This is a genomic window from Spirosoma sp. 209 (assembly GCF_002006735.1).
GTDB lineage: Bacteria > Bacteroidota > Bacteroidia > Cytophagales > Spirosomataceae > Spirosoma > Spirosoma sordidisoli.
In genome coordinates this window covers 1-461373 of record NZ_MVEC01000004.1, presented here as the reverse complement: position 1 = coordinate 461373, position 461373 = coordinate 1, and the positions used below count along the sequence as shown (strand labels likewise).

The window sequence follows — 461373 nt, the reverse complement described above, 5'->3', positions numbered from 1 at the left end:
GAAAAACAGAAAGGTTTTTTTGACGAATTAGCGCTATAAACAGAGCGAGGTGGCACGACCCAACGGCATGCCACCTCGCTCTGCTCCCCTGCGGATACGGTCGGTCACCTAATACTCCTGCTCCAGGGGGTGAACCATGAACTCGTCGATCACGACGTGGGCGGGGCGGCTGATGATGAATAGCATCGACTCGGCCATGTCTTCGTTTTTGAGCCAGTTGGTCGAGGTTTCGTGGCCGTGGCCTTTGGCGTGGAAGTGCGAATCGACCAGGCCCGAATATACTCCCGACACTTTGATACCAAATGGACGAACTTCCTTCCGCAGCGCACCCATGAACGCTTCCTGCGCGTATTTGCTGGCCGTATACAGCGATCCACCCGCAAAGGTCCGCTTGGCCACATCGGAAGCTACGATGACGATATGGCCCGACCCCTGCGCCTTCAGCGTGGGCAGGGCCGCTTTGGTCAGTACAAACGTGCCTTTTACGTTGGTGGCCATCAGCGCATCCCACTCCTCAACCGTCAGCTCATCCACGTTTTTGAAGACGCCGTATCCGGCATTGTTGATCACCACATCGATCCGGCCGAACCGGTCGAGGGCGGTTTGTACAACGGCGGCCATGTCGGCCTCGCTGGCTACATCGCCGGCAACGGCAACAATATTGGCATGTTCGGCTTCCAGCGTTTTCAGGTCATCGGCATTGCGGGCGGTTACGACGACGTTAGCGCCGTTTTTAGCGAGCAGCAGCGCCGTGGCCCGGCCAATACCGCGCGAGGCCCCCGACAGAATGATGGTTTTGTTTTCGACAGTCATACGTTAGAATTTTAACTGCAAAGAACGCAAAGGTTGACGCAACCGTCGCAAAGAAGTTCGGGACTGACGACCTTTGTGGCCTAAACCAATCCTTGATCTGACCCTTATGCACGATTCCTTATCCGATAAACTCACGCAGCTGGAGCAAAAATTTGCGGCCATGGGGCAGGACATGAGCGCCTACCTCGAAGGCCTCCTCCAGGCCGATTACCTAACCTACTGGGATTACATCCACCTCGACACGCTGCTGTCGCTGCAAAACCCCAAAACGGCCTATCCGGATGAGCTGATCTTCGTGACATACCACCAGATTACCGAACTGTATTTTAAGCTGATTCTGCACGAGATCGCGCAGATTGCCGATGCCGCCCCGCTGACGGCTGACTTTTTTACGGCGCGTATCCAGCGCATCAACCGCTATTTCGGCCTGCTCGAAGAATCGTTTGGGGTTATGATTGCAGGCATGGAACGCGAGCAGTTTCTGAAATTCCGCATGGCCCTGCTGCCCTCGAGCGGGTTTCAGTCGGTCCAGTTCCGCGAGATCGAGATCGTATCGACCAACTTCCCAAACCTGCTCATCGACCCACCCGCCCGCGCTACCACCATCAGCGAGCAGTATGACGCCATTTATTGGAAACGGGGCGCTACCGAACTGGCTACGCACCAAAAGACCCTGACCCTGAAACAGTTCGATCAACAGTACAGCGGTCGACTCATCCGGCTGGCCGAGGCCTATCAGCCGAGAAACCTGAACCAGCGGCTGCTCGATCTGGAGCAGGCCGGCGGTGCCACTGACGAGCTGCGGTCGGCCCTGCGCGAGTACGACCAGCGCGTAAACGTCCGCTGGAAACTGGCTCACCTGCGGTCGGCGGTGCAGTACCTGCAGAAAGCCCCCGACGACATTCGGGCTACGGGCGGCACCAACTGGCAAACCTACCTGCCACCGGCTCAGCAGCAGCGTATGTTCTTCCCGACCTTGTGGCCGGCCGATGCGCTACAGACCTGGGGTAAGCACCTCCATTGATCAGTCGTTGCGTAGCTTCTTGAAATACCGGACCATCTCGCCGTAGCCCAGCCCCATCGACAGGCCCGTTACGGCCTGGGTGATGCGTTTGGTCTTGGTATCAATAGTTTTAGCATCCTCGATCCAGTTGCTGAAATACGTCTGGTGGCCTTTGGGTAAGGTGTTGAAGAACGCCAGGGCGGCCGGCTCATCGTCCAGGCAAGCCAGCAGGTCGGGCGAGAGCGGCATCGAGTCGGTATCCAGCGCCAGCTCTACCCGTACGGTAGCGCCTTCTTCCTTTCGGATACCGCGTCGCATGTCGGCGTTGACGGGCATGATAAAGGCGCTATCGGCACCGCCGGCCTGCCCCATTGGCAGCAGGGCCACGAACTTGATGGCCAGGGCGTCGAGTGTGCCCTTCACCCGAAACGAGGTTCGCTGGCCCGGGCTGAGGGCGTCCGATACGTGGCTGGGAATCTCGATATAGGTCCAGCCGGTTTTTTCGCCTTTCTGCTCGAAACGCTGGAGCAGGGCTGTAAAGGTACAGGTCATAGGAATGAGAATAGGGTGGCAGGCGGGCACCTGCCGCAAAAATAGGTCACCAGCCCTACCACCCTACTCGCCTTAGCGTCAAAATTACAATCGGATACCCAGCGTAATAACTCCGCTACGCCCATCCGACGGCCATATACCAGGACCGGGATAAAACGTGGGCCGCTTGGTGAAGTACGCCTGATCAAGCAGGTTGTTCAGGCTACCGCGCCACGTCAGCCACGGCCGAATCCGCCAGCTGGCATTCAGATCCAGCAGGCTATAGCCCGGCACTGGGCCTCTGGCTCCGTTGGCCGAAGGTTCGGGGCTGTTCAGCGCATCGGAAAACGTAGGCCCCACGTAACTATACTGCGCTGTCAGGCTGGCCTTGCCGTAGCGAATTGTCAGCCCGTTGCGCGATGTCCAGCGGGGAGCCGACTCGACCCGGTTTCCGGTAAGGTCCCGGTTGTCGGTACCCGCACTAATAACCGCGTTCACGTAGCGGGCATCGATAAACGCCGATGCGCTGAACATACTCAGGGTCAGCCGACGGCTCTGCCACAAAACCGCTTCTGCCAGCGCTTCGATACCCTGGCTGCGGCTATCGCCGATGTTTGTTCGCAGAATATACGACGCCCCATCGACACCGACCTGAACCAGACTTCCCAGCCGATTGCGGTACAACAGGTCGAACAGCGTCAGGTTTAGATGAACGTTGCTCCAGTAGCCTTCCAGCCCCAGTTCGGCCGTATGACCGAGCGCATCCTGTAGATTTTTATCGACCCGTTCGTAGACCGATGCCGGAATAATATCCTTAAAAATAACGGGTCGGTAAGCGCGCGTCCAACCACCGTAGAGCCGCAACTGCCGGGTAAGCTGGTACTGCGCACTGAAGCCCGGTAAGGCAAAGCGATGCGCAATATCGGTCGGTAGGTCGCCGGGGTCGTAATAGCTGATGGTACCGCGCATACGGGTCAGCCCCTGTTCCATACGGATACCGGGCGAGATCGTCAGCCGGGAACCCAGCCGAACCTGCGCTTCGGCAAAAAGAGCACCGTTGCGCGTACGATACCACAAGTCGCGGCCAAAGGGGGCCGTCAACGTCAAGTCATAGGCCGAGCCGGTCGTTCCTTTACCCAGCTGTTGCCGGTGCAGGTCGTTATGCATAAACTGCCCGCCCAGCACCACGGTGCTCGTTATACCCGCCACGCTCAGCTGCCGCAACAGCCGAACCTCCGACGTATAGCTGTTAAACTGATCTACATCTACCTGCCGGGGTTTGTACTGTCCGGTTGCGGGATCAACGGCATCAGGCACCGTGGCAAACGCATCGAGCTGAACGCTGTTCCGCTGACCAAGAACGGCCGAGGTTGTCCACTGAAGCCGCGTCCGATTATCCAGCTGCCAGTCTACCCGTACCGACGGCACCCAAATATCGGGGTTGAAGTAATTTCGGCTCCGGGTAGCCTGCCGGGGATCGGCCCTGAACATGGAGTCGGTCAGCGGACCGGGAATCTGATACACATAAGCCGAGCGGCCAGCTTCGGCGGTAATGGTCAGCCCGGGCGTCAGCTGGTAACTGAGCCGCATCAGCTGGGCCTGCGCATCTGACCGACTGTTGGCCCGGTATCCGTCCGAATGGCGCCAGTACGCATACCCATAGTAGGTCAGCTTACCGATTCGGCCACCTACCGCGTTGTAGCTACTTCGGAGGCCAAACGAGCCCAGCGACCCAATGGTCTCGAAACCGAATCGACGGGTAGTATCGGCTTGTTTGGTCACATAGTTTAGCATACCGCCAAACTGAGCGCCGTACTGCAGCGAGGCCGATCCGCTGACCCATTCAATCTGTTCCAGGCTCTCACCAGGGGGCGAATAATGACTGGCCGGATACGCATACATATCCGAATTAGTCAGCACACCATTCTGGCGGATATTATTCTCCCACGACCGGTGGGGGTCAAGGCCACGGGTTGCTACGTTGATCTGATTACCGGTACCGTCCATATCATAGACGAACAAGCCCGGCACCCGGCCCAGCATCTGCCGGGCGTTCTTCTCAACAACGTTCACGTCCAGATCGGCAACCGGAATCAGCGCACTCCGTTTACCAGCCATCAGAAATGTGCCCTGTACCGTTGGTAAGGACCGGATCATAACAGCCCTCGATGCCCGTATATCGATCGACTGAAGCGTTCGCACGGGGAGCGAATCCGCTTCGGCGCTGTGTGTGACAGACTGCGCCGTTCCGGTGGATGGCTGCCATACAGCCATAACCACCGGAATCAGCCCCGTCAGTCGACAAAGCCAGTACGACATGTCAAGAGTATTATAGTCCTGATCCATCGGCCTTACCGCGCGATACGGCATAGGCACCGATATTTTTACCGCAGACCAGCCCCGACTCGCAGTCGGACCGGAAATGGATCATCCCATAAATACGCGACACGGAGGCTTCCTGCGCTTTGGCCATGAACTCATTGGTCCGCTCGGGAAATACGTACGATAGCACCGCAGCCGCAGCCCCCGAAAAGGTCGAGTGGCCCGAGGTATAGCTGGGGAAGTTGGGCAAGCCCACCGATGTTTTCACGCCAAACTGCTGCGGCCTTGGGGTGTAATAATAGAACTTGGTTTCCCAGCAGCACACGCCGGCATCCTGAAGCGCCGTACTGACCAGCGCCAGCGTTCGGGCCATACGCACCTCGCTGAAGCGCGCTTCGTGGGCGGCATCGGCAGCGGTACGGGCCCAGTGGCCGGGTGGAGTATAACTACCGGCTCCGTCGGCCCAGAAGTTGGCAATGCGGGCCTGCTCACGCGTCTGGTTTTTCTGAATAGCCTGTAGTTCGGCCAGTTCTTTCTTAAACTGGTCGCTGCCCGGCAGCGGAGCCGGGCCGGGCCGTAGCTTCACCAGTGTGGCGCGGTCAAAGTTCCAGAGCGACACCGCCCCGTAGTTAGGCAGCATGGGCGGCCGGGCGGGCGACTCCTGACTGACCCAGATGTCGGCCAGACCACGGGCTTTGGCCGCTTCGATCATTGCGGTGGTTACGGTCTGGTTGTTCGACGCACTCATGCCATCGGTCCGGGCCCGGGCCATCACTTTAGCCCCTACCTGACTGCCGAGGTCTGCCCCGGCGATCAGGTCGCTCGGTACGTTCATCCCGGCCCAGAGCCGACTCTCGCGGTGTTCGGCCAGCTTCGCGTCCAGAAACGGCCCTTCGCCCGGAAACATAGCCTTCAGAATAGTATAGGACGCCGTCGCCACAACCGCATCTTCAGACGGGTAGGTAGGCAGGGCCGATACCGGCAGGGCTACCCGCACCGAAGCGTCTGTTTTGGAGGGAGCCGCCCGTTTGAAAGCGTATTTGTAGTGCCAGGTTGCTACCAGCGCATCGTATTGGGCCACGCTCAGATACGCCAGGGCGCGGGCGGTATAGGGCGGGTTGGCAAACGGAAACTTCGGATCGGCCAGCGGATTGGCTGCGTCAGGAACGGGGTACTTACCGTCGGCGTTCGACGCAGGTGGCACGTTGTAGCGGGCCGCTAGCTCGCGGGCTATCTCGTTCCAGCGGTACACCGCCCCGGCGCCCCAGTACACGACCGCTTCCTGCTGCTCGCGGGTCAGGCTGGCCGATTTGGTCTTCAGATCATTCAGCTCGGCCAGATAGGCCGCCGACGAGGTAGACGCCGGAGCTGCCACGGTAACGTCGGTCGGAGCGGTCAGGATGTATGTTTTCCAGCTACCCGCTTTGGCATCGACATCGGCCGGGCTATAGGCCACCCGCTGCGGTTCTTCAATGGTTTTATCGCAGGACGTCAGCACCGCCGACAGGCCCAGTACCGACAAAGCGGCTATCAGTATAGTACGCGTATTGAATTTCATGATGGCTACTGTTAATTACTTACCGTTCAGCTGAAAAAGGAGACCGAGCATGTAGCTGGTACTTTGGCCAGCGTTCAGCCCGTCGGTGACGTAGGCCACCCGCGCGTTCAGGCCGATGTTGCGCGGCTGAATTTTACCGTACCAGCCCACCTGCGTCATCTGCATGTTGTTGGTCGGGAAAGGCATGTCGTTCCGGCGAATATTGTCGCCATTGACACAGGCAAACCGCTCGGCAAACACCTCCGTCTGCCAGGCCCGGCGCACCACGCCCAGCCGAACAGCCGCATCGTACGCATTCGGCACGCTGACCTCGTCGGTATTGTATACCCGGTTGTCGGCCTGGTAGGCGTCGCGGTCGATCCGAATTGTGCTTCGCCAGATGTACGAGCCATGCGTGGTTACGTACAGGCCCGTATGCGGGTGGGTGTAGTTGAGCAGGAGCCGCCCCGTAACCGTACGCGCCTGCAGCCCGATCGACATCGGCAGAAAGTCGGGTACGTAGTTACCAACCGGTATTGACCCACCCACGATGGGGTTGACCGATAAGCCTTTGTAGTCGAACGCCTTCAGTTTCAGCCAGGCCGACAGATCCTGAAAACCCTTCTGGCCCATAAGGTTACCCGCGCTGGTACTGGTCCAGACGTAGGGCAGGTTCAGAATCAGGTTGACCCGGTTACTGATCCCGATAGCGGGCATGATGGCGGCCGTACGGGTGGTATGGCGACCAATATTCAGGTTTTCCCGTTTGAGCGTCCCTTCCCAGTAGTCGGTCCAGGTACTTTCTCCGTACATACCGGCAATACAAACGGTTTTCCGGGGCATGTAAATGGCATCGTGGGGCATTTGCGCCCGGAGGGGTGCGCTCAGCAGCGATAGCAAAGCGACTAGTATCAGACAAGCAATTCGTTTCATAGTACAGGCAAAGCCATAAGGCCCGTTTAGAACCAGCGGGATACGGTGAACGAAATCAGATAGTCGGCAAAGGCCGCATCGCCGTGTCGCAGGCCGGTTGGGTCGAGCCGGTCGGCGTAGCTTTTGATCCGGTTGCGGTAGAGAGCGACCGGCACCGTGAGGGCGGCTGACGTTTTGTGGCGCATATAGGCCAGCCCCGGCTCGACGGATACGATATAACCCGGCCGCCGGAAGCCGCTGCTCCCGCCAAAAGCGTCGATAGCGGGAACGCCTTCGACCCGGCCACCCAGCATTACGGCCAGGCCCGGTACGGCTGGAATCGACTGGCTCAGCCCAATACGGGCCGCAAACTGATCGGGGACCGAAAACTCGCCCGCCACGAGGTCGATGGTCGTAGCCAGCGGATTGCGCCGGACGCCGTTGGTTTCGCGGGGGTTGAACAGGTAAAATCCGTTCCCATAGGCTGTTAGTCCGCCAGTCAGCTGCCAGTATCCCTGCAGTTCGACACTGGCGCCCACGCCCCCGTCGCCGAGTTGAATCGATTGATCGACGGGCAGGGTAACGGTATAATCCTGCCCTTCTTTGTTGAGTTTATGAAAACTATCCGTAGCGCGGTAGTTACCGGTTGGCAGCTTCACGCCCAGCCCGACGGCCAGGTTGGCTTTGGGCAGACTCGCCGGATTGGCCAGCCAGTAGCTCCCCGACAGCCGCAGATCGCCGATGCCTTTCGAGCCGGTAGCGAAGCGTTTCTGCGCCGGGTTAGCGGTCAGGCTGTTGCCGTAGTGTTCATACAGCGAGGAGCGGTCATTGGTCTGCACCGGCAGGTTCACCGATACCGACCACCGCAGCGCAGGCATGTAGGTGATGCCCAGGTCGAGGGCGTGCGATACGTTGATAACCTCGGTGCCCTGCTCAACGCGTTGCTTCTGTTCCTCGTCGCCCACAAAGTGTTTGTACGACCGGAAGAAGCGGTACCCGGCCGAAACCTGCCAGTGGCCGGTACGTTGTTTGAAGAAATCGGCGGAGTTAGTACCCGCCGGAGCCGCGCAGCTCATATGACGAACCGCCACACAGCCCTGCGCCTGGGCGATGGCAGTAGAAAATAAGGTGCAGGCAGTTGCCAACACGATGGTATAAATCGGTTTCATGGAAACGAATAGCTGAGATGGAAGAATAAACAAATGGCCTGGTCGATAGCCGTAGATCAGCAGACGCGAGCCTGGTCTGTTTTTGACCATGTTGTGTCTGCGTACGCGTTAGGTCGAAAAGCTGCGCTTCACGAAACGGTACGAGTCAGACAGACTGTTTATACCAGCGCTTTCCGACTGAACAGTCAGCTCCGAAAGCCACCCGGTACGAAACAGGCAGATCAATAAAAACCAGTTCAGGCAATTGGCTGATGCACGCGGCACGAAAAGCGAGCCCGTACGGGACGCTTTACTATCGACAGGCAGTACTACAAAAGCATCTCAGCTTTCGGGCGGGGGAGAATGGATCGGCAGCGCGCGGGAGGCAAACACGAAGACCACATCGGGAATCCGGATCACATCGTGCCAGTGGGGAAGTAGAAAATTGAAACGAACCCGCGGAACGGGCGAGTATTCTTTCAGAAGAAGCTTCAGTAACTGACTGGCTTTCTGGCGGGAGTTACTGGTTCCGCTCACGTGATCGTTCAGGAACGAGAGCAGATCACTGCTCCAAAACGAACGGTTCTCGGTCTCGAGGGCGGCAATGTGAAGCCGGTCGCCCCGCACCTCCATGCTGACAACATCGTAATAATGACCTTTGTAGGTAAAGCCTTCGGAGGTGGTACGGGTCAGGGCAACCGCCTTCCGGGTGTCGCCCATCGGAACCTGGAATTCAACGATGCTGTCGACGGAGCGGTAGACGAGCAACTCTTTCGACAGATCATGCTCCGCCTGCCACCACGCCCCCACAGCCACCAGCACATAGGCCAGGGTGTGGTAGAGGAGCAAGCCGAAAAGACCGATCGATACAAGTTTCTTCACTATTCCCAGAAAAAGTAGACCTCAAAAGTAAGCATTAATGATAAACAAAAGCAAGAGTCGCGGCAGGAAACTCTCTGTCTTTTCGGTAGATTAGAGATTCCGATGATCAATATCGGCCAATTACTGGAAGCTGCAATCAAAATCGGTAGCTTTGTGTTAAGCTCGTACGTATGATTGTCGATAACCATAACCGCCCCATCACCTACCTCCGGCTGGCCGTAACGGACCGCTGCAATCTGCGGTGCTTCTATTGCATGCCCGAAGAAGGGATCAGGTACCTGCCCAAACAGCAATTGCTGACCTACGAAGAAATGGAACGGCTGGTGCGGGTACTGGCTCGGCTGGGTGTCAGCAAGGTTCGGATTACGGGCGGAGAGCCGTTTGTCCGGTCGGGGCTGATGACGTTCATGCACCAGTTGGCCGAGGTGCCGGGCCTGACCGATCTGTCGATGACGACGAACGGCGTGCTTACCGCCCCGCACGTGACGGCCCTGGCTGCGCTGGGGGTGAAATCGGTCAACCTCAGTATCGATACCCTCGACCGGGAGCGGTTCCACCAGATTACCCGGCGCGATGAACTGCCCGCCGTGCTGCATACGCTGGATGCACTCCTGGCGGCTGGTATACAAACCAAACTCAATGCGGTCGTGATGGACGGGCAAAATACGCAGGACATCATTCCCCTGGCCGAACTGACCCGTCAGCTGCCCGTCGATGTGCGGTTCATCGAAGAAATGCCGTTCAACGGCGAAGGCAGCCACTATCCGGTGCTCCACTGGACCCACCGGCGTATTGTCGATCACCTCCGGGATCATTTTCCGGACCTGCAACGCCTGCCCGATGCGCCCTTCTCAACGGCCAGCACCTACCAGATTCCCGGTCATCAGGGCACGATCGGGGTAATTGCGGCCTTTAGCCGGACGTTTTGCGGCACCTGCAACCGCATCCGCCTGACGGCTCAGGGTACGCTCAAAACCTGCCTGTACGACAATGGCGTTCTCGACGCCCGGGCTCTGCTCCGCAGCGGAGCTACCGACGCCGAACTAACGGCGGCCTTCTTACAGGCGTTCTCCCACCGCCCCGCCAACGGCTTCGAAGCCGAATCCCGGCGCGACACCGTAACGGAATCGATGTCTACCATTGGCGGGTGAGGTTACGTTCGCGACTCGTTGGTTATCAGCCAGTACGACCAGCATCCTCTAGAGCTTTACGGCTTCGGGAACGCCTTCCAGATACGCATTGGTAAACAAGGTAGCCGCATCCACGCGCTGAATCAGTTCGCCATCGGCATCGGTCAGCAGGTGGTTCCGGATGAGCCAGTTGGCAAACGAAGCCCAGACGTTGCGGTGCATATAGCCCCAGTGCCCATCGGCATCGAGATAATAGCCCGAAGCCGACAGCTGGCTCTGTTCCACGAAGTTGCGATTAGTCAGGGTCGGGTGTTTCGAGCTGTCGATCAGGAGCCGGGCCGCTTCGTCGGGGTTGTCGACCGCAAACCGGAATCCGGCGGCTGTAGCCGTCAGGAACCGATGCAGCAGGTCGGCGTTTTGCTCGGCCCAGTCGCGGTTAGCGGCCAGTACGGGGCTGTAGCCGTAGGGAATCTCATAATCGTCGAGCAGGAACTGGTTCAGCTCGATACCGCGAATATCGGCCTCTACACCCTCCCAAGGCAGAAAAATCCAGGTTGCGTCGGCCTCGCCCGTCAGCAGCGAGTTCCAGATGTCGAGCCGGGCTGGCTGGTGTGAGATGAACTGGCCATTGCCGCCGTCGTTCTGAATCATCTGCCGGATAATGTCGTCTTCGTAGCGGGCAGCATAGGATGCGTAGACCTTGCCGTCGAGCTGCCGGGGGCGGGTGATACCGCTCTGGCGCAGCGTAACAACGGCGCTGGCATCGCGGGCCAGCACGGCGGCTACGGCTACCAGCGGAACCCCATTGGCCTGATAACTGAAAATACTTTCGGATGGCGTGATGGCCAGATCGGCTTCCCCCTGTGCTACCCGTTTGGCGGGAGTTGTCTGGTACTTATCCTGATCGGGGGTGCTGATCTCGACCGTCAGACCAGCCCGTTCGTAATCGCCCCGGGCCAGGGCTACGTAAAATCCGGTATGGTTGGTATTTGGTGTCCAGTCCAGGGCTAAGCGAATGTGGCTGCTCATACAATTCGATGGAGATATGGCAAGCTTAACCCACCACCGGGCCGAAAGTTTTCGGCCCGCGCCAATCGCCCCGATATTTAGAATTGACTGCAATTTCTTGCCGGAATCGTCCTAATCGGATCAGGCGGGTACGCGTGCCGACGCGGGTTTACGGACGGGTTTGGCAGCCGCTTTTCGGGCCAGCTTCCGTTTGTTCCACCAGATCAGGAATCCCGACACGGGGAGCGACGCCGAGAACAGGCTCACCATGAACGCCAGAAATTTGCCCGGCAAGCCCAGCCAGCCCCCCGTATGAATATCATAAGCCGCCCCGCGCGCCCGGTCGCCCCGCGAAAAATCCTGGTACCGTTTTCCTTTCAGCACCGCGCCGGTATACTGATCGAAGTTGTAGATGGTATATTTCCGGTAAAATGACCCTTCGTCGTACCGGACCTGCACCCGCAACGCCCCTACCGAATCGGCCGGAAAAATGACGTATGACTCAAACGCGTTCGGCTCCAGCGCCACAACCTGCGCGTAGGCCCGATCGACCGAGGCCGGGCGAGCGTCGGGGCGGTAGACCGATGGTACTTTGGCACGGTCTCGGGCGGGCGAGCCGGTGAGGGCATACAACCCGTTTTCCCACCACTCGAACGACCAGATCAGCCCTGTCATAGGAATGAGAAGCAGCATCCAGGTTAGGTAAAATCCACCCACACTGTGCCAGTCGTAGTTGACTTTAGGCCAGCGGGCATCCCACTTTACGGTGAACTTCGACCGGATCATCCGCTTCGTCTGGGGCCACCACATAACCAGGCCCGATACCATCATGAACAGGTAGATCAGCGCGGCCGTACCGATAATGTAGCTGCCCGTTTTTCCCATCATCAGCGTCGTATGAATCTCGCGGTCGATGACGAAAAAATCGCGCTTCAGGTCGCGTATGCCCAGTACCGAGCCGGTATAGGGATGTACACTGACGAGCCGCTTGTCTTTCAGGAGTACCTGATAGGACCGGTCAGCCTCGTGGCGCCGGAAAATACGCTGCAGCTTCGCCTTCGGAACGTCGCGCCGGACCACATCGGCCACCTGCCCAACGGTCAGCATCGGACTGGTGCGCGGCTCCACAAACAGTTGATCCCGGTGAATCAGCGCCTGTACTTCTTCCTCAAAAACGAACAGACAACCTGTTACACTACTAACGAACGCGATCAGACCCGATATCAGCCCAAGCCACAGGTGAAGTTTGCCGAACGTTTTTCTCATAAACCATCATGCGGGTAAGCACCCGGCCTTGTCAGTAACAGGCGGGCACTTACCCGCATTACGGGCAAAGGTCTACGTACTTTAGAATTATTCCAAATTAAATCAATCAAAACTCCCGACCATATTCCGGTGCAGGGTGCGGGCGCTCCACTGTCCACCGGCAATGATCCGCCGAACGGTATAGAGCGGCATCTGATCGTCGCGTTTGTCGGCCAGGGTAAAGGCGGCTGCGTAGCCCCGCTTCTGCAGTTCGGGCAGGGCGGCTTTGTTCCAGAGCCCGAACGGGTAGGCAAAGTACCGAACGGGTTTACCCGTGATGCTTTGTAGTTTGGCATTGGGTTCGTCGATCTGGGTTTTCCAGTCGTCGCCCTGGTATTTCTTCACGTTATGGTGGTCCCAGGTATGGGCGCCGATCACGTGACCGCGATCCGACAGGTCTTTGATCTGGGTTTTGTCCATATAGGGCTGCTTACCCCGCCGGCCGATGGCTACCGTCATGATAAAGAACGTGCCTTTGAAGCCGTGTTTTTCCAGGATGGGCGTGGCCGTCTCGTACTGATCGAGGTCGCCATCGTCGAAGGTAAGCATGACTGGTTTGGGCGGCAGGGGGGCGCCCGTGGTCAGGTACGCGTAGAGCTGATCGGGCAAAATGGTATGGTAGCCACTATCGGCCAGCATCTGCATCTGCTCCCGAAAAGCCGCCGTTGGGATAATGTAATCCCGGGCCGTTTTGGAATCCTTGGGCCGCCAGTCGCGAATCTGGTGGTAGCAGAGGATAGGCACCTGAGGCCGCGCCAGAATGGTAGCCGCATCGGCAATTTTACTCGCCGGAATGGCGGTTGGGTCGGGTGCCGGACTGGCCGCAGGGGCAGCCGGTTTAGCCTCGGCTTCAGCCACCGGCCGGTCGGTTGTGGCGGCTTCGTTCGTGTCGGAGCCTTTGGACTGGCAGGCGGCCAAACCGGCAGCCACACATGCAGACAGGAAGAAATTAGTTACGAGGGGTAAGTATTGACGAGTAAGCATAGAGAATTAGTATGTTCTCAAACTTACGGAAAAGCGCCAGCCAATTACATACCTCGTCGGGTTTTTGATCAAAAATCAATCCAATGCACCGGCCTTCTCTAGCGCCGGCCTTCTTTTTCAACAATCTGATAATACAGAATCCGGGCGCGGTCGCGGGCGCGCTTGACTCGCATTTTTACCGCGCTGGCGGTGGTGTCGCGATCCAGGGCCATCTCTTTCAGTTTATTTCCCTGTTCGTACTTGATTAGCAGCAGATCGCGCTGACGCTGGTTCAGCTGGGCCAGCACCCGGTTGGCCAGCAGCACCCGCCGGTCTTCGGTATCGCCCGAAAAATCGTCCGGTTCGGCGCATTCGCGGGCGTAGTTGTGGATATGCTGGCGGATGCGCTGTTTCCGGCGGAGTTGGTCGATGCAGTAGTTGACCGTCATGGTATGGAGCCAGGTCGAGAGCAGCGCTTCACCTTTGTAGCCGTTGAGTTTACGGCTCAGGCGCATGAAAATCTCCTGGGCAAAGTCCTGCGCGTCGGCATGGCTTTCGGTATACATCAGGCAGCGGTGGTAAACGCGCTGGTAATGTCGGGTATAAATTTCGGCAAAATAAAGGTTATGACCTGTTTGCAGATACAGGTCGACCAATTCCTGATCGGATACGTTTTTCATGGGTAGCGACGAGTACAAAAAAGCAGGGAAAGCAACCGGCAGCCGTCCCTAGCGGGCGGGCGCGGCCGTAAAGCGGGCAAGGAGCACCGTATCGCTGCTGAGCAGCAGGTAGTTATCGGCCAGGGAGTACTTGGTAGCCTGCGCGAGGGCCTTCAGGAACTGGCTCTCGGTTTCCATATCGGGGCAGGCCATGCGGGTCGTAGCCAGCGGAGCAAACGTAATGCGGTTGCTGCCCGACAGTTCGTACGTTCCCGTAATTCGGTTGCAGCCGCCGGAGCCACTTACTTTGTTGACCTGACCCGGCGTAAACAGCAGGTGGGCCCGGCGTTCGGGTTCGGGGGGAGTAACCGCCCGGCCATTGAGTTCGGTCAGGTTCCACCGATGGGCGTACAATTCTTCACTGCCTTTCATAACGGGTTGAGCCGGCTTCTTTGTCGCACAGCCTGCGCTGACCAGTATCAGCACCACTACCAATCGGACTACGATCATGCTTGCGGATGTTGCGGTAAAACACAGTGCAAAACAATCGTATTGGTACGTACCGAATCTCAAATCAGGGACCGGGTTGGTTCCGAATTCAAAGTGTGAAACAAGAATCAGGCAACCGGGGCCGATGCGCCCCCCTGCAGCGGCTGTACGTGGCGCAGCGAATACTGGGCGGGCGTTAGTCCCATATGCTTCTGAAAAGCGCGATAGAACGTTGTTTTCGACGAAAAACCCGCCAGGGCGCTGATCCCTTCCAGCGTCAGATGGCTAAACTGATTACTCTGGATCAGCTGGCAGACGTACCGAACCCGGTACTCGTTGACATAGTCCCGAAATTCGACGTCGAGCACCCGGTTCAGCATGGACGAGAGCAGGTAGGGCGGCAGATTTACCGCCACCGACACATCGGTCAGCGACAGGCGCGGCTGCAGGTAGGGCTTGTTGGTAGTCATGTACTGCTCCAGCACCCGCAGTTTGTCCTGCACATCCTCTTCCCAGTCGTCGCGGCTGGCCGACTCTGCGGGCCGAACGCTCCTGATGGGTTCGGCCCCCGGCCGGGCTGGCGCCGGCAAAACCGGCTGACCGGCGGTCTGACTGGCAACCGGACTCAGTCGATCGGCCGGTGAGAACCAGTAAGCGCCGTAAAGCAGCGTTGGCCGCTGAATGATATACAGACAGACCGACAGCTGCGTAACGACAAACACCATATTGATAGCCTGGTTAGCCCAGGGCGTTTGCCAGACAAACAGCATAATCAGCAGCCAGACGACATTGGCCGCTACGTGAATCAGCACAAACGTGGTAATCCAGTTGGCATAGGTCGGGTTGCTGAATCGGGAAAACGTCTGGCTACGCCGGTAGCTCAGCAACAGCTGTCCGGCCAGCAGGGCGTAGATAATCCCCGACAGGGTATACCCAACCGTATTGACCATGGGCGGCAGCAGGCCTTCGGTAAATCGGGCCAGCGAGTTGCTCGTCAACGGCAGTGATTTCAGATGAGCAATCTTGTAGGCTGTACTCTGGCAATAGAAGGGAATCAGTTCAATGGCGTTGAACAGGGCGGGCGCAAACAGCCACAGAAACCGCTGGTCGAACCGCGATTCGGCCCGCAGCGATGCTCGAACGTACAGGTAAATCATGGGGCCTGTCATGTAATGCAGCGGGGCCGCCGTCCGGAACAGATGCGGAACCTGCAAAATACCGCCATTTACCAGCAGCGAGCCTATAAACCCGATGTACCCGTACATGAGCAGGAGCAATGACAGCAGCCGGTTCACGTAGGCGCTCGGCTGTTTCTTGCGCCAGAGCAAACACCCGACCAGCACCGATAGAATACTGCTGGTCAGTACGGCATACGACAGAATGATACGCCAGGGCATGAATGGATTATGGTTTAGTTGAGTAATTTTCTCTACCTAATCGAACATATAAAAACAATATACAGACAAAACCCAAAAAGAAAGCCCGGGGTTATCGTTTGTGTACAAACGGCACAACCAACTAATTATCAGGGCTTAATCAGTATAGTGCGCTCGGCTACCGACTGAATCTTTTCCCGCGAGAAGAATACCGGAAAATACCCATTCTCGGCCCAGAGCGGAAAGAGGTCGCCATAGTGCGGGCTTTCGGGATCTCCCGACTGACCGGGGCTATTGATACCCAGCGTTTTGTCCCAATCTTCGGTATCGACCAGAATCCGGAACGAGGCTCCGTGGGTCTGGTTCAGGTCGTTGGCGGTAGCGTTGACGGTTTCGCCGTAGCCACCCCGCGCCACCGGCCCCAGGTTAATCCGCTTCTGCATGGCTTTGTCAACCAGATCGCTCAATGGGTGGGTAATGGTGATGTGCTTGTTCTTGCGCTGGCCGTAGCTCCAGTCGTCCATGTCGTTACCCAGGCGGGTGGTCAGGTCGGCCACGGCCCGGTCGAGGCTGGTCAGCAACAGACTGTCGCGGGCGGGGGTCGGCACCAGCAGCGCGTCGATGACCCGTTTCGAGGGCAGACTGCGCAGGTAAGTCCGGGCGTTCTGGGGCACCTGCGCTTCATAAACGGCTTTCTTCAGCTCCCCTTCCCAGGCCACGTAAATAGCGGCTGCCACCGACTCGGGGTTGAGTCGAAAATCCCATTTGCGGAGGTAGCTCAAGGCCTGCTCGGTGCGGTTTTCGGACGAAGCCAGATGGGTCAGCAGCGGCACCAGCGTACGGGCCGGGATAGACAGGTAATCGGCCTGGAGCGCCATGAAATCGACCAGGTTCTGCCGCTTGCCGTCGCCCAGCACCTCCTCGATCCGATGGGCGCGGCTGGGAGCGGCCCAGGTCCAGCCGATGGCGTTCCGGTTTGGAAAGTTGACCGGGGTCAGGTTGTTGTTAGCCGTTACCACATAGCCTTCGGGCGGGTTGAGTTTGTTGGGCAGTTGCTGAATGGGCAGGTACCCACCCCACTCGAACCGGCCATCGCCCGGTACGGGCACCAGTCCGCTGAAGTTTTTCCGGATGGGCGAGAGTCCGACAGCCTGCCAGCCAATGGTTCCGTTGGGTTCGGCCGTTTTACCGGCCAGCGGACGACCCGCCCAGATCATGTTCTCGCCCGGAATCCGGCTGTAGGTACAGGCCTGCCGAAACTCGGCCCACGACCGGGCCTGATTCATCCGCAGACTGGCCAGGTAAGGCGCGCACCCCCGTTCGAGCCAGCCCGCCCGGATGGCGTAGGCCTTATGGGCGGCTTTGTCTTCGAACACTACCGGGCCGTGGCGTGTGTATTTCAGCTCGGCCCTAACAGGCGTACCGCCTTTGACCGGAATCGTTTCGGTCCGAACCGTCATGGGTACCCAGTTGCCTTTGTAGCGGTATTGATTGGGGTTCTTCGGATTGGTTTCGTACACCAGCAGGTCTTCGTTATCGGTTTCGAAGATGGTCAGTCCCCAGGCGCCGTAGTCGTTATGACCGATCGACACGCCCGGCAGGGTTGGCTCGCCTGCTCCGATCACGTTCCAGCCCGGCGCGTGCAGATGCACCCAGTATCGCAGCGAAGGTGTACTTTGAGCCCGGTGGGGGTCGTTGGCCAGCATGGGATACCCGCTGGACGATTTGTTGCCCGCCAGCACCCAGTTGTTCGAGCCAACGTATTGCTTCTCGGTATCGAAATAGGCATCTGTCTGCGCTTCGTCCTCGTCGGCTTTGGTAGCCCGCCCCTGAAACTTGAGCGGCAGCCGGAACGCTTCGTACAGACCCAGTATCGGCTGAAACAGCTCATCGCCGTTCACCTGCAGCGCCAGATCAGGCTCGGCGGGGCTGGCCGCCGGATGAAACCACTGGAGACTACGCAGCTTTTCGGGCCCGATCAGTTTGACCAGCCGGCCGTAGTTCAGCTCGTCGCGAACATTTCCCAGCAGGCCCTGGTGACGGCTGATGACCACCTCAGGCGTCCAGAAACCGGGCTTGGTATTGAGCACCCGAAACTCGAACGGCAGCTTTTCGGGTGTTTTCAGGATCTCGGTTATGTAGGCGTTGATGCCCTCAACAAACGCCCGCACAATCTGTGGGCCGCGCGGGTGGTAATGGCTCAGCTCCTGGTCGAGCGTACCGTTTGCTCCGCCCGTTCGATACCGAAACAGCCGCGTACCGATATCGCGCTTTATTTCCTGCGGACCAAGCAGTTCGGCCACCGTTCCCGTTGCCTGCCGACGCCACATTTCCAGCTGAAAAAGCCGATCCTGCGCGGCCAGATACCCCTGGGCAAAAAACAGATCGTGTTCGTTGCGGGCGTAGATATGGTTAACGCCCCAGCGGTCTTTGATTACCTCGACCGGTAGTTGAACCCGCTGCGCTGACAGCGAATGCAGAAAAGCCGTTGCGCAGAGAAACAGCAGTACAAATCGACGCATACGTATAGGTTTGTAAGGCAAGATACCAAATCAACTGATTACTTCAGTAACCAATATAGCAGGCCGTTACCACATCGCACCCTACACATTCCTACGATTTCTATATTCCTGAAATAATAGTCTATAAATCAGAACAGAATCGATACCCGACCGATTGGAGTGCCTTACAGATCCTCGACCGAGAAAACGTCCAGGGTTTGCTGGCGGAAGTTGCGGACGCGGGCAAATACGGCCGTCCCGTTGGGCGAACCGGTCTGGTTGGTGTTGCCCTCGACGGTCGAAAAGACGCCATCCCCCACGGCGGTGATGATACCGGTATGAAACCAGTCGGGCTTACCCTGAACGGTTCTACGGAGCAGAAACAAATCGCCGGGGTGCACGCGGGCGGGGTTTTGCCGAACCGCCGGGCTGCTCAGCAGTCGGCCGCTGTCCTGGCCGGCCCGCGCGACCACATCGCAGCTGAGCGAGCGGGGCATCAGACTCGTAAACACCCGGCCCACAGCCGACGCGGCCTGATCGAGTATGGCTTGTGCGAATCCCATGCACCAAAGTATATCGGGTCCTTCCAGCCCCTCGCAGTAGCTGCGTACCCAGGGCCCCAGATTAGTCGTGCGCGTACTGGTTTGCAGCTCGGCCGCGAACTGGCTCCGGTGCCGGGCCGCTACCGCTACGATCAGCTCCCGCACCGACTGCCCTGGCTGGGGCTCAGCCATCGTGAAAGCAGCGCTGAGTGGCCGGGTTAGCCGGTTGAATACCGCCGGGGTAACCACGCCCGTTGGCGATAGCTGTACCCGTTCCTGAAACCGCTTGACGGCCTGTTCGGTGGCGGGTCCGAAGTCATTGTCGATCTTAACGGCCAGGGCTACCGTCGGAAAAAAGGGTGCGTTCAGGCAAAGCCACTCCTGCACCCGCCGGACATCGGCCCCTGTATGGCCCCGTTTTACCGGAGCGGGCGGTATCAGCTCCGTCTGGAAATTTGTCTTCAACATGATCGGTTCGTTCTGGCTGGAAAGGAGATTACAGGAAGCGCTGGCGCGGATGATGTTACCCATACAGGAGGGGCCAGGCTGTTGGCAAGGTGCAAAAAAATAGCACACCCCTCTGCGCATCATGAGCATCCGGTAATGAGCTGTTTGTCTGACCCGGACAGGCGCTTCCCTCCGAACGATCTACTGGCAGACTACCCTGCCGGCAACCGGACTGTATACGGGGAGCAGGCGGAAAAACGTATCTTCCGGCCCGAAACCGATGCCTTTACCCATGCGATTTTTACCCGTTCTCCTGCTTGTACTGGTAGCTGTAGCTACCCACGCTCAACCGTTTCAGGCCCTCTGGCTCACTACCTCAACGGCCGACTCGACAGCCCCCAACAGCTGGCACTGCTACCGGCAAACGGCCAGCCTGCGCGCGGTACCCAACCAGGTCATAGCCCGAATTGCGGTCGACAGTAAATACTGGCTGTGGGTCAACGGCCGGCAGGTGGTTTACGAGGGCGGACTGAAACGCGGGCCCAATCCGCGCGATACGTACTACGACGAAATCGATCTGGCCCCTTATCTGAAACCCGGCTCCAACACGATTGCGGTGCTGGTCTGGTTCTGGGGCGGTAAAGGCTTCTCCCACCGCAACAGCGGTCGCACCGGGCTGCTCTTCGACTGCGAGACCAGCGCCGGTCCTTTCCTCAACCGCTTCGGCTGGAAAGCCCAGCTCCACCCGGCCTACGAGCCTTCGCAGCTATCGAAGCCCAACTTCCGGCTGTCGGAACCCAACATCCGCTTCAACGCCCGGAATGACATACCTGGCTGGTACACAGACAACTATGACGATAGTGCATGGCCGCGTGCGTTTATCGTAGGTCGGGCGGGTAACGCGCCCTGGGGGCAGCTCACCAAACGTCCGATTCCGTTGTTTAAAGATCATGGGTTGAAGAACTACGTACGCACCCAGCGACGCATCGGCAAGGCAAACAGGCCCGACACCCTGATCGGCACGTTGCCTTACGATTGCCACGTTTCGCCCGTACTGACCGTTAAAGCCCCCGCTGGCCAGCGTATCATGATCGGCTCCGACACCTACTTCATGGGCGCATCGGGCAGCGACTCGCTGTACACCAACGGGGCCGAATATATTACCCGGGCGGGCCAGCAGACCTACGAGTCGCTCGGCTGGCTGTCGGGTCACGAAATCCGGTACGCACTCCCTAAAAGCGTAACGGTCGTGGCGGTGCAGTACCGGGAAACGGGCTACAACAGCGCCTTTGCCGGGTCGTTCCGGTGCAGCGACCCCATGCTGAATACCCTCTGGACTAAAGCGCAGCGATCGCTTTACCTCAACATGCGCGACAACTTCATGGACTGCCCCGACCGCGAACGGGCGCAGTGGGCGGGCGACGCGGCCCTGCAGATGGGCCAGACGTTCTACGCCCTGGACTCGAACAGTACGGCGCTGGGGCGTAAGTTGTTGCTGAACCTGGCCGACTGGCAGCGCCCCGACAGTATCATCTACAATCCGGTTCCCGAAACCAACTGGAAGCAGGAACTCCCGGCCCAGTCGCTGATGTCGATGGCCGAAAGCTGGCGGTACTTCCGGCACACGCACGACACCGCTACAATTCGGCATATCTACCCCGCCCTGCGCCGGTACCTGGCACTCTGGAAACCCGATTCGACCGGTCAGCTCAACTACCGCAAGGGCGGCTGGGACTGGGGCGACTGGGGTACCAACCAGGATCAGGTACTTATTCAGCACGGCTGGTACGCCATTGCCCTGCAAACGGCCATCCGCATCGCCAACCTGACCCGACAACCCGACCACGCCCGGCAGTATCAGCAGCGACTCGACAGCCTGCGTACGTTTCTCAACAGCCCCGTTTGCTGGAACGGCAGCGCCTACCGGCATGCGCAGTATACCCAGGAGACCGACGACCGGGCCAACGCGCTGATGGTACTGGCCGGTATAGCCGACTCGACCAAATACAACGCGATCGTACAGGTATTTTCGACCCAGCAGCACGCCAGTCCGTATATGGAAAAGTTCGTGCTCGAAAGCCTGATCCGGATGAATCGGCTGCCCATGGCCCTCGCCCGCATAAAAACCCGCTATCGCCCCATGATCACCAGCCGACTCTCTACGCTGTGGGAGTTGTGGGCCTACGACGATCGTCCCGGGGTGGCGCACGGCAATAGTGGCTACAACCACGGCTGGTCGGGTGGGCCGCTGCTGCTGATGGCCGAATACGTAGCAGGTATGCAACCGGGCGACCGGATGGGCCAGTACCGGATTTTTCCGCAACTGGCTTCACTGACGAGTGTCGCAGCCTCCATGCCCACGGCGGGAGGCCCCCTGTCGGTGCAGATCGCCAAACTACCGGCGGCTCTCAACATGACCGTTACCATTCCGCCCAGGCAGTCGGCAACGGTTGGCCTGCCGCTGACCGGAACGCCGGCAAAACGGGTGCTGTGCAACGGTAAACCGGTTGCGCAGGTGAGCGGCCTTCGGTTTGTCGAAAAAAATAGCCGGTACTACGTCGTCGAAGTACCGGCCGGAACCTATCGGTTTTCGGTCAATTAATCGTCGTCGTCATCATCGCCGGCTTTGGCTACGTTCAGGAAAGCGCCCCGGCGCGGAGCGGGCATAACGGCATGTTCGCCCCTGACGGCCTTCCAGATGATTTCGTTGAACAGCCGATCGTCGATTTTATCGGCATAGCGCAAGTCGATTTTTTCCGACTGGCGGGCTGGTTCGGTCATGGCCGTGTTTTTGGCTTCGAGGTCTATGTTGGCCGGTTTGTGCTGGTAGGGCGTCAGGTTGGGGGTGTTCGTGAAGCAGGCGAACATCGGTGTTGCGGCTGCGTCGTACTGGCTCATGGGCGGCAGGCCCAGAATCAGTTCCATGGTGCGGAGCATGCCCGAGGTCGAGTACATGCTGTGCTCTACGTGGTTTCGCTTCGTATAGGGGCTGATCACGAGGGCGGGCGAGCGGTGGGCGTCTACATGGTCGGCTCCGTTCTGCGCGTCGTCTTCGAGCACAAACACAGCCGACTCTTTCCAGATCGGGCTTTTGGACAAGTGTTCGACCAAACGGCCCAGCGCCAGGTCGTTGTCGGCCACATGAGCCGCCGGGGTAGGCGCACCGATGCGGGCGCCACTGGTGTGGTCGTTACCGAGCCTGATGCTGCTGAAATGTGGTACCGCGTCGCGTGCGATCAGCGAATCGAGGTCGCGCTTCCAGATTTCGACCCGCTCAATGTCTTTGATCTTCAGGTCATAATCGGGATAGTTCGGCACAAACCGACCGTCCAGTGCCGACCCTTTCCGTTTGGAGTAGGCTTCAAACTCGCCGTAGCTGCGATACCGCAACCCAGCGCGCTGGCAGTAATCCCAGATAAATCCTTTTTTAGGGTACGCAATGGGGCGGCTTCCTTCGTAATCGTAGGTGCCGCCCCGCCCGCCGTAGCTGGTGGGCCAGGTCTTTTCCACGTAATCGTTGGCGTAGGCGGCCGTGCTCCAGTTATGCCCGTCGGCGCTCACCTCGGCATCGACGTAAAAGTTGTCCAGCAGCACAAACTCCCGGGCCAGCGCGTGGTGGTTAGGGGTAACTTTTTCCGGAAAGATACACAAAGACGTATCGCCATTGCCCTCGGGCATATCGCCAAATAGCTGATCGTAGGTACGGTTTTCCTTGATGATGTAAAACACGTATTTGATCTGGGCCGACTTCTCCCCTACCCGCTTCGGAATGGGTGAGTTGGCTTCGCCGGCTGCCAGCTTCTCTTTCTCTTTGGTGTAGGGCGTATTCTGGTAAACCTGTTTCGACAGCGTTGCCATCTCTTTGGCAGCGGGCAGGGTAAAGATCGACAGCGTTCCTTTGAACAGACCGGCTATGTATTCGGTACCCGACTCGCGCCGTTTATACGGGTTGGGGCCGTTGGGGTTGGCCTTCGAGGAGAACCCTTTGCCATTGGCTACCAGCACTTTCTTACCCACCACCTTCACGGCCGTTGGGTACCAGCCCGTTGGGATGAAGCCCAGCGACCGGCTCCGCCCCGGCTTCGACACGTCGAACACCGCCAGGCAGTTGTTATCGGCATTGGCTACCAGCAGCGTTTTACCGTCGGGGGTCAGCGCCAGTCCGTTCGGCGTACTGCCCGCCGGGGCATCGGGATAGAGCGCCGTCGTTACGGTTTCGAGTACCCGGCGCGTTTTCAGGTCAATGACCGATACGGCATTGTCGTTGGCGTTGGCCACAAACAGATACTTGCCGTCGCGGCTGAAGGTCAGGTCGTTCGGGCGGCTTCCTACGGCTATCTCGCCGGTCAGCTTCTGCTGGCTGGGGTCGTAGATCAGCACCTTGTCGGCGCCCCAGGCCGTAATATAAAGTTCGTCCGAGACGGGAGACCGCTGGCAGGTATAGGCTTCGGCCGGCAGTTTGATGCGGCTGGTGATCTGCTTCGTGGCCAGGTTGCAGACGTACAACATGCTGTCATCTTTGGTGACGGCGTAGAGCGTTTTGCCGCTCCGATCCGTCTCGACGCCCGCCACCGAAATCCGGACCGGCCAGGGTTTTCCCAGCACGACCGAGTCGGTTTTGACGAGCTTGTTGTCCGATACGTCGTAGATCAGCACTCGGTTGTCGTTCCCTCCCGAAGCCAGCAGCCGTTTGCCATCGGGGGTGAAACGCAGCCCAACCCACGATCTGGCGATCTCGACTTCGCTCATCAGTTTTTCGCCCGCGATATCGATCAGCTGAATCGTTTGGGTACTCTGTCCGTTGTTGGTCACCGCCAGCCTTCGGCCGTCGGCCGAAACCGCCAGATTCAGCGGCAGATCGCCCAGCGGCAGTGAGCGACCATAAGGTGTGAGGCTCCAGCCGTTGGGCAGCGTCAGGCGCTGGGCTGATTGGGCAGAAGCCGCGTACATACCGAAGAGTGTACAGCCGATAAGAAGCAGAAGTCGACGCATAAGAAAGACGTTTTCGTAAAAGTAGACGCAAAAAATCACGGTCATGTTACGCTTCTGTTAAAGTCTCACCAACCGCTTATTGCTTCAGAAACATGAGCACCGCCTGCGCGAAAGCCGGGGTACTCATGGCCGTATTATGGGTACCCGGCACCGTAACCAGCCGCGCCCCCGGCACGATATCGATCAGCGACTGCGGATCGCCGTTGTCGTGGTCCTGATCGCCGTTAACGACCAGCAGCGGCACCGTAATCCGCCCCAGTTCGGCCCGGCTGGCCGTCGGCTGAAACTCCTGCAGCCGGGCCAGCGCAAGGGTATCGGCTCCGCTTCGTTTGGCGTAGGCAACGGCCTCCTGCAACTCCGGATGCGAGCCGGGTTTGGTCAGGGCTTCGAAAAAGTTTTTGCGCCGGTACCAGTTAGGGTCGGTAAAGTCGGCACTCATGCCCCCCATAACCGCCCGCCGGACGGGGGCTTTCATCGTCAGCAGCTTAGCCGTCAGGATGGCCCCGCGCGAATAGCCGACCACATCGTAATTTGTCAGGCCGAGGTGTTTCATCAGCGCCATGACGTCTTTCAGTTCAGCGTCGTGCTGATAAGCCTCAGCCGTATGGGGCCGGTCGGAGCGGCCGTTACCCCGCAGGTCGAGCGTAACGACCCGAAACCCCGCGTCGGCCAGCGCCTGCCGGACGGGGGCGCGTTTCCAGCTTTCGCCATTGGTGATGAAGCCATGCAGCAGCACAACGGGCTGACCGACTCCGATCACATCGTAATGGATACGGGTCCCGTCGAACGAGGTAAACAGCGGCTCACGCTCGGCCTGGGCACACAGCCAGCCCGGCAGGAGTCCGGCAATGAGTAGAAGGAAAAATCTCATCACACGCAAGAGTCAGAAAATGAAACACATAGATCGATAAGTCTAACCTTTCCAGGTTCTACCGGGTTATTCAGCAAAGAACCATACTCAACGACCATGAATACATTAATCGATCATCTCACCCCCGGCGACGGCGATACCGAACTCATCGGCTCACGCATCGGTCGCATCGATCCCGAGAACTTCCGTAGTCAGAGTGGCGCAGCCATCGACGATGACGACGAGGGCGATACAGAAGAGGCAGCCCTGACCGACGATGAACCCGTTGACGAAGATGGCGACCCGACCGGCGAGCACGATCACCACCAGGACGACAACTACGCCCTCGGCGGCCACGTAACCCGGTCAGGTGGCGTATAGAGCCTGCACCCGGCTGGTGAATGAAGAATTTAAAAAGTTTATCCCTCCCCCACTGCCGGGGTCTGCGACCACCGACAGGAAGTAGCCGATCCAAGCCCTGTCGGTGGTCGCAGACCCCGGCAGGGCTGACGATGGTAAAGTAAACGCCTGAACAAACCCCGACCAAAGCCTGCCCCACTGTCGGGGTCTATGACCACCGACAGGAGGTAATCAACCAAACCAACCACGTTATGAACCCCAACGACAACCAATCTTATAACCCTGCCGACGACGATAACCAGGGCGTGGCTCAACTGCTGGCCCAGGCGCAGGAAGCCAACACCGGAGAACCCCAGGTCGGTGGCATCAACCCCGTGCGGGACCAGGGACCGGAACCCATCAAAGAAGAAGTCAACGAGTCCGACGCCGATGCCAACGGAGTTAACGACGACCTGCTGGTCGAAGAAGATGTCGAAGCCGGGCAGGTCGACGTCGAGTACGAAGAAGGCGATAACTAAACCCGCTCCAATCCCCGACCAGACAGGCCTATCCCCATGACCAATACGCAACTTGCTCAACTTGTTATCCGATTGGGACTGGGCATCAACATGCTCATGCACGGTCTGGTACGCATTCCTAAACTCAGCGCGTTCGTCGCTAAAACCGGCGCCGGCTTTGCCAATACCATCCTGCCTGCGATACTGACCAATGTCTTCCTCTACACGCTTCCTTTCGTGGAGTTTGCCAGTGGCGTGCTGATCCTGCTGGGCGGGCAGTTTAGTCGCTGGGGCTACTTCATCGGCGGGCTTACCATCAGCGCGCTGCTCTTCGGTACCACTCTGAAAGAGGACTGGCAAAGCGCTGGTACCCAGCTCATCTACGTCATCGCCTTTTACCTGGCCCTGCGCGGCCTCGACGATCGGGGTCGACGGTAACCATATGGCCATAGCTGCGCCATAGCGGCCCCAACAGAATACTATTCCAGCGGGCTGGGTTGATCCGGATACAGGCCCGGGATCGACCCGGCCCGCTGGTTTCTGGTCACGAACGCAGCGCCGGTCCGATCGTGGGCCGGGACCGCATCGGCAATGGGCTCAACCGATTACAGAAAAGAATCGGTAAGCCACGACCTTCTTTTTTTGGCCAGACAGCAACCCGACCGACCTGGGCCGCCGGCTTACGTATCCCGTAATCAGACCGGCGTATAACGGGCTGAGTAGGCATATTCAGGGAAACTTTCCGATATTTGTTCTGTTTGCCCGGAACGCACCTACCCAACTGATTGTTAAAATTATACCGTAAGGACGCAACAAACTACGCGACCAACCGACACTATGAGCAAGGACGCTGCGATTTTAGAAAGCATCACTACTTCTGAGTATAAATACGGATTCGAGACCATCATTGAAGCCGACGAGGCTCCCGTAGGTCTTGACGAAAGTACCATCCGGTTTATCTCGGCCAAAAAGAACGAACCCGACTGGCTGCTGGAAAAGCGGCTCCAGGCGTTTCGGCTCTGGCAGGAGATGACTGAACCCCACTGGCCCAATGTCAAATACCCCAAAATCGACTATCAGGCCATTAAATACTACTCGGCTCCCAAGCAGAAGAAAACCGTAGGCAGCCTCGACGAGATCGACCCCGAACTGCTCGACACGTTTAATAAACTGGGCATTTCGCTCAGCGAACAGAAGCGGCTGGCCGGCGTCATCGACGAACCCCAGGGCGAACGGCCTCAGGTAGCCGTCGACGCCGTGATGGACTCGGTTTCGGTAGCCACCACGTTCAAGAAAGACCTGGCTGAGCGGGGCATTATTTTCTGCTCTATCTCCGAAGCGGTTCACGAGCATCCCGAGCTGGTGAAAAAATACATGGGTTCGGTAGTACCCGCCAAAGACAACTACTTTGCAGCGCTGAACGCAGCGGTGTTTACCGACGGTTCGTTCTGCTATATTCCCAAAGGGGTTCGCTGCCCGATGGAGCTGTCGACCTATTTCCGGATCAATGCAGCCGGAACGGGCCAGTTTGAACGGACGCTCATCATTGCTGACGAAGGGTCGTATGTGAGCTATCTGGAAGGCTGCACGGCACCCATGCGCGATGAAAATCAGCTCCACGCAGCCGTTGTCGAGCTGATTGCGATGGGGAACGCCGAAATCAAGTATTCGACCGTACAGAACTGGTACCCCGGCGATAAAGACGGCAAAGGCGGTATCTACAACTTCGTTACCAAACGCGGTATCTGCGACGGTCCGAACGCCAAAATCTCCTGGACTCAGGTTGAAACCGGCTCGGCCATTACCTGGAAATATCCATCGGTTATCCTGAAAGGCGATAACTCGATCGGGGAGTTTTACTCGGTAGCCGTTACCAACAACATGCAGCAGGCCGATACAGGCACCAAAATGGTCCACATCGGTAAGAATACGAAGAGCCGGATTGTATCGAAAGGCATCTCGGCCGGCAAGAGCCAGAACTCATACCGCGGGCTGGTGCAGGTACTGAAACGGGCCGAAAACGCCCGTAACTATTCGCAGTGCGACTCGCTGCTGCTGGGCGATAAATGTGGCGCGCATACGTTCCCGTATCTGGAGGTAAACAACCCATCGGCCACGGTCGAGCACGAGGCTACTACCTCAAAAATCGGTGAAGACCAGCTGTTCTATTGCAACCAGCGCGGCATTCCGACCGAGCAGGCTGTGGCGCTCATCATCAACGGGTACGCCAAAGAGGTGCTCAATCAGCTCCCCATGGAGTTTGCTGTGGAAGCACAAAAGCTGCTCGCCATCAGCCTTGAAGGCAGCGTTGGGTAAACCAATTTGACGTTTTCTTGTATCTTGAAGCCCCTGCCGAAACGCGGGGGCTTTTTTTCAGCTACGCTTATGAAACGATTCGAATACCTGACCCTTGAAGTAGACACCAGTGGTTTCTGGAACAATAAGATTGACTCCCAGCAACTGAACGACAAGCTGAACGAACTGGGTCGCGAAGGCTGGGAAGTCACCTCCACCGTCGATCTGAACCGGCCGCAGGGAGCCACCAAAGGGCTGCTGGTTATCCTGAAACGGGAGATCGGCTAAGTAGTGAGCAGACCCAGCACCGCCAGGGCAATCACCAGCCCGCCCATCATCAGGGCCACCAGTTCGCGGGGGGTAAAAGGCGGATGGTACGTGTCCGGATTGGCCTGCTCATAGATATAGTTGAGCTGCTTCACGGTAGGAACTAGCCATACAAACGGCAGCAGGAGCAGATAAATCAGCACGACGTAGTCCGGCATGGTCCGATTCAGCACCCGCTGCAGGATCTCGAAAATCACGTAACCGGTTGCGTACCCGTTACTGCTGATGCCCGGATGCCCCTTCTCCATGGCCAGATAGTTAATGTGTTCCAGCAGCGTATGGACAAAAAATACGTTGAACACAGCGCGCCAGAACGGGTAAATATCCCACTCGTAGGCATCTCTGAAAAAGCACCAGTTTCGATACAGCCAGTACATCGTGTACAGGCCAAACGTAAAAAAGGAGAGCAGGCAAAACACCCAGACTGGCTGTTTCCGTACGTATTGAACCTGCGCTCCTGGTTGATATCTATTGTCCATACCGGGGTGTGGCCATTATAAAAAAGAGCAATATAAGCCCGGGTTCACACCGAGCTATAGCTATTCCTGCAAAAATAGGGCTAAGCTGATCCCGGCACTGAAAATGCCTTTGTATCGCTTGTGGTTATTACCGGAAACAACCTTGCTATCGCGGCCGTTTTTGCGTAAATTAGCCAGATTCTACAACGCTACGAATGAACTTCGAATTAACCTCTGAATTTCAGCCCACCGGCGATCAGCCGAAGGCGATTGAGCAACTGATCAAGGGTATACAGGAGAGCGAGCCCGCACAGGTGCTACTCGGTGTTACCGGATCAGGGAAAACGTTCACTATAGCTAACCTGATTGCCCGGACCAACCGGCCAACGCTGGTGCTGAGCCACAACAAAACGCTGGCAGCCCAGCTGTATGGTGAGTTCAAGCAGTTTTTTCCCAATAACGCCGTCGAGTATTTTATCTCCTACTACGACTATTACCAGCCCGAAGCCTACATCGCCACCACCGGCACCTATATCGAGAAAGACCTGGCCATCAACGAGGAGATCGACAAGCTCCGGCTGTCGGCCACGTCGGCCCTGATGAGCGGTCGGCGCGATGTGATCGTGGTGGCTTCGGTATCGTGCATCTACGGTATGGGCAACCCCGATGAGTTTAAGCGCAACGTCGTCAACATCGGGGTTGGCGAGCAGATGAGCCGCAACGCGTTTCTCCACAAGCTGGTCGAGATTCTGTACAGCCGCACCGAAGGTGAGTTTCAGCGCGGCAACTTCCGCGTCAAAGGCGATACGGTCGATCTCTACGTGGCCTATGCCGATTTTGCCTACCGGGTCATTTTCTTCGGTGATGAGATCGAATCCATTCAGCGAATCGACCCCTCGACCGGCAAGAAAATTTCGAACGAGAGCCTGGTGACTATCTTCCCGGCCAACCTGTTCGTGACGGGTCGCGATACGCTCAACAACGCCATCTATGAAATTCAGGACGATCTGGTTTCGCAGGTACGCTACTTCGAGTCGGAGTTTCGCGAGCAGGAAGCGACCCGCATCAAGGAACGAACCGAGTTCGACCTTGAAATGATGCGCGAGCTGGGCTACTGCTCCGGTATCGAGAACTATTCGCGCTACTTCGACCGGCGCAAACCCGGCCAGCGCCCGTTCTGTCTGCTCGACTATTTCCCGGATGATTACCTGCTGGTTGTCGACGAGAGCCACGTGACGATTCCGCAGATTCGGGCCATGTGGGGGGGTGACCGATCCCGCAAAACGGCCCTGGTCGACTATGGGTTCCGACTCCCCAGCGCCATGGACAACCGGCCCCTTACCTTCCAGGAGTTCGAAGACCTGTCGGGCCAGACGATCTATGTCTCGGCCACGCCATCGGACTACGAACTCCGCAAAGCCGAAGGGGTTGTCGTGGAGCAGCTGATCCGACCAACGGGTCTGCTCGACCCCGAAATTGACGTCCGGCCGAGCCTGAACCAGATCGACGACCTGCTCGAATCCATCGACGCCCGCGTCAAAGCCGGGGAGCGGGTACTGGTTACGACGCTGACCAAGCGCATGGCCGAAGAGCTGACCAAATACCTCGAACGGGTGGGCATCAAAACCCGCTACATCCACTCCGAAGTGAAAACCCTCGATCGGGTGGAGATCCTGCGCGACCTGCGGCTTGGCAACTTCGATGTGCTGGTGGGCGTGAACCTGCTTCGCGAAGGCCTCGACTTACCCGAGGTGTCGCTGGTAGCGATCATGGACGCCGACAAAGAAGGTTTTCTGCGCGACATCCGCTCGCTCATCCAGACCATCGGCCGGGCTGCCCGGAATGCCAATGGCAAGGTGATTATGTACGCCGATACCATTACGGGGTCCATGCAAAAGGCGATCGACGAGACGAACCGGCGCCGGGCCATCCAGATCGAGTACAACACCGACCATGGCATCACACCAACAACGGTGCTGAAATCGCGCGAGTCGATTATGGGGCAGACCAAAGTGGCCGACTCGAAAGTCCGTCAGTTTTATGTCGAGCCCGAAGAGATTCGGATTGCCGCCGATCCGGTGGTTCAGTACATGGGTAAAAACGATCTCGAAAAGGTCATCAACGAAACCCAGTCCAAAATGGAGCGGGCCGCCAAAGACCTCGACTTCCTCGAAGCCGCCCGGCTGCGCGACGAACTCTTCCAGCTCCGCGACCGGCTGAAGAAAGAAATGGTATAATAAACTGACCTACCAAGAATTAGCTTATAGCGCCAACTTCGCCCCGTTTAATACGCCAGAGTTGCCGTTGCTTTTCGTGTCACGCTGCCGCCGAACGTATTCCGGGCGTTCATGACCCGGATGCCTGCTGCGGCAGCGTGACAAAATCATGTACAGAAGCGTCAGATCAGCCTCTCTCGGAGGCCCCAGCGCCCGCCACCGGTTATATCGGCCTCAACAGCTAAACGGGGCATAGCCGGGATGATCGTGTCAAGTTAAAGATTACCACTAACTTGCGCGCATTCCGTTAAAAACCACCCTAACTATCATGAAACGCATTGGTATCATTCTGGCTATCATTGGGGCCGTGCTGATCGTAGCCTTCTTCGCCCTGCGCACCTTTACCAAATCGGCCAGCCCCGAAGCCGTCGCTCAGTTCGACCAGAACGGCTTCACGCTGAAAGTCGATTATTGCCGCCCCGCCCGCAAAGGCCGGCCAATCTTCGGCGGGCTGGTTCCCTACGGTGAGGTATGGCGCACCGGCGCAAACGAAGCAACCGTTATTCACCTGGGGCAGGACGTTATCCTGGCGGGGCAGTCACTCAAGGCCGGCGACTACTCGCTCTGGACCATTCCGTCGCCACAGGGCTGGACGGTGATCATCAATGGCGAAACCGGGCAGTGGGGTACCAACTACGACCAAAAGCAGGACGTGATGCGCGTACAGGTAAACACGCGTCCGCATACCCCGCCGATGGAGCAGTTTCTGATCAGTTTTGTACCGGCCAGCAACGGCGCCGACATGCTCCTGACCTGGGACCAGACCGAGGCTATCGTGCCCATCCGCCAGCCCTAAGGCCATAAAAAAAGGCCTCTCGTGAAGGCCTTTTCGGTGTGCAGCTCCAGATCGGCTAGTCCCGCTGAAAACTTCGCGCTATGAACGACAGGGCGTCTGGTAAACCGGTTCGCCAGTAGGTCCAGGTATGGGCTCCGTCGCGGACGCGGTATTCGTGCGGAATTTTGCGCTTGAGCAGTTCGATATGGAGTTGTGCGTTGGCCGCGCTCAGAAAGTCATCGTCGCCACAATCCATGTACCAGCGCACTTTTTTCAGATCGTTTTCGGGAGCCGACCGGGCCAGGGTAAGCGGGCTGTTGCGTTTAAAATGGGTCGTGATTCGCTCTTCGCCTTTGACCGGACCGCTAAACAGAGCCGCAAACACCTGGTCATACTGCTCGTCGGGCGTGGTGGCAATGCTTTCTTCGGTAAAGACAGCCGCGCTGAGAGCTGCACACGAGCCAAACAGATCGGGATGATGCATGGCCAGCAGCAGCGAGCCGTGCCCGCCCATTGACAGGCCCGAAACGGCCCGGTACTCGCGCTGGGTCCGGGTGCGGTACATGGAGTCGATGTGCGGAATGAACTCCTGAACAAACATATCTTCGTAGCGCACCTTGCCCAGATAGTCGTTCATGTACCAGGTTACGCCCGCGTCGGGCATGACAATAATCATGGGTGGCAGCTCGCCCGACCTGATCTTTTCGTCGACGATGCGGTTGGCTTCGCCAAATTGTACCCAGCCCGTTTCGTTATCGGTATAGCCGTGGAGCAGATAAACGACCGGGTAGCGTCGGTTGGAGACGTAATAGTCGGGTGGCAGGTAGATGGAGTATTTAACGGCCTGGTTCAGCAACGAACTGTTCAGCCGCAGACTCTCGAGCAGATGAGCTTCCGGAGCCGACACTACCGGTACCGGACCGTTGTTCTGCGGGCCCGTCAGTTGCGACCGCCGACGCGACTGCGCCTGGGCCGTCAGTACCCAGACCAGCAGCAGGGCACTCAGAAACAGACTACGTAGTTTCATAAGTAGTGGAACGAAGTAAAATGGTTAAGTGAATATAGGGTTGCGGCTATTGGGTATCAGCCACCAGTAGCCTGTTTATTACGGGTTGACTGGCGTACCCTTGTTCTGGTAACGAAAAAACACTCCTCCTATGCACAAACGTCTGCTATTCGCGCTTGTTTTATCGATGGCTACCGCCCGCGCGGGTTGGGCACAAACCCTGCCCGACTGGGAAGACCCAGCGGTCATCAGCCGAAATACCGAGAAGCCACATGCCAACCTGATCCCGTTTGCCACCGAGCAACAGGCCCTGGCCGCCCGCGACTGGCGCAACTCTCCGTATGTCAGCCTGCTGAACGGGAGCTGGAAGTTTCGCTGGGTAAAGCACCCCAGCCAGGTACCCGCCGACTTTTATCAGCCCGCTCTGAACGACAACAGCTGGGATAATCTGCCGGTGCCCTCCAACTGGCAGGTTGTGGGGGCCCGCGAAGGCCGCCCCTACGACCGGCCCATTTTCACCAACATCAAGCACCCGTTTCCGGCAACGCCCCCGCGCATCACCGCCGATACCAATGCGACCGGCCTCTACCGACTGCGCTTTACCGTACCGGCCAACTTTCAGGGTCGGCACGTATTCCTGCACTTTGCGGGCGTACAGTCGACCTGCCGCGTATTCCTGAACGGGCAGCCGGTGGGGTATCACGAAGACAGCATGACCCCGGCCGAGTTTATGATTACCGATAAGCTGAAACCGGGCGAGAATCTGCTGGCCGTTGAGGTCATCAACTGGTCGGACGGCAGCTACCTCGAAGATCAGGATTTCTGGCGCCTGTCGGGCATTTTTCGGGATGTGTTCCTCTACGCAACGCCCAAAACGTACCTGCGCGATCTGTATGTCGTAACCGACCTCGACGAGCAGTACCGCGATGCCACCCTGAAAGTAACCGCCAACGTTCGGAACCTGTCGGGTGAATCGGCTCCGTACCGGCTCCGGCTAACGCTGTATGATCCTAAACAAACGGCGATTTTCTCGGAAACGATTGACGCCAGCGATGCCGTCGAAACCGATCAGGAACGCATCTTCCGACTCACCAAAGCCATCAAAGCCCCGGCGCTCTGGAGTGCCGAAAGCCCGGCCCTGTATACCCTGACGGCCCAGCTGCTTGGCTCCGACGGTCGGCCCACCGAGGCCATCAGCCAGCGCATTGGCTTTCGGGAGATGAACCTGACCGGTGGGCTGCTGCTGGTTAACGGGAAGCCGGTTACCTACAAAGGCGTCAACCGCCACGAGTTCGACCCGGCAACAGGCCGGGTTATTGACCGGGCCACGATGGAGAAAGACATCCGGCTCATGAAGCAGTTCAACATCAACGCGGTTCGCACGTCGCACTATCCGAACGTTACCGACTGGTACGACCTCTGCGACGAATACGGCCTCTACGTCATCGACGAAGCGAACATCGAAAGCCACGAACTCTGGCAGAAAGGCCAGACCCCGGCCGCCCGGCCCGAGTGGCGCACTGCGTTCGTAGCCCGCGGCCGGGCCATGGTTGAGCGGGACAAAAACCACCCGAGTATCGTCATCTGGTCGCTGGGCAACGAGACCGACATGGGCCAGAACTTCCTCGATATGGCCAACATCATCCGGCTTGTCGACCCAACCCGCCCTATCCATTACGAAGGCCGTAACAATTACAACACCGATTTCGCATCGGCCACACAGCCGCTTACCCAGTTCGACATCATCTCGACCATGTATCCATCCGTGGCCGGCATGGTGGCGCTCATGGAAAAAGACCCTACGCGCCCGCTCATCGTCTGTGAATACGCCCATTCGATGGGTAACAGCGTCGGCAATCTGAAAGACTATTGGGCCGCCATCGACAAATACCCCCGCATGCAGGGTGGTTTTATCTGGGACTGGGTCGATCAGGGCCTGCAGCTCCGCAACAAGGCCGGGCAGCCGTTCATGGCTCATATCAACTATATCGACGGAGCCAACGCAGGCGACGGCCTCGTCAACGCCGACCGTACGCCCCAGCCCGAGCTGAACGAGGTTAAGCTGGTGTACCAGTACGTGAAGCTGACGGTACCCACCGCGCTATCGGTAGGCAGTCCGGCCCGGGTCAACGTGCGCAATGCCTACGACTTTCAGACACTCGAACCATTCCGGCTGGTCTGGTCACTGATCCGAAACGGCGCAGTCGTTCAGCAGGGTGCGGAGACGAACCTGGTAGCCAAACCCGGCCAGACGCAGGTGCTCACCCTGCCCGTTACGTATCCTGGCTTTAACCCGGCCGACGACGCCGAGTATTTCCTGAACGTAAGCGTCCGGCTCAAACAACCGGCCAGCTGGGCAGCCGCCGGTCATGAAGTGGCCTCGGCCCAGTTTCCGATAGCCATCAGCCCAGGCGGCTCGGCAGCAGCGGGGGTACCACCGGTTCCGTCCGTTAAAGTGGCTTCTACGCCCACGGAGGTAACGATTCGCAGCAAAGACGTGGCGGTCGTTTTCGACAAACGCATCGGCGGGTTGAGTCAGCTTTTTTACCGGGGCCGCAACCTGCTGACCCAACCCCTGCAACCCAGCCTGTGGCGGGTACCGACCGACAATGACGAAGGCGGAGGGGAGCAGTCCTACGCGGCCCGCTGGCGCCAGGCCGGTCTCGATACCGCCCGCGCCCGGCCCGTCAGCCTGACGGTCGACGCCCGCCCGCAGCGCGTACTGGTCAGCTGCATCAACGAGTTAACCCTGAACGGCGGCAGCATCCGGCAGCAGACCGATTACCTCGTATACGGCACCGGCGACATTCAGGTAACGACCACCTACACGCCCAGCGGCAGTCTGCCCCCCCTGGCCCGAATCGGGCTTCAGCTGCAGCTACCCGCCAGTCTCAGGCAGCTAAAATGGTACGGCCGTGGTCCTTTCGAGAACTATGCCGACCGGAAAGATGCCGCGCAGGTTGGGCTCTACGAAGCCAGCGTGGCCGACCAGTTCTTCCCCTACCTGATGGCTCAGGAAAACGGCAACAAAACCGACGTCCGCTGGGCCGAACTGACCGATGAATCAGGCGTTGGCCTCCTCATCATTGGCGATAAAACCGCGGCTGGCCTGCTCAACATCAATGCCCGTGATTACACCGATGCCGCTTTACTAAAGGCGAAGCATCCGTATGCGCAGCAGCCCGAACGCGGACAGACTACGGTTGTCAACATAGATCTGGCGCAGATGGGGCTGGGGGGCGACGACAGCTGGACACCCCGGGTTCATCCGGAGTATCAACTACCGGTTACCAGACCGTATACGTATTCGTTCCGGCTGCGACCGGTTGATGGGCGTACCGATCTCAGGCGCGTGCTGAGCCTCCGATTACCCCGTTGAAACAGCCTGTCTGTACGGCTGCTCCGACAGAGTCTGCTAAAAATTAGCGATACGTTCTTGCGGTTAGTGGTATAAAACCTCTATTTTCGCCCAGGACCAACCCTTTAGTAAAAACCCACCCTGATTGTATGGCCAAGTTGATTATCGTGGACGACGAAAAACCAATTCGGGCGGCTCTGCGCGATATCTTAGAGTACGAAGGTTATGACGTGGACGAAGCGAAAGATGGTGAAGAAGGGTTAGACATGATTATGCGAACGAGTTACGACGTAGCTCTGTGCGATATTCGAATGCCTAAGCTCAACGGGCTTGAGCTCCTTCAGAAAGCCAACGAAGCCAGTCGTAGCACTCAGTTTGTAATGATTTCGGCCTTTGGTAATGTTGAGAACGCAGTAGAAGCAACCAAACGTGGCGCGTTTGATTTTATCACCAAACCACCCGATCTGAACCGCCTGCTGATTACGGTCCGCAACGCCATCGAACGCTCCAAACTGGTTCAGGAAACCAAAACCCTGAAGAAGAGGATTTACAAACTCAACGAGATTGTAGGCGAGTCGGAGCCAATCCGTAAGGTGAAGGATACCATCAACCGCGTGGCTGCTACCGAAGCCCGGGTTCTTATTACCGGGGCCAACGGTTCCGGTAAGGAGATGGTGGCCAAACAGATTCACGAAAAAGGCAGCCGGGCTTCCATGCCACTCGTGGAAGTAAACTGCGCAGCCATTCCGAGTGAGCTGATCGAGAGCGAACTGTTCGGCCACGAAAAAGGTGCCTTCACGGGTGCTGCGGCCAAACGCGTCGGTAAGTTCGAACAGGCCGACGGCGGTACGCTCTTCCTCGACGAGATCGGCGACATGAGCCTGTCGGCCCAGGCCAAAGTGCTGCGGGCGTTACAGGAAAACAAAATTACCCGCGTTGGTGGCGACAAAGAGATTAAAGTCAACGTGCGGGTCATTGCGGCTACCAACAAAGACCTGCGCCAGGAAATTGTCAACGGCAACTTCCGCGAAGACTTGTTTCACCGGCTCAGCGTAATCGTGATTCACGTTCCGCCCCTGGCCGAACGACGTATGGACATCCCGCTCCTGACCGACAAGTTCCTGCACGACATCGCTACCGAGTACGGCTCTACGCCGAAGGAGTTTACGCCCGACGGCATGGCCTATCTGCAGTCGCTGCCCTGGACCGGTAACGTTCGGGAACTGCGCAACGTCATCGAACGCCTTATCATCATGTGTGGCGATGAGATCACGCTGGACGACGTGAAGCTGTACGCTTAAATCTGACGAAGACTATATCGAGCCAGGCGCCCCCGGGAGTTGCCTGGCTCTTTTTTATGGTCAGAGAACCATTAGATTACAGCCCCGCACGTCGGAATTGTCGAACCGGCCAATTACCCGAAAATGACCATCGGCACCGACGTACTGGCCCAGGTCCTGGGTCTCCAGAAACGAACAGGAATCGAGGTTGGCCAAATCGATGACGTTGATACCGCCCGACTGCCGCGCCCCAGGCCCGGCCGCATCTGCGGCCGGATAGATCGTGAAGGGATCGTTGATGTCGCGCAGCAGCACACGCAGCGTCGGACTCGGGCTAAACACCCCCTGCCCCAGCGAATAGGCCTGCGACAGTAGCTCGGTCATACCATATTCGGAGTGAACGATTGGTACCCCGGTTCGGCTCGTCAGTATGTCGTGGACTTCCTCGCGCAGCAGCTCTTTCCGGCGCCCTTTCATGCCCCCTGTCTCCATCACAATCAGATTGGGATAATCCGCCAGCGAAACATCCGTCCGCGACTCGGCCCAGTCGAGCAATCCGAACGTTACGCCGATCAGCAGGGTCTTGTGCGCAGGGCGTTGCAGCAGCTGATGCAACCGGGTAGTCAGGGCGTCGAAATCATTCAGAAAAAAACCACTCTGGTCCGCGTTGGTCTGCGCCATAAATCGCTGAACCATGTACACTAATGACGAGTTATTTCGTTCAAGGTACGAGGGTAACAGGGCCAGAATAGTGACGTTCCGGAGCGGTCCGTAGAGCTGCTCGAAAATTCGGGTGCTGACCGCATCGTACAGCGCCGGGTCGGGCACATAATGGCGGCTGGTAGCAGCACCGGTTGTGCCGCTGCTGGCAAACGTCAGCGTATCGGCCAGCAGGTCGGGACGGGGGTCGACCCCCGTCAGAATGGTATGGTTCCTGAAAAACCCGATCGGCATGAACGGAACCTCGCGCAGGCTTGAGGTCTGCTCGGGCCGAACGTGCAGATAATGCAGATATTGCCGGTAAATAGGGTTATGTTCGGCCTGGTATCGGAAAACGGCCAGTGCCAGCGACTCGAACGAGTCCGGAGTTACGGTCAGGATCTGCTGCCTGAGCCTCGCGCGCCGGGCAGCCACATCGGCCGAAAGTGTTGATAAAAGAGACAAAACAAGAGCGTTTATTGCACAACGAGTACAACAGTATGCAGCGGCAACAAATTCAACCATACCTCCTCGTATTGGGCCTGGCCCTCACTCTGTCGAGTTGTTTTACCGAACCCAACTACTCCAATGTTCCCGAAATATCGTTCGACCGCGTGGACCGGTACACCATAGAAGGCGGACAGGGAGTAGGTCGCTCCAGGCGCGATTCGGTCATCGTGGTCATTAATTTCAAGGATGGCGACGGCAATCTGGGCAACGATATTCCCATCTCGAAACCAGACTCGGCCCGCTATGCGTCCAACGGCGGCTGGGGCAACTACCGCATCCGTACGTTCCGGCTCATTAACCGCCAGTACGTTGAAGTACCGCTGACCGTTAACCGGACCCTGTACTTTCCGGATCTGGCCAAAGGGAAACCCAGCGGAGCCATTGAGGGGCCGCTTGAGTTCGATCAGATATTCCAGTACGGGACCAGTTTCCAGATCTACCCGACCAAATTCCAGATTCAGATTCGCGACCGCGACCTCAACGAGAGTAATGTCATCGAAACGGATACCGTCTGGCTGCCGTACCCGAGATGATCAGCTGTTGTTCAGCACAATACGGAAGGTCGTTCCTTTGCCGACCTCCGAGCTTTTTACGTACAGGCGTCCGTTGTGATACTCTTCAACGATGCGCTTGGCCAGTGTCAGGCCCAGGCCCCAGCCGCGCTTCTTGGTGCTGAACCCGGGGTTGAACACCTTCTGCATGTTTTTCTTGGAAATGCCTTTGCCCGTATCGGCAATGTCGATGGCTACGCTTCGATTGGGTAATGTCTGCATCGTGAGCCGCAGTTCGCCGGTGCCTTTCATGGCATCGACGGCGTTTTTGCAGATATTCTCGATTACCCACTCAAACAGCAGCCGGTTAATTTTAACGGTCTGCCCGGCCGGCAGCTGGCTGGCCACGCTCATTTTCACCTTCGTCGAGATGCGTTTCGAGAGATAGTCGGTAAACTGCCGAACTACCTCGTTCAGGTTTTCTTCTTTCAGCGTCGGTACCGAACCAATACTGGAAAAACGGGCCGTTATGGTTTCCAGCCGACGTACATCTTTCTCGATCTCGTCGGTTATTGATCCGTCGTACTGGTCCGGATCAGAACGCATATACTCGACCCAGGCCATCAGCGACGACATGGGCGTACCCAACTGGTGGGCAGTTTCCTTCGCCAGTCCGACCCACACCCGGTTCTGCTCGGCCCGGCGCGACGCACTGAACGACAGGTAGGCCAACACCCCCAGGGCCGTCAGTATAGCCAGCAGCGCGTACGGAAAGTAGGTCAGTTGTCGCAGCAGGCTCGAGTTGGTGTAATAGACCAGCCCCCGCTCATTATTACCCAGATCAACCACCAGGGGCGGGTGCCGATCCCGCATCTCGACAATCCGCTGACGAAGTAGTTTTTCGCGTTGCTCGGCATTGTACTCTTCCGGTATGTCAACGTTGAGCGCCCCGCCCAGCTGGCCGTTCGGATCGACGTAAATGGCCGGAATTGTTTTGTTTGCTTTCAGGATTTCGTCGGTCACGAATGTCAGGTCACCCGCGTTGGCCTGGCTGCTGCCAAACAGGTAACCGATGCTTTTGGCGTAGAGCTGAACGTACTGTTCTTCGCGGGCTTCGAGCCGGGTAATTAGCCGGTTCGTGTACAGCAGAGAGCCCGTTCCAACCAGTAGCAGGTTCAGCGCTACGATAATCTTCAGAATATTATTCTGATTATATATATCGAATGACTTGAGCATGGATAATGAATTCCCCTTCGACTAAACGAAAAATTGCAAATGATGGTACAAAAGAGAACGTCTGCCGGGCCGGTTCTGTTTCTAATTAAATAGGACTGAAGAAAGAAGGCGGTCTACTTATCTGGACACATTCTAAATAAATAAACCGATTACGAAAGCTGTTTCAAGGTCCGGCGATTGTGTCGTAATTTTGTGTTGACCCGTGGTCATATAGCGTGTTTTTTCGGCAATGTTAGATACTTTCAACTCAATTAGTTTATCGCACAAAACGGCACCGCTCCATGTGCGCGAATTAATTGCACTCAGCGAAGAAGAAGCCAAGCGGCTCATGCTGCGGTTGCGCGACTTCTTCGGTTTGTCAGACCTGCTTATCATCTCAACCTGCAACCGCACCGAGGTTTACTACGCATCGGAGCAGGGCGGAGCTAACCTGAACGCCGACATTGTCAGGCTGCTGCTGATTGAGAAAGGACTGACCGATACAGATCAGTATTTACCTTACTTCCAGTTTTTTGCCCGGCATGAGGAAGCCGTTCGGCATCTGTTCGAGGTGTGCGTAGGGCTCCACTCGCAGGTAGTGGGCGACATGCAGATTCCGAATCAGGTGAAGCAGGCGTACCAGTGGTCGGCCGATCTGGACATGGCCGGGCCTTTCCTGCACCGGCTGATGCATACCATTTTCTTCACCAACAAGCGCGTGGCGCAGGAAACGGCCTTTCGCGATGGAGCCGCTTCGGTGTCTTACGCTGCGGTTGAACTAATCGACGAACTGGTGGGCGACCGGCAGGACCCCAACGTACTCGTTATCGGTCTGGGCGAAATCGGTACCGACGTTTGCCGGAACCTGGCCGACCGGAACGTGAAGAACATCACCCTCTGCAACCGCACCCAGACTAAAACGGAAGTGCTGGCCGAACAGTACGGATTTCGCATTGCCGACTTCGCCAACCTGACCGACGAGATTCGCCAGGCCGACGTGATTATCTCATCGGTCATGCGCGACGAGCCGCTCATTACGCCCACACTGCTGCAGGGTGTAACGGTGCTCACCTACAAATACTTCCTGGATTTATCGGTTCCCCGCAGCGTCGATACCGCCGTTGAGCAGATTCCGGGTGTGCTGGTTTATAACATCGACCACATCCGCAACCGGGCCGACGAGGCTCTGAACCAGCGGCTGGCGGCCATCCCGAAAGTAGAAGCCATCATTGATCAGGCCGTCAGCGAATTCGGCGACTGGTCGAAAGAAATGATCGTTTCGCCAACGATCAACAAGCTGAAAAATGCCCTGGAGCAGATTCGCAAAGACGAAATTGCCCGCCACCTGAAGCACCTCACGCCCGACGAGTCGGAGAAGGTCGAGAAAATTACCCGGGGTATCATGCAGAAAATTATCAAGCTGCCGGTACTTCAGCTCAAAGCCGCCTGCAAACGCGGTGAGGCCGAAACCCTCATCGATGTGCTGAACGACTTGTTCGATTTGGAAAATCATACGGCCGACGAGCCGAGCCGGCTTCAGTAAGCCATATGCATCATCACACAAACTCCCAGATCGGCAACGGTTTGGGAGTTTGCTTTTTCGAGCCAGCCAGGTGCTCTTTCACTATTACAGCGTACCGGTCAGGTTACCCAAGCCGGTTCATGCGTACGCTCAACCCGCTTTACACCATGAAAACCATGCTTCGCCTGTTTGTTTTTATCCTGCTGGTAGCGGGTCTGATCGCCGTATGGGAGCAGATTCGCGGCAGTAGCGCGTTGAGTCGGTTTCGCCGGGGCGATCAGGCTACGCAAAGCATTGTCCTGAAAGAGGTAACGGCCCTCGGCAAGCTGGAGCTTGTTCGCTACACCTTCAAAGACATTATTGAATACGAGCAGCCTAATACATTTTTGCCCAACGCCAACGCGGTTTTGATCGTCGAGGGCGAAGCCGTCGGCTGCATCGACCTCAGCCGGGTGGGTCCGTCCGATATCCTGACCAGCGAAGACTCGGTAACCATCCGCTTGCCCAAACCCGAACTATGTGGCTGGAAAATCAACCACGACCGGTCGCGGGTCTACGATACCCGGTTTTCGTTTCTTGACCAGTCGCAGCTGGTGAGCGATGCGTACCGCAAAGCCGAACGGCAAATCCGGCAGTCGGCCCTCGACGGTGGCATACTGACCCAAACCCGCGAAAACGCCGACCGGATGCTGCGCCCTTTGCTCACCCAGCTGTCGGGCCGGAGCGTGGGCATTACGTTTCGCGACTAAGCCGGTCCGCTGCGGGTCGTCGGGTTGGCCCGGAGCCTGCCCTACGGTCGGTAAAAATGTTGATCGTTTTTACCCAATACGTTTATTTTTGAGTAACATAGGCCACTTTTCCGTCGTTTAGAGGATAAACCCCGTTAACGCACCAACTGCCTATGAACGCCAATATACCGTCTGTAGCCAACGGAAATCTCCTCATTGCCGAGCCTTTCATGGGCGATACAAACTTCGAGCGGAGTGTAGTACTGGTTTGCGAACACAGCCCGGCCGGTACGTTTGGTCTCGTTCTGAATCAGCCCACCGATATTCACCTCAGCGATGTAATCGAAGACATTTCGGTCGACCTGCCTTTGTTTGTCGGTGGCCCCGTTCAGCATAATACCCTGCATTTCATTCATCGTCGGCCCGACCTAATCGAGAATTCCATCCGGGTGCTGAGCGGCCTGTACTGGAGTGGCGATTTTGAGCAGGTGAAGCAGGCCGTTAATCTGGGTACCCTCACCGATCGAGACGCCCGTTTCTTTATTGGCTACTCGGGCTGGAGCGAAGGCCAGCTGGATGCTGAGCTGAACCAGAAAGCCTGGATCGTCAGCCGTACCGATGCCGATTTCCTCTTCGATACACCCGCCAGCGAGTTCTGGCGGGGGGTTCTGAAACGGATGGGGGGTGAGTATAAGTCGATTGCGCACTACCCCGTTGATCCCCGTCTGAATTAAGCGGCCTGATCTTAACTTTTTTTAACCAATTTTGTGGCCTGATCAACCGTTATAGGGTGGTTATACCCCATCCTCATTCCTGTATGCGCACGTACCGATTACTTTTTTTTGCTTTTACCCTGCTCCTCCCCGCTCTTTCTCAGGCCCAAAGTAACAACCCCGTTGGCGGTCATTTCGGGCTCAAGGTAGGGGCTTCGTTAACGCGTGTCAACGTATCAGGAATTAGCGCGAATATTCCGAAGCAGGCGTTACAACCTCATTTCGGCGTTATGTATCGGTATCGGTATCAGCGCTTTGTGCTCCAGCCCGAAGCGCTGCTGGCTATAAAAGGAGGTACTTTTCAGGTTGAGCGGGTGGGCGGCCGGTCTACCAGCCGCGCCCAGTACTACTACGCCAGCGTGCCGATCCTGCTAGGGTATATCCCGACCGAAGGCCTGACGCTTCAGGCCGGTCCTGAGTTCAGCTACGCCCTCAGCACCAATACCACAACCGGCCCCGGCCCCCGCAACGACCTGGGTATCGTGGTCGGTGCTCACTACGACTTTCTCGACATGCTCGATAAGTTCAGTCTGCACGTCCGATATGTCTACGGCCTGAGTAACGTATCGCCCGAGCCCCTGGCTACGTACCGGAACCGGAATTTCCAGGTGGCTATGGTGTATAATCTCTACAAGAAGAAGAAAAAATAAGGGTCGATCATTGGCTTCGTGCCAACGGAGTCAGCCTTTCCGGCCCGAAGCCTGAATACCGCTAACCACCCGTTACTTTCCCTGCCTTATGCTCTCTGACTTCGGTGTGCTGCTGCTGTTTATCCTGGGTGCGTTTGCGTTCATAGCCGTTGTGCTGTTTGCGGCCCGGCTCCTGCGCCCGAACCGCCCGAACGTGGAGAAAAACAGCACCTACGAATCGGGCGAAGAACCCATCGGCAATGCGAATGTGCAGTTCAACATCCGGTTCTACGTGGTGGCGCTGGTTTTCGTGCTGTTCGATGTAGAGCTGGTTTTCCTGTTTCCATGGGCAACGGTATTCGGGCAGGCGAGCCTGATCCGGGCTACCAATGGACTCTGGGGATGGTTTGCACTAACCGAAGCGTTTCTGTTCGTGGCGATTCTGGGGCTGGGCCTGGCTTATGTCTGGGCAAAAGGGTATCTCGACTGGGTCAAACCCCAGCCAAAATTACCTACGGCCCCCACGCATGTACCCCCGCATCTGTACGACCGGGTGAACGACAAATACCGGTCGGCCTCGGCTCCCTCGCAGGCCTGACCGGCTTACCAACCGATCTCTAACCGATATGAGCGATAAATCCGGCGAAGCGAGTGTCATTCTGATGCACTCCGAAGAACTCCTGAACTGGTCGCGCGAGAAATCGCTCTGGCCCATGAGCTTTGGGCTGGCCTGCTGCGCCATCGAGATGATGCAGGCGTTTGCGGCCAACTACGACCTCGACCGTTTTGGCATATTTCCGCGCCCGTCTCCCCGCCAGTCTGATATCATGATCGTGTCGGGAACGGTTACCTATAAAATGGCGGATCGGATCAGGCGTCTGTACGAACAGATGCCCGAACCCCGGTATGTGCTCTCGATGGGCTCCTGCTCGAACTGTGGTGGTCCCTACTGGCAACACGGCTATCACGTCGTTAAAGGCGTAGATCGGATCATACCGGTCGATGTGTATATACCGGGCTGCCCACCCCGGCCCGAAGCACTGATCGACGGGTTTTTGAAGCTGCAGGAGAAAATCAGGACCGAGCACCCGCTGTCGGAGCCGAAATAAATGTACTTTTAGTTCAGATTAATTGCCCCCTACCGGGTTGGCCGACGAACCAATTGCGACTGGCCCGTTTACGCTTAACCTGAACCATTCGTGAACGCTTTTTTTCTGTCGCTTCGCCACCTGCTCCGGTCGACCCGGCTCATCGGGTTACTGTACGGCATCACGCTCGTGCTGGGGCTGCTGGTCGCCCTCCCGTTTTACAGCACCCTCCAGGCCGAAGATCAGGACTCGCGTGCCTTTCTAAACCTGCTCGACGGTTTCGATTATACCGTTTATGCTGATTTCATGCAGCGCAGCGAGCGGGTCATCGATCCCCTATTGAGCGTTGGCCGCTGGCTCGGGGTTCTGTTTGTCTTTCTCAGCGTTTTTCTGGCGGGTGGCATCCTGAACACCTTTGCGCAGCCCTCGCGCCGGTTCGACGCTGGTCTGTTCTGGCAGGTGTGTACGGCTTATTTTGGCCGTTTTCTACAGCTGCTGGGGGTAACAACCCTGTTTCTGCTGGTGGGGGCGGGCCTCTGGCTGATTGCCGGGCTGCTGGTTGGCATCGTGCTCAGCGATACGCTGACCGAGCGGGGCTTATTCTGGGTAGGCCTGGGGTTCTTCAGCCTGTTTGCCCTCACCGCCACCCTCCTGTTCTGCATTGGCGACTATGCCAAAGTGATTATGTTCCGCGACGACGAGTCGAACGCGTTTCGGGCGTTTGGCCGGGCGGGGCGGCTGGTCATGCGTAACCTGCCCCGTACCTACGGTTTGTACTGGCTGTTTATCGGTATAGGGACCGCGCTGTTCGGGCTCTATTTTTTGATCGATGAGCTGATTCCGATGCGGAATACCCCTACCATTCTACTGATGTTTCTGGTACAGCAGGCGCTCGTGCTGGCCCGAACCGCGCTGAAGGCCTGGGCACTCGGTACCGCTTACCAGGTGTATCTGACCCTGCCAGCACCGATACGAGCTATGCCGCCGAATCAGCCTGACATGACTCTGATCCAGCCCGATCGGCCTGATACCTACTGATACCTCGCTTCGATGTAGTTCGCTGTCCTCTGCTTAACACACTCACGGAAACGTCTTCGTCCCGCTTCCGCGCTCTCATTATCATCTATTTGCCAATCCTGCCAGCAGGCGTTAATCTTCTTTGGCCATTTCGTATTATTGCAGAATCAATCTCTCTGCTTTCGCCGTATGGCCGTCCCAACCCTTCCTAAAGAAACGCAGGCTGCTCCGGCAGGCCTCTTCAGTCTCCCTGTCATCGTAGCTGCCCTCGGCTACTTCGTCGACATCTACGATTTGTTACTCTTCGGCATTGTTCGCGTGCCCAGCCTGAAAGACCTTGGCCTGACCCCCGATGAAATCTCGACGGTTGGCGCCAGTATTCTGAACTGGCAAATGGGTGGTTTATTACTGGGTGGTATCCTGTGGGGCGTTCTGGGCGACAAACGGGGCCGACTGTCGGTATTATTCGGCAGTATCATCACCTACTCCATTGCCAACGTAGCCTGCGGGTTTGTCGATGACGTCACCTTCATGGAGCCGACGCTCTATTACGCGCTCATGCGGTTCATTGCCGGCATCGGTCTGGCGGGCGAACTGGGCGCGGGCATTACCCTGGTCAGCGAGGTCCTTCCGAAAGAAAAACGCGCGATCGGGACATCACTGGTGGCCGGTATTGGCCTGTTTGGGGCCGTGGTAGCCTACTTTACGGTTAAACTGTTCGACTGGCAAACCGCCTTCTTCGTTGGGGGGGGCCTGGGGTTCGGGCTGCTGCTGCTGCGGGTGGGCGTTGTGGAGTCGGGCATGTTCACCAATGTTACGGAGCAGACGCACGTGAACCGGGGCGACTTTCTGTCGTTCTTCACGAACGCCGACCGGCTCAGCCGCTACCTGAAATGCATCGGTATTGGCCTGCCCACCTGGTTTGTGATCGGTATTCTGGCTACGTTCAGCAATGAGTTCGGGAAAGCATTCGGTATAGCGGAAGAAATACAGCCGGGGCTGGCCATCATGTGGTGCTATGTGGGTCTGGCGGCCGGCGACCTGGCCAGCGGCTTCATCAGTCAGGCGCTCGCATCCCGCAAAAAAGGGGTTGCGCTGCTGATGGGCGTAGCCCTGCTGTTTAGCCTGGTTTATCTCTACACCGGCATCGCGTCGGCAACGGCCCTGTATGGGCTCTGCCTGGCCATGGGTTTCGGCATTGGTTACTGGGCCATGTTCGTAACCATCGGCGCCGAACAGTTTGGTACGAACCTGCGGGCCACGGCGGCCACGACGGTTCCTAACATGGTGCGTGGTCTGGTTATTCCGATGACACTTACCTACCAGGCGCTGAAGCCTTCGCTGGAGACGATCAACGCGGGGGCCGTTGTCGGGCTGATCAGTTTCGTGATTGGTTTCTACTCCATCCTGACCATTCCGGAGACGCACGGCAAAGACCTCGACTACCTGGAGGAGTAACGGCCTGCCCGAACGACACCCACCTTATGCAAACGCTCACGCCCCTACCCGCAACGCGCCCGTCGCTGCGGCCCTTACTGGCATTGCCGGTCATTGTATCGGCCCTCGGCTTCTTCGTCGATGTCTATGACATGCTGATTTTCAGCATCGTGCGGGTGCCGAGTCTGCAATCGTTAGGGCTGACCGAGGCCGACGTATCAACGGCAGGAACGTTCATTCTCAACTGCCAGCAGGCCGGCCTGGTGCTGGGTGGTATTTTGTGGGGTGTTCTGGGCGACAAGCGGGGTCGTATGTCGGTCCTGTTTGGCAGCATTGTTACCTACTCCCTGACCAACATTGCGTGTGGATTCGTACAGGATGTCAACACCTACGCGGTGTTGCGCTTTCTGGCGGGTATCGGCCTGTCGGGCGAGATCGGGGCGGCTATGGTCCTGGTGGCCGAAATACTGCCGAAAGAAATTCGGGGCTATGGCTCGGCGGTTGTGGCCGGTATCGGCTACCTCGGCGCGGGCGTGGCGTACCTGACCGTCGAGTACTTCAACTGGCGAACGGCCTTCTTCGTAGGGGGCGGTATGGGCCTGGCGCTACTCCTGCTGCGGGTCAGTGTTTTCGAGTCGGGGCTGTTCAGTCGCTTCAAAGCTGAGCACAAAGGCGTTAGTCGGGGCAATTTCGGGCAGTTTTTCCGAACGTGGGCCTCTACCCGCAAATACCTCCAGTGTGTAGCGGTTGGCATGCCTACCTGGTTCGTTGTTGGTATTCTGGCCACGTTTGCCAACGAATTTGGTCAGGCGCTGGGACTGACAGAACTGGTCAAGCCCGGCCGCTGTGTCATGCTGCTCTACGTAGGGCTGGCCGGTGGCGACCTGCTGAGTGGTCCGCTGAGTCAGTGGCTTCGGTCGCGCATAAAGGCCATTACAAGCCTGCTCCTGCTCAGCATGACCCTCTGCAGCATTCTGCTGTTCGGCGGCATCGACACGGCCGAGGGGGTGTATACGGTTTTTCTGCTGGCTGGCTTCTGCACCGGCTACATTGCCATGTACCTGACCACGGTAGCCGAACGGTACGGTACCAACCTCCGCAACACAGCCACGACATCGGTGCCGAGCGTAGTACGCGGTACGCTGATTCCGATGACCCTCGCGTTTCAGGCCATCAAGCCCGCCGTTGGTACGCTGGTGGGGGCTGGCCTGCTCGGCCTCGTCGTATATGGACTGGCGTTCTGGTCGCTGAGCCGTCTGGACGAAACGTTCGGCAAAGACCTCGATTTTGTCGAGTAAGCTACGCTGCTGCCATTCATCCTTTTTCTAAGCCGCTGTTCCAGAACCGCAGCGGACCGGCCGGCTGCCTGCATCATTGGGTTGATTATTCACTTAATCCATTCGACTCAATGAAAACTCGCATCACCCTGATTGTCAGCTTTATGCTGCTGACACTGATCGCATCGGTATCGCTTGCGAAAACGATCCAGACCGGCAATCCAGAGAAGAAAACCTTCCAGACCGGCAATCCAGAGAAGAAAACCTTCCAGGCCGCTATGTATCCGGCCGCGGCTTCTTCCAAAGTGTGGCTCGCTCTGGAAAAATCATTACCCCAGTTTAAAGTAAACGTAGAGCTGATCGATCAGAAAGGCAATGTCCTGTTTCGGGAGACCCTGCCGGGCAAGGGCGGCAAAAGCAACCGGTTCAGGCAGATGTTCGACCTGAGCGATGTAGAAGATGGAAACTACACCTTTCGGGTCTATACAGCCGGGTTCCAGTCCGAGGAGTTCTCGTTCCGCCTGTCGACCCCAACCGTTACCCAGCGACTTCCTACCCGGCTCGTTTCCATGAAATAATAGTTAGTTTATCGGCTTTATAGGGGCACAAAGCATGACTTTGTGCCTTTTCTGTTATTTGTGCAATGATTTTATGTAAACGATAAAGCCTATTTCAAGAATAAATTGCTTTTTTACGCGCTAATCAGCTAACCCTTTTTACTGCGTGCCGTAATGAACCAGCTAAACCAGTTAGATTACATTATCTTCCTCCTGTACTTCATTGGTGTCTCCTCCTACGGATACTGGATTTACAAGCGAAAACAAAAGACCAATCTCGACACCAAAGACTTTTTCCTGGCCGAAGGATCCCTCACCTGGTGGGCCATTGGCGCATCGTTAATCGCATCCAACATCTCGGCCGAGCAGTTTATCGGGATGTCGGGGAATGGCTTCCAGTTTGGGGTTGCCATTGCCGTGTATGAGTGGCTGGCCGCCATCTCGCTGATTATTGTGGCAGTCTGGTTTATGCCCATCTACCTCAAAAATCATATCTACACCATGCCGCAGTTTCTGAAGACGCGGTATAACGAAACGGTCTCCCTGATCATGGCCGTGTTCTGGTTGTTCCTGTACATTTTCGTTAACCTGACCTCTATCCTGTTCCTGGGCGCGCTGGCCATCAGCACGCTGGTCGGTGCCGACTACTTCCATGCCATCATTATTGGCCTGTGTCTGTTCGCGCTGGTTATTACCCTGGGTGGTATGAAGGTGATTGGCTATACCGACGTTATCCAGGTAGTAGTCTTGATTATTGGCGGGCTGGTTACGACCTACCTGGCGCTGACGCTGGTAAGCCAGAAGTTTGGCCTGGGTAACGACGTGCTGGCGGGTTTCGGCGCCATGATGCGCGATGCGGATGACCACTTCCATTTGATCTTCGAGAAACCGGGCCCCAACGCGTCGCAGGTAGAGATCAACAAGTACCTGACCCTGCCGGGTATTGCTATGTATTTTGCCGGTCAGTGGATCGTGAACCTGAACTACTGGGGTTGTAACCAGTACATCACGCAGCGCGCACTCGGTGCTGACCTGCACACCGCCCGCACCGGTATCCTGTTTGCTGCGCTGCTGAAAATTTTCATGCCGCTGATCGTTATGCTGCCCGGTATTGCGGCCTATGTCCTCTACAAGAACGGCAGTCTGCAAAGCGAGATGGCGCCCGGTGGCCGGCTCCTGGCCGACAATGCGTACTCGGCTATTCTGTCTTTCCTGCCCAATGGGCTGAAAGGCCTTTCGATGGCCGCCCTGACCGCTGCTATCGTAGCTTCTCTGGCCGGTAAAGCCAACTCCATTTCGACTATTTTCACCCTGGATATCTACCAGAAGTACATTAAGAAAGACGCCAACGAAGGGCAGCTGGTCTGGGTAGGTCGCATCGCTATTTTCATGGCTATGGCGCTGGCTATTGCCCTGACCTGGCAGGATACGCTCGGTATCGGTCGTGAGGGCGGCTTTACGTTTATCCAGAAGTATACGGGCTATATCAGCCCGGGTATCTTCGCCGTATTCCTGCTGGGCTTTTTCTGGAAACGGACAACGGGGGTAGCAGCGGTGGTTGGTATCCTGCTGGGCTTCGCCCTAGCCGTATTCTTCAACCACTACGCGCCTACGGTGTTAGGCAACGAAACGCTGATCTATACGGCTTTCCCGAACGGAAACGGCGGCTACGAGATCCCATTCCTGATCTGTATGGGCTGGTCGTTCTTCTTTACGGTAGTGGTCATGGTTGCTATCAGTCTGGCAGGTCCGGCCGTTAGTCCGAAAGCGTTCGAGATCGACTCCAAAATGTTCCGTCTGGCTCCGTCGACTACAGCCCTGATCGTGGTTATTGTGCTGCTGATTTCGGCCATTTACGTCCGGTTCTGGTAATCCTTTTCAGCAGGTAGCGTGGTCCGTCGTGACGACACAGCGAGTAAAGAGGTAACTATTGTTTTCTCTGTGCTTTTTGTGTCATCAGGACGGACCACGCTTCGTTTTGATGGCAATAGATGCTGACCCACCCTCCCCTATGACGACTGCCCCACCTTCTTCTGTTTCGCTCCGCCCCCTGTTTACCCTGCCGGTCATTGTGGCTGCGCTGGGGTATTTTGTCGATGTGTATGACCTGCTGTTGTTCAACATTGTCCGGGTGCCCAGCCTGAAGGACCTGGGGCTGTCGGAAACCGCAATTTCGCTGACGGGTGGCCAGATTCTGAACGTGCAACAGGCGGGGCTGCTGCTGGGTGGCATTCTGTGGGGTATCCTCGGCGACAAACGCGGTCGGTTGTCGGTCCTGTTCGGCAGCATCATCACTTACTCATTGGCCAACATAGCCTGCGGATTCGTTGAAAGCCCCACCACCTACGCTCTTCTCCGGTTTGTGGCGGGGCTGGGCCTGGCGGGGGAACTGGGGGCGGGCATTACGCTCGTCAGCGAAATACTGCCCAAAGAACTGCGGGGTTATGGCTCGTCGCTGGTAGCCGGTGTGGGGCTGCTGGGTGCCGTAGTCGCTTATTTCACGGTAACGCTGTTCGACTGGCGTACGACCTACTTCATTGGCGGAGGGTTAGGACTGGGGCTACTGATTTTGCGGGTGAGTGTACTGGAGTCGGGTATGTTCCGGCGCGTGCAGCAAACGGGCGTGAGCCGTGGCAACTTCTGGGCGCTATTCAGCAACGGCGAACGGTTGTCGCGCTATATCCGCTGTATGGGGCTGGCCGTACCGACCTACCTGGTCATTGGCATCCTGGCTACGTTTGCCAACGAGTTCGGGAAGGCGATGGGTATTGCCGAACCTATCCAGCCCGGTCAGTGCGTTATGTTCACCTACGTCGGTATGGTTGTGGGGGATCTGTTCAGTGGACCGCTCAGCCAATGGCTGAAATCCCGTCGACAGGCTATCGGGCTGATGATGGGATTGAATTTTCTGTTCGTCGGCATCTATCTGTTTGGCGGGTTGAGTAGTGCTGATGCCTTTTATGCGGTTTGCGTCGGTATGGGGTTTAGCATCGGGTATATAGCCATGTTTCTGACCGTTACCGCCGAAACGTTCGGCACCAACCTCCGGGCTACGGCAACTACCTCCGTAGCCAACAACGTACGGGCCACCACGCTGCTGACCATTCCGGCTTTCCAGCTGCTGAAGCCCAGCCTGGGCGTAATTGGCTCGGCCGCCGTGGTAGCCGCCGTCTGTTTCGCCCTCGGCCTCTGGGCCGTTCTCACCATCGACGAAACATTCGGCAAAGACCTCGATTACGCCGAGTAGAGACGCAACCCATTGCGTCTCACATGCGCCAGCCATTGCGTCTCACATGCGCCAGCAGAAAACCCACACTACCCAGCCATCGCGTCTCTACAGGGGAGGCCGTTTCATGAACCAGGGCTGGGTTTGTTCCAGCTGCCCCGCCAGCCGGAACAGGGCAGCCTCGTCGCCGAGCCGGGCCGCCAGCATAACGCCGACTGGTAACCCATCGGCCGACCAGTGCAACGGCACCGACATAGACGGCTGACCGGTCATGTTCGTAATAACGGTGTACGAAATATAGCCTAGCGATCGTTCGGCGAGATCGTCGATGGTTCTGCTGCCTTTAAGGTATTTCAGCCCGCCCACCGCATCGACTAGTTTCAGCAGACGCTCCTCCGACGCCCTATTCTGAAACGTACCGATTTCGATAGGCAGCCGGGGCAGGGTTGGCGTCAGAAACAGGTCGTACGTTTCGTGCAGCTGTCCCATGGCCCGGTTCAGCGTATTCCAGCGTCGTTTCTGGTAAGCGACATCAGCGGCCGAGAACCCGTCGGCCAGGCGGGCCAGCGCCCAGGTGTTCAGCTCGACGTCACCCGACCGAACCGGCCGACCCAGGTAAACGCTCAGCTCGCGCAGGGTAGCTGCCGTCTCGCTCATCACCGACACAAAGAACGCTTCGGTCAGGATGGTTTTCTCGTACGGCAGCGGCACCTCCTCTACCGTATGGCCAAGTCGTTCGAGCAGGCGTACCGTTTCCTGAACCGCTTTGATACATTCCGGGTCAATCGTCATCGAGGGCATGAGCGAGGCTGCGGAGAACGCAATACGAAGCCGGCCCGGATCGCGGCCCACTTCGTCGGCAAACGGACGTTCGGGCGGGCTAATCAGGTACGGATCGCCCGCCATGGGGCCTGCTACCACATCCAGCAGCCCCGCACTGTCGCGCACGGAGCGGGTCAGCGCGTGCCCAACCACGGCCCCGTTCCAGAGTTCGCCGTAGCGCGGCCCGAGCGTCACGCGTCCGCGCGATGGCTTCAGTCCAAATAACCCACAGCAGGCGGCCGGAATCCGGATTGAGCCGCCCCCATCGGAGGCCGTGGCTGCCGGTACGATACCAGCCGCTACTGCTACCGCCGACCCACCGCTGCTGCCACCGGGCGAATGCGTCGGTTTCCAGGGATTACGGGCCGGGCCATACAGTTTCGATTCGGTATATGGCGTCAGGCCAAACTCCGGCGTGTTGGTTTTGCCAAAAAACACCAGCCCGGCCGCCTTCAGACGGCTAATTACTTCACTATCTATCGGGGATACGTAGCTGGCGTAGGCCCGGCAGCCCGACTTCATGGGTGTACCGGCCCACTCCAGCTCCAGATCCTTGATCAAAAACGGAACACCCCGAAACGGTCCGGCTTCGGGAAGCTGACTGGCCAGGGCGCGCCCTTGCTCATAGAGGGGCGTCACGATGGCGTTGAGCTGCGGATTGACCGCTTCGGCGCGGGCAATCGCCGTTTCCAGCAGCTCGACGGGCGACACCTCGGCGCGACGAACCAGCTCGGCCAGGCCAGTGGCATCGTATTGAGCGTAGTCGCTGAATGATAGGGGTTGGGTGGCGGGAGTGGGCATAACTTTGATTCGTTTCGTCAAATATAGCACGGTTCGGAAGCCAACCAATTCCGCTCATCCGCAAACACTTACCCCGCATGGCGGTTAGGTTTCCAGAGTACTCAACGCTATGCATCGTACCTTTCAGATTCAGCTGCCCGCCGATAAAACAACCGCCCTGATGGCCGACCTCCTCCAGTTCGATGAGGTTATCGGCGTGGCGCTCTACCCCGACAACTCCCACAAACCCGTTGGCGACGCCCTTTCCGTTCAGCTGCTCAACCGGGGGTCAGACCGGGTTTTAAAAGCCATTGCCAACCGCTGTGGCGACGCCCCCTACCTGGTCAGCACGTCGCTTACCGAGAGTATCATCGAACCTGATCAGGCCGATAAACTCGAAAACGATGCGGACGAAGCTATCTGGGAAGAAATTGAGACCGGCATGCGGCACCAGGGGCGGATAACCCCCAATTTTGTCCTGCTCATGGCGCTGGGGGGCGTTATGGCAACCATCGGCATCGTATCGGCACCAACGCGTCAGATCATGCCGTTTGTGGCAGCCGCCGTTATCGCCCCAGGTTTCGAGCCCCTGGCCGGTATTGCCCTGTCGGTCGTGCTGCGCCGATGGCAGGTGCTCTGGCGGGCCATCCAGTCATCGGTAGTTGGCTACACAACCCTGATCCTGACGTCAGCGCTCACCTACTGGTTCCTGCAAACTACCGGCGAGATCAGTTTGACCGATTTCACCCGCAGTGAAGAGGTATATCACCTGGCGAACCCCAGCACGAGCGACACCCTGCTGTCTGTCTGCGGCACCCTGGCCGGGGCTATCATTATGTCTTCGTTCCGGAAGAGTGTCATTGCCGGCGCCCTCATCGCGATGGTCATCATCAACGCAGCCGCCATGATCGGGATCGGGCTGGCTAGTGGCCGGTATGATCTGGCGGGCCAGGGACTTCAGCGATTCGGCTTCGATATTCTGTTGATTCTACTCTCGTGCCTGCTGGTTTTCGGCAGCAAACAGCGTTTTTTCCACCACCGCCGACCGGTAGCCTGACCCGTCGGCTACTGATCCGCTACCGCCACCCCGATCTTGGAATCGGCCGTGCCGTAATACAGGAACCACCGCCCCAGAAACGGCACCATTCCTTCCAGAAAAACCACCTGATTGACCTGCCCTTCGAGTTCGTAGGGTTGATCGGGCCGGATGAAGTATGTCTCCGACCGATCGATCAGCCGGGCCGGATCCCTGGCGTCGAACAGCAGCTGACCGCCGGCATAGGCATGATCGGGCAGGTTGGGATCGCCGGTTTTGGGTTCGTTCATGCCGTTGTAGATCAGCAGGATGCCGGCTGGGGTCAGCAGGGCGTACGGGCCGGGCTCGATCAGGCGGGCATCGTAGGTGCCCCGGCGCGACTCGGCGGCTGGTATCGGTTTCCCCTGCCTGTTCTCGAGCGGTGTCCAGTGAAGGAGATCCGTCGATACGGCCAGGCGCAGGTCCGGCTGGTCGCCCCAGTACATCCAGTAGGTTCCGTTGATCCGCTGGGCCACGATCCGGTCCCCTACCCGTTTGCAGACGATAGCGCCCGACTTCGACCAGGCATTGCGGTACTTTCCGTTGTCATACTGATCGAAGGCCAATCCGTGTTTTTTCCAGCTCAGCAGGTCTTTCGAGGTAGCCACGCACAGCCGCGCTTTGTCGCCGTCGTAGGCCGTATAGGTCATCACGTAAACGCCATTGGGGCTTTCAACGACCCGCGGGTCTTCGCAGCCCCCCGCCCATTCGTAGGTCTTCATCGCGTCCTGATCGGGATAAAAGACCGGCTTCGGCATCCGTTTAAAATGCAGCCCATCCCGGCTAACGGCCAGCCCCAGCCGCGAGGTTCCGCCCACCCGCCGAACGGTATCTTCGGCCCGGTAGAGCATATACACCTGCTTGTTGCGTACGACAGTGGCCGGATTGTACACGTCTTTTTCTTCCCAACGCACCGTTTTTTGGGAGACGGGGCAGAAAAAGGTGGTAGTAGCCTGAGCATTCAGTATCGGGTTGATGGCATTCTGCTTGATAAAAGGGCCCAGCATCCACGGTTTTTCGGGTACTGGCTGCGCCCGGACCAGCGCAGCTAACACCCACAGAACGAGCACAATGGCAACAAAACGACGATGATAAGTCAACACCATAGATGAGTAGATTTTGCCCGGCAGGACAGTTTGATCAGCAATGCATATCCGGTACAGAAAGCAGCGGGCGGTTGGTTTGTACTGACGCAGCCTGCTCACTCCATTATTCGCATGCGTATCCTGCCCCTTTCGCCTACCGCTGCCTGGTCTGACGCCATGCCCGCCCTGTTTGGTCGCATGGCAACGCTGAACGTAGGTGTCATCGGCGATTTTGCGCTCGACCTGTACTACCAGCTCAACACCGAAACGGGCGAATACTCGCTCGAAACCAACCGGCCGGTATACTGGGGCAGTCGGCCCAAAGCATCGCTCGGAGCCGCGGGTAATGTCATACAGAACCTGCTGGCACTGGGCGTTGGCCAGATCTGGGCCATCGGTGTCGTTGGGGCCGATTTGTTTGGTCATGCCATGCGACAGCTGATGCAGGAGCAGGGTGTCCATACCAACTGCCTGCTGACGGCCCCGCCCGGCTGGGATACCTGCGTGTATACGAAGCCGATGCAGCAACAGACCGAAGCGAACCGGATCGATTTTGGCAGCCAAAACAAACTACCCGACCATAACTTCGACCAGCTGCTCGACGGCCTGGCTCAGCTCCTGCCCCAGCTTGATGTGCTGATCATCAACCAGCAGTTTCCGTGTCCGCTCCTGACCGAAGCCCGGATTCCGGCTCTGAATGAGCGCATTCGTCAGCACCCGGCGGTATGTTGTCTGGCCGACCTGCGGCATACGGGGCTGCTGATTCGGGGGGCCACGCTCAAAGTGAATACGGCCGAGCTGGCCCGTTTCCGAAACGTACCCCTCCCCAACCATCCCGACCTCGACTGGTGTATTGAACACGCCAGGCTGCTAAACCGGGCGTTGCGCAGCCCGCTGGTCGTTACGCGGGGCGAGGCCGGTATGCTCTACGTTCGGGATGACGACATCTGGGCGATCGACGGGCTGGCGGTGCCGGGCCCGCTCGATCCGGTGGGGGCGGGCGATACGGTTGTAGCGGCTCTGGCGGCCAGCCTCAGCGCCGGTGCGCCACCCCCGCAGGCCCTGACCATCGCCAATCTGGCTGCGGCCGTTACCGTACAGAAACTCGGCCAGACCGGCACCGCTACACCCGACGAAGTGTTTCAACTGGCCACGACCTACACGCTCCATGAACCTACAACTCCTTCGGCAGCACCGTCAGGAACTGCATCATCACCTGACCCATCAGCTTCTTCCGTTCTGGGTTAGCCGTAGCGCCGACCGCGTCAACGGCGGTTTTATCACCCACTTCGATCAGCATGGGCACGACACCGGCACGGACGAGAAATCGCTGATTTCGCAAACCCGTTCGATCTATACCTACGCGTCGGCCCATCGGGCGGGCTACGGTGGACCCGAACTGGCCGAGCTGGCGCGACATGGTGTCGACTACCTCATCGATCGGATGTGGGACGAGCAGTACGGTGGTTTCTACTGGATGACCAACCGGCAGGGCAAGGTGCTCAACGACCAGAAAATCGCCTATGGGCAAAGTTTCGCCATCTACTGCCTGAGCGAATACACGCTCGCTACCGGCGATCCCCGGGGACTTAACTACGCACAACGGGTGTTCGACCTGCTGCAAATCCACGCGGTCGATACACATTATGGCGGCTACTTCGAGATGTTTTCCCGCGACTGGACGCTGAAAGGCCCCGGCCCCGGCGGTGGCGACCGCAAAACCCTCGACGTACACATGCACCTGATGGAGGCTTTTACTACGCTCTACGAAGCTAGTCAGCATCCGCTGCACCGCCGAAAACTGCTCGAAGTGATCGATCTGCTCAGTCAGCGCGTCATGCACCCCGTCTATGGAACGGGTCTGCCGCAGTTCTGGGCCGACTGGCGGGTAGCGCCCCAAATTAAGTTCGACGTGATCTGGGGCTGGGACCGGTTTGCCGAAGGCGGCATTAAACCAACGGCCGACGATAACACCAGCTATGGGCATAACGGCGAGTTTGGCTGGCTGCTGCTACACGCCCTCAACGTACTGCAGTTACCCTACGATACCTACCGCGCTGCTTTCGAAAAAGCCCTGAGCCACGCCCTGAACTACGGGGTAGACTGGGAATATGGCGGTGTTTTTGTGGAAGGCTCACACAGCGGAACCGTTTATGACCGGGAAAAAGAATTCTGGCAGCAGGCCGAACTACTGATTGGGTTTCTCGACGCCTACCGGATTACGGGGAATCACGACTACTGGCGGGCCTACGAGACCGTGCATCGCTTCGTGCTCGACAAAATGGTCAATACGGACGTGGGCGAATGGTGGCCGCTCATGACCCGCGAAGGCCAACCCATCTGGACGCACATGGGTCATTCCTGGAAAATCAACTACCATACCGTACGGGCGGTTATCCAGTCCATAGCCCGACTCGATCGGCTGCTAGCCCAATTTACCTAACACTGTCGGTTATTCTTTTACCTGGCAGCCACGTTCTTGCCGATCGTTTTCTCGTCGATTATGCCTTCGTGCCGCTCGTCGGTCAGCGGGCCGCCAAACCAGCGGGCCCGTTGGCTGGCCCCGGCAGCATCGTCCAGCTCCATCAGCCGGATGCCGCCCGGGTGGTCGGGCAGGTCGGGCTGCCCGTCGATCAGCTGCAAACCTACCCAGGCCAGGTATTCGTTCAGCCTCGCGTCGAGCGGTTCGTTACCGAAAATGCATAAGTCGTAGTACCAGTCCAGCGATTCGCCCGCCACGGCTTCGGTGATGGCCCGATAATCGGCCAGGGTATATCCCACAAACGGCCGGCCGAACCGCTCCCACAGCTGGCGCATCACGTCATCCAGCGAGCGGGCATGATCGGAAAGTCGGCGGATGTGCAAATCCAGAATCAGCGCAGCAATGGCCCCTTTGTGATAAACCGATACCTTCCGATCGGGAACTCCTTTCTCGTAACCGTCGAGCCACAAATCCCACGACGACTCGACCAGCGACTGAGCCGCCCGACCGTTGGCTTCGAAATGGCGCTTCAGTAGCACCTGCAACTCTTTCAGGTAGGCTTCGTCGTTGAACACGCCCGACCGGCGCAGCATCAGATCGCCGTAATAGGTGGTGACGCCTTCCGCAACGAAACAGGTGGTGAAGTAGTTTTCGCGGGTAAAATCGTAGGGCAGCAGCTCGGTGGGCCGGATGCGGATGATATTCCAGGCATGAAACAACTCGTGCGAAGCTACCCCCAGCAGGTCCTGGTACAGCCCCTCCCCCTCGTCGTTGGGGCCGAGCACCAGCATGGTCGAGTTACGATGCTCTACGCCGTGGTAATGCGCAACCGGTAAAACCAGGGTCAGAAAGTGATAATCGGGTTCGGGAAACTCGCCAAATAGCGTCAGCTGCACTTCCGAGAACCGGCTGAAGTCACGCACGAGCCGATCCGGATCGAACGTTGGGTTACCGTCGGTCCGGCGCCCGCCCTGTATCCAGACGTTGAACTGAACCCCACGCACCGCGTACTGAATATGCTGCATGACCGGCGCGGCCATGAGCGGTCCGTCTACCAGTTCGTAAAAATCGCGCGCGACCAGCGTTCGGGCATCGCCCCCCGCCGACGACAGGCCACAGGCTACCATCCACCGCTCCGGAATAGCCAGCTCGAGCGTACAGGGCTCATCGATCCGGCCTTCGGCATAGACGCACAGATTGACCGGATTTACGTACAGCAAGGTGTCGCTGATAAAGCTGCTGCCCGCGTTGAGCAGATTGGGCGTCGGCAGCAGGGCGTAGTAGTTGTAGAGCACCGTAAGCGCCGTAGTGCCGTTGGTCTGCACCCGCCACCGGTCTTTGGTCACTTTCTGAAACGGCAGCGGCTGCCCATCAGCATCAACCACCGTAAAGCGCTGAATATGTTTGGCAAAGGGCTGCAGTTCATACCGGCCGGGTCGCCAGGCGGGTAGCTGGAGTTCTACATAGCTGCTGGTAATATCGGCAAGATGGGCTTCAACGGCGATATAGTGCTGCGGATTGGGTGTTCCGGCGTTTTGATCGGCAGACAGGCGGTAATGCATAGTTCGGCAAGTAAGTACAGTCGGTCAGGCGAGCCGGGGTAACCCGGCTATTCTGTTAACTACCAACATAAATAATGACAATTCGTTTTTCTAAATCGGGCTTGGTAAACTGTGCTGGTTCCGCTATCTTTGCGGACTCATTTGGAACCAAGGGTTTTAAGGCAACATAGATCATGAAAAGAACATACCAACCATCGAACCGCAAGCGGAAAAACAAGCACGGCTTCCGCGAGCGGATGTCAACCGCCAACGGCCGCCAGGTGCTGGCCCGCCGTCGTGCCAAAGGTCGCTGGAAACTGACCGTTTCTGACGAGAAAAAAGGCGAGCGGTTCAAAGTTTAATGAGTTTGTGGTTTTCTGTCTGCTGCTTCTCGGGAGTAAACTGACAGAAACCTACAAACTATGAACCGAATGATGCAGCAAACCTTCACCAAATCCGAGCGGCTTTGCAGCAAAAAAATTCTGGGCGAATTGTTTAAGAAAGGTAGCGCGTCGGTCCAGACGTTCTACCTTTTTCCGTTTCGGGTGCTTTATCTGTCGGCGCCCGCCCCGCCCGATTCCCCCCCTCCTCTGCCGGCTATCGTCATCACCGTTCCCAAGCGCGGCTTCAAGCGTGCCGTTGACCGAAACCTCATTCGACGGCGCGTCCGGGAAGCCTACCGGCTCAACAAAGAACTGCTCAGCAGCCGGGGCGACTGGTTCAGCCCGGCCCCCGGCCAGGCGCGCCCTACGGCCATTGCCTTTCTTTATACCGCCAAACAGATTATTTCGTTTGAAGAGATAGAAAAAGGTATGAAATTAGTACTACCAAAAGTCGTGAGCCGATAGCCATCAGTTAGTCCTGCTGAGCGCTGTTTCCGAACGGCTTACGACTACTGACTGTCAACTGACTTATGCGCCTTCCCAAACGCTTTACGCTCCTAGCCTCCTCGGTCCTTGTGGCAGGCGGTATCGGGTTCTTCTCGTTCAAAACTGACGACCGGTTCTTCGAGATTGCCCGTAACCTCGACATCTACGCTACGCTCTTCAAAGAGCTGAACCTGTATTACGTAGACGAGGTGAACCCTAACCGCATGGTGAAGACCAGCATCGATGCCATGCTGAAAGCCCTCGACCCGTATACCAATTTCTTCGCCGAAGACGAAATTGAAGATTACATGACCATGACAACCGGCCGATACAACGGCATCGGGGCGCTCGTTGGCCAGCGACAGGGTAAAAGCATCGTGCTGATGATCTACGAAGGCACCCCGGCCGAAAAATCGGGCCTGCAGATCGGCGACGAAATCATGAAGATCGACGGGATCGACCTCAAAAGCCGCAAAGATGCTGACCCCGGCAAACTGCTGAAAGGGCAGAACAACACGGCCGTTAAACTGACGGTTCGCCGGTTTGGCCAGAAAGACCCCGTCGACGTGAGCGTTACCCGCGATGTGGTGAAGATGACCAACGTGCCGTATTACGGTATGATCAACGACGAGGTGGGCTACATCGACCTGAAAGACTTCACCGCTACAGCCTCGCGCGAGGTAAAAACCGCGTTTCAGGAGCTGAAAGGGAAAGGCATGAAAAAGCTGATTCTCGACGTCCGCGAAAACCCCGGCGGTCTCCTGAACATGGCTATCGACATCTCGAATATCTTTATCCCGAAAGATTCGGAGGTCGTAACGACCAAAGGCAAGGTAACCGAATGGAACAAAACCTACACGGCTCTCAACCCGCCCCTCGACCTCGATATGCCCATCATCGTGCTGACCAACAGCCGCAGCGCGTCGGCCGCCGAGATTGTATCGGGTGTTATTCAGGATTACGACCGGGGCGTACTGGTCGGTCAGCGAACGTTTGGTAAAGGACTGGTACAAACCACCCGCGAGCTGTCGTTCAATACCAAGCTTAAAATCACCACAGCCAAATATTACATTCCGAGCGGGCGCTGTATCCAGGCCATCGACTACAGCCACCGCAACCCCGACGGCAGCGTTGGTAAAGTGCCCGATTCGCTCAAAACGGCGTTCAAAACCAAGGCCGGCCGGGTGGTGTACGACGGCGGTGGCGTATTGCCCGATGTGGTCGTAGAAGCCCAGACACCCACCCCCATTGCGCTGAGCCTAACCAACAAAGGACTGATTTTCGACTATGCGGTGAAATACCGGAGCGAACATCCGACTATCAAACCGGCCCGCGAGTTTCGCCTGACCGATGCCGAGTATGCCGACTTTACCAAGTGGGTAGCCGACAAAGAATACGACTACACCACCCAGGTAGAAAAAGACCTCGGCACGCTCGAAGCCTCGGCCAAGAAAGAAAAATACTTCGATCAGATTCAGGATCAGCTCAAAGCTCTAAAAACCAAGGTATCTCACAGCAAAGACGCCGACCTGATGACGTTCAAGAACGAACTCAAAACGCTGCTCGAACAGGAAATTGCGGGGCACTACTACCTCCAGCATGGCATCAAGGAAGCCTCTTTTGCAACTGATCCCGAACTGAAAGCCGCCCTCGACGTCTTCAAAGACATGGGTCGCTACAGCGCCATCCTCAAAGGCACCAAATCAAAATAACGATGAGCGATGAGTGCTGAGCGATGAGCAACTGACAGCACTCATCGTTCAACACTCATCGCTCAGCACTTTTTACTGAATGCTTCTCCTTTCCATTGATACGTCCACGGCGTCCTGTTCGGTAGCTGTACACGGGGGCGACGGCCCGGATGCGGGTACCTTGCTGGGCTGTTACGAACTCTTTACCGAGCGCACCTCGGCGGCTATGCTTACTACCCTGATTGGTGATGTGGTGCGGCATACGGGGCATGAACTGGCCCAGCTCGATGCGATAGCGGTCAGTAAAGGGCCCGGCTCGTATACCGGCCTGCGCATCGGCGTCTCAACGGCCAAGGGGCTGTGTTTCGCCCTCGACAAACCGCTGCTGGCCATCAATACCTTACAGGCTATGACCGAACAGGTTCGCCCGTACGCCACCCTATTCGCGGACCAGCCCATACTGTTCTGCCCCATGATCGACGCCCGGCGGATGGAAGTGTACTGCACGTTTTACGACACAACCGGCCGGGAGGTCCGACCCACGGCGGCCGAAATCATCACGCCCGACTCCTTTGCCGACTTGCTGGCCAGTAGCCGGGTGCTCTTTTTCGGCGACGGAGCCGCCAAGTGTCAGCCAGCGCTGGGTCACCACGCCAATGCCGTATTTCTCGACCAGCTCATCATCCCCTCGGCCCGGACGGTTGGCCAACTCGCCACCCAGGCCTTTGCCAGCGGGCAGTTTGAAGACCCGGCTACTTTCGAACCCTTTTATCTCAAAGAGTTCATGACCACCCAGCCCAGGCGGGCAACAGCTTGACCGCAAGCTACTTACCGGCACCAGAAACATTACATTTCCTCTACACAAGTCGCTACTGCCAGCAGGCAGAACACGCTGCGCCCATTCTGGTATCATTTTGTTGATTAGGTAACCAAATCCGGGACTTAGCATGACTTACCATGCATTGCATCGTCAGAGGATAGTTACGTGCTGTTGACGTCTCTACCCCACCCCACCGTTCATGTCCCTGATTGCTTTATGTTCCCGGCGCTTGTTAACCCTACAGATATCGGCGGCTTCGGACGCGGCTGCGTTGATCTGGCGCACTCCGCAAACCAATGCGGTTGTGTTTCGGCAACGAGTCAGTACAGAACAGCCCCGCTTCGCCTTAATCACCCAGGATTACCTGCAGGACGCTCCGCTGTTTACTGACCTGCGGGCGGGTAGCCCCGAAACGCTGCTGATCGTTTGTCTCGAAATCAGTTCGGTGATGACAAAACCGCTCTGGAAACTACTGGACAATCTGGAGTTCGATGTTCTTTGTACGGTTCCCGAACTCACCGACTGTTTAGTAACGCTAAAAGCCGGGCGGTTTTTCCAATCGACCCTGCTCCAGACGGCAGCTACCTATAGCATCAACGAGCCGTTTCCGGGCTGGCACAGTCTCTCCCCTGCCGAACGCCGGGTACTGCGCGGTATAGCAGCGGGCCAAACGGGACCGCAAATTGCCGACACCGAGTGCCTCAGCCAGAAAACGGTGAATAACCACAAACTAAAGATAAGCCAGAAGCTGGGCATATCGGGTGGCCCCGGCAGCCTGACCCGCTGGGTAATGGCCCACCGCGAAACGCTGCTACACCTGCTGGCTGACTAGGTAAGTTTTGGGTAAGTAATAGGCAAAGTTGCCCATCTAAAAAAGGTAAGTTTACCCACAGAAAAGAGCAAGTTTGCTCATGCGCCAGGGTTATTCGTGTATCACTTTTGTATCGTCAAGCGCGCGACAAAGGCGGATACCGAAAAGCCTTAAATAGAGTAGGAATAAAAAAATTATATGATGAAAAAACTAGGAATGAACGCCATGCAAGAAGTTGTGGCGGGTGGTTGCATGGCTTCAGTGTTGGGGGGGGCTCTCACTCTTGGAGTATCAGTTGCTGCAGCGGCAACGGGGGTAGGAGCTGTACCTGCAGCTATGGGTGCTGTAATCGCTGCAGTCGCCATTGCTGAAGATTGTGGAGGTGGTAAGAACCGTGGACGTGGCCCTTATCCTCACTAAGTCGTTATTTATCACACATATTATCCGCACCTAACTACAGTAGTGTGGTGCGGATAATTACATCACTTGAAAATATGAAACCTATCTACAGATTTGGGTTTGGAATTTGTGCGTTAATCGTAATGATTATCAGTATTTATGATATTATTACATGTAGTGACGAAAAATGTTCGTCTACAGGTGAAGTACTTACTATTTCGTCAATGCTACTAATTGTTTATGTTGTTTATTTCAAAATGAAGAGTTCTTAATGAGTTTATTATATATCTATTACCGATGCGTAAACCAGCCTGTAAACTTGCTGAAATCATAAAAAAAAATCAATTACTGGCTTTTGTAAGCCATTATCCGTTGACCATCATCGGTTTTGTAGTGAGTTGCGCTTTGTTTGCTAAGAACTATCCGTTCAAAAGCGAATTGCATTTGTACATAATGATCTTGGCAATTATTTGTTTCTTCGTATTACTCGTAGCAGCATTGATTGCTCATTTCATTCATAAGAAACCTTTTGGTAAAAATTGGCGCAGTTAATGAAAATAACTGCAATTGTTCTCCTAATCATTATTGCTGCCGCTATTGGTAGTTATTATCGGAAGAAAAAAGAACCCTTTTCTGGCAGATGGTAATGTAAACCGACTTTTGTAGCAAAACTGTGCCCCCCAACCGGATTCACACCGCCAACGGATCGGTATACGCCCCACGAAACCAATACGCATCATTCTGGGGCTTTTGTTGGCTGCATTCTTCATTCTGGATTTCAATATCCACGATGGCGAATTGGCAACGCTTGGCTATCCGATGATAGTGATAGTCAGTTTGGCGGGCCTAATCTCGCGGAACAAAAAATCGCCCTGATTTATGAACGCACACCCAGCCACAATATCAACTTTCACAAATTCTCCGCCCAGCAAGCAGAGTGCATTGCTAGTACCGCTTATAATAGCTTTAACTCTACTTATCGCCTTTGCCGGTCAACATTTGCTCATCTCCGACGAACTTTACTTTAACGCTCTGGCCGAGCAAATGACGTATGAGCAGATTCAGAAAGTAGTTGCTCAGAACCATACATGGTCGTGGGTTAGCTATATAATCCTGCCCATTTTCAACCTGCTCAAATTTACCCTCGTTGCTTCCTGCCTGAGTCTAGGCTATTATTTCGCTGCCAACCGCTGGGCGTTTAAGCCGTTCTTTCAGGTGGCCGTACAGGCTGAACTGGTGCTGCTGTTACCCGCTCTGGTAAAGCTACTATGGTTTCTGTTTGTACAAACTGACTATAGCTTACAGGACTTGCAGTTATTTTACCCGCTCAGTCTGCTGAATCTGCTCGATGTTCATACCGTTGAACCGTATCTATTTTATCCGTTGCAGCTGCTTAATTTATTTGAGTTGACCTACTGGCTGGTGCTGGCCTACGGTGTGGCTGAGGTGGTGGGCTGGTCATGGCAGCGCGGGCTGGGTATGGTAGCGGCTTCGTACGGCTCAGGGCTACTCGTGTGGGTAATGTTCGTCATGTTCTTAATCGTTAGCCTGTCATGAACCGCTACGTAAAATGGGCCTTACCCCTGCTGGTGCTGGGTCTAATGACCTACTTCGGTTGGGGGTTCGCCAGCGCCCTAAGCCGCAAACGCGAAGCAGCCGAGCGCATTCATACACTACCCGCCTGTGCGGTTACGCCCCTATCGGGCCAATCGGTTCAGCTATTAGCTACGGGCCGACCACTAGTGCTGGTTTATTTCGACCCCGACTGCGACCATTGTCAGCGTGAAGCGAATGAACTACGGCAGAATGCCCACCAACTGGCCCATGCCGACATCTGGCTACTGTCGGCGGCTCCGTTACTGGCGCTGAACGCTTTTGCCCAAGCCCATCAACTTAACACAATCAGCAACCTGCACGTAGCACACATAACCCAACAAAAAGCTTACGATACGTTCGGGTTTACGTCTGTCCCTGACTTGCTGATCTATCACGCCGACGGGTCGCTGGCCAAACGCTTCCGGGGCGAAACCAGCGTAACGGCCATAGCAAACTATACAGCCCCTTTACCCGAATAAAAGCGGCCTGTAGTCATCACAATTCTTACTACCCACCACTATGGAACAGATTATATCGGTTCTCTGGCTACTGCTTTGCCTGCTATTTGAGCAATTGACCAAACCCTCGTTCTGACATGAAGCCGTTAAACTATCTGGAACGAACCCTGATACGCCAGCAGGGGCAGGCTGACTGCGGTGTGGCTTGCCTGGCTTCAATTATGGCGTACTACGGTGGGCATAGCCGGCTCGAACGACTACGCGAACTCAGCGGTACTGACACACAGGGAACCACTTTACTGGGACTCCATCAGGCCGCGCAGCAACTTGGTTTAGACAGCGAAGGACTACAGGCCGATTCTATCGAAAACCTGAAAACCGATGTCAGCGGGCCCGTTATTCTGAACGTATTGATAGATGACAGGCTCCAGCACTACGTGGTCTGCTACGGCTGGGATAATATAGCCGGATTTTTCAGTATCGGCGACCCGGCAAGGGGTATTGAGCACTACACCACCGAGGAGCTGACGGCTATCTGGCCCGCCAGAATATTACTGACCCTGACGCCCAACGCATCGTTCGTCAAACAAACCGACGAAAAGGTTGCCAAACGGCGGTGGCTTCTCGGATTAATTCGCGACGACATACCCTTACTGGCCATTGCCACGGGGCTGGGTATTGTCACAGCAGGACTTGGACTGTCAACCGCCATTTTCTCGCAGAAGTTGATCGATGAAATCCTGCCCCGGCATGACACAAAGCGGCTTTTACTGGGACTGGCGCTGTTGGCGTTTCTACTGGTGGCGCGGGCCATTATTGGGTATCTGCGTGGTTTCCTGCTGAACCGCCAAAGCCAGGACTTTAACAACCGCATGGTCAACCGGTTTTACGGAGCGTTGCTCTATCTGCCTAAGTCGTTTTTCGATAGCCGCAAAACCGGCGAGCTGGTAGCCCGCCTGAACGATACCAGCCGCATTCAGCGCAGCATCAATCATATCACGGGCGCGGTAGTTATCAACGCGCTGGTCCTGCTGGTGTCGGCAGGGTATCTGTTCACCTACTCGGCCTGGATTGGCCTGCTGAGTCTGGTGAGTATACCCCTGTATGGTGGGCTAGCCTGGTTCTTTCACAAACCGATTCTCGACGGTCAACGCGATGTGATGGCAGCTTCGGCCCGCACAGAAAGTAATTATGTCGATACCATTCAGGGGATCGATGTCATTAAAACCAGTAACCGGGAGCCGTTCTTTCAGGAGATAACCACTTCCGTTTACAGCTTCTTTCAGAAAAAAGCCTACTCATTGGGGCTGGTAGGTTTGCGTTTCTCGCTACTGGCAGAAGCTACCGGTGCGTTGCTGATTGTTGGCCTGATGGCTATCACGTCGCTACTGGTGGTGCAAAAAAGCCTGCAACTGGGTGAGATGATGGCCATCCTGACACTGACCGGCACCATTCTACCCGCCGTTGCCAGTCTGGCCCTGACGAATATCCAGCTGCAGGAAGCCAACGTAGCCTTCGAGCGGATGTACGAGTATGCGCAGCTTGACCCCGAGCACCCGGCAGCCATACCACAAGCCGATTTTACCTTTAGCTCATTAACGCTACATGACGTATCGTTCCGGTTTCCGGGCCGACCCACGCTTTTGGATCGCGTGTCATTGACCATTCACAGGGGTGAACAGGTGGCTTTATTAGGCGAAAGCGGTAGCGGAAAAAGCACGCTCCTGCAACTCATTCAGCGATTTTACAAGCCAGAAACAGGGCAGATAAGCGTAAACGACACCGATTGGGAAAGTATCGACACGCCAACATGGCGGCATGGACTGGGTGTAGTGCCTCAGCATATCAAGCTGTTTAGCGGCACCCTACTGGATAACATCTGCCTCGGAGACACCATCGGCGAAGCCGATGATATCATTGATTTTTGCCGAACCTATGGCTTTGCAGTCTACTTCGAGCAATTTCCACAGGGTTATTTTACCCTCCTTGGCGAAGATGGCGTAAACCTGTCGGGCGGGCAACGGCAGCTAGTCGCACTGGCCCGGGCCTTATACCGCAACCCACAACTCCTGCTGCTTGATGAGCCTACATCCGCAATGGACCAGCACACCGAGCAATTTGTGATGAATCTGCTGGACAATTTACGCCCGCAGCTCGCCATTTTACTCATTACCCACAAGCCACAACTAGCAACTACGGCAAGCCGGGCTTATCGGCTCATTAACCATACCTTACACGTCTACGAAAGCGAAGTGCTGCCCATATAATGCCTGACTAGCCAGGCCAATCCACCAAACGATATATTTTTGCGTTACTTTGCGTCGGGCCATCTCCCCTTGTTTCCGTGCAGATCATTGTTGATATCGGCAATACCGACGCCGTTTTCGGTCTTTATAACCAAACCTCCTGGCAGCACGTCTGGCGAACACCCGCCCGAATCGATGAACCGGCTCAATCCTACGAAGCCCGGCTGCGTCTCTGGCTCCTCGAAACCAACGTTACCCTCAGTGCTGTACAGACAACGGTCCTGAGCAGCGTGGTACCGAATCTGACGCCTACCATGCGGACCATGCTGACCGAACTGTTCGGCTTCGAGCCAATTGTGGTTGGTCCTGGCGTTTATCCGCTGCTGCCACTCGAGATTCTGCGTCCGCACGAGATCGGTGCCGATCTCGTTGCCAACGCGCTGGCCGCGTACACCCGCTATCGACAAAACTGCATCGTGGTCGATTTTGGTACCGCGCTTACCTTCACCACCGTGTCGGCCGAAGGGAAAATACTGGGCGTTGCCATTGCACCCGGTTTGAAAACCGCCATCCGGTCCCTCTTTGCCAATACGGCCCAGCTGCCCGAAGTGCCGATCGAGGTACCAGCCTCGGCCCTGGGCACGAGTACCACCCACGCTATTCAGGCGGGCATTGTGCTGGGATACGAGGGGCTGGTTCGGTCGCTGGTTGAGCGGATACGCGCTGAACTGCACAACGACTGTATAGCCGTAGCTACCGGCGGGTTGTCGGGTCGGATTCCGTCGCTGAAAGATGTGTTTACCGCCGTTATTCCCTCACTGACACTCGACGGCGTTCGGCTGATTGGCGAAACCGTAACGGCTTCACAGGCCTGACAGTCAGGCAGCTGTAGTCTTCATTTCTACAGAATTGAGGAGTCATTTACTCAAAAAATTTCGGTCCAAATGTTAGCCTACACCGAAACAAATGGAGCGGATTTGTACAGTCCGTTTTAAGTCAAAGAAATGCTTGTTAGTCCAGCGGAATAATACAATTATTGACCTACTAAGCCCGCTGCCCCGGCGGTAATCGACTGCTGATCAACCTGGCAGGGTTTTTTCTATACGCACGCTGTCTGGCCCCATACCGGGCCTTTCAATTGATAGACAGCGTTATGAAAAACTTGTTTCTTTCTGTAGTTACAGGGCTTATGCTGACCGGAGCGGGCGGCATAGCGGCCCCCGTCTGGAGTACGGGCGAGCTCCAACTGGCCAACGGCACTTTGCTCAAAGGTGAACTCAACTATAACTGGAAAGCGGAAATCGTTCGGTACCGGCAGGGCGATGTCGTTAAGGCTTACTCGGCTCTTCAGGTCAGCAATTTCCGGTATTTTGATACCAATCAGAACACGCTTCGGAAGTTTGTCTCCGTCCTGTATCCATTCAAATCGAAGCAGGTACGGCCCCAATTTGCCGAAGAGTGCACCGCCGGGCCACTAACCGTTTACCGGCAGCTTCGGCCTACGCGGGAGATGCTCAGAATTGGTAATTCCATCGCTACCGAGGCCGATCCCGAACTGGTTAAAAACATGGATAACTTCGAGTACTTCGTGGTAGACGGACAGGACGTAGTTCGTTTGCGGGATTTTAGCCGTACGCTCTGGCCCCGCATGTGCGACGAGTTTGGCCAGGCCCTGCAACAGTACGTCATCAAACGCGACCTGAACGTAAATACCACCCTGACCCGGCTGCTGCTGATCAACCACTATAACTACCTTAAGATACAGGCCGTAACGGAGCCAGACGAAGTGCCATCGCTGGGCCGATGACATACGGTGACTCGAATTTGCGCAGGAGGTAACCCACAAACGGGATACCTCTTTTTTTGTATTTTTTCAGGGCAACCCGGTTATCTCACGAATTCTTTGGACCACTTAATAAATTAACCATCTGGTTTTTAGTCTATTGTTTTTTCTACAAATACCATCAGCCCGTATATTTCTTCTATCCGTCCAATTTAGTCTGTACATTATTAAAACAAAGCGCATATAACTATTTAAAGCCCTGTTAACAAGGCACTTAGCCTGTCGTTAATTTCAATAGCTTCGTTTAGGTCAACGCAGCTCGGTAGCCACCTGCGCTGCCGCCATTCTGCAAATGGAATACAGCTATGAAACGACACTATGCATCAACTTTACTGGTACTTATTGTACTTTTCCTATCTCAGGTAACATTGGCGAAACCTCCCCTGCCTGTCTGGCGATCGGGTCAGCTTGCCTTCTGGAATGGGGCTTCAGCGCAGGGCGAGCTAGCCTACAACTGGTCGGCAGAAATGGTGCTGCTGCGGTTGCCCACCGGACAGATTCGTACGTACTCGGCTAGTCAGGTTCGGCAGTTTGGCTGGTTCGACCCTAACCAACACAAACAACGGATCTTTGTCTCGCTGGCCCGCAACCACGCCGATGAGCAAACGGCGCATGGTTTCTACGAGGTATGTCTCGACGGATCGCTAACGGTAGTTCGACAGCTTAAACGGCAACGGGGCTGGCTCAGCCGCTCGTTTCATCGGCCCGAACAGCTGATCGACACGCCCGAACTGGCCGATCTGCAGGAGCCCTTCAACTACTTCGTTTACGATGAGGGTCAGTTTCTGACGTTCGAACGGTTTTTCCCGGATATCTATCACCCGCATATGATTAGCCAGAGTCGCGAACTGGATGATTTCGTGCTCAGCCATAATCTGAACGCCCGTACCATTCTGGGCCAGTTGATCCTGGTAGACCGGTACAACAACCTGTCCAAAAACGGGCAGCAAACGGCCTCCGCCCGGACGCCCAGCCCAGGGTCGGAATAAGTCAGTCGGCACGATTGGCGGGCTCGGGCGGATCGTCAGTGCCGCCCGTTTTTTGTTTCCGGCGTTTTCGCAGCGCGTCGTTCAGCAGGTATTCGATCTGGCCGTTTACGCTCCGAAACTCCTCCTGCGCCCAGCGTTCCAGCTCCTTCAGCGTTTCTGGCTGTATACGCAGCACAAACGCTTTTTTTTCTGATGCCATAAGCAAGCAAGAAAAAGAAACGAACCGACAGAACGGGCAGGTATGTACTACCCGCTCTGCCGGTTATCGGTTCTCTTGTTAGTTATATAATGTACCAGCATTGACAACCGGGCTGACCGATTTCTCTCCGCAAAGTACCACCAGCAGGTTACTGACCATGGCCGCTTTCCGCTCCTCGTCCAGCTGCACCACATCTTTTTCGGCCAGCCGGGCCAGCGCCATCTCAACCATACCAACGGCTCCTTCTACGATCTGCTTCCGAGCCGATACCACCGCCGTAGCCTGCTGGCGCTGGAGCATGGCTCCCGCAATTTCGGGCGCGTAGGCCAGGTGACTGATGCGGGCTTCCATAACCCGAACGCCCGCCTGGCTGAGCCGCTCGTCGAGTTCCTGCTCCAGGAATTTGTTGATCTGCCCCGTATTGTCGCGCAGGGTGACCGTCTCGTGTTCGTCTTCCATATTGTCGTAGGCGTGTGAGCTGGTCAGGAAGCGCACAGCGGCTTCGGACTGAATCTGCACAAAAGTCTGGTAATTATCGACATCGAACAGCGCCTTGGCGGTATCGGAAACCTGCCAGACCACCACAGCTGCAATTTCGATGGGGTTCCCCATTTTGTCGTTTACCTTGATGGTTTGTCCGTTGAGGTTTCGGGCCCGCAGGCTGATCTTCTTCTTGCTGTAAAGCGGGTTGACCCAGCGCAGGCCGTTCTGCTTCATGGTTCCCACATAATCGCCGAAGAACGTACAGACAACGGCTTCATTCGGGTTGATGACGGTAATACCGATGAAAAGCACAATGGCCGTCAAAAACAGGAGCGCGGCTACGAATACGTTCAGATTAGCCCAGGCAACCGCCGTTGAACTGAACAGACAGACAATAGCAACCAGCAACAATACATAGCCAGACAGGGAGGTAAGTGGTTTTTCGTTCATGAGTCAGGAATTGATAGTAGTTTGATATCACAATAATACTACACAATTCCGCTGAACCCTCTGGATTGGGACAGGCGGTCGGGGCTGGCAATCAGCGGTCAGTTATACACGCATCCTGTAAAGGCCAATCCTTTTCGCTATTTTTGCACCCTGATTTCGTAGACTGATTCCTGGAAATCATCTAAATCTGATAATCATCGTTCAGACAATGTTGAGTGAACAAGAGATAAATCGCCGACAAAAACGCGAAGAACTGATGCGAATGGGGATTGACCCCTACCCCGCTGAACTCGTTGACGTTACCACCACCGTTGCCGACATCCGGGCAGCCCATCAGCCAGGCGGGCCTGGTACCCATATCGAACCCGAGATGGATTTCTCCGGCGACGAGCGCTGGGGCAACGTTCAACTGGCTGGCCGACTAATGATCGTCCGCATCAGCGGGAGCGCATCCTTTGCCGAATTACAGGATTCAACGGGCCGCATCCAGCTGTATTTCCGGCGCGATGACCTCTGCCCGGGCGATGACAAAACGCTGTACAACACGGTCTTCAAGAAACTGCTCGACATTGGCGATATCATCTCCGTTCGGGGCCATGTGTTCTCCACGAAAACCGGCGAGCTGTCGGTATACGTAAAAGAATTCAGGCTGCTCAACAAAGCCCTGCGGCCGCTGCCGGTCGTTAAGGAGGTTATCAACGAGCAGGGCGAACGCGAAACCTACGACGCTTTTACCGATCCGGAACAGCGCTATCGGCAGCGGTACGTAGATCTGATCGTGAACCCCCAGGTGCGCGACGTCTTTGTGAAGCGGACCAAGCTGGTCAATTCGATCCGGCAGTTCCTGAGCCAGAAAGGGTATCTGGAAGTGGAAACCCCTATCCTGCAGCCCATCCACGGCGGAGCGACCGCGCGGCCATTCCGTACGCACCATAACACGCTCGATATGGCGCTGTATCTGCGGATAGCCAACGAGTTGTACCTCAAACGCCTGATTGTGGGTGGGTACGATGGCGTATTCGAGTTCGCCAAGGACTTCCGCAACGAGGGGATGGACCGCACCCATAACCCCGAGTTCACCCAGGTCGAGTTCTACGTCGCCTACAAAGACTATATCTGGATGATGGATACCATCGAAGAAATGGTCGAGAAAGTGGCGCTCGACGTAGCCGGTACCACTAAAGTGACCGTTGGGCAGAACGTCATCGATTTCAAGCGCCCCTGGAAACGCCTGACGATGTTTGAAGCCATTCAGGAATATACCGGTGTCGATGTATCGGCCATGGACGAAGCCGAGCTTCGGGAGGTTGCCGAAAGCCGCGGTATCAAAACCGACGCCAGCATGGGCAAGTCGAAACTGATCGACGAGCTGTTTGGCGATGCCTGCGAACCGAACCTGATCCAGCCAACTTTCATTACCGACTATCCGGTCGAGATGTCGCCCCTGACCAAAAAGCACCGGAGCAAACCGGGCCTGGTCGAGCGGTTCGAGGCCATCTGTAACGGTAAAGAAATTGCCAACGCCTACTCGGAGCTGAACGATCCGCTCGACCAGCGCGAACGGTTCGAAGAGCAGCTCCGACTGGCCGAACGCGGTGACGAAGAAGCCATGGCGCTCGACGAAGATTTCCTGCGCGCCCTCGAGTACGGGATGCCCCCCACGGCGGGTGTTGGGCTGGGCATTGACCGGCTCACGATGATCATGACGAATCAGCCGTCTATTCAGGACGTTCTGTTCTTCCCGCAGATGCGGCCCGAGAAAAAGCAGGAGCAGTCGGACGAGAGCGATTTTGTGGCAGCAGGTGTACCGGCCGAATGGGTACCAGCCGTACAGAAACTGGGCTACATGACGGTCGATCAGCTGCGGGCCGCCAACCCGAACAAGCTCTTCAACGACCTGGGTGGTGTACGCAAGAAGCTGAAGCTGGATGTACCCATGCCGGATCTGGCTACCGTTCGGGGCTGGACCGAATAAACAGACTACCTTAAACAGCCGGGTCGCGGGTCTGATCCGGCTGTTTTATACACAAAAAACCCCGCTCGGCAACCGGGCAGGGTTTCTTTTTAGTCGGCCATAGAGGCTTAATAGTCCGACTCTAATTTCTTTACCTTAACCGCGTTAAGTCCCTTTTTCCCGTCAACCACTTCAAACTGTACCCGGTCTTTCTCGCGGATGGTGATTCCGTTTAAACCAGTAATGTGAACGAAAATGTCCCGGTTGGTATCGTCTTCTACGATGAAGCCGTACCCTTTACTTTCATTGAAAAATTTTACTACACCTGTTTGCATAAAACTTAAACAATTAAACAATTAAACATACAAAGGGTCAGTTAGTAACAAAGACGCGAAACAGGTTCCAGAGGGTGCCTACTGGCCGGGGTACTGGGTTGAGGATCAGCGGGCTTTGTTTACGCACGAGTACCAACACTACACGTAAGTGTCGGCCCCGTTACAACACAAAGAAAATAAAAATGTTCCGACTTCAAATAGCCAGTACCTATTTTTTTGGCCTTCTTACGGGCTTCTGACGCTATTTCTGTGTTATCGGTAAACAATCTATAGCACCTTTGCGTTATTTTTGCTACGTTCGGTAAACGTATACAGGTATTACGGACTTATTTAGTCGGCATGGAAAAGATAAGATATTTCGTTGAAAAACAGGCCTTCGGTGTCTGTTCGCGCCTTGGCGAGAAGATGAATATCTCGGCCAGCAGCATCCGGCTTTATTTCATTTATACGTCATTCCTGACGCTCGGGTCGCCGGTTGTGCTGTATCTGATTCTGGCGTTCTGGCTGGAGATGAACAAGCACCTGCGCCGACACGCTCACCCCACTATCTGGGAGCTGTAGTATAGCGCCGGCCGTTCAGGCTATCACGCCCTTATTTCCTGTTATCTACAATGTCGCGGTAGGTCTTTTTGCCCTGCCCAAAATAGCTCCATACGATGCTGCGTGGAAACAGGCTGACAGCATGGGTTTGTTGCTGCCTGAGTGCCCGGCGCTGTTGGTTCAACTGCGGCAGGTGAGCATAGAACGCAAAATGGGCGCGAATGATCGCCCATACGTCACGCCACTGCCCTACTTTCACGAACAGCAGCGACGACAGACCATCCAGGACCAGCCGCAGGAATATACGTAGCCACAGCCGGCCGTCGGCAGGCCAGTTCTTGTACAGCATAAACAGGCTGTTGCGGTAATTCAGGTAGGTCTTGTGCGGGTTTGACTTAGGCAGCGTGCCGCCCCCCACGTGGTACACCACCGACTGCCCGCAGGTCCAGACTTCGTAGCCCAGCCGCTGTACGCGCCAGCACCAGTCAATCTCTTCCATGTGGGCAAAGAAGCTGGCATCGAACCCGCCAGTCTGGTGAAAAACCTTGGCCCGCACGAACAGACAGGCGCCCGTTGCCCAGAATACGGGCCGGTTATCGTCATACTGCCCCTGGTCGGCTTCGAAGGTAGCAAACACGCGCCCCCGGCAAAAAACGTAGCCCAGCCAGTCGACGAACCCACCAGCGGCTCCTGCATGCTCGAACAGGTCGCGCTGCTGGTACGATCTGATTTTAGGCTGACAGGCCGCCACCGTCGGGCTGGATGCCATTACAGACAGGATCGGGCTGAGCCAGCCGGGCGTTACGTCAATATCGGAGTTAATCAGAGCGTAATAATCGAACGGGGCCTCGTTCGTACGGATGTAGTCGAGAGCCCGGTTATACCCCCCGGCATACCCTTCGTTACGCGCCAGTTCGATAACCCGCACGGTCGGAAAGTGAGCACGAAGTAAGGCAATGGAACCGTCGGTCGAGGCACTATCGGCTACGTAAACCGGATGGCCATCGGCATGGGCAAGTACGGCAGGCAGAAACTTGGCTAAGAATGACTGACCGTTATAATTAAGAATGACGAGTGCGAGGGAATCCAAAATGGGTGGGCAGTTTGCAGCGGTCCGGGCAGCAAACCGCCCATTCCGCTGCAAACTTATCAACTTTTAAGACATGAGTCCGTCTAAATTCAGACCGGGTATGTTGGGTAAAAGCCCATCTGTGGCCTGCCGCAGGTGATCGCGGGCTTTGGTCTCAACGTTCTGCATGGCTTTGTTGGTAGCCGCTACGATCAGATCCTGCAACATCTCGCGGTCGTCGGCCGACTTTAGCAGGTCGGGATCGATCTCCATGCTCAACACGTTTTTCAGCCCGTTTACGGTTACTTTCACCAGGCCAGCCCCCGACTCGCCGGTTTCGGTTACGTTCCGCAGGCCTTCCTGAGCTTCTTTCATTCGGGACTGAACTTCCTTCATCTTCCCGAACATATCCATCATATTCATAGTAGTTTCGATTCTTATGGTCAGTACTGCCTCCGCGTGAGCCCTACCACCTGGCCGGTTACCGGCCGGATGCGCCCGCTAGCGTATTAACAACAACGCACCGGGCCGAACAGTTTTCTGCCCGGTCAGGTCCTGAACCTCGATCTGGTACATATACTGCCCGGCTGCCGCCTGCTGACCGTTGACAGTACCGTCCCAGCCCTGGTTTTTATCGGTTGTACTGTAGATGACGCTACCCCAGCGGTCGTAGATCGTCATCCGGAACTGATCGACAAAAATGCCTTTGACCACAAACGTATCGTTGGTACCATCGCCATTGGGTGTAAACGCGTCGGGCACCAGAATCCGGGCCTCGCGCCGAAGGGTGAAAAAGTTCGAATAGCTCACCAGCCCCCCGCTCGACACGGCAATAATCCGATACCGCTGCGATTGCAGGTTTGGATCATTCTGGTCCGGCTCGTAACGCGTATTCCCACTGACCGGAATTTCGCGCTTGGTACCGTTGAGCGAATCGATGACCTCTACGGTATAGTTGGCTACCGGTCCCGTCAGGAAGGGCGAATTGGCGGTCCAGTCGATGCTGGCGCTGCTGTTCGAAGCCAGGTGTACTGTACAAACCGGCTTCGACGGGGGTGAAGTGAGGCCGCAGTTGTTTCGGTAGGTAACCTCGTAGCAGTACGAACCCGCCGATGCATTGGCCGACTCGTCGACGAACGTGTTTCGATTGACCACCGACCCTACGGTCTGCATACCGCCCGATTGCCCGTCGGTCCGGTTCACCACCAGCGTATAGCTGGCCGACGTGCCGCTGACGGGCAGCGAGACCACCAGACGGGGCTGGTTGTTCTCGACCGAAACGGTTACGTTCCGAAACTCACCGGGAACGTCTCCGTTAATACCCGTCACGCAGACCGGCGCCGATGTGATCATTGTTGGGCCAGCGCTGGCTTCGATCGTGTAACAGTAAGCGACTCCGCATTCGATGCGATTATTATCGACGTAAGATGACGCGGACCGGCTGGTCAGCAGGCCTCCAATCGGCGCTCCATTGCGGGTCAGACGATACGAACGGAAGGGTCTGAGGGTGGTTACTGTCCCTGCATAAGGCTGCCAGCTCAGGTTATTCTGCTTACTGGCGGCCTGCGCGTTAAGCACCAGACTACATACCTCGTCGGACCGGACACCGGCGCTGTTACAGGCATCCTGCGCCACCAGCTGAAAACATTGTACCTCCCTGGCATTGGTCTGCACCGTGAAGGGAGTTGACCCGTTTCCGCTCTGCCCGGTAGGCGCATACACGCCCGATGCATCTTTCTGGTACAGCTCTACCGTAGTACCCGAACTGACCTGATACTGAACAGAGATCGAATTGTCACTGACCGTAGTTAGTCGGGTGATCAGCGGCTGGGCTGTCGTAGCAAAGTTGATCGGAGCCGAGCGAGCGGGCACAGGCGTACAATCGGTCAAGGCGGCATACCGCCCGGTAATGATCACCGTATACGTTCCCGGATTCAGGTAGGTATGCGTCTGCTGCGTGGTTATGGAGCTCCGGGGCCGTTCCTGCCGGTTTCCATCGCCCCAATCTATGATATAACTATCATATTTATTCGAGTTTTCATCCAGCGTGACATCGACAACCGCCCGCCGGTCCGAACAGGTTCTGACAGAGAAGCTGACGGGGCCTGTGGGTAGTACGGTAACGGTTTTACAGGCAATGGTTCCGGTAGCCTGGCCCCCGCCACTACCCACCTGAAGAATTGTATAAGAGCCTGGTTTGGTATAAGTATACGTGGTAGCCGCGGTCCGGTTGGCGGGAATACCGTTGCCATCGTACTCGTAGGTGTAGGCCACGTTGGCAACCGTAGCCGGCACGCTGACGATCTGGATGGGCGTACCTACGCAGACACTAGCTTTATCGAGTGAAAAGCCGCCCTGAGCCGCACCGCCGGGGTTAACGCACACATTAGGTTCTTGACCGACCTGAGCCAGACTGGAACCAGACAGGCACATGAAGCCAGATAAAACCGCTAAAAACCAGTAAATTGTGTGAACAGTTGCCTCTACTCCGGTCAGCCACAATCGAATCATTCGCACAGAAAGTAAATTTTTATCGTTCCTATAGATGGCGCAGTGTCTAGCGTTAAAAACGTTCCGGCTTACATTTTCGCGTTGGTCGAAACGTATCTTTCCCGAAATCAGTTTTCAGAGTGACAACTGCCGATTCTGCCGTTGAGTAGATACAAAAGCAACTACCAAAGATACTTCCACTGACACGCATCAACCAAACAGATGAGCAATAATAGTACCAAGTCTGCCGAGTTCCAGAACGAACCAGCCCCTATCCGGCTCGACCGCATCGAAGAGGCTATTGCGGATATCAAAGCAGGCAAAATTGTGCTGGTGGTAGACGATGAAGACCGCGAAAACGAAGGCGATATGATCTGCGCAGCAGAAATGATTACGCCCGAGATGGTCAATTTCATGGTTCGAGAGGCTCGCGGCCTCATGTGTGCGCCCCTGACCCAGGAACGCTGCGACGAACTGGGGCTCGACATGATGGTCAGCAGCAACACGTCCGTTCATACAACCCCCTTTACCGTATCGGTCGATCTGCTGGGCCACGGCTGCACGACCGGTATTTCGGCTTCTGACCGATCTAAAACCATTCAGGCGCTGGTCGATCCGGCCACGACTCCCGACGATCTGGGTCGGCCCGGCCATATATTCCCGCTACGGGCTGTGGAGGGGGGCGTTATTCGGCGAGCCGGCCATACCGAAGCCGCCGTCGATCTGGCCCGGCTGGCGGGGCTCTCGCCGGTGGGTGTGCTGATCGAGGTGCTCAACGAAGACGGCACTATGGCCCGCCTGCCCGAACTCCGGGTACTGGCCGACCGGTTTGGCATGAAACTGATCAGTATTCAGGACCTGATTGAGTACCGGCTCCGGACCGAAAGCCTGATTCAGCGGCAGATCGGTGTGAATATGCCCACCGAATTTGGTCATTTTGACCTGATCGCGTTCAAGCAAAGCAATACCGACGATACTCACCTGGCGCTGGTGAAGGGAACCTGGGAACCGAACGAGCCCGTGCTGGTGCGCGTTCACTCGTCCTGCGTTACCGGCGACATTTTCGGCTCATGCCGTTGCGACTGCGGACCCCAACTGCACGCATCGCTGAAGATGGTGGAGGCCGAAGGGAAAGGCGTGGTGGTCTATATGTTCCAGGAAGGGCGCGGCATCGGGCTGCTCAACAAACTGAAAGCCTACAAACTCCAGGAAATGGGCCGCGATACGGTAGAAGCCAACCTGGAACTCGGTCTGCCGATGGATGCGCGCGATTACGGCGTCGGCGCCCAGATTCTGCGCGACCTGGGCGTTCGTAAACTGCGGCTCATCTCGAACAACCCCAAAAAACGGGCGGGCCTGATGGGCTACGGACTCGAAATCGTGGAGACGGTTCCGATCGAGATTCCTGCCAACCCGCATAACGAATACTACCTCCGGACCAAACGCGACAAGATGGGTCATACCATCATGAACGAGCCGGTAAACGAAGAACAATAAGTCGATTTGCCGGTTTCGGTATAAGCCTCGTTGCAGGCAATGACCGAAACCGGCAGACATCCAGACCGCAACACCACATGAAAAAGCCATCGTTTCATGACCTTATCCACGGCGAAACGCCGGTGCTGGTCGATTTCTACGCCGACTGGTGCGGCCCCTGCAAGCAGCAGGCCCCTATTCTGAAACAGCTTACCGAGCGCGTAGGCGACAAGGTTCGCGTGGTGAAAGTTAACGTTGATCATAGCCAGGCAGCCGCCAATCAGTATCAGATCCGGAGCATTCCGACCATGATTCTGTTCAAAAACGGCAAAATTGTCTGGCGGCAGTCGGGCGTTCAGCCGCTGCATACCCTCGAGGGGCTGGTCAAGCAACACAGCGTGTAGCGGAGGTCACTGCTGCCTGTGCGCTGTTGGCGCGTTTACATACGTACGCACCGGCTACGTATATCGTATAGCCAGTGCCGTGTATGATTCGCTACCTGAGTAACAGTTATCGGTTTTCCCGCTTTCGCTTGATCGACGTCCGGGCGGCTACTTCGGCCTGAAACTTAACTTTCAGTTGCCGATCGAGCTCTTTGTCACGAGGGATATAGATACTGGTCTTGCCGTCGGAGTACTTAAGCTGCCAGTAAATAGTATCGGTGGTAGGCGGAATGGACGTATACACGGGTTTACTCATGACTTAGCTGATAAGAATGAAAATGGGTGCCTTTCGGCACCGTGTCTGAATGGCCAACCCGTTATACGTCTGTTTCTGGTCAGTGAAACAGCGATACTGGTAGAGCGGTCCGGCCGGATTACGCTACGCAGTTTTTCTGACCTCAACCGCGTTGGGCCCTTTCGGTGTACGCGTCACTTCGAAGCTCACTTTATCCTGTTCATTAACCGCATCGAGCAACCCGTTCATGTGTACGAATATGCTCTCCTGGCTCTGCAGATCACGAATAAATCCGTAGCCTTTCGATGCGTTGAAGAACGTTACTATACCTTGTCTGACAGCCTCCTGAGGGGCTGCATCTTCCTGTTTGGACACACCGATCTGGATGTTCTCCACATCAATGACTCTCTTCTTACGGGGGTCGGGGGGCGTTGAGGTGATGTTGCCGTTTTCGTCAACATAAGCCATCATCTCGTCGAGACCCTGCCCTTTCTGCGCATTGGCCCGACGTTCGTCTCTTTTTTCTTCTTTGTCCTTGCGTTTCTTCTGTCTTGCTTTTTCTTTTTCTTTTTTACTAAATGTCTCCATTCTGGATGGTATTAGATGAGATTATCCGACGTGCTTCGCCGGGACTTGTTTCGGAGAGGTGAAGGTATCTGTGCGCCGATGGCCGCCAATCCGGGTGGGTTTATACCCCCCACTACTAATCAACCGTATTGTTTCGAAATAAGTTGTACTTTTTAAATATTATTCACGAACACCGCAAAACCGGTTGCACTAATTGGTACCGTGATCCGCCCTGGTTACCCGTATCAGCCTAATCCGCTGTCAGAGTGTACAGATAGAGATAATACATTTATCTGAACGGATGTACATATACGTTCAACCCTAGCCTGTTCCGGGCCTAAACAAAACGCCCGACCGTAGTGGGGTCAGGCGTCTTATTTTTAATAAACGAAGCTGGCTTACGAGCCGCACATTTCGCAACCTTCGGGGTCGTCGAGTGAGCAGGTCATGGCGGCATACTGCTGTTCGAGATCGGTGACCATCGGCACCGGCGTGGGCTGGGCGTTGGTCGCGTGATCTTTGGCGTACTGCACGTAGTCGAGTGGCTTCTCAACGGGGGCGCTTTCGGCCATAACCGGTTCCAGCTGCGGTTCGGCCTGGGGCTGAACAACGGTGAATTTGACGGCATCGGCAGCGGCCTTCGTACGGAGGTAGTACATACCCGTTTTCAGACCCGCTTTCCAGGCGTAGAAGTGCATCGACGTCAGCTTGCCGAAGTTCGAATCCTGAATGTGAATATTCAGCGACTGCGACTGGCAGATGTACGCGCCCCGGTCGGCGGCCATGTCGATGATGTGCTTCTGTTTGATCTCCCAAACTGTTTTGTAAAGATCCTTGATGTGCTGTGGAATGTTCGGAATCTGTTGTACCGATCCGTTGGCCAGAATCAGGTTATTCTTCATGGCATCGTTCCACAGGCCCAGCTTCACCAGGTCTTTGAGCAGGTGTTTGTTCACCACCACAAACTCGCCCGACAGTACGCGACGGGTGTAGATGTTGCTCGTATACGGCTCGAAGCACTCGTTGTTGCCCAGGATCTGCGAGGTCGACGCCGTTGGCATGGGAGCCAGCAGCAGCGAGTTCCGCACCCCATGTTCAACCACTTCGTTGCGCAGGCCTTCCCAATCCCAGCGGCCCGACTTGGGTTTTACGCCCCACATGTCGAACTGGAAGATTCCTTTCGAAATAGGCGAGCCTTTCCAGGTTTCGTACGGACCCGATTCTTTGGCCTGCTCCATAGACGAGGTCATGGCGCCAAAGTAGATCGTCTCGAAAATATCTTCGTTCAGCCGGCGGGCTTCGTCTGACTCGAACGGCATCCGCAGCATGATGAACGCATCGGCCAGCCCCTGTACGCCAAGCCCAATGGGGCGGTGACGCATGTTGCTCCGGCGAGCCTCTTCTACCGGGTAATAGTTGATGTCGATAATTTTGTTGAGGTTGCGCGTAGCCGTTTTGGTTACCTCATACAGCTTCTGGTGATCGAAACGCATCACACCATCGGGATCGCGCTTGATGAATTTCGGCAGCGCAATCGAGGCCAGGTTACAGACCGCAATCTCGTCGGGAGCGGTATACTCGATAATCTCGGTACAGAGGTTACTCGACTTGATGGTACCCAAGTTCTGCTGGTTCGACTTTTTGTTGGCCGAATCCTTGAACAGCATGTAGGGCGTACCGGTTTCGGTCTGCGACTCCAGAATTTTATACCACAGTTCCTGGGCTTTCACCGTCCGGCGGGCACGGCCTTCGCGCTCGTAGCGCTCGTAAAGGGCTTCGAATTCTTCGCCATGGCAATCGGCCAGGCCGGGGCACTCGTGCGGGCAGAACAGCGACCAGACGTCATTGTCTTCGACCCGTTTCATGAACAGATCGGGCGTCCAGAGCGCATAGAAGAGATCGCGGGCGCGGGCTTCTTCTTTCCCGGAGTTCTTCTTCATGTCCAGGAATTCGAAGATATCGGCATGCCAGGGCTCCAGGTAGATAGCGAACGAACCTTTCCGCTTACCACCCCCCTGATCAACGTAGCGAGCCGTATCGTTGAAAACGCGGAGCATCGGTACAATACCATTCGAGGTACCGTTGGTGCCTTTGATATAGGTACCCGTAGCCCGAACGTTATGAATGCTCAGACCGATACCGCCCGCCGACTGCGAGATCTTGGCGGTTTGCTTCAGGGTGTCGTAGATGCCATCGATGCTGTCATCTTTCATCGTCAGCAGGAAGCAGCTCGACATCTGCGGTTTGGGCGTACCAGCGTTGAAGAGCGTAGGCGTAGCGTGGGTGAACCACTTCTCCGACAGCAGGTTGTAGGTTTCGATGGCGGCCTCAACGTCTTCCATATGAATACCGACGGCTACGCGCATCAGCATGTGCTGCGGGCGCTCGGCAATGCGGCCGTTGATTTTCAGCAGATACGATTTTTCGAGCGTTTTGTAGCCGAAATAGTCATAGCCGTAATCGCGGTCGTAGATGATGGTTGAGTCGAGCAGGGCTGCGTTGTTACGTACTACGTCATATACCTCACGCGAGATCAGCGACGCGTTCTCACCTGTTTTCGGGTCCTCGTAGTGATAGAGCTGCTTGATCGTTCCCGAAAATGACTTGTTGGTCTCCTTATGCAGGTTCGAGATGGCAATCCGGGCCGCCAGAATAGCGTAGTCCGGATGTTTGGTCGTCATCGACGCGGCTGTTTCAGCGGCCAGGTTATCGAGTTCGGTAGTTTTAACGCCGTCGTAGAGGCCGTTCACGACTTTCATCGCAACTTCAACCGGCTGCACATAGGCTGGGTCGAGGCCATAGCACAGCTTTTCAATGCGGGCGGTAATCTTGTCGAACTTGACCGACTCCCGGCGGCCATCGCGTTTGATTACGTACATACGTTCTAGGATTAGTGGTTATCTATAAAGAAATGATAAATGCGCGCAGTAAGCTGGTTCAGTTATGTTCAAATAGACAGAAAATCACACCTGAAGGTTCGGGTGTTTTCTGGTTTCACAGAAAGATTCAAATCTACCGCCAGGGTTAAGAAATTGTTAAGCCGTCGTTTCTAGATACTTATCAACCCGTTACGGCAGCTGCTTCTTTCCAAAACAAAATTAAGCGATTTTTTCAGGCTGGACCAGCGCCGGGGCCTGGTCTCGAGAGGAGGTATTCGGTACCGAAAGGTAGAAGAAAAGCCCGACTCAGGCAACGGTTTGTTACGCCATTATTAGGCAACGGATCAACTTTATTCGATTGATTTCTAACCCGTAAAAGAAGCCGCAAAAACGTTTGTGGGTCTACCAAAAAGACCGTACCTTTGCAATCCTTTTCGGACGGAAACCGAGAAGATGACAAGAAACTGAGAATAAATCATGAAAAAGGGCATTCACCCGGACTACCGCGATGTGGTATTCCACGACCTGTCGAGCGATTATAAATTCGTGACGCGCTCAACGGTTCAGACCAGAGACACGATCGAGTTCGAGGGCCAGACCTATCCGCTCGTTAAGATCGAAGTTAGCTCGCAGTCGCACCCGTTCTATACGGGCAAGAACGTACTGCTCGATACGGCCGGCCGTGTGGACAAGTTCCGCAAGCGTTACGGTACCAAAGCATAACGTTTATCAGCCGTTCGGCCCGAGTCATCTGCTGACCAGCCAATGTTGCTGATATACCCAGACCCCCAATCCGCCAGTCGGGTTGGGGGTTTTTCTGTGTCCGGCTCCCTACGCAACAGCTTCCCCTCCCGGGGCTACATAAAAACGGGTGCTGGCCCAGCCTTCCGGCCAGACCAGCACCCGTTCAGCACTGGTTCTATTACTCGATACCGCCCATCCACTTTTTCAGTACCCGCGAGAAGAGAAACATAACGACCCCTCCCCCCAGCGTAAACAGAGCTACACTCTGAAACAGCTCCGGCATCTGGCTCACGTTTTCTTCGTCGAATCCGCCCGCAAAGAGTCCGGCAATCAGATTACCCAGCGATGACCCAACGAACCAGATTCCCATCAGCTGGCTGGTATACCGCTTCGGCGACAACTTGGAGAAGGCGCTCAGCCCTACCGGACTCAGGAACAGCTCGCCCAGCGTAAAGAACAGATACGTCGACGTCAGGTACAGGGGCGACGTACGCACACCGGTCAGGGCCAGCTTTGCCGCCACAATCATGACCACGTAAGCCAGCCCCAGCAGAATCAGGCTCGTGGCAAACTTGGCCGGTACCGAGAAGTCAATCTTCCGGTTAGCCAGAAACACCCACAGCCCGGCCAGCACCGGCGAAAAAATGAGGATAAATGCCGGATTCAGATTCTGGAACCAGCTCGATGGCATCTGCCAGCCAAACAGGTTCAGGTCCGTATAACGGCTGGCAAAAATCTGTAGCGACGAGCCCTGCTGCTCGTTACCGGCCCAGTACATGGCCGCGGCCAGAAAGAACGCAAACAGCACGACTACCCGCTTTTTCTCGGTGGCATCGAGCCCACCCGCTACCAGAATGTACGTGAAATACCCCAGTGCAATCAGCGAGATAATGGTTCCCATGGCCTTGGCCAGCCCCTGCGCCGTTGTCAGGTCCAGTACGCCCGTCAGCTGCAAACCGGCCAGCAGGGCTACCAGCACCGCCACGAAGATCAGCATCGACCGGTTGCCACTCGACGACTGCCCTGCTTCGGTCGGTTCCTTGGCTACGTACTGGCCCCGATCGCCCAGGTAGCGCTGCCCGAAGGTACGGTAGGTGATAACGCCGAGAAACATGGCTATTGCAGCCGCACCGAAGCCATAATGCCAGCCCACTTTCTCGCCCAGATACCCCACAATCGAGATGCCGAGCAGCGAGCCGGTATTGATGCCCATGTAAAAAATAGAAAAGGCGGCATCTTTACGGGCGCCACCTTCGGGGTATAACTCCCCCACAATACTGCTGATATTCGGCTTCAGCAGACCGGTGCCGATGGCCACCGTACACAAACCGGCATAAAACAGCCCCGGACCCGCCGGTACGGCCAGAATGATATGACCCAGCATAATAATGATACCACCGTACCAGATCGATTTCCGCTGACCCAGCAGGTTGTCGGCAATCCAGCCGCCGGGCAGCGACAGTAGATACACCGATGCGGTATAGATGCCGTAGATAGCAGCCCCTTCCGGCTCGCTCAGGCCCATGCCGCCCCGTACGTTATCGATCAGGAAGAGCAGCAGGATGGCCCGCATCCCGTAGTAGCTGAACCGCTCCCACATCTCGGTGAAAAACAAAACGAAAAGCCCCATCGGATGCCCGAAAAGGGTGGCCTGACCGGCCGTTTTATTACTTACTGCTTCCATGCAAGTGGGTCTAAAGTCGGTTGATAAACCAAATAATATAGGTATGTAAACGAAAAAAATAACTGTAAAGATACTCCCAATGCCCGAAAAGCCGTCACGATTCCACCCGCTTGCCCCATCTTTGCGCCCGGTGCGCTTTTTGGACACTTTCGCCGATACAGACCTATGCTCCTCCCCTTCGACTTCCAGACCGAGCCTTACCTGATTCTCGATCTGTCGGCCACGAACCCCGATCTGGTGCCTGACCAGCGGGCGGGCCGGCTCCCCCTCGACCTGACCGATACCGCCCGTTTCAGCGATTATGTGTTTGGCCAGCTACAGGCTGCGGGCGCGCGGGTGGGCGTGGGCGGCTACAACGAACATCGGGTCATTTACCGCCGTAGTCCTCACTTTCAACAACAAGCCGAACCCCGCGAGATTCACCTGGGTATCGATTTCTGGGCGGAGGCCGGTACGCCCGTTTTTGCCCCGCTCGACGGTATTGTGCATAGCTTTCGGGATAATGATAACTTCGGCGACTACGGCCCTACTATCATTCTCGAACATCGGGAGGTCGTTTTGCCAGCTTTCGGCAGGAAACCGCTTTACAGCCTGTACGGACACCTGACGCGGGCTTCGCTCAACGGCCTGTATGACGGGAAACCGATTCGGGCCGGCGAAAAAATCGCCGAAATAGGCACCTATCCCGAGAACGGCGACTGGCCTCCGCATCTGCATTTTCAGCTTATGACCGATATGCTCGGGCTGCGGGGCGACTTCCCCGGCGTATGTACAGAAGCCGACCGGGCAAAATTTCTGGCTCTGTGCCCAAACCCAAACCTGCTTCTGGGTATTAATGGATTGTAAGGTATCATTCGCCAACTACCATGATCGCATTTGTTTATACCAATCTCAACCAGGCCTACCGCAGCCAGCTACGCCAACAGTTGCCCGAGGCTGTTGAGCCGATTTTCCGGAACGAGCTATCGGCCGAACAATACCAGCCGGCTTTCCGGTCGGCCGACATCGTGCTGGGCAACCCGCCGGCCGACTGGTGGACCAACCCGCCGATCAAGTTGCAATACTGGCAGCTCGACTCTGCCGGTTTTGATGGGTATCAGGGGGTGCAGGTGAAAGCGCAGGTGGCTAATATGGGCGATTACTTTGCCTGGCCCTGCGCCGAAACGATTGTGGCGGGCATTCTGGCGCACTATCGGCATATCGATGAGCTGGCCGTTCTGCAGAGTCAGCGTCAGTGGTCGGGCTCAGCCGTACGCGCCAAACTCGGTCTGCTGCGCCGGAAGCAGGTTATTATTCTGGGGTCGGGAGCCATCGGTCAGGCCGTTCGGCAAATGCTGCTCGGCTTCGACTGTAGCGTCCGGCTGCTGGCCCGCACCGATCCGGCCGCCGAACTCCACTCGGTCGATGAGCTGAAGGCGGCTCTGCCCACTACCGATCTCGTTGTCAGTACGCTGCCGGGTTCGGCCAAAGGCTTTTTCTCGGCAGAGCTGATCGGCGCCATGAAACCCGGCAGCGTTTTCGCCAATGTGGGTCGGGGCAGTACCGTCGACGAACCCGCCCTGATCGCGGCTTTACAAACCGGCCAGCTGGGGGGTGCCGTTCTGGACGTAACCGCCACCGAACCCCTCCCCACCGACAGCCCGCTCTGGACCCTACCCAACGTGGTGCTGACCCAGCACACCGCCGGTGGCCAGCCCAACGAGGATGCCGGTAAGGTCGATTTGTTCCTGCGCAACCTGTCCCGCTTTCAGGATGGTCTGTCGCTGGAGAATGCCGTGGAGCTGGGCAAGGGCTACTGAATTTGGTGAAGAATAGCCGTGGCCACGACCCTTCGCCGGTCGTGGCCACGGAAAACACTTATTTCAAGCTACTCAGGTAAGTCTTGTTGCCGTTTTTATTGATGTAGTACTTACCGCCACGGGGACCGGTATAAACGGTTTCGCCGTTGGGGCCTTTGCTACTCCGATCAACCGGAGCTTTGTAATCGGCGGGCGAGGCTTTCTCTTCTCGCGGCTTAGCCCTGGGCGTTTTGGGTTCGTTTTTGGCCAGTTTGCTGTCGGCTTTGGCTTCTTTCGTGACGACGTTGTCGGCTTTGGCCGCTTTATCGGCTTTCTTGTCGGCTTTATCGGCTTTCTTGTCGGCCTTGTCTTTTTTCTTGTCAGATTTGTTTTCGCTGGCGCCCAGGTCGTCGCCTTTGGTTTTCTTCCGGTCGGCTTTCGCGTCCTGTTTCTCGTCTTTTTTACTGGTTTTCTCTTTTTTAGCTTTCTCTTTCTTGGGTTTGGAGTCCTGAGCTGAACCAGGGTAAGCAACCAGGAGGCAGAGCAGCAGGCTCCAGCAGGCAAGCATCTTTTTCATACGAATGTAGTGTTACGATGGTATTGATAAGTTACGGTGGTACTCAATGCCACCGGCGCGAAAACTACCTATTATTTTCAATAAAGTATATAAACCGTGATCGACTCTCCTGATTCGCTTGTACGACTTCCGCCCTTTTTTGTGTATTTTTGATAGCTCTACGCGCCTGTTTCCTATGACACTGACCGACCAATCGCCCGTCGATTTTCTCAAACGTTATTATGGGTACGACCGCTTCCGGCCCATGCAGGAAGACATTATCCGGTCTATTCTGAGCGGGCGGGATACGGTCGTTCTTATGCCGACCGGGGGCGGCAAGTCGGTCTGCTTCCAGATTCCGGCCCTGATGCTGCCCGGCGTTACAGTGGTGGTATCGCCCCTGATTGCTCTCATGAAGGATCAGGTTGGCGCCCTGCACCTGAACGGCATCCCGGCGGCCTACATCAACAGCACCCAAACCAGCCGGGAGCATCGCGACATTGAAGAAAACTGCCTCAGCGGTAAGCTGAAACTGCTGTACGTATCGCCCGAGAAACTCCTGACCGACGCCTTTTTCATCTTTCTGAAACGCATCCGGGTGTCGCTGTTTGCCATCGACGAAGCCCATTGTATCTCGTCGTGGGGGCATGACTTCCGACCCGAGTACACCCAGCTGAATGTACTGAAAGAACACTTCCCCGACGTACCGACCATTGCCCTTACCGCTACCGCCGACAAGCTGACCCGGCAGGATATTGCGCAACGGCTCGGCATGAACGACCCGGCCGTTTTTCTGGCTTCGTTTAACCGAACCAACCTGAGCCTGCAGGTGCTGCCCGGCCAGAACCGCCTTCAGCAGATTATACGGCTGCTCCGGCAAAAACCCGACACGTCCGGCATTATTTACTGCCTGAGCCGTAAATCGTGCGAGACCCTGGCGGGCAAATTGCAGGAGAAAGGCTTCGGAGCGGCTTTCTACCATGCCGGCATGTCGTCCGACGAACGCGCCAAAACGCAGGATGCCTTTCTGCGCGACGACGTACGCATCATCTGCGCCACCATTGCCTTCGGTATGGGCATCGACAAATCGAACGTGCGGTGGGTGATTCATTATAACATGCCCAAGAACATCGAGGGCTTTTACCAGGAAATAGGCCGGGCCGGACGAGACGGCGCTCCGGCGCAGACCGTACTGTTTTACAGCTTTGCCGACGTTGCTACCTACAAGGACATGCTATCGGAAAACAGCCCGGCCAACCTCAACCTTCAGCTGGCCAAACTGGAGCGGATGCAGCAATATGCCGACGCCCACACCTGCCGCCGGCAGATCCTGCTCTCCTACTTTTCGGAAGAACTCCCCGAACCCTGTGGCAACTGCGACGTGTGCCGCGACCCGCGCGTAACCATCGATGGCACGGTACTGGCCCAGAAAGCACTGTCGGCGATCGTCAGAACGGGCGAACGCGTACCGATGAACCTGCTGATCGATATTCTGCGGGGGTCGCGCAGTCAGGCTATTCTGCAGGGTGGCTATGATCAGATCAAAACCTACGGCGCGGGCCGCGACCTGCGCTTCGACGAGTGGCGGAGCTACCTGCATCAGCTCATCAACATCGGTGTGATCGAGATCGCCTACGATAATCACTACGCGCTGCGCCGGGGCATTCTGGCCGGCCAAGTGCTGTACGCGGGTCGCAAGATCAACCTCGTCCGGCCCGACGATGTGCCAAAGGCGGTGGTCGAAAAACCAAAGACCAAAACCGAAACCCAGCGCGACGATCTCTTCGAACAACTGCGCGCCATCCGGAAGCAACTCGCCGACCAGCAGAATGTACCGGCCTACGTCATCTTTACCGACACGACCCTCGAAGATATGGCCCGACAGCGCCCCACAACGCCCGACGCCCTGCGCAACGTGAGTGGAGTGGGTGAACGGAAGCTTCAGCTGTTTGGTCGTCAGTTTCTGGATGTCATCGTCAGCTACGTACGGGGCCGGACCGAGTCGGGCGAAAAACCCAAAGGATCGACCCAGCTATTAACGCTCGATTTGTACAACCGGGGCCTCAGTATTGATGAAATAGCCGCCGAACGCCAGCTGTCGCCGGGGTCGATTGCGAGCCATTTGATTCAGCTGTCCAGGGGGGGCTACGACATCGATCTGGACGGCCTGCTGGCCGATGCGGTAACCCCGCCGGAACAGCAGGAAATTGAGCAGGCAATTACGGCAGTTGGTATGCCCGAGGGTCGTTTAAAAGCCGTTTTCGACGCGCTTGGCGGTCGTTATACGTACACCCAACTGGCCCTGGTAGCCGGGGTTCTGAACAGATAAAATACAAATTCAGGCCGGACCGTTGGATAATTCTTAGATGACCCGTTTGGTAAGTAGCGTCCGACTAGGTATCTTCGTACATATTGAGCCGAAAAACCCGTTCTAATCACACGGGTTTTGTCGTCTCTATGTGTCACAACAAATACCGTTATTTTGATAAAAGAAGTTGGCTTTTCACTGCTCATGACCGCCCTTAAACCGGGCGTTGGTTTGCCCCCTTTCGGGTCAGATACGAGCCGAATACTTCCGTCGTCGAACGGCCTGGACAACCCCTCGCTGCTGGTTGTCGACTCCACCAAACGCGTTTTCCCCATCTATTTCTGCGGTGAAGAAGTACCGGTCGATGAACCTCGCGTATCGCGCCGGTGGCTACAAACTCTCCGGACATACGGCGCTCAACAGGAGTGCCTGTTCGACCTTCGCAAACGGGCATCGACTTTCTTCCCCATCATCGATCCCATTCTCCGGAAGTACAAAATCCCCCGCGATTTCCGGTTCATGCCGCTGGCCGAAAGCGCCCTTGTCAATGACTGCGTATCTCCCAAAGGAGCCTCGGGCTATTGGCAGCTCATGCCCGGCACCGCCCGCGAACTCGGTCTGAAAGTTGGCAATGGCGTTGATGAACGGAACGATCTGCAAAAAGCAACCGTAGCGGTATGTCGGTACCTGCACCAGCTCTACGGCGAACTGGGTTCCTGGACCCTGGTAGCCGCGGCCTATAACGGTGGTATTACCCACGTGCAGAACCGCATGGAGCAGCAGGGGCACTCCAATTTTTACCGGCTCCGGCTGCATCGCGAAACGAGCCACTACCTGTTCCGGATTCTGGCTTACAAAGAGCTGCTTAGTAACCCGCGTCAGTATACGCTCCTGCTTCGGAACTCAACCATCGCCGAGCTGACCCGTCCGCTGCCAAGCTGGAATAAACCACTCGCCACCCCGCGCAAGATCAAAGACGCCCCAACGGTGGAGCTGGTCGACGAAGACTATACGGATCCGACCTGGGGGCCACGACCCAATCGGGCGCTGACCCAGACTCCTTCTGACACCCAGCAACTCATTGCGATGGCGGCCGCGGCCAAAACCAATCCTGATGCGGGCCTCGAAGACACGAGCAACAAGTTGCCTATTAAGAAACTGATGATGGGGCTGACCGTTCTTCGCTTCCGCCGTCCCCGCTTTTTACAGTTGAAAAAAGGGGAAGGAATTCGTCCATTACACTTCTGGGACTGGCTCTAGATCCTGCTCTGATTTTATCCTGTTTGATGGTGCTGTTCCTGTATGGATGGCACCATTTTTGTTTTAATCAGTAACAAAAAAAAGTGTAACAGTATAGTGTAACCCTAGACTAAAATCTAAGTCACAACCTTAGAGCGTTACCACTTTTACCTGCCGTACGATGAACTTGTCTGCCTCTTTAGTACTGGCGACCGGACTGGTCGTGGCTAGTATATCGTCTCATCCTGGGTACGGGCCGCAGCTTTCTGGTCTGAATACGGGTGCAGACGCAAGAAATGAACTTGTACTACCTACGTTTGATCCGGGCCTGCGGTCAATGCTCCCGCCGGTGTATTTCTGCGGGGAGTCAGTGCCTTTACATGAAGAAGCCGTAGCGCGCCGACTTGTTTCGGCGCTGGTACGCAACACCGCCCAAAACCGGGCTATCTATCAGATGCGGCAGCGGGCTACCCGCTTTTTCCCAATCATCGAACCTATTCTGGCCAAGCATCGGGTACCGCTCGACTTCAAGTATCTGCCACTGGTCGAGAGTGCGCTTACGGGACTGGCCGTTTCGCCCAAAGGCGCCGTGGGGTACTGGCAGTTTATGCCGGCTACCGCCCGCGAACTGGGCCTGAAAATAGACGGCCGTGCTGACGAGCGACAGGACCTCGTCAAGTCAACCGACGCGGCCTGCCGGTACCTGCGCTTTCTGTATAACCGACTGGGTTCCTGGACGCTGGCGGCTGCGGCCTACAATAATGGCATCGGCGCCCTGCTGGGCAACATCCGCCGACAGCAGCAACGCGATTATTATTACCTCCGGCTGAACGCCGAAACGGGGAAGTACCTGTACCGGATTCTGGCGTTTAAAGAATTATTTTCCAATTACAAGGCTTACCAGGCCATCATTCCGGACCATATGATGGCCTACCTGAGCGAGGCCACTCCACCCGACACCGGCGAAGAAGAGGTGCTGATTCCGGAGGTTGTCGTTGACGAAGCCACGCGCACAGCCCTGAATACGCCCGTTCAGCCATCGACAGCCAGCTCCCGCGATATGGACATCCCGCTGCCCAACGCGGCCGACGTGTTCCGGGGTGGTATAAAGGCGCGTCTGGTCGAATCGACAGGTCTTATCAGGGGGCAAATCTGGGTGTTTCACCTGACCCGCGACGGTATGGCCGATGGCAAAGAAGTAGAAGAAGGAGACGTTTTGTACGCGGTTGTTGAGGATATAGACCCCAAAACGAACCGGCTGTACCTGCGGGCCGATAAACTGTATTCGGCCAGCGAGAAACACACCTACAACCTGGCCCTGAGCGCCGTTGATGCCTCCACCGGACGTATCGGCATTAAATTACCCGATGTCGACCAGATTAAGTCAGGCTGGATTCTGACCTGGAAAGCTTTATAGACCGGTCGAACTAAACCCCGGCTCCGCTTCGTTGTCAATGGGTTACACTATCACTCAACTGTTTTGACGCCAGCAACACAACGTATCTTTCCGGTCTTTTTCCTTATTGTGCTGTCGTTTTCGGCGGCCGTTGCCCAGAAGAAGGCGGTTACCAAAAAGGGAAGTACGACCCGAACGGCTCTTATGCAGCCTCGCCCGGCTCTGGGTCTGGTTCGGCCACACTTCTGCGGGGAAATGGTGCCTACCCAGCAGGCCGATGTGTCTGCCAAACTAGCCATTGCCCTGGCCGGTAGCTCGGGGTATGCCCGGCATCTAAGCGCCCTCAAAGCCCGCTCGGCCCCCTTCTTTGCGGTTATTGAGCCGATTTTGAAAAAGCATAGCATCCCGAACGATTTCAAGTACCTGCCGTTGATCGAGAGTGCCTGGCAGGCCAATGCAGTATCATCGGCCGGGGCGGTTGGGTACTGGCAGTTTATGGACCAGACGGCGCTGGATATGGGGCTGCGCATCGATCCGGGTAACGATGACCGTACCGACCTGCGCAAGTCGACCGAAGCGGCCTGTAAATACCTGAAATTCCTGTACCGGAAACTGGGTTCCTGGACGCTGGTCGCTGCCGCTTACAACGGGGGCGTCGGTATGGTTGAGCGCAAGATTACCCGCGTGGGGCATCGCGATTACTACTCGATGACCATGAATGCCGAAACGGGCTACTATCTGTACCGCATTCTGGCCATGAAAGAACTGTTTACCAACCCGGCCTACGGACTCGGTAACCAGGAGTTGCTGCTGGCTTCGGCCGGCAATCCCTACGACGCCGAACGCGAGCAGGCCCGGCGCATGGGCTGGCTTCGGGATAGTGACCCCGAACCGGTAGGCACTCCCATCGAAACATCGGACATAGCTCCGCCCAGTCGGAGTGAAGCCCTGGTGATGGATAGTGTGCTGGCCCAGTTACTGAAAGACAAACCCGCTACCACACCCGTATTTCTCGGCGACGTGTCGGCGAAGCTGGTTCGGGCCGGGCAGCGGAAAATAGGCCAGAGCTGGGCTTTTTCTCTACTGGATGATATCACGGTCGACGGAGACGAACTGAAAGCGGGCGGCCTGCTCTACGCAGTGGTTGATGATATTGATGCCAGGGGCAATTTATTCCTGCGCGTTACCAAAGCCATTTCACCCGCTACCAGGCAACCTATTCCGCTGGTGCTGACGGCTATCAACCCCAGCACCGGGCTCGCCGGCATTCCCTGCCCCAAGGTCGTTAAACCCGGCTGGGTTGTTCAATGGAAACTGTAACCCCACGGCCCGATTCGGGTCTGGTTCAGGGGCGTGCCAACTCCCGTTTGTACGTATCGATGGCGCGCTGCCGGGCAAACGCATGATCGATCATGGGAGCCGGGTAGCCAAAGCTGTTGAATTCCGGCACCCATTTACGAATGTATTCGCCTTTGGGATCGAACTTCTGCGCCTGTAACGTGGGGTTGAACACCCGGAAATAAGGAGCCGCATCAACGCCCGACCCCGCAGCCCACTGCCACCCGCCGTTGTTGGCCGCCAGATCGAAATCGCGGAGTTTCCGGGCAAAGTACGCTTCGCCCCATCGCCAGTCGATCAGCAGATGCTTGATACAAAAGCTGGCTACAATCATCCGGACGCGGTTGTGCATCCAGCCCGTCTCGTTAAGCTGCCGCATGCCCGCGTCGACAATGGGGTAACCCGTTTCGCCCGCACACCACCGCTCAAACTCCGCTTCGTTGTTACGGAACTGAATACGGTCGTACTCGCGCCGGAAAGCGTGTTTCTCTACGTGTGGAAAATGATCGAGCACCTGGAAATAAAAATCACGCCAGGCCAGCTCCTTTAGAAACGTCAGCGATGTTGCTTTAGCCTGCCGGGCCAGGTCACGGATGCTGATGGTGCCGAACCGCAAATGAATACCCAGCTCGCTGGTACCGGCCTGGGCCGGATAATCGCGCATTTTCTGGTAAGCCTGCAGCAACTCGGCCGAAACCGTTGGTTTAGGATACGACTCGCCCAGGGGCTTGAAATTCATCGCTTCCAGCGTCGGAATCTCGGGGGGGGCAATCCGATAAACGTGTTGGAAGTAGGACTCGGTTGGGTAAGACTGAAGCTGAAAATCGTCCAGTTTGTTCAGCCAGTTGTTACTGTAGGGCGTGAAGACGGTATACGGCGATCCACTGCCGGTCAGCACTTCGTCATGGTCCAGCAGCGCGTGGTCTTTACTGGTATAGAACTCGATACCCCGTTCGGCCAGCCGGTCACGAACCTGGGCGTCGCGCTCTTTGGCGTATACTTCGTAGTCGTAGTTGGCGTACACCTCCGCTACGGTATATTCCTGGGTCAGCTGCTGCAACACGTCGAGCGGTTCGCCGTAGCGGGCTACCAATCCCGACCCCATCGCCATGAGCTCTTTGTTGATCCGGTGAATTTCGGTGTGAATAAACTCGACCCGCCGGTCGCGCCGGTCTTCGAGCCGATCCAAAATCAGCCGGTCAAATACGAACACGACAAGAACAGGGTAGCCACTTTTCAGCGCGTAATAGAGCGCGGCATTATCGTGCAGACGCAGGTCGCGCCGGAGCCAGCAGAGGGCAATGGGTTGGGGCATTGTACAAGACGGATTATGGCATGCCAACCGCTCGTTTTACTGAAATGTTTGACAAAAAACGGGTAGAACCCCGAGCCGTAACGCGGCCAGTATGGCCTGCGGTGGGACTGGTTCTACCCGTTTCTACCAGCGCGTAACGCTGTTATTCTGGCTGGAAGCGCAGCCGGACGGTATGCAGCTCGGCGGCATCGCTACCGTACCCTGCCAGCTTCTTACCGGTCAGCTGCTTCACAAGACTATTATTTATCTGCTCATTCTGGCTGAATACCTCAAGCTGACACAGCTCGTTATCGGCATTGACCCGGAATTGAATCACAACAACACCCGGCCGCTGACTTGGTCTCAGCGCGTCGGGATAAGAAATGTACTTCGCTAACTGCTGCTCCATCGTGACTTTGGGAGCTTTGGTTTTGCGGGTTTTTGTCGGCGTAGCGTAGGCTTGCGTCGCCAGGAAGCCTACCAGCGTAAGAAGAAAAAGGGACTTTTTCATGACTTCGTTATTTTACAGATGAACAATGCCCACTCGCCCAAATCCCTCTGCCGAGTCGTAAGGACTAATGTTATGTCAATATTACTCAAATATTAACCCAATGTTATCAAAATGTGAATAAAAATTTTCAGCGGTCAGTAAGTTTCTTCCTGCATCAACAGCTAAGCTACGTTTGTTCCCGTGATTTTGGGCACATACATACCCTTTAGAGGTGTTTTACGCCCATCACCCGGCTTTTACTTCCTTGTCGATCAGTTCTCCAATGTTACCCAAATGTTAACAAATTAGTCGAGTGGACTTAACATTGGGATAAAATAGACCTACGCCCGCCTGCATCAGGCAGTCACCTGAGCCGTAGTGTAGCCGGTATGGGGTAACAGCTATTCTTTATCTTTAGCGGTACCAACCCCTCCTGCATGAAAACGCCTGCCCTTTTCCTGATTTGTTACATTACCTCCATTGCTCTGTTTGCCCAGATCGATCCCGCCCGCGTAACCATTGCCCGCGACGCGTATGGGGTACCGCACATTTTTGCCCAAACTGACCCTGAAGTAGCTTATGGGCTGGCCTGGGCCCATGCGGAAGATGATTTCAAGACCATCCAGCTGCTGGTACTCCCCGCCAAAGGCATGCTGGGGCGGCATCTGGGGAAACAGGGGGCCACGGCCGATTACGTAGTCGAGTTGCTCCACGCTCCCGAACTGGTAAAGGAACGGGGCGAAACAGCACTGGATCCCGACTTCAGAGCCGTACTTACCGGCTACCTGCAGGGCCTGAACGATTACGCCCGGGCGCATCCGGCCGAGGTGCTGGTTCGCGGATCGTTTCCGGTCACGCTGAGCGATTACCTGAAGGTATCGGTGTTATCGCTGTCGGTTATATCGGGCGTAGACCAGGCGCTGCAGCGCATCTACGGCAATCAGGTACCGCTGGTCGACTTCATGAAAAACACCGGCTCCAACGCCATTGCTGTTCACCGGAACAAAACCACCGAAGGCCAGACCATGCTGGCTATCAACTCCCACCAGCCGCTCGAAGGGCCCGTGGCCTGGTACGAAGCCCACTTGTGCAGCGAACAGGGCTGGAACGTATTGGGAGGCCTGTTTCCGGGCGGAGCAACGATTTTCCACGGGGTCAACGAGCACCTTGGCTGGGCCCATACCGTAAACTACCAGGACAAAATCGACATCTATCAGCTCCAGACCGACAAGGCCCATCCTAACCAGTATTTCTTCGACGGGCAATGGCTGCCGCTGGAGGAGAAGCGGGTTCGCCTGCGGGTCAAAGGCATTCCCGTAGCCATCGGCCGGAAAGCTTACTGGAGCCAGTACGGCGCTACCATCAAAACCAAACGGGGCTGGTTTGCCATCCGGACCGGTGCCAATCAGGAATTGCGGGGTCTGCAGCAGTGGTACCGCATGAACAAAGCCCGTTCGTTTTCCGAGTTCCGGCAGGCGCTTACCATGACGGCTATTCCGGGCTTCAACATCGTTTATGCCGATGCCGATACGATCTATTACGTCAGCAACGGCAAGATTCCCTATCGGAACCCGGACTACGACTGGAGTGGCACCTTGCCCGGCAATACCTCACGCACCCTCTGGACCCGCTTCCGGCCGCTGGCTGACTTTCCGCAGTACCTGAACCCACCCGGCGGCTATCTCTTCAACATGAACAACACCCCTTTCAACGCTACCGCGCCGGCCGATAACCTCGACCCCGATGCGTTTGACCGGACCATGGGCTACGAGCGCTGGAATACGAACCGCAGCGTCCGGTTCGGCGAGCTAATCAGCCAGTACGACAAGCTCAGCTACGCCGACTTCAAACGCATAAAGTACGATCTGCAACTTCCCAAACGGCTCTCGTACGCCCAGGGCCCCGACGCCAATGCCCTCTTCGAGCTAGACCCCGATGCGTATCCGGATATTCGGGACCTGATCTACACCATACGCACCTGGAACCGGCAGGCCACCGTCAACAGCCAGGGTGCGGCTGCCTTCCTGGTTTTTTATCGCTACTGGCAGGATAAGCTCAGCAAACAGACAACGGAAAAAACGGTACTCACGGCCGACGAATGCGCGGCCGGACTGCGCCATGTGCAGGCCTATCTCCGGAAACACTTCGGCCGGACCGACATCGCGCTGGGCGATTACCAGAAACATGTTCGGGGCAAAACCGAGCTGCCGATCTGGGGGATACCCGATGTACTGGCCTCCATATACGCCAGCCCCTACCGGCAGGGCCAGGTTCGGAGCAGCCAGGGCGAATCGTACATTTCGCTGGTGCGGTTTCCCCGGACGGGCCTGCCGCTGATCGAAACCATCAACTGTTTCGGCGCGTCGGGCCGTCCCGATAGCCCGCACTACACGGATCAGATGGCCTTGTTTGCGGCTCAAAAAACCAAGCCAATGACGCTGGACAAGCAGGAGGTACTGCGCACGGCCAAACGCATCTATCACCCCGGCCAGTAGCGAACCATCAGACGGTAGCTACGTTTCTGCGGCTGTATTTTTTCCGGTATTCAAGTGGCGTAAGTCCGGTAATTTGCTTGAATACTTTCCGGAATGTTTTTACATCATTGTAGCCCGCGTTGTACATCAGTGAGGTTACATCATCTGCGTTTTTTTCGAGCGCTTTTTTGGCTGATTCTATTTTGACGCGCTGCAAATATTCAAGCGGTGTATTCTGCGTCGCATTTTTAAACCGGCGAATAAAATTCCGCTTGCTCATATTGGTTTGTTCGGCAATCTGATCGACGGAAATAGGCCGGTGGTAATTTTTTTCGATGAAGGTCTGTGCCTTCAGAATGGCCTCGTCTTCGTGTTGCCGCTGGCCCTGAAAAACAACAAAATAAGCCTGACTGGACCGGTCGAGATCGATGTTGAACATACGGCTCACCCCGATACTCACTTCGTGCCCGCAGAACTTCTCGATCAGGTACAGAATCAGGTTCCACGATAGTAAAGCCCCGCCACTGGTATAGATGCCATCCCGATCCGTCACGACGGCATCGGCCAGAACCTGCACATCGGTATAGCGTCGCTGCATGTCATCGATGGCCATCCAGTGCGACGTACAGGCTTTTCCGGACAGAATACCGGCTTCGGCCAGCAGATAACTACCCAGACACAGACTGGCAATCTCGATACCGGCTGCGTGTTTGGTCCGGAGCCAGTCCAGCATACCGGCTTTCCCGGCCAGGGCCAGATCGGGGCTTCCGTAGAAGGCAGGCACCAGGATAAGATCCGTATCTGTTACCTCATCCAGCGTTTTGTAGCAGATCAGTTGAGCGGGTACGTTTAGTTGAATATGCTTCGATTTTTCGCTGACCAGTTCCAGACTGAATGCCGGCGATTTGCCTAATTGCTGCAAATACCCATTGGTAGCCAGCAGCAAGTCGATAGCGCCGGAAACCGACGACAAAACCGCATCTTCGTAAACAAGTAACGAAATTCGTTTCATAATTTTTTCAGGAATAGAGAAAGAAAAGGCGCTTTTCAGCTGCGCTGTACAGACACTCTAAAATACGAATTTATGCGCTACTTTCCATCCATTTTTCGGACCAGAATAACCGAAAAACGGGCCGTTGAATAGATCTTTTCCGAACGCAAAAAAGTCGTCTTCAGGCGGGCTGAAGACGACTTTTCGGAATGCGTTTCTGGTATGATGAAGCTCTGATGATCAGGCGGTTTCCAGCTCACGCTCGGTTTTGCGGGAACGGGAGCGGTCGTGCTGTAACCGGAGCAGGATACGCTCTTTGATCCGCATCCAGCGCTCGTACAGTTTCGACTCTTTCAGGAAGTTCCAGTTCTCGGTTTTCTGTTCCGGTTTCTTATGCTCTTCCGGATCGTAGAGCATACCGGTGCAGAGGCAGTGCTTGCGGTTGGTACGGGTCAGAATATCGAAATTGGCGCAGGTCTGGCAGCCTTTCCAGAAGGCCTCATCACCTGGCAATTCGCTGAGCGTAACCGGCTGATAACCAAGATCGGAGTTGATCTTCATTACGGCCAGGCTAGTGGTAATACCAATGATCTTGGCGTTGGGAAAGCGACTCCGCGACAGCTCGAACGCCTTGGCTTTGATGCGCGTAGCTATGCCGCTCTTCCGATGCTCGGGACGAACAATAAGGCCGGAGTTGGCTACGAACTTACCGTGTTCCCAGGTTTCGATATAGCAAAACCCAACCCATTCGCCCGCCAGCGTAGTGGCCACAATGGCCTTACCTTCGAGCATTTTTTCCATAACGTAAATGGGCGAACGCTTGGCAATACCGGTTCCCCGGGCCTTGGCGCTTTCTTCCATTTCGCGGCAGATTGTTTCGGCCAGTTGCAGGTGGTTTTCGCTGGCAACCTGCACCATGTATTGATCGTTGACTATTTCGGGCGTTATCATCGTCGTTTATCAGGCGGGTATGAGCCGCAACGCGGAGACGGTGTGATCCGTAGGGGTTACAAAAAAAGTTAGAAAAAAAGACGAGGGGAGTCCACCACGTAGGCAGACAGAGCTATATGGTCCTTTCGGACCTAAACCGAAATGGCGTAGTATGGAAGAAGGTCGGTATGAAAACGAGCTTGGCCATCGGTTGTGCGCAAATAACGCGGACAATGTTCGGGATATTATCCGGGTCGTGCAATAGATTAAACGGTTTTTTTACAGGATAGTTCGCAACTGGCAAAAACATAAGTCCACGACAGCGAGTACAGCTAGTTCGCGGCATCACGAATCATGCCGATCCGCTGTCAACGTTACGAATGGCTCCGTCTTTTACCCCGCCTGCTTATGCCCTGACACTCAGCCAGAGCCGACCGCTTCGCTACGGTGTTTTTTTCTATCTGTACGTCATGCAGGGCATTCCGTCGGGCTTCTACCTAACGGCGCTGGCCAACTATTTTACGGCCGAAGGGGTCAGCCCCGACCGGGTCGGTTCGTTCATTGCCATCATCGGATTGCCGTGGGCGTTTCAGTTTATCTGGGGTCCGCTCATCGACCGTTTTCAGCACTCGCCCCTGGGCCGTCGCAAGCCCTGGGTGGTGGGGTCGCAGCTGATGACCGTGCTGGCTTCCTGTAGCTTACTGGCCGTACGTAATCCGGTGGCCGACATTGGCCTGCTGGGCTGGTTGTTCTGCGCCCGGAGTGTATTTGCCGCCATTCAGGACGCCAGCGTCGATGCCATGGCCATTACCGTTATTCCTGATGACGAACGGGGCCGCGTCAATGCCTTCATGCGAGCCGGGTTTCTCATCGGTACCGGCATTGGGGCGGCCGTTTTTGCCGTACTCCTGCGCCGATACGGGTTTCATGGGGCGGCCCTGGCGCAGGTGGGCTGTTTGCTGACAGGCGTCCTGCTGATGCTGTTCATCCGCGAACGACCCGGCGATCAGCTGTTTCCATCCTGGACCCGGCGCAGCAGCCAACGCCCGCCGAAACCGGTTGTCCGCCAGGCTGAGCAGCCTGACTATACGTTCCGCTGGCTGATAACCGAGTTGTTCAGAGGACTTCTCTCCCGACAGAGTATCCTGCTGTTCGGCGCTATCCTGATGGCTTATACCAGCGTATCGCTCTTTGCCCGGGCTTATAATCACCACCTGATCGACAACTTGGGTTGGAAAGACGAAGACCTGTCGGTACTGACGGGGACGTACGGCATGGTGGTCGCTACCATCATTGCCCTGACCGGCGGGTATCTGGCCGACCGGGTCGGAGCGCGCCGACTGCTGGTGCTGATGGTATTCATGGTTGCCCTCTATCTGCTGGGGTTCAACCTGCTGTCGGCGCAGTGGATACAGCGGCCGCTGGCCCAGACGGGGCTGGTCGCCCTTTATTTCATGGACCCGGCCATCAGTGCGGCCGCCATGCCCGTTCTGATGGCCATTTGCCGGAAAGGCGTCGAAGGCTCCCAGTTTACTACCTACATGGCTTTCGTGAACCTCTGCGACATTGCGGGTACGTTTCTAGCGGGCAATGCCCTGCTGCATCTGGCGGCTCCGACCATTGGGTTGGGGGCCGGTTTACTGGCGGCAGGGGCGGCTACTATCCTGCTGCTCACAATAAGACGGGCTGGCTCCAGGTGAGTCTGGCACGTTATGAATTTGCTGCGTAGCTTGCGATGGACCAACCGTACGGCCATGCTTACCCTCCGCAAAAATCTTTACCGGATTCTGGAAACCTCGACGGGCAAACGCCGGGGTATCAGCCTGATTTTTAACAGCGTACTACTGTCGATCATTACGCTGAACGCTCTTGCCATCGTGTTGCATACGGTGCCCGATTATAACCGGCGCTACGAACGGCTTTTCTACGACTTTGAGCTGTTTTCGGTCGGGTTCTTTACAATCGAATACCTGGTTCGGCTGTGGGTATGCGTCGAGAACGAGCGGTACCATCACTGGTTCTGGGGACGGCTTCGGTACATTGTCTCGACCCGGGCTATTATCGACCTGCTGGCTATTTTCCCGTTCTACTTTACGCTGTTTGCTACCGACCTGGCCGTTGTGCGGATTCTGCGCCTGTTCCGCATTTTCCGGCTGTTTCGTATCTCGAAATACTCGCATGCCTTCCGGGTCATTGCGGCCGTCATCAACGATAAGAAAGAAGAGCTGATTCTGGTGCTCACCTTCGTGGTGTTCATGCTCATCATCGTATCGAGCGTCATGTATTATGTAGAGCACCCCATTCAGCCCGATAAATTCAGCAGCATTCCGGCTACGATGTGGTGGGGGGCCAGCGCCATGACCACCGTCGGTTACGGCGACGTTTACCCGGTGTCGCCCCTGGGTCAACTCATTGGTGGTCTGTCGGCTATGATGGGCATTATGCTGTTTGCACTACCAACCAGTATCCTGGTATCGGGTTTCTCGGAACACATGCGAACCCGCAAAGGCAGCCCCCGGCAACGCTGTCCACATTGTGGAGCGGAGATTTGAAATCCGCCCCCGACCTGCTAACTTGCAGTATGGAAAATTTCGTGGTCTCGGCCCGCAAGTACCGCCCCGCTACCTTCGATACCGTCGTGGGTCAGGAGCATATTACGACTACCCTCAAGAATGCCATCAGGACCAATCATTTAGCCTCGGCGTTTCTTTTCTGCGGGCCGCGCGGGGTTGGCAAGACCACCTGCGCCCGGATTCTGGCCAAGACCATCAATTGCCAAAACCTGACGCCCGAGGGCGAAGCCTGTGACCAGTGCGAGTCGTGCGTCAGCTTTTCTCAGAATGCTTCCTTCAATATTCACGAACTCGACGCGGCCTCGAACAACTCGGTCGAGGATATCCGGAACCTGATCGATCAGGTACGCTATCCACCCCAGTCGGGCAAATACAAAATTTATATCATTGACGAGGTGCACATGCTCTCGTCGGCGGCTTTCAACGCCTTCCTGAAAACACTGGAAGAGCCGCCGGCCTACGCCATTTTCATTCTGGCCACCACCGAGAAACACAAGATTCTGCCCACGATTCTGTCGCGCTGCCAGATCTTCGATTTCAACCGGATACAGCCGGAACACATTGCCGGGCATCTGGCCAAAATAGCCAGCCAGGAAGGCATCACCGCCGAATCCGAAGCGCTGGACCTGATTGCCCAGAAAGCCGACGGCGGCCTGCGGGATGCGCTGTCGATGTTCGACCTCAACGTAACCTTCGCAGCCGACCGAATCATTCGGTACAAGGACGTGCTGGACAACCTGCACATTCTCGACTACGACTACTACTTCAAGCTGACCGATCTGCTGCTGGCGGGTAACCTGCCGCAAAGCCTGCTAACGGTCGATGAAATCCTGCGCAAAGGATTTGACGGTCACCAGTTCATCGTTGGCCTCTGCCGCCACTTCCGCGACCTGCTCGTCTGTAAGGATGCGGCCACGGTTCAGCTGCTTCAGGTAACGGAAAACGTTCGGCGGCAGTACCTCGACCAGGCGGCCCGCGCCCCCATGTCGTTTCTGCTGTCGGCCCTCAGCCTGGGCGGTCAGTGCGACATGAACTACAAAGCGGCCAAAGACCAGCGGCTGCATACCGAACTGTGGCTGATGAAGCTGGCCAACCTGCGCAACGTACTGGACTGGGAAGCTATACCGACCCTGTCGACAAACGGATCGCACCCGGCCAGCCACCCTGCCAGCGGAGACCCCGTTGGCGAAAAAAAAAACGACGGACCGATACGCAGCCAGCTACAGCCCACGCCTGATAGCCCCGCACCCGACCCACCCGTCCTGATCGAGTCACACCCGTTTACGAGCGAACCCGTCAATGGATACCACCCGGCAACGCCCGCCAACGGCCAGCCGGCCAGCCCAACCTCGTATGCGCCCCCCGTCCCTGACCGGCGACCGGTCGAGCCGGTGCCCGTAGCCCCCGTTCCGGTTACCGCTACCGCCGACCGCCCGACCAAGCCCGCCCTGGTTCCGCCAGCGCGACCCGCTACCAGCAAGCTTCGGTCGACGGTGCCGCTGACCACCACCATGGCCCGGCCAGCGACCGAAGCCGAGACCGACACTCCGGCAGCCCCCACCCGCCCCGACAAACCGTTTGATTTCGATCAGCTACGGTCAGCCTGGGTGTCGTTTGCCCGGCTTCGCCAGCAACAGAATGACTCGGCCAGCGAACAGCTGATCCTGAACCGCGACATTGAACTCGACGGCTTGACCGTTCGGCTAACGCTCGACAACACCCTGCAGGTAGGCATCCTGAACGACTTCAAAGTAGAGCTGGTCACTTACCTGCGCAACCAGCTCCAGAATAGCCAGGTACAGGTTGAACACGAAGTCAGACTTCAGGAAGTGAAGAAAATGATTTACAGCCCGCAGGATAAGTACAACTACCTGGCCGAGAAAAACCCGGCCCTGCACGACCTGCGTCAGGCCCTCAACCTGGAGGTCGACTACTAACCGGAAGCTACCGAAATCAACGCAGCAACGGGGGACTTCCGTACGAAAAGGCATTTACTTGCCCCGGGCCTCCCGGATCAGCGATTTGTACTGCGCTACGGCCAGCGCCTTTTTGTAATACAGCTTTGCCGTTTGCTGGTTGTTGCTGCGGGCCGCAATGCGGGCCAGACCGGCATAGGCCATGGCCTGATACTCCTTCGTATAGGCCGCATTGACCGGTTGCCGGAGGGCGACCTGGTACGCGCTGGCCGCTTCTTTATCGTCGCGGTCGGCCTGCTCGGCCAGTATCCCATCGAACGTATACACGGCCAGGGGCAGCAACTGCTGGTTGCTCATCTGCTTCAGGCGCTGTACATAGGGCCGCGCTTCGGCATAGCGACCAGCCAGCAACAGGGCTTCGGCGTTGATCATCCCGAATAACGGGTTATTGGGGTATTTATCGGCCAGATATTTGGTAAACACAACCGCCCGGCCCGGCTGGGTTTCGTGTTTCAGGAGCACATGCGCCAGGTAATAGTTGGCACCGGCCCGCATGAACAGCGCCCGTTTGGCAGCAATCTCCATCTGCTTCAGGCCCAGGGCCATATCGCCGTCATCGAAAAATACCATAAACGGCCGCACAACCGGATGATCGATGGGGTAGCGCTCTACGTAATAGTTGTACAAACCCGTTGTAAAATAAAAGTCGGGGTTTTTGTCCGTGAGCCGGAAACCATCTTTCAGGTACCCGTACGATTTGCGCGACTCCCCGACGGCCTTAATCGTTTCATTCTGGTTGTTATACAGCGCGGCCAGGTAGCTGTGCGCCGTCAGCGCAAAGAAGATACCTTCCGGATCCTTATCGTTTCGGTCGAGCAGGCGCTTCGACAGGTCGAGACCCTGCCCAACCGCCTGTATGAACTGGGCTTTAGCCGCCGGGTTCTCGTGAATGGGCACGTATTGCAGTTCCAGCTTGGTAGCCAGCAGGATAGGCCCGATCGGATGCTGCGGATAGCGGGCGCGAATCTGCCGGATCTGTTCATCAGCCTGGGTAAACTCCATGCTATAGATATTGTCCAGCACGCGCTGAACGGTTTGCTGGGCGGCCGGGTCGGTCAGCACCTGGGCCGGAGCCAGTCCGGGCAAAACCAGCAGCAGGAGCCCGATGAAGAAGCGAAAATGTACAGAGAACGGTGTCAACGTATAGCGGTTGATTCTGTACGGCCGGAACCGTACTTTTGTTGAGTGCGTATTATCTAACGAGGGCTATACGCAAAAGTTTTCATTCATGATTCAGTACGAACAGTTTACGCTGGACAACGGCCTCCGGGTGTTTGTCCATGAAGACGCCACCACTCCCCTGGCCGCTGTCAATATACTTTACAACGTCGGTTCGCGCGACGAAGATCCCGGCCGGACCGGATTTGCGCACCTGTTCGAGCACCTGATGTTCGGCGGTTCGCAACACATCCCGAGCTACGACGAGCCGCTGCAACGCGTTGGGGGCGAGAACAATGCTTTTACCAGTCCCGATATCACCAACTATTACATCACGCTGCCAGCCGCCAACCTCGAAACCGCCTTCTGGCTCGAGTCGGACCGGATGCTGAGTCTGTCGTTTGACCCCCAGGTGCTGGAGGTGCAACGGAAAGTGGTCATCGAAGAGTTCAAGCAACGGTATCTGAATCAACCATATGGCGATGTCTGGCTGAAGTTGCGCCCACTGGCTTATCAGCAACATCCATACCAATGGGCAACCATTGGCAAAGACATTAGCCACATCGAAAACGCGACCCTCGACGACGTGCGGGCTTTTTTCTTCCGCTACTACCTGCCCAACAACGCGGTCCTGGTCGTAGCCGGCAACGTAACCGTCGAAGAGGTCAAACAGCTATGTGCCCGCTGGTTTGCGACTATTCCGGCCGGGGCTCCTTATGTGAGGCAGCTCCCGCAGGAAGCGGTGCAGCACGAAGCCCGCAAACTGGAAACCAGCGCTAAAGTACCGCTCAACGCACTCTACAAAGCCTGGCACATGCCGGGTCGCTTCGAGCCGAACTTCCAGACCACCGACCTCCTCAGCGACATGCTGGGCCGCAGTAAATCATCGCGTCTGTATCAGCAGCTCCTGCGCGACAATCCGCTCTTCAGCAACATAGGCGCGTACATCACCTCGTCGCTCGATCCCGGCCTGCTGGTCGTACAGGGTACGCTGAACGAAGGCATCTCGCTCGAAGAAGCCGACGCAGCTGTTGAGTCGGTTATTCAGGAGTTTATCGATCAGGCTGTTCCGGACGAAGAGCTGACCAAGGTGAAAAACCAGGCCGAAGCCACGCTGGCCTTCTCGGAGGTCGAGTTGCTGAACCGCGCCATGAACCTGGCCTACGCGGCCAACGCGGGCGATCCCGAACTGGTTAACCAGGAAGCCGCCCACATTCAGGCCGTCACACCCGACGATGTGCAGCAGATGGCCCGGCAGGTACTGCGTCCCGAGAATTGTTCGACTTTATATTACCGCGTTGCATGAAAATCCGGGTCGGACAGGGCTACGATGTCCATAAACTCGTAGCAGGTCACCCGTTTTGGCTCGGCGGCATTCAGATTCCGCATACCCACGGCGCCTTTGGCCATTCAGATGCCGACGTTGTCTGCCACGTTTTATGCGACGCCCTGCTGGGGGCCGCCAACATGCGCAACATCGGTTATCACTTTTCCGATAAAGACCCGCGCTGGAAAGGCGTCGACAGTAAAGTGCTGCTGGCCGAAGTGCTGCGGATGGTGCGGGAAGCGGGGTACGAAGTCTCGAACGTCGACGTAACGGTTGTACTGCAGGAGCCGAAGCTGAACCCGCACATCCCGGCGATGAAAACCTGCCTGGCCGGGGTCATGCAAATTCCGGAAGACGACATATCCATCAAAGCGACCACCTCCGAACACCTGGGCTTCGTAGGTCGGCAGGAAGGCATAGCCGCCCACTGCGTAGCGCTAATTTACAAATAACGCGTATTTGTGCATCTATACGTATTTGCTTCATCATTTTAGACTCTGGTTTTATGCTAGTTGAATTCAGCGTCGCCAATTTCCTGTCAATAAAGGAACGCCAGACCTTACGGATGGATGCATCAGGCATCAGCGAGTTTCCCGAACGTGTCTTTGAAGCCGGCCGACAAAAATTACTGAGAAGTGCGGCTATATACGGAGCTAATGCCAGCGGCAAGTCGAATTTGCTGAAGGCTATTGGCGATATGGTCTCTATCTTACGGACCTCAGCCCAACGCCAGTCGACTGATGAAATTGTGGTTCAACCATTTTTACTAAACACTGAGACGGCAAAGCAGCCTAGCTACTTTGAAGTTGTCTTTTTAATTGAACAAAGCCAGTTCCGCTATGGATTTGAGGTAGACGCAAATGCGGTGAAGGCAGAATGGCTTTTTGAAGCAAAGAAATTACAAGAGAGAGTACTTTTCATTCGCGATAATGACACAATAGAAGTATCAAAAGATTTTAGGGAGGGCCGGGGCCTTGAAGAAAGAACACGCACTAATGCTTTGTTCTTATCAGTCTGCGATCAATTTAACGGGCCATTAGCTAAGCAAATCGTGAGTTGGTTCAATCATGTTCTTTATACTTCTGGAATTGATCATGATAAATATCGTAAACACCTACTAAGACTTATTGAAGCCCCCACCGTTAAAGATGAGTTGACAGCTATTGTCAATAATATGAACTTTGGTTTTTTGAACTTTACTCCCCAAAAAGGGGAAATGGATAAAGATTATCTGTCAGGGTTCTCGTTAGAAAATCAACAACTTTTTTATGACCTCCTGAGTGGCAAGCAAACAGTAGCGATTAAGACAATACACAAACAATACAATGCTGATAATTTATATATAAATGATGTCGAACTTGATTTAGCTCAAAATGAGTCATCCGGTACAAATAAGTTTTTCGACCTGTTAGCCCCAATTTATTTAGCTATTGAGCGTCATGGAATACTAGTTATTGACGAACTCGACGCTAAACTCCATCCACTTCTTACACAGGCCATTATCCGACTGTTCAACAACCCGGAAACCAACCCAAAAAACGCGCAACTGATTTTCGCCACTCACGATACAAACCTGCTTACCGACGGGCAATTTCGGCGCGACCAGATCTGGTTTACCGAGAAGGACCAATACGGAGCCACCTGTCTGTATTCGTTGGTCGAGTACAAAGAAGAAGACGGTACTAAAGTCCGTAAAGATCGGTCATTCGAGACGGACTATATCCAGGGCCGCTACGGGGCTATTCCCTACATTGGTGACTTCTCCAAACTGTTTCAGCATGGCCCGGGTAGCGAAAATTGATAATGCCAGCAAAAAACGGTTTGAACGACAGGAAACCAAACGTCTTCAGAACGCGCGTCCGAAACGGCGCTTTTATCTCATTGTCTGCGAGGGCACTAAAACCGAGCCTTTGTACTTTGAAGGCTTAAAAAAGAACCTTCCGCCCCACGTGCTGGAATTAATTGACCTGTCGATTGAGGGAACAGGCCGAAATACGTTGGGTGTCATCAACGAAGCACTTAAAGCAAAAGCCCGTATTGAAAGTCAGCCGGGGCGCGTAATCGATGAGACTTGGACGGTGTTCGACCGCGATAGCTTCCCCAACCAAAATTTTGATAATGCTATTGCCAAAGCTCAGGAACTGGGGGTATATTGTGCATGGAGTAACGAAGCCTTCGAGCTTTGGTACCTCCTCCATTTTCAGCACTTTCAGCAGGCTATCCGCCGGGAACACTACCAGAAATTGCTGGAGAAGGAGCTTAGTCGATGCATGGGTAAATCGTATCAGTATGACAAAAACAGTCAGGATGTATACAATCTACTAAAGCAGTTCGGAAACGAAGAACAGGCAATTAAACGAGCCAGGCAGTTGGAACAGCAGTTTGCAGGACGAACAGACTATGCTAATCATAACCCCTGTACTCGGGTATATGCTCTAGTGGAACGATTGCGCTCACAGATCCCTCCGAAATTATCCTCATAAATTCACTATAACCGAATTATTCGCTAAAGCATGGTTAATCGCCTGGTTCAACTAATACCATTCTCCCTCGCCCTCATTATGCTGAACGCCCCGATTGTGCGGGCTCAGAAACCGGCCGATATGCCGCTGGGGTTCGAGGAGTACGATCCGGTATCGACGCTGAAGGTACCCGAGCATAAGCTGACCCGCGCCAAGTTTCCGTTTATCGATGTGCACAACCATCAGTTCCAGATGGACAAGGCCGACCTGCGGCCGCTGGTGGCCCAGATGGACAGCCTCAACATGCAGGTGATGGTAAACCTGAGCGGGCGCGGCTGGGGCAACGTAGCCGAAAATACCCGGTTCTTTACCGCAGCGGCCACCAATATCCAGAAAACGAATCCGAAACGGCTTATCCTGTTCTCCAACATCAACTTCGATGACATTGGCAAGGCGGGCTGGACCGATGAGGCCGTAAAAACGCTCGAGGCCGACGTGAAAGCCGGAGCCAAAGGGCTGAAGATTTACAAATCGCTGGGTTTTAGCGTGAAAGATGAAAAAGGCCAGCGCATTCGGGTCGATGATCCGCGACTGGACCCGATCTGGGCCAAATGCGGACAGCTGGGCATTCCGGTGCTAATCCATACCGCCGACCCGAAATCGTTCTGGGACCCGATGGATCGCTATAATGAGCGCTGGCTCGAACTCAAACTCCATGCCGGCCGCAAACGCTCGCCCAATGACCCCGTTCCCTGGGAGAAGCTCATTGCCGAACAGCACAACGTTTTTCGGAAGCACCCCAAAACGACCTTCATCAACGCACACATGGGCTGGTACCCCAATGACCTGGCCAAACTGGATAGCCTGATGCAGGTATTCCCGAACATGAACGTCGAGATTGGAGCTGTCATTGCCGAGCTGGGCCGTCAGCCACGGGCCTCACGCCAGTTCTTCGAGAAGTATCAGGACCGGATTCTGTTTGGTAAAGACAGCTGGGTGCCGAGCGAATACGCTACCTATTTCCGGGTGCTTGAAACCAACGACGAGTACTTTCCTTACCACAAAAAATACCACGCGTTCTGGCGTATGTACGGCATGGGACTGCCCGACGAGATTCTCAAGAAAATCTATTACAAGAATGCATTGCGGATTATTCCGGGGCTGGACAAAAGCCAGTTTCCGCAATAAGTACCATTGATGTGTTACTATAGGTCAAGTCATACCGTCGTATTTACCAAAGGAAACCCGATGACCCTGCTTCGCCACTGTTTTTTCTATCTGTTCGTCCTGATCGGCCCGTTATCCGCCCGGGCGCAGAACCTGTCGACCGACGACTTTGAGCACCAGCTGAAGAAAACGCCCGGCGCCCAGCTCCTCGACGTCAGAACCCCCGGTGAATTCGGCGGTGGCCACCTGCCGGGCGCTACGAACCTCGATTTCCGGAACCCCGCTTTCGGACAGAATCTGACAGCCCTTGACAAGACCAAACCCGTCTATGTCTACTGCCTCTCGGGCGGGCGCTCGGCCGAAGCGGCCAAACTGATGCGCGAACAGGGGTTTTCATCGGTCTATGAGTTGCAGGGCGGCTATCTGAAGTGGACCACCAAACTGAAACCGATCGAAGGGGCCAAAGCCAGCCCGACTGCCAAAGCCGTTACCCCTGCCGAGCTGAAAGCGTTATCGGCCAGCAATCGGCTCGTCCTGGTCGACTTCTATGCGCCCTGGTGTGCGCCCTGCCAGAAAATGATGCCGATCATGGAGCAGCTGCAAACCCAGTACGCAGGTAAAGTGCTGGTGGTTAAAGCCGATGCCGACGCCAGCAAAGCCCTGATGCAGGCCTATCAGGTCGACGAAATTCCGACCCTCCTCCTGCTCAAACAGGGCAAGCTGACCGAGCGGCTGATCGGCCTTCAATCGGCTGCTTACCTGACCGACCTGCTCGATAAAAACCTGTGACCCGCCGTCAATGATCATTACCCGAATCAACCTCTACGCCTACAACATCCCGCTTAAAGCCCCTATTGCTATTTCGCTGGGCACCATTGACAGCGCCCGGAATATACTGGTCGAAATTCAGACCAGCGACGGGCTGACGGGCTGGGGCGAAGGGTCGCCGTTCTGGATGATCGTTGGCGAAACGCAGGCATCGGGTATGGCGGCTGCACAGGATATGGCCCGGCTGCTGCTGAACCGCAACCCGCTCGATATTGAAGGATGCGTAACCACACTGACGCGCTATCTGCCCGGCCACGTCACCACCCGATCGGCCTTCGACATGGCCCTGTATGACCTGGCTGCTAAAGCCGCCAACATGCCGCTGTACCAGTTTCTGGGTGGCTCCCGGCGCTCGCTGGTCACGGACGAAACGATCTATATCAACACCCCCGAACGCATGGTCGACGACGCGCTGCGGATCCAGGCTAACGGAGCGGAAGCGATCAAAGTTAAGCTCGGTACCAACCGGGTCGACGATATCCGTCGGGTAGAAGCCATTCGAACCGCTATCGGCGACACCACTCCGATCCGGACCGATGCCAACCAGGGCTGGGACGTGGTCACTGCACAGGCCGTCCTGCGAACCATCGGCGGCTGGAACGTACAATATTGCGAACAGCCCATCCGGCGACACGACATTGCCGGTTTGCGACAGATTCGGCGCAGTTCGCCGGTACCGCTCATGGCCGACGAAAGCCTGTTCGATGCTACCGACGCCATCCGGCTCGTTCGGGATGAAGCGGTCGATTATTTCAACATCAAACTGGCCAAAAGCGGAGGAATCTTTGACGCGCTGGCCATTAATGCCATTGCCGAAGCCAGCGGCATTGCCTGCATGATTGGCTGTATGTCGGAGTCACGGCTGGCGCTTACGGCCAACGCGCACTTCGCAGCAGCCCGGCAAAACGTTCGTTTCTGTGACCTCGACGCCTGTTTTGAGCATGCTATCGACCCCGTACAGGGCGGTATCGTATACCGGGGCTACCAGATCGAGCTGTCTGACGCGCCCGGTATCGGTGCAGAGGTTGACCCCGCGTTTCTGAGCAGGCTGGAAACAATCGCCATCAGCAGCAGTACGGCCTTATGAATACCATCCCGCCTGACCGCCGGTTTGCGCTGCTTTTCGCCCTTGTCACCGGGCTGGAGCTGGTGGGCGATCTGGCGCCGATCCGGTGGCTGCACTACATCAGCAAGCCGCTCATTGTTGGGCTGCTACTGGCCTGGTCATGGCGGCACCGGCGGGTTGGCGGACTACCGATGACAATCTTGCGTGTTAGTCTGGTTTTTGCGCTGCTGGGCGATGTGTTCCTGATGATCCGGGAAGTCGATCTGTTTGGCCTCGGGCTGGCTTCGTTTCTGATCATGCAACTCGGCTACTGCGTTGTGTTCCGAATGCGGGGAGCAGGGCAGTCCGTTTCGCTACCGACGGCTGGTCTGCTGGCGCTGCCGTTCGTCGTCTACGCAGGCATTTTTCTGCTGATTCTGCAGCCGACGTTCCGAACCACCCCCGCCCTGAACGGCCTCTGGACCCCGGTTGTTGTTTATATTGTTTGTATCAGCACCATGGGCCTGCTGGCTGCGCTACGCCGGGGACAGCCGGGCTACGGCCCCGTACTGATCGGGGCGCTGCTGTTCATGGCGTCAGACTCGGCCATTGCGGTCAATGCCTTCCTAACGCCTTTTGCCGGAGCCACTGTATTCATTATGAGTACGTACGCAGCGGCCCAATACCTGATCGTTACCCATATTCACCCCACCCAATGATTACTATTACACTAGCTCAGACAGATGACGACCTGCGCGGCATACTGGCCCTGCAACAAAAAAACCTTGTTCGCCACCTACCGGCCGATGTGCAGGCCAACCAGGGCTTCGTCACCCTTCAGTATAGCCTCGACCAGATGCAGCAGATGCACGCCGTGGCCCCGAGCGTTGTAGCCAAAGATGGCGACCAGATTGTGGGTTACGCCATTACCTCGGCGCCCGAGACACGTGCGTTCATACCGGAGCTGGGCTCTCTCTTCGACCAGATCGACTCGCTGACCTACGAGGGGCAGCTGCTGAGTCAGTACCCCTATTACGTGATGGGGCAGGTTTGCGTGGCTGACACTCACCGCGGCCAGGGTATTTTCGACCGGCTTTACGAGCACCACCGGGCTATGTACAGCCACCGCTACCGGATGCTCATTACCGACATCTCGATTCGGAATACCCGCTCCTTCCGCGCGCATGAACGTGTGGGGTTCCGCCCTGTTCACCAGTTCTACGAACCCGGCGCGGGCGAAACCTGGATCGTTGTTGTGTGGGACTGGCAGTTGCCGGGCTGAGTGGGTAGAAACAAACCCGGCCCGCGTTCTTTCCTGATAAAATCCCTTTCACCGATTTATTGGCCTGTTCCATGCGTTTCGTTCTTCCGTTCCTGCTCGTAACGACTACCCTGCTCGCTCAGACCCGACCACAGGTTTTTACCCCCGCCCGCACACCCACCGAGGCTGGTTTCTCGGCTGAGCGGCTCAAGCGGCTCGACACCTTCCTGCAAGGGTTAGTTGACCAGGGTATTGCCCCCAATGCGGTTACGTTCGTGGCCCGTCGGGGTAAAGTGGTTCATTACAAAGCGTTCGGATACAGCAACCTGGAGAAGAAGACGCCCCTCAAACGCGACGACATCTACCGCATTGCTTCGCAGTCAAAAGCCATTACGACGGTAGCGCTGATGACACTGTTTGAAGAGGAACGGTTTCTGCTCGATGATCCCATCAGCAAGTACATACCGGCGTTTAAGAATCCTAAGGTACTGGTTCGGTACGACCGCAAAAACCCCACCGGTGGCAGCTACGAGACCCGGCCGGCCCGGAGTGAGATCACCATTCGTCAGCTGTTGAGCCATAACGCCGGTATTCCTTACGAACACCCCCTCGATCAGCGACCGGAGTTCAGGGTGCCGTTCTTCAACTCGACCGCGCCCGACAAACTCGAAGACGCCATAAACCGGCTCGCGGCCCGCCCCCTACTCAACGACCCCGGCACCGACTCGACCGGCAAAGGCTTCGTTTACGGCCTCAACACCGACATCATTGGGCGGCTGGTTGAGGTGCTGGCCAACAAACCCCTCGATGTCGTCCTGCGCGAACGGGTACTCGACCCGCTGGGTATGACCGACACCTATTTCTACCTCCCGCCCGGCAAGAGCAGTCGCCTGGTTGAACTGTACGACAAAGGCAGTGCCGATAAACCGCTGGTGCTGCACCCAAATGAAACCTACCGGCAGTATGCCGTTTCGGGAGCCAGGACCTATTTCTCGGGTGGTGCGGGCCTGGTCAGCACCGTAGAAGACTACGCCCGGTTCTGCCAAATGCTGCTCAACGGCGGCACGTTCAACAACCGGCGCATCCTGGGTCGGAAAACCGTTGAGATGATGGTTCGTAATCAGATCGGCGCGGCCGAGGTCTGGGATCGGCGCGATAAGTTCGGGCTGGGGTTTCAGCTCATTACCGAAGGCACCCACTATGGCGATCAGGCTACGCCGGGCGCCTATACCTGGGGTGGTATGTATTGTTCGGAGTTTACCATCGACCCCAAAGAAGAACTGATTCTGCTCGTTTTCACCAACGTTCAGCCCTACGCCCACTACAGCGACTTCGTCCGCAAGTTCCGCACCGCCGTTTATCAGGCCCTGGACTAGATTTCATATAGCCAGTTGACGGAACTTGACTGAAAAGCATTGGAGACAGGTATTTTTGCCCTTATCTTTTTCCAACCGATGCGTAAAAAAATTGCTCTTATCGTAGTGGGGGTACTGGCCGTTCTGCTGGTCTGGCAGTGGGAGTATGTCAGCTATGGCTACAGGCAGGCCAGGGGTCAGCTCCGAATCATGCTCAACACCCAACCGGTGGCGGAGGTGCTGGCCAACCCGGCCTACCCCGACTCGTTGAAACAGAAAATAGAACTTATCCGCGAAATCAAGCGTTTTGCCATTGATTCGTTGCGGCTCGATCCATCGGGCAGTTACGAATCGTTTTACGATCTGAAAGGCCAGCCGCTGATGTGGATGCTGATTGGATCTGAAAAATACAGGCTTGTACCGGTCGAATATCACATTCCGATATTGGGCACGTTTTCGTATAAAGGCTTTTTCGACCGCGACCGGCTCACAGAAGCGGATACGGCCTTACGAAAGCAAGGGTACGATACCCGAATCAGTGAAGTAGCGGCCTACTCGACATTAGGATTTTTTAAAGAACCTATCCTGTCGAATATGCTCTCCCGAACGGAAGGTAGCCTCGCTGAACTGATCATTCACGAGCTTACTCACGGCACGCTCTTTGTGAAAGATAACCTGGAGTACAACGAAAACCTGGCCGATTTTGTGGGCGAGTACGGTGCCCAGCGATTTCTGGCCCGGAAGTACGGCGTTAACTCTACTATTTATAAAGACTATCTGGCATCAAAAGTGTACTACGAGCGCTACGACGATCACGTCTTGCGCGGTACCCGGGCGCTCGACAGCCTGTATGGAACGTTTAAACCCCAGACGGCCGAGACAGTCAAAGATTCGTTGAAGTGGAAAATGATCCGGCAAATCGTCAGTTCGGCGGATACATTGACTGATGAGCGAAGTCTTTCAGGCGTTCGTTCAGTAAAAAAGAGACAATTGAGCAAACTAAACCTACCGAATAATGCGTATTTTATTGGCTACCTCACCTACCGGAAACAGCAGAATCGGTTCCGGCAGGAGTTTGAAAGCCAGTTCAACAGCGATTTCGGGCGGTATCTGACATACCTGAAACAAACCTATCCATCTTTGTAAGTGAGGTCCGGCCAACGGGCTGTTGTTGCTATGAAGAAGTATTTGATTGGTCTTGGTGTTATTTCGGTGCTGGCAACGGGCTTTACAGCACTGAATAGCTACCGGCGTGTGGTCAACACGAGCTTTGGGCCGGGCGAACATCTGGAGTACCGGGTTCACTACGGGTTTCTGAACGCTGCCGAAGCCATCGTAGACGTTAGTCCAACCCTGTACAAAGTAAACGACCGCGCCTGCTACCGCGTCAACGTTGACGGGCGGACCGTAGGGGCGTTTGACCTCGTTACACGGATCCGCGATACCTGGCGGTCGTATATCGATACGTCGGCCATCCTGCCCCAGAAATTCTATACCAGCCTTCAGGAAAACAGCTACCGCAAGGAAGAAAACATTACGTTCAACCACGCAGCCAATACGGTAAAAGCGGAAGAGCGGACCGAGCGCGATACCTTTAAGGTACCCGATAATGTACACGACTTCATCAGCGGCTACTATTTCCTGCGGACGATCGACTTCAACCACATGGCGAACGGGCAGGTGCTCGAAGTACCCGCTTTCTACGACGATACGGTCTATAACATGAAGGTGCGGTATCGGGGCAAAACGGTCGTTAAAACCAAACAGGGCAAAATCAACGTAATCCGGCTCAACCCGGTATTGCCCCAGAACAAGCTCTTTAAAGACGAAGAGTCGATCCGGATTTTTGTGTCCGACGATACCAACAAAGTACCTGTCAAAGTTGAGGTAGATCTGTGGGTGGGGTCTATGGTGATGGATCTGCGCCAGAACAGCGGTCTCAAACAGCCCTTACGCTTCTTCTAGGCCACTGGCAAAAGCCTGTTCCAGCTAATCTGAAAGACCGTCCAACCGTCGGAGTCGGTACGGAGCGAAAACGGAAATCCGTGGTTGAGCAGAATCTCCCGCGTGAGCGTCAGGCCAATACCCTGCCCGTCGGCTTTGGTGCTGAAAAACGGGTTGAACAGATCAGCCGCTACCGAAGCCGAAATGGGTTGCCCGTTGTTTCGAACCTGTACCTGCTGATCGGTTAGTCGCAGTTTAACGACCTGCCCCGGCTGGCAGGCTTCCAGCGCATTTTTAATCACGTTGACCAGCACCTGCTCCAGCTGTCCGACATCGATCGGCGCGTAGACCGGCCTGTCGGGTGCAACCGCCGACAGGCTAACCCCCCGTTTTTGGGCCTGTGGCTGCATCAGCCGCACCACATTCTGAACCAGTTCAGCCACGTCGGCCCGCACTGGGCTGGGAACCGGCAGCCGTACTACGTCGGCAAACCGGCGCATGAACAGGTTCAGCCGGTCGTTTCGCTCGATGGCGACGCGCACCGCCTGCCGGATGTCGGCATCCGAAATTTCGGGTTCGGCAATGGTCAGAATAGAGTTGACGGCGCCGATAGAGTTATTGACCTCGTGCGCCATCATGCGGATCACCTTCCCGTAGGCCTTCTTCTCGGTCTCGACGATCTCGGCCGTTAGTTCTTCAATGAACAGAAACTGCCGCTCGAACCCCCGGTCGATGAACTTCCCGCGCATGGCCCGGTAGGTTTCTACTCCGGCCAGTTTGATCGTATGCGGCTGATCGGGAGGAAGGGCGCTCAGCTGGGTCAGCAAAGGATGCCCCGTGGCCGATAGCGGTTTAGCCAGCAGGTCGTGATCCGATAGCTTCAGCAGCTGACGGGCCTTCGGGTTGAGGGCCGATACGCGTTCATCGAAGTCGAAAATAAGTAGGGCAATCGGCGACGCGTCGATCAGTTTGTTCAGGAAGAACTGCTGCTCGGCCTGCCGCGTCCGTTCGTGACGCAGTTGATCGATCATCAGGTTATACACCCGGATCAGTTCGTCGACCTCTTCATTGCCCGTCGGAACGAACTTGATGGTAAAGTCTTTTTCACGAATGGCCTCGATACCCGACGCGATAAAAGCCGATGGTTGCTGGAAGGTGCGATACAGGCGAATGGCCACGTAGAGCGACAGGATAATGAATACTTCGGACGCAATGAACAGGATTTTATGCTCTTTCAGCAACTGAAATACCAGCCCGACCAGCACCGCATGAACGGCCAGCATATAAAGCAGGTAACGCGTTTGAAAATTGAGGTGCATATCGTCTAAACGAGCCAGGGCGGGCAATATACCCGGTACCAGCCCGGATCGGTACGGGCCCGACTGCCGCTGGTTATGGCCTTTAATCGTCGGTATTGTAGGCAATGCCGTACTTTTCGAGTCGGCGGTAGAGAGCAAACCGGGTGATACCCAGCGCCCGGGCCACGTTGGCGACCCGGTTATTATGAAAAGCCATAGCCCGCTGAATCATCTGAAACTCCATCTCCTCGAGTGTCATCGTTCCTACGGCCGGCATGCCAGCATTCGCTGCCAGACCCGCCGGGCGCGAACCCAGCGGGGTAACGTGCTTCTCGAAATCAGCTACGGTCAGGGTGTCGGCGGGGGCCAGGAGCACTGCCCGTTCCACGATGTTTTTCAGCTGGCGGATGTTGCCGGGCAACGACAAGCCTTTCAGCCACTGCAGCGCGTCCTTACCGACCTGTAATGCGGGTCGGTTATAGAGCGTTTTCAGGTTGTTGATGAAGAACGCTACCAGTTTTGGAATATCGGCCGGGCGCTCACGCAGGGCCGGAAGCCGTACGGTAATCAGGTTGATCCGGTAGTACAGATCCTCACGAAACAGGCCCTGGCTGACCATTTCTTCGAGGTTGCGGTTGGTGGCGCAGATGACGCGCACGTCAACGGTTCGGGTCTTGCTGCTGCCAAGCGGTTCAAATGTCCGGTCCTGCAATACCCGCAGCAGCTTGACCTGGGCGGCCGGGTCGAGGTCGCCGATCTCATCCAGAAAAATGCTGCCTTTGTGGGCCAGCTCGAACCGACCCACCCGGTCGGACCGTGCATCGGTGAAGGCACCCCGCACATGACCGAATAGTTCGCTCTCGAACAGGGTGCTCGATATACCGCCCAGGTTGACTTTAATGAACGGCTGCCGCTTCCGCCGGCTATTCTGATGGATAGCTTCGGCGATCAGTTCCTTGCCCGTACCGCTCTCGCCCGTGATCAGGACCGGCGCATCCGTTGGGGCTACCCGCCCAATGGTCTCCAGCACCTCGAGCAGCCGGGGGTCTTCACCCACAATCGTATCGAACTGAAACCGCTCGTCCAGCTGACGCCGGCCCGCCGAGACCGGCTCGCCCCCAGAACGACCGGTACCGGCCAGCTGCAGCGCCGTCTGAACAGACTGAAGCAGGTGGTCATTTTGCCACGGCTTGGTAATAAAATCGCTGGCCCCGGCTTTCATACCGGCTACGGCCAGATCGATACTACCCCAGCCCGTAATCAGGATGACCGGCACGCCCGGTACGCGCTCCCGGATGTACCGCAGGAGCCGCAGCCCATCATCGCCCGACGTATCGACCGAAAAATTCATGTCGAGCAGAATTACTTCGGGAACCTCCTGCTCCAGCACCTCCCGCGTTTCAAACGGCCCGTCGGCCACGCGCACAGCGAAGCCTGCCTTGCGAAACAGCAAAGACAAAGACGTTTGAACAGCGCTATCGTCGTCGATAATGAGGAGCATATAAATCGTTGAGAACGAATTGATTTCAGCAAAACCGGAATGCCTTTATTCCAATGATTGCAGTGTCATAGTGGGGTGTTTAACGGTAAATGGCGCTCTTTGCGGGCTGGAGAGTACCCATAATTCACGTTGACCATTCTTCACTAATCAATCAATAGCTCTGCTACTCGGCATGCAGGGCTACGGCGGGTTGTACGGTAGCGGCCTGCCGGCTGGGAAATAAGGCGCAGAGCGTAACCAGCAGGTAGATAACCGCTACCGACACCCCGATAGCCGTCAGGTATACCGACGACTTGAGGTTGAACACGTTCAGCAGCGGAAACTGCCCGGCCAGTAGCAGCCCCAACACCAGCGCAAAAGTAGCCAGTACCCACATCTCCCCCACAAATTGCCGTGAAATACGACGCTCCGTAGCCCCCAGCGCCCGACGCAGCCCGATTTCGCCCCGGCGTTTGGCAATGCTCACGTTCAGCACGCCGAACAGACCCAGCGCTACGTTGATGAGCAGAAAACCACTTACGATCAGGAAGATAATAACGGGTACCAGCGCGATATTGTGCTGATTGGTCCGCTGGTTTTCGAGGTAGGAGACTTCTATGGGCCAGCCTTTGGTGAGCAGACCCAGATCGCGGGTCAGTTTTGCCTCGAAGCCGGCATCGGTGCCGGGCTTTACTTTCAGCAACATAGACCGGGTATAGTTCCGATCCGGGCCTTTGTTCATCTGAAAAAGACCCGGCAGGTTTTCCTGGTACTCGCCCCGGGGTTTGAAGTTGCCTACAATGCCCACAATCGTGAAGTAGTCAGCAGATTTGCGCTTATCATCAACCCCGCCGAAGGCAATCTTCTTCCCCAGAGCGGGCTCGTCGCCGAAGAGTGCTTTCTTCAGGGGCATGTTGATAACCAGCGTGCGGGCGTCGGGCAGCTCGTCTGACTTATCGAACCAGCGGCCTTCCAGCACCGACACGCCGAGGGTTCGGGGCATGTCCAGATCGGTCCGGAACTGCTGAGCCAGCGTAGTTGCCTTGTTGTTGGTCACATCGCCATTCGATGAGTTCATGGTAAAAGGGATATTGTTGCTGAACATCGTAGCAGCTTCTACCTGCGGATACGACAACACCCGGCTCTTGATCTGCTGCATGATGTCACCAACGGTTGAGTCGGCCTCTCCGCGGGAATCGAACCCCAGCGACCATCGGTTTTTGTACTCGAAACCAATCGGTTCCCGGTAGTTCTGAAGATTATACACAATCAGGCTGGTGACGCCGAACAGAACCAGAAACGAAGCCAGAATCTCTACGATAATCAGCAGATGGCTTCCTTTCTTATTCCACATAAGTCGGATGATATGACGTAACATAGGAATGAGCGATTGAGTGAATGAGTGACTGAGCGATTGAGTGAATGAGTGATTGAGCGGTTGAGTGAATGAGTGGTAGATTCACTAACTCACTCAACCACTCATTCACTCATTATACTTTTAACGCGTCGGCGATGGGGAGTCGGGACATGCGGAAGGCGGGGGCTACCCCCGACAGTAAACCGAAGATCAGACAGATCAGGATGCTTACGGCAAAAACGGTGAGGTTGAGCGTCAGATCGGCCCTGGCAATCCACCCACTCTGGTTGATGTAGGCAATAATCAGCGTCGACAGCATCAGTGCAATGGCTCCGCCGATGAACGTAATGAACAGGTTCTCGACAATGAACTGCCCGATCAGCGTTCTGACGGGCGCGCCGAACGCTTTTCGGATGCCGATCTCAGAGGCCCGCTCCATGATCCGGCTCACGTTCAGGTTGACCAGGTTGATAGCCGGCAAGGCCATGAACAGGAGCATGAACAACCCCACTACGGCGTAGAAAATACCGCTGACCGACCGGTCGAAGAAGTTACGCAGCCAGGTACCCAGATACGTTTCGGCGCCGGTTTCGATGATGCTGAACCGGAAACCGTTCGATTCGTTCGGCAGCGGAATCTGGCGGATCGCCTGATCGTATTCGGCCTGAATGGTCGACATATCGGCCGGGTCACGGGCCAGGATCAGGGCCGAATAGCCTCCTGAAAAGCCTTTGCTTAGATCGGGCCGGTGGGTGGCCGTAGCGGGCAGGTACAAGTCGGCCGACGTAACGGGTCGGGTAACGGGTACCCCCCGCACCACCCCGATAATTCTGAAATCGCGGCTGTCCAGGGTGAGGTATTTGCCTACCACCGGCTGGTCGGTTTCGCCGAAATACTGTTTCTTCAGGTTGTCGGTAATGACCATGACGTTGTCACCCCGTTTCAGGCTCTGTTCGTCATAGGGTTTACCTTCTACGAAATCGAAGTCAGTAACGGTCCAGAACTGGGCGTCGGTATGCTTGATGCGGAGTTCGATACGTTTGTTGTTCACGTACGTATTGGCGAACTCGAACAGGGTAGTAAGCCCCACAGCCTCTGGCGTTTTCAGCGTTTTGACGTATCGCTGCATAAACTCGTAGCTACCCGGACTTTTGTTGTGCGACTGCTGGAGTGAATCGCTGAGCGAGATCATCTGGATATACAACAGCCGGTTGCGCCGGTTTTCGGGGTAGTGGCTCCCGATGAGATGATCCAGAAACGAGGTGATCACCATCAGCACGGTCAGCGTCAGGCTGATACCAAAGAGCGTGATGAAGGTATAGAACGGGTGGCGCAGCAGGACCTTCCAGGCTATTTTTATGTAGTTCGTGAACATGGCTTTTTTTGAGAACTGGTACGTGATAACCGATGAGCAGTGCGGTGCGTGTTTATCGGCCCTCGTTCACCATCAGCAGACTATCGCCGACCATGGCCCCGTCGAAAAGCCGGACGAGCCGGTGGGTTCGTTTGGCCATGCTTTCATCGTGGGTAACCATGACGATGGTGCTGCCATCGGCGTTCAGTTGCTGCAGAATGGACATGATCTCATTGCCCATGGCGCTGTCGAGATTACCGGTCGGTTCGTCGGCCAGAATGATGGCCGGCTGACCAACAATAGCCCGCGCAATAGCGACCCGCTGTTTCTGTCCGCCCGACAGCTGGCTCGGAAAATGCTTCATCCGGTTGCTGAGCCCTACTTTTTCCAGGGCTTGCCGGGCCAGCTCCCGACGCGACGGGCCGGTTTCGTCGCCTTTCCGGTACAGCAGCGGAATCTCTACATTGTCGAGCACCGACAGATCGTTGATCAGGTGGAAGCTTTGAAAAATGAACCCGATCTTCTGATTCCGAAGGCGAGCCAGGTCCACATCGCGGTACTGGGTTACGGGCTGTCCGCCAATTTCGACCTGCCCCGTGCTGGGTGCATCGAGCAATCCCATCAGGTTCAGCAGCGTCGATTTTCCGCAGCCGCTGGGCCCCATGATCGACAAAAACTCACCCGCCCGAACGGTCAGGTTGATGTTGGTGAGGGCCAGCGTCTCGATCGTGCTGGTGCGGTACACTTTTTCGATGTTCTTGAGGGCAATCATGGGCTTTGGTGTTTATTGAATTTTGTGTCCAGCTTCAAAGTCGTACAGCGTAAGCAGCCGCAGCGTGTAATAGGCCTGCCAGTAGTCGCGCAGGGCCAGGATGGCATCGCGCCGGGCCCGGTCTTTATCCTGAATGGCAATGCCCAAGTCCGTAACCGTGAGGTCGCTCAGCTTGAACCGTTCCTGCGCAATCTGGTAGCGGCTTTGCGCAATCTGATCGGCTTCGGCGGTTAGTTTGACCTGTTGGCGGAGCATGTCCAGCAGGGTTACCTGGGTGTAAATCTGTTGTTCGAAGGTACGTTTGGCCTGCTCAACCGTTTGTAGGGTCAGCTCCTGATTGGCACGGGCGGTTTCAGTACGGGCGCGGGCCCGCCCCCACGTCATGACAGGCACCGTAAACTGAATCTCGACGAACTGGCGGTCCTGAGGCCGCACGTAGACATCGCCGGGCCGGTTACCCCGATTGGTCAGACCGAAATCGGCGTTCAGCGTGGCGTTCAGGCCGTTTTCTTTCCGGGCCTTCTCCATATCGCGCTCGGCTTCCAGCAGCTTACGCCTGAAAGCAATGGCATCGGAGCGGTTGCTGAACGCCTGCTTCAGCGCCAGTTGCAGGTCTACCGTAAAATCACGCACCTCAGTGGGTATCACCAGCTCGAACGGACGGGGCCGACCCGCCATAGCCGGGCCGTTTTCTTCTTCCCGTCTGTTCATCAGCGTCCGCAGTTTCAGCGACGCAACTTCGGCCGTTTGTCGGGCCGAAGCCAGATCTTTCCGGGCGTTCAGCACGCTCAGCTGCAGCTGCAGCAGGTCATTGCGCGATATTTTGCCAAGCTCGAGCTTGTGGCGGGCAATGGTATAAAGGGTATCGTTATTGGCCCGGTTGGTTTCGGCAATCTGCAGGTTTACCTGCGCTACCAGCAAATCGAAATACAGGCTGGTTGCATCGAGCGCTACCTGCTCCAGGGCTTCAATGTATTGCTGGTTGCTTTCGGCATAGCGCAGCGGCTCGGTCCGGCGGTCCCACTTCATGAGGTTGAAGCGAAAGAGCGGCTGGCTCAGACCGATGGCGAACGGAATGCCGTTGTAGAGGGTCCTTCGGTTCAAAAAGTCATCGAACCGCTGAAACTGCTGTTGCACATAAATCGATCCGCCTGTAAACGGAATGTTCTGACTCAGCGACAGATTAAGCAGCGAGTTATTGTTCGATACAGGCTGGAAAGCAATAGTACCATCGGGCTGTACGACCTGAACAAACGAACGGGTAAAACTCGGCAGCGACCCATCCAGGCTCAGCTGAGGCCGAAAATCGGCCAGAAACGACCGATATTTCCAGTAGTTGGTTTTTTGCTGCGTGATGGCCTGTTTGCTGGCTATCGACTGCTCCCGGGCTATCGTCACTACCTCGCCCAGCGTCAGCTTGAGCGGCTGCGCAGCGCCCCCCGCAACCGCTATCACCAGCACAAGCAGGGTAAGCTGCACAAGCCGGCATACCCGCAAAGCCTCTGCGTACAGGCCATACACACCGTGGTCTGTACCTATTCCTTCACCATGGTCCGTGTCCTCACGGACCACTCTCGCGACAGCAACTGACCAGCACCAGCCAAATTCATCCGGGCGAGTGGTCCGTGAGGACCTCACGGACCACAGTGACAATCGGGGCGCCGACCGTACAGACCTGCCTCCTCCCGCTGAAACAAAGGTAGTTTTCATGATTAGTTGGTAGCGGGGTTGATGGTTAGCTGCTCCACGTGTTCGTACTCGCTCAGGTCGGTGATGATAACCCGTTCGCCGGGGCGCAGGCCACTCTTGATCTCGACCCAGTCGAAGTTGGTCAGCCCGATTTCGACGTCGCGTCGGCGCGCCAGCTGGTTTTCGTCCAGCACGTAGACGTACTGCCGGCGTTTTCCTTTGAAAGCCGGCCCATTGGCCACACGCACAGCCCGGGCGCTTCGGTTAGTGACGATAAATACGTCTACCTTCTGATTGGGGCGAAGGGATGCGTGGCGGTTGTCATCGAGCGCGACCGCAAACCGAACCGCATCGTTCTGAACCGACGGCTTGATCTGAGTGATCACGCCCCGCAGACTCAGTTCATTAATGCGCACGATAACCGGCAACCCTACCTGAAGCTGATCGGCATAAGCGTCGGAGCAGGAACCCTCGACCCGAAAGCTACCCAGATCGGCCAGCTTGGCCAGCATATCCCCTTCGTTGACCGACGACCCTATCGTTTCATTGACCCAGGTCAGCACCCCGGCTCGGTCGGCTACGATGTCGGCCTGCCGCAACTTCTGCGACAGAACTTTCAGGTTGGTAGCCTCGATGCTGGCCTGTAGCTGCGACTCCCGCAGGCTGGCGCTCATCGACCGGCGGTTATAGGCCAGGTCGTTTTCCAGCTGTTTCTTTTCCAGCTGAGCAATGCGCAGTGCGTTTTCGGCGCGGGTTACGTCTTCCGGCGTGCGGCCACCTACTTTCAGTAACCGCCGGGCATCGTCTACCTCCGCACTGAGCCGGTTAATGTTGAGTGATTTGATCTGGTCGTTGATATCCGCATCGTACAGGTTTTTGTCCAGCTTCATCCGTAGCTGATCGATGCCATTCTGCTTCAGCGACAGCTGATCCTGCAGCTTTTCGTATTCGATCTGCGTCAGTGACTTGTCGAGTTCAATGATAGGCTGGCCGGGCCGCACCCGCGCGCCGGGCGTCAGCAGCACCCGCCGAATGCCGGCCCGGATGGGGCTGGTAATGATTTGTTCATAAGCCGGAATAATCTCGCCGGTAGCGTTCAGCGTATTTTCGACCGGGCCTGTCTGCACAACCGCCGTCCGAATCCGGGCCGCATCGACCGATGTTTTAAGCAGCGCGCGCATGCCGATTACCCCCCCCGTCAGACCAGCAGCAACCGCGAGGCCAAGCAACCAGTTTTTTCGGCGGGAACGGGCAACGACGTCAGAGGCTAAAGCGCGGTCCATAGAATAAGCGTACAAGAGTTCGCTCTTTGTACTACCAACGCCGTGCCATCAACTAATTTCCTAACAAACAGCTATTTATCTAAAATTCAACCAAACCAATCCGTGCGATTTCGCACAGGTTGTGCGGTCTGTCAAAGCCTGCTGGCTAGTGGCGCTGGTTTGCTGTCCAGTAGCTGTTGCTTCAGCCGCCACGCCAGTCGTTCGGGCCAGGTAAAGCGCTGCCAGCGAACAGCCTGAAAAGGTGTATCTACCGCACCAAAACTCCGGTAAAAATCCACTATAGCTGGTTTTTCGGGACTTTCGAAGTCGAACCAGCCCGGCGAAGCCTCTCCGGCATAGTACCGGATGACCCGATCGATCAGCAGGGTCCGGGCGTTGCCGCGCCGACCTACCGGGCTAGCTGCGTTGAACAGGTAGATAACCCGGTTGCCCTCCCGAACCAAGAGCGCTCCCGCTTCTATATGTCCATCGAGCTGCGCGTAGTACAGCTGGGCGAGCTGACGAGCCCGGAGTGAGTCGTAGAGTGCACCCAGAAGAGCATACGCCCAATCGCCGACCCCACCCGCTATAGTATCGGCATGGTAGGTTCGGAACAGCCGCAGCAACGGCTCCAGGTCTGTTGAGCGGGCGATTGTCCAGTTCATCTCTTCGGACCGACGCAGATTCCGCCGACGGTCTCGATTGTAGCGGCTGTAGATCGTTTCGTAACCGGCCGACAAATCGAGCAAATGTGTGGTCAGCAGGCGGATCGGCTCGGTAGGCCCGGGCCAGGTAGCCCCTACCCAAACATGCAGCCCTGAATTATACCGAAACTGCTCGTAAACCGCCCGGTAGAAGGGTGTCGGATCAACCGTCGGATCGGCGCTGAACAGGCCCAGCAGCTGGCAGAATAGCGGCTGGTGCAGTACCCAACGGCCGTATTTCCGACGCTGCGGCACCGGCAGTACCGCCCGGTAACCGCCTTCTTCGCCGGGCAGTACCCATCCGTCCCACCGCCAGTCGGGGCCGGGCAGTACCGCATCCAGATACCACGAGTACCCGTACACGATCCGCTGAGCCGACGCCATGACGCAGGCATCCCACGCCCGGGTATCGAGCTGATGGCGACGATAAAATTGAGGATACGGCGTAGTCAAGGCGGCACAGGCTAGCAACCGGGTCGCAGAAGCGACCGGCCTATATCAACCCCCAACTTACGAATGATTACTTAAACTGCGCCTTCAGCTTCTCTACCACATCGCGATGTTCGGCATGTTTGGCTACCAGATCGCTGATGGTCTGAACGGCGTGAATGACGGTGCTGTGGTCGCGACCGCCAAAGTGGTACCCGATGGACTTGAGCGAAAGATCCGTTTTCTCCTTGGCCAGGTACATGGCCACCTGCCGCGGATGCACCAGTTCGCGCTTGCGGCTTTTGGCTTTCAGATCGGCAATGGTGACGTTGAAATAATCGGCTACGGCCTCCTGAACGGTATCGATGGTAACCTCGCGCTCCGAGTCGACCACGATGTTGCGGAGGGTTTTCTTGGCCAGTTCAAGATCGATTTCCCGGCGGTTCAGCGACGCCTGCGCCATCAGGGATACGATGACTCCCTCCAGTTCCCGAACGTTGGTATTGACGCTATGGGCCAGGTACTCGATAACGGCATCGTCGATATAGATCCCTTCGGCCTGGAGTTTCTTCTGGATAATGGCGATGCGGGTTTCCAGGTCGGGCGTTTGCAGATCGGCGGAGAGGCCCCACTTGAACCGCGACAGCAGCCGGTCTTCCAGCCCATCGAGCGCACGCGGAGCCCGGTCTGAGGTCATGATGATCTGCTTGCCCGACTGATGGAGGTGGTTGAAGATATGGAAAAAGATTTCCTGGGTCTTCTCCTTCTTCTGCAGAAACTGCACGTCGTCAATGACCAGTACATCGACCTGCATGTAAAACGCCGTGAAGTCGCGAATACCGTCTGACCGGACAGCGTTCAGAAACTGGTTCGTAAACTTCTCCGACGTAACGTACAGTACAAACTTGCTCTGGTTGTTATTCTTGATGTAGTTACCGATAGCCTGCACCAGATGGGTCTTCCCCAATCCTACGCCCCCGTGAATCATCAGCGGATTGAACGACGTAATGCCCGGCCGTTCGGCTACGGCATACCCCGCCTGCCGGGCCAGCCGGTTACAGTCGCCCTCTACGTAATTGTCGAAGGTATAGGTCGGGTTGAGGTACGAATCCAGCGTGAGCGAATCGAGGTCTTTAAGCTGGAACGGACTTTTGAGAATATCGGGGTTAACGTTGTCGGGCTTGGCCGTCTGGGGCGACTTGGTCGTCGGCACGTTCACCGTCAGCGGCCGGTTCTTTTCGTCGCCTTTGTCAACGATGATCGAGTACTCGAGCTGCCCGTCGCGACCGATGGCCGTGTCGAGGGCTTTCCGGAGGGCATGTACGAAGTTCTCTTCGATAAACTCGTAGAAGAACTCGCTGGGTACCTGAATGGTCAGCACGTTGCCGTTAAGCCGGAACGGAACAATCGGTTCAAACCAGGTATTGAAACTGTGTTCGGGCACGATCTCCCGAATGACGCTTAGACAGCGGTTCCAAACCGTTGTTAATTCGCGTTGCATATTAGGCTGGGTCGTTCCGTTCACGGGGTACTGACTGATTACGGTGGTGTCGCTCAAAAAAGGGAGACAAATGTAGGGATTTATCCGGCCGGATACCCCGCCCCCCGCTACGTTTTTTTCGTCGGCACACTCTGCCCCGCCAGCTCCCGCTCCTGTTCGTTAAGCTAAAGTTACGCTTTACCGCCAGAACGTCAACGGCATACGCTAATCCCTTTGAATAATGCAAACCCACGAGGCCGCTGGCCCCTATCAAAGCGGTTTTGCCCCCGAAAAGAGAAAGTGCTACTTTTACATCGTATCGTTATCGATTTTGTATGGAGCCGCTCCCTAGCCATGTATTCCCAGCCACCAGCAAAGCCGACTGGCTGGCCCAGGTTCGGAAAGAACTGAAAGACGAGTTCGCCGATGAGAGCCTGCGCTGGACCATCGACCCGGTGGCCCCAGACAACGGCCTCACAGTCGACGCGTATTATACCGCCGACGACCTGACCGGATTGCCGCTGGCTACCATTCAGGAGGCCCAGCACCAAACCAACCGCGTCGGCTGGCTCAACGCCCCCGAGTATCACATTACCGACCCAGCGGGCCAGTCGGCTACGCTCCGCGATGCGTTGACGCGCGGAGCCGATGCGCTGCTCCTGTCGCTGCCCGAAGACGTCAGCCAGACCGACGGGAACCTGGCCCGGTTGCTGCATGGCATCAAACTCAGCGATACGCCGGTTTATTTCCGGCTGTCGGGCAGTCCGGTTCCTTTCCTCAACAGCCTGCGTCCTATGGCGCCTTACCAGCTCAAAGGCGGACTACTAGCTACAGCCTCCGTTGAGGAAATTGTTGAAGCCACCCGACTGACGGCCGACTCCCCCCAGTTCAGAACCATCAGCCTTGGCAGTCACGATTTTCATAATGCTGGGGCTTCCGCCGTTCAGGAGCTGGCTTTCACCCTGGCGCGGCTGGCCGATCAGTACCGGGCGCTCCTGGCAGCGGGGTTACCCCTTGACCAGCTGGCGGCCCGGACCCTGCTCTCAGTATCGGTGGGCACCAGCTACTTTGTCGAAATAGCCAAGCTGCGGGCTTTGCGGGTACTTTGGCTCCGGCAAATGGCCACCTACGCCGACACCGGGTTTCCGGGTCCTCTGCTCCTGGCCCAGACATCTACCTTTTACGATGCGGCCGTTACGCCCTATACCAACCTGCTCAGGGCCACTACCGAAGCGATGGCGGCCGTCATTGGCGGCTGCAACGTGCTAACTGTTCATCCGTACGACACGGTTTTGAAGGCCCCGGGCGAGTTCAGCGAGCGAATTGCCCGCAACGTGTCGATTCTGCTGAAAGAAGAAAGTTACCTCGACCGGGTGGCCGATCCCGCTGCGGGTAGCTACTACATCGAGACCCTGACCCACCAGCTTGCCGGGCAGGCCTGGTCTTTATTCGGCCAGGTACAGGCCATGGGGGGCTTTCAGACAGCGATGGAAACCGGTTTCGTTCAGGCCCAAATTGATCGGGCGTATCAGGCTAAGGTCGAAGCCGTTCGTGGCGGTAAGGTGCTGGTGGGTGTAACGAAGTTTCGGTTCGACGACGATACGACCGCCGAAGCCGCTGCTCCCCCGGCTGGCCTTCCCCGTTCGACCGGACTGCCCGACCGCCGACTGGCCGCCGAGTTCGAGCAGCCATATCAGTAACCTTAACTAACCATGGCAAAACGCTGGACAGAACGCCTGGACTCTTTTACCCGCGCGGTTGGACAACTCCGCTCCGCAGCAGCAAAAAACGACTATACTGAACTTGAGCGCGCCGGTCTGATTCAGGTGTTTGAATACACCTTTGCGCTAGGCTGGAAGCTGATGCAGGATTACTGTCGGGAGCAGGGTTTCGAGGTTAACTCCCCGCGCGAAGCCATACAGACGGCACTGGTCGCCAGGCTGATTACAGAACCTGATGGCTACGAGTGGTTAGATGTCCTGAAGCAACGTAACTTACTTACTGGCTCATACATATGATGAGCAGCGCAGTCTGGAAGCGGAAGCGCTCATCAAACAGCGGTATCTTGTCATCATCGAGCGTTTATACGAGACATGTCAGCAGCTATAACATTTGGGTTACGCGACTCGGATCTGGCCTATATGCGTGCGTTGTTTCAGCAACATACCGACATTGAGCAGGTATGGATCTATGGCTCCCGCGCCAAAGGGACCAACCGCCCAGGCTCCGATATCGATCTGGCCCTGACCGGACCGGCCTTACGACCCGAAACCGTCCGTCAGGTGCATTTTGAGCTGGAAGAAGACAGCCCCATGCCTTTCTTCTTCGATGTCGTACACTGGAATACAGTTGGCAACGAGAACCTAAAGAACGAAATTCAGCGAACGGCACAGCTTCTGTACCAACGTCCTTCCTAAGAATATGGAACCTACTCTCATCAACATACCGTCTTCAGCGTCACCGGCCAGCCCGCCAGCCTTCACTACGGCCGAAGGCATCCGGCTCAAGCCCCGCTTTACCGTTGCCGATATCGCCGGCCCCGATGGGCAACTGGCCGACCATTTGTCCTACGCAGCGGGTATACCGCCGTTTCTGCGGGGGCCCTATGCCAGCATGTACGTACGCCAGCCCTGGACCGTACGGCAATACGCCGGTTTCTCAACGGCCGAAGCCTCGAACGCCTTCTATCGCCGAAATCTGGCAGCTGGTCAGAAAGGGCTGTCGGTCGCGTTCGACCTCGCCACCCACCGGGGCTACGACTCGGATCATCCACGCGTAGTCGGCGACGTCGGGAAGGCGGGTGTAGCCATCGATACGGTCGAGGACATGAAAATCCTGTTCGACCAGATACCGCTCGATCAGATGTCGGTCAGTATGACCATGAACGGCGCCGTGCTGCCGGTTATGGCGTTTTACATCGTAGCCGCCGAAGAGCAGGGGGTTCCGCCCGAAAAACTGTCGGGGACTATTCAGAACGACATCCTGAAGGAATTCATGGTGCGCAACACCTACATCTACCCGCCCGAGCCTTCGATGCGGATTGTGGGGGACATTTTTGCGTATACCAGCCGCCATATGCCCCGGTTCAACTCCATCAGCATCAGCGGCTACCACATGCACGAAGCGGGTGCCCCGGCGCATCTGGAGCTGGCCTATACCCTGGCCGACGGGCTGGAGTACATCCGCACGGGCCTGCGGGCCGGTATGGGAATCGACGAGTTTGCGCCCCGGCTCTCGTTCTTCTGGGGCATCGGCATGAACCACTTTATGGAGATTGCCAAACTACGGGCCGGGCGGCTTCTGTGGTCAAAAATCGTGAAACAGTTTGCGCCGAAGAACCCGAAGTCGCTGGCGTTGCGGACCCACTGCCAGACGTCGGGCTACAGCCTGACCGAGCAGGACCCGTTCAACAACGTAGCCCGCACGACGATTGAAGCGCTGGCGGCTGCGCTGGGGGGTACCCAGAGTCTGCATACCAACTCGCTCGACGAAGCCATTGCGCTGCCAACCGATTTCTCGGCCCGGATTGCCCGGAACACCCAGCTCTACCTGCAGCACGAAACCGACATTACCCGCGCCGTTGACCCCTGGGGCGGGTCTTACTATGTAGAATACCTGACCAAAGAACTGGCCGAACGAGCCTGGGCGCTCATCGAAGAGATAGAACAGCTGGGCGGCATGACCAAAGCGATCGAAACCGGTTTACCCAAGCTCCGCATCGAAGAGGCAGCCGCCCGCAAACAGGCCCGCATCGACGCCGGGAAAGACGTCATCGTGGGCGTAAACCGCTATCGGCCGGCTTCCGAAACCGAGATCGAATTGCTCGAAGTCGACAACAAGGCCGTTCGCGATGCGCAGATCAACCGGCTGAACCAGGTCAGGAGCAGCCGCAATAACGAGCAGGTCAGTGCCGCGCTGCAGGCCATTACCCGGGCCTGTCAGCCAGACGCCAGCCAGCCTGCCCAGACCGACACTAACCTGCTGGCCCTGGCCGTTGAAGCCGCCCGGCACCGGGCCACCCTGGGCGAAATATCAGACGCTATGGAAGATGCATTTGGCCGACACAAAGCCACGATCCGGGCTATATCGGGGGTTTACTCCGCCGAAGTTTCGGACGACGAGAATTTCCGGATGGCCCGCCAGATGGCCGATCAGTTTGCCGAGCTCGACGGTCGGCGCCCCCGCATTCTGGTGGCGAAAATGGGGCAGGACGGCCACGACCGGGGCGCCAAGATCATTGCTACCAGCTTTGCCGATCTGGGCTTCGATGTCGACATGGGTCCGTTGTTTCAGACACCCGCCGAAGTAGCCCGGCAAGCGGCCGAAAACGATGTGCACCTGGTAGGGGTGTCGAGCCTGGCCGCTGGTCATAAAACCCTGGTCCCCCAGCTCATCGATGAACTCAGACAAATTGGCCGCGATGACATTATGGTCATTGCAGGCGGGGTCATTCCGGCGGCTGACTATCAGTACCTCTACGACGCGGGGGTCAAGGGTGTTTTCGGGCCGGGCACGGTTATCTCGGTAGCGGCCCAGAAAATCCTGACGGAGCTGATGGCTACGTAGCCGCTTCGTCGGCCGGCCAGTAAAGCGTGAAGGTAGCCCCGACGCCGGGCTGTCCGTCGGCGGTAATGATCCCACCGTGATGGTCCATGATACGCTGGCAAAGTGCGAGCCCCGTTCCGGTGCCGGCGGGGGTGTCGCCAGTACTGTTCAGCCGCTGAAACAGACCGAAAATCTTCTGGTTATAGACTGGATCGAAACCCATACCGTTATCGGCCACCGTAAGCCTGTGGCAGGTAGCCGACTTGATAGCGGCCTCTGTAGGCACCTCGCTGGACGAAACTTTGCCGTAGGTGATCTGAATCACCGGTTTTACGTCGGGTCGGGTATACGTAAGCGCGTTTCGGAGCAGGTTTTGCAGCAACTGCCCGAACATGAACTCCACGACCGATACAACAGGCAGCGGATCGGTTATAAGGGTTGCTTGCTGCTGCCCGATAGGCTCCTCCAGCTGGTTTTGAAGCTGAGTCAGTAACTGGTTCAAATCCACCAGCTGACGCGGGCGGACCACCAGATTGGTACGGGCGTAAGCAGCCAGGTTTTTGATCAGCGCCTGCATCCGTTCGGCGGACTGCATCGACCGGTTAAAATAGGTCTGCCCTTCTGTCGAGAGCCGATTTGCCTCGCGCTCCAGAATCAGGCTGTTGAACATCCGGATCTTACGCAGCGGCTCCTGCAGGTCGTGGCTGGCCGCAAAGGAAAAGGCACTCAGTTCGGCGTTGCGCTTCTCAAGCTCGCGGTTTTTTTCGGCCAGTTGGCGGTTCAGGTGCTCCAGATGCAGTTCCTGCTGCTTGCGGGCGGTAATGTTCATATCGATCCCGAACACGCCCAGCGGCTCACCCTTCTCGTTATGAATAATACGCCCGATGGTGTGAATAAAGATTTCCCGGCCCAGTTTGTCGTAGCGCCGGTACTCCATCTCCAGATCCTCCCCGTTCAGCGCCCGCCCGATGGCACTCTGAAGAATAGGCAGGTCATCGACGTGGGTGGTCTGGGCCACACTGTCCAGGTCTACCTCTATCTCGCCGGGTTCGTAGCCCCAGAACAGATACATCTCGGGACTCCACCGAATCCGGGTATCGCCAAAGTACCACTCCCAGCTGGCCATACCAGCCATGCGCTGCGCCTGACTCAGCTGGGCCTCACGCAACAGCAGTTTCTCACGAATAGCGCGCTGCGATTCATCCGAATCAGTATCGGCAGGCACAGAATTAACGGACATACTCTTCATACACAGCAACCGGCCATACACAGGCTCATCAAAAGTACTCCCTTTTCCGGCCGTGACTCCCAGTAATATCAAATAAAACTGGCTTAGCTAATTATCTACACAAAACTCACCAGTTGGTATGAAAAACAAGCCAGCCCGTAAACTGTTTACGCGTAGCCAGGCAGGGCGCAGGCAGCCATACGCTTACCGACGGCCCGTTTGCCTGGAGCCACAAAAAAAACTGGGTACCTGACCAGCGAACCGGTCTGATACCCAGCATATGTACAGCGACGAAACTTAGTACTTGTTCAGAATCGAGTCGGGCAGGGCTTTGACGTCAAGTCCGGTTGCTTTCATCAACGCGGCCCGGTTGTTCTGCCCGTCTACGTAAGCCGGGTTAACCACCATAGATCGGTTGTAGTAGTACGAAGCCAGCTCGAGTTTTTGCCGGTTGTTCTGCGCAAAACCTTCGCCCTGATAAATCACGCCCAGGTTATTATAGGCAGGAGCATAGGCATTAGCCGCCCGAATGGTCTGCTTGTAGTAATACTTGGCCGAGTCTACGTTAGGCGTAATTTTCTGGAAGACGTAAGCCATCGAGAAGTAAGCTTCGCCGAAGTTGGGGTAGATACGGGTCGACTCCTGCAGGTGGTCAAGCGCCCAGCGACCATGCTTGTTGGCCCGGGCAATGTTACTATCGATCAGGGCCTGTCCTTTTTTCACCTGCTCGAGCGTTGGCTTGGGCTTGATGCCGTTCACGGCATTGGCAATGGAGTCGGCCTTGGCCCGGTCTTTCAGTCCTTTCTCGATCCATTCGTTGGCCACGTGACGCTGTACCTGACAGCTGGTAGGCGCGTAAGGCAGGGCCGAGTTGAACAGCACGAAGTTATTCTCCCAGTCGCGGTTGCGCTCCACGGTTTTGAACGAATAAAGGCCGGCCACTACCGCCATGAGCCCCAGCAGGGACGCATAACGAACCGGTACGGGCTTGCCATCCGTTGGCTCAGCGCCAGCAGCCCCCCGCACCAGCAGTTTTTGCAGCGCCCATACCAGCACGAAGGCAAAGCCCATAACAGCCGCATAGGTAAACCGCTCGGCAAAAATGCCGCCCCGCATCCAGATAAAGCCGAGTCCGGGCGCCATGGTAACAAAGAACCAGAAGATACCGAACCCCCAGAGCGTGCGCTGAACGAAGCCGCGCCAGGCCAGCACCAGCAGACCGATCAGCGAGAAAAAGCCCGCCCAGGTCATTATATCGCCTTTGCTACCCGACGGAATTACGTTGAACGAATAGTCGTAGACCAGCGGATGCGGCAGCGCGAGCAGCCGGATGTAGTACAGCAGGAATTTGAACGTGGTTGATTTTTCGGTCTGCAGAATCTTGTAGGGGTAGTTGGCCCAGTCAACGGGGGGAGTACCGCTGAGCGTACCGATCATCTTCTGTTTCTGGTAGAAGAACAGAGCCGCCACGATCAGAAACGGCCACAAACTGATCAGCGACTGCCAAACGTTTCGGCGGGCAAACCAGTACTGCATGGCCGGAATCAGGGCCAGGCTTACGATAGACGACTCTTTGGAAAGGAACGCGAAATAGAGCGAGGCACAGGCCAGCCCCAGCCAGCTTCCGGACAGGGCGCCCATGATAATGACGCCCATGATACCGCCTGCCGTGCTGCCAAAGGTATTGACCATCAGACTACTGCCGATTACCCAGCCAGCAATCACCGAAAACAGGCCCAGCAAACCACCCAGCGGCCAGTCAGAAACAGGGCCTTTGAACCAGAGCGATTCGGTCGATTCGAGATGTTTCCAGTACGAGAGCAGCATCAGGCTGATGAACAGAAAGCTCAATATCTCGTCGCGACCTTTGATGTTGGCCACGATCTCCGTATGAATCGGATGCGCGATAAACACCAGCCCGATCAGGAACGCGATAATGGTTTTTCGGTCGAGCCATTTCTGTAGCAGCACGCCCAGCACCAGGCCGGTCAGCGCATAGAGCCCGGTATTGATCATATGGCTGATGTTCGGATCGTCTTTGAAATACTGCTGCTCAAGCGCGAACGTTATCAGCGACAGCGGGCGGTAGTAGCCAAGGGATATGTTGCTGAAGTGCCAGAACTCGGTCCGGAGCAGGTCCGGAATACCGGCAAAGCCTTTTTTCACGAACAGGTTCTGCCCGATAGCGGCAATATCATCGAGCGCGTACTGATGACCGAAGGTATTTACGTAAAGAACCCCACCGAGCAGGGCCAGCAGGACGGGCGGCCACCAGGCTACCCGACGTTTACTGATTGGCAGATCGGAAGTCGACGACTCGGCCAGACGCGTGGCAGCTGGCCGGACCGACGACTCGGCCGTCCGTACCGGTGCCGTCCGTATAGAACTGGTGGCGGGCGCTGGGGCTGGTTTGGGGGCCACCGGACGGGGGCCGATGGGTTGCTTTTTTTTGGCCATAACAGCAGGGTACTGTCTTTATTTTAGGTCAATTTTGCGGCTCCATAAATTTACTCGCTAGAGTAAGAAGAAACCGGTTACGTATATTCATTGTAAAGTTCCGCAAGAATGTCAGCAAAATCAATTCAGGTGATACATCAGCTCAGAACTATTGCGCTTCTGGTAAGCATAGCGGCCACCCTCAGCGCCTGTCGTGGCATTCGTACACCGGCTCCGCAGGCGGCTGATCTGCTTAAGGCCGACAACCTGGCCCTGGGCAACCCCAGCGCGGCCTCTACCGCCGACCCGGACAACTACCTGCTCGCCAAACGTCAGTACACTCTTTCGTATAGCCGCAGTCGGGGCATAGCGAACTGGGTAAGCTGGCACCTGAACCAGTCCTGGAAAGGAAATGTCCGCCGAACGGATGAGTTCAGACCCGACCCGACCCTGCCTGCTGGCTGGTACGCTGCCCGCCCGGCCGATTACACCAACACGGGCTTCGACCGGGGACACCTGTGCCCCTCCGACGATCGCGATGCTACATCGGAAGATAATGCTGCTACCTTTCTCCTATCCAACATCGTGCCACAAGCCCCGCGCCACAATCGCGAAGTCTGGCGATCGCTCGAAGAATATGAACGGCAACTCATAGCCGACGGTAGCGATGTATATGTTATTGCCGGTACCAGCGGCACCGGGGGCACCGGCAATAACGGGTATGCCAGCTCGCTGGCAGGTGGAAAGCTGACCGTTCCGGCCGCGCTCTGGAAAATTATCGTCGTGGTTCCGGCCGGGGCTGATAAAACGTTTCAGCTAACCACCGCCACGCGGCTGATTGCCGTCACGATCCCCAACACCCAAACGGCAGCCGACAAACCCTGGCGCGCTTACCTGACCTCTGTCGATGCGCTGGAACGGCTGACCGGGTATGATTTTCTGTCGGCCGTACCGACCGATGTTCAACAGGTTATCGAAGCCCGAATCGATAGCGGAAGCCTCTAACAAAAAAGCCCGGCTACTCAGCCGGGCTTTTTTGTTACGCCAGTGTTGGCACTGCCGGCACCTCCTGCCGAAGCGGTATGCGCTGGGTTCTGTATTTGAGAAGCGCGATCGCGTCCTGATCATCGGCAAACGTATTGTTCAGATTGACCATGTGCGCGGCCAGCACATCGTAGCGCCCCCGCATGAGCAGAAAGAAAATCTGCAGAAAATCGAGCCCGTCGAAAACGATGGCCCGGTGCTGAGCGTACTTATCGATTGTTTTCTGGAAAAAAGTCGGGTGTTCGGTCCAGTGCATGGCGGGCCGGACGTGGTGGCTGATGTGGTACCCATCGTTCCAGCATTTCTTGTTATACTTCACGTTGATGCAGGTAATGCTGTTTTTGTAGGCATTCCCCGGGTCCTGCCCATCGACGAAGGCGTGCTGGGTCCAATTGCCGAGCATGGCAATCAGCCGGTAGATCACCAGCGGCAGCAGGAAGACCAGCACCGTTGCCGGCCAGTTGATAAAGCACAGTCCAATGCAGACGATCGCAAAAATAGTTTCGCCGATCAGTGCCCGCCTGGCCAGCTTCGGCCGGTTTTTCCAGCGCAGATAGGCCAGCAGGTCGTATACACCCCGCACGAAAAACTGTCCAAAATAGGCCAGAAAGCTCCGGAAGCTATCCCGCTGGAACATCATCGTGCTGCTTTCGTCATCCTCCAGGTTATTTTCCGGATGGTGCATGCCTATGTGGTGGCTGTAATAGGTTTCGGGGGTGTGGCCGAAGAAAGGCGCCACGATCCAGGGCAGGTAGTTATTGAGCCAGCCGTATTCCGGTTTGAAGAAAGGGCGGTGACTGGTGCAGTGGAGCATCAGCCCGAACGGCCCTTTGAACATGAAGTTACTGATAAAAAAATGGACCGCAGCGGCCGCCCACCACATCCAGCTGAAGAGCGGGAGCAGAAAAAGCGACACCGCCAGCGGAATGAGGGTAAAGGTGATGCGGAGGGTCAGGTAAATGAACGGCAGATCGCGTTCGTCTTTGATATACTGGAGAAAAAAACGATCGACCTGGTTGTAGGAACGGCTCGTAAAAACAGGGTCATAGATAGCGTTAAGAGTTTTCATCGAAGCGGTATAACGTACAAGATTACTACTTGTAAAAAAGAGCCTGACAGTTTCAATTGCTGTTACGACAATCGAAACTGCCCAGGCCCTCTGACAATTATAACGAAAAAATACTAATTAGATTGGACCAGGTCTATTTTTTTGCAACTGCGTGACCGCCAAACTCATTACGCAGGGCCGCCACTACTTTACCCGTGAAGGTATCATCCTGAAGCGACCGATACCGAGTGATGAGCGAGAGGGCGATAACGGGCGTTGGTACGCCGAGATCGAGCGCCGTTTCGAGGGTCCATTTTCCTTCACCCGATGAGAACATACGGCCCTGAATTTCGTCGAGCCGGGCGTCTTTCCGGAAGGCGTTTTCGGTTAGCTCCATCAGCCAGCCGCGAATCACCGACCCGTTGCTCCACATGCGGGCCACGGCCTCGAAGTCGAAGGGAAACTGGCTCTTCTCCAGCACTTCAAAACCCTCGGCTATGGATTGCATCATGCCATACTCGATCCCATTGTGGACCATCTTGGTAAAGTGTCCACTACCCGCCGGGCCGGTATACAGATAGCCATTATCGACCGAAATGTCGTTGAAAACGGGGTGGAGCGGTTCAATTACGTCAGCATCGCCCCCGACCATAGTACAGGCTCCGTTGAGTGCGCCGTTGATTCCGCCACTGGTACCACAATCCAGATACCCGATGCCTTTTTCTTTCAGATAGGCATGCCGCCGGATCGAGTCCTTGTAGTGCGAATTGCCACCATCAATGACCGTATCACCGGCCTGCATGACAGCCAGTAGCTGCTCAATCACATTGTCGATCAGGGGACCGGCCGGAATCATCATCCATAAGACGCGCTTTTCAGGCAGGGCGTTATAAAGGTCCTGAAGGGAGGTAACCCCCTGCGCCCCAACCGTCGTGATCGCTTTTGCCAGGTCCTCGTTGATATCATAGCCGACAACCGTATGTCCGTGTTTCACTAAGTTACTGACGAGATTAAATCCCATCTTGCCTAAGCCAATGAATCCAATATGCATAACTACCAATGGTTTGAGCGGTCAAATTGGCGATTTTTTCCCAGAGTATGGCCCCAACTACCGACAGTTTTATGCAATCAACTCCTGAGCAGTCTTAGTTTAACCCATAGTCTAATCTATTCACTATATCTGCACTCCCATTTTTATATACTATAAATAAATAAAAGTATATTTATTCGATAAAATAACATAAAACTAATTTTTAATATAAATAATGCAACTAGTAGTAATTATTTACTATCTAGGTTACAAAAACAGCAATAATCATACCTATTCCAGAATGTTTCTAATTAGATTTGTTGGACAATTTCTCTGATTACTAGCCCATTTAAATGTTTATGAGGTATCTTTTCCTACTTTGTACTATTTGTTCCTTTACGCTATGTGCATCATCAACAAACGCCCAGCAAACGGCGGCAGATTTCTTCAACGAAGGTGTTACCAAGAGTAATGCTAAGGATTACACGGGTGCGTTACAGGCGTTCACGTCGGCCATTATTCTCAATCCTGAAAATGCTCCCAGTTATTACAACAGAGCATTGGCCAAAATCAGCCTGAACGACATCCAAGGCTCTAACCTTGACCTCGACATAGCGCTGGACCTCAATCCCAGCGATGCCAATGCGTATCTCTACCGCGGCCTTAATCGGACCCGTCAGGAGGATTTCCGGGGCGCTATGCAGGATTTTAACCGGGCTATTGAGCTGAGTCCCAACGATGCGCTGCTCTACTACCAGCGGGGTCTTTGCCGCCTGCAGATCAATTATATCAACAGCGCCCTGTCTGACTTTAACAAAGCGGCCGCCCTGGCGCCTACCGACGTCAATATCCTGACGGCGCGGGGTAACTGTAAGATGCAGCTCAACGACAATAAAGGCGCCCTGGCCGATTATAGTCTGGCCCTCGAGAAGTCACCCAACAAGACACAAGCACTGGCCGGACGCGGTTACGCCCGTTATAAAATCGATGACCTCAAAGGAGCCATGAACGATTTTAACCGGGCGCTGGAAATCAGTAAGGACGATGCTGAACTCTACTATCGGCGCGGTCTTGTCAAAGGTAGATTGGGTGATTTCGCTAATGCGGTTCTCGATTTTGACAAAACAATCTCGCTGGCTCCCAATCATTTTAAAGCACTGTTTAGCCGGGGTTTTTGCAAGAGTCGGCTCGACAGCCCCAAGCAGGCAGTAGCTGATATTGACAAGTCGATCGAGATGGGCAATCTGACAACCCAGACCAAAGCCTATTACAGCGAATTTATCACAGCCAGTACGCTGCCTCTGCTGAACTCAGTCGTGCAGGATCGCTACAAAGTCACCGAGCTGGCTGAAGACCGCTCCGATGCGTATCTGGTTAGAGGTATCTTACGTAACTCAACGGGTGAAGGGAAATCGGCACTGCAGGACCTTAACCGGGCGGTTGAACTCAGCCCAACCAACGCTGAAGCCTATTTTGTACGGGGAGTTGTCCGCTCTTCGCTCGGTGATCAGAGAGGTTCTTTGATCGACTGTAACAGCACGATCAAACTGAACCCGCGCCATCCTGAAGCGTACTACCTGCGGGGAGTTATTCGGTATGACTCGGGCGATGAGCAAAACGCCTGTGTCGACCTGAGCCGCGCCGGTGAACTGGGCTATGTTCAGGCTTACAAGATCATCACCGAAAAATGTAATACGCAACGCCCCACGGCTATGCGTTGACCCGGTCACCTGATTCAAGCTACTAAAGCCGTGACCCTGTCACGGCTTTAGTAGCTTTAGCACGAGCCAGGCCAGACCTACGCCAAGAACCGTTCCGACGGCGTCGGCCAGCGCGTCGTAGAGGTCATATGACCGATGAATGAAAGGCATCAGCCCCTGATACACTTCGATCAGGTACCCATAGGCAATGCCCGCCATGATGACCCAACCGGACGATCGGCCCGAGAGTCGCCACAACAGGCCGAAGCCGACAAAAACACCCGCGTGTATCCATTTATCCTTGTTGGTTAGATCAGGAATGCCATTCCCCGGTAATGAGCAGCCAATAAATATGGCCAGGCTCCAGCCGAGCGCCAGAAACTGCATGATCCGGTAGCGATTGAGTACAACATTCATCGGGACAGACGATTGACGGTCAATAAGAGGAATAAGCCAATCAGGCTAAGCAGGTATACTACGTTGCGCGAATCGATCAGCCCCCGGCCCAGAGCCCGGTACTGTTCGTCGAGTGCAAAATAAGACAGATAATAAGACAGGCCGCCCAACACCGACAGACCCGCCAGCGCCGACAGGCCGACGTACAGCAGGAAGCAGAAGAAAACCCCCAGCACAAACGCCACAACCTGGTTGTCGTTGAGCGACGAAGCCCACACCCCTACCGCCACAAACACACCACCCAGCAACAGCAGCCCGATATACGACCCGAACACGCCCGCCGAATCGATATTCCCCACCGGCGCCCCAAGCTGGTACAGGGTTACGTAATACAACAGGGTCGGGAGCAACGTCAGCGCAACCAGTAGCCAGCTCGCCAGGAATTTACCGCCAACCACACCCCAGCGGCTCACCGGTTTGGTTAGTAGCCACTCCAGGGTACCGCCCCGCACCTCGTCGGCAATCGAGCGCATGGTTATGGCCGGCACCATAAACAGCATCACGTAGGGCGTCAGGTTGAAAAACGTACCCAGGTCAGCATAGCCGCTTTCGAGCAGACTCGTGTCCGGAAAAACCCACAACAGCAGGCCAATAGCCGCCAGAAAAACGCCCATGATGATATAAGCGATCGGCGACGAGAAGAATTGATTTATTTCTTTGCGAAATATGGCCAGCATGGCGGGTTACTCAAACGGATTTGCCTTGTTCCGGCGGATGAAGGCAGCAATGATCAGTGACAGGATAAAACCCAGTACGACTGACCCGATAATCCCGAAAACAAACGTCAGACCGGGACTCTGAAACATTTGCATGAACTCCATCTGCTGATCGATCTGATCGTCAGACAGGCCGCTGTCTTCCAGTCGTTCGCGGGCCTGGTCCATCATCCGCTCCATAACGCCCGAATCGATTACTGTGGTATAAAAAACCGAAAACAGGCTCGATAGCAAGCCCGATACGGCCGCGGTCAGCGTGCCCACGCTTAGCCCTTCGCCGTAGCTCATGAAACCGCCGTTCAGCGTTCTAAAATCGCGCATGGCCAGCGTGATACCGACAATACTCAGCAGGTAGGTGATAGCACCCAGTCCGGTGTTTCCGATGTTATCGGTCAAGAACAGAAAGAGCGAATACAGAATCAGGGCAATACCGAGTAGGCCACCCCATTTAAGGGCCACGCGGGCGGGTGATGGTTGATCAGTCATGGTGTTATGGTTTAAGGATTCAGAACGCTATAGTCCTGTTTGCGGAAGATAAGCGAAATGATCAGCACGGGCAGCACCGCCAGCGCAGTTTTCTTGGTTAGCTCGTCGGGCAGCAGGACGCCGGGCTGCATGGACGTTACTTTAGCCCACTGTTCGTTGAACGTTTCGGGGCCAAACTGATCGACAATCTGCTTCTTGCCTTCGAGCAGCAGTTTTCTGGAATTGGCGACGTACTCGACCCATACCGCCGGATCAACGTAGCTCACGAACAGGTAAATCAGCCAGCCCGTCAGCAGGGCAGCGGCTGTATTCAGCACGTAGCCGATGGTCAGCCCTTCCCAGAGGTGCATATGGCCCTGACCGATATTTTTCCGGTAGTACCAGACCGTTCCGACCAGCATGATGATATGAATACCGTAATCCAACACCCGAACGTTGCCCAGCGCCGGTACTCCCAGTGCGTACAGAGCCAGAAAATACACAAAGCACAACACACCTGTTATCAGTCCGGCCAGAAGCGGGATTTTCAGGAGCGGATGGCTGAAATAAGCGAGAATGCTTTTCATAAGATGGAATGGATCAGGCCTTGGTAAACAGACCCTGATGAACGATACCAACCACCCGACTGGCGAAGGTATGTCCAAAGAACGGCGAATTTCTTGATTTTGAGTGCGTTTGGTCGTACGTCCAGGCACCGGATGGGTCAAAGAGCGTCAGGCTGGCGGGTTGCCCTTCGTCGATCCGCAGGGGCTGAAGCCGCAAAATCTGCCGGGGCCGGGTAGTCAGCTTGTCGATGATCTGTTCGATGGACAGGCCCCGCTTCTGCGAAAGGACCGATACTACGGCCGTTTCGAGCCCGATGATACCAAAGTCAGCCTGGTCGAACTCCAGGTTCTTGCTCTCCGCATCCTGCGGAGTATGATCCGATACAATGGCATCGATGGTACCGTCGGCCAGGCCAGCCCAGAGAGCGGCTACATCATCGGCCGGGCGGAAGGGTGGATTCACTTTCAGATTGGTATCGAAACCAGCCAGGGCCGAATCGTCGAACAGCAGCTGGTGGGCGGCTACGTCGCAGCTGATGCGTGCCCCCTGCGCCTTGGCCTGCCGGATCAGCTCCACCGACCGGGCCGTTGAGATGGTCGAGAAATGCAGTACAGGCGGCAGGGACCCGGCCTCATCGGTCGCAGGTTCGGTGGCCATTACGTAATCCAGCAGCCGCAAATCGCGCTCGATCATCAGTTCTTCGGCCAGGGCCGGTATGCCCTTCAGGCCCAGCAGGGTACTCTGAATGCCTTCGTGCATCTGCCCGAACCGGGTCAGCATCGTTTCTTCGGGCCGGTTCATGAGTAACCCGTCAATGGGCTGCAGGTACTGGAGGGTCTTGAGCAGCAGATCCGGGTTCTGCAAGGGATGATGCCCGTCAGAAAACGCAACCGCTCCCGCATGGTGCAGGTCGAGCATGTCGGTAAAGTCCTCGCCGGCTGCTTTTTTGGTAATCGCGGCAATCACATGAACGCTCACCGGCTGCCCCTCGGCCATGCGCCGAACGTAGCCCAGAGTTCCTTTGCTATCTATAGCGGGCTGGGTGTTGGGCAGTAGCGCAATGTCAGTGAAGCCACCGGCGGCTGCCGCCCGGCAAACGCTGGTCAAGTCTTCTTTATGCTCGAAACCGGGATCCTGAGCCAGTACGCGCAGGTCGACCCAGCCGGTCGATACGTGCAGGTTATCGGCTTCCAGTACACGTACACCGTCCTGGGCCTCCAGGTTTTCGCCGATTTGCCGAATCAGGCCGTTTTCGATCTGAATATCGCGCAGCTGGCCATGAAAAGGTGAGGCTGCATCAACAATACGGGCGGAACGAATGAGAAGTTGCATACAATGTCCCCTTGCCAGTTTTAACGGAAGGGGCCGGGGAGAGAGATAAAAAAGCTATAAAAAAGGCTCCACGGGCGCGTTGCCTGTTGGAGCCTTGTTCATGTTCCAGAAAAGGAATCAGGCACCAACCAGTTCCTGATAGGCGCCGACCGTCAGCAGACCGTCTTTCTGCCCGGCATCGACGGGTTTGAGCCGGATCAGCCAGCCTTCGCCGTACGGGTCGGTATTGACCAGCTCGGGCGACTTTTCGACGGCCGGGTTCAGCTCCAGCACTTCGCCATCGATCGGTAAAAACAGATCCGATACCGTTTTAACGGCTTCCACCGATCCGAATACGTCACCCTGCCTGAGCGACTGACCAAGTGCCGTAATGTCGACGAAAACAATGTCGCCCAGTTCGTGCTGCGCGAAATCTGTAATTCCGATAACGGCCGTACCGTCCTCGTCAATCCGAACCCATTCGTGATCTTGTGTGTAACTCAGTTCTGCGGGGAAATTCATGCGGAGGGTGATGATTTATATAGCCACAAAATACGGTAGCGGGTGCCGGATTTGCAAACACCCTATTTGGCCACGGCCGACTGGGTGGGGTTGAAAACGCCGAGCCGGTCGTTGCTTTGGCGCGCAATCATCCACTGCGGATAGGGCTTGGGACGCGCGCTGACGGCGTCGAGCTGTTCGAGCTGTTCGGTGGTCAGACTCACCTCGGTAGCGCTAATATTATCGTTGAGCTGCTCGGTGTTTTTGGCCCCGATGATGACACTCGTCACGCCCGGTTTGGCCAGCACCCAGGCCAGCGCAATTCGCGCTACCGATACGCCGTGGGCTGCACCAATCTCCTGCATCACCTCAATAATATCATACGCCCGTTCCTGATCTACCGGCGGGAAATCAAAACCCAGTCGGCGCGAATCGCCTTCGGGTTTGTTGTCACGCGTGTATTTCCCCGACAGGAAACCGCCCGCCAGCGGACTCCACGGCAGTATAGCCATCTGCTGATCCTGCACCATGGGTACGATTTCGTTTTCGAGGTCGCGCCCGGCAATGGAGTAGTAGTTCTGGGTCGATATAAACTTGGTCCAGCCGTATTTGTCGGCAATGCCGTTGGCTTTCATGACCTGCCAGGCTGCCAGGTTCGAGCAGCCGATGTAGCGCACTTTGCCGCTCCGGACTACGTCTTCGAGACCACGCATGGTTTCTTCGAGGGGCGTTATGGGATCAAATCCGTGAATCTGGTACAGATCGACATGATCGACCTGCAATCGCTTCAGGCTATCGTCGAGCTGCTGCATGATCTGTAGCCGCCCCAGCCCGACCTGGTTTTTGCCCTCGCCCATGCGCCCCCGCACTTTGGTAGCGATAATCAGTTCATGACGCGGTAGTCCCAGCATCCTGATCGACTGACCGAGCAGCGTTTCCGACTGGCCGAACGAGTAGACGTTGGCCGTATCGATGAAATTGATTCCCTGATCGAAGGATGTCCTGACGATGTCGTTAACGGCGTCCTGCTGGAGGGTACCCATAGCCTGCCAGTAGCCACTTCCGCCAAATGTCATCGTACCCAGACAAAGCTCGGACACCAGCACCCCCGTGTTTCCCAGTTGATTGTAGTTCATGTTGTTGTTGGTCTAAAGTTCAGTTTTGGGTCTGCCATAGCAAGTCATGGCCGTTAAAATGCTTCGCCGAGCGAAAAATACAGGCCCGTACCTTCGCGGGTAACCCCGAGGTCGGCGCGCAGGTAAACATCTTTCTTCTGAAAGAACAGGAACCGCACCCCGCCCCCGGCCGCCCACCGAAACCGGTCGACCTGCACCTGGCTGAGCGTCGGCGCTACGGTCCCAATGGCCGCAAAAAGGGTACCGCCCCAGCGACGGCTGAAGCCAAACGGCAGCCAGCGCAGCTCGGTCTGGGCAGCCAGCAGGTTTTTGTCCCGATACCGGCCAAGGTAATAGCCCCGCATGGTACTTTCGCCCCCCAGCAGCGCGAGGTTATTGAATGGCACCTCGCCACTCATAAACGTGCCGGTAGCCTGAAACGCCAGCACCCGGTTTCGCCGACCCAGCGGCCGGTACAGGCGCCCGTCGAAGAGCAGCCGCTGAAACCGGAAGTTGCTGCCAAAGGCCGGAACACTACGGAGCGCAGCAGCCTCGAAAAAAGCACCTTTCCGCACATTCAGTACGTTTCGCCGGTCATCGTATACCAGGGTCCCCCCCAGCTCCAGGGTGGTCGAGCCGGTGCCGCCCGCGGGCAGTTCGAACGAACCAGGGTCGACCCGCTCGAACGATACCCGCTGCAGGTTTTGAAAATCGACCTCGACTCCGGCGTACCAGTTTTCTATGATCCGGCGCATACCACGCTGTCTGATCTGTATATAGCTCGAGTTGACCAGGGCCGGGTCGTTGGGATCGGTATCGGGTCCGATGCCGTAATACAGCAGCGGAAACTGCTGGTACCGGGCCCGCCCCAGCAGGTAATAGGTGTTCTTGTCGGAATAAATGGCGTTTTCGAGCTGCGCCCCGAACTGCCCCCGCAAGGTGACGAATCCGTACAGGACGAGTTCGCTCAGGCGGTTTACGAGGGTATCGTTTTTGGCATAATACAGCGAGAAAACCCGCACCCCAAGCTCCAGGCTGGTCTCCGGCGAAAAGCCCGCCGTCGGGAAAGCCAGTATCTTCGACGAAGCCGCCGATGAGGTATCGTTGAGCGTATTGTAGATAAACCGGCCAACACCCCGCTGGGCTATTTTAGGAACGCGCTGCTGGGCTATCAGCGGTATTGCCGTGAGCAGCCCCAGCACCAGGCCCGCTAGTAGTTTTGAGTGAATCAATGGGTACTTGCTTTTAAATAAGAAACGGTTTTAAGCGATCTATGTTCCAGAAACGGGGGTGCAAAACAGAGTTGGTAACAGTCAGTTAGTCCGACACAAACGTAGACTCGCTTTGTCGACCGGTTAGCCAACCAAAACCCCTACGCAGCGGGTGAGTGGCCGGACCTTCTCTCCGCTTCGTTACCAACCGCCAGGCCAGAGCGTGGCATACCAGTCTCCCGACGGTTTGGTCTGATAACGGTTCTTTACGCGTCATTCGTTGCAACAAGCCTCCTCATTTTACTATTCTTTGCAAGAATTACTTCTGTTAGTATATGTATGCCCGGCATCGTAGAACTATTTCACCCGTTCTTATATATTCACTTTACAAAATGAGGCTATAGCTAAAACTGCTGTTTTCCTGGATCCACACTCCTGCCCCCAATCCACACCCTGTATGCTCCGGCTGTCTTTACGTCTCCTGATGGTTACCGCCCTCCTTTCTCTCCTGACGTCAATAGCGCAACCGATTAGTCAGCGGGAGACAGGCGCCGTTCAGCAACGCAGCCGTATCGATGAAAACACCCGCATTGTTGACCAAACGACCGGGAAACCGATCTCCTATACTGAGTATATGGCCCTGATAAAACGTTATGCGAACGCCTGTTACATGAAGCCAATGCCTGATGAATATGGTGAATTCCGCGCCTATAAAATCAGGCTAAAAACGGCCGAGGAGCGGGCCACTGGTCAACTCAACATGCGCGATCCTGTGCAGCAGCCTAAAATTGGGAAGCCTATAGAAGAGCCAGCAAGGCCGGCCGCATTGTATGGTGTATCATGTGCGGTGAGTTTGGCAGAAGGCCTTTGATTACCAAACTTTTCTGTCATTTCACAGCCACAACTACCTGATTACAATCACAGTACGTTCCTGTTCGGCTGTTTTTACCCTGCTGACGCAGGAAGCTGCTCTACTCAGCCAGATTGAATTTGACCTGCACCCCGCCCGAGGTAGTCGCCCGCCGGAACGAGTTCGATACAAGCGGGTCGTTGAAGGTCCGGTCGAAATAGAAGTTGACGTTCAGTCGGCGGCTAACGATGTAGCTAAGCTGTGGCCGCAGCTGGAAGTTGACGTTACCCGCCGTCAGAATCTGCTCCGCATCGATTTTGCGCTGGATAGCCCGGGTGTCGCGCAGGGTCAGGTTGGCCGAGAACGTCAGGTCGTTTTTCAGGCGCTTGTAAGCCCCGTTGATCCGGAACGGAATCCGGATGTTCTGCCGCGTGAACCCAATAGAGGCTGTCAGGTCCTTATTGCTCAGCTCGGCGACCTGAATGTTGGACAGGTTCAGCGCAATATCGCGGCTCTGGTTGTATTCGAGTCGGCCGCTGATCCGGCTTTTGGTCTGGAACTGCACCCCGATCATCGGCGCAAACTTCTCCGACATGGTGATGGTACTCATGGCAAAGACCGGTACGTACTGCCCCAGCTGGTTCACCGCAGCGCCCAGTGGGTACCCCTGCACAGCCAGGTTCACGAAGGCGGCTCCGTACTCCAGGTTGGAGATAAAGTTACCCACGCTGTAGTTGGAGGTGTAGCTGTGCGTGATGGTAAAGGCACTGAACCGCTTCCGGATGAAATCGAGCCCCGACAGTCCGTTGTAGTCGATGCGCCAGTTGGGCAGCGGGAAACTATAGAACGGCGACAGCTTTGCTTTTTCGATCGGCTGCCCACTGTAAGCCGCGAAGAAGGCCGGAATCAGCACATCCTGCGAGGTAGCCGTATAGATGCCCTGCCGGTCCGGATTCGCCTGGGTCAGCTTGTCGATGAAGTACTGCCGGTAGCTTTCGAACCGGTCGAAGATGGGCGAGGTGTTGTCGCCACGCAGTCCGATAAAAGCCGTCCGGAACGACCAGAACGACATCGAGAACTGCCCGTTACGCACCGGCGACTGGGTTTCGAAAGGACCACCCTGCGAGCCCGGCCGGAAAAACTCCTGGTACGCGTCGGTTCGGTCGAGTCGCCACTCTACCTGCATCCGGAAATCCTTGAAGGGCTCGAGCGTAGTACGGGCGTTGAATTTTTTGGTCAGGTTCTGCTGGAAGGCCGTATTCTGCACCGTACTCGGAGCCAGCCAGCCGCGTTCGGCCGCCCGGTACTGAATGGACCTGTCCTGACTGCCCAGTACAAACCCCAGTCCCGGCGCGTTGTTCTGGTCGACACCGAAATACCTCGGCGTCGGCAAAAAGCCCGGCAGGATGGTCGATTCCTGCACTGTGTACTGGAAATTGATCCCCCGCACGGTCAGCAGCGCCCGCGTGAAATTCTTGAGCACCCGGCTCTCGCTCCGCTGTATCTCTTCAATATCGCCGGGGTTACGGGCAAAGTTCTTCCGCACCGGCGCAGGTGTGTTGGCAAAACGCAGATAGCGGATTTTGTTGTAGAGCCGGATCAGATCGACCCGTCCCGTAATGCCCCGCTCGCGGTTGTTTCTGACGACGTTGCCAAACGGCACACCCAGCGTATCGGCAATCCCGAACGAGTTAGCCTGAAACTGATACCCTACCCCATATACGGCATCGGCGGCAATCCAGTCGAGCAGCGGAATTTTGTCGAGGGGCAGCCGGTAGGTGGCGCGGATGTCCTGCACGAAGTTCTTCAGTCGGCCCAGTCGTTTGAGGCTGTTGAGGATCGAGTCACGCTTGGCCTGGCTGTTGATGTCGCCCGCAGGTTCGTCGATGATCGAGTTGGCCTGCGACCGGTAGGTCAGCACCAGACTTCGGGTCAGGTTCCAGGTCAGGTCGTAATAGCGGTTGAACAGGAAATACTTCTCGAACTGCGCCGGAATTCCGTTCGTAGTCAGGTCGGACGAGCGCAGCTGGGTTTTCACGAAACTACGATCCAGGTCGGACCGGATACTGACCAGCGAAGGCAGCAGCGTCAGGTTAAAATCTTTAAGCCAGCGCAGGTAGGGCGCTTCAAAACTGGCTTTGTTCCGGAACGGCTCAAACGCTTTCGGCTGCCCGCTGAAGGTGTAGGCGATACCACCCCGCTGCTGCCGCTGCAGAAACTCGTCGGTCAGAATGTTGCTGCGCTTGGTATCGTTGAAGGCGTAGGTAAACGCAAAGTTCTCGACATCCCAGAAATGCGTTTTGGCGTTCGGGCTGGTCTTTACTTTTCTGACGTTCGAGAAGTTCAGCCCCCGGCGGGTGGTATTGTCCTGCACCATGCGTCGGTAGCTGTCGCGCACCAGTCCTTCGGGCAGGGTCGAGAGCGAGTTGTCGAGCGGCACGTCGGGGTCGAGCGGGTCGAAATGCGGATCTACGTTCCGGTAGTCGTAGTTGACGTACATCGGAATACGCAGCCCCCAGTTGGCGGGCAGGAACTTATCGACCGAAACGGCCGACGAAAGGCCAAACTCTTTGGTTGTTTCGCGGGCCCGTTCGCCGATGCGCGTCTGCACACCGCCAAAACCGAAGGTAGTAATCCGGCCCGAAGCCGTTACCGTGGCCAGATCGGCCAGCTTCATATTCACAGACCCTATTGCGGCCATACCCGCCTGCTGGTCGTAGCCGTTGGCGCGCAGTTCGTTGACCCAGATCGTAAAGGTTTTGGGTCCTTCGCCATCGCCGGGCTGGCGGGGGTTGCGCACCCCGATCATCACCGACTGTACGGAACTCAGGTCCGGGTTGCCGACTACCGTCAGTATGTACCGCCCCGTCGACGAAGGCAGAGTGAAGGGCAAAGAGGTTCGGCGGGTGAGCTGGCGGTTGCGCTCCGTTTTCAGATTGGTCAGCTCTTCCAGCGCGATATCGAGTTCGTTAGCCGATGGCCATACAACCTCGGGCGACTGGAGGCCTTCGGGCGTTGCCTGCAGGCGGGGAATCTCGATTTCGTAATAGTTATCGGTATAATCGGTACCAAGCCGGACGAAGGCCGATACCTGTTCATTTACGTTTTCATTCCCATCGCCGTGCATGTGAATGAACATCTTGAGCTGCTTACGGAACAGCAGGTCGAAATTTACGTTCCGGAACGCCCCGCGTGAGTCGCCGTCGCGGAGGTTGGTTACGCTCAGCCGCATCGACTGCTCGTTCAGCTCAACGGTGTTCACCTGCGTATAATCGCGGTCGCGCTGGTAGCCCGGCGGCACCGAGTACACGTATTTATTGCCCCCTGCCTGCGTAGCCAGGGCGCTGCTGTTTTCTTCTACGTTCACCGTCGAGACGGTAAAGTTGGCATCGTAGGGTTCGGGTACTTCCTGCAGGCCGCGCTGGTTCAGGTCGCCCAGGTATTTGCGGTACTGATTGGCTTCCATCTGCAACTGCGCAAACCGAAGCACGACCGGCTGATCAAAATCGGTCAGGTACATCCGCGCAAACCGGATTGATTTGAAGCCGTTGATGTTACCCACCTTCCGCAGATACTCGCGGATCGGAATCCGGTACTGATACCAGGTAACCGTACCGACGCCATCGGTCGGCACCGTCACTTTGTCGACAATATAGCCTCGCCCTACCTCGAGCTGGTCGGGCCGCAGATTCACTTCGTATTCGTAATAGGCTTCGTTATCGTTGATGGTATTATCGGCGTTGAGGTCTTCGATATCGGGCAGGGTCGTCGACGCGGGGGTCAGAAACTGGTTGGTGGAGGTATTCTCGGGCGAGTTGTTCTCCATACCCATGTAGTACTTATACCGGGCCACGATGTATTTCTGCCGGTCGGCCTCTTCGCCCAGGTAGAACCGGAAATCATCGCCCGAGGGGTCCTGTTCGATAGACGCGCGGGCCTCCGGGTCGGTAACCCGTGGCAACACCGCATCGAGGTAGCTTTTGAAAAACTGCTGTTCCGCTACCACACCCGGGGTCGAATTGGGGCGGCTGGTCAGGCCGTCGAGGCCGATATCCTGATTGTCGCGACCACCACTCTGGAACGCATTGGTCACAAACTGCTGCTTGGGCGCCCGGCCCCAGGGAGTCGACTCTACGGTACCGTTGCGGGTGCTGTCCAGGCTACCGTTGGCCGGGAAACCGTTCTCAAACGTATACCGGCTATCCTTAACGACATCTTCCGAAATATCGCCGAGGTTGAAGACCAACCTTCCACCCGTGCTGTTAGGCTGGTTTTTACTATCGTCAGCGCTGCCCCTTACTTTTCCGTTCTCTCCCTGCACGAACGGGTCCATGAGCCAGAACGTGAGGTTCTCTACGTTGGCATTGTCGAAGTCGTTGTCCGAGGCAATGGCCCGCGTTACGGCACCGAAGTTGCGCCGGGGATCGTTGTTCAGCGTACCGTCGGGTTTCAGGTTCGGGTTGTAGTTGTACATACCCCGCTCGCTGGGGAAGTAAGCCACGTCCAGAATACTCTCGGGCAGCTGTACCGGCCGGGGCGACCGACCCGGAAACAGATCAGTGGGCAGGAAGTACCGCTCGTATACGTAGTTCTTCACCTCGTCGGGATCGACATTCGAGACGGCGCCCTGCAAACCGGGGGTGTACAGACTCGGGTCTACGGAATAGACCGAAATACGGGCGCGGTTGTAGGCCGACTCCAGCGGGTTCTGGAACGACCCCTGCGGAAACTGCTGCGGGGTAGCCCCCAGGCGCCAGCGGGTGGGCTGGCGGGTCAGGTCGAAAATGGTTCGGGCGGCTTCGAAATCGTCGAGGTAGCTATCGCCCCGGGCGCGGGGGTTGGTTCCCGGAAACAACTGCGCCACTTCGGCACTGGCCTGAATGGTCGATATTTCTTTGGTCTGCACCAGCGGCAGGCCATCGAGCAGGCGCGTCAGGCCGGGCGAGTCTTTGCGGTAGTTGGCATGTAGCCCCAGAATGGAGTTATTGACCGGTTCGTTGCCAATGGCCACACGGGTCAGGAAACCGGCGGGGGTTTCGCGCATGTGCATGGCCGTCAGCCCGAAGTTGATATCGGGGGTGAGCAGGTAATCCAGCCGCGTACCGATCAGGGTTCGGATCTGGTTCTGGAACAGGTCGGGCTGCTCGAAGCTGATGCGGATTTCGCGGCCCGAGTTGGTCACGCTCTCGTTAATGATCCGCAGGCGCCCCGTCTGGCTTTCGAAGACATAATCGGCCCCCGGCATCATCGGCACGCCACCCGCCGTTACCTGTACCGACTGCTCGTTGACGCCATAGGGCAGTTGAACTTCGGCCCCATTGCCCGACTGAAACGAACCGCGCAGGAAGAACTTATTCCGGTCGGCCAGTTGCTGGGCATCGGCCAGGGTTGTCCGATACAGCTGATCGAAAACGTATTTGGAGCGCAGGTTATCTTCGTCGGCGTCGAACTGGCGGCTCAGGAACGACCCGAAGGGTTCCAGGACCGGGAATATGATCTTGCCATAGCGCGGATCGACGGTAATGTTCTCCACGTAATCGAAGTTACCGTCGGGCTGGGCGTCGAGCTGCTGGTTGAGCCGGTCCATATTGAACACCTGCACCAGCGGCCGGTTCTGCAGACGCCGGCCTTCCTGCAGGTTCGGGTTGTCGATACCGGTAACATCGTCTTTGTAAACAATACGCAGCTGAAAGCCCTGCCGGCTGATCTGGGCATTGTTGAGCGAATAGATGTTTTTCATCATCAGGTTCCACATCGGCAACTGGAGGTTGTTGCGCAGCGTGGCCGACTTCAGCAGCTTCAGCACCAGCACTTCGTCATTGCGCCGGGCCTGGTAGTCTTCCGTCAGTTCACCCACTTTATAGCGTCGGCCCTGGTAGGTATATTCGTAGGATACCGCCAGAATCTCGTCGTTGCGCAGGGGCGTCACGAGCGAGATATACCCCAGTTCGGGCTGTAGTTTGAACTCCCGGTCGGTCAGGCGTTTGGCACCCCGCAGCAGGTCGAAATCGGTGCCTTTGGTAAGCTGGTAATCCGTTACAAGCGCTTCGTTGGTCTGGTCAACCTGCCGCAGCCGGTTGTTGGCGTTACTCGTGAGCCGGTCAAACAGACCATTAGCGCGGTTATCGGACGGGGTGCGGGTGTTGCGGGAAAATGGTTGCAGGTTGGGGTTGTTCTGGCTGTAGGGGTTCCCTTCGCCCAGATCCTGGAAACCGACAATGTTTCGTAGCGTCTCGGTGGTGTTGGTCCGGTTGGTGACGTACACCTCCACCCGCGTTACGTTGACGCCCGACGTTACCTGCGGCAGCGTCTTGAGCGAAGCTTCGTAGTTGGACCGGAAAAACTGCGACAGGAAGAAGTGTCGGTTCTCGTCGTACTGATCGGCCCGCAGTTCGAATGGCCGGTTCGAGGTGCCGCCCCGCAACACGATTTCACTCTTCCGCGACCGCTGCTGCGAAGCGACCACCGTAGCGTTCAGCTTGCCAAACCGGAGCTGGCTTTTGATACCAAACAGGTTCTGCACCCCCGGAATGAGCTGGCTGTTGACGGCCCAGCTGATATTACCCACCTCAAGCCCCTGCAGGATACTTTCGTTCTGCGGCTGAAAAGCGGGCAGACCCGGTGCCTGGCCATTGACGCCCGGCACACTGGGTAAGGTAGGCGCATTGGGCAAACCGGGCAGACTGGGCATTCCCGGTAGCCCCTGCCCCGTTCCGATGCCCGGCAGGCTTCCGCCGGGCCGGTAGTTGACCTTCAGCGCGTTCTCGAAATTAAAGCTGGCTTTGGTGTCGAAGTTGGCCATCACGCCCAGCTTCTCCCCGATCTTGCCGTTGAAGTTGATGCTGATCTGCTCGTTGAACAGGAAATTTCCGTTCCGGCGCTGTCGAACCGGCAAGACGGGGTTATCGATAAACTGGTACAGATAGCCAAAGTCGAGCGTAACGAAGCCGTTCGGCTTGAAATCGATCTGGCTCCCGCCAAACAGGCGATCGATGATAGGCGGCAGTTCGAGTTTGGGCACCAGGCCACGCCCACTCAGCGCGCTTTGGCCATCGCGCCGGGCGCCGTATTCGCGCCAGATGCTTTGCTCGACCCGCTGGTTCTGCAGCTGGTTATACGTCGAAAACGGAATCGTTTCGGCCGGGCGGTAGGGTAAGCCATACTGCGAGGGGGGCAGCGCCAGCCCCGGCACGGCCCCCGATACGCCCACACCCGGCGTCGTAGTAGCCGATGAAGGCGTTGATATGCCCGGCGCGGGGACGCCATCCGTACGGCCCTGCACCGAATTGGGCGCAGGCGCCCCCGAAAGCGACACCCCCGTCTGTACACGTTCGGTAACGGCCACGCGCCCGTCGGGACTCAGCCGAAAATCGGTCGATACCCCTTTGGGATCACGAAGAATGAAAGGCGATTTGGAAGGCCGCTCCGAGAAGCGGGTGGCCCGCCGGTCGGGCCAGTTGATGGTAGGTCGGCGGTTGGCCGAACGGGCCGCCCGTATACTGTCAGTCCGGTTCTGTACGGCCTGCTTAATGGAGTCGGCGCGGGCAATGGCCCGTCGGCGCGCATCGGCCCGGGCCGAGTCGGCAGCGGCCTGTTGCTGCCGTCGCCCCGCGCCCCCCCGACGAGCGGGCGCTGCCGCTGGCTGGTCCTGCCCGAAGATTGTTCCCATACCCAGCACCAGACAAAACACCAGCAAAATCCATTCGCGCGAAACGAACAGAAGGTGGCTAGCGGTCAAGAAACGGGTGCTGACAGTAAAGTTGTGAACAAAGTAAGGGTTCACCATTGGGGTACTAAGCGGTTCAAAAAGGATATCGTACGGTACGTACTTCTTTCAAACGGCCAAAATCGGGCCAATCGTCTAATGAAGGAATAGATTTTTTGAAGAATAGCTAACTATATGGTTTTAGTCGCTTTTGAATAAAATGATTCGTAAAGATACACTTCCTTCAGGGCTGACCTACTACATAGACGTAAATTAACACATCGGTAACTATAGCCCGTACGCAATCTATGGCGCTGGCAGCTTCGTGCGGCTATCTTTGCCCCATGTCTGCCATTCAATCTGACACCTACGACCTGCGCGGTTACGAATGCGACGCGCTGGGCCGCATCAGCATTCCGACGCTTATGAACTGGATGCAGGAGTCGGCCAACCGCAACGCCATCGCCTACGGAATCGGTATCGACGAGCTGGCCCGCCGGGATCTGGACCGCTCTCCGCTGGGCTGGATGCTCATGCGCTTCCGGCTTCGAATGCACCACTATCCGCTTTATGGCCAGTCGGTGCGGGTGGTTACCTATCCAACGTTCGTAGAGAAGTACTTCATTCACCGCGATTTTCGAGTGCTGGCCGAAGACGGTTCGCTGCTGGCCGAGGCTGGCAGTACCTGGCTGGTCTTCGATATGGACAAACGGACTATGGTGCCGCTGCCAGGTTTTATCCGCACGCTCACCCCGCCTGCCGACATCGAGCCGCTGCCCACGCTGCCCCTCAAGCCGCCGTTTCAGAACCAGACCTGGGAACCCACCCGGCAGACCGACGTACCGGTTGGCTGGTTCAGCATCGACCAGAACCAACACGTCAACAACGTAGCCTACATCCAATGGCTGCTCGAATCGATGGACCAACAGACGCTGGAAACGGCAGCTTTGGCTGAACTTGATGTGGTGTACCGAACCGAAAGCCACTGGCAGGATCAGCTGCTTATTCAGTCGACGCCCGACACAACCGATGCCCACCTTCACCGCATCGTTCAGGCCAGTTCAGGCCGCGATGTCCTGCTGGCCCGCACTCAGTGGCGCCCCAACCCTTCATAATTTGTCGAAAGGTTTTCCTGGCTGGCGCCGACCGCACGGACCACTTGCCCGGATGGTTTGTTGCTGACGCATAAGTGGTCCGTGTCCGCACGGACCACGGAGCAGGTAGATACGGATTCAGTGTAGCGTTTATACCGCTGGGGCATTACAGCATTCGAACGATTAGCCGTATTTTTGGTTATTCAGGCCTATATTTGGCCAGGCCCGACTCGGGCCGAACCGATAGTAAACCCTATTGATTATGACCACTTCACCCAACATAACCAACACCCTCGACGGCGTTTTACAGGGGCTGATGCGCCGATACAGCGAACGCGTACCCGACGTGCAAACCATCATCGATGCCATGATCGAAGACGGCATCATCACGTTGGCCGGGGAAATCGAGAATGACCATATTGCCTTCCGGACCATGGGAGTTCCGCATCTGGGGCTGGCGTCATTCGAGAAGATCTTTACGCATTACGGTTACGAAAAACGGGATCGCTACGACTTTACCGAGAAAAAACTGACGGCCTACTGGTACAGTCCGCCCGCCGGTACCAACGCGAACCTGCCCCGTATCTTCGTCAGCGAACTGCGCGTGCATGACCTGTCGGCCGAGGCCCAGCGTATCATTCATCGGTATACCGACACCGTTACCAGCGACCCGGTCGATGCGCTCGATCTCGACGATGCTGCGGCTGTCGACGCTTTTCTCCACCGGCCGCTCTGGCAAACCCCTACCCTATCTGATTATCAGACGTTGCTGGCCGAGAGCGAATACGCAGCCTGGGTCATATACAACCGTTACTACCTCAATCACTTCACCATCAGCGTTCATAACCTCAAGGAAGGCTACAATACCATCGATCAGTTTGTTGCGTTTCTGCAGGCTAAAGGGCTCCGGCTCAACTCGGCGGGGGGTACTATTAAAGTCAGCCCGGACGGGGCGCTTCGGCAGGCCTCGACGGTAGCTCAGCTCATCGATGCGGAGTTTGCCGGGGGCGATGTGTTCCGGATTGCCGGTTCATACGTAGAGTTTGCCGAACGGCGCGTACTTCCCTCGTTCACCCACCTTTCGCCTGATCAGATCGGGCGGGAACACCGGCGCGAAGGCTTCGAGGCTGGTAATGCCGACAAGATTTTCGAAAGCACCTTTACGACGCAGACAAATCGGTAGAAAGTATAGTAGTTGCGGCTTATGCCATGCAGCTGGCCGGTCTGGTTCCTAAGCCGGACCGGCCAGCCCGTACGCCGTATCGTATAATCAGCCAACCATGAACCGAATCATCCTTGTCGCGCTGTTAGTGAGCAGCTTATCCACCCTGGCGCAGAAAGTCGCTCCCGTAGGTATTCAGCTGTACAGTTTCCGGGATCAGTTTGCCAAAGACGTGCCGGGTACTATGTCCAAAGTCAAACAAATGGGATTCCGACAGGCCGAAATTGCCGGCACCTACGGATTGAGCCTGACCGACTTCCGCCAGCTGCTCGACCGGAACGACATCAAAGCCATCAGCACCGGAGCCAGCTTTGAAGACCTCGACAACAACGTGCCGAAAGTGCTGGCTGAAGCCAAAGCCCTGGGAGCTAAATACGTAGTCTGCGCCTGGATACCGCATCCGGGCGATACGTTCATGATTCAGGATGCCGACCGGGCTATCGATGTTTTCAACACCGCCGGTCGGTTACTGGCCGACAACGGTATTCAGCTGTGCTACCATACCCATGGCTACGAATTCCAGACCTATCAGGACGGCACCTTTTTCGACTACCTGGCCGAGAATTTCGATCCGAAGGCCGTGAACTTCGAGATGGATGTGTACTGGGTTAAGTCGCCGGGCTACAACCCGGTAGCCCTCCTGCAGAAGTACCCCAAGCGGTTTCCGCTGATGCACCTCAAAGACCGCAATCCCGGCACCCCCGACAGCATGAGCGGCCACGCCGACGTAGAGTCGAACGTAACCCTCGGCACAGGCGACGTGGGCATTGCCGACATCATGAAGCAGGCTAAAAAATCGGGCGTCAAATACTTCTTCATCGAAGACGAATCATCGCGCTCCATGCAGCAGGTGCCCGAAAGCATCTCCTTTCTGCTGGGACTGAAATAACAAGCGTACTGATACGCCAGGCCTTCACTCAATACCACTCCCGAGGGTAAAGTCGTAGACCGCGCGGGCCAGGGCCTGGATGTCGTCGAAGGTGTGAAAAGCACTGATAATGACTCGTGTGTTGGGATGGTCGGCGGGCGTAGGGTACGCGAAGGAATAGATAAACATACCGCGCTCCAGCAGAAAAGGGTACAACTCGTTCTGCTCCGTAAAAAATACCGGAAGTCCCCTGGCGTGTTGGAAGAGGCCCGTTCGGTCGAGCAGGGCTTCGGCCAGGGTTATATTCTCCCGCAGGATAGCCCGCTGTTCGGCGTAGAGCGCATCGGCCCGGGTCAGCACATCCATGTAGGCGGGTGGCATGGGCGAACAGGCTCCAAAGAAAGCGGTTTTGCGCAGTTCAGCCAGTACGTCGGCATCGCCCAGCACCACGCCCCCCGGCACCCCCATAGCCTTTGCCAGCGAGGCCGTTACCAGCAGACGAACCGAGTCCAGGCGCGGAATCTGGGGCCAGATACCCCAGCCGGGACCCAGCAAACCATCGGCGCGGGGCAGGTCGTTGAGAATCCCGATCCCGTGCGAATCGTCGACCACCAGCGTGATGGCCCGATCGGTTGGCAACGCATCGACCCAGTCGAACGGGTAATAGCCGGAATGAGCCGCGTCGAGCGCGTTGAGCAGGATGGCGACGGGACCGGGTGGCAACGCCCGCACCTGGTCGGGTAGCTGAGCCACCCAATCGCTGAACGGCAGGCCGGGCAGCGCCACCGCCGGATCGTGCCAGAGCGCCGGATGCGCCTGCGGGCCATAGAGAAACGAAGCCTGCTGCGCCCGCAGGTACTGCACAACGACCTGGCCAGCCATCATACCCGATGATACCGTCAGGGCCGCTTCGGCTCCCGACCAGCTGGCCAGCCGGGCTTCGGCTTCGTCGTAGATGCCCAGTTGCAGATTACCATTGCGGGAGCTGCCGAAAGCCGTTCCGTAGCGGCCAATGGCGCTGGTCAGCAGCTGCTGAAAGCCGGGGTGCTGTGGCATACCCAGATACGCCGTGCCGCTAAAAAACAGATAGTCCTGGTCACCATGCCGGATGGTACGGCCCGGTAGCTGATCGATGGTAAACGGATGGATGGGTTGTTGACTCACTCGTTCGTTGGTTAAAGCATGAGCCGGGCGCCGGTGCCGTTTTCGCTGGCGTAGATAACCCGGCCGTTGTTGAAGGTAACCCCCGTAGCGGGATCGTTGGCAATGAGCAGCGACCCATCCAGGTCGGCGTAATCGAGCAGCGGCAGCAGCTGGGCAATGGCCGAAATGCCCACACTCGACTCGGTCATGCAGCCGACCATCACGCGTAATCCCAGCGAGCGGGCGGTAGCGATCATTCGCCGGGCGGGCGTCAGGCCCCCGCACTTGGTCAGCTTGATATTGACCCCGTGAAAATAACCGGCGCAACGGGCTACATCGCTCTCTACGATGCAGCTCTCGTCGGCAATGATCGGCAGGGGCGATTGATCAGCGAGTTGCCGGGCTCCGCTCCAGTCGGTGGCCGGGAGGGGCTGTTCAATGAACTCAACCCCCAGCTCGGCCAGCTCGGGCGCAAAAGCCAGTGTTTGTTCGGCAGTCCAGCCGCAGTTGGCGTCGACCCGAAAGCGGGCGCTGGTATGGGCCCGGAGCGCCCGCATCACGTCCAGATCGGTATCGGGTCGGCCAAGCTTAACTTTATACAACGGCCAGGGCCATTCCAGGAGCTTGCTCACCATCCGGTCGGGGGTGTCGAGCCCGATTGTATAATTCGTCAGCGGACTTCGGGAGGGGTCGAGGTTCCAGCACGCATAGAGCGGCTTTTGCTGCCGCTTGGCCCACAGATCCCAGGCAGCCTGATCGAGGGCGCAGAGCGCAAAGGGGTTACTGGCCAGGTAGGGCTGCATCTCGGCCCAGAACACGGCCGGGTCGGCTAGCTCGTGGGCTTCGATCCGATCGCGAAGCTGTTCGATGGCCTCCACCATCCCATCGATGGTAATGCCGTAGTAGCGCGTAGCGGTCGCTTCCCCGTACCCACTTAATTCGCCATCGCGCAGTTCGACGAGCAGCGACGGTTGTACATCGCGGCTATCGTGGGCAATGGTAAACGTATGTTTCAGACGGAGATCAACCCGGTGAAAAATCAATTGCATAAAGCAAATATAGCACCTTACAGCTCGACGAGCCCACAGCGGACGGCAACGATCACCATCCCAACCCGCGTACGAACGCCCATTTTCTGGAAAACAGTTTCGCGATAGCCGTCTACCGTACGGGGGCTGACGCACATCCGATCGGCTATATCGTTATAGGTCAACTCGCTACAGGCCAGTTTCAAAAAATCGGACTCCCGGTTGTTCAGCCCGAACATGGGCTTGCTGGCAATCAGGTCGGTTGTGCTGAGGCTACGAACAAGCCGGTGGGTCAGAAAATCGGAATAATAATACCCTTTCTCCATCACGTCATCGAGCGCCTGTCGTAGTTCCGTTGATCGACATCCTTTAAGCAAATAGCCGCGGGCCCCGTTGCGGAGCATGCGCACGATATGTTCTTCCCGGTCGGTCATGGAAAGCGCCATAACCCGCACCGATGGGTAAAGCTGCCGGAGCTGCACTGCCGTTTCGAAGCCATCCATCTCGGGCATATTCAGATCGACCAGCGCAATATCAGGTAGTGGTCCCCGCTGGAGCCGCGTTAGCAGATCACGGCCGTTTTCGGCAATGAACAGCACTTCGTAGCGATCAAATTTTTGAATTAGATCAGCCAGCGCTTCGGCCAGCAGGTGATGATCGTCGGCAATAGCGATTGAGGTTGACATGGGGCGTAAGAGAGGATAATTATCTTCCTGAAATATAGACAGTTATACAACAAGCCGCTAAACAAAGCCCGCAAACAGCAACCAAAACGAATATGAATGTATTATACGGTATTCCCGCCGACCGCTACCGGGTGTAATTGCGCGGTAGTAGTACGGTAACAGTTGTGCCGGCACCCAAACGGCTCTGAACGCTGAGCGTACCGCCGAGTAGTTCGGCCCGGCGGTGCAGGTTGCTCATGCCTGACCCGGACTCGTTGATTGGGCGGGCTGCCACATCGTCCTGGCTGAACCCCTGCCCATCATCGGCAACCGTAAGCGTAAGTCGATCAGGCTGATAATCGACCGACACCGTTACGGTACGGGCGCGGGCATGTTTCAATACGTTGTTGAGCAACTCCTGACTCATTCGCAACAGGACAATATCGACCTGCTGCCCCAGCGGGTACACCTCCCCCGATTCGATAAACCGGGTTTGTATGCGGCCCGTTCGCTGAATACGGTCCAACTCCAGCGACAGACTCGGCAGCAACCCGAACCGCTGAACCGTGTTCTGGTCCAGGGTCTTTGCCAACGCCCGCACGTCAGTAATGATGGTACTGACAACGTCGCGCGTTTGCCGAACCGACTGCTGCACCGCGGCATCTATACTGTCATCTTCGAGCTGGTTCAGCCGCATAGCCGCTACCGTCAGTAACTGCCCGATATGATCGTGTAATTCTTCGGCAATCTGCTGAAGAGTCTGGTTCTGAATTTCTAGTTGAGATTGTAATAATTCGCGCTGGTATTTTTCCTGCATTTCTTTTCGTTCACGAATTACTTCTCTGCGCCGACGCCGGTGAAAAATAATGAAGCTGGCGCTAAACAAAGCCATGATCACGAGTACAATACTTCCTACAACGAAGGCAACAAATACAGCATTGGCTGACTCGCTATTCATGATTCGGCAATGAAGAAGGAAGCAAACAGACCACCCCAATTGTCACATACAGTATGTAATTAAAAGGAAAGCTGGCATAGTATATAAAAGTAGCCAGTTTTTGATTGCTGATGATGAAATAATCGATCAGGCCAATGGTAAAAAAAGTACCCGCAAAGTAGATCAGAATAGCCACAAACAGCCAGAACAGGCCATCTCGTTCCGGTACATACAGATCCTGCCGATCAAGCAGTGTCCGAAAAAAAATAAAGCACCAGTATATCACTAACCCGCTCTCGATCATGTAGGTAATCGAGTTGTTATGCTCCGGCGACTGCCAGAAAATAGTGCTGATCACAACAATAACAATGTACCCAATTATGGAGCCGATGACTCGCTTTCGATGTTTTTCGGATGGTAAGGCAAGGTAAAAAATGGCGCCCAGGCAGGCATATTCTATGGGTGCATACAGATGATAGATGAATAGGTTATTTCCGTTGGTGGTTACTTTGATATAATCAGACCAAAGCTCGACCAGTAAATTACTGATGACCAGCAGTAACAGCGGACGTAGCGTACTGTCCATCCGCGTAAAATTTATGAGTATGATTATAACATTGATGGCCAGCAGACCCAGGTATATTTTATTGGGTGTAGAGACCAAAAGTAGCCATTCCATATCGTCCGTTGAAAGTATGAGCCACTCCGCCGGCGGAGTGGCTCATTGCTCTTATTCTTTATACCCATCGGGCAACAGCTTACTCCCTGCGTATGGGCGCAGACAGGGCGGATTTCTACACAAAAAATTTGTAACCAGTCCGCTTTTTAACGGCTCCTGGTCATCACTGATCAAATCCGTATACGTATTGGTTTCGTCTGGATGACTTACCGGCACCAGTAATGGCCAGATATCATTCTCGACCCCCGAATCAAAGACAGTATCCTTAGTCAGGTAAATCCGTATGCCACCGCAGTTCGGGTTGCTGGCAATGATCTTCAGTAAGGTATCGATACGTACTGTTGCGGCCAGAAACACATCATCTGGGTCGACACCCCGACTTTTTACCATGTAGTCGATGTAGTTTTTCACCTGATTCTGTAGGGTTTCTATGTCAACCGGTTTGGCCTCGCTGGAGGTCGGATCGAGTTCGCAACTGGCTTCTACAAATCTGAATCGATTGGCGGGTGTGTGTGAAATGAGGAGGGGCATAGGTTTTGGGGTTTGATTTGTACGTCAAATTATACAGCTCAGACGTAAAAAGTGATGCGGTTCAATCGCCCGCCTAAAAGGCTAAAAACAAATCACTGATTATCAGTAGACTACAAATAAATTATAGGCCTTTCACCCTGTAAATACGGGAAATTCCCCGTATTGAACACTGGCATTTCCAGCGCCTGTTTTGGGTTAATTTCTCCTTGCCTCGCGCTTGTCAGACAATCACCTTTGTACAGTATTTCTATCCACTCCATAATCGTATCGCTGACGAGCGTCAGTACCCAGCCGCCCCCGGGCAGCTGGGTATTTTTTTGAAACATCACGCGGGCATATATACGTACACAACTAAGTCATCTTTTCTGATTATCAATTTATTAGCAAGTAATTTTTATTCTGTTAAATCTAAACAATGTTGTTAAACCGTATGTCTTCCCGTTGATCGATCACACTTCACTATCAGTTTACTTAAGACACAATTTATCAGAATGAAAACCTTAAAATTCTTTTTCGCACTGACTGCGCTGGTAGCGGTAAGTCAGGTTTCGTTTGCTCAGGAAAAAACCGTGACGGTAGGTGGCGCGCCCATGTACCCATCGAAAAATATCATTGAGAATGCTGTTAACTCGAAAGACCATACAACCCTGGTAGCGGCTGTCAAAGCAGCTGGGCTGGTCGAAACGCTGTCGGGTCCGGGCCCCTTCACGGTCTTCGCGCCAACCAACAAGGCGTTTGACAAACTGCCGAAAGGTACCGTTGAGACGCTGGTGAAGCCGGAAAGCAAAGAAACGCTGACCAGCATCCTGACCTATCACGTAGTACCGGGCAAGGTAAGCGCGGCCGATCTGGTGAAACAGATCAAAGACGGTAGTGGTAAAGCTACCCTGACAACGGTTGCGGGCGGTACGCTAACGGCCATGATGAGAGGTAAAAACGTGGTACTGACCGATGCCAAAGGCGGCACCTCAACCGTCACCATTGCGGACGTAAACCAGTCGAACGGCGTTATCCACGTTATCGACACGGTACTGATGCCGTAAGCAAACCACATCGGTGGAACAGAAAACCCGGCCAGGCGGCCGGGTTTTCTGTTTTTAGCCCAGTCTGAGATCGGGCAACCACTGAAAAAGAAGCCTGAACATCAGCCACCCGAGTCGGTTATCAACAACAAATACATATAGTTTCATAAAACCTGATCAACGTATGAAGAGTGCAGTAATAATGGTAGCCCTGCTGACCACGCTGGCTTCGGCAGGCAGCTTTGCCCAGTCGGGTAGTTCGGGCAAGAACAGTACAAAGCCGGGGTCGAGCAGTGGGCTGCAACAATCGGTTAAGGGTGGTGCTACGTCGGGCGGCCCCTCGAATGGAGCGGGCAGTATCGGCGCTCAAAAGGGGAGTACTACCCGGCAGGGATCGATGACCGCGACCACGAAGTCGACCAGCCGCAAAAAAACGGGTAGCCGGTAAGCCGCTATCAACGTTTTGATTTCCTAACAACAGCGCGCACCTGACCAGCCTGGTTGGGTGCGCGCTGTTGTTGAATACCGAAGTGGCCGTTACGGGTAGCTGACGGTGTTTTGTTCTTATTCTTTAGGCGACTGTTGTTCGTGAAGGTAGTGTTAGCGACTAATACATACAAAAGCTGTAGCTTTTGTATGTATTAACCTTCTAAATCAGATAACCGATGAATCCGAACAAAGTACTGTGGGAGAAAGGCGACTTCACCCAAATTGCCCGAACCATGCGGGAAAGTGGTGAAAACCTGGTTGCCCAGCTTGGTATTACCCAGGGACTGGACGTTCTTGACCTGGGTTGTGGGGATGGAACTACCGCCCTGCCGGCAGCCAGACGCGGGGCTATCGTTTTAGGGGTCGACATTGCCCGTAATCTGGTTGAAGCAGGTAACAGTCGCGCCCGGGCTGAGGCACTCTCTACCTGTACGTTTCAGGAAGGGGACGCTACCGATCTGTCAGAGTTGGACGATCATCGGTTCGATCTGGTCGTAAGCATATTCGGCGCCATGTTTGCCCCGAAGCCGTTTGAAGTGGCGAGTGAAATGGTTCGCGTCACCCGACCGGGCGGGCGGATCATCATGGGCAACTGGATTCCGGGCGATCCTACGCTGGTGGCTCAGATTCTAAAAATCAGTTCGGCCTATACCCCGCCACCGCCCGACGGGTTCATAAGTCCTATGCTGTGGGGTATCGAGAGCCATGTCATCGAACGGTTCGGGAAAGCCGGGATAGCCCAATCGGCTATTTCATTCGTGAAAGATACGTTTACCTTCAACGCGCCCTATTCCCCCGCCGAATTTGTCAGCGTGTTCAAAACCTATTACGGGCCAACCATGAATGCATTCGAAGCCGCCGAAACGAACGGAAAGACGGCAGAGCTACAGACTGAGTTGGAAGCCTTATTCATCAGTCAGAACAAAAGCGCCGACCCGACCACCACCACGGTTGATGCCTCTTTCCTGCGGGTAACGGTTCAGTGCTGACTATATACTAGCCAGTTTGGGCTGGCTAGTATACCTTTTATTATCTTATTATCGCAATCGATTTGTCTCGTCAATAAGCCAGTTTACATCTGCTGTGTATGGGTTGGTCTTTAGGTAATTGACCCATAATTGTAGTATTGAAACAGACGGCGAGTTTGATTGTCTGAGCGCTCTGAATAGCTTCTGAAAGTTATCGGAGTGAGGATCCCGATCTTCACTTTTCGATGTTTTAGAAATTTTTCTGAGTTTGTCAAAATCATGGGGTAACCCATACGTGGTTAATGAAATTTGAGCCTCATCGGCACAAAATATAATCCATCGTTCGACTGCCGGACATAAGTAGATAAGGAAGTGTGGTCTTGTACTGTGTTTCAGCAGTCTGAGGCAACCTTCTATATGATAAATCGAGTCAAAATTCTGTGCATATTCCCGGTCCTGCACATCTTCATCGACAATACCCAGGGCAAACTCATCAGCCAAGCTCTCCTTCATTATTTTCAGGACATTGGTACCTTTTTGATGATTATACTGACGTTTGGGTGGTACAAGTGCTTTGACCAGTTTCGTATCAATATAGCATTCAGGGAGCACATTCAGGTCCATCAGGATAAATAGGCTTCGCTGTTAAAAAATAAATCAACGCCATATTTTCTGACTTCGTAAACCTCTTCTGTTGTCAGTCCTCTCACGACGGTTTGTCCATCCTTAAAGTCGACCATGAATATGCCTAACTCATCGATGGCATCGGTCAGAAACTCCTCAACGATCAACGGGCTATGCGTTACTATGAAGAATTGATTAGTTAACGAACGGATTACTTCCTGCGTGAATTCGCTTATATAAGGTGGATAAGCGTGTGCTTCCGGCTCTTCAAATAAGAGCACTGAATTTTCATTGGAAGCAACAGCTGTTTTATAAAAAATAATACGTTGCAGGGTGTCTGCCACCGACGAATAGGGTAACTGAAAAACTTCATCTTCCCCTTTCTCTTTTTGTACTTTCAATGATTGACTAGCGGTATCCAGTACCAGCCGCAAACCGTACTGCCGAAACCACTGAGCATATAGCTTGCGAAGCTCAGGCATGAGTTCAAGAACGTACAAAATATTTTCCCCAAAAGGGGGAAGCAGGTAAGATACCCTTCTCTCTAAGAACTTCACATCAGACCTATACGCATATCGTTTTGTCTCTGGCTCAAAAATTTGGCTGTAACCTTTAGGCTTATGTACGCTAAAATTATCATTTACTGTATAGGCGTACTTTTGATTAGTGTGAACGTCATTGGGATCAAAGGTGTTAATACTTCTCGCTGCAATAAGTGTTTCTGAGGCAGATTTAAGAAATATAAGCTTACATACCTCTTCGTATTGCAAGTTTTTATCCCGCCTGATTTTTATTGAAACTTCTTGGTTTATATCTCCATTGAAATGGAGCTCCCTAAGATTCTCTACCCGGACAATATCTGTTAATTTCTCCCATGATGTATTCAATAGCGACAGCGCTTCTATAATATTTGATTTTCCTACGTTTGGCCTACCGATGAAGAGGTTGATGCGCCTGAAACCGTCAACCGTCAACTCCCGGATGGATTTAAAATTGGTGATTTCCAGTCGATCAATAAAATGATTCATATCTGATTACCGATTGCGCGTCTAAGTTAACAACAAAAAGACGGCTGTATGAGTAGCCGTCTTTTTGTTAGAAATATGTCTATTCAGACGGTATCAGTAGCCCAGCACCGGGCTTAGCCACCGCTCTATCTCGTCGACCGGCATGTCTTTGCGCATCGCGTAGTCGAGTACCTGGTCTTTGCTGATCTTACCCACCGCGAAATATTTCGATTCGGGGTGGCTAAAGTAAAAGCCGCTCACCGACGAAGCCGGGTACATGGCGAAACTCTCGGTCAGCTCGATACCGATTTTATTGGCGTCCAGCAGCTCGAACAGGGTCGCTTTTTCCGTATGATCGGGGCAGGCTGGATAGCCTGGCGCCGGCCGGATACCCTGGTATTTTTCTTTGATCAGCTCGTCGTTGCTGAGCGTTTCGTTGGTCGCGTAGGGCCAGAACTCTTTCCGAACCCGCTCGTGCATCCGTTCCGCAAAGGCTTCGGCCAGTCGGTCGGCCAGCGCTTTCACCATGATGCTGTTATAGTCGTCGTGGTCGCGTTCGTATTTTTCCAGCAGTGCTTCAATACCAATACCCGCCGTTACCGCAAATCCGCCGATGTAATCTTCGCGGCCGCTGTCGAGCGGAGCCACAAAATCGGCCAGGCAGAAGTTGGGTAAGCCCGGTGCTTTCTGATTCTGCTGCCGCAGAAAATGCAGCACCGTACGGGTGTCGTAAACGAGGGTGCCGGCGTTGGAGACGCTTACCGCAGCCGCCGTTTCGGCCCGGCTGATTTTGTACTCGATGTGCCGGTGTGACCCATGCCGTTCGCAGGCAATATCGCGGATTTCCTCTTCGAACTCATGCAGCAACACGTCGTCGTCGGTCGAGTTGGCCGGGTAGAAGCCGACTACCGCCTTCGCTCCCAGCAGCTTGCCGTCAATGATCTCCTGCAACAGCCGGTTGGCGTCGTCAAAAAGCCGACGAGCCTCGCTGCCCACGACGGCATCGTCGAAGATAGCCGGGTATTTGCCGCTTAGCTGCCAGGTCTGGAAGAAAGGCGTCCAGTCGATGTACCGGGCCAGTTCGGCGATATCGTACTCGTCGAAATAGCGATTGCCGAGAAACGCAGGTTTGGTGGGCTGGAAGGCCTGCCAGTCGATGGGCGTCCGGTTAGCGCGGGCCTTTTCGATACCCAGCAGGTTTTTCTCTTTCTGCCGCTTGGCGTGGTCTTCGCGCAGCCGGGCGTACTCGGCTTTGATTTCGCGGAAAATTTCTTCTTTGGTACCTTCGGTATCGCTGACCAGCCGACCAGCTACCGGTACGCTGCGGCTTGCGTCGAGCACATGAATAACCGGCCCCGAGTAGTGCGGGTCTATTTTCACGGCCGTATGCATCCGGGAGGTCGTAGCGCCCCCGATCAGCAGCGGAATCGTAAAGCCCTGCCGCTCCATCTCCTTTGCCACCCCGACCATCTCGTCGAGCGAGGGGGTTATGAGCCCGCTCAGGCCAATGATGTCGACCTGGTGTTCGCGGGCCGCGTCCAGAATCTTCTGGGTCGGCACCATCACGCCCAGATCGATGATTTCGTAGTTATTACAACCCAGCACCACGCCGACGATATTTTTGCCGATATCGTGCACATCACCTTTTACGGTGGCCAGCAGTATTTTACCGGCATTGGTCGAGGTATCTCCGCCTACCAGTTTCTCGGCTTCGATAAAGGGCGTCAGGTAGGCCACGGCTTTTTTCATGACCCGCGCCGATTTGACCACCTGCGGCAGAAACATTTTTCCTTCGCCAAACAGATCGCCCACGACGTTCATACCGTCCATGAGCGGCCCCTCGATCACGTGCAGCGGCCGCTCGACCTGCTGCCGGGCTTCTTCTACGTCCTGATCGATGAAATCCGTAATGCCTTTGACAAGCGCGTGTTTGAGCCGCTCCCGAACGGGTTCACTCCGCCACGCATCGTCCTGTACAACGACTTTGCCTTTGGCTTTTACCGTTTCAGCAAACTCGACCAGGCGTTCGGTGGCATCGGGCCGGCGGTTCAGCAGTACGTCTTCGCAGCGCTCGAGCAGGTCTTTGGGAATACTGTCATACACCTCCAGCTGACCGGCATTTACGATACCCATGTCGAGACCCGCCCGGATGGCGTGGTAGAGGAAAGCCGAGTGCATGGCTTCGCGCACCACATCGTTGCCCCGGAACGAGAACGAAATATTCGACACGCCCCCGCTTACCTTCGCCAGCGGCAGGTTCTCCTTGATCCAGCGGGTGGCATTGATGAAATCAACGGCGTAGTTGTTGTGTTCTTCGATACCCGTTGCTACGGTCAGGATATTGGGGTCGAAGATGATATCCTGCGCGGGGAAGTTGACCTTATCGACCAGAATCCGGTAGGCGCGTTCGCAGATTTCGATGCGCCGTTCGTAGGAATCGGCCTGCCCGTTCTCGTCGAAAGCCATCACCACCGCAGCGGCTCCGTAACGCTTAACGAGCTGGGCGCGCTCGATGAATGCCTCCTCCCCTTCTTTCAGTGAGATGGAGTTCACGATGGCTTTTCCCTGCACACATTTGAGACCGGCTTCGATCACCTCCCACTTTGACGAGTCGACCATGATCGGGACGCGGGCAATATCGGGTTCCGACGCAATCAGGTTCAGGAACGTGGTCATGGCCTCGACCGAGTCGAGCATACCTTCGTCCATGTTAACGTCAATCACCTGCGCGCCCCCTTCCACCTGGCCACGCGCAATGCTCAGCGCTTCGTCGTAGTTGCCTTCTTTGATCAGCCGCGCAAATTTCTTCGAGCCGGTCACGTTGGTTCGTTCGCCAACGTTCAGGAAGTTGGTTTGCTCGGTAATTTTGAGGGGTTCCAGCCCGCTCAGCTTCTGGTAAGGCTCAGGCGCCGGCAGCTGGCGGGGCGGGTATTTGGCCGCCACGTCGGCAATGGCCCGGATGTGGGCCGGGGTAGAGCCGCAGCACCCCCCCACGATATTGACAAACCCGTCGCGCACGAACCCTTCGATCTGTACGGCCATCAGTTCGGGCGTCTCGTCATACTCCCCGAAGGCGTTGGGCAATCCCGCGTTCGGATAGGCCGATGTAAAAAACGGCGCTTCTTTGGCAAGCGTCTGAATATAGGGGCGCATCGGTTCAGCCCCGAGCGCACAGTTCAGCCCCACGCTCAGCAGCGGCAGGTGCGAAACGGAGTACAAAAAGGCTTCCGTCGTCTGTCCCGACAGGGTTCGCCCGGAGGCATCGGTAATCGTGCCTGACACCATGATCGGCAGCGGAGACCGGGCTTCGGCCAGCTGACCGGCCTGTACCGCTACGCGCTTTCCACCTTCCTTGAAGTACTTGTCGATGGCGAACAGGGCAGCTTTGGCGTTGAGCGTATCGAAAATGGTTTCGACCAGCAGCAAATCTGCCCCCCCGTCGACCAGCCCGGCTACCTGCTCATAGTAAGCAGCCACCAGATCATCGAACGTAACGGCGCGGTAAGCAGGGTTATTAACATCGGGCGACAGGCTGGCGGTACGGTTAGTAGGGCCCATAGCACCGGCCACAAACCGGGGCTTGTCGGGGTTTTGCCGCGTAAACTCATCGGCCACTTCTTTAGCGATCCGGGCCGACTCGCGGTTCAGTTCGTAGGCCAGCGACTCCATATGGTAGTCGGCCATGGCGATACTGGTGCCGCTGAAGGTGTTCGTTTCGATAATGTCGGCACCGGCTTCCAGATACTGCCGGTGTATTTCCTGAATGACCTCAGGTTTGGTCAGCGACAGCAGGTCGTTGTTGCCTTTGAGATCGTGGGGCCAGTCGGCGAACCGCTCACCCCGGTAGTCGGCCTCGGTGAGTTGGTACTGCTGAATCATGGACCCCATCGCGCCGTCGAGGACGAGGATACGTTCCCGGAGAAGTTCGGTAATAGGCTTCAAAGGATGCAAATCGTTTTGGCTATATTCAGAATCAACATATAGTCAGCCCGGAATAATTCAAGTGCCGTGAAATAATGACTGACTGGTAACGGGTGTGGTGAAGTGCTTAGGGCTGGTAAAATTACGCAAAACAGTTGGTCAACGAAACGCTTCCCGGTCTATTGGGTATAAGCCCGTTCTGAACAGGAACCGTTCGTAACCAGTTTATTTCGCACGGGCCGGGCCTGCCGGTTGCTCCCATAGGGGCAGACCGGCGAGTTCAGGCCCGTACGCCACTGGTAGCAAAGCTCCCGGAAGTTGGTATCTTTGGCCGTTTTGTTCATTAAAATTAGCTCTTTTTGTTTTGAAACTGGCAGCTATTGATATCGGGTCGAACGCGGCTCGGATGCAGATTTCGACGGTTCTCCACAACGATGACCTCGTCAGTTTTAAGCGGGTCGAATACGTGCGGTTCCCGCTCCGCCTGGGTCACGACGTCTTTAATTTCGGCGAACTAACCCCCGAGTCCGAAGCCCGCACGACCAAGCTCATGCAGGTGTATAAACTCCTCATGGAGCTGCACGAGGTAGAAGGCTATATGGCCTGCGCTACCTCAGCCATGCGCGAAGCCAGTAACGGCCCCGATATAGCCCGGCGTATCGAAGCGGCAACCGGGGTAAAAATTCACATCATCGACGGCCAGAAAGAAGCCGAACTGATCAACAATGTGGTTGTTCAGGCCCTCGACGACCGGCAGTTTCTGCACATCGATGTGGGGGGTGGCAGCACCGAGCTTAACCTCTACGTGAACCGGCAGAAAGTCAATTCCAGATCGTTCAAGATCGGCTCGGTACGGCTGCTGGAAGGCAAAGAAACCAAAGGCGCCTGGCGAAAAATAGAAGACTGGGTCGAAGATAATGTCGACGCGTCCCGCGAGATAATTGCCGTTGGTACGGGTGGCAACATCAGCAAACTCTTCAACCTGGCGGCCAAAACCACCGAAGAAGGCACGACCCTGACCGAGATCGAGCGCATCCGTAACCACATTGCTACGTTTAGCCTGGACGACCGGATCAACAAACTCCGGCTCAACGCCGACCGGGCCGATGTGATCGTACCGGCCGCCGATATTTATATCTCGGTCATGAAATGGGCCCGAGCCAGCCAGATCATCGTGCCCGACCTCGGCCTCAAAGACGGAATCATCCAGCTGGTTTACTCCCAGCACATAAAAAAGCACAAAACGCACTGACCCGCGCTTGAGGGTTCATTCGTAACGGCCGGCACGCTCTCCAGGGGTGCCGGCCGTTACGTTTATCCGGTTCCTGCGTAAGGAAGGTATGCCTTACCGTATCGAACTCGACGCCGACCTGCACGCACCCACCCGATGGCCGTATGCAGAAGATGGCTTCTTTTTCAATGCGCCCGAGCACGTTCGTCAGCAACATCCCGGCATGGGTTCTACGGTACTGGCCGTCAATACGCGCACCGGCCGGGCCGAAGCGCGCTGTACGTTTTTCGTCGATGGCAACCAGGCCCGTAGCCCCGCGGCCGCTCCGTTCGGCTCGGTCGAGTTTACCGATACGCTGCCCGACACAGCACTCGGCAACTTTCTGGACACGTTACTGGCGGTGGTCTCTGCCAGTGGGGTGAGCCGCTTCCGGCTGGTCAACTACCCCCACGATTACGCTCCCCGGCAGGCGCAGCAGCTCACGGAGCAACTCACCCGGCGCGGGTTCGGCATCGTGGCGACAACGGCGAGTTACCTACTACCCATTACCGACGACCCTTTCGACACCCGCATCGATGCGTCCGAACGGCGACGGCTTCAGAAATGCAGGAACGCCGGTTTCCGGTTCGAGCACTGGCCTAATCCCGACATCGACCGCGTTACCGCTTTTCTGGTCAGCACCCGGCAGCAGCAGGGCTACGCGCTCAGCCTGCCCCCCGAGCAGTTAGGCCAGTTGCTCCGAACCTTCCCGAATCAGTTTCTGGTCTTTGTGGTCAGTGACACAGGTGCGGTAGCTGCGCTGACCATAGCCGTACGCGTCCGGACCGACATTCTGTACAGTTTCCTGCCCGCATCCAGCCCCGACTATCATACGTTCAGTCCCATGGTACTACTCATTGACGGACTGGTCGGTTACTGCCGGCAGCAGCAGATTCGGCTGCTCGATCTGGGCGTATCGCTCGACGGCGACCACCAGCCCAAACCCAGTCTGAGCCGCTTCAAACGCCGACTCGGCGCTCAGGAATCGCCCAGGCTCACCTTCGAGAAACAGTTTTAGTTTGCCTCGTCTTTATAAATATCGAGCGAATGCTGCTTGGGGAAACAATCGACCAGGCCCTGCTGGTTGAGGTTGACGATCGGGTAGCCTTTGAACTTTTCGAGGTCTTTGAACAGGAAGTGGTGGGAGTACAGCAGCTCGCCTACGCTGCCCGCGTTGGTGTTGCGCACCTTCGACGGCGGATCGCCCGACTTGTCGTAGAAATGCCGGTCGATGTAATACATATCGTTATTCTCGTCTACGACCAGGTTGAGGAAATAATCGTTATCGAAGCCACAGATGTAGATTTCGCGGTAGCCCATGTAGCAGGCCGCAGCCAGGGCTTTGTAGGCCGTCATGGAAATATAGCTCCGGGGGCCGGTAAGGGTGATTCGGTTCAGAAATACGTTTCCCCGGTCGTAGTAGCCGTATTTTTTCTGGAAAGGCGATGCAGTAACGTGTTCCAGCGGTACGAAGCAGGTGATGTTGCGTTCGGTCAGCAGGGCCATGTCCCGTTTGAGCCGTTCGGTCAGGTGCGGGTATTTCTCGGGAAAGAAAAAAGCCGGATCACTTAACAGGTAGTAGTCGGGAACAACGACATCGGCCAGGGGCGAACTGATGTACGAGTTCACCGCAAACACGTCGAAGTGATGCGCCTGCTGCAGCCGGGTGATCTTGTCGGGGTCGAGCCGCCCGACCGACGGTCCGTTGGCCAGCACCAGGGCCTTCCGGCCCGCCATACTTCCTTTGAGCCTACGGGTTTTCCGCAAATGACCATAATTACGACTCACCACCTTCAGGCGGTAAAACCAGTTGCGGGCCACCGTATCGAACCAGAAACCAAGAATGCGGGGTATGCTCAGACCAAGATAATTCATCAACGAATGTCGGGCGGTAGTAACAGCCCGCAAAACTACTACGAATCCGGCAAATGGCCGGACCGGGCCGCTCAGCTTGGCCAGCCAGCATTTATTTGCTACTTTTGACCTATCTCGAACACGCCACCGTGGATGAAAAAAAAAGTATTAGTTACCGGCGCTGACGGTTTTATCGGCAGCCACCTGGTTGAAAAATTGCTGGACGAGGGGTACGCGGTGAAAGCCTTTGTGTATTACAACTCGTTCAACAGCTGGGGCTGGCTCGACACCCTCCCGAACGAAAAACTGCAGGACATCGAAATTTTTGCCGGCGACGTGCGCGACCCGAACGGCGTCCGGACCGCCATGAACGATGTCAGCATCGTCTTTCACCTGGCCGCGCTCATCGCTATCCCCTACAGCTACCACTCGCCCGATAGTTACGTCGATACCAACATAAAAGGTACGCTCAATATTCTCCAGGCCGCCCGCGACCTGGCCGTTGACAAGGTACTCGTCACCTCGACGTCGGAAGTGTACGGCACGGCCCTCTCGGTACCTATCGACGAAACCCACCCCCGGCAGGGACAGTCGCCCTACTCGGCCACTAAGATCGGCGCCGACTCGATGGCCGATGCGTATTTCCGCAGCTTCAACCTGCCCGTCGTTACGGTGCGGCCCTTCAACACCTACGGCCCCCGACAGTCGGCCCGGGCGGTTATTCCGACCATCATTACCCAGCTGCTCAGCGGCTACCGGGAGATAAAATTAGGCTCGCTCCACCCGACCCGTGATCTGGTATTCGTTAAAGATACGGTAAGCGGATTTGCGGAGATAGCCCGACACGATGCGCTGATCGGTCAGGAAGTGAATATTGCCACCAATACCGAGATCAGCATTGGCGACCTGGCCCACAAAATCATCGATCTGATGGGCGTTGAGGCCAGCATCCGCTCTGACGACCAGCGGCTACGCCCCGAAAAGAGCGAAGTAGAGCGGCTGCTCGGTTCCAACCAGAAGATTACGTCGACAACCGCCTGGCGCCCGCAGTATAGTTTCGACCAGGGCCTTCAGGAGACCATAGCGTGGTTCAGCAATCCGGAGAACCTTACACAGTATAAGGCGCATATCTATAATGTTTGACCTGTTTGTTCAGTTCGTCCGCGATACCTTCAACGACAGCGACGGTTTCATCCCCCTGCACGAGCCCCGCTTTACGGGGAATGAAAAGAAGTATGTCAACGACGCCATAGACTCCACCTTCGTGTCGTCGGTGGGGCAGTATGTGGATCGGTTCGAAGAGCAGATCCGCACTTATACCGGTTCGTCCTACGCCATCGCCACCGTGAACGGAACCGCAGCCCTGCACATGGCCCTGATTCTGGCGGGCGTTCAGCGCGACGATCTGGTCATTACCCAGCCGCTCTCGTTCGTGGCCACCAGCAACGCCATTGCCTATACCGGCGCAACGCCCTGCTTTGTCGATGTCGATCTCGACACGCTGAGCCTCAGCCCTGAGAAGTTAGCCGCCTTTCTGGACGCGCATACCGAGATCAGAGATGGCCATTGCTATCACCTGGCCAGCGGAAAACGCATAAGCGCCTGCGTACCGATGCATACGTTCGGCCATCCGGCCCGGATCGATGCCATCGTCAGGATTTGCGCTGCCCACCAAATCACCGTTGTCGAAGATGCCGCCGAGTCGCTGGGCAGCACCTACCAGGGGCAGCAAACCGGTACGTTCGGGCTGCTGGGCACCTACAGCTTCAACGGCAACAAAACCATTACCTGTGGCGGGGGCGGCATGATCGTTACCAACGATGAACAACTGGGCAGGCTGGGGAAACACCTGACCACCCAGGCCAAGGTACCGCACCCCTGGGAGTTTAACCACGACCAGACCGGCTATAACTACCGGCTGCCCAACCTGAACGCAGCCATGGCCTGTGCGCAGATGGAGCAGCTCGACGGCTTCATTGCCAACAAACAGCAGCTGGCCGGACTGTATGAGGCCTTTTTCCAGACAACTCCCTACCAGTTTGTGCAACAGCCGGCCAACAGCCAGTCTAATTTCTGGCTGAACGCCATTCTGCTGAGCAACCGGCAGGAGCGCGACGCATTTCTGGCCTACACCAACCGCAACGGCATTATGACCCGACCGGCCTGGACCCTGCTGCCCAGCCTGCCGATGCTGAGCCACTGCCCGCACGATGACCTGACCCACGCCCAGTACATCGAAGACCGGCTCGTCAATATTCCCAGCAGTGTACGACTGACATGAGCAAGCCACAACTGATACTGGTAGGGGGCGGTGGACACTGCAAATCGGTGATCGATGTCGTGGAAGCGTCCGGCCAGTTCAGCATTGCCGGCCTGGTCGATACCCATGATAAGCTGGGCACCACCCTCTCGGGTTACGCTGTTATCGCCACCGATGACGACATCGACGCGCTGGTTCGGGAGTACCGCTATTTTCTGGTGACGGTAGGCCAGATCAAGTCCAGTGCCCTGCGGTACCGGTTGTTTCAGCTTATCAAAAGCCAGGGCGGTCTGCTGCCAACGCTGGTTTCGCCCCGGGCTTATGTGTCGCCCCACGCCCAACTTGGCGAAGGCACGGTTGTTCATCATCAGGCGTTTGTGAACGCGGGTGCCCGAATCGGCGTAAATTGCATCATCAATACGGCTTCCCTGATCGAGCACGATGCCCAGATCGGCGATCACTGCCACGTATCGACGGCGGCCGTTGTCAATGGCGACGGTCGGGTGGGCGACCATTGTTTCATCGGCAGCCGGGCCGTGCTGTCGCATGGGGTTCACGTAGCGCCCAGCGGACTGATTGGCGCCGGGGCCGTGCTGTTGAGCCATACCGAAGCAGGAGGCTTGTACGCGGGCAATCCGGCGGTGCTGAAAAAACGAGTATCATGAGTAAGACACTGATCATCGCCGAAGCCGGCGTCAATCATAACGGCGATATAAACCTGGCGAAACAGCTGATCGACATCGCTGCCGACGCCGGGGCCGACATTGTAAAATTCCAGACCTTCAAGACCGAGAAACTGGTCAGCACATCGGCCCGCAAAGCCGATTATCAGGTCAATAACATGCCCGACGAGGCCGACAGCTCCCAGTTTGCCATGCTGAAAAAGCTGGAGCTGAGCCCGGCCGATCATCAGGAACTGATGGCCCACTGCCAGCTGCGCCATATTCAGTTTTTGTCCACGGCCTTCGATCTGGACAGTCTCGATTTTCTGGCGGGCCTGAACCTGACTATCTTCAAGATACCATCCGGCGAACTGACCAACCTGCCCTATCTGCGCCGGATCGGCAGCTACAACCGGCAGGTCATAGCCTCAACGGGCATGGCCACGATGGATGACATTTCGGCCATGCTGGATGTGCTCACCAGCGCCGGTACGGCCCGCGAGAACATTACGGTGCTGCACTGCAATACCGACTACCCGTCTCCTTTCCGGGATGTTAACCTGCGGGCTATGCAAACCATTGCCGACACGTTCGGGGTCGCGGTTGGCTATTCTGATCACACCCCCGGTATCGAGGTGCCCATTGCGGCCGTTGCCCTCGGCGCTACCGTCATCGAAAAGCATTTTACCCTCGACCGATCGCTGAAAGGGCCCGACCACCTGGCCTCCCTCGAACCGGACGAGCTGGCACAGATGATCCGGGCCATCCGCAATATCGAGGTAGCGCTGGGCGACGGTATCAAGCAACCGACCCCGTCGGAGCAGAAAAACCTGGTCGTTGCCCGAAAAAGCATTCATCTGGCCCGGCCACGGCTGGCGGGGCAGGTACTGACCGAAGACGACCTGATCATGAAACGGCCGGGCTCCGGAATCTCGCCCATGCAGCTGGATCAGGTGACGGGCCGTAGTCTGGGTGTCGATGTCGAAGCCGACCATCTCTTGCGCTGGGAGGATCTGGTATGAGAATCGGTGTGTTGACCAGCTCCCGGGCCGATTACAGCATCTACTACCCGCTGCTGATGGCCCTGGCCGAAGACCCGTTCTTCGACCTTGACATCCTTGCCTTCGGCACCCATCTGTCGGCCCGCCACGGCCATACGGTAGACCAGATCGTAGCGAATGGGTTTCCGGTAAAGCACCGGATCGACACCCTCCCGGCGGGTGACGCCCCGGCCGACATCAGCCACGCGATGGGCAGCGTTATGCAGGCGTTTTCGGCGCTGTGGCCGCAGGAAAACTACAATCTTGTCTTATGCCTGGGCGACCGGTTCGAGATGTTTGCCGCCGTGGCCAGCGCCGTACCGTTCAACCTGCCGGTGGCGCACATCCATGGGGGCGAAACCACCCTGGGCGCCATCGACAACGCATTTCGCCACGCCATTACGGTGATGTCGACCTATCACTTCGCCACCACCGATGCGTATAAAGCGCGGGTCATCGAACTGACCGGCTCGACCAAAAATGTGTATAATGTCGGCGCCCTGAGCATCGACAACCTCCGCCACCTGACCCTGCTGACCAAAGCCGAGTTTTTCGAGAAATTTGCCATTGACCTCGACCAGCCCTCGATCCTCATTACGTTTCATCCCGAAACGGTTTCGTTCGAGAAGAACAGGGAGCACGTAGCCGAGCTGATCGGGGCCCTCGGGCAGCTGTCGGCCTACCAGCTGATCATTACCATGCCCAATACCGACACCATGGGCAACTACGTTCGGGAGCACCTGCTGGCCTTCATCGACCGGCAGCCCAACGCGGTGGGTGTCGAATCATTCGGGACAATCGGCTACCTTTCGTGTATGAAATACTGCCGGTTTATGCTCGGCAACACCTCGAGTGGATTCGTGGAAGCCAGCTTTTTTCCGAAATACGTGATCAACCTGGGTAACCGGCAGGAAGGGCGGCTGATAACGCCCCATATTATCAACTGCGCCATCGAGGCCAGCCAGATCCTGGAAGCGGTACGGACCATCGAAAACGCCGGTCCGCCCGCGCCTGTCGACGCCTACGGCAACGGTACCACCGCGCAACAGATCGTTTCTATCTTAAAACAGATTCGTGGCAGACTACAGTAAACATATCGTTCAGCACGACGTACCCGTTACCCGGGCGCTGGAGCAGATCAGCAGCCTCGGCCAGTACCTCACGCTCTTCGTAACTGACCAAACCGGCAAACTGCTGGGTACCCTCACCGACGGCGACATCCGGCGCGGACTGATTGGCGGCAAGCCACTCAGCGAGCCCGTAAGCCGGTTTATGAATCCGAACTTCCGGTTCCTGCGCCACAATGAGTATGATACCGAAACCATCCGGCGCTTTCGGGCGCAGCTGCTGCAACTGATTCCGGAGCTGGACAGCGAAGGGCATATCGTCCGCATCGTCAACCTGGCTCAGACCAAAGCGCTTTTACCAGTCGACGCCGTCATCATGGCCGGCGGCAAGGGCGAGCGGCTGATGCCCCTGACGCGCGACACCCCCAAGCCCCTGCTGAAAGTCGGCGATAAACCCATCATCGAGCACAACATCGACCGGCTGACCCGCTACGGAATCAACCACATTCACATCACCACCCGCTACCTGGGCGACCAGCTGGAAGACTATTTCGGCGATGGCTCGGCCAAAGGCATACGCATTCAGTACACCCGCGAAGACGAACCCCTCGGCACCATCGGATCGATGCGCCTGACGGACAATTACCAGAACGACACCATTCTGCTGATGAACTCCGACCTGCTGACGAACATCGACTTCGAGGATTTCTACGAATCGTTTCGCCGGCAGAACGCCGACATGTCGGTAGCGACGGTGCCCTACCAGGTCAACATTCCCTATGCCGTTCTCGAAACGAATGAGGGAGCGATCCGGTCGCTCAAGGAAAAGCCGACCTACACTTACTACATCAACGCCGGTATCTACCTGATGAAACGCAGCCTGGTCGATCTGATTCCCGAGGGGGTCTATAACGCTACCGACCTGCTCGAGAAGCTCATAGCCGAGCAGCATACCGTTACCTACTTCCCGATGCTGGGCTACTGGCTCGACATTGGCCGCCACGAAGATTACCAGAAAGCCTGCGTCGACATCAACCACATTACGTTATGAAACCCCTGTTCCTGATTACGGCGCGGGGTGGGTCGAAAGGAATTCCCGGCAAAAACATCAGGCCATTTCTGGGGAAACCGCTCCTGTACTACGCCATCGATACGGCGCGGGCGCTGGCTCCGGATACCGATATCTGCCTCTCCACCGACGCCGACGAAATAATCCGGGCGGCAGAAGCCTACGGCTTGTCGGTCCCCTTCAAACGACCCGATCAGCTGGCTACCGACCAGTCGGGCAGTTATGAGGTGATGCGCCATGCGGTTGACTTTTACAAACAGCAGCACCGGCCGTACGATACGCTGGTGCTGCTACAGCCCACCTCCCCGTTCCGCACCGCCCAACACGTTCGGGACGCGATGGCGCTCTACGCCGAGGAGCTCGACATGGTGGTATCGGTAACGGAATCGGCCAGTAATCCGTATTACAACCTCTTCGAAGAACGCGCCGACGGGTTTCTCGAACGATCCAAAACGGGTAACTTCAGCCGTCGGCAGGACTGCCCGGCGGTTTATGCCTATAACGGCGCGGTGTACGTGATCAACCTGGCTTCGCTGGCCGAAAAACCCCTCAGCGAGTTCGATAAAGTCAGAAAATACGTCATGAGTCCCCACGATTCCGTCGATCTGGACACCCCGCTCGACTGGGCCTTTGCCGAATTTCTGGCTACGCATCGCTCCCTGACGGCCAACCCATGAACCAGCCCGTTACGGCTCCGTCGTGCTGGTTGGGCCACAGGTGGCAGTTCTCGACCGAAAGCCGTAAATTTGAGGTGCCAAGTCTGGCACGATGCGCGTGGCTGCGGGATGGTGTTACCAAAACCGATCGCCACACGTGCTTATCGGGCCCGGGCTGGCAAACCTGATTGACGCCTGCACAACCGGCCGGGCCCTGTTTCCCGATCTCCGGTTCTTCGTCATTCGTTTACTCGTTCAGTACGTGGGTATCATTAAACGGCAAACCATACAGAGTTCGATCTATTCCTACGCGGGGGTAGGCGTAGGTTTTTTAACGCAGGGCGTCTTTTTCCCAAACCTGTTCTCTACAGCCCAGATCGGCCTGATGGCGTTGCTCATTGCGATAGCTCAGGTGCTGGTTCAGGCCTCAAGTCTGGGGTTGAACAACGCCGGGGGCCGTTACTTTCCGTATTTCCGGAACATCGACCGGCAGCACAACGGCTACCTGATCATCAGCAGTCTGACCACGCTGGTCGGTTTTGGCCTCTGCACCCTCTTGCTGTGGCTGGGTAAACCCTGGGTCATTGCTCACTACGGTTCCCAGTCGCCCCTGTTCGTCGAATATTATTATCTGCTCATTCCGCTGACCTTTTTTACCGCCTATTTTGCCGTCTTCGACAACTACGCCAAACTGCTCTACGACCCCGTTACCGGTACGCTGCTCCAGCAGTTTGTACAGCGGGTGCTGGTGCTGGCAGCAGGCGGATTGTACTGGGCGGGCTGGCTTACCTTTAACCAGTTTATGGGCGTCTGGCTGATGGCCTTTTTTATCCCGACCCTGTTGATGATAGCGAGCGTGATGCGCGATGGCAACCTGTTCGCCAACCCCCGCTACGTAGCGGTCAGCCCGGACCTGCGCCGAAACCTCATCCGGTACGCCAGCCTGAGCCTGACCACGGCCCTGTCGACCCAGATCATCCAGACCATCGACAAAGGCATGATCAGCAATTCGCTGGGGCTCGACGCGACGGGGATCTACAGTACAGCCTCCTATTTTGCCGCCGTCATTGCCCTGCCCGCAACGGCGCTGTATAAAGTAGCCGCCACCCTCATCGCCGAATCCTGGAAAGCGAACGACCGCGCCAACATTCTGATGATCTACCGCAAAAGCTGCCTCAACCAGCTCATTGCCGGCTGTCTGGTCTTCGTGGGCGTAGCGGTCAACCTGCCCAGCCTGTTTACCATACTGCCGACAGGCTACAAAGCGGGTTATTTCGTTATTTTGTGGCTGGGACTCAGCAAACTCATCGACATGGCAACGGGCGTCAACGGCCTTATTTTGTCTACGTCGCGTTTCTATGCGCTCGACTCGGTGCTTTTTATCGGTTTGATTATCATCACTATCCTGGCCAACAACTACCTGATCCCCCGCTATGGCATCGACGGAGCCGCGATGGGTGCCGTGCTGGCCACGTTTCTGTACAATTTTGTCCGGACGCTGCTTGTCTGGATTGCGTTCCGGATGCAGCCTTTTTCGTGGCGCAACGGAGTCGTCATTCTCGTTGCCGGGCTGGTCTGGCTCATCAGCGAGCAGGTGCCGCATTATAGCGGATCAATCTGGCAGACCGGAACCGACGTACTGCTTCGGTCGGGTGCCGTTACCCTGCTTTTTGTGGGTCTTGTTGTTGTGTTGAAACTCTCGCCCGATGCCAGCGAACTCCTGACGGGTGCCTGGCAGCGGGTAAAAAAGCTACGGTCCTGACAGTCTGTAGCTCCCTGATCACGTTTGTGTTTACTAACCGCTCACCAGTAACGATGTGAGTTCATTGATGCGAAAACTTCTTATTAAGGTATTTGGCCTCGACACCCTGTATAAAGTACGAAAGTCGCCCGTTGTCAATTTTTTGCCCAGGCTGAAAATGGCCAGCGGGGTCTATAACTACCGCTACGGCCAGATTCTGCGCTGGAGCCTCCAGTCGCGGGAAGATACCAACTTCACTTATGAACTAAGCGAAGACAATCTGCTATATATGGCCCATACCGTTGCCGTAGTGGCCGACGTGTCGCCCAAACTGGTACAGCAGTACATCCGCGAAGCCCAGACCGACGAAGCCCTGCGTCAGCATATCCTCGAAAAAACCCGCACGTCCTCCTACCGGCGCGTGGCCGATCTGCGCGTCGAGTTCGGTCGGCGGCTGGGCTGGTATGCGCTGGTCCGGCTCCGTAAGCCGGAGGTCGTTATCGAAACGGGCGTTGACAAAGGGCTGGGGGCGGTGCTGCTCTGCGCGGCCCTGCTGCGGAACCGCGAAGAAGGTAAACCCGGCCGCTACTACGGCACCGACATCGCCACCAAAGCCGGCTACCTGCTCGACGGCCCCTACCGCGAGGTGGGCGAAGTACTCTACGGCGACTCCATCACGAGCCTGCGCGCGTTCAGTCAGCCCATCGACCTGTTTATCAACGACAGCGACCACTCGGCTACCTACGAAGAAGACGAGTATCGGGTCGTTCTGCCCAAGCTGAACCCGGGCGGCCTGCTGCTCAGCGACAACGCCCACGAAACAAGCGCCCTGGCCCGCCTGTCGCTGGAGGTAGGACGTAAGTTTGTCTTTTTCAAAGAGATTCCGAAAGACCACTGGTACCCCGGTGCGGGTATTGGCTTTTCGTATTAAAGAAGGCAATCAGAACGGGGTCGGGACCGATACAAACCTGCCCCCGCGCTGGCCCTTCCTGTCTTCCCCGCGCTTATGTGGCTCTTCAAATACCTGTTCACGAACCTGTACCGGGCCCTGCAATCGGCCAACGGACGTCGGCTATTGTGGCTCTTTTTCCGGTACGCCGGCCAGCCCCGTCACCGGTTGACTACCATCCCGTTTCTGCGTTACCGCTTTCAAGTGCCGGACCCGCTGTCATTTGTCTGGCAGTTCAAGGAAATCTTTGCCGATGAGTCGTACCGCTTCCTGACCGATGCGGCCAAACCCGTCATTTACGACTGCGGAGCCAACATCGGCACCAGCCTGGCTTATTTCCGCCAAACCTACCCGCAGGCCCGCATTGTGGCGTTTGAGGCCGATCCGGACATTGGGGCGGTGCTGGCGCGGAACCTCCAAACCAACGGCATAAACGAGGTTGAGGTCATCAACAAAGCCGTTTGGATACATGAGCAGGGGCTCGATTTTGGCAGTGGCGAAGCCGATGGCGCGTCCATGTTTTCGGAAACGGGTCGGCGGCTAGTTCCGTCGGTCCGGCTGCGGGACTACCTCCTGCGCGAAACCCGCATCGACATGCTCAAAATCGACATCGAAGGCGCTGAAACCGAGGTGCTGGTCGACTGTAGCGATGCGCTCGCGCACGTCAGAAACCTGTTCATCGAGTACCATGCCTACATCGGCCATCCGCAAACGCTGGGCCTCATCACGCGGCTGCTCGAGAACCAGGGCTTTCGGTATTACATCGACAGCAACCAGTCGCGGGTACGGCCGCTGGTCAACCATCGCTACCGGGGCAACGACCTGATGGACCTGCAGCTCAACATCTTTGCCTATCGTCCATGAATGTTGTCATCCTCAGCACCTATCAGCATTTTGGCGGGGCAGCCGTAGCCACCAGCCGGCTCCATCGGGCGCTGCTCAACCAGGGCGTTCAGGCTACCCTGCTCATCGGCACGTCGAACCGGCAGGAGAAACACCAGCCCGCCCCGGAGGTTGCCTTCCTGGCCAACAATTTCCTGGCCGAACAAACCGCCTTTGGCCGGTTCGTGGCCGAGCGGCTTTACTTTCTGCCGTTTGAACGCGACCCCTCCGTTCGTTTTCAGTTCTCGCCGGCCGTCTTTGGCGCGGATCTCGATTTCCACCCTGCTGTTCAGCAGGCCGATCTGCTGCACATTCACTGGAGCAGCTTCGGCTTTTTATCCCTAAGCGGGCTGCGGTCGCTGTTCAGCCTCGGCAAACCCGTTGTCTGGACGCTGCACGACCAGTGGGCCTTTACGGGAGGATGCCACTATACGGGGGGCTGCACCCACTTCATGACGCACTGCCACCATTGTCCGTATCTGAAAAAACCCGCCAGCAATGACCTGTCGGCCAGGCGGTTCGACCGGAAACAGTGGGCCTATACCAACGCTCCGCTGCATGTGGTACACCCGAGCCGGTGGCTGGCCGAACAGGCTGAAGGCAGTGCGTTGCTGGGCAGCTTCCCGCATCAGGTCATTCCTAATACGCTCGATCAGCAGGTCTTCGCGCCAGCGACTTCCCCACGGGACGGAGGTCAGCCCCAGCGGCTGTTGTTCGGCAGTGCCAACGTAACCGACACCCGCAAAGGATTCAGGTATTTTGCCGAAGCCCTGACCCTCCTGCACCAGCAACATCCCGAACTTACGCCCGAGATCCTGGTCTTCGGCAAAGGACGCTCGTACCTCTTCAACGAACTACCCTACCCGATCCGGCAACTGGGCCTCCTGACCAGCGAAGCCGACATCGTGGCTGCTTACAACGCAGCCGACGCCATGGTTGTCCCGTCGCTGGAAGATAATCTGCCCAATACAATCGTTGAAGCGATGTCCTGCGGAACCCCCGTGGTCGGCTTCCGCACGGGCGGCATCCCCGAGATGATCGACCACCGGCAAAATGGCTACCTGGCCGCTACCGGTTCAGCGCAGGAACTAGCCGACGGGCTGGCGTACGTACTTACCCATCCAGATCCGGCCGCTCTCCGGAATCAGGCCCGCCAGTCGGCCGAGGCCCGGTTTTCGGAAGATGTCGTTGCCGGCCAGCATATCGATCTGTATCAATCGTTACTGAGCGCACCAGCTAACCGATAGCGGAGAACGCCCCTTCTGATCATGCCGCCAACCGTCTCCATCATTACGATCACCTACAACGCCGGCCAGTTTCTGGAGCGTACGATCCGGAGCGTCATGGCGTACACCACCTCCGAGGTTGAGTACATCATCATTGACGGAGCCTCGACCGACCGCACGCTGGACATCATCCGACAGTACGAAGCTCACGTAACGAGCTGGATTTCGGAGCCCGACCGCGGGCTGTACGATGCCATGAACAAAGGCCTTCACCGGGCGCAGGGCAAATACGTCTGGTTCATGAACGCAGGCGATGAACTCCACGACCCCGATACCCTGCCCAGGCTGCTTAGCCTCATGCAGACAAACCCGGCGGATGTGTATTACAGCGACGCCCTGTTCGTTGAGGACACGGGCGGCCAGGGGGCCAGCGTTCCTATTGGTCTGCGCAGCGTGGTGACGCCCCATGCGCTGCCCGTTTCGCTGACCTGGCGCGATATGGCGCTGGGGATGAAAGTATGCCATCAGGCGTTTGTGGCCCGCCGGTCCATCGCGCCGGACTATATACTCGGCAACCTCAGCGCCGACCTCGACTGGGAAATTCGTTGTCTGAAGGCGGCCCGGCGTATTGAGTTCGTTCCTTTTGTCCTGTGTCGTTATCTGGTTGGCGGTTTGTCGGTACAGCAACACCGGCGGTCGCTGATCGACCGCTTCAGGGTCCTGGTCACTCATTTCGGCTGGGGATCGACGCTGTTCAATCACGGCCGAATTGTCTGGCGGGCCCTGAATCGACCCGGTAAAGGCCTGGGTAGTTAACCAAAAGGAAATCAATAGAGTAGTCATGCAGCCCCGTTGCTCTATATTATTTGGCCGGTATGAATTTTGCGTGAAGCCGACGGGATTAATGACTAAAAAATACCTTTACATCGAGAATTGCAGATAAATTTGCGGGATTTGCTTCGCTAAAGCCTGGCCTTCTTGTCCTTTTCCTGTAAAAAAATAGATTTAACCAATGAAACGAATCGCTGTATTTACTTCGGGGGGCGACGCACCGGGGATGAACGCTTGCATCCGGGCCGTTGTCCGGGGAGCAGTTTACCACGGACTCGACGTATTTGGCATCCGCCGGGGGTACAACGGAATGATAAACGGTGACATTTTTCAGATGTCTTCCCACTCGGTCAGCAACATCGTACAGCGCGGAGGAACCATTCTGAAATCGGCCCGAAGTAAAGAGTTTATGACGCCCGAAGGCCGTAAAAAAGCCTACGACCAATTACAGAAATTCGGGATTGAAGGCCTGATCGCCATCGGCGGAAACGGTACGTTCACCGGCGCAACGCTCTTCTATGACGAATACGGCATTCCGACCGTGGGCGCACCGGGTACCATCGACAATGATCTCTACGGTACCGACTATACCATAGGCTTCGATACGGCCGTCAACACAGCCCTGGAAGCAATCGATAAAATCCGCGATACGGCCGACTCGCACGACCGCATTTTCTTTATCGAAGTAATGGGCCGCGACTCGGGTTATATCGCCATTCAGTCGGGGATTGCGGGCGGGGCAGAACTGGTCATGGTGCCGGAGGTGCTCACCCCCATTTCTGAAGTTGTCGAAACGCTCAAGGCAGGCTGGAGCCGCCAGAAATCCTCGTCGATCATTGTTGTTGCGGAGGGTGAGGAAGAAGGGAACGCCAACGAAATTGCCGAGAAGATCCGGCAGCAGGTACAGTCGGATATCGACATGCGCGTAACCACCCTGGGCCACATCCAGCGGGGTGGCATCCCAACGGCCTACGACCGGATTCTGGCCAGCCGTCTGGGCCTCGGAGCGCTTGAAGGACTCATGAACGGCGAGAAAAACGTGATGGCCGGTGTGGTCAATAACGAGCTGGTCTATACGCCCTTCAAAGACACCATCCGGCTTCCCAAGCCCATCAATGAGGATTTGCTGCGGATGGTAAAGATCCTGTCGGTCTAGACAGTCAGACGCCGGAACAGCCCCCGCTTCCCAGCCGCGGGTCTGTTCCGGCTCAGATGTACCCGGCCAGGCGGTAGGCCATATACCCCACCCCTTCTTTAACGAGGTAATACGCATCCTGAAAGGCCTGCGCGTTAGGCAACAGCCATTCGCCCGGCACGAACGTGCGCTGATGGCTCATGAAGCTGCCCGGAAACGGCACCACCTCAACGCCCGCTTTTCGAAAACAACCCACCGCCCGACGCATGTGCCAGGCCGAGGTGACCAGCACACAACGGTTGGTACCAAACTGCTGCCGCAGTAGCCGAGCTGTGAACAGGGCATTTTCACGTGTATTCTTCGATTTGTTTTCGAGTATGATATCCTCCCGGCGAACCCCCGCCGTTTCCAGAAAACGCGCCGTCATCTGGCCTTCGTCGCTCACGATACCCGGCTGAAAGGGAAGGTCGCCGTTGCCGCCACTAATCAGAATGGTACGGACTGCTCCCTGTTTGTACAGATACAGTGCCTGCCCGGCCCGATCGGCCTCGCGGTCGAGCAGAAACCGCCGGTCTGGTATAGGCGTCATCCCATCCATCATGCCGCCGGTCAGGACAACAGCAATGCGGGTCGTGGTGTCGGCAGGAACGGCTACGGGGCCATACTCCCACCCGCGCGCAAACTCATTGACCAGGAAGGTATTACCGAATAGCCAGAAAACGGCCAGCGCCCCGCCCGCCAGCCAGCGCCTGCGTCGGTGGCTCCTGGTGAACAACGCCAGAACCAGCAAGGCCACCAGCCAGCCAGCCGGCGTAATAAAGTAGCTGAGAACTTTAGAAAAGAAATAAAACATAGACTACAGGCGGGATGGCAAGCGTTTTGTACCTGACGTATTTACAAATTGAAATCTGTATTTTTGACATCTCACAGTCGCGAAGATACGTACCACCCCCTATGAACAACCGTCTTATACTAACCTCTGTACTTGGTTTACTGCTGGTAACAGTCGGCTGGGCGCAGTCGCCGGCTTCTGCTCCGTCTGACGGCTTTGCCATCAAAGGTCGCATACAGGGCCTCAAAGACACAACCTGTGTGCTGGCCCATTATTTTGGCGCCACCCAGTACATTCCGAAAGACACGGCCCGGGTCGACGCAACCGGCTCGATGACGTTCTCCGGTACGAAGCGCCTGCCCGGCGGGTTGTACATCGTTGTGACGCCCAAAAATCGTTACATCGAATTCCTGATCGACGAAGCCAACCAGAATTTTTCGTTCGAGACCGATACGGCCAATACCGTACGGGAGATGAAAATTACCGGCTCAAAAGAAAATAGCCTGTTTTATACGTACCAGCAGCAACTTGGCAAGATTTACGAGGAAGCCCAGGCGCTCAACATTCAGAAAAAACTCCGCGACGACGCCGTATCGGCCGCAGTCACCAACAAACAACTGGCCGACCTGCAGAAGCAGGCCCAGACCTACCGCGAGCAGTTCCTCAAAGACAACGCCGGTACGTTTGCGGTAAAGCTCCTCAAAGCCACCGCCGAACCCGACGTACCAGCCGCCCCTAAACTCGCAAACGGCCGTTCTGACTCGACCTGGGTTTTCAACTATTACAAAAGCCACTTCTGGGACGGGTTCGACTTTGCCGACGAGCGGTTTGTACGCACCCCGATTTTCCAGCGCAAACTTGACCGTTACCTGAAAGAACTGACCGTTCAGACGCCCGACTCGCTCATTAAAGAGGCCGACTTCATTGTGAACAACGCCATAAAAGGGAAGTCGAAAGAAGTGAAGTCGTATGCCATCTGGTACATTACCAGCCAGTACGAACAACCCAAAATCATGGGCACCGATGGGCTGTATGTCCACATGTTCGAGAAGTACTACGCGACGGGCATAATGCCGGTTACCGACTCGACAACGATCCGGCAAATTGGCGAGCGGGTTAAGTCGCTGAAGCCAACGCTGGTTGGGAAGGTACTTTCGATACCCAACGTCAGCGATACCCTCCGCCGGCCCATTGCCTTCGCCAACATCAAGTCAGACTATACGGTCGTTTTCTTCTATGATCCACAGTGCGGCCACTGCCGCGAGAGCGCTCCGAAACTGCAGCAGTTTGTCGATGCGAACAAAAGCAAAGGCGTTGAGTTAGTAGCGGTCGCGGTCGAGCAAAGCCCCGACGAGTGGAAGAAATTCATTCGAGAGTTCAAGCTCCAGAAAGCCATCAACGCCTACGATTACAGCTTCCGCACCGACTATCGCCGTCAGTATGATGTCTGGACCACGCCCACGATTTACGTGCTCGATAAAGACAAAAAGATCATTGCGCGCAAGTTGCCCGTGGAGCAGCTGGAAGACTTTATCGGTTTCCACAGACGCCAGCAGGCAACCGCCAAAAAGCCAGCTACGGCACCAGCCAACGCCAAGGCCAGCGTTAAAAAATAAGCCAGTTTCCGGCACTCGATGCCCGATCCCGTATAAAACCAAAGGCCAGCGTGACTAGTCGCGCTGGCCTTTTTTATCATTCGTCTGGCCGGATTCGTCTCCGTTTTCCGACCAGTTGACAATCGTTGACTACCTCATTTTTGTTCGCTTCACCAGGTAGGCCGTCAGAATCTGCTCGAAACCCTGGGCTATGTCGGCTTCGATAAAGTCGATCTTGTACTGACCGCAACGGAGTTTCAGCTCCTGAAAGTAATTTTTGACGGCCTGCTGGTACGTGTCGCGCACCTGGCCGGGCTGTACCTTCACTTTCTCGCCCGTTTCCAGATCGATAAATTCGTAGGGCCGCTCATCGAAGGCAAAGTCTTCTTCGGTTTTTTTGTCCGTAACGTGGAACAGAAGAACCTCGTGGAGATTATGACGCAGGTGTTGCAGGGCCGAAAACAAGGCATCCGACTTCTCCGAGTTATCGAACATATCACTGAAAATCACCACCAGCGACCGCTTATTGATCTTTTCGGCTACTTCATGAATCACCTCCGCAGCTGATGTCCGGCGCAGGGGTTTGGGCTGAAGCATGAGCTGGTCCAGCTGGGTAAAGATCTTGTGTACGTGCGAGGGTGTCGACTTGGTAGGCGTCTGCAGGTCGATCTGATCGGCAAAGGCCGTCAGGCTCACCGCATCTTTCTGGCGCTGGAGCATATAGGCCAGGCAGGCCGCAGCCATTACGCTAAAGGTTATTTTGCCGTAGTTGCTCTCGGGGTAATACATGGACGAGGACGTATCGACGAGCAGGTGGCAGCGGAGGTTTGTTTCTTCTTCGTAACGTTTAACGAATAGTTTCTCCGTTTTGCCGTATACTTTCCAGTCGATATGCCGCGTGGTTTCGCCGGTGTTGTAGAGCCGGTGTTCGGCAAACTCGACCGAGAAGCCATGAAAAGGTGATTTATGCAGGCCTGTAATAAACCCTTCGACCAGCTGGCGGGCCAGGAATTCGACATTGCCGAACGAACGTACCTGCCCCAGGTTAAGTGGTTGTTTCATATAGGTAAGGTACACAAAAAACGAACCCGCCCGACACCCCCGTCAGGAATTGCACAGCGGGGTATCGGGCGGGAACAGGACCGGACCGATCAGTCCGGATGGTTATTAAAGAACCGGCTCCAGCAGGGGCTGGAAAGCAACGGGTGCACTGAACGCTGAGGGAGCGGGTGCGAAAGCAACGGACTGGCTTTTGCCAATAACCCGGAGCGAAACATTGGCAACGCCCTTCGAAATCATGCCTAAAGCACGGGCGGCTGCGTGGGTCAGGTCAATGACGCGGCCTTTGGCAAAAGGACCCCGATCATTGATTCGTACAATTACGGTACGCTGGTTGTCAAGGTTGGTAACTTCAACCAGGGTGTTCAGTGGGAACGAACGATGAGCGCCTTCGAGGGCATCGGCGCTGACGCGCTCACCGTAGGCCGTCTTTCGGCCGTTAAACTTTTTGGAATAAAAAGACGCTTTGCCTTTCTGTATGAGACTCGGTAGAGTCTCCGCCGGTTTTATGCTGCTAAAAAACAGCATAATGGACATGATTACACTCATACAGCTATTGGTTACGTGAATAATGCAATGGAGCGGCTGCATTAACTGACTGGGCCAAATCTCCATCCCCAAAAAGTGCAATTCCTGTTTTACAAAGATACATCATATATGCCTAAAAGACAAGGCTTTATCGAAAAATCTGTGGAATGGTCTCCACAACCTGGCCCGAATGTGAGGGATTTTCGCCCCAAAATATTGTTGTTCAATTCTTTTTGTTCTCATACGAATGAACGTACTTTAGCGTTTACGAACGCACTAAACCTAACGCATTGTGGACGAAAGAGAACGGGAAAAGATTTACTCCAAACGGGTTCGGGCGGGCAAACGAACGTATTTCTTCGATGTAAAAACCACCCGCGCGAACGACTATTACCTCACCATAACTGAAAGCCGCCGACAGCCGCAGGGCGAAGGTTTCACCTACGAAAAACACAAAATGTTTCTCTATAAAGAAGACTTCGATAAGTTTATCGAAGCCCTTCAGGAAACCGTAGATCATGTTAAAACAGAGCTTATGCCCGATGTCGACTTTTCGCAGTTTGCCCAGCGCGAACGCGACGAATCGGACGACTACGCCAGCAGCGAACTCAAGTGGGAATAACTGAACGCCAGCTGCATGATCTGACTCTACTCACTCGTTTTCAAAATCCTATTCAGCCCTTGGCCCATGCCGAAGGCTTTTTTTGTTGTAATTTTGTCTAAACTATTTAGCGATAGAGCGAATGGGAAGATGGGCCTGCCAAACCTATAGCCACGGCCCCCTCCCCCACTCATTCGCTCCATCACGCATTCTCTTATGGGCTTACAATGTGGAATTGTGGGGTTACCGAACGTCGGCAAATCAACCCTGTTTAATGCAATATCGAGCGGCAAGGCCGAAGCCGCCAATTACCCGTTCTGTACGATAGAACCCAACGTCGGTGTGGTCACCGTACCCGATGACCGACTCGATACGCTCGAAAGTCTGGTGAAGCCGCAGCGCGTCGTTCCAACCATCATCGAGTTTGTCGACATTGCCGGCCTGGTAAAAGGGGCCAGCCAGGGCGCCGGACTGGGCAACAAGTTTCTGGCCAACATCCGCGAGGTGGATGCCATCGTTCACGTGATCCGCTGCTTCGAAGACGACAACATCGTTCACGTAGAAGGCAAAGTGAACCCTATTGCCGACAAAGAGATTATCGACGCCGAACTACAGCTGAAGGACCTCGAATCAGTCGACAAGAAAATTCAGCGGATCGACAAGGCAGCCCGCGTGGGCGATGCCAAAGCCAAAGTCGAGCTTGAGGTGCTGAAACAGTTTAAAGCAGCCCTGGAAGCCGGCCGTAGCGCCCGCACCGTACAGGTGTCGCCCGAAGAGCGCGAAACGGCCATCGGCGACATATCGCTGCTGACTGTGAAGCCGGTCATTTACGTGGCCAATGTGGACGAAGGCAGCCTCCCTAACGGAAATCAGTACTCCGACGCCCTGCGCGAAGCCGTAAAAGACGAAGGTGCCGAAGTCATCATCATCAGCGCCGGTATCGAGTCGCAGATTGCGGAGATGGAAGACCCCGATGAGCGGGAGCTGTTTCTGGGTGAGTACGGCCTGACCGAGTCGGGGCTGAGCAAGCTGATCAAAGCGTCGTACCGGCTGTTGGGGCTGATCACCTACTTCACGGCCGGCGTTAAGGAAGTACGGGCCTGGACCATCCACCGGGGCTGGAAAGCACCGCAGGCCGCCGGGGTCATCCACTCCGACTTTGAGCGCAAGTTCATCCGGGCGCAGGTCATGAAACTCCCCGACTTTGAGCAGTTCAAGACCGAAGCGGGCGTTCGCGAAGCCGGTAAGCTGTCCGTCGAAGGAAAAGAATACGTCGTGCAGGATGGTGACATCATGGAGTTCCTCCACAGCGCCTAGCCATCATCCTACTGTTGGGGCTAAAAGATTCACTTTTAGCCCTTTTTTTGTTCTTTACTACCGCCGGTTGACGCTCATACGCCGGTAGCCTACAAGCTGGTCGGCGCGGGCAGCCGGCGGACGGTGGTAGACAAATACTTCGTACTCGTTCTCGGTAGCCGAGTAGTTTCCTTCGATATACCCTTCATCGACCCGCGGGGGCTGGCCACTCGTCCGAACGATGTAATCGTAGTTATACACGCCCTGCTTAAGCAGGATAGCCGCCTGATAGGTACCCGATGCCGCGTCGAAAGCCATACGGTTGCGGTCGTCCAGTCGCCAGAGGTTAAAAGCTCCGTTTACAAATACATCTACGCCCGGCAACTCGGGTATCCGCAGCGTAAATACGGTTTCGATGTAGTCAGCGCCGGTAGCGCCGTTGCCCGTTTCGCGGTGGTCGATCACGTATTGGCCGTTGAAGTCGTCGCTCTGGATATAAGCCCCCCGACTGCGCGCCTGGTCAGGCTGAACGTAGGCAATGTTGCGGTCGGCCGGGCGCTCGATGCGGTCGATGAAGTTAGCCCGCGAGAGTACCGTTCGTATGTCGAAAAAACGAAATTCGTTTCCGCCGGGCATGGTGTTGCTCAGATCGATCAGCCGGTATTCCAGCACCTGATCGAAGGCGCGGACGTTGGTAGGTCGCAGTCCGCCGATGGTCCGGTCGTCGCGGTAGTTCTGCCGGACAACGACCCTGAAATCGTCCTGGGGCGAAATCACCTGATACCCCCGATAATCGATGGCCAGATCGATTTGCTGATCGGTAAACTGCCTCGACGGATCCGACGAGAAGGCAACGGCCGCGTTGACCCGAATCCGATTCTGGTAGGTGCTGAACCGGCGCGTCAGGATAATATTGCTCCGGTTACGTTCGTCGTACACGATGAGCAGGTAATTGCCCGGCAGTTTGACCCGCGGCACCGGAAACTTGTAGTGATAGTACGGCACCTTGGTGTTGATCGATACGGCGTAGTCGGTGATGGGGTTATCGTTGTACTCGTAGGTAAACTCGATATCGTTCAGCACAGACTGCTTCCAGTCGGCATTACAGTGCATCAGTTTGGCCCGGAACGACCGGTAGTTGGCCGTCAGATCATCGAATTCAAGCTGAAGAAAGGCAGTCTCGTCGAGCGAGATAACCGGCGGGTTAAGCGTTTCGGACGGGTTGTCGGCTGCGTTGGCGGCCAGCTGCGGAAACAGCAGGACGGTCTGAATTTTGGGGTCGTAAATCTGATCGACCGCCGGAACGGACTGGGCACAGACAGGAACGACGACCGAAGTCATCCACAAACACATAATCAGCAGGCGGTACGAGATCATTAGCGATGTTATCAGCAGAAGCAGGTATCTACTAAACGGGTTTTGGCGGCAAACCGTCAGTGGTGATAGCGAAATTAGCCGGCTGTCTGCAGGGCTGGCCGGTTGAATCAGTTTACTTTACTCAACAAACGAGCCAATTCCCTGTCGGCCTTCCCAGATGTCAGGTTGCTAAATTTGGTACTGACAACAGGTACGGCCTCGACCTGGTAATTCAGTCAGGCGATCCGTTTTCATCTCCATGCCGCCCCTAACGGGGCCAGCCGAAAACCCGACCGCCGGGAGAATGTCATGTATGGAGCTATCGGCAAACCCGTTTACAGGCCACATTATATGAACAAACCCAGCCGGTTGGACTGGGTTTGTCGGGATCAGGCTAGTTTCTTTTCCCACTCTTCGGCTTCGAGCATGGCGTTTTCCCACTCGTCCTGAAGCTGACTGATTTCGGCCTTGACGCGGTGGTATTCGTCGTTTTTGGCTTGCATCAGCTTACTGTCGCCGTAGGTAGCGGGGTCGGCCAGTTCGGCTTCGAGTCGTTTTTTGCGTTCTTCCAGCTGGCTAATCTTGGTTTCTGATTCTTCGGCCTGCTGGGTCAGTTTCTTCAGGGTTCGCTGCCACTCCTTCCGTTCGTCGTCGCTGGCGCGCGGGGTGGTGGTGGCTGGCTGGGGGGCAGGCGCGGGTTTCTTGTCAACTGATTTGGAGTTGCCTTCCTGCTCCTTGCGCTCTTCCATCCACCATTCGTACTCGTCATACGTACCCGGATATTCTTTGATCTGCTCATCTTCGATGTACCAGATCTTGTTGGCAATCTGCGAAACGAAATAGCGGTCGTGCGATACGACTACGTACGTTCCTTCATATTGTTCGAGCGCCTGAATCAGGATATTCACCGACTGCATGTCGAGGTGGTTGGTTGGCTCGTCAAGCAGCAGGAAATTGGCCTGCGACAGCAGCACCTTGGCCAGGGCTACCCTCGATTTTTCGCCCCCCGACAGGACCTTAATTTTCTTGAATACCTCATCGTTGGAGAACAGGAAACAGCCCAGTACGCCCCGCAGCTCCCCTTCGCTCTTGGTTGGGTTGGCATGTTTCAGTTCGTCGAGCAGCGTATCCTCAACGCTCAGCGACTCCAGCTGGTGCTGCGCGTAGAAGCTGAACGACACGTTATGACCCAGCTGGCGTTTGCCCTCGTTAACCGGCTCCGAACCGGAAATAATCCGCAGCAGTGTCGATTTACCACGACCGTTGGCACCGATCAGCGCTACTTTGTCGCCCCGCTCCAGCCGGATATCGGCCCTGGTCAGAATCCGCTTGGGCCCGTAGGCCTTCGTGATGTCGTCCAGATGCAGAATATGTCGGCCGGGCTGGGTCGAAAACTGGAATTTGAAGTTTACCCGGGCCGTTTCGTCGATCACCGCATCGACCAGCTCCATGCGGGCCAGCTGTTTAACGCGGCTCTGGGCCTGTTTAGCCTTCGTGGCTTTGGCCTTGAAGCGTTCGATAAACCGCTCCGTCTGCCGAATTTTGGCCTGCTGGTTTTCGTAAGCTCCTTTCTGAATTTCGTTCCGCAGCGCCTTTTCTTCGAGGTAGAACGAATAATTGCCGGGGTAGTAATTCAGCTTGGCACCGGCTACTTCAACCGTCACGTCGATGACGTTATCGAGGAACTCGCGGTCGTGCGATACGACTATGACGGCACCTTCGTAGGTCTGAATATACTTCTCGACCCACTGAATCGAGGGTAAGTCAAGGTGGTTGGTCGGCTCATCGAGCATCAGCAGCGACGGCTTCTGCAGCAGCAGCTTGGCGAGCATCACGCGCATGCGCCATCCGCCGGAGAACGTCCGCAGGGGTCTTTGCAGATCGTCGGTCGAGAAGCCGAGACCTTCCAGGATTTCTTCGGCCCGGGCCTGTACGGTGTAGCCATCGAGCGCGTCGAACTCTTCCTGCACTTTGCCGAGTTTATCGACCAGTTCGTCGCGGTAGTTGGTTTCCATCTCATGCAGCAGCTCATCGATCTGCCGCTGTAGCTCGTTCTGCCGCGCGAAGGCCTGCATGGCTACGGACAGGATGGAGTCATCGGTCTGGTAGCTGAGCAGATCCTGGTTGAGGAAGCCCAGCGTAACGTCGCCGGCTTTGGAGATAGTACCGCCATCGGCCTGGTATTCGCCATTGATGATGCGGAGTAAGGTTGACTTGCCGGTACCGTTGAGGCCAATAAGACCGATTTTCTGGTTAGGCTTAATGTGCAGCGATGCGTTTTCGTAGAGCGCGCGGCTGCCGAGGTAATACGACAGGTTCGTGATGGAAATCATGGGGCAAATTTACCGAAAAATGCCCGGTCGGCTGCAAAAATTTGTATCATGAGTTGCGCATTATGGGGCTTTGGCCCTATATTTGCACCCGCTAACAGCAAAAAGCCTCCTTAGCTCAGCTGGTAGAGCGACGCATTCGTAATGCGTAGGTCGCAGGTTCGAATCCCGTAGGAGGCTCATATCCCCGCTCAACCGAGTGGGGATTTTTTGTGTCTCCGGCATGAATGCCGGCGCTATTCATATGTCGTAGCTGGCTGGCTCGTTCGTTTTTTTGGTCTATTTTTTTGAGTTGGATCTTGGCGGATATGGTCCTTTTTTTCCGGCATGAATGCCGGTACCAGGCATTTGTCGTAGCTGGCCGACTCATTTGTTTTTTTGTCTATTGTCTCGACTTGATTATTGCTGGTCGGTTCCGGCTCATCCGACAAATGAATAGCCTCGGCATTCATGGGCCCTGTTTTTCGGCATTGATGCCGGTGAGCTCTTGGCCATAGCCCCTCTCCGAAACATGAATAGCCCCGACTTTTATCATGGGGGACTCTGTTCTGGCATTTCAATGGCACCTGATCACTTACCCGGTATGTACTTTGTTCGCTACACAGGTGACAATCTGCTGATTAACAGGCCCCCGGATGAAACAAACCGATTCCATCATACGTTATATGGCTGTTTTTTAGTACTTTCTATAAAGTCTGTGCCGTAGCTCAACGACGTTATGAAAAGCCCATCTATGACCCCGTCCGAAAACCCGGTTCAACTTCGGGCCGCACTCAGCCTGTCAGGCAACGCCATCATGCTGTTCGAGTGCCTGCGTACGGCGCTGGGCGAGATTCAGGATTTTCGGCTCATACTGGCCAACCGAAAAGCAGAAGAAGTAGTGGGCATGAGCGAACAGGATATGCTTAATCGCAACTCTACCGATTTATTTCCTACCGCCAATACCGTTAACATATGGGAGCAGGCCCGACGCGTTGTAGAAACCGGGCAGCCGTACGAGGTTGACTTTCAGCCCCAGCTGAACGACCAGCTCTGCACGAGCTGGTTTTCGCTGACCCTCCAGCGGTACGGCGACGGACTGGCTGCATCCTTTGTCGATATCACCGCCCTCCGCCAGCAGAAAGACCTTACCGAACGTATTCTGAACGGCTCGATCAATGGGATGGTCACCTGCGAGGCTCTGCGCAACGAGACGGGCACGCTGTATGATCTACGGATCCGGCTGGTGAACGACGCAGCTGCCCGCCTGATCCGGAAGCCAGTTAGCCAGCTGATCGGCGATACCCTGTTCAACCAGCCTGCCACGCTGGCGCAGCCGGAGCTGCTGCCGCGCTGTATCCACACCGTCGAAACGGGCGAGTCTCAACGCTTTGAAAGCCGGATCAGCGTCAATGGTATCGAGAACTGGTACGACATATCGATTTCGAAGCTGAGCGACGGACTATTGATGACGTTCATCGATATTACGGCGGCCAAGCACCACGAGCAGGAACTTAACCTGCTGATCGAAAATCTGAAACGGTCGAATCAGAACCTGGAACGGTTCGCCTACGTAGCCTCCCACGACCTGCAGGAGCCGCTCCGCAAGATTCAGTCATTTGGCGACATTCTGCGAAGCCAGTCGAGTCCGGCCGTAGACGATCATAGTCGTGAGCTGATTGACCGGATGCAGTCGGCCGCGAGTCGGATGAACACGCTTATTCGTGATCTGCTGACGTTCTCGCGGCTATCGACCCAGTCGCAGCCTTTCCGGACCATCTCCCTGCCGGAAGTGGTGAGGGATGTGCTGACCGACCTCGAAGCCACCATTCATGAGAAACAGGCGCAGGTCGAGGTAACGTCGCTGCCCACTGTACTGGGCGATGCACTTCAGCTCCGGCAGGTGTTTCAAAACCTGCTCAGCAACGCGCTCAAGTTCGCCAAACCAGCTTCTGGTCAACAAAAGCCACATATACGTATCGACTGCGAACAGGTTCCCGGGAGTGCTGTGCGACCTCTGCCCGGTCAGCCAATAGCCGCGTCTGACACCAGTCGGTTGTTTTACGCCATCAGCGTGACCGACAACGGTATTGGCTTCGACGAGAAGTACCTGGACCGGATTTTTACCATCTTCCAGCGACTCCACACCCGCTCCGAATACGACGGCACCGGCATTGGCCTCACCATTGTGCAAAAAGTAGTAGAGAACCACAGAGGCTACATCAGTGCCCGCAGCCAGCCCGGTCAGGGCGCTACATTCACCATCTATCTGCCTGCTTTGCTATAAAAAAAGGTGATTTCTCTGGGGATGATCGGTGGCTGTACGCCCTTGCGCCGTCCCACCAATCACCCCCAGAGAAACCACCCGCCAGAGGTCGGTTCGGTTACTGGCTAGTACCGCTCGTTGCTGGCTTCCTCGTCTTCGGCGAGTTCGGTTATTTCCCGATCCAGCTCATCGTCGGAGAGGTCGTCGGCGAGCAGATCGTCGGGGGTGTCGTCCAGGTCGTCGGCGTTCGATACTTCATCGGTCGCATGGCGGGCTGTGGCGGTGTCGGTGTAGAGCAGCGTGTCGGTTGCTTCTTCATCGCCGGGGTTCATCACGTCAGGGTCGTTGTTAACGCCAAGACCCGCGTAGACCACAGCATCCATCTCGTCGTTGTTCTCGGGTACGTTGGTATTCTGGGGCGACATACCCTCCAGCGGGCCACCCGTATTCTGGTCGACGCGCTGCTGATCGGCGTTGTTTGTATTTTCCATACTGGTTTTTCGTAGTTGAGATGATCAGGTTATGGCTGGTCAGGGCTCGTTGCGGGCCGTGACTCAGTCGTATGTGTCTCTAACCGACGAAGCCCCAAACTGTTTTCTGCTACTTCCAGACAACGACTTTCTGCACCTGCGCGGGCCGGTTTTCGCCCGTGAGCCGGAGCAGGTAGGTTCCGTCGGCCAACTGACTGACATCCAGCAACGTCTCTTCACCAGCCCGGACCGGCTGGGCGGGCAATACGGCCTGACCGGCTAACGACAGCAGTTCGACCTGTCCGGTAAAGGCGGGACGCACCGTCAGAAAATGATCGGTCGGGTTTGGGAAGGCCCACGGACTAACGGGCTCTTCGGGTTTGGTACCCGTAACGACTACTTTCTGCGACGTGTTTTTGAGATACCGCAGCCCCCCTGCCCGGCTGCCCAGCATCAGGTCGGGCAGCTGATCACCATCGAGGTCAGCCACAGCCGCCACCAGCCCCGCACCCGGCAGACCCAGACCCGGCAGCGAGTCGAGCAGGGTGAGAGGCTGGTCGGGCCGGTCGGGAAAGCGGTAGATCCGGAGCTCGCCGTGGTCAGATGCCGAAATCAGCTCTGCTTTCTGGTCGCCGTTTAGGTCAGCCACTACCAGCGACCGCGCCCGATCCTGAAACACGTTGGCCGTTAACCCGCCGAAAGTCTGGTTCTGGAGCTGAAACGAAGGGCTGGTAGCCGAGCCAGCGTTGCGGTAGTAGCTGATAGTGCCGTCGTTTTTGCCGAGCAGCAGATCGAGCAACCCGTCGCGGTCCACATCGGTAAGCGTCGGTCGTTCGCCGATTTGCTGCGTACCGGGCAGCGCCCAGCTGGTAGCCCGGCTCAGATCGAACCGGACAGCCGCCCCTCTCGGAGCCGTATTCACCAGCGCCCGCATTTCTACATTGCGCGCGCCGGTACCGGTCAGCACCAGATCAACACTGCCGTTGGCATCGATATCGATCAGCTGAGGCAGCACCGATGTCAGGGCCAGCGACTGGCTGATACCCAGATAATCGGTCGTGACGAGTACGAAGGCCGGATTCTGGTTGGTGCCCTGGTTTTCGAACTGCCATAAGCCCGCCCGGTAGCTGGTTCCGGTCCGCAGACCGTCGAACCCCACCAGCAGGTCGGCATCCCCGTCGCCGTCGAGATCAGCCAGGGCTGGCGTAGCGTTCTCCCCCAGATCGAGCATGTCTTTTTGCAGGAAATCGGTCTGTACAAACTGAAAATTGGGGTTGCGGTTGTTGCCGCGGTTTTTGTAGTACCAGCCCGAAGCCCGGAAATCGAAGACCTGATTTTCGTTATACCCGACGTTGGGCGAAGCCAGCAAATCTTTTTGCCCGTCGCCGTCTACATCTTCCCAGGATACCGCCGGAAACGCCGGAAACACAATCGGCTTGCTGGCCGGAAACAAACTGTCGAAGCCGACAAAACGGGCTACGTTCGAGTTGGGTCCCGCGCCCCGCAGCCGAGCCAGGTTAGAACAGGTAACGAACCCGAACAGCAAATCTTTATTGCCGTCGCCATCGGTATCGACCACCGTCAGCGTATTGCCCGAGTGCAGCGGCCGGCCGTTGGGATTGGTACCGGCCAGGGGTGGCTTGATGGCTACCGCTCCCGCCGTAATCGGCTCAACGGAGGCCGGAGCATCGCCACACTCCAGCCCGAAGACAAAGTCGTTGCAGAAATTCTTCTTGAAGTAACCCCAGCAGGGACCCGACGTGCGTTTGAAGTCGAGGCCGTCGCGTTTGCCGGTGCGCTCCACGCTCACGTTCTGCTGATACGAGATCTGATCGCCCGAGGGGTCGAAGGTGAGCACGTCGATATCGCCGTCGTTGTCATAATCGAGAATGGCCGGCGTATCGACACCCGCCACGTAGAGCGACTGTCGCCCACCGTATCCTTCGGTCATCAGCTCGGCAGACACCAGCCGAAATACGGGGCGCCCGTTGACGGGTTCGTTCCGGAACAGCCGGATGCTGCTGGCGCCGTTGGTGAAGAGATCTTTTTGGCCATCGCCGTCATAATCGACCAGCAGCAGCCAGCTGTAAACGGTTGGAAAAACGGCTTCGTACTCGGGCGCGTACCGCCAGGCAATTCCGCTACCGGTCGGGTTATCGATGGCTACAAAGGTGCTGAGCTTATTAGTAGTCCGGTCAAACACAACCAGATCGTCGCGGGTGTCGTCGTTGAGCCGGAGGGTCGAGTACTGGGTAGCGTTCAGCCCGCCCACCCAGGGGTTCAGCACGGTCTGGCCGTTGACGCTGACGGTTGGGCGCTGGTCGTACTGAAACCCGAAGGCCCCGTTCGATTGCGCCATACTCCACCACGGACTTACCAGAAAACAAAGCGTAAACAGCTTTTTCATTCTAATTTTGACTGGATTATTCAACACAGAGGCACTGAGGTCATCCCGTTTGCCGGCAACGAGCCCAGACTTGTTCCTGACACGACGTTGTTTTCTGTGTCTATTTGAAACGATGAAACCCGCCCGAATGTGATGGTGAACACCGAGCAACTGTATCATAAATTTCTGGAATGCACCGGCGTATCGACCGATACCCGACGAATTACGACCGACTGCCTGTTTGTAGCCCTGAAAGGTGGCAATTTTGACGGAAACCAGTTTGCCCAGGAGGCTCTGACGGCCGGAGCCCGCTACGCCCTCGTCGACGATCCGGCCGTAGCGGCTCAGCAGCCCGACGGCTGTTTGCTGGTAGCCGACGCCCTCACGGCCCTGCAGGATCTGGCCCGCCATCACCGCCAAACGCTGACCATTCCGGTAGTGGGCCTGACGGGGTCGAATGGCAAAACCACCACCAAAGAACTCATTGCGGGGGTGCTTTCGAAACGATACATCACCTACGCCACCCAGGGCAACTTTAACAACCACATCGGGGTACCGCTCACGGTTCTGTCTATCACCGATCAGTACGAGATGGCGGTAGTCGAAATGGGTGCCAATCACCAGCGCGAGATTGCCCTGCTCTGCTCAATCTGTCAGCCTACCCACGGACTCATCACGAACATCGGCAAGGCCCACCTCGAAGGGTTTGGCGGTATCGAGGGGGTTCGGATCGGCAAAGGCGAACTGTACGATTATCTGGCCTCAACCGGCGGGACCGTGTTCGTCAACGCGAACGATCCCGTTCTGACGGCCATGCATCAGGAGCGCAGCGGCTTCGGGCAGACCGTTTTTTACCTGGAACATAACCAGCCCGAACTCGTGCAGGAGTCGCCGGTAGCCGTATACCGAACCGACACCGGCCAGACCATCACGACCCACCTGCCCGGCCGCTACAACTTCGAGAATATGGCGGCCGCCCTGGCTATCGGGCAGCATTTTGGGGTATCGCCTGCCGAAGCTCACCATGCCGTTGCCGACTACAACCCCACCAACAACCGCTCGCAGGTGGTTCAGAAAGGCAGCAATACGGTACTGCTGGATGCCTACAACGCCAACCCCAGCTCCATGGCAGCTGCCATCCGGCAGTTTGCTGCTACCCCTGCTAAACGCAAAGTCGTTATTGTAGGCGATATGTACGAACTGGGCGACGAGAGCCCGGCCGAACACGAAGCCCTGGGGCAGCTCATTGCCGATGCCAAGTTCGACCTGGTTATTCTGGCGGGGAAAGACATGAAGTACGCGCTCGGTGCCCTGCCCAAGGCCTATTATTTTCCCGACAAATTTTCACTGCACAACTGGCTGATGGACAATCCCATGACCGACACCCATGTACTGATCAAAGGATCGAGGGGCATGAGTTTGGAGAGCGTTGTGCCTTTTATTTAACGCCCGGCGGCTACTGATGGCCAGCTTTCTCTCCTGTCGACACGCATGTTTGTTTTCCGAATCCTGTTCTTCGTTGTTTTTACCCTGCCCGTCCTGGCGCAGGACCTCCCCCGGTTCGAGTCGGAGATCCGTGCTTTCGAAGCCGCCGACAAAACCACCCGCCCACCCCGGCGGCCTATTCTGTTCACCGGTAGCTCGTCGATCCGGCTCTGGGATAACCTGGCCTCGTATTTTCCGGGCAAGAAGCTGCTGAACCGGGGCTTTGGCGGGTCGGAGCTGAGCGATGTCATTCGCTATGCCGATCGCATCATCATTCCCTACAAACCCAAACAGATCGTTCTGTACGCTGGTGAAAACGATATTGCTACCGGCAAAGTGAGCGGCCAGCAGACCTATGAGCGGTTCGTTACCCTGTTTCGTTACGTTCGGAAACGGTTACCGGGTGTGCCTTTCGTGTTTATATCCATCAAACCCAGCCCGTCGCGCCGGCAATACCGGGCTCAGGTCGACGAAGCCAACCGGCTCATCAAACAATTCCTGGCCGGCCAGTCGAAAACGAATTTTGTCGATATCGGCCCGGTTATGCGCCAGCCAAACGGCCAGACCATCGGCGCCCTGTTCAAGTCCGACAGCCTGCATATGAACGAGAAAGGCTATGTTTTGTGGGCCAGAGAACTGCGCCCTGTGCTACGGTAATTACAACCGCATTTCCATGCAGATATCGGCCCGGGTGTAGGGCGACGGCCGGAGCGGGACTTCCACGAACCCAACCCGTTTGTAGAGTTCGATGGCGGCCACCGCTTTCCGATTCGATTCGAGCCAGATCAGACTGGCGCCCACCTCCCGGGCATACGCGATAGCCCCCAGCGCCAGCAGCTTACCTACGCCCCGGCCACGAAGCGCCGAAGCCACCGACATTTTAGCCAGTTCGTAAGTCCCCTCGCCCGTAGGAACCATAGCCGCCGTACCCACGATCTCATCGCCTTGTTTCGCCAGCAGAATCTGTCCACCGTTTGGCAGGATGTGGGTTTCGGGGTGGTCGAGCTGTTCGAGGTCGTGTTCTTCTACGGTAAAGGATTCGCTGATCCAGGCTATGTTGAGCCGTTTGAAGTCGGGCTGGTACTGAGGCTGGTAGTAGATAATGGAGATGTCGTTCATGATGATTACAGGTGGAGATTATTGGTAGGTAAAATAAAGAGACGTTAGGGCTGGCTCCTGGCATCCAGCTCGGCCCGTACCCGGTCAAAAAAGCTCTGCTCGGCCAGCTGGTCTTCCATTTCCTGGACCGATATAAGCAGATTGTGCGTTTGCTGCATGAGCATCTGACGGTTCACCGTTACGAAAGCATCCCAGAGCGGCTGTAGCCGGGGCAGCATCGCCAGTCCCGCTTCGCTCAGGGCCAGGAGCCGTTTGCGCCCATCCTGATCGGACTTGGCCGATGCAATGAGATGCCGCTTTTCCAGTTCGTTGATGACCTGAATAACTGCCGGATGGGTAATGCCGAGCCGGTCGGCTATTTCCGTCACCGCAACGGGTCCCTGCCGGGCAATCAGGATGAAGATAGTGGCCCACCGAACATCGAAATCCAGACCCGACTGCCGATAAATAGCCGTAACCGCCTGCCAGTACGTTTCGCTCAGCCGCCGAAGCCGGCTGGCCATAGCCAGCTCGGCCAGTTCTGCCATAAAATCCATATAAGTAAGTGATTACGTAAGCTCTTACATAGTTAATTAGTATATAGCCTGATGTCAAGCAGTAATGGATTATTTTTTTCGTTTATCGGTTATCAGCCCGTACAGTCCTTGTCTTCCGGTATCTATACATCATTTATGCGCCTGTTCGCCTACCGCTACATTTTCCTGGTCGGGTTGCTGCTTATGACGCCCACCCTGCTGGCCCAGTCCATTCAGCACATCAATCCACCCGGCCTGCTGGTGTCAAAAGGGTATACCCAGGTGGTCGTTGCGCAGGGCGGCCGAACCGTGTATATATCCGGGCAGGTCTCGGCCAACGCCAAAGGGGAAATTCTGCACAAAGGGGATTTTCAGGCGCAGGTCAGACAGGTATTCGACAACCTGAAAACGGCACTGGCGGCTGCGGGGGCCACATTCAGCGATGTCGTAAAACTGACAACCTATGTCGTGAACAGCACGGACGACAAATTAAACGCCGTGCGCAGTATCCGGACGCAGTACTATACGGGTCCTAATCCGCCCGGCAGCACCTATGTGGGCGTGCAGGCCTTGTACGATAAAGACGTGCTGATCGAGATTGAGGCCATTGCGGTCGTCCGATGACTGGTTAAAATACCAAATGGTTAGTCTTTCTGCCCGTTGGCAGCTAATTTTGCACTTTGCTAAGAAATCAATCCGGTCTGCTGCCGACCCACTGAGCCAATCGTGGGCGCTTCTGTAGACTGAAACATGTAAACTACTGTATGCAAACCTCCACGTACGTCCCTTACAAGGTTAAGGACATCGCGCTGGCCGACTGGGGCCGCAAGGAAATTCGGCTTGCCGAAGCTGAAATGCCGGGTCTGATGGCTCTGCGTGCTGAATATGGCCCGTCGCAGCCGCTGAAAGGCGCTCGTATTGCGGGTTGCCTGCACATGACCATCCAGACGGCAGTGCTGATCGAAACACTGGTAGCGCTGGGCGCCGATGTGACCTGGTCATCGTGTAATATCTTCTCTACGCAGGACCATGCCGCTGCTGCCATTGCCGCTGCAGGCATTCCGGTCTACGCCTGGAAAGGGATGACCGAAGAAGAATTTAACTGGTGCATCGAGCAAACGCTGTTCTTCGGCGAAGAACGCCAGCCTCTCAACATGATCCTGGACGACGGCGGAGACCTGACCAACATGGTGTTCGACGTGTATCCGGAGCTGATTCAGGGCATCAAAGGACTCTCGGAAGAAACCACGACGGGGGTTCACCGCCTGTACGAGCGGATGAAGAACGGCACCCTGCACCTGCCCGCCATCAACGTCAACGACTCGGTAACGAAGTCGAAGTTTGACAACAAATACGGTTGCCGCGAGTCGCTTGTCGACGCCATCCGCCGGGCCACGGACCTGATGCTAGCCGGTAAGGTAGCGGTTGTAGCGGGTTATGGCGACGTAGGTAAAGGCTCGGCCGAGTCGCTGCGGGGCGCTGGCTGTCGCGTACTGGTTACCGAAATAGACCCCATCTGCGCCCTGCAGGCCGCCATGGACGGATACGAAGTGGTGCCGATGGACGAAGCCGTTACCCGGGCCAACATTTTCGTGACCGCCACCGGCAACGTCCGGATCATCAAAGACCGGCACTTCCGGGCCATGCGCGACAAGTCGATTGTCTGCAACATCGGTCACTTCGACAACGAAATCGATATGGCGTGGCTCAACGATAACTATGGTCACAGCAAAAGCCAGATCAAACCGCAGGTCGACATGTACGAAATTGACGGCAAAGAGATCATCGTGCTGGCCGAAGGCCGTCTGGTGAACCTCGGCTGCGCCATGGGCCACCCCTCGTTTGTGATGTCCTGCTCGTTTGCGAACCAGACCCTGGCGCAGCTCGAACTGTGGGCTAACTCAGATAAGTACGAGAACAAGGTATACGTGCTGCCCAAAAAACTGGACGAAAAAGTAGCGGCTATGCACCTGGCCCACGTCGGCGCCAGGCTCGAACCCCTCGAGCAGGAGCAGGCTGACTACATCGGCGTTACGGTTGATGGTCCGTTCAAATCAGAGATGTACCGGTACTAACCGCGTACAGACCTGCCTCACTTTAGTTGGCGCAGCTTCGGAAACGGGGCTGCGCTTTTTTAGTATATTTGTTGATAGACAACCCCATCATCTTTTCGTCATGAACCGACTGTTCGCGGTGCTGCTGCTTCTGACGTCGTCTCTGCTCTGTTCAGCGCAGCAGACCACGATCGATACGCTGCATTGGAGCGCTACCCGTCGGCTACAGCTCAGCGACTTTCACAGCCCCGCCCAGCCCGGCCTGGGCGGGTCGGAGTTCTACTACCAGATCGGCTACGAAGTCCGACCGACGTCGATCGGAAGCCTGCCCGCTATCGATGCCTTCTGCCTGATGTTCCGCAACCTGTCGTGGGTATCCGAAACAGCCCGCTCGGAGCGGACACTGGCTTATAATCAGGTCCTGTTCGATCTGGTTGAAGTGCATACCCGCCAGATGAAAGCCAAGCTGATTGCGCTCGGTGCCGACCGGCGGTTTAAACAGCAGGCCAAACAGATCGAATACCTGACCAACGCCGAGCTGGGTGCCGAAGTAAACCGGTTCCGGGCCGAAACCGGCGGGGGCGACGACCTTGCAGCCCTGCAACGGTGGCAGCGGCAGGTGGTTCAGCGGCTGTACGATGTGCCCGACCTGGTAACGACCTACCGCTCATCGAAAATAGGGTACGGCATATTCTTCGGCGGAGGGGGCGCCCTTGCCACCGGCCCGCTGGCCCAGCACCTCAACCCATCGGGCGGTATCGTGTTCGGTCTGGACCTGGCCTTCCGGCGAACGGTGCTGTTTATCCACCCCACGCTCTACAACGGCAGCGTTAAGTCCGACTTTTCGCACCAGAACAAAAAATGGGAAGCCGGTATGCCCGTCAGCCCCACCCAGCTCGAAATCGGCCTGGGGGCCATCGCCTACGAGTCGTCCCGGCAGCGGCTGATTCCCTACGTGGGCTACCGGCTGCTGGAGCTGACGCCCCGCAACCGGAACGATGAACGGTACAAAGGCTTCGTCGTGTCGGATCATGCCCCCGTAGTAGGCCTGGCCCTGGATATCAAACTGGGCAATAATACACCCCGGCCCGATCGTTCAGAAAATAGCTTCTGGTTTGTTCGTACCAAAGTATCCTACAGCCCGGTGCTGATTGGCAAGCCCTTTTCCGGTGGCCTGTTCAACCTGCAGATCGGCATCGGCGGCTTCGGACGGCTTCGTAAAGTCAACTACCGCCCCGAGCGAACAACCATTGTGCTGCCGGGCAACCTGATTTAATTACCTGATCGGCATGGTGTTTTTTATCGCTTCTTCAGACTCCCGTTTATGAACGCCATTAGCAGGCTGGCTTTTGCCGTATTTCTTTCGATCCTGAGCCAGCTGTCGGTGCAGGCGCAGACACCGGCCAGCCGCTTCACCCATGCCGACTCGCTGCGGGGTGGTCTCCGCCCCGAACGTACCAGCTACGATGTGCTTTTTTACGACCTGAGCCTGCGCGTCGATCCGGCTACCCAAACCATCCAGGGCAGCAACACCATCCGTTATAAAGTGGTGAAGCCGTTTCGGCGGATGCAGGTCGACCTGTTCGCCAGCATGGCGGTCCGATCCATTACCCAGAAAGGCAGCAACGGGCAGCTCAAACCGCTTGCCTATACCCGCGACGGCAACGCCCTCTTCATCACCCTGCCCGATGCCCCGGCGGCTGGTCAGGTTCGCGATATCACCATCAGTTATGCCGGTAAGCCCCAGATTGCCAAAAATGCCCCCTGGGATGGCGGCTTCGTCTGGCGCAAAGACACCACAACGGCCCGACAGGCCGACTGGGTAACGGTAGCCTGTGAAGGTACGGGCGCCAGTTTATGGTGGCCCAACAAAGACCACCTCTCCGACGAGCCCGACTCGATGCGCATCCGCTGCCGGGTGCCGAAAGGGCTGACCTGCGTCTCGAACGGAAAGCTGGTTGGGCAGAAGCCGGCCGCCGGCGGTACACAAACCGAATGGACCTGGTTTGTTCATTACCCGATCAACAACTATAACGTAACCCTCAACATTACCGATTACGCCCACATTTCGGATACCTACACCGCCAAAGATGGCCAGAAACTGGCGCTGGACTATTACGTACTGCCCGGCAACCTGGCCAGGGCCAAAGCGCACTTCGCCCAGGTAAAGCCCATGCTGGCCTGCTACGAAACTCACTTCGGCAAATACCCTTTCTGGCGCGACGGCTACAAACTGGTTGAAACACCCTACTGGGGCATGGAACACCAGAGCGCGGTCGCCTACGGGAACAAGTACCGCAACAACGCCTACGGGTTCGACTTCATCATCATCCACGAGAGCGGCCACGAATACTTCGGCAACAGCCTGAGCTGCGCCGATCAGGCTGAAATGTGGATCCATGAGTCCTTTACGACCTATGCCGAAGCCCTGTACATGGCCTGTACGCAGGACGAAGCCCGCACCATCGGCTACCTCAACAACCAGCGGAAGCTGATTAAAAACAAGTTTCCGATGCTGGGTCCGCTGGGTGTCAATGCCGAACAGGAAGACACCGACATCTATTACAAAGGAGCCTGGATGCTCCATACCCTCCGCCACGCCGTTAACAATGACAAAACCTGGTTTGCGGCCATCCGGGCGCTGGCGACCGAAAAACAGCGATCCATAGTATACACTGATGAAATCATCGACTTTCTGGGCAAACAGACCGGGGTGAACCTGCGCCCGCTGTTCGATCAGTACCTGCGCCATGCCGACCTGCCCACGTTCGAGTATAAACTGGCTGGCAAAGGCACCGACGAGCTGGAGATGAGCTACCGCTGGGTAGCCGACACGGATGGGTTCAACCTGCCCGTGTGGGTCCGGACCAGCACCAGCGACTGGCAGCTGCTACGGCCTACCCGCTCCTGGCAGACTCTGACGCTCAAAGCCGGCGCCGGTCCAGTCAGCGTAGACCGGGATAAAGGCCTGTTCGACGTGCGCATCACTGCTGTCGAATAGCTGCAAACCCAGCCAGTAGGCGCAGCCCCTGACTGTGGTCAACAAACCCAGCCAGTAGGCGTAGCCTCTGGCTGTGGTGAAGCGGTACGTTAGCGCGTTCTTCTTTTAAGTTTCCACTTGCTGTGGGGCGGTCGATGTGGAGCTGGCTTGCCAACCACAGCCAGGGGCTACGCCCACTTGGCTGGGTTTGCCGGCCTACATTAGCGGCTGTGGCTACTGGACCCGTTTCGTTATCTTTACATCCATCATGAAGCAACTCCTAGTTTTGATTACCCTGGCCGGGTTGTCGGCCTGCCAGCCGGGGGGATACCACCTGACCAGTCGAACCGCCCGCCGAATCGGTATTGACTCGGCAAGTGCTCCGGCCGACAGCAGCGTAGCCCGCTTTCTGCTTCCGTACCGGCAGGGCCTCGATCGCAGCATGAACGAAGTGCTGACCCGGTCAACGGGCCGGATCGAGAAAGGCCCGCCCGGCGCCCCGCTCAACAATCTGCTTACCGACGCGCTGCTGCAACAGGCCAGCCTGCGCTATGGCAAACCCATCGACTGCTCGCACCTGAACTACGGCGGTATCCGGAACAATCTGCCCGAAGGCAATATCACTACCGGCTCGATCTTCGAGGTGATGCCGTTCGACAACCAGCTGGTTATCATGACAGTTACGGGCACCATGCTCCAGCAACTGCTCGATCATTTTGCGAAAGGCGACAAACTGGTGATGGGTGGCCTGCGGGCCAGAATTCGGGGGGGGCAGGTACACGACGTTACGTTTACCAACGGCCGAACCCTGCAACCGAACGAAACCTATACCGTGGCCATGAGCGACTACGTGGCCGACGGGGGCGACAACACCGGCTTCCTGAGAAATCCGGTCAGGCGCGAAACACTTACCTACCTCATCCGCGATACCCTGATCGATTATTTCCGGCAGCAGGGCAAGTCGGGTCAACCTATTACTCCTACATCTGATGGACGCTTTACAGTCGAATAGACGCCAGTTTCTGAAGCTGCTCGGCACCACCGCCGTCATTGGCGCGGTAGCCCCCGAGGCCCTGGCCCGGCGCGGCCCCACTACGCTGACCATTCTGCATACCAACGACGTACACAGCCGGCTCGACCCCTTCCCCATGGATGGCAGCCGGAATGCCGGCCGCGGTGGCGTGGCCCGGCGCGCAACGCTGGTCCGGGCCATTCGGCAGGAGCAGGTGGACGGCCACCCCCGCAATGTGCTGCTGTTCGATGCCGGGGATATTTTTCAGGGAACGCCCTACTTCAATCTGTACAAGGGCGAACCCGAAATACTGGCTATGAATCAGCTCGGCTACGACGCCGGTACCATCGGCAACCATGACTTCGACGGCGGCATCGACAATATGGTGACCCAGTTCGGCAAGGCTACGTTTCCGATGCTGATTGCCAACTATGACTTCAAAAACACCGTACTGGATGGCCGCACCATGCCCTACAAAATCTTCACGAAAGAGGGCGTCAGGATAGGTGTTTTCGGCCTCGGCATCCGGCCGGAGGGGCTCATCCCGAAAGACGCCTACCGCGAAACGAAATACCTCGACCCCATCGAGATCGGGAACGACATGGCCGCTACCCTGCGCAATGACAAAAAATGCGATTATGTCATCTGCCTGTCGCACCTGGGGTTCAAGTACGACGGCCCAACGGTTTCTGATAACGTGCTGGCGGCTCAGACGCGCCATATCGACGGTATCATCGGTGGCCATACCCATACCTTCCTGGAGGCTCCCGTGCAGGTCAACAACCGCGATGGGCAGCCCGTCTGGATCAATCAGGTCGGTTTTGCCGGCATTAACCTGGGCCGGATTGACCTCACGTTCGAGAAAGGAAAAGTAACGGCATCGGGTCAGGCCGTAGCGGTGAAAGGCTGAGTTACCAGACACGGGCTACTCCGTATAAGCATAGCCTTTTGGGCCGCCTGATTGCCTTAAACAGCATCTAAGTTCGTATCTTTGTATCATCAACGGGTAACCCGGCCACCGAGCAATCAGGGCCGCTGCCGGTCTGCTTCCGCGCCTGGTTACTCCTTCACTCTTTCGCTTTTTCGTCCATGAAATTTGGCGTTGTTGTATTTCCCGGCTCTAACTGCGATCAGGACGCGGTAGACGCTCTTGAACTGATGGACCAGCAGGTTGTCAAGCTCTGGCACAAAGACCACGACCTACAGGGCTGCGATTTTATTATACTTCCCGGCGGCTTCTCCTACGGCGACTACCTCCGTACGGGTGCCGTCGCGCGGTTTTCGCCGATCATGAACGAGGTGATTGCCCATGCCAACCGGGGCGGTTACCTGATTGGTTTCTGCAACGGCTTCCAGATTCTGGCCGAAGCCAACCTGGTGCCGGGGGTGCTGCTCCGGAATACGAACCAGCAGTACATCTGCAAAAACATTTACCTCAAGCCGGAGTCGACCGATGCGCTGCTCACGGCCGATCTGGAACGCCGGGCCTATAAAATTCCGATGGCTCACGGCGAGGGTCGCTACTTTGCCGATGCCGACACGCTCAAAGCGCTGACCGACAACGGGCAGATCCTGTTCCGCTACTGCGATGAACAGGGTAATATTACCGATGCGGCCAACCCCAACGGGAGCCTCGACAACATTGCCGGCGTAACCAACGACCGGAAAAACGTATTCGGCATGATGCCCCACCCCGAACGGGCGGCTGATCCCATCCTGGGTAATACCGACGGGCGGCTTATTCTGGAACAGATGCTCAAAGTCGTTCTGGCTTAAACAGGAGTCATCCTCAATTTTAGGGTCCTGGCATAAAAAGGCCTCCTTTCTTAGCTTTGGCATCACCAGGATTCCATAGCCAGAAAGGAGGCCTTTTCAGAACGTACTGAGGGGCTAACTGTGAAATCGCGATAACATGTGTTGACTATTAGCCAGGGAAAGCCAGCTTGTGGACGACCTAAACGCGTATTCGCAGCTTTCGCCAGGCGCCGGAAGAAATTAGTCCACCCGATACTTCGTTCCACGCTCCAGCCGGTCCGCCGGTGCAGCTTTGCTACCGGAACGAAGGTTTTTGCCGACGCTGGGCGGAAGGCATTCTCAACATCGGACTTCAGGCCGCAAACGAATCTGTAATAACTCGATTGTAGCCTTGATTACCAGCCATTTTCCAGTCGATCACCAGCACCTCACAAAATTGTTCCGATCAAGGCTACAGCCGCCGGTCCATCGCTCTCGTGACCATCGGCAGCCCGGAGCCGACCTCAGGTTACCTGAAAATGAGACCTTTAAGTGACCAAACCCCCTTCGCAGGAGCTATACCATGCATCCATAACCCAGCGGAGATCGACTTTACGCTTGCGCTGAAGCCGGGTGGGCTGGTGCCATCGAAAAAAGGTGAACCGGGCCGCCGGCGCGATTGCCGCCCACTGGTATCGGTCACAGATCAGCTTAAACCAGCTGGAGCTATCGACGAGATGGCGGCCTCCGGTAAGCCGCTTACTAGTTTATTGAGGACCAATGGCGTGTTTGATTCGGCAGACAAAGACCCCAATCGGGCGGTGGAATTTCCCGACTCCAACTGCGTCTAGGCCTTCTTCTAATGAAAAAAAGTACAGCAAGCCCCACTCAGCGTAAAAAGATTACGTTGTGCGGGGGGTAAACTTGCTTGGGCAATCCGGAAACGGGCCTAACCACCTCTGCACACAAACACGGATGACAGTCAACAAAGCCGTCCCTCTACTCTACCGATGTAGCCCGCAGCCTGGCGTATTACACCGACGTACTGGGTCTCAAGCACACTAGGAGTGGGAAACCCAGCCCAGTTTCGGGGGTGTCGTGAAAGACGAGGTCGAACTGTTCTTTTGTCTGAAAGGTCATGGGCACCTGGCTCTCGATCACGGTCGACGATGTGGATAGCTATTATGAGACGATCAGAGCCAAAGGGGCCGTTATCGTGATGTCTCTCACCAATAAACCCTGAATATGCGCGAAATGCGGGTAAAGGACCCCGCCGGATACCTGCTGCGCATGGGTCATGCTATGGAGTGCGAGCCGAAAAACGAACCAGCAGCTTAACCAGACACATTCGGCCCTGGCAACAGAGAACACCATCCATTTATCCTGAAAACCACCACATGACCCAGTCCAAAGCCACCATTTCCCAGGCCTGGCCCTACCAGCAGAGCCCGATGAACCTGCCCGTTGCCGACGTCGATAGGGCCCTGCCTTTCTACACAGACACCCTGGGCTTCCAGCTCGTATCACGTAGCGATACGCCCCATAAAGCAGCTACCCTTACCCGCGACACCATTCAGATCGGTCTGGCCGAAAACGGCGGTGACCCCACGCAGGATGGCTGCTTCTTCGCCGTAGACAACCTTGACAACGCCTTCGCCGAACTAAAAACAAACGGACTGCCGCAGGAACAGCCTACCTATGACTACCAGAAATACGGCGAAACGGTCTGGAAGGTCTTTTTCGTAGTGGCCCCCGACGGCCTCTGCTACTGTTACGGCGAACAACAATAAAACTAACGTCCCAGCGCGGCAATCGCTCCCGTAACCGGGCGTTGAGCATGCGCGCATACCCGTTTGCAAAACAGACCGGGGTAGGTTAGTATTACAGTTCATCGGGCGTCGCATCAATCCGTTGATGTACTATGGACAGGAAAGACATCAGTAACTTAACTCACCTCTTGAGCCGAATCGAAAGCCAGCTCAACTGGGGGTCGGCGGCAAGCTGGAGTAGTTTCGATTTTGACCGGTTGAGTCAGCAGATTTTCGAGGCAACCCATGTACAGCTTAGCACCACTACGCTGAAACGGGTTTGGGGACGTATAAAATCGAATCATACCCCCACCACCGTAACCCTGAACACCCTTGCCCAATTTGCCGGTTACGACAGTTGGCGAACGTTTTCACACCGCGAAACCGACATCGGAAACGAAGCCCCCGACATTCACCCACCCAAACCGGCCGTTTCTCGCTCGTACAGGCATTGGCTAACGGCTGCGCTGGCCGTGTCGACCTTGACCATTGTATCCCTGCTGTTCCTGCACAATACCCGAAAACCCTACGACCCGACGTTATTCCGGTTTGCCGCCAACAAGGTCTTAACCAGGGGCTTGCCCAACTCCGTTGTTTTTAGTTACGATGCCGTAGCGGCTGGTGATGATTCGGTATTTATCGCCCAGACGTGGGATGTCAGGCGTAAAACCCAGGTACCGGCCAACGGGAAGTACCATTCGGCCCTGTATCATTATCCGGGATATTTCCGGTCGAAACTGATCATTGGTAACCAGGTTGTCAAAACCCATGATATTCAGATTGCTACGGATGGCTGGCTGGGGCTGATCGAAAACGAAAACCAGCCTTTTTACTTTCAGAAACAAGAGCTGCTGACCGATAGCAGCGTGCGGATTTCTACCGATCTACTCCGTCAACATCATCTGTCGGATAGCCCCCAGCCGCCTAAAGTCCGGTTTTTCAACCAGAATAACTTCGGCCCGATCTATACCCACAACTTTCAATTCGAAACCAGCCTGAAATCGCTGGATCTGAACGGCTCAAACCTCTGCCAGTTTTGCCAGGTGTTGATTCAGTGTGTTGACGATATCATTATCATTCCCCTGTGTTCGCCCGCCTGCGTGGGTGGTATCGAGCTAATCGGATTGGGCAACTACACCCAAGCCGCCAAGGACGATCTTTCAGGCTTCGGCACGGATATGAACACCGTCACCAGGCTAAACGTGGTAGGCTCAGGCGAAAAAGTGAGCTTTTTCGTCAACGGGAAACTGGCTAAAACCATAACGGCAAAAAACCCATCGGCCCGAATCGTAGGGGTGCAATACCGGTTTCAGGGAGCTGCCGAAATAGGAAAAACCTGGTTTGTGGGCGAAAAAGGCCCCGTCATAATCCGGTAAGGTTTGACAGAGCAGTCAGTTAGCCGACTGGGCAATAATTCACTGATTATCTGACACTTGTTTGTTACGCAAGTTGCAGAAGCACGTGGCATGAAGTTGCACGAACTTGATACTGCTTTGGTTTGGGCAAAAACAGGCCTGATAACAGTTTTGAGCAAACCAAAATCAAGTCAGGCCATGAGAAACTCACTAACCCTGTTTTTGCTGATCTGTAGCCCGCTCGTCTGGGGGCAGCAAACCAAAAAAAAGACGCCCAAACCTACATCGGCCACGTCCAGTCCGATCATCGACCTAAGCCCGGACAACTGGGAGCATCAGGCCGGCAAGGTCGAATTTATCGACCACAAGGGCACAAAGGCCATCAAGCTGAACCCAAACTCAGGCGAGGTATTTTTGAAGGATTACGTTTTCAGCAATGGCACCATCGAGTTCGACGTCGAGGTAAATCAGGCGTCTCCGTTCCCGGCGGTTTATTTTCGGAGGAAAGGGAATAATGCCGAGCATGTGTACCTGCGAACGGGGGCATCGAACCGGCCACAGGCAGTTGATGCGGTGCAGTATGCAGCCGTTGTCAATGGGGTCAACCTCTGGGATATGGCCCACGAGTACCAAACCAGTTGCAACCTGAAAATCAACGACTGGAACCACCTGAAACTGGTGGTAAATGGGGCGCAGCTTCGGGTCTATGTAAACAACCTGGCCGAACCCGTTCTGGACGTACCAGCTTTGGAGGGCAACACCTCGGAAGGGCAGATTGGCCTATCCACGGGTTTTCCGGGTGAAACCGTATTCGCCAACCTTACCGTAACGACCGATACCGAAGGCCTCATGGCCTCCGCTGGTGCCGATCTGACCCGGCACGACACCCGTTACCTCAGGCACTGGCAGGTTACGAAACCAGCCAGTTTGCCGGTGGGCACCGAAATTACCTCGCAGAATTTACCCCAGCCAGGAGCTGAATTCGAGCATATATCGGCCGAGCGACGTGGACTGGTCAACCTCTCCCGAAAATTTGGGGGCGATCCCAACCGCCGGTATGTGTGGCTCAAGGCGACCCTCAAAGCCGAACAGGCGCAAAGCCAGATGCTGAAACTGGGCTTTAGCGACGAGGTGTGGGTGTATCTGAATCGCGTACCCGTCTATGTAGACAAAGACAACTACATTCAGGGTATGCGAAAAAGTCCCAACGGGCGTATTTCGCTGGATAATTCGCAGTTTCCGATTCACCTCAAGCAGGGCGAAAACGAACTGCTGATAGCCGTGGCGAATAATTTCTACGGCTGGGGTATTATGGCCAGGCTAGAGCACCTGGAAGGGGTAACCATTCTGAAGTAAAGGGTAATCGCACCATACGAGGGCCTTCTGGTTTGAAAAAGTAGCCAACTGATCCCTGTCGGTGATCGGTGGATAGCTGACAGCCCCAATAAAACATAGGCAACCCCGATAAACCCTTCGCCGAGTTGAAGACCACTGTTTGAGTTTCCAAACGGCAGAAACACGGCCCAGAGAACCCGTTATTTTATGGGTGTACGGGGTAGTTCGGGATGTTGCGGCCGAGGTAGATGTGGCGCTCGGCCTTGTACATGTTGCCTGCGTCTATCAGTTTCAGAATGCCGCTGCCACCCCGATTATCCAGTTTCTGCCGTTTGGCGGGCGTAAGCAGCGGGTCGTCGTCAAACACGAACTCATCGATGTAGTATTCGGTGAGGCCCGGCTCTTTGATCGTGACATGGATATGCGCCGGGTCGCTGTAGCCGGGGTACGGGGCCGGGCGTAGAGTCACGAATTTGTACTCGCCTTTCTCGTTGGTGCGCATCCAGCCACGTAGGGAGCCGTGCCGCCGTTCCCAGCCCGTTGCGCCTTTTTTGGCCACGTAATGGCCGGTTTCGTCGGTGTGGTACACGTAGAGAATAACGTTAGGCGCCGGTGTTTTTCCGTCGGCTTTGTACACAATCCCGTTGATGCCCAGCGGCTTTTTACCCGTCCAGGTGGCGTCGGGTAGTTTGGCCAGCATGTCCAGTTTGTCGAAGGGTACCGGACTTTCGTGAATCGCTTCGCAGCCCTCGCAGGGGCCACCTACTTGTTTCTCCTGTGCATGGGCCTTCAGTGCAACCAGCAGCAGAACGGCCAGCAACGTACCTACCTGATTTTTCATGGTTTGTTTTTTTGGTAGAGCAACGAATACCCACCGGCAGACAAAAAAATAGTAGACCAATGACCCGAAAAATCGACCTGCGAAAATACCCCTTCCCGTCCTCTACTTTTTGCGCTGTTGGTCGATAAAATTTTCAGCGTACCGGCCTTTTCAATTCATTTACAGCGGGTTTCGTCAAGCCCGGCCCCCGCACATGGATTTTCTGGACCGTCGCATCACCATTCCACTCACCACCCGCACCACCACCGTCAAATACGCGCTGGTGCATACGGCCTATTGGGTGCTGATTACTGGTTTTTTCCTGTACGAAAAGCGCTACCTGATCTACAAGGCGGGTCTACCCTATTTCGTTGCCTGTGTGGTGGTGCGGGTGGTGCTGCTCATCGCCATTGCCTACCTCAATATTCACTACCTGCTCCCTCGCTACCTGCTGGCGGGGCGTTATATCCGCTATTTTTCGCTGGTTCTGCTGGCTATCCTGGGGTATCTGCTCGTGCAGGCCTTTTACGACTATATTCTCTATGGGTACGTGATTGCCCGCAACCGCGACTGGCTCGAAACGCTATCGTATAATTTCTTCAGCACGCTCTGGTACCTGGGGCTGATGGTGCCGTTAAAGCTCAGCATCGACTGGTACCAGCAGCAGCGGGTGTTACAGCAGATTACGGTCGAGAAGTTACAGGCCGAAGTCAACTTTTTGCGGGCGCAGATCAACCCGCACTTTCTGTTCAACGTGATGAACAGCCTCTACGCCCTGACGCTTAAAAAGTCGGATCTGGCTCCCGAAATGGTCCTGAAACTTTCCGACATGATGGAATATATGCTCTACGACAGCGACGAGCTGACGGTGCCGCTCGAACGGGAACTCAAGTACATCCAGACCTATATCGACCTCGAAAAAATCCGGTGCGGTGGCGAGGCCGACGTAGCCCTGCGCATCGATGGGCACCCCAACGGGCAGGAGATTGCCCCGCTATTGCTGCTGCCGCTGGTTGAAAATGCGTTCAAGCACGGTGTGAGCCGGCAGGCTGGCAAAGCCTGGCTACACAGTACCGTGACGCTCAAACCCACCACCGTTGAAATCACCGTCGAAAACAACAAACCGGCCGTTTACACGGGCACCCAACCCGCCGAAACCAGAGGTGGCTTTGGGCTGGCGAACCTGCGCAAACGGCTGGAGCTGCTGTATCCGGGCCGCTACACGCTCCGTACTGAAGAAGGTTCCGACACCTACAAAGCGGCCCTCTTTATTTCGTTCACCAACCACTAACACCAATGACTACGCCCGTACGCTACCTGCTGATGATCATGCTGTTTGTTGCGGCTACGAACGTACCCAGGCCGGGCGCACCGTCCACCTTCGCCTGGACGAAGTTACTCGATGCAGGCCCCTGGAGGAAGAGTTATAACTTCCAGTTGTTTAGCCACCACGATACCCTCTGGGCGTTTCATCCCGATGGCACCTGGTTCTCGGCCGATGGGCAACACTGGGTCAAGTCGCCCCTGCGCAACGCCATCGACAACCAGGCGTTTCTGGATTATGTGCCCTTTAACAACACGATGCTGGGCCTCGGCCATTTCACGGGCAACATTGACCGGCACACCTTCCGACCCGATATTTACCAAAGCCCCGATATGAAGCACTGGAACCGACTCGCAGGCTCGAATCTGCCTCAGCGGTTTTTCTACCATCCGTTTGTGTTTCAGAATAAGATCTGGATCATTGGTGGCGAAGATAAACGAACCCAATTTGCCGACATCTGGAATTCGGCCGACGGCGTTCACTGGCAACGGGTGAAAGACAACCTGCCCTTTGGTAAACGCAGCAGCAGCCAGGTTGTGACGCTCAACAACCGGCTGTATCTGCTCAACAACGATGTGTGGTCGTCGGCCGATGGGCTGAACTGGCGGCTCGAAACCCCCGAAATTGTGAAGGGCGCGTCTATTTTTGGCTATGCGGCCGTGGTCCTGGACGGAAAAATCTGGCTATTGGGCTGTAACAGAAACGGGCAGTTCAGCAGTCAGGTGCTGGTCAGTGCCGACGGACGTGCCTGGCAGGGGCAAAATGCACCCTGGTCGCCACGCGGGGGTATTGCCGCCTGCGCACATCGCGGAAAAATATACATGACGGGCGGCAAATACGGCGGGCAGGATACCGCCCACCCCGACTTTGTCTATAGCAACGATGTCTGGGTACTACAAGCTAACTAACTATGAAACAGATTATCCTGCTAATTGGCCTGGCCATCAGCTTCGTTGGGGCCACACGACCCTCGCCCCAACCATCGGTATTCGTGGCCAGTACGCCCTGTGATCTCATCCCCCGCATCTGGCTCGGTATTCCTACCGATGCCTCCTGCGAGTTTGTCAAATGGACGCTGTCGCTCAGCCGCGACCCGCGCAATCAGGCCCCGGCAGCGTACCTGCTCCACTACACCTACGGTATAACGCAGCCCAACACCACGGGCTTTGCCAATGGCGGCACCACCAGGCAGAAAACAGGCCAATGGCAGCAGGTTCGCGACGCGCAGCAACGGACGGTTTATCAGTTAGGCACCAGCCCGGCAGACACGACCATCCGTCTGGTCAAACTGGACGACAACCTGTTACACCTGCTCGACCCACAGGGCAAACTGATGATTGGTCATGCAGGCTGGAGTTACACCCTCAACAAACGCTAACGCACAGATGAAAGCGACCCTCCTTACCCTACTACCGTACCTGATCGTCAGCCTAAACGCGATTTACGCGCAGGAAGCCCGGCCAACAAACGTACCCGGTAAAACAACGTCTCGAACGCCCATACCCGAGGGGCCGCCGGTGACGGGCGAATTTCACGGGCGGTTCCCCTGCGCCGAAATCGCCAAAGACTGGAAAGTAGCTATTGCTCCCGGCCAATGGAAAATGAAGTGGGCATTGACCTTGTATCAGGATCCCGCCACCGGCCAGCCTACCACCTACCGGCTGCGAGGTACCCTGAACCGGGCCGCCACCCGCGAGGGTACATGGGCCATTGTAACGGGTACCCCCACCGACCCCACTGCCATCGTGTATCAGTTGGATGCCGACAAGCCCAACGTATCGGTCTACCTGCTCAAAGGCGATGATGATGTGCTGTTTATACTCGATCAGCAACGCCATTTCCGTATCGGAACGGCCGACCTGAGCTATACCTTGAACCGGGTCGTAAACTAACCTGTATCCCGGAAACACCATGCTCCGCTGCGTGATTGTCGACGACGAAGTGCTGGCCCGCGAGATCCTGCACAACTACCTGAGCCGGTTGGAGGGCATTGGCGACGTGCATTCATTTGGCAACGCCTACGACGCCCTGACGTACCTGAACACCGAGATCGCCGATGTGTTGTTTCTGGATATTGAAATGCCGAACCTAACGGGCATCGAGTTCCTGAAGTCGCTGCTGAACCCACCCATCACCGTGTTTACGACTGCCTACCGGAATTATGCCTTCGAGGGTTTCGAGCTGGGGGTGATCGACTTTCTGCTCAAGCCCATTGCCTTCCCCCGCTTCGTGCAGGCCGTAGACAAAGTGCGTGAATTCATGGCCCTGAAAGCGCAGCAAATTCAGGTCGACGCGTCGCCCGTCAATGCATCGCCCGATACCATTTTCGTGAAGAGCGGGGTACAGCGCATCCGGCTGGCGCTCGACAGCGTGACCTACATCCAGGGGCTTAAAGATTACGCCATCATCCACACCGATACCGGCAAGATCGTACTTAAAGGATCGATCAAAACAATGGAAACTCTTTTCCCACCAAATCGATTTATACGCGTTCATAAATCGTTTATCGTGGCACTGTCGCGCATTAGCCGCCTTGAGCGTAATCGGTTGCTGCTGAATGCCAGCCACATTCCTATTGGTCGAAATTTCCGCAGTAACCTGGAAACGGCTTTGTCCAGTATCCGCTAATGCCCTGATAGCCTCGTAAACTTAACTTTTGGGATGATTAGGTAATGCACGATACTTGTACGTTGACTGGATCAAGACGTAAACAAATGTGAAAAATCAAATCCTCAATTGCTATGACTTTATAGAGTGCGTACAGAAAATACAGCGTTTTACTGAACGATAACAACATAAACCAGTTTTGTACTATTAGCTGATTTAGTCAACGTTCTTACCCTACCTATGCAGGATTTAGAGCACCAGCACAAGGAGCTCATCAAGGATCGAGAAGATTGAATAAAAGCGGCAGCACAGAGGGCACGCGAAGCAATTGATAGATCAGTAAACAGGAGTAATCCCAAATTTTGGGTGAGGTCGAATGCCAGCATCAGCGCACTCGAGATGGCTGCATAAACAGCAATTCTAAACCACGCCAGTTGTAAGAGCGAGCGTAGAAAATCATATACCAGACTTACGTTACCCGATAGTTTCTCAGTTCTCCCAGAACCGTAACCGGGGCGACTCCATGCCTCATTCAGCCGTGCCTGGCCACAAAAAGACCTCCTTTCCGGCTTTGGCGTTGTGGTCGGTGCTCAAAGCTAAGAAAGGAGGCTCTTTTGAGTCAACCCATCAAGATTGGGGATGACTCATGGTTGTTTATGTACAGCTTACTGCGCTACCGCTACCAGCGTCGGGTAATCGGTGTACCCCTTCTCGCCGGGCGTGTAGAATGTGTTGAAGTCAGGCTGGTTCATCTCAGCACCACTTTGCAGCCGCTCCGCAAAATCGGGATTAGCAATGACCGGACGGCCAAAAGCTACCAGATCGGCCTGACCGCTCTCCAGAACAGCTTCGGCCCGCTCTGCATCGTAGCCTCCGCTCAGGATCAGCGTGCCGGTGAAACGAGTCCGAATGTCGTCAACGATATGGGCCGGTACGGCGGGCGCACCCATAGCCGCGTGATCGACCAGATGCAGGTACACGATACCCAGCGCATTCAGTTTTTCGGCCAGGTACCGGTAGGTTTCGTCGGTTTCCGGATACGGATGGATGTCGTTGAACACACCGTAGGGCGATAACCGTACCCCCACTTTATCGAACCCGATAGCCTTCCCAGCCGCTTCGGCCGCTTCGAGCAGGAAACGACTGCGGTTCTCAACGCTACCGCCGTACTCGTCGGTGCGCTGGTTCGTGTTGGGGCTGATGAACTGCTCGATCAGGTAGCCGTTGGCGCCGTGCAGTTCGACCCCGTCGAAACCGGCCTCGATCGCGTTTTTCGACGCCGTTACGTACTCCTGAATGGTTTGCTTCACCTCATCGGTCGTAAGGGCCCGGGGGGTTGGGTGATCCTGCATTCCTTCGGTATCGGTATAGATCTGACCGGCAGCCGCAATGGCCGACGGGGCAATCAGTTCGGCATCACCCACCAGATGACTGGCGTGGCCGATCCGGCCAGTATGCATGAGCTGGATAAAGAGTTTACCCCCTTCGGCATGAACTGCGTCGGTCACTTTCCGCCAGCCAGCTACCTGAGCCGCACTATGAATACCCGGAATGCGCGCGTACCCTTCGCCGTTGGGCGAAGGCGATACCCCTTCCGTAATGATCAGGCCAATAGACGCACGCTGCGCATAATAGGTAGCCATGATGTCGGTCGGCAGGTGATCGGCCGTGGCCCGGTTACGGGTCATGGGGGCCATAACCAGGTGGTTCGTCAGCGTCAGATTGCCCAGACGAGCTTCTGAAAACAGTTTTTGTGCCATGTGTTTAATTCAGTTGTGAACGGTATAACTCCGTGAATACCTTCTGTCAACACAACCAAATATTTAAAAGTTTGAATGTTTACGGATAAAATTTTAGCCCAGCTTCTCCAGGAAGCCGGATAACTGCTGCAACGACTCCTTATTGAGCGACAGGTACAGATTTCGGCCTTCCTTGCGTGCGTTAACCAGGCCGCTCTCGGTAAGCTGCTTGACATGGTGCGACACGCAGGGTTGCGACAGCCCGGTCAGTTCCTGAATATCGGTGCAGGTCATGCTGCCTTTGTCTGACAGCTCCAGCAAGATGGACAGGCGGTATTTATCAGCAATAGCGCCCGTGGCTTTTTCAACAAACCGGTGTTCCATAGTTACGAGGGGCTTCGTCCCCAACTAATGACGAAGAAACAAATTATCTATAAACGAACAAAATCCAGCGACGTATAGTGCCTGCCTGAACGCCAGCGGTTTCCGTGGCTGATAATCAGCCGGTCGCTGTCTGCCGTAGACTCACAAAGCAGACAACGACCGGTTTGGGCTTTACGGTATACTGGCGAAGAACTGAAGCGTTTGCAGCAGGTAACCCGGAATAGCGCTCGCGTGCGACTGCCCCTGCAGCGGGAACAGCTGGACCGTAGTGGCGCCTTTTTGCTTCATGGCGTTGAAGGCATTCTCGCTATTGAGCGGATAGACCTGCTGGTCGGCGGTGCCGTAGATGAGCAGGGTCGGCGTTTTGGGCACGAAATTGTACGTATCGTTATCTTTCAGCGCGTTGATGAATTCGGTGTCGGTACCGTTCAGGATACCGTTCTTGAACCCATCCGTGGCGGCCTGGTTGAAGCTGACGTCGATAGTAGCCAGAACCCCCTGGGTCTGTACCCGGCTCGCATACGGCTCTTTCAGGAAGAACGACAGGGGCCGGTTCAGGTTATAAATCCGGTTGTAGGTCGTCATGACCCACAGGTACTGGCTGTTGGCCAGGGGCAAGCCGGAGGTAGGGCTTCCCAGCACGAATTTGGTGAAGTTGAGCTTATCGTAGGCTCCGGCTCCGGCGCTAACGGCTTTGAGCGTAAAGGGCTGCGAATTTTCGGTTTCCATCTTCTGCTGCAGCGCCATCGTCGCTCCGCCCCCCTGCGAGTAGCCCGACAGGTACAGGTTGTTGTTCCAGCTGATGTTGTTGGCGGTACAGAACTCGCGGGTGGCCTGAATCATGTCATAGGTCGATGAGGCCAGGGTTTTACGGTGTTCGTAGGGATGCGGCACCTGCTTGCTTTCGCCGTAGCCGATGTAGTCAGGGTAAATAACCAGGTAGCCCAGCGCGGCTCCCAGCACGCCCACCGTAGCCGACTCGCCCCCGGCCACAAAGTACGAAGGCGCTTCTTTTTCGTCAAAGATCGTACCGTGCTGAACGCTGATGGCCGAGAAAGCACCGGTTCTGGTAGGTACCAGCACCGCCCCCGAGGCCGTAATGTCGGTGCCGTCGACGTTTTTGGTTTTATAGGTGATACGGTGAACCGTGCAGCCGTACTGGATAAAACTGGCAATTGGAATACCACCGCCCAGCTGTGCGCTGAACGGGCTGAGCTGGGTTACAACCTGCTCTTTGGTCAGCTGGGCAATTTGAGAATTCCCAACCAGGTACTGGTTTTGCGGGGTCGGCGTATCGGTCGTGCTGTTGTCGCAGGCGGTCAGCACCACAGCCAGCCAGAGTACCCAGACGTACCGGAATGACTTTACGGTAGAGATCATATGATTAGAACGATTTGACAAGGTTGCAGAGGAAATAAGCGATCAGATTACCTACAAATATGCATTCGTTTTCGGTCTGTTTTCTGCCGATTATAGGTGAGCAGCGGAAATCTGTTGGTGAGCGGGTCTGACAGCGGGGCGAACTTGACGCGGCCGGCTGGACAGAATCAGCGGGGGCGTAGTACCTTTGTGCTTTCTTCTCGCTTATTTCATGAAAGTAGCCGGTTTCACCTTCATTCGGAACGCCATCCAGTACGACTATCCTATCGTGGAAGCCATCACCTCCGTACTGCCGCTCTGCGATGAGTTTGTAGTAGCCGTGGGCCAGTCCGACGATGAAACCCTCGCCCTGATCGAAGCCATTCCGTCTGATAAAATCCGGATCATCCATACCGTCTGGGACGATACGGCCCGTGCGGGCGGCCGGGTGCTGGCGCTGGAAACCGACAAAGCCCTGGCTGCGGTTTCATCCGATGCCGACTGGGCGTTTTATATTCAGGGCGACGAGGTGCTGCACGAACAGTATATTCCGGTCGTTCGCCAGGCGATGGAAACCTACCTGAACGATACCAGCGTAGACGGCCTTCTATTCAACTACCTGCATTTTTACGGCTCCTACAGCTATATCGGCGACTCGCGCCGGTGGTACCGGCGTGAGATACGCGTGGTTCGCAACACGGGCGATGTAGCTTCGTACCGGGACGCGCAGGGGTTCCGCACGCGCGAGAATAAAAAACTGCGGGTGCGCCTGATCGATGCCTGGATTTACCACTACGGCTGGGTGAAGCCGCCCGAAACGCAGCGGAAACGGCTCCGCAACGCCAACCAGTTCTGGCACAGCAGCACCACCATCGACAAAGCCAACGCCGGCGCCGATGTGTTTGACTACAGCCAGATCGACTCGCTGGCGCCGTTTACCGGTACCCACCCCGCCGTCATGCAGGCCCGGGTAGACCGGCTGAACTGGCCCTTTACCTTCGACACCCGTCAGAAACGGTATACGCCCCGCGTCCGCTTCCTGACCTTTATCGAGAAACTGACCGGCTGGCGCATTGGCGAGTACAAGAATTACAAACTATAAAAAGGGGGACGGGTCAGTAAAGCAGTCGATTGACTACGTTACTGACCCGCCCCCCTTTTTCAGTTCTTTAGTTAAACGTCACACAGCAGAACGGCTTCTTTCAGGCTGGTGAGCGGGTCGCGTTTGGGGATAAACTCCTGCGCCACAAACCCTTTGTAGCCCGTCTCCACGATGGCTTTCATCACGGCCGGGTAGTAAATCTCCTGCGATTCGTCGATTTCGTTCCGCCCGGGGTTGCCGCCGGTATGGTAATGGCCAATGTACTGGCTGTATTTACGGATGGTTCGGATAATATCGCCCTCCATAATCTGCATATGGTAGATGTCGTACAGCAGTTTAAAGTTCTCCGAGCCAACCTGTTTGCAAACCTCCACGCCCCAGGCCGTATGGTCGCACATGTAATCTTTGTGATCGACCTTGCTGTTGAGCAGTTCCATGATCATGGTGATGCCGTGCTTTTCGGCGCTGGGCATTAGGCGTTTCAGACCCGTAGCGCAGTTTTTAGCGCCTTCTTCGTCACTCATGCCGCGCCGGTTGCCCGAGAAACAGATAACCGTTTTGTAGCCGGCTGCCTTCAGTTTCGGGAAGATGGCTTCGTAGCTGGCCACCAGCTCATCGTGTAGCTTGGGGTCGTTGAAACCGCGTTCAATGCCGAGCCCGGCCCCCTGCGGCAGGGCGCAGGTCAGGCCATATTTTTTGAGGGTGGGCCACTCATCAGGTCCCAGCAGTTCAATGGATGTGAGGCCAATTTCTTTGGCAGACTTGCAAAACTCGTCGAGCGGAATTTTGCCGTAGCACCATTTGCATACCGAATGGTTAATGCGCCCTTTCAGCGCTGTAGCTCCGCTGGGAGACAGGTCGGTTTGTGACGTATTCATAGAAGCAGCAAGCGATTCAGTCAGGGCGGGTAGCGCAAGGGCGGTACCGGTTAAGGTTCGGAGGGCCGTTCGGCGAATCATGTTGGTAGGTTTTACGTAGCAACGCAACCGACTGATGTTGCCAATCGGTTGCGTCTCGCTAGGATGAGCTGGTATCAACACCGGCGCAACTGGTTTAGTACTAGAGTTCCCGGATTCGGATGTTGCGGTACCAGACCTTGTCGCCGTGATCCTGAAGGGCAATACGACCGGTCGGGAATTTGTTGAAGCCTTCCCAGCCCTTGAATTTGCTCTGCGCGACCATAGCGTCCCACTCGGGCCCGCTGGTTGGGTAGTCGGCTACTTTTTTACCGTTCAGGTAATGCTCGGCGCGACCGTTATTAACGACCAGCCGGGCTTTGTTCCACTCACCGGCCGGTTTGGCGGTGTTCATCGTGATCGGCTTCTGGATATCGTACAGCGCACCGGCCGTGCGGTTGCCATCGCGGCCCATCTTAGCATCGGGATGACGCTCGTTGTCCAGCACCTGCATTTCAGGGCCGGTATTGTAGGTAGCTTTGAACTTCGGATCTTCGTTTACGTGGTAGATGATGCCACTATTGCCCCCTTCGGCAATTTTCCACTCGATTTCCAGTTCGAAGTTACCGTACTCTTTATCGCTGACGAGGTCACCACCACCCCGGCCACCGGCAAAATGAATCGCGCCGTCGTCAACGACCCAGTTGCTCGACACAGGCTGGTTCGTTTTGAGATAATTATGCCAGCCGGTCAGGGTTTTCCCGTCGAACAGCGTTTCCCATTTTCCTTTTTTAGGGATTGCCGTAGCGGGTGTTGGGTTGGCAAACAGGGTTCCACCAAGGGTCAGTACCAGAGCCAATGCGGTAACTGAAGCACGCAGGTAGTTCATAGTTGAGATTTGTTTGGATTATTACGGAACAATACTACTGAAAAAACCAGTAGCTCGTATAAACACAAAAGAGGCAACCGGGCCGCTCATACCCGTATCAACGGAAATCTATCCCCTATACGTCTGTCTGTCAGTAAGCGGCAGGTACCGGTATCGAAATTTATGGGAACGACGCAATTTTCGTTCTGAAAAATCTGTTGGACTATAGCAACAATAGATTGCGCTGCCCGATCATCATCTCATGGAAGCGACTACCCTGATTCCCGCCGAAAAAGAGCGTTATCAAAAACACCTCAATCTGCCCGAACTTGGCCCTGCCGGTCAGCTACGGCTCAAGAACGCCCGTGTGCTCGTTGTAGGCGCTGGTGGGCTGGGGTGTCCGGTACTGCTGTATCTGACCGCTGCCGGTGTTGGTACAATTGGCCTGATCGATCCTGACGTCGTGGCCCTGAGTAATCTGCAGCGGCAGGTCCTCTACACCACCGACGAAGTGGGCAAGCCTAAGGTCAAGATGGCGGTCAGCCACCTGAACCGGCTCAACCCCGACCTTACCTTCGACACCTACAACATGGCGCTCGAGATCGGGAATTCCCGTTCCATCATCGAGAAGTACGACATCGTGGTCGACTGTACGGACAATTTCACGGTTCGGTATCTGGTCAACGATATGTGTGTGCTGCTCGGCAAACCGTTCGTTTACGGCGCCATCCATCGGTTTGAAGGACAGGTAGCCGTCCTGAACGCCAGCCTGCCCGACGGGAGCCGGGGCCCTACTTACCGCTGTATCTTTCCGGAAGAACCCAACTCCATCGAGATTCCGAACTGTAACGATACGGGGGTGCTGGGCGTACTGCCGGGGGTGATCGGCACCTATCAGGCCAGCGAGGTGATCAAGCTGATTACGGGGATCGGACAACCTCTGAACGAACACCTGCTGATGATCGATGTGTTGAGTATGGGGCAGCAGAAAGTTAAACTCAAACGCCGGGCCGACGCCGACGAACTGGCTCAGCAGGGACTCAGCAAAGCCGGAGCCCGACCAGCCTCCGTCGATTCGGGACCGCAGAAAATAACCCCGGCCGAGCTGGCCGATCGGCTGGCCCAGGGCGAATCGATCTTCCTCCTCGACGTTCGCGAACGCCCCGAGTACGACCTCTGCCACCTCGACGGAGCAGTGCTGATTCCGGTGGGTATGATCCCGAACAACCGAAAGCGCATTCCGACCGACCGACCCGTGGTTGTTTATTGCCATCACGGCATCCGGTCGGCCAACGTAGCGCAGTATCTCTACGCCCAGGACGGCCTGACCAACCTCTACAACCTCGATGGCGGCATCAACGCCTGGGCCCGCGAGATCGAACCCGAAATGGCCGTTTACTAATCCTTCGGCCCGTATGACCGGCCCGGCCTGGTACGACGGTTACTGGCCGTACCTGTTGCGACTGTTTTAGTCGTACCTTTGCCGCGCCATAACGGTAAACAAATCATGTTTGTCAACATTCTGAAATCGAAACTCCACCGCGTTCGCGTAACGCAGGCTGAGTTAAACTACGTCGGCAGCATCACCATCGACGAAGACCTGATGGATGCCGCCGGTCTGCTCGAGAATGAGCAGGTGCATGTCGTCAATAACAACAATGGCGAACGGCTTATTACCTATGTCATCAAAGGAGAACGCGGTAGCGGCATTATCTGCCTGAACGGGGCAGCCGCCCGACGCGCCCAGGTTGGCGATATTGTCATTATTATTTCATACGCCATGATGACCGCCGAAGAGGCACGCACCCATACGCCTACGGTCGTTTTTCCCGACGACAATAATAAACTCGTAACGGTTTAACCCAACACCCAGAGCGTAGCCCCTCAGAACGGTTACGCTCTTGTTTTACACACCCCGTTTGCTCCCTCCCGTATGAATCTGAAAAACATCCTGAAGTACCTCATCTCACTGGCTATTGCGGGCGGTCTGCTCTGGTTCACCTTCCGGCAGAGTAACCTGAACGCAGCCGATCTGTGGGCCAAAATCAGCGCGGCCGATTATCGCTGGGTCATGCTCTCGATGGTGCTTACGCTGGTGGCCCACTGGAGTCGGGCCGAGCGCTGGCGGCTGCTGCTGGAGCCGGTTGTTCCGCAGCGGCCTTCGTCGGTCGAGGCAACGGTGAGCGTACTGATCGGGTATCTGGCCAACATGGCCCTGCCCCGCGCGGGTGAAGTGGCCCGCTGCGGCACCCTGTACCGGCTAGCCGACGTACCCGTCAACGTCAGCTTCGGTACGGTAGTGGCCGAGCGGCTGTTCGACGTGCTGGTGCTGTTTATCCTGCTGGGCGTCACCTTCATCCTGGAGTTTGACCGGCTGAGTCAGTTCTTCATCGAGTTTCTGGGCGGCAAACTGCCGAACGGGGGCGCCGGGGGCGGATCGGGCGTACTCGTGCTGGCGGCTGCTACGCTGGTGGGGCTGGCGCTACTGGGCTGGTTTCTGTTCCGTCGGTACCGGGCTGTCCTGGAGCGGCAGCCGTTCTATCAGAAGATCAGCGGTTTTGTCGTCGGCCTGCTCGAAGGGCTGTTGAGCGTACGGAAACTACGCCGGCCGGGTGCCTTTGTGCTGCATACGATCCTGATCTGGACCATGTACTACCTGATGTCGTACACGCTCTTCTTTGCCATGCCCGCCACGGCCAATCTGGGTCCGCTGGCCGGGCTGACCATTCTGGTGGTCGGCACGCTCGGCATGGCCGCGCCAACGCCCGGTGGTATCGGCTCGTTTCACCTGCTGGTTGGGCAGGTAGCGCTGCTGTATAGCCTCACCGCGCAGGACGGGCAGATTCTGGCTACGTTTATCCATGGCGTTTCAACGCTGATGATTATCATTCTGGGCGTACTGGCCCTGCTGGTCGTGCTGCTGCGCCGGAACCGCGTGGTCAGTTCATCCGCTTCTTTACCCGATACCAACCCCATTAACCTGGAGCGGTAATCGTTTTCCCGTATGACTGAACGTAAAATTCTTTCCCGCGACGAGGCCATTCAGCAGGCCGATCAGTGGCGCGCCAACGGCGAGCAGATCGTATTTACAAACGGCTGCTTCGATATTGTTCACCTGGGCCATATCGACTACCTCGAAAAGGCCCGCCAGCTGGGCGACCGGCTGATTTTGGGCCTGAATACCGATGCGTCGGTGAGCTGCATCAAAGGCCCCCTGCGGCCGGTTGTGAATGAGTACGCCCGGGCCCGGCTCATGGCGGCCCTGACCTTCGTCGATGCGGTAACCCTCTTTGGGGAGCCTACCCCTCTCGAACTGATCGAGGCCGTACGACCCGATATCCTCGTGAAGGGTGACGACTATAGCGTGGCTACGATTGTGGGGGCTGATTTTGTTCTCGGGCGGGGCGGACGCGTCGAAACCATTGCCCTCGTTCCGGGCTACTCGACCACCAAACTGATTGAACGAATCAAGAGCAGTTATTAGACGAATTAGTAGTATTTCGGTAGATTCTAATAAAAATTTAATCTACTGATGTAGTGGAACTTGCATCCCAAGTTGTCTAACTTTAAAATCCTGATGGCTTTAATACAGTTATCAGAGTGTAGATTTCTACATAGACAACAACATACGGATGACCTTACAAAAAACTCGATTCACCCTGCTTGTTCTGGTCCTGCTGGTCGTTTGGCCGATGGCCGTTCAGTCGTCAGCCGGCCCCTCCGGCGATCAGATTCTGGGGCGCTGGCTCTTTCCGGCCAAGGGGTCGAGCGTTGAAATATACCGATCTGGCAATCAGTACTTTGGTCGCATGGCCGATGTCAGTTCAACCGGTAAACAGCAGTTTGGCGTTACGAAAAACCAGCTACTGATGAGCAATCTGTCGTTCGATGGGCAAGTCTGGTCGGGGGGCGAACTGATTCATCCCAGAACCGGTAACCGCTTTGGCGTTGAACTGAATCTGGAAGACCCCCGTACCCTGCGGGTCAAGGTTTATAAAGGCTTTAAGTGGATTCATAAGGAGTTTACGCTGACTCGCCCGTCGTAGGTCTGCGCTCCGTTTAGACGAGAATTTCCTCAACGCTCTGTCCTTAAAAAGGCAGGGCGTTTGTGTTACCAGCCTGCCAAACGGCGTCAGAACCGGATAAATGGCAAAACAAGCGGGATACTTTTTGGTATAAATCGTTGTTTTACTATCGATGGGTCATTAAGTTGCCCGGCAATTGAAACCACAAACCTGACTAACGAACGATGTCATCCATTTGGTTAATTATGATTTTGATCTTCGGCGCCAGTGCTTTTGTAAGCTGGCGGCTGCGGAGCAAGTTCAACGAATATTCACAAGTTGGCCTGAGTAACGGGCTGAGCGGAGCCGAAATAGCCCAGCAGATGCTGAATCAGAACGGCATTTACGATGTGCGCGTGCTGTCGGTAGAGGGTATGCTCACCGACCACTATAACCCGCAGGACAAAACGGTAAACCTCAGCGCCGATGTCTACTACGGGCGAAGCGTAGCGGCTGCGGCCGTAGCCGCCCACGAATGCGGACACGCGGTGCAACACAAGGTAGCTTACGGCCCTCTGCAGTTCCGGTCGGCCATGGTGCCCGTGCTGACTGTTTCGTCGCGCTACCTGCAGTGGGTACTGCTGGCCGGGGTACTGTTGCTACAAACCACGCCCCTGCCCCTGGCCATTGGCGTAGGGTTGTTCGCGCTGACCACGCTGTTTGCGTTTGTAACGCTGCCGGTCGAGTTCGACGCCAGCAAACGGGCCCTGGCCTGGATTCAGACCAACGGCGTCGTGAACCAGCGTGAATATGGTTTCGCGAAAGACGCCCTCTGGTGGGCCGCTATGACCTACGTAGTTGCCGCTCTGGGTTCACTGGCCACGTTATTGTATTACGCCAGCCTACTGCTGGGTGGTCGCCGGAGCGACTAATCCAGACTGGTCAACAAACAGAAAAGCCTCGCCCGATATGGGTGAGGCTTTTCTGTTTATCAGAGAACTGACTACGCCAGCTGGAGGGCAGCCACCGCCTGTCGGATCACCACGTACCCCGACTCAACCATTTCGGGCGTGGGGGCCTGCCGGTCGATCAGGGAACCTACCACCGCCACCACCAGGGCAATGACCAGCGCGGGCCAGAACCCCCGAATGGTGAAGCTATCCAGGAAGCTGTCAATGAGTTTGAGCAGGAGAGCCGTAACCACGATCCGTACCAGCCCTGTCAGCAGGAAAAAGGTGACGAGGTTCAGCGGGAAGCGGATGATCCAGCCCAGGAAGAAGTTAAGCAGTCCCAGCAGCACCGCGATAAGCAGCGCCGTACCGAAGTTTTTCACATCAATCTGGGGCATGAAATACGCCAGGCCAAAAATAACGCCGGCGTCAATGAGTAAGTGTAGTATCAGATTCATAGGGTAACCGTTCGTGTTGTTTTCAGCAAAACAACCTGATTGAGCGCGAGTTGTTCGACTGGCGCCGACGCCGGGTCAGTTACCGGTACAGATCCGGTTCTGCTTTTTTCCAAATCAATTGGGTTGGTTTAGCGGTTTTACTCGGCAAACCCCTCTGCTCATGTACCGTCTTCTGATTTTTCTGGTCACCTCCCTGATGGCCTGCGGGCAGGGATCGTCGCAACAGACCACGACCCGCCCTTCTACCGACTCGACCCGGTTTTACCAGTTTGGCGAAGCCAGTCGCGACGGCATTGGCAAACGGTATCAGGGACGCGAGATTGCGCAGGTTATGGGTCACCTCGGCGCGTCGTGGCTCGACCGGCCGGAGCGGGAACAGGAAGAACGAACCGACCTGCTGCTCGAAGCCCTCAGCCTGAAGCCAGCCGATGTGGTGGCCGATATCGGGGCCGGAACGGGCTATTTCACCTTCCTGATGGCGCCCAAAGTACCGCAGGGGCAAGTTCTGGCGGTCGATATCCAGCAAGAGATGATCGACTACCTGAACAAAGGCAAAACCAGCCGAAAGATCCGGAATGTAACCCCCGTACTCGGTACCGAATCCGATCCGAAGCTGACGGCCAATAGCGTCGATCTGGCTATTCTGATCGATGCATACCACGAGTTTTCGTACCCGCGCGAGATGATGCAGCACATTGCCACGGCCCTGAAACCGGGCGGGCGCGTTGTGCTGGTCGAGTACAGGGCCGAAGACCCCAGTGTTCCCATCAAGGAACTCCACAAGCTCAGCGTGGCGCAGGCTACCAAAGAGATGAAAGCCGTCGGACTCCGGCTCCTGAAGAACGACAAACGGCTGCCGCAGCAGCACATCATGTTTTTCGGCAAGTAACCCCGTCTCCCTAACCAGGGCTGACTAGAGGTGGTTGCCGCAGTATTTGCAGAAAACAGCGTCGGAGTCGTGCCCCTCTGACCCACAAACCGGACACGACTGGGTGGTTGCCTGGCGGGCTTTCAGGGCTGCCTGCGAGATCTCGACCGTAACGATGCCGGTTGGTACGGCAATGATGCCGTAGCCCATGACCATAACCACCGAGGCCAGCGCTTTGCCCCAGGGCGTCTGCGGAGACAGGTCGCCGTACCCAACGGTGGTGAGGGTTACAATAGCCCAGTATATGCTGGTCGGGATGCTGTCGAAGCCGTTTTCTTCGCCCTCTACCATGTACATGATTGAGCCGATCACCACCACCAGCGACAGAATGGTCAGGATGAATACGCTGATCTTCCGCTGACTGGCTTTGAGCGCGCTGGTCAGCACGAATGCTTCGGAGAGGTATTCGGAGAGTTTCAGGACGCGGAACACCCGCAGCAGCCGCAGAATTCGGATGGTGAACAGGTACTGGCTACCGGGCAGAATCAGGCTCAGGTACGTTGGCAGCAGCGCCAGGATATCGACGAAGCCGAAAAAGCTGAGCATGTACCGCAGCGGACGCCTGACGCTGATCAGCCGCAGTATATACTCGATCGTGAAGAGTAGGGTGAAGAACCACTCGATCCGGATCAGAACCTGACCATAACTAGCCCGGATACTGGCCACGCTCTCGAGCATGACTACCAGCACACTCAGCAAAATGCTCCCGATCAGAACAATATCGAAAGCACGTCCGGCGGGCGTGTCGGCCTCGAAGATGATTTCGTGTAAGCGAACCCGCCAGTGGGCATCCGGTTGCCGGGAGTCAGAACGGTTCATACAGTCGGGGATAACGAGGGCCGGGTAGCGGATTTCGGGCTGGCTCAGCCCCCGTCGGGCGGTTAGGCGGTAGCCAGCTTGCTCTTCCGGAATCCGTACGAAAAATAGATAACAAGTCCGATGGCCAGCCAGCCGACGAAGATCAGCCAGTTGCTGGCCCCCAGCTCGGTCATCAGGTACAGGTTGGTCAGTACACCAACAACCGGCAGCAATGAAAAGTTATACCGGAACCCCTGTACGGCCAGCACCGCCCAGGTACCCCAGAAAACGAACAGCAGCGGTTTGGCTTCCATATGCTCCAGCAGGTTAGCGCCGGTCAGGGCATAGCCGAAAGCCAGAATCAGCAGGGCGCCAATCGTATATTTTCCGTTGATGTAAGGCACCCGAAATTTCGACTGTCCCGACAGCCCCTTGGCATCCAGGTACAGAATACCTCCGCAAACCAGAATAAACGCGAAGAACGTACCAACGCTGGTCAGATCGACGAAGAACTTAAGGTCCATAAACATAGACGGCACCGCCACCAGAAATCCCGTAACGATCGTAGCAAACGAAGGCGTTTTGTAACGCGGGTGGATGGTGGCAAACCGTTTCCAGAGCAGGCCGTCGCGGCTCATGGTCATCCAGATACGGGGCTGACCCAGCTGATACACCAGCAGCGCACTCGTAATAGCCACTACGGCACTCACCGAAATAACCCCCGCCACAAAGTCCAGATTTACTTTCTGAAACACGTAGGCCAGCGGGTCGCTCACGCCCAGCTCTTTGTAATTAACCATACCGGTCAGTACGAGGGTAATCAGCACGTACAGCACGGTACAGATAGCCAGGCAGTAGAGCATGGCCCGGGGCAGATCGCGCTGGGGGTTCTTACACTCTTCGGCCGTTGTGGAAATCGAGTCGAAGCCGATAAAGGCAAAAAATACCGACGCTACTCCGCTCAGTACACCCGCTACTCCATTCGGCGCAAACGGTGACCAGTTGGCGGGTTTCACGTAAAAGGCACCGACACCGATGACCAGGCCGATAACGGCTAGCTTCAGCACCACCAGAATGTTGCTGGCGGTGCGTGACTCTTTGATACCAATGTAGACCAGCGCCGTGATGAGTACCGTAACCGCCCCGGCCGGCAGGTTGGCAATCAGGTGCAGATCGCCCAGCTGAGGAGCCTGCGCGTACGCATCCGCCAGCACGCGCGTATTCTCCGGAAGGGTATCGAGCGGGGTGCCCGCCTGCCGGGTTTGCTCGACCAGCGCAAACGCCCGCGAGGCCGAGCCGTAGTCCGTAGCCAGGTATTTGGGAAAGGTAATGCCGAAGCCGCTGAGCATGGATGTGAAATACTCGGACCATGAAATAGCCACAACCATGTTGGAGACGGCATACTCCAGAATAAGCGCCCAGCCAATGATCCAGGCGAAGATCTCCCCGAAGGCAACGTAGGCGTAGGTGTAGGCGCTGCCGCTGACGGGTACCGTACTGGCAAACTGGGCGTAGCTAAGGGCCGTAAAGACGCAGGCGATGGCTGTAAAGACAAACAGCAGCGACACCGCCGGGCCGCCGTTATAGCTCGCTAGCCCGATGGTACTGAAAATACCGGCTCCGATAATAGCCGCAATGCCGAACGAAGTCAGGTCGCGTACGCCCAGCGTCTTTACCAGCTTGCCGGAATCGCCTTCGGCGGCATCACTCAAAATTTGCGTTACGGTTTTTTTACGGAGAAGAGACATGTATCGATCAGAAAAACGGTGCCTATTTGCGTTAAACCGCTAAAAATAGAGATACTTTCCGGTTTTTTGTACGTTACATTCGTACCAGAGGCTGCAATAGTCAACCTGGTCAGGCCAATTTAGTCGTATCCATGTCGATCCGTGTTCAGAATTTGACCAAGGTATATGGTCAGCAAAAAGCAGTCAATCAGATTTCGCTGGTTGCCCAGCCGGGCGAGATCGTCGGTTTTCTCGGTCCCAATGGCGCGGGTAAGTCAACGACCATGAAAATTGCGACGGGTTACCTGCCCCCTACCGACGGCACGGTCGACGTGAACGGCTTCGACGTGCGCACCCAGCCGATGGACGTGCGCCGGAGCGTTGGCTACCTGCCCGAACACAACCCCTTGTACCTCGATATGTACGTGAAGGAGTACCTGCGCTTTGCGGGCTCGCTCCATGGCCTGGGCGGAGCTGACCTGAGCCGGCGCATTGCCGATATGATTGAGCGGGTAGGCCTGGGCCGCGAGCAGCACAAACGCATTGGGCAATTATCCAAAGGCTACCGACAACGGGTTGGTCTGGCGCAGGCACTTCTCCACAACCCGCCCGTACTGATCCTCGACGAACCCACTACCGGCCTCGACCCAAACCAGCTGGCCGAAATCCGGCAGGTCATCCGCGAGGCCGGCCGCGACAAAACGGTGCTGTTCTCGACCCATATCATGCAGGAGGTCGAAGCCGTCTGCGACCGGGTGGTCATCATCAACCGGGGGCAGATCGTTGCCGACGGACCGCTGAGCCAGCTTCGGGGGGCGTCGGCGGGGGCCGGGGTTGTGGTGATTGCCGAGTTCGAGAGCGAGCTGGCTACGGCCGATGTTCTGATGAACCTGCCGGGGGTTGAGCGGGTCGAGCCGCTGGGAAACGGCCAGTACCGTGTTACGGCCGGCCCCGATACCGATCTGCGGGCGGCTATTTTCCGCCTGGCGGCCGATCAGAAGCTGACGCTGGTTGGGTTACGTCAGCAGGAGAATTCGCTGGAAGGCATCTTCAAGGAGTTGACCAAATAGGTCATTGACATGTAGCCCCGCCGGGGCTACAGGGGCTGGCTGTGACTCTGCCAAATGATAGATAGCGAATACCGAATGGCTGGCGGTATATGGTCGGCGATGGGTTATAAACGACAAAAGCGGGTAGTGCCCGCTTTTATCGTTTACAGATATGTCTATGTGCCCGTTTCTCCCGGACGGCTCAGCCTAGCGGGCCGTTGCCATTAGCGGGTACTGGTCAAATATGGATCGGACAATCCCTTTGAAGTAGTTGTTCTTGAAGTTGGGGTTGCGCATCATCTTCGACGCGTAGCCTTTCCAGATTACCTGATACGACTCGGCATCGATCAGCGAGATCATCAGCGTTCCTTCGTCGAGGTTGTAGTCGATACGCTTATAGGTAGCGTCATCGTCTTCACGAACAACCCAGTCTTTGATGACCGGCTGCTGATAACCGCGGAAACGCAGGTCCGAGCGGAAGATGTTGTACGAGATCAGCAGGTTCGGGTTGCGGTTGCTTACGCGGTAGCCGCGGGCCTCCATCTGGTGCCGGATGGCATCCTGAATATCGGAGCAGAGCAGCGTTGAGTCAACAAACTCACACTCCAGAAAATTGAATGATTCGTAATTTTTGAAGTGACCTTCGTAGCTGTAGTCGTGCTCGACAAACAACCGACTCGGCGAACAGCCCGCCATCGCAATAACGGCCAACGCAAACAGGATACCGATATACTTCTTCATACTGCGTTTGTAAAAGTTGCTGATAGGAGATTCTGAATTTAGTAGAACGATGGTTTATGTCGTGACCAACTCAAATATAAGCGGTTATGTTTGGTTATTCAAGGTAATGTTACCAAAATTTAATTGCCAGATGAGTTATCGGCAAAATCTCCGTACCGCCACGAAACGCACTTTTTTTACCTGGATAAGCCGCTGTAAAAAGCCAGTCCCCGGCGCATGTCAGCCATGGTAACCGGCAGGTCGAACGCGCAGCTGCCCGGCCCGTCGAGCAGCGCCATCCGAACCTGGTTGCCCCGATTTTTCTTGTCCTGAAGCGTCAGTGCCAGAATAGGCTCGGTATCTGCATCGGTTAGTCGTACATTTCCATATACGGCAAATACGTATTCTTCGATTTGCGTGAGCAGCTCCTGATCGATCATCTTTTTCTGGAAGGCAATGAACGCTTCGGCTACCATACCGACCGCAATGGCTTCGCCGTGGAGCAGTCGCTTGCGGGGTTGCGTCAGGAAGTATGTTTCTACCGCATGGCCGAGCGTATGGCCGAAGTTCAGAATCTTCCGCAATCCTTTTTCCGTCGGGTCCTGTTCAACCACCCGCTGCTTTACGGCTACCGAATGCGCCACGAGCCTAGCCCAGTCCTGCTCGTCGAGGTCGCGCCGACGAATGTCGTTCCACATACCGGCGTCGGCGATGAGGCAATGCTTGATAATCTCGGCAAAGCCCGACCGAAGCTCCCGCTCGGGCAGGGTAGCCAGCAACGACGGGTCGATCAGCACGGCGTTCGGCTGCTGAAACACGCCGATGTGGTTTTTGAAGCCGTTGAAGTCGATCCCCAGTTTGCCGCCAACGCTGGCGTCGACCTGGGCCAGCAGGGTCGTCGGCAGTTGGGCAAAGGCAATACCGCGCTTGTACGTAGCGGCACAAAAGCCACCCATATCGCCAATAACACCACCGCCGAGGTTCAGCACCAGCGCATGCCGGTCAAAATTGGCTCGGGTCAGCGCATCCCAGATCAGCTCGCAGGTAGCCAGGTGTTTCTGTTCTTCGCCCGCCTTGATGCGTACCAGCGTATGTCTGGGCAGCAGGGCCTTTATCTCGGGATAACAGAACTTAAAGGTGTGATTGTCAGCAATGACGGCTATGGCCGAAAAATCGGAAGCGTCCAGAAAAGCGGGCAGGCTTTCGGTAAGGGAAGCAATGGTTACAGTTGACATACAGCAAATGTACGCAACAGCAACGGCTGGGCGTAACGATGGCCTTGATCTGTTAACAATCAGGAGCAGCCATACCCTTCTGTGCCCAAAGGCCATCTCTTTTTCGCTTGCGTAACCAGCTCTGAGCCCGGCTGTTTTGAGCCGCACCAGCCCCGGTTTATAGTTTGGCATTATAAATGTTTTCAGACCAGCCAACGGACCCGCCCCCAGGCCCCTACGCCCGACGTTTGGTCTGCTTCTCTCATATACACATCTATTGTGCTGATGTCTCGGAATCTATCCTCTCCACTGCTCCGGATAACGGGGCTGCTGTTACTTGTGGCGGCCTGCAAGGAATCAATCGATACGGCACCCATCAATACGGGCAAAGCCATCGAATCCTTTGTTTTTTCGAAGTTAACGCCCCCGGTGTCGGCCGTCATCGACTCCGTGGTCTACACCATTCGGGCCACCGTTCCGGCCGGTACGAACCTCAGCCAGTTAGTACCCGCCATCACGATTTCGGAGAAAGCGATTATCTCGCCCGCTTCGGGTACGGCTCAGGATTTCAGCAAACCGGTTTCGTATACCGTTACGGCCATGGACAAGTCGGTACAGCCGTATGTGGTTACGGTTAGCGTAGCCAGCCTGATTCCCAACGGGGGCGCTCTCGTTTATCTGGGAAACAGCATTGGCAATTTTTTCGCCCTCGACGGCGGCACCGGCACGGTGAAGTGGCGCATTTCGACGGGCGCATCCATTACGTCGAGCGCTTATGTTGCCGCCGGACAGGTCTTCACCGCCAGCGAAAATGGTAACCTCTACGCGCTCGACGCCCAGACGGGCACCCAGCGCTGGAAATTCAGCGCCGGCAAGAGCATTCTGTCGAGTCCGGTCGCGTCGGGGCGGCTGGTGCTGGTGGGCAGCGAAGACCAGAACCTGTACGCCCTCGACATCCTGACCGGCGCCCAACGCTGGAAGTTCAGCACCGCAGGCGGAGTTACCTCAAGTCCGGTTGTTGCGAACCGGCTGGCCTATGTGGGCAGCAAAGACCAGACCCTCTATGCCCTCGATGTTGACTCAGGTACGCAGCGCTGGAAGTTCAGCGCCGGTAACAGCATCACCTCCAGCCCGGCCGTTGCCGGCGACCTGGTCTACATCGGCACCAACGATTATAACCTCTACGCCCTCGACGCCAAAACCGGCACCCAACGCTGGAAATTCAGCACGGGTGGGGCCGTAAGCTCAAGCCCCACAGTCGTTAACGACATCGTATACGTAGGCAGCGACGACCGGAACCTGTACGCCCTCAACGCCAGCTTGGGCACTGTAAGCTGGAAGTTCAGCACCGGTGGCCGTATAACATCGAGTCCTATGGTGGCAAACGGGCTTGTTTACGTGGGCAGCGACGACCGAAATCTGTACGCCCTCGATGCCCAGACGGGTACGCTGCGCTGGAAATACAGCACCGGCGGCCTCGTTAGCGCCAGCCCGATCGTGTATAATGGCTTTGTTTACATCAGCGGACAGGATACCAGTCTGTATTGCCTGAACGCCACCAGCGGGGCTCTCCGGTGGCGGGTTCCGCTCGATGCCCGGCTGCTGGCTAGCCCCTGCCTGGCCACTACAGACCTCGTACCGGTGGCAGCGGGTATTAGTGGCGGTCGGCAGTAAAGGGGCGGTTAGGACAGAACAGGCAGAATTGCTTAGCTTGCCCGGCCAAACCCTATCCCCTGCGCGCCCAGCCGATGAAAGTCCGATACCGCGTTCTGACCGGTTTATTTCTCCTGTCGACCATCACCTACCTCGACCGCGTTTGCATGAACGTGGTCAGCAAGTACGTGAAGGCCGACCTCCAGCTCGATAACCAGCAGTTTGGCTGGATATTGGGGGCTTTCTCGCTCTCGTATGCCCTGTTCGAAATACCGACGGGTACGCTCGGCGACCGGATCGGGCCAAGACGGGTGCTGACCCGGGTGGTGCTCTGGTGGTCGGGTTTCACGGCCCTGACCGGCACCGCGTTCTCGTTTCTGTATCTGCTGGTGGTTCGGTTTCTGTTCGGCGCCGGTGAGGCCGGGGCTTACCCGAACTCGTCTATCGCCATTGCCCGCTGGTTTCCCGCTATCGAAGTAGGCCGGGCGCAGTCGGTCATCTGGGCAGCCGGTCGACTGGGTGGTGCGCTAACCCCGCTTATTGTGATTCCGCTCGTCCACTGGGCGGGCTGGCGCTGGGCATTTGCCATCCTCGGTTTCATGGGCGTTGTGTGGGCTATCGGCTGGTACGTGTGGTTCCGCGACGAGCCCGCTACCCAGCCGGGCATCAGCCCCGCCGAAGTCGACGAAATCGAAACCGGCCGGAATCTTCGGCAGACCGACCACCGTATTCCGTGGCAGACCATTATCCGTAATCCTGACCTCTGGGCCCTGATGCTGATGTGTCATCTGTTTTTTTACGGGTCCTATTTTTTCACAAACTGGTCGTCGGTGTATTTTCAGGAAGGCCGGGGCATGACCGAAGATCAAACCAAAAATTTCATTTCACTCTCGTACTTTCTGGGGGCCGTTGGCTGCCTGGCCGGGGGCGCGCTGAGCGATGTACTCACCAAACGCTATGGCCTCAAGATCGGGCGCCGGGCGGTGGGTATGGGCGGCTTGGGGCTATCGAGTCTGTTTTTTCTGCTGGCCGGGCTGACAACCGACAACCAGGCTGCGGGCTACCTGCTGGCCACCTGTGTGCTGCTGAAGGACCTGGCCCTGCCGGTCGCCTTTGCCGTATGCGTTGACATTGGTCAGCGCAACGCCGGCACCGTTACCGGGTCCATGAACTTTGCCGGGCAGCTGGGTGGCTTTTTCATCACCATCCTGTTCGGCATCATCGTTGAGCAAACCCATAACTTCAATTATCCCCTCTTCATGATTGCCGGCTGCCTGCTGGTCAGCGCCTTACTCTGGCTCAAGATCGACCCGACCCGGCCGGTGGCCATCCGGTAAATTGTGAGGCTCCGGTCTCCCTGGCTGTGTATTTTACCAGGATTCACACAGAAGACTCCCTTTTTTATAACTAATCTCTATAGGTTTAGTTGGTTTTATAGATACGCGTCATCTCTAACCAACAAACCCAGAGAGCCATGATACTAAAAATGGACCGGTTGCCGATCGAGCTGCCTCGCCCCAACAACCCATCGCCCAATAGCGCAGCCGCCGTACAGGAACTGCTGGGCGGTAAATTCGGGGAGATGTCGACCCTGATGAATTACACGTACCAGTCGTTCAACTTTCGGGGACGTAAGAAACTACGGCCTTTCTATGATCTGATCTGCTCCATTGCGGGCGAAGAATACGGTCATATCGAGGTAGTTTCGTACACGACGAATCTCCTGCTGACGGGCGTAAGCAAACGCGGCATGGACCCGACCACCACCCCGCTGGCCAACGGTGTTGACGCGCGCAATACGAGCCACTTTATAGCCAGTGGCCAATCAGCCTTACCAATGGACTCGATGGGTCGGTTCTGGTCGGGCGAGAACGTCTTCAGCAGCGGCAACCTCAAGCTCGATCTGCTCCACAATTTCTTCCTCGAATGCGGAGCACGGGCCAACAAGATGCGCGTCTACGAAATGGTCGACGACCCAACCGCGCGGACCATGGTGGGGTATCTGCTGGTACGGGGCGGTTTACACGTGGTAGCGTATGCCAAAGCCCTTGAAAAACTGACGGGAGTAGAAGTAACCAAACTGCTGCCTATTCCGGATCTGAGCAACGATGCGTTCCCCGAAGCCCGAAAGTTCATGGACGAGAAGCTTCACCTGCAGCTGTATACCTTTAGCCAGGAAGACTACAAACAGGCCGGTCTGATCTGGAACGGCCCCCACCCCGAAGACGGGCAGGAGTGCGTAGTCATTGAAGGGGCCATACCCGGCTACCCGGTTCCCGACCTCGACGAGGAGCCGCAGCTGAACGCCCCCGGCGCCGACGATTTCGACCCGCAGATGTTTGCCGATATGGCCAAGAAAATGGGGATTGATTATAAATATTAACCGGATCTTGTCATGACCCGGAAGTAATCACAAAGGAAAAAGGCGCTGACAGAAATCAGCGCCTTTTTCCTTTCTGGTAGTAGTCAATTACGATATCACTTTCAGTCCTTCGGCAAAGGCCTGCATCTGGGGCATGGTACCCAGGCTCACGCGGCACCAGTACTGACCGTCAAATTTCCACTGACGGATGCTTACGCCCTGGCTCATCATCTTGGCTACGAAGTCCTCGCCCTTCATGCGAATCGGGAACAGCACGAAGTTAGTGCCCGACGGCAGGTATGTGTAGCCGTTGGTTTTCAGGGTTTCGTACAGGTATTCGCGCGCTTCGAGGCCTTTGGCCAGCGAATACTTGATAAAATCCTGATCGGTATAGCAGGCCAGACCGGCCCGGATGGTGGTCATTGTCAGACCGCCGGGTCCCCCGCCCCACTTGCTGATGGCCGCCAGCGTATCGGGCTGGCCAACCAGATAGCCCAGCCGCAAACCAGCCATGCCGTAGATTTTTGAGAACGTACGCGCGACCAGCACGTTCTGGCCTTTTTTCACGTTGTCGATCACCGAGAATTTGGCCGGGTCGCTGGTGTAGTGAATATAAGCCTCGTCGGCAAACACGGGCTTTTTGGCCGACACCCGGTCGACAAACGCCCGCAGCGCCACCGGATCGATGGTTACGCCCGTTGGGTTGTTCGGGTTGTTGATGTACACCATGCTCGTATTGTCGCCGATGCGCTTTTCCATCTCGGCCAGGTTGTGGTCGTAGTTGCCGGCCGTCAGGGGTACTTTCTCCCATTTGGCGCCGTGCTGAACCGCGGCCCGCATCAGCTGCTCGTACGTAGGGTCGGCCGAGATGATCGTGCCGCCGGGCTTGGCGTAGCTGTAGTGCATCGCAGCCGCAACCAGCAGTGATCCCGAACCGGGTGCCAGCAGTACCTGCTCTTCAGCCACACCTTCCTGCTCAGCAATCATCTTACGCAGCTGGGTAGCGTACTGAAACGGATACAGGTAGCCTTCCTGCGCAGCATCGTTGATGGCTTTCAGCGCCTTGGGCGACGGGCCGTAGGGGTTCTCGTTGGCCGACAGACGGGCTTTCATGGCGCCTTTGGGCGGCAGCACCGGCGCCGTTGGAGCGGCATCGAGCCATGGTTCACAATATCCGGCCTGTGCCGTTGCAAGACCTAATCCAGAAACCAGACCAGCCCGCAGCCAGTCACGACGATTGATTGACATAATTGTGTATAAGTTGTTGGTAATGGGGTTTCCTGTAACGGATATTGGTTTACAGCCAGCCGCTGCCCCAGGGCAATAAGCCAGCCGTAAACCAACCTCTGCTTACGTATTAATTGACACCTTGTACTCGGGACAGCCGCGAGAAGGCCTGTCCTTTGTACTCACCTGACCAGGTCAGTTGAACACTACTACCCGCTCTTGGCGCCGTTACGCCCAGCTCAGCCCAGGTCTTTGTCAGGCTGGCTTTACCGGTTCCGTCAGTTTTGAGATCACCGAGTGCTTTCCCGTCACGCGTGGTCAGCCTTACGGTCAGCGACGTCACCGGAATCGAATCGATCCCGACTTTATTATCCAGAATACCACTTTTGTCGAGTTCGTAGATCCGCACGCCCATCACGACGGGGCCCGTCACTTTCTGCGATACCACGGGTTCGGCCGTCAGGCCACCCCCATCGCCGGTAGCGTTGTCGATCACGACCAGCACCGGAGCGGCTACGCGGTCGATAAACGGATCGTCTTTCTTCATGCAGCCAGCCAGCGAGCCCAGGGCCAGCAGCGCCATTATCGGGTAAATTCTATATCGTTTCATTGGTCGATAATCTTGTTTGTTGTACATGCGATCTTACTTCTCCGCCCACCACAGTTTCGACTTGGTGTCGTTTTTACCGCCAATCATCTCGACGCCTTTCTTGTAGTTGGCTTCGTTCAGCGATACTTCAGAACCCGGATAAGGCAGGCGGGTGGGCAGAACGCCGTCGTTCTCGAATACCGCGCGCGGATCTTTGGCAGGCAGCACCGGCAGGCCCGTACGGCGATACTCGGTCCAGGCTTCGAGGCCCTGGCCAAACAGCGCGATCCATTTCTGCTCCATGATTTTCTCTTTCGATACGGCCCCAACGGTTTTCAGGTAGGCGTCCGACACTTTCAGCCCGTACTGATCGAACGAAGCGGTTATGCCTTTCTCGAAATAGCTCTGGGCCGACCCGCTGATATCGCCATCCTGAGCCGCTTCGGCCAGGATCAGGTTCAGCTCGGCAAAGGTCATCAGCACTTCGGGTGCCGTCTGCTGAATGAAATACGAACCGATATTCGAGCTGACACCCAGGTAGGTAGTGGCGATGGCGTCGGGCAAACCGTTGGCGTGGCCGAGGTATTTACCATCCTTGTTGGGCTGGGCAAACACCGTCAGGCGGGCATCGCCCAGTTCCGTGAGCCGGTCAACGAACGTCTTGCTCATGTTCCAGTCCGTACGGCTGTCGTTGACCATAACCATGTACAGCTCGTTGCTGCTCGACAGGACCGTGGTGCATTTCAGGCTCGCGTTGTCGGCGTTGCTCGTGAAGATGGGGTACTTGGCCGGATCGCCCAGAATCTCGGCCATGATGGCTTTCGACTCGGCGGGTTTCTTGACCGCCTGCCGGTTAGCCAGCCGCAGCCGCAGCGAGTTGGCAAACTTCTTCCACTTGGTAATGTCGCCGTTATAGAGAATATCGCCCGACACGGCCGGCCCGCCAACGGTCAGCTTGTCGTTGGCCGTTTTCAGGTCGGCCAGCAGACCAGCGTAGATCTTATCCATCGAGTCGTAAGACGGGCTGTAAACGGGCGTATCGGTCGTGCCTTTGAGCGCTTCCGTATACGGGATAGGGCCGTACAGATCAGCCAGCAGCGAGAACGTCCAGGACCGCATCACCAGCGCAATGCCTTCAAAATTGGTGTTCTGATAGGCCGCACCGGGCTGCGACAGGGCAATGATCCGCTGGTAGTTGACCAGACCGTCGTTGAACAGGGCTTTCCAGTTGTTGTTGTAGAAAGCCGGGTTCAGCCCGTAGTTGTCGCCCTCGTTGGAGTAGATATTACGCGAGAGGTACTGCATCCAGAGCATAGCCCCGTCCAGGTTGAGCCGCTCGAAGCGGGTTCGGCCACCCCAGGAGCGGTCGATGGTGTATTCGAGCGCGTACGGCAGCAGAAACTGCGGCCCAAGACTGGTGGGGTTGTTGGGGTCCACGTTCATCTTGTCAAACTCCTTGGTGCAGGAAGAGACCGTCAGAAGTGCCGCTATAGCGAGTAAGAATGTGCGTTTCATAGTTAGTCGTTTTCCGTTTTCAGCGGCCGGCCGGCGGTACTGGATGGCCCCGTTGCGACCTGTCCGGTACCGCGGTCCGGCCTACCGATACCCATTAAAAACTTAGATTCAGGTTAACCCCTACACTGCGCGACGAGGGTAGCTCGCCATAGGCAAAGCCCTGCTGGTTACCACCAAACCGGTCAACTTCCGGATCGATGTGCGGGTGGTTGCTGAACAGCATCAGCAGGTTCCGGCCCACGACCGAAATCTTGGCCGAGCGGATAAACTTACCGGCCAGCAGCGAGGCAGGCAGGGCATAGCCGATGGTAGCTTCGCGCAGCTTCACGTACGACCCGTCGTAGATAACCGCTTCGTGGTACCGGCGTGGGTTGTTGTAGCTATAGAGCGTGCTGGCGGGCATGATAACCGTGTTAGGCACATACTGGGGGCTCTCGGCCGTACCGATGTTGACAACGCCCTTGCCGATGATGCCTTCTTCGCGACCAACAGCGGTCTCTTCGTACTGGCCTGTCCAGCGGGCGGTACCGGTTCCTTCATCGTAGAAGTCACCCCCCATTTTCACGTCGACCAGGGCCGACAGAACGATGCCTTTATAGCTCACCGTGTTCAACCACCCACCGGTCCACTTCGGCTGAATGTTACCCAGCACTTTGGGGTCCGTAGCAACGACCGGCAAGCCGTTCCGGTAAATGATCTGGCCATCCGGTGCCCGCTCGAAACCGATCCCGAACAGGGTGCCGTAGGGCTGGCCCACGCGAGCCTCGGAGTTGAGGCCCTGGCGGGTGTTGAGCACGTAGGTAGTCAGGCCGTCGGCGAGGGCGTCGACCCGGTTGCGGTTGCGGGCGAAGTTCAGCGTGGTTTCCCAGGTCAGGCCCATGGGCAGCCGCACGGGCGTACCGGTCAGTACGATCTCGACGCCCTGGTTGGTCAGCTGACCGGCGTTCAGTATCCGCTGGTTATAGCCGCTGGCTTTCGAGATGTCGACGGCCAGAATCTGGTTGCGCGATGTCTGCTTGTAGTACGTCACGTCCAGGCCGATGCGGCCTTTCAGGAAACGCAGGTCAACACCCAGCTCGGTGCCGGTGGTGATTTCGGGCTTGAGCGTTGCGTTGGCAATGGTCGTGTTTTCGTAGAACTCAGGAATCGATCCGTTCCAGGAACCACCTGCCCGGAAGGTCTGGGCCAGCTGGTAGGGGTCGGTGTCGTTACCCACCTGCGCCACGCTGGCCCGGATTTTACCGAACGACAGCACGTTGCTCTGAATACCCAGCAGCTCGGTCAGCACCGCCGAGGCCGAAACCGATGGGTAGAAGTACGAACGGGCTTCGGTGGGCAGCGTGCTCGACCAGTCGTTACGGGCCGTAGCGTTCAGGAACAGCGAGTTACGCCAGCCGAATTCGACCGACCCGAATACGCTGTTCATCTGCGACTCCCGAATGGTACTTTCGGCCGTGTTCTGGCTCGGGTTCGAGTTGGCCAGGTTGTAAACGCCATCTACGACCAGCTGACCCACCCGGGTGAAGTTGCGCTTGTAATAGTTGATGCGCTGTACGCCCCCCAGCTGCACGGTCGTGGTCAGCTCGGACGTGATGTTCTTGTTGAAGGTGAACAACAGGTCGTGGTTCGTTTCCTGCCGGCGCAGAATCTCTTCCGAGTACTGGCCCGGCGTCTGGTTCCCGTTCCGAACCCGCTCAAAGTTGATGATGTTGATCCGCGTATCGGACCAGTAGTCGGTACCGCTCCGCAGCATGACGCTCAGCGACGGCAGAATTTTGTAGTTCAGCGCCATGTTGCCTACCAGCCGGTCTTTGTCGTTGGTGAAGGGCAGCAACTCGGTCAGGTAATACGGGTTGGTAAAGAATGTGTGCTGCCAGTTCGGCGGATCGGTATCGGCCGGGCGACCGGGTAGCGCACGCTGGATGTGCGTAGCCGAATAATCGCGCCAGTTGCGGATCTTGGTCCAATCGGTCTGGCGGTGCGCCCAGATAAACTGCTGCCCTTCCTGATAGCCCCGGTTACCACCCGATTTTACGTATTCGGCCGAAATCGATACGTTCAGCTTGGGCGTGAAGTTGTAGTTGGTGTTCAGCTTGTAGTTGTTCCGGAAGAAATCATTGTAATACATGATACCATCCTGGGTAAGCCGCCCCACACTCAGCCGGAAATTTCCTTTGTCGTTACTGCCCGACAGCGCTACGTTGTTGGTAAACGTTTTACCCGTTTGCCAGTAGTCGGCGTAGTTGTTGGGAGTCGGGGTCAGGGGCGCCACGCCGGTACCGCTCCACCAGTGGCGAACCAGACGCCCGTCCATGGGAGCGCCCCAGCTTTCGTCGGTGCCTTCGGTGCCGCTCAGCGGAGCCAGCGGGCCATAAGCCGACCGGTATTGCGCTATCTCGGCCGGGTTGGTGATGGCCCCGCTCCAGCCGTCGGTATACCAGGTACGGTAGCCGTTACCACCGCCGTAGGTGTTCTGAAACTGTGGGGTAATCCAGGGGCGCTCGAACGTGGTGTTCGAGTTGATCTCGACCCCGATCCCTTTGGTACCCGCGCCCGATTTCGTCGTGACCAGGATAACCCCGTTGGCCGCCCGCGAGCCGTAAAGCGCAGCTGCGTTGGGCCCTTTCAGTACGCTGATATCCTGAATGTTATCCGGGTTGATTTCGGAGAGACCACCGCCAAACTGTTTTTCGCTGGTTTGCTGGATCGGTACCCCGTCTACAACGATCAGGGGCTGGTTGTTGCCCGAGACCGAAGCTGCGCCCCGAATCTGAATGGCGGAGCCGCTGCCGGGGCCGCCGTTGCTGCTGATACGCAGACCGGCTACTTTACCCGACAGGGAGTTGGCTACGTTGGTGGCCCGGGCTTCGGTGAGCGAACCGCCTTTGATTTCCTGCACCCCGTAGCCCAGTGATTTTACTTCTTTCTTGACCCCGAAGGCCGTTACGACCACTTCGGAGAGCGAGCGCACGTCGGACCGGAGGGTAAAATCCAGCACCGACCGGCTACCGACTTTCATTTCTTCGGTCATGAACCCAATGGAGCTGAAGGTCAGAACAGCCTCGTCGTTGGGCACACTCAGCGTATATTTTCCTTTTGAGTCGGTCGTGGTACCGACCGACGTCCCTTTCAGCACGACGTTCACGCCCGGTAGCGGTCCCTCCTCGGCCGAACTCACCGTGCCCGTCAGTAAACGGGACTGCGCCTGAGCGGTTAATCCTGCCAGGCACCAGAAAAGAGCGTAGAGTAATAGTTTTCGCATGTTAGTTAGGTTGTTTTAACGAGTTGCCTGCGCCCGGTCGTCCGGGCGATGCCGAATACTAGCCGCCCGATCCGAATCGCCCGAAACCAACCGGGCGCAATGCAACCGCTTCTGCAGACCGTAGGGTTGCAGATACATGAAGTACATTCAGCTAAAAGGGTACGTGTTGCTGCCTCGTCCTATCCACACGCGCATGGATCAGGGGATGGGCAACGCTCGTTCTGACAGCATTCCGTCCAGCAGACGGCTAGCTATACTCCTGACCGTTCGCCGGGCGAAACGGAAGTAGGATGTCATCGACTGCCCCACAAGTGCGGCCAGTGAACAGTCGATACGGGAAGTTGTTCTGTTGTACTAAAAATCGATGTACCAAATATAGGCCCTTAATCAAATATCCAAATAACATTTTGATAAATTTTATCGATACATCAATAATATTCTACATAATCATACTTTATCAAAATATACTACAAGTCTTAGAGAAAACTTTTTCTTGCTTTAGTCCTACTTTAATTTCTTTCTGTAATAATCCTATGGGAGTTGTATATCTATGGATTTAAGGGCAATTTTGACCCCGTTTTCCATATAATTATTATTTCTCCCCTACTTGCTTATGAGGTTATTTGTACGCAGTATACTTCTCATACTGCTTTGTTCATCAACATTCATGGCTGCGCTGGCTCAGGATCGGACGATCTCAGGTCGGGTCACATCGGCCGACGATAACCAGCCTATTCCCGGAGCCAGCGTGGTGGTACGTGGCAGCACACGGGGTACAACGACCGACGCGAACGGTAATTTTCGCATCCAGGCCACTCGTGGTCAGGCACTTCGGATCAGCTTTATCGGTACCACTACACAGGACGTTACTATCGGCAACGCTGATGTAATCAACGTGGCGCTGAAGCAGGAAGCCAACGCGCTGAACGAAGTGGTGGTTACCGCGCTCGGGATCGAGCGGGAGAAACGTCAGCTGGGCTATGCCGTTACCGAAGTAGCCGGTCAGGATCTGGCCAACTCCCAGCGCGATAACTTCCTCAACGCCATTCAGGGCCGGGTGGCCGGGGTTCAGGTCGGCACATCGAGCGGGATGCCGGGCTCGTCATCGTCGGTCATTATTCGGGGTATCAACTCGCTCAGCGGCAACAACCAGCCGTTGTACGTGGTAGACGGTATGCCGATCAGCAACAATACGATCTCGAGCAACAACTTTGCCTCGTCGCGGGCGGCCTCGGGTCAGTCGACCGAAAACCGGACCGTCGATTTCAGCAACCGGGCGCAGGATATCAACCCCAACGATATCGAAACCATTACCATTCTCAAAGGCCCCGAGGCCGCAGCCCTCTACGGGGTCGAAGCTGCCAACGGTGCCATTGTGATCACCACCAAGAAAGGTCGGTCGGGACAGGGTCGTATCAGCTATACCAACAGCTTCACCTGGCAGCAGACCGGCCCGCTGCCCAAAACCCAGCGCGTTTACGGGCAGGGTAACAACGGCGTCAGCAACAATACCAACTTCAACGCCTTTGGGCCGCGGATTCCGGAAAACGACACCTTGTATAATAATGCCGAAAATTTTCTGCGTACCGGCACCGGCCAGCGGCATAACCTCTCGTTCGACGGTGGTACCGATCGGTACACGTACCGGCTGTCGGCGGGGTATACCAGCTCGGAGGGCGTTATTCCAACCACTGACTATAAACGACTCAACATCACCCTGGGCGGTACGGCCAAACTGACGGATAAACTCTCGCTCGAGTCGACGATTCAGTACATTAATACCGACAACCGGAAGGTATCCAAAGGAGCCAACAGCTTCCTGATCGGGATGCTCTCCTGGCCCGTTACCGACGACATGAGCGACTACCTCAACCCCGACGGATCGCGTCGGCGGGCTACGGTGGGCAATACGGAAGTCGAAAACCCGTATTTCGATATCAACAAGAACCTGCTGCGCGACCGGGGCAACCGGGTCGTTACCAACGTGGGGGGCAATTATACCGTAGCCGACTGGCTGACGCTATCGGCCCGCGTCGGGCTGGATGCGTTCTCGACCCAGTACCTGATCAAATACCACCCCGAATCGAACCGGTCGGGCGGGGTCATTGGCGGGGCGCTCGACCAGGCAACCGACAACAACCGCACCCTTACGGCGCAGTATTTTGCGACGCTGAAACGCACTTTCGGCAAACTGGATGCCTCGCTGCTGGTTGGTCAGGCCATCTACGACTACCGATACGAAGTGCTGGCCACCCGGGGTGAAAAATTCCTCGACCCCAACTTTACCTCGATCAACAACACCGATCCGCTGACGCAGAAATCGCTGTCGACGCTTCGGCAACGGCGGCTCATCGGGGCCTTTGCCAACGCTACCCTCGATTATGACAATACTGTAACGCTGACCCTGACGGGCCGTAACGACTGGTCGTCGACGTTCCCGATTCAGAACCGCTCGTTCTTCTACCCGTCGGCCTCGCTGAGTTTTGTATTCACGGAGCTACTGCCCGATGGCGGCCTTCGCAAGGCGCTGAGCTACGGTAAGCTGCGTTTCTCGGCTGCTCAGGTGGGTAAAGAAGCCCCCGAGTATGCCACCACCCAGGCGTATGAGAACCAGACCACCACGGGCGGTGGCTTCTCATACGGCTTTACGGCGCCCAACCCGGTGCTGCGGCCCGAGAAAGTGACCTCGGTAGAAGTAGGTACCGAGCTGAAGTTTTTCAACGGCCGGTTTGGTATCGATGCGGCTTACTACCGCACAACGAGCGTGGCCCAGATCATCCGCGATCTGCGCATCAGCTACGGAACCGGCTTCGTGCTGAAAACCATCAACGGCGGTAAGCTCTGGAACAACGGAATCGAGCTGTCGCTGACGGCCGAACCGATCCGGCAACCCAATTTCGGCTGGAACACGACCATCAACTTCACCAAGACCGACAGCCGGCTCGAACAGCTGGCCCCGGGCCTGACCGAGTTCTACAATTCTGACTCGAACGTCTACAGCAACATCCGCAACGGATCGCGGCTGGGCGGCCCGCTGACCACCCTGACCGGCAACAGCTACCTGCGCAACGCGAAAGGCGACATTCTGATCAGCCCCCTCTCGGGTCTGCCCCTGACCGAAACCGTCTGGAACGTCGTGGCCGACCGGAATCCGGACTTTGTGATCGGTTTCCTGAACTCGTTCCGCTACCGCGACCTGTCGCTTAACTTCCTGTTCGACATCCGGAAAGGGGGCGATGTATATAACGCGACCGAGTCGTACCTGTACCGCACCGGCCTGAGTACCAAAACCCTCGACCGCGAAACGCCCCGCGTATTTACGGGTGTGCTGAAAGACGGGCTCGAAAACTCCGACACCCCTACCCGCAATTCGATTCAGGTTGTCCCTTACTACAACAACAATTTTTACACCTCGTTGGCCGACGAGACCTTCATCGAGCGCGACATCAACTGGGTTCGGCTGAAAGAAGTAACGGTGCGGTATAACCTGCCGACATCGGTGCTGGGCCGGTCGCGGATATTCAAATCGGCCAGTGTGTTCTTCACGGGTAACGATCTGTTCCTGCTGACGAACTACACCGGTGGCGATCCGGGCGTAAACGCGGTCAACACGGCTACGGGTGGCTCGGGCGGCTTCGGTATCGACTTCGGTAACCTACCCCTGCCCCGGGTATTCAACGCGGGTATCAACATTGGCTTATAACGTATCAACAACCATGCAGTACAAAAAACTAACCGGACTCCTGCTAACTGGCCTGGCCCTGATGCTGAGCAGTTGCAACGAGTATCTGGATATAAACAATAACCCCAACAACCCCGATAAAGTCGAGGCTGCTCTGTTGCTGGCTCCCATCGAGAACCAGTACGTTTTGGGTATTCAGTTCGACGCCCGCTACATCGGTTCGTACGTGCAGAACTGGCATAACGCAACTTCGGGCGTTGTCTGGGATGCGCAGGGCTATACTCCGTCGTCCGATGCGGGTGGCGAATTGTGGCGTAGTGTTTACTGGAAAGGGGGCCGTAACCTGCTCAACCTCATCGACGATGCCCGCGCGGGTCAGAAGTGGGACTATCTGGGAGTCGGCCTGCTGATGCAGGCCTGGGGCTGGCAGATGCTGACCGACGTTCACGGCGAGATCATTCTGTCCGAAGCCTACGACCTCGATCCGAACAAAAACACCTTTGATTACGATACCCAGGAGGCCGTATACGCCCGGGTGGTCGAGTTGAGCCGCGAAGCGATCCAGAACCTGAACCGGGCCGATGGAGCCGTATCGCAGGCCGCTCTGGCCCGGGGCGACGTCCTCTACAAAGGCGACCGCCTGAAATGGAAGAAGTTTGCCTACGGCCTGCTGGCGATCAACGCCCACCACCTGTCCAAAAAAGCCAGCCTGTACAAACCCGACCAGGTGATTGCCTATGTCGACAGCGCCTTCACCAGCAATGCCGACGATGCGCTGTTTACCTTCAACGGCCTCAGTACCGCCGATGCTTCATTCTTCGGCCCAGTGCGGCAAAACCTGCAGGTATACGGCCAGTCGACGTTCATTACCCGGCTGCTCGACGGGACCAACACGGCCTTCGGTGGCGTAAAAGACCCCCGGCTCCCGATCATGCTGGCCACCAGTGGCGACGGCCAGATCCGGGGCATAACCATGGGTCAGGGCCAATCGACCGCAGCCAGCGTTCCACTACCTACCCGAGTAGTGAGTCCCTGGGGTACGCAGCTGGGCATCAACCCGCCCGCCGGCACAACCGGCCGGTACATTTTCACCGACCGGGGCCCGTTTCCGCTCATGACCTACGCGCAGCTTCAGTTCATCAAGGCCGAAGCCGCCTTCATCAAAGGCGATAAGGCAACGGCGCTGGCGGCTTACCGCAAAGGCATCGAAGCCCACCTGACCGCTCCTTACGTAAACGTATCGGCCACCGACCGGGCTGCCTACCTGGCCAACCCAGCCGTAGTCCCCACCGCCGAGAATCTGGCGCTGAACCAGATCATGCTGCAGAAATACATTGCACAGTGGGGATGGGGCTTCCTGGAGCAGTGGGCCGATATGCGCCGGTATAACTACGATGCCAATGTATTTACGGGGCTGACCCTGCCGACTACGTTCTACATCAATAATAACGGCAAAACGGTACAGCGGCTGCGTCCGCGCTACAACTCAGAGTACGTTTGGAACGCCGATGCACTGGCCAAGATTGGCGGTCTCGAACTTGATTTTCACACAAAACCGCTGTGGTTCACCCAGCCGTAACCGCGATTTTCTCCTATCATGAAGCATTCATTCATTCAGTTTATTGCCATGGGCGCGGCCGTACTGCTCGGCTGGTCGTGCGAAAAGAATACCCTGACGCTCCCCGTCGAATCGGTAACGGGCGGAGCGCGGGTTAAGCTGATCCATGCGGCTCCTGAAGCGCCGGGCGTCGATCTGCTCATCGGCGGCAAAAAATTCAGTGGCTTTACTCCAGCCGGCGCGTCGACGACCAACCCCGGAACGCCCGTCCCGATCCGGTACGACAATACCTTTCCGGAGCGCGGGGCCAACTACACCATCGTACCGGCTGGCGCATCGGAGGTCACCATTACGGCCCCCGCCACGACGACCGCCGGCAGCGCCACCGTTATCAGCACCCAGAACCTGACGCTCGATGACAACAAGTATTACTCCCTCATCGTGGCTGGCAACGCGGCCCGGCAGGAAGTGGTCCTCGTCAACGATGATTTCAGCGGAGCGCTCGATCCCAGTAAGTTTTATGTTCGCTTCGTGAACCTGATTGCCGGCCAGAACTACGACCTAGCCCTGGCGAGCGCCAATGCGCCGGCACTGGTAGCCAATCTGCCCTACAAAGGCGTGTCGCCGTTTGTGCCGGTCGATGTGAGTAACAATGCATCGTTTGTCATTCGGGCATCCGGCTCTGTAACCCCCGTCGGCACTTCTCTTTCGTTTACCAATACAGCCAATGGTCGGGTACTGACGATCTACGCACGAGGTATTGCCGGCCGCACCGGCACCGTTGCCCCCGGCATCAATATCTACACGAACCGATAGTTTACCAATTGCTTCATTACGACGCGCTCTGGCTTTCGGGCCGGAGCGCGTTTGCGTTTTCAGTGTACCATCGGTTGAACGAAATCCGTTTCTGCGAGTTACTCGTATATAACCGGGCACCTGTTCATGGCCCTATGGGGTATCGCATTTATATATGTAGTTGGCTGATTTGTATTGGCGAGTTCGGTCTGGCCATAGCCCAGTCTCCTGATTCGACCCAGAAACCTGCGCCCCAAAAAGCGTTCAGTCTGTTCCCGATTCCGGTTGTTTACTACACCCCCGAAACCCGTTTTGCCTTCGGAGCGGCCCTGTCGGCCACGTTCCGGTTCCGGCGCGACCATCGGCAGGTGCTGGCCGATACCGGACAAACCACCCTGACCGATTCTGACCGGCCGCGCCCGGCCAATATTCAGTTCATCGGGGCCTATACCCAGAACCAGCAAATTCTGCTGTACACGCCGTTTCAGATCTTTTATGATCAGAATCGGTACTACATCTACGGCGAGGCTGGCTACTATCGCTATACCTACAATTTCTACGGCCTGGGCCTCCGCGAAACGCCGGCCGAAACCTACGGAGTCGATTTTCCGCGTATCCGGTTGAATGCGTTCCGGCGGGTTCGGCCAAACCTGTACGCCGGCCTGCGGTACGAGTACGAAAAATACACCGTCACCTCGGTCGAACCCGACGGGCTACTGGCCACGGGTACGGTCCCCGGCGGGCTGGGCAGTCTTATTTCCGGCGTAGGTCTCGGCCTCTTGTACGACACCCGCAACACCATTTTTTACCCCGACCGCGGTATCTTCGCCAACATCTCGTACCTCGCTCATGGACGCGCCGTGGGTAGTGAGTTCAGCTACAACCGTTACGTAGCCGATGTGTCGTTATACTACTCGCTTACCCGCCGGGCCATTCTGGCCGTCAACTCGGTCGTCAGCCTGACGGGCGGCACCGCTCCGTTCAACGCCTTATCGCTGCTGGGAAGTGGCAAACGGCTGCGCGGTTACTACGAAGGCCGTTTCCGCGACGAAAATATGGCCCTGCTGCAAACCGAATTACGGCTCAACGTCTGGAAACGACTGGGTGCGGTGGTATTCGGCGGGGTTGGTATTCTTGGTGATAGTAATAAATTGCTAAGGCCCGGCGCGCCCAAGGTGGCTGCCGGAGCCGGCCTGCGCGGACGCATCAACGCCGATGGCCTCAACGTTCGGGTTGACTACGGCGTCGGTAATCGATCGACAGGCCTCTATGTAACAATTGGTGAAGCGTTTTAACCGGGCCGGATCAGTACGCCACCCCGTTGGCCAACCTCCTGCCCAGCCAGTGCCTATGACTCTCAGTATCATAATCCCCACGCTGAACGAAGCCGCCAACATTGGCCGGCTGGTGCGTGACTTAAAAAAATACGGAAACGATCAACTCGCCGATCTGATCGTTGTTGACGGCGGCAGTACCGATGCTACCGTCGATGAAGCCCGGCAGGCCGGAGCCCGGGTGGTGAACTCGCCCCTGCCCGGCCGCGCCAACCAGATGAACGCTGGCGCCAGCCTGACATCGGGCGAGGTGCTCTATTTCGTTCATGCCGACGTAACGATAAACCCCGATTTTGTTCAGGACATCGGCGCGGCCATCGCCAGTGGGAACGAAGCGGGCTGCTACCGGTTTCGGTTTGCCTCGTCGCACCCGCTGCTGCGGCTCAACAGCTACGGCACCCGCTTTTCGGGCCTGATGAGCCGCGGGGGCGACCAGACCCTGTTTATCACCCGGTCGCTCTTCGACCGGCTGGGTGGCTTTCGCGAACGGTACGTCATCATGGAAGATTTCGACATGATTGCCCGCATCCGACAGGTAGCGCCGTTCTGCATTATTCCCAAAGACGTAATCGTGTCGGCCCGAAAATACGAGTCCAACAGCTGGTTACGGGTACAGGTCGCCAACCTGACCGCGTTCTCGATGTTTTTCATGAAGGTATCGCCGGTACGCATCGCCCAGACGTATCGGCGTATGCTGCATTGATAAAGTAAAAATCAGGATAAAGTATATAATATTAATATAGTATCACTTTATCATTTTTACTTTCTACGAGTTATATACTTGTTATTACTCAATGTATGAAAACAGTCTTACTAACGGGCGCCAACGGTTTTCTGGGCGGGCATCTGTGCCGCGAGCTGCTGACACGCGGCTATGCGGTACGGGCCTTTGTTCGGCCGGGCAGCGATCTGCGGGCGTTGGCAGGACTGCCGGTCGATATCTGGACGGGCGACATCCGGGATTCGGCCAGCGTGCGGGCTTCGGTATATGGCTGCGATCAGATTATTCATGCCGGTGCACTGGCGCAGGTAAACCCGGCCCGTTCGCCCATGGTGGTCGAGGTGAATGTGTACGGCACAGCGGCCGTGCTGGCGGCAGCGGTACAGGCGCGGGTAGAGCGGCTGGTCTTTGTCGGAACGGCCAACGTGTTCGGGTTCGGCAGCAAGAAACACCCCGGCGACGAGTTGTTTCCGTACATGGGGAGTCGCTACGGCCTCGACTATATGGACAGCAAGCGGGCTGCTACGGATCTGGTGTTACAGGCCGTTCGGCAGGATGGATTACCAGCCGTACTGGTGCATCCTACGTTCATGCTCGGTCCGCTCGATTACAAGATTACCTCCAACGCCCTCCTGCTTGCTCTCTACAACCGGCAGGTTGCGGGCATACCGATGGGTGGCAAAAATTACGTGCACGTAGCCGATGTGGCTACGGCTACCGTTAACGCCCTGACTATGGGACGCATCGGTCATTCGTATATTCTGGGCAACGAAAACCTGAGTTACCGCGAAGCCTTTACGTTATTTGCGGAATGGATGCAGGTCCAGCCGCCCCGATTACCTGTTTTGCCCCCCATGGCGTCGGCCATCGGGCGACTGAGCGACTGGAAACATCGGTTTACCGGTCAGCTCGCCCGGCTGAATTCAGCCATGACGGCCGTTGCCAACGACGGCCACTATTTCAACGTCTCGAAAGCTCGTAATGAACTCAACTTACCCACAACTGCCCTCCGCAACGCCGTTGAGCAAGCCCTCGACTGGTTCAGATGTCAGCAACTTCTCGATTGATTCGTCTCCTGTAGCGCCGGCCCGGCCCGACTACGTGGCCCCCGTTCCGGCCGACAGACCGCGGCAGCCATTAACGGGTAAAGTAGCCATTGTAACGGGTTCTGAGTCGGGCATCGGCCGCGAAACGGCCCGCCAGCTGTGTGAGCAGGGCGCCAGTGTGGTTCTGAACGGCCTAAACCCGACCCGACTGGAACAGACACTCCGGGCCTTTCGGCAGGCGGGCTACCCGGCCGTGGGCTGCCTCGCCGACGTAACCGACTACGAACAGTGCCAGGCCCTGATCGATACTGCGGTCGAGAATTTTGGTCGCATCGATATCCTGATCACCAACGCCAGTATTTCCATGCGGGCCTACTTTGCCGACCTGACGCCGGACGTGTTCAGGCGAGTGATGGACAGCAACATCTACGGATCGGTTTACCCGCTCAAAGCCGCCCTGCCTTACCTGACCGAATCGGCCGGCAGCGTTACGTTTATCTCCAGCATTTCGGCCCTGAACGGTATGCCCAGCGGATCGGCCTACTGCGCGGGGAAAGCCGCCCTGTCTAACCTGGCCCACACCCTCCGGCTCGAACTCCACAGCACCGGCATTCACATCGGCGTGGTGCATATCGGGTTTACCCAGAACGATCCCGACAAGCGCGTTCTTGACGCTGCCGGGCAACCCGTACCCATTGCGTACCGGAATCCGCGCTGGCAGATGAGCCAGACGCAGGTGGCGCTGGCCATTCTGCGGCATATCCGCACCCGCCGGCAACGCACCATTCTTTCGCCCACGGGCATGCTGATTCATGTCATGACTACGTATTTTCCCCGCCTGGCCGACCGCATCGTTCTCTGGACCATGAAGCAGTGGCCCCGGTCGTATGAATAACCGGCTCCGCTGTTACAGCCCGATCGCCAGCCGCACGCCCGGATACACGTTCTTGAAGAAGCCGTTCATGTATAGCTCCGGCTGTACCCTGAACAAGCCTTTCTGATACACCGTACCACCCAGCTGGATGGTATTTCGGTCGAAGTAAGGCCCGCTTCGGTAGACCGGCAAGCCAACGAAGAACGACCCCAGCTGTCGGCTGAACGGGTTGGCTTTGCCCCCGCTGGCCGGTTGGTAAAAAGCGACCCCCACGGTCAGAAAATCGTTCCGGAAGGTTTGAAACCGACCGTCGGCGGCTGTCTGCGCGAAGAAGAAGCTGGACGAGTAGCCAATGCCGTAGCTAACGTTCCGGTATCGGTTCGGAATCAACTGCAGATCGAGCTTCAGCGACGGTACCCACTGGTTTCGGACCAGCCCGACGCCAAAGCCCGGCTGAATGCTGATGAAAGGCGCCCGGGCCAGCCCCGGCCCGATAAACTTCGCTTTCTCGTCGGTGCCCTGTACCATGTCGAACCCCATTTTCGGGTTGGTCAGGTCGTGCGCCTTGTACTGCTGTACAGATGCCAGCGCCGTTTCTACTTTTCCGTTGATGCCACCCCGCGCCAGCATCGGCCCAATATCGGCCAGGCTGTTGATAAACAGGTACATCACGAAAGCCTCCGACGCCCCTCTCTTACGGACGTCGCTACTGGCGGGTACGTCGGTAGTCCAGCTGATCTGCAGCGTATCCTGCTGCGTTTTTACGCTGAGCGGGGCATTCCGGTTGCGAAACCGAAACGACGACACGACCTGCGGCCAGACCCGCACCTCCAGCGACCGGTCGGGCTGCCCCAGCCGGAACCTGGCATGGACCGCATGGGTAGGGTTTTGGATGGTGTCGGCAACCTGCTGGTAGTCGGCCACGAACAGGCGAAGGACCGAGTCGACGTTCTGCCGCTGGCGAACCTGTGCGTACCGGTCAAAGCCGATCAGGAGTGTGTTGCGCTGCCCCAGATCGATCTCGATATGGCTCAGTCCGTCGAAATTGTGTTTGTGGTTGGGTGTTTGCAGATGCGACCCGGTTTGCTGGGCCATAGCGGTTCCGGTCATGCTCAGCAGGAGCACAACGAGCTGGCTGATTAAACGCATACTAAGGGGTTGATTTAAGGATTCAACGGGAGAGTTAAGGTCGGCGTAGCGGCATCAACGGGTGCGGGTCCGGGCGCACCCGTACCCAGCCGCACAAATCGGTCGGTGCGGTGCGGAGTAGGTCTGATTTCGTCTTCGGTTTGTAATTCATTCAGATGTACGACCTGAAACCGGCGGGTTTTAGCCGCCGACGTCGACGCGGGCTTACCGGCACTGGCAACCACCGCGGGCGTTGTGGGTACTGACGCTTCGGGGGCGTTTATAGTGGCTACAGGTTCTGCCAGAGTTTCCGGTAACTGCGGGTCGGCAGTAGTCTGGACCGGGGCGACGGCCGGAGCGGGCGATTTTCTGACTCCTCCGGAAACGACCGCTACTTCGCGTGGTACCGAAACGCGCTCCGGCGCAGGTCTGTACGTCCGAACGGGCGCCGAAGCAGCCGCTGGCGGAGCAGGCTGGCGCTCTTCTGTTTGGCGCGCCAGCCCGGTTGCCGACTCCGGCCGGGGGTTTACGCTCAGCCAGACAACCAGCACCGCGATCAGGCAGGCAGCTACTGCGCCCCCAACCCGCCACCAGGGCCAGCGGACGGGCTTTTCCTGCATGGCTGGCCGCAGCTGTTTCCAGACGCGGTCGGGGTCGAAGGCCGACCCGGGCGGTGGCCCATCGGGAAGCCGGTCGAGCGACTGCCGCACCCACTGATCAAGCGTTTCGTCGGGTTGCTGTTTCATAGCCGTATTGGGTTAACCAGGTCTGTAACAAAGCCCGGGCTTTGCTCAACTGCGATTTTGATGTGTTCTCCGAAATACCGAGCTGATCGGCTATTTCACGGTGCGAGAAGCCCTCGATGGCGTACAGGTTGAACACCGTCCGATAACCCGGCGGCAGCTCCCGAATTAGGGCGTAGATCCGCTCGGCATCCAGACCCGCATCGGGCTGGGGGTCCGGGTCGGCATACGCTTCGGCGCTGTCGTCGGTCTGGAACACCGGCAGGCATCGGTTGGCCCGCAGGTATTGCAGCGCTTCGTTGACCACGATCCGGCGGAGCCAGGCTTCCAGTCCGGTATCGGTGCGGTAGCTGAAGTCGCCAATCGCCCGGAACGCTTTCAGAAACCCATTCATCAGCACCTCTTCGGCTTCCGGTTCATTCCGGACATAACGGAGGCTCACCCGAAACAGTCGACCGGCATACTGATCGAACAGCCGCTTCTGGGCAAAGGCGTTACCCCGTTGGCATTGTTCGACCAGTTGCTGTGACATGCGATGAGTACGATTCGTATGGGTTTCAATGACAGTAATGCCTGCCCCGGCAAAAGGGTTGCCTGACGTATAAAAAAAGGGTCACTGCCCCCGGCAATGACCCTGTCGCGTGACCCTGCAGCCCAACGCCCTTACTCCCGCTCTACCGAACTGGCCCCCGACAGTTGTGAGCTGACCCGGGGCGCTCCCTGGTAGCGGACCTTACTGCCACCGCTGGCTTTTACCGTCAGCGCATCGGCGACCCGTACCCGCGCTGTACTCGCTCCCGAGAGGTCGAGTGAGGCCGTTGTAACGGGGTAGCTGAGGGTTTCGAGGGTGCTGGCGCCCGAGAGGCTGGCGCGCAGGTCGGTGCCGCTGCCCAGACCCGTCAGTACCGACGCGCCCGACAGGTCAGCGGTCAGCCGGCTTACGTTACTGTTCACGGCGGCTTTCGATGCACCCGTCAGTTCAACACGCAGGTCGGTCAGGTTGGTGAAGCCGGTCAGGGTCGACTGAGATGCGCCCGAGAAGCTGACCGCCCGAATCGTTGGCATGGTGATCGTGAACGCCATCGCATACCGGCGTTTGCGGGTGTAGTTGCGATACTGCGCGTGGAGCGTGCCGCTGCGAACGCTGACATCCAGATCGTCAACGTCGCTCCGGTTGCCTTTTACCTCAACGGCAAAGACCGAACCCGACCGGACATCGACCCGGAAGGCACTCCCCATGTCGAGCCGGTCAAAGTTTTCGAATGCCAGCGAGCGGGTTGTTTCTTCGTACGGTCCGCTATCGGGCTGACAGCCAGGCAGCAGGCCGATCAGCGCCAGAGCAGCTAAGCGAAAAATGAGTAGGTGATTCATAGTAGTTGTTGGTTTACCCCGCAAAGTTCACCCGCAGCCATCGGCCCGAAAGTAGATACAGCACGAATCGGCACATGAACCAGCTGGAACGTCGCATTTGTGGGATGAGCGGATGTGGGCCGGCTTCACCTACCGTTTACTCAAGCCCGCCCGGTCTATTTGGAAGTAACCCCTGTCCTGCCTTTCTTTAAAGCTGTCAACGGTGCCTTCCGGCAGGAAACAGACGCCGAAGAAGCCATTGATCTACAACCTGTTGCCTACTGGATACATTCCATCCGGCTTCGTCCGGGTGTCGATACACAGGGAGCACTAGCCAGCTCATGAGCAACGACCAGTGCGCCCTGAATCACAACGTTCAACTGCTCATGCAGCCACCAGCGGTGTTAAGCCATTCGTAACAGCCGACCAACGACTTTACCCGTCAATCATAACCCGTTTAACCAATAAGTACCCATGAAAAAACAATACCTGGCTCTCGCTACCTTAACCCTGTTTCTGGCCACCGCTGCCCTGGTCTCCTTCACCAGCAAGCCTGCCCCGCCGAAGCGGGTCGTCAACAACCCGCCCTATACCAAAGCGCAGATCGAGAAAGGCAATTATCTGGTAAAGATTATGGGCTGCGCCGACTGCCACGCGCCCAAAACAATGACCCCGCAGGGTCCCGTTCCTGACCCGATGCTGGGTTTATCCGGCCACCCGGCTAAAATACCGGTGGGCAAAGTAGCCAAAGATGCGCTGACCGACTGGGTTTTGTTTCACCCCATGAATACCATTGCGGTAGGCCCCTGGGGCGTATCGTTTGCCGCCAACCTGACCCCCGACAATACCGGCATAGGCACCTGGACAGAGGAGCAGTTTATCATTGCGCTGACCGAGGGCAAAAGTAAAGGCATCCGCACGGCCCGGCCGCTGTTGCCACCCATGCCATGGCCCAACTACACTGACATGAAAAAGGAAGACCTGGTAGCCATCTTTGCGTACCTGAAAAGCTGCAAGCCCATCGAAAACGCGGTTCCACAACCCATCAGTCCCGACAAGTTATGAATTGAATCATAAACCAGTCCATACCAAAAAACGCGGTCAGACTCAGCCTGACCGCGTTTTTGTTGGTACCGTTTGTCTTACTCGACCGTTACGGACTTGGCCAGGTTGCGGGGCTGGTCAACGTTGCGGCCCCGCATCACGGCAATGTCGTAGGCCAGCAGTTGCAGCGGCACTACCGATACCAGCGGCATCAGCACGTCGTGTACGTTCGGAATCTCGATGGTGAAATCGACCATGCCCGGCAGCTCGGTATCGCCCTCGGTCGTGATGGCAATGACACGGCCTTTGCGAGCCTTCACTTCCTGAATGTTCGACACCACTTTCTCGTACGAGCTGTCTTTAGTAGCGATAACCACCACCGGCATATCTTCATCGATGAGCGCAATGGGGCCGTGTTTCATCTCGGCAGCCGGATAGCCTTCAGCGTGGATGTAGCTGATCTCTTTCAGTTTCAGCGCCCCTTCCAGCGCCACGGGGAAGTTCATGCCCCGGCCCAGGTAGATGAAGTTACGGGCATAGGTGAAGATATAGGCAATCTCCTTGATCTTGTCGGCCGACTGCAGCACCTTCTCGACTTTGGCCGGGATACTTTCCAGCTCGACCAGCAACTGCCGGAACAGCGAATCCGAGATAGTGCCTTTCCGCTGGGCAGCCGCCAGGGCCATCAGCGTCAGTACCGTAACCTGGGCGGTAAAGGCTTTCGTACTGGCCACCCCGATTTCAGGACCCGCGTGGGTATAGGCGCCCGCGTGGGTAGCCCGCGCAATCGACGAACCGACCACATTGCAGACGCCGAATATGGTAGCTCCTTTCGACTTGGCCAGTTCAATGGCCGCGAGGGTATCGGCCGTTTCGCCCGACTGCGAGATGGCAATAACAATATCGCCTTCTTTGATGATGGGGTTTCGGTACCGGAACTCCGATGCGTACTCGACCTCGACCGGTATGCGGGCCAGCTCTTCAAAAATATACTCGGCTACCAGCCCGGCATGCCACGACGTACCGCAGCCGATGATGACAATCCGCTTCGATTTGGCCAGTTTGTCCATATAGTCGCGCAGGCCACCGAGTTGCAGCATGGCCGCGTCGGCGTTGACCCGGCCGCGCATGGAGTCGGCAATGGAGCGGGGCTGCTCAAATATCTCTTTGAGCATGAAGTGGTCGTAGCCTCCTTTTTCGATGGCTTCCAGCTCCAGCTCGATGGTATGCACGTAGGGCGTTGTAGTCGTATTGTCGAGCGTGACGACCCGCAGTTCGCCATTCCGGATGACCGCAATTTCGTAGTCGTTGAGGTAAATCACCTCCTTGGTGTACTCTACGATGGGCGTCGCATCCGAGGCCAGGAAGAACTCGTTATCGCCCACACCAATGACGAGGGGTGAGCCTTTGCGGGCCGCAATGAGCTGGGTCGGTTCGCTTTCGCTCATGACCACGATGGCGTAGGCGCCCACGACTTCCTGCAACGCGAGCCGTACGGCTTCTTCAAGCGTACCGCCGTTATTTTCCCAGATATCCTCGATGAACTGACCCAGCACTTCGGTATCGGTCTCGCTCTGAAACGTATGTCCTTTCTTGAGCAACGCCTGTTTGATAGCCGCGTAGTTCTCGATGATCCCGTTGTGAATAATAGCCAGTTTGCGATGGAACGAGTAGTGCGGGTGCGCGTTTACGTCGTTCGGTTCGCCGTGGGTAGCCCAGCGGGTGTGGCCCATGCCCACGGTAGCGTGCAGCGCGCGCCCGGCCAGTTCCTGCTCCAGGGCGGCCACCTTTCCTTTTTTCTTATATACCTGAAGATCCGTACCGTTCAGTAGTGCTACACCGGCGCTGTCATAGCCCCGGTATTCGAGCCGTTTCAGCCCTTTCAGTACCAGCGGACACGCTTCCCGGTGCCCAACATATGCTACAATACCGCACATAAGTCGATTCTTGATAAAATGTTAACAGGGTTACAAACATAAACCAGATCGGCCAGAGTCCGGTCCTGGGTATAAAGCAAATACAAAAAGCCGGATTATCCGGCTTTTTGGAAAAAGTCAATCCGACGGTCCGGCGGTTCCTAGTTTGAGGTGGTATAGAAAACCACCAGCTTCACACTGGATTTGCCGTCAAGCGCGGCTCGCCAGACCCGGTCGGTCAGGAAAGCCTGGGTGGCATCGCTAACGCCCCCGTTTGCATTCTGCGGAAAGAGCGTGCCGCCCGGCGCTACCAGCGCCAGCCCCGTATTGGGCGTTATGCCGATTACGATCGACTGCAGGTAGCCCGTCATATCGAAGGTATAATCCCGGGTGCGTTCACGCAGTTCTACCTGTTGCGGCCGCGCAAAGCTGATGGCCGTCCGGTCGGTCGGGCCCGTTGCAGGGACGATGAACGGGAAGCCGCCAAACCGGCTCGTTCCCGAACCCGTTACATCTGTCCGGCGCAGCACGTTTTTCTCATCGAGCTCGGCCAGCGACATCAGGTAGGGCGCGTAGATATTGTCATTCGTCGATCGGGTTGGCGTAATGATCAGATCGGCCCGGTTGATGGCCACCCGCGCCTGCTGTACAAAACGGGTCAGCGTCGGGAACGTGAGCCGGGTGGTTACGCCCGTACCCGGCTGAACGAAGGTACGCTCGTTGGTGGCCGAGGCTGGCAGTACCTGCCCCCGCTGCAGGTTGGCCAGCGCCGTACCGGAACGATCGGCCGTGATCTGGTTGAATCGCTTCCCGGCCAGCGAGAAAATCTGGAACCGCACCCGTCTTTCGCCTTCAACGTGGTAATAGACAACCACCGCCGAACCGGTCGAGAAGCCGATCACAGCCGCCTGATTGGAGGAGGCCGTTGTCAGCATCAGCCCGCGCCGGACCTGCGCCCGGAACAAGGCCGGATTGGTTGTTTTACCCGCTTCCGTATTGGCCAGCGCCATCAGCTCCCGCCCAAATGCGTCGGGCACGGTCAGCTTGAACGATAACGAATCCGTTGTGTTCGGACGCGGCCGGATGGTTTGCCGAATCAGCGGCTGGGCTTCGGCCGGCACATTACTGCTGATATCGTAGTTGATCGTTGTGTTCAGACTGTCGGTAAGCCGGTAAATCTGGAGTTCCTGCGTCTGGGTAGTATCGCCGTAATACAGCTGATCGTAGTCCAGAAACAGGCGCGTCGAATCATAAACGATACGGCTGGCGGGCGTTACGTTGGTCGTGGCCGAGTCGGTCACCACAAAATTAGACCCCAGCGACAGCTGCACGAACGACCGGGTCTGCACCCGGCCAAAGATGGGATCGGTATACCGACCGACCAGCATGGTACTCTGGTCATTGCTCCGGACCGAGTCGAACCGAATGGTTTCGCGCGTAACGGTCAGCGTATCGGTATAGGAAACAGTAACGGGCGTGGTAGGGGTTAGCCCGATTTCTTTAGGTTCTTCACAGGCCAGAACGCCCGCTACAGCACCGGCCAGTAGAGTTAGTCTACCCAGCCAGCTGCGTGTACAGGTTGTAATAACGTTCGGCAACATCTTCATCGTCGGCAGCATCAAATTTATGTTCGGGTAAATCAGTTAAAATGGCGTTGAGACTTTCGCTCGACTCTTCTTCGGCGCGAACCACAGCGTCTGCATAGGTTGAGCCAATTCGAATGAAGCCGGGGAAGTCCGCCGTTTTCAATTCTGCCAGCATTTCGTCGTCGATGTCCATCATCCGGGCCTTTTCGATGATGTCGCCTTCAAAGCGATGCTCAAAGGCGTTGTTGTAAACCGTAAAAACCGACTTGGTGTCTTTAAACATGGGGTCGTTTTTATAGGTTGTCTTGAGGTACAGCGGAATCAGGGCGGTCATCCAGTCGTTGCAGTGTACGATATCGGGCGCCCAGCCTAACTTTTTGACGGTTTCGAGCACGCCTTTGCAGAAGAAGATAGCCCGCTCATCGTTGTCTTCGTAAAAGCGATTCTCTTTGTCATGAAAAACGTACTTCCGCTGGAAATAGTCTTCGTTATCAATAAAATAGACCTGTAGCTTGGCCGTCGGGATCGAAGCCACCTTGATAATCAATGGTTTCTCTTCGTCACCCACGGCAATATTGATACCCGACAACCGTACTACCTCGTGCAAGCGGTTTTTGCGTTCGTTGATCAGTCCAAAGCGCGGCACCAGGATTCGAATTTCCATGCCCCGCTCCTGCATAGCCTGCGGCAGTTTACGGACGAAATCGGCAACATCGGACGTTTTCAGAAAGGGATTAATCTCGCTGGCAACGTAAAGAATACGTAATTTGCTCATAAGAACGGGAAGCGGGTGTTGTCTGAGAGAACCAAAAAACTTGCAAAATTATACAATTTTTTCCCGTATTTCAATAAGATTTGTGCAAAAAAAGAAGGATCGCACAGCCCGATAATAAGCCCCACCGGCTTGTTTCTGCCCGGTTTCCTACGCCCGGCTCTGCGTCCAAGCTCGTCTACTTTATGCTCCTCATTCACTCAATTGCTTCGCTTCGTCAACAGCTTTCTTCCCGTCAACCTACTCATTCTGTTGGGCTTGTACCTACCATGGGCGCTCTTCACGATGGCCACCTAACCCTGATTCAGCAGGCCAAAGAGGAGAACGATCTGGTTGTCTGTAGTATATTCGTTAACCCGGTGCAGTTTAATAACCCCGACGATCTGGCCCGGTACCCGCGCACGCTCGAGGAGGACTGTCGGCTGCTCGAAACGGCGGGCTGCGACGTAGTTTTTGCGCCTTCGGTCGACGAGATGTATCCCGAGCCCCCCCTTCTCAAACTGAACTTCGGCGAGCTGGAAACGGTCATGGAAGGCGCCATGCGTCCGGGTCATTTCAACGGCGTAGGCATCGTAGTCGCTAAACTCTTCAACATCGTTCAGCCCACCCGGGCCTATTTCGGCCAGAAAGATCTGCAACAGGTGGCCGTCGTACGCCGACTCATCCGCGATCTGAGCTTCCCGGTCGAGCTGATCCGCTGCCCTACCGTCCGTGAAACCGACGGACTGGCCATGTCATCGCGTAACCGCAACCTGACACCGGCCGAACGGGAGCAGGCACCCGCCCTGCACGAAGCGCTGACGCTGGCTCACGATCTGCTGCGCGAGGGCCAGAGTACAACACAGGCGAAGGCGGCTGTAACCGGTTTTTTCACCAACCACCGCAGTTTCCGGCTGGAGTACGTCGAAGTAGCCAACGCCGATACGCTGCAACTGGCCAACGAAGTGCTGGCTCCCGGCCAGACGGCTATCTGCCTGGCCGCCCACCTCGGCAACGTCCGCCTGATCGATAATCTGGTATTTTAACCTATAAAAGCCATGCATCGACGGCGCGGGGCCGTAGCCTAGACAGGGAGCTGATTTGTTGTTTACCAGAAAACAGTTCAGTCGACAATCCGGAACATCATTTTGGCTTTTTCGCGGGACAGGGCGTTGAAATGCCACCACTCGAACTCGATGGAGCTGAAACCACCCGCCCGCATGGCCGTGCGGAGAATACGCCGGTTCTCTACCTGCTGTTTGGTCAGCTTACCGGCTTTGAGCAACCGCTCCTCTTCGGACGGGTACGCCAGTTCACCGAAGAAATCGTATTTAGTGCCCATATCGAGGGGTTTCCCCTCTTTCGTGGCCACGGTCAGGTCAACCGCGCAACCGTAGTTATGAATCGATCCTTTGCGCGGGTCAGCTACGTATTTCTGGCGTTCGCCTTCGGCTAGCTCAGGCAGGGCGTTCCAGAGATTCCATTGCGCCTTGCGCGGGCGGGCCGCATCGTAGACCAACAGGCGAAGGTCGGGGTGACGGGCCTGTAACGCCCGGCTGGCACTGGCTAGCTTTTGGGCTGCCATTGGCTGCATGTACGCCCGCGTCAGGTCGCCGTAGACATCTTTCCCGACAAAGTTATCGGTCGTCGAGTACTTCAGTTCGACCAGAATGGACGGGTCTACCGTCTGGATGTCGACAAGCCCTTGTTTTTTCATAGCCCCTTCGAGCGACTGGGCCGTAAGGGACGTTGTCAGTGACGCAAAAAGGGAAAACAGGAGCAGAAACGTGATAAAATGGGGATGCTTCGTGAGGTAGTCGTTCATGAAGATTGATTTGTGCCGGTCGATCGTGTAAACTTACAGGATTTATAACCAAAGCTGGCGCAGGGGCGTAGACGAAGTCGATCGTTCTTCTCTTCATTCGCTCGTTCACTCATCGAGACTGATGGCTCTAAATTACATCTGGGTTGCTTTTTTTCTGATTGCCTTTCTGGTGGCGCTGGCCAAGCTCATTTTTCTGGGCGACACCGAAATTTTCAAGATCATTGTTGAGGGCCTGTTCGACTCGTCGAAGGTAGCGGTCATGGACATTGCGTTGCCGCTGGCGGGCGTAATGACGTTTTTTCTGGGGCTGCTGAACGTAGGGGAGAAAGCCGGCGCCATCAATTTTCTGGCGCGGATCATCGGGCCGTTCTTCCATAAACTCTTTCCCGAAGTACCGAAAGATCACCCGGCCAACGGCCAGATGATCATGAACTTCTCGGCCAACATGCTCGGCCTCGACAATGCAGCCACGCCCTTCGGCCTGCGGGCCATGAGCAGTTTGCAGGAGCTGAACCCCAACAAAGACACAGCCTCGAACGCGCAGATCATGTTCCTGGTCCTGCACACCTCGGGGCTGACGATCATACCGCTCAGCATCATGGCGCAGCGGGCTATTCTGGGCGCCAAAGACCCGTCCGATATCTTTATTCCCTGCATCATCGGCACTTACGTCACCACCGTGGTAGCGCTGGTAGCCGTTGCGCTCAAACAGCGTATCAACCTGCTAAACACCACCGTACTCGGCTGGCTCGGGGGCATCACCGGCCTGATTGTGCTGGCCCTGTGGTGGCTGTCGGGCAAGCCGAAAGAAGAAATAGAAATCATCTCGAAAGTAACGGGCAACCTGATTCTGCTGACCATCGTCGTGTCGTTTCTGCTGGGGGCCATGCGCCGAAAAGTGCCGGTTTTTGAGACCTTCATCGAAGGCGCCAAAGGCGGGTTCGAAACCTCGGTGCGTATCATTCCGTATCTGGTTGGGATGCTGGTGGCCATCGGTGCGTTTCGAAATGCAGGCGCTATGGACTACCTCGTGGGCGGCATGAAATACCTGTTCGACCTAACGGGGCTGAATACCGACTTTACCGATGCGCTGCCCGTGGCGCTGATGAAACCGCTGAGCGGCTCGGGCGCACGGGCGCTGATGATCGATGCCATGAAGCAGTTTGGCCCCGACTCGTTCGTAGGGCGGCTGGTATGCATCTTTCAGGGGTCGGCCGACACGACGTTTTACATCGTAGCGCTCTACTTCGGCTCGGTAGGCATCCGAAACACGCGCTACGCCATTCCGTACGGTCTGTTTGCCGATCTGGTCGGGGTTATTGCCGGTATTGCGCTCGGCTATTTCTTTTTTCACTGACCCAAAACGGGCGCTGGTGTGTTATAAGAACAACCGGATATACGCAGCCGGGACAAAAATCACCTCTCTTTCCGTACGCGTCAGCTTAGTGGGCGCGTCACCAGATAAACGAATGAATATTACCCAAGTCCGCGAACACCTGCACCGGCTCATCGATGAAGTAGACGACATCTATGTTCTTAACGGCCTGTACCGCACCCTGGAGTCAGACAAACGGCATCGGGAAGAATACGAGCGCGAGCAGGCCGAGAAAGCCCGTAAGCAGCAAGCTAAAGCAGGGGGGCGAGGCCGCTGATGGTCAGCGCAATGATGGTAGTGTTGAACCCAAACGAGAGTACCCCATGGATGAGCGCTGTCCGGCGCATGGCCTTCGAGCCAATGGCCACGTCGGACACCTGGCTCGTCATCCCGATCACGAACGAGAAATACGCAAAGTCGAGGTAATCCGGTTCGGGTTCGTGCGGGAAATCAAGTCCCCCCGGCCGATGCGTTTGTCGGGGGTCGTTGCCGTAGTACAGGTGCGCGTATCGCATGATGAATACCGTATGCACCAGCGCCCAGGCACTGAAAACGGCCAGCACAGCCAGCGTACTATGCGTGGCCCGTTCGGCTGGCTTCATGCTGTCGAGCAGGGCCACAACGGCAAACAGGCTCGCCACAGCCGCCACGACCACAAACGCAAAAATGAATGTCCGGCTCGAATCCTGCAGGCGCGAGAGCCGGGGCAGATCGCGGGGGTGCGCCACCAGAATCGACGTCCACATCAGCCCTAGTACCGTACAGGCGTACCCGATCCAGATCAGGGTTAGCTTTACCGGCGTCTGATAGGTGGTCGGCATCACCACCAACGCCGTCAGCAACGCAACGCCCAGCGCCAGATAGAGCCGCTGGTGAGCATCGAAACGACTGACGCGCTTAGCAATAGACATCAGAAATGGGGTTAGTGTATCGCGTTCCGACGCGCCGGATGGTTTACTGTCCGGCGCGTCGGCAGGCTGCTTACTTACAGTCGGCCAGAATCCGCTCGTTATTTTTGATATACGCATCATCACCGGCTTTCTTAGCCAGTTCGAGCGATTGCTGGGCGTCAGCGCGGGCCTGTTTACAGTCGCCGGTTTTGGCCGCGATCTTAGCCCGCAGGTGGTAAGTCCAGTATTGTTTTTCTGACTCGACCACTTTATTGGCCCAGGTCAGGGCCTGCTTCATATCCCGATTGGTATCGTAATAGTAATTGGCAGCGGCCGATAACACCCCCGGTTTAACGTCGGCTTTGGCCGTCTGCTCCGCAATCTGGGCCATGATTTTAGTGTCGGGGTCGTTTTTGAGGGGCAAACGTGCCACCAGTTTCTCCCAGCGCAGCGTCAGGTTGGCTGATGTGGGGGTAAAGTCGGTAAACTCAAAGGTCAGTGCTTCGGCCGGGGCGTTTGTTTTCTCGGTTTTGACCGCGAACCGGGCTACGTCGTTCGCTTCTTTGTAGTCATACGCCCCCCAGCTATTCGCATCCTTGTTGACAATAAACGTAAAGTCAGCAGCGGTCGGGATGGCGTACAGCCCGTACCGACCGGCGGGAATAGCTTTGCCAGCCACCAGCATATCTTCTGACAGCACGATATTGGTGATCTTGTTGGCTCCGGTCCGCCACACTTTACCGTAGGGAACCTGGTCGCCGAACATGGTGCGGCCTTTGAGCGACGGGCGGGCATACTCGACGGTAACGGTACCCAGACCGACCTGCTGCGATACGGTGGCCGACGGGCTGGCGGCTGGTAATTGAATTTGTGCATAGGCCGTACCGGTCAGGCAGGCTACGGCAGCCATAGAGAGTAAACGAGCAAACATTGTCGTGAATACTAGTGGGTTATTTGTAGCGCAAGTTTACGGCTTAATGCCATGCCATCCAGCTGACTCTCCGAATTATCCGCCCCGAAGCCAATGGTACCTCCGGCTGCTACAGGCGTTGGTGGTTTGGTGATGTCCAATAGAGGTTGGTAGATTATCTGTTTGGCACCCCTGTCAGAGTCTTCGACCACTGACAGGGTGTAAGCGACCAGAACCCTGTCAGTGGTTGAAGACCCTGACAGTGGTTATAAAGGCACTTACTGACAGTGGTGCCAAACCAGTGACGACAACCCTATCTCCCCGAAGACCCTGACAGCGGTTTATAACGAATAATAAGTAAACCAACCCATACGAATACAGACGCTTGCAGGGGCCATTTACCACGAAAAACAATTCCTTTCTATGGCAACTTCTCCATTTCCCAAAATTTTCGATAATCTTGCCTTGTCGTTTCGACACCTGTACAACCTGAAGCCACGCTGGCCTGACTACCATGAAAGATTACATCCGCCCGATTAAACGCCTGCTCGTCGCCAACCGGGGCGAAATTGCCATCCGCATCATGCGGGCTGCTACCGAACTTGGCATCACCACCGTTGCTGTTTATACCTACGAAGACCGGTATTCACTCCACCGCTACAAAGCTGACGAAGCGTACCAGATTGGCCGCGACGAAGATCCGCTAAAGCCGTATCTCGACGTAGAAGGGATCATCCTGCTGGCCAAACGTCACCAGATTGACGCCATCCACCCCGGCTACGGATTTCTGTCCGAAAACGTGAAGCTGGCGCGCCGGTGTCGCGAAGAAGGCATCATCTTCATTGGCCCGTCGCCCGAAGCCATGGACGCCCTGGGCGATAAGGTACGGGCTAAAAACCTGGCCATGAGCGCCAATGTACCGCTCATCCCCGACTCGCGCGAAGAAAATATGTCGCCCGAGTTTGCCCTGCAGGAAGCCCAGCGCATCGGGTTTCCGGTCATGGTGAAAGCGGCTGCCGGCGGAGGGGGACGCGGGATGCGCGTTGTTCGGAACGTCGACGATTTCGAGAAAGCGTTTACCGAGGCTAAAAACGAAGCCCGCAACGCGTTCGGCGACGATACCATCTTCCTCGAAAAATTCATCGAAGATCCCAAGCACATTGAAGTACAGCTCCTGGGCGACCAGCACGGCAATATCGTTCACCTCTACGAACGCGACTGCTCGGTACAACGACGGTTTCAGAAGGTGGTCGAGGTAGCGCCGTCGTTCGGGCTGCGGCAGGAAACCAAGCAGAAACTGTACGACTACGCCCTGCAGCTGGGCCGGGCCGTGAACTACTCCAACGCCGGAACGGTCGAGTTCCTCGTCGACAAAAACGAGAATATTTATTTTATCGAGGTCAACCCCCGCATTCAGGTAGAACATACCATTACTGAAGAGGTGACCGGTATCGACATCGTTCGGACACAGATCCTGATTGCGATGGGGTATCAGCTCTCCGACAACGGCATCTACATCAACCACCAGGACGAGGTGCCCCTCAACGGATTCGCCATCCAGTGCCGCATCACGACCGAAGACCCCGCCAACGGGTTCAAACCCGACTTCGGCACCATCATCGCGTACCGGAACGCAGCCGGTTTCGGTATCCGGCTCGATGAAGGCAGCAGCTACGCGGGCATGAAAATCTCGCCGTATTTCGACTCGATGATCGTGAAGGTGTCGGCCCGGGGCCGTACGCTCAAGGGCGCTACCCAGCGTCTGACCCGCGCGCTGGTCGAGTTCCGGATTCGGGGGGTTAAAACCAACATCGGCTTCCTGCTGAACGTCATCAGTCACCCAATTTTTCAGCGGGGCGAAGCGCGGGTGTCGTTCATCGAAAATCACCCCGAACTGTTCCAGCTCCGCGAACCGCAGGATCGCTCTACGCGGGTACTCAACTACCTGGCCGACGTGATCGTAAACGGGAATCCGGAGGTGAAAAAGAAAGACGACAGCAAGGTATTCCGGACGCCGGTCGTGCCACCCTTCGATACCTTCGGGCCCTACCCATCGGGCAACCGCAACCGCCTGAAAGAGCTGGGCCGCGAGTCGTTCGTTCAGTGGGTCAACGACCAGAAACCGATCCTGTACACCGATACCACCTTCCGCGACGGTCACCAGTCGCTGCTGGCGACGCGGGTCCGGACGCAGGATCTGCAACGGGTGGCCGAAGGCTTTGCCAAAGCCCATCCGGAGTTGTTTTCGATGGAAGTTTGGGGCGGAGCTACCTTCGACGTGGCGATGCGTTTTCTGTACGAAAGCCCCTGGAAACGGCTGGCAGCCCTGCGCGAAGCCATGCCGAATATGCTGCTCCAGATGCTCTTCCGCGGTTCCAACGCCGTTGGCTACTCGGCCTACCCCGATAACCTGATCGAGAAATTTGTGGTACAGTCGTGGGAAACCGGCATCGACGTATTCCGGATTTTCGACTCGCTGAACTGGATCGACGCTATGAAGGTCAGCATCCGGGCCGTCCGCGAACGTACCGACGCGCTCTGCGAAGCCGCCATCTGCTACACGGGCGATATGCTCAGCCCCAGCCAGTCGAAATACACCCTGCAATATTACCTCGACCTGGCCCGTCAGCTCGAAGACGAGGGGGCTCACCTGCTGGCGATCAAAGACATGGCCGGGCTGCTGAAGCCGCTGGCAGCCGAGGTGCTGGTCCGCGAACTCAAACAGGCCGTCAGCATCCCGATCCACCTCCATACCCACGACACGCCGGGTATCCAGGCTGCTTCGTACCTGAAAGCCATCGACGCCGGTGTCGATATTGTCGACTGTGCGCTGGGCGCCCTGTCGGGCTTAACCTCGCAGCCTAACTTCAACTCGGTAGTAGCCATGATGCAGGGCCACGAACGCGAGTGTCCCATCGACCTGTCTTCGTTAAACGCATACTCCAACTATTGGGAAGACGTTCGGGAGTACTATTACCCCTTCGAAAGCGGCATGAAAGCCGGCAGTGCGGAGGTCTACGAAAACGAGATTCCGGGCGGGCAGTACTCCAACCTCAAACCGCAGGCGATGGCTACCGGCCTTGGCGACAAGTTCGAGACGCTGAAGAAAAACTACGTCGTGGCCAACCAGCTCTTCGGCGACATCGTGAAAGTAACTCCGTCCTCGAAGGTAGTCGGCGACATGGCCATTTTCATGACCGCCAACAACCTGACCGCCGACGACGTTCGGACCCGTGGCGAATCGCTGGCGTTTCCGGAGTCGGTAAAAGGATTCTTCAAGGGCGAGCTGGGCCAGCCGGTGGGTGGTTTCCCCGACGATGTGCAGCAGGCCGTCCTGAAAGGCGAAGAGCCGATAAAGGGCCGCCCGAACGAACACCTCAAGCCCATCGATTTCGACAAGGATTTCGCGGCTTTCCAGGAGAAATACCCGAACAACGACGGCTTTGTCGATTACCTCTCGTACCAGATGTACCCGAAGGTCTATGACGAATATTACAAAGCCAACGAGCAGTATGGCGACGTCAGCGTTATTCCGACGCCCGCCTTTTTCTACGGCCTGAAGCCCGGCGAAGAGATTCTGATTCAGATCGAAGAAGGCAAGAACATCCTGGTCCGGCTGCTGTTCCAGTCCGAACCGGACGCGTTCGGTATGCGCACGATCACGTTCGAGCTGAACGGCCAGACCCGCCAGGTGCAGGTCCGCGACCGGGCTTCGAAGGTAGAAAAGCAGATGAACGCCAAAGTAAGCAAAGACGGCGACGTAGGGGCTCCATTGCAGGGCCGGCTGACGCGTATTCTGGTGAAAGAAGGCGATGCGGTGAAGAAAAACCAGCCGCTGTTCGTTATCGAAGCCATGAAGATGGAAAGCATCGTGGCGGCTCCCAAAGAAGGGAAAGTAGCCAAGGTCGTGCTGACCGAAGGAATCGTGGTTGAACAGGACGACTGGGTTATTGCGCTGGACTAAGTAATCACCAAACCGTGTTTCTATGCAGAATCAACCACCCCCTCCCCCACTGGGCAGCTCTCCCGTTGGGCCACCGCCCATGAGCCAGTCCGACGAGCGCATGTGGGCCATGCTAACGCACCTGAGTTCGCTGACGGGGTTTTTCACGCTGGTCGGCAGCCTCGTTGGGCCGCTGATTGTCTGGCAGGTTCAGAAAGACAAGTCGGCGTTTATCGACTACCACGGCAAGGAAGCGGTTAACTTCAACATTACCATGGCCCTGGCCGCGGGCGTGGCGTTTCTGCTCTTCCTGATCCTGATTGGCTTCGTGCTCCTCTGGGTGGTTGGGGCCGTCTGGTTGATCTTTACGCTGATTGCGGCTATCAAAGCCAATAACGGCGAGTACTACCGGTATCCGCTCTCGATCCGGTTTATTAAATAAGGGCATCGTTCCGGTCTGGCCGCCCGGTCAGACCGGAATGATCAGAACCATGGCCGACGCACCTTGAACGACCGGCGCAGGCCACTGATGAGCAGGAAGGCCCCCAGCAGACCGAAGATTACGGCTAGGATCGTTACGTGGAAGATAGCAAACAGGATGGCCACCAGGATGACAATAACCGAAGCTTTCAGTTTCCAGCTGATGCGCTGCCACCAGTTCAGCTCTTCGCGCAGCGGCATGCCCAGCGCCTGCCGGATCTTGTTACCCAGCCGCATCTGCTTTTTCGGTTTGGGGCCCGGCCCCGGCTGCTGATCGGCGACCGGCGCGGGGTGGGTCAGCATCGATTCGACCCGACGCATGCGGTGGTCCAGGCGCGTCTGGGCCGAGTTGTCGATACGCGTTTGCCGACTGGCCAGGAGCGGGGCAGCCTGGATAGGTCCGGCCTGGATGGGTCCGGCCTGGATAGGTTCTGTTTGTGGCGGCTCAGTCATAGCGTCAGCTACCAGCGCCAGGGTATCTTCCGGCATGTCGGCAGCGGGTTCAGGAGTTGCCTGCGCCAGCCGGGCCGGGCTGTAAGGCGTACGCTGAAAATAAGCGACGGGACGGTGGCAGGACGTAGCGAACAGGCAAAGAGCAGCAGCACAAACAGAAAAAGCGTTTCTCATCAGGTATCTCGAACAATCAGCACGCGAAGGTAAAAACCGTTTAGACAACGAAACAGACAAGCCGGTTAATATGAATTGGCTAAAATCAGTATGAAAAAGGCGGTTCGCTGCTTTCCCGACAGAACCCTTTCCCTAGCCTGATGACCCGCCTTGTTCCTGGTTTAGCGCTGTTACTCACCCTCCTACAGCCCGCCCTGGGCCAGGCTCCCGAGCCGCCCGCCAATTATGACGAAGCCAAAGTAGGTACGTATACCCTGCCCGACCCGCTGGTTTCGAAGGCAGGCAAACGCATCAGCAGCCCGGCCGACTGGCAAAAACGCCGGACCGAACTGCTGCAACTCTTTGCCGACAACGTGTACGGGCAAACCCCGGCTCAGGCCGTAAAACTCCGGTTTCAGGTCAGCAATATCGACCAGGCGGCCCTGAACGGGCTGGCCACCCGGAAGCAGATCTCTATTTTCTTTGCCGACTACCCCCAACTGCCCCCCATCGACGTACTGCTGTACATACCCAAAAGCGCTCAAAAGCCCGCGCCCGTTTTCCTGGGCCTGAACTTCTGCGGCAACCACTGCGTCACGACCGAAGCCGATATTCCGCTCTCGACCCGCTGGGTCAGCAATGTGATTGGCAACGTATCGGTCAACAACCGCGCTACCGAAAAAGCCCGTGGCCTGCAAGCCACCCGCTGGCCCATAGAAACCGTGCTGAAACGGGGTTACGCCCTGGCTACGGCCTACTATGGCGACATCGAACCTGACTACCCGCAGGGCTGGCATACGGGCATCCGCTCCGTACTGGGCGATACTACCAAAGCCAGCAACTGGGGCGCTATCGGAGCCTGGGCCTGGGGATTGAGCCGCATCATGGATTACCTGCAAACCGACCCCGCCATCGATAGCAAACGGGTTATGGTGATGGGCCATTCGCGGATTGGCAAGGCCTCGTTATGGGCCGGAGCGCAGGATACCCGGTTTGCAGCCGTCATCTCCAACGAGTCGGGCGAGGGCGGGGCGGCCCTGGCCCGGCGCTGGTACGGCGAAACCCTGGAGCGCATCAGCACCCATTTCCCGCACTGGTTCTGCCCGCGCTACACCACCTATAGCAAGCGAGTAGCCGAACTGCCTGTCGATCAGCACGAACTGCTGGCGCTGATAGCCCCGCGCCCGCTCTATATTGCCAGTGCCGACGGCGATCAGTGGTCCGACCCGCGGGGCGAGTTTCTGGGCGGTGTCGAAGCCGAAAGCGTTTACCGGCTGTATGGCAAAACCGGGCTGGGTCCGGTTCGCTTTCCGGGCCTGAACGAGCCTGTAGGCCAGACGGTACGCTACCACAACCGAAGCGGCAAACATGACGTAACCGACTACGACTGGGCGCAGTATCTGCGCTTCGCCGACGAATTAGTCCGCTAGTCGTGCCTACCTTTGCGGCATGACAACGCCTGACAACGACCCGCAGCCCTGGCAGGTCGAATCCTCTGAATACATCCATCAGCTACCCTGGTTCACAGTTCGGAAAGACGCCGTCCGGATGGCCAGCGGGGGGTATATTCCTGACTATTTTCTGCTCGAGTACCCCGACTGGATCAACGTAGTGGCCGTTACGACCGAAGGCCAGCTGGTGCTGATCCGCCAGTACCGGCACGGATCGGCCGATGTTCGCTACGAGCTTTGCGCCGGCGTAGTCGATCCGGGCGAGTCGGCCCTGGCCACGGCCCAGCGCGAACTCCTCGAAGAAACCGGCTTTGGCGGTGGGCACTGGGAGCCGCTGCTCACCCTGTCGGCCAACCCCGGTACCCATACCAACCGCTGTTACTGTTTTCTGGCAACGGGCGTCGAACCCGTACAGGCGCAGGAACTGGAGATTACCGAAGAAATTACCGTACACCTGGTGTCGCGGGAGCGCGTCCTCGACATCATCGAAACCGGCCAGATGCTACAGGCGCTGCATGTGGCTCCCCTGCTAAAATACTGTCTGCAATCGTGATTCATCGGATTAGCTGTCCAACCCGACCCGCTTCGGCCTTATCTTTGCGGTTCGTTTTTTCATCGACCGGCCCAAACCACGATTAATCTGCCGACTCCGACGCATTCGTACCAATGATCATTCCCGTAGCTCACCGTGCCGACCAAACGCAGGAGTACTACTTTTCGGTTAAACTCGCCGAAGTACGTACGCTCCTGGCAGCTGGCCACGACGTCATCAATATTGGCATCGGCAACCCCGATCTGATGCCCTCTGACTCTACCATCGACGCGCTGATGGCTTCGGCCCGGCAACCGTCGGCACACGGCTATCAACCTTACAAAGGTACTCCCGGACTCCGGCAGGCTATTGCCCGCTTTTACCAGCATACCTACGGCGTTACGCTGAATGCCGACACGGAGCTGCTGCCCCTGATCGGGTCGAAAGAAGGCATTACCCACCTGTCGCTGACGTTTCTGAACGAGGGCGATGGGGTGCTGGTGCCTGAGCTGGGCTACCCCGCCTACCGCGCCGTGAGCCATATGCTCGGCGCCAACGTGCTGGAATACCCGCTCCGGGAGTACCACGGCTGGCAACCCGACTGGAGCGCTATGGCCGATCTGGTGGCGGCTACGCCCCACACCAAAATCATCTGGCTGAACTACCCGCACATGCCCACCGGTGCGCCCGCCACCCGCGAGCTATTCGAACAGGCCGTTCGGTTTGCCCACGACCACCGGGTACTGCTCTGCCACGACAATCCCTACAGCCTGATTCTGAACAAAAAACCGCCCATCAGCCTGTTGTCGGTCGACGGCGCCCGCGAGGTGGCGGTTGAACTGAACTCGCTCAGTAAGTCGCACAACATGGCGGGCTGGCGCATTGGCTGGCTGGCCGGGGCCAAACCGTATATCGATGCGGTACTGACCATAAAAAGTAACGTTGACTCGGGCCAGTTCAAACCCCTGATGGATGCAGCCACGGAAGCCCTCGGCAACTCCGACGACTGGCACCGCGAGCGGAACGCCGTTTACCAGGGTCGCCTGGACGCGGTTCATGCGCTGCTCGACGCCCTCGGCTGCACCTACAGCCCCGATCAGGAAGGGTTGTTTATCTGGGCCCGACTGCCCGACTCCGTAGCCTCGGCCGAAGACCTCGTGAACGAGCTGCTGTATCAGAAACACGTATTCATTGCGCCGGGCTTCATCTTCGGCCCCAAAGGCGAGCGGTATATTCGCATCTCGCTCTGCGTACCCAAAGAACGAATTCAGGAAGCAACCCAACGCATACAGGCATGACAATCAGCATCGTAGGCATCGGTCTTCTGGGCGGCTCATTCGCCCTGGCCCTGCGTGACAAATACCCCCGAATGCGGTTCGTCGGCGTCGATGCGTCGGCGGTGAACGGACAGCTGGCCCTCGCCAAAGGCATCGTTGACGAGCTGCTGCCGCTGCCCGAAGCCGTTGCGCAGAGTACCCTCGTTGTGCTGGCTACGCCCGTCAACGTCATTCTCGACCTGCTGCCCTCCGTACTCGATCAGCTGCCGGCGGGCGCTACCGTGGTTGACCTGGGCTCTACCAAAGGACTCATCTGCCACCTCGTCGATGCGCACCCCAACCGGGCGCAGTTCGTAGCGGCTCACCCTATGGCGGGTACCGAGAACTCCGGCCCCGGCGCGGCCTTCCGCGAGTTATTACCCGGCAAGAACCTCATCATCTGCGACCGCGACAAAAGCGATCCGGATAGCCTGGCCCTGGTCGAAAGTCTTTTCCGCGACATTGGCATGAAACTGTTTTTCATGACTCCACAGGAGCACGACCTGCACCTGGCCTACGTCTCGCACCTGAGCCACATCAGCGCCTTTGCGCTCGGCCTGACGGTGCTGGAAAAAGAGAAAGATGAGCAAACCATCTTCGATATGGCCAGCACGGGTTTCAGCAGTACGGTGCGGCTGGCCAAAAGCTCTCCGCAGATGTGGGCGCCGATCTTCGATCAGAACCGGGCCAATGTGTCTGACGCACTGGGGGCCTATATCGATTTCCTGCAGCAGTTCAAACAGATTGTCGATAATCAGGACGTGACAAACTCGCTGGAGTTCATGAAACGCGCCAACGTTATCCGGCGGGTGCTGGACGGCATAGAGAAACGGTAATTTTAAACAGTTTGGGTTTATAGGTTGTCGTATTACTAAACCTAAAACACAAACTGTTTTATGCAATCGACAACCGACAAACCCGCTACCCAGGCGGGTACGATTACCCTGGGGGGCGACCTGACCGTGAACCGGATGGGTTACGGTGCCATGCGCATCACCGGCGACGGTATCTGGGGACCACCCCGCGATCATGACGAGGCTATTCGGGTGCTGAAGCGCTGTCTGGACCTGGGCATCAACTTCATCGATACCGCCGATTCGTACGGGCCTTATGTCTCCGAAGAGCTGATTGCCGAAGCCCTCCACCCCTATGCCGACGGCCTGGTCATTGCCACCAAAGGGGGGCTGCTGCGCACCGGACCGAACCAGTGGCCGGTCGACGGGAGCCGCAAACACCTCGAAGAAGCGCTGAACGGAAGCCTCAAACGCCTGAAGGTCGAACAGATCGACCTCTACCAGCTCCACCGGTTCGATGACAAAGTACCCGCCGAAGAATATTTGGGTTTTCTGCAGGAAGCACAGCAGGCCGGCAAGATCAAACACATCGGCCTCTCGGAGGTAGACGTTGAGCAGATCGAGCAGGCGCAGGCTTACTTCGAGGTCGTATCGGTGCAGAACATGTACAATTTCGGCCAGCAGAAGTGGAACGACGTGCTCAAATACTGCGAAGCGCAGAACATTGCCTTTATTCCATGGTATCCGCTGAGCGCTGGTAACCTGGAAGCTGAGCAGGCCATTCACCGCGTGGCCGAACGGCATCAGGCAACCGAATATCAGGTGGCTCTGGCCTGGCTGCTGGCAGCCTCGCCCGTGATGCTGCCCATCGCCGGCACCTCGTCGGTCAAACACCTGGACGAAAACGTACAGGGCGCTACGATCAAGCTGACCGAAGAAGATTTTCAGGACATGCCGCTGCCGTAAGCGAGAAGTAAACAGGAAGAAGGGGTACAGAGAGCGCTGATGCGATTCCTGTACCCCTTCTCTTTATGGTCAACTTACCGTGAACAATGGATGGCAGGCCCCTGCCACTCATTATTTATCTCCGCGGAGTGCCTTCACTTTTTCGTAGGCATCTTCGAGCTGGCTCATCTGCTTCATCAGGTCTTCCTTGATGTAGGCGGGCAGGTGATCTTTCTCAATAGCGTCTTTGTAGGCCTCCAGGGCTGCGTTCTCACCAAACTCAACCGAGCTCAGCACCGTATCGCGGTCTTTGCCGGTCACGGCAGCTTTTATATCGATCCAGGCCCGGTGAATTTTGCTCGATACGTCGGTCGAGGTAGCGTCGGTAACGGCCGTGCCATCGATGCGCACGATATGGTCAGCCAGCTGGCTGCGGAAGTTCTGGCTCTGTACAACATAGTGCCGGAACAGATCGTCCAGCTGGGCATCCTTGTTGTCTTCAATGGCTTTCTCGTACCCCTGAATCCGGTCGTTATTGATTTTGACCAGGTCGTTCAGGTCTTCTACGATTTCTTCGTTCTTAATCATAATCGCTGACTTGTTTGATAGAATGTGAATCAGCTAGTAGAACCGTAAGGACCGCCGATTGTTTCAATAGATACTCCTACGTAACCCCAAGGCACCCTGCCGTATACCAATTTGTCGACTAGACGGAAAAAAGGGAGATTTGTTGACTAAACGGTGTTTTTTATCCCGCTCAGTCGGATACAACTTTTTTTTTTAAAAGTGCAAAACCGTAGGCTCACCTTCTCCGTATTTACTCCAGTTCTCTCGACGAACGGGAGATGATTTCACTAAACGTTTATACAACTCAATGGAAAAACTACCCAACGACCAGACTGACGTACGTCAGATGTTGACGGGCAGGGAGTCGGCCGCACTTGGGCGTCGTCTCTTCATGCGCTACATTGGAGCAACAGCGGCTGCTGGCGTAGCCCTGAGTGCCTGCCAAAATGAACTGGTTGATCCATCGGCCCGCGGTGCCGCCCGCGCTGGTGATGTCATTGACCTTGGTGACATCGGCTATGACGATATCGGTGTTCTCAACTATGCCTATGCGCTGGAGCAGCTGGAAGCCGCTTTCTACATGCAGGTAATCATGACGCCGTATGCCGGCATGAACGGCTACGAGCGTAGCGTACTGACCGAAATCCGCGATCACGAAATCATTCACCGCGAGCTGTTCAAAGCTGCGCTGGGTGGCAAAGCGATTCCGGGCCTTACCCCTAACTTCAGCAGCATCAACTTCGGTAGCCGGGCTGCGGTACTGGGCGTAGCACGTACGTTCGAAGCAGTGGGTGTATCGGCTTACAACGGCGCTGGCCGTCTGCTGAAAAGTGCTGATTACCTGACCCTGGCCGGCAAAATCGTTTCGGTTGAAGCCCGCCACACGTCGATCATCAGTGAACTGCTCAATCCTATGACGACTTCGTTCGCTGGCGACGATATCGTAAATCCAGGTCCTGCTTCGGGTCTTGGCGAAGCACGCAAACCGGAAGAAGTACTGGCTCTGGTCAGACCTTTCATTCAGGAAACCATCAACGGACGCACCCAGCCGCAATAATTAAGCTACGACCATGAACCTACAAAACATACTGAACGAAATTGAAAAGGTTGATGCCGAAGTGTACGAGCGGCTTGACCACGTATCGCGTCGTCACGTTTTCCAGAATCTGATGAAGAAAGCAGTGATGGGCGTTGCTCCGGTCGCTTTCGGTTCGATTCTGAACAAAGCCTATGCGCAGAACAGCGCCGTGGTTGAAGTGCTGAATTTCGCCCTGACACTCGAGTACCTCGAAGCTGAATTCTACAACATCGGTACGGGCCGGGCTGGCTTCCTCACGGGTGAGGCTATGACCACGTTCATGCAGATTGCCAAGCACGAAAACGCTCACGTAGCCCTGCTGAAGAGCGCGCTGGGTGGTGCGGCCGTTGCCAAACCAAACTTCGATTTTACCGCCAAAGGCGCTTTCCCAACTGTATTCACCAGCTATCAAACGTTCCTGGCCGTTGCTCAGGCGTTTGAAGACACCGGTGTTCGGGCTTACAAAGGACAGGCCGGTCGGCTGATCCCGGCTCCCGATATTCTGACGGTAGCGTTGCAAATTCACTCGGTAGAAGCCCTTCACGCAGCTAAAGTACGTTACCTGAACGGTAACAAAGGCTGGATCGTGAACTCGAACGGTTTCCCCGCTGCTGTATATGCTGGCGATGACGTAGTGGTACAGGGTGGCGTAAACCTGGTCGGCCTGACGGGCCTGAGCATGGAGCGCGTAACCGAAGCCTTCGACGAGCCGCTGACCAAAGAGCAGGTACTGGCTATTGTCACCCCGTTCCTGGCGTAAGGAAACGTTTAGTGCCGAAAAAGGGGACCCGCCATTGGCAGGTCCCCTTTTTCATGGCCCGTTGGTTAGCCGTTTGTTCGGGTAGCGCTCACGCTGCGAAGCCGAAACACCGATCCTTTCTCGAACTGAATCTGGTTGGCCGGGTACATAAACTGAATCTGGGTGATGACCCCGTCCCAACCGGGCAGGCCCTGCATGTTGACCTCATAGGTCCGGAACTGCCCATCGCCAATGATCGGAATATCGACCGAGCGCGTCGGAATGTCGTAGATGTCGACCTCGCCGGGTCGGCGCCAGGCCAGCCGGACCGAGGTGGCTTTTGTCTGGAAAGCCGCCTGAATGTACAGTTTCGGAATTTCGGCAGCCCGCCAGAACACCAGCGGACTCTTGATACCGAGGTTTTGCTTGGTCAGGTCTTCGCGCTGGAAAAGAATCGCCAGCTCGTTCTGGATGGGCCAGCCCCGGTCGCGGGCGTTGTAGTAGTACCAGCCCTGCCGGTCGGTGGTGAACTGGTAGTTGGGCCGGGTAGCCGGGCGCGGCTGACTCACGGCGTACTGCCGGATGTCGGTCAGCCCACCGACCACCAGCGTGTACTCGTATTCGTACTGGCCGTTATGATCGATCAGCAGGAAACTGTCGCTGTTGAGGTAGCCGCTGTGCTCGTCGAACTCCCCCCCTACTTTTGGCGTACCGAAACCAGCCGACCGATACCGGAACTCGTTGGCCCGGTACAGCCCCACGCCCCGGCCTTTGTCGTTCAGCAGGGCAATCCAGTTTTCGGTGGCGTAGCGGGTAATGATATCGCGGTCGGTATACTCGACGGTGGGCGCGTTGGTGAAGGGCTGCTCGCCTTCGTAGGTGACAATGCGGTACCAGGGGCCGTTCAGGTAGACGCAGGGCGTTTCCTGGGTCCGGGCCTGGTATTGGGTAGTATCGGCGCGGTTGACGGTAATGCGGCAGCGAACTCGAACGGTATTGTTCTGGATCTCGTACCAGTGTTCCATGGAGCAGTCGGCGGGTTCGTTGAGCAGGGGCCAGATCAGCGGCACCGACTTCACGTAAATCCGGTTCTGGTCCTGCTGGTAGCTGACAATGCGGGCGGGGTTGTTGAACACGTCGCCGGTTTGTACGGGGTTCCAGCCGAGGTATTTCCATTTCTCGACGGGCTGCTTGCCGTTGATCGAATACGGAAAAGGACCGCTGTAGATCGACGTCTGGATTTGCCGCCCCAGGTCCACGTTGTTAACCATATTTTCGCTGCTACCGGCTTCGGCCAGGTAGGTAATGGCCCCACCGGCGTTGAGGTCGATACCCACGCGCAGCTTGTCGTTACCCAGAAACAGCCGCTTCTGGGGCGAAGGCGTGGTCTGCGGAGGCAGGCCGGGAGTGGTGGTCGGGGGCGGTGGTGTATAGGGAACCGTAGCCGGATAGTCGCGGACACAGGTAAACGCCAGCGCACTGATCAGAACGGACGAAAGCAGAACGGGTAAACGAGCCATAAATAGGAAAACTATGCCATAACCTACTCAAAAGTAGCCCCGCAACCAACGTTTTCCAACTAAACTTAGCGACCAACCGCCGTGGCGGGGTTTACGCATCGCCAGTTTAAAAAACCCGCCCCCCGCTCCGCCTAACCCGATCCGAATTGACCCCAAGCAGCCAGTAGTTTTTACCGGTTGGCTTCGGAGAGCCAGTGGAACTGGCGTTCGGCGAGCTGGAAATGACGGTTGGTGCGCCGGAGGGCTACCGTCAGCGAGTCGCCCCGGAACAGGCCGCGCAGCAGCAGCCGGTTGGTATCGGGCCGGTCGATGTGCAGGGTGAACAGCGCCAGGCTGTCATCGGCAAATTTTCGGAAAGCAATGGTGTGTCGGGCCGAGTCGAGGTCGTAGCTGAAATAGCCCCGGCGGTAGCGCTGCCGGAAGAGCGTATCGGCCGTCTGGATACTACCCGTTGTTTGTTCTTCGAACACCACGTTTTGCCACCGCAGCGAATCGGGAAACGCGGGCGGCACCCGGAAGTCGGCCACCTCGTAGAAACCGGCTTTTAGTTTAGGTTTGGGCGGTTTTTTACCGGCAACCGGCTCGGGCTGGCTGTACTGGTAAGACCGGTAGAGTGGCAGCAGCCCGAAAAACAGCACAAAGCCGGCTTTGAGCACCAGCCAGCCGATGCGCGCCCGCCGGCTCGTAAACGCATACGTTCGTTTGGGTTGCGTGGGTCGGTTGAAGACGAAAAAATCGAGCAGTCGGCGGGCGTCGCCGAGCAGCAGCAGGTTGCTGAAAACGAAGAGATGGATGGAGAACAGCTTGACCGGGATGTCGTAGCAAAGGTTCATCATCATGACGTTCAGGAAAACGCTGGCAGCCACAAACGCGCCCAGCGTAGCCGTACGGCGCCATAGCAGCAGCACTCCGGCCAACACCTCTACCGCGCCCGAAAAAAACTGATACGGCCCCGAATAGCCGATAAACAGCCAGGAAAAACGCATCGGCAGCAGATCGCCGAGGGGCGTGACGAGCTGGCTCAGCGACGGAAAAATCATCTGCTGGCCAAAGAGTTTGATGGTTCCGTAGAGCAGCGCTACCAGCGCCACGTAGTAGCGAAGCACCACCAGAAACCAGTACGACAGCTGGTCGTAGGCCCGCCGACGGTCGAGGGCGCTCCAGACCACGGTACCGATCAGGGCCAGGAGGGTAAAAGACAGAGCTGGGCGTAGCCGTACGAGGTGTCGCCACTGCCATTGAATGGCACCAGTTCTTCCTTGACATGAAAAAGGTGGCGGTTGGCCAGGGTTACCAGCCAGCTCTCGCCCATCGAGTAGTAGTTGCCACCCAGGTTGAGCAGCGGCACATCGCCGGCCCATTTCAGGGGCGACATGTACAGACCGACATACATAACCGTGAACCGAAACAGCAGCCGGCGCCAGACCGGCCAGGAGCTCACAACCGAAGCGGCCTCCGGGTGGGGAGCCGGGTGTGGAAGAGGGGATGTCTGTATCATATGGTAGAAAAGAGGGGAAGCAACGGAGCAGGCATCGACCTGTCTGTCAGGCATCAAGATACTCATTTTTTCATAGTACCGGGCGCCGTTATCTACCCGGCCGATAACAGCGATCCGGGATCTGCCGCCTTTGTTCCAAGAGCTGTCGACATTTTCTAAAAAAAACGCCTGTCTTGTCGGCTATTACCCCTAATTTTGCGGGATTTTTGGCCATACGTCAGCCGTATTCGTAGGTCAATCCTGTACATTCCGGTACGCCGGCCGGTTCATTTTTCATTGTACATCATACATTACCCCCGCAATGCCCAAAAATTCTGCCATCCGCTCGGTTTTGATTATCGGCTCCGGCCCTATCGTCATCGGACAAGCCTGTGAATTTGATTATGCTGGTTCGCAGGCAGCCCGGTCCATCCGCGACGAAGGAATCGAAGTCAGTCTGATCAACTCCAACCCGGCCACGATCATGACCGATCCGATCAACGCGGATAACGTCTATCTGCTGCCGCTGGAGAAAAAGTCGATCGTCGACATCCTGAAAAAACACCAGGAGATGGGTCGCCCCATCGATGCCGTACTGCCCACTATGGGTGGCCAGACCGCTCTCAACCTCGCCATCGACTGCGATAAGGCGGGCATCTGGGAAAAGTATGGGGTGAAGATCATTGGCGTAGACATCAAGGCCATTGAGACCACCGAAGACCGGGAAAAATTCCGGCTGCTGATGCTGGAACTGGGCGCGGGCGTCTGCAAAGGCCGTACGGCCCGCTCGTTTCTGGAAGGAAAAGAAATTGCGCAGGAAATTGGCTTTCCACTCGTTATCCGGCCGTCGTTTACGCTGGGCGGTACGGGGGGCGGCTTCGTGAACCATCCCGACGACTTCGACAAGGCCCTCACCGCCGGGCTGCACGCGTCACCCGTTCATGAGGTGCTGGTCGAGCAGAGCGTTATGGGCTGGAAAGAATACGAGCTGGAGCTGCTGCGCGACAACAACGGTAACTTCATCATCATCTGCTCCATCGAGAACTTCGACCCGATGGGTATCCATACCGGCGACAGCATCACGGTGGCGCCGGCCATGACCCTGCCCGATACGCTGTACCAGAAAATGCGCGACCTGGCCATCCGGGTCATGAGTGGTATCGGTCAGTTTGCCGGGGGCTGTAACATCCAGTTTTCGGTCAATCCGCAAACCGACGATATCATTGTGATCGAGGTGAACCCACGGGTGAGCCGGTCGTCGGCGCTGGCCTCGAAAGCTACGGGATATCCCATCGCCAAGATTGCCGCTAAAATGGCCGTTGGCTACAACCTCGACGAGCTGATCAACCCGATTACGGGAACCACCTCGGCCTTTTTCGAGCCGGCCATCGACTACGTCATTGTTAAAGTACCGCGCTGGAACTTCGATAAGTTTCCGGGTGCCGACCGGTCGCTGGGCCTCCAGATGAAATCGGTGGGCGAAGCCATGGGCATTGGCCGGAATTTCCAGGAAGCGCTCCAAAAAGCCTGTCAGAGTCTCGAAATCCGGCGCAACGGCCTCGGCGCCGACGGCCGCGAGCTGACTGACCGCGAGGCTCTTACCCACAGCCTGGCCCACCCCAGCTGGAACCGGCTGTTCCATATCTACGACGCGTTCAAGGCCGGTATGTCGTTCCGGACCATTCAGCAGCTGACCAAAATAGATCCCTGGTTCCTGCACCAGATCGAAGAGCTGATTCTGCTGGAGCGCGAAATTCAACAGTACGACCTCGACGACCTACCCCCCGAACTGCTCCGCACGGCCAAACAGAAAGGCTATGCCGACCGGCAGCTGGCCCACATCCTGCAGGTTCGTGAAAGCAAAATCTACGACTACCGCCAGCGTCACAACATCCGGCGGGTGTTCAAGTGCGTAGACACCTGCGCGGCCGAGTTCGAAGCCAAAACGCCTTACTACTACTCGACCTTCAACAACCAGCTGCCCATTACCCTCGACCGGCCCGAGCCGGTATCGGATCTGCCGGGTAACGAGTCGGTCCGGTCGAGCCGGAAAAAGATTGTGGTGCTGGGTTCCGGTCCGAACCGCATCGGGCAGGGCATCGAGTTCGACTATTCCTGCGTTCACGGTGTGCTGGCGGCCAAAGAAGCGGGGTACGAGACGATCATGATCAACTGTAACCCCGAAACCGTTTCGACCGATCCCGACATTGCCGACAAGCTGTACTTCGAGCCGGTATTCTGGGAACACGTTCACGCCATCATCATGCACGAGCAGCCCGAGGGGGTTATTGTGCAGCTGGGTGGCCAGACGGCCCTCAAGATGGCGGAGAAGCTGACGCGCTACGGCATCAAGATCATCGGCACCAGCTGGGAAGCGCTCGACCTGGCCGAAGACCGGGGGCTGTTCTCGGGCATGCTCCGCGATCTGAACATTCCGTATCCGAAGTTCGGCACGGTTCGCGAGTCCGAAGCCGCGATCGAACTGTCGCGCGAGCTGGGTTTCCCGCTGCTGGTACGCCCGAGCTACGTACTGGGCGGTCAGAGCATGAAGATCGTGATCAACGAAAACGAGCTGGAGAGCCACGTGATGAAGATCATGCAGGATATTCCGGACAACAACATTCTGCTCGACCATTTCCTGGAGAACGCCATCGAAGCCGAGGCCGACGCCATCTGCGACGGAGAGAACGTGTATATCATCGGGATTATGGAGCACATCGAACCGGCGGGTATCCACTCCGGCGACTCGTACGCGCTGCTGCCCCCCTTCGACCTGAGCGAGCACGTCATCAACCAGATTGAAGAATACACCAAAAAGATTGCGGTCGCGCTCAAGACGGTTGGCCTGATCAACATCCAGTTCGCCATCAAAGACGAGCAGGTGTACGTGATCGAGGCTAACCCGCGCGCCAGCCGGACGGTGCCGTTCATCTGCAAGGCGTACCAGGAGCCGTATGTCAACTACGCCACCAAGGTGATGCTGGGCGACAAAAAGGTGACCGATTTCGATTTCAAGCCGGTCAAAAAAGGCTACGCCATCAAGATTCCGGTCTTCTCGTTCAGCAAGTTCCCGAACGTGAACAAGGAGCTTGGCCCCGAAATGAAATCGACCGGCGAAGGCATCTATTTCATCGATGACCTGACCGACGATTTCTTCCAGAAGGTCTACTCCGAACGGAATCTATACCTCAGCCGGTAAACCCGGCTCAGGCCCGGATTTTAATCCGGGATAACCAATGTATAAAAATGGCCCGGCATGAATGCCGGGCCTATTCATTTGCTGCCATCAATACGAATCCGGGCCCATTCCGACCATGAATAGGCCCGGATTTTAATCCGGGATAACCATTTCGGGATTAAAAAATGGCCCGGCATGAATGCCGGGCCTATTCATTGATTACCATCAATACAAATCCGGACCCATTCTGACCATGAATAGAATTGATGTTCCCGGATTTCAATCCGGGAACATCAATTCAAATCCGGGATAACCAATCCGGATTTTCGGAATAATCAATCCGAAATGGTCATCCCAGAATTTATTAGAATCCTAAACCGACGGCGAAACCACGAATCGTGGGGTTGCCGGGCAGCATAGCGCCAGCCGTAACCGACGGCGCGGTCAGGTTTACGGTGTACAGGCGGGTCATGCCGTTCGACCGGAGGATAGCGTAGGCAATATTGCTCGTACCACCGATGTCAAAGCCATTGGCTCCTTCAAACGGCAGACCCAGCAGACCATTACCGCCAACGGGTACCAGCGTACCGTTGTTCGGCGGGTTCTGGATGAACAGCTGCCCGTTGGAGTTGCTGAGGCTATACAGCGTCGTTGTAGTAGAGCCCGCAAAGTTGTTGGTATAAGCCGCGCCGGTTGCGCCACCCAGCGAGCCGGTCAGCATACCGTCAACAGCCGCTACAGCACCGTTGTCAGGGTTCAGACGCAGGTTCTGATTGCTATTGCTGACGAGCCGGATGCGGTCAACGGTTGGGTTGAAATCGAAGCCGTAGTCACCCACGGTCAGACCGGGGCTAAACGGAGCACCTACCGCCATAGCAGCGCCATTCGACGTGTTGATGGTATAAATCCGGCTCGTGCTGCCCAGCGCGTAGAGTTGACCGTTAACCGGCCGGAAGTCGATTCCATAAATATCTTCACCGGGCTGCAGACCGGTAATCTGCTTGGCAATGGGCGTCGGATTCATCGGGTTGAAAATCCACAGCATGTTCGACGATGTGACCGCGTAGGCAACCGGCTCCGTCGGGATGGCCAGGCCAACGATGCTCACGTTCGGCAGGTCGCCCAGGCGCTCGGCCGCACCGCTCGTCAGGTCGATCTGGTACAGGCCACGGGTGTTACCGCTGATCAGCGTCGCAATGGCGCTGCCATCCGGACCAATGTCGAAGCTACCCGTACCGGCAATATCGACGCCCAGTGAACCTACGAGTTCAAGCCGGCCATCGTTCGGTGGGTTCTGCCGGTACAGCCGGTCGGTAATCGGGTCGATGTCGTACAGGGTCGTGGTCGTAACGCCGGCCCGGTTGTTGGTATAGGCAACCGCCGTAACAGCCGCGCCCGCTGCGCCGTTGATAGCCCCGTCAACGTTAGCCACACCGCCGGTTTCGGGGTTGAGCCGCAGGTTCTGGCCCTGGTTGGTTACGAGCCGGATCCGGTCAACAGTTGGGTTGAAATCGAAGCCAATGGCGTCACCGTTGGTAGGTGGCATGAACGGACCGGCACCGATGGGCGTGGCTACGCCACTGTTCAGGTTGATAACGTACAGCCGGCTGTTGCTGCTAACGCTGTACAGCTGCCCCGTAGCCGGCCGGAAGTCGATGCTTACCAGCCGCTCCCCGCTTTGCAGGCCCGTAATGGTCATGGAGCTGCTGCTTACCGACGGATTCTGGGTGTTGAGCTTAAGTAGCTGATTGTTGTCCGACAGGACATAAAAGTCAAAGTTAGCCGACAGGCGGGCACCGGAAACGGTGGGCTCAACGGGTTGCAGCGCGTCGCGGCAGGAATCCAGAGTCAGGAGCGAGCCAATAGCCAGCAGGCTGGCGGCCATTCGGAGCTTTGTTCGGTACAGCATAGACATAGATGAAAAGTTTTTCTAGTACTAATTGATCATGAACAGGTTGCAACAACCTGCATGAGCCTATACGACCGAATCTGATGTCTGGATTTTATCGGGTTGAAAAAAGGTAAAAATTAATATTTCTCTAATCAAACCTACCTACAGGAAAGTACTCGTACGATCACCGAACCGGTATAGATAAACGGATAATAAGATAGAGACGCGACCCCACTGACCACGGTGACGAGTGACGACCGCCCGGTGGACCGGCTATCGCTTACCAGCTCTTTTTCAGACTGATCGAACCACCCGTTGACGTCGGAAACAAATCGCCCCGATCCAGGGCTAGTGCGGTTGTTAGCCATAGCGGAGCCTTTTTGTACAGTACCCACTGCGCTGATAGCAGGCCCGAAAACTGCCGGAATGCCGTTGGGTAAGGCTGCGTAAACGTACCCCGGTTCCGGCTGTACGAGAGTCGCGTAGTCAGCAGCGGGCCACGCCGGAAACGACCGCTACCTCCCCCGTACCAGACCCTGATCCGGTTGTTCGGAAAATACCCTCCGCCGGTGAACGCGTTGACAGCCTCCGAAAACGACGCACGGGGCGCAATGAATGGCGTGCCGAGCGTATGACCGCGGTACGACCAGCCTTCGCGGTACTGGCTGTTGTTAAAATAGTTGTCGCCCCCCTGGTAGCGGGCCATCTGGTCGAACGTAGCTCCGCTCTGGTTGGTGGTACTGAGCCACTCCAGCACCACCCGCTCAACCCGGAACCGGACCGAGTTCGTCTGTTTGTTCAGAAACCGTAACCCCGTCAGCCCGTCGGGCACGTTCTGCAGCGCCAGCCCCGACGCGTCTTCGTACATATGCTGGTGGTACAGGAGCCAGCTCTCTCGACGTCCGGTCCAGGCCAGCGCCAGGTCGTAACTGCCGACGTGATTGCCGATCCGGTTGGTGCCGTCGAAGGTGGTGAAGCGGTTGTTTTGCAGGGCATCCGGGTAGCGGCCCGTGATCAGCGACAGATAGTCCCGAAACGAAGTAGGCAGGCTACCGTCTACCGACAGATCCGTACCGATCAGGTAATCGGCGCGGCCACCCCACTGCACCTGGTGATTCAGCCCAACGTATACATTCAGCCGCGCCTGGGGTCTTCCTATGCGGCCGTACAGGTATTTCTGGTGCAGGTAACTGCCCTGAATATAGCTGTTGACCAGCCAGCCGTGGGCGTAACCAGCCCGTACAGCGATGCGGTTTCGGGTAAACGCCAGCGGCACGAAGTCCGGCATGTGCAGCTGAACCTTCGGAAAAGGCAGCGCATTCCCCGACCAGGCCACAAAACCCGATGTCAGGAGCGTATCGCCCAGTCCGTATACTTCGCGCCGGTTGCCGCCAAAGAGCTCCAGCCAGCGGTAGCGGACAGTCACGTAGGCATCGGGCACCAGCAAAGCCGGCTGGTCGGGCAACGGGCGCGGCCCAGCGTTGGCAACGGCATACAGCCCGCCCCCCCAGTCGATCCGTTTTTTCCGGGTGGTGTCGGGTCGGGGCGCATACGGGCGGGAGATACCCAGCCGGAGCGTCCCGAACGACTCGCGCAGCGGCACCGTACCGTACTGGTTGGTACGCAGCCAGAAGGGGTTCTGGGCAGAAGACGCACCAAACCCACCCAGCTCGGCCGAGTACTGAACAGACTGCGCCGACCCAACCCGCAGCAATCCCAGCGCTATACTCCCAATCAGGTAAAATTGTCGCATACCGGACCTTTTGTCCACTTTCTCTATCTACGGAAGACCATAGATACTGAATTCATCTGACATTGGGATATACTCATTTTCTGAACTATTGACCGGTCAACGCTCTTATGCACACAAGACCGTTTTACCCGTATGACTATACCATCCGTTACCCTTAATAATGGCGTCGACATGCCCCTGCTGGGGCTGGGCGTTTATGCGCCCCAACACAACAGTGAAGTGCAGCAGGCGGTAGAATGGGCCCTGGAAGCGGGCTGCCGCCTGATCGATACGGCCTCGGCCTACGGAAACGAACGCGAAGTGGCCGACGCGCTCCGGGCGGCCAGCCTCCCCCGCAGCGAGGTGTTCATCACGACCAAAGTCTGGGATGACGATCAGGGCTACGACGCCACCCTGCGCGCCTTTGACCGGAGCCTGGAGAAACTGCAGCTCGACGTGCTCGACCTCTACCTCATCCACTGGCCGTCGAGTCCGCACCGGCTCGACACCTGGCGTGCGCTGGAAAAACTCTATGCCGACGGGCGCGTACGGGCCATCGGTGTTTCGAACTACTACCAACCGCATCTGGACGAACTGATTGGGCAGGCCACCGTTGTGCCGGCCGTGAATCAGGTCGAGTTCAGCCCCTACTGTTACCTGCCCGACGTGCTGGCATACTGCCGTTCAAAAACGATTCAGCTCCAGGGATACGCTCCGCTGGTCCGGGGCGAGAAACGCAACGACCCGCCCCTGGTAGCGCTGGCCGAAAAATACAATAAGTCGACCTACCAGCTGCTGGTACGCTGGTCGGTTCAGCACGGCGTCGTTACGATTCCGAAGTCGGTCAAACGTGACCGCATCCGCGAGAATCTGGATGTGCTGGACTTTACGATCTCGGACGAGGACATGGCGCTGATGAACACCTTCTACGACAACACCCGCGTAGCCACCGACCCCCGCGAGATTCCGTAACCGGTTTGTCAGCGGCAGATGGTGGTCAGGTCCGGCCAGCGCTCGCGCAGGAGTTCAGCCAATGCCAGCAGACCCCACTCCTCGGTTCGGCGGTGGCCCACGGCAATGACGGCCATGCCGGTCTGGTTCACAGCGTCCTGCGCGGGTTTGCGGTACTGACCCGTCAGGTACAGCTCGGCCCCCGCTTCGGCAGCCTGCCGGATCAGCGTATCGGTCATAGCGCCAACCACCGCCAGCCGGGTTACATCGGTATGCCGCCCGGCTTCGGCCCGGTCGTACCCGGCAAACGCCCGGCTGATCGTGGCCAGCTGGGCGTCGAATTCGCGCATAGGCACGTCGATCAGCATCCCAATGGGTCGGGGGGGCAGCAGTTGCCCGCGCTCATCGGTAGCCTGTTTGGTACCCAGCGGCCGAACCGGGTCAGCCGCCCCCAGCAGCCGGGCCAGCCGATGGTTCAGGCCCATGGTCAGTGTTTCATCGAACGGCAGGTGATGATGCAGCAGGGCCAGACCCGCTGGTAGCTGCGACGCATCGAGCTGCCAGGGTCGATGCAGCCACAGGGCGTCGAGCTGCTGCTCACGAACCCAGTTCAGGATGCCCGGAAACGGCTCCAGCGCTAGCCCCAGCCGACGAACGGGCCGGTCAGACGGGCAGTCGATGCCGCCCTGTTCGCTAATCGGGTAGCGCCCGGTGGCTAATTCGTGCCCGAGATAGTCGGCAATGTGATTGACAAGTAAGGGTTCTGCGCTCATATTTGCTTAACCGCCTGCCCGGCCTATAGTTCGTTATGCGAAAACTGATTCTTTACATCGCTACCTCGCTCGATGGGTACATTGCCCGCCCCGATGGCCGGGTCGACTGGCTCGAAGCCATCCCCAACCCCGATCTGCTCGACTACGGCTACGACGATCTGCTGGCCGGTATCGACACCACGCTGATGGGCAACAGCACCTATCAGGTCGTTCTGGGTATGGAGGGCGAGTTTCCCTATGCCGACAAGATCAACTACGTATTCAGCCGGTCGGCCCGGCCCGATGCACCCTATGTTCAGTTCGTAGCCGAAGACCCGGTGGCGTTTGTCAGGTCGCTGAAACAAACCGACGGCCAGGGCATCTGGCTGATTGGGGGCGGGCAGATCAACACCATCCTGCTGAACGCCGGCCTGATCGACGAACTCATCGTTTCGGTGGCGCCCATCGTGCTCGGCGCCGGTATCCCCCTCTTCGGCGACGGCGCTACCGAGACCCCGCTCACGCTGGTCAGCAGCCAGGCATTCGATACCGGATTTATCCAGATGATCTACCAACCAGCCTGAGATAAACAAGCCTTTTCAGGCTGTACGGGCCTGTTCTGGACCGCTGGCTCAATTCTGATTGGATTTCGAAAAAATAAACGCGTAGGTTTGCATCGCAAAACGCGGCCGCGCCAGCGGTCCACTAACGCCCATGAAGTTCCTCGGATAAGACCCTACGCAGGTCTTCTTTCTCTCCTCCAGTACCTCGCTGACCCTTCCTACAGGGCGGCCATTTCCATGTTTCATCATCCATAGGTTGCCGTTAGCCGGTTGGGCTATGGGTCAATCCGTTGTCATCAATGACCAGATTTTTCAGGTTATTTCTGGCTGCCCTGCGCGGTTCGGAAACCAATTTTACGTCCGGCAGTATCAACCGGGCCATTTTTCTGCTATCGGTACCCATGATTCTGGAGATGGTCATGGAGTCGCTGTTTGCGGTGGTCGACGTGTTTTTCGTAGCCCGCATCGGTACCGAAGCCATCGCCACGGTGGGGCTGACCGAGTCGGTTCTGACCATCGTTTACTCCATCGCCATCGGTCTGAGTACGGCCGCCAGCGCGCTCGTTTCCCGGCGCATCGGCGAAGGCAACCCACGCGAAGCCGGTACTACGGTGGGGCAGGTCATCCTGGTATCGCTCACGATGGCGGTGCTGCTCGGCATACCGGGCGTGTTGCTGGCCGAAGATATCCTGCGGCTCATGGGTGGCAATGCCCAGCTGGTTGCCAACGGATCGGGCTTCACGCGCATGATCTTTGCTTCGGCCCCGGCCATCATCCTGCTCCACACGCTCAGTGGCAGTCTGCGCGGAGCCGGCGAAGCATCGCTGGCCATGCGTTCCCTCTGGATCGCCAACGGGGTCAATATCGTCCTTTGTCCGGTGTTTATCTTCGGGTTTGGTCCCGTGCCGGCTATGGGCGTGATGGGGTCGGCGGTAGCCACCACCACCGGCCGTTCGCTGGGCGTACTGTACCAGCTCTACGCCCTGACGCGGACGGGTAGCTCGGTGCAGGTGCGGAAAGACGACCTGACGCCCGACACGGGTATTATCCGAAACCTGCTGAGCGTGGCAGCCGGCGGCACCGGACAGTTCCTGATCGGGTCGGCCAGCTGGGTCTTCCTGACGAGGCTGGTATCGACCTTCGGCAGCGAAGTTGTAGCGGGCTATACCATTGCCATCCGGATTCTGGTCTTCACCATCCTGCCGTCTTGGGGTCTGGCCAACGCAGCGGCTACGCTGGTCGGTCAGAACCTCGGCGCCGGCCAGCCCGACCGGGCCGAAACCTCAGTATGGCGGGCTGCCTTCTGCAACATGGTGTTTCTGCTGCTGGTAGGCATCGGCTTCTATCTCGGTGCCCATGAGGTAGTTGGCCTGTTCGACCATGACCCGCGGGTGGTTGCCGTGGCCGTAGAATGTTTGCGAGTGTTCTGCGTGGGGTATGTCGCCTTTGCCTACGGTATGGTTGTCAGCCAGGCCCTCAACGGAGCAGGCGACACCCGTACGCCAACGCTGATCAACATCGTATGCTTCTGGCTGATCGAGATTCCGCTGGCCTACGTGCTGGCCGAGCGGATGCAGTGGGGGCCGTCGGGCGTATTCTGGGCGGTGGCGTTCAGCGAAACGCTGCTGGCCGTACTGGCTATTCTGGTGTTCCGGCGCGGCCGCTGGAAACTGATTCAGGTATAGCCAGATGCAGGTGTAGAGGGCCTTTGAGGGGCGAAACTTTTACCCGGAATGGCCCGTTTATTCATAGTAGGCCAGTGACGTTTCATCACTGGTTTACACATACCACAGACATCAATTCATGAACGAAACCCATACACACCCGACAACCAAACCGGCCGAAACCGCCGTACTGGTTGCCCTCGTCACCCAGAAACAGACCGCCGACCAGACCAAAGAATATCTGGACGAGCTGGCTTTTCTGGCCGAGACCTCGGGGATCATCACGAAGAAAAGCTTCACCCAGAAACTCGACCGCCCCGATACCCGCACCTTTGTGGGCAAAGGCAAGCTGGAAGAGATTCAGACGTATATACTCGACAACCCCGTCGATACCATCATCTTTGACGACGATCTGACCCCGGCGCAGGTGCGTAACCTCGAAGGGCAGTTTACCGACGTCAAAGTGCTGGACCGTAGCCTGCTGATTCTGAACATCTTCTCGATGCGCGCGCAGACCGCCCAGGCCCGCGTGCAGGTTGAGCTGGCACAGTATCAGTACCTGTATCCCCGACTAACGCGGATGTGGACCCACCTGAGCCGTCAGAAAGGGGGCGCCGGGATGCGCGGACCGGGTGAAAAAGAGCTCGAAACCGACCGCCGGATCGTGAAAGACCGGATCGCGTTTCTGAAAGAGAAGCTGGCCAAGATCGACAAGCAGAGCGTAACCCGCCGGAAAGAACGCGACCGGCTGGTCCGGGTGGCGCTGGTCGGCTATACCAACGTTGGGAAGTCGACGCTGATGCGGACCATGGCCAAAGCCGACGTGTTTGCCGAAAATAAGCTCTTCGCTACCGTCGACTCGACCGTACGGAAGGTGACGCTGGGCAATATCCCGTTCCTGCTTACCGACACGGTTGGGTTTATCCGGAAACTGCCGACTACGCTCATCGAGTCGTTTAAGTCGACCCTCGACGAGGTTCGCGAAGCGGATATTCTGGTTCACGTAGTCGACGTATCGCACCCCAATTTCGAGGAGCAGATCGAAGTCGTGAACACCACCCTGGCCGACATCAAAGCCGCCGACAAACCGATGGTGCTGGTCTTCAACAAAATGGACCAGTTTACGCCGAAGGAAGAGTGGCTGGAGCAAAGCCTGCCGGACCCGGCCGATGATCCGTTTGGCGACGACGCACCGGATGAGGTAGCCGTACCGGTAGCGGTACGTCGGCAGACCGCGCTCGACTTCCTGAAGAAAACGTACCTGACCCACAAGGCCGATCACGTCGCGTTCATTTCGGCACAGACTGGCGAAAACGTGGGCGAACTGCGCGAGCTGCTGTATACGTTAGTCAGGGAGAAGCACTACCAGATCTATCCGAACTGGGTCAACGTGCCCCTGGCCGAATCGGCCGAGTACGGCGACGGTTTGGCAGGTTAACGGATTTTCGACAAATTTGCATAGTTCAAACCTAAAAGGTTTCCCCAAACCTTTTAGGTTTTTATTTGGTACCCCGGGCAACGGTTCGCCCGCATCCGGGTTTCTGCAGCTCGGGCTGGGCCGATCCTTTCTCCTGCCCGGCTCAGCTACCGACAACAGGTCCCGTAGTTCAACGGATAGAATAGACGTTTCCTAAACGTTTGATATGGGTTCGATTCCCGTCGGGACCACGAAACAGGGTAAAAAGGCCGTTTCCAGCGCGTAGACGGCCTTTTTCGTTTACCGGATTTTTCCCGGGTCATTTTTACTCCTCTATTTTCCTAATCCTCTCCGAATGAAAAAGCCCCACCTGTAGCAAAGGAAAAAGAGAAGATACGGGTGTTCGATAAGGTGCTGGCCAGCCGCAAAAGACTTCTAGACCAAAACCCTATTCATGATAATGAGTAAGCAAATTAGTTATCGCTATACCGATAGCGGTTTTGAAAGCCAAATTGGTACGAGACACCCAGATTTACATTATACCTGTATATTCCACCAGTAGAATTGAATCGTTGAGTGCTGGCAGGGTTGTACACTTCTCGAACGTTGTCAAACGTGGCAATAGCGTTAGAGCTAATTAGCCGTTTAGCTTCTACGGTGGCATTGAAACGTCTAGACAACTGATAGTATGCAGATAGATTAATTTCACCAGACCAGAACTTAGTCTTTCGAATATAATTCGAAGATATTCGACCTGCTAATGTGGGACTGCCATCAACAGTATAGCTGTATTCATCTTGAAAAGATGAAGCAGATAACGGGAGTCGATTTGCATCAAAATTGTAGGCTATACCAATTCCAGCTCGAAGCGAAAACCGTTGAGCAGGTTGCCAGAAACGGTAGCGAATAGTTAACGGAACTTGGGTATAGTCTGTACTACGTACTCGACTATTTAAACCATACCCATATTCAGGTGTAAATTGGTAACCAGTTCCTACACGAATTGATGATAACCCAGTCTCTACCTCAAGACGTTCCGAGCGGTACCCAACCCGAATGCCTAAACTCACTTTTCGCATTAGGCTAGTTCGTGGCTCGGTAAATTTCGCGTCCCCTTGCACCTCGGTATTGCCTTGCTGAAACTCTAATAAAGGCCTGATGTAGTAGGACCGCACACTACTTTGCAAGTTCTCTCGGGCAATCAAACTGTCAATCGAATTAGTACGAGCAGATTGTGCCTGCACATTGATACTTGATAGCAGACAAAGAGCTATCAGGCTTACAGTTTGATGCAGTAGACGAATTGATAAAATCATTGGCGTGTTTACACGACTGGAGCTTAACACTATTGTCCAAACAAGCTTACTAGTTTAGTCTCTTCGTTGGTTACAAACTAAACATTCATGTAAAACTACAAGCAAAAGCACAATACCAATTACATTTCATATGTAACTTTCTTATGATATCTACTGCTGATGTATCCTAGTCTCTCTGATAGTATCTTCTTAATGTAAGATTCACCATTCAACAGTCCTACCGCGGGGACTGCTACTCATCTGTAAGTACCAAAACCACGACATGATTTGCACTGCTGTGCAAACCATTTTTTATTGTTCCCCCTGGATGCGTGCTCAATCTTACGGACGCTGCCCGGTACGGCTTCTGGCCTTACAGGATCGACTAACCCCGTGTGTTCTGCTCCGCGTAAGCGGAACGGTCGTGCCGGATCGTTGTCGACGGCCAGTGTTGATCCATTTCTTCAACTTGCTTTTTATAGGTGCTCACCCGTTCGCTGGTCAGGGCGTATGTAGGGCTGGGTTATTTTATACCGGCCTCCCTAAACAACCCTGTCAGGGGTAAACCCACTGACAGGGTTGATAATACGATCGCTCGCCAGACCTTGTCGGTGGGTTTACCCCTGACAGGGTCGAGTCGACAACTGCCTTATTTGGCCGAACTCGTTTTTCGGCGGTTGGTGCGGAGGCCGAGGACCGTGTAGAGAGGGCATACGCCGGTCATACTGGTCAGGGCGAAAACAACGGCCACAATGCCCAACACAATGGCCCATAGGCCCGTGACGAGTTGTGTGACAATGAGCAGAACGACGATGGCGGCTATCGACAGCCGGATGCGTTTGTCTAGAAAACCCATGTTCGCTTCCATGTGATTAATAAGCCTGGTTGAGCCAGCAAGGTACGCAGCCGTCGAGGTCCTCGTCTGTGACTTTTATCACACGAAGTCCTGATTGTTAACCCCTTACCGATGCCGATCTACACCCACCTGCTCACAGTAGTTGAGTACCGGGCAGGTAGAACAATGGGGCAGGGTGCCAGTGCAGATGTGTTTACCGAAGGGCATCAACAGCCGGTTTATGTTCACCCACTGCTCGCGGGGCACCTGCTTCTCCAGCACCTTCAGGGTCTGCTCGGGTTGTTTGGTCTGGACGTACCCCCAGCGGTTGACCACCCGGTGTACGTGCACATCCACGCTGATAGCCGCCTGACCCGTGGCTACCCCTAGTGCCAGATTCGCACACTTTGGCCCCACCCCTTTCAGCGAGGTCAGCGTTTCGTAGTCGGCCGGTAACTGCCCGCCAAATTCGTTGACGATCCGTTCGGCAATGCCGTGCATCGTATAGGCCTTCTGGTCGGGGTAGGTAGAGCCGTACAGGCAGGCCGTCAGGGTCGGGATATCCAGGGCCAGCAGCTGCTCCGGCGTGCGGGCCTGCTCGAACAGGCGCAACGATACGGGTATGGTTGTTTCGTCGAGCGTCCGGATCGACACGATGCAGGAGATCAGCTGCTCGAACAGGCTGTCGTAGCCACGTTCGGCCAGCTCGAACATGGCCGCTTTGGGGTATGGCCTGATGGCCTCGTCGATACGCGACAGAACAACGTTGAGGTCAAACGACATAGGTAGAGTCTCGGTTTACACCGTTACAACTACCATCTCGACCCGCCGGTTTTCGGGCCGCTCTTTCAGGCTGCGGTTGGTGTTGATAGGCCGCGACGGACCGTAGCCGACCGTTTCGATCCGCCCGGCGGCAATCCCTTTGCTGACCAGATACCGCTTCACCGCGTTGACCCGGTTGCGCGACAGCTCCACGTTGGCATCGAAATCACCCACGGTATCGGTATGTCCTTCGAGCCGGATCTGCATGGTCGGGTTATCCTGCATAACGGTTACGAGCCGATTAAGCTCCGGAAACGACTCGGGTTTGAGATCGTATTTCGACACGTTGAAATAGATATTACGGAGCGTGACCGTGGCGCCGGCCTCGATGGGTACCAGGTCGAAGTCGCGGGTAAGGTTGATCCGGTTCGTTGCCAGGGTATCGCTCTGGCTGAAGTAGCCCGGCGCCGAGGCCGTAACGGCATAAACGCCCCGCCGGTCGACAGGTATCTGGTACTTGCCGGTCAGACTGCCGCTCAGCACCGAGTCGGCGGGGTCGTCGCCTGCAGCTTCGGCGCCCGAGATCAGCTGGTAGCTAACCGTGGCCGTTATGGGTTTACGGCTTTTGGCGTTGCGCGTGATACCGGTTATCGATATACTGGCCGGAACGGGAGCCGGCGTTACGGGAGCCGGGGTTTTGGTTTCGGGGGCAGACTGAGGCAGGCTACGCGGCCGGGGCGCCGGCGTTGCGGGCCCCGGCGGACGCGGACTCCGTTTGGCGTAGGTATCCTTGGGCGGGCGGGGCGGGTTGATGATATGCACCCCCCAGAAGTTGAAACAAACGTATCCGTAGCTGTCCTTACATTCGAACAGGTCGAATACCGTGTAGCCCGGATCGATGCGCTCGAAATACGCTACAAAATCGACCGACTCGCCAGGGGTAACGCGCCGACGGGTTTCGAGCGGGATGTTCTCGGCCCGTACAAACTTGTACGACCGTTCGCCCTGATTGACATACAATCGTGACGATGGCTGAAACCCAATGGTACTGCTAATGGTCCGGTCTGGAATCTGCCGGCGGCTACCCGCGGCCTGAAATTTCATGTACAGGATCGTGTACTGATCCGTCAGCTCGACCCGTTGAATCGACACATCGGTGTCGTTTACGTCGTCGACGCGGGGCTTCGGTGTGGTATACTGAACCTGAGCCAGCAGGTCCGGTGCCCACGCCAGCCCTACCAGCAGGGCAAGTAAATAGCGGTTCATGGTCGTTGTTTACGGAAGTGTTCTTCTCTAAAACGTTGGACCAGGCCGGGTAGTTTATGGTTTAATCAATTGCCCGTTTTCGGCATACCAGTACGTTACACCTGTCGGATCGGCAGGCTGGAACGTGCGCAGATCGAAACCGGCCGTACCCGTCTCGGCACCCGCTACCCGCACCACCCGTACGGCTCTGGCGCCGGCTTTCCAGGTGAGGGGCTTACCGGGCGTACACGTTTCGGGCAATGTGGCCGCAGCCTGCAGGAAATAGGCGTTGCCCTGCCCGAATACCAGCGTTTTGCCGTCGGGCAGCACACAAACGGCCGTTTTTTCGTCGACGCCGATACCCCGGGGTTGTTGGGTCTGAGCCGCAGCGCGGGCCAAAAACGTCAGGTGTCGGCCGTGCCGGTTGCGGTTGGTGTAATGCTGGTCGGTGATCAGGTTGGCCAGCAGCGGGTGTTTCAGAAAATCAGCATACCCCAGCGTAACCCGCTGATCGAACGGGTTGGCCAGCGCTTCGTCGGAAACGACCGAATCGTGCAGCGCCGAAAAATAGATCTGCCCCAGAATAGCACAGCCAGCGCTGGTGCCGCCCAGCACCGCTCCCGCCCGGATGCGTTCGTTCAGGGCATCGGCCAGCGGGGTTGCCCGGTAAAAGTTGACGTAGTTGGCCTGATCGCCCCCGGCGAAGAAGATCGCTTCGGCCTGGCGCACTTTCCGGACAATATCGGCATGGTGGGCCAGCTCACGCGTGTTTACCAGTATCGTCTCGACGGAGTTGACGCGCTCACCCAGCCGGCTGAACAGGTAGTCGTTATAGCCATTACTACCCGACGCCCTGATAATGAGCACATCGCCCTGGTTGCTGCGCTGCAACAGCCAGCGCATGGCCGCGTCGACATCGGTACTTCCGCCGGCCAGTACAAGCCCGCCCAGCGGTTGTGTCTGTACATCGGCCGTATCGCCCGTTACCCAGGCCGTATAGGCCGCTGGCCGGAGGGCGGGCGTGGACACAAGATTTCCACAGCCTATCCATAAGCAGGCGGGTAACCACAGGAAAAAGCAAACCAGTCGAATCATAAACGCCCTAATCGTACGGAAACACAAAGTTAGTATACTTCAGCATTTACTTAATCTATTTTACAACTATACTATTGTATAATATTTGGTATAATTCTATTTAAGCGCATAATAATTCTGATATATGCATGTATTACCGACCATGATATCCTTTATAAATCAATAGACAAACGTTACTTTTGCGGTTATTGTTGAATTAACCACTTCATATTATGAGTAAAATTCTACGAATTGTACTGCCATTGCTCGTTCTGGCCGTACAGATGGGTCACGCACAAACCCGCTCTGTTTCGGGGCGGGTTACGTCGTCAGATGATAATGCAGCCTTACCAGGGGTATCGGTCAGTGTAAAAGGCCGAACCACGGGTACGCTGACCGATGCCAATGGCAACTATGCTCTTAACGTTGACGATAACGCTACACTTATCTTCAGCTTCATCGGCTTCGCCAGTATCGAAGAGCAGGTAGGTTCCCGTTCGGTTATCAACGTGAAACTGCAGGCCGACGTCCGCAACCTGAACGAAGTCGTCGTCACGGGTTATGGGCAGCAAATCAAGCGCGACCTGACCGGTAACATTGCCAAGATTCGCCCGGCCGATATCCAGGATCAGCCCGTAACCACCTTCGACCAGGCCATCCAGGGCAAAGCCGCCGGAGTGCAGGTCAACTCGGGTAGCGGTAAACTGGGCCAGGGGATTCAGGTACGGGTGCGGGGCCAGTCGTCGGTATCGGCCTCCAACCAGCCGCTGTACGTGGTTGACGGCACGCCGGTAACGACCGATAACCTCTCGTTCAATGCCGCAGCCACCAACCCCCTGAGCGACATCAACCCACAGGATATCGAGTCGATCGAAATCCTGAAAGATGCGTCGGCGGGTGCTATTTATGGCTCGCGGGCGGCCAACGGCGTGGTGCTGATTACGACCAAAAAAGGCCGCGCCGGTCGCACCAACGTGACGTTCAGCGCGCAGGCCGGTTCGAGCGAACCCACCCGAAAAGTACAGTTCCTCAACACCCAGCAGTACGTAGATTTCTACCGCCAGGCCGCAGCCAACTCGGACCGCATCGACGGCTACGCAGCCAACGACCCCGATTCGTATACGACATACATGGAAGATTTCTTCCTGACGCAGGGACTGGGCACCTTCGGCACCGCCAATCAGGCCAGCACCAACTGGGGCGATCTGGCTTACCAGGATGCGCCCTTCCAGCAGTATGATATGAACATCAACGGCGGTAACGACAAAACGACGTTCTACCTGTCGGGCCAGATTCTGGATCAGAAAGGGATACTGATCGGCAACGCCCTGACGCGTTACTCGGGCCGGGTCAACATCGACCATAAGATTTCGGATCGGTTCCGGGTTGGTTTCAACACCGGTCTGTCGCGCACGTTCAACCAGCGGCTCTCGGGCGACCGTCAGTTCGACAACCCGGTTCAGATGGTGGCCCTGCCGCCGATGACGCCTTCGACGGACCCGGCCACCGGGCTGCCCGCAGGTACTCCCCCCGGCGACATCTCGATTCCTTATTACTACAACCCGATCGTGAATCTGGGTAACTCGAACTTCAACACCACCGTATACCGCAACATCAGCAATGTATACGGCCAGTTGGGTATCGTTAAGGGCCTCACCTTCCGGACCGAATTTGGTCTCGACGTGCTGAACCAGCAGGAAGAGCTGTATTACAGCAGCAAAACCCAGCGGAACAGCGGCTCGCCCCTGGGCGAAGCCTCGAACCGGTACGTACGCGTCGAAAACTACACGACCAACAACTTCTTTAACTACGGCACCAGCTTCGGCCGCAGCGTGGTCGACGGCGTACTGGGTATGTCCTATCAGCAGTCGCAGCGGAAAACCAGCCTGGCCGAAGGACAGGATTTCCCCTCAGACGCCTACAAGCAGCTGGCCAGCGCAGCGCGCAAAACCAACGCCAGCTCAACCCAGACGGACTACCGCTTCCTGTCTTACTTCGTTCGGGCCAACTACAAGTTTGCCGACCGGTATCTGCTGGGCGTCAGCGCCCGGATTGACGGTTCGTCGCGTTTCGGGCAGGACAGCCGCTACGGTTTCTTCCCGGCGGTATCGGCGGGCTGGGTACTGACCGAAGAAAACTTCCTGAAGAACATCTCCGGCATCAGCTTCCTGAAACTCCGCGCCAGCTACGGCCGCACCGGTAACGCCGAAATTGAAAACTTCCCGCAACTGGGTCTGTTCACCGGCGATGGCGGCTATGCGGGCCTGCCCGGTCAGCGGCCCTCGCAGCTGGCTAACCCCAACCTGAAGTGGGAAACCACCGACCAGGCCGACATAGGTCTTGATTTCGGGTTCCTCAACAACCGGATCAACGGCGAAATCGACTACTACAACAAGCAAACAACGGGACTGCTGCTGAACGTAAACGTGCCGGGCACAACCGGCTTCTCTACCCAGTTCCGGAACGTAGGTAGTCTGGAAAACAAAGGCTTCGAGTTTGTGCTGAACACCGAAAATACCACGGGTGCTTTCCGCTGGACAACGAGCCTGAACGCGTCGACGAACCGCAACAAAATCACGAACTTACAGGGTCAGATTATCGAAGGTGGCCTGAACGCCATGAGCCGGGCCGTTGAAGGTCAGCCCCTGGGCGTGTTCTTTACGCCCGAATACGCGGGGGTCGATCCGGCCAACGGAAACGCCCTCTGGTACAAGAATACCACCGGTACCGACGGTTCTATCGACCGCACCACCACGAGCACCTACAACCAGGCGCAACGCGTAGTGGCAGGCAGCCCGCTGCCAAAGTGGACGGCTGGCGTCACCAACACCTTCAGCTACAAAGGGTTTAGCCTGAGCGTCTTCTTCAACGGGGTATTCGGCAACAAGATCAACTTCTACGGCGTAGGTCGTTTCTCGTCGGCCAACGGTCGCTTCGAGGATAACCAGACCGTTGATCAGCTGGCCGCCTGGACTCCGCAGAACACCAACACGACGGTACCGGAAGCCCGTCTGTTCTTCAACAACGGAGCCCAGCCATCAACCCGCTTCATTCTCGATGGTTCGTTCGTTCGGCTGCGGAATGCGACGCTGGCTTACAACCTGCCCAAGAATCTGATCAGCCGGGCCAAGCTCAACAACGTACGGATATTCGTAACCGGCCTGAACCTGCTGACCTTCACCAACTATGCCGGCTGGGACCCCGAGGTTAACGCCGATGACATCGTTACCAACATTGCGCAGGGCTACGATTTCTACACGGCTCCCCAGGCCCGCACCATCACGGGTGGTATCAACATCGGATTTTAAGCAATCGACAAACGGACATTTCAGATTATGAATACATACATAAAAAACGGATTGCTGGTTGGTTTGAGCACCCTGTTGCTGACCGCCTGTAACGACCGCCTGACCGTACAGCCAACCCAGAGTATCGACGCCAGCCAGGCGCTGAACACCGAACGGGATGTGCAGATTACCCTTACCGGCGCCTATGACGGCATCAGCGATGTGAACCTCTACGGGGGCGGCATCCAGTATACCGGCGAGCTGCTGGGCGACAACCGCGATGTGGTCTTCGGCGGAACGTTCACCACCCTGGATGAACTCTGGCGCAAAACCGTCACGACCACTAATGTGGACGTGCGCGACCTCTGGCTCGACAGCTACAACGCCATCAACCGGGCCAATAACGTACTGGCCAACCTGGATAAGGTCAGCGCAGCCAACCGGAACAACTACGAAGGGCAGGCTCGCTTCCTGCGCGGCTCGCTGTACTTCGAACTGGTGAAGTTTTACGGCAAAAGTTTCAACGACGGTACGCCCGCCAGCAACCTGGGGGTACCGCTCGTGCTGACGCCCACCGGAACGATTGGCGACGCCGACAGCCGCCCGCGGAACAGCGTGGCCGAAGTATACGCGCAGGTGCTTGACGATCTGACGAAAGCCGAACAGCTGCTGCCGGCCAGTCAGCCCGCTTCCTTTGCCGGTACGGCCGACCCGAAAGGCTTTGCCAACAAGGTGGCCGCCCAGGCTATGCTGGCTCGCGTGTATCTGCAACAGCAAAACTTTGCCGGTGCCCGCGATGCCGCCAACCGCGCCATCACCGCCGGTACGTTCTCGCTGGCCAGCACCTTTGCCGGTGCCTTCACCGATACCTCGCCTGAAACGATTTTCAAGGTGCTGGTTACCGATCAGGACGGCAGCAACGCACTCAACACCTACTACGGATCGACCCGCGTGTCGGGCCGGGGCGATATCCGGGTGCAGACCAAATTCCGCCAGCTGTACGAGGCTGCCGATGTGCGGGGCCAGTTCTTTACGACCGTCAACAATAACGTGTTCACGAACAAGTTCAACGACCGTTTTGGCGATGTGCCGGTTATCCGGCTGGCCGAGATGTACCTGGTCCGGGCCGAAACGAACCTGCGCCTGAACACCACCGTCGGTGCCACTCCGCTGGCCGATGTGAACCTCATCCGCGCCCGGGCCGCTGCGCCCGCACTCACCAGCGTGAACCTGGCGGCCGTGCTGCTCGAACGGCGGCTGGAGCTGGCCTTCGAAGGGCAGCAGATTGCCGACATCAAGCGTACGGCCGGCACCGTTGGTACCACGCCCTACAACGCCAATAACCTCGTACTGCCCATTCCGCAGCGCGAGATCGACACCAACAAACAGCTGACCCAGAACCCCGGTTACTAACCGTCAGTTGTTCCACAAAAAAAGCGAACCACAGCTACGTGGTTCGCTTTTTTTGTGAGCTGGGCGCTGGTCTAGTCGGCCCGCAGCCCCGTCTCGATGGCTTCCTGCTTCAGCTGCGCTTTGTCGATCGGCACGACGCCCACCGACTCGCAGACCAGCCCACCGCCCAGGTTCGACAGGCCCGCAATAATGGCCGGCGACTGCTTCAGGGCCACGCAGCAGGCCGCAATGCTGATGACGGTATCGCCCGCGCCCGACACGTCGGCAATCTGACGGACGTGGGCGGGTAGTTTCAGCGTTTCGCCGTTATAGTCGATGAACGCACCACGCTCCGACAGGGTAATCAGGGCCCCTTTCAGATTCAGCGTCTCTTTGAGCTGGCTGACCACCGCCCGGAATTCGGTTGCGTTGTCGACATCAAACTCTACTTTCAGCCCTTCGCGCAGCTCTTTCAGATTGGGTTTGAACAGGGTGGTATTCTGGTACGACAGGAAATTGCGCTTCTTCGGGTCAACCACCGTCGGTACGTTCTGCAGGTTGGCGAAGTCGGTGATTTCGGCAATGGCTTCTTTGCTGAGTACCCCTTTGTCGTAATCTTCAAAAATCACCACATGACAGGATGGAATCAGCTCTTTGGCTTTCTGCACCAGCTGGGCGCGCTCGTCGGCGGTGATGTATTTGTCAGTTTCGGTATCGACCCGTACGACCTGCTGCGCGCTGGCAATGATCCGCTCTTTGATGGTGGTGATGCGGGACGATGACCGGATCAGCCCGTCGCAGTTGAGGCCCCGGTCGCAGAGCTCCTGCTCGAGCTGATCACCGGCGGTATCCGTACCGATTACCGAGCAGATGATCGCTTCGGCCCCCAGCGCCTGTACGTTGAGGAGTACGTTACCCGCCCCACCCAGCCGGCGTTCGCGCCGGTCTACCGTCACAACCGGAACGGGTGCTTCGGGCGAAATGCGTTCAACCCGCCCCCATACGTAGGAATCGAGCATAACATCGCCAACAATCAGAACTCGGAGCCGATCGAACTGATCAAACAACTCATCGAGAGACATATCCAGAACCGGATTCATAAGCGAACTAGTGAAGTAGGAAACCAGCGCATCCAGACAATACGAACCAACCCCTGGTCGATATGGGTTGGCGAAGCGGTCGGTTTAGCGCGGGCATAACAGGCGCAAAGAAACGAAAACCGGGCGCGTTTTCCGAAGCAAGCCGGGCAGAATGAGCCAGCGGGCATTACTTACCAGCTCGCAATCAGGCCCGCCAGCCAGTCGGGTTTAAGAAAAAAAGCCAGAATAGGCACCACCAGGCCCACCGCCAGCCATAGCGCCCCCCGGGGTAGTACGCCCGCCGATGCTTCTCCGCCTACGGTGGACGGCATGGGTCTGAAAAACAGCAGGAACGGGATACGGAGGTAGTAAACGAGCGAAATCAGGGCGTTCAGCAGACCCAGCGCAAACAGAGCCAGCAGCCACGGCTTTCCGCTCAGCTGCCACGCATCGTAAAGAGCCGAAAAGGACAGTAGCTTCGCCGTAAACCCCACCGTTGGCGGTAAGCCCGTCAGCGCCAGCATCACCACCGTTAGCGCCACCGACAAGACGGGCTGTCGGGAGCCCAGCCCCGCAAAGTCGCGGATGGCCAGCGTATGCCCCTGACTGCTGGCCAGCAGATCGATCAGAAAGAATGCAGCCAGCGATATGAACAGGTAGGTACCGGCGTAGAACAGTACGGCCTCAAAGCCCGCTTCGTTCAGGGCCACCACCCCCACCAGCAGAAACCCGGCATGAGCAATGGACGAGTACGCCAGGAGCCGTTTGGCATCGGTCTGCCGCAGCGCCGAAAGATTACCGATCAGGATACCCGCCAGCGCCAGTACGGCCAGGGGCGTTTGCAGGGTACCCACCGTAGCCGCCCCGCTCTCCGACTCGACAGGCAGCGCCGTGATGACCCGCATCAGCACCAGCACCGCAGCGGCTTTGGGAGCTACGGAGAAAAAGGCCGCTACGGGCACCGGCGCAGCTTCGTAGGCATCGGGCGTCCAGACGTGAAAGGGTACGCCCGCCAGCTTGAACAACAACCCCGACAGGGTGAGCAGCACCGCTACCGTGGCCACGGCCGCATCCTGCCGGGCCAGCTCGGCCCCGAAGGCGTCGGCAGTCAGGTCGAGCGTACCGGTCATGCCGTAGAGCAGCGACATCCCGTACAGCATAATGGCCGAGCTGACCGCACCAAAGAGCAGGTACTTGATGCCGCCCTCCGAGGCTTTCCGGGTGGTGGTCAGCGCCGTCAGCAGGTATGAACAGATGGAAACCAGTTCGACACTCAGGTATAGGCTGAGCAGATTGACCGACTGCGTCATCAGAAACAGCCCCAGTGTCATGGCCACCAGCAGCGCATACCACTCGAGCGGCAGTTTACCCGCTGAATCGGCGCGACTATCGGCCCCCATGAGTCGCTCGTATCCCACAACCAGCACCCCGCTCAGCGCCACGACAACCTGGAAGAAAAGCGCCTGATTATCGACATACAGCAGGCGCATGAACAGAAACCCGCGCCAGGGCAGCAGGACAGCCCACAGGCCGGCTACGACCAGCGTCAGCAGGGTAAGCAGGCCAATGACCCGACGCGCCTGGCTGGGGGTTGCGCGCAGCAACAGCAGCTCAGCCAGCAGCAGCCCACAAAAGGCCACCGATAGCCAGCCGATTGGCCCGAAGCCACCCAGGCTACTAATAATGTCAGAAAGTTGATCGGAGAGAGACAAATTACGCAGCGGTTCGGAACCGTACCGGGGTCCGGGCAGCCTACACTGTTTTGCTGCCCAGACCCCGGTACGTTACTTGTTTTAGGATCAGACCATGCCGTCGCGCAGGGGTTGCCCTTCGTAGCCGCGTAGCTGAACCGGCTTCTGCGTCTTGCGCAGCCGGATGTTCAGGAACTCGACCAGCAGCGAGAACGCAATCGCAAAATAGAGATACCCTTTGGGCACCGTACCAATCGGCTGGTTAAAAATAACAACCTCCGACAGGTGAGCCCCTTCGACCACGAGCATGAACCCGATCATGATCAGAAAGGCCAGCCCCAGCATCTGAATGGTCGGGTGTTCGTTGACGAAACGCCCTACCGGCCCGGCAAAGAACATCATGACCAGCACCGACAGCACTACCGCAATCATCATGATGGTTACGTTCTGGGTCAGCCCGATGGCGGTCAGGATGGAGTCGATTGAGAAAACGATGTTCGTAATGGCAATCTGCGCCACGACGCTGCTGATCGTTGTCTTACCCGTTGTTTGGCCCGTCACCTCGTCTTCGCCCGGCCCTTCCAGCTTGTGGTGAATTTCGGAGGTCGCCTTGTAGAGCAAAAATAAACCACCCGCAAACAGAATTAGGCTCTGCCCGGTCAGCTCGGCCCGGAACCAGCCCGAGTCAATATGGGTAAACGGCTTGCTCAGCGAAATAACGAACGAGATTCCCATCAGCAGCAGCAGCCGGAACCCCATAGCCAGGATCAACCCGATGTTACGCGCCCTGGCCTGGTCTTCACGGGCCAGTTTGTTGGCCGCGATGGAAATGAAAATAATATTATCGATCCCCAGAACGATTTCCAGGAACGTCAGGGTCAACAGACTGATGATCGATTCAGCCGTAAACAATTCGGTCATAGCATTGAAAAAGTAGGTTGCACAAAACTACCGGCTCCCGACCGGGTGTGCAACCCCTAGTTCAAGAAAGAACCGCCCGCCGGACAAAAGGTTGGCCTATGGCCTGAGCGGTTAGCGACCTGCGCTGTCGGTGGGCTTCTCAACCGCATCGGCACCGGCGCGGAACGAGGTTCGTTTGCTGGCCAGCCCGTCGCCATCTTTGATGATGCGGGACGTACCGACCGGAATCAGCTCATCGCTGGGGTCGTTTTTACTTTTCATGTACAGGGTAGTGTACAGGTTCTTGATGCCGTCGCTGGTCATCTCACCCGAAAATATCCGGATCTGTTTGGCCGTGGCAGCGCCAGATTTCAGGTCGATTTCGGCAAAGAACGTGAACTGGGTCCCGTTGCCGGCAATAAAGCCCCCCTGCCCCGCGCCGGTCGAGTTACCCGTTTTCAGCTCTACTTTGGCCCGCTGGTCAGTACTGGTCTGCTCCGAAAAACGGAGGATCAGATCGGTGAACTCATCGCCCGGCCTGAAGGTATCGTCAGGGCCGTAGGGACTGACCAGCTCGTGCGGAGCCGACATGTAGATGCCTTCAATATTGGGCGGCACAGTGCCTTCGTAAATGGGCATGCCGCGCTGACGCAGGGTTTCGATGTCATCCTGCGCAATAAGGGACTGGATACTGGTAGAAAATCCTTTGGTTGGGTCGACCTCGTCTTTCTTACAACTGCCCAGGATAAGCAGACACAAGGCTGGAACGGCCAGCGAAACCCGAAATGGCATGAACATAGCAGTGTTCGTTTAGATTGTTCACTACTTGGTCGGCCTGGTAGCCATTTGGGCAAACAGATGGCCTGAACATACCGCTCCGGTTGAGCCAACGGTAAGCGAATTTAGGTCAGGCAGGGGTGTCTGTTGCCGAAGAAGCCTATCCTGTGGCTTGCTGGAGTTAGTAACATATTAGCGGTTGTGCGCGTTAACAGAAAAAGTTATGTTGCGTCAACACACCGTCAGGCTGTTTTTGGCCAATCGGAAATCTAACGCATGTCTGCCACTAAAGTACTTGTCCGTGTTCTGCTTGGTCTGCTCGCCCTCGTGCTCCTGCTCGTGGGCTTTGTGGCGTTGGTAGCCACGACGCCCTGGGGCCAGCAGCTCGTTACCAAGCAGGTCAACAGCTATCTGGCCGGAAAGATCAAGTCGCCGTTCCGCATCGGCCGCGTCCGCTACAGCATTCCCGACTACATCGAGCTGGAAGATGTCTTCTTCAAAACACCCCAGGGCGATACCCTGCTCAACGGCGGCCGGATGCGCGTCGACCTCGATATGTGGGGGCTGCTGTTCGACAACAAGGCGTCTATCAACCAGATCGAGCTGGAACGGACACGCCTGACCATCAGCCGGACGTTGCCCGATACGACCTTTAATTTCCAGTACCTCATCAACGCTTTCGACACCGGTACCGCGCCCGAACCCGCCGACACCACCGCTACCCCCATGGCGATCAACCTGACGGGTATTTCGCTGAAAGATGTCCGAATCAAATACCGCGATGATGTGGTCGGCGCCGACGTGAATGCCTATGTCGACAGCCTGCGGGCCAACTTCGTCAAGACCGACGTGTATACCTCACAGTATCACCTGGAGAACGTAGCCATTGACGGACTGAATGCTTACACGCGGCTTTACAACGGGCTGCCGACGCCCGATAGCCCGGCCTCCGACCCGGCCGACTCGCTCGACATCGGGCTGGGCAAATGGACCGTCAACCGCGCTCAGTGGGATGTCCGCGTTGAAACCGCCGACTTCAGCACCAAGGGGAAAGTGGGGCGGCTGGCCATGGAGACGGATTATTTTTATCTGAACGGCCAGAAGATCGGCATCCGCTCACTCGCTCTGGAGAATGGCGACATTGCCGCCCGCCTGACCAAACCGACCAAAAAAGCCACCACTACCCCACCCTCGTCCGCGACAAGCGCCGGTGCGCCCGGCTGGTTTGCCCGACTCGGTACCGTTCGGCTGGCCAACAACCGAATCCGTTACGACGACGAGACGGCGCCCCGGCAGCCAAAAGGACTCGACTACGGCCACCTCGACCTCCAGAACCTGGGCATCGATGGGCAGGCGCTGGTGTACGAAGACCAGGGCGCCCGTGGGCAGCGGATCAGCGGGCAGCTTCGGAACGGCCGGTTCCGGGCCTCGAGCGGGTTTACCCTGCAGCAGCTGAGCGGCAACCTGCTCTACACCGACCGAACTACCCAGGTTACCAACCTGCTTATCAAGACGCCCACCTCGCTGCTGCGCGATCAGTTCATACTGCGCTACGACTCGCTCGGCCAGTTGAGTATACCGCGCTTTGCCAACCGGGTTCAGGTGCGGGTCAACCTGCGCCAGAGTCGCCTGTCGGTAGCCGATGTGCTGCAACTGGCGCCTTTTCTAGCCGACACTCCTCCCTTTGCCGGTAACCCGAAGGGCGTATTCGTGGCCAACGCGCAGGCCACGGGAACACTGGCGGCCCTCAACCTGCCCCGCTTCGATCTCGACATGCTGTCGGGAACGCACCTGCGCATGGGCGGCCGGCTGACCAACGTAACCGACCCCGAACGGCTGGGTGTTGACCTGACCATCCGGGAGGCTACGACCCGCCTGGCCGACATCAACCAGCTGGCACCCAAAGGGTCGATTCCGTCCAGCATCGACCTGCCGCCGGATTTCGACCTGACGGGGCGGCTCCAGGGCCAACTGAACGATCTGATTATCGACGCCAATCTGCGGACCGACTGGGGGTCGGCCGCGTTCGACGGGCGACTGGCCGGATTCGTGACCGGAAAAAACCAGACCTACAAAGGCACCCTCGACCTCCAGGATTTCGACGCGGGCAAGTGGACCAAACAAACCGGTACCGTAGGCAAACTGACCGGACGCGCTACGGTAGATGGCCGGGGGCTCGACGTCAACACGCTGACGACCCGTTTCGATGTCAACGTACAGTCGGCCGAGCTGACCGGCTACCGCTATCAGAACCTCGTCGCCGAAGGTCGGCTGGCCAACGGCCTGCTCGATATCGTCGGCACGCTCCGCGACCCGAACGCCAGCCTGAACCTGGACATGAAAGTCGGACTGAAGAACCTGACCGCGCCGGAGGCTGGCTTTCCGAGCGTAACCGGCCAGGCTGTCATTAACGAGCTGAACCTGCAACCGCTTAAGTTGTACAACGACCCGCTGTCGGTCAAAGGCCGGATTATTCTCGATATGGCTTCGACCGATCCGGCCCGGCCCGTCGGTACGGTCGAAGCCGCCGACGCAGTGATTACGCTGAACGGAAAAAGCTACCCTGTCGACTCGCTCTACGCCCGGCTGGCCGCTAACGGGAATACGAAGCGGGTGCTGGCTCAGGTGCCGGGCGCCCGGCTAACCCTGAACGGTCAGTTTGAGTACGCCCAACTGTACGATATCGTAGCCAGCGAAATCAGCCGCTACATCGCCATACCGGATCTGACGTACAAGACCATTCCGCCCCCCTACGCGTTCCAGGTCGGCCTCAAAGCGTACCAGAACCCGCTTTTTCAGGCGTTTGTACCAGCCCTGACACGGCTCGACACGGTTCAGCTGACGGCCTACCTCGACAACGCCAACCCGGCCGGTAGCCTGACCGGTTCAACCCGCGACACCACCCTGTCGGCCACCATCCGGACGGGTACCATCGTCTACGATACGACCACCATCCAGGGCGTCACACTGGCTATGCAGGCCGTTAACAACGAGCTGAGCCTGAACGGGACGATCAACGGGATTCTGTACGACGGTCTGACGCTGCGCGAAACCGACATTACCGGAACGGCCGCCAACAACCGGCTCCGGTTTGCCATAGTCAACAAAGACTCGGTCGATAAAGACCGGTTCGGGCTGGCCGGCACGCTCAGTATCGTCGACAAAAACTACCGCTTTCAGTTTGCGCCCAACGGCCTGCTCACCAACTACGAACGCTGGGATACCGACACCAGCGGCTTCGCCCAGTACGGAAACGACGGCGTGCTGATCAACCGCCTGCGGCTCGACTCGGGTCCGCAGTCGCTGGAGGTCAGCAGCACCGAGCCTTACGGCAACGCCCCCATCCGCATCACCACCCGGGCCGTGGAGCTGGGGTATCTGGCACGGCTGGCGCAGCAGGACACTACCCTGGCCTCGGGCGAGCTGAACGGCACGGTCGTAGTGCGCGACTACCTGGGCGAAGATAACCAGCTGTCGTTCATCGGCTCGATCTACGTCGACAGCCTGGAGGTGATGCAGAAACCGATCGGTAACCTCACGGCCCGCTTCAGCAACAATTCAGACGGCCGGATTAACGTCAACACGGTGCTGGCCGGGCCTTATAACGACGCTACCGTCAGCGGATTTTATAACCCGGAAGACCCCAAAGCGGCTCTCGACCTGGCCGTTACCCTGAAACGACTGGACGCCCGCACCATCGAAGCGTTTAGTTTCGGTGAGCTTCGGCAGGCCCGGGGCAAGCTGACGGGCGAGTTCACCGTGGCCGGATCGCTGACCGATCCGCAAACCAACGGACGGGTGGCCTTCGACTCGGTAGCCTTCAATATCAAGCAGCTGAACGCGACCTACCGCATCGATCAGGAACAGCTGTCGTTCAGAGGCCAGACCATCACCCTCAACGACTTCAATGTGCGCGATACGCTGGGCCGCACCCTGACCACCGACGGTACGGTGGTCCTGAAGAATCTGCCCAATGCCGCCTATAACCTGCGGGTTCGGGCCAACCAGTTTCAGGTACTCAACGCAGCCCGGAAAGACAACGACTACGCCTACGGGCAGGCCGCCGTTACGGCCGACCTGCGAATCAAGGGAGCGGGGTCCAACGCATCGATCAACGGAAAAGTCCGGCTCGACGATGGCAGCAAGATCTCCCTGGTTCTGCCCGACGAATCGGTCGATGTCAACGAAGCCAATGGCATTGTTACGTTTATCAACCACAACGACTCGCTGGGGCTGAAAAGGTACATCTATCGACCCAAAACCGACTCGACAACTACCAAACGGCTGGCTTTCGATGAGCTGAGCAACTCAACGATTTCGCTCGATCTGGAGGCCGACGAAAAATCGGAGCTGACCATTGTGGTCGATGAGCTCAACGGCGACTACCTGCGCGCCCGCGGCAATGCCCGGCTCAACGTGGGCGTCAACGCTGCCGGTCAAATCACGGTGCTGGGCCGCTACGACGTTACCGAAGGCGAATATTCGCTGACCTATCAGGTGCTGAAACGGCAGTTCAAAATCCAGAAAGGCGGCTATATCAACTTCTCCGGCGATCCGCTCCGGGCCGATATCAACATGACCGCGCTCTACGACGTGGCGGTGTCGCCCGCGGATTTGATCGGGAACGAATCGACAACGGTCGATGCCAATGCGATCAAGCGGAAACTACCCTTCCAGGTGGCCCTATCGATCAGCGACAACCTGGCCCGGCCCAAGCTGGACTTCGACATCCGGCTGCCCGAAATTGAGGACGGCAGCACCAGCGCGGCCAACAGCCCCTTTGCCACCACGATCGAGAACAAGCTGAAGACGCTGCGGCAGGATCAGTCGCAGATTAACAAGCAGGTATTCGCGCTGCTGATTCTGAACCGGTTCCTGCCCGAAAACACCTCCGACTTTTTCTCGGGTGGCTCGTCGGGCGGGCTCGACACCCAGGCCGAGGGCGTAGCGCGAAATAGCGTCAGCAAGCTCCTGTCCGAGCAGCTGGGCCGGCTGGCGTCGGGCGTGCTGAAAGGCTTCGACGTTGACCTCGACCTGCTCTCGCAAACGGGCAGCGCCAACACCGGTGGTCTGACCAACGGCGCCCGCACTGACCTGAACGTGGGGCTGTCGCGGAGTTTTCTGGAGGGTCGGGTTACGGTGTCGGTCGGCCGGAACTTCGTACTCGAAAACGCGGCCAAGAGCACCACCCGCAATCCGAGCGAAGTGTTTGACAACCTGTCGGTGAACTACACCATTACGCGCGATGGCCGCTATGTACTGCGTGGCTACCGCCGTAACGACTACCAGGCGGTACTGGATGGGTACGTGATCGAAACGGGCATTGGCTTTATCATCACGGTCGATTACAACACCTTCTCCGACATTTTTCGCCGGTCGCCCGGTGCCGCCCTGAATTGACGTATATGAAAATGAGTTTCCCCACCATAGATCGAGCCGGTATCTGGCCCTACAGGGGTCCGGCTCTGTTTGTGCTGTTGCTGATTACCCTGAACGCCTGTAACGTGGCCAAGCGGCTGCCGCCCAACGAACGGCTCTACATGGGCACCGATATTGTAATGCAGGCCGACTCCACCGTGTCCGAGTCGGAACAGGATGCGATGGAAGAGCAACTGACGGCCCTGGCCCGGCCCCGGCCCAACAAACAGCTCCTGGGGTACCCCTGGAAAGTAGCGGCTTATTACCTCTTCGGCGAACCCCGCAGCAAGAACGGGTTCAGAGCCTGGTTCCGCCGGAAATTCGGACAGGAGCCCGTCTTCGCGAGTGCCAAGGCTATTTCGTCGAGTATTCCGGTCTGGGAGGCTCGGATGCAGAACGAAGGATATTTCGACTCGCAGGTAACGGGCGAGCTGAAAGAAGAAGGTTACAAAGCCCGAGGGGTTTATACGGTGCAGCTGAAACCCCGTTTTTACATTGATTCGGTGGCCTTCGTATTCGACTCGCTGGCGCTGAGCGACACCAGCGCACGCCGGAATTTCATGACATCGGCCCGTCGGACGTTACTCAAAAAAGGCATTCCGTACCAGCTCGACGCCATCAAACTGGAACGGGAACGCATCGGTCAGTACATGAAACAGCGCGGGTTTTATTACTTCCTGCCCGATTACGTAGCGGCCCTAGCCGACAACGACTCAGCTGCTCACCGGACTGATTTGTACATGTACATCAAGCCGGAGATGCCCGCTGCAGCCGGCGTGCCGTACTCGATCCGGAACGTCTTCATCTACCCGAACTACAACCTGTCAACGGCTCAGCGCGACACCAACCGGCAGCAGGCCTACCAGACCCCCGAAAATCGGTTCAACGTTGTCGATTCGACCAACCACTTCAACCCCAAGCTGTTCCGCGATATCGTAACCGTACTGCCGGGCAAACGCTACAACAGCCGGGCGCAGGATCTGACGCTGTCGCGGTTCGTGAACGTCGGCGCGTTCAAGTTTGTCCGGAACCGCTTCGACCCCGACCAGCAGGGCGACTCGGCCGTTCTCGACGTGCATTATTACCTGACGCCCTACCCGACCAAATCGGTCCGGCTCGAAATCGACGGCACCTCGCGCTCCAACAACTTTACCGGTTCGCAGCTTACCCTGAGCTGGCGCAACCGTAACGCACTCAAACGGGCCGAACTACTGACCATCAACGCCAACGCCGGTATCGAATTTCAGGTCAACGCGGGCAATCAGGGCATAACGAATTACCGCTATGGCCTCGAAGCACTGCTGAGTTTTCCGCGGCTGGTCAGCCCCATCCGGTTCCGTCAGGATGAGCGCCAGCGGGCCCTGCCCAAAACAAACGTCACCCTTGGGTATCAGACCATTATCCGCGGCAACCTCTACAGTCTCAATTCGTTTCAGACCACCTTTGGTTACTCATGGCGGCAGAATCAGCAGATCGAGCATTCGTTTCAGCCGTTCAATGCCACCTATGTGCTGCCTTCGAACATCAGCCAGGCCTTTATCGACTCGGCCGTCGAGAACCCGTTCATCTTTCGGCAGCTGGTTAACATACAACGGTCCAAACAGCTGATCCTCAGTTCGCTCTACACGTTTAACTACAACTCGTCACCCCGTACGGTCTCGCCCACCACCTTCCGGCTGACCTCCAACATCGAAGTGGCGGGTAACCTCGCCAATCTGCTGTTCAACAAGCGCGACGAAAACGGCGACAAGGTTATTTTCAACGTTCCCTTTGCCCAGTACGTCCGTTTCGATGCCGACGCCCGGGTTTACCGGCGGCTGGGTTCGAACCTTACCTGGGCCAACCGGCTTTTTGTGGGCGTCGGCCTGCCCTACGGCAACTCGCGGGATATGTCGCTGCCGTTGATCCGTCAGTATTTTGTGGGCGGCAGCAACAGTATTCGCGCCTTCCGGCCCCGCGCCATCGGCCCCGGCCTGTTCACCCGCGATACCCTGCAGAACGTGCTCATCACCCAGGACGGCGGGGGCGATATCCGGCTGGAAGCCAATACGGAACTGCGGCTGAAATTCAACAAGTACGTAGAGGGCGCCGTGTTTGTCGACGCCGGTAATATCTGGTCTTATTACGCCATCAACGTATTTGGTCCGGAGGCCCAGTTCACCAAACAGTTTTATGAGCAGGTGGCTATCGGTACCGGAGCCGGTATCCGGATCGATCTGTCGTACTTCCTGATTCGGCTGGACCTGGCCACCCCGCTGCGCAAACCGTACAAGGTCGACGGCAGCGAATGGGTCATTAACCAGATCAACCTGCGCGACAGCAACTGGCGCAAACAGAATCTGGTCTTCAACATAGGTGTGGGGTATCCCTTCTAAAAACAGGCCGGGGCCGTCAGCTGACGGCCCCGGCCTGTTTTATTGAGCTTCTTTTCGCAATACCGGTTCCAGAATACCCCAGACCGTATTGGCCACGATCTTATGACCGGCGGGGGTGGGATGGATGCCGTCGGGCTGGTTCAGCTTTGGTACACCCCCTACGCCTTCGAGCAAAAACGGAATCAGCACCGCTTTATTTTTGTCGGCCAGTTCTTTGAACAAATCCCTAAATTCGCGGGTGTAGTCGGCACCCATATTCGGCGGTATCTGCATACCGGCCAGCACGATCGTTGCGTCGGGGCTTTTGCGCCGGACGGTATCCATGATGGCCTGCAGGTTCTGACGGGTCGAGCTGAGCGGCAACCCGCGCAGACCGTCGTTGCCCCCCAGTTCGAGCACGAATACCGAAACGGGCTGACGCATGACCCAGCCGATCCGGCTCTTGCCCCCGGCGGTGGTTTCGCCACTGAGTCCGGCATTGACAACCTGGTAGTTCAACCCGAGCGAGTCGATCTTCTGACCAATCAGGGCCGGAAACGCCTGCGACGGCTCTACCCCGTACCCGGCCGTGAGGCTGTTGCCGTAGAACAGAATGACGCGCTTAGCCGAAGGAGCCGCAGCCGTCGTCGCTGCGGGCGCGTTCGCCGTGGTCGGGGCGGTAGTGGCATCGTCTTTTTTATCCGACGACCCACAGCCCCAAACCGCTACGCCTAGTATCAGACCGCTCGTCACAGAAGCCAGGGTTTGCCTCGTTCTCAAGAACTTCATAGGAATGTATTCGGTTTTGATTACACACAGAGGCACCGAGAACGCAGCGAAACCCAGCAGAAGCGTTACGTTCCCGGTGCCTCTGTGTGTAATCAATAAACACTAGCTCTTTGTTCCATGAGCATTCTGCACGTCGAAAATCTCACCAAGACTTACCGGAGCGGGGGCCGCGACCTGACCGTTTTACACGGGGTCAACTTCACCCTCGAGCCGGGCGATACGTTTTCTATTGTAGGGCCATCGGGCAGCGGCAAAACGACCCTGCTCGGTTTGTGTGCCGGTCTGGACCGGGCCTCGTCGGGTAGCGTGTATCTGAACGACATCCGGCTCGATACCCTCAGCGAAGACCAGCGGGCCGCCGTCCGGAATGAGCATGTGGGCTTTATCTTCCAGAATTTCCAGCTGCTGCCGACCCTCACCGCCCTCGAAAACGTGATGGTGCCGCTCGAACTGCGGGGCGAACGCGGAGCGCAGAAAGCCGCTCAGGCCCTGCTCGACCGGGTTGGGCTGGGGCAGCGCGGTCACCACTACCCGACCCAGCTTTCGGGCGGTGAACAGCAGCGGGTGTCGCTGGCGCGCGCCTTTGCCAACCGGCCCAAACTGCTCTTCGCCGACGAACCCACCGGTAACCTCGACGCCGACACCAGCGACACGGTGGTCGACCTGCTCTTCGAACTCAACCGCGAAGCCGGCACGACGCTCGTTCTCGTTACCCACGACCTCGAACTGGCCGCCCGCACCCAGCGCGTTATCCGCATCCGGGGTGGAGCCGTTGTCTCCGACTCGGGCCAGCCGGTTAGCACCCCGGCGCCCACCGTGTTACCCGACTAATTCACTCTTTCGCTCCTGATACATGCTTTGGCTTTTTAACATGGCCTGGCGCGACAGCCGCCGGAGCCGACAGCGTTTGCTGCTTTTCATGTCGGCCATTGTGCTCGGTATTGCCGCTCTGGTAGCCATCAACTCGTTTGGCGACAACCTGGCACGCAGCATCGACGGGCAGGCCCGTGAACTGCTGGGCGCCGACCTGACCCTGTCGTGGACGCGCCCGCCTTCGCGCCGAACGGTGCAGCTGGCCCAGACCATGGGGCGCAGCCGCTCGTACGAAGTGTCGTTTCCGTCGCTGGTCTCTATCCCGAAAACGGGCGGGGTACGGCTGGCGCAGGTCAAAGGGCTTGAAGGCGGGTTTCCGTATTATGGGACCTGGGAGGTAGAGCCGCTGGCGGCCGTCCAGGCGTTTCGGCAGGCCAGCAGCCGCGTAGCCCTGGTCGACGATGCGCTGCTGGTTCAACTGGGTGCGCAGCCCGGCGACTCGGTTCGGGTCGGAACCCTTTCTTTCCTGATCGCTGGCCGCGTGCTGAAAACCCCCGGTCAGGCCGCCATCACCACGACCGTAGCCCCTACCGTTTTTATTCCCAACAAGTACCTGAACCAGACGGGCCTGCTGCAGCGCGGCAGCCGGATCGCCTATAAATACTACTACCAGTTTCCGGCCGGCACCGACGTAGGCGCGTACGTCAAAACCATTTCGGGCCGTCTGGACAAGGAAGGCGTCAACTACGATACCGTAACGGCGCGCAAGCAGCAGACCGGCCGCTCCTTTGCCGACCTGACCAAATACCTCAGCCTGGTAGCCTTTGTGGCCCTGCTGCTGGGCTGCGTTGGGGTAGCGAGTGCGGTGCAGCTGTACGTCAAAGAAAAGATAGCTTCCGTAGCCATCCTACGGACCCTCGGAGCCAGCGGCCGGCAGGCCCTGCTGATCTACCTCATCCAGACCGCTCTGATGGGGCTGCTGGGGGCCGCGATCGGCGCGGTGCTGGGCTCGGTCGTTCAACTCGTACTACCGCGGGTGTTCAGCGATTTTCTGCCGGTAGCGGTCGAGACGGGCCTGTCGGGGGCCGCCATCGTGAGTGGTATCGGCACAGGCCTGCTCATCTCGGTCCTGTTTTCGCTGCTGCCGCTGCTGGCCATCCGAAACGTATCGCCCCTGCGCACGCTGCGTACCAGCTATGAAGATGACCTGTCGGGCCGCGACCCGCTGCGGTGGCTGGTGTACCTGCTGGTGCTGGGCTTTATCGTTGGCTTCTCCTACTGGCAAACCCGTAGTCTTACCCTGGCGCTCGGCTTCACGGGCGGCATGGCTGTAGCCTTTGGCGCGCTGACGGGGCTGGGCCTGGGCCTGATCTGGCTCGTTCGGCGGTTCTTCCCGGCTTCGTGGAGTTATACCTGGCGGCAAAGTCTGGCCAACCTGTACCGCCCCAACAACCAGACCCTGATACTAGTCACGGCCGTGGGACTGGGGGCTTTCCTGATCTCTACGCTCTACCTGACCCAGGGACTCCTGCTGAACCGGGTCGAACTGTCGGCCAGTGGCAAGCAGCCAAATATGGTGCTGTTCGACATACAGAATGAACAGCTGGCCGGCGTTCGCTCGCTGGTGGTCCAGCAGAAGCTGCCCGTGCTGGAGCAGGTGCCGGTGGTAACTATGCGGCTCGCCACCATCAACGGCCTTACCCCCGAAGCCATCCGGAAAGACACCAGCCTGAAAATACCGGACTGGGCCATGATGCGCGAATACCGGGTTACGTACCGCGACTCGCTCATCTCGTCGGAGAAGCTGACCGCCGGGAAGGTACCCTATCAGGCCAATGGCCTCCCGTATATATCGTTCGAAAAAGCCTACCTCGACCGCATGCACCTGAAAATTGGCGATACGCTGACGTTTAACGTACAGGGAGCACCTGTCCAGACCATCGTAGGCGGCACCCGCGAGGTGGAATGGAACCGGGTGCAGCCTAATTTTCTGGTTGTCTTTCCGTCGGGCGTACTCGAACAGGCTCCGCAGTTCCACGTCCTGATGACCCGGGTTCCGAGTAACGAAGTGTCGGCCATGTTGCAGCGGGAGCTGGTCAGCCGGTTTCCCAACGTCTCGGCCATCGATCTGGGCCTCGTGCTGAAGACGATCGACGAGATTCTCGATCAAATCTCGTTCGTTATCCGGTTCATGGCGCTGTTCAGCATCCTGACGGGCCTGCTGGTGCTGGCCAGCTCGGTCATCATCAGCAAATACCAGCGCCTGCGCGAAAGCGTCCTATTGCGGACCCTCGGGGCCAGCCGCAACCAGATTCTGCGGATAACGGCGCTCGAATACGGGTTGCTGGGTATGCTGGCGGCTCTGGCCGGTATCCTGCTCTCGTTGCTGGGCACCTGGGCGCTGGCGCAGTTTGTGTTCGAGGTAGCTTTCCGACCCGATCTTACCCCACTGGCTATCGTAGCCGCCGTAGTCACCACGCTGACGATCCTGATCGGGGTTTTCAACAGCCGCGAAGTGCTGGTCCGGCCGCCCCTGGAGGTATTGCGAAACGATGCTTAAGCAATAGGGCTGGCCCGGCAGGTAATATGCCGGGTCAGCCCCATGTTTATTTCCAGTTTATTACTGCGCCAGGTAACCGCCATCGACCGGGTAGTACGAACCCGTTACGAAGGAGGCTTTATCGGACGAGAGCCAGATAACCAGCTCAGCGACCTCGTCCGACTTACCCAGTCGACCGATGGGATGCATACTGATGAGTTGCTGCCGGGCGTCGGCGGGCAGTACCGACAGCAAGGGGGTATCGATGTAGGCAGGGCCAACGGCGTTGACCCGAATGCCGGATGCTGCGTATTCTAGAGCCGCGGTTTTGGTCAGTCCAACGACGCCGTGTTTGGCCGCTACATACCCCGGCGAGTTGGGGGTACCCACCTGCCCCAGGATAGAGGCCATGTTTACCACTACCCCACTACCCTGTTTGGCCATCTGCGCCAGCTGGTATTTGAGGCAATAGAAAACGCTGTTCAGGTTGATGTTGATAATGGTCTGCCACCCTTCCAGGCTATAGTCGGCGGTCTTGTTCAGCTCACCCCCGATACCGGCGTTGTTGCAGGCAATATCCAGTTTGCCATAGCGATTGACGGCTTCGTTCACCAGCCGCTGGCACTCGGCGGGGTCGCCTACGTCGGCCAGCACGAAATGCGCCTGCACGTCCATTCCCTTGATCTGTTCGACGACAACCTGCCCTTTTTCGGCATCGATATCCGACACCAGCACGTTCGCACCATGTTGTCCATAAAGCAGAGCAATGGCTTTCCCGATCCCCGAAGCGGCTCCCGTAACGAGCGCTGTTTTTCCAGCCAGTGAATGTTCCATAATCCCGTGTGTTTGCTTTACAAACAAGCCCATCCCTAAATAGTTAGGCAAGTAGTCGCTTATCTATGAAGTAACAACATAGGAAAATAGGCAGTCGGCGCAGCGGAGACAGTCACCCGAACTCACTTCCAGCGCATTACGTCCATAACGTTCGGACAAAAGTCGTATTCGTCGGGAATGTTGGAGCCTATAATCAGCAACTGGGTGGGGCCAAGCTGGCGTACCTGTTCGTGGTACCAGGCCGCCCCCTGCCGGTCGAGGTTAGCCGTGGGTTCATCGAGGATAACGACCGGCGAGTCGGAGAAGAACGCCAGGCCGAGTTTCACCCGCTGTTTCATCCCCGATGAGAAATACTTGACTTCTTTATGGCGGGCGTGGCTCAGCAGCAGCCGATCGGCTACCAGGTCGGTTGTCAGCCCCGCCTTGAACGGCTTGAATGTCTGGTGGAACTGCAGCAGCTCATCCAGCGTCAGCTCCTCGATCAGCTCCAGATAGGGGGCAGCCAGGCTGATATGCCGGAACCAGTTATCGGGATCCAGGTCTTTTCCGTTGAGGCTATAGGTAAGCTTCCCTTCGGTCATGGGTAAACTACCGGCCAGCAGCTGCAGCAGCGTCGATTTACCGCTCCCGTTCGGTCCGACGAAGGTATAGCTCGTTCCGGCCGTAAACGTCAGATCGACCCGCCGAAAGATCCACTCTTTCCGGTATTTTTTCCCAACCTGATCCGCTCTGATGACCATAATTCGACTGTTATGTCGTTTTCCTCTTCTCACCGTGGTCCGTGTCCTCACGGACCACTTATGCGACAGCAATACCATCCGGATAGGAGACGCAAAGGGTTGCGTCTCTACGACACCACACCACCGTGGTTCTCGTCCTCACGGGCCATGGTAAATGACATGAACTACGGTGGTGGTGAAATAAAGAATGGACAGTGATCGCCGGGTGGCGTCTCTATCCATTCGTGGTGGTTTTGGTATGCTTTATTCGCGTTCGGTACCCGATGAGGTCGGTCCTTTCATGATGCCCCGCTCGGACGAACGGATGAAATTAACGATCTCGTCGCGCTCATCCGATGGCGGCAATTCGAGTTCGATCTGCGTCAGCGCATCGGCGTTGTTCAGGCCACGCAGGTAGATATAGCGGTATATTTCCTGAATTTCGTTGATGCGGTCATTGTCGAACCCACGCCGACGGAGACCGATCGAGTTGATGCCCGTATAGGACAGCGGCTCACGAGCGGCTTTCGTGTAGGGCGGCACGTCTTTCCGGACCAGCGACCCGCCCGAAATCATGGCGTGCGCACCGATTTTTGTGAACTGAAGTACCGAACTCGACCCGCCGATAATGGCCCAGTCGCCCATGTACACGTGGCCGGCCATCTGGACGTTGTTGGTCAGAATGCAGTGATTACCGATGCGGCAGTCGTGGGCTACGTGCGCGTAGGCCATGATGAGGCAGTTGGCGCCGATCTCCGTTTTCCAGTGTTCTTCGGTACCGCGGCTGATGGTGGCGTATTCACGAATAGTCGTGTTGTCGCCAATGAACGTCCGCGTGTACTCGTTTCTGAACTTGAGATCCTGCGGAATGGACGAGATGACCGCGCCCGGATAAATTCGGCAGTTACGGCCAATACGGGCACCTTCGTTGATAACCGCGTGCGAACCAATCCACGTCCCCTCTCCAATTTCAACATCCTTGTGAATAATAGCAAACGGCTCAATCACCACATTGTGCGCAATCTTGGCTTCGGGGTGTATGTACGCTAATGGTTGAATCATGTTCTTCTAATGATGAATGATAAACGATGAATGATAGGGGAACCCGTCGGAACCTCAGCGAATGATTTGCCCAGCCGGGCAGCATGATGAAAACCAGCGATATGGCTCCTCATCAGGTATCATTCATCGTTCATCATTTCTTTTTAACCAGACTGGCAATCATGTCGGCTTCGCAAACCAGCTGGTTGTTGACGTACCCCCGGCCCTGCATTTTCACGATACCCCGTTTCATGGGTGTGGTGAACTCACACCGAAAGATTACGGTATCGCCCGGCAGAACGTTGCGCCGAAACCGGCAATTTTCGATACCGACCAGAAAGGGCCAGTAATTTTCAGGATCAGGTACCGTACTCAGTACCAGAATACCACCCGTCTGAGCCATCGCTTCCAGCTGCATTACCCCCGGCATAACTGGGTTTCCCGGAAAATGGCCCGGGAAGAACGGCTCATTCATGGTCACATTTTTGATACCAACCACGCTATTCTCGTCCAGCGCGATGATTTTATCGATCATCTGAAACGGGTAGCGGTGGGGCAGCAACTGCGAAATTCGGTTGATGTCCAGAACCGGCGGTTGGGTAGCATCGTACTTAGGCACCTGATTAGCCGCGTTTTTGAGCATCAGTTTTTTTATTTTTTTGGCGAAGGCAACGTTGGCTGCATGGCCGGGCCGGGCCGCCAGGATCTGCGCTTTGATGGGCCGGCCAATCAGCGCCAGATCGCCCACCATGTCGAGCAGTTTATGGCGGGCCATTTCGTTGGGGTAGTGCAGCTCCAGGTTGTTCAGAATGCCTTCCCGCTTGTTGACGCCTACCTTCGACTTGTGCAGCAGGTCGGCCAGGTAGTCCAGTTCGCCATCGTTAACCTCGCGGTCTACGATCACGATCGCGTTGGTGAGGTCACCCCCTTTGATCAGGTTCTGCTTGTAGAGCGCTTCGAGCTCGTGCAGGAACACGAACGTCCGGCAGTTGGCGATCTGCTCGGGAAACTGGCTGATGTCGTTCAGATAGGCGTGCTGGCTGCTGATCACGCGCGAGTTATAGTCGACCATAACCGTCAGCCGGTAATCGTCCAGCGGCAGGGCGGCCAGTTCGATGTCTTTTTCGGCATTGCGGTAGTGAACGTACTCGCTCACTTCGAAGTAGTTACGCTGGGCGTTCTGCTCTTCGATACCGGCGCTGCGGAGAGCCTCGATGAACTGAATCGACGAGCCATCCATGATGGGCGGCTCGGGACCATCCAGCTGAATCAGCACGTTATCGATCTGTAAACCAACCAGAGCCGCCAGGGTGTGTTCTACGGTATGAATCCGGGCACCACTTTGCTCGAGGGTCGTTCCCCGCGACAGGTCTACCACGTTATCTACATCGGCGTCCACGATGGGCTGGCCGGGCAGGTCGACACGCTGAAATTTATAGCCATGGTTGGTGGGCGCGGGCAGAAACGTCATCGTAGCCGAGACGCCCGTATGCAGGCCCACACCCGATACCGATATGGATTTCTGAATGGTCTGTTGTTTGGTATTCATGCGTTTCCGTTTTCAGTGGATGCGTTTGTCGACTTCAGCCCCGAACAGGACCGATGCCCGAAACCTGAAAACTATTTATTGTTCTTTTTCTCGAGTTCACTGACCCGCCGGTCAAGATCGGGTAATCGGCGGAATATAGCCTGCGAGCGCATGTTGTCGCGCAGCAGGAAGGCGTGCGACCCGTTCAGCGAGGTTCCCTCTTCGGTAATGTTCTTACCAACGCCCGACTGAGCGCCTACTTTGGTGTTGTTGGCAATGGTCAGGTGACCGGCAAAGCCGACCTGTCCGGCTATAACGCAATTTTCTCCGATTTTGGTCGATCCGGCAATGCCCGTTTGGGCAGCAATGACGGTATTCCGGCCAATCTCGACGTTATGGGCAATCTGGATCAGGTTATCCAGCTTAACTCCCTGGCGAATAATTGTCGACCCCAGCGTGGCGCAGTCGATGGTCGTGCCGGCACCGATGTTGACAAAGTCTTCGATGATGACGTTACCCAGCTGCGGTATGGTCTTGTACGAGCCGTCGGCCTGGGGCGCAAAGCCGAAGCCTTCGCTGCCGATAACGACGTTGGGGTGCAGCACGCAGAAATTCCCGATCACGCAGTTGTCCATAATCCGGACGCCAGCCTGCAGAATAGTGTTATCACCGATCCGCACGTTGTTACCCACATAGGTGTGTGGATAAATCTTGACGTTTTTACCGATCTGGCAGTTCCGGCCGATGTAGGAGAAAGCCCCCCGGTAGATCTGGTCGCCGATCTGGCTTCCTTCGCCCAGGTACGATGGCTCTTCGACCCCCATCCGGGCAAAACTAATCTGCTTATGATACTCTTCGAGAAGGCGGGTAAAGGCAGAGTAGGAATTTTCTACAAAAATAAGAGCCGACGATACCGGGCGTTTAGGCTGAAACGAACGGTCAACAATAACCGCCGAAGCCCGGGTCGTATAGAGATGTGGCTCGTATTTGAGATTAGACAGAAACGAAATGTCGCCTGGCTGTCCTTCCTCTATTTTGGCTAACTTACTGATTGCCAAACTTTCGTTGCCGGCAACCTCGCCATCCAGCAGCATAGCGATCTGCTTAACTGTAAACTCCATATACGTATAAAGCCCGTTCCGGAACGCTCTGTTTCAACGGGTATTTGGGCCGCTAAGGTAATTAACAAATTGCACTTTCCCGCACTGAGCCTCAGCCGGGCGCTTACTTCTCAACCTCGTTGAGCGCCAGATTCCGTGCCCAGCAAACGTAATACCGCCGAACAATATTGGTCAGCACCTGAATATTCGACAAATCGGATGCATCGGCTATGTCGATTACCTGGCCCGATTTCAGTTTTATACTAATCCGTTCCTCAGACGGCATGTAGGCGGCATTGGTGGCCTGACCCTCTACCAGGAAGTACGACAGCGCATCGTCAGACAGGCCCAGCTCGCGCAGCTGGCCTTCGATCTCGGTCAGCAGCGCCCCCGCAAACGGCTCCGTCGACAGCAGGATTTTGAACAGACGGCGGTCGAGCAGCATCTGGCAGAGGGTTGCCAGCACCCAGTCGTCGTGGGTAGCCCACTGCTTGACGCACGACCAGACATCATAATCGTCGAGCCGGGTAAAGGCATTCAGGTAAGTGCGGTCGGTCCGGAATTCGGCGAGCGAGATGCTGTTGGCCAGAAACAGCCGGAACGTGTCGGGGGCGTAGATAGCCGCGCCCTGCCGGGCCAGGAACCGCGCCCGGCGCAGGATCTGGACCAGCATCGACTCGCAGCAGATCGACGTTTTGTGCAGATACACCTGCCAGTACATCAGCCGCCGGGCGTTGAGGAAGTTTTCGACGCTCAGAATTCCTTTGGCCTCTACAACCAGCGTATCGTCGGCCAGGTCGAGCATCTTGATGATGCGCTCGGCGCCGATGGCCCCTTCGGCCACGCCCGTATAGTAGCCATCGCGGTTAAGGTAATCCATCCGGTCCATATCGAGCTGGCTCGACATGAGCTGGTGAAAGAAAGGCCGTTCGTAGGTGCCTTCAAACATCCGGATCGCCAGCGACAGCCGCCCGCCCATCTGCTCGTTCAGATCATGCATGAGCAGCAGCGAGATTTCTTCGTGCGGCACGTTATCGAGCAAACAGCATTCGAGCACGTGGGAAAACGGCCCGTGCCCGATGTCGTGGAGCAGAATACCGATCTGGGCGGCTTCGCACTCGGCATCGCTGATGCGGTGTCCTTTGCTTTGCAGGGTCTGCATGGCCTGCCCCATCAGGTGCATGGCCCCCAGCGCGTGATGGAAGCGCGTATGCAGCGCCCCCGGATATACATACTCCGACAGGCCTAACTGCTTGATACGCCGAAGCCGCTGAAAATACGGATGCTCGACCAGGTCGAACAGCAGTTCAGTCGGTATGGTGATGAATCCGTAAACGGGGTCGTTCAGGATTTTTTTCTTGTTGGGCGCTGCCATGCGGCAAAAGTAGTAGACAGATGCACAGGATTTAGCCGATTTTTTAGCAACGGATCACCGAAAATCCGGCCCATCGCTGCTATTCTGCCTAAAAATGCTTAAATTTGCATCGCTGACGTCAAGCAATTGACCAGCAACGGGCTTGTAACTCAGTTGGTTAGAGTGCCTGACTCATAATCAGTAAGTCCCAGGTTCGAGTCCTGGCTGGCCCACAAAAAACCGCAGTATCGACAGATGCTGCGGTTTTTTTAATGGAGCGGAGCTGCCAGCCTTACCTGACCTTTGCCTGGCCCAGGACGCGCAGCAGGTTACCCCCCCAGATTTTGGCGATGTCTGTCTCGGAGTAGTTCCGGCGTACCAGCTCGGCGGTCAGGTTTTCGATCTGGCTGACGTCTTCCAGTCCGTTAACGCCCCCGCCCCCGTCGAAGTCGGAGCCGATCCCCACGTGATCGATGCCAACCAGTTTGACAATGTGATCGATATGATCGACAATATCGGCCAGGCTCGCCCGCTCCGACGCGTAGGCTTTCGCTACCGAATCGCTCAGGGCCGTCATTCGGGCTTCCATCTCGGGCGTAACGACCTTGCCTACGCGCGCCATCCGGATTTTGGTCTTGGCCGCCCGGTGCGCTTCCGACGGTTTTTTCAGGTAATCGCTCACGAAGTTGACCTGCACCACCCCGCCTTTGGCCGCAATGGCCTTAATCATCTCGTCAGTCATGTTGCGCGGAAAATCGCAGAGAGCCCGGCTGTTGGAGTGCGACGCAATGACGGGCGCTTTCGATAGTTCGAGCACATCATAAAACGTACTGTCGGCCACGTGCGAGACATCGATCAGGATGCCGAGCCGGTTCATTTCGGGCACCACCTTCTTGCCAAACTCGCTCAGCCCGCCGTACATCGGCCCGTCCGGATCGGTAGACGAGTCGCCGATGAGGTTGTTGGCAAAGTGGGTCAGCGTCATGTAGCGGCACCCCAGGTCGTAATAGGTTTTCAGCAGCGACAGGTCCTGCCCGACCGGGTAGCCGTTTTCCATACCGATGAACACGGCGCGTTTGCCCGCTTTCTCGATGCGGTAGGCGTCTTCGGGCGTGGTAGCCAGCTCGGCCAGGTCCGGGTATTTTTTCAGCGCCTGATGGATCAGGTCAAACTGGTTGAGGGCGTTTCGTTTGGCTTCGGCATGGCCTTCGGGCGTGCGGGGTCCCTGCGAGGTATAGACCGCAAAAAACATGGCATCCATATTGCCTTCTTTCATGCGGGGAAAGTCGATCTGGGAGCCGCTGCCTTTGGTGTTGTGGCGCTGGCCCACGTCGAAGCCTGCTTTCTGCATCATAATGGGCGCATCGGCATGGGTGTCGAGCGTCAGCACCCGCTGGTGAATCCGGTGCACATTTTTGTCGGGTGGGGCGAGGTAAACCAGGAAAGAGACAAGGGGAAGCAGAAAGAGATTCATGTGTTCTGGTTGTATAGTCAATGGGAAAGCTACGCAGAACCGCGCGGAAACGCAATCCCGAACCGATGGCACGAAACTTTCCGCTCAAACGCCCGGTTTGTCAGAAAGCGAAAAAGCCGGACGCGATTCGCCCTTTCGTTCATACACACTTTCGCTCACTGACGCCAATGGCCGTTGTACCCTACAAAGACAAAGACACCTCCAAGCGCGACCAGGTGGCTGAGATGTTTGACAGCATCTCGCCCAAATACGATCTGCTCAACCACGTGCTGAGTGGTGGTATCGACATCCTGTGGCGCAAACGAGCCATCCGCGAACTCCGGAAAGCCTCTTCCCAGCCGCCCAAACGCATCCTCGACATCGCAACCGGCACGGGCGATTTTGCCCTCGAAGCGCTGGCGCTGAAGCCCGAGACAATCGTGGGCATGGATATTTCGGAGGGTATGCTGTCGGTAGGGCGCGACAAAATGCGGAAGCGGGGTGTCGATCATATTATCGAGATGCGGTCGGGCGATTCAGAAGGTTTGCCGCTGCCAGACAATGATTTCGATGCTGTCATCGTTGCATTTGGTGTGCGTAACTTCGAGAATCTGCTGAAAGGCCTGACCGACATGTACCGCGTTACCCGTTCGGGTGGGGTGTGCGTTGTGCTGGAGTTCTCGAACCCGCGCCAGTTTCCGTTCAAGCAACTCTACGGTTTTTACTCCCGAACCATCCTGCCGCTCATCGGGCGCGCGGTGAGCAAAGACGCGTCGGCCTATACGTACCTGCCCGAATCGGTGCAGGCGTTTCCCGACGGTCCTGACTTTCTGCGTATCTACGAAGCCGCCGGTTTTACCAACACGAAATGGATACCGCTTACGTTCGGCGTCGCATCAATTTACATTGGCCACAAGCGCTGATTGTTTGTCTGCTGCTTAGTTCCTGCTGCCTGTCGGCCCACGCCCAGGGCTACAAATACGTACGCAAGCACCTCGAGCGCTACGACGATAAAACCATCCACTACGGTTTTTTCTTCGCAGCGCCCGTTACCCGGTTCAGCGTAGGATACAGCCCGGCCTTCGTTACGTCGGACTCGGCTTATCGGATCTATTCGCCCAACACCGGCAGTTTCCGGGTCGGGTTTGTGGTCAACACCTTTCTCGACGACCGGTGGGATCTGCGCCTGACGCCTTCCGTATCGCTGTTCAGCCGCGAAGTCAAGTACGATTATCCCGGCGGCACCTCCCGCACCGAAACCCGCGAGTCGACCTGGCTCGATTTTCCGCTGCTGCTCAAATACAAATCGGAACGGCGCAACAACAGCCGCATGTACCTGCTGGCCGGGGGCGCGTTCAGCGTTGAAACGAACGTACGTCGGCGGGAAAATCAGGGCGCGAGCCGGCTAAGCACCAACACCATGGACCTGGCGGTGGAGTACGGGGTTGGGTTCGAGCAGTTTTTCGAGTTTTTCAAGCTGGCCCCCGAGCTGCGGTTCTCCCACGGTCTGCTGAACCTCTACCGGCCCGGCACCAACGCGGCCAGCCTGGGCATCAACCGGCTTACCACCCACAGCGTTACCCTCTACCTGAACTTTGAGTAGAAGGCCCCTAGCGACCGGTAGGCAGCACCACCGCATGCCACCAGTAACGCCGGAACGCCTGGAAATAGTCGAGCCATTGCTGGTAGTCGATTGGTTTCACCATATAGGAGGTACCGCGATGTACGTACAACGGCCTTAGCTAACGTTAAGGACGGAGTCATTGACTCGCCGTTCAGCATACCTACCCATGCCACAGCTACCCTACACCAGTAGCCCCGGCCTACGAGAAGGCTCATCCTACGGAACAACCTTTCCGGGTCCGCGGTCGGCTGGGCAGACTACTTTTTCACCGGCCTGCCCGGCTTATTTTCAGCCTTTTAGCGGCTCCTGCGCCCGGGAGGGCCTATTTTTTTCAACTTTTTTTGAGTCATCGCTTGCAAAACCAATTAGCAGCCTGCTATATTTGCACTCCCAAACGACAACAACGGGCGGGAAAGAAAAGGGAGTTTAGCTCAGCTGGTTCAGAGCATCTGCCTTACAAGCAGAGGGTCGGCGGTTCGAACCCGTCAACTCCCACAAAGAAAAGGGTTACGTCAGCAATGATGGTAACCCTTTTTTGTTGGCCTTTGCTAGATACGCCAGGTTGGTTTGCCGCTCGATTCATAACGAACCATGCTTGCTGGCACTTGCTCTCTGGGGCACTGGCAGATAATCATTTTCCCTTCAGCCCGACGGCAAAGCTGGAATAGGATGCGCTCCGCGCATTATTAGAAACCCATTCGGTACCGGCGTTATCCGATACATCCAACGCTGTTTGTCCGAGCGTATGTATAGCCGTTGCCCGATCCCGTCGCGTCAGATTCTCTAATCAAATCCGCAGTTCGGGTGGTTTATACGGGTACCGGCACGGTCTAATCATTTCTTACCAATGCTGTTGTTCCGCGCTCCGACAGGACGGGAGTCAACAGCCTCGGTACCGGGCCAGCAGCCGGTTCCGGTTAGGCTTGGTCCGGATTTGACTTTACTTACTCAACGAAACGTAAATTATGCTGCTGAATCGCCGGATTCCTTTGTTATTCTTTGTGCGTGAAATACGCCGGGAGGCCCTGCTCGTTTTTCTGTTTGCCAATGTAGTGGTACTGGTCAAATTCTCCCTTGGTCTGTGGACGCTGACGATACCGATTGCCATACCAACCCTGCTGGGTACCTGCATTTCGCTGTTGCTGGCGTTCCGAACCAACCAGTCGTACGATCGGTGGTGGGAAGCCCGCATTGCCTGGGGCGCCATTGTCAACGATAGCCGAAGCTTTATCCGGCAGCTGATCATGTACCTGCCCGACGGTCCCGACCGACACGATCTGGTCCGTAGCTTCGTCAACCGCCATTGTGCGTGGTGTTATGTGCTGGGCGATGCGCTGCGGGGCCACATCATTCCCGATCATCTGACCAACTTCCTCAGCCCGGCCGCTACCAAACGCATCATGGAGTCCGATAACAAGCCGAACGCCCTGTTACTGGCCCATGGCGAGTCGATCCGGCGCCTTTACGCCGAGGGCCAGCTGACGGATTACCAGATGGTGCAGCTCAGCGATACGCTTACCAAATTTACCGACTCGATGGGCCGCTGCGAACGGATCAAGAATACGGTTTTCCCGCGTACCTATACCTTCCACATGCAGGTATTTATCTACCTCTTCGCGGCCGTATTGCCCTTTTGTTTCGACGCCGATATGTATTACCTCGATGTGCCGCTGGTTACGCTGATCGGCTCGGCGTTTATCCTGATCGAAAAGAGCGCCATCCAGCTTCAGGATCCGTTTGAAGGCCGCCCGACCGATACGCCCGTAACGACCATTGCCAACACCATCGAGATCAACCTCAAGACGATGGCCAGCTACGAAGCCATTCCCAAAAAAGCCGACGCCCTCACGTATTATTCGCTTTAACCGGTACCGAGCAGGTGACGGTTGGTTGCTACCGGGTGCTACCGACATCTACCGACGCTGGCTACCGACGCTGCGCTGTATAGGCCCTGACGGGCCTATATGCAGGCCGGGAAGGTATTGGGTTGTATAGATTAAACGGGGAATGGCTGACTGCTACCGACGCTGCGCTGTGAAGGCCCTCACGGGCCTATATGCAGGCTGGGGAGGTGTTGGGTGGTATAGATTGGTGGAACCCGCCGACTGCTACCGATGCTGCGCTGTGAAGGCCCTCACGGGCCTATATGCAGGCTGGGGAGGTATTGGGTCGGTGGTTAGGGAATAGGATGGGGAACGGCATGGGATGACCCGTCAGGGCCTTCGAAGCGTGGGTAGATGTCGGTAGGAACCGGTAACCAATGGATCAGGCGGAAGCTAACGTGCATTACGATCAACAAGGCCCGTCAGGGCCTACACAGCGCAGCGTCGGTAGATGTCAACGGATAGCATAATGACGATCAACAAGGCCCGTCAGGGCCTATACAGCGCAGCGTCGGTAGATGTCAGCGGAGAGCATGATGATGATCAACAAGGCCCGTCAGGGCCTTCACAGCGTAGCGTCGGTAGCCAGCGTCGGTAGCAGGTAGAAAAAACCGCCTGAGCGAACACCATGGGCCGTCCGATACATACCAGCTATGCATCGGACGGCCCGTCGATTTTACCGATACCCAATGCGGCTACCCGCTCTGACAACCCGGGCCGGGTTTTATTGCTTGCCGGTCAGCGCCCGGATTGTGCTGATTTCGTTGGGGCTGAAGGGGGTGCCATCGGGACGGTAGATATCGTGGAACCATAACTCCGGCTCTTTGCCGCTGGGTACGGGCGTTCCCCAGGCAAAGATGGTATTGGTCTTACCCGCCACGAAGCCCCAGTTGATAGCGCCTACGTTTTCCTGCTTCAGCATCGGCATGATCGTCTGAAACAGGCTGCCGTTCTTCCGGGCCATGTATTCGGTACAGATCAGCGGTCGGTTGTATTGGCGCAGGTCGCGGATCAACTCCTGATGCCGGTCGATGTAGCCGTAATGGTGGTAGGTGATCACGTCCGAGTTTTCCAGCTGGAATTTGTTCAGCTCGGTAAACTTATCGCCCCAGCTCCAGACCCCGGCGCTGACGGGCTGCGACGGGTTAACGGCTTTGGCCCAGCCAAACACGGCTTTCAGCAGGGGCAGGCTCCGGTCGAAATACTGACTGTTGCCCGGTTCGTTGTAAAGGTCCCAGAGCAATACGCGCTCGTCGTTTTTGAAGGTCGTCATCACGTCTTTGACGTACCGCTCCAGCATGGCCAGACTGTCGGGATGCTGATGAATCATGGTGCCGGGGTCGCGTACCCAGCCGCTGTTGTGAATACCGGGTTTTGGATCGGGCTGTTTGCCGGGCCGGTATTCGTCGTTCCAGCAGTCGTCGAAAAAGACCAGAATGGTTTTAATACCATGTCGGCTGGCAATCTGGAGGTACTGGTCCAGGCGTTTTTTGAACCCCGCCTGATCACTGGTCCAGGCTACGTGGTGCAGGTATACGCGCATAGCGTTCAGGCCAAGCCCTTCGGCCCAGCCCAACTCCCGATCGATGGTTTTAGGGTCGAAGGTAGCGGCCTGAAACATGTCGAGCTGGTTGATGGCCGTACTCGGCTGAAAGTTGGCACCCCGCACCCAGCCCTGCTTCTGGTACCAGGCGTTTGCCTTCTCGGCACGCCAGACAGGGGTTTGCGCCAACAGTCCCGAGCCGGTCAGGAACAGGCTCAGCAGAAGAATCGATACGTATTTCATACATCAAGTAGGGATTGGAATCGACTATATCAGGCGATAACGAGCCGTATCTACTCATCGACCGGCCGCCGATGGCCCCTGCCCTGCCGTCTGGTCCGGGTTAAAGTGCCTTGCGCAGGGCCATGATTTCGGGGAACGACAGCTTGTACAGAAGCGTCAGGCCGCCGTATACCGCCCCGCCGATGGCAATCTGCATAGCCGCATTCACCGGCCCCGTATTGCCTATAAAGGTTTTGTAAAGCAGAATCAGGCAGACCATCGCCAGGCAAAAGGTGACGGGCAGCCGGATATTGGCGAAGAACGGTTTGTAGAACGAGCCGATGAGCCGGTGGGCAATCAGGAAGCTGAATACGTAATTGATGAACGTAGCCAGCAAAAACGCCAGCGCAATACCCGTTACGCCCCAGTACGAGCCCAGCCCATACAACAGCGGCACTTTGATCAGCAGGGTAACCAGGTTCAGATAGAACAGGATCTTGGGTTTTCCTTTGATAAAAACCAGGATGAACAGCGGATGGCTCATGCTCGAAAAAAAGCTCAGGAACACGAAAATACGCACCAGGTCGACGGAGCTTTCCCAGCCGGGGCCGTACAGGATCGGAATAACGATATCGGCGGTGATGAACAGCCCCGCCAGCAGCGGCATGTTGCAGTAGCTGATGATGTCGAGAATTTTCAGGTACGACCGCTTCAGCTCCTCGTTGTTCTCTTTCATACGCGCCAGCAGCGGGTGCGCGATCTGCAGAATAATCGGGTTGAGCTTGGTAACCGGATAAATAGCCAGCTGGTAGGCAATGGTGTAATACCCCAGGATTTTAACCCCGAGCAAACCACCGATCACGATATTGTCGGAGTTGAACTGAATGAAGCCCAGCAGACCATCCCCAATGTTGTACATACCGTATACCAGATGCTCGCGGGCCGACTTCAGGTTCATGTACAGCAGCGGCCTGAAAAACCGGAAGCCCTGCTGAACCTGAATGGCCGATTTGGTGAGCTGCATCGATAGCTGGCCGTAAATCAACGACAGCTCCTCATACTCCTGATAGGCCAGAAAGACGGTGACGGACGTGCCTACTACGGTACCAATGATATCGGTGAGGGCCACCGACTTAAACTTCAGCTCCTTCTGGAGAATGAACGAATAAATCTGGCCGACATAAACGATCAGAAAATAGCAGGACGACAGCTGAATCACCTTCTCCAGGCGGGGCTCTTTGTAATAGGCGATAATCAGGGGCGAGCTGAAGTAAATCACCACGAACATGAGCGCGCCCAGCGACACATTCAGCAGGTAAAGCGTCGAGAGCACCTTCCGGTCACTCTCCTGCCGCGAAATGATGGAGTTGGAAAAGCCTACGTTGGTGAATATGGTAAAGAAATTGACGATCATGGTGCTGATGCTCACAATCCCGAACGCAGACGGGTCGAGCAGCCGCGCCAGAACGGCAATCTGCGCAAACTGACATACCGTAGCGATAACCGTGGCGCTGGTTATCCACTTCCCTCCGTTGATGGCTTTATTGACCGTACTCATAGAAACAAATGATAAAACTGGTGTGGCAACAGATCAGAGCTTTACCCAGCTCTCGGGCACCAGATCTTTGGTGTTCCAGTCGGGCTTATTCCGGTACCATACCCGGGGCGCAATGACCGTTTTTTCGGTGTTGTTGTTGAGCCAGGCCCCCCACCAGCTGTAGGAGCTATTGGCGATGATGTTATGCCGGCATAAGCTCATCAGCTCCAGATCATATATGTCGCTGTCGGCGCCTTTGTTGGCGACGAAGTACGGGTCGGGAATGAACTGCATGTTTTCTTTCACCCAGTCGGTATCGTCGCTGAAGACAAAAAACGTGCAGTCGCCATGGGCCGCTTTCATCTGCTCGATCGCGTTTCTGTAGTAGTCGATCCCGATAAACCCGAACGACTGGCTGAACTCGGGATGGTGTACGTAATCGCCCCGCCTGATGTGTACCGATACCGGCAGGTTGCTGGCCAGCACGGCCTGTTTCTGACGCAGAAAATCGGGGCATGTCGCTTCTTTGAAGACCAGGTCCTGGCGCAGCGTGGCGGCTACATCCCGAAAGTATTTCTCCGACTGCCAGTAGCCCTGCAAAATGGTACAGCCCGCCCGTTTACGCAGCACCGACTCATCGAAATGATGCTGCTTTTCCCGGATCCAGCTCACCACCGGCGGCAGGCTCCGGTTGGGTAGTAGTTTGGTGCTTTTGGCCAGGTAGATGCTCGTTTTCCGGGCAATGGTTTTGTAGTGAATATGAAAATGGTCGAGCTTGAACTGACGCGCCGTATTGTTCGGGTTTTTCATATCGTAAAACCCAAGATCGAAGTAAAGCGGGGTGTTATTTTTCAGGGACAGATGCCGGGCCAGCGCGTACTGGAAAAGCTGATTGCCCAGGCCGCTCGTTATTTTTGAAATAATCATAGTCGGTACAAGTTTTCGATCGGATCAGGTTTTGGTACAAGACATTGTCAGGCTGGCTGCGGGCTACGTGACAGCGGGTTGAGCCGGCGCAGCGGCTGCGGTCGCTTCTTTATCGAGCACCGGGGCTACCAGCAGCAGTACCATGGTCAGGTACACGACCAGGTTGGTAGGAAACTGCCCCAGCAGCTGGTTCCCGTACGAAGCGCCGACTATGCCCACGTAGCCGCACAGTAGCGCTTCCATCGTTGATCGCAGGCGCGGGTCTTTCAGCCGACGGATGTTGATCAGCGCCAGTACGATCATGAGCAGCACCGGAATCAGGTAGATAACGAGGCCCACCACGCCGGTTTCGAGCCAGATACGAACATACCAGCTATCGATGCCCAGCTCGGTCAGCGCGCCCGTAACGCCGTATTTAGCGCCGGTAGCGGTCATGCCCAGCCCTACACCGAAGGGTTTGTTCTGCATGATTATCTTGAAGGTCTTCTGGTTGTTGAGCCGCACCTGAAGCGACGGGTCGTTGGGGTCGAGCGAGCTGCGCATCCGCTGAATCTGGTAATTGCTCTGCCCCACCCGGGTGAACTTCAGCAGTCCGTAGGCGCCTACCAGCAGCAACCCACCGGCTACCAGCAGCGGCACGTTGCCTTTCAGCAGCAGATACACCGAAAACCCCATGCCCAGCACGAGTACAGGGCCACGGCTTCCGGATACTGCAAACCCCCAGAAATACACCATGGCAAGTATGAACAGCCCGATTTTGCGCGACCATTTCGGCTCGTTCAGGCCTCGGATCAGGGTAAACACCGTGATATGGGCCATGACCGCCCCGAACTGTCCCGCATCGGACACAAAGGAGAAGCTGCGGAGCTGGCCCTGCAGCAGGTGGGTCGTATAGCCGAACGTTTCGAGCCACACCTTATCGGCCCCTACCAGCCCGATGTACTGCTGCTCGAACGACCAGATGGCCAGCACGAACGAGCAGCCCGACCAGATGCGGATAATCCGGTTCAGATCGGCCATCCGCGATATGGTGACCACCCCCACGATCAGCACCTGCAGCCAGTAAAACGAAAAGCCGCGCACACTGTAGAACCAGGCTTCGGCACTGCGCGACTCGGGGTTGACCAGCTGCAGAATCGTATAGATCAGCCACATCAGCACCGCATACGTCATTGGGTTGTGCAGCCGGGCCGTATCGGCTTTACGCCCCGTAAACAGAATCCCCAGCAGCGAGATGGTCAGCAGCCCGTCGACCGTTAGCCCGAACGGAACCGCCACCGGCGACCACCGGCTGACCCCGCCCAGAAAGAAGCCGAAGTAAAAACTGGAGATCAGCCCCAGTTTTGGCTGCCGGAAACAACAGATGACGTAATAGAGGGCCGGCGGACCGGCTACCATGGCCAGCGCCAGCGGCACCCCGCCTTTGGCCACCACCTTGCCCAGCCCCGCCCCCAGCAGCAGCAACGCCAGCAGCGAACTCAGGCTACGCAGCGCAGGCCGGGTATCGAGGTAGCGGGCTCGGGAGTTTGTGTTCTGGAGGGGTAGCATGACGGGTAAAGCGCTGAATCGGGGCGGGTCAGCTCCGTTTGACGACGGCCTGTTCGGCCGCTTTATCGCGAACCTTTTTTTCTTTCTTCCGGGCCAGTTCGCGTTTGCGTTTGGCCAGCGGCCCCATCAGCGTTTCGAGCCGGTCGGGTTCAACGTCGTTCAGCACCGCTACCACGGGGCTGTAGGCCGCCCGCCGGTACAGCGTAGCCAGCTCCTGATCGGCCTGGCTCCAGGACGTGCGGGCGCTCACCACCAGCACCGACATGTCGCACTGCCCGATCAGCTGTACGGGCATCGGCGTGTTGAGCAGGGCGGGCAGCTCCAGAAAAATATAGTCGTAATCGGACAGGGTCTGCTCGGGGGTCGACTCCATGAACTCGGCCAGCCGGTCAACATCGGCCAGGTTGGTCAGCTGCGGATACGCGATCAGTTTGGCCTGCGACGTAGCCGGATTAAGCAGCTCGTCGACCCGCAGGTAGGCCACCCGCTTCCCCGATTCGGCAAAGAGGTCGCTGATGCGGCTGCCCACCCACGTTTTCCCCTGCTGGGGGCGGGTGCTGAAGATCAGAATCAGGTGATACGAATGCCGGGCCAGTCCGGCCTCCTGAATATCGACCAGAATACGGCTGCGCAACTGTTCCAGCATGCTATGTTCGGCAAAGTCGAGGTCGTATTTCTCCAGCCGGGGCAAACGCAGAGGCAACGCAGCCGCCAGCGGGATGCTGGTCAGCGGCTCTACCCGCTCGGGCGACGCAATCGACTTGTTGAGCATCACCTGCCCCAGGGCTATCGACAGAATCAGGACAAACCCACCCAGCCCGGCGGCAATGATCAGCATACGCCGACTCGATGGCAAGGGCTTCATGGGCAGCGAGGGCGCATCCAGCACCGTCATGGCCCCGCTCATCTCCAGATCTTTCTGCCGCAGCCGGGCCTGGTTCAGGCTGTGCAGCGCATCGAAATACTCGCGTTCGGCCAGGCTGATTTCGCGCTGAAACCGCCCGATGGCCGAGCCTTGCGGAGCCATAACATCGTAGACCTGATCAAACTCCTTGATTCGGTCCTGCATGGTTTTGAGCCGAACGGTAGCACCCCGATTTTCGAGGGTGTTGTCGAGGTATTTGCCCATCAGTTCCTGTTGCGGCACCGACTCGAGCGTATGGGTACTGTCGTAATACCGGGCTACCATACCTTTCAGCTCGTCGGACACCCGGTTGGTGGTGGCCCGCAGCTTGTCGATGGCTTCTTTCGAGTAGCCGTACACCATGGCGTTGGAGAGCTGGGTCTGGGCCTTGTCCAGCTCGGCCCGTTTGTCGTTCAGGGCTTTGTTGGTGACCAGTACCGAGCCCAGGTTGGTAATGCGCTGGTTGAGGGTGCCGAGGGCGGCATTGGCCGTTTCGAGGTTGCGCTTTTCCTGGTAATACTCCGTAGTGATGCCTTCCTTGGCCGCTGCCGTGTACTTCGACTGCTCGCCGTAGTTGATGATTTTGTTGTCGATGCTGTACTTGGTAAGCCGGTCTTCGGCCGCTTTCAGGTTGCGGAGGGCAGTCTGGGTCTGGTCTTCAAAGTAGCCCACTACGCTGCCGGTCTCGGAGGTTTTGAACGAGGTATAGCGTCGCTTGAAACTCCCGATCAGGTACAGCAGCGTTTGCTGGCAAATGGCCGGATCGGTGCCTTTACAGGACAGGTCGAGCATGTCGCTGTTGCCTTTGCGGCTGCTGGTAATCCGGCCCATTATCGACTCAACCGCGTAGGGCGTTCCGGACTGGTAGAGCAACGACTTGACCGTATTTCCTTCGGGTTGCTTCAGCATGGCCTGCAGCCGCTCGTAGGTCGCTTCCTCGTTGCCCGGCACGATGGCCTTTTTCAGACTGGGCGTCATCAGGGCTTTCAGCGCCTTGAACGAGTTGGCCCCGAGCTGATCGGGCCGGGGCTGCCGCAAAACCAGGTGATGAGCCAGCAGGTGCAGCCCCACGTCCGACAACGTCTCGCGCGACTTGATGGTCGTCATGAGGTTGTCGAAGGCGTTGTTGACGGCCGTATTGTCGATCCGGTCGCTTTCGGAGCTGGTGATCGAATAGCCCGACGCGATACCCGTATAGACCGTAGCCGTAGAGGTGAACTCCAGCGGCATATCGCGCGTGAAGTAGGCCACGGAAGCCGTCAGCACCGCCGGAAACAGCAATAACCAGAGGAGCCATCGCTTAACGACCTGCACAATGGTGGCCATCGTCAGTGCCATAGCTTATCGTGCTTTTAGTTGACCCATATCGACGCCAACCAGGGCGCTCAATTCATACAGGTTGTTCATCAGATTACCCCGCGCAATTTCCGTCTTGATGTGCGTTTCGGTATAGCGGGTGCTGGCGCCGGCGTAATCGTCTACGTTCAGCCGCCCTTTGCGCCACTCGATCTCGGCCGTCTGGTACGCAATCAGCGATTTCTGCTCCAGTTCGATGTAAGCATTCACAATCTTCTGGTTGGTCAGCATAGTCTGGTACAGCTGACTGATTTCCCGGCGCAGGCCCAGCTTGATGCCATCCTGCTTGGCCACCGCCGATCGGTAGGCGGCCTGTTCCTGCCGGCTCCGGGCCCGGTAGCCAAGCAGGGCCCCTAACGAGATACCGGCCTGCACGCCCGCCCGGTATCCGTTCGACACCTGAATATTTTCGGCGGTGGCCGCGTTGCCGCCGGTAGCCAGCAGCGACTGGTTGCCGGTCGAGTAGCCCCCCGATACGCTGACTCCGCTCAGTAACGACGACCTGACCAGCCGGTTGGCCTCTACCTGTACGTCGAGCAGGGCTTTCTGCTCGCGGATGACCGGCGAGTTTTGCAGGGCCAGCTGATACAACTGTTCGAGCGGCAGCAGCTGATCGACCAGATCTTTGTCCAGATCAAACTGCAGGCTATCCGTAGTAGTAGCCGCAGCATAGACCCTCGGGCACGGTACCAGGCCCAGAGTCATCGTCAGCAAACAGACAACGAGAAGCAATTTCATTAGTAACGGTTCGTACAATTACTTTGCCAAAAGTAGGCCATTTAGTAGTTATATAGATTCCAAAGTTAACTAACAGTTTAAATATATAGCACATACGCTATCTTTTACGAACTACATACCTAACTACTATTCAATAAGTATATATACTTAGTTTAGTTGCCTACCTCATAGCGGGCTGACCCGACACGGCATCAGCCTGCGTTTCGGCTGCCGATGACCGGGTAAGTACCTCGTCGATGATGGCCGAAAACTGCTGCCCCCGGTGCTGCCAGGAGTTGGACCGGGCCATCTCGATCCGCTTCAAACGAACGTCGGGCTTTTCATCCAACAGGCTTTCCTGAAGCGCGTCGATAAAGGCATCGGCCGTTGGGGCTACCTGTATCAGCCCATCAAACTGGCTCAGATCGGTAAAATCCGTAGCCACAACCGGGATGCCGGTGGCGAGGTATTCATTCAGTTTCATGGGGTAAATGGCCCGGGTCTGCTCATTCCTGACAAACGGAATCAGGCCCACGTCCATCTGCCGGACCCAGGTCGGTAAATCGGCAGGCGGCTGGGGCCCCGGTGCCTGTACGTTTTCGAACTGACGCAGCCAGGCCGCCAGCGCCGGGTCGGGCATACGACCAACCAGCAGGAACTGAACATGGGGAAAATGGGTGAAGCAGCGCTCCAGCAGCGACCAGTCGATCCGGTTGTCGAGCGCACCGATGTAGCCAATGGTTTTTACGGTTCTACTGGTTGGGCGCAGCACGTCGGGCTGGTAAAACTGATCGAAATCGACCCCGTTTTCGACCAGAAACGTACGGGGCTGGTACGCCCGTTTGGCAACCGCCAGCGCAGCCGAGGTAGTAACGACCGCATCGACCCGGCGCAGAAACTGCTTCTCAAGCCGTTCGCCATGCTGCCGGCTCCAGGCTTCGGCCCGGATGTCGTCGTAGCAGTAGTAGATCAGCGCCCGTTCGTTCAGCAAACCAGCCATAGCCACACCCAGCGACGGATGAAAGGCATTGATAACCAGCGGCCTGCCGAAGCCCAGCCGATCGAGCGCCCGCCGGATACAGCGGGCCTGACGCCGGGCATTCCAGTTCAGGAGGGCGGTATAAAGAGCACCGGGCGGCAGCCGGTTGATGGGTAACGTCCAGGGGAGCGTCAGTACGTGCAGCGTTCCGCCGGTAGCCGGTGTCCGGGTTGTCAGGCGGTCGGTCAGGCCCAGTACGGCCCGCAACGGTATCCTGGCCCGGCCCAGCAGGTGCTTGACCACATCATTGATGGTAAACGCGTAATTGACAAACAGCAGCCGGTGGTCTTTGGCCAGTTCGTTCATCAGCTGCACCGTCGACTTGTTATAATCGCCCGGCCAGCTGACCAGACCTACGCACACGATGTCTGTTTTCATAGGCCGGGGTTAGCTGACCAGGGCGGTCGCCGAAGCAGGCTGCCCAGCCCCGGCGAAGTGTGACTGCACATACTGCTTCACCTCCTCGTCGGTTTTGGCGTGCAGGATGGTAGCGCCCGACAGTTGCGGATACAGCGTCTGGTAGCAGTTGAAGTGATGCTCGGGTCCTTGCTTGGACAGGATCAGGTTGATGCCGCCAAAGTAGCTGGCCAGCACCGACGTGCCGCCATGGGTGGAGATGAACCGCTCGGCGTTGGCGTAAAGCTGGAGCTGAAAATGGTTGTAGTTACGGGCGTTGCCGCGGTTGGCCTGAAACAGGTCTTCCATCAGCAGCACCTCCGGATGTTCGCGCCGGAGCCAGTCGAACTCCCCCAGATCGTGAAAATCGCTGTTGTCCATCACGATCTGCGCCAGTTTCGGCCGGTTGTAGATAATGGTATACCGATCTTTCAGCGACCTGATAATGAAGTCAATGACCTCTACGCTGAGAAAACTGACCGGCGGCCCGTCCCACTCCTGGTTATAGCGGTTGGCAATGATCAGAATCGGTTTCTCGTAGACGTATACGTCGTTCCGGTAGATTTCTTTCAGCGGTACGGGCGTCCACTTGCTCATGTCATAATCGTGGCTGTACAGGGTGCGGGGCAGGTCGTAGTTGTAGTTTCCCTCGGTCGTACGCCGGTCAAACGTGGCCGTATGCTCGGGCGAGAAGTAGTAAAACTCACCCATGAATTTAGTGGACTGCGTGGCTTTCAATGTGCCGTTTTTATAGTGCCAGTACGCATGGGGCAGCGCAAACTGCAGGTCCGGCCCAAACTCCCCATCGAACCCAATCACCTTGTAGGGCTTGCGCCGGATAAAGTCGGCAACGACGTACTTGAACTGTACCAGTTTGCAGAGATAGGTATTCCGGTAATAGTAACGATAGCCCGGCGGCACGCCCGCATGGCGAATACGTACGTACAGACTCACCAGTTTACTGGCTATCCTGAAAAGCAGTGAAGGGGGAGTCATAAGGGTTCGTTCAGTAACGCTGACGCTCAGGCACGACCGGCCTGACGATAACAGCGGCTTTTTCTAGTTAGAAATTACTATAAACGGGCTAACAACTATCTGTAAACCTCGACGGGCAGGTAAATTTAAAAAAATCTGTTTATTCTAAATACTAAGTTAATAATATTTCGTTTTAGCAACTTAAGGAAGTAGCCCGGTAGCCGCATAGTCCGGGGCCTGCCGCTGACTACGGAGTTCGGCCTAAACGAGCAGTAAATGAGTAGTTTATAATTTAACGACCCGGCCCCGAATCAGGCGGTCGCCGGCCTGAACCTGGTAGGTGTACGTACCGGCGGGCCAGGTAGCGGTCGACAGGGTAACCGTATCCTGCTGACCGGGCATTGCGGTCTGGTTCATAAGCTGACCCTGAACCGAATAAACCGCTACCCGGCTGATCAGATCCCCCGTTCGCAGCTGAATGGTTAGTTTATCCACGCAGGGCAACGGATACGCCAGCACCCCCTCCGGCGCTGAATCGGGCAACAGCGGCCGGTCGTAGTCGGCACCTGCCCGGGCTCCGTTGCCCCCCGCCAGTATGAATTCATAGGCGCCTATGTCGTAGGCATGGCCAGCCGGCCGGGGCTGGTCGTTCCGATCCGCTACGACGCCCCATTGGGCTGCGTGGGTACCGGCGTTGATCAGCGGAGAACCGGCTATCAACAGAAAATTGTCGCTGGCCGCGTCGGCATAGCCCGCCGTTCCGTACGATACCGCCGTAAAATTGGTCATTACCGAGGCCGTAGCACCCTGCGCAAAGGTGATCGCCCGCCCCTGGCTACCCCAGTTCGTGATGGCGTTGTTGGCAATGGTGTTGATGTTGTCCTGGTTGTAGAGCCGGATGCCGTCGCGTACGCAGCCGCTGATGGTATTGTTAACAATCTGCACGATCGTACCTGGCAGCGACCCGGGCCGCTCGTCGCAAAAGATGCCATCGCCCCCTACCTGGCTGATCACGTTGTTGAAAACGCGGTTGTTACCCAGATGCCCCACCACAATGATGCCCATGCCCGCTACCCGCCGAATGGTATTGCTGTAGCAGTCGCCCCCGGCTCCTCCGCCAATCTGGATGCCGTTGTTTTGTCCGTAGGCAAACGGCGAAATACCGGTATCGGTCAGCTCGTTATGGTGAATCTTCGCGTCGGGCGCGCAGCTGTACTGCAGCCCTTCGGCGCCGGTGCGTTCAATCCGGTTGTGATGAATATCGAGTCCGTAGATCAGGTGCGGGTAAACCTGCTTCTGCACCCCGCTACAGGAAATGGTCATGCCGGTGCCGAAAAACGAGTTACCGGCGTAGATCCCTTCGCCTTTGGTGTCGTGGATGTAGTTATCGTGTACGTTGACATTGTACATCGTAAAGTTAGCCTGCCACGTCAGGGAGTCGCAGCTGGGGTCGGTTTTGATCGACATACCGGCAAACCCCGACTGGGCCACTTCGAGGTGGTCTACCTCACAGTCGGAGCTCATGCCCCCAATGCCCAGAGCCGCTGCCGCCGTAGCGCTGGCCAGGCTGATGCCATACGCATGGGCCGGATCACCACTGCCGCTCAGCACAAAATACCGACTGCCCGAGAACTGGAGACAGCTCGCGTTGGAGGTCGAACTGAACGACACCGGCCCACCGCAGTTCACGAAACGAATTGGCTGGGCGGAGGTACCTACAAAATTGGTGAAGGTGGTGTTCATGTAGGCGCCTGCCGCCAGGCAAACCGTTTTCCCCGGCGCTACCCGCAGCAGGTGGTTGTTGTACGACCCGGCTCTGGTAACGGTATAGTCGCAGCCGCAGGCCGATGAGCCTCCTGCCTGCCAGCCCGCCGGCACAGCGCCCAGATTGGTGTATAGAATACTGTTGTTATAGATAGAAGCTCCCGGCGCGTTGTTGACCGTCATGGCGGCCCCGCCAGTGTATTCGATTCGGTTGTTGTAAACCTCCAGGCCTTCGATCTGAACCGGGTACACCCGTTTCTGCACGCCGTTGCAGGTAATCAGCACCCCGTTGGTAGCCGACTGCCCACTACCCAGAAACATGGCCGTACCGGGGGTATCATGGATGTAGTTGTCGTGAATCTTTACCGTTCTGACGGTATAGTTGGGCTGGTAAGTCATGGAGTCGCAGCCGGGGTCGAGCTTCATAAAAAAGCCGGCATACCCCGAGCCAGCCACTTCTACCCGCTCCACTTCGTAATTGGTGCTGGTACCGCTCACTCCCACTGCCGATGCGCCACTTCTGACCTTGTTGGCCAGGAACCCGTACTGAACCGCCGGATCGCCGGAGCCGCTCACGATGAAGTAGCTGCTGTTGCTGAACCCCAGCGCTTCTCCCCCCGTCTCTATTCCCGTTCTGACCTGCCCGCCACAGTTTACGAAACGAATGGGCTGGGCGGCTGTTCCTTTAAAATTGCGGAAGCTCAGGCCGGTGTACTGCCCCGCCTGCACGCAGACGGTCTGGCCCGGCTGCACGTTCAGTACATTGTTATCGTAAGCACCCGACTGCGTAATGGTAACGGCACACTGACACCCTCCGCCCGACTGTGTAAATCCCCACTGCGGTACCAGAACACCTAAACAAATCAGCAGATAGCGGTACAGCATCATCTTAAGTTGAGTATAGTTAAGCGGGAAAGATAGCCTTTCTACAGCATCTGCTCAGAAAGGCCAGCTCCCGGCATCAGCTCAATCGGCAGGCTCATTTGGTAGCATCTACGACGGACCACAAATGGCAGATTGGGTGACTGATGGACAGATTCAGATCACGATATTATGAATTTTAATTGTTTTTTAAGAAGGGATTATTTACTTATTATATTTTTTTGTTTATGGATGGGCTATTTGCATGAACGAGTGACTATCGAAATTGTTGGGCAATTTTTATTTACGACTTTTAATCACCAATGACTTATATCAGGCCATACGCATTACATATTCACAATTTCAGTAACATATTTTAATTTACTTTTCGGTACGTGAAAACAGCGGTTTGCGAGGAGCTGCGCCTGAAAAGACCCCGGTCAATTACCGGTACCTCACCCCCCATAAAGCAACCAGCCGCCATCAACGATCGTTAATGGCGGCTGGTCTTGACAGGCAAACCGGATAATATGACAGAAGCAGGCGGCCCGGCCAGGCGGGATGAATGCTACCCACGGACAGTACGCTTAAACCTACTCAACAAACGGGCGCTGGCTGGTAGCTTTCTCCGTTGGGAAATCGGGCGGGATCGGAATGTCTACTTTACCCGTGGCGGCCCACTGCGCCCCGCGCTGCAGACAGGTAATAAAGCCAACACATTCGATCGAATAGTCGACGTGGCCCAGGGGCGTGTGAAAAATGCGGCCTTTTCCGTATTCAATGGTCATCAGCATGGGTTCGTGCCGGTCGGTACCGCGGTTATCTTTGGGCGAGAAAGCCGTAGCGAGTACCGTCATTTTTTCGGCGGGGCCACGCAGCCGGTCATACATCTCATCTTTCGTGTGCATCCAGTTCAGCGGCATTCCTTTGGTGATCGGATGCCGGGTATCCCGAACCGTTATCATAAATTCCTTCTGCGCACCGTGCGAACCGGCGCGGCCCGCCTGACTGTCTTTGACCAGTTTTCCGTTCTGGTCGTAATAAACGTAGGGACCATCTTTCTCGGTCCGGTCGCCCCAGCCGCCCAGGCCGATCATTTTGTTGTAAGCGGGCCAGAGCGGAAACGAGTTATCGGCCGCATGGATGACGACCAGCCCGCCCCCGTTATTCATGAATTTCTCGAAATCGGCCTGCGTCTCGTCTGACCAGGGGGCCGCGTTCCAGCCAAAGTTGCAGACAACCAGGTCGTACTTTGAAAAGTCGGGATGGAAGCTGGAATCGGCTTTGGGCTTCGCCAGGGCCTGGGTGCTTCTGACCCCGTCTACCTTGTATTTGTCGATCAGATCGGCACCGTTCCAGGTAAAATACGTGCGCTTCACATCGACCGAAAACTTACCCGTTTCTTCCAGGTAGCGTTTCATCATGAACGTAATCTTGGGCCACTGCTCGTGGTTGTTCTGCCCGTCTACGATCAGGGTTCTGATGACCTTTTGGTTGCCCGTTTTTTTCGATTGCGCCAGGGCGTCAGCCGGGAAGAAGGCAATGAGCAGCAGCAGGAGCGTGCAAAGTGATTTCATGAAAGGTTGTCTGTGTGTTGGCTCTCGACCAGAAAGCCGCGCCGGACCTGAATCCTACTTTCCTGCCACGGTATATCGACGCTCTGCCTACCTTCTGCCCCGAAATAGTCCTGCTTCAGCCTAGATACGCTGAATCAGCTCCGCCACCTTATGTACTTCGCGGCCCATAATGTGGTCGATGATCGCCTGAGCATGTTCGCGCCCATTCTCGATAAAGACTTTTTCGGTATAAATGCCCGCCAGTACCGTACCGCAGACGTACAGGCCCGGTACGTTGGTTTCGAAGGTTTCCTGGTTGAAGACAGGCACCTGCGTAACCGGGTCGAGGTCGATGCTGCACCGGCGGAGCAGATCGGCATCGGGAATGTAGCCCGTCAGCACAAACACAAAATCGGCCGGGATCTGCGTTTCATCGCCGGTTTTCAGGTTGTTCACCGTCACGCTCTTCTCATCGATCTGGGTAACAACGGAGTCGAAAACGGTTTTGATTTTTCCTTCCCGAACGCGGTTTTTAACATCGGGAACCAGCCAGTACTTCACCGTACTCCTGAAATCCTCGCCCCGGTGTACGACCGTTACGTTCACGTCATGTCGATACAGTTCGAGCGCAGCCTCAACGGCGGAGTTCGACGCGCCAATAATGACTACGTTCGTAAACGAATACTTGAAGGGCTCGTCGTAATAGTGCGACACCTGGGGCAGGGTTTCGCCGGGGATGTTTAGCCAGCGGGGGCGGGTGAAATAGCCCGTGGCCATGATCACCTTACGCGCCTGGTACTGATCGCCGGTGGTGGTAGACACGGTAAACAGGTCGTCCTGTTTCTGTACGTCCCAAACCTCCTGAAACAGTTTGGTATTCAGCTTGTAATACGCAGCCGCTTTCCGGTAGTACTGCAGGGCTTCGTCGCGGCCTGCTTTGACACCCGAGATCGGAAAGGGCAGACCGCCAATTTCGATATTTTCGGCTGTTGAGAAGAAGCGCATCCGGCGCGGATACTGGCGGATCGACTCGGTGAGGCTACCCATTTCCAGAATCAGATGGCTCAGTCCCGATTTAGCGGCTTCGATACCGGCAGCCAGGCCGCAGGGCCCTCCGCCCACAATAATGACGTCGTAGTGTTGCATATTCAGACAATTGGCAGGTAATCGTCAGCAAATGGTCTGCCCTGCCCTCTGGGTATGCAACATAGAAAAACCCCTCAAAGGTTGCGTTCCTGAGGGGTTTTCCATACGATTTACGGGTCTGTTTATCGAATCCGGGTAGCCCGGATCGGAACGCAGATGGGTTCGGGACAGCCCAGCTCAACCACCTCGACACTGGCCGAGATAGAACAGCCGCTGGCCGCAGTAGCCTTCACCGTATACACACCGGGTTGGGTTACCTCGTTAACAAAAGCAGTTGACGTATAAGAATCCGGTCCTGTCCACGAAACCGAAGCGCCGGGTGCGCTGGCCGAGATGGTTGCCAGACAGGTGGGACAGGTGGGAGCCGTAACCGTGGCCGTAAGCGAAGGAACGGACGTATCGGCCGTAACGGTAGCGGTGGCCGTACTGACCGAAGCCGGGCAGCTACCGTCGCCAACCGTAAGCGTATACATACCAGGCTGGTCCGTAGTCGGATTGGGCGCGGTACTGCTGAAACCACCCGGTCCGGCCCAGACAAAGGTAGCACTGGTAGCGGGCGTATCATCGCCGTACAATGCCTCGCCCATCAGCGTTACGGCCGTGGTCGAACAGCTGAGGGTAGCGCCCGTAGCGCGGGCTTTCAGCGCCGGCAATACATTGACGATTGTTTCTCCCGACTGTCGGCAGGCCGGGTCTTCGGGCGTAGGAAATATAATGGCGTAGATGTACTGCGTCTGGGGCGTGGCGGTGTTGTTGGTTATGTTAATGAGGGGCGTATACAGCACCGCCCGCTTGATGGAGTCGGCCGTGGCCGAGGCCGACAGGGCGGTCGTCGAGATACCCGGCCCGGCCGTAGCCGACACCGTTCCCAGTACTGTTCCTCCGCTATACATGGCCGTACCCGACTGCGGGCTCGTAAACAGCACGAACCGCACCTGGTCTACCTGGCTCAGGTGTAATCCATAGGCCGCTACCGAATCGACCGGTGTTCCTGAACAGACGGTAATCGCTTCTTTCTCCGGCGCCAGCATCGGGCAGGAAAACATCGACAGGTCGAAGGTAAAATTATTCTGCCCCGCGTCGCCGGTCGTTACGGCAATCACGGCCGACGATCCGGTTGTGAGCGCGTCGGAATCGCGCTGATCGGTATCCGGGTTGCCGTCGGTCCGGTTCAGGGGCGAGATCGCGTACGACCGCTGCACTGCGGCACTTTGCCGCCCACCCCGGGCTGCCAGCCGCCCGCCAGCCACGCTGATCGGCCGGGCGCCTTTGAGGGTAATGTCCAGCAGGGGCAGTTGCGAGAGGTCCATACGAACTTCGTAGCGGTGATTAAACTGGATACCGGCAGGCACCGTCCGGTTATTGAAGTAATACTGACCGCCGTCGCGCGTGGTCTGGGAGGCAATTTCCAGCCCCCCGTTTTCCATATCATGCAGCGTCAGCACGATCCCATCGACCCCGGGTTCGTAGGCATCCTGAATTCCATCGCGGTTATCGTCGAACCAGACCCGGTTACCGATCTCGACCGGTGCCGGATCGCACAGGGGTTTGCTATCGCCCAAGCCCGACGCTTTACCAAACAGGCCCGGTACCTGGGCGTACAATACGTAGTTGCGGTTAACCTGCCCGGTCGTGTTGTTGAATACTTTCAGCCCCCCCGCCTTGAAAACGCCTTCGATTGGGTCAAAGGCCGAAGTAACCACTTCGTTATATCCCGGAATCAGGCTCAGGGCGCCATTGGTCACTTCGGCATGAGCTACGTTGCCGAAGAAAATCCAGTTGTCGAGTCCGTAAAACTCCCCACCCGTATTGCTGGCATCGACGGGGCCTTCGTTATTGGCTACTCCGCTGCCTGTTCGGTTGCCGGCTTTCCCATTTTTTTCCAGCTCGTAGGTTCCGTTATTGTTGTAGGCCCGAAGAATATCGCCACCCGTAAAGCCATCGTAAAAGCCGTTGCCGTTGGGATCGTGGTTCTGAACGCCCCCCAGCATACCAAACCGATCCAGAAAACCCAGGATCATTGACCCATCGTCATCAAACTCGATGTCGGTTATCATGGGTTGCGGGTGCATGACGAAATACGGATTGGTACCAGCTCCGCAGGGCGTTGGCCAGGCACTTGTCCAGGGCAGCCACCGATCATACCGTGCACAGGAGTTCTGCGGGTTGAGCGGATCGGTGGTGAGGTCGGCCGGTCCGCGCCGGAAGTCGAGCGGAAAGGCCAGTACCGATTCAAACGTAGGGTTGGCCACCGAAGGGTCCATGCGGTATATCGTCACGTTCAGATCGTTTTGCTGCTGCGACGTTTCGGCCGAACACACAACGCCGATATACAGCTTGCCCCGGTACATCTTTACGGCCCAGGGTCGGTAGTCGCCATTTGAACAGCCCGGGTCGGGAATGGTCCATGATTTTACATCGGCGGCCGTAGGCACCCGGGCTGGCACGCCCAGGGAGAGCCCATACAGCTTCCGATCGTTGAGGTTGACGAAATACAGTGTCTTGTCATCTTCTGACATATCCATGCCGCCAAAACTGCGTTTGCCAACATCGGTCATCGGTCCGGGATCGGCGTTAGGCAGTAGCTTGTTTCCCGACAGACCGCTATGCGAATCGCTTCCTACGTCGATACCGATCGTACTGACATCCAGAAAGCTACCCGTGGTGGAGGATGTAATATCGGTCACGTAAATACCACCCGGCCCCAGCGGACCGTATGAGGTGTGTCGCTTTAGAACGGCTGCCGAGAACAGTTTTTTACTGCGTCGCTGATAGGCCAGTCCCCAGGTGGCGCCAATCTCGCCGGCCGATGCCAGATGAGTGGGGTAAAAATTAGTGGGCGAAGCGACACCACTGGCCGTGTAGGCAACCGATACCAGCGCATCGACCCGGGCCGTTTGTTCATCCGGCGGTATACCGTCTGTGAGGTTCGAGTTGCCGTTTACGTAGCAGGGGGTTGCCAGCTTCACATCGGTACCCTGGCAAAAATCGGACGGGTAGTTCAGGCCAATGTTGATGGCGGTTGCCGATGCGCCCGCTGTTATGAACTGCACCCGGGTTCCACTGCCACTACCGTAGGGACCTTCATAATCGCCGGTCGGTAAGTTGCCGAACTCGATCCGCACCGGCGTACCGGCGGGTAGCTGCGCCGAACTGAAACTAAATCGACCGTCGGCGTTAGTGGTTGTCGTGAGAGCTGTTCGGCTCAGGCCGGCAAACGCCTGTACCGATACATCACGAACGCCCACTTCGATAGGTAAGGTGTCGGAACGGACTCCGTTCAGGTCAAAGTCGCGGTATACAACCCCGCTGACCTGGGCCTGCGCGCTGAGCGTACAAAGCATAAGCAGCAGGAATAAACCGAGCCATCTACTAAGGATACAGTACGAGTAATTTTGTTTCATGCGAAGAGGCTGTTAAGTGGATGCAATTGGCAAAAAAGATGGTTGACCGGAGTTAACTTATCGGATCGCGGTATAGCAACGGTACCGGCACCCGACAGGCTACTTACTCTCTTGTCAGTCAACGGCAGGATAAGCACCCGCTTAGTAGACAAAATCCTTGCCATCCGCAGCCGCTTTTCTCCGTATCTTTACAGAACGTACTCTTCAAAAAAGGTGGAAAATCAAGCCAATACGTTATTTACTTCTTTTGATGCGGACGAGGTAACCTTTTTTGCCGACCTGATTTTACCCATTCCGGTCCCAAAATTGTTTACCTATCGGATACCGCGTGGAATGGCCGATCTGGTCAAAATTGGTGCCAGAGTAATTGTTCCGTTTGGCAAGAAAAACAGCCGCGTTTTGACGGCTATCGTGGCCCGTTTACACAACTCTCCGCCCGCAAACTATCAGGCCCGATATGTTACCGAACTCCTTGATGAGTACCCTTTAGTTAACAGCTACCAGCTGGAGCTTTTTCGCTGGATGGCCGAGTATTACATGTGCTGCGTGGGCGAAGTGATGAACGTTGCGCTGCCATCCGGACTGAAAATCTCGAGTCAGTCGAAGGTCCAGTTCAACCCCGATTTCGACTACCCGGAACTGCTGACCGAGCACGAGGAGATTCTGCTGACCGAGCTCAAAAAGCAACCTGCCCTCACCTACGACGAACTGAGTCGGCTGGCGGGCGAAGGCGTCAACATAGCCGCGCTGATCAAATCGCTGGTCGGCAAGAAAGCGGTCATTGTTTTCGAAGAGATCCGGGAGAAGTACGTACCGAAGATGATCCGGAAGATTCGCCTGCACCCCAATTACGAAGAACGGGAACAGCTGCTGGTACTACTGCAGCGGCTCGAAAAGCTTCCCAAACAGCAGGAAGTGGTCATGCGTTACCTGCGCCACGTACCGGTGCAGCATAACCCGGCCCTCAACCAGAAAGGACTCGATAAAACGATTCTCAATCAGGATGACGAGCTGTCGCAGTCGTCACTCCAGACCCTGGTCAAGAACGCCGTTTTCGAAACCTTCGAGGTTATTCAGCCCCGGTTTGCCGACACCAGTGCCCCGCAGGGCGAAATACGGCTGACCGAACACCAGCAGCGGGCGGCCGAGCAGATCATGACCCGGTTCGATCAGCAGAACATCGTGCTGTTTCATGGCATCACGGGCAGCGGTAAAACCGAAGTCTATATCCATCTGATTCAGCAGGCACTGGCGGGTGGGTCTCAGGTGCTGTACCTGCTGCCCGAAATTGCACTGACGACCCAGATTGTGGTCCGGCTGCAGCGGGTCTTCGGCGACAAGATGGGCATTTATCACTCCAAATTCTCGGACAACGAACGGGTCGAGGTTTGGAAAGGGGTGGTTTCGGGTCAGTATCAGTTCGTGGTGGGCGTACGGTCGGCGGTGTTTCTGCCGTTCGACAACCTGGGTCTGGTCATCGTGGATGAAGAGCACGAAACCAGCTATAAACAACATGACCCCGCGCCCCGCTACCACGCCCGCGATGTAGCGCTGATGATGGCCCATTGGCAGCAGGCCAAGGTCCTGCTCGGCTCAGCCACGCCCTCGCTCGAAACGTATTACCAGGCCAAACAGGGACGCTACGGGCTGGTTGAGCTGCATCATCGGTTCGGCGACGCCACCCTGCCCACTATTCTGCTGATCGATACCAAACAGGAAAAGCGGCAGAAGACTATGAAGAACGAGTTTTCGTCGGCCCTGCTCGATGCGCTGGAGATGAACCTGGAGCGGAAAGAGCAGAGTATCCTGTTTCAGAACCGGCGTGGCTACTCGCCCTACATGCAGTGCGAAGACTGCGACTGGACGGCCGAGTGCCCCAACTGCGCCGTTAGCCTGACCTACCACCAGCGCGATGCCGAGCTGCGCTGCCATTACTGCGGTCATAAGGAAGCGGTGCCGCGCCTGTGCCCGACCTGCGGTTCTACCAAAGTCAAAACCATCGGCTTCGGTACCGAAAAGCTCGAAGACCAGTTGCAGGTTTATTTCCCGAGTTCGCGGGTACTGCGGATGGACCTCGACACAACCCGCGCCAAAGACGCCTACGGCCAGATCATCCGCGAGTTTGAAAGTGGCAGCGTCGATATGCTGGTCGGCACCCAGATGATTACCAAAGGACTGGACTTCGACAACGTCAGTCTGGTCGGTATCTTCGACGCTGACCGGCTCATCCACTTCCCCGACTTTCGCGCTACGGAACGGTCGTTTCAGATGCTTACCCAGGTAAGCGGCCGCGCCGGCCGACGCGCTGGCCGGCAGGGTACGGTCCTGATTCAGACGGCTAACCCGCACCAGAGCATCCTGCAAAAGATCATCCAGAATGATTACAAAGGCTTGTATGAGGAAGAGATTCAGGAGCGGCAGGATTTCAACTACCCGCCCTTCTCGCGGCTTATCAAGCTAACCGTACGCCATCCCGACAAAGCCATTAGCCAGCAGGCCGCCGAACGCCTGTGCGCCGAACTGACCGATGCGCTCGGCAGCACGCGGGTACTGGGTCCGGAGCAACCCCTGGTCGAGCGCATCCGCAATCAGTTTCTCTTCGACATTCTGATCAAGATCGAACGGGAGAAAGTCAACATCAAAGCCGTAAAGGCCTATATCCAGGACCGAATCAACGACATCCTGACCGACAAAGGTCTCCGCCAGGTCAGCATCGTCATCGACGTCGACTGCCTGTAATTCCGGATTGGTGCGGTCGCTCCGATTTTTTTCTGGCTTTCAGGCCGGGGCAAATGAATGCCTATACCCGTTTCCCCGGCCTGAAGGCCAGGGCCATTCATGAACCTAACACATGGGGCCATTTCCGCAACCGGACGATCCATGACTAGCCCCGGTTTTTAAACCGGGGATTTGGTTAATCATTCCCGTTTCCCCGGCCTGAAGGCCCGGGCTAGCCATGTACTCAACACACGGGAAAACTTCCCCAACCGGACGATTCATGAATAGCCCCGGTTTTTAAACCGGGGATTATTCAAACCCTCATTCCCGTTTCCCCGGCCTGAAGGCCCGGGCTATTCATGAATCTAACACATGGGGTCATTTCCGCAATCGGACGATCCATGAATTGCCCCGGTTTTTAAACCGGGGATTATTCAAACCGCCTATTCCCCGGCCTGAAGGCCAGGGCTAGCCATGGACCCAACACCCAGGGACACCTCCTCAACCGGACGATCCATGAATTGCCCCGGTTTTTAAACCGGGGATTATTCAAACCCCATCACCCCCCGATCCGGCCCTTCTCAGCCTCCAGACCGGTTTCGCGCTGGCGGGCGGCTTTGAGCTGTTTGCTGCCGAAATTGTACGTAAAATTGAGCCGGATCTGACGACTCTCCCACCCGCCACTAGCGTCCATGTAGAGACCGCCAAACTGACTGATACCGCGCCAGCGCTGGCTGTTGAACGGGTCCGATAGGGTCAGCACCACCGATCCCCGGTCGGCCAGCACCTTACGCTGTAAGCCAACGGTGCTTCCCCAGAAATGCCGGTTTTGAAAGGTGCCGCCCCAAATAGAAGGCGAGGTATAATAGCCGGACACCTCCAGCCGCAACTGGCCGGGTAGCGTCAGCGTGTGCTGCGCATACAGACTCAGCACGTGAGCCGTCAGCCCAATGCGCTTCCCGTCGCCGAAATTAGCTTCGTTGGCCGACCGATAAGCGCTTACGTTCATAAACACACTCCACCACCGGGCCACGTTGAACGGATAGCTCACATCGACCGACAGCACGCGCTGGCTGGCCAGGTTGCGCGTGGTGATGTAGTTGCGGGGCCGACCGTCGGCGCTGCGAGCGCTGGTATCGGTAATCTCGGTGAAGAAATCCTGCGTGTCGCTGTAACTGAGGGAGGTTGTCAGTTTGTATTTGTAGGTACGCGACAACCGAAGGGTATTGGTATACTGTGGCCGCAAAAAAGCGTTGCCCTTCTGGTACGTCAGTTCATCGAGCTTCGACTCAAAGGGGTTCAGACTCTGGTAGCTCGGCCGGTCGATCCGGCGGCTGAAGGTGACCGAGAAGGTGCTGTTCGGTGTAGCCTTGTAGGTAATACCCGAACTCGGAAACGCATTCAGGTATCGGCGGGTCACCATAGCATCGGCCTGACTGACGGCGCTGGTCAACCGACCATCCGACTCCGTCTGTTCGACCCGAAGGCCAAACTGCCCCTGCCATTTACCACGGCTTTTCTCGAACGACGCGTAGGCCGCGTAGATGGATTCGGTGTAAACGAAGCGATTTGTTCGATCAGGATTCAGAACATCCTGACCGTTCTGAACGTCGAAAAAGTCGAAGTCGTTGCCGGTTCGTACCGACGAGAGTTTGAAACCCGCGCTCAGCCGACCACCCCAGAACCGCTGCCCATAATCTGCTTTCAGCGTTCGCAGGCTTATATCGGTCAGGGTATTCATGCGGTAATTGCGTTCAAACAGCAGCTCGTTCGTTACCGGGTCGATGTAGCGGTTGGGCTGGTAGGCGTCGCCGGTCGAGCGGAACCGGCCCAGATCGGCATCAACGCTCAGCTCATGCCCCGAGGTGTCGGCGTAGCGGTAGTTCAGGTTGGCGTTACCATTGGCACGGTTGCTCAGGTTCCGGTTATCGGCAATGAGCAGCTGGTCCGGAACCCCTACCGCTGCGGTCACGAACCCGATGGGTGTGCGACCCAGTGTACTGGAGCTACCATCGCGCAGCATGCCGTCCAGCAACAGACCCAGCGTACTGTACCGGCTCACGAACCAATCGGCCCCCAGCCGCGCATTATGCCCCGCCGACGTTGACCGGGTTTCGCTTTTCTGGTCGAAAAACTGCCCGCTCTGTTCGCGATAGAGGTTGATAAACGACCAGTCACGGGCCTGCCGCAAGCTGTAGCTGGCAAACAGATTGGTCTTTTTGACGCGGCTGTTCACCGACACGGAACCGTTGTATTTCGGGTAATAAGCGCCCTGCGCGAAGCCAAGCGTAGCACTCCCATTCGTACCCGCATCCGGACTGCCCGCCCGGTTTCTTTTGAGCCGGATGTTGATAATGCCGGCATTGCCCTGCGCATCGAACCGGGCCGACGGCTGGGTGATAATCTCGATGGCGTCGATGTCGGTAGCCTGTAACGTCCGGAGGTAAGCCGCCAGGTCGGCCGGTCCGAGGGGCGAAGGTTTGCCGTCGATGAAGATGCGAACACCATTCTTGCCTTGCAGCACGATATTATCGTTTGGATCGATCTGTACTCCCGGCGCTTTCTGCAGCAGCTCAATCGCCGAACTCCCCGCCGAGGTGATGCTGCTCCCAACGTTCAGCACCAGCTTGTCGGGCTGCACGTCCAGCAAAGGCTTCGTGGCGGTTACCTTCACCTCGTTCAGCGATCGGGCGGCTTCGGCCAGTACGACGGCTCCCATCGAGCCAGCCTGTCCGTCAACGACCACCACCGGCCCCGAGGTCCAGGACGCGTAGCCAACTCCCGTCAGCCCCACGCGGTAGGTACCGGCCCGTATTCCGGGAAAAACATACACACCGTTTTCGTCGGCCACGGCGGCTTTTACCAGCACCGAGTCGGTGGCCTGCCGAAGGGTAGCCGTAGCGAACGGGATTCCCCGCTGCGAAGCGGTAACAGCCGTGCCGCTCAGCGACGCCGTCTGGGCAAATGAGGGAGCTGACAGGATCAGCAAACATAGAATGAACAGGTTTTTCATAGCTTTGGCGAATTGGATAGGTCAAAGCTAGACACCCGTTCCAGGGCCTGCCAGCCCCAATCGGTGAGCCGACAAATACGTCGCCGAACGGTAGCCCATTCCATTCAGCGACGTATTTGTCAACTCGTCGGAAAAAGACGCCGGTCATCTATGAATCCGTATAGCTTTGTAAACGATGGGTATCCGTACTCACCACGGACTACTCACGCGGCAGCCACACCATCCGGTCAGGTGGTCCGTGCGGACACGGACCACGGTGAGATAACGCCACGCGGAAACGAAAATAATTGTACAAACCAGGCTAACTATGAACTGGAACCGGATTGCGTTTTGGGGCATTACGTACCGCCAGCTGACGCTGATCGTGGGGTTGTACATCGTATCGGCGCTGCTCTACGACGGTGCGTTATCGATCAGCCAGCGGGCCTGGTCGAAAAGCCCCCTGTTCATTGACTTTCTCAATGAGGTTCCGAGGGCCCTGCTCGACTACAGCACGAAGCTGCTCGTTACGGCACCGGTCTGGTATCTGCTGTTCATCCGCCTGCGCCACCTCACCCTAACCCGCCGGATTATGCTGCACGTCATCCTGCTGCCCTTGTACCTGCTGGTCTGGCAGTTTGTGTACTACGCCATATCAGATGCACTGAAAATCGGGCGGCTGCGGGGTACCGGGCAAGTCTGGGATACGTATATCGGGGCGCTGTTCTACCTGGTGCAGTTCGGCATTTTTCACGCCTACGACTACTACCGGGATCTGCAACAGCAACGGCTCCGCGAAGTGCAGCTGCGCGAACTGGCGCTAAAAAGTGAACTGGCGGCTCTGAAAGCCCAGCTCAACCCCCATTTCCTGTACAACGTGTTCAACACCATCAGCGCATCGGTCCCCCCCGCTCAGGAACGCACCCGCGAGCTGCTGGCCGAACTGGCCGATCTGTTTCGCTATCAGCTACAGGCCTCCAAAGCCGATGTGGTCACCGTGCGCGAAGAAATCGCCTTCGTCAAGAAATACCTCGACCTGGAAAAGGCCCGCTTCGGCGACCGGCTCCGCGTCTCGTTCGATGTGGCCGATAACGTACTCGACAACACCATGCCGCCCATGCTCCTGCAACCGCTGGTCGAAAATTCGGTGAAGCACGGTATTGCGTCGCTCATCGAAGGGGGCGATATTCACGTGGGTATTCACCGGCAGAACGGACACCTGCACGTAGCCATCTCCGACACGGGCGTCGGCATGAACGGCTCCAGCACCACCGGTCACGGCCTGGGGCTGGCCAACACCCGGCTTCGACTCGATAAAATGTACGGCAGCCAGCTGACCGTGGGCAACAGCCAGCCCCGGGGCGTCACCGTCAAATTCACCATACCAGCTTAACGCAACCTGACCGGTTCTGCCGGCCCGCCTATGCAGAAAGTTATCATCATCGACGACGAAGCCGCCGGGCGTACCCTGATCCGGCAGTACCTCGACGCTTACCCCGCCCTGATCGTGGTCGGCGAAGCCAACAACGGCGTCGATGCCGTACGGCTCATCAACGAGTATAAACCCGACCTGATTTTTCTGGATGTGCAGATGCCGGGCCTGACGGGCTTCGACGTTCTCAAACACATCGACGAGATTCCGCAGATTATTTTCTCGACCGCCTACGACCAGTACGCCCTCCAGGCCTTCGAGGTTCATGCCGTCGATTACCTACTCAAGCCCTACACCCGCGACCGGTTCTCCCAGGCCATCCAGCGCGTGACCGACTCGCGGATGGGTAACCTCCAGAAAATTCAGCCCCTGGCCGAGAGTCTCCTCAGTACCGCCACAACCTATCCCGAGAAAATTCTGGTCCAGACCGGCAACCGGCTCGTTACGGTCGCCGTGGCCGATATTCTGCGGATCGAAGCCGAAGGCGATTACGCCACGCTGGTTACCGCTACGGGCCGCCACCTCAGCAACTACGGCATCAGCGCGCTCGAAAGTAAACTCAACCCCAGCCATTTTCTGCGGGTCCACCGGTCAGATATCATCAATCTGCACGTTGTCCGCGAAATCCAGAAATACCCATCCAGCTACGATGTCACCCTGCAGAACGGCGATGTGGTGCGCGTGAGCCGGTCGTATATGGACAAAATCCGGGAGCTGACCTTTTAGGCGCGTACCCCATTCCGGCCCGATTCCGGTTTGCGCGATCGAGCCCGGATACACCGGCACCCTGACGACCGGGAGCCAGTTGAGCCGCTGTTCGGCTGCGTCAGCGGGGGCAAACCGGGTCGGGAGCCCGTCGGCTTCTTTGTAAATTTTCCGCGAACACAACTGTATATCTTTGTGTCCGGTTATTTTTGCACCGGCTTCTGGCCGTACTGCCCAACTTTTTCTTTCCCCATGTCCAAGAAAACCAAGATTGTGGCCACCATTGGCCCGGCTTCCGAGACCAAAGAACAACTGCTGGCACTGGCTCGGGCTGGCGTTAACGTCTTCCGGCTCAACTTCTCCCACGGCACCCACCAGGATCACCTCATGCGGCTTACCCGCATCCGCGAAATCAACGCCGAATACAACCTGAACCTTTGCATTCTGCAGGATTTACAGGGGCCTAAAATCCGCATCGGCAACGTGGAGCATAAAGACGGCGTCATGATTTTGCCCGGCAATACGCTGACGTTCACGAACGACGACATCGTGGGTACGGCCGAGCGCGTCAGTACGCCTTACAAAGACATGTACAAAGATGTACACCCCGGCGAACGGATTCTGATGGACGACGGTAAACTGGAAGTGCGCGTACTGCGGACCGAAGGTACCGACGTCGTTACGGAAGTGGTCTACGGCGGCTCCATGAAGTCGAAGAAAGGCGTAAACCTGCCCAACACGAAGGTATCGATGCCCGCCGTAACCGAGAAAGACTGGGCCGATCTGGAGTTTGGTCTCGAAAACGACGCCGAATGGATCGCCCTGTCGTTTGTACGGGAAGCGTCGGAGATTCTCGAAATCAAAGAATACATCCGGTCGAAAGGCAAGAAAAGCCGCGTCATCGCCAAGATTGAAAAGCCCGAAGCTATTCAGAACATCGACGAAATCATTGCCGCTACCGACGGTCTGATGGTAGCGCGGGGTGACCTCGGCGTCGAACTGCCCGCCGAAGAAGTACCGATGATTCAGAAAATGCTGGTCGAGAAATGCAACCGGGCGGCTAAACCGGTTATCGTGGCTACCCAGATGCTCGAAAGTATGATCGATGCGCCCCGCCCCACCCGCGCCGAAATCAACGACATCGCCAATTCGGTACTCGACGGCGCCGACGCCGTTATGCTCAGCGCCGAAACGGCGTCGGGTAAATACCCGATCCTGGCCGTAGAGTCGATGGCCAACACCATCCTCCAGGTAGAGGCAGCCTCCGACGCCATCTATTACCGCTACCACGCCCACGTCAATGAGCAGCCCGGCGAGAACGTCATCAACGACAACGTGGTGATGAGCGCCTGCCGCCTGGCCCGCGACACCCGGGCAAAAGCCATCATCGGGATCACCAACTCGGGCTATACCGCCGTGCGGCTTTCGCACCACCGCCCCAAAGCCGACCTGTACGTCTTCTCGAACGATCCGCAGCTGCGCAACACGCTCGGCCTGTACTGGGGCGTTCAGGTGATGCCGTACGAACAGAACCCGGAACTGAACATCGATCAGACCGTAGAGGGTATCAAGCAGACGCTCATCAGCCAGAAAAAGCTGTCGTCGGGCGATATCTTCATCAATACGCTCAGCATGCCGCTAACGCAGTCGCGCCGGACCAACACGGTCAAGCTCAGCACTGTCGACTAATACGCGTCTCCTTCCGGAAAGCAGTCTGCTTTCCGGAAGAACCGGACATAAAAAAAAGCCGCGAAGCCAAGGGCCTGTCGCGGCTTTTCTGTTCTCACTGAAAATGAAGTTTTTAGGCCTTCGGCTCGTCGGTCGTCTCGGCTGAAGGGGTTTCGTCGGTGGTTTCGGCCACTTCGGGCTGGGCGTCGAATACCTCAGGCGCATGCTGGCGCAGAATGGTATACCAGACAATGAGCTTCTTGATATCGGCAGGCCGTACCCGATCCCGATCGTAATTGGGCACAACGGTGGCCATAAACTCAGCCAATTCGTCGTTCGAGCCTTTGGGGTCAACGGTCAGGGTATCGCCATAGGTCGTGTATACGCTCATCAGCACGTCGGCCAGCGGAGTCGACTGATCGTTTCCGTCGCCATCCACGTAGATGGATATATCATTCAGGACCGAGACACGAGCCGTTGGGCCCATCATGGTCTTTGCTTTCTTATCATCGAGCGACTCAACAATAACGCCTGCCCGGCCTGGCTTCAGAATTCGGTACAGGCCGCTATAACCGGCCACATTGGCAATCTGCTTTAATGCTTCCATAAGTAATCTACTAAATTGGTAACGCTACCTTGGTTGGTGTATTGTTAATTGAACTGAGTGATTGGCTGAATTTATCATCGATCACTCCGGCGCGGGTTTATTTGCCGGGCTTGAACCGCTTGACGCCCGCACTTTTCTCATACTCCTCGTTCAGCGGGCGGATGAACGAAAGAATGTCTTCGCGGCCCGCAGCGGTGACGGCCGATGTGATAAAGATCTGCGGCACCTCTTCCCAGGTTTCGAGCAGCCTGGCGCGGTAGTTGTTTAGGGTTGCCTGGAGCTTTACCGCACCCAGTTTTTCGGTTTTCGTGAAAACGATCACGAATGGCAACCCCCGATCGCCGAGGTTTTCCATGAAATCTAGGTCTATTTTCTGCGGCTCGATCCGCGAATCGACCAGCACAAAAATACAAAGCAGGTTGGGCCGGCTGGTCAGGTACCCATCAATCAGCGCGGCAAACTTCTCGCGCTCGGTCTTGCTAACCTGCGCGTAGCCGTAGCCCGGCAAATCGACCAGGTACCACTGGTTATCGATGATAAAATGGTTGATGAGCTGTGTTTTACCCGGTTTACCGGATATCTTAGCCAGCGAAGCCCGACTCGTGAGCATGTTGATCAGCGACGACTTACCCACGTTGGACCGGCCAATAAACGCATATTCGGGTCGATCGGGCCGGGGGCATTTGGCAGGATCGGAGTTACTGACGAAAAATTCGGCTTGTTTAACGGGCATCGTGGTAGTAGCTGAAATGGCCGCAAAGTTCGGAAAGAATGTGGACAATGGCATATGGTTTGCACCTTGTCATTTACAATGCCGTTATTAACTTGCTTTCAGAAATCGCGTCGCTGGAAACGAAAGGCACAAGGCTATGCGTTATTAATCGGAAAAGACTCACAGACTACCGGCGCGCCGGATCAACTCATGAAAAAAGTAGTTTGGCTATTAACCATTCTGTTTACCGGGCTTGGTGCTGTTTCTACGGACGCGGCCCGGTCGGTCCCCCCCACCAACCGCATCGGCGACGATAAACCGGAAGCGGGTATTCAGTTCACGGAGGCATCCTGGCGCGAGATTCTGAAGAAAGCCAAAGCCGAGAAAAAAGTCATTTTCCTCGATGCCTACGCCAGCTGGTGTGGCCCCTGCAAACTGCTGCAAAAGCGGGTGTTCACCCAAAAAACCGTAGGCGACTACTACAACAGCCGGTTCATCAACGTGAAGATGGACATGGAAAAAGGCGAAGGTCCGGCCCTGATGCAGGTGTACCCCCTCGAAGCCTATCCAACGCTGCTGTTCATCGATGGCAACGGCCGGGTGCTGAAAAAAGTACTGGGCTACCAGTCGCCCGAAGACTTGATTGCCATCGGCCGCAGCGTGAAATAAATCACCGACATTCAGTACAAAAAAAGCCTGCAGTCATACGACCGCAGGCTTTTTTTTGGCCAGATCCGACCCGGATTATACCGTTGTGGTCGAGGCAGCGCGGCTGACGGGTTTACGGTCTGTGGCTGCCTCCAGCAGACAGCGGGCCAGCTCGACCATAATCTGCTGCCGGCTGAATTGCCGAATGAAGTCAGGCCGGTACTGTGTCTGGTAGGGCGTCTGCTGCAGCTGGGTTACCAGCTCGGCCACGTTGCCGGGCGAAAACAGCCGGTAGTTACTGAGGTGTAGTCGAACAAATCGGGCTGCGTAGCCCCCCACCCCCGCCAGAATCGGTTTGTCAGTCGCTCCGTACTCGAACAGCTTGGAGGGCAGCACTCGTTTCAGAGCCCGCAGATTACTTAAGTGAACAAACAGATAATCGGCCCGCTGGTACTCGGCCAGCAGCGTTTTTCGGTCTACGGGCGGGCGCAGCTCCACGTTTTTCAACCCCCAGTCACGAACGGCCGCTTCGAGAGCCGACAGCTGGCTGCCATCGCCGATGACAACGAAATGAAACCGGTTGCCCAGCAGCCAGGCTGCCTGCGGAACGATGATCTCCAGCCGCTGCCCGGCCCCGATATTCCCCGCATATAGAATAGTTACGGGTCGGGTAGCGTCAGGCGCAGGGGTAACCGGATTGTTAGTAGGCATAAACTCTCTATCGATGCCGTTGGTGTAAAAGCTGTACGACGCCTGCCGGTACCGGCCGAAATAGCTGGTAAAACCTTCGGATACCAGGTTGATATGCCGGGCGTAGCCGAACGTGTACCGCTCCACCGCCCAGAGTACGGGGTTGAGTGGCCAGCTGAGCGGATGACCCAGCAGTTCCACTATGGTTTCCCGAAACAGATCGCGGATGTCGAGCAGCAACGGAATCCGGCGGCTTCGCGCCAGCCGGGCGCCCAGAAAGGCCGTGAACAAACGCGACGACGATGCAATGACTACATCATAGTCGTGTACTTTAGTTAGCTGACGAGCAGCCCGGTAATACGCCCCGAACGACCGAATCTGATCCCGGAACCCGTTCGCGTGGGCCGGTACACTAATCCGGTCGATTACCAGATTTCCCCGTTCTTCGTGAGCCGGAGCCAGCCGGTAGAACGACTGGTATCGGTTGGGCTGCGTGGTGACCACGTGCAGCCGGTCATCGGCTGTCAGCTGCCGCGACAATTCGGCCACCAGCGCCGAGTTGCGGAACGACCCTGCACACAAGTCCGGCTCGAAATAATAGGTTAAAAACAAAATAGTCATTCAGCTAGCTGGATTATGGTGTTCAGGGTGGTAGCAAAGTCAACCGTCAGGCAGATACTGGGCCGCAACCGGTTAAAATCCACAGCCATCTCGTACGGAGTCAGCCGCCACGCTACTGGCCCATCTGACCGTAGCATCAGCCGCAGCGGACCAATCATGGCCCCGTTGTCAGTCAGGCTAACCGGCACATCTGGATGGGCATAAAACCGGGCTGTTCTCTGGCGATTGCCGGTGGTATGCCGCCCCGTAATCCGGTCGGCAATCCAGATACGGTCCGGGGCCAGGGTCCAGCGTCGCCAGTGGGTCAGGCCCAGATGCCGGTAGCCCGTATGCCGGGCCAGCAGGGTTGTTTCCGTATCGGTCAGTATCGTAACCCGTGCCCGGCGCCCCACCCGAAAAGCGGCCCAGACCTCCGATGAGTTCTGACCGGCTATCTCTACGGTATTGTGGGCTGCGGTACTGCGTTCCCACCGACGGCGTTCGTTTCGTTCATAAGTCGACGTACCTACATCGACCAGTACCGGACGATTATCGACGTACAGCACAAACCCGAGGGTGTCGGCATGGGCGTGACCGGGCTGATGATCCGGCCCCACCGGCCCCACGTCGGCCAGCAGCTCATACCTGGGCCGACGGAACATACGATAGCCGGGCTGCCCGAACCGGGTGTCAGCCACGGCCAAACCAGCTGTCGATGTCACAGAGATACTATCGTTCATCATTGGTAAATCACCGTTCCGAAACGTAATGGCCGCCAGCCAGCCCTGCATCTGGCTCACCTTCCGGGATACGACAGTTATCAACTCCGGGTCGTTGGGCCAGCGGTCCGCCAGCAGCATGGTCAGCAAGGTAATGAGCCGGTTCAGCAGCAGCCGGTGGTAGGTTGGACTTTGTTCGTAATGCCCTCCATCCGGCCCGATCTGACGGTTCAGCTCCGTACAGACGAGCCGAGTTGCTTTTCGTAACCAACGCTCATCACGCCAATGTACTGAAGCCATCAGCAGCGCGATGCCATTTTCTAGTAAATGGTTGCCGCTCAGGTGATATTCGAGACGTTGCCATACCAGCCGGGCCTGCGCCTTCAGGTGCCGGTCCAGCACGACATCCTGAATCTGGTGCCACCGCAGAAACTGAATCCAGTTGACCAGCCGCAGGGAGGTCGGGTACGGCTCCAGCCCATCGCGCAACGAAGAGGTCTGCCGCACGAAGTCGTATAACAGCGCCAGCCCCCGATCAGCCGGCATGGGTTTCGGCTCGTTCAGGTAGCTGAACCCGTTCAGGTGATAGGTCCAGAGTTTGCCGTATATGGCGTAATTCCAGTCGACGGTTTCGTGGAACGTAGCGGTTCGATTCAGGAACGTGAACGCAACCGGCGCTATGTCCGGCACACCCAACCGTATCACCCCGGCCGTAGACCAGCCATCGAACCCCCGCAGGCGCGGGGCGAAACGCAGCCGGTTCCAGACCTGGTAAACGAGCTGGCGGGGCGTCAGGTGCCGCAGCGTACGCCAGTACAGGCCGGGAGTTACCATGCTGAAGAGGCTGGTGGCGGATCAATAGCTGGCCGGAGGGTTACCCAGCCGGTCTGGCGCAGGCTCTCCAGGGCGGCCAGCATAGCCTGGGTCGTGTTTACGCTCTCCGCGAACGGAATGGGCGGTTCGCTGCCCTGACGCCGGTGCTGCGCCAGCGCCATCATCAGCGCCCGATGGCCCTTATCCTGCCGCCCCGCCAGCCGCGAGAAGTGGCGAAAGCCGTAGCCCGTCAGGCTCCGGTAGTTGTCGAGCACCAGCGTCCGGCCCTGGCTATGCACCTCAACCCGCTCCTTGGCGTAAGCACGGCTGCCAACAGCGAGGAAGTTCAGCACCCCCGTAGCGCCGTTGGCGTACTGGATGAGCAGCGAGGCCGAATCGGTTGTCTCGCTGGGTTGGGTTCCCATCGCCAGCAGACATACCCGCACCACCCGGCTACCGGTTAGAAAGGTAATCAGATCGACGCCATGGCAGCCTTCGCCCAGCAGCCGCCCTCCCCCAGCAGCCCGGTCATGTAGCCACGACTGGACTGGCACCTCACCCACATTCATAGTCATGGCCACATGCATCGGCACCGCATTGGATACGGCTCCGCCCAGCAGCGTCTTCATCCTCTGCACATAGGTCGAGTAACGTCGGTTAAACCCCACCGTTACGGTCCGACCCGACTGCCGCTGTGCCTCCACGACATCGGCCAGCTCTGCCTCCGACAGCGCCAGCGGTTTCTCGACAAAGACATGCTTACCCGCCCGCAGTGCGTCGACGGTGAGCCGGGCGTGGCTGTCGTGACGGGTAGCGATCAGGCATAGGTCGATTGTCGGGTCGTCGAGCAGGTGGCGGTAGCTGGAGGTAGCCTTTCCAATCCCGTAGACAGTTGCCAGCCGGGCCGCGCTTAGTCCACGTTCGCTGGCAATAATGGCGGGAATCAGGCCGACCTGCTTCAGCGCGGGCAGCAGGGTTGTTTTGGCGTAGTTACCCGCGCCGATCAGGCCTACCCCACCAGCCGAATCCGAAAACCGGCCGGGACTTATACAAACGACCGGACTGAGCGATACCGGGTCAGGATAGGAAAAGAGGGCAGCCACCGGCCCCGTCGATGTATATACTGAGCGGAAGTTGGTCAGCGGCACGGGCTCCGTCCGCAGGGCCGACACCGCCAGCTGACCGCTGGCCAGCAGCTGCAGAATAGTCTGAAAATTTCGATTCTCGGTCCAGCGAACAAACGGCAGCGGGTAATCGTGTCCCTGCTGCTCGTAGGTATCGTCGTAGCGACCGGGCCCGTATGAACACGACACCTGAAACGTCAGCTCTTTGGCGTAGAAGTCGGCCCGGTTCAGGTGCAGCCCTACCTGCCCTACCAGCACGATACGCCCCCGAACCCGACTCATTCGGGCGGCCTGGGTCAGGAGCGTATCACCCGATGCGGTAGCTGCGATGATCACCCCATCGGCCCCGGCCTGACTCGTTAGCGATGCCACGGCCCGTAGTACGTCGGTCTGGTCCGGATTCAGCGCCAGCAGGCCCCGGCGCCGGGCCAGGTCGCAGCGCGACTCGTCGGGGTCCGTAGCCACCACCCGACAACCGTTGATCCGAAGCAGATCGGCGGTCAGCTGCCCGATGAGCCCCAACCCGATAACCACGACCGTTTCGCCCAGGGTCGGGTTGAGCAGGCGGATACTCTGCAGCGCAATGGCTCCCACAACGGTAAAGGCGGCATCGTCGTCGCTGACATCATCGGAAACGGGGGCTACCAGCTTACGGGGTACGCAGACCACCTCTGCATGCGGTCCGTTGCTGACAACGCGCTGCCCCAGGTGCAGATCGGTTACCCCCTCGCCCAGGGCCATCACCTCGCCAACGTTGCAGTACCCCAGCGGCACCGGCTGGTCGAGCCGCCGGCGCACCGCGGCTATGGTTGGCCAGAGGCCGTCGGTTTTCAGCTTGTCCAGCATCTGCCTGACCCGTTCGGGCTGCTGGCGGGCTTTGGCGAGCAGACTGGCCCGTCCGAACGCAACCAGCATCCGCTCCGTTCCCGCCGACACCAGCGACCGGCGCGTTCTGATCAGCACCTGCCCGGGCCTGACCCGTGGCGCGGGTACGTCATCAAGGCGTATCTGCCCGGTTTTCAACTCCAGAATCAGCTGTTTCATGACAGGGTAGCCGCTATACTGTCAGCAATGCGACGGGCCGTCTGGCCATCCCAGAGCGGGGGCACGGCCGCGGGTCGACGGGTTCCGGCCAGCAGGTCGGTTACGCGCATCCGTACCGTATTCGGGTTGAGGTCACTCAGGAGCTGGTTGGTGCCCAGGGTGGTGGTAACGGGCCGCTCGGTGGAGTCACGGAACGTCAGGCAGGGCACGCCGAGGTAGGTGGTCTCTTCCTGAACACCGCCCGAATCGGTAATGACCAGGGCCGCCTGGTCGAGCAGGTTCAGAAACTCGAGGTAGCCCTGCGGCTCCAGCAGCCGGACATTCGGGAGCTGCTCCAGTTCATTCAGCAATCCAAACCGGGTCAGGCTGGCCCGCGTACGCGGGTGCATCGGGAACAGGACCGTACGCTGCTGCGCCGTATCGCTGATCAGCTGCAGCAGAGTCCTGAGCCCGTCGGCCGAATCGACATTGGCGGGCCGATGCATGGTCATCAGGATATATTGGTGGCGCTCGAGGCCCAGCGAGCGCACCGTATCCAGGGCTCTGGCCCGGGGCAGGCATTGCTGCAGCGCATCGATCAGCACATTACCCACAAAATGAATCGTATGCGGTCGTACGCCCTCATGCCGGAGGTTTTCCAGCCCGGCCGCTTCCGTAACGAACAGCAGGTCAGCCAGCTGGTCGGTCAGCAGCCGGTTGGTTTCTTCGGGCATGCGCCGATCACCGGACCGCAGACCGGCTTCGACATGGGCTACCCGGATGCCGAGTTGTACGGCCACCAGCGCACAGGCCAGCGTACTGGTCACATCCCCTACGACCACCACCCAGTCGGGACGTTCGGTGAGCAGTACGGCTTCAAACCGGGCCATGATGTCGGCCGTCTGCTGCGGAATAGACCCCGGCGCTATTCCCAGCACATAGTCCGGTGCGGGCAGGTTCAGTTGCTGGAAGAAAAGATCGCTCAGCCGGGCATCATAGTGCTGCCCCGTATGCACAATCAGGTTCGTCAGGGCCGGATGCGCGTTAAACGCCCGGTGCAGCGGAGCCACTTTCACAATATTCGGGCGGGTGCCGACAACGGTAATGAGTTTCACGGGGTCTGCGGGGTCGATTAGGGGTTCACACTACGGCCAGACAAGTCGTCTGTACAGCATCGTCAAAGCAGGCCAGTTCATCGGCCAGCACAAAGCGCGACTGCCGGGTGCGGGTCAGCACACAGTCGCGGATATGGAGGCTCAGGAGGGTTGTCAGTTCGATCTCGCGCCAGGGCCGAACGTCGGCATGGAAGGGTTGCAGCACGGCCCGTTCGTGGCCCACGTCTTTGGGTGAGAAGCGCCAGGTTTGTTTGGCGGCCCCCTGCCAGATAGTCATCGACCGAAAATCATCGATATGGACCATGAGATCGCCACATTGCAGGTCTATTCGTTCGTTGATGCCTTCATAGGGCTCCGATCGGGCGGTCAGCAACAAGCTAACCAGATCATGCCGATCGGTGGTGAGCGTCACCGACAGGTTATCATCGGATTCGGCCGGATCGGCCCAGGCCAGCTGGATGGCAAACCAGTCGGGTAAGCCACGTTGGGTCATCAGGTGAATAGCCAGGTCGATCCAGTGGCTCAGATTCCCCAGGATGCGGGTACCTTCGGGCGGGTGACGGTACCAGTGGTCGGGCGGAATGCGGTGGCCATTGATGTGACAGCTGAGGCTGAGGGGAGCCGCTCCCGGCAGGGTACGTAGCCAGCTCGTCAGCTCGGTCGTAGCCGCGGCAAAAGGCCGGTTGTAGCCAGCCAGCAGCCGACCCGCTACCGCCCGCTGCGCCGACGACAGCGTCACCAGCTGCTGCCGGGTAACCGCTACCGGTTTTTCTACGTACACATCAAGCCCCCGCTGCAACCCCGCCAGGGCGTAGGGCGTATGTGACGCGTGCGGGGAGGCTATGTACAGCACTCGCAGGGCCGGGTTGGCGAGCAGTTCGCCGGGCGTGTCGACATACCGCCGAAAACCGTACATCCAGGCCAGCGACCGGGCCTGTTCGGCGTCGGTGTCATAGGCATCGAGGAAGCGGTTTCCGCGGTGTTTACGCAGAAAAAAACAAAGGGTGCTGAACGCAAACTGCCCGCAGCCAATAACCGACGTATCGGCCCGGCCGGGCCACCCCCGCCCCAGCATCAGCCATACCGGGCATCGGGTGCGCAGTCGGCCGGCGGCTTTGGTTAACGCCCGACGCCAGCCGTAGATACCGGCAAACCGAACCAGTCGGGTTAGCTGCTGGGTCGTCATAGCGGGGCTGAAACCGGGCTGAACAGCTGCTGGTACTGAGCCAGGGCTGCGGATCGGTCGAAGATGCGATCCAGGACAGTCCGGGCGCCAATGGCCCGCTCAATGTAGGCTATGGGCCCCATATCCAGACAATTGGTCAGGACATCCACCCAGCGATCGGTGTGCAGCGGCAGGTTCCACCCGGCCCGCTGCTCGTACAAATGCTGCCAGGGGGTCTGATCGCTGATAAGCACCGGTAATCCAACCGATAAAGCCTCGGCAATACCATGACCGAAATTTTCGCCGGACGTGGGCATCACCAGAAAGTCGTACGGCACGAGCGTATCCCGCACAGCCGTCGGCATCACATCCCCCCGGTATACGATCCGGTGCCGGCTGGCGCAGATACGCTGCAGGCACGCCTGCCAGTAACGCTCGTCGACCACGGGGCCGTAGATGGTCAGAGTCACCCCCTCTGGTACCTGCTCCAGACAGTCGAGCAGGAAAAGCAGTCCTTTGTTTCTGGCGATACGGGCCAGCCAGATCAGCCGAAGTTGCTTAGCCTGTTTATAGTGCGGGGGGCGCGGGCTGAGCCGGATGGGCAGATCAGGTGCCACCACAATCTGTTTACCACCTATACCCAACCAGTACTGGATTTCCTGTTTTTCATGAATCGATGTGGCATGCCAGCGCAGCAGGTCGGTCATTAGCCAGCGCAGCAGCTGCACATAAGGCTCTTTTTTCCAGGCCTTTAACCGGATAGCACCCGGCAACAGCTCGCCCCGCGGAGCTACGGTAAGGAGCCGTTTCATCAGGAAACTGTTCAGCAACAGCAGCCGCGTAAATACCGAGAACAAACTATTGGTATAAACCATAGCCTCAGGCCGCTCACTCAAAAGCTGCCCCACCCGACAGAAAGTAATCTGATCGGGTGGCAGATACAGCACATGATAGCCGTCTCTGTTGAGCCATTCTCCGGCGGTCAGGTCAGGATACGGTGCGGTATCGCCTGCGTCGCGGTCGCGCGTTACGATGAACAGATCGTACTGATCCCGCAACAGACCAATCAGGTTTTCGATAGCGGGAATAGGGCCGCCAAACCGATAGCCAGGCCGAAAATGGTCGATGAATATAAGCAGCGAGGGTGTCAAGGAAAAGGCGTTTACCGGCAGTTGCCAGAACCGATAGACGTATATACAGTCCGGTAGTCACGAGCCATCTGTGCGGCAGAGTACCGGTTGGCATTCTGCAAACCAGCTTCGATTCGCTCGTTTCGATAGGCTTCATCCGTCATGAGCCGGACAATACCGGCCCGAATAGCAGCCACATCGACCGGGTCTACTACCAGGGCCGCGTCGGCCGCCACCGACCGCATGGGCTGCCAATCAGCGGTGATGACCACCCGCCCTACCGCATTGGCTTCCAGAATGGGCATACCAAATCCTTCGTACACAGACACGAACGTGACGATGTCGCAGCTCGTGTATAGCTGAAAAACAGCCTGCTGGCTCAGGTCGGTGTACGATACATAATCGATCTGACAGCGGTTGAGCTGCTCCCTGAGCCCGGGCGATAAAGGCCCTACCAGCACCAGCCGACACCGCAGCCCGGTCAGCGCATCGATCAGCCGGGGCAGGTTCTTATGCGGGGCTGTTCCCAGCTGGAGCAGGACCGGGTACTTGGACCGAAAGGGGCGCGGGCTGTACTGGAAAATCGGGTCGGGCGCGTTCGGCACGACCACCACCGCATCGGCCCGACGCCCTACATACCGACGGAGTTCCTGCCGGGTTTTGTCCGAGACGGCCGTTACGACAGCCGCCCGACGTATGGGCCAGTAGAACCACAACAGCCAGAAAATCAGCCACCGAACCGGCCGATGCCGATTCTGATGCAGGGTAATGGCATCGTGAATGGTCAGCACCGTTCGCGACGGCGGCAGCACCAGCGCCAGGTAATGCACGTCGCCTGTGATGTGGTACACGTCGGCGGGTGAAGTGCGGGTCAGGCGAGCCACAAACCGGAGGTTCTGCCAGACGCTCCGGATACCCCGGCTCACGTACGGCATCGGTACCACGCGGACCGTACAATCCGGCTCACGGGCCAGTTCCTGCCCGATACCGGCTACCAGCGACTCGATGCTGTAGCCCGTACCGGGGCTTCGTAGTAGCAGGGTTATGTTCATGACGGCGTCTCTCCTGATGCGTTTTGGCCGTTGGTAATCGACGGCGGGGCGGAGGCTCGTTTCGGGCTCAGTAGCCAGGCCAGTCCGTAGCAGACCAGTACCGACCGCAGCCCGATTAGGAAGGTGATCATGTCGGTTTCAAGCATCGACAGCGCCAGCGATACCAGCACGCAGGCCGTCAGCAGCGCAAAGACCGGCCTCCGGTCCGACGACGCCAGCCGATACACCAGCCCGACCAGCACCGTCAGGAAGCCGGCATATACTACAAACCCAAACCCGCCAAAATCGACAAACGACTCCAGATACAGCGTTTCGCTGATGTCGGTCAGGCCGATTCCGAAGGCATGCTCATAGAGTTTTTCTTTTACCTCGATCGTTTGCTTGTCGACCAGAAAATCGCTGGGTGTCGCCACGAGCAGACTCCCCGCCAGTTGCTGTCCCAGCAGGGGCGACTGCGAACTGGTTCGGAACAGGTTCACAAACTGGCCCAGCGCCAGCGAACCATAGCCCGCCCGCAGCGCCAGGTTTCGGTTTCGGAGCGCGCTGTATTCATCCGTATCGGCCTGCCAAAGCCCCGTCAGCATCTCCCAGCCGCTCATACGCTGGGCCGCTTCGAACCGGTAAACGACCCGCAGGCGGTGGTAGGCATCGGCCAGCGCAAAGGCCATCATCGCCGTCAGCAGCAACGCCAGACTAGTTTTTAACCGGAATGGCCGATGCAGTGGCCGGTCGAACAGAATCCCTAGCCCGGCCAGCCCGAAAAAGAAAAAGACACTGCGCCGACCAAACAGAAAAAACCAGCCCAGCTCGACCGTCAGCAGCAGGCCGTAGAGCCAAACGTGTCGGTAGCGACCCTGGGTGTACTGACACCGGGCGTAATACCCCAGCACCACCGGCACCACCGGAGCCAGCGGCCCGACCAAGGCCAGCAGCGGATGCGTAGGCGCTCCGTCCTGCGCCAGATCACGACCGCCGTAGACCACCGCCCCTACCGCCAGCAGATACCCCTGCGTCAGCAACAGCAGCCCGACCAGCCCCTGCAAACGACGCCGGTGGTCGGTCAAAGCCGCCAGCGCGGCCCGGTGCAGCCGGGTTATGTGGCCGGCCTGCTGAACCCGGTTGCCCACCAGCCATAACGTCAGCGCAAAAACGTCGGCATACGCCTGCGCCAGGGCCAGATCGGTACTGGTCGTATGCGCCTGCTCAATGACATCGGTCCACAAACCGGCCTGCTGAACCGATAGCGCCAGCAGGCTGAACAAACCGCCCAGCGAACTGGCCAGCCCGATCGTAACGGCGGCTACCCGGAAGAAGTTGAGCCGACTCGCCGGCTGGCGCAGCAGCCCAACCCCACCCAGCCCGCTACCCGCCAGCGAAAGCAGGGCCGTACTGACAAAGACCGCATCGGTCGGCCAGACCAGCCCCAGCCCCGCCACGGCCATCGCCAGCAGCAGGTACCGCACCACCCGTCGATCAGCGTCGTGTTCCATCGGTCAGAGGTCCAGTATGGCGAGCAGCTGCGCTACCCGCCGGTCAAACGTATGATGCTCCTGAAAATGTCGGTACTGCCGGTCGGCCAGCTCGTGGCGCTCGTCGGGGCGGGTCAGGTACTGCCTGATGCTGGCGATGGCTTCGTCGAGGGTATCGAACGTCACCTTGTCAGACGGCACCCCCGTACAGGCGGCAACCATGGGTTTGTTGTCGCACAGCTGAAACCCGCCGATGCCGTTGATTTCAAAATATTTCTGATTGGCCGACGACACCTCGGCGTAGTGAAAGCCGTTGAATACCACTTTAGCGCCGTAGACGAGCCTATTTTTCTCCTCGCCTGTCAGGTAGCGCGTTCGCCATTGGACCGGGCCCTCCAGGTGCCGGTACCGACCGGGCTGTCCGTAAACGACCAGGCGCAGCCCCGCCCGCGCCAGCTGCCCGATCAGCCGGGCCCGGTAGGCGTACAGACTTCCGTAGACCAGCACATCGACCTGCTGCCTGCGTTCGGCATCGGCTTTGGGGAGGCTGGGTCGGCGGTGTACGCGGGGGTTGAATGCTTCGGGCAGGTAGTGGGCGTTCAGCCCGGCTTTATCGCGCAGGAACGCCACCAGATACGGCTCTTTCGAGAAATAACAATCGTAGTCGGCTCCGATGATCTGCTGCTGCTCCAGGTTGGTGAGCGCGTCGGGATTGATCTGGGCAACGGGCACTCCCGGCAGATCGCGTTTCAGCAGGTCGACCAGCAGGGGGTGCAGGTGGCGGTATACGACCAGCACCAGATCGGGCCGACATTGCCGAACCCGACGGGCCAGCTGCCGGGCCAGCTGCCGGTCATAAGGCTCCGCAAAACGAGCTATCCAGTAGCTGAGCCGCATCGGAACAGGCAGTCCGTCGGTTATGTCGACCAGTTGGGGATGGTGGCCCAGCGCCCGGAACGAATCTCCGAGGTGATACTCCAGCGAATCGAACGCCCGACGTCCCACCAAGACAACCTTCATCGGTCTAGCTGCGCAAATGCCTATAATCGCCAGTAATCGAACCCATCGTCAGGGCTAATGGCATACAATCCTTTTACGTCGAGCAGAATGGGCGTGCCGTTCATCAGCCCCCGCAGATACGCCACCTCATACTGCCGGAAGGGGTCATGCCCTACCGCCACGATAACGGCATCGTAGGGCCCCGCGGGCTGATCGAACAGGGCCAGCCCGTAGGCCTGGGCCACCTCCCGGGGCGATGCGTAGGGGTCAACTACGTGTACGCTGATAGCCAGTCCCATCAGCTCCCGAACCAGATCGACCACTTTCGAGTTGCGGATATCCGCCACGTTTTCCTTAAAACTCAGCCCCATCACCAGCACCCGCGATTGCGCAGGCACCTTGCCATTGCGTACCAGCATCTGGTTCAGCTTAGCCGCAATAAAGGCTGGCATGGCTTCATTGATACGTCGGCCGGAGTTGATCACCTCGGGGTCGTAGCCGAGCTGACGGGCTTTATAAAGCAGGTAGTGCGGGTCGATGCCGATGCAGTGACCACCCACCAGCCCCGGCGTGAACGGCAGAAAATTCCATTTCGTGGCAGCCGCTTTCAGCACGTCCTGGGTGTCGATCTGCATGCGGTCGAAGATGATAGCCAGCTCGTTCATGAGCGAGATATTCAGGTCACGCTGTACGTTCTCGATCACCTTGGCCGCTTCGGCCACGCGGATGCTGGGCGCCACATGAATACCGGCTTCGATAATCCGGCCGTAGACCCCGGCGATGGTCTGAACGGCTTCGTCGTCGCTGCCCGACACGACCTTAACGATGGTAGTCAGCGTACGAACCCGATCGCCGGGGTTGATGCGCTCGGGCGAGTAGCCCAGCCTGAAATCAGTGCCGAGCCGCAGCCCCGACCTTTGTTCGAGTACCGGCAGGCAGTCCTCTTCCGTACAGCCCGGGTAAACCGTCGATTCGTAGACCACATAATCGCCCGGTTTCAGCGCCTGGCCAACGGTTTCGGATGCCCGGCGCAGCGGCTCCAGATCGGGCTGATTGTTGGCGTCGACGGGGGTAGGTACCGTTACGATGAAAAAATGAGCCTGCCGCAACCCGGCCGGATCAGCCGTAAAGTGAATGTCGGTACCGGCAAAATCGGCGGTCGTCATCTGCTGCGAAGGGTCCAGCCCCTGCTGCATCTGCGCCACGCGGTCGGCATCGATGTCGAAGCCGATCACCCGGAACTGCCGCGCCAGTGCCAGCGCCAGGGGTAGCCCCACGTACCCCAGCCCCACCACCGCTATCCGTTTCTGTTTTATTACCAGTTCATCGATCATTCGTTGCAGCGCTAGTCCGCGCGGTTCGTTCAGGTGTATCGGTATCGCTTTTGTGTACCGGTCTGTCCAGCCAGCTGCGCCAGTCCATAGCCCGTATCAGCACGTAGCCAGCGCCCAAAGCTAAGCCCCCCAGCCCAAACAGCAGCACCAGCAGGGTCCGTTTGGGCGAAACCCGTTCGAGCGGTACCGTTGGGGGTTCAAGGACTTTAAAGACCGGCGTCCGCTCCTGCACCTTCAGCCGGGCCTGTTCGTAGCGCCGGGCCAGCTCGGTATAGAGCCCCTGCGCCAGCGTCAGCTCGTCGGTCAGGCGCTGCCGCTCCAGCGTGGCCGTTTGCAGAAACAGGCGCTGGTGCTGGTCGTTATGCCGAAACAGCCGGAGCTGCGCCGTCTGGTAGCGCTGGCGGGCGTCGGCAAGCTGCCGGCGATAGAACAACAGATCCTGCCGGGCCTTTTCGGTGCGGTAGCCCACTACGTACTGCTGCAGGTAATCCACGGCCAGCTGCGCCACCGTTGCCGACGCGCTGGCATCGGGCATCCGGGCCGTTATCGTAATAATGCCGGAGCGTGTGTCGAACCGCGCACTCACCCGCTCGCCGATGGCCTCAACGAGAGCATTCTGCCGCATCGACAGCCGAATGGGCTGCCCGGGCCTGACCCGCGCGGGCGGTGCCAGCTCGCGGCTACCCGCTCCGAACCACCGCCCGATCTGCGCGACCAGGCTACGCTCCGGGCGAATCAACTGGCCAACGGTGGTCGTATCGCCCTGGGTCAGCCGCACGCGCTGATCGATCAGCGCCAGCAGAAAAGGGGTGCTCTGCAGAATATTGGGGTACAGATCGGGCCGAATGGTTTCGGTATCGGTGCCGTCGGAGAGATCGAAGCCCGAAAACCCCGCCACCGACGCCAGCTGCCGGATTCGGTCGCCCGACCCATCGGTCAGTTCGGGCATCACCCGCGCCCCGGCCGCGTACTCGGGCCGGAGCAGCAGCGCCACCGCCACGCCCAGCAGCGCGCCCGCCAGCCCGGTCAGCCAGACCAGCCGCCGGTTGGCCCAAAGCACGCGCCCGCTGGTTTCGGGCGACAGCTCGGCCCAGGCCAGGCGCTTTGGATGGATAGTCACGGTGTCCAGATCGGGGTGGTTCTGCCCTCTCCGACGTACAGACACGCCCAATGTCTCTGCTGACCGGTAAAGTTAGCGGCCGGGCGGGCGTTACATCCGCTGCATCAGCCGAACGACCATCTCGTTTTTCCAGGACAGGAAGTCGCCCGCTTCGATATGGGCCCGCGCCTGCCGCACCAGCCAGAGGTAGAACGTCAGGTTATGCAGGCTGGCAATCTGCCCGCTCAGCAGCTCGTCGGCCTTGAACAGATGCCGGAGGTACGCTTTGGAGTAGAACGTACTGGCGTAGCCGCCCAGCCCCGCATCGATCGGACTGAAGTCGCGGCTCCATTTTTCGTTCTTGATATTCATGATGCCTTCCGTGGTGAACAGCAGGCCATGGCGGGCATTGCGGGTTGGCATCACACAGTCGAACATATCGACGCCCCTGGCAATGGCTTCGAGGATGTTGGCGGGTGTACCTACGCCCATGAGGTAGCGGGGTTTGTCGGCAGGCAGGATTTCGTTGACCAGCTCAATGGTTTCGTACATGGCTTCGGCGGGTTCGCCCACGGCCAGACCACCAATGGCGTTGCCTTCGCGCTCCTTGCTGGCAATGAACGTTGCCGACTGTTTCCGCAGGTCGGGATAGGTGCTGCCCTGTACGATAGGGAACAGGGTTTGTTTATAGCCGTAGTGTCCCTCGGTGCTGTCGAACCGGTCGATGCAGCGGTCGAGCCATCGGTGGGTCATCTCCATCGATGCGCGGGCATAGCCGTACTCGCAGGGGTAGGGCGTACACTCGTCGAACGCCATGATGATATCGGCGCCGATGGTCCGCTGAATGTCCATGACGCCTTCGGGCGAGAAGTGGTGCTTCGACCCGTCGATATGTGACATAAACGTGACCCCTTCTTCCTTGATCTTGCGCGTTCCCGACAGCGAATAGACCTGGTACCCACCCGAATCGGTCAGGATAGGGCGTCGCCAGCCGTTGAACGCATGCAGTCCACCCGCCTGCCCCAGCACATCGAGGCCCGGACGCAGGTACAGGTGGTAGGTATTGCCCAGAATAATTTCGGCGTTGATGTCGGTTTCGAGTTCACGCTGGTGAACGGCCTTCACGGTCCCGGCCGTGCCGACTGGCATAAATATTGGTGTCTGTATAGGCCCATGATCCGTCGTAAGCAGCCCCGTCCGGGCCTTCGACTGTGGATCATGCGCCGTAATCGAAAAATTCATCCACAAAGATAGGGAAGGAGTGATGAGTTATGAATGATGAACGATGAGCGATGAGTTATGAGTGATGAATGATGAGTTATGAGTGATTGGCGATGAGCAATGACAGCTATGAGCCACCTGTGGCCGTGTCCTCACGGCCACCTTCGCGTCAGCAAAGCCATCCGGACGCATAGTCGTGGGAACATACTCGCCGGTCCTGTTACTTGATTACGCGACAGCAACACCATCCGGACAGGTACCCGTGGGGACACGGCCACGGGTGGCTCTTCATTCATCGTTTATCATTTATTGTTCATCATTTATCGTTAATCATTTATCATTCAGAACTCATCATTCAGTCCCGCTCATCACTCATCACTCATCACTCATCACTCATCATTCATCATTCAGTCCCGCTCATCGCTAATCACTCATAACTCATCACTCTTCTTTACCTTTGCCGCTTCATTCAGATAATCAATTCACTACTGAACAACCGTTTACTTTTTCCGTGATCACTGCCCTCCTGATCGCCTGGCTGCTTGTGGTCGGCATTCAGCTCGTTTATATCCTGTTTATCTACACCCGAACGGCCTTTTACCGGCAACCCCAGCGGATGGCGGTAGCGGTGGCCGAAGCGGTTTCGGCGCCAGTCCGATCGCGACAGGCCGCTGGTGAGACACTGACCGACGACGAAGCCGCGGGCGTGACGGTCGTGGTTTGTGCCCATAATGAGCTGCACAACCTGACCGAGCTACTGCCCCTGCTCAACGAGCAGCACTACCCCACCTTCGAAGTCCTCGTCATGGACGACCGCTCGACCGACGGCACCGTAGCGTACCTCGAAAACGACATCACCAGCCTCGACCGGGTTCGGTTCATCCGCATCGCCAACGAACACGAGCACATTACCCCGAAGAAGTACGCCCTGACCATAGCCCTCAAAAAAGCCACCTACCCCACCGTCCTGCTCACCGACGCCGACTGCCGCCCCGCTTCGGCCGACTGGCTGGCCGGTATGGTTACTCCCCTCTCCGACCCCAGCCGCGACATCGTCCTTGGTTTTTCACCCTACGAAGCCCGGCCGGGTCTGCTGAACCTGCTCATCCGCGCCGAAACGCTGTTTACGGCCGTACAGTACTTTTCGCTCGCGCTGGTGGGTCGGCCGTATATGGGCGTGGGGCGCAACCTGGCCTACCGGACCAAAACCTTCTTCGCCAACCGGGGTTTTTATACCCACAAGAACGTGCTCGGTGGCGACGACGATCTGTTCATCAACGAAGTAGCTACGGCCCGCAACACCGCCATCTGCCTCGACGAAGACACCTTTGTGTGGTCGAAACCGAAGGAAAGCTGGGCCGACTGGCGCATCCAGAAACGGCGGCACCTGAACGTAGGCAAGCACTACAAGCCAGGTCATAAATTCCGGCTGGGTCTGCTCACCGGCTCGCACGTACTCAGCTGGCTGCTGGCCCTGGCGGCTGGTAGTGTGCTGCTGATAAAAGAAGTGCGCCAGGTGCCGTTCACGACCGACGAATGGCTACTTTTGCTCGTTGCCTCGGGCGTGTTTACGTTCCGGTGGCTGGCGTTCTGGGGCGTTGTGGGTCGAATCAGCTACCGGCTGGCGCATACCGTTCACTGGGCGCTGGTGCCGTTGACCGACCTGATGCTCGGCATCTATTACGGTCTGGCGGGTCTGAAAACCCTCTTCCGCCGACGTCGGCAGCGCTACTACTGGCGGTAGATGGCTAGAGAGCACCGATGAACGGTCGGCATCTGACCGGGCCAATTGATTGAACTGTGATGACTATTGATCTTCTGCTTACTTATTTCCCGAATCTGACGGAGCAACAGCGAGAGCAGTTTGCCGCGCTGGACGGACTCTACCGCGACTGGAACGCCAAAATCAACGTTATTTCGCGCCAAGACATCGACGCTCTGTACGAGAAGCACGTGCTTCACTCGCTGGGTATCGCCAAAATTGTGTCGTTCAAACCCGGCACCGAAATCCTGGACGTAGGCACGGGGGGCGGCTTTCCCGGCATTCCGCTGGCCATTCTGTTTCCCATGGCCGACTTTCATCTGGTCGACAGCATCGGCAAAAAGATCAAGGTGGTGCAGGAAGTGGCCGACGCGCTGGGCCTCACCAATGTCAGGGCCGAGCAGGCCCGCGTGGAGCAGCTCAACACCACCTACGATTTTGTGGTTAGTCGGGCCGTAACGCGGCTGAAGCCGTTTCTGGGCTGGGTTCGCTACAAGATTCACAAAAATGGCAACAACGACCGCCCCAACGGGGTTTTGTACCTGAAAGGCGGTGACCTGACTGAAGAACTCGCCGAAGTCCCTGACCGGTACCGGGTCTACGACCTCTCCGATTACTTCAAAGAGCCGTTTTTCGAAACCAAAAAAGTAATTTACGTCCCGAAGAAATAGGTACCACGATGAAGAAACACCGGTTCGCCAGCTACAGCCTTCTACCGTCGGTAACGCGATAAAGCCACGTCAGCGCATGCGTGGCCGAGTGGCCGCTACCTTAGTCCGTGCGGTTGTCACCGTGGTCCGTGTCTCCACGGACCACATGACCGGATGGTTTTCGCTGACGCGAGAGTGATCCAACTACGCGTCCCGGTGCGGATCGAAGCGCCGACCGCACGAACGAGGACAAACCAACCGACCCTGGAGGCCCTATACCGACAACCGGATTTCAACATTGGCATACCCTGATCAACTATGAACGAAAAATTCCATTCCAGCAGTTTCAAAGACCCCATCAACCGCGACGAGGTTGAGTTCAACGACAAAGGGGTTACGTTTCGGGTGCGCAAGCTCATCGGCGGCACCGACAACTTCGTGTTCTACTCCGACATTTCGGGCGTCGAGATCGACAACGGCGTTTTTTTCTCGACGGTACGGGTTATTCCGCGGGCGCGGCCGGAGATCGTGATCCGCAACTTTACCAAGGGCGACGCCCGGCGCATCAAGGAGCTGATCCTGCAGAACGTGCCGAGCAACCGCCCCGATATGTTTGGTGGCCCTACGGGCGGCTATCCAGCGCGCTGATCATCAACGGGGTAGCTGGCCTATCCCGCCTGCTGACGTCCTGACGGCATATTTTTTCTAAGAATATACTTGCGCGGTGTTGTGTTACGCACTACTTTTGCACCCACAATAACCGACACACTCCCGAATAGCTCAGTCGGTTAGAGCATCTGACTGTTAATCAGAGGGTCGCTGGTTCGAGCCCAGCTTCGGGAGCCTGACAATCAAGCACTTACGAGATAAAACTTGTAGGTGCTTTTTTGTTTGCACAAGATTTGCACAAAGCTTTTGAGACGGCTCAGAACAGACAGCCTATCCTAGAGTCACTATTGGGATTCACCAACACCAGCGTACCCCAATTTTTCACGAATACTTTTAGCGCACCCGCTTTTTCACCTTTTGCCGATTGCGCTCGCGGATCGCCCTCTGCTCCTGCATCAGTTGTTCAAGCTCGTCTTCGTCATCAGCTACCTCCGCTGTCGTCAGTTCTTCATTCTCAAAAAATTGCCGGGCGGTTGTCTGCTGTCGCAGCGCGGTTTCATCTGAGATTGGGGCATCCTGATTAACCAAGTCGTCTTCAGCCTGCAAAAACCCTTTCAGGATATCCTGGTATCGTTTACGATTCAGTTCTACAAGCGGTTGACTTGCCTCTTCTTTGTTAACCGCCCATTGTTCCGCTATCCCTTGCTGGCTCTGTTGGCTCTCGTCGCTTTGCGGCTTCGCACTAATCTCCTCTCTTGTCACCGGGTGATCTTCTACGTGCGGTGCTGTACTTTCTTCGGCGGTGCTTTCCTCGGCTTGGCCCGTCAATTCATCTGCATTCAAAAAATAGTCCCTGACCCGTTTCTTTTTCTTTTCAAGGCTATCGGGTTGGTGGTTGACTTCCGTCAATTCCTGACCTGATTGGATAAAGCTTTCCGCCAAACCATTCATTCGCTTGCGGCTCTCGGTCTCTATTTCCTGCGTCGCATCCTGCTTATTATCCCGGAAGGCGTTAGTCGTTCGTTTCGCAGTGTCCAGATCGAACTGCGGTTCAGCTTTATTCGCATCACTGACCCCCTCCTGCTTTTGCCGCATCAGTTCGATCGCTTCTTTTTCCGGCATCAGCGTCTCATTGCGTAAACGCTGGCGAACCTCTTTGATGCGTATCCCCTTTAGCTGGCGCACCAGATCGAATGACCGCCCATGCTCATCCACCACCATAAACGGATGGCGCGGGACCCCTTCGGCTAACAGATAGCCGCTTTCATGAACGGCCTTAACAAACTCTTTTCCCGTTTCAGTCTGGTTCCATAGATTGGTCAGTGCTTCTTTGAGTTCAGGTCGGTGCTGATTTCGATGCGGGGTTGGTTGCTGTTCAAACACCCGCTCCATTTCTTTACGGGCGCGATCTTGAGCTAGTCGGCTAAACTTGTTGTCAATCACTTTGCCGGTTTTATGGTCGTAGCGTTCCCAGACCACATGCGCGTGTGTCCGCCCCTTTTTGGTGTGCAGGACAATCACGCGCCGTTGCTCGGGCAACCCTAACTCGTTCCCTAAAATATCAGCCGCCTTCAGCCAGTCCTTTTCGCTCATCTTCCGGTCTTCGCTGTAGGCTGGATTGATTTGGGTGTGGTACAGTCCTTTCTGACTTTTGGTCAGCTCACTGGTCATCGACATGCTTTGCAAGGTCTGATGCACATAAGCGTCGGTAGCGTTTAAGCGTCCGGCAACGTCCATAACCTGGACACGTTCGTTGGCTTCTCCAGAAAGGAGATACTGCGCTAACTGCCTGCCATTGCCCCGTATCGCTCCCCGGATGACCATTAGCTGAGGTGTTTAAGAACCTGGGCCGTGAGCGCATCCAAGCCTTGCATGGCCTGATTGATCTCATCCGTATCGATACCGGCTAACTGCCCTGTTTCATCACGGCTATTAAGGGCACGGGCAATCTGGTTGACGTTGCTGCCGATCTTACCCAGTTCGGCCATCACATTGAGGAGCAATTCACGATCAGGCGTGGGCTTATGCCGCAACGGCTGTGTAGCCGCCATCGTGCGCAGCCGCATAAAGTCGCTGGGCGTATAGCCGCTGTCAGCCGCCATCTGCCAGATACGGAGTTTCTCGGATGCCGTTACGCGAACGCGAATGGTGAAGTCGCGTTTGTCCGTATCCTCCTTTGGGGGTCGTGCCATAGGCGGTAGCGTTTAGAGGGCGGGTTAAGGGAGGGAGCATCCCCACCCTTACAAGAACGGTTTGACGGCTACAATAACGGAGTTTTTGTAGCTACAAACCACGTCTTGCAACACCTACCCACGAAGATAAGCAGGTAGAGGAATTGTTGGTAAACCTTGGGGCTTATTTTTTATCCTTTACCGTACTGACGCTGAGTTGGTTGTTTGGAATTTTCGACGCTGCTTTTTATTTTTCAGGCATCCACGCACCATGACCCTTCTCGTTTATGAATCCTGCCTCCGACAATGCGCCTGCCCAATCCGGCTGGCTCCGCAACTGGTTCGGTGTCACGTCCGCCGAAGTTGACTATCTGTTTCGCTTCAATCCGGATTCAGCGGCCTTCAATAAGGCCCTCCTCTTTGTCGTCGGGCTGGTCCTGACGCCCATCACGCTGGCCGGGGCGTTACTGGGCTATACCCGCGCTTACAAACGCTTCGTCAAGCCGCTGGCCGAAGCTCCCCTACTCTACCCGCTCCGGCCCATTGTGCGCTTTGCCATGTTGGCTGGGGCCCTTCTGATCTGGGTCGCCCTGTTTATCGGTTTTATCTCGCTTGGCCAAATGGCGGTTTTGGTTGGCATGACGGGGCGCGTTTTCCTGATTTATCTTACCGTCAACCTGTTTTTTTCCCTGATCGTCTTTTTTAGCTTTCGACGCTGGCAGATCGGCATCAATAATATGCTGATCGAGGGTAACCGCTTTGGCTCGGCCCGGTTTGCCCGGCCCAACGAGCTTGACCCCTACCGGCAGGGACCCGGCCTCTACATCGGGGGCGGGTATGTCTTCAAGGATAAGGGTCATATTCTGACGGTGGCAGGGACGCGGGGCGGCAAAGGCACTAACCTGATCATTCCCAATCTGCTGGGGCTGGGCGATTACCAGGGGTCATGGGTCGTGATCGACCCTAAAGGCGAGAATGCCGCGATCACGGCGCGGTATCAACGCGAGACAGGCCGTCAGGTCGTCGTGCTTAACCCCTGGGGCCTACTGGCCGACCAGATAGGTGATGCAACGTCTTACAACCCGTTGGACATCCTGGCTGATACCACCAGCATTCATCTGGTCGATGATGCGCAGATGGTGGCCGAGATGCTGGTGCCCATCGAGAAAAACGACAAGAACCGGTTCTTTACGGATACGGCCCGATCGATAGTGACGGGGCTAATCATGCAAATCGTCACCACCCAGGAGGGCGACGACCGGACGCTGACGACGCTCTGGAAATGGGCCAGGTTGGCAGGGGACGATTGGGATGAATTGGTGGCCCGGATGCGGCTCAACAGTGATCCCGTCAATGGTGAGATCATCCGCAATGCGGGCAACGAGATTGTCAAGCTGATGGAGACCGGTGAAGAGACGTTTGGCAGCATCATCTCGTCTGTTTTACAGGCCACCGACTTCCTGAAAAGCCCGGCGTTGCAGCAATCGCTGCGTTCCGGCTATGACCCCACGACGCTTTCGGATGGCGACACAGCCCTCTATATCATCATTCCGGCCGACAAATTGCAAAGCCATGCACGGTGGTTACGGTTGATTGCCACGACTACCCTACGGGCCGTAGTGCGCAACCCGAATAAACGCGTCACTTTTTTGCTCGATGAATTTGCAGCTTTGGGATATCTTCCTGAAATTGAGACCGCATTGAGTACCTATGCTGGGTTTGAGGTCACCGTTTGGCCGATCCTGCAATCGCTGATTCAACTGCAAGGACTATATGGGGAAAACTGGGAAACGTTCACGGCAAATACAGTTGTCCGCCAGTTCTTTACGATCAATGATAATTTCACGGCAAATTATGTTAGCGCTGCCATAGGGCAAACGAGCCATGTCATTACAACACACGGGTTGTTTGGAGGACTAAGTGATGCGAACGCCAATCAGCGGCCTTTAGTAACGCCGGATGAAGTAAGACGTGGATCAGCGAAAAACATCTTCGCTTTTCTAGGTGGCAATCCGCCTACTACATTCACTAAGCGATCTTACTATCAAATGCAAGAATTATTAGATCGCGATGATATAAATCCTTATTTGTAGATAACATTATCCTAATTGGCTATCTAGGATAATATATAAAATATATTATTCATATTATTATGTAATAATAGATAAGTTCAGAGCATGTATGCATTTTTAGTGAACTCACATTTGAACTCGTATGGAACTGGAAAATATTAATAGAGATAGTGTAGATAGAATGAACAGAATTTTCGCTGATTACGCTGATTTAAGGGCAAAAAACAAACAAAACTATGTCGGCCAATTTTTGGACTCTGATGGCGTGAAAGATCCACAATTTGGAATATATGGTATGTCAATCTTTCTTTTTCTCAATAAGACTTCTTATGACTACAGGATAGGAAGTCTGAGGAATCAGTGTATCGATAAATTCAAATTGTGGATTAATAAGTCATTAGAGTATGATTTGAAAAACATCAAAGCCGATGCTAATGATAAATCTGATAGTGATAAATCAAATATCTATGAACTAAGAAATGTAGTTTCTAAAATATGTTTTGCTTATGAAGCTTGCAGGCAATATACTGAATTAAATGAAGAGACAAAGATATTAGGCAAATATCTAACAGATGCTCAACTAAATGATGGGTCATATGGCGTATTATGCGAGGGAAAAAGTAACAATTTACAGGGAAATATAATTACTACAGCTCTAGTTCTTAGGGCTTACTTATTGTATTCTCCAACTTCACAAAATACCATTCAAGCCATGAATTATTTAAAATTACACGCTTCTAAGCTAACCAACATTTTTGAGCAGTTATATGTGTACAATTCTATACAGATTATTCTCAATGGTAATTCCAATTTAGCGACCAATGATTTTAATAAATTTTATAAAAATATATCAAAATGCTTGAAAACAATTTTTAGTACAGTAGCACTCAACCCAACTTCATTTACAAATCCTATTAATATTGACTTTAACGATAACGGCAGAACTAGGTATTATAGATTATATAGCGACCTAATTTTAATTGAAGCTTTAGCATTAAGCCACCCTACAGATTTGTATTATTTAAAGGGTAAATTAGGCAAAAGGGTACTTAGCAAAGTTTGGGAGTGTACCAACTACAATACCCAAAAAGACTCTACATCACATAGAATATCTTTTGGATTTTACCATGAATTATCTCAACTATTTTCAATAATTAGGTCTAGATACAATGAAAATGAAGGCTTATTATCTCGCATGCAAGGTAGGCTACTAAGGCTTAGATTATTTGGAATTGATCTGAATAAAGAATTATACATTGTGTTGTGTTCTTCACCTTTTATCGGTTTACTTTTACTTTTTAACTATACACTATCAAATAACTTCCAGTTGGCTGTACCTGCGTATGTAAATACTGTTCTTGCATTCTTGCTTGCCCGTGTCGCAAATATTTTTGGTTTAATCTATGACAATAAACAGAAGGATGTGATATGAAAAACAAAATTTCAGATGAGCATTTTTTATTTAGCATTATAAAAAATGTTCTCGATTATGATCAGAATTCGGATGTGCCAGTGGCAGTTGAAAGCATGGATGACTGCGCTTTGATAAAAATCTCTGATACTCATTCATTAGCGATATCAAGTGATTTTGTGAGAGGATCAGGATTTTATCTTTTTGAATTGGGCCTACTTAATTATTTTGATGTAGGATACTACCTAATCACTGCTAACCTAAGCGATCTAGCTTCTATGGGAGCTGAACCTATCGGCTTAACTACTGTAATTAGATATGCAGATATGGACGATAAAGATTTTAGAAATGTATTCGAGGGAATGAAGTTAGCTGCTGACGAATATAATACCCAAATTATTGGAGGTGATATTGGTGGACACAAAGCAGATGTCTTTGTGGCAACTGCTTTTGGGAGAGTTAAAACCTCAGAAGCATTGCTGAGAAAAAATGTTCAAGATGGTGATTTATTATGTGTAACAGGTACTGTGGGACTCCCTATAACTGCACTGACGTATTTTAAGGAAGTAAAAAAAACAGGATTTAGCTTACAAGAGGAAGAAGAAGAAAGAATATTGTCGTCTTGGAAAAGACCAACCCCAAGAATATATGAAGGAATATTGCTTAGTAGTTTGCAGCTTGCAAATGCATGTCAAGATGTTTCAGATGGGCTTAAAGCAACAATTGAGCAGATGTCAGAACTAAGCGGAAAAACATTTTCTGTATATTCAGACAAAATACCAATTGAAAATTCTACAATTAAACTCGCTGATTTTCTACAAATTGATCCTATTCAAATAGCGATAAGTGCTTCTGTAGATTTTGAACTTCTTTTTACAATATCACAGGAAAATAGAGACAGGTGCTTAGAGGAATTCAACAAACGTGGCTTTAAAATGACGATAATTGGTGAGGTCAATAATTTAGGTCGTAATGTCCTCTTAGACTCCAACAATGTAGAAAGATCTCTCCCTGGTACGGTTTGGAAGCAGCAACAATCTGATGATTATTTAAAACAAATTATCTACAAATAAGGTGTGCTTATTCTGTGATATATTAGCAAATCCTCATTTGCATAGAAATTCTGAAGACACAATTGTCGATATATCAGATAATTTCTATGCGAAGCCTGCACTTGGCCAATTTATTGAGGGCTATACTCTTATCAATTCTAAAGCTCATGTTCCAAATATGTCGTATATAAGCGAATTGAAAAAATACGACGAGCTTCAAAGTTTTATAGAGACAGTAAAAAAGAAAATTTCAAAGTATATTACACCTAATACGAACTTTGTAGTTTTTGAACATGGCTCAATTAACAAATTGTGCTCTGAAATAAATTGCATCACGGCTTGTATTAATCATGCACATATACATATTGTTCCAATGAATGTAAATATTGGCGAAATATTAAAGCGAAATTTTCGTTATGAAGAAATTTTCAAGATCCATGACCTCAGAAAATTCAAGAACCAATCATATATTTATTACGAGTTCGATAATGCATATTATGTTTTCACCATAAATAAGAGTATCCAAAGTCAGTTAATTAGAAAAATTATATGCGAAGAATTGGAAATAAATGACTTTTGGAACTGGTCCAAATATCCGTTTAGAGAAAATATTATTGATTTTCTGAACAAGTATCCTATTTCACAACGACCAAAATAGTAAGTATAATAGATGATTAAAGTCTTAAACCTCGATATAGTGCAGTATTAATTTCTAGTTTTACCAAGTTTTAAATTAACATTTGCCCCAAAAATGGGAATTTAGATTTGAGAATTATGGACCAATTTTGAGGTACGATTGATTTGATCGATCATAGTTTAGGGAAGATGTCTGATGGGTTTTCATTAACGGGTAGCCATTTCCATATTTTTACGGTAACAGGAACTCAGTAATCACGGCGGCATGATCAGATGCCTGGGTCCGACCATTGATTACTGTCGGATAAGGCATCCATTTGGTTTTTGTGTACATCCCGCGCCGTTCCAAACGGACAGCTTGCAGGTGGTTCTTCAAGGCATCCGATATCAATACATAATCCAGTTGTTTCTTCCCGGTGCCGTATGTTCCTCGTTGCGTAGCCGGTAGCTCCAGAAGCGTATTATACAGATGCGGCTTATTCACTAATGGTTCCATGGAGGGGCTAGTTGGGTCGGAGTTCAGATCACCTGCCACAATCACATACTCGTTTCTAAGGTCATGGCGGCCCAGCAGGTCCGCTACACGCTGAGCCTGGCCCAACCGGCGTCTGACGCTTTGGGGGTCGTTGGCCGGGCTGTAGCCCATCGATTTGAAGTGATTAATCTTCAGGTGGAGCGGTTTGCCGTCAGGGGCCTCTAATTCAACTTCCAGGCAGTCCCGCGAGAAGGTCTTCACGTTATCGCCGTTGTAGAGCGTTGTTTCGTGGATATGGCTGCAAAAAGACGTGACGGGTATGCGGGACAGAAAAGCGACGTCGATGCCCCGTGGATCGTTCCCATCGATGAGGTAAACATACTTGTACCCCTGTTTGCCTGCTGGCTCCAGAAAGTCTTTGTACAGCAACCCATCATGGAATTTTTGCAGCAGGTTACGATCTTCAACCTCAATCAGGCACATAACATCCGCATCTACATCGGCAATCACCCGCGCCGTATTCTCGACGGCCGTATCGGAAAAACCGGTTCGCGTCAACTCAACCCCGCCCAGCCATTCCTTTGCGCCAATGACCGTATTGGAATCATGCTTACCCCGCAAATCGTTAACGGTGGCAAAGCCTTTGAGTTTCTTCTCAAGCTCGTTGATGCGCGGTTTGTCGAACACATCGTTTTTTAGAGCCTCCTGCAATTCGGCAACGTACCCTAGCAACTCCTTCGATTTAGCCGCTGGTTGCTCAAAAATCTTCGGCCGGCTGAACAAGTTCTCGCAGTTAAACGTGGCGATACGAAGGCGGTGTGGCATGGCCTTATCGTAAATGGGTGGAAGGGGTAATTCATTCGCTGACAGGCGCTAAACTACAAGTTTCTCTGCTGACTGAATCGACCGAATACTAATTTCAGTTGATTACCTCTTCAAACCCATTCGTCATGGATAGGAGGCTAAGCACCCCTCTTTATCATGGAGCTATGAGCGTTAACGGGCCGGATCAACAACCCAGGATTCGGCACTTATAGGGCATACTGCTTGGCATGATACGCATGGTGCAAAGCAGGTCGGCAACGCAGGCTAAAGAGTACTTCAACGAGTCATTGCAGCGATCCGATTACTATGTAAACGGGCAGGAACACCCTGGCCGATTTCAGGGCAAAATAGCGGCCCGTCTCGGCGTGGCAGGACCCGCCACCAAAGCCATCTTTCAAACTCTAGCTGAAAACGTTCATCCCCTCACCGGTCACAGTTTGACGTTGCGAACCGTTGCGAACCGTACCGTCGGCTATGACATCAATTTTCATTGCCCGAAATCCGTTTCCATTCTCCAGGCGCTGACTGACGATACGCACATTCAGGATGCGTTTCAGCAAAGCGTCGATCAAACGATGCAAGATATCGAGGCTGACGCCCAGACGCGGGTCAGAAAGCTGAACCAGGATGAAGACCGAACAACCGGCGCGTTGATCTGGGCCGATTTTCTGCACCAAACCGCCCGGCCCGTTGACGGCACAGTGCCGGACCCGCATCTGCACAGTCATTGCTTCGTCTTCAACGTGACCTGGGACGCCGTGGAACAGCAATTCAAGGCGGGGCAGTTTCGCGACATCAAGCGGGACATGCCCTATTACCAGGCCCGGTTTCACAAGATTTTGTCGGACAGGCTCATCGCACTTGGTTATCGCATCCGGCGCACGCCAACCGCCTTCGAGGTAGTCGGTGTGCCGAAACATGTCATCGATTTATTTTCCAAGCGGACGGATGAAATCGGACGGATAGCCAAAGAACTTGGCCTCACCTCCGCGTCTGAACTGGACGGGCTGGGGGCCAGAACCCGCGCCAAGAAACAAAAAGGCTTGCGCATGGACCAGCTCAAAGCCGAATGGCGCCAGCAGATTTTGGCGCTGGGGATGCGGGACAAAGACGAAGGTGACCAGCCCATCCGATTTGCACCCATTACGCCACCCCCTGCCCCCTCTCCCGCCCAATGCGTCGAGTATGCGCTGTCCATGCGATTCGAGCGGGCCTCCGTCATGCACGACCGGCGCATCCTGGAAACCGCCTACCGGCAAGCCATCGGGCATCCAGCCACGACGGTTACGCACATTACGGACAGCTTCACCGGGGATAAACGGATCATACGCGTTACCGACAGCGGCAAAACCCTGTGCACCACCAAAGCGGTCCTGGCCGAAGAAAAACACATGGTCACTCTTGCCCAAACCGGCCAAGGGCAGTTGCAGCCGCTCTACACCGCTGCCCCTCCAATCGACCTGGAAGGTGACCAGTTCGAAGCTGTGCGGCATATACTCACCACGGCCAACCGCGTCTCCATCATCAGAGGCCGGGCGGGAACGGGCAAGACCACGCTCATGAAGGAGGCCGTGCGCTTGATTAAAGCAACGGGCTCCCATGTGACGATGGTCGCTCCCACCGCCCAGGCCGCGCGGGGCGTTTTGAAGGAAGAAGGGTTTGCCGACGCCGAGACAGTCGCCAAACTCCTCACCGCTTCACCCCTACAGGATGCGCTGACGAACGGCGTTCTGTGGGTCGATGAAGCGGGCTTGTTGAACACCCGGGACATGACCGCCCTTCTCAAGCTGGCAACCGACCAAAACGCCCGGCTGGTCCTGAGCGGGGACACGCGGCAGCACACCAGCGTCCTGCGGGGCGACGCGTTGCGCATCTTGAACACGGTGGCCGGCATCCCGTCGGCGGAGGTTAGCCGGATCTTTCGGCAGCGCGATCCGGTTTATCGTCAGGCAGTGCAGGCGCTAGCGGACGGCAAAGCCAGCGAAGCGTTCACCCTGCTCGACCAGATGGGGGCCATCAAGCCGATCCACCCGCTTGATCCCTGTGCCGAACTGGCCGCTGATTACGTAGCAGCCTTTACGAAAGGCAAACGGGCGCTGGTCATCTCGCCCACGCATAAAGAAGGCAACCGCACCACCCAGGCCATTCGAAAACGTTTGCGCGAACTCGGACGGATCGGCGAAATTGATACGCCGGTTGCCCAACTGGTCAACACCAATCTGACCGCTGCTGAAAAAAGCGATGGCCGCAATGTCAAGATCGGGCAGATGATCCAGCTGAACCAACACGCGCCGGGCCTCCCGCGCGGATCGCGCTGGCAGGTATCCTCAGTGACAGAGACGCAAGTCGAGGTTATGGACACCAGCGGGACGGTCAGGCAGTTGCCGTTGAGCGATAACCCGCCATTCGACGTGTTTAACCCGACAACGCTGGACCTGGCAATCGGTGATGCAATCCGCATAACCCGCAACGGGTTTGATGCCAAGGGCAGACGGGTCAATAACGGGCAGATGCTGGAGGTGCTGGCGATCCAGCCGGACGGGACGGTGGACTTACTCAATCGCATCAGCAAGGCCCGCTACCGGCTGCCAAGCGACTTTGGGCATTTAGCCCACGCGCATTGCATCACGTCTCATGCCGCGCAGGGCAAGACGGTGGATGCGGTGTTTATTGCGCAACCAGCCAGCACGTTTGGAGCGACCAATCTGAATCAGTTCTACGTGTCGGTTTCGCGGGCGAAAGAGAGCGTCCACCTCTATACGGATGACAAAGACGCGTTATTGGCGCAAGCCTCTATCTCCGGCGAGCGGGTATCGGCGCTCGAATTGGTCAAACGGAGAAAAGCCGCTCGCAAGGTGGCGGAACAGGTGATGCGCCATCACCAGCCGGTCGCAAACCGGCCAACGCCACAGCCGGAGTTAGCGGCTCGACCGATCACACCCACCACCCTACGAAAGAAGCCCAAGCATGCGCCCCGTCCATGAGTTCAAGACGAATTTTAACCGGACGGAGGAGCGAAAAGGTCAAGTTTCCGGTAATCAATCGGACACCCTTGCCCTGCACGATGCAGATAGCACCGTGCGCAATCTGTGTTTTGAGTGGCCGGATGGTCGGCGAGCTTTTTTCAATTACGCATATCTCATTAAAGGAGAATTTGTTCCAGGTTGCCCCGAGAACGTCATTCACCTTGATATATCGTCCTATAAGGTGACGTTACAGGGCTATAGATTGTATGCGCTTTTTACGGATATGTTGGATCACAAACCACGTCTAATCAGGGCCATTGATGCTCGCTACCTGCTCGATGCTGCTAAAGAAAGTAAGCCTGTAATTACGGGTATAAGCCTTGAGACGAAAGACGAGTAAGCCATCGCTATACGAGTTCTTATTCTCGTGCAGAGAATAAATGTCCCTAATCTCCGCATACTGTGCGGAGATTAGGGACAACAGTAAAGCACAAGGCGAGTCTAACTGGTAAGGCTAACAGGTAACTATAAATATCCTTTTTCATCTCATCAAAAAATGATAATATGATTACTGCATAAAGCCTATCAAAAAGCTAAAATTCACTTTTTTCCTACCTGATTGGCTGGCATAGACTGAATAGAAAATTACTGGTTAAAACAATGATGCTCCATAATTATTATTTTTTATAAAATTCATAAAAGTTTCTTTATAAGTTTCGCCTATAGGAACTTTATCGAAGTCTTTCAACATTACAGGTGGTTTGATAAATATTTCGTTGCCAATTACTTCAAATATATAGCGTTTTGAAACAATATAACTCTTATGAACTCGTATAAATATATCATGAGGAAGCTCTTCTTCGTAAAACTTAGTTAGTGACATATCCCCAGCTGGTACAATTTTGCTTTTATCAGCAAAATATATTTCAATTGCTTGTGATTGGCTCCGTATAAATGTAATATTCAAAAAATTGATTTGCCGTAACGAGTAAACTCCTCCGCGACTTGCCACTTTGAGAAAAGTAGAATTTTTATTAGCTAAAGAAACCTCAGATAGACGTTCAGGCTGAAATAATGGCTCTGGTAGTCCACAAGCTTTATTAACAGCCCGAATAAAGCGCTTAGGGTTAATTGGCTTGTGTAATAATGTAACAATATCATATTCATATCCTTTAAGGGCATATTTCTCATACGCTGTCATGACAATAATTTTAAATCGCCCATTAAACATCTCAATAAGATCATAACCATCAAAGGGAGAAGCTGGCATTTCAATATCTAGAAAAATTAAATCAATATTTTCCAAGTTCCCTTCTTGTAGAGCAAGAAGTGGATCTTTAAAAGTTCTCTTCAATTGTAAATAGGGTAATCCTTCAATTAATCTTACCACACTATCTATCGCATGTTGCTCATTATCAATAACAGCTACATTGAGAACCATATGTTTATAAGTCAATTGTTAGTAGAACAGTATAAGAAGTCGATTCATCTTGTATAAATAACTGATGACGATCAGCGTAAATCATATCAAGACGATTTCGAGCATTCTGCAAGCCGGTTAGAGTTGACGGCCGAGATCTAACGACCCTAGCTAGCTTTTTATTATAAACTCGAAAAAGCATACGGTTATGATTTGTTGTCAATTGGATATCTAAAGGACTACTTTCATCCGTAACATCTCCATACTTTAGAGCATTCTCCACAAAAATATCCAATAAATTAGAGATAATTTTAAGATTATCAAATGATCCATATTTTTTAAAAACTACATGATTGTTCGGATGAATCAATTCATCAAAACGAATGTAGTTCTGTAAGTGCTCAATCTCTTCCGTTAGTGCCACGTAAGAATAATTATCTGTTTTAGACAATTTATATCTCATCATTTCGCTTAGCAATAAAATAGCTTCGGCCAAATCAGCAGAGTATTCTTGACTTTTTGAATATATAAACGCAAGACTGTTAAATAAAAAGTGAGGATCAATTTGATATGTAAGAGCCTGGATTTCGGCTTGCTGTTTCCTGATTATTTCATTTACTTTATCTCTATTTATCTGATTTGTTCGCTCAGCAAACGCGCCAAAAAAAGCCCCAATAATTAATAGCGCATATATAGACAAATATGTATTATGCAATTTATCTGATAGTTGTGTATTGTCAGTATTCCTTATAAAAACAGCTATAAAAATGAATAAAAGTATATTTACATAGAATATCATATATGCTGCTGTAGTAAGGGTACGCTTAGTTAATATATCCAACAACGCAATCATATTAACATAAAACAAAATCAAAGAAGCTAAAATAATGATAATGACAATTTGAATGGAATAAATTGTTGTAAAGGTATCCCATATAGACGCGATTGCAAGGAGCCATATAAAACCGTGAACCAGTTTATCTTTATGATAGGTTGCCCACTTAAAGAATTGCTGCTTCCAAAGTAAAAATTTTTCTATCCATCTTTGAAACCACGATGGTCTTTCACCAATTTTCCTATGAATACCAAAGATAAAACTACTACCTGCTAATATAATAACAGTGATTAAATTATTTACAAAGAATAATGAAATAATATAACGATTCTGCGGCTTACTCTTATCAAAAATCATCTCTTTTGTATTATTAGCTATTTCATCAGGAAGCAGATTAATTAATTTTCCAATAAAGAGATCGTCTTTAACGCGTTGCAGAGTATGGTTATTTATACTATCATCACTCACAATTATCGTCCATATGGTGTATGATACAAAGAACCACAGAAAGGAGTAATAGGAAACTTTTTTCACGAACTCCTTATACTTTTTGGCTCTATATAATGGAACTAAATCAAAAGCAAAAAAACATATGTAGATCAAGCTTGCTAGTAAAAAAATACCAGATAGTGGTATAATGTATAATATTGCAAGACTCTCATTAGCGGCGAAATCATAAAATGTGAAAATAGTTAAAAATATCAGAATTAACATACCCATGAATAGGTATTTATCGATACCAAAATTTTGCGCCTCTTCTTTTATCTTCTTCATAAAGAACTCAATAAATTTATTATATTCAATAAATCTCATTTCAGTTAAAAGCTAAAATTATTTACGAGAGGGTTACATGAAGAGCTAGTCACTTAAACACTTAGTATTTTAACTCAAACCCCTCTTTATCAAACACGAATTCTGCCTACCCATGCAAACACCTCGATTTCAAATCCAATCAAGTCATATCCCTTAAAAAGATGTTTAGGTCAGTAATACGTAGGTTGGAATAGTTCATTTTTTGAAGACAGTTGAACACGCTCCATTTGGACTACCGGAGCTAATCCACCGATATCCAATCGTATGCTGTCTAATCAGATTTCTCAGCCAGACACTGAAGGGCGCTTTTACTGCGAGCAGATTCAACATAACTACGCGCTAAATCAGTTTATCCATCACTATGCTAATGCATCTGGAAACGCACTGCCTAACTCCTATCTTATTAATGCTATCGTTTATCTATTCTATAAAGGCAATGAACCTGTTGCCGGATTCATTTTTAACACGATTGAACAGAATCCGTTGCGCTACTTTTCGTACCTCGAAGATCCTGTCTACAAGCAACTTTTAGTTGAGGAAGATCTAAAAGAGTCTGACATTCTAGAAATTACAGGAAACTGGAAGTCTCCAAGTTTGAGTATACCTGAAACGATATACTACTACGCTAAGATGATTGAGCAAGCAGCCAATCATGCAAAACAGCTCAATAAAAAACTACTTTTGGGCGGATCAGTCGTTAAGCCTGTTAAAAAAACTCAACAGTTGTTGCTATCACGGATTATCTACCACGGCCCTATCAGCACCCAACACCAGGCATTAGTGAAAAAGCAAATGCCATTGTTGAAGCTCTATGTATCGCCTGTGAGATATATCCGTTTGCGGGTTGTTGCTGTACTGATAAAGCTATTCCTAATAAAGTTTGTAAAAAACTTAAAATACAAGTTTCTGAACCGTCAACACATTAAATAATGCGCAGGCTCCCTGACTTTGTCAGGGAGCCTTACACAAACCAATTAACCCAACAAACCACATTTTTTTAAATACATAGCTACATCACGAGCCGTCTTTGCTGGTAGTGTTTCGCCAAACATCTCTTTCGCTTTCATTAAAATGCTTTTGTTATAGGTATGCAAAGTACTAATGGTTATATCAGCTCGTTCTGCCAAATCGTTCGCATTCAGATTGGCTTCATTCGATTCAGCGTATAGTCTGATCAGAATAATTTCTTTGGGTGAGAACAAATTATCCTGCTTTGGAAGGGTAGCAAAAGTCCGGGCCGCCATTCGGTTCAAGGTTACTTCGATGGCCGGATCAAGATGGACAAAACGGGGGTTTATCGGTTCATCCTCATATGGCTTAAGAATGATAAACTCTGATAGATAGGCAATAATTAAGCCTGACTCACTGATTTGCCAAGGTGAAATAGTTCGTTTGGTTAACATCACCCGTCCATCAGCACATGTAATTGGGACGTTTGCAACAAATTGCGGTTTTAAAAAGCTGACTACGGTTTGATTCGATAAAATAAAGGTTTGTTTACCTAGTAGAGTAATTAACTGACGCATGCTCCCCCCGGGAATAGTCGCCAGATATTGTCGGAAACTAAATCTCTCAGAGTTATAGCCGACCTCTTCTAAGCCAACGGCCTCAACTATAGTTAGGCTGGTGAAGTCAACTATAAAAAAAAACTGCTCTGGCCTTCGTCCTATTTTCAACTTGTTTAACTCCTGTTGCTGCTGCCCCTGTGATACTTTTAAAACTAGGCTTTTTGCATCTGGAAATAAGTTGCTAACAAAGACCTTGAGCTGCTGAAAATCCTGTTCAATGGCTGATTTACTACCCGTATAATTCATGGTCAAAGGGCTAGATGTATAAAGTCAAATTTAATGATTTAAGAAGCACACTATGCATAGTTGGAAATAAATTCTTCCCTAGGCTAGGTAGGTTTAAGCATATTAAAAAGGTGATTTTTGATCAGGTTTTACTTCACCCATCCGCTCACTGTCCACATCTTTTTACAACACTTGCTATTACACCAATGCATCACGCTGTTTTGTCATCATAATATGATCAGCAAAATAATACATTCCACATAGTAAATATGACAATTTAGGTCATGCTTTAAAGATGAACATTCAACTTAAAAAAACAGATGGTTAATCAGCAGGTTGATAACTGTATCATGCATCAAGACCGATTTGGAAAAGCAGATGGTTCGCCGGGCTAACCGCTTCGTTCGAGTGCGTAAGTCTAAATGCTTCCGCTCAATGCGTTGCGTCTGATCTTTACCAGCTTGGTGAATAGCGGTCGGCAAGAGGTCATGGCAAGCCCACCAGTAATCGGTGAACCAGCGGCTTACCGTCACGTCTGACTCGGCCAACAGCTTCAGCAACCGCTTGAAACTCGCATTGGTCCGTCGGCCAAACAAGAACGCCACCTCCTGGCCTGTATCGTGATCCTCGATTCACCAAAGCCAACGTGAATTACACTTTTTCTGAACGTAAGGCCACTGCTCGTCAGCTTCTAAGCGAATACGTAAACTCGCTTCAGTATGTAGATAGGCCGGGTTTACGGAGCCGACGGTTTGGGCTTTTTTTTAAGTGTGCTCATCACTGTGTTCATGTTGATACGCAACAGTGGGGCTGTATCCCAGATGCCGCTCCCGTTAAGAGCCATATCAATAACTTGTTCTTTGATGCCTGGCTGGCAGGCCCGCCTGGTGTAATCGAGTTGGAAAGTGCGCTTACAGTTTTCACAGCGATAGCGTTGATGACCATGAGTGCTAAGACCTTTGCGCCGGACAGCTTCGGGTTTGCGGCAGTAGCGGCGAAAGACGATGACAGTTACCATACTTCAATGACGGCAAGTCCATTATCGAGTCACAACAACAATTTAGATAAAGGTGCTGATTCTTTGTGGCTGTCTTAACATGCAATAAAATTCATGAATTTCCGATCATTCGTCTTGTATTAACAAATAACCTCAAACTGCTATGAGTCTTTTTAAAAAGGTGGGAGCTGTCATAGGCACGGCTGTAGGTTCAGTCGCAGGTGCAACAGAGTACAGATATAGAACATTGATTAACAAAGAGGATAACCAGACTGCAAAAGAAAATGCCACCAAAACCAAAATGTCAGTTAGTACTAAGGTTGGTGAAACTGCGGGTGATTTACTAGAAATAGTAGGCCCAGTGGTTACAACAGCTGTTACTTCTCATCTTACGGGTAGAGTGCTGGGAAAAAGTAAAACCTTAAAAAGGCTCAAGTAGCGTATGATATCAACTCAAAGAAAAAACAAATTCTCGTCAATTTTTTATTTAAATCCTTTTTTTATGGAAGCGCTAAAGCTTGAAAAATCCGTGCCAATGCTTGCCACTCAGTTAAGCGAATTGACCGACATTCATGATGTCGAGCCTTTGAACGACAGCGATTACGACTGTCTGACCGAAATCCGTGACGTGCTCAAAAAGCACGGTCGGCAGGAGCGGTTCGGTGTCATGCTTTTACACAAGCATTTTGATATAGCCAGCGACGAAGTGCTAGTTGAGTATACCGACATCGCAGGGCGCATGCAGACCATTAAGCCTGAAAAGAAAGGCTCCACTCTGCTGAACACAATCGAGACAAGTTGGATATTGGGTGACGGCGATAGAATTGCAATGACCATCTGCAATACTCGATGCTGGAAAGATGTTCACGGAAATCATAATAGTCAACATGTTTAATTTCAATTCTATGAACCAAATAATGCTGGAAGCGACTGCTATGCAGTTAAGCGAATTGACCGACATTCATGATGTCGAGCCTTTGAACGACAGCGATTACGACTGTCTGACCGAAATCCGTGACGTGCTCAAAAAGCACGGTCGGCAGGAGCGGTTCGGTGTCATGCTTTTACACAAGCATTTTGATATAGCCAGCGACGAAGTGCTAGTTGAGTATACCGACATCGCAGGGCGCATGCAGACCATTAAGCCTGAAAAGAAAGGCTCCACTCTGCTGAACACAATCGAGACAAGTTGGATATTGGGTGACGGAGGACCAGAGTCCTTACTATCTTGCGTCACCTACTGCGCAAAAAATATACATGGTAATCACGACTGGTTCCATAAATGATTTTGTTTTTAGTTACAAAGGCTACTTCAAATAAAGAGGTGGCCTTTGTAATTCATTTTGCTATCTATCCGTTGAGCATCTCAATAAAATCATAGAAATGAAGTACAACAGTAATATTGCGCTAATATTAGCTAATTTTTTAACCTTTATATTTCTTTCGTGTCAACAAGAATCGGAGAAACCATCATCGCCATCCAATACATCTCCTGTTGTTTCTAATTCTAATGTTAGCGGTACGAACTCTATTAGCGTAGTAGTCAGCGCTGACTATTTATTTACATCGGGTAATGATGGGAAGGGGAAAAATACCCTTTTTTGCCTTGATCCTAAGAAGGGAACACTGGTATGGAAAAGAGACGATTTTTTTGTCCCCACAGATAGGACTAGCTTCTTATTATACAAAGGAATTCTTTTTGTCGCTGGTGCAGAAAGCATTTATGCACTTAATGCAAATACAGGATTAACTATATGGAAAACATCCGTTTTCTCTTCTCCGAATAGTCCATGTATTGTAGATGACCTGCTATATATCTATGCTCAGACAGGTAATTTATATGCAATTGACGCAAACAACGGAAAAATCATTTGGACCACATCGATTGGTAGTAAAGTCAGTGACCAGATTTCTCCATCGACATCAAGCCCTACTGTAGTAAACAATATACTGTATGTAGGAGGTGGAGACGGTAGAGTTTATGCTGTTGATGCTAAAACAGGTAGTAAGAAATGGGATTATTCAACGGGAGGGAGCATAATAAATTCAAGTCCAGCAGTTGTTAATGGTACTGTTTATATCGGCAGTTCCGATAAGAAAATTTACGCTTTAGACGCAAATACAGGTTTGAAAAAATGGGACTTTCAAACTAAAGGCTCCGTTACATCAAGTCCTACAGTAGCTGGCGACAAAGTGTTTATTGGTTCATTTTCCGAGATTATATATGCATTAAACGCAAATAATGGAGAAAAAATATGGCAATATCAGATACCAGATGCAGAAGGATATGGTTATTTTGTGTCGAGTCCGATTGTTGTCAATAACTGTCTATATATCGGTTCAACAACAGGACGCTTATTTTGCTTCGATAGCTCCAAGGGAACAATAAAATGGCTTTATAAATCAGATCCAAGTAACCGACCTATTGCTAGTATTTATGAAATAAAATCAAGCCCAATTGTTGCAAATGGTTTGGTCTACGTTAATGCGGGTTTCTGTTACACTAATAAAACTGGAGCAATTATAGCGCTTAACGCTGAAGTAGGTGGTTTAATATGGTCATTCAGCGACGCCTGTGGAGAAATGAGTCCTGTTTTAATCACTAAAGATGGTAAGACATATCACTCTGGGGTCAGTGGTATGCAACAATAGAATTTCCAATAATAATTTATGCACTTTAAACTGCGGAATCCAATCAAGATGATTAGGGTTTTTTCTTTTCATTCCCTACAAACATGCATAAAACCCCTTTAGATTCCCTGACAAGGGATGCAACCGAAAGCCGGGCGTCCGATGTCATTCAATGATTGGGCGAAGTCTAAGCGAGTTAGCATATTCCGTATCATAGTCAACATGGGCGGCTGGCAGCTTTGAGGGGTCCTCATGCTCATAAAACAGCCGTAAACCCTTATGCTGAATGCTCTTGATCATCACTCAAATGTAACATATAACGTTACAAGTGTCAATGACAAAATATGGATGAGTCTTTATGAAAGAAAGCCGGGCAGACGAATCTGCCCGGCTGCGCAGTTAGCAGGTTTTGCAATCAGGACGGTTGCAAGATGTGCAGATACTCGACGGCTTTCTGCGCGTGGGATGCCGCCTGGAAGATAAAGCGCTTATCGTCCTGCAGGGCTTTCAGCCAGGATTGGATATAGGCGGCATGCCTGGCTTCCGGCATTGGCTCGAAACCAAGGTCAGCGGCTAGAAAACACGCCCCCAATTCGGCAACCAGCTCTTCCTTGGCATACCCTTCGTCGCCGTACACTTTACGGCCCAGGTCGCGGTTCAAGCGACTGGGATGGCGGGTCCAGTGCGTGATCTCATGCGCCAGGACCGCGTAGTAACTCTCCGGACTTTCGAAGCTCTCGAACGGAGGCATCTGCACCCGGTCCATTGTAATGAAATAGGACGCGTCCCAACCGGTACGAATATCGGCCTTGGTCTGGGCAAAAAACGCTTCAAGCTGGGCATTGCGCGAGGGCGCAGCGGCTTTGACCGGCTCCGGCTTCTTGTAAAACTCGTCAGACAAACCGTCGATTTGATCCGCGTTGAAGACGGCGTAGGGTTTGAGAAAAGGAATCTGGCTCAGAACGGTTTCGCCGTTGTCGTTTTTGTCTTCGACCGTGAATTTATCGGCATAGACGATCTGGGTCGCTTTCTCGCCCTTGCGGACGTTGGCTTTGAGTTCGATCGCCTGTCTGTAGGTCATCCAGTAGGGCGATGTATAGCCCTGCTCGGCCGCCGTGCCCCACAGCAGGAGCGTATTGACACCCTGATAGGGAATGTCGTTCCAACGCAGCGGACGCATCACGTGTCCGGCCATATGCTCGGCCTGCCAGGGCTTGCGCCACGTCAAATGGCCGTTTTCCAGATCGGCCATGATCTTGCCCGTCACGCGGGCGTACAGATCGTTTTGGGCGGGCGGGGCCTCGTGGCTGTTCGGGCTGCGGTTTTGTCGTTTGGAAGGTTGGGTGGTCATGAAGAAGTCTCCATCGGTTGGTGGGTTAGGGTAAGAGAAAAAACCGGCTTTCTAGCGAGTGAACCGGCGAATGTCGCGTAGCAAGAATTTTGGCTCGCGAGGAAAGCGCGAAGCGCTGGGGAAAATTATTGTTGGTGGAAGGAGCGGGCCGGGTATCGTCCCTGAACAACCCACCCACAAATGGCAGACGGTCATAACCACCATCCAGACAACCTGACGCCAGCGTTAGCCCTAGGGCATGAGCCCGTCATCCGCAAAGGACAGGTAGCTGTGCGGGGTGACGATCAGGTGATCGAGCACGGCAATATCGAGGAGCTTGCCGCCGTCCTTGAGCTTGCGGGTGAGGACCTGGTCCGCTTCGGACGGCGTAAGATTGCCACTCGGGTGATTGTGGGCCAGGATCAGACCGGTAGCGCGGGCTTTCAAAGCCGTGGCAAAGATGACCCTGGGATCAGCCAGGCAGGCGGACATGCCGCCGCTTGCAATATCAGAGACGGCCAGGCAGTTGTTTTTCTGATCGAGAAGTAAAATCTTGAACTCTTCGACCAGCTCCATGCGATTGATGTCCCACATGGCGCGCAGGATTTCATAGGCGGTAGCGGATTGTCGGATTTGAATGCGGTCCTGATAGGGCACCGGATTGCGGTAGATGATCTCGATCTCGTTGACCCTGAAGAGGGATTGCAGGCTGAGCTGGTTCAAGGGCGTCCCTCCTACAGGCTTAGGCCAAGCGTGTGCATATGCCAGGCGTTGACATCCTTGTGCGGGGCATACACCTTGTTCATGGGTGTATGGCGCAACTCACGCTGCGTCTGGCAGAACTCGGCTAGAACGGCGGTCGCTTTGGCTCCGGCGTCATCATGGTCCATCCAGCTGTACGCCACGCGATAGCCATAGTTTTGCAGGTAAGGAATAGCCTGTTTCAGACAGGCTAAGGAATTGAGAATGATGGCATCATCGGCAAGACTGCATCCCCGTAACTGGCAAGTGGCAGACAGGTAATCCATGAATCCTTCAAACAGGTGAATGCCTGCTGGTTTGGATACCGTGCCCCGTACGAAACTGATGGCTTTGGGGCGCAAGCAGCCTTTGAAAAAAGGATTACGTAGTTCATAACCACCTTCCTCATTGGGAAAACCAAGGGCTGTAAAATACTTGTTCGTCCGGGTATTCTGAAGGCGGAGTTCTTGCAGATGGCGACGGGCCACTGGCAGTGAGATACCGCGCTTATCCAGATAATGAATCAGTCCTACGTGCTGAATAGCTCTTTTTGATTTTAAGACTAACCATCCATCCGAATGAGCTGGCGGCTCATCGGGCCGGTCAATAGGTGTCATTGCATACGTCGCACCACCCATATTAGTCATCCAGCGCAATGCATCCGACACAGTATGAGCCTCACGCGTGAATTGCAGATAGGCCGATACCAGATCAACAACGTCCCCTCCTCGGCCATCACCGAAATCGTGCCAGCGGTTGGTTTGGGTATCGACCCAAAAGCTGGGTGTTTTTTCGGTACGAACGGGTGACAGGTACAGGGCTTTACCGGTCGTTATTCGTTTGGGATGAATGCCTAATCGGGCTAAAATATCGACAATAGCTACCGCTTTCGCCTGATCGATGTTCACGGGCGATCTCCTCAGAAGATGTTGGGCATAAATGAGCTTATTTACCGCTGAAGCTGGCGCTCAATGAACTTATCTAGCTCCGACCGGCGGTAGCGGACGGACCGGCCCACCTTGAGCGGCTTTAGGTCATAACGTTTCGTGCAGTCCCAGACGGCCAGGGTATTGGGTGAAATGCGGAGGTACCTGGCAGCCTCTTTTCGATCCAACAGCGTTTCAGTTGTCGTCTGCATGTCATCCCCCTATCGAACTATAGTCACTCTGCGCAATGCAGGAATATAATCATGATAGAAGGAATAAATACCTACCGTCAATCGAAAAGGGGTTTGGTCCATAACAAAGAAGAACGGATAAACGGGATCAAAAGCGGTAAAACCACCAGGTCAATGACAATGCAGTAGCGACTTATGGCGTAGCAAGCTATGAATCGCTTTCAACGCTCAGATAGACTGACTGTAGGACCAGCTTTGCCTGACGGCTTTCGGGAATACAGCCTCAAACAGTTTTTCCCCTTTTTGATTGACAAGTGTACACGTTTTGTGTACACAATGCATACGATACGCTCTCTGCCACAAGTTCGCCTTCCATGCCCTCTCTGTTTAAGTTGTTTTCCCAAAGTTGCGGACTGTCCCTAAGAGAAAGCCACCTATTCTTGGGCACCAACGTGGACACGACCAAATCATGGTGGTCAGGCCGCCGAAATCCGCCGGAAGCGCTGCTGGAAAAACTAGTTGATCTGTCTATCAGACAGGATATTGCCGCTCAGGACCTGGTGCTGCAACTGCAAACGCTAGCTCAGAAAGCCAAAAGGCAGCACATCACCCTAACGGCACCTGCATTGGATTCCCAAGCACAGGCTCTAGGCTGGCCATCGGTAAATGCTTACGGGGCCGTTATTCGAAAAGCCGTCGAGAAAATACCGATAGAACTGGCTTTACGCCTGGTGGTAGAGACTGACTACAACAAAACATCGTAGCCATATACGTAAGGGCTTGCCTTCAACACGACCCCATGGTTTTGACCACCTTGTCAAATGTAATCGGCATGTGATTACCATGCGCCAGGGTATGCACGCAATCGATGTCTTGTCTGGCCACAGACAAGCGTTTCTTAACTAGGCGTATTTGATCTAAGCAGAGTTTGACCCAGACGGCGAGAAGAATATAATTCGGCTTCACTTTTCGGCTTATACAGTCACCATCCCATGTTTTGACCTAGAAGCATTATTTGCAGCCTTACTGCACCATTTGATTAATACGATAACAGCAGTTAAACCGCGTTATATGAGGATTATTGACCCGTGAGTAAGTCTGTAAAGTTTATATCTGATCGATGCGTCTTCTGAGAGAGTTGGACAACTTCTGCGAGCAAACGTCTTTACGGACTAATTCACGTATCAATAAAAAAGATGAAACGACGCGAGTAATAACGGCAATATATCAGACAAATCAGAGCATCAGCCAAACGGCTATTTGCGACTACACTGACAGAAAGTTTTAGCAATCTTATCAACTTGGGGATTCAATAGACTTTTGTATTAGGTTGGTTAAATTTTTATACGAACAAAGCTCTATAATTCTTCCAAGAAGTTAACAAAATTAATGTGTAGTTAACACAGATAGAATTGCTTAGTATGTCAGCCATTTTAACCCCTTCTTAATTATCTAAAAGTGGTTATTTGTATATAGATTAAGTAGAAATACTTCCTGGATGGAAAGCACCGATAAAAAATACTTTATATGATAATTGTAAGAATCAATAGTAATCGCTTGACTTTATGCGAGTTAAATCAAGATTTTTGACAGAAGAAAGCCCTACGACAGTTTGACGACCAGACGTAGGGCTTCTTAAAGAAGTCTAATGTTTAACCATTAAACAATCAAAGGTAATGAAAAAAAGTGTATCAGTACTCACAGTGTTGGCCGTTCTGGCAATCGCTAGTTGTCAGAGGACAGTAAGCCTAGACCCAGCGCCCATGGTTGGAAACGATCTAGTTGCTGATGTTCAAGTGATCGATGGCCGACTCAAGTTTTCGTCGAAAGAAAAATTCGATAAGACGGTTCAATTGCTCGCTCAACAGCAGGACAGACTTGCCGAGTTTGAGAAAAAGTTTAACGGATTTGTTTCGGTTCGTACGGCTTTTAACCAGATGACCGATCACGACAATGAATCAGTCGCTATGCGAGGAATCGGAGAATCCTACAAGAGCTATGTGGCCATCATTGTCAAGGGTGAGGATAAAGAGATTGCCCGTACTATAACTGATCCGATTTTGGCTACCCTGGTCAGTAAGGACGGTTGGATATACATCGGTAATGATGCTTACTATGTTACTCGGGACCAATTTGAGTTGGTAAAAAACCGTTCTGCCAGTAAAATTGCGGATGTAATGGCCGGTAGGTTAAACCGCTCCGATGTCATACACGGAACGGTGTCTCACCAGCCCCAAAATTCAGCAGGAGCTAGACGTGCCGACTCGCAAACGTGCATTCAAGAGTATTTCGATGGCAGTAATAAGCGCCGGATGGCGGGTGACATTGATTATGAGTTTTACAATGCAGCCGGAGGAACTTTCTACAAGAGCCTAACGATCTACACCAAGCACCAAAGACGAAATTTTGGTACCTACTGGACCCAACTCAACGCTCCGAGGCTGAATATCAGTGGTAGTGTCACCAGGAGGCCAATCACGGGAGGCAACACTATTGATACTTTCAACTTCGGGATTGACAATATCGATCAGATATCTAGATCATACCCCGAGACGAGTTGCCAAGATGTGCCGGGTCAGGGCCTGGTTTGTGATCTGATCTACAGCAATGTAAGTTCAGGCCATTCGGCCACCGCTACTACAGGTGCTTTCCTGAGTTGTAATATCACACTTTTGTTTTAAGCCCTACTAGGGAACTGCGTTGCAACGCAGTTCCCTAGTCATATTAATGACACATGAGTAATGTGCTGCTATCTTTTATAATCTTGCTGGCTTCTTTCCAGGTAGGGTATGCCCAGAAGCGTACGTTCATGGGATACGTTAAGGATAGAGCCACAGGCGAAATATTGATCGGGGCTGTTATTCAGGCAGGCCGCTACGGCGCCAGCACAATCACCAATAAATCCGGCTATTTTAGTCTGCAATCGGCATCCGAAATGGTACTGACTGTTTCCTACGTGGGCTATCAGAAACAACAAATTTTAGTTGACACGCTGAAAAACACACTGATAACGGTCAAGCTTATAGAGCAGGACAATACCCTTGAGGAAGTAGCCGTTGTGGCCAGTCAAGTGCCGGTGAATAACCCGCAGCCGGGAATTCTGACTATTCCAGTGGCTCAGCTTAAACAGGTTCCCATGCCATTGGGTGAAACCGATGTCGTAAAAGCATTAGCGTTGACGCCGGGTGTGACGGTCGGCAATGAAGCAACCGCAGGTCTGCTGGTGCGGGGCGGTTCGCCGGATCAGAATTTGATCCGGCTCGACGAAGCAACGCTTTACAACCAAACTCACCTGTTTGGTTTTGCTTCTTCATTTAATTCGGATGCCGTCAAAAACGTAACATTGTACAAGGGAGCCTTCCCTGCCCGTTTTGGGGGACGACTATCGTCGGTACTTGATGTAACGACGCGGGATGGTAATCAGTATCGGTCGAAGCGGGAGATCAACATCGGACTGCTCAGTTCGCGTTTTTTGATAGAAGGGCCCCTTAATCGGACGTGGCAACGACCCGTCACATACATGCTTTCAGCCCGTAGTTCCTACATTACCTTGTTTTTGCTGCCATCCATCATTCGCTATAACCAAGGTAAAGCCGAAGCATATCTCAACTATTGGCTTTATGACCTGAACGGAAAATTGACCGTTACCTTGGACAGTTCAAGAAAACTTTCTGTCAGTCTCTTTCGAGGGCAGGATAACTATTATGGCTGGAATGGTAATCAACAGGAGCGTTCAAAGTTCGGCTTGAATTGGGGAAATACGACCGGAACCATGCGCTACGACCAAACAATCCGGCAAAACTTGTTTTGGTCGAGTGCTTTATCGTACTCCCATTACCGCTACCAGACGGGTTACCAAAACTTCACAGTCGAAGACGGAGTGCAACAATTCACCAGTGAAAATGGTATCAGTTCGTCCGTACGTGACTGGACACTGCGGTCCGGATTTGAATGGTTTGCCTCACCACGATTTGAATTAAGGACCGGCGTTGAATCCATTATTCACCGGTATCAACCCTCATCTGTACGAAGAAATGTGGTCACCGACCAATCTCCAGCTTCTAACCCACCTATTCAGGCACTGGAACAGGCCGTCTACCTTGAAAACGAGTGGAAACCAGTTAGACCACTGGCGCTAAATGCGGGCGTCCGCACCGTACTGTTCGTCGTTGACGGCAAAACCTATTTATCCCTAGAGCCGCGCTTTTCGGGTACACTCCAATTACCGGGTAGCATCGTTCTAAATACATCCTATAGTCAGATGCGTCAGTTTATTCACCTGATCGCCAGTAACGTGATTGGGTTTCCTAATGACGTTTGGGTGCCAGCTACGTCGGCGGTGCCACCCCAGAGTGCTCGGCAGGTTTCGCTTGGGTTAAGCCGCAGCCTAGCTAATGGGCAATGGCGGCTGAGTATCGAAGGTTACCAGAAGTGGCTACGAAACTTAATTGATGTGCCGACGGGTACGGATCTATTGGCGGAGTTTAATCAATTATGGCAGGAGAACATCGAACGAAATGGAATAGGCTACGTGCGCGGACTAGAGTTTTTCCTACACAAACCAACTGGAAGACTTAATGGCTGGCTATCCTATACTCTCTCCGAAAATAAACGACGCTTCGCAACCATTAATGAAGGCGCTTGGTTTCGGGCTAACTTCGACCGGCGGCACGTACTGGCGGCTGCGGTCAATTACGTAGCCAACCAGCGCCTATCCTTATCAGCCGTTTGGCAATACCAATCGGGACAACCGGCAACGGTGCCTGTGTCTCTATTCTACGATCCAGAATCAGCGTATTACCCGAACTATGTTTACCGGAATCGCAACAATTACCAGGCACCCGCTTTTCACCGGCTGGATGTAAGCGCCAGTTTTAAAAAGATAAAAGCAGATCAGCATAGCCGAGTCTGGACCATTGGCTTAATGAATGTGTATAATCGGCAGAATCCTTTGTTTATCAATCTTGAGCGTCGGGGAATATATGTTCCCGAAGGACCAAGAGTTAGTCGGCTGATCGGCTACCAGACTCGCTTGTCACAACAGTCCTTTTTGCCCGTATTGCCCTATGTCTCGTTTGCCAGAAGCTTCTAACGTAAAGGGGAGGTGGTTACTACTATACCTCTTAATGACACTAATTTCATGTCGTCCAGAGGTGAGCTTGGATCTGCCTTTTGAAGGCCCTCAGTTTGTGGTGAAAGCGTTGTTTTCACCCGATCGTCCTTTCTCAGCGCGTGTTGACCACACTTACCCACCGACCGGAGAAACTTTGTTTGACACGACGTTTTCGTCCGCTACAGTCGTGGTCTATGAAAACAATCGGCCAATAGATACGCTGCGTTACACCCGCAACAACACCTATGAGTCGGCATTGGGACGCAAACCCCGCACGGGGGCTGCCTATCGGCTATACCTGACTGCTCCTGGCTTTCCAGATGCCGTCAGTCGGGATGAGGTGGTACCGCCTGCGCCCAGTGTTGTTCGTACCGTAATCGATAAACCGCAAAACTATGTCCTGAGCCTTCATCTGCAAAACCTGACTGGTCAACCCGGTCTGTATAACATTCAAGTCACAGGTCTTTTTGAAGGCAGGCGCGTTCAACTACTGGTCGAGGACCTGCTACGACCGGACGGACTGGTAGACAACTGCGGGTTTCGTCGGGATAATGAAACCTTTTTTTATCGGGATATCTGTTCTGTAAATCAACAGTTGATAGCTCGCTTTAGCTCGTCGCTTAGTGGTGTTGTCCCGGACTTCTACAATCAATCTGATTTTATTGACCCAACACGGCAAAGCGACCAAGTTCGCCTTCAAATTCGTAGCGTAACTGACAGTTACTGGAACTATTACCGTACACTGCCAAATAGTGAAGGTATCGAGCAGGCTTTTTTACAGCCCGTAACCCGGTCTGGTAATGTCGAGGGGGGATACGGAATTGTAGCCGCTTACCATGAACAGGTTATATTGCTTAATGTTGCTCCTTAACAACTTGCTCATAAACTTTATTCCAACGCTTTTATAAACCAAAACTACGATGAAGGCTAAATTATTGATTATGTTATTGATGAGCACCTCAGTATTAGCGCAGCTACCTCAGAAAGGAGATTGGCTTGTAGGAACTGACGTCGCCAGCCTAAACATCCCGGTGCTGAATCAAGGAATCAGACGGGTCAGCTCAGCCGATGTAGCTTTAATTGGTGGAAAATTCATGACCAAACAGCTTGTCATCGGCACCGCTTTACCTATCGAATGGCAATCTATTCCGGTATCCCAACCCTATCAACGAGCTACTACCCTAGCTTACGGGCTTGTTCCATTCGCTCGTTTCTACTTAACTAATTCTCGAGTCCGTCCATACTTGTCAGTCGGAGCTGGTTATTTATTCACTAGGTATACTGGTGAGCGAAAAACATCGCATAACGGCGTTACTTATAGTGGAAACGTGGGTTTAGCATATTTTTTTAACCGACATGTGAGCTTAGATGCAGTAGCGGATTTCACTAGTCAACCCTATCAGGCACAAAATACGTTCGCTGAAGAAAATGACAACCAGCTAAATTTTCACCTGCGGTTCCAAGTCATTTTAGGAAAATAAACGCATTGACTCCGTTCCGCTGTCGGTAGTGATCAACTCTTATCTAGTTAGAATTATGGATTTTACTTTTTAGATACGAGTCCCGGATTGTGCTATATCGTTTAATAACTGGTTTTTAAGCAGAGGACCGCCCTTGTATCCGTGAATAAGTCCATAAAGTAGGTAGTTGCTTTCTTCACGAATCAATAAAATTGAGAACATCATTCTACAGGATCTGATCAATATAATTAGCGTAGTCCTGCATCATTTTAGTACGTTGAGGTAAGAACTGGGCACGGTCATAGGCTCGATCCACACTGCTTTTAGGCACGTGCGCCAGTTGCCTATCCGCAATATCATGCGAGTACCCCAACTTTTCCTTGAGGATTCCCAAAGCCAACGATCGAACGCCGTGGCCGGTCATCTTGCCGTTATACCCCATCCGCTTAATGGCCACCAGCATCGTGTTTTTGCTCATCGGCTTTTTCGGATTATAATAACCCGGAAAAATAAAACCCCGGTGCGCAGTCAATGCATGAAGCTCTCGAAGAATCGCCAGCGACTGCTGTGCTAAGGGAACGAGATGCGGCAGGTTCATCTTCATTCGCTCCGCCGGAATAACCCACACCGCCTTGTCGAAATTAATCTCATCCCACCGGGCTTCCACCAGTTCGCCGGTACGCACGAACGTCAGTAGCAGTAGTTTGAGCGCCAGAAACGTTTGTCGATGAATATAGGGCTGATAGTTCATTAGGCACCGAAGAAAGTCCGGAAAATCATCGACTGAAATGGCTGCGTAATGGCCCCGCTTGAATTTCTTCAGGGCAGCTTCTAAGCCATACGTAGGATCTCTATCGGCCCGGCCCGTCGCCATAGCATATTTAAAAACATGGCTACAGGCGGCCTTCATGCGACGAGACAGATCAGGGGCTGTTTTTTCAATCTGTTGCAGGCAGCTCAGCATCATCACGGGCTTTATATCCGCGAGTGGAAAGTTGCCTAAGGTCGGAAAGACGTATTTCTCAAAGCGGTGCTTGATGATTTGGGCGTGTTTCGGCTTCCATAAGGGCATCTGCCTCCCGTGCCATTCCATCGCCATCGATCTGAAATTGACCTGTTGGGCCAAAGCCTGCAGCTGAGCGGCTTGTTGTCGTTTCAAGACGGGATCAAGGCCAATTTTTATGTCTTGTTTCATTTCGTCTTTGACCTTCCGGGCATCCGCTATCGAAACGGCGGGATAGGCACCCAGTGAAACGCGCTTTTCTTTCCCGTGAAGTCGATACTTGAGCCGCCAGAACTTGGTTCCCTTTGGAGAGATTTCAAGATACAGCCCTTCACCGTCGGCCAACTTATAAGGCTTGGTTTTAGGTTTAGCGGTCTGACAGGTCATGTTTGACAAGCCCATTAGTATCCCCCTGGATTCATGCGGCCCAGATAGTCAGTGCCCAGGGGCATTTTGATGCCCCCATTTATGCCCCCACTTTGGGTTACTGTGGGTCTATCTGGGGAATAGATCGATAAAGGGAGGATAGCCTTAAGCCATTGCCAGAATTGAAAAATTCTCGCTCTGATAAGAATAAATAATGTCGGTAAAAAAAAGAGTGGTGCCCGTAGCCGCATGGCCATTTTCTTTCCAAGTGGTTGAATTCATTAGTAATAAAACGGATCATTCGGCTGGCTGCCCCCAATCATGCCCCCAGTCATGATGAATGTCCATATAGTCTGTAATACCATATCGCTATTAGTTGGGCAACCACAATAAGTCAGAAGCTATATTGCTTGTGACCTCTCCTCAGTATTTGGCAGAATTTCAAGACCGCCCAATTCTCCATGGTTGATTGATCCAACAGGCGGATGGACCTCAGTAGTTGAGAGGAGGTCGAGCCGCTTAGGTTTAACTGGGAATTTCGGAGATATTGACTACCTGGTTTCGCCACAAACTCACCAGAACTTCGCCTCAAAGCGACTGGACAGTTATGGAACAAAAGGGCCAGTCCACGTTGACCCCAAACATTGTATGATCAATTCTGCTTGACTAATTACCTTTGTTTGATTTATACAAACATACGTCATGAAACCACTGCCTCTCAAAGAGATCTATGCCAAAGTTGCAACGGTGGCTGATGGTGAGTTAGCAACCACTGCCCTACTTTCCGGGCGGGAAATTGGTCATTTCAATGTATTCAGCGTGGAAGACCTCATGCGTGGCTATGCACACAAGCCCCCTATGAGTTTTGACCGGCGGGCGTACTACAAAATCAGCCTGATGCGCGGCCAAAGCCGGCTAGAGTACGCCGATCAGACGATTTCGATTAACCAACAGGCGCTGTGGTTCACCAACCTTCAGGTGCCCTATCGGTGGCTCCCGCAGCATCAGGAGCAACGCGGCTACTTTTGCATCTTCACCGAGGACTTTCTGCTGCCTGTCAAAGGGGAATTTGGTATCACTCAGCTACCTATTTTTCAAGCGGGTGCCAACCCGATACTCGCCATCAATGACCAGCAATACAGGGATATTGAAGCCCTTTTCGAGAAGATGACGGGCGAAATGGCTTCGTTGTATCCCTACAAATACGATCTGCTGCGGGCGTACCTGTGGGAGTTGGTCCATCTGGGCCAAAAGCTACAACCAACAGCTGTCAGCCCACCAGCCCATCAGTCATTGGCCCGATTGGCCGCCCGGTTTACTGAACTCCTGGAACGGCAGTTTCCACTTGCCACGCCCCAGCAACAACTGCGTCTGCGCACGGCTAAAGACTACGCCGAGCACCTGGCTGTTCATGTCAATCACCTCAACCGGGTGCTGAAAGAAACCACCGGTCATACCACCACCGCGCTCATCAGCCGCCGCATCACCCAGGAAGCCAAAATTCTCCTGAAGCAAACCAACTGGACCGTCTCAGAAATCGCCGACTGCTTGGGCTTTACCGACGTGGCCCACTTTTGCCATTTCGTCAAACGGCAGACGGGGCTGGTGCCTAGTGCGTTCCGTAACAAACAAATGGTTTGATTTATACAATAGATGGTTTGGCTCGCGCAGTCCCGCTCGCTCCCGTCTGCCGACCTTTGTGACGGAGTACTAACTAACACAAAACAGACAAACGTATGCGTGTTTTCCTCACTGGGGCTACGGGTTATATCGGCTCAGCCATCGTTCAGGAGTTATTGGGTGCAGGCCATCAAGTGCTTGGCTTGGCCCGCTCTGAGCAAACCGCTCAAACACTACGCACTACCGGAGCCGACGCCCATATAGGCTCGCTTGACGACCTCGACAGCCTACGGCGTGGCGCGATGGCTGCAGATGGCGTTATTCATACCGCTTTCGTCCACGACTTCGCGGCCTACGCTATGGCTGGCGAAATAGACCGGCAAGCCGTGGCAGCCCTCGGCTCGGCCCTGGCAGGGTCGGGACGTCCCTTAGTCATCACCTCCGGGATTACCGTCCTAACTCCGGGGCGCGTGGCGACCGAAATCGACGCGCCTGATTCCAACGCTCCGTCGGCCCCACGTATCCCTTCCGAACTACTGATTCAGTCGCTTGCCGGGCAGGGAGTACGTTCGTCGGTAGTGCGGCTCCCCCCCTCGGTGCACGGTGAAGGCGATTACGCTTTTGTGCCGACGTTGATTCGGATTGCCCGCGACAAAGGGGTATCAGCCTATGTCGGGGATGGCAGCAGCCGATGGTCGGCGGTGCATCGGCTCGATGCCGCCCGGCTGTTTCGACTGGCGTTGGAAAAAGGTACCGCCGGGGGCGTGTATCATGGCGTCAGTGATGAAGGCGTACCCGTTCGGGAGCTGGCCGAGGTAATTGGCCATCACCTGAACATACCCACTACGACCATTACGTCCGAAGAGGCCACCGAGCATTTCGGCTGGATTAGTGCCTTTTTCAGCGTCGATTGCCCGGCATCAAGCACCCTCACCCAACAGCAATTGGACTGGCAACCCACCCATGCCACCGTACTAGCTGATCTGAAGCAGGGACATTATTTCGCTGCTTGATCCCATGTCCGGGGTATAGCTATAGCAAGCCGGAATCCAGCTACCACGGGGCGTGCGTAAACGATGAGCTAACCGCCACCCGTGGTTCAAGATGCTGACCCTGTCTTTTTTGCTTAGTATCAGCCTATCGGTAGTGGCCGAAAGACTGCATGTCGAGATTCTAGAAGGGTATATTTATTGTACGATGGCCTTTTTCGCTCCGGTTGACCTGGTTCAGCTGAAGGCGGTAGCCCAGGTCGGTAACCCGTGAGTTGACGGCAAAAACGGCCAGACCATTATGTTTGACGGTATGATGTAGGGAGCGCACGGTTTATCTGTACAAACGGGTTAACAACAAGCTAATCCACCTAACTCCATGACACCTTCCCTTGGTACTCGTTCGCCAGTACGGTCCTTCCTGCTGGTCATTGCTTTGCTGGGTCTGATTCTGACTAGCATCTTCCTGAGTCGTCGCAGTGTGCATGACATTCAGCAGGCATCTGTGTCCGTTTACAAAGATCGCCTGCTGCCAACCGGCATGCTGGTCAACCTGACCGCAACGATCTACCGGAAACGCCTGTTGCTGGAGACCTACGTACTCGCAACCAATAAACCGAATGCGGATCTGATGAACGCAACGCTCGACCGGTTCAACCGGCGGATAGACTCCTTACTGACCGAATTCGAACGAACCGAACTAACGGTGAAGGAAGCCGACCAACTCCGGTTGCTCAGGCAGCGGCTGACCGTTTACAACCAGTTGGAAGGCGAGCTAACCACCAATCCAGTTGATTTGCCAGCGGCCCGGCAAGCTCTATTTGCGGGCAGTGGCAGCACGGCCTTTGGCCACATAGCCCAAACACTCGACGAGTTGGCCTCCCTGCAACTTAGCGTGGGCGAGGAACTGCTGGACGAGTCGAGGGGCGAAACCAACTATATTTACGTCCTGACAGCGGTGCAAATTGGCCTGGTACTGCTGATTGGGCTGAGTTTATTCTGGCACCGTTTCTGATTACGACGAAGAAAGCCCCAAGTTGAACCATGCGTCCCTGTTCGGCTCTTTACTGCTCACAAGCTAAAGAGGGTTTATAAGCGGGTTTCGTTGACGGTATATGGAGCGGTTTGTTGAGAACAGTTAGACATGAAGGCAAAGATAGCCATTGAATTGCCTGAACCCATTGCCCGCTTCCTGGGTAAGGCACGCCTGATCCCTACTACAGTGGGCGAGTCGCCTTGTCCCGTCTATCGCTTCAAGCGGGGTAACGACTCCTTCTTTCTAAAGATGTGCTCCCGGGTTTATTCCCCGACCACCTTTAGCGTACGACGCGAGGCCGACGTGCTGGGCTGGCTGAGTGGGCAATTGAATGTACCCGAAGTGGTAGGGGTAGCCGAAAGTAGCGAGGGTGAGTTTATGATCACCCGTAGCGTGCCCGGCCAACCACTGTACCAGCGCATCGACGCTCAACAGCCTGTGCTCCATCTGTTCCAAGAGGCCCTCGCTCAGCTGCAAGCCTTGCCGATCACCACTTGTCCCTTCGATGGAGGAGTGGCCTTTCGATTGAAGGAGCTTGAGTACCTTCTGGCCAATGGCCTGTTGGCCGAGGAGTACGATCTGCATCAATGGCCGGATGTAGAGGCCAACAATCCGCAGGAGTTTGTGGCGCACTTATTCGCCACCCAACCCACTGAGGAGCTTGTGTTTGCCCATGGCGACCTCACGGACAGCAATGTCTTTGTTGATGCCCAGGATAGACTCTACTTTATTGATTGGGGGCGGGGCGGGGTGGCCGATCGGTGGATGGACCGAGCCCTTGTCTACCACAACCTACTAGAGGAGGTTTCCCCAACCCAAGCGGATGCTTTCTTAGCCGAGCTTGGGGAGGCAGATAATCCCCGTAAACGCGTATTCTATGAGCAACTAGATGAGCTATTTTAAGGTCCATGGCTGCTAAGGCGAGCTGTTGGGCATCTTTTTCCAATCACTGGGTCAAGCCCGATGGATAAGTAACTAGCCAGCCCTTACCTTACCATTCATTCCGTTGGCACTGGCTTACTGTAACTCCCTCCCCGATTATAAAGTAACTCAAGACGCCTATTTCTTCTCCTGTAGGAGCGTTTTAGGACATACTATATAAACCAGTACGACCGCGCCAGAAGCCTCCGTGGCCCGGCCCCCTCGAGAATTCGCGTCTATCCAAATAAACGGCTGACAAAGAGCTAATTTGTTCGCATTATCTTCGTGCTTAGGGGTTATCTTTGGCTAGGCGCACGGAAATTCATTTATCTACTTAATAGGCTTATTATCTTGAATTACTACTCACTCCACAAAACAGCGTTCGATGAAATCAATTCTCCCCAATATCTTTATAACCGACATCCAGCAGACGATTGCCTTTTATCAATAGGTAGGCTTTACCCTAACGATGACCGTAGCCCCCCAAGGCGATGAGTGGTTGTGGGCCATGATGAACAGTGGCCGTGTCAACTTTATGTTCCAAATGTTTGCCAGTCTGGGCGATGAGCTACCGACCGTATCCCGACAACCAGGTGGTTCCTTGATGCTCTATATCCAGACGAGTCCACTAAGCGACTAGTTCAACCAGTAAGGATAAATCAAACGTTGTCAAAGAGTTAGAGAAGACCTTCTACGGAGCCACTGACTTTTTAATTCAAGATAATACTGGGTATCTGTTAACCTTTACCGAAGATGAGCCCTAAAAACAACCTACGCCTACCGCTTACCGAAGCAGAACGGACCAACCTGCGAAAGCACAAGGTAAACATCAGTGACTTTCTCCGCCACGCCCTTGACGAATTAGCGGTCTACCTGGGGGCCACACCCGATCGGACCCGGGAACTGTACGCCTTAGCCCAATTCCAAACGATTCCATCCGTTGGGCCAAAGTTTGCCAGTGATCTGATCTTCCTGGGCTACTATTCACTGGCTGAATTGGTTGACAAAGACGGCGCTACGTTGATGGATCAGTATGAACAAGAAAAAGGCTATTGGATTGATCCCTGCGTGGAAGATCAGTTCCGATTAGCCATTCATTATGCCCAAACGAGCGATGCTACGAAGACATGGTGGGATTTCACTCCTGAACGCAAGGCGTACCGCTCGGCCAATGGGTATCCCCCTGATCGGCCAACCTTAGCCTGGCACGAAACGCCCGCGTATCAACGAACCCCTGATGAGCTACTTACCAGGTAGTTTGCGCCTGACGGTCCTACAAGGAATGTTGGGTTGGTTCACTCGGAAAAACAGACGAGTACAGGACAACCCAGGGTCGAGTGGCCGAGTCATACCCGAATTAGGTAAGCGAACGGTCAGCAACTGATTAACTGCGGGTTTTTTACCCCGTCAGCGCTCAGCCGAGCAGGCCGTAGAAAAGCCTGTGGGTGCAAGTATGATGTGAGAAAAAGCGGTTCTATGAACGCCCATTTCCTGTAGCAAATAAAAAAACGCCCCTGCGTCTCAAGCGGGAGCGTTTTTGCGAGACTGTTAGACCTAACTCAAGAAACAGGTGGCTGCCCTCTATCGACAAATTTCCGACCACTTTGGCGGCCCGGCCGGGGATATGGGATCGTAGAGGTGAACTTCGCCTGGGTAGCATCACGATGAGCACCGTTTATCCATCCACCGATTACGTACACGTTTAGTTGATCTACTGGTACCGATTACCTGACTACGTTAAACTAAAATAAGACCAGGGGGTTGGTTAGTTACCAGTTTGTGATCATATACATCTCACTACGTTCTATTTTGTGAAAGGGATCGTCTTTACCCAATTTCTTAACCACGTTGAAGATCAGTTCGGCTATCCACTAGTGGATACCTTACTCCTCACCACGGACCTACCCTCCGGTGGGGTCTATACCTCGACGGGCACGTACCCTCCCGAAGAGCTAAACCGCCTGGTGGCCGGCTTCAGCCGAGCGTCTGGTCAATCCCAGCCCGAAACGCTCCGGCACTTTGGCCAATACCTGTTTGGCTCTTTTTTAACGGCCCACGAACATTTTATTCAAACGGCTCCAGACGCCTTTTCTTTCCTAGCATCGGTACCTGCCTACATTCATGTGGAGGTACAAAAATTATATCCGGAAGCGGAATTACCTCACTTTACCATTGCCCAGCCCGATGCGAACACGCTACACATGCGCTACCAATCCAACCGGCGGATGGCAGACTTGGCGTACGGGTTAATCCAGGGCACGTTGGCCCATTTCAACGAACAGGCCCAGATCACCTGCATTCCCCAATCGGCGGATGGTAGTCTGGTCGATTTTATCATTGTCCGGCAGACGGATGACCACGATAGCGCGTGAGTCTGCGTATTCATCCGTCTGAGAGGCTATAATGAATACGACGCCAACTTAACCAGGCTCCGGTCGGATCAATCAGGATAAGCGCAAAGCCTGTCTGGCCGGTCCTGACCCGACCCACCTATGCTTACCGACGCCCTTGTCGATGGGGGCGACAATACCCCCAGATAGGCGCAGTACACATCTAATCGTTCTTAGTCTTGTGGCGAGCCTCAGCAAGGAAAAGTTCTCCAGCCGCTCAGCCAACCCCGCCGGTTGGTTGAGCGGCTGGAAGCACAGGATGGCCACGCACTAGCTTGCTGGACTGACAGGGATAGCCGCCACGGGCTGGCCTTCCGGGAGCGCTTCCTGCGTAGCCAGCTCCCCCCACTCCTTCGTGGACTGACTGGACCGGCGCTCCCGGATGGCCTGGACCATCACGCCCGTCGTAAGCAAGGCACACGCACCCGCTACGACGGCCACGCGGGTCGCCTTCTCGTACTGTTTAACGGCAATTCCACTAAACGCACTAATCAGCGGAAGTAGATAATAGGGATCATTCAATCGGCGAGCGACAAACAGGCCCAGCCCAGCCGTCAAGGGAATAACCGCGGCTGCCCAACGGACGGCCTTGGCGGGGGAAACCCGGTAACCAGCCTCTAGAGCCAGATTGGCCGTCGTGACTACCGTAGCCGCCGTCAACCAGCCTGCATACAGGCTCACGGACCGGCGCAACAGGCGCTCAGGTTGGGGTACGTCTTCCCGGCCGATGCGTAGACTACGATGAAGGCCCAGGGCCGTCGGTAACATTGCTATGGTGGTCAAATTATACCCAACCCGACTGACGGTATCGGGGCGAGAAAAGAAAACACCAAATAGCAGATTCAACCCGTAGCTGGCCAGCCACCACGGGCGGGCCTGCTGATAACGGGGATTCGTGTGCTGCGCGGGGAGCGCCTGGTGGATAAGTAGGCCAGCCGTACCCGTGTAAATGACGGGCCATACCAGCGTAAACGTGCGGTTGGCCGGGGTAACCACATTTTGATCAAGAACCCGCTGTTGTTCGTCAAACAACTGGGTTCGCTTGCTCCGACGAGCCCCGGAGAAAAAGAAGGTGGTGATCATACTGCCGATCACGAAGGCGGCTGTGCCGAGTGGACTTACGGAGTTGGTTTTCATGCGTATGGGGGATTAACTGGGTTAGAATTCAACGATAAAGCCAAGGGTCGGTGTAACGAAGGGGTCACTGTTGGGTAAAATGGCCGGGATGCCGTTGCTGCCGTCGGCTTGCAGGGGACGCCCATCGGTGGTGAGATAGCCGGTTCCGTTGTCGGCCCGTCTGAGCACAAATTGCGGGTAGTTCGGCGTGGGTAGGACGAATGCATTCTGGACATCCAGGAACAGATCGACGGTAAACTGACGGGTGTTCCATTTCTTATCGAAACGAAAATCAAACTGGTTCAATGGTTTCAGGCGCTGCGTATTCAGCTGGCTGACATCCAGTACCCCCTCGCCCCGGACCAGAAAATTCTGCTGCGAGGCGATCAGGTCAAAGGGGGTGTAGGGTGCCCCCCCGGCGTAGCGATATTTGAGTCCTAGTTCGATCCCCCGCTTAAATTTGCGGCCCAGCAGCCCCGAGACGAGGTGCCGGTTATCCCAGGCCGATGGCCGTAACCGCCCGTCAAGTCCCGAAAATTCCGACCGAACAAACGTATAGGAGGCGACCACAAACAGATTTTTCACCAGTTTCTGCTGAAAAAACGCTTCGGCTCCGTAGGCTCGTCCCCGGCCGGTACTATTGATGGCTTCGTTACCAACCGCGTTGAATGTATTGCCTGCATTGGCCAGCGAAATACCATCCCGTACCGATACGGGGTAGTGGCTGTATCGCTTGTAAAATCCTTCGACCGTCACGCGGGTAGTTGGTTTGGGTAAATACTCGACGCCCGCCACGTAGTGCGTGGAGGCGATGTAAGCCGCCTGTCGATTGACCAGCGTACCGGCTTCATCCCGGAAACCGAGTAAGGTGTAGGGCGGGATTTTAAAATAGCGGCCCACCGAGGCATTGACGGTCCATTGAGTAGACAGGGCGTAACTCACCGACAACCGGGGCGACAGCGTTTTCAGGGGGTTTAGGCCCGTATCGGTAAAGGTGTTCACATCCGAACGCAGGCCCGCCGATACGCCCAGCCGATCGTCCAGCCAATTCCGGCTTACCTGGCCAAACAAGCCGAATCGACCCAAATCGATTGCCGTAGCTGACCGCACCGATACGGCCGGAGTCGCTAGCGCACCCGCGGCAGTACGGCTTTCCTGGCTAAGCTGGGCCGAGTAGTCATTAACAAATTGGCCATATTGGGCCATCACCCCCAGCGCGTACCGCCAGCCGTTCACATTTTGATTCAGATCGAGGCGAAATTTGTGCTCCGTTTCGCGGGAGCGTACGCGAAGGACGCGGGCGTTCTCATCATCGGTACGCCCGTCGGCAAAACGGTCCAATGCATTGTCAAACGCATTTCGACTGAGAGCCACCTGAAGAAACCCGTTCTGAATAAGGCGCTTGAGCGTCAATCCACCCGTATAATTCCATTGATTGACCAGTGGGCTCTGGCGAATGGTAAACTCTTTCTCGGGGGTAGTGCTCCGGGGAACGGCAAACCGAAAAGCATCAATAGCGCCCAGGCCGATCGCGGTCAGCGTGGTTTTCTTATTGATTCGGTGGGTGAGTTTAGCCTGAAAATCCCAGTAACTCGGCCGAATGGGCAAATCGATGAGTTGAAAAAAATACTGGAGATACGACCGCCGCGCAGAGGCCAGAAATGTCGTACGCGTGTTGATAGGCCCTTCGGTGGTTAAAGCCGCTTCGGTACCGCTGAGCCGAAAATTACCCTGAACCCGATCCGGGTTCCCTTCGCGTTGTTTAAATTGAAACACGGACGCCAGCGCATTATCGTAACGCGCATCAAACCCCGACGAGGTAAGGGTAACATCCTCAATGAAAGAGACATTGAGAATGCCCTGCGGGCCACCGGTCCCCCCCTGCGTTTGAAAATGGTTGATGACCGGGATTTCGATGCCGTCCAGGTAAAATACGTTTTCATTGGGTGCTCCGCCGCGAATAATGATGTCATTGCGAAGCCCACCCGCCGATCCGCCTACACCGGGTAGCGTCTGAATGACTTTGGAAATATCGAAGTTCCCCCCCGGGTTGGTTTTAATCTCCTCCGTTGTCAGGCGCTGCACCGAGTTGGGCGTAGTGATACTCGAGACGGCGGCAGTAGCCCGGTTGGCCTTAATGGTTACCTCGGCGAGTTTTTGCCGTTCCTCGTCCAGCTCGAAGCTGGTTTCGTTGGCGTTCCCCGCCGAGACGATGAGATTAAATTTGGCCTGGGGCTGAAAACCGACATAGGTGGCCCGCAGGTTGTAGGTTCCTACCGGTAGCAACAATCGATACCGCCCATCGGCATCCGTGATCGTTCCGCCCTCTCTTCCCCCTAGCGTGCTGGGCTGATCGACTTGTACAGTGACCCCAACGAGTAACTCCTGGGTAGTACGATCCCGTACAGTACCAGTGATCAGGCCGGTCGGGGCTACGGGTTGTGCCAGACCAACCCAGGGTAGTCCCAGCAGGCCTAGAGCCAGTAAACAATAGATTCGCATAGTTTTAGTACGTTTTTGTACTAATAACCGTGCAAAAAAGAAAAAGTTGTATGTTTTTGAACTATTTTTTTGCTGGGGCGAGCTGCTCCACTAAAGCGGCCACGGATCGATCGCGTTCGGTCAGAAAGATATGGTTATGAAATACGTGCAGTTTTCGCAGCAGAACAACCAAGGCCTCTTTTTCGGCTTGGCTTAGATTGCCCCCTACCACCTTAGCGACCTGACTCATGGCTGGCCTCACCTTCATCATCAGGTTTCTACCGGCCGCGGTGAGCGTAAGCCGCTTAGATCGCCTATCCCGGGGATCATCAAACTGCTCAATAAGACCGGCTTTAATCAGCCGACGCAGAATTTCGGTACCGGTCGTTTTCTCATGGATGTTGCGCTCGATGAGTTCCGTTTTAGTAGGCGGTGGCCCTTCCAGCAACATAACCATGTAGGAAAACTCATCGATAGTAGCCAAGGGGGTGGCAGCCAACGCTTTTTTACCATACAGCCGGGTGTAGCGATACAGATAGGAAGCCATCACGGCAATATCCGTCTCCACGGCGGGGTGGTCTGCCGTGGAGACGGATATTGCCGTAGGCGGGGCTGGAAAACGCTGTCCCATCCAGGCTGCGAAATCAGCCAGGGTAGGCTCTCCGGTCGTCGCCTCATCCCGCGTGAAGGCTTCTGCCTGTTCAATGAGTTGCTTTAAAAATTCGTAGTTCATCCCCCTACTCGTACAAAACTGTACCATTTTTAGTCTGCTTTCCTAACGCCGCGCCGTCCCTAAAAGTTACACGGTTTGCCTGGTGACCGAAAAAGGTCGGCAAACCGCGGCCGTTAAGAACTGACCCCGGACCAAAGCCTATCAACGGAGCCTGTATACCCCGATGATGGCACTTCACGCGCTTCCGACACGAACGAGTCGTTTTGCTGTATAGCGACTAAGACGCCTTTCGGTTGTCAGCCTATTTCGACTGATAACACGCGTCTCCTTCCTAGTGAGCCATTCGCGCGATTAAGGGGTGCTTCTTCTAGGTGAAATCACTAGTCCCTAACCCGCACCCACCCGCGAGTGGCTTACTAAGTCTTGGGCACACTCACGGTCTAGCCTCGTAACGGCCGCGTACCCGTTGGGGTAAGTTATGAGCCAAACCCCAATCATACACCTGAACCAGCAGGGGAATGAGCGATTGCCCTAACTCAGTCAGATGATACTCGGTGCGGGGCGGCATTTCGGCGAAGATCGTTTTCCCGATGAAGCCATCCTGCTCCAGTTCCTTGAGTTGCTGAGCCAGCATTTTCTGAGAAAGACCCGGCAGCTGGTTCAGCAACAAGCTAAAGCGGTTTACCTGCTGAGCCATGTTCCAGATCAGGGCGATCTTCCACCGCCCGCCCAGCAGATGAAAGGTACTCAAAATAGGGCAGTCTGCGGTTAACTGCCTGGCGTTATGCGTGTTTGTTGATGTCGCTTTTCGCATCTCACTTTTTTGTTACAGCCTCACTAATTCGTCACTACTTGTGGGCCCCTTGCCAAGAGCTGACTTTTGCATCACTTGTCAACAACGAAACTATGGTACTCAGCAACAAGAACATCGTCATTATTGGTGGAAGTTCAGGCATTGGTTTGGCAACGGCTCAACTGGCCTACCAGCAGGGAGCTACGGTCACCATCACCGGCACCTCTACCGCCACGGCCCAGCAGGCCGCCCAACGCATCGGTCCGATAGCCGCTTACCCGCTCGACATAACCGATGAGCAGGCGGTTCATCAGTTCTTCGATCCACTCACCGACCTGGATCATGTATTTATTGCGGCAGGTGGGACCAAACTGGGCAACATCTTCGAGGGCACCGTGGCCGACCACGCCATACCCATTCAACTGCGATTGCTCGGTATCATCCACGTTGTGCGGGCAGCCGCTCGTAAACTACGCCCCGGCGGCTCCTTTACGTTCACGGGAGGCTTGTCGACTGACCGACCGGTATCCGGCGCCTGGGTATCGGGCATGGCCACCGCCGTAGCCGAGCAGATGGCCCGCGTGCTAGCGCTGGATTTAGCGCCCATCCGTTTTAACGCCGTCTCCCCCGGCTATACCGATACGCCCATGTGGGATAGGGTGCTCGGCGATCAACGGGAGCAGGTACTGGCCAGGGTGGCTCAGACGCTCCCCGTCAAGCGCATTGCGCAGCCCGGCGAAGTGGCCCGGGCCGTGCTGTTTCTGATGCAGAACGAGTCGGTCACGGGCGAGGTCATCCACGTCGATGGGGGGGCCCGGTTAGTGTAACTATTAATCCATTTTTCACGTTAAATCAAGCTTTTATTTCATGGCAACGGCAACGATTGAGCAGGCCCTCTTAGGGCTTATCGACCTGGTACATCAAGGCAAACCGATGGAGGCCTTCGATCAGTACTACCATCCCAATCTTGAAAAAACCGACCTCGACGGGGTGACCGTGACGGGTCTGGCCGAGAATTACCGCATCGGCGAGGAACTGCTGAGCAAGATTACCACGGTCCGCACGTTCGCCCACCGGGGCACTCTGGTAGTTGGGGACCGGAGTTTTGTGGTTTGGGAACTGGATTTCGATCATGCCGACAACGGGCGGGTCGCCGTCACGGAGGTTGCCATTCAGGACTGGCAGGACGGCAAAATTATCCGTGAGCGGTTCATCGCCTAACGAGCCACCAGCCATCGAAGCGTCCTTCTGTTTTACGGGCTGAAGGGCGCTTCGATAGTAATGGGATAGAAGCGGATCGAAATTGATTCAGGCGTTCTTTTACAAAAAGAAGTGAGTTTCTTTACAGACTAACTCACAGATAAATAAGTAAAAGGAGCGATTAAGTTTAAAAAGAAAGTACGTTTAGTAAATAAAGGGTGTAACATTTCAACCAAACAAATCTTATTTAATTCACTCCATCTATATTCAACTTTTACTGTCAAGAAAACACATGTTTAAACATGTAAATACAATGAATAAAATACAATTATTAGTGCTTCTAATAGTATCAATCTGTTGTTTTGTAAGGTGCAAATCAGCGAGCGACAAAGAGAAAATAAGTGATCAGCCGCCAGTCTTCAAAGAAGATAAGGAGCCAGATGAAGAGGTTATGTCTGTGTTAAAAGGCACTATGTGGGCTTTAACTCAGATTAAACCTCTTGATGAAAAAAGAACCGTTAGACAGGATAGCAACGTTTTTTACATGCAAGAACAGATTGGCCTACCTGCTATACATTTTTCTAAAGATGGAGACTTCAGACTAGGGAGTATTTCGGGGCCGTATACGGTCGCTGAAGATGACAATACAGGGGACAATTATATATTGGTTTACGACAAAGGTTTCTTTTCGGGGACTACAAAAGTTCAAGAATTTAAAATTATCGATATATCCGACGATAAACTTTCAGTTTTGACGACGATTGGTAGAGCCATACCTGACACAGTGTACCCTGGAGCCATGACTCAGAACTTTACAATTGGAATTAAAAACTTACGAATAGACCTAATGAAAGTAACAAACACGCCTTTTTGATTATAGATGGATAGGTACGATTCAACGAATAAACTCCTCCAGGTACTATGTCCCCTGAAGAAAGTCTCGCACGAACAGATCTGATTATGTTTAGTGTTTGGGTTGCATCTGGACTCGTTTTTGTTGCAGGCTACGAGATCTGGCACTATTACCATACGAAGGAGAAACCAGCCTACTTGAGTAGCATGAAAGATACCGCTTACCTGTTTATCGGCGCATGCCTATGGGGGGCTGTGCTGTTAATTACCCATCTGCTGCATGCTGTATGGACGGTCAGGCAGCGACGGAAATAAGTTCAAGTTTGGATGGGCAGCATACGCATTCTCATCCGCATCAGTCATTGAGGGGTATGGCCAGGGTGCCTTATGCCAAGCAAGAGAAAGTCATGAAAGGAATACATTTAACGTGCCGCTACATCGAACTACTTCAACGAAAAAGCTAAGTGCCAACTAAAGCTTTAGCCGCTGAACTGGCTTATACGCCACTCGTTTGTAGACGAAAAGGACCCCTGCTCTTTGGTCTCCATTTATGAGAATAATCCCTTTGTCAAACGGCACGATTTTATAACGATTTAACTTGGCATCATCTCCCTGCGCTTCATTTCCATTTGGTAAGCAGTACAGTGAATCACCTTCCACATTCCACGAACCTGCGTAAGCCCCAATCAATTTATTTCCACCAACGACTTCCTCTTTATCAACCAATTCATCCCGGTTTACATATAGGCCATCCTGATAAAAGCTAATGGTTGACTTCGTAAATTGACCTACCGCAGCTTGTAACCCCTTGATAATATCATTACTTAGATCACTCCCTACTATTTTATCGGTTAGTTCGGCAGCACGCTCTTCACCCGTAAAGTCTTGTTTAATCACCGATATGTATGTGTTGTTGATCAGCACCGATGCGATCGCACTTTCATTCGGTTTGGGGGGAGCTTTACTCATTGGAGCGCTTTTATATTTCAGTTTATACAGCGTAGCTAAATTTTCTAAAATGAGGCTATCACCTTTCACGTTTTTTTTAAAACCTACGGTGTTACGCCTGTGTTCGCCATCTGCCACAATTTCTTCAATGTAGAGGCTGTCGTTTATATTCTCCCATAGAATATCTTTGACTTGGTAGCCACCGTCCACAAGTCCAAATAATATTTTCTTCGTTGATTTTTCTATCAAGGCACCATGCCCGTTGAAATCGAACATAATTGATATTTCCGTTGTATCAGGCAAAAGTAACCGCTCTCCTTCGCTGGTTATACCATATTCCTTTTTAAATCCAGTATAATTCTGGGGTTTATCACTGGGCAAAGTGACACTATCCGGTACTTCATTTTTCGAGAATAAGCCACAGCCAATTAATAGAGTAAGTGGAGCGATAGAAAGCCAATTAGTCCATTTATAATAGCCTAAGACTTGTTTTCTGGTGAATTGCCAACAAAATGAATGCATCGTTATAAATTGGTTATACGTTACTCTTACCGTTCATAAGCTTCATTGTATTCGTCTCAACTGGCTAGTTTGATCCGTCTTCACGCTGTTTATCCAAATCCATTAACGCTTGGTACGAAATGGAGAATCGAATCTATCTGCAATTATTTTATTGAACGCGTCCCGAAATGTCCCGCCTAACGGAACGGCAACAGATCCGGTCAGGTAGATGGTATTCTCGTGCAGAGAATCAAAATGGTCGATAGAAATGATATGACTTTTATGAACGCGGACGAATTGATGGGTAGGCAGCATATTCTGCATATCGTTAAGGCTAATCAAGGCCGTGATTCTTTCCTCAGGCAGGAAAATATCTACATAATTCTTATCCGACTCTATCCGAATTATATCTTTGAATCGGACCCGTTTCTTGAGCCGAATCGTTGTCCCCCGGTCTATCTTTGTAACATCCAGTACCAAAGAATCGTCTATTAAGCTGACAGTACCCTGTTGCTCTGACCGCTGGGGTGGTATCATACCCACATGCAATGGCATCGTCGCTGTTGGATCAAATACTTTCTGAACAGCACGCAGGAACCGGTCGTAGGCAATGGGTTTCAATAGGTAATCAGCTATGTCGTAATTATAGCTTTCCAGCGCGTATTCAGTGCGGCCCGTGGTAAGTATGACTTTGTACCGACCTCTGAGCTGCCGGACAAAGTCCATACCATTCAGCTCATTCATCTCGATATCAAGCAAAATCAAGTCAACGGGATGACCAATTGATTGGGTCAGGATAGCTTCCAGAGCCTTTCGGGGGTTGCGAAAACTGCCAACTACCTGCATAGCTGGGGCGAGTGTTTTGTCGATGTACTGTCCCAAAATATCCAACGACAACTGTTCGTCGTCAACTAATACCACGTTAATCATAGGCCAGGAAGTTTCGAGTGCACATCAGCTGTTCCGTCAGGTGTGACGGGAGCCATCCAAAAATCAATCTTTAGTTCAACGGTATAGAAGGCTGGCTCGTCCATTACCTGTAGGGAATGCTGATTGGGATAGGCCATCTGCAGCCGTTCCCGGGTATTTTTCAGTCCAATACCAGTCGACTCAGCTACTTGCCCGACTCGTTTCTTATTACGCACCCAAAAAACTAAGCTACTATCGCTCAGATTTAATCGGATGTGAACCGGATGAGCCGGGTCATGCAGGTCACCATGTTTGAAGGCGTTCTCCACAAACGTGATCAGCACGAGGGGGCTTATTCGGTGTCGGTAGCGATCTTCGTCCGCCTCAAACCGAACCTGTAACTCGCCCGAAAACCGGTATTGATTCAATTCAATGTAATTAGTCAGGTGGCGAATTTCGTCTTCCAGGAGTGATTTGCTTCCTTCAGCGGCTTCTCTGAGGCTGTAGCGCATGGCTTCTGAGAGTTTCATAAAGGCATCGGCCAGGGGGGGGGACACCAGTAGCGCTCTGGCATAAAGAACATTGAGCGTATTAAATAGAAAATGGGGGTTAATTTGGTACTGCAGCATTTTTCGCCGGTTTTCCGAAAGCTCCAAAGCTTGTTTCAGTAACGCGTTCTCTAGCTCTTTCTGCCGGACCACTTCCTGTTGCTTTTCCTCCGCCAGCCGTACCGAATCCCGCCGGTACTTTTCAGCCCGTCGGGAAAACCCCAACACAAAACTGAGCATCATTAGAAAAAAATCTTCCCGCAGAAAAATTCGGTTAAGGCGCTGAAAGTCGACCGATACAAAAATGGTCACGGGTTTGCCGATAGCGCCTTCAGGGAGGGAAGCGGCTGTCTCAAAGATGCCGCGGCACAGCAGTCCTGACATGCCGAACCGTTCGTGAGCCAGACGGAATAAAAGTACTTTAACCGAAACCAGCATGATCAGTAAAACAAACGTCCAGAAAATGGCTAGTAAGTACTTCTTTCTGTCCAGTAAGCGAAAGCTTGTGTGGATATTGAAATAAAAAACGGTAGCCGTTGGAATGATCAGGATGAACAGGTAGTATAAAAAGTTTTCCCAGGAAGGCAGGCGTGTATAGACGGTTTGAATGAAATGCAGATACGCCCAGCCAATCCAGCCGAGAGCGGCCCAGAAAACTGGCTTTGTAAATGGATTCCAACGGCGTGAAAGCCGGACAGGCCACCCTTGAATCCCTTTCCAAACGCCATAGCCAACGCTCGCCGAAAGCAGTACCAAGACCTCAACCAGCCCAATCAGGATTATAAAGGCCCCTCCTACGGCGACTGAGAATATAAAAATGTTGTTTTCAGATTTCAATATAACTTTCAGCATATCCCGCTGAGCTTCAGTGGAGTCGTTGCTGGTTTGGGACAGTTCAGCGAAGAAAGCGACGAAAGTGGTATGCGGAATAAAAATGGCCCAAAGACCCATTCGAATAAAGAGTAGAAACGCCGTCAGATAGGCAGCGCGGGAGAACGCTTCCAGGTAGTTTTTTTGCCGTACGGCCGGCACGTTTGCGAAAGTATGGTACCAGAAAAATAGAACACCGCTTATCAAATAAGTCACCAAAAATACCCTGGCAGACGGATGTTTAGTTTCTTCCGTCCAACTAGAGTAAACATAAAATGTGTACGCAAACAAGATCAACCAGGCAAGTATATCAGGTACATAAGGGGCTTGACGACTGAAAACGTGCAAGCGGCTAAACCTGGAGGCAAAAGACAAAGTTATCTTTGAAAGCCGGCGGGAAAGCCAGGCTATGATTCGGACGGGACGAGCCTCTAGAACATTGCTTGACGGCGAGCCCAACCGAGTGGTTAAGCGCCGAATCCAGCTTGGCCAGCCTTTCACATGTACCCAGTTGCCGTAAGCCAGACTGGTCGGAAACATAATCAGTGCTCCCACGCAGGTGAAAAAGCCAATATAAAGAATGGCCATATAACCGGATACCATCCAAGTCCACCAGCTCTGGCCTTCGTAACCGAGAAGCCACTCTTCATCCGGGCTACCCTTGCTCATGCGGAGCACTTTCTGGAATACCTGATAGTGATCCGTCAAGACAAACCAGCCAGTAAGCCTGAGAGCCAGTAAGAGCAGCAGCAAAAATAAAAACTGATCGGCGGCATCCACATACCGTTTCTGGCGAATCAGGGGAATCACAGTGAAAGTATGTATCCAGAAGAAAAGGATGCCCAGTGTCGCAAAACTGAGAATAAACGGTGCCTGTAAATCCAACGTTTTCTTAAACGTCATCTCCGATAGCCAGCTCAGGTAGATAGCAAAGAGCATCCACATCAGGATGTCAGCCAATAAGCGTTTTCCCAGGCTGCGCCATCCAGTTTTAGGCAAAAGAGACACCAGTATGGTGAAGGCTTGTTTCATGTTTGAAGAAATTCATTCCAAGAAACGATTGTACCCCTACTCCTGTGGTCCGGAATCAACCAATAGGGCTGCAGCCGGGACGAACGGCCCGGCCAATCTGACGAACCCGTGATTTCTCTTTAAAACCTCTGTTTTCCGAGAAATCACGGGTAAAAGGATATTCATCCCTGTCTAGGGCCGGTACATCCATTGTCGAAAAAGCCTACCAAATCCCTCCTCTATCTTTCGGAACAAATACAGTCGACTACTACAGAGGGAGTTGACCCCCATTTGCCTCTGTTCATTAAAGTACAAAAGTTCCATCTTTTTAACAACATTGACCAGAACGATCATGAAAAAAACACGTTGCCGTCCCTTCATGCTGTTGCAGGCCGCCGTTTTGTCCATCCTGTGCTTGACGATGTCTTGCACGGACTCGTCGAAGGAAACTGACTATTCATCCCATAGCACGGACCCCTGTACAGCCTTGCAACAAGAATGTTTGAGTTTATTCAGCCAGCACTCTTCCGAAATTGCCCGTATCATTAAGGCCCAGGGTCAGCACACTGACCCCTACGTCGGCGATGTGCTGTCATCTCTGTATATGGTCTCTTCGATTCAGGTAAAGGAAGATCAGATCCGGCAGACTTGTCCCGAAGCCTTTCAAACCTACGAGCGTGAACGGGACAACCTGATTGCCCTGCTCATTGCAAAAGAGGTAGCCAAGGAACTGCTGAAGTAACGGCTACCAAACCTGGTAAGACGGTTTCCCACCCGGTCGGTCTTTGTGCCGACCGGGTTTTTATTAAACACAATAAATCCCTAGATGAAGAATTGCAGGTGATCTTGCCAGTTGACTGACCGGTGCGTGATATGGTTACACCCTAACCGGGCTAAATGACTGCGCGAAAGAGCAAACGCTGTGCGATATTAGGATGGCCGTTTTGCAGGGGGCCATTGAGGAAGGGGTCAATGCAAATCAATAACGATTGCAGGCGCTGAACCGAACCGCCTGATTCGTGTACCACACCATTTTTCCCGCTGACGCCCCGCAAACGGGCTCGCGGGGTTTCAGTGAACTGCATTGGTACCCCTTACCGTCCGAAACGCTTTTTTTCTGGTAAAGGCGACTGGCCTGTTACACAGGAGCGAGATGATGCAACGCCCCCGTATAACACAGGCCACCGCTTTACAGTCCACCCCTGTTTATAACAGTCTCTACCCACTCAGCGAGTCGATCGTGCTGAGTCGAATACACTTGTTTTGCTATAAAATGTACTCGCACGAACATCATACAATAGTTAGCAACTATCGTTTCTAGTACATCATGCAGCTACATCAAGGGGTCATAAATTCGACAATTGAATAAGCTGCTTGGTGTGGCTTACGTATCACCCCACCCACTTTTGGTTTACTTCGATCGTCATCATGTATAATGAACAACCGATTTTTAGCCACCAGCGCTAGATCCTCGGCTTTGTTGGTAAATGTCAAAGGTAGTTTGGTGAGCCTATCATTTACTATATTCATTTTGTTCGCTTTAAGATCCGCTTCGGTAGCCCACCAGAGATAGGCGGAATTAGCTTGATTTTCCCCTTCCGAAGAAGTCAGTAGCCAAAATACCTTTCTAGCCCTATCATATTCAATAGATGATAAGGCTAAATTGGGTGGTAACCCTGGATGCATAGTAGCGATATTAATATCCGAAATCACTTGAAAATCTTCCGAAAGTATCAGACTATCAAGAGCGAAGCGATAGGGAACACTCACTAGCTTGACTTTGTAAGCAAAGTCATCAAATTTTTTTCCTTCTTCACGAATCCCAAAATACAATTTGGTATCCGTGGCAGCTAAGCCCTCTACTTTAAAGTAGGGCATTCCTTCCGGAAACTGACTAGATCGTAAAGCTTTGGATAACGCTTTACGCAGCGTCAACGAAAAATTCTCATTCTGCGCCAGCTTGGTGTTTTTTGGCGAAAAACTATTCGGCAATTTGTCAGAAGACCAATATAACAACGAATTATAGCCATCCCATTCATGACTATCACTCTTTATCCGGTCAAATCCAGTGGTTAAAAAAACGTGTTTACGATCGGGCGTAAGGGCAAAATCTTCGTACTTATGGCTACTTTTTAAAGCGGGCTGGGAGAAATAGACCGGTTTATCTGGGTAGATTTTTTTACCGTCGTACGGAATGTAGAATACGGAAGCATCTACCCCTGGCATGTCTTTATCATTGGCAAAATATAGATGAGCGCCGTCATAAAACACAGCTGATGCTTCACACCACACTTCTCGCCCATCCGCCTGAAGACCGTCCGCAAAGCAGTCAATAAAATGCTCTTCGGTAATCACGGCTCCCTTTGTCAAAACAGCAGTTGGACGCTGACAGTGTTGAAACAATAGGTTTACCAACAGGGATAATGCTAAAAGACTGGTTACTCTCATTTTATATCAATTAATAGACCGTAAATAGCCAATCGAGAAATTGGCGTCCCAATCAAAGACAAATTGTCGGCATTGCGTCGCCTGAGCAATTGCTGAGTATATCACTAGCCCGGCCTTCTGTCGATCACCCTCGGGCACGTAAGCATTTGGCGACATAAGGCAGTTGTAGCGTTCCTTGTCTTTTCGAATTTGTTTGGCTAGTTCGAAGGGGACACCTCCCATTATAAAACATATACTACGGACATTTTTGGGCACTTTAGAAAATTTAGTGAGTATGTCGTTTCTTACTTCGGTATCCGTATGGTCTAACTGAAAATATTTCGAACCAAACGTATCGAACCCCACCTCCTTGCCATTTTCTATGTACGATATTTTTGTATTTGAGGAGCCCATATCTACCACAAAGGCGTTCCCTTCATACTTTTCGGGCAGAATACAACGCAGCGCAAACTTTGCTTCCTGCTCAGGCGTGACGGTATTTACTCTGTAACCAAGCTTGTCGCGCATGATATCCATAATCTTCATAACATTCTCTTCTTTGCTCGCTCCTGAGCTGGCAATGAAGTGGATATTTTTAGGCTTCACGCCGTATTTAAGAATATCAGCTATATACTCCCTTAAACCTTTGACGATGTCGTCTTCCGTGGCCATGTGCTCATACACCAGACTGGACCCATACGCGGCTTTTTCGAGTTTCCAATTCCGTTGATCGTCTTCACGAATAATAAATGAGTTAAATCCGGTTGCCCCTAACTCAACAATTCCTTTCAATAGGCTCTTTTGGGCGTCGGGAACTGGTGGCAGATAAGCAAAATCCGTCAAGAAAGCGTTAGCTTTCGAAGTCGTATCATAAGGTGGAATAATTGGCTCGCTTCCTCCGTCAACAAGATCACTAGAATCCCGGTCAGGTTTGACAGGTGGTGAACCTTCTGTAAAAGAGTTCCAACCATACCAAGCCAGACCAGCAAGAAGCCCAGCTACCAGCAAATATGCCACCATTGGAACCCGCTTTTGTTCCTTGGCCACAGCGACTAACGGCTTTTCGCATTCCGGACACGTAAAATCCAACCCATCCTGAACCGTTATTACTTTTTTGTTATTGGCATTATCACAATTGCCAATATTGACGCATATACCTTGTTTAGCCATTTGATTTACTCAGATTTTAAAGTGTCTATTAGTCTTCCCGCTGCTTCTTCGTGCAAGATGTACACTCGATCTTCATTGCCACGCTCCGCAGCGATGTGTTTAACTAATGCAATAAGTGACTGCTTTAGCTCATCCTTCTTGACCTTATGCTTATAGTCCGAGGCGAGACGGGGCTGAACGGCATTTTCTATCAATTGCACCGCTTGACGAGTAAGGGTCAGGTAGCACTGGGATAATTTTTTGTCCATAAACACCATGGGCACCATCCGTCCAAAATCATTCGGTTGAACAAAAGCCCATTTTTGATAGCCATTTTCGTCTTCCTTCTCTTCGAGAAAACCCATAGTATGCGCTAGGAGAAGGTGCGGGATAGCCTCATGCTGAATTCGTTCTAACTCTTTTTGTTTATCTAGTTCAGAAGCTAAGAAAAGTCGCGGCAAATCGGATCCGTCGCCCTCCGTATGCAAAAACAGTTTTGCCCGTTTGCCGTCTTCTTTGGCTATGCGTTCATTGTACTTTTCCCCCAGAGCACCCACCAGTTCTACGTAGCGAAGTGGTAAGCCGTTTATAAGAGAGAGCAATACGATTTCGTGTTTCTTTCGACTGGAGAAGGCAAACTGAACCGTGACACCTTGTACTGCCTCTTGAAAAGCGGCCTGAAGTTTCTCCACGAAATCTCTATGTTCAGGAACGTCTGGCAGAATGACTGTAAACGTGCGTCTAACATTGTTAGAAACAGCACCATCCCCTACTCGGTTAACTTCATTTTGATTCAGAATTAAGAAATAGCCCGAATAATCCACGAGTTTTTTCACGTACTTCCGCAAATCTTCTTCCCGGCTTCCATATAAAGCCTTGAGTTTTGCAATGATACCAACATCGAATAACCGATCCTTATTTTCCAGGGAGGCTTCTGCTGTGCGGGCGTTATGATCACAGGTCTTTTCTAACGTCGCAATAAAATGCGATTGTGACGTTAACGTGTTGAAAAGCCTAAAAGACGGATCATTCCCCAAGGGATCAATTAAAGCTTTACGAACATTAGACGTCTGGGTATCTTGCTGCTTTTTATCCCTCTCCAATCGCTTAGTAACTTCTCTGACTTTTTCTGGCTCGTAAAAACGTATGACCTGCTTTTTGTAGTTGCCTTCTCTCCGCAAATCTTCTTCTTTGTCATTGCAGCGTTCTTCAATATTTTTTTCGAAAACCTTCAACGCTTCGTCCAGCGTTTTATTAGCCGTTTCTACTTGCGCCCTTAATTCGGTAAACTGCTCCAAGATTTCGTTGACAAAACCAATAGCAAATTGAAGGCCTTCCGCTTGCGTTTTATAAATGTATAGCTCTTCAAAAACCGCGCCCTGGGCATTCAGTAATTCTTTAGGCTTTCCTAATGTCCGAGAAAATAGGCCCATGTCCGCCCACGATTTTTTATTAGCCAGAGCCCTGGCATTCGTCTCTTCTACGGCACTATTGTTACGAACGATTTTCCCCTGTAAATCAGCCCGTCTTGTAACCAAATTATCGGCTAAAGCTTCCAGTAACTGCTTTATATCATACAAGGACTTTACACCATTTCGCCACTCGGTAAACACTTCCTTTTCCACCCGGTTAACAACTTCTCTGGCCAATGCTTTAAGGTCGTGCGCCTTAGCCTCGTAGAAGTTTCTAACACCCATATTCCGGTAGCTCTCATTGTAATACTTATCACACAGCACCTGCAGTTCATCCAACCAATTCGTGTCGGTACTTGACTTGGCTAACTCTTTGAAATTAGGCATGACCATTCGCCAAGTATCGCCTATGGGCATCCATTTTTTAGTTACAGCATCTTCCGTAATAGGAAGTGACAACTGCAAATGCTCAAGCGTAAGCCGCCATTTTTCTTGCGTCTTTTTGTCAGCTACTTCCTCGCCAAAGTTCCAGTTACGAGCTAAATTCCTAAAACCTATCTCGTCATTCCAGAAATTATATCGTAGCTGGTAGGTCGCCTGGCGGGCAAAGCTGTACGTAATAAATTCGCGGATTTCCTCTTCAGGCGTAGCTATCCTTTTGACACCAAATCCTAAGAAACGCAGTGAACGTTCAGGGGTTTTACTTTCTGCAGATTGCTCAGTCAGCTGAACGCCATTTTCATTGTTCTCCTGAGAAGAAATTTTTGTTTCAATTTCTGTACCGCGCAGAGAAACAAGTTTTTGATAAATAAAATCGGTAACAATTGTCGGCAGTTCTTCATCCACATCAACCGTATTGCCGTTTTGATTGATATTAGAAAATAAATACGCGCCTAAGAACGGATCTTTTAATGTGCTATTCGTGAACCGTGTTTTACCATTGGTATTCGTAGTTGACACATCGATCGGCAAATAACTACCCACCCCAAGCGCGTTCAGTTCTCGTAAGGCTGCGTAACCATTGGCATGATAAAATCCAGCTTGAATTTTTTCTTGCGGAGCATTCAACTCAGGCAAAAAAAGATATAGAGTGATCGCGTATTTAAAGCTAGTATTCGGCACGTACAGCTTTCTTATCTGAGCGATCACGTCAATCAACGATCCCGACCCGGTGCCCCCTGCCAAACCACAGCAGATGTGAAAATGAACCTCTTGCTGGCCATTCTCTTGTAATTTCGCGACCTGTAGTTTAATCCGGTTAGATAATTCATCGGCGTTAGCTGCCAGCAAGAATCGGCCTAACCTTCTTTTCTGGCCGCCGGCCATGGCTAGTCCGGCCATACCACTTAAGAACTCGGCCCACTCTTTAGCATCACCGATCCAATCTTTTATACCCGGGTGAGAATTTAACTCACTAAGAATACTGTTGAGATCCGAATTTTTGAGTAGTAATTTACTGTTTTCGCCTAATGCGACACTTGTCCCAAGTACCCGCCAAGACTCGCTTTCCTGCAAGTCGCGCTCATTTGTATCTATGTACAAATAGTTGATGTTAACCCCGCTATCTGGTGTATTAGTTCGAAATTCCTGAAAGATTGTTTTCCGAAAAGCACGAATGATTTTTCCGCCTGTACCCCCAAGGCCAATTATCAAATTATTCACGTCGAAAGCTGTTAAGATTTAAACTTTTACTTCAAGGCTATTATACGCAGCTATTCCAATTAAGCCAAACGGAAAAGCTTGCACGAGTATAAACAAGGCAACAAGCAATAGCCTAGTCCATACGACTACCTTCGGCGACTGCTTTTCAAGTTGTTTTTTTGCCTCATTGGCCACTAGAGTAATGGCTCTTTCTGGCGGGTATGTTTTACCAATATTGGCGAAGAAATATTGTACGTCTTTTTGAATTTCTGCTTCTGAGATTCGCGGGTTAGACCAGACTAATGTTAAAAAGCTGTGATGGTCTCTAAAATGCGCTATCCCTTCTTCTATATACGTCTTCGCGAACGTCTCTTGCGCTTTGGTGCTCGTTAGTGGAATGTTTCTTCCATCAGTATAGTCAGCAAACGGTTCAATAGCTTCACAACAATCTTTTACAGCCTGGTACGCTTTGGCGAATGTCGTTGACTGCCATTCGCTATCTAAGCTTATTCCCGCTTTCCATCCCGAGAGAATTGACTTGGAAACTTCTTCAAAAAAAGTAATAGATGCGAAAACTAAAACAAACAGAAACGTAAAGATGGCCGCGCAAAGACTTAAAATCTTATGAACTATTGTTTTTTTGAATGATTTATTCCACAGTTTAGAATAATAATCACAGAGCACGAAACAGCCCACAGCAAGGCTACCTGCCAGAAGTAAAGTAGCCAACAAATTCACTACGGTTAATTTCTGAAGCCCATTGTATACGATGGTTATCAAATCATGTATGAGAGCCATAAGATCGTATCGGTAGTGGATAGTAGAAACCGTTAAATCAACTTTATCGAGATCACTAGCCACAATTCAGGCTATGTCGAAGCACCTTATTATATAAAGGGTCTTCTTTTTGACAGACGATCCGCTTAAGTTTTAAGGCAAAATACAGCCGTTGCTCTAAATCTTTTTGTTAGTTTATTATACGGCATTTTTCAGGTTATGCCTTATAAAAGCCACACTAGCGTTCCAACCACTTATATTAACTTATCATCATTTTAATATTAACTTTTTTATTTATAATTATATATTCATATGTAAAAATATTCCCATTTTTTGAATATGTCGTTAAGACTAGACTATACCGCGTAGCTGTAAAGCTTATGATGTCTATTCAGCTTAGCCATCAAGCCTATTCGTATCGTTTGACAAACCAGATGGGCGATGAAGTGACAGACCCATCTCCCATTTATGGGTAACTAAAAACATCCCCGCATTAATTTATACTAGTCTAAATTTATGTATCGTATGCTACTAGATTGCGTATTTGTTTTACAAAAAAAAGTACCCATACAGGTATTCAAATTATTTTGAGCGGTTTTAGGCATCTCATAGTGTCTACTCTCCCAACGTCAAGCCGCTCAATGAATCGATATTGGTTGATGTGGCCTCTTACCCTGGAATACAAGGTATAGGCCTTGTAGCTTGGGCCATACTTAAATGACGTTGTATTTTGCCAGGTCTTAAGATCGAACTGGGCTCACGCAGAACGGCTAATTAATACTAAGACACCTTTTGCACGCCATGGATGGCTGATTGCTTCAGCAAAAACCTGGCTATAAAAGAGCGGAAAATGGTACACCAGAACTCTTGTTCATTCCGATGGGTGTACGCTGTCCGACTTGGGATCAAGACGTGATGTAGCTGGCCATAGTACAGCAACACCACGTTTATAGTCGTTCATCAATGACTATTGTCAAGTAGATACCTTCCAAACCATTCAAAATCGCGCTCAATTGTCATTGGATTATCATAGATGTCGCGAAACACCACTTGTAACGTGATCCCAGCCAATTGCCTTCGAGCATAGTCTCGCTCTGCGACGCCCTCATGCTCGTCAAAATTTGTTTCAAAAACAACCAAGTGCGCATTAGGTAGTACAATACGCTTCATAGTCTTGTTGACTGAGATGTGCATATACGATCGGGGATCAAGATTGAGGCAGTCATTGATGACCTTGTACTGCTTGCCTTCTTTTGTAAAAACTAGCTGATCAATGATAAGCGGTCCGAGGCCATGATTACGGATATACACCGCTAGTTGCTTGCCATGATCTGGCAGATCAATCTGGGCTAAGGGCTTTAGGGATTTCTCGTTATGTACCCGCTGCAGGTACAATTGATAGAACGTAGCCAGCAACGCCAGTATCGAAATAATGATGGCCAAGATGCCCTCCCCTCATCTGAGTAGTGATACCGCACCAGTATATCGGCTGTAGAGCCGGATTAGAATTAGTTTTTTACGTTGCACCCTCATTCGTTTTTCGTGTCAAGAACCACTTAAGGTTTGATCATCCAGACTACCAAAGCCAACCTTGCTTTAATGCGCTGCAAGGTTTGAACGACGGCTTTATCAACCGGCAACTCGCCAAACACCAGATTTTTGAATGAGCCGTGGTAAGTATTCCGTAACTCCGGCCACACATGATCCAGATTAGCGAATACTAACGCCTGGGAAGGATGCTGGTATAACCAGTCTTTATTGTTGCGAAAACTGACTTCGTCATCTTTGGCTACGTTGTGAAGCATGTCTACAAACGCATCGGAATCAAAAAACGCTGAAAGATCAGCTTGCTGTAGCAATTGGTGAAGGTCGTATATGTGCCGGATTTTATTCCGCAAATCCAGGATAGGGTTGGTAGTATATGAAAACCGCACCAGGCTCATGATTTTCTCACAAAGCGTTCGGGTTGGGGCTAACAAGGGCACGTCAAACGGCAATAGATCATATTGACTGGCTAAGTCACGTTGGCCCCTGCTTTGCATCATCTGATAGACAAATGAACTGACCCGTCCCGTCATCACCGGCTCCGATGAACCCAGCCAACTCGATTCCAGAATGATCAGGTCACGTACCTGGCCAAACTCTCCCATAAACAGTCGCGAATACGAATGAGCCGTTTTGCGGATCATCCCCTTCTTATTAGTAATTCCCGTCATGTCCTGCTCAGGTAGAACTTCCGATACGGCATTACTGATGCGCTTGAGTCGTTCTTTGAGTTGGTTAGCCGACAGAGAAGCGTCTTTTAATAGAACCAAGTCGATATCTTCTGAAAACCGATTGATAAAGGAGAAACACTTGGATAAAGCCGTGCCGCCTTTAAAGACGATGAATTCGGCCAGGGGACTCGTAAAAATGCGTTGCAACGCCAGCGTCACCCAATAATCTTTCTCGATATAAATTTCGGGCAGCTTCATTTGCTGCGCGGTGATGGTGACCGCATCGGCAAAGAGGTCGCGGTTTTCGTGCAGGTTCATCGAATCTTCCAGTCAGATGCGCTGGCTAGCAGGCTATCGTCGATACCCAAATCAAACGTCGTGAGCGGGTTGAGGCTGTCCCGCAGCTTATTAATGCCTTGCTCCATAGACAAATCCATAAGGATAGCTCCTAACAAGGCCCTCACCCGTGGCGGGTAAGCTAGCGCGTAATCAATCATCATTTGCCGCTGCGCCGGTGTCAGCTCGCTGATCTGGCTTTTAAAAATAGCCAGGGCATTACCTAGATCGACATCAGGGATTTGTTTGAGGTCTTTCATGGCATCCAGAAAGCCTAACATCTGATAATTATCATCGGTGACATCGACATAGCTTTTGACGGCTGTCGCTTTGACCGCCCCGTTGTTAACAAAAACACGCCGATTGCGACTGGCTATTTGCATCACCACTGGCACTTGAGTGGTCAGTCCCAATTGATTATAGAGGTAGTCGCCAGTGATGTAAGCCGTTCGTTGGCCGTTTTGATAGAGATAGGGCTTGAGAAGTTGCTGTTCATCTGGCTTTTTCTCGCCAAAAATGGTTTTTTTGGGCTTATAGAAGATGCCCTTGGCCAGCTTTGTAATGACGCCCTTCTTCTGCAGGCGTTCCAAAACTTTGGCGGTTGCCACATAATCCCGTTTACCTATAGCCAATTGACCATACCCAAAGCTCGTCGCTTCGGGTAGTTGGTCAATTTGTCGTGCAACGGTTTGAGCCAGCGTAGCCATGCCTCTAAACTAACACACCTCTTGTCATTTGTCAAGTTTCTTGATCAAAAAACTTGACAAATGACAAGAGGTGTATCCGTAGAAAACACAGTGACGAGTAAGCCGCATCAGGCATCCATACACGACATTATGAAGCTTACTCGGTCAGGTACCGGGAAAACCAGTTGAAATTGCGCGTCAAAACGATGTGGTTATCATACATATCGCGCCCCTCTACTGTCAAGGTGATGGACGCTAACTGCTTTCGGACACAGTTGATGTCGGCTTCACGCTCATGCTCGTCAAATCGGGTTTCAAAGACCACTAGATACGCATGGGGCAGAATCACTCGTTTTACCGTATCATCGATAGTCACGCGCATATACGACCGTGGCTCGAGAGCCAGGCAATCGTCAATCGCCGTATACGACTGACCATGCTGTACAAAGGTTAGTCGATCAATCAGGAGTGGTCCAAGACCGTTGTTTCGAATATGAACGGCAAGTTGCTTGTTGTGATCAGGCAACTCAATCTGGCCTAATGGTTTGAGTGACTTTTCATTGTGAACCCGCTGCAGGTGTAGTTGATAAAACGTGGCCAGCAGTGCTAATACCGAAATTAAAATCGCCAAGTTGGCCTCCTAGGATGCAGACGCTTGTAACGTAGAGAGCACCTTCATACCAAAAGGTGCTTTCCGATTAGGCTATCATTCTATAATCCTGCAATAATTTCAATCGTTCCCGTGCCTGTAATTCATAGATCAGGGGAATAAAGCGGTGGTAGAGGCTACACTGCGGGTCTTTACCATTCACCCGATACACCGGACAACCGCTGGTGCAAACCGACCGGTAACGACAAGACTGACAATCTGGAGACTTCATGTCTTCGTAATGACTACCCTGCTGGATCATATCGACCAGATCCATATCGGCATCAAAGAGGCTATACGATAGCTGGGTGTGATCGCCAAAATGCACATGGCAATAATTAACCGTGCCATCCACATAGATCGCTCCGCCCGAAAAACCCGACGCGCAGGTCTGAAAGCCTAACTCGCCCGGTTTGAGATCGCAGAATTGATGACGATGGGAAAACCGCCAGCCCTGCCCGATAGCGTCTTTCATCAACGCATAGGATTCTGACAAGTATTGGTCCAGCATGTCCGCATCAATGGCTTCGCCTTTGACAATCGAATAACGAAACGGAACATCCAGGTCGATCAGGTAACGGGTTAGACGGGGTAATCCCGCCAGATTCGTATTGGTAACAACCGTATTGGTCGATACGGGAATGTGATGAGCCAGCAAGGTTCGCAAATTCCGGTCAATGAGGGCGAAGCTCCCCGCGCCTGATCTAAAGGTACGGGTGCTATCATGATCCTTATCTAGTCCGTCCAGGGAAATCCCGTAGCTGATACTGTGCTCTTTTGAAAAAGCCACTATCTCATCGGTTAAAATAGTCAGGTTAGTGATGAATGAGCACTCCAGCTGACAGCCGATGTCCCATAAAGTTCTTTTGGCCTGGGGAATAAAGGTTTTCCACGCTTTGAACTGGCTGAGGGGTTCCCCACCAGCCAGGCGCAATTTGATGGAGGTAAGCCCCCGTTTGTGAACCGTTTCTACCATCTTCTCTAGCAACTGGTGACGGGTTGTCTCCGACATGCCCGACGTGGTATTGAGCGTTGAGATATAGCAGTAGCCACAGCTCAGGTTGCACCGATTCGTGGTATGAACCCAAAAATTGAGCGATTGGGGGCTACTCGGTTTTCGGGGCGAACTAAACTGCTGGTCAAACCGGATGATCTCGGTTCGAGCCAGCAGGAATAAAAACTCCTCAACGACATCAGCGGCAATACCGAATTTCTCGCTTAAGGCTGATACCGAGGTTTGATTGTCAATGGCGGCTAGCATGTCAGCCTGTGCCCGACTAAGAATCCGTAGTGAATTCGGGAAAGCACAGTTGACGACAAAGAAATGTTGGTCGTCAATGGGTCTAATAAGCAACTGTGGCGACTTGGTGGGTATGCGCGTCTTCATCGTCAGAAGTTGAATAGCCTATACAATCGCAGTTGGCATTAGCGGAGGATACCTTCGAGATCGTTTCGCCAAATGCCGCTTCGAGTAACGCGCGATCATCGAAGAGTAGGTTATGTTCATTCGATGTAGTTGATAGGGGTTGTGTTGTCATGCTTATGGGTTGTTTTTGTTTCAATCGCTTTTGTAAGGTGCAAACGGTACTGGCATGCCACTGGCTATCGCCCCGAAATGTGGGAATGCCCTGTTTATTGAGTTCCAAGGCAATTGCTCGCACAGTCGTAATACCTCGTCTTTTTAATGCTTTAAGTATTGGTAAAAGCTGGTTGGCAAACTCGTCGGCCGCTTTCTTATTGCGCCGGGCCTGTATCTTCCCATGTTTTCCCAGAACTACCCCTCGCTTTCGAGCCGCATCCAAAGCCGCTCTGGTTGTTTCGCTAATGCGCTGCCGTTGCTCTTCGGCTACGGCGGCCAGAATATGAATGGTGAACCGGTTGGCATGCGGGTTATCGGTCACCACAATTTCGACATCGGACTTGACCAGTCGCGCAATTTTTTCAACATCACGGCCTAAGCGATCCAGTCGAGCGACTATCAAGGTGGCCTTTTGGCGTTTACAGGCATCCAGCGCTTGTAAAAGCCGGTTCTGTTGTCGGCGCGTCGATTTGATCTCGATGATCTCGTCAATCAAAGCATACCCATTCTGTCGACAATAATTGGCGACCACGGCTTGTTGCGCTTCTAACCCTAATCCACTTCGCCCCTGTCGATGCGTGGAAACACGATAGTAGGCAATCGCCTGTTTCATAGCGGGTTAACCGTACTCTTGTTCAGATGTAAACGATCGATTACCTTTGAACAGATTTGGATAAAAAATCGATTACTTTTACATGGATAGGCCTTGATAAACAAGGAATTACCGATCAAGAAACATTGAAAAAGAGGTGTCGGTGTACGGGGGTTAATGATGGTTTACTTCCGAACAAGTTTTTGAAAAGAAAATGGTAGAGTTTCTTAATTCCGTCGCATAACTGGTAAGCCTATGGACTTCAAATTTGATAAGGCCTATCCCGATGAATACGCTTATTTAGAAGATTTTATCGCTCGGGCGAATGGTCAGCTCAAGAAGATGGATAAGGTCATTTTCCACGTATCGGATACGATGAAGGAAGTCCCTTTTTCCTCGTCACGGACGGCGGAAGATCTTGAACGAAATGATAGACGAACTCGTGTTATTTCGTATTTGGAAAATAAACGAGCGGCTTATTGGCGGGAAGTCTTAGAGACGGTCTCTCAAGAGACGGCCGGTACTGATCCAAAGGTAGCACGCTGGATTCGGCAAAGCTGTTCATTCGGACTAGACGGATTTGATGAACAAACCAGACGCCATCATAGCCAAGACATTGGCCTCCCTGCTGAGAAGCTGTACAAGCTGTTTTCTGAACTTCCGTCAATTCGTCAAGAGGAACCAATAGAGCAAAAGTTGGTGCCGTCTGGAGACGAGATCACCGAAAGCGTAGCGAAGGCGGACCAACTTGCCAGACTGATGGAGAAGACTAAAAAACGCCGACAAACTAGCCAACATCGGCGTGGTGGTCATCAACGGTAGTGTCCCCAATGCCTGTGACGTCATATCACTGCAGTAGATTAGATAACTGATTTTTCCTTACACATCTATGGCATACAGCGATCTTTTAGCCCGCCAGGACAAGGAGCTTGAACGGCTCAACCAGGAGTATTATGCAGACCAGGCTACCATCCGACAGTTGCAAAAAGATCATTACGATAAGAGCCGATTCGATGGTCAATTACAGAGGCTTCAAACTTTGCACGAAAAGAAGGTCAAAGATGTACAAGCCCGTTTTGCTCAAGAACAACGGGAGTATTTAGGAGAGCCCACACCGCCCGAGCCAGCACCTGACATTTCTCAAAGTCAGGATAAAGCGGTTAGTATGATTACGTCTTACCGACAACAACAAACGGAACCCAACAAGTCTAGTCAGCAAGACGCAGAAGGGAAATACAGCAAACCGTACCAAGCTGTAAAAGATCAACCCAACAACGAAGACGAAATTAAAAGACTAGCGCAACAGATGCGTGCAAAAAGGGGGCAAAAGCAGCAACACCGACGCGGTTTCAGGCGATAAACAACTAGTTTAACAGTGATTATTAAGCATAGTATAATTCTAATTGTCAAGGAGTTATAGTCAATTACTACGCTATACCAATTCTATACGTTCTAACGTGTAGTATAGTGCAATTAAAATGTAAGGCTCATTGAGGAACTGTCATTAAATACTGGCTTTCAATACAAGGGGGTTCGATTGAGACAACGATTGTGGTGGAAGCTCTGAGCACCTGAACGCATTTCAATACCCGAAGGGCCGATTGATACGCGGTCAGTACGCTATCGAATGAGACAATCCCGGCAACCTTTCAATACCCGAAGGTCCGATTGATACTCGTAGGCCAGGCCCCGCAGACTGGCGGGATGAACAACTTTCAATACCCGAAGGTCCGATTGATACCCGATGCCACCACGGCCACCCTGCTGCATGAATACGGCTTTCAATACCCGAAGGTCCGATTGATACAACTTCCTATCTATTTTCTCGACGTATCACGACAACCTTTCAATACCCGAAGGTCCGATTGATACTACAGTTGTCGTTCACAGCCGACGTTTCATCCGTGAACTTTCAATACCCGAAGGTCCGATTGATACGTCAAACTGGATTGCTTGGTTGAGCAAGACCGTTGCCCTTTCAATACCCGAAGGTCTGATTGATACTACCGGCATCGTTGGGGCGTATGCCGTCCGTGGTATCTTTCAATACCCGAAGGTCCGATTGATACGGCGCCGATCAGCCAGACGCGGCTATTGAATATGACCTTTCAATACCCGAAGGTCCGATTGATACGCACCAGTGCTGTAATGATTTTGTTTTCACCAACGGCCCTTTCAATACCCGAAGGTCCGATTGATACTTCATCTCGGCGAGTGGGGCGTCGCCTACGAACCCGCCTTTCAATACCCGAAGGTCCGATTGATACTCGTATTGGCGTACCAACTTTTAAGCTGTTTATACTCTTTCAATACCCGAAGGTCCGATTGATACTAGCTGGCTCGTCGCGGCGGAGTTATGCTTTCACTACTCTTTCAATACCCGAAGGTCCGATTGATACACTTTGTAGCTGGCCACAGGCAGTGCTGCCGACACCTCTTTCAATACCCGAAGGTCCGATTGATACTCGTATTGGCGTACCAACTTTTAAGCTGTTTATACTCTTTCAATACCCGAAGGTCCGATTGATACGGGTAGTGGTTTTTCCGCTACCGCGGCCACCCTG

391 protein-coding genes, 5 tRNA genes and 1 CRISPR repeat array are annotated in these 461373 nt (G+C 55.4%); of the genes, 205 read left to right on the top strand and 191 right to left on the bottom strand.

The features are described 5' to 3' along the window. Positions 1-108 precede the first annotated feature (108 nt). Complete coding sequence (locus B1C80_RS09760) at positions 109-813, bottom strand: SDR family oxidoreductase (RefSeq protein ID WP_077920871.1); 705 nt, start codon at positions 811-813, stop codon at positions 109-111. Positions 814-919: 106 nt separating this feature from the next. On the opposite strand from B1C80_RS09760, the gene B1C80_RS09755 reads away from it, so the two are divergent. Beyond that, on the top strand, positions 920-1837 hold the full coding sequence (locus B1C80_RS09755; RefSeq protein ID WP_077920870.1) for a tryptophan 2,3-dioxygenase family protein: 918 nt from the start codon (positions 920-922) through the stop codon (positions 1835-1837). Here B1C80_RS09755 and B1C80_RS09750 read toward each other — a convergent pair whose 3' ends face one another. From B1C80_RS09750 to B1C80_RS09725, 6 genes are all read right to left on the bottom strand, one after another. After that, positions 1838-2368: a YdeI/OmpD-associated family protein gene (locus B1C80_RS09750; protein WP_077920869.1), complete on the bottom strand. Its 531-nt coding sequence runs from the start codon at positions 2366-2368 to the stop codon at positions 1838-1840. It abuts the gene before it with no gap. An 84-nt stretch (positions 2369-2452) separates the two neighbouring features. After that, the gene (locus B1C80_RS09745) at positions 2453-4666 is read right to left on the bottom strand and encodes a TonB-dependent receptor domain-containing protein (RefSeq protein ID WP_077920929.1); all 2214 of its coding nucleotides are present in this window, start codon (positions 4664-4666) and stop codon (positions 2453-2455) included. 10 nt (positions 4667-4676) lie between these two features. Further along, positions 4677-6227, bottom strand: a complete 1551-nt coding sequence (locus B1C80_RS09740; protein ID WP_077920868.1) for a phosphatase PAP2 family protein — start codon at positions 6225-6227, stop codon at positions 4677-4679. A gap of 15 nt (positions 6228-6242) precedes the next feature. Then, on the bottom strand, positions 6243-7139 hold the full coding sequence (locus B1C80_RS09735; RefSeq protein ID WP_077920867.1) for a hypothetical protein: 897 nt from the start codon (positions 7137-7139) through the stop codon (positions 6243-6245). A gap of 26 nt (positions 7140-7165) precedes the next feature. Further along, positions 7166-8287, bottom strand: a complete 1122-nt coding sequence (locus B1C80_RS09730) for a hypothetical protein (RefSeq protein ID WP_077920928.1) — start codon at positions 8285-8287, stop codon at positions 7166-7168. A gap of 321 nt (positions 8288-8608) precedes the next feature. Beyond that, positions 8609-9148, bottom strand: a complete 540-nt coding sequence (locus tag B1C80_RS09725) for a hypothetical protein (RefSeq protein WP_077920866.1) — start codon at positions 9146-9148, stop codon at positions 8609-8611. A 170-nt stretch (positions 9149-9318) separates the two neighbouring features. On the opposite strand from B1C80_RS09725, the gene moaA reads away from it, so the two are divergent. Then, entirely contained in the window at positions 9319-10299 is a 981-nt protein-coding gene (gene moaA, locus B1C80_RS09720) for a GTP 3',8-cyclase MoaA (protein WP_077920865.1), read from the top strand. Positions 10300-10347: 48 nt separating this feature from the next. Here the strand turns inward: moaA and B1C80_RS09715 are convergent, their stop codons facing one another. The 8 genes from B1C80_RS09715 to B1C80_RS09680 form a co-directional block, all read right to left on the bottom strand. Further along, positions 10348-11307 carry an ABC transporter substrate-binding protein gene (locus tag B1C80_RS09715; RefSeq protein ID WP_077920864.1) on the bottom strand — a complete coding sequence of 320 codons (960 nt, stop codon included), beginning with the start codon at positions 11305-11307 and terminating at the stop codon, positions 10348-10350. 120 nt (positions 11308-11427) lie between these two features. Then, entirely contained in the window at positions 11428-12552 is a 1125-nt protein-coding gene (locus tag B1C80_RS09710; protein ID WP_077920863.1) for a PepSY domain-containing protein, read from the bottom strand. A 102-nt stretch (positions 12553-12654) separates the two neighbouring features. Further along, positions 12655-13575 carry a polysaccharide deacetylase family protein gene (locus B1C80_RS09705; RefSeq protein WP_077920862.1) on the bottom strand — a complete coding sequence of 307 codons (921 nt, stop codon included), beginning with the start codon at positions 13573-13575 and terminating at the stop codon, positions 12655-12657. Between the two features lie 98 nt (positions 13576-13673). After that, positions 13674-14234 carry an RNA polymerase sigma factor gene (locus B1C80_RS09700; protein ID WP_077920861.1) on the bottom strand — a complete coding sequence of 187 codons (561 nt, stop codon included), beginning with the start codon at positions 14232-14234 and terminating at the stop codon, positions 13674-13676. Between the two features lie 48 nt (positions 14235-14282). Then, positions 14283-14723 (bottom strand): META domain-containing protein, encoded by a 441-nt coding sequence (locus B1C80_RS09695; RefSeq protein WP_077920860.1) that lies wholly within the window; start codon positions 14721-14723, stop codon positions 14283-14285. Between the two features lie 107 nt (positions 14724-14830). Next, positions 14831-16099, bottom strand: a complete 1269-nt coding sequence (locus B1C80_RS09690) for an AraC family transcriptional regulator (RefSeq protein WP_077920859.1) — start codon at positions 16097-16099, stop codon at positions 14831-14833. Between the two features lie 128 nt (positions 16100-16227). Further along, on the bottom strand, positions 16228-18600 hold the full coding sequence (locus B1C80_RS09685) for a penicillin acylase family protein (RefSeq protein WP_077920858.1): 2373 nt from the start codon (positions 18598-18600) through the stop codon (positions 16228-16230). Between the two features lie 164 nt (positions 18601-18764). Continuing rightward, entirely contained in the window at positions 18765-19589 is an 825-nt protein-coding gene (locus B1C80_RS09680; RefSeq protein ID WP_077920927.1) for a peptidoglycan-binding protein, read from the bottom strand. A gap of 271 nt (positions 19590-19860) precedes the next feature. Here B1C80_RS09680 and B1C80_RS09675 point away from each other — a divergent pair, with 271 nt between their 5' ends. Continuing rightward, positions 19861-22170, top strand: coding sequence for a glycoside hydrolase (locus tag B1C80_RS09675; protein ID WP_161492747.1), 2310 nt, complete (start codon positions 19861-19863; stop codon positions 22168-22170). Here the strand turns inward: B1C80_RS09675 and B1C80_RS09670 are convergent. Beyond that, positions 22167-24560 (bottom strand): beta-propeller fold lactonase family protein, encoded by a 2394-nt coding sequence (locus tag B1C80_RS09670; protein WP_077920926.1) that lies wholly within the window; start codon positions 24558-24560, stop codon positions 22167-22169. The two genes, B1C80_RS09675 and B1C80_RS09670, sit on opposite strands and share 4 nt — an antisense overlap. A gap of 76 nt (positions 24561-24636) precedes the next feature. Next, the gene (locus tag B1C80_RS09665) at positions 24637-25431 is read right to left on the bottom strand and encodes an alpha/beta fold hydrolase (RefSeq protein ID WP_077920856.1); all 795 of its coding nucleotides are present in this window, start codon (positions 25429-25431) and stop codon (positions 24637-24639) included. Between the two features lie 96 nt (positions 25432-25527). On the opposite strand from B1C80_RS09665, the gene B1C80_RS09660 reads away from it, so the two are divergent. From B1C80_RS09660 to B1C80_RS09640, 5 genes are all read left to right on the top strand, one after another. Then, on the top strand, positions 25528-25791 hold the full coding sequence (locus B1C80_RS09660; RefSeq protein ID WP_077920855.1) for a hypothetical protein: 264 nt from the start codon (positions 25528-25530) through the stop codon (positions 25789-25791). A 230-nt stretch (positions 25792-26021) separates the two neighbouring features. Then, positions 26022-26288, top strand: a complete 267-nt coding sequence (locus B1C80_RS09655) for a hypothetical protein (protein WP_077920854.1) — start codon at positions 26022-26024, stop codon at positions 26286-26288. Positions 26289-26324: 36 nt separating this feature from the next. Then, positions 26325-26705 (top strand): DoxX family protein, encoded by a 381-nt coding sequence (locus B1C80_RS09650; protein ID WP_077920853.1) that lies wholly within the window; start codon positions 26325-26327, stop codon positions 26703-26705. A gap of 399 nt (positions 26706-27104) precedes the next feature. Then, positions 27105-28583, top strand: coding sequence for a Fe-S cluster assembly protein SufB (sufB, locus tag B1C80_RS09645; protein ID WP_077920852.1), 1479 nt, complete (start codon positions 27105-27107; stop codon positions 28581-28583). 69 nt (positions 28584-28652) lie between these two features. Continuing rightward, positions 28653-28850, top strand: coding sequence for a DUF4177 domain-containing protein (locus B1C80_RS09640; RefSeq protein WP_077920925.1), 198 nt, complete (start codon positions 28653-28655; stop codon positions 28848-28850). Here the strand turns inward: B1C80_RS09640 and B1C80_RS09635 are convergent. Next, positions 28847-29368, bottom strand: coding sequence for a hypothetical protein (locus B1C80_RS09635; protein ID WP_139361622.1), 522 nt, complete (start codon positions 29366-29368; stop codon positions 28847-28849). The genes B1C80_RS09640 and B1C80_RS09635 overlap by 4 nt on opposite strands. 194 nt (positions 29369-29562) lie before the next feature. Between B1C80_RS09635 and uvrB the strand changes: the two genes are divergently transcribed. Both uvrB and B1C80_RS09625 read left to right on the top strand, forming a co-directional pair. Beyond that, positions 29563-31584 carry an excinuclease ABC subunit UvrB gene (gene uvrB / locus B1C80_RS09630; RefSeq protein WP_077920850.1) on the top strand — a complete coding sequence of 674 codons (2022 nt, stop codon included), beginning with the start codon at positions 29563-29565 and terminating at the stop codon, positions 31582-31584. A 307-nt stretch (positions 31585-31891) separates the two neighbouring features. Further along, positions 31892-32419 (top strand): DUF2911 domain-containing protein, encoded by a 528-nt coding sequence (locus B1C80_RS09625; RefSeq protein WP_077920849.1) that lies wholly within the window; start codon positions 31892-31894, stop codon positions 32417-32419. Between the two features lie 55 nt (positions 32420-32474). On the opposite strand, the gene B1C80_RS09620 is transcribed toward B1C80_RS09625, so the two are convergent. Further along, positions 32475-33425: an esterase family protein gene (locus tag B1C80_RS09620; protein WP_077920848.1), complete on the bottom strand. Its 951-nt coding sequence runs from the start codon at positions 33423-33425 to the stop codon at positions 32475-32477. A gap of 130 nt (positions 33426-33555) precedes the next feature. Between B1C80_RS09620 and B1C80_RS09615 the strand changes: the two genes are divergently transcribed. Both B1C80_RS09615 and B1C80_RS09610 read left to right on the top strand, forming a co-directional pair. Next, a complete protein-coding gene (locus B1C80_RS09615; protein ID WP_077920847.1) occupies positions 33556-36783 on the top strand; it encodes a glycoside hydrolase family 2 TIM barrel-domain containing protein in 3228 nt (1075 codons plus the stop codon). A 128-nt stretch (positions 36784-36911) separates the two neighbouring features. Continuing rightward, a complete protein-coding gene (locus tag B1C80_RS09610; protein WP_077920846.1) occupies positions 36912-38063 on the top strand; it encodes a sigma-54 dependent transcriptional regulator in 1152 nt (383 codons plus the stop codon). A 60-nt stretch (positions 38064-38123) separates the two neighbouring features. Here the strand turns inward: B1C80_RS09610 and B1C80_RS09605 are convergent, their stop codons facing one another. Beyond that, complete coding sequence (locus B1C80_RS09605; RefSeq protein ID WP_077920845.1) at positions 38124-39206, bottom strand: acyl transferase; 1083 nt, start codon at positions 39204-39206, stop codon at positions 38124-38126. A 35-nt stretch (positions 39207-39241) separates the two neighbouring features. On the opposite strand from B1C80_RS09605, the gene B1C80_RS09600 reads away from it, so the two are divergent. Beyond that, positions 39242-39784 (top strand): hypothetical protein, encoded by a 543-nt coding sequence (locus B1C80_RS09600; protein ID WP_077920924.1) that lies wholly within the window; start codon positions 39242-39244, stop codon positions 39782-39784. On the opposite strand, the gene B1C80_RS09595 is transcribed toward B1C80_RS09600, so the two are convergent. Then, positions 39785-40978: a PAS domain-containing sensor histidine kinase gene (locus B1C80_RS09595; protein ID WP_077920844.1), complete on the bottom strand. Its 1194-nt coding sequence runs from the start codon at positions 40976-40978 to the stop codon at positions 39785-39787. It lies immediately after the preceding gene. Between the two features lie 229 nt (positions 40979-41207). Here B1C80_RS09595 and hemA point away from each other — a divergent pair, with 229 nt between their 5' ends. The 12 genes from hemA (at position 41208) to B1C80_RS09535 (ending at position 53232) form a co-directional block, all read left to right on the top strand. After that, positions 41208-42500: a glutamyl-tRNA reductase gene (gene hemA / locus B1C80_RS09590; RefSeq protein ID WP_077920843.1), complete on the top strand. Its 1293-nt coding sequence runs from the start codon at positions 41208-41210 to the stop codon at positions 42498-42500. Between the two features lie 146 nt (positions 42501-42646). After that, positions 42647-43228 carry a DUF4230 domain-containing protein gene (locus B1C80_RS09585; RefSeq protein ID WP_077920923.1) on the top strand — a complete coding sequence of 194 codons (582 nt, stop codon included), beginning with the start codon at positions 42647-42649 and terminating at the stop codon, positions 43226-43228. Positions 43229-43380: 152 nt separating this feature from the next. After that, complete coding sequence (locus tag B1C80_RS09580) at positions 43381-43941, top strand: YqgE/AlgH family protein (protein ID WP_170315644.1); 561 nt, start codon at positions 43381-43383, stop codon at positions 43939-43941. Positions 43942-44024: 83 nt separating this feature from the next. Continuing rightward, a complete protein-coding gene (locus B1C80_RS09575; RefSeq protein WP_077920842.1) occupies positions 44025-44630 on the top strand; it encodes an outer membrane beta-barrel protein in 606 nt (201 codons plus the stop codon). Positions 44631-44718: 88 nt separating this feature from the next. Continuing rightward, positions 44719-45207 carry an NADH-quinone oxidoreductase subunit A gene (locus tag B1C80_RS09570; RefSeq protein ID WP_077920841.1) on the top strand — a complete coding sequence of 163 codons (489 nt, stop codon included), beginning with the start codon at positions 44719-44721 and terminating at the stop codon, positions 45205-45207. 28 nt (positions 45208-45235) lie between these two features. Continuing rightward, entirely contained in the window at positions 45236-45718 is a 483-nt protein-coding gene (locus B1C80_RS09565) for an NADH-quinone oxidoreductase subunit B (RefSeq protein ID WP_077920840.1), read from the top strand. Positions 45719-45808: 90 nt separating this feature from the next. After that, complete coding sequence (locus B1C80_RS09560) at positions 45809-46735, top strand: hypothetical protein (protein ID WP_129600844.1); 927 nt, start codon at positions 45809-45811, stop codon at positions 46733-46735. A 168-nt stretch (positions 46736-46903) separates the two neighbouring features. Beyond that, positions 46904-48172, top strand: a complete 1269-nt coding sequence (locus tag B1C80_RS09555; RefSeq protein ID WP_077920839.1) for an MFS transporter — start codon at positions 46904-46906, stop codon at positions 48170-48172. 26 nt (positions 48173-48198) lie between these two features. Continuing rightward, positions 48199-49449 (top strand): MFS transporter, encoded by a 1251-nt coding sequence (locus B1C80_RS09550; protein ID WP_077920838.1) that lies wholly within the window; start codon positions 48199-48201, stop codon positions 49447-49449. 110 nt (positions 49450-49559) lie between these two features. Next, positions 49560-50006 carry a hypothetical protein gene (locus tag B1C80_RS09545; protein ID WP_077920837.1) on the top strand — a complete coding sequence of 149 codons (447 nt, stop codon included), beginning with the start codon at positions 49560-49562 and terminating at the stop codon, positions 50004-50006. A 153-nt stretch (positions 50007-50159) separates the two neighbouring features. Next, complete coding sequence (locus B1C80_RS09540) at positions 50160-51857, top strand: sodium/solute symporter (protein ID WP_077920836.1); 1698 nt, start codon at positions 50160-50162, stop codon at positions 51855-51857. Between the two features lie 139 nt (positions 51858-51996). Next, entirely contained in the window at positions 51997-53232 is a 1236-nt protein-coding gene (locus tag B1C80_RS09535) for an MFS transporter (RefSeq protein ID WP_077920835.1), read from the top strand. Between the two features lie 87 nt (positions 53233-53319). Here the strand turns inward: B1C80_RS09535 and B1C80_RS09530 are convergent, their stop codons facing one another. Beyond that, positions 53320-54834 carry an amidase gene (locus B1C80_RS09530; protein WP_077920834.1) on the bottom strand — a complete coding sequence of 505 codons (1515 nt, stop codon included), beginning with the start codon at positions 54832-54834 and terminating at the stop codon, positions 53320-53322. 109 nt (positions 54835-54943) lie between these two features. On the opposite strand from B1C80_RS09530, the gene B1C80_RS09525 reads away from it, so the two are divergent. Further along, positions 54944-55870, top strand: coding sequence for a DUF389 domain-containing protein (locus tag B1C80_RS09525; protein ID WP_077920833.1), 927 nt, complete (start codon positions 54944-54946; stop codon positions 55868-55870). An 8-nt stretch (positions 55871-55878) separates the two neighbouring features. Here B1C80_RS09525 and B1C80_RS09520 read toward each other — a convergent pair whose 3' ends face one another. Beyond that, positions 55879-56994 carry a glycoside hydrolase family 130 protein gene (locus B1C80_RS09520; RefSeq protein WP_077920832.1) on the bottom strand — a complete coding sequence of 372 codons (1116 nt, stop codon included), beginning with the start codon at positions 56992-56994 and terminating at the stop codon, positions 55879-55881. A 111-nt stretch (positions 56995-57105) separates the two neighbouring features. Here B1C80_RS09520 and B1C80_RS09515 point away from each other — a divergent pair, with 111 nt between their 5' ends. Both B1C80_RS09515 and B1C80_RS09510 read left to right on the top strand, forming a co-directional pair. Further along, the gene (locus B1C80_RS09515; protein WP_077920920.1) at positions 57106-58221 is read left to right on the top strand and encodes a bifunctional heptose 7-phosphate kinase/heptose 1-phosphate adenyltransferase; all 1116 of its coding nucleotides are present in this window, start codon (positions 57106-57108) and stop codon (positions 58219-58221) included. Continuing rightward, positions 58142-59416: an AGE family epimerase/isomerase gene (locus tag B1C80_RS09510; RefSeq protein WP_077920831.1), complete on the top strand. Its 1275-nt coding sequence runs from the start codon at positions 58142-58144 to the stop codon at positions 59414-59416. The genes B1C80_RS09515 and B1C80_RS09510 overlap by 80 nt, the downstream gene beginning before the upstream one ends. A 17-nt stretch (positions 59417-59433) precedes the next feature. Here B1C80_RS09510 and B1C80_RS09505 read toward each other — a convergent pair whose 3' ends face one another. Then, the gene (locus B1C80_RS09505; RefSeq protein ID WP_077920830.1) at positions 59434-61017 is read right to left on the bottom strand and encodes a M61 family metallopeptidase; all 1584 of its coding nucleotides are present in this window, start codon (positions 61015-61017) and stop codon (positions 59434-59436) included. Between the two features lie 173 nt (positions 61018-61190). On the opposite strand from B1C80_RS09505, the gene rpmH reads away from it, so the two are divergent. The 12 genes from rpmH (at position 61191) to B1C80_RS09445 (ending at position 72718) form a co-directional block, all read left to right on the top strand. Continuing rightward, positions 61191-61358, top strand: a complete 168-nt coding sequence (rpmH, locus tag B1C80_RS09500; protein WP_077920829.1) for a 50S ribosomal protein L34 — start codon at positions 61191-61193, stop codon at positions 61356-61358. Between the two features lie 72 nt (positions 61359-61430). Continuing rightward, the gene (locus B1C80_RS09495) at positions 61431-61844 is read left to right on the top strand and encodes a ribonuclease P protein component (protein WP_077920919.1); all 414 of its coding nucleotides are present in this window, start codon (positions 61431-61433) and stop codon (positions 61842-61844) included. A 65-nt stretch (positions 61845-61909) separates the two neighbouring features. Next, the gene (locus B1C80_RS09490) at positions 61910-63577 is read left to right on the top strand and encodes a S41 family peptidase (protein ID WP_077920828.1); all 1668 of its coding nucleotides are present in this window, start codon (positions 61910-61912) and stop codon (positions 63575-63577) included. A 79-nt stretch (positions 63578-63656) separates the two neighbouring features. After that, the gene (gene tsaB, locus B1C80_RS09485; RefSeq protein ID WP_077920827.1) at positions 63657-64373 is read left to right on the top strand and encodes a tRNA (adenosine(37)-N6)-threonylcarbamoyltransferase complex dimerization subunit type 1 TsaB; all 717 of its coding nucleotides are present in this window, start codon (positions 63657-63659) and stop codon (positions 64371-64373) included. Positions 64374-64575: 202 nt separating this feature from the next. Continuing rightward, positions 64576-65208 (top strand): LuxR family transcriptional regulator, encoded by a 633-nt coding sequence (locus B1C80_RS09480; protein WP_077920826.1) that lies wholly within the window; start codon positions 64576-64578, stop codon positions 65206-65208. A gap of 675 nt (positions 65209-65883) precedes the next feature. Next, complete coding sequence (locus tag B1C80_RS09475; protein ID WP_077920825.1) at positions 65884-66138, top strand: hypothetical protein; 255 nt, start codon at positions 65884-65886, stop codon at positions 66136-66138. Positions 66139-66585: 447 nt separating this feature from the next. After that, complete coding sequence (locus tag B1C80_RS09470) at positions 66586-67143, top strand: hypothetical protein (RefSeq protein ID WP_236648700.1); 558 nt, start codon at positions 66586-66588, stop codon at positions 67141-67143. Continuing rightward, positions 67140-67661 (top strand): redoxin domain-containing protein, encoded by a 522-nt coding sequence (locus B1C80_RS09465; protein WP_077920823.1) that lies wholly within the window; start codon positions 67140-67142, stop codon positions 67659-67661. The genes B1C80_RS09470 and B1C80_RS09465 overlap by 4 nt, the downstream gene beginning before the upstream one ends. Before the next feature lie 116 nt (positions 67662-67777). Next, entirely contained in the window at positions 67778-69907 is a 2130-nt protein-coding gene (locus B1C80_RS09460) for a peptidase domain-containing ABC transporter (protein WP_077920822.1), read from the top strand. A gap of 77 nt (positions 69908-69984) precedes the next feature. After that, the gene (locus B1C80_RS09455) at positions 69985-70761 is read left to right on the top strand and encodes a type III pantothenate kinase (RefSeq protein ID WP_077920821.1); all 777 of its coding nucleotides are present in this window, start codon (positions 69985-69987) and stop codon (positions 70759-70761) included. A gap of 278 nt (positions 70762-71039) precedes the next feature. After that, positions 71040-71693 (top strand): hypothetical protein, encoded by a 654-nt coding sequence (locus B1C80_RS09450; RefSeq protein WP_129600867.1) that lies wholly within the window; start codon positions 71040-71042, stop codon positions 71691-71693. A gap of 404 nt (positions 71694-72097) precedes the next feature. After that, positions 72098-72718 (top strand): hypothetical protein, encoded by a 621-nt coding sequence (locus B1C80_RS09445; protein ID WP_077920819.1) that lies wholly within the window; start codon positions 72098-72100, stop codon positions 72716-72718. 1 nt (position 72719) lies between these two features. On the opposite strand, the gene B1C80_RS09440 is transcribed toward B1C80_RS09445, so the two are convergent. After that, a complete protein-coding gene (locus B1C80_RS09440) occupies positions 72720-72917 on the bottom strand; it encodes a hypothetical protein (RefSeq protein WP_077920818.1) in 198 nt (65 codons plus the stop codon). A 78-nt stretch (positions 72918-72995) separates the two neighbouring features. Next, the gene (locus B1C80_RS09435; RefSeq protein ID WP_077920817.1) at positions 72996-73850 is read right to left on the bottom strand and encodes an SPFH domain-containing protein; all 855 of its coding nucleotides are present in this window, start codon (positions 73848-73850) and stop codon (positions 72996-72998) included. A 208-nt stretch (positions 73851-74058) separates the two neighbouring features. On the opposite strand from B1C80_RS09435, the gene lysS reads away from it, so the two are divergent. Then, positions 74059-75825, top strand: a complete 1767-nt coding sequence (lysS, locus tag B1C80_RS09430) for a lysine--tRNA ligase (RefSeq protein WP_077920816.1) — start codon at positions 74059-74061, stop codon at positions 75823-75825. A 107-nt stretch (positions 75826-75932) separates the two neighbouring features. On the opposite strand, the gene B1C80_RS09425 is transcribed toward lysS, so the two are convergent. Beyond that, complete coding sequence (locus tag B1C80_RS09425) at positions 75933-76139, bottom strand: cold-shock protein (RefSeq protein WP_077920815.1); 207 nt, start codon at positions 76137-76139, stop codon at positions 75933-75935. Positions 76140-76478: 339 nt separating this feature from the next. Between B1C80_RS09425 and B1C80_RS09420 the strand changes: the two genes are divergently transcribed. Beyond that, on the top strand, positions 76479-76700 hold the full coding sequence (locus tag B1C80_RS09420) for a PspC domain-containing protein (protein ID WP_077920814.1): 222 nt from the start codon (positions 76479-76481) through the stop codon (positions 76698-76700). Positions 76701-76731: 31 nt separating this feature from the next. On the opposite strand, the gene B1C80_RS09415 is transcribed toward B1C80_RS09420, so the two are convergent. The 3 genes from B1C80_RS09415 to B1C80_RS09405 form a co-directional block, all read right to left on the bottom strand. Continuing rightward, positions 76732-77769 (bottom strand): glycosyltransferase family 2 protein, encoded by a 1038-nt coding sequence (locus B1C80_RS09415; RefSeq protein WP_077920813.1) that lies wholly within the window; start codon positions 77767-77769, stop codon positions 76732-76734. A gap of 66 nt (positions 77770-77835) precedes the next feature. After that, the gene (locus B1C80_RS09410; RefSeq protein WP_077920812.1) at positions 77836-78171 is read right to left on the bottom strand and encodes a YbaB/EbfC family nucleoid-associated protein; all 336 of its coding nucleotides are present in this window, start codon (positions 78169-78171) and stop codon (positions 77836-77838) included. A 78-nt stretch (positions 78172-78249) separates the two neighbouring features. After that, complete coding sequence (locus B1C80_RS09405; protein WP_161492746.1) at positions 78250-80133, bottom strand: gliding motility-associated C-terminal domain-containing protein; 1884 nt, start codon at positions 80131-80133, stop codon at positions 78250-78252. 327 nt (positions 80134-80460) lie between these two features. Here B1C80_RS09405 and B1C80_RS09400 point away from each other — a divergent pair, with 327 nt between their 5' ends. Both B1C80_RS09400 and trxA read left to right on the top strand, forming a co-directional pair. Next, complete coding sequence (locus B1C80_RS09400; RefSeq protein WP_077920810.1) at positions 80461-81735, top strand: bifunctional 3,4-dihydroxy-2-butanone-4-phosphate synthase/GTP cyclohydrolase II; 1275 nt, start codon at positions 80461-80463, stop codon at positions 81733-81735. Positions 81736-81812: 77 nt separating this feature from the next. Continuing rightward, a complete protein-coding gene (gene trxA / locus B1C80_RS09395; protein WP_077920809.1) occupies positions 81813-82118 on the top strand; it encodes a thioredoxin in 306 nt (101 codons plus the stop codon). Positions 82119-82224: 106 nt separating this feature from the next. On the opposite strand, the gene B1C80_RS09390 is transcribed toward trxA, so the two are convergent. The 3 genes from B1C80_RS09390 to B1C80_RS09380 all read right to left on the bottom strand — a co-directional run bounded on the left by B1C80_RS09390 (position 82225) and on the right by B1C80_RS09380 (position 85838). Continuing rightward, entirely contained in the window at positions 82225-82413 is a 189-nt protein-coding gene (locus tag B1C80_RS09390; protein WP_077920808.1) for a hypothetical protein, read from the bottom strand. 123 nt (positions 82414-82536) lie between these two features. Beyond that, complete coding sequence (locus B1C80_RS09385) at positions 82537-82980, bottom strand: cold-shock protein (RefSeq protein ID WP_077920807.1); 444 nt, start codon at positions 82978-82980, stop codon at positions 82537-82539. A 377-nt stretch (positions 82981-83357) separates the two neighbouring features. Then, entirely contained in the window at positions 83358-85838 is a 2481-nt protein-coding gene (locus B1C80_RS09380) for a ribonucleoside-diphosphate reductase subunit alpha (RefSeq protein ID WP_077920806.1), read from the bottom strand. A gap of 477 nt (positions 85839-86315) precedes the next feature. On the opposite strand from B1C80_RS09380, the gene B1C80_RS09375 reads away from it, so the two are divergent. Beyond that, entirely contained in the window at positions 86316-86561 is a 246-nt protein-coding gene (locus tag B1C80_RS09375; RefSeq protein ID WP_077920805.1) for a type B 50S ribosomal protein L31, read from the top strand. Positions 86562-86760: 199 nt separating this feature from the next. Here B1C80_RS09375 and B1C80_RS09370 read toward each other — a convergent pair whose 3' ends face one another. Next, entirely contained in the window at positions 86761-88266 is a 1506-nt protein-coding gene (locus B1C80_RS09370; protein WP_077920804.1) for a peptide MFS transporter, read from the bottom strand. Between the two features lie 165 nt (positions 88267-88431). Between B1C80_RS09370 and B1C80_RS09365 the strand changes: the two genes are divergently transcribed. Next, complete coding sequence (locus B1C80_RS09365) at positions 88432-89112, top strand: peptidoglycan DD-metalloendopeptidase family protein (protein ID WP_077920803.1); 681 nt, start codon at positions 88432-88434, stop codon at positions 89110-89112. A gap of 20 nt (positions 89113-89132) precedes the next feature. After that, positions 89133-90065: a D-2-hydroxyacid dehydrogenase gene (locus tag B1C80_RS09360; RefSeq protein ID WP_077920802.1), complete on the top strand. Its 933-nt coding sequence runs from the start codon at positions 89133-89135 to the stop codon at positions 90063-90065. 58 nt (positions 90066-90123) lie between these two features. Here B1C80_RS09360 and B1C80_RS09355 read toward each other — a convergent pair whose 3' ends face one another. Then, complete coding sequence (locus B1C80_RS09355; protein WP_077920801.1) at positions 90124-90621, bottom strand: hypothetical protein; 498 nt, start codon at positions 90619-90621, stop codon at positions 90124-90126. A 175-nt stretch (positions 90622-90796) separates the two neighbouring features. On the opposite strand from B1C80_RS09355, the gene recQ reads away from it, so the two are divergent. The 4 genes from recQ (at position 90797) to B1C80_RS09335 (ending at position 96863) form a co-directional block, all read left to right on the top strand. Further along, positions 90797-92929 (top strand): DNA helicase RecQ, encoded by a 2133-nt coding sequence (gene recQ / locus B1C80_RS09350; RefSeq protein WP_077920918.1) that lies wholly within the window; start codon positions 90797-90799, stop codon positions 92927-92929. A gap of 183 nt (positions 92930-93112) precedes the next feature. After that, positions 93113-94168, top strand: coding sequence for a lytic transglycosylase domain-containing protein (locus B1C80_RS09345; RefSeq protein ID WP_077920917.1), 1056 nt, complete (start codon positions 93113-93115; stop codon positions 94166-94168). A 349-nt stretch (positions 94169-94517) separates the two neighbouring features. Further along, positions 94518-95564, top strand: a complete 1047-nt coding sequence (locus B1C80_RS09340) for a lytic transglycosylase domain-containing protein (protein WP_317126237.1) — start codon at positions 94518-94520, stop codon at positions 95562-95564. Between the two features lie 63 nt (positions 95565-95627). Further along, positions 95628-96863: a lytic transglycosylase domain-containing protein gene (locus B1C80_RS09335; protein ID WP_077920799.1), complete on the top strand. Its 1236-nt coding sequence runs from the start codon at positions 95628-95630 to the stop codon at positions 96861-96863. A gap of 25 nt (positions 96864-96888) precedes the next feature. On the opposite strand, the gene B1C80_RS09330 is transcribed toward B1C80_RS09335, so the two are convergent. Further along, positions 96889-98196 (bottom strand): deoxyribodipyrimidine photo-lyase, encoded by a 1308-nt coding sequence (locus B1C80_RS09330; protein WP_077920798.1) that lies wholly within the window; start codon positions 98194-98196, stop codon positions 96889-96891. A 142-nt stretch (positions 98197-98338) separates the two neighbouring features. Beyond that, positions 98339-98686: a hypothetical protein gene (locus B1C80_RS09325; RefSeq protein WP_077920797.1), complete on the bottom strand. Its 348-nt coding sequence runs from the start codon at positions 98684-98686 to the stop codon at positions 98339-98341. A gap of 416 nt (positions 98687-99102) precedes the next feature. On the opposite strand from B1C80_RS09325, the gene B1C80_RS09320 reads away from it, so the two are divergent. Further along, the gene (locus B1C80_RS09320) at positions 99103-101160 is read left to right on the top strand and encodes a penicillin acylase family protein (protein ID WP_077920796.1); all 2058 of its coding nucleotides are present in this window, start codon (positions 99103-99105) and stop codon (positions 101158-101160) included. A gap of 7 nt (positions 101161-101167) precedes the next feature. Here B1C80_RS09320 and B1C80_RS09315 read toward each other — a convergent pair whose 3' ends face one another. Continuing rightward, positions 101168-102151: a GlxA family transcriptional regulator gene (locus B1C80_RS09315; RefSeq protein WP_077920795.1), complete on the bottom strand. Its 984-nt coding sequence runs from the start codon at positions 102149-102151 to the stop codon at positions 101168-101170. 219 nt (positions 102152-102370) lie between these two features. Beyond that, entirely contained in the window at positions 102371-103081 is a 711-nt protein-coding gene (locus B1C80_RS09310; RefSeq protein WP_077920794.1) for a GNAT family N-acetyltransferase, read from the bottom strand. Between the two features lie 359 nt (positions 103082-103440). Between B1C80_RS09310 and B1C80_RS09305 the strand changes: the two genes are divergently transcribed. The 3 genes from B1C80_RS09305 to B1C80_RS09295 are packed head-to-tail and all read left to right on the top strand — an operon-like array spanning position 103441 to position 107570. Then, entirely contained in the window at positions 103441-104760 is a 1320-nt protein-coding gene (locus B1C80_RS09305; RefSeq protein ID WP_077920793.1) for an MFS transporter, read from the top strand. Between the two features lie 54 nt (positions 104761-104814). Continuing rightward, positions 104815-105612, top strand: coding sequence for an ion transporter (locus B1C80_RS09300; RefSeq protein WP_077920916.1), 798 nt, complete (start codon positions 104815-104817; stop codon positions 105610-105612). Between the two features lie 29 nt (positions 105613-105641). After that, positions 105642-107570, top strand: coding sequence for a DNA polymerase III subunit gamma/tau (locus tag B1C80_RS09295; RefSeq protein WP_077920792.1), 1929 nt, complete (start codon positions 105642-105644; stop codon positions 107568-107570). A 54-nt stretch (positions 107571-107624) separates the two neighbouring features. On the opposite strand, the gene B1C80_RS09290 is transcribed toward B1C80_RS09295, so the two are convergent. Next, positions 107625-108749 carry a hypothetical protein gene (locus B1C80_RS09290; RefSeq protein ID WP_236648699.1) on the bottom strand — a complete coding sequence of 375 codons (1125 nt, stop codon included), beginning with the start codon at positions 108747-108749 and terminating at the stop codon, positions 107625-107627. Positions 108750-108837: 88 nt separating this feature from the next. On the opposite strand from B1C80_RS09290, the gene B1C80_RS09285 reads away from it, so the two are divergent. The 12 genes from B1C80_RS09285 to B1C80_RS09230 all read left to right on the top strand — a co-directional run bounded on the left by B1C80_RS09285 (position 108838) and on the right by B1C80_RS09230 (position 120177). Beyond that, positions 108838-110073 carry a pitrilysin family protein gene (locus tag B1C80_RS09285; protein ID WP_077920914.1) on the top strand — a complete coding sequence of 412 codons (1236 nt, stop codon included), beginning with the start codon at positions 108838-108840 and terminating at the stop codon, positions 110071-110073. Next, positions 110070-110546 (top strand): 2-C-methyl-D-erythritol 2,4-cyclodiphosphate synthase, encoded by a 477-nt coding sequence (ispF, locus tag B1C80_RS09280; protein ID WP_077920791.1) that lies wholly within the window; start codon positions 110070-110072, stop codon positions 110544-110546. The genes B1C80_RS09285 and ispF overlap by 4 nt, the downstream gene beginning before the upstream one ends. 53 nt (positions 110547-110599) lie before the next feature. After that, entirely contained in the window at positions 110600-111895 is a 1296-nt protein-coding gene (locus tag B1C80_RS09275; protein WP_077920790.1) for an ATP/GTP-binding protein, read from the top strand. Then, complete coding sequence (locus B1C80_RS09270; RefSeq protein WP_077920789.1) at positions 111873-112577, top strand: RloB family protein; 705 nt, start codon at positions 111873-111875, stop codon at positions 112575-112577. The genes B1C80_RS09275 and B1C80_RS09270 overlap by 23 nt, the downstream gene beginning before the upstream one ends. A 78-nt stretch (positions 112578-112655) precedes the next feature. Then, complete coding sequence (locus tag B1C80_RS09265) at positions 112656-113744, top strand: amidohydrolase family protein (protein ID WP_201723561.1); 1089 nt, start codon at positions 112656-112658, stop codon at positions 113742-113744. 60 nt (positions 113745-113804) lie between these two features. After that, complete coding sequence (locus B1C80_RS09260; RefSeq protein ID WP_077920787.1) at positions 113805-114512, top strand: thioredoxin domain-containing protein; 708 nt, start codon at positions 113805-113807, stop codon at positions 114510-114512. A gap of 10 nt (positions 114513-114522) precedes the next feature. Next, positions 114523-115638, top strand: coding sequence for a mandelate racemase/muconate lactonizing enzyme family protein (locus B1C80_RS09255; RefSeq protein ID WP_077920786.1), 1116 nt, complete (start codon positions 114523-114525; stop codon positions 115636-115638). Continuing rightward, positions 115635-116315, top strand: coding sequence for a lysoplasmalogenase (locus tag B1C80_RS09250; RefSeq protein ID WP_077920785.1), 681 nt, complete (start codon positions 115635-115637; stop codon positions 116313-116315). Before B1C80_RS09255 ends, B1C80_RS09250 begins: the two co-directional genes overlap by 4 nt. Continuing rightward, positions 116312-116878: a GNAT family N-acetyltransferase gene (locus tag B1C80_RS09245; RefSeq protein ID WP_077920784.1), complete on the top strand. Its 567-nt coding sequence runs from the start codon at positions 116312-116314 to the stop codon at positions 116876-116878. Before B1C80_RS09250 ends, B1C80_RS09245 begins: the two co-directional genes overlap by 4 nt. Before the next feature lie 71 nt (positions 116879-116949). After that, on the top strand, positions 116950-118233 hold the full coding sequence (locus tag B1C80_RS09240) for a serine hydrolase (RefSeq protein WP_077920783.1): 1284 nt from the start codon (positions 116950-116952) through the stop codon (positions 118231-118233). Between the two features lie 78 nt (positions 118234-118311). After that, a complete protein-coding gene (locus B1C80_RS09235; RefSeq protein ID WP_077920782.1) occupies positions 118312-119358 on the top strand; it encodes an aminopeptidase in 1047 nt (348 codons plus the stop codon). 30 nt (positions 119359-119388) lie between these two features. Beyond that, positions 119389-120177, top strand: a complete 789-nt coding sequence (locus B1C80_RS09230) for a DUF3108 domain-containing protein (RefSeq protein ID WP_077920781.1) — start codon at positions 119389-119391, stop codon at positions 120175-120177. On the opposite strand, the gene B1C80_RS09225 is transcribed toward B1C80_RS09230, so the two are convergent. The 9 genes from B1C80_RS09225 to dnaA form a co-directional block, all read right to left on the bottom strand. Beyond that, positions 120174-121580, bottom strand: a complete 1407-nt coding sequence (locus B1C80_RS09225; protein WP_369822686.1) for a PAS domain-containing sensor histidine kinase — start codon at positions 121578-121580, stop codon at positions 120174-120176. The genes B1C80_RS09230 and B1C80_RS09225 overlap by 4 nt on opposite strands. Then, positions 121558-122955 (bottom strand): sigma-54 dependent transcriptional regulator, encoded by a 1398-nt coding sequence (locus B1C80_RS09220; RefSeq protein WP_077920779.1) that lies wholly within the window; start codon positions 122953-122955, stop codon positions 121558-121560. Before B1C80_RS09220 ends, B1C80_RS09225 begins: the two co-directional genes overlap by 23 nt. A 163-nt stretch (positions 122956-123118) precedes the next feature. Then, complete coding sequence (locus tag B1C80_RS09215) at positions 123119-124312, bottom strand: ABC transporter permease (protein ID WP_077920778.1); 1194 nt, start codon at positions 124310-124312, stop codon at positions 123119-123121. A 112-nt stretch (positions 124313-124424) separates the two neighbouring features. Beyond that, complete coding sequence (locus B1C80_RS09210) at positions 124425-125666, bottom strand: ABC transporter permease (RefSeq protein WP_077920777.1); 1242 nt, start codon at positions 125664-125666, stop codon at positions 124425-124427. 52 nt (positions 125667-125718) lie between these two features. Next, positions 125719-126417 (bottom strand): ABC transporter ATP-binding protein, encoded by a 699-nt coding sequence (locus tag B1C80_RS09205; RefSeq protein WP_077920776.1) that lies wholly within the window; start codon positions 126415-126417, stop codon positions 125719-125721. A gap of 12 nt (positions 126418-126429) precedes the next feature. Then, positions 126430-127896 (bottom strand): TolC family protein, encoded by a 1467-nt coding sequence (locus B1C80_RS09200; RefSeq protein ID WP_139361627.1) that lies wholly within the window; start codon positions 127894-127896, stop codon positions 126430-126432. 233 nt (positions 127897-128129) lie between these two features. Beyond that, positions 128130-129389, bottom strand: a complete 1260-nt coding sequence (locus B1C80_RS09195; RefSeq protein ID WP_077920774.1) for an efflux RND transporter periplasmic adaptor subunit — start codon at positions 129387-129389, stop codon at positions 128130-128132. A 131-nt stretch (positions 129390-129520) separates the two neighbouring features. Then, on the bottom strand, positions 129521-130525 hold the full coding sequence (locus tag B1C80_RS09190; protein WP_236648698.1) for a GNAT family N-acetyltransferase: 1005 nt from the start codon (positions 130523-130525) through the stop codon (positions 129521-129523). A 67-nt stretch (positions 130526-130592) separates the two neighbouring features. Next, a complete protein-coding gene (gene dnaA / locus B1C80_RS09185; RefSeq protein ID WP_077920913.1) occupies positions 130593-132002 on the bottom strand; it encodes a chromosomal replication initiator protein DnaA in 1410 nt (469 codons plus the stop codon). Positions 132003-132316: 314 nt separating this feature from the next. On the opposite strand from dnaA, the gene B1C80_RS09180 reads away from it, so the two are divergent. From B1C80_RS09180 to scpA, 4 genes are all read left to right on the top strand, one after another. Continuing rightward, entirely contained in the window at positions 132317-133681 is a 1365-nt protein-coding gene (locus B1C80_RS09180; RefSeq protein ID WP_077920772.1) for a methylmalonyl-CoA mutase family protein, read from the top strand. Positions 133682-133693: 12 nt separating this feature from the next. After that, entirely contained in the window at positions 133694-133999 is a 306-nt protein-coding gene (locus B1C80_RS09175) for an HI0074 family nucleotidyltransferase substrate-binding subunit (RefSeq protein WP_077920771.1), read from the top strand. Between the two features lie 75 nt (positions 134000-134074). Continuing rightward, entirely contained in the window at positions 134075-134398 is a 324-nt protein-coding gene (locus tag B1C80_RS09170) for a nucleotidyltransferase domain-containing protein (protein ID WP_077920770.1), read from the top strand. Positions 134399-134402: 4 nt separating this feature from the next. Then, positions 134403-136547: a methylmalonyl-CoA mutase gene (gene scpA / locus B1C80_RS09165; RefSeq protein ID WP_077920769.1), complete on the top strand. Its 2145-nt coding sequence runs from the start codon at positions 134403-134405 to the stop codon at positions 136545-136547. Here scpA and B1C80_RS09160 read toward each other — a convergent pair. Then, the gene (locus tag B1C80_RS09160; protein ID WP_161492744.1) at positions 136540-137766 is read right to left on the bottom strand and encodes an ATP-binding protein; all 1227 of its coding nucleotides are present in this window, start codon (positions 137764-137766) and stop codon (positions 136540-136542) included. The two genes, scpA and B1C80_RS09160, sit on opposite strands and share 8 nt — an antisense overlap. 285 nt (positions 137767-138051) lie before the next feature. After that, positions 138052-140211: a tetratricopeptide repeat protein gene (locus B1C80_RS09155; RefSeq protein WP_077920767.1), complete on the bottom strand. Its 2160-nt coding sequence runs from the start codon at positions 140209-140211 to the stop codon at positions 138052-138054. Positions 140212-140319: 108 nt separating this feature from the next. Here B1C80_RS09155 and B1C80_RS09150 point away from each other — a divergent pair, with 108 nt between their 5' ends. Next, positions 140320-141195 carry a DNA/RNA non-specific endonuclease gene (locus B1C80_RS09150; protein ID WP_077920766.1) on the top strand — a complete coding sequence of 292 codons (876 nt, stop codon included), beginning with the start codon at positions 140320-140322 and terminating at the stop codon, positions 141193-141195. A 34-nt stretch (positions 141196-141229) separates the two neighbouring features. On the opposite strand, the gene B1C80_RS09145 is transcribed toward B1C80_RS09150, so the two are convergent. Beyond that, a complete protein-coding gene (locus B1C80_RS09145) occupies positions 141230-142303 on the bottom strand; it encodes a fatty acid desaturase (RefSeq protein WP_077920765.1) in 1074 nt (357 codons plus the stop codon). A gap of 133 nt (positions 142304-142436) precedes the next feature. Beyond that, positions 142437-143333 (bottom strand): phosphogluconate dehydrogenase (NAD(+)-dependent, decarboxylating), encoded by an 897-nt coding sequence (gnd, locus tag B1C80_RS09140; protein WP_077920764.1) that lies wholly within the window; start codon positions 143331-143333, stop codon positions 142437-142439. 338 nt (positions 143334-143671) lie between these two features. Between gnd and B1C80_RS09135 the strand changes: the two genes are divergently transcribed. Continuing rightward, positions 143672-145033 carry a tetratricopeptide repeat protein gene (locus B1C80_RS09135; protein WP_129600934.1) on the top strand — a complete coding sequence of 454 codons (1362 nt, stop codon included), beginning with the start codon at positions 143672-143674 and terminating at the stop codon, positions 145031-145033. 39 nt (positions 145034-145072) lie between these two features. Here the strand turns inward: B1C80_RS09135 and B1C80_RS09130 are convergent, their stop codons facing one another. From B1C80_RS09130 to B1C80_RS09095, 8 genes are all read right to left on the bottom strand, one after another. Further along, on the bottom strand, positions 145073-145429 hold the full coding sequence (locus B1C80_RS09130; RefSeq protein WP_077920762.1) for a VanZ family protein: 357 nt from the start codon (positions 145427-145429) through the stop codon (positions 145073-145075). Continuing rightward, positions 145426-146145, bottom strand: a complete 720-nt coding sequence (gene gldF / locus B1C80_RS09125; RefSeq protein WP_077920761.1) for a gliding motility-associated ABC transporter permease subunit GldF — start codon at positions 146143-146145, stop codon at positions 145426-145428. Before gldF ends, B1C80_RS09130 begins: the two co-directional genes overlap by 4 nt. Positions 146146-146151: 6 nt before the next feature. Beyond that, positions 146152-146670: a DUF4199 domain-containing protein gene (locus B1C80_RS09120; RefSeq protein WP_077920760.1), complete on the bottom strand. Its 519-nt coding sequence runs from the start codon at positions 146668-146670 to the stop codon at positions 146152-146154. 11 nt (positions 146671-146681) lie between these two features. Beyond that, positions 146682-147236 (bottom strand): DUF4199 domain-containing protein, encoded by a 555-nt coding sequence (locus B1C80_RS09115; protein WP_077920759.1) that lies wholly within the window; start codon positions 147234-147236, stop codon positions 146682-146684. Positions 147237-147249: 13 nt separating this feature from the next. Then, positions 147250-148548, bottom strand: coding sequence for a dihydroorotase family protein (locus B1C80_RS09110; protein WP_077920758.1), 1299 nt, complete (start codon positions 148546-148548; stop codon positions 147250-147252). A gap of 117 nt (positions 148549-148665) precedes the next feature. Further along, entirely contained in the window at positions 148666-149049 is a 384-nt protein-coding gene (gene gcvH, locus B1C80_RS09105; RefSeq protein ID WP_077920757.1) for a glycine cleavage system protein GcvH, read from the bottom strand. Positions 149050-149111: 62 nt separating this feature from the next. Then, positions 149112-150164 (bottom strand): aldo/keto reductase, encoded by a 1053-nt coding sequence (locus B1C80_RS09100; protein WP_077920756.1) that lies wholly within the window; start codon positions 150162-150164, stop codon positions 149112-149114. Between the two features lie 53 nt (positions 150165-150217). Beyond that, the gene (locus B1C80_RS09095; protein WP_236648697.1) at positions 150218-151375 is read right to left on the bottom strand and encodes a BamA/TamA family outer membrane protein; all 1158 of its coding nucleotides are present in this window, start codon (positions 151373-151375) and stop codon (positions 150218-150220) included. A gap of 436 nt (positions 151376-151811) precedes the next feature. On the opposite strand from B1C80_RS09095, the gene B1C80_RS09090 reads away from it, so the two are divergent. Beyond that, complete coding sequence (locus tag B1C80_RS09090; protein WP_077920755.1) at positions 151812-152225, top strand: hypothetical protein; 414 nt, start codon at positions 151812-151814, stop codon at positions 152223-152225. A 100-nt stretch (positions 152226-152325) separates the two neighbouring features. Here B1C80_RS09090 and sprA read toward each other — a convergent pair whose 3' ends face one another. After that, entirely contained in the window at positions 152326-159990 is a 7665-nt protein-coding gene (gene sprA / locus B1C80_RS09085) for a cell surface protein SprA (protein ID WP_077920754.1), read from the bottom strand. Between the two features lie 263 nt (positions 159991-160253). Here sprA and B1C80_RS09080 point away from each other — a divergent pair, with 263 nt between their 5' ends. The 3 genes from B1C80_RS09080 to B1C80_RS09070 all read left to right on the top strand — a co-directional run bounded on the left by B1C80_RS09080 (position 160254) and on the right by B1C80_RS09070 (position 163114). Continuing rightward, positions 160254-161024 carry an acyl-[acyl-carrier-protein] thioesterase gene (locus B1C80_RS09080; RefSeq protein WP_077920911.1) on the top strand — a complete coding sequence of 257 codons (771 nt, stop codon included), beginning with the start codon at positions 160254-160256 and terminating at the stop codon, positions 161022-161024. 241 nt (positions 161025-161265) lie between these two features. Beyond that, positions 161266-162186, top strand: coding sequence for a DUF1338 domain-containing protein (locus B1C80_RS09075; protein WP_077920753.1), 921 nt, complete (start codon positions 161266-161268; stop codon positions 162184-162186). Positions 162187-162283: 97 nt separating this feature from the next. Next, positions 162284-163114 (top strand): sugar phosphate isomerase/epimerase, encoded by an 831-nt coding sequence (locus tag B1C80_RS09070; RefSeq protein WP_077920752.1) that lies wholly within the window; start codon positions 162284-162286, stop codon positions 163112-163114. A 24-nt stretch (positions 163115-163138) separates the two neighbouring features. Here the strand turns inward: B1C80_RS09070 and B1C80_RS09065 are convergent, their stop codons facing one another. From B1C80_RS09065 to B1C80_RS09040, 6 genes are all read right to left on the bottom strand, one after another. Beyond that, entirely contained in the window at positions 163139-164257 is a 1119-nt protein-coding gene (locus B1C80_RS09065; protein ID WP_236648696.1) for an aminotransferase class I/II-fold pyridoxal phosphate-dependent enzyme, read from the bottom strand. Between the two features lie 11 nt (positions 164258-164268). After that, positions 164269-165285 carry a dipeptide epimerase gene (locus tag B1C80_RS09060; RefSeq protein ID WP_077920751.1) on the bottom strand — a complete coding sequence of 339 codons (1017 nt, stop codon included), beginning with the start codon at positions 165283-165285 and terminating at the stop codon, positions 164269-164271. Positions 165286-165302: 17 nt separating this feature from the next. Then, positions 165303-165950, bottom strand: a complete 648-nt coding sequence (locus B1C80_RS09055) for a response regulator transcription factor (RefSeq protein ID WP_077920750.1) — start codon at positions 165948-165950, stop codon at positions 165303-165305. Between the two features lie 124 nt (positions 165951-166074). After that, positions 166075-166887 (bottom strand): sensor histidine kinase, encoded by an 813-nt coding sequence (locus tag B1C80_RS09050; protein ID WP_077920749.1) that lies wholly within the window; start codon positions 166885-166887, stop codon positions 166075-166077. Next, positions 166880-167452: a hypothetical protein gene (locus tag B1C80_RS09045; RefSeq protein ID WP_139361621.1), complete on the bottom strand. Its 573-nt coding sequence runs from the start codon at positions 167450-167452 to the stop codon at positions 166880-166882. The genes B1C80_RS09050 and B1C80_RS09045 overlap by 8 nt, the downstream gene beginning before the upstream one ends. A gap of 144 nt (positions 167453-167596) precedes the next feature. Beyond that, complete coding sequence (locus B1C80_RS09040; RefSeq protein WP_077920747.1) at positions 167597-168076, bottom strand: hypothetical protein; 480 nt, start codon at positions 168074-168076, stop codon at positions 167597-167599. A 491-nt stretch (positions 168077-168567) separates the two neighbouring features. On the opposite strand from B1C80_RS09040, the gene B1C80_RS09030 reads away from it, so the two are divergent. From B1C80_RS09030 to B1C80_RS09020, 3 genes are all read left to right on the top strand, one after another. Continuing rightward, positions 168568-169119, top strand: a complete 552-nt coding sequence (locus B1C80_RS09030; protein WP_077920745.1) for a fasciclin domain-containing protein — start codon at positions 168568-168570, stop codon at positions 169117-169119. A 163-nt stretch (positions 169120-169282) separates the two neighbouring features. Further along, positions 169283-169546 carry a hypothetical protein gene (locus tag B1C80_RS09025; RefSeq protein WP_129600953.1) on the top strand — a complete coding sequence of 88 codons (264 nt, stop codon included), beginning with the start codon at positions 169283-169285 and terminating at the stop codon, positions 169544-169546. Between the two features lie 217 nt (positions 169547-169763). After that, on the top strand, positions 169764-170576 hold the full coding sequence (locus B1C80_RS09020; protein WP_077920743.1) for a class I SAM-dependent methyltransferase: 813 nt from the start codon (positions 169764-169766) through the stop codon (positions 170574-170576). 48 nt (positions 170577-170624) lie between these two features. On the opposite strand, the gene B1C80_RS28090 is transcribed toward B1C80_RS09020, so the two are convergent. The 4 genes from B1C80_RS28090 to B1C80_RS28400 form a co-directional block, all read right to left on the bottom strand. After that, positions 170625-171179: a hypothetical protein gene (locus B1C80_RS28090; RefSeq protein ID WP_129600955.1), complete on the bottom strand. Its 555-nt coding sequence runs from the start codon at positions 171177-171179 to the stop codon at positions 170625-170627. Next, positions 171179-172207 carry an AAA family ATPase gene (locus B1C80_RS09010; RefSeq protein WP_077920741.1) on the bottom strand — a complete coding sequence of 343 codons (1029 nt, stop codon included), beginning with the start codon at positions 172205-172207 and terminating at the stop codon, positions 171179-171181. The genes B1C80_RS28090 and B1C80_RS09010 overlap by 1 nt, the downstream gene beginning before the upstream one ends. Positions 172208-172300: 93 nt before the next feature. Next, positions 172301-176128 carry a methionine synthase gene (gene metH, locus B1C80_RS09005; protein ID WP_077920740.1) on the bottom strand — a complete coding sequence of 1276 codons (3828 nt, stop codon included), beginning with the start codon at positions 176126-176128 and terminating at the stop codon, positions 172301-172303. A 158-nt stretch (positions 176129-176286) separates the two neighbouring features. Further along, the gene (locus tag B1C80_RS28400; protein WP_161492743.1) at positions 176287-176451 is read right to left on the bottom strand and encodes a hypothetical protein; all 165 of its coding nucleotides are present in this window, start codon (positions 176449-176451) and stop codon (positions 176287-176289) included. A 20-nt stretch (positions 176452-176471) separates the two neighbouring features. Between B1C80_RS28400 and B1C80_RS09000 the strand changes: the two genes are divergently transcribed. Both B1C80_RS09000 and B1C80_RS08995 read left to right on the top strand, forming a co-directional pair. Next, the gene (locus B1C80_RS09000) at positions 176472-177359 is read left to right on the top strand and encodes a Ppx/GppA phosphatase family protein (RefSeq protein WP_077920739.1); all 888 of its coding nucleotides are present in this window, start codon (positions 176472-176474) and stop codon (positions 177357-177359) included. 88 nt (positions 177360-177447) lie between these two features. Beyond that, positions 177448-178395, top strand: a complete 948-nt coding sequence (locus B1C80_RS08995) for a GNAT family N-acetyltransferase (protein ID WP_077920909.1) — start codon at positions 177448-177450, stop codon at positions 178393-178395. Here the strand turns inward: B1C80_RS08995 and B1C80_RS08990 are convergent. Continuing rightward, the gene (locus tag B1C80_RS08990; RefSeq protein WP_077920738.1) at positions 178392-179252 is read right to left on the bottom strand and encodes a hypothetical protein; all 861 of its coding nucleotides are present in this window, start codon (positions 179250-179252) and stop codon (positions 178392-178394) included. The genes B1C80_RS08995 and B1C80_RS08990 overlap by 4 nt on opposite strands. Before the next feature lie 132 nt (positions 179253-179384). Here B1C80_RS08990 and B1C80_RS08985 point away from each other — a divergent pair, with 132 nt between their 5' ends. From B1C80_RS08985 to pfkA, 13 genes are all read left to right on the top strand, one after another. After that, positions 179385-180374, top strand: coding sequence for an NAD-dependent 4,6-dehydratase LegB (locus B1C80_RS08985; RefSeq protein WP_077920737.1), 990 nt, complete (start codon positions 179385-179387; stop codon positions 180372-180374). Beyond that, the gene (locus tag B1C80_RS08980; RefSeq protein ID WP_077920736.1) at positions 180367-181512 is read left to right on the top strand and encodes a LegC family aminotransferase; all 1146 of its coding nucleotides are present in this window, start codon (positions 180367-180369) and stop codon (positions 181510-181512) included. Before B1C80_RS08985 ends, B1C80_RS08980 begins: the two co-directional genes overlap by 8 nt. Further along, the gene (locus B1C80_RS08975; protein ID WP_077920735.1) at positions 181509-182156 is read left to right on the top strand and encodes an acetyltransferase; all 648 of its coding nucleotides are present in this window, start codon (positions 181509-181511) and stop codon (positions 182154-182156) included. The genes B1C80_RS08980 and B1C80_RS08975 overlap by 4 nt, the downstream gene beginning before the upstream one ends. After that, the gene (gene neuB, locus B1C80_RS08970) at positions 182153-183175 is read left to right on the top strand and encodes an N-acetylneuraminate synthase (protein WP_077920734.1); all 1023 of its coding nucleotides are present in this window, start codon (positions 182153-182155) and stop codon (positions 183173-183175) included. Before B1C80_RS08975 ends, neuB begins: the two co-directional genes overlap by 4 nt. A gap of 8 nt (positions 183176-183183) precedes the next feature. Beyond that, positions 183184-184284, top strand: coding sequence for a UDP-N-acetylglucosamine 2-epimerase (gene neuC, locus B1C80_RS08965; protein ID WP_236648695.1), 1101 nt, complete (start codon positions 183184-183186; stop codon positions 184282-184284). After that, the gene (locus B1C80_RS08960) at positions 184268-185311 is read left to right on the top strand and encodes a nucleotidyltransferase family protein (RefSeq protein WP_077920732.1); all 1044 of its coding nucleotides are present in this window, start codon (positions 184268-184270) and stop codon (positions 185309-185311) included. The genes neuC and B1C80_RS08960 overlap by 17 nt, the downstream gene beginning before the upstream one ends. After that, positions 185308-186006, top strand: a complete 699-nt coding sequence (locus B1C80_RS08955) for a cytidylyltransferase domain-containing protein (protein ID WP_077920731.1) — start codon at positions 185308-185310, stop codon at positions 186004-186006. The genes B1C80_RS08960 and B1C80_RS08955 overlap by 4 nt, the downstream gene beginning before the upstream one ends. Positions 186007-186142: 136 nt before the next feature. Continuing rightward, the gene (locus B1C80_RS08950) at positions 186143-187747 is read left to right on the top strand and encodes a lipopolysaccharide biosynthesis protein (protein WP_369822685.1); all 1605 of its coding nucleotides are present in this window, start codon (positions 186143-186145) and stop codon (positions 187745-187747) included. Positions 187748-187814: 67 nt separating this feature from the next. Then, complete coding sequence (locus B1C80_RS08945) at positions 187815-188657, top strand: class I SAM-dependent methyltransferase (RefSeq protein WP_077920730.1); 843 nt, start codon at positions 187815-187817, stop codon at positions 188655-188657. A 75-nt stretch (positions 188658-188732) separates the two neighbouring features. Continuing rightward, complete coding sequence (locus B1C80_RS08940) at positions 188733-189539, top strand: FkbM family methyltransferase (RefSeq protein WP_077920729.1); 807 nt, start codon at positions 188733-188735, stop codon at positions 189537-189539. Further along, on the top strand, positions 189536-190804 hold the full coding sequence (locus B1C80_RS08935) for a glycosyltransferase family 4 protein (protein WP_077920728.1): 1269 nt from the start codon (positions 189536-189538) through the stop codon (positions 190802-190804). The genes B1C80_RS08940 and B1C80_RS08935 overlap by 4 nt, the downstream gene beginning before the upstream one ends. 21 nt (positions 190805-190825) lie before the next feature. Next, positions 190826-191599 carry a glycosyltransferase family 2 protein gene (locus B1C80_RS08930; RefSeq protein ID WP_077920727.1) on the top strand — a complete coding sequence of 258 codons (774 nt, stop codon included), beginning with the start codon at positions 190826-190828 and terminating at the stop codon, positions 191597-191599. 196 nt (positions 191600-191795) lie between these two features. Then, on the top strand, positions 191796-192770 hold the full coding sequence (gene pfkA / locus B1C80_RS08925; RefSeq protein ID WP_077920726.1) for a 6-phosphofructokinase: 975 nt from the start codon (positions 191796-191798) through the stop codon (positions 192768-192770). Positions 192771-192822: 52 nt separating this feature from the next. On the opposite strand, the gene B1C80_RS08920 is transcribed toward pfkA, so the two are convergent. Beyond that, entirely contained in the window at positions 192823-193602 is a 780-nt protein-coding gene (locus tag B1C80_RS08920) for a YdcF family protein (protein WP_077920725.1), read from the bottom strand. A 101-nt stretch (positions 193603-193703) separates the two neighbouring features. Between B1C80_RS08920 and B1C80_RS08915 the strand changes: the two genes are divergently transcribed. Then, positions 193704-195197, top strand: a complete 1494-nt coding sequence (locus B1C80_RS08915; RefSeq protein ID WP_077920724.1) for a thioredoxin-like domain-containing protein — start codon at positions 193704-193706, stop codon at positions 195195-195197. 129 nt (positions 195198-195326) lie between these two features. Here B1C80_RS08915 and B1C80_RS08910 read toward each other — a convergent pair whose 3' ends face one another. Together B1C80_RS08910 and B1C80_RS08905 are read right to left on the bottom strand one after the other, a co-directional pair. Further along, positions 195327-196238: a DUF58 domain-containing protein gene (locus B1C80_RS08910; RefSeq protein ID WP_077920723.1), complete on the bottom strand. Its 912-nt coding sequence runs from the start codon at positions 196236-196238 to the stop codon at positions 195327-195329. A 105-nt stretch (positions 196239-196343) separates the two neighbouring features. Continuing rightward, positions 196344-196784 carry a septal ring lytic transglycosylase RlpA family protein gene (locus B1C80_RS08905; protein WP_077920907.1) on the bottom strand — a complete coding sequence of 147 codons (441 nt, stop codon included), beginning with the start codon at positions 196782-196784 and terminating at the stop codon, positions 196344-196346. Between the two features lie 271 nt (positions 196785-197055). On the opposite strand from B1C80_RS08905, the gene B1C80_RS08900 reads away from it, so the two are divergent. Further along, positions 197056-197385, top strand: a complete 330-nt coding sequence (locus B1C80_RS08900) for a DUF3276 family protein (RefSeq protein WP_077920722.1) — start codon at positions 197056-197058, stop codon at positions 197383-197385. 195 nt (positions 197386-197580) lie between these two features. Further along, positions 197581-198681, top strand: coding sequence for a redox-regulated ATPase YchF (gene ychF / locus B1C80_RS08895; protein ID WP_077920721.1), 1101 nt, complete (start codon positions 197581-197583; stop codon positions 198679-198681). A 57-nt stretch (positions 198682-198738) separates the two neighbouring features. Here ychF and B1C80_RS08890 read toward each other — a convergent pair whose 3' ends face one another. Together B1C80_RS08890 and B1C80_RS08885 are read right to left on the bottom strand one after the other, a co-directional pair. Next, positions 198739-200037, bottom strand: coding sequence for a DUF5103 domain-containing protein (locus B1C80_RS08890; protein WP_077920720.1), 1299 nt, complete (start codon positions 200035-200037; stop codon positions 198739-198741). Positions 200038-200405: 368 nt separating this feature from the next. Further along, a complete protein-coding gene (locus B1C80_RS08885; protein ID WP_077920719.1) occupies positions 200406-202349 on the bottom strand; it encodes an ABC-F family ATP-binding cassette domain-containing protein in 1944 nt (647 codons plus the stop codon). A 104-nt stretch (positions 202350-202453) separates the two neighbouring features. Between B1C80_RS08885 and B1C80_RS08880 the strand changes: the two genes are divergently transcribed. Next, positions 202454-202526 (top strand) — tRNA-Thr (locus B1C80_RS08880). Between the two features lie 56 nt (positions 202527-202582). On the opposite strand, the gene B1C80_RS08875 is transcribed toward B1C80_RS08880, so the two are convergent. Further along, positions 202583-202798: a hypothetical protein gene (locus B1C80_RS08875; protein WP_077920718.1), complete on the bottom strand. Its 216-nt coding sequence runs from the start codon at positions 202796-202798 to the stop codon at positions 202583-202585. A gap of 266 nt (positions 202799-203064) precedes the next feature. On the opposite strand from B1C80_RS08875, the gene B1C80_RS08870 reads away from it, so the two are divergent. Next, entirely contained in the window at positions 203065-204612 is a 1548-nt protein-coding gene (locus tag B1C80_RS08870; protein WP_077920717.1) for an ATP-binding protein, read from the top strand. A gap of 104 nt (positions 204613-204716) precedes the next feature. On the opposite strand, the gene B1C80_RS08865 is transcribed toward B1C80_RS08870, so the two are convergent. Together B1C80_RS08865 and B1C80_RS08860 are read right to left on the bottom strand one after the other, a co-directional pair. Next, positions 204717-205082, bottom strand: a complete 366-nt coding sequence (locus B1C80_RS08865; RefSeq protein ID WP_077920716.1) for a hypothetical protein — start codon at positions 205080-205082, stop codon at positions 204717-204719. A gap of 109 nt (positions 205083-205191) precedes the next feature. After that, positions 205192-207468 carry an FG-GAP-like repeat-containing protein gene (locus B1C80_RS08860; protein ID WP_077920715.1) on the bottom strand — a complete coding sequence of 759 codons (2277 nt, stop codon included), beginning with the start codon at positions 207466-207468 and terminating at the stop codon, positions 205192-205194. Positions 207469-207600: 132 nt separating this feature from the next. Here B1C80_RS08860 and murF point away from each other — a divergent pair, with 132 nt between their 5' ends. Next, the gene (gene murF / locus B1C80_RS08855; RefSeq protein WP_077920714.1) at positions 207601-208893 is read left to right on the top strand and encodes a UDP-N-acetylmuramoyl-tripeptide--D-alanyl-D-alanine ligase; all 1293 of its coding nucleotides are present in this window, start codon (positions 207601-207603) and stop codon (positions 208891-208893) included. A 45-nt stretch (positions 208894-208938) separates the two neighbouring features. Beyond that, positions 208939-209589 carry a GDSL-type esterase/lipase family protein gene (locus B1C80_RS08850; RefSeq protein ID WP_077920713.1) on the top strand — a complete coding sequence of 217 codons (651 nt, stop codon included), beginning with the start codon at positions 208939-208941 and terminating at the stop codon, positions 209587-209589. Here the strand turns inward: B1C80_RS08850 and B1C80_RS08845 are convergent, their stop codons facing one another. Both B1C80_RS08845 and B1C80_RS08840 read right to left on the bottom strand, forming a co-directional pair. Beyond that, on the bottom strand, positions 209590-210051 hold the full coding sequence (locus B1C80_RS08845; protein WP_077920712.1) for a GNAT family N-acetyltransferase: 462 nt from the start codon (positions 210049-210051) through the stop codon (positions 209590-209592). A gap of 44 nt (positions 210052-210095) precedes the next feature. Then, the gene (locus B1C80_RS08840) at positions 210096-210587 is read right to left on the bottom strand and encodes a MarR family winged helix-turn-helix transcriptional regulator (protein WP_077920711.1); all 492 of its coding nucleotides are present in this window, start codon (positions 210585-210587) and stop codon (positions 210096-210098) included. Between the two features lie 135 nt (positions 210588-210722). Between B1C80_RS08840 and B1C80_RS08835 the strand changes: the two genes are divergently transcribed. From B1C80_RS08835 to B1C80_RS08790, 10 genes are all read left to right on the top strand, one after another. Further along, a complete protein-coding gene (locus B1C80_RS08835; RefSeq protein ID WP_201723560.1) occupies positions 210723-211190 on the top strand; it encodes a RidA family protein in 468 nt (155 codons plus the stop codon). 140 nt (positions 211191-211330) lie between these two features. Continuing rightward, on the top strand, positions 211331-212641 hold the full coding sequence (gene ahcY, locus B1C80_RS08830) for an adenosylhomocysteinase (RefSeq protein WP_077920710.1): 1311 nt from the start codon (positions 211331-211333) through the stop codon (positions 212639-212641). 100 nt (positions 212642-212741) lie between these two features. Next, positions 212742-213896 (top strand): hypothetical protein, encoded by a 1155-nt coding sequence (locus B1C80_RS08825; RefSeq protein ID WP_077920709.1) that lies wholly within the window; start codon positions 212742-212744, stop codon positions 213894-213896. Between the two features lie 48 nt (positions 213897-213944). Next, the gene (locus B1C80_RS08820) at positions 213945-215621 is read left to right on the top strand and encodes a M1 family metallopeptidase (RefSeq protein WP_077920708.1); all 1677 of its coding nucleotides are present in this window, start codon (positions 213945-213947) and stop codon (positions 215619-215621) included. A gap of 247 nt (positions 215622-215868) precedes the next feature. After that, entirely contained in the window at positions 215869-216612 is a 744-nt protein-coding gene (locus tag B1C80_RS08815; RefSeq protein ID WP_077920905.1) for a 5'-nucleotidase C-terminal domain-containing protein, read from the top strand. Further along, positions 216590-217522, top strand: a complete 933-nt coding sequence (locus B1C80_RS08810; protein WP_077920707.1) for a bifunctional UDP-sugar hydrolase/5'-nucleotidase — start codon at positions 216590-216592, stop codon at positions 217520-217522. The genes B1C80_RS08815 and B1C80_RS08810 overlap by 23 nt, the downstream gene beginning before the upstream one ends. 179 nt (positions 217523-217701) lie before the next feature. Continuing rightward, entirely contained in the window at positions 217702-218388 is a 687-nt protein-coding gene (purQ, locus tag B1C80_RS08805) for a phosphoribosylformylglycinamidine synthase subunit PurQ (RefSeq protein ID WP_077920706.1), read from the top strand. A gap of 1355 nt (positions 218389-219743) precedes the next feature. Continuing rightward, positions 219744-220136, top strand: coding sequence for a VOC family protein (locus B1C80_RS08800; protein ID WP_077920705.1), 393 nt, complete (start codon positions 219744-219746; stop codon positions 220134-220136). Positions 220137-220303: 167 nt separating this feature from the next. Next, entirely contained in the window at positions 220304-221530 is a 1227-nt protein-coding gene (locus B1C80_RS08795) for a hypothetical protein (RefSeq protein ID WP_139361620.1), read from the top strand. Between the two features lie 177 nt (positions 221531-221707). Then, complete coding sequence (locus B1C80_RS08790) at positions 221708-222865, top strand: hypothetical protein (RefSeq protein ID WP_077920703.1); 1158 nt, start codon at positions 221708-221710, stop codon at positions 222863-222865. Between the two features lie 184 nt (positions 222866-223049). Here the strand turns inward: B1C80_RS08790 and B1C80_RS08785 are convergent, their stop codons facing one another. After that, complete coding sequence (locus B1C80_RS08785; RefSeq protein ID WP_077920702.1) at positions 223050-223685, bottom strand: intradiol ring-cleavage dioxygenase; 636 nt, start codon at positions 223683-223685, stop codon at positions 223050-223052. A gap of 193 nt (positions 223686-223878) precedes the next feature. Between B1C80_RS08785 and B1C80_RS08780 the strand changes: the two genes are divergently transcribed. From B1C80_RS08780 to B1C80_RS08760, 5 genes are read left to right on the top strand one after another with little or no spacing between them, the layout of a single operon-like run. Then, on the top strand, positions 223879-224955 hold the full coding sequence (locus B1C80_RS08780; protein WP_077920701.1) for a sensor histidine kinase: 1077 nt from the start codon (positions 223879-223881) through the stop codon (positions 224953-224955). Positions 224956-224960: 5 nt separating this feature from the next. Further along, positions 224961-225896, top strand: coding sequence for a hypothetical protein (locus B1C80_RS08775; protein ID WP_077920700.1), 936 nt, complete (start codon positions 224961-224963; stop codon positions 225894-225896). A 2-nt stretch (positions 225897-225898) separates the two neighbouring features. Continuing rightward, on the top strand, positions 225899-226366 hold the full coding sequence (locus B1C80_RS08770; RefSeq protein WP_077920699.1) for a hypothetical protein: 468 nt from the start codon (positions 225899-225901) through the stop codon (positions 226364-226366). Between the two features lie 7 nt (positions 226367-226373). Continuing rightward, complete coding sequence (locus B1C80_RS08765) at positions 226374-226880, top strand: hypothetical protein (protein WP_077920698.1); 507 nt, start codon at positions 226374-226376, stop codon at positions 226878-226880. A 19-nt stretch (positions 226881-226899) separates the two neighbouring features. Beyond that, positions 226900-227616 (top strand): LytTR family DNA-binding domain-containing protein, encoded by a 717-nt coding sequence (locus B1C80_RS08760; protein WP_077920697.1) that lies wholly within the window; start codon positions 226900-226902, stop codon positions 227614-227616. Between the two features lie 644 nt (positions 227617-228260). Here B1C80_RS08760 and B1C80_RS08755 read toward each other — a convergent pair. The 3 genes from B1C80_RS08755 to B1C80_RS08745 all read right to left on the bottom strand — a co-directional run bounded on the left by B1C80_RS08755 (position 228261) and on the right by B1C80_RS08745 (position 231098). Beyond that, positions 228261-229355 carry an alkene reductase gene (locus tag B1C80_RS08755; RefSeq protein WP_077920696.1) on the bottom strand — a complete coding sequence of 365 codons (1095 nt, stop codon included), beginning with the start codon at positions 229353-229355 and terminating at the stop codon, positions 228261-228263. Between the two features lie 93 nt (positions 229356-229448). Then, positions 229449-229718 carry a helix-turn-helix transcriptional regulator gene (locus B1C80_RS08750; protein WP_077920695.1) on the bottom strand — a complete coding sequence of 90 codons (270 nt, stop codon included), beginning with the start codon at positions 229716-229718 and terminating at the stop codon, positions 229449-229451. A 171-nt stretch (positions 229719-229889) separates the two neighbouring features. Beyond that, positions 229890-231098: a S9 family peptidase gene (locus B1C80_RS08745; protein WP_236648694.1), complete on the bottom strand. Its 1209-nt coding sequence runs from the start codon at positions 231096-231098 to the stop codon at positions 229890-229892. 211 nt (positions 231099-231309) lie between these two features. Between B1C80_RS08745 and B1C80_RS08740 the strand changes: the two genes are divergently transcribed. Then, positions 231310-232179: a glycosyl transferase gene (locus B1C80_RS08740; protein ID WP_077920903.1), complete on the top strand. Its 870-nt coding sequence runs from the start codon at positions 231310-231312 to the stop codon at positions 232177-232179. A 71-nt stretch (positions 232180-232250) separates the two neighbouring features. Here the strand turns inward: B1C80_RS08740 and B1C80_RS08735 are convergent, their stop codons facing one another. Next, positions 232251-233138, bottom strand: coding sequence for a hydroxypyruvate isomerase family protein (locus B1C80_RS08735; protein WP_077920694.1), 888 nt, complete (start codon positions 233136-233138; stop codon positions 232251-232253). Positions 233139-233238: 100 nt separating this feature from the next. Beyond that, complete coding sequence (locus B1C80_RS08730; protein ID WP_077920693.1) at positions 233239-233964, bottom strand: DUF1080 domain-containing protein; 726 nt, start codon at positions 233962-233964, stop codon at positions 233239-233241. Between the two features lie 241 nt (positions 233965-234205). On the opposite strand from B1C80_RS08730, the gene moeB reads away from it, so the two are divergent. From moeB to B1C80_RS08700, 6 genes are all read left to right on the top strand, one after another. After that, positions 234206-235345 carry a molybdopterin-synthase adenylyltransferase MoeB gene (moeB, locus tag B1C80_RS08725; protein WP_077920692.1) on the top strand — a complete coding sequence of 380 codons (1140 nt, stop codon included), beginning with the start codon at positions 234206-234208 and terminating at the stop codon, positions 235343-235345. Between the two features lie 105 nt (positions 235346-235450). Then, complete coding sequence (gene panD / locus B1C80_RS08720) at positions 235451-235804, top strand: aspartate 1-decarboxylase (RefSeq protein WP_077920691.1); 354 nt, start codon at positions 235451-235453, stop codon at positions 235802-235804. A gap of 72 nt (positions 235805-235876) precedes the next feature. Next, on the top strand, positions 235877-236935 hold the full coding sequence (locus B1C80_RS08715; RefSeq protein WP_077920690.1) for a lysylphosphatidylglycerol synthase transmembrane domain-containing protein: 1059 nt from the start codon (positions 235877-235879) through the stop codon (positions 236933-236935). Between the two features lie 12 nt (positions 236936-236947). Further along, a complete protein-coding gene (rfaE2, locus tag B1C80_RS08710; RefSeq protein ID WP_077920689.1) occupies positions 236948-237427 on the top strand; it encodes a D-glycero-beta-D-manno-heptose 1-phosphate adenylyltransferase in 480 nt (159 codons plus the stop codon). A 148-nt stretch (positions 237428-237575) separates the two neighbouring features. Further along, positions 237576-237989, top strand: a complete 414-nt coding sequence (locus B1C80_RS08705) for a DUF2147 domain-containing protein (protein ID WP_236648693.1) — start codon at positions 237576-237578, stop codon at positions 237987-237989. 224 nt (positions 237990-238213) lie between these two features. Next, entirely contained in the window at positions 238214-238879 is a 666-nt protein-coding gene (locus tag B1C80_RS08700) for a zinc metallopeptidase (RefSeq protein WP_077920687.1), read from the top strand. 71 nt (positions 238880-238950) lie between these two features. On the opposite strand, the gene B1C80_RS08695 is transcribed toward B1C80_RS08700, so the two are convergent. Then, entirely contained in the window at positions 238951-239355 is a 405-nt protein-coding gene (locus tag B1C80_RS08695) for a phage holin family protein (protein ID WP_077920686.1), read from the bottom strand. 160 nt (positions 239356-239515) lie between these two features. Here B1C80_RS08695 and B1C80_RS08690 point away from each other — a divergent pair, with 160 nt between their 5' ends. Then, entirely contained in the window at positions 239516-240244 is a 729-nt protein-coding gene (locus B1C80_RS08690; RefSeq protein ID WP_077920685.1) for a class I SAM-dependent methyltransferase, read from the top strand. Positions 240245-240268: 24 nt separating this feature from the next. On the opposite strand, the gene B1C80_RS08685 is transcribed toward B1C80_RS08690, so the two are convergent. Both B1C80_RS08685 and B1C80_RS08680 read right to left on the bottom strand, forming a co-directional pair. Further along, the gene (locus B1C80_RS08685; RefSeq protein ID WP_077920684.1) at positions 240269-241102 is read right to left on the bottom strand and encodes an ion transporter; all 834 of its coding nucleotides are present in this window, start codon (positions 241100-241102) and stop codon (positions 240269-240271) included. Between the two features lie 62 nt (positions 241103-241164). After that, a complete protein-coding gene (locus B1C80_RS08680; protein ID WP_077920683.1) occupies positions 241165-242829 on the bottom strand; it encodes an amino acid permease in 1665 nt (554 codons plus the stop codon). Between the two features lie 131 nt (positions 242830-242960). On the opposite strand from B1C80_RS08680, the gene gldA reads away from it, so the two are divergent. Next, on the top strand, positions 242961-243878 hold the full coding sequence (gene gldA, locus B1C80_RS08675) for a gliding motility-associated ABC transporter ATP-binding subunit GldA (RefSeq protein WP_077920682.1): 918 nt from the start codon (positions 242961-242963) through the stop codon (positions 243876-243878). A gap of 186 nt (positions 243879-244064) precedes the next feature. Here gldA and B1C80_RS08670 read toward each other — a convergent pair whose 3' ends face one another. Then, complete coding sequence (locus B1C80_RS08670; RefSeq protein ID WP_077920681.1) at positions 244065-244598, bottom strand: DUF4136 domain-containing protein; 534 nt, start codon at positions 244596-244598, stop codon at positions 244065-244067. Between the two features lie 176 nt (positions 244599-244774). Then, on the bottom strand, positions 244775-245812 hold the full coding sequence (gene aroB / locus B1C80_RS08665) for a 3-dehydroquinate synthase (protein ID WP_077920680.1): 1038 nt from the start codon (positions 245810-245812) through the stop codon (positions 244775-244777). A 264-nt stretch (positions 245813-246076) separates the two neighbouring features. Between aroB and B1C80_RS08660 the strand changes: the two genes are divergently transcribed. From B1C80_RS08660 to B1C80_RS08650, 3 genes are all read left to right on the top strand, one after another. Then, a complete protein-coding gene (locus B1C80_RS08660) occupies positions 246077-247465 on the top strand; it encodes a PQQ-binding-like beta-propeller repeat protein (protein ID WP_077920679.1) in 1389 nt (462 codons plus the stop codon). 74 nt (positions 247466-247539) lie between these two features. Next, positions 247540-248781: an MFS transporter gene (locus B1C80_RS08655; RefSeq protein WP_077920678.1), complete on the top strand. Its 1242-nt coding sequence runs from the start codon at positions 247540-247542 to the stop codon at positions 248779-248781. 137 nt (positions 248782-248918) lie between these two features. Next, positions 248919-249827 carry a manganese catalase family protein gene (locus tag B1C80_RS08650; protein WP_077920677.1) on the top strand — a complete coding sequence of 303 codons (909 nt, stop codon included), beginning with the start codon at positions 248919-248921 and terminating at the stop codon, positions 249825-249827. Between the two features lie 87 nt (positions 249828-249914). Here B1C80_RS08650 and B1C80_RS08645 read toward each other — a convergent pair whose 3' ends face one another. The 5 genes from B1C80_RS08645 to B1C80_RS28875 all read right to left on the bottom strand — a co-directional run bounded on the left by B1C80_RS08645 (position 249915) and on the right by B1C80_RS28875 (position 256537). After that, positions 249915-251054 carry a histidinol-phosphate transaminase gene (locus B1C80_RS08645; protein ID WP_077920676.1) on the bottom strand — a complete coding sequence of 380 codons (1140 nt, stop codon included), beginning with the start codon at positions 251052-251054 and terminating at the stop codon, positions 249915-249917. Between the two features lie 109 nt (positions 251055-251163). Continuing rightward, entirely contained in the window at positions 251164-251643 is a 480-nt protein-coding gene (locus B1C80_RS08640) for a hypothetical protein (protein WP_077920675.1), read from the bottom strand. 33 nt (positions 251644-251676) lie between these two features. Beyond that, entirely contained in the window at positions 251677-253137 is a 1461-nt protein-coding gene (locus B1C80_RS08635; protein ID WP_077920674.1) for a SusD/RagB family nutrient-binding outer membrane lipoprotein, read from the bottom strand. Between the two features lie 94 nt (positions 253138-253231). Continuing rightward, on the bottom strand, positions 253232-256399 hold the full coding sequence (locus tag B1C80_RS08630; protein ID WP_077920673.1) for a SusC/RagA family TonB-linked outer membrane protein: 3168 nt from the start codon (positions 256397-256399) through the stop codon (positions 253232-253234). 15 nt (positions 256400-256414) lie between these two features. Next, on the bottom strand, positions 256415-256537 hold the full coding sequence (locus B1C80_RS28875) for a hypothetical protein (RefSeq protein ID WP_255376567.1): 123 nt from the start codon (positions 256535-256537) through the stop codon (positions 256415-256417). Here B1C80_RS28875 and B1C80_RS28395 point away from each other — a divergent pair. From B1C80_RS28395 to B1C80_RS08595, 8 genes are all read left to right on the top strand, one after another. Beyond that, positions 256536-256688, top strand: a complete 153-nt coding sequence (locus B1C80_RS28395; protein WP_161492742.1) for a hypothetical protein — start codon at positions 256536-256538, stop codon at positions 256686-256688. The two genes, B1C80_RS28875 and B1C80_RS28395, sit on opposite strands and share 2 nt — an antisense overlap. Before the next feature lie 378 nt (positions 256689-257066). Beyond that, positions 257067-260102 carry a SusC/RagA family TonB-linked outer membrane protein gene (locus B1C80_RS08625; RefSeq protein ID WP_236648692.1) on the top strand — a complete coding sequence of 1012 codons (3036 nt, stop codon included), beginning with the start codon at positions 257067-257069 and terminating at the stop codon, positions 260100-260102. 13 nt (positions 260103-260115) lie between these two features. Then, positions 260116-261660: a SusD/RagB family nutrient-binding outer membrane lipoprotein gene (locus tag B1C80_RS08620; RefSeq protein ID WP_077920671.1), complete on the top strand. Its 1545-nt coding sequence runs from the start codon at positions 260116-260118 to the stop codon at positions 261658-261660. An 18-nt stretch (positions 261661-261678) separates the two neighbouring features. Further along, entirely contained in the window at positions 261679-262455 is a 777-nt protein-coding gene (locus B1C80_RS08615; protein ID WP_077920670.1) for a DUF4397 domain-containing protein, read from the top strand. Positions 262456-262589: 134 nt separating this feature from the next. Next, entirely contained in the window at positions 262590-263729 is a 1140-nt protein-coding gene (locus B1C80_RS08610) for a BamA/TamA family outer membrane protein (RefSeq protein ID WP_129601014.1), read from the top strand. A 55-nt stretch (positions 263730-263784) separates the two neighbouring features. Next, the gene (locus B1C80_RS08605; protein ID WP_077920669.1) at positions 263785-264471 is read left to right on the top strand and encodes a TIGR04283 family arsenosugar biosynthesis glycosyltransferase; all 687 of its coding nucleotides are present in this window, start codon (positions 263785-263787) and stop codon (positions 264469-264471) included. 95 nt (positions 264472-264566) lie between these two features. Continuing rightward, the gene (locus B1C80_RS08600) at positions 264567-265556 is read left to right on the top strand and encodes an NAD-dependent epimerase/dehydratase family protein (RefSeq protein ID WP_077920668.1); all 990 of its coding nucleotides are present in this window, start codon (positions 264567-264569) and stop codon (positions 265554-265556) included. Continuing rightward, the gene (locus B1C80_RS08595; RefSeq protein ID WP_236648691.1) at positions 265510-266430 is read left to right on the top strand and encodes an SDR family oxidoreductase; all 921 of its coding nucleotides are present in this window, start codon (positions 265510-265512) and stop codon (positions 266428-266430) included. Before B1C80_RS08600 ends, B1C80_RS08595 begins: the two co-directional genes overlap by 47 nt. 12 nt (positions 266431-266442) lie before the next feature. Here B1C80_RS08595 and B1C80_RS08590 read toward each other — a convergent pair whose 3' ends face one another. The 4 genes from B1C80_RS08590 to B1C80_RS08575 form a co-directional block, all read right to left on the bottom strand. After that, positions 266443-267558, bottom strand: a complete 1116-nt coding sequence (locus B1C80_RS08590) for a hypothetical protein (protein ID WP_077920666.1) — start codon at positions 267556-267558, stop codon at positions 266443-266445. Positions 267559-267572: 14 nt separating this feature from the next. Continuing rightward, positions 267573-268283, bottom strand: a complete 711-nt coding sequence (locus B1C80_RS08585) for a hypothetical protein (RefSeq protein ID WP_077920665.1) — start codon at positions 268281-268283, stop codon at positions 267573-267575. Further along, the gene (locus B1C80_RS08580) at positions 268255-268812 is read right to left on the bottom strand and encodes an RNA polymerase sigma factor (RefSeq protein ID WP_077920664.1); all 558 of its coding nucleotides are present in this window, start codon (positions 268810-268812) and stop codon (positions 268255-268257) included. Before B1C80_RS08580 ends, B1C80_RS08585 begins: the two co-directional genes overlap by 29 nt. 131 nt (positions 268813-268943) lie before the next feature. Beyond that, positions 268944-269651 (bottom strand): GIN domain-containing protein, encoded by a 708-nt coding sequence (locus B1C80_RS08575; RefSeq protein ID WP_077920663.1) that lies wholly within the window; start codon positions 269649-269651, stop codon positions 268944-268946. Between the two features lie 159 nt (positions 269652-269810). Here B1C80_RS08575 and B1C80_RS28390 point away from each other — a divergent pair, with 159 nt between their 5' ends. After that, positions 269811-269975 (top strand): hypothetical protein, encoded by a 165-nt coding sequence (locus tag B1C80_RS28390; protein WP_161492741.1) that lies wholly within the window; start codon positions 269811-269813, stop codon positions 269973-269975. A gap of 129 nt (positions 269976-270104) precedes the next feature. Further along, positions 270105-270695: a diheme cytochrome c-553 gene (locus B1C80_RS08570; RefSeq protein ID WP_077920662.1), complete on the top strand. Its 591-nt coding sequence runs from the start codon at positions 270105-270107 to the stop codon at positions 270693-270695. A 77-nt stretch (positions 270696-270772) separates the two neighbouring features. Here B1C80_RS08570 and glmS read toward each other — a convergent pair whose 3' ends face one another. The 3 genes from glmS to B1C80_RS08555 form a co-directional block, all read right to left on the bottom strand. Continuing rightward, entirely contained in the window at positions 270773-272611 is a 1839-nt protein-coding gene (glmS, locus tag B1C80_RS08565; protein ID WP_077920661.1) for a glutamine--fructose-6-phosphate transaminase (isomerizing), read from the bottom strand. A 140-nt stretch (positions 272612-272751) separates the two neighbouring features. Further along, complete coding sequence (locus B1C80_RS08560) at positions 272752-274191, bottom strand: DUF4270 family protein (protein WP_161492740.1); 1440 nt, start codon at positions 274189-274191, stop codon at positions 272752-272754. Continuing rightward, positions 274145-274951, bottom strand: coding sequence for a glycogen/starch synthase (locus B1C80_RS08555; RefSeq protein ID WP_077920659.1), 807 nt, complete (start codon positions 274949-274951; stop codon positions 274145-274147). The genes B1C80_RS08560 and B1C80_RS08555 overlap by 47 nt, the downstream gene beginning before the upstream one ends. Positions 274952-275133: 182 nt before the next feature. Here B1C80_RS08555 and panC point away from each other — a divergent pair, with 182 nt between their 5' ends. Then, positions 275134-275973, top strand: coding sequence for a pantoate--beta-alanine ligase (gene panC / locus B1C80_RS08550; RefSeq protein WP_077920658.1), 840 nt, complete (start codon positions 275134-275136; stop codon positions 275971-275973). Positions 275974-276050: 77 nt separating this feature from the next. On the opposite strand, the gene B1C80_RS08545 is transcribed toward panC, so the two are convergent. Then, complete coding sequence (locus B1C80_RS08545) at positions 276051-276752, bottom strand: M15 family metallopeptidase (protein ID WP_369822684.1); 702 nt, start codon at positions 276750-276752, stop codon at positions 276051-276053. Positions 276753-276873: 121 nt separating this feature from the next. Between B1C80_RS08545 and B1C80_RS08540 the strand changes: the two genes are divergently transcribed. Continuing rightward, a complete protein-coding gene (locus B1C80_RS08540) occupies positions 276874-278109 on the top strand; it encodes a nucleoside recognition domain-containing protein (protein ID WP_077920657.1) in 1236 nt (411 codons plus the stop codon). Positions 278110-278221: 112 nt separating this feature from the next. Beyond that, positions 278222-278404 (top strand): hypothetical protein, encoded by a 183-nt coding sequence (locus B1C80_RS08535; RefSeq protein WP_077920656.1) that lies wholly within the window; start codon positions 278222-278224, stop codon positions 278402-278404. Here B1C80_RS08535 and B1C80_RS08530 read toward each other — a convergent pair. Next, positions 278379-279038 (bottom strand): DUF1345 domain-containing protein, encoded by a 660-nt coding sequence (locus tag B1C80_RS08530; RefSeq protein ID WP_077920655.1) that lies wholly within the window; start codon positions 279036-279038, stop codon positions 278379-278381. The genes B1C80_RS08535 and B1C80_RS08530 overlap by 26 nt on opposite strands. Before the next feature lie 70 nt (positions 279039-279108). Further along, complete coding sequence (locus B1C80_RS08525) at positions 279109-279948, bottom strand: DUF2911 domain-containing protein (RefSeq protein ID WP_077920654.1); 840 nt, start codon at positions 279946-279948, stop codon at positions 279109-279111. 493 nt (positions 279949-280441) lie between these two features. On the opposite strand from B1C80_RS08525, the gene B1C80_RS08520 reads away from it, so the two are divergent. Both B1C80_RS08520 and B1C80_RS08515 read left to right on the top strand, forming a co-directional pair. Further along, complete coding sequence (locus B1C80_RS08520) at positions 280442-283891, top strand: pyruvate carboxylase (RefSeq protein ID WP_077920653.1); 3450 nt, start codon at positions 280442-280444, stop codon at positions 283889-283891. A 22-nt stretch (positions 283892-283913) separates the two neighbouring features. Beyond that, a complete protein-coding gene (locus tag B1C80_RS08515; RefSeq protein WP_236648690.1) occupies positions 283914-284312 on the top strand; it encodes a DUF4870 domain-containing protein in 399 nt (132 codons plus the stop codon). A gap of 41 nt (positions 284313-284353) precedes the next feature. Here the strand turns inward: B1C80_RS08515 and B1C80_RS08510 are convergent, their stop codons facing one another. After that, the gene (locus tag B1C80_RS08510; protein WP_077920651.1) at positions 284354-284977 is read right to left on the bottom strand and encodes a CPBP family intramembrane metalloprotease; all 624 of its coding nucleotides are present in this window, start codon (positions 284975-284977) and stop codon (positions 284354-284356) included. Positions 284978-285117: 140 nt separating this feature from the next. Here B1C80_RS08510 and B1C80_RS08505 point away from each other — a divergent pair, with 140 nt between their 5' ends. The 5 genes from B1C80_RS08505 to B1C80_RS08485 all read left to right on the top strand — a co-directional run bounded on the left by B1C80_RS08505 (position 285118) and on the right by B1C80_RS08485 (position 290015). Continuing rightward, entirely contained in the window at positions 285118-286386 is a 1269-nt protein-coding gene (locus B1C80_RS08505; RefSeq protein ID WP_077920650.1) for an acetylxylan esterase, read from the top strand. Between the two features lie 19 nt (positions 286387-286405). Beyond that, positions 286406-286960 carry an NUDIX hydrolase gene (locus tag B1C80_RS08500; RefSeq protein ID WP_077920649.1) on the top strand — a complete coding sequence of 185 codons (555 nt, stop codon included), beginning with the start codon at positions 286406-286408 and terminating at the stop codon, positions 286958-286960. Positions 286961-287073: 113 nt separating this feature from the next. Next, complete coding sequence (locus B1C80_RS08495; RefSeq protein ID WP_077920648.1) at positions 287074-288237, top strand: pyridoxal phosphate-dependent aminotransferase; 1164 nt, start codon at positions 287074-287076, stop codon at positions 288235-288237. Further along, complete coding sequence (locus tag B1C80_RS08490; protein WP_077920647.1) at positions 288234-289091, top strand: prephenate dehydrogenase; 858 nt, start codon at positions 288234-288236, stop codon at positions 289089-289091. Before B1C80_RS08495 ends, B1C80_RS08490 begins: the two co-directional genes overlap by 4 nt. A 60-nt stretch (positions 289092-289151) precedes the next feature. Next, complete coding sequence (locus B1C80_RS08485) at positions 289152-290015, top strand: aldo/keto reductase (protein ID WP_077920646.1); 864 nt, start codon at positions 289152-289154, stop codon at positions 290013-290015. A gap of 111 nt (positions 290016-290126) precedes the next feature. Here B1C80_RS08485 and B1C80_RS08480 read toward each other — a convergent pair whose 3' ends face one another. Continuing rightward, positions 290127-290582 carry a PA2169 family four-helix-bundle protein gene (locus B1C80_RS08480; protein WP_077920645.1) on the bottom strand — a complete coding sequence of 152 codons (456 nt, stop codon included), beginning with the start codon at positions 290580-290582 and terminating at the stop codon, positions 290127-290129. Between the two features lie 286 nt (positions 290583-290868). On the opposite strand from B1C80_RS08480, the gene B1C80_RS08475 reads away from it, so the two are divergent. Together B1C80_RS08475 and B1C80_RS08470 are read left to right on the top strand one after the other, a co-directional pair. After that, on the top strand, positions 290869-291618 hold the full coding sequence (locus tag B1C80_RS08475) for a ferritin-like domain-containing protein (RefSeq protein WP_077920644.1): 750 nt from the start codon (positions 290869-290871) through the stop codon (positions 291616-291618). Between the two features lie 13 nt (positions 291619-291631). Then, positions 291632-292399: a ferritin-like domain-containing protein gene (locus tag B1C80_RS08470; RefSeq protein ID WP_077920643.1), complete on the top strand. Its 768-nt coding sequence runs from the start codon at positions 291632-291634 to the stop codon at positions 292397-292399. A 65-nt stretch (positions 292400-292464) separates the two neighbouring features. Here the strand turns inward: B1C80_RS08470 and B1C80_RS08465 are convergent, their stop codons facing one another. The 3 genes from B1C80_RS08465 to B1C80_RS28690 all read right to left on the bottom strand — a co-directional run bounded on the left by B1C80_RS08465 (position 292465) and on the right by B1C80_RS28690 (position 295396). Next, the gene (locus tag B1C80_RS08465; RefSeq protein ID WP_077920642.1) at positions 292465-293898 is read right to left on the bottom strand and encodes a hypothetical protein; all 1434 of its coding nucleotides are present in this window, start codon (positions 293896-293898) and stop codon (positions 292465-292467) included. Positions 293899-294068: 170 nt separating this feature from the next. Further along, a complete protein-coding gene (locus B1C80_RS08460; protein ID WP_236648689.1) occupies positions 294069-295067 on the bottom strand; it encodes a hypothetical protein in 999 nt (332 codons plus the stop codon). An 8-nt stretch (positions 295068-295075) separates the two neighbouring features. Continuing rightward, on the bottom strand, positions 295076-295396 hold the full coding sequence (locus B1C80_RS28690) for a hypothetical protein (protein ID WP_236648687.1): 321 nt from the start codon (positions 295394-295396) through the stop codon (positions 295076-295078). 301 nt (positions 295397-295697) lie between these two features. Between B1C80_RS28690 and carB the strand changes: the two genes are divergently transcribed. After that, positions 295698-298574, top strand: a complete 2877-nt coding sequence (carB, locus tag B1C80_RS08455) for a carbamoyl-phosphate synthase large subunit (RefSeq protein WP_077920641.1) — start codon at positions 295698-295700, stop codon at positions 298572-298574. A gap of 343 nt (positions 298575-298917) precedes the next feature. Here carB and B1C80_RS08450 read toward each other — a convergent pair whose 3' ends face one another. Continuing rightward, positions 298918-300462 (bottom strand): DUF4394 domain-containing protein, encoded by a 1545-nt coding sequence (locus tag B1C80_RS08450; RefSeq protein ID WP_077920640.1) that lies wholly within the window; start codon positions 300460-300462, stop codon positions 298918-298920. Between the two features lie 262 nt (positions 300463-300724). After that, positions 300725-302197, bottom strand: a complete 1473-nt coding sequence (locus B1C80_RS08445) for a capsule assembly Wzi family protein (protein ID WP_077920639.1) — start codon at positions 302195-302197, stop codon at positions 300725-300727. A 132-nt stretch (positions 302198-302329) separates the two neighbouring features. Between B1C80_RS08445 and B1C80_RS08440 the strand changes: the two genes are divergently transcribed. After that, positions 302330-303148, top strand: coding sequence for an aldo/keto reductase (locus B1C80_RS08440; RefSeq protein WP_077920638.1), 819 nt, complete (start codon positions 302330-302332; stop codon positions 303146-303148). A gap of 8 nt (positions 303149-303156) precedes the next feature. On the opposite strand, the gene B1C80_RS08435 is transcribed toward B1C80_RS08440, so the two are convergent. Continuing rightward, positions 303157-303900: a Nif3-like dinuclear metal center hexameric protein gene (locus B1C80_RS08435; protein WP_077920637.1), complete on the bottom strand. Its 744-nt coding sequence runs from the start codon at positions 303898-303900 to the stop codon at positions 303157-303159. Positions 303901-303935: 35 nt separating this feature from the next. Here B1C80_RS08435 and B1C80_RS08430 point away from each other — a divergent pair, with 35 nt between their 5' ends. The 4 genes from B1C80_RS08430 (at position 303936) to B1C80_RS08415 (ending at position 307774) form a co-directional block, all read left to right on the top strand. Continuing rightward, a complete protein-coding gene (locus tag B1C80_RS08430) occupies positions 303936-304463 on the top strand; it encodes a dihydrofolate reductase family protein (RefSeq protein ID WP_077920636.1) in 528 nt (175 codons plus the stop codon). 278 nt (positions 304464-304741) lie between these two features. Then, the gene (locus B1C80_RS08425; protein ID WP_077920635.1) at positions 304742-306127 is read left to right on the top strand and encodes an MATE family efflux transporter; all 1386 of its coding nucleotides are present in this window, start codon (positions 304742-304744) and stop codon (positions 306125-306127) included. Positions 306128-306245: 118 nt separating this feature from the next. Further along, the gene (gene hflX, locus B1C80_RS08420) at positions 306246-307544 is read left to right on the top strand and encodes a GTPase HflX (RefSeq protein ID WP_077920634.1); all 1299 of its coding nucleotides are present in this window, start codon (positions 306246-306248) and stop codon (positions 307542-307544) included. A 158-nt stretch (positions 307545-307702) separates the two neighbouring features. Further along, positions 307703-307774 (top strand) — tRNA-Arg (locus B1C80_RS08415). 222 nt (positions 307775-307996) lie between these two features. Here the strand turns inward: B1C80_RS08415 and B1C80_RS28685 are convergent. The 5 genes from B1C80_RS28685 to B1C80_RS08395 all read right to left on the bottom strand — a co-directional run bounded on the left by B1C80_RS28685 (position 307997) and on the right by B1C80_RS08395 (position 312689). Beyond that, a complete protein-coding gene (locus B1C80_RS28685) occupies positions 307997-308839 on the bottom strand; it encodes a PorT family protein (protein WP_139361618.1) in 843 nt (280 codons plus the stop codon). A gap of 628 nt (positions 308840-309467) precedes the next feature. Then, complete coding sequence (locus B1C80_RS08410) at positions 309468-309686, bottom strand: DUF2892 domain-containing protein (RefSeq protein ID WP_077920633.1); 219 nt, start codon at positions 309684-309686, stop codon at positions 309468-309470. Between the two features lie 93 nt (positions 309687-309779). Then, a complete protein-coding gene (nth, locus tag B1C80_RS08405) occupies positions 309780-310436 on the bottom strand; it encodes an endonuclease III (protein WP_077920632.1) in 657 nt (218 codons plus the stop codon). Positions 310437-310451: 15 nt separating this feature from the next. Next, on the bottom strand, positions 310452-311681 hold the full coding sequence (locus B1C80_RS08400; RefSeq protein WP_077920631.1) for an OmpA family protein: 1230 nt from the start codon (positions 311679-311681) through the stop codon (positions 310452-310454). A gap of 54 nt (positions 311682-311735) precedes the next feature. Beyond that, on the bottom strand, positions 311736-312689 hold the full coding sequence (locus tag B1C80_RS08395; RefSeq protein ID WP_161492739.1) for a cyanophycinase: 954 nt from the start codon (positions 312687-312689) through the stop codon (positions 311736-311738). 278 nt (positions 312690-312967) lie between these two features. Between B1C80_RS08395 and B1C80_RS08390 the strand changes: the two genes are divergently transcribed. Continuing rightward, entirely contained in the window at positions 312968-316042 is a 3075-nt protein-coding gene (locus B1C80_RS08390) for a TonB-dependent receptor (RefSeq protein WP_077920629.1), read from the top strand. A 27-nt stretch (positions 316043-316069) separates the two neighbouring features. Further along, complete coding sequence (locus tag B1C80_RS08385; protein WP_077920628.1) at positions 316070-317434, top strand: RagB/SusD family nutrient uptake outer membrane protein; 1365 nt, start codon at positions 316070-316072, stop codon at positions 317432-317434. 71 nt (positions 317435-317505) lie between these two features. On the opposite strand, the gene B1C80_RS08380 is transcribed toward B1C80_RS08385, so the two are convergent. The 4 genes from B1C80_RS08380 to B1C80_RS08365 all read right to left on the bottom strand — a co-directional run bounded on the left by B1C80_RS08380 (position 317506) and on the right by B1C80_RS08365 (position 321881). Beyond that, positions 317506-318513 carry a bifunctional heptose 7-phosphate kinase/heptose 1-phosphate adenyltransferase gene (locus tag B1C80_RS08380; protein WP_077920627.1) on the bottom strand — a complete coding sequence of 336 codons (1008 nt, stop codon included), beginning with the start codon at positions 318511-318513 and terminating at the stop codon, positions 317506-317508. Positions 318514-318683: 170 nt separating this feature from the next. Then, positions 318684-320204, bottom strand: a complete 1521-nt coding sequence (locus B1C80_RS08375) for an NADH-quinone oxidoreductase subunit N (RefSeq protein ID WP_077920626.1) — start codon at positions 320202-320204, stop codon at positions 318684-318686. An 87-nt stretch (positions 320205-320291) separates the two neighbouring features. Further along, positions 320292-321104 (bottom strand): TerC family protein, encoded by an 813-nt coding sequence (locus tag B1C80_RS08370; protein WP_077920625.1) that lies wholly within the window; start codon positions 321102-321104, stop codon positions 320292-320294. 111 nt (positions 321105-321215) lie between these two features. Then, entirely contained in the window at positions 321216-321881 is a 666-nt protein-coding gene (locus tag B1C80_RS08365; RefSeq protein ID WP_077920624.1) for a hypothetical protein, read from the bottom strand. A 255-nt stretch (positions 321882-322136) separates the two neighbouring features. On the opposite strand from B1C80_RS08365, the gene B1C80_RS08360 reads away from it, so the two are divergent. Together B1C80_RS08360 and B1C80_RS08355 are read left to right on the top strand one after the other, a co-directional pair. Beyond that, a complete protein-coding gene (locus B1C80_RS08360; RefSeq protein WP_077920623.1) occupies positions 322137-327260 on the top strand; it encodes a translocation/assembly module TamB domain-containing protein in 5124 nt (1707 codons plus the stop codon). Positions 327261-327265: 5 nt separating this feature from the next. Next, on the top strand, positions 327266-329653 hold the full coding sequence (locus tag B1C80_RS08355) for a BamA/TamA family outer membrane protein (protein ID WP_369822683.1): 2388 nt from the start codon (positions 327266-327268) through the stop codon (positions 329651-329653). A gap of 39 nt (positions 329654-329692) precedes the next feature. On the opposite strand, the gene B1C80_RS08350 is transcribed toward B1C80_RS08355, so the two are convergent. Continuing rightward, positions 329693-330421, bottom strand: a complete 729-nt coding sequence (locus B1C80_RS08350; RefSeq protein WP_077920622.1) for an arylesterase — start codon at positions 330419-330421, stop codon at positions 329693-329695. Between the two features lie 117 nt (positions 330422-330538). Here B1C80_RS08350 and B1C80_RS08345 point away from each other — a divergent pair, with 117 nt between their 5' ends. Further along, positions 330539-331252 (top strand): ABC transporter ATP-binding protein, encoded by a 714-nt coding sequence (locus tag B1C80_RS08345; RefSeq protein ID WP_077920621.1) that lies wholly within the window; start codon positions 330539-330541, stop codon positions 331250-331252. Positions 331253-331274: 22 nt separating this feature from the next. Continuing rightward, entirely contained in the window at positions 331275-333794 is a 2520-nt protein-coding gene (locus B1C80_RS08340) for an ABC transporter permease (RefSeq protein WP_236648685.1), read from the top strand. A gap of 60 nt (positions 333795-333854) precedes the next feature. On the opposite strand, the gene B1C80_RS08335 is transcribed toward B1C80_RS08340, so the two are convergent. The 6 genes from B1C80_RS08335 to B1C80_RS08310 all read right to left on the bottom strand — a co-directional run bounded on the left by B1C80_RS08335 (position 333855) and on the right by B1C80_RS08310 (position 340370). Continuing rightward, positions 333855-334607, bottom strand: a complete 753-nt coding sequence (locus B1C80_RS08335) for an SDR family NAD(P)-dependent oxidoreductase (protein ID WP_077920620.1) — start codon at positions 334605-334607, stop codon at positions 333855-333857. 122 nt (positions 334608-334729) lie between these two features. Further along, positions 334730-335347, bottom strand: a complete 618-nt coding sequence (locus B1C80_RS08330; protein WP_201723559.1) for an ABC transporter ATP-binding protein — start codon at positions 335345-335347, stop codon at positions 334730-334732. A 243-nt stretch (positions 335348-335590) separates the two neighbouring features. Further along, a complete protein-coding gene (gene lpxA, locus B1C80_RS08325; RefSeq protein ID WP_077920619.1) occupies positions 335591-336388 on the bottom strand; it encodes an acyl-ACP--UDP-N-acetylglucosamine O-acyltransferase in 798 nt (265 codons plus the stop codon). 133 nt (positions 336389-336521) lie between these two features. Next, positions 336522-337916 (bottom strand): bifunctional UDP-3-O-[3-hydroxymyristoyl] N-acetylglucosamine deacetylase/3-hydroxyacyl-ACP dehydratase, encoded by a 1395-nt coding sequence (locus B1C80_RS08320; RefSeq protein WP_077920618.1) that lies wholly within the window; start codon positions 337914-337916, stop codon positions 336522-336524. A gap of 71 nt (positions 337917-337987) precedes the next feature. Further along, positions 337988-339016, bottom strand: coding sequence for a UDP-3-O-(3-hydroxymyristoyl)glucosamine N-acyltransferase (gene lpxD / locus B1C80_RS08315; protein WP_077920617.1), 1029 nt, complete (start codon positions 339014-339016; stop codon positions 337988-337990). 103 nt (positions 339017-339119) lie between these two features. Continuing rightward, on the bottom strand, positions 339120-340370 hold the full coding sequence (locus B1C80_RS08310; RefSeq protein ID WP_077920616.1) for an HD domain-containing protein: 1251 nt from the start codon (positions 340368-340370) through the stop codon (positions 339120-339122). Between the two features lie 138 nt (positions 340371-340508). On the opposite strand from B1C80_RS08310, the gene B1C80_RS08305 reads away from it, so the two are divergent. Further along, positions 340509-340582, top strand: a tRNA-Ile gene (locus B1C80_RS08305). A gap of 59 nt (positions 340583-340641) precedes the next feature. Here the strand turns inward: B1C80_RS08305 and B1C80_RS08300 are convergent. Beyond that, positions 340642-341823: a dipeptidase gene (locus tag B1C80_RS08300; protein ID WP_077920615.1), complete on the bottom strand. Its 1182-nt coding sequence runs from the start codon at positions 341821-341823 to the stop codon at positions 340642-340644. Positions 341824-341990: 167 nt separating this feature from the next. Here B1C80_RS08300 and ubiE point away from each other — a divergent pair, with 167 nt between their 5' ends. The 4 genes from ubiE (at position 341991) to B1C80_RS08280 (ending at position 345291) form a co-directional block, all read left to right on the top strand. Further along, positions 341991-342725, top strand: coding sequence for a bifunctional demethylmenaquinone methyltransferase/2-methoxy-6-polyprenyl-1,4-benzoquinol methylase UbiE (gene ubiE, locus B1C80_RS08295; RefSeq protein WP_077920897.1), 735 nt, complete (start codon positions 341991-341993; stop codon positions 342723-342725). Further along, positions 342671-343405, top strand: coding sequence for a porin family protein (locus tag B1C80_RS08290; RefSeq protein ID WP_077920614.1), 735 nt, complete (start codon positions 342671-342673; stop codon positions 343403-343405). Before ubiE ends, B1C80_RS08290 begins: the two co-directional genes overlap by 55 nt. 441 nt (positions 343406-343846) lie before the next feature. Next, a tRNA-Val gene (locus B1C80_RS08285) sits at positions 343847-343921 on the top strand. 470 nt (positions 343922-344391) lie between these two features. Next, positions 344392-345291 carry a bestrophin family protein gene (locus B1C80_RS08280; protein ID WP_077920613.1) on the top strand — a complete coding sequence of 300 codons (900 nt, stop codon included), beginning with the start codon at positions 344392-344394 and terminating at the stop codon, positions 345289-345291. A 742-nt stretch (positions 345292-346033) separates the two neighbouring features. Here the strand turns inward: B1C80_RS08280 and B1C80_RS08275 are convergent. From B1C80_RS08275 to B1C80_RS08220, 12 genes are all read right to left on the bottom strand, one after another. After that, positions 346034-347095 (bottom strand): glycoside hydrolase family 2 TIM barrel-domain containing protein, encoded by a 1062-nt coding sequence (locus B1C80_RS08275; RefSeq protein ID WP_077920612.1) that lies wholly within the window; start codon positions 347093-347095, stop codon positions 346034-346036. 100 nt (positions 347096-347195) lie between these two features. Continuing rightward, positions 347196-348632: an MOP flippase family protein gene (locus B1C80_RS08270; protein ID WP_077920611.1), complete on the bottom strand. Its 1437-nt coding sequence runs from the start codon at positions 348630-348632 to the stop codon at positions 347196-347198. Between the two features lie 33 nt (positions 348633-348665). Further along, the gene (locus B1C80_RS08265) at positions 348666-349538 is read right to left on the bottom strand and encodes an alpha-1,2-fucosyltransferase (RefSeq protein ID WP_077920610.1); all 873 of its coding nucleotides are present in this window, start codon (positions 349536-349538) and stop codon (positions 348666-348668) included. A 63-nt stretch (positions 349539-349601) separates the two neighbouring features. Continuing rightward, the gene (locus B1C80_RS08260; RefSeq protein ID WP_077920609.1) at positions 349602-351086 is read right to left on the bottom strand and encodes an O-antigen ligase; all 1485 of its coding nucleotides are present in this window, start codon (positions 351084-351086) and stop codon (positions 349602-349604) included. A 28-nt stretch (positions 351087-351114) separates the two neighbouring features. Then, entirely contained in the window at positions 351115-353328 is a 2214-nt protein-coding gene (locus tag B1C80_RS08255) for a hypothetical protein (protein ID WP_077920608.1), read from the bottom strand. A 3-nt stretch (positions 353329-353331) separates the two neighbouring features. Then, the gene (locus B1C80_RS08250; RefSeq protein ID WP_077920607.1) at positions 353332-354084 is read right to left on the bottom strand and encodes a TolC family protein; all 753 of its coding nucleotides are present in this window, start codon (positions 354082-354084) and stop codon (positions 353332-353334) included. A 160-nt stretch (positions 354085-354244) separates the two neighbouring features. Further along, entirely contained in the window at positions 354245-355480 is a 1236-nt protein-coding gene (locus B1C80_RS08245; RefSeq protein WP_077920606.1) for a glycosyltransferase, read from the bottom strand. 9 nt (positions 355481-355489) lie between these two features. After that, the gene (locus B1C80_RS08240) at positions 355490-356494 is read right to left on the bottom strand and encodes a hypothetical protein (RefSeq protein WP_236648684.1); all 1005 of its coding nucleotides are present in this window, start codon (positions 356492-356494) and stop codon (positions 355490-355492) included. A gap of 264 nt (positions 356495-356758) precedes the next feature. Then, complete coding sequence (locus tag B1C80_RS08235) at positions 356759-359125, bottom strand: right-handed parallel beta-helix repeat-containing protein (protein WP_077920605.1); 2367 nt, start codon at positions 359123-359125, stop codon at positions 356759-356761. Between the two features lie 566 nt (positions 359126-359691). Next, on the bottom strand, positions 359692-360675 hold the full coding sequence (locus B1C80_RS08230; RefSeq protein WP_077920604.1) for a ThuA domain-containing protein: 984 nt from the start codon (positions 360673-360675) through the stop codon (positions 359692-359694). A 120-nt stretch (positions 360676-360795) separates the two neighbouring features. Further along, positions 360796-361800: a YpdA family putative bacillithiol disulfide reductase gene (locus tag B1C80_RS08225; RefSeq protein ID WP_077920603.1), complete on the bottom strand. Its 1005-nt coding sequence runs from the start codon at positions 361798-361800 to the stop codon at positions 360796-360798. A 122-nt stretch (positions 361801-361922) separates the two neighbouring features. Next, a complete protein-coding gene (locus tag B1C80_RS08220) occupies positions 361923-365144 on the bottom strand; it encodes an SdrD B-like domain-containing protein (protein WP_236648683.1) in 3222 nt (1073 codons plus the stop codon). 273 nt (positions 365145-365417) lie between these two features. Here B1C80_RS08220 and priA point away from each other — a divergent pair, with 273 nt between their 5' ends. Continuing rightward, the gene (gene priA / locus B1C80_RS08215) at positions 365418-367943 is read left to right on the top strand and encodes a primosomal protein N' (protein WP_077920601.1); all 2526 of its coding nucleotides are present in this window, start codon (positions 365418-365420) and stop codon (positions 367941-367943) included. Between the two features lie 538 nt (positions 367944-368481). Here priA and B1C80_RS08210 read toward each other — a convergent pair. Further along, complete coding sequence (locus B1C80_RS08210) at positions 368482-370935, bottom strand: outer membrane beta-barrel protein (RefSeq protein WP_077920600.1); 2454 nt, start codon at positions 370933-370935, stop codon at positions 368482-368484. Positions 370936-371242: 307 nt separating this feature from the next. Here B1C80_RS08210 and B1C80_RS08205 point away from each other — a divergent pair, with 307 nt between their 5' ends. From B1C80_RS08205 to pyk, 3 genes are all read left to right on the top strand, one after another. Next, positions 371243-372307, top strand: coding sequence for a sensor histidine kinase (locus tag B1C80_RS08205; RefSeq protein ID WP_077920599.1), 1065 nt, complete (start codon positions 371243-371245; stop codon positions 372305-372307). A gap of 30 nt (positions 372308-372337) precedes the next feature. Next, entirely contained in the window at positions 372338-373072 is a 735-nt protein-coding gene (locus B1C80_RS08200) for a LytTR family DNA-binding domain-containing protein (protein WP_077920598.1), read from the top strand. Between the two features lie 231 nt (positions 373073-373303). Continuing rightward, entirely contained in the window at positions 373304-374740 is a 1437-nt protein-coding gene (gene pyk, locus B1C80_RS08195) for a pyruvate kinase (RefSeq protein ID WP_077920895.1), read from the top strand. Positions 374741-374852: 112 nt separating this feature from the next. Here the strand turns inward: pyk and B1C80_RS08190 are convergent, their stop codons facing one another. Both B1C80_RS08190 and yihA read right to left on the bottom strand, forming a co-directional pair. Beyond that, positions 374853-375326: a DUF5606 domain-containing protein gene (locus B1C80_RS08190; RefSeq protein ID WP_077920597.1), complete on the bottom strand. Its 474-nt coding sequence runs from the start codon at positions 375324-375326 to the stop codon at positions 374853-374855. Between the two features lie 97 nt (positions 375327-375423). Then, positions 375424-376059: a ribosome biogenesis GTP-binding protein YihA/YsxC gene (gene yihA, locus B1C80_RS08185; RefSeq protein ID WP_077920894.1), complete on the bottom strand. Its 636-nt coding sequence runs from the start codon at positions 376057-376059 to the stop codon at positions 375424-375426. 189 nt (positions 376060-376248) lie between these two features. Between yihA and B1C80_RS08180 the strand changes: the two genes are divergently transcribed. Continuing rightward, on the top strand, positions 376249-376707 hold the full coding sequence (locus B1C80_RS08180; RefSeq protein ID WP_077920596.1) for a thioredoxin family protein: 459 nt from the start codon (positions 376249-376251) through the stop codon (positions 376705-376707). Positions 376708-376782: 75 nt separating this feature from the next. On the opposite strand, the gene B1C80_RS08175 is transcribed toward B1C80_RS08180, so the two are convergent. The 12 genes from B1C80_RS08175 to tgt form a co-directional block, all read right to left on the bottom strand. Then, positions 376783-377997 (bottom strand): glycosyltransferase family 4 protein, encoded by a 1215-nt coding sequence (locus B1C80_RS08175; RefSeq protein WP_077920595.1) that lies wholly within the window; start codon positions 377995-377997, stop codon positions 376783-376785. After that, positions 377994-379529 carry an alginate lyase family protein gene (locus B1C80_RS08170; protein ID WP_077920594.1) on the bottom strand — a complete coding sequence of 512 codons (1536 nt, stop codon included), beginning with the start codon at positions 379527-379529 and terminating at the stop codon, positions 377994-377996. Before B1C80_RS08170 ends, B1C80_RS08175 begins: the two co-directional genes overlap by 4 nt. Next, positions 379523-381676 carry a Gfo/Idh/MocA family oxidoreductase gene (locus tag B1C80_RS08165; protein ID WP_077920593.1) on the bottom strand — a complete coding sequence of 718 codons (2154 nt, stop codon included), beginning with the start codon at positions 381674-381676 and terminating at the stop codon, positions 379523-379525. The genes B1C80_RS08170 and B1C80_RS08165 overlap by 7 nt, the downstream gene beginning before the upstream one ends. Further along, the gene (gene wecB / locus B1C80_RS08160; RefSeq protein ID WP_077920592.1) at positions 381673-382770 is read right to left on the bottom strand and encodes a non-hydrolyzing UDP-N-acetylglucosamine 2-epimerase; all 1098 of its coding nucleotides are present in this window, start codon (positions 382768-382770) and stop codon (positions 381673-381675) included. The genes B1C80_RS08165 and wecB overlap by 4 nt, the downstream gene beginning before the upstream one ends. 25 nt (positions 382771-382795) lie before the next feature. Then, the gene (locus B1C80_RS08155; RefSeq protein ID WP_077920591.1) at positions 382796-383956 is read right to left on the bottom strand and encodes a Gfo/Idh/MocA family protein; all 1161 of its coding nucleotides are present in this window, start codon (positions 383954-383956) and stop codon (positions 382796-382798) included. Then, positions 383953-385086, bottom strand: a complete 1134-nt coding sequence (locus B1C80_RS08150; RefSeq protein ID WP_077920590.1) for a glycosyltransferase — start codon at positions 385084-385086, stop codon at positions 383953-383955. The genes B1C80_RS08155 and B1C80_RS08150 overlap by 4 nt, the downstream gene beginning before the upstream one ends. Before the next feature lie 11 nt (positions 385087-385097). After that, entirely contained in the window at positions 385098-386117 is a 1020-nt protein-coding gene (locus B1C80_RS08145; protein ID WP_077920589.1) for a glycosyltransferase family 1 protein, read from the bottom strand. Continuing rightward, on the bottom strand, positions 386114-387607 hold the full coding sequence (locus B1C80_RS08140) for an O-antigen polymerase (protein ID WP_077920588.1): 1494 nt from the start codon (positions 387605-387607) through the stop codon (positions 386114-386116). Before B1C80_RS08140 ends, B1C80_RS08145 begins: the two co-directional genes overlap by 4 nt. Before the next feature lie 3 nt (positions 387608-387610). After that, the gene (locus B1C80_RS08135; RefSeq protein WP_077920587.1) at positions 387611-388606 is read right to left on the bottom strand and encodes a glycosyltransferase; all 996 of its coding nucleotides are present in this window, start codon (positions 388604-388606) and stop codon (positions 387611-387613) included. A gap of 20 nt (positions 388607-388626) precedes the next feature. Beyond that, entirely contained in the window at positions 388627-389919 is a 1293-nt protein-coding gene (locus B1C80_RS08130) for a nucleotide sugar dehydrogenase (RefSeq protein ID WP_077920586.1), read from the bottom strand. Beyond that, complete coding sequence (locus tag B1C80_RS08125; protein WP_077920585.1) at positions 389909-391039, bottom strand: GNVR domain-containing protein; 1131 nt, start codon at positions 391037-391039, stop codon at positions 389909-389911. Before B1C80_RS08125 ends, B1C80_RS08130 begins: the two co-directional genes overlap by 11 nt. A gap of 90 nt (positions 391040-391129) precedes the next feature. Further along, complete coding sequence (gene tgt, locus B1C80_RS08120) at positions 391130-392260, bottom strand: tRNA guanosine(34) transglycosylase Tgt (protein WP_077920584.1); 1131 nt, start codon at positions 392258-392260, stop codon at positions 391130-391132. Positions 392261-392750: 490 nt separating this feature from the next. On the opposite strand from tgt, the gene B1C80_RS08115 reads away from it, so the two are divergent. The 4 genes from B1C80_RS08115 (at position 392751) to B1C80_RS08100 (ending at position 395494) form a co-directional block, all read left to right on the top strand. Next, positions 392751-393983: a glycosyltransferase gene (locus B1C80_RS08115; protein WP_077920583.1), complete on the top strand. Its 1233-nt coding sequence runs from the start codon at positions 392751-392753 to the stop codon at positions 393981-393983. A gap of 59 nt (positions 393984-394042) precedes the next feature. After that, complete coding sequence (gene rsmG / locus B1C80_RS08110; RefSeq protein WP_170315646.1) at positions 394043-394672, top strand: 16S rRNA (guanine(527)-N(7))-methyltransferase RsmG; 630 nt, start codon at positions 394043-394045, stop codon at positions 394670-394672. Positions 394673-394969: 297 nt separating this feature from the next. Further along, complete coding sequence (locus B1C80_RS08105) at positions 394970-395299, top strand: hypothetical protein (RefSeq protein WP_077920582.1); 330 nt, start codon at positions 394970-394972, stop codon at positions 395297-395299. A gap of 121 nt (positions 395300-395420) precedes the next feature. Continuing rightward, a tRNA-Asn gene (locus tag B1C80_RS08100) sits at positions 395421-395494 on the top strand. A 159-nt stretch (positions 395495-395653) separates the two neighbouring features. Here B1C80_RS08100 and B1C80_RS28080 read toward each other — a convergent pair. After that, positions 395654-397084 (bottom strand): relaxase/mobilization nuclease domain-containing protein, encoded by a 1431-nt coding sequence (locus B1C80_RS28080; RefSeq protein WP_139361616.1) that lies wholly within the window; start codon positions 397082-397084, stop codon positions 395654-395656. Next, positions 397084-397452, bottom strand: a complete 369-nt coding sequence (mobC, locus tag B1C80_RS08090; protein ID WP_077920581.1) for a plasmid mobilization relaxosome protein MobC — start codon at positions 397450-397452, stop codon at positions 397084-397086. Before mobC ends, B1C80_RS28080 begins: the two co-directional genes overlap by 1 nt. Before the next feature lie 266 nt (positions 397453-397718). On the opposite strand from mobC, the gene B1C80_RS08085 reads away from it, so the two are divergent. The 4 genes from B1C80_RS08085 (at position 397719) to B1C80_RS28975 (ending at position 402624) form a co-directional block, all read left to right on the top strand. Next, on the top strand, positions 397719-399524 hold the full coding sequence (locus B1C80_RS08085) for a type IV secretory system conjugative DNA transfer family protein (protein WP_077920580.1): 1806 nt from the start codon (positions 397719-397721) through the stop codon (positions 399522-399524). A 121-nt stretch (positions 399525-399645) separates the two neighbouring features. Then, a complete protein-coding gene (locus B1C80_RS08080) occupies positions 399646-400935 on the top strand; it encodes a hypothetical protein (protein ID WP_139361615.1) in 1290 nt (429 codons plus the stop codon). Further along, a complete protein-coding gene (thiL, locus tag B1C80_RS08075) occupies positions 400932-401987 on the top strand; it encodes a thiamine-phosphate kinase (RefSeq protein WP_077920578.1) in 1056 nt (351 codons plus the stop codon). The genes B1C80_RS08080 and thiL overlap by 4 nt, the downstream gene beginning before the upstream one ends. Position 401988: 1 nt before the next feature. Next, entirely contained in the window at positions 401989-402624 is a 636-nt protein-coding gene (locus tag B1C80_RS28975; RefSeq protein ID WP_077920577.1) for a hypothetical protein, read from the top strand. A 210-nt stretch (positions 402625-402834) separates the two neighbouring features. Here the strand turns inward: B1C80_RS28975 and B1C80_RS08065 are convergent, their stop codons facing one another. After that, the gene (locus B1C80_RS08065) at positions 402835-403902 is read right to left on the bottom strand and encodes an endonuclease/exonuclease/phosphatase family protein (RefSeq protein WP_077920576.1); all 1068 of its coding nucleotides are present in this window, start codon (positions 403900-403902) and stop codon (positions 402835-402837) included. Positions 403903-404129: 227 nt separating this feature from the next. Here B1C80_RS08065 and mobF point away from each other — a divergent pair, with 227 nt between their 5' ends. Both mobF and B1C80_RS08055 read left to right on the top strand, forming a co-directional pair. Next, positions 404130-406886, top strand: a complete 2757-nt coding sequence (mobF, locus tag B1C80_RS08060) for a MobF family relaxase (RefSeq protein WP_236648682.1) — start codon at positions 404130-404132, stop codon at positions 406884-406886. Next, a complete protein-coding gene (locus tag B1C80_RS08055) occupies positions 406870-407268 on the top strand; it encodes a hypothetical protein (protein WP_077920574.1) in 399 nt (132 codons plus the stop codon). The genes mobF and B1C80_RS08055 overlap by 17 nt, the downstream gene beginning before the upstream one ends. 252 nt (positions 407269-407520) lie before the next feature. On the opposite strand, the gene B1C80_RS08050 is transcribed toward B1C80_RS08055, so the two are convergent. Together B1C80_RS08050 and B1C80_RS08045 are read right to left on the bottom strand one after the other, a co-directional pair. Next, a complete protein-coding gene (locus B1C80_RS08050; protein ID WP_077920573.1) occupies positions 407521-408309 on the bottom strand; it encodes a LytTR family DNA-binding domain-containing protein in 789 nt (262 codons plus the stop codon). 4 nt (positions 408310-408313) lie between these two features. Continuing rightward, positions 408314-409897: a sensor histidine kinase gene (locus B1C80_RS08045; RefSeq protein ID WP_161492737.1), complete on the bottom strand. Its 1584-nt coding sequence runs from the start codon at positions 409895-409897 to the stop codon at positions 408314-408316. 303 nt (positions 409898-410200) lie between these two features. Between B1C80_RS08045 and B1C80_RS08040 the strand changes: the two genes are divergently transcribed. Beyond that, positions 410201-410866: a hypothetical protein gene (locus B1C80_RS08040; protein ID WP_077920571.1), complete on the top strand. Its 666-nt coding sequence runs from the start codon at positions 410201-410203 to the stop codon at positions 410864-410866. 44 nt (positions 410867-410910) lie between these two features. Here B1C80_RS08040 and B1C80_RS08035 read toward each other — a convergent pair whose 3' ends face one another. The 3 genes from B1C80_RS08035 to B1C80_RS08025 all read right to left on the bottom strand — a co-directional run bounded on the left by B1C80_RS08035 (position 410911) and on the right by B1C80_RS08025 (position 412747). Further along, positions 410911-411750 carry a hypothetical protein gene (locus tag B1C80_RS08035; protein ID WP_077920570.1) on the bottom strand — a complete coding sequence of 280 codons (840 nt, stop codon included), beginning with the start codon at positions 411748-411750 and terminating at the stop codon, positions 410911-410913. A 287-nt stretch (positions 411751-412037) separates the two neighbouring features. Continuing rightward, a complete protein-coding gene (locus B1C80_RS28970) occupies positions 412038-412361 on the bottom strand; it encodes an IS1 family transposase (protein WP_077920569.1) in 324 nt (107 codons plus the stop codon). 104 nt (positions 412362-412465) lie between these two features. Next, a complete protein-coding gene (locus tag B1C80_RS08025) occupies positions 412466-412747 on the bottom strand; it encodes an IS1-like element transposase (protein WP_077920568.1) in 282 nt (93 codons plus the stop codon). 142 nt (positions 412748-412889) lie between these two features. Between B1C80_RS08025 and B1C80_RS08020 the strand changes: the two genes are divergently transcribed. The 4 genes from B1C80_RS08020 (at position 412890) to B1C80_RS08005 (ending at position 415378) form a co-directional block, all read left to right on the top strand. Beyond that, positions 412890-413165 carry a hypothetical protein gene (locus B1C80_RS08020; protein ID WP_077920567.1) on the top strand — a complete coding sequence of 92 codons (276 nt, stop codon included), beginning with the start codon at positions 412890-412892 and terminating at the stop codon, positions 413163-413165. A gap of 63 nt (positions 413166-413228) precedes the next feature. Further along, positions 413229-413621, top strand: a complete 393-nt coding sequence (locus B1C80_RS08015; protein ID WP_077920566.1) for a hypothetical protein — start codon at positions 413229-413231, stop codon at positions 413619-413621. Positions 413622-413631: 10 nt separating this feature from the next. Further along, positions 413632-414012, top strand: a complete 381-nt coding sequence (locus tag B1C80_RS08010) for a hypothetical protein (protein WP_139361614.1) — start codon at positions 413632-413634, stop codon at positions 414010-414012. 97 nt (positions 414013-414109) lie between these two features. Then, the gene (locus tag B1C80_RS08005; protein WP_077920564.1) at positions 414110-415378 is read left to right on the top strand and encodes a PQQ-binding-like beta-propeller repeat protein; all 1269 of its coding nucleotides are present in this window, start codon (positions 414110-414112) and stop codon (positions 415376-415378) included. A 394-nt stretch (positions 415379-415772) separates the two neighbouring features. Here the strand turns inward: B1C80_RS08005 and B1C80_RS08000 are convergent, their stop codons facing one another. The 4 genes from B1C80_RS08000 to B1C80_RS07985 form a co-directional block, all read right to left on the bottom strand. Further along, positions 415773-416708 (bottom strand): ArdC family protein, encoded by a 936-nt coding sequence (locus B1C80_RS08000; protein ID WP_077920563.1) that lies wholly within the window; start codon positions 416706-416708, stop codon positions 415773-415775. A 231-nt stretch (positions 416709-416939) separates the two neighbouring features. Next, positions 416940-417410, bottom strand: a complete 471-nt coding sequence (locus tag B1C80_RS07995) for a JAB domain-containing protein (protein WP_077920562.1) — start codon at positions 417408-417410, stop codon at positions 416940-416942. Between the two features lie 11 nt (positions 417411-417421). Further along, positions 417422-418336: a toprim domain-containing protein gene (locus B1C80_RS07990; RefSeq protein WP_077920561.1), complete on the bottom strand. Its 915-nt coding sequence runs from the start codon at positions 418334-418336 to the stop codon at positions 417422-417424. Positions 418337-418377: 41 nt separating this feature from the next. Further along, complete coding sequence (locus B1C80_RS07985) at positions 418378-418566, bottom strand: helix-turn-helix domain-containing protein (RefSeq protein WP_077920560.1); 189 nt, start codon at positions 418564-418566, stop codon at positions 418378-418380. A gap of 353 nt (positions 418567-418919) precedes the next feature. Here B1C80_RS07985 and B1C80_RS07980 point away from each other — a divergent pair, with 353 nt between their 5' ends. From B1C80_RS07980 to B1C80_RS07960, 5 genes are all read left to right on the top strand, one after another. Further along, positions 418920-419309, top strand: coding sequence for a hypothetical protein (locus tag B1C80_RS07980; protein ID WP_139361613.1), 390 nt, complete (start codon positions 418920-418922; stop codon positions 419307-419309). A gap of 912 nt (positions 419310-420221) precedes the next feature. Then, positions 420222-421226 (top strand): hypothetical protein, encoded by a 1005-nt coding sequence (locus B1C80_RS07975; RefSeq protein WP_077920558.1) that lies wholly within the window; start codon positions 420222-420224, stop codon positions 421224-421226. Between the two features lie 83 nt (positions 421227-421309). Next, a complete protein-coding gene (locus tag B1C80_RS07970; RefSeq protein ID WP_236648681.1) occupies positions 421310-423637 on the top strand; it encodes a TonB-dependent siderophore receptor in 2328 nt (775 codons plus the stop codon). A gap of 34 nt (positions 423638-423671) precedes the next feature. Then, positions 423672-424529 carry a DUF4249 domain-containing protein gene (locus B1C80_RS07965; protein WP_161492735.1) on the top strand — a complete coding sequence of 286 codons (858 nt, stop codon included), beginning with the start codon at positions 423672-423674 and terminating at the stop codon, positions 424527-424529. Between the two features lie 49 nt (positions 424530-424578). Next, a complete protein-coding gene (locus B1C80_RS07960; protein ID WP_077920555.1) occupies positions 424579-425139 on the top strand; it encodes an outer membrane beta-barrel protein in 561 nt (186 codons plus the stop codon). 205 nt (positions 425140-425344) lie between these two features. Here B1C80_RS07960 and B1C80_RS07955 read toward each other — a convergent pair whose 3' ends face one another. Then, positions 425345-426508 (bottom strand): integrase arm-type DNA-binding domain-containing protein, encoded by a 1164-nt coding sequence (locus B1C80_RS07955; protein WP_236648680.1) that lies wholly within the window; start codon positions 426506-426508, stop codon positions 425345-425347. A 681-nt stretch (positions 426509-427189) separates the two neighbouring features. Between B1C80_RS07955 and B1C80_RS07945 the strand changes: the two genes are divergently transcribed. The 6 genes from B1C80_RS07945 (at position 427190) to B1C80_RS07915 (ending at position 433425) form a co-directional block, all read left to right on the top strand. Then, positions 427190-428128, top strand: a complete 939-nt coding sequence (locus B1C80_RS07945) for an AraC family transcriptional regulator (protein ID WP_077920552.1) — start codon at positions 427190-427192, stop codon at positions 428126-428128. A gap of 95 nt (positions 428129-428223) precedes the next feature. Next, positions 428224-429120, top strand: a complete 897-nt coding sequence (locus B1C80_RS07940) for an SDR family oxidoreductase (protein WP_077920551.1) — start codon at positions 428224-428226, stop codon at positions 429118-429120. 355 nt (positions 429121-429475) lie between these two features. Beyond that, positions 429476-430111: an MCP four helix bundle domain-containing protein gene (locus tag B1C80_RS07935; protein ID WP_077920550.1), complete on the top strand. Its 636-nt coding sequence runs from the start codon at positions 429476-429478 to the stop codon at positions 430109-430111. 129 nt (positions 430112-430240) lie between these two features. Then, positions 430241-431035, top strand: a complete 795-nt coding sequence (locus tag B1C80_RS07930; RefSeq protein WP_077920549.1) for an APH(3') family aminoglycoside O-phosphotransferase — start codon at positions 430241-430243, stop codon at positions 431033-431035. A 771-nt stretch (positions 431036-431806) separates the two neighbouring features. Beyond that, entirely contained in the window at positions 431807-432310 is a 504-nt protein-coding gene (locus B1C80_RS07920; RefSeq protein WP_077920548.1) for a helix-hairpin-helix domain-containing protein, read from the top strand. A 554-nt stretch (positions 432311-432864) separates the two neighbouring features. Next, the gene (locus tag B1C80_RS07915; protein ID WP_077920547.1) at positions 432865-433425 is read left to right on the top strand and encodes a heme NO-binding domain-containing protein; all 561 of its coding nucleotides are present in this window, start codon (positions 432865-432867) and stop codon (positions 433423-433425) included. 288 nt (positions 433426-433713) lie between these two features. Here B1C80_RS07915 and B1C80_RS07910 read toward each other — a convergent pair whose 3' ends face one another. The 4 genes from B1C80_RS07910 to B1C80_RS07895 all read right to left on the bottom strand — a co-directional run bounded on the left by B1C80_RS07910 (position 433714) and on the right by B1C80_RS07895 (position 438464). Then, the gene (locus B1C80_RS07910) at positions 433714-434580 is read right to left on the bottom strand and encodes a tryptophan-rich sensory protein (protein ID WP_077920546.1); all 867 of its coding nucleotides are present in this window, start codon (positions 434578-434580) and stop codon (positions 433714-433716) included. Between the two features lie 21 nt (positions 434581-434601). Further along, positions 434602-437061 (bottom strand): TonB-dependent receptor, encoded by a 2460-nt coding sequence (locus B1C80_RS07905; RefSeq protein ID WP_077920545.1) that lies wholly within the window; start codon positions 437059-437061, stop codon positions 434602-434604. A gap of 61 nt (positions 437062-437122) precedes the next feature. Beyond that, entirely contained in the window at positions 437123-437773 is a 651-nt protein-coding gene (locus tag B1C80_RS07900) for a MarR family winged helix-turn-helix transcriptional regulator (protein WP_161492734.1), read from the bottom strand. Between the two features lie 373 nt (positions 437774-438146). Then, positions 438147-438464, bottom strand: coding sequence for a helix-turn-helix domain-containing protein (locus B1C80_RS07895; protein ID WP_161492733.1), 318 nt, complete (start codon positions 438462-438464; stop codon positions 438147-438149). A gap of 47 nt (positions 438465-438511) precedes the next feature. Between B1C80_RS07895 and B1C80_RS07890 the strand changes: the two genes are divergently transcribed. The 3 genes from B1C80_RS07890 (at position 438512) to B1C80_RS07880 (ending at position 440580) form a co-directional block, all read left to right on the top strand. Continuing rightward, positions 438512-439333 carry an SDR family oxidoreductase gene (locus B1C80_RS07890; RefSeq protein ID WP_077920542.1) on the top strand — a complete coding sequence of 274 codons (822 nt, stop codon included), beginning with the start codon at positions 438512-438514 and terminating at the stop codon, positions 439331-439333. A gap of 40 nt (positions 439334-439373) precedes the next feature. After that, positions 439374-439727 carry a SnoaL-like domain-containing protein gene (locus B1C80_RS07885; RefSeq protein ID WP_077920541.1) on the top strand — a complete coding sequence of 118 codons (354 nt, stop codon included), beginning with the start codon at positions 439374-439376 and terminating at the stop codon, positions 439725-439727. Positions 439728-440019: 292 nt separating this feature from the next. After that, a complete protein-coding gene (locus B1C80_RS07880; RefSeq protein WP_077920540.1) occupies positions 440020-440580 on the top strand; it encodes a hypothetical protein in 561 nt (186 codons plus the stop codon). Positions 440581-441029: 449 nt separating this feature from the next. Here the strand turns inward: B1C80_RS07880 and B1C80_RS07870 are convergent, their stop codons facing one another. The 3 genes from B1C80_RS07870 to B1C80_RS07860 form a co-directional block, all read right to left on the bottom strand. After that, a complete protein-coding gene (locus B1C80_RS07870; RefSeq protein ID WP_139361612.1) occupies positions 441030-442028 on the bottom strand; it encodes a hypothetical protein in 999 nt (332 codons plus the stop codon). A gap of 102 nt (positions 442029-442130) precedes the next feature. Further along, positions 442131-442937, bottom strand: coding sequence for a LytTR family DNA-binding domain-containing protein (locus B1C80_RS07865; RefSeq protein ID WP_077920537.1), 807 nt, complete (start codon positions 442935-442937; stop codon positions 442131-442133). After that, positions 442934-445366: a sensor histidine kinase gene (locus B1C80_RS07860; RefSeq protein WP_077920536.1), complete on the bottom strand. Its 2433-nt coding sequence runs from the start codon at positions 445364-445366 to the stop codon at positions 442934-442936. The genes B1C80_RS07865 and B1C80_RS07860 overlap by 4 nt, the downstream gene beginning before the upstream one ends. Before the next feature lie 331 nt (positions 445367-445697). Here B1C80_RS07860 and B1C80_RS28075 point away from each other — a divergent pair, with 331 nt between their 5' ends. Further along, positions 445698-446087: a hypothetical protein gene (locus tag B1C80_RS28075; RefSeq protein ID WP_139361611.1), complete on the top strand. Its 390-nt coding sequence runs from the start codon at positions 445698-445700 to the stop codon at positions 446085-446087. A gap of 596 nt (positions 446088-446683) precedes the next feature. On the opposite strand, the gene B1C80_RS07845 is transcribed toward B1C80_RS28075, so the two are convergent. The 10 genes from B1C80_RS07845 to B1C80_RS07800 form a co-directional block, all read right to left on the bottom strand. Beyond that, entirely contained in the window at positions 446684-447715 is a 1032-nt protein-coding gene (locus B1C80_RS07845) for a hypothetical protein (RefSeq protein ID WP_077920533.1), read from the bottom strand. A gap of 84 nt (positions 447716-447799) precedes the next feature. Continuing rightward, complete coding sequence (locus B1C80_RS07840) at positions 447800-448942, bottom strand: hypothetical protein (RefSeq protein ID WP_236648679.1); 1143 nt, start codon at positions 448940-448942, stop codon at positions 447800-447802. A gap of 5 nt (positions 448943-448947) precedes the next feature. Next, on the bottom strand, positions 448948-451995 hold the full coding sequence (locus tag B1C80_RS07835; protein ID WP_161492731.1) for a tubulin-like doman-containing protein: 3048 nt from the start codon (positions 451993-451995) through the stop codon (positions 448948-448950). An 18-nt stretch (positions 451996-452013) separates the two neighbouring features. Beyond that, on the bottom strand, positions 452014-452772 hold the full coding sequence (locus tag B1C80_RS07830) for a hypothetical protein (RefSeq protein ID WP_077920531.1): 759 nt from the start codon (positions 452770-452772) through the stop codon (positions 452014-452016). A gap of 939 nt (positions 452773-453711) precedes the next feature. Continuing rightward, positions 453712-454194, bottom strand: a complete 483-nt coding sequence (locus B1C80_RS07825; protein ID WP_077920530.1) for a hypothetical protein — start codon at positions 454192-454194, stop codon at positions 453712-453714. 113 nt (positions 454195-454307) lie between these two features. After that, complete coding sequence (locus B1C80_RS07820; protein WP_077920529.1) at positions 454308-455285, bottom strand: nucleotidyl transferase AbiEii/AbiGii toxin family protein; 978 nt, start codon at positions 455283-455285, stop codon at positions 454308-454310. Further along, the gene (locus tag B1C80_RS07815; RefSeq protein ID WP_077920528.1) at positions 455282-456010 is read right to left on the bottom strand and encodes a DUF6088 family protein; all 729 of its coding nucleotides are present in this window, start codon (positions 456008-456010) and stop codon (positions 455282-455284) included. The genes B1C80_RS07820 and B1C80_RS07815 overlap by 4 nt, the downstream gene beginning before the upstream one ends. A gap of 136 nt (positions 456011-456146) precedes the next feature. Further along, the gene (locus B1C80_RS07810) at positions 456147-456620 is read right to left on the bottom strand and encodes a hypothetical protein (RefSeq protein WP_077920527.1); all 474 of its coding nucleotides are present in this window, start codon (positions 456618-456620) and stop codon (positions 456147-456149) included. Between the two features lie 67 nt (positions 456621-456687). Beyond that, positions 456688-458025, bottom strand: coding sequence for a radical SAM protein (locus tag B1C80_RS07805; RefSeq protein WP_077920526.1), 1338 nt, complete (start codon positions 458023-458025; stop codon positions 456688-456690). Continuing rightward, a complete protein-coding gene (locus B1C80_RS07800) occupies positions 457982-458830 on the bottom strand; it encodes a recombinase family protein (protein WP_077920525.1) in 849 nt (282 codons plus the stop codon). Before B1C80_RS07800 ends, B1C80_RS07805 begins: the two co-directional genes overlap by 44 nt. Positions 458831-459064: 234 nt before the next feature. Here B1C80_RS07800 and B1C80_RS07795 point away from each other — a divergent pair, with 234 nt between their 5' ends. Beyond that, positions 459065-459631 (top strand): hypothetical protein, encoded by a 567-nt coding sequence (locus tag B1C80_RS07795; RefSeq protein ID WP_077920524.1) that lies wholly within the window; start codon positions 459065-459067, stop codon positions 459629-459631. 67 nt (positions 459632-459698) lie between these two features. After that, the gene (locus B1C80_RS07790) at positions 459699-460169 is read left to right on the top strand and encodes a hypothetical protein (RefSeq protein ID WP_077920523.1); all 471 of its coding nucleotides are present in this window, start codon (positions 459699-459701) and stop codon (positions 460167-460169) included. A gap of 155 nt (positions 460170-460324) precedes the next feature. Then, positions 460325-461339: direct repeats of the CRISPR family, unit length 29 nt; unit sequence CTTTCAATACCCGAAGGTCCGATTGATAC. Positions 461340-461373 lie beyond the last annotated feature (34 nt).

Bases quoted from the DNA above. Each gene is read 5' to 3' on its own strand.
- B1C80_RS09130 (WP_077920762.1), bottom strand. From the start codon at position 145,429: ATGAATGTTGTACTCAATCGCTACCGGATCATGCAGTTTCTGGCGCTC.
- B1C80_RS08510 (WP_077920651.1), bottom strand. From the start codon at position 284,977: ATGAGAAACGCTTTTTCTGTTTGTGCTGCTGCTCTTTGCCTGTTCGCT.
- B1C80_RS07975 (WP_077920558.1), top strand. From the start codon at position 420,222: ATGAAAAAAAGTGTATCAGTACTCACAGTGTTGGCCGTTCTGGCAATC.
- B1C80_RS09265 (WP_201723561.1), top strand. From the start codon at position 112,656: ATGCTGAACGCCCCGATTGTGCGGGCTCAGAAACCGGCCGATATGCCG.
- B1C80_RS07820 (WP_077920529.1), bottom strand. From the start codon at position 455,285: ATGAACCTGCACGAAAACCGCGACCTCTTTGCCGATGCGGTCACCATC.
- B1C80_RS09050 (WP_077920749.1), bottom strand. From the start codon at position 166,887: ATGAATAGCGAGTCAGCCAATGCTGTATTTGTTGCCTTCGTTGTAGGA.
- B1C80_RS08755 (WP_077920696.1), bottom strand. From the start codon at position 229,355: ATGGCACAAAAACTGTTTTCAGAAGCTCGTCTGGGCAATCTGACGCTG.
- B1C80_RS08825 (WP_077920709.1), top strand. From the start codon at position 212,742: ATGAACCGACTGTTCGCGGTGCTGCTGCTTCTGACGTCGTCTCTGCTC.
- B1C80_RS07865 (WP_077920537.1), bottom strand. From the start codon at position 442,937: ATGATTAACGTGGTATTAGTTGACGACGAACAGTTGTCGTTGGATATT.
- B1C80_RS08515 (WP_236648690.1), top strand. From the start codon at position 283,914: ATGCAGAATCAACCACCCCCTCCCCCACTGGGCAGCTCTCCCGTTGGG.
- B1C80_RS08635 (WP_077920674.1), bottom strand. From the start codon at position 253,137: ATGAAACGCACATTCTTACTCGCTATAGCGGCACTTCTGACGGTCTCT.
- B1C80_RS08840 (WP_077920711.1), bottom strand. From the start codon at position 210,587: ATGGATTTTATGGCAGAACTGGCCGAGCTGGCTATGGCCAGCCGGCTT.
- B1C80_RS08035 (WP_077920570.1), bottom strand. From the start codon at position 411,750: ATGAATTATACGGGTAGTAAATCAGCCATTGAACAGGATTTTCAGCAG.
- B1C80_RS08140 (WP_077920588.1), bottom strand. From the start codon at position 387,607: ATGGAACACGACGCTGATCGACGGGTGGTGCGGTACCTGCTGCTGGCG.
- B1C80_RS08985 (WP_077920737.1), top strand. From the start codon at position 179,385: ATGAAAAAAAAAGTATTAGTTACCGGCGCTGACGGTTTTATCGGCAGC.
- B1C80_RS09235 (WP_077920782.1), top strand. From the start codon at position 118,312: ATGCGTAAAAAAATTGCTCTTATCGTAGTGGGGGTACTGGCCGTTCTG.
- B1C80_RS09755 (WP_077920870.1), top strand. From the start codon at position 920: ATGCACGATTCCTTATCCGATAAACTCACGCAGCTGGAGCAAAAATTT.
- B1C80_RS09080 (WP_077920911.1), top strand. From the start codon at position 160,254: ATGTCTGCCATTCAATCTGACACCTACGACCTGCGCGGTTACGAATGC.
- B1C80_RS07935 (WP_077920550.1), top strand. From the start codon at position 429,476: ATGACACCTTCCCTTGGTACTCGTTCGCCAGTACGGTCCTTCCTGCTG.
- B1C80_RS08870 (WP_077920717.1), top strand. From the start codon at position 203,065: ATGAAAAGCCCATCTATGACCCCGTCCGAAAACCCGGTTCAACTTCGG.
- B1C80_RS07815 (WP_077920528.1), bottom strand. From the start codon at position 456,010: ATGGCTACGCTGGCTCAAACCGTTGCACGACAAATTGACCAACTACCC.
- B1C80_RS09400 (WP_077920810.1), top strand. From the start codon at position 80,461: ATGAGCAATAATAGTACCAAGTCTGCCGAGTTCCAGAACGAACCAGCC.
- B1C80_RS09640 (WP_077920925.1), top strand. From the start codon at position 28,653: ATGAAACGATTCGAATACCTGACCCTTGAAGTAGACACCAGTGGTTTC.
- B1C80_RS09460 (WP_077920822.1), top strand. From the start codon at position 67,778: ATGAAGCCGTTAAACTATCTGGAACGAACCCTGATACGCCAGCAGGGG.
- B1C80_RS08225 (WP_077920603.1), bottom strand. From the start codon at position 361,800: ATGCAACACTACGACGTCATTATTGTGGGCGGAGGGCCCTGCGGCCTG.
- B1C80_RS09465 (WP_077920823.1), top strand. From the start codon at position 67,140: ATGAACCGCTACGTAAAATGGGCCTTACCCCTGCTGGTGCTGGGTCTA.
- B1C80_RS07945 (WP_077920552.1), top strand. From the start codon at position 427,190: ATGAAACCACTGCCTCTCAAAGAGATCTATGCCAAAGTTGCAACGGTG.
- lpxD (WP_077920617.1), bottom strand. From the start codon at position 339,016: ATGGAGTTTACAGTTAAGCAGATCGCTATGCTGCTGGATGGCGAGGTT.
- B1C80_RS09260 (WP_077920787.1), top strand. From the start codon at position 113,805: ATGACCCTGCTTCGCCACTGTTTTTTCTATCTGTTCGTCCTGATCGGC.
- pfkA (WP_077920726.1), top strand. From the start codon at position 191,796: ATGAAACGAATCGCTGTATTTACTTCGGGGGGCGACGCACCGGGGATG.
- B1C80_RS08910 (WP_077920723.1), bottom strand. From the start codon at position 196,238: ATGAAACAACCACTTAACCTGGGGCAGGTACGTTCGTTCGGCAATGTC.
- B1C80_RS09700 (WP_077920861.1), bottom strand. From the start codon at position 14,234: ATGAAAAACGTATCCGATCAGGAATTGGTCGACCTGTATCTGCAAACA.
- B1C80_RS09425 (WP_077920815.1), bottom strand. From the start codon at position 76,139: ATGCAAACAGGTGTAGTAAAATTTTTCAATGAAAGTAAAGGGTACGGC.
- B1C80_RS09375 (WP_077920805.1), top strand. From the start codon at position 86,316: ATGAAAAAGGGCATTCACCCGGACTACCGCGATGTGGTATTCCACGAC.
- B1C80_RS28090 (WP_129600955.1), bottom strand. From the start codon at position 171,179: ATGGACCTGAATGTGCTCCCTGAATGCTATATTGATACGAAACTGGTC.
- B1C80_RS08245 (WP_077920606.1), bottom strand. From the start codon at position 355,480: ATGAAAACAGACATCGTGTGCGTAGGTCTGGTCAGCTGGCCGGGCGAT.
- B1C80_RS08360 (WP_077920623.1), top strand. From the start codon at position 322,137: ATGTCTGCCACTAAAGTACTTGTCCGTGTTCTGCTTGGTCTGCTCGCC.
- glmS (WP_077920661.1), bottom strand. From the start codon at position 272,611: ATGTGCGGTATTGTAGCATATGTTGGGCACCGGGAAGCGTGTCCGCTG.
- B1C80_RS08290 (WP_077920614.1), top strand. From the start codon at position 342,671: ATGGATACCGCTTACGTTCGGCGTCGCATCAATTTACATTGGCCACAA.
- B1C80_RS08505 (WP_077920650.1), top strand. From the start codon at position 285,118: ATGACCCGCCTTGTTCCTGGTTTAGCGCTGTTACTCACCCTCCTACAG.
- B1C80_RS08570 (WP_077920662.1), top strand. From the start codon at position 270,105: ATGAAAAAACAATACCTGGCTCTCGCTACCTTAACCCTGTTTCTGGCC.
- B1C80_RS09525 (WP_077920833.1), top strand. From the start codon at position 54,944: ATGCATCGTACCTTTCAGATTCAGCTGCCCGCCGATAAAACAACCGCC.
- B1C80_RS08165 (WP_077920593.1), bottom strand. From the start codon at position 381,676: ATGAAACAGCTGATTCTGGAGTTGAAAACCGGGCAGATACGCCTTGAT.
- B1C80_RS09145 (WP_077920765.1), bottom strand. From the start codon at position 142,303: ATGAAAACTCTTAACGCTATCTATGACCCTGTTTTTACGAGCCGTTCC.
- B1C80_RS09070 (WP_077920752.1), top strand. From the start codon at position 162,284: ATGAACCGAATCATCCTTGTCGCGCTGTTAGTGAGCAGCTTATCCACC.
- recQ (WP_077920918.1), top strand. From the start codon at position 90,797: ATGACACTGACCGACCAATCGCCCGTCGATTTTCTCAAACGTTATTAT.
- B1C80_RS09435 (WP_077920817.1), bottom strand. From the start codon at position 73,850: ATGAACGAAAAACCACTTACCTCCCTGTCTGGCTATGTATTGTTGCTG.
- B1C80_RS09580 (WP_170315644.1), top strand. From the start codon at position 43,381: ATGAACGCCAATATACCGTCTGTAGCCAACGGAAATCTCCTCATTGCC.
- B1C80_RS07840 (WP_236648679.1), bottom strand. From the start codon at position 448,942: ATGGCTAAACAAGGTATATGCGTCAATATTGGCAATTGTGATAATGCC.
- B1C80_RS07940 (WP_077920551.1), top strand. From the start codon at position 428,224: ATGCGTGTTTTCCTCACTGGGGCTACGGGTTATATCGGCTCAGCCATC.
- B1C80_RS08345 (WP_077920621.1), top strand. From the start codon at position 330,539: ATGAGCATTCTGCACGTCGAAAATCTCACCAAGACTTACCGGAGCGGG.
- lysS (WP_077920816.1), top strand. From the start codon at position 74,059: ATGTTGAGTGAACAAGAGATAAATCGCCGACAAAAACGCGAAGAACTG.
- B1C80_RS08085 (WP_077920580.1), top strand. From the start codon at position 397,719: ATGAATCCTGCCTCCGACAATGCGCCTGCCCAATCCGGCTGGCTCCGC.
- B1C80_RS08235 (WP_077920605.1), bottom strand. From the start codon at position 359,125: ATGATGCTGTACCGCTATCTGCTGATTTGTTTAGGTGTTCTGGTACCG.
- B1C80_RS08850 (WP_077920713.1), top strand. From the start codon at position 208,939: ATGTTTGTTTTCCGAATCCTGTTCTTCGTTGTTTTTACCCTGCCCGTC.
- B1C80_RS09305 (WP_077920793.1), top strand. From the start codon at position 103,441: ATGGCTCCGTCTTTTACCCCGCCTGCTTATGCCCTGACACTCAGCCAG.
- B1C80_RS09170 (WP_077920770.1), top strand. From the start codon at position 134,075: ATGTCAGCAGCTATAACATTTGGGTTACGCGACTCGGATCTGGCCTAT.
- B1C80_RS09390 (WP_077920808.1), bottom strand. From the start codon at position 82,413: ATGAGTAAACCCGTGTATACGTCCATTCCGCCTACCACCGATACTATT.
- B1C80_RS09710 (WP_077920863.1), bottom strand. From the start codon at position 12,552: ATGAGAAAAACGTTCGGCAAACTTCACCTGTGGCTTGGGCTGATATCG.
- B1C80_RS09180 (WP_077920772.1), top strand. From the start codon at position 132,317: ATGGAGCCGCTCCCTAGCCATGTATTCCCAGCCACCAGCAAAGCCGAC.
- B1C80_RS09505 (WP_077920830.1), bottom strand. From the start codon at position 61,017: ATGCATTACCGCCTGTCTGCCGATCAAAACGCCGGAACACCCAATCCG.
- B1C80_RS09620 (WP_077920848.1), bottom strand. From the start codon at position 33,425: ATGAAACTACGTAGTCTGTTTCTGAGTGCCCTGCTGCTGGTCTGGGTA.
- B1C80_RS28075 (WP_139361611.1), top strand. From the start codon at position 445,698: ATGAAAAAAACACGTTGCCGTCCCTTCATGCTGTTGCAGGCCGCCGTT.
- B1C80_RS09655 (WP_077920854.1), top strand. From the start codon at position 26,022: ATGAACCCCAACGACAACCAATCTTATAACCCTGCCGACGACGATAAC.
- B1C80_RS08780 (WP_077920701.1), top strand. From the start codon at position 223,879: ATGGATTTTCTGGACCGTCGCATCACCATTCCACTCACCACCCGCACC.
- B1C80_RS08480 (WP_077920645.1), bottom strand. From the start codon at position 290,582: ATGATTAAGAACGAAGAAATCGTAGAAGACCTGAACGACCTGGTCAAA.
- B1C80_RS08535 (WP_077920656.1), top strand. From the start codon at position 278,222: ATGAATATTACCCAAGTCCGCGAACACCTGCACCGGCTCATCGATGAA.
- B1C80_RS09175 (WP_077920771.1), top strand. From the start codon at position 133,694: ATGGCAAAACGCTGGACAGAACGCCTGGACTCTTTTACCCGCGCGGTT.
- B1C80_RS08025 (WP_077920568.1), bottom strand. From the start codon at position 412,747: ATGGTAACTGTCATCGTCTTTCGCCGCTACTGCCGCAAACCCGAAGCT.
- B1C80_RS08560 (WP_161492740.1), bottom strand. From the start codon at position 274,191: ATGTTGCCGAACGTTATTACAACCTGTACACGCAGCTGGCTGGGTAGA.
- B1C80_RS08365 (WP_077920624.1), bottom strand. From the start codon at position 321,881: ATGTTCATGCCATTTCGGGTTTCGCTGGCCGTTCCAGCCTTGTGTCTG.
- B1C80_RS08770 (WP_077920699.1), top strand. From the start codon at position 225,899: ATGAAACAGATTATCCTGCTAATTGGCCTGGCCATCAGCTTCGTTGGG.
- B1C80_RS09480 (WP_077920826.1), top strand. From the start codon at position 64,576: ATGTCCCTGATTGCTTTATGTTCCCGGCGCTTGTTAACCCTACAGATA.
- B1C80_RS09695 (WP_077920860.1), bottom strand. From the start codon at position 14,723: ATGATCGTAGTCCGATTGGTAGTGGTGCTGATACTGGTCAGCGCAGGC.
- B1C80_RS09670 (WP_077920926.1), bottom strand. From the start codon at position 24,560: ATGCGTCGACTTCTGCTTCTTATCGGCTGTACACTCTTCGGTATGTAC.
- B1C80_RS07795 (WP_077920524.1), top strand. From the start codon at position 459,065: ATGGACTTCAAATTTGATAAGGCCTATCCCGATGAATACGCTTATTTA.
- B1C80_RS08300 (WP_077920615.1), bottom strand. From the start codon at position 341,823: ATGAATCTCTTTCTGCTTCCCCTTGTCTCTTTCCTGGTTTACCTCGCC.
- hflX (WP_077920634.1), top strand. From the start codon at position 306,246: ATGAACGAAACCCATACACACCCGACAACCAAACCGGCCGAAACCGCC.
- B1C80_RS09360 (WP_077920802.1), top strand. From the start codon at position 89,133: ATGATCGCATTTGTTTATACCAATCTCAACCAGGCCTACCGCAGCCAG.
- B1C80_RS09240 (WP_077920783.1), top strand. From the start codon at position 116,950: ATGCGTTTCGTTCTTCCGTTCCTGCTCGTAACGACTACCCTGCTCGCT.
- B1C80_RS08135 (WP_077920587.1), bottom strand. From the start codon at position 388,606: ATGAAGGTTGTCTTGGTGGGACGTCGGGCGTTCGATTCGCTGGAGTAT.
- B1C80_RS08800 (WP_077920705.1), top strand. From the start codon at position 219,744: ATGACCCAGTCCAAAGCCACCATTTCCCAGGCCTGGCCCTACCAGCAG.
- lpxA (WP_077920619.1), bottom strand. From the start codon at position 336,388: ATGATTCAACCATTAGCGTACATACACCCCGAAGCCAAGATTGCGCAC.
- B1C80_RS08995 (WP_077920909.1), top strand. From the start codon at position 177,448: ATGCCTTACCGTATCGAACTCGACGCCGACCTGCACGCACCCACCCGA.
- B1C80_RS07800 (WP_077920525.1), bottom strand. From the start codon at position 458,830: ATGAAACAGGCGATTGCCTACTATCGTGTTTCCACGCATCGACAGGGG.
- neuB (WP_077920734.1), top strand. From the start codon at position 182,153: ATGAGTAAGACACTGATCATCGCCGAAGCCGGCGTCAATCATAACGGC.
- B1C80_RS08930 (WP_077920727.1), top strand. From the start codon at position 190,826: ATGCCGCCAACCGTCTCCATCATTACGATCACCTACAACGCCGGCCAG.
- B1C80_RS08280 (WP_077920613.1), top strand. From the start codon at position 344,392: ATGCTGCTGAATCGCCGGATTCCTTTGTTATTCTTTGTGCGTGAAATA.
- B1C80_RS08355 (WP_369822683.1), top strand. From the start codon at position 327,266: ATGAAAATGAGTTTCCCCACCATAGATCGAGCCGGTATCTGGCCCTAC.
- B1C80_RS08485 (WP_077920646.1), top strand. From the start codon at position 289,152: ATGCAATCGACAACCGACAAACCCGCTACCCAGGCGGGTACGATTACC.
- B1C80_RS08525 (WP_077920654.1), bottom strand. From the start codon at position 279,948: ATGTTTGCTCGTTTACTCTCTATGGCTGCCGTAGCCTGCCTGACCGGT.
- B1C80_RS08520 (WP_077920653.1), top strand. From the start codon at position 280,442: ATGAAAGATTACATCCGCCCGATTAAACGCCTGCTCGTCGCCAACCGG.
- B1C80_RS09735 (WP_077920867.1), bottom strand. From the start codon at position 7,139: ATGAAACGAATTGCTTGTCTGATACTAGTCGCTTTGCTATCGCTGCTG.
- B1C80_RS09685 (WP_077920858.1), bottom strand. From the start codon at position 18,600: ATGCGTCGATTTGTACTGCTGTTTCTCTGCGCAACGGCTTTTCTGCAT.
- B1C80_RS08975 (WP_077920735.1), top strand. From the start codon at position 181,509: ATGAGCAAGCCACAACTGATACTGGTAGGGGGCGGTGGACACTGCAAA.
- B1C80_RS09210 (WP_077920777.1), bottom strand. From the start codon at position 125,666: ATGTTCACGAACTACATAAAAATAGCCTGGAAGGTCCTGCTGCGCCAC.
- B1C80_RS08945 (WP_077920730.1), top strand. From the start codon at position 187,815: ATGCGAAAACTTCTTATTAAGGTATTTGGCCTCGACACCCTGTATAAA.
- B1C80_RS09205 (WP_077920776.1), bottom strand. From the start codon at position 126,417: ATGATTGCCCTCAAGAACATCGAAAAAGTGTACCGCACCAGCACGATC.
- B1C80_RS09475 (WP_077920825.1), top strand. From the start codon at position 65,884: ATGCGTAAACCAGCCTGTAAACTTGCTGAAATCATAAAAAAAAATCAA.
- B1C80_RS08530 (WP_077920655.1), bottom strand. From the start codon at position 279,038: ATGTCTATTGCTAAGCGCGTCAGTCGTTTCGATGCTCACCAGCGGCTC.
- B1C80_RS09550 (WP_077920838.1), top strand. From the start codon at position 48,199: ATGCAAACGCTCACGCCCCTACCCGCAACGCGCCCGTCGCTGCGGCCC.
- B1C80_RS08655 (WP_077920678.1), top strand. From the start codon at position 247,540: ATGAAAGTCCGATACCGCGTTCTGACCGGTTTATTTCTCCTGTCGACC.
- ahcY (WP_077920710.1), top strand. From the start codon at position 211,331: ATGCAAACCTCCACGTACGTCCCTTACAAGGTTAAGGACATCGCGCTG.
- rpmH (WP_077920829.1), top strand. From the start codon at position 61,191: ATGAAAAGAACATACCAACCATCGAACCGCAAGCGGAAAAACAAGCAC.
- ispF (WP_077920791.1), top strand. From the start codon at position 110,070: ATGAAAATCCGGGTCGGACAGGGCTACGATGTCCATAAACTCGTAGCA.
- B1C80_RS09345 (WP_077920917.1), top strand. From the start codon at position 93,113: ATGACCGCCCTTAAACCGGGCGTTGGTTTGCCCCCTTTCGGGTCAGAT.
- B1C80_RS08915 (WP_077920724.1), top strand. From the start codon at position 193,704: ATGAACAACCGTCTTATACTAACCTCTGTACTTGGTTTACTGCTGGTA.
- B1C80_RS08255 (WP_077920608.1), bottom strand. From the start codon at position 353,328: ATGGCACTGACGATGGCCACCATTGTGCAGGTCGTTAAGCGATGGCTC.
- B1C80_RS07805 (WP_077920526.1), bottom strand. From the start codon at position 458,025: ATGAAGACGCGCATACCCACCAAGTCGCCACAGTTGCTTATTAGACCC.
- B1C80_RS09440 (WP_077920818.1), bottom strand. From the start codon at position 72,917: ATGGCATCAGAAAAAAAAGCGTTTGTGCTGCGTATACAGCCAGAAACG.
- tsaB (WP_077920827.1), top strand. From the start codon at position 63,657: ATGCTTCTCCTTTCCATTGATACGTCCACGGCGTCCTGTTCGGTAGCT.
- tgt (WP_077920584.1), bottom strand. From the start codon at position 392,260: ATGAATTTTTCGATTACGGCGCATGATCCACAGTCGAAGGCCCGGACG.
- B1C80_RS08700 (WP_077920687.1), top strand. From the start codon at position 238,214: ATGATTTTGATCTTCGGCGCCAGTGCTTTTGTAAGCTGGCGGCTGCGG.
- B1C80_RS08340 (WP_236648685.1), top strand. From the start codon at position 331,275: ATGCTTTGGCTTTTTAACATGGCCTGGCGCGACAGCCGCCGGAGCCGA.
- gldF (WP_077920761.1), bottom strand. From the start codon at position 146,145: ATGCTGGCCATATTTCGCAAAGAAATAAATCAATTCTTCTCGTCGCCG.
- B1C80_RS28685 (WP_139361618.1), bottom strand. From the start codon at position 308,839: ATGATTTTATCAATTCGTCTACTGCATCAAACTGTAAGCCTGATAGCT.
- B1C80_RS09495 (WP_077920919.1), top strand. From the start codon at position 61,431: ATGCAGCAAACCTTCACCAAATCCGAGCGGCTTTGCAGCAAAAAAATT.
- B1C80_RS08835 (WP_201723560.1), top strand. From the start codon at position 210,723: ATGCGCCTGTTCGCCTACCGCTACATTTTCCTGGTCGGGTTGCTGCTT.
- sufB (WP_077920852.1), top strand. From the start codon at position 27,105: ATGAGCAAGGACGCTGCGATTTTAGAAAGCATCACTACTTCTGAGTAT.
- B1C80_RS09300 (WP_077920916.1), top strand. From the start codon at position 104,815: ATGCTTACCCTCCGCAAAAATCTTTACCGGATTCTGGAAACCTCGACG.
- B1C80_RS08200 (WP_077920598.1), top strand. From the start codon at position 372,338: ATGCAGAAAGTTATCATCATCGACGACGAAGCCGCCGGGCGTACCCTG.
- B1C80_RS08425 (WP_077920635.1), top strand. From the start codon at position 304,742: ATGACCAGATTTTTCAGGTTATTTCTGGCTGCCCTGCGCGGTTCGGAA.
- B1C80_RS09750 (WP_077920869.1), bottom strand. From the start codon at position 2,368: ATGACCTGTACCTTTACAGCCCTGCTCCAGCGTTTCGAGCAGAAAGGC.
- B1C80_RS09660 (WP_077920855.1), top strand. From the start codon at position 25,528: ATGAATACATTAATCGATCATCTCACCCCCGGCGACGGCGATACCGAA.
- rfaE2 (WP_077920689.1), top strand. From the start codon at position 236,948: ATGACTGAACGTAAAATTCTTTCCCGCGACGAGGCCATTCAGCAGGCC.
- trxA (WP_077920809.1), top strand. From the start codon at position 81,813: ATGAAAAAGCCATCGTTTCATGACCTTATCCACGGCGAAACGCCGGTG.
- B1C80_RS08440 (WP_077920638.1), top strand. From the start codon at position 302,330: ATGACTATACCATCCGTTACCCTTAATAATGGCGTCGACATGCCCCTG.
- gldA (WP_077920682.1), top strand. From the start codon at position 242,961: ATGTCGATCCGTGTTCAGAATTTGACCAAGGTATATGGTCAGCAAAAA.
- moaA (WP_077920865.1), top strand. From the start codon at position 9,319: ATGATTGTCGATAACCATAACCGCCCCATCACCTACCTCCGGCTGGCC.
- B1C80_RS09320 (WP_077920796.1), top strand. From the start codon at position 99,103: ATGAAAACGCCTGCCCTTTTCCTGATTTGTTACATTACCTCCATTGCT.
- B1C80_RS07980 (WP_139361613.1), top strand. From the start codon at position 418,920: ATGCCCTCTCTGTTTAAGTTGTTTTCCCAAAGTTGCGGACTGTCCCTA.
- B1C80_RS09515 (WP_077920920.1), top strand. From the start codon at position 57,106: ATGCGTATCCTGCCCCTTTCGCCTACCGCTGCCTGGTCTGACGCCATG.
- B1C80_RS08335 (WP_077920620.1), bottom strand. From the start codon at position 334,607: ATGGAACATTCACTGGCTGGAAAAACAGCGCTCGTTACGGGAGCCGCT.
- B1C80_RS08450 (WP_077920640.1), bottom strand. From the start codon at position 300,462: ATGCTGTACCGAACAAAGCTCCGAATGGCCGCCAGCCTGCTGGCTATT.
- B1C80_RS08475 (WP_077920644.1), top strand. From the start codon at position 290,869: ATGGAAAAACTACCCAACGACCAGACTGACGTACGTCAGATGTTGACG.
- B1C80_RS09025 (WP_129600953.1), top strand. From the start codon at position 169,283: ATGAAGAGTGCAGTAATAATGGTAGCCCTGCTGACCACGCTGGCTTCG.
- B1C80_RS09150 (WP_077920766.1), top strand. From the start codon at position 140,320: ATGTCAGCAAAATCAATTCAGGTGATACATCAGCTCAGAACTATTGCG.
- B1C80_RS08730 (WP_077920693.1), bottom strand. From the start codon at position 233,964: ATGAACTACCTGCGTGCTTCAGTTACCGCATTGGCTCTGGTACTGACC.
- B1C80_RS09285 (WP_077920914.1), top strand. From the start codon at position 108,838: ATGATTCAGTACGAACAGTTTACGCTGGACAACGGCCTCCGGGTGTTT.
- B1C80_RS09110 (WP_077920758.1), bottom strand. From the start codon at position 148,548: ATGCAACTTCTCATTCGTTCCGCCCGTATTGTTGATGCAGCCTCACCT.
- B1C80_RS08585 (WP_077920665.1), bottom strand. From the start codon at position 268,283: ATGAAACAGCAACCCGACGAAACGCTTGATCAGTGGGTGCGGCAGTCG.
- B1C80_RS28080 (WP_139361616.1), bottom strand. From the start codon at position 397,084: ATGGTCATCCGGGGAGCGATACGGGGCAATGGCAGGCAGTTAGCGCAG.
- B1C80_RS07890 (WP_077920542.1), top strand. From the start codon at position 438,512: ATGTCGCTTTTCGCATCTCACTTTTTTGTTACAGCCTCACTAATTCGT.
- B1C80_RS09575 (WP_077920842.1), top strand. From the start codon at position 44,025: ATGCGCACGTACCGATTACTTTTTTTTGCTTTTACCCTGCTCCTCCCC.
- B1C80_RS08890 (WP_077920720.1), bottom strand. From the start codon at position 200,037: ATGATCTCGTACCGCCTGCTGATTATGTGTTTGTGGATGACTTCGGTC.
- B1C80_RS09680 (WP_077920927.1), bottom strand. From the start codon at position 19,589: ATGTTGAAGACAAATTTCCAGACGGAGCTGATACCGCCCGCTCCGGTA.
- panD (WP_077920691.1), top strand. From the start codon at position 235,451: ATGTTTGTCAACATTCTGAAATCGAAACTCCACCGCGTTCGCGTAACG.
- B1C80_RS07860 (WP_077920536.1), bottom strand. From the start codon at position 445,366: ATGAAACAAGCCTTCACCATACTGGTGTCTCTTTTGCCTAAAACTGGA.
- B1C80_RS09450 (WP_129600867.1), top strand. From the start codon at position 71,040: ATGAAAAACTTGTTTCTTTCTGTAGTTACAGGGCTTATGCTGACCGGA.
- B1C80_RS09135 (WP_129600934.1), top strand. From the start codon at position 143,672: ATGAGGTATCTTTTCCTACTTTGTACTATTTGTTCCTTTACGCTATGT.
- B1C80_RS09540 (WP_077920836.1), top strand. From the start codon at position 50,160: ATGAACCAGCTAAACCAGTTAGATTACATTATCTTCCTCCTGTACTTC.
- B1C80_RS09325 (WP_077920797.1), bottom strand. From the start codon at position 98,686: ATGAAAAAGTCCCTTTTTCTTCTTACGCTGGTAGGCTTCCTGGCGACG.
- B1C80_RS09220 (WP_077920779.1), bottom strand. From the start codon at position 122,955: ATGCTCCTCATTATCGACGACGATAGCGCTGTTCAAACGTCTTTGTCT.
- B1C80_RS08905 (WP_077920907.1), bottom strand. From the start codon at position 196,784: ATGAGTGTAATCATGTCCATTATGCTGTTTTTTAGCAGCATAAAACCG.
- B1C80_RS07955 (WP_236648680.1), bottom strand. From the start codon at position 426,508: ATGACCTGTCAGACCGCTAAACCTAAAACCAAGCCTTATAAGTTGGCC.
- B1C80_RS09045 (WP_139361621.1), bottom strand. From the start codon at position 167,452: ATGGACAGTACGCTACGTCCGCTGTTACTGCTGGTCATCAGTAATTTA.
- ychF (WP_077920721.1), top strand. From the start codon at position 197,581: ATGGGCTTACAATGTGGAATTGTGGGGTTACCGAACGTCGGCAAATCA.
- carB (WP_077920641.1), top strand. From the start codon at position 295,698: ATGCCCAAAAATTCTGCCATCCGCTCGGTTTTGATTATCGGCTCCGGC.
- B1C80_RS09635 (WP_139361622.1), bottom strand. From the start codon at position 29,368: ATGGACAATAGATATCAACCAGGAGCGCAGGTTCAATACGTACGGAAA.
- B1C80_RS08180 (WP_077920596.1), top strand. From the start codon at position 376,249: ATGAAAAAAGTAGTTTGGCTATTAACCATTCTGTTTACCGGGCTTGGT.
- B1C80_RS09380 (WP_077920806.1), bottom strand. From the start codon at position 85,838: ATGTACGTAATCAAACGCGATGGCCGCCGGGAGTCGGTCAAGTTCGAC.
- B1C80_RS07910 (WP_077920546.1), bottom strand. From the start codon at position 434,580: ATGAAAACCAACTCCGTAAGTCCACTCGGCACAGCCGCCTTCGTGATC.
- B1C80_RS08000 (WP_077920563.1), bottom strand. From the start codon at position 416,708: ATGACCACCCAACCTTCCAAACGACAAAACCGCAGCCCGAACAGCCAC.
- uvrB (WP_077920850.1), top strand. From the start codon at position 29,563: ATGAACTTCGAATTAACCTCTGAATTTCAGCCCACCGGCGATCAGCCG.
- B1C80_RS28400 (WP_161492743.1), bottom strand. From the start codon at position 176,451: ATGAACAAAACGGCCAAAGATACCAACTTCCGGGAGCTTTGCTACCAG.
- B1C80_RS08625 (WP_236648692.1), top strand. From the start codon at position 257,067: ATGGCTGCGCTGGCTCAGGATCGGACGATCTCAGGTCGGGTCACATCG.
- B1C80_RS08210 (WP_077920600.1), bottom strand. From the start codon at position 370,935: ATGAAAAACCTGTTCATTCTATGTTTGCTGATCCTGTCAGCTCCCTCA.
- B1C80_RS08350 (WP_077920622.1), bottom strand. From the start codon at position 330,421: ATGAAGTTCTTGAGAACGAGGCAAACCCTGGCTTCTGTGACGAGCGGT.
- B1C80_RS08785 (WP_077920702.1), bottom strand. From the start codon at position 223,685: ATGAAAAATCAGGTAGGTACGTTGCTGGCCGTTCTGCTGCTGGTTGCA.
- nth (WP_077920632.1), bottom strand. From the start codon at position 310,436: ATGTCGTTTGACCTCAACGTTGTTCTGTCGCGTATCGACGAGGCCATC.
- B1C80_RS09370 (WP_077920804.1), bottom strand. From the start codon at position 88,266: ATGGAAGCAGTAAGTAATAAAACGGCCGGTCAGGCCACCCTTTTCGGG.
- B1C80_RS09740 (WP_077920868.1), bottom strand. From the start codon at position 6,227: ATGAAATTCAATACGCGTACTATACTGATAGCCGCTTTGTCGGTACTG.
- B1C80_RS08020 (WP_077920567.1), top strand. From the start codon at position 412,890: ATGAGTCTTTTTAAAAAGGTGGGAGCTGTCATAGGCACGGCTGTAGGT.
- B1C80_RS09060 (WP_077920751.1), bottom strand. From the start codon at position 165,285: ATGCAATTGATTTTTCACCGGGTTGATCTCCGTCTGAAACATACGTTT.
- B1C80_RS09310 (WP_077920794.1), bottom strand. From the start codon at position 103,081: ATGATAACGCCCGAAATAGTCAACGATCAATACATGGTGCAGGTTGCC.
- hemA (WP_077920843.1), top strand. From the start codon at position 41,208: ATGTTAGATACTTTCAACTCAATTAGTTTATCGCACAAAACGGCACCG.
- B1C80_RS07830 (WP_077920531.1), bottom strand. From the start codon at position 452,772: ATGGCTCTCATACATGATTTGATAACCATCGTATACAATGGGCTTCAG.
- B1C80_RS08400 (WP_077920631.1), bottom strand. From the start codon at position 311,681: ATGAACCGCTATTTACTTGCCCTGCTGGTAGGGCTGGCGTGGGCACCG.
- B1C80_RS08845 (WP_077920712.1), bottom strand. From the start codon at position 210,051: ATGAACGACATCTCCATTATCTACTACCAGCCTCAGTACCAGCCCGAC.
- B1C80_RS08610 (WP_129601014.1), top strand. From the start codon at position 262,590: ATGGGGTATCGCATTTATATATGTAGTTGGCTGATTTGTATTGGCGAG.
- B1C80_RS08860 (WP_077920715.1), bottom strand. From the start codon at position 207,468: ATGAAAAAGCTGTTTACGCTTTGTTTTCTGGTAAGTCCGTGGTGGAGT.
- B1C80_RS09420 (WP_077920814.1), top strand. From the start codon at position 76,479: ATGGAAAAGATAAGATATTTCGTTGAAAAACAGGCCTTCGGTGTCTGT.
- B1C80_RS09730 (WP_077920928.1), bottom strand. From the start codon at position 8,287: ATGAAACCGATTTATACCATCGTGTTGGCAACTGCCTGCACCTTATTT.
- B1C80_RS08055 (WP_077920574.1), top strand. From the start codon at position 406,870: ATGCGCCCCGTCCATGAGTTCAAGACGAATTTTAACCGGACGGAGGAG.
- B1C80_RS09600 (WP_077920924.1), top strand. From the start codon at position 39,242: ATGCAGCGGCAACAAATTCAACCATACCTCCTCGTATTGGGCCTGGCC.
- B1C80_RS08370 (WP_077920625.1), bottom strand. From the start codon at position 321,104: ATGACCGAATTGTTTACGGCTGAATCGATCATCAGTCTGTTGACCCTG.
- B1C80_RS08470 (WP_077920643.1), top strand. From the start codon at position 291,632: ATGAACCTACAAAACATACTGAACGAAATTGAAAAGGTTGATGCCGAA.
- B1C80_RS09565 (WP_077920840.1), top strand. From the start codon at position 45,236: ATGAGCGATAAATCCGGCGAAGCGAGTGTCATTCTGATGCACTCCGAA.
- B1C80_RS09040 (WP_077920747.1), bottom strand. From the start codon at position 168,076: ATGCCCCTCCTCATTTCACACACACCCGCCAATCGATTCAGATTTGTA.
- B1C80_RS08320 (WP_077920618.1), bottom strand. From the start codon at position 337,916: ATGAATACCAAACAACAGACCATTCAGAAATCCATATCGGTATCGGGT.
- B1C80_RS08435 (WP_077920637.1), bottom strand. From the start codon at position 303,900: ATGAGCGCAGAACCCTTACTTGTCAATCACATTGCCGACTATCTCGGG.
- B1C80_RS09745 (WP_077920929.1), bottom strand. From the start codon at position 4,666: ATGTCGTACTGGCTTTGTCGACTGACGGGGCTGATTCCGGTGGTTATG.
- B1C80_RS09115 (WP_077920759.1), bottom strand. From the start codon at position 147,236: ATGAAAAGCATTCTCGCTTATTTCAGCCATCCGCTCCTGAAAATCCCG.
- B1C80_RS07965 (WP_161492735.1), top strand. From the start codon at position 423,672: ATGACACTAATTTCATGTCGTCCAGAGGTGAGCTTGGATCTGCCTTTT.
- B1C80_RS08230 (WP_077920604.1), bottom strand. From the start codon at position 360,675: ATGAAATCACTTTGCACGCTCCTGCTGCTGCTCATTGCCTTCTTCCCG.
- B1C80_RS08385 (WP_077920628.1), top strand. From the start codon at position 316,070: ATGAATACATACATAAAAAACGGATTGCTGGTTGGTTTGAGCACCCTG.
- B1C80_RS09100 (WP_077920756.1), bottom strand. From the start codon at position 150,164: ATGAACTACAATCAACTGGGAAACACGGGGGTGCTGGTGTCCGAGCTT.
- B1C80_RS08810 (WP_077920707.1), top strand. From the start codon at position 216,590: ATGGACGCTTTACAGTCGAATAGACGCCAGTTTCTGAAGCTGCTCGGC.
- aroB (WP_077920680.1), bottom strand. From the start codon at position 245,812: ATGTCAACTGTAACCATTGCTTCCCTTACCGAAAGCCTGCCCGCTTTT.
- B1C80_RS08240 (WP_236648684.1), bottom strand. From the start codon at position 356,494: ATGACTCCCCCTTCACTGCTTTTCAGGATAGCCAGTAAACTGGTGAGT.
- B1C80_RS08270 (WP_077920611.1), bottom strand. From the start codon at position 348,632: ATGAGTACGGTCAATAAAGCCATCAACGGAGGGAAGTGGATAACCAGC.
- B1C80_RS08615 (WP_077920670.1), top strand. From the start codon at position 261,679: ATGAAGCATTCATTCATTCAGTTTATTGCCATGGGCGCGGCCGTACTG.
- B1C80_RS09595 (WP_077920844.1), bottom strand. From the start codon at position 40,978: ATGCTCAAGTCATTCGATATATATAATCAGAATAATATTCTGAAGATT.
- mobC (WP_077920581.1), bottom strand. From the start codon at position 397,452: ATGGCACGACCCCCAAAGGAGGATACGGACAAACGCGACTTCACCATT.
- B1C80_RS09520 (WP_077920832.1), bottom strand. From the start codon at position 56,994: ATGGTGTTGACTTATCATCGTCGTTTTGTTGCCATTGTGCTCGTTCTG.
- B1C80_RS08005 (WP_077920564.1), top strand. From the start codon at position 414,110: ATGAAGTACAACAGTAATATTGCGCTAATATTAGCTAATTTTTTAACC.
- B1C80_RS09650 (WP_077920853.1), top strand. From the start codon at position 26,325: ATGACCAATACGCAACTTGCTCAACTTGTTATCCGATTGGGACTGGGC.
- B1C80_RS08660 (WP_077920679.1), top strand. From the start codon at position 246,077: ATGTCTCGGAATCTATCCTCTCCACTGCTCCGGATAACGGGGCTGCTG.
- B1C80_RS08015 (WP_077920566.1), top strand. From the start codon at position 413,229: ATGGAAGCGCTAAAGCTTGAAAAATCCGTGCCAATGCTTGCCACTCAG.
- B1C80_RS09295 (WP_077920792.1), top strand. From the start codon at position 105,642: ATGGAAAATTTCGTGGTCTCGGCCCGCAAGTACCGCCCCGCTACCTTC.
- B1C80_RS09195 (WP_077920774.1), bottom strand. From the start codon at position 129,389: ATGGACCGCGCTTTAGCCTCTGACGTCGTTGCCCGTTCCCGCCGAAAA.
- B1C80_RS08980 (WP_077920736.1), top strand. From the start codon at position 180,367: ATGTTTGACCTGTTTGTTCAGTTCGTCCGCGATACCTTCAACGACAGC.
- B1C80_RS08645 (WP_077920676.1), bottom strand. From the start codon at position 251,054: ATGTCAATCAATCGTCGTGACTGGCTGCGGGCTGGTCTGGTTTCTGGA.
- B1C80_RS08105 (WP_077920582.1), top strand. From the start codon at position 394,970: ATGAACGAAAAATTCCATTCCAGCAGTTTCAAAGACCCCATCAACCGC.
- B1C80_RS09490 (WP_077920828.1), top strand. From the start codon at position 61,910: ATGCGCCTTCCCAAACGCTTTACGCTCCTAGCCTCCTCGGTCCTTGTG.
- B1C80_RS08685 (WP_077920684.1), bottom strand. From the start codon at position 241,102: ATGAACCGTTCTGACTCCCGGCAACCGGATGCCCACTGGCGGGTTCGC.
- B1C80_RS09120 (WP_077920760.1), bottom strand. From the start codon at position 146,670: ATGACTGATCAACCATCACCCGCCCGCGTGGCCCTTAAATGGGGTGGC.
- thiL (WP_077920578.1), top strand. From the start codon at position 400,932: ATGAAAAACAAAATTTCAGATGAGCATTTTTTATTTAGCATTATAAAA.
- B1C80_RS08590 (WP_077920666.1), bottom strand. From the start codon at position 267,558: ATGCGTTTAATCAGCCAGCTCGTTGTGCTCCTGCTGAGCATGACCGGA.
- panC (WP_077920658.1), top strand. From the start codon at position 275,134: ATGCTCCTCATTCACTCAATTGCTTCGCTTCGTCAACAGCTTTCTTCC.
- B1C80_RS08330 (WP_201723559.1), bottom strand. From the start codon at position 335,347: ATGGTCATCAGAGCGGATCAGGTTGGGAAAAAATACCGGAAAGAGTGG.
- moeB (WP_077920692.1), top strand. From the start codon at position 234,206: ATGGAAGCGACTACCCTGATTCCCGCCGAAAAAGAGCGTTATCAAAAA.
- B1C80_RS08740 (WP_077920903.1), top strand. From the start codon at position 231,310: ATGAAAGTAGCCGGTTTCACCTTCATTCGGAACGCCATCCAGTACGAC.
- purQ (WP_077920706.1), top strand. From the start codon at position 217,702: ATGAAATTTGGCGTTGTTGTATTTCCCGGCTCTAACTGCGATCAGGAC.
- B1C80_RS08445 (WP_077920639.1), bottom strand. From the start codon at position 302,197: ATGCGACAATTTTACCTGATTGGGAGTATAGCGCTGGGATTGCTGCGG.
- B1C80_RS09230 (WP_077920781.1), top strand. From the start codon at position 119,389: ATGAAGAAGTATTTGATTGGTCTTGGTGTTATTTCGGTGCTGGCAACG.
- B1C80_RS07920 (WP_077920548.1), top strand. From the start codon at position 431,807: ATGAGCCCTAAAAACAACCTACGCCTACCGCTTACCGAAGCAGAACGG.
- B1C80_RS08500 (WP_077920649.1), top strand. From the start codon at position 286,406: ATGACAACGCCTGACAACGACCCGCAGCCCTGGCAGGTCGAATCCTCT.
- B1C80_RS09245 (WP_077920784.1), top strand. From the start codon at position 116,312: ATGATTACTATTACACTAGCTCAGACAGATGACGACCTGCGCGGCATA.
- B1C80_RS08380 (WP_077920627.1), bottom strand. From the start codon at position 318,513: ATGAATCCGGTTCTGGATATGTCTCTCGATGAGTTGTTTGATCAGTTC.
- B1C80_RS09030 (WP_077920745.1), top strand. From the start codon at position 168,568: ATGAAAACCTTAAAATTCTTTTTCGCACTGACTGCGCTGGTAGCGGTA.
- B1C80_RS08545 (WP_369822684.1), bottom strand. From the start codon at position 276,752: ATGAACGACTACCTCACGAAGCATCCCCATTTTATCACGTTTCTGCTC.
- B1C80_RS07790 (WP_077920523.1), top strand. From the start codon at position 459,699: ATGGCATACAGCGATCTTTTAGCCCGCCAGGACAAGGAGCTTGAACGG.
- B1C80_RS09410 (WP_077920812.1), bottom strand. From the start codon at position 78,171: ATGAATATGATGGATATGTTCGGGAAGATGAAGGAAGTTCAGTCCCGA.
- B1C80_RS08555 (WP_077920659.1), bottom strand. From the start codon at position 274,951: ATGAGCAAATTACGTATTCTTTACGTTGCCAGCGAGATTAATCCCTTT.
- B1C80_RS28395 (WP_161492742.1), top strand. From the start codon at position 256,536: ATGAAGTACATTCAGCTAAAAGGGTACGTGTTGCTGCCTCGTCCTATC.
- B1C80_RS09535 (WP_077920835.1), top strand. From the start codon at position 51,997: ATGACGACTGCCCCACCTTCTTCTGTTTCGCTCCGCCCCCTGTTTACC.
- B1C80_RS08670 (WP_077920681.1), bottom strand. From the start codon at position 244,598: ATGAAGAAGTATATCGGTATCCTGTTTGCGTTGGCCGTTATTGCGATG.
- B1C80_RS09090 (WP_077920755.1), top strand. From the start codon at position 151,812: ATGCTCCGGCTGTCTTTACGTCTCCTGATGGTTACCGCCCTCCTTTCT.
- B1C80_RS09665 (WP_077920856.1), bottom strand. From the start codon at position 25,431: ATGAGATTTTTCCTTCTACTCATTGCCGGACTCCTGCCGGGCTGGCTG.
- B1C80_RS08580 (WP_077920664.1), bottom strand. From the start codon at position 268,812: ATGTCACAGCAACTGGTCGAACAATGCCAACGGGGTAACGCCTTTGCC.
- B1C80_RS08935 (WP_077920728.1), top strand. From the start codon at position 189,536: ATGAATGTTGTCATCCTCAGCACCTATCAGCATTTTGGCGGGGCAGCC.
- B1C80_RS08820 (WP_077920708.1), top strand. From the start codon at position 213,945: ATGAACGCCATTAGCAGGCTGGCTTTTGCCGTATTTCTTTCGATCCTG.
- B1C80_RS08040 (WP_077920571.1), top strand. From the start codon at position 410,201: ATGCTGTCTAATCAGATTTCTCAGCCAGACACTGAAGGGCGCTTTTAC.
- B1C80_RS09545 (WP_077920837.1), top strand. From the start codon at position 49,560: ATGAAAACTCGCATCACCCTGATTGTCAGCTTTATGCTGCTGACACTG.
- B1C80_RS09675 (WP_161492747.1), top strand. From the start codon at position 19,861: ATGCGATTTTTACCCGTTCTCCTGCTTGTACTGGTAGCTGTAGCTACC.
- pyk (WP_077920895.1), top strand. From the start codon at position 373,304: ATGTCCAAGAAAACCAAGATTGTGGCCACCATTGGCCCGGCTTCCGAG.
- B1C80_RS08815 (WP_077920905.1), top strand. From the start codon at position 215,869: ATGAAGCAACTCCTAGTTTTGATTACCCTGGCCGGGTTGTCGGCCTGC.
- gnd (WP_077920764.1), bottom strand. From the start codon at position 143,333: ATGCATATTGGATTCATTGGCTTAGGCAAGATGGGATTTAATCTCGTC.
- B1C80_RS09275 (WP_077920790.1), top strand. From the start codon at position 110,600: ATGCTAGTTGAATTCAGCGTCGCCAATTTCCTGTCAATAAAGGAACGC.
- B1C80_RS08695 (WP_077920686.1), bottom strand. From the start codon at position 239,355: ATGAATCTGATACTACACTTACTCATTGACGCCGGCGTTATTTTTGGC.
- B1C80_RS08130 (WP_077920586.1), bottom strand. From the start codon at position 389,919: ATGATCGATGAACTGGTAATAAAACAGAAACGGATAGCGGTGGTGGGG.
- B1C80_RS08640 (WP_077920675.1), bottom strand. From the start codon at position 251,643: ATGAAACGATATAGAATTTACCCGATAATGGCGCTGCTGGCCCTGGGC.
- B1C80_RS08600 (WP_077920668.1), top strand. From the start codon at position 264,567: ATGAAAACAGTCTTACTAACGGGCGCCAACGGTTTTCTGGGCGGGCAT.
- B1C80_RS08250 (WP_077920607.1), bottom strand. From the start codon at position 354,084: ATGAAATTGCTTCTCGTTGTCTGTTTGCTGACGATGACTCTGGGCCTG.
- B1C80_RS07880 (WP_077920540.1), top strand. From the start codon at position 440,020: ATGAATAAAATACAATTATTAGTGCTTCTAATAGTATCAATCTGTTGT.
- B1C80_RS28875 (WP_255376567.1), bottom strand. From the start codon at position 256,537: ATGTATCTGCAACCCTACGGTCTGCAGAAGCGGTTGCATTGCGCCCGG.
- B1C80_RS08735 (WP_077920694.1), bottom strand. From the start codon at position 233,138: ATGATTCGCCGAACGGCCCTCCGAACCTTAACCGGTACCGCCCTTGCG.
- B1C80_RS09075 (WP_077920753.1), top strand. From the start codon at position 161,266: ATGACCACTTCACCCAACATAACCAACACCCTCGACGGCGTTTTACAG.
- B1C80_RS08205 (WP_077920599.1), top strand. From the start codon at position 371,243: ATGAACTGGAACCGGATTGCGTTTTGGGGCATTACGTACCGCCAGCTG.
- B1C80_RS08190 (WP_077920597.1), bottom strand. From the start codon at position 375,326: ATGGAAGCATTAAAGCAGATTGCCAATGTGGCCGGTTATAGCGGCCTG.
- B1C80_RS08260 (WP_077920609.1), bottom strand. From the start codon at position 351,086: ATGCTACCCCTCCAGAACACAAACTCCCGAGCCCGCTACCTCGATACC.
- B1C80_RS08145 (WP_077920589.1), bottom strand. From the start codon at position 386,117: ATGAACATAACCCTGCTACTACGAAGCCCCGGTACGGGCTACAGCATC.
- B1C80_RS08865 (WP_077920716.1), bottom strand. From the start codon at position 205,082: ATGGAAAATACAAACAACGCCGATCAGCAGCGCGTCGACCAGAATACG.
- B1C80_RS09365 (WP_077920803.1), top strand. From the start codon at position 88,432: ATGCTCCTCCCCTTCGACTTCCAGACCGAGCCTTACCTGATTCTCGAT.
- sprA (WP_077920754.1), bottom strand. From the start codon at position 159,990: ATGGTGAACCCTTACTTTGTTCACAACTTTACTGTCAGCACCCGTTTC.
- B1C80_RS08430 (WP_077920636.1), top strand. From the start codon at position 303,936: ATGCGAAAACTGATTCTTTACATCGCTACCTCGCTCGATGGGTACATT.
- B1C80_RS08170 (WP_077920594.1), bottom strand. From the start codon at position 379,529: ATGGTAACTCCCGGCCTGTACTGGCGTACGCTGCGGCACCTGACGCCC.
- B1C80_RS08220 (WP_236648683.1), bottom strand. From the start codon at position 365,144: ATGCTTTGTACGCTCAGCGCGCAGGCCCAGGTCAGCGGGGTTGTATAC.
- B1C80_RS08410 (WP_077920633.1), bottom strand. From the start codon at position 309,686: ATGGAAGCGAACATGGGTTTTCTAGACAAACGCATCCGGCTGTCGATA.
- B1C80_RS09615 (WP_077920847.1), top strand. From the start codon at position 33,556: ATGCACAAACGTCTGCTATTCGCGCTTGTTTTATCGATGGCTACCGCC.
- B1C80_RS08765 (WP_077920698.1), top strand. From the start codon at position 226,374: ATGAAAGCGACCCTCCTTACCCTACTACCGTACCTGATCGTCAGCCTA.
- B1C80_RS07885 (WP_077920541.1), top strand. From the start codon at position 439,374: ATGGCAACGGCAACGATTGAGCAGGCCCTCTTAGGGCTTATCGACCTG.
- B1C80_RS09155 (WP_077920767.1), bottom strand. From the start codon at position 140,211: ATGGCCAAAAAAAAGCAACCCATCGGCCCCCGTCCGGTGGCCCCCAAA.
- B1C80_RS09570 (WP_077920841.1), top strand. From the start codon at position 44,719: ATGCTCTCTGACTTCGGTGTGCTGCTGCTGTTTATCCTGGGTGCGTTT.
- B1C80_RS08715 (WP_077920690.1), top strand. From the start codon at position 235,877: ATGAATCTGAAAAACATCCTGAAGTACCTCATCTCACTGGCTATTGCG.
- B1C80_RS08955 (WP_077920731.1), top strand. From the start codon at position 185,308: ATGAAACCCCTGTTCCTGATTACGGCGCGGGGTGGGTCGAAAGGAATT.
- B1C80_RS09555 (WP_077920839.1), top strand. From the start codon at position 46,904: ATGGCCGTCCCAACCCTTCCTAAAGAAACGCAGGCTGCTCCGGCAGGC.
- B1C80_RS09250 (WP_077920785.1), top strand. From the start codon at position 115,635: ATGAATACCATCCCGCCTGACCGCCGGTTTGCGCTGCTTTTCGCCCTT.
- B1C80_RS08495 (WP_077920648.1), top strand. From the start codon at position 287,074: ATGATCATTCCCGTAGCTCACCGTGCCGACCAAACGCAGGAGTACTAC.
- B1C80_RS09385 (WP_077920807.1), bottom strand. From the start codon at position 82,980: ATGGAGACATTTAGTAAAAAAGAAAAAGAAAAAGCAAGACAGAAGAAA.
- B1C80_RS08465 (WP_077920642.1), bottom strand. From the start codon at position 293,898: ATGGCTCGTTTACCCGTTCTGCTTTCGTCCGTTCTGATCAGTGCGCTG.
- B1C80_RS08885 (WP_077920719.1), bottom strand. From the start codon at position 202,349: ATGATTTCCATCACGAACCTGTCGTATTACCTCGGCAGCCGCGCGCTC.
- B1C80_RS28690 (WP_236648687.1), bottom strand. From the start codon at position 295,396: ATGATACAGACATCCCCTCTTCCACACCCGGCTCCCCACCCGGAGGCC.
- rsmG (WP_170315646.1), top strand. From the start codon at position 394,043: ATGACTATTGATCTTCTGCTTACTTATTTCCCGAATCTGACGGAGCAA.
- B1C80_RS08050 (WP_077920573.1), bottom strand. From the start codon at position 408,309: ATGGTTCTCAATGTAGCTGTTATTGATAATGAGCAACATGCGATAGAT.
- B1C80_RS08650 (WP_077920677.1), top strand. From the start codon at position 248,919: ATGATACTAAAAATGGACCGGTTGCCGATCGAGCTGCCTCGCCCCAAC.
- B1C80_RS09010 (WP_077920741.1), bottom strand. From the start codon at position 172,207: ATGAATCATTTTATTGATCGACTGGAAATCACCAATTTTAAATCCATC.
- B1C80_RS08750 (WP_077920695.1), bottom strand. From the start codon at position 229,718: ATGGAACACCGGTTTGTTGAAAAAGCCACGGGCGCTATTGCTGATAAA.
- B1C80_RS09315 (WP_077920795.1), bottom strand. From the start codon at position 102,151: ATGAAACGAATTTCGTTACTTGTTTACGAAGATGCGGTTTTGTCGTCG.
- B1C80_RS08065 (WP_077920576.1), bottom strand. From the start codon at position 403,902: ATGCCACACCGCCTTCGTATCGCCACGTTTAACTGCGAGAACTTGTTC.
- B1C80_RS08990 (WP_077920738.1), bottom strand. From the start codon at position 179,252: ATGAATTATCTTGGTCTGAGCATACCCCGCATTCTTGGTTTCTGGTTC.
- B1C80_RS07905 (WP_077920545.1), bottom strand. From the start codon at position 437,061: ATGCGAATCTATTGTTTACTGGCTCTAGGCCTGCTGGGACTACCCTGG.
- B1C80_RS09510 (WP_077920831.1), top strand. From the start codon at position 58,142: ATGAACCTACAACTCCTTCGGCAGCACCGTCAGGAACTGCATCATCAC.
- murF (WP_077920714.1), top strand. From the start codon at position 207,601: ATGGTGAACACCGAGCAACTGTATCATAAATTTCTGGAATGCACCGGC.
- mobF (WP_236648682.1), top strand. From the start codon at position 404,130: ATGATACGCATGGTGCAAAGCAGGTCGGCAACGCAGGCTAAAGAGTAC.
- B1C80_RS09610 (WP_077920846.1), top strand. From the start codon at position 36,912: ATGGCCAAGTTGATTATCGTGGACGACGAAAAACCAATTCGGGCGGCT.
- B1C80_RS09330 (WP_077920798.1), bottom strand. From the start codon at position 98,196: ATGCCCCAACCCATTGCCCTCTGCTGGCTCCGGCGCGACCTGCGTCTG.
- B1C80_RS08680 (WP_077920683.1), bottom strand. From the start codon at position 242,829: ATGTCTCTTCTCCGTAAAAAAACCGTAACGCAAATTTTGAGTGATGCC.
- B1C80_RS09585 (WP_077920923.1), top strand. From the start codon at position 42,647: ATGAAAACCATGCTTCGCCTGTTTGTTTTTATCCTGCTGGTAGCGGGT.
- B1C80_RS08155 (WP_077920591.1), bottom strand. From the start codon at position 383,956: ATGACGACCCAGCAGCTAACCCGACTGGTTCGGTTTGCCGGTATCTAC.
- B1C80_RS08575 (WP_077920663.1), bottom strand. From the start codon at position 269,651: ATGAATCACCTACTCATTTTTCGCTTAGCTGCTCTGGCGCTGATCGGC.
- B1C80_RS08310 (WP_077920616.1), bottom strand. From the start codon at position 340,370: ATGGCAGCGCCCAACAAGAAAAAAATCCTGAACGACCCCGTTTACGGA.
- B1C80_RS07870 (WP_139361612.1), bottom strand. From the start codon at position 442,028: ATGCATTCATTTTGTTGGCAATTCACCAGAAAACAAGTCTTAGGCTAT.
- dnaA (WP_077920913.1), bottom strand. From the start codon at position 132,002: ATGCAACGCGAATTAACAACGGTTTGGAACCGCTGTCTAAGCGTCATT.
- B1C80_RS09715 (WP_077920864.1), bottom strand. From the start codon at position 11,307: ATGAGCAGCCACATTCGCTTAGCCCTGGACTGGACACCAAATACCAAC.
- B1C80_RS08630 (WP_077920673.1), bottom strand. From the start codon at position 256,399: ATGCGAAAACTATTACTCTACGCTCTTTTCTGGTGCCTGGCAGGATTA.
- B1C80_RS09055 (WP_077920750.1), bottom strand. From the start codon at position 165,950: ATGTCAACCTCAATCGCTATTGCCGACGATCATCACCTGCTGGCCGAA.
- B1C80_RS08010 (WP_139361614.1), top strand. From the start codon at position 413,632: ATGAACCAAATAATGCTGGAAGCGACTGCTATGCAGTTAAGCGAATTG.
- B1C80_RS08045 (WP_161492737.1), bottom strand. From the start codon at position 409,897: ATGAAGAAGATAAAAGAAGAGGCGCAAAATTTTGGTATCGATAAATAC.
- B1C80_RS08080 (WP_139361615.1), top strand. From the start codon at position 399,646: ATGGAACTGGAAAATATTAATAGAGATAGTGTAGATAGAATGAACAGA.
- B1C80_RS09625 (WP_077920849.1), top strand. From the start codon at position 31,892: ATGAAACGCATTGGTATCATTCTGGCTATCATTGGGGCCGTGCTGATC.
- B1C80_RS08760 (WP_077920697.1), top strand. From the start codon at position 226,900: ATGCTCCGCTGCGTGATTGTCGACGACGAAGTGCTGGCCCGCGAGATC.
- B1C80_RS09270 (WP_077920789.1), top strand. From the start codon at position 111,873: ATGGCCCGGGTAGCGAAAATTGATAATGCCAGCAAAAAACGGTTTGAA.
- gcvH (WP_077920757.1), bottom strand. From the start codon at position 149,049: ATGAATTTCCCCGCAGAACTGAGTTACACACAAGATCACGAATGGGTT.
- B1C80_RS09690 (WP_077920859.1), bottom strand. From the start codon at position 16,099: ATGCCCTGGCGTATCATTCTGTCGTATGCCGTACTGACCAGCAGTATT.
- B1C80_RS07960 (WP_077920555.1), top strand. From the start codon at position 424,579: ATGAAGGCTAAATTATTGATTATGTTATTGATGAGCACCTCAGTATTA.
- scpA (WP_077920769.1), top strand. From the start codon at position 134,403: ATGGAACCTACTCTCATCAACATACCGTCTTCAGCGTCACCGGCCAGC.
- B1C80_RS08620 (WP_077920671.1), top strand. From the start codon at position 260,116: ATGCAGTACAAAAAACTAACCGGACTCCTGCTAACTGGCCTGGCCCTG.
- B1C80_RS08920 (WP_077920725.1), bottom strand. From the start codon at position 193,602: ATGTTTTATTTCTTTTCTAAAGTTCTCAGCTACTTTATTACGCCGGCT.
- yihA (WP_077920894.1), bottom strand. From the start codon at position 376,059: ATGCCCGTTAAACAAGCCGAATTTTTCGTCAGTAACTCCGATCCTGCC.
- B1C80_RS08875 (WP_077920718.1), bottom strand. From the start codon at position 202,798: ATGAATGCCGAGGCTATTCATTTGTCGGATGAGCCGGAACCGACCAGC.
- B1C80_RS09020 (WP_077920743.1), top strand. From the start codon at position 169,764: ATGAATCCGAACAAAGTACTGTGGGAGAAAGGCGACTTCACCCAAATT.
- B1C80_RS09705 (WP_077920862.1), bottom strand. From the start codon at position 13,575: ATGCTTACTCGTCAATACTTACCCCTCGTAACTAATTTCTTCCTGTCT.
- B1C80_RS09355 (WP_077920801.1), bottom strand. From the start codon at position 90,621: ATGAAAAAGATGCTTGCCTGCTGGAGCCTGCTGCTCTGCCTCCTGGTT.
- B1C80_RS08690 (WP_077920685.1), top strand. From the start codon at position 239,516: ATGTACCGTCTTCTGATTTTTCTGGTCACCTCCCTGATGGCCTGCGGG.
- B1C80_RS09760 (WP_077920871.1), bottom strand. From the start codon at position 813: ATGACTGTCGAAAACAAAACCATCATTCTGTCGGGGGCCTCGCGCGGT.
- B1C80_RS07930 (WP_077920549.1), top strand. From the start codon at position 430,241: ATGAAGGCAAAGATAGCCATTGAATTGCCTGAACCCATTGCCCGCTTC.
- B1C80_RS09215 (WP_077920778.1), bottom strand. From the start codon at position 124,312: ATGTTACGTCATATCATCCGACTTATGTGGAATAAGAAAGGAAGCCAT.
- ubiE (WP_077920897.1), top strand. From the start codon at position 341,991: ATGGCCGTTGTACCCTACAAAGACAAAGACACCTCCAAGCGCGACCAG.
- B1C80_RS07985 (WP_077920560.1), bottom strand. From the start codon at position 418,566: ATGCAGACGACAACTGAAACGCTGTTGGATCGAAAAGAGGCTGCCAGG.
- B1C80_RS09530 (WP_077920834.1), bottom strand. From the start codon at position 54,834: ATGCCCACTCCCGCCACCCAACCCCTATCATTCAGCGACTACGCTCAA.
- B1C80_RS08275 (WP_077920612.1), bottom strand. From the start codon at position 347,095: ATGAAATACGTATCGATTCTTCTGCTGAGCCTGTTCCTGACCGGCTCG.
- B1C80_RS08940 (WP_077920729.1), top strand. From the start codon at position 188,733: ATGTGGCTCTTCAAATACCTGTTCACGAACCTGTACCGGGCCCTGCAA.
- B1C80_RS08175 (WP_077920595.1), bottom strand. From the start codon at position 377,997: ATGACTATTTTGTTTTTAACCTATTATTTCGAGCCGGACTTGTGTGCA.
- B1C80_RS08775 (WP_077920700.1), top strand. From the start codon at position 224,961: ATGACTACGCCCGTACGCTACCTGCTGATGATCATGCTGTTTGTTGCG.
- B1C80_RS08705 (WP_236648693.1), top strand. From the start codon at position 237,576: ATGACCTTACAAAAAACTCGATTCACCCTGCTTGTTCTGGTCCTGCTG.
- B1C80_RS08265 (WP_077920610.1), bottom strand. From the start codon at position 349,538: ATGATTATTTCAAAAATAACGAGCGGCCTGGGCAATCAGCTTTTCCAG.
- B1C80_RS09160 (WP_161492744.1), bottom strand. From the start codon at position 137,766: ATGTCCGTTAATTCTGTGCCTGCCGATACTGATTCGGATGAATCGCAG.
- B1C80_RS07900 (WP_161492734.1), bottom strand. From the start codon at position 437,773: ATGAACTACGAATTTTTAAAGCAACTCATTGAACAGGCAGAAGCCTTC.
- B1C80_RS08790 (WP_077920703.1), top strand. From the start codon at position 221,708: ATGAGAAACTCACTAACCCTGTTTTTGCTGATCTGTAGCCCGCTCGTC.
- B1C80_RS08745 (WP_236648694.1), bottom strand. From the start codon at position 231,098: ATGATCTCTACCGTAAAGTCATTCCGGTACGTCTGGGTACTCTGGCTG.
- B1C80_RS08540 (WP_077920657.1), top strand. From the start codon at position 276,874: ATGGCTCTAAATTACATCTGGGTTGCTTTTTTTCTGATTGCCTTTCTG.
- B1C80_RS08490 (WP_077920647.1), top strand. From the start codon at position 288,234: ATGACAATCAGCATCGTAGGCATCGGTCTTCTGGGCGGCTCATTCGCC.
- B1C80_RS08605 (WP_077920669.1), top strand. From the start codon at position 263,785: ATGACTCTCAGTATCATAATCCCCACGCTGAACGAAGCCGCCAACATT.
- B1C80_RS08390 (WP_077920629.1), top strand. From the start codon at position 312,968: ATGAGTAAAATTCTACGAATTGTACTGCCATTGCTCGTTCTGGCCGTA.
- B1C80_RS09255 (WP_077920786.1), top strand. From the start codon at position 114,523: ATGATCATTACCCGAATCAACCTCTACGCCTACAACATCCCGCTTAAA.